Origin of the sequence: Pseudomonas sp. LAP_36 (genome assembly GCF_019456785.1) — a bacterium.
GTDB lineage: Bacteria > Pseudomonadota > Gammaproteobacteria > Pseudomonadales > Pseudomonadaceae > Aquipseudomonas > Aquipseudomonas tritici.
Genome location: NZ_JAHZMS010000005.1, coordinates 1 through 435,036 on the forward strand (window position 1 = coordinate 1; position 435,036 = coordinate 435,036).

Genomic DNA, 435,036 nt, shown 5'->3' on the forward strand with positions numbered 1-435,036 from the left:
GTACATCCTGCGCCAGGCCTTCGAAGAAGCGATCCACACCCACGCCTACCAGTACTGCATCGAATCGCTGGCCATGGATGAAGGCGAGATCTTCAACATGTACCACGAGATTCCATCGGTCGCCAAAAAGGCTGCCTGGGGCCTGAAGTACACCCGCTCGATCTCCGATCCGAAGTTCGAAACCGGCACTGTCGAGACTGATAAAGAACTGCTGCGTAACCTGGTCGCCTACTACTGCGTGCTGGAAGGCATCTTCTTTTACTGCGGCTTCACCCAGATTTTGTCCATGGGCCGTCGCAACAAAATGACCGGCGTCGCCGAGCAGTTCCAGTACATCCTGCGCGACGAGTCGATGCACCTGAACTTCGGTATCGATGTGATCAACCAGATCAAAATCGAAAACCCGCATTTGTGGGATGCCGAGATGAAGGAAGAAGCGACCCAGATGATCCTGCAAGGGACTCAGCTGGAGATCGAATACGCGCGCGATACCATGCCGCGCGGCGTGCTGGGCATGAATGCGGCGATGATGGAGGATTACCTCAAGTTCATCGCTAACCGTCGCCTGTCGCAGATTGGTTTGAAAGAAGAGTATCCGGGCACCACCAACCCGTTCCCGTGGATGAGCGAGATCATGGACTTGAAGAAAGAGAAGAACTTCTTCGAAACCCGTGTGATCGAGTACCAAACAGGCGGCGCGCTGAGCTGGGATTAACTCCTAAGCCAAGCAACATCAAGGAGCCCTGACTTGTTCAGGGCTTTTTTATGCGCGTTGATTTGCCATTTCTTGAAGCACATCGCGCTGATCACCTCGCCGAGAAGGGTTCGGATCGTACAAGCAATGCTGTAGCCTTGCATCCCAATTGCCATCAGTGTTGCACCGATAAAGTATCGGTAGCCTTCATCGACGGGCTCTACAAAAGTCCAAAGATTGGCACGGGAGTAATCTCCCGCTGTCACACCTGACACGCACCTAAAAATACTAGATAGGACCGAGGCCAACCCGTGAACCCAGACATGCTCGAAGCCGGCCCCGCTGACGCCAAAGTACTCTCCGTCTTTGACTTCGACGGCACGCTCACCCACCACGACAGTTTCGTGCCGTTCCTCAAGTTCGCCTTTGGCACCGGTGAGTTTTATGGCCGGATGGTCAAGCTGGCGGTGCCAGGTCTGCGCTTTTTGTTGCAGCAGATCAGCCGGGATGAGTTGAAGGCGCAGTTGATCCGCACCTTTATGACCGGGGTGGAGAAGGCGTGGGTGCAGCAGAAGGCCGAGGAGTATTGCCAGCGCAATTGGGCGCGGTTGATGCGCCCGGCCGGCGTGCTGTCGGTGGAGCAGGAGTTGGGTTCGGGCGCGGTGGTGACGCTGTGCTCGGCGTCGCCGACGTTGGTGTTGCAGCCGTTTGCCGATCGTCTTGGGATCAAGTTGATCGGGACTGAGCTTGAGGTGGTGGATGGGGTGCTGACCGGTAAGCTCACCGGGAATAACTGCCGGTGTGAGAACAAGGTGTTGCGGCTTGAGGCGGTGTATGGGGACCTGGGGGAGTATCGGCTGCGGGCCTGGGGCGATACGCGTGGGGATCGGGAGTTGCTGGCGGCGGCGCAGGATGCGCATTTTCGGCATTTTCATGCGAAGAAGAAAAGGCGGGCTCGGTTGCAGCGGTGATGCGGAGGGTTGGGTTGGCGGGGGGATCGAGGTGATCCCATCGCAGCATGGCTGGGGTTCGACAGCTCCCAACGTTTGATCGGTGTCAGACTGGGTAACGCACTAGCATGGGGTGCCCGGGGTTGAGTGGCCGCATAGGCCCATCCCGATCACTCGTTAACGCTACCCGATTCTTGTTCTTCAAATGCGGATCGCACCGCTTCCACTACCCGTTCGGCTAAGTGAGCAACTTCCAACTGCGGATAAGCTTTTTTCAATTTCCCCGATATCTGCCAGCCATTTTCCTTTAGCGAGCGAATGACGCGGTTTGCGTCCTGATCCGGCATTTCCAGCACGTCTTTGAGCTGCTCCTGAGCGCGCTGAAAAATGACCAATACACGCGCTTCATCAGCCATTTCTGTCCGGACGGTATGCGCCACAACCTGTGCCGTATACAGGACATGCTCAGTCAAATCGGGATAGCGCCACGCGAATTGCGCATCTTCATAGTCATCAAAGACCAGGTTGCTGCGGGTGCCGTCCTCGTAGACGACGAGTTCGCCAAACCGATAAGACGCGGCGTAGCGTTGCATGAATGGTCGCGAAAACACCTCCAGCGTGCGATCGTAACGTGCCCGAAAATCAATCGAACTTGTGATCGTGGCTGATACCGGCAGGATCACGCCATCAGGCACCGCATTATCACGGATCAACGTATCGTTGATAAGAAAGCGATGGATCCGACCATTGCCGTCCCGCATGGGGTGGATATACACGAAGGCGAAAGCGATTACAGCTGCCCGGGCCAGCGACTCAGAACCTCGTGTTGCCAGCTCGAATGCTTTCAAGCCATTGAGCAGTTGCGTCAGCACCTCAAATTGCGGCGCAATGTAGTGCACGATGTCCTCGCGCATGGTCGCCTGCCCCACAAAGATCGGCGAGCGCCGCAAGCCCAGCCCGAGAGCCTCGCCTCCCAAAATACCGGCTTGCAACGTGTGCAGGCTTTCGTTGCTCAACGGATCCTCGATATGGCCACAGTATTTGGCGATCACGTGGGCAAACCGCTGGATCCTGTCGGCTTTGTCTGCCTCTCTCTCGATCAAGAAGCTGGCACGCGACTCCTTGAACGTCAGCCAACTTGCCGTGCGCATCAGGATATCGGCGCCAAAGGTCTGGTTCAGTTCTCGCAGTGCTGCACCCAGATCAAACTGCAGCGCGTCTTGTACAGCTTCGGTACGGCGGATCAGAGGGGAGAACGCTGGCACGCCGGGAAGATTATCGTTGATGCGCCAGCGTCGTATCCTCAGAGGCTCAACGCGGGTCAGGTAATGCTGCGATGAAACAGCATCGACATAGCCGCCATTGGTTACGTCTGGCACATCAAGCTGCCGTCCGGTTACCCATTCGTACAGGAATCCGGTGCGGCGGGCATATTGACCAAAGGGCGTTTGCCGGCACCAGGCTTCAACGGGTTCGGGGCCGGCGGCAGCAAATAGGCGAGCGAAGAATTCGAGGTGAATTTCTTCGTACTTGAGCCCGAACTCGAAATGCCCTGCAAAGTCGTCCGAGGGTTGGTAGCTGAGGGGGTACTTACGCTCGACATGTCCATTGCTCTCGTGGCTCATACGGGTCGTACCGATTACCGATTCGACGCGTAGTGGCTGTGCAAGCGCGATACGGTAGCGGTCAGCGAGTGCCTTGAAGCCTACCTGCATGGTCGAATCCCCTAACGAACGCTAAAAAACGATAACTATTAGGGAATGGTAGGCGAAAACGATAATTTTGTGAGTACGAAAATGCTAATGCGCTATTAAATTTGCTAACAATTCAGCTATTTCATTTGAAAACGATAACGACCTAAAAGAAAGCGATCCGAGTTGAGGGTCCGTAAGGAGACCGAGGCGATCCCTTCGCAGCCTCGCTGGGGCTCGACAGCTCCCACAGTTGATCTCTGTCGCTCGGAGGGACGGTGTTTGGCTTGAGTGTTATGTCGTGGCTTTGAGGTCCACACCCAGCGCCGTTGCAAAGGCTTTTACCATCGGGCTGCGCGGGGCGTTGTGGCGCAGGATGAGGTTGAAGGCGGTGCTCAGGTGAACTTGCTCCGGACACAGTGCGCGCAGGCACCCTTCCCTTACCAATGGCGAGGCGTAGTGTTCGGGCAGGAAGCCGAGGAAGCGGCCGGTGAGGATCAGGATGGCGACGGCTTCGACTTGTGAGGCCGAGGCGGACTGGCTGTCGTAATTGACGAAGGTGGCCTTGTCGCGGTGGATCGCATACCGGTGGTTCACCACTTCGTATTGGCGCAGCACGTCGGGCGTGATGTCGCTCGCGCTGAAGAGTGGATGTCCTACAGCGCAGTAGACGTGGGCTTTTTCTTCGTACAGCGGGAAGTAGTCAAATTCCTCTCGGCGTTGGTACACCGGCACGATGCCGACGATCAAGCGGCCTTCCACCACGCCACGTTCAACTTCGTCCAATTGCGAGGCATGTAGGCGCAATCTAATTTTTGGTGATTCGCTATGTAATTTCCCCAACGCGGTAATTAGCGGGGAATTAACGTCGGACACGGTGTTATCAATAACCCCCACACTAAGGTCGCCAATGAGTTCGTTTTGCGCCGAACTAAGCTTGTCGCGAAAACTGTCCACCGAGGTAAATAACTCGATGGACGCCTGATACACCAACTTGCCTTCTTCGGTCAGGCCGAACCCTTCCCTCCCCCGTGTACACAGGCGCATGCCGATGCGGATTTCCAGGTCGGAGATTTGTTTGCTGATAGCCGCGAGCCCCACGTTCAGCTCGTTTTGCGCGGCGCTAAAGCCGCCGGCTTCGACCACGGCCATAAATACCCGCAGCAATTTGAAGTCCAGCCCGCTCAGCTGCAGGGGCGGTCGTGTGCCGGGTTTTGGCGGTAGGTTTCCAGAAGTGGAAAGTGGAGTTTCCATAATACGCGTTGACCTCAAGTGCCATATTCAACAGGCTTCAACCCAGTCCTTGAACATAGCCAGGCGGCGATAATGAACATAAACAACCGCCCTTGGCAACCTTGAATACGGCGCGTCAGACGCTGATTCAGTCTAGTTGAAAACTTATTTTTACTGCCTCCGACTCTTCTAAAAACAAGCGTGAGGAATACCCATGTCCCAGCCCACCGACCGCCTTTGGGGCGCTCGTTTCAAGACCGGTCCGTCTGCTGCATTGGCCGCGTTGTCGCGTTGCCCTGAGCGCTATTTTCGCCTGACGCCCTACGACCTGGCCGGCTCCCGTGCCCATGCCCGTGAGTTGCAGCGCGCCGGTTTGCTGGATGAGTCGGAGACCTTGCGTACCCTCGAAGCCCTGGAGGGGATCGGCGCTGACTTCGCCGCCAGCCGCCTGCATCCGACCCTGGATGACGAGGACGTGCACACCTTCATCGAACGCGTATTGACCGAGCGCCTCGGCGCCTTGGGCGGCAAGCTGCGCGCCGGGCGTTCACGCAATGATCAGACCGCGAATGACCTGCGGCTTTTCCTACGCGACCACGCGCGCACCATCACCACTGAGGTGTTGGGTCTGCAAAAGGCGTTGGTGGAACAGGCCGAGCAGCATGTGGAGAGCATCTGCCCAGGCTTTACCCATTTGCAGCAGGCGCAGCCGATTGTGTTTGCCCACCACTTGCTGGCTCATGCGCAGTCGATGCTGCGGGATGTGCAACGTTTGGTGGATTGGGATGCGCGTGCAGCGCTGTCACCGTTGGGTGCGGCAGCCATGGCCGGTTCGGCGATTGCGCGCCAGCCGGAGCATTCGGCCAAGGAAATGGGCTACACCGGGCCGTGCGAAAACTCGATTGACGCGGTAGCCAGTCGCGACCATGTGGCGGAGTTTCTGTTTGTGGCGGGCATGCTCGGGGTGAATATTTCGCGGCTGTCGGAGGAGTTTTGCCTGTGGTCGTCGCGCCAGTTTCGCTGGGTGGTGTTGGACGATGCCTACGCCACCGGCAGCTCGATCATGCCGCAGAAGAAGAACCCGGATATTGCCGAATTGGCGCGGGGCAAGGCTGGGCGCTTGATCGGCAACTTGACCGGGTTGATGTCGACGCTCAAGTCGTTGCCGCTGTCGTACAACCGCGATTTGAGTGAAGACAAGCACAGTGTGTTGGACAGCGTGGACACCTTGCTGCTGGTACTGCCGGCGATGGCCGGGATGGTTGCGACCATGAAGGTGCAGGTGGAAGAGCTGCGGCGTCAGGCGCCGATGGGCTTCACCTTGGCGACGGAGGTGGCGGATTGGTTGGCCACCCGTGGTGTGCCGTTTAAAGAAGCCCATGAGATTACCGGCGCGCTGGTGCAGGCCTGTGAGAAGCATGAGATTGAGTTGTGGGAAGCCTCGCCGGCGATGTTGGCGGAGGTGGATGCTCGGTTGCTGCCTGAAGTGCGGGACTGCTTGACCCTGGAGGCGGCGATTGCGGCGCGCAGTGGGTGGGGTGGGACGGCGCCGGAGCGGGTCAGGGAGCAGATTGGGCGGTTGAAGGTGGCGTTGGCTGAGCAGCAGCGATGGGCTGAGAGTTATCAGGGGTTTCGGATGTAAGCCTGGGAGATTTGTAGTGTTTGGGCTGGCGCTTTTGCAGGCAAGCCAGCTCCCACATTGGATCGGGTTTTAACTGTTGGATCGAGTAGAGCGGTAATCGCTTTTTTGGAGAATCACCATGAACCAAACCCCGGCCGAGCGCTTGGAAATAGAGCGCAAGTTGTCCGAGAACCAGTTCGATATCACGCAGTACGAACACGTGCCGCGTCGCTATTACGGGCGGATGTTTTTTGCCACGTTGATCGTGATCGTATTGGCCGCACTGTTGCGTGCATTCGCCAACGGCCAGATCGAATGGTCCTACATCGGTCAGTTCCTCACGTCTGAGGCCATCCTCTGGGGCCTGGTGAACACCATCGTCATGTCGATCCTGGCGATGGCGCTGGGCGTGGTGATCGGGGTGATCACGGCGATCATGCGCATGTCGGCCAACCCGATCCTGCGGTATGTGGCCATCACCTACACCTGGCTGTTCCGTGGCACGCCGTTGATTCTGCAGTTGCTGCTGTGGTTCAACCTGGCGCTGATTTTCCCGGTGATCGCGATTCCCGGCCTGTTCAGCATCGACACCGTCGACCTGATGACACCGTTCGTGGCCGCCCTGCTCGGCTTGAGCATCAACCAGGGCGCCTACACCGCCGAGGTGGTGCGCGCCGGCTTGCTGTCGGTCGACACCGGCCAGTACGAAGCCGCCAAGTCCATCGGCATGCCGAGCCTGCAAGCGCTGCGTAGGATCATTCTGCCGCAGGCCATGCGGGTGATCATTCCGCCTGTAGGCAACGAGTTCATCAGCATGGTGAAAATGACCAGCCTGGCCAGCGTGATCCAGTACTCGGAGCTGCTGCACAACGCGCAAAACATCTACTACGCCAACGCGCGAGTCATGGAGCTGCTGATTGTGGCCGGCATCTGGTACCTGGCGGTGGTGACTGTTCTTTCATTTGGTCAAAGCCGCCTCGAGCGTCGTTTTGCCCGCGGCGCCGGCAAGCGTTCGTAAGTCTGGGTTGAGGAGATTTGCCCCATGAGAAGCATCGTAAAGGCCGTCAACCTGAACAAGTATTACGACGAATATCACGCGCTGCGCGACATCAATATCGAGGTCGAGCAAGGCGAAGTCATGTGCATCATCGGCCCGTCGGGTTCGGGTAAAAGCACGCTGCTGCGTTGCGTCAACCAGTTGGAAAAAATCGACAAGGGTGGCCTGTGGGTCGACGGCGAGCTGGTGGGTTACCGGGTGGTCGGCAACAAGCTGCACGAGATGAATGAATCGCAGATCGCCCGCCAGCGCTTGGCCACCGGGATGGTGTTCCAGCGCTTCAATTTGTTCCCGCACATGACCGTGCTGCAGAACATCATCGAAGGCCCGTGCCAGGTGCTCAAGCGCTCGCCCAAGGAGGCCATTGAGGATGCGTTGGAGTTGCTCGCTCGCGTGGGCCTGGCGGACAAACGAAATGCCTACCCGGTGGAATTATCCGGTGGGCAACAGCAGCGCGTGGCGATTGCCCGAGCGCTGGCGATGCGCCCCAAATTGATGTTGTTCGACGAACCCACGTCAGCCCTTGACCCGGAGCTGGTAGGAGAAGTGCTGTCGGTGATGCGCGATTTGGCCACCACCGGCATGACCATGATCGTGGTCACCCATGAGTTGGGCTTCGCCCGCGAAGTGTCCAACCGCATGGTGTTTATGGATGCCGGCCAGATTGTGGAAGCCGGCAGCCCCGAAGAAATTCTAATAAGCCCACAAAACCCGCGTACCCAAAGCTTCATTTCTGCCGTTCGCACTTAACTAGAAAACTAACGAGAACGCCCCCATGAAAAAATTGTTTATCCCAACGTTGCTCGCAGGCCTGATGGCTTCCACCTGTGTATTGGCGGCATTGCCGGCGGCAATCAAGGACAAGGGTGAGATCAGCGCGGCCATCGTGCCGAATTATCCACCGATGGATTTCAAGGACCCCGCCACCAATAAGCTCACTGGTTTCGACTTCGACTTGGGCAATGCCCTCGCCGAACGCCTGGGCGTGAAGATCAAATGGCAGGAAACCGGCTTCGAGCAAATGCTCAGCGGCCTGACCACCAAGCGCGTGGACATCGTGCTGTCGGGCATGACCGACACCGCCGAACGCCAGAAGTCGGTGACCTTTATCGACTACTTCACCAGTGGCCCGCAGCTGTACACCCTGGCCAAGCGTGAAGAGATCAAGGAATTGACTGACCTGTGCGGTAAAAAAGTCGGCACCAGCCGTCGTACCACCTGGCCGTCGGAAATTGCCGCGTGGAGCAAGGAAAACTGCGAAGCAGCGGGTAAGCCAGCGATCGTGGTGATTGGTACTGAGGGCTCGGCGGATGCGCGGGCGCAGTTGCAGCAGAACCGCCTGGATGCGGCGATGCAGGGCAGCGAGACGATTCCTTATTTGATGTCGTTGGACAAGGGCAAGTACAAGCCGGTGGGCCTGGCGATTTCCAAGCAGTTTACGGGGCTCGGGATTGAGAAGAGCAACACCGAGTTGGTCACGGCGATCAGTGAAGCGTTGCAGGGCATGATTGATGATGGGACCTACGGCAAGATCCTGAAGAAGTGGGATCTGGAGCAAGGTGCAGTGGAAAAAATCTCCATCAATGCCGGCCAGTAAAATGATCTGAATGTGGGCGCTGGCTTGCCCGCTCCCACATTGATCTGTGTCCACATTTGATGTGTGGTGCATTGGCACAATAAAAAGGACGCTCGCCCACCGTGGTCACCTACTCCCTGGTAATCCGCCGCCTGCTGATCTGCTCGGTGACCATCGTGGTCAGCCGTGCCATGACCAGCCCGCTGCTGGCCTTGCTGCTCAGCACGCGCCTGGGCCTTAACCAGCAGGACATCGGCTTGCTGATGGGCATCGCCGTATTCATCGCGACACTGTTGGGCCTGTACGGCGGCTACATCATCGACCGCCTGGAAAAGCGCAAGCTGCTGATCCTGGCCATGCTGTCCAGCTCCATCGGTTTTCTGTTGCTGACCTTTGCCAGCAACCTCTACCTCACCACCTTGACCCTGGTGATCACCGAAGCGGCGTCGGCGCTATTCCTGATTGGCTCCAAAGCCATCATCAGCGAAAACCTGCCGGTGGGTGATCGCGCCAAGGTGTTTTCCCTGCGCTACACGCTGACCAACGTCGGCTATGCCACTGGCCCGATGGTCGGCGTGGTGATTGCCGGCCATATGCAGTTGGCGCCGTTTCTGATCGCCAGCGCCATCGCGTTTGGTAGCGTATTCCTGATGATAGGCATTCCACCCACCCAACGGGATGACAGCCACAAACCCTTGAGTTTCCTCAGCACCTTGCGCACGTTGCGCAGCGACCGCACGCTGATCCTGTTCACCAGCGGCAGCCTGCTGAGCACCATTGTCCACGGGCGCTACACCCTGTATCTGTCGCAGTTTTTGCTGGTGGCCTACAAGCCCGCCGAGGCGCTGAAGATTCTGTCTGCGGTGCTGGCCTGCAACGCCGTCACCGTGATCTTGATGCAGTACCAGATCGGGCGGTTTCTCAAGCGTGAGCAACTGCGTTACTGGATCGTGCTCGGCACCTTGCTGTTCATTGTCGGGCTGATCGGGTTCAGCCTGGCCGACAGCCTGCTCACCTGGTGCCTGGCGATGTTCGTATTCACCTTGGGCGAGATGATCATCTACCCCTCGGAGTTCCTGTTTATCGACACCATCGCTCCCGATGCCCTGCGCGGCAGTTACTACGGTGCGCAGAACCTGGCGGCGTTTGGCGGAGCGATGAGCCCGGTGATTTGTGGTTATCTATTGATCAATGCGGCGCCCGCCAGCATGTTCTATGCCCTTGGTGCACTCACAGCAATCGGTGGCACCTTGTGCTTCATGAGTGGGCGACGCGTGGCTGAGAACCCGCCGCCCCCAACACTACACATCTAATGTGGGAGGCGCTCGCTCCCACATTTTTGATCTCCATAGGGCTGATATTTGCGTAGTATCGCGCTACTCATCTCACGGACCCGAGCCCCATGAAATTCGACACGGCCTACTGCCTGAGTCTCGACGACAAGCTATCGATCTACGACGTACGAGACCTGAATTTCGACGAAACCGCTGATTTCGACTCAGACAAGGACAGTTTCCTGTGCCCCAATGATGCCTGCCGCGCAGCGTTTGATAAGGGCGGCAATACGCTGAGCACTTTCAACGCGAAGAACGTTAACTACCAGCGCACGCCGCATTTCAAGAACAAAACCAGCACCCGGCATATCGACGGCTGCCGCTACGCCAGCACGCACAAAACCGCGACGGATGAAGGTGACGACGAGCGCGAGGAAAATTTCCCATCGGAATTTGTGCTTACACGGCGTCAGTACGAGCGCAAGGCGCCACTGACCGGCGCGGAAGGAAGCAGCCCTCAAAATGCAGCGAAAACACCTTCAATTCGTGTATCCACATCCCACAGCACCAACGACAGCACCCCAGACAAAACCAGCGTCTTCGCCCACCCAGTGGAATGCTATGTGTCCAACATCGACGACAAGGACAAGCTCAAGAGCATGCCGTTGAAGATCGGCGAGCACACGGCAAGCTACTGGACGTTTTTCAAGAAGATCGAATACCTGCAAGACAACAAGGGCTTGATCTACTGGGGCAAGATCAAGGCGATCAAGGACTACACCAGCAGCTTTCGCATCGACTTCGAAAAGAAGGTGTGGCTCGATAAAAAGCCCTACTCAGTCAACGTGTACCTGAACAAAAAGCTTATCGAGAACTACCGCATGCGCACGGCGTTCCTGGAGCAGATCAAGGCTGCGGTGGACAGCGAGCGGGCGTTGTATTGCTTCTTCTACGGGGTGACCCCGGAGCTGAAACAGGTGCCGAGCAAGAAAAACCCCGAGCAGACATTTGGGGTGTTCAGCGCGAATATCGAGAACCTGGATCACTTGATCATTCGTGAGGCGCCGGGGGTGGATTAGTGGGTGAGTACAAATCCAGTTGATGAGCGGTCAAAACAACTGTACAAAAACACAGTATAGTTTGTCCTCCCCCGTCGAACCCTGGAGAAACCCCATGTCCTCTCTGGCAATGAGCTCTTTCGTAGAACAGCAGATCGTCCTGCATCAATTCACCGCCAAACACAGCGTACAGGCACGCGCGATGCTGGGCTGGAGCCGGGAAGACCTGGCCCGCCTGGCAGGTGTGTCGGCGGAGGCGATTCAACAGTTTGAAAGCCAGCGAGATGTGGGTGATGAAACCCGTCTGGCATTGGCATTTCGGTTGGAGGCCGAGGGGTTGGTATTTTTCCCGGGGTTTGCGCCGGGGTGGGGGATGAGTGTGCGCCGGTTTGACACGACCTCAACCGAGCCCACGCCCCAAGGCATCATCTCCCGCTTGCTCGGCACACCGACGGCATCAATTGACTCACCAACCCCTCAACCGAATGGTGCGTAGAGTCCAGCCGCATCACCGGGCAGGTCAGCGCCTTTAGCCAGGTTTCATGCCGGCGCAAGCTACGCAGGCTGTGGTTACCGCCATCATAGCGGGCGGCCCAGGCCAGGAACGCGACGCTGTTTTCATGGCGGCTACCACCTGGCAGGATCGCATCGCCGTAGCGTTGCACTTCCCGCAGGCGCAGACGGTGCAGGCGTGATTGCGAGTCGAGACGCAGGAATACTACGTGGGTGAAGTGCGGGATCATGGGGTCGCCCCAGCCGCACAGTGAGCCGGACAGCACCCAGCCTTCAAGATCGGCGGCTTGTTCCTGCAGCAAGCGGATGCGTTCATCTTTGGGTCGCGCGACGGTGAAAGGGTCTGGCGTCTGCTGCCAGTAGAAGTTGTCCGAATCGAAATAGGCAACGTTCAAGCGTTCGGCCAAGGCCTTGCCCAGCGTCGTGGTACCGGCGCCCGCTGCACCGAGGATGTGAATTCTGTAGGCCATGGCGGCCCTCCATGGCACTGAGTGTAGACGCCGGGAACCTCAGGACTGCGGTTGCAGTACCCGACGCCCCATTTGCGATGTGAAATTATGAGCCCGGTCAAAGCCCAGGTTTGATTGCCGCCTGGGCTGCCTGCTCATACCCATGGGCCACTGCCAACAACGTGGGCTCGGACCAGCGGGTACCAAAAAAGTAGGCACTGGTCGGTAGCCCGTCCTCGTTCGCCCCGGAAGGTACGGCGATCCCTGGGTAGCCGGCCGCTGCGACACCGAAGTAACTGTTGGTCTCGAAATCCGAGACCATGGCGTCGAGTTTTTCCGACGTGATCGGGTCGTCCACTGTGCTGCGAAAATCCTGGATCAATTCGTCCCACAGTGGCTTGCGCTGCTCCGGTGTCAGGGTTGAAGCGCTGATTTCCTTGAGCACCGGTTGATGATCCACGTCGGTGCCATCGCGCTCGTTGTTGAACTTGATCAACTCGGTCAACGACTTGACTGGTAACCCCGAACGCTTGGCCAGGTAACCGTTCAGTTCCTCCTTTACATCCGAAAGCAGTAACTCGTCGTAGCGTGAGGCATCCGCCAAGCGCATGTTGACCGGCACCAATACCGCATCCTGCTCGCGAAGCACCTCAAGTGTCCGGCCAAATTGCACGCTATTCACCACTGGCAGGGTTTCGCCATTTGCGGAGAACGTCGCGGGATATCCAATACGCTTGCCTTTCAAGGCGCCCGGAACCAGTAGTTCGGTGTAATCAATACCTTGGGGCGCTCCTACACTCGCTGGGTCTTGAGGATCGCTGCCGGACATGGCATTGAGCATCAGCGCTACGTCGAACACCGAGCGAGCCATCGGGCCCGGTGTGTCCTGGCGCTGGCTCGCGGGGATAATCCCATTGCGATCCAGCAGGCCGACGCTGGGCTTGAGCCCGACAACACCATTGAACGCTGCCGGCACAATGATCGAACCATTGGTTTCAGCCCCCACCGCCAAGGGTGCCAGGCCAGCGGCGACTGCGGCGGCGGAACCGGAGCTGGAACCGCCGACGTCCGCACCGGGCTGGTGAGGGTTGCGGGTTTGCCCACCCCGGCTACTCCAGCCATCGGGGCCACCTCGAAACCCAGCCAGTTCGGTCATATTGGTTTTACCCAGGATTACCGCGCCCTGCTGAATCAGGTGATCAACCAACGGCGCGTTCTTGCCGGCCGTTGCGCCGACCAGTCCATACGCACCTGCACTGGTTTGCATGCCTGAGGTTTCAATGGTGTCCTTGAGCAAAACAGGAATGCCATGCAGCGGCCCGCGCACGTTGCCGCTGGCTCGCTCACGATCCAACTCGCGTGCGGCCTCAAGTGCTTCAGGGTTGAGTTCAATGACGGAGCTCAGTTGCGGGTCCACCTCGCGAATCCGTTCCTGCAGGTAAGTGACCAGATTGGCCGATGTGAGCCCGTCCGACCGGGCCATTTGCGTGCCTAGCTCTTTGACACTGAGGTATTCGGTACCTGGAGGAACTGCCTTTGACGCGACGGGAGCGTAGTCGCCAGCGAAGGACTGCACGAGTTGCCGAACGATGGAGCCCATACCATATGCGATACCTAACATAAGACCTCTTAGGGGGTAAGAAATGACGAAGGACCCAGATTGATCCGTGCCCCAGTCTAAAAACCCATCCCCCGTTCAGCAGCGCGACCCAGGTCATTTACAACGTAGGATTATTCAACGCTGTGGGTAGCCACGCCTGCATCCATCAGATCCCGGACGCTCCGATACCCCTGTACCAGGCTTTTCAGCGAATCCCTCGACCATTGCGCACCGTAGAACCATAGCGTGGCACCATCCCCCAGTGGTTCGCCAAGCACCGGATACCCACTCCTGCAAGCGCTATGGAAAGCGGCGCTGCGGCTGTCGGACACCAACGCGTCCAGTTGATATTCATGCACAAGCTCATCGATTTCATTGCGCGAGTACTGCGGGCCATTGCCTTGGTGTGCAAGCACCGGTACCGGCTGAGCCCCCGCCCGTGACAGGATGTCCAGCGCTCTCAGGAAGGATGAGTTGTGCTCAATGAGCTCGTGTTCATGGCCGCCGGCGAACCGCTCGGCAAACCCCACGCGCCTGCCGCTCAACGCTTGGGCTGGCGTAAAGGGGCTGTTGTTTTGGACGAGGGGCACTTGCACCATCACCGGCCCAGAAGGATCGACACCACTCAAGGCAATCAGTGACAGCGACGGGTCGCGCAGGGGTTTAAGGGGAAGTCCTGGGGCGTCATACCCCGGGACCGGAACGCTGCTCACAGGCTGATCATGAGCGCGGGGATCGATGCCAAAATTGATGCCTCTGAGGCTCGCATGATCCTTGGACGTAATTGCCTGACCTGACCGTTCAGTGAACACAGGTGCGGGGTGGTCTGTCGGACACGGCATACCCGCTGGCCAATATTTCCCACACTTACTCTCCATAAGATCTGCCTCCCGAAAAATGACTTTCCGGGAATCATCGCACCCTTGACCGGCGTCTGTCGCAGCTCTGAAACAGCTTGAAAACTCCTTTTTCCGATACCTCTTTCGTCAGCTGGCGAGGTGTTCCTGTGCGCCTTGGGTTTCCACCTCCAACCACCATGCATACCCACGCTCGGGTTGATTCAAGCTGAATGCCTGCCCCATCGGCGGCGTGGTAATCGAAACGCTGCGCTCCCACGCCAGGGCCATGATGCGGTCAAACGGTTCGTGCCACGCATGAAACGCCAGGTCGAAGGTGCCGTTGTGAATCGGCAGCAGCCAGCGGCCTTTGAGGTCGATGTGCGCTTGCAGGGTTTGCTCCGGCTGCATGTGCACATGGGGCCAATCGACGTTGTAAGCACCTGTTTCCATCAACGTCAGGTCAAACGGGCCGTACTGTTCGCCGATGCGTTTAAAGCCATCGAAGTAACCGGTATCACCGCTGAAAAAGATCCGCCGCGCGCCATCGATCATCACCCAGGAACACCACAGGGTCTGGTTGGCATCAAACAGGCCGCGCCCGGAAAAATGCTGCGCAGGCGTGGCGACAAATCGAATGCCATCCACCTCAGTGCCTTGCCACCAATCCAACTGATGCACTTTGCTCGCCTCCACGCCCCACTTCACCAGGGTGTCGCCCACGCCCAGGGGCGCAAGAAAATAGCGGGTTTTGTCAGCCAATTGGACGACAGCCTTGCGGTCAAGATGGTCGTAGTGGTTGTGGGAAAGAATTACCGCTTCCAACGGCGGTAATTCCTCAAGACTGATGGGCGGTTGATGGAAACGCTTGGGGCCGGCCCAACTGAATGGGGACGCGCGCTCGGCGAACACCGGGTCGGTCACCCAGAATTTACCGCGCATTTTCAGCAATACAGTCGAATGCCCGAGGCGGAACACGCTGTGATCCGGGGCCGCCAGTAACTGCTCGCGGGTCAGCGGTTGCACCGGGATCTGCCCCACCGGTCGCGTGCTGCGCGGCTTGTTGAACAGCATGTTCCAGAAAATGCGCAAGGTCTTGCCGAAGCCACCGTGCTGCACAGGGGCATCGTTGCTGAAGTGGCCCTGGTCCTGCCTGGGGGTTGCTGGCGAAGAATCGACACGGGACGAGATCGTGGCCATTACCGGGTGACTCCTACGGGTCGCTATAAATTACACTGCACAGTGTAGTTTCAAGATTGCAACAAAATCCGGAGCAAGTAAACTACCGAGTGTAATTTTCCCTGAAGAGCCGAGCGCTGCCCATGACTGCCCCTCAACGCCTCACCGACCGCAAACGCGAAGCCATCGTGGCAGCGGCCATCGCCGAGTTTCGCGAGAACGGTTTCGAGGTCACCAGCATGGACAAGATCGCCGCCACCGCCGGCGTTTCCAAGCGCACGGTGTATAACCACTTCCCCAGCAAGGAAGAGTTGTTCGCCGAAATACTCCATCAACTCTGGGCCAGCAGCGTCGCACAACTCGACGTCAGCTACGCCAGCGATCGCCCGCTGCGTGAACAACTGCGTGGGTTGCTGGAAGCGAAGATGCAGATGATGTCGGACGCCAATTTCCTCGACCTGGCCCGGGTCGCGATCGCCGCCACCATCCACTCACCGGAGCGCGCACAAGACATGGTCAACCGCCTGAGCACACGTGAAGAAGGCTTCACCCAGTGGGTACGCGCCGCTCAAGAGGACGGCCGACTCAACTGCAGCGACCCGGCATTTGCCGCGCACCAGATCCAGAGCCTGCTCAAAGCCTTCGCATTCTGGCCGCAGATCACGTTGGGCCAGCCGGTACTCGACGCGGCCAATCAGGCCAGCGTTATCGAGTCAGCCATTGACCTGTTCCTGGCCGGCTACGCGGTCACCCCTTCCAGTCATCAGTAAGAAACCATTGCTTGAGCGACATTCCTGGTCGTTTTTGACGTATTCGCACGCTGTCCTGCACAAATGGCTTGGAAGGACACTGATTATTCCCACGCGAATCACTGACAATATTCACAATTATTATCCGATCAACGGTTCTACCCGCTGACGCACATCGCTGCACCCGCAGAAAAAGAACTGCCCCAGGAATTTATGGAAAACAGACGAGGCAAAGGGCTTTCATTTGCCAGGCGTATCTACAAGCCAAGGATTATCGGCCTGGGTATCGGCTGCATCAGTGTCGCAGGCGCCCTTTATCCGCTCGCGATGCCGGGCTGGGTCTGGGCATTCCTGCTGTTCCACGGTTTTGCCTGGGCGCATCTGGCGTACCAACTCTCGACTCGTTCGCAATTCCCCTATCAGGCCGAGCAGCGCAACCTGCTGTACGACTCGTTGTGGGGTGGATTCTGGGCCACGGCCACGCAGTTCACGCCCCTCACAACCGTGACGATCCTTTCGATGATAACCATGAACAACGTCGCTGCGGGCGGCAAGCGTCTGTTCCTGCGCGGGTTGTTGGCGCAAGCCGCCGGTATCGGCGTCGCAGGTGCGCTGTTCGGCTTCACGTTCAACCCCAATGTCAGCCTCACTCAGGTTTACACCTGCCTGCCGATGCTGACGCTCTACCCCATGGCCATCGGGATGGTCTGCTACCAACTGGCGATCAAACTGTCCGAACATAAACGTGCGCTCAGCGCCCTCAGCCGCACAGACAGCCTCACCGGCCTGCTTAACCACGGTTCATGGAAAGACCTGCTGCACCTCAAGTTCCACAAGTGCCAGCAGCAACAAAGCCACGCCACGATTGCCTTGATCGATATCGATCACTTCAAACAGATCAACGACACCCACGGCCATATCGTCGGTGATGCCGTACTGCGCCAATTGAGCCTGGAACTGCGGCGCAACCTGCGTGAAAACGACTTGGCCGGGCGTTACGGTGGCGATGAGTTCTGTGTGATTCTTCCGCAAGTACCGTTGGAAGATGCGGCGCAGGTGATGGAACGCATGCGCGAAACCTTCTGCAACTATCGCAACCCGCAGATCCCAGAGCTGCGTGTCAGCCTGAGCATCGGCCTGGCAGATTTCCAACCCTTCTTCACCGATGCCGCGATGTGGCTGAATGCGGCGGATCGGGCGCTGTACGCCGCCAAGGACACCGGGCGTAACCGGGTCAATGTCAGCGAAGAAGTGATCGCCCATTCCGCCTGAAGTTGTCCTACGACTCTTCGTCTGAATCTTCCTCTCAGCACCCGAGAAGGAAGCACAATGCCACCACTGGTCGGCTACCCAAAAAAGGTCCTGCCCCTGGGGCGAACTTCTTGCCAGGCTGATCACTCTGAACCCGTTGTTCACCCCCCTCTGTCAGCACAAGGAAGCTGACAATGAGCAAGTCAACCGTATGGCGGATGCCTTACGGGGGCAGGCGCATACCCACGGAAACCCTAGAAGTTTGCTTGCCCGAGCACCCGAACATGCTATTCAACGCCCATAAAAAAACCATCAACACCTTGCAACACACCATTGCCCAACAGGCCAGCCTGCTGGACGCTATCGAGCGCTCCATGGCGGTGATCGAATTCGACCTGTCCGGCAACGTGTTACGGGCCAACCCCAACTTCCTCCAGACCATGGGCTACCGCGCCGAGCAGGTCGAGGGCCAGTCCCATCGAATGTTCTGTACCCCAGCGTTCGCCCGCAGCGCCGAGTACAACCAATTGTGGTCGAACTTGCGCAATGGTCAGTTCCAGTCCGGCACCTTTGAACGCGTGGCCGGCGATGGCCAGTCGGTGTGGCTGGAAGCCAGCTACAACCCGGTGCGTGATGACGCGGGTCAAGTGATCAAAGTGGTGAAGTACGCCATGGACGTCACCCCACGGCTACAGGCCGAAAGCGAAGCCAATGCCAAACTCGAGGCCATCGGCCGTGCCATGGCGGTGATCGAGTTCAACCTCGACGGCACCATCATCACTGCCAACGCAAACTTCCTGCAGCGCATGGGCTACAGCCTGGCGCAGATCCAGGGTCAGCATCACCGTATGTTCTGCACCGCAGAGATGGCCAAAAGCTCGGCCTACAGTGATTTCTGGCAGCGCCTGAACCAAGGCGAATTGTTCAGCGGCCAGTTCGAGCGGGTGGATAAAAATGGCCAAACCGTGTGGCTCGAAGCCAACTACAACCCGGTGTACGACGCCAGCGGGCGCCTGTGCAAAGTGGTCAAGTTCGCCTCCGATGTCACCGCTATGGTGCAACAACATGCCGCCGACGCTGCCAGCGCGGCCCAGGCGTACCATATTTCCCTGACCACTCGGGACATCGCCGAAAAAGGCGCCGAGGTGATCCAGCAAACGGCCAGTGGCATGCGCGACATTGCCGCGGACATCGACAGCTCCTCGCAGCTGATCGCCAAGTTGGGCGAGCGTTCGCAGCAGATCACCACCATCGTCAACACCATTCGTGGCATCGCCGACCAGACCAACCTGCTGGCACTCAACGCCGCCATCGAGGCGGCGCGTGCAGGCGAACAAGGTCGCGGGTTTGCGGTGGTGGCGGATGAAGTACGCCAACTGGCGGCGCGCACCAGCGGCTCCACGACGGAAATTTCCAGCATGATCGCGATGATCCAGGATGAAACCCGCCAGGCCATCCACAGCATGGACGGCACCCGCGACCGCGCTGCGCAAGGGGTCGACCTGGCCAATCGCGCTGGCACCGTGATCCTGCAGATTCGCGAAGGCACCAGCGAGGCGGTCCAGGCGGTGAGTACGTTTGCCAATGAGCGCGGCGGCAACTGACCGGTTCTTCATGTGCCTGCCGGGGGGCTCGGTCTATAGTGCTTGATTGTCTGCAAGCAAAAGACCCGAGCCCGCCATGACCCCAGAAAAGCCCGAAGCCACGCCCGTTGACCACCTGCGCTTCCACCGCTCTCACGCCCACCTGGCACCGACCTTCGGCAACGACACCTTTGCCCTCAAGGCCGAAGCCTTCGCCCGCTTCTTCGGCACTCCCACCTTCCTCGGCGCGCAAACCGCAATCGTGGTGCTGTGGGTGGTGCTGAACGCAACCGGCATCACGCACTTTGATGTGTACCCGTTCATCCTGCTCAACCTGGCCTTCAGCCTGCAATCGGCCTACGCCGCGCCGCTGATCCTGCTGGCCCAGACGCGCCAGGCTGCCCGCGACAAAGCGCAGACGGACGCCGATGCCCTGCACCGCGAAGCCTTGGCGACTGCCAATACCGAGCGCCAGGCCCAGGCCGAGCAGACCACCAGACAGTTACTGGAACTGCTGGAGCAAAATACCCGGCTTACGGAAATGACCAAACAACTGACAGAACACATCGAAAGCCTGACGTGTGAAATGCATGAGCACTTTGTCCGAAAACCTCAAGAACTCCAGTGATCCCCGGTGGGAGCGGCGGTGCCACACTTCATCCCAATATGCCGCCCCAGTTCATCGAACAGCGTCACCACCGAGCGCAACGCCCGGCAGTCCGCGCGCGTGAGCAACCACAACGCCGTATCGTGCCCGGCCAACGCGGGGCCCAGCGGTTGCAGGCCTGCATCCAATAGAAAGTCCGGCAACGCCGCCACCCCCAACCCCGCCCGCACCAAATCGGTGACCGATAACATGCTGTTGCAGCGATAACTGGGGCGCACACCGGGCAGGTGCTCGCAGCGCCAGGCGACCGTAGGGTGGTCGGGCAGGAAGTCATCCGGGGCGATCCAGGGCAGGTCGGCCAACTCACGGCCCGCGTGTTGGCGGGCGAAACCAGGGCTGGCGCATACCTGATAGGCCACGCCGCCAAGGCGACGGCCCACCAGATGCTCCGGCGGCGTGCGGGTCAGGCGCAGGGCGATGTCCGCGTCGCGGCGGCTGAGGTTGGCGAAATCATTCGACGTGCTCAGCTCCAGGATCAACGCAGGGTACTGCGGCATGAATTGCGCCAGGGCCGGCAGCAATAAACCCTGCAACACCGAATCGGTACAGGTCAGGCGCACCGTGCCGCTGATCACTTCCCCCCCCTGCTCCACGCCAACACGCGCCGCCTCCAGTGCTTGTTCAGCGCGCTCCGCCTGTTGGGCCAGGTTGCTTGCCAGGCTGGTGGGCAAGTAGCCAGTGCGGCTCTTTTCAAACAGTGTCTGGCCCAGCGCCGCCTCCAGGCGCCGCACTGCGCGGAACACCGTGGACACGTCCACCCGCAACAACGCCGCCGCCCGAGCGAGGGTGCCGCCGCGCACCAGGGCAAGGATCAGCGACAGGTCAGGGTAGTCAATTGAATAGTGCGTGGCTGCATTGAACATGTGGGAAAACGCCAATTTTAATTGCGTGCTCGCCAATCTATAGTGCACCCCAGGACACCACAAGCCATGGGACGTACACGATGAACGCCACACCCTTGCACCTCGCCCTGATCGGCGATTACAACCCCGATGTTATCGCCCACCAGGCCATACCCGTGGCGTTGCAACAGGCAGCCGACACCCTGGGCCTGACCGTTCATACCCAGTGGCTCGACACGGATGCCCTGCCCCAGTCACTGCATGGCTTCGACGGGTTCTGGTGCGTGCCCGGCAGCCCCTACCGCGATACCGATGGCGCACTGCGAGCGATCCGTTTTGCCCGCGAACAGCGGCGACCGTTTCTCGGCACCTGCGGCGGTTTTCAACACGCAGTGTTGGAATATGCCCGCAATGTGCTGGGCTGGAAGGACGCCGAGCATGGCGAACTCGCTCCGCATGCAAAGCGCGCGGTGATCACGCCACTGAACTGCACACTGGTGGAAGCCACCGACACCGTGCGTTTGGCGCCCTACACCCGCATCGCCGAAGCCTACGGGACTCTTGATGTACAGGAAGGTTATCGTTGCCGCTATGGCGTGAACCCTGAGTTTCTCAATGCCCTGCTGGAAGGCGATCTGATCCCCAGTGGCCATGACTCGGCAGGTGACCTGCGCGCGGTGGAACTGCTCGACCACCCGTTCTTCGTGGCCACCCTGTTCCAACCCGAACGCAGCGCATTAAAAGGCGTCACCCCACCCTTGGCGATTGCCCTGCTCAAAGCCTGTCAGGCGGTGTCGGCATGATCGCGCGCACGCCTGCCCCGCCCTACTACGCGGTGATTTTCAGCTCACTGCGCACCGAGGGCGATCAAGGTTACGGCCACGCGGCCAACCGCATGCTGGAACTGGCGCGCGAACAACCGGGGTTTCTCGGTGTGGAATCGGCACGGGAAGATGGCCTGGGGATTACCGTGTCGTACTGGGAGAGTGAGGCGGCGATTTCGGCGTGGAAGCAGCACGCCGAGCATCAAGCGGTGCGCGAACAGGGGCGCGCCACTTGGTACTCGGCCTTTCAGACCCGGGTGTGCAAAGTCGAACGGGCCTACGCATTCCAAAATTGAAATAGTACCTGAAGAGCAGCACAAAACCCTGTGAGGCTTGCTTGCGATAGCCAAAGGTATCTACGAAATATTGTAGTGAGCGGGCTTGCCCCGCGCTGGGCTGCGAAGCGGCCCTAAAACCTGACACTGCGTTTTGTCTGGATAACCGCGGTGGCTTTATTGGGGCCGCTTCGCAGCCCAGCGCGGGGCAAGCCCGCTCACTACAAACACCTATGGTTGTCGCCTTATTCAGCTCACCAGACTGCGCAACGCACTGATCTGCGCAATCTCCACCCGCCGCATGTACACCCGCAACGGTTCGGTGATGTTGATGCGGTCGTCGATGTTCTGGTCCAGCAGCAATTGGAGGCGTTCGCGGGACAGGGTCATGGTCTGCTCCGGGGCCGGCAGCCAGACAAACTCGGCGGTGGGGATGATGCCGTCATCGGCCACGTCCATACCGAAGGCGTCTTCGCTGAAACGTACGATGTACTGGCCGGTCTTGCGGTTGAGGCCAACAAACCCGTGGAGTTGGTCGGCGGCCTGGCAGATAAGCTCGGAGGTGATGCGCATGGTAAACCTCACTGAAAAGTCCTACATGGACTGGAAAGATGGTTTACACGCGTGGCGAAAAGTACCGTCCTCTAACGGGGCAGCTTCGGCCAAGAGTACTGCAATGCATCCCATAAAAACCCGAAAATTTTGCCCGTGCGCACGTTAATGTCGGTTTGGTGATAGCGCCTTTCGCCATCAATTGTTAAAAAGGAGGCCTTCTCAAAGCCTCCTCCACGAAAGGACTTCGCATATGCCTGTCACGTTTACCAAGAGCGCCCTGCTGCTGGCCCTGATGCTCGGCCTTGGCCAAGCACAGGCTGCCGACCCGATCAGCCCGGCTGAATTGGCGACTAACGAAGGCATCCCCTACCCTGCCGTGATCGCCCACCGGGGCGCTTCGTACGACGCCCCTGAGTCCACCGCCGCCGCCTACAAGGTTGCGCGTGACTTGGGCGCCGACTACCTGGAACTGGACCTGCAGCGCAGCAAGGACGGCGTGCTGTTCGCCCTGCACGACAACAACTTGCAGCGCACCACCGACGTGGCCACCAAGTTTCCCGACCGCAAGGACGCCCCGGCCAACGAGTTCACCTGGAAAGAATTGCAAACCCTCGACGCCGGCAGCTGGTTCAACGCCGCCTACCCGGACCGCGCCCGCCCGGGTTTCGTCGGCCTGAAAATCCAGAGCCTGGACGACATCATCAAGATCGCCGAAGGCAACCCGCAGCACAAACCCGGCCTCTACATCGAGACCAAGGAGCCCAAGCAATTCCCAGGCATCGAAGCCGACCTGAAGAACAAGCTGCTGGACAAAGGCTGGCTGAGTTCCGCTGGCTCCAAGCTGGGCAAGAGCAACACCGGCGTCGGCCAGGGCAAGGGCCGCGTGGTGCTGCAAACTTTCGAAGTGGCGAGCCTCAAAGAGCTGCAGAACGAAATGCCCAACACCCCGAAAATCCTCCTGCTGTGGGTGGGTGAAGGCAGCATCGAACCGAAAAACAAGCAGACCTTCGCCGAATCCGGTGAAACCACCAAGGCCGCCTACTACGCCAAGCAGGAGCCTAAGGACGCTGCTGAGTTCGAAAAATGGGTCGACGAAGCCAAGAGCCTCGGCGCCATCGGCACCGGCCCATCGGCTGAGCTGACAGACCACGGCGACCAGAGCTATACGGACTTAGTCAAACCCGAGATGAACAAGCTGACCCACGACAAAGGCCTGCTGGTACACGTCTACACCGTGGATGAGCCGGTCGACTTCGAGAAGGTAATGAAAGCGGGCGTCGATGGCATCTTCACCAACCGCGCCGCCGAACTGCTGAAGTTCTACAAACGCTGGCCGTCGTCCAGCGTGCAGGACCTGCTGAACGACTATAAGTACTGAGTGAAGGCCGAATGGTCAGGCCGCCTGTGGTTGGGGCGTGACTACGGCCTTATCCTCGGCGAGCTGGGGCGCACCGCGCCCCATGCACATTACGCCCACCAGTTGATGCTCTGCGCCCGGCCAATCACGGTCAGCCTCGATGGCCAGGTCACTACAACCCATCGCCTGTTTATCCCTTCGCGGCAGACCCACGCCATTCTCGACACTGAGGGTGAGGTAAAGGTGCTGTATGCCGAACCCGCCGTGTTTGATACCGCCCACTTGCAACACCTGTTGATCCACGAGCAGCTGTCCCTGGAGGGGTTGCGCCAACTCCCCCGGCGCACGCTGGATGATCCACGCGTGGAACGAGCCCTTGCTGCACTGGATCAACAGTTGAGCGGCAAGGTTTCTGCCCACGCCCTGGCCGAAGCGGCGCACCTGTCATTGAGCCAACTGGAGCGGCTGTTCTCGGATCAACTCGGCTTGCCCGTGCGCCGCCTGGTGCTGTGGCGACGCTTGCGCATCGCCCTGCAATTGGCAATTGCCGGCGGCACACTGACCGACGCTGCGCACGGTGCGGGTTTTGCCGATTCCGCGCACTTCTCACGAACCATGAAGCAGTTGTTTGGCGTCACGGCGGCAGCCTCATTGCGCCAGCTGGAGGTGCAGCTATTAGCGTAAATCGTCTGGCAGTGCCGGCTCCTTGCTCAAGGCAACCGGCCTGAACGGGTCACGCAACTGTTCCCCATATGCCACCGGGAAATCCGGTCGACTGCCAATCCCCAGGTCTCCCGGCCCCATGCGATACCCCTCGCGATAGAACGCCGTGCCCAGCAGCCAATCCCACAGATTGAAAAACAGCGCGAAATTCACATCCCCGGCGCGACCGTACTTCATATGGTGAAACCGATGCACCGGCGCCCAGGCGAACACCCAGCGCAACGGCCCCAGGCGCATGTCTACATTGGAATGCTGCAACAGCAATTGAACGGCGATGGCCAATGCCAGCAACTGCGCAACCGGCGTGGGAATGCCCAGCAGGATCAATGGCAACAGCCCCGCCGTGGCTTCCAGCATCTGGTGCAACGGATGCTTCATCAAACCATTGAAGCCGTAAAGCCGCTGCACGCTGTGGTGCACCGCATGCAAACGCCACAGCGCCCCAATGCGGTGGCTGGCGTAATGCATCAAGGTAATACCGGCATCAGCGAGCACAATCGCCATCAGCAGTTGCTCCCACAGCGGCCAGCCACGCGGCCAGATACCTTCAAACGCCAACAGCGCCGTAAGCCCCGGCAGGATCAACAACCCAGCGGCATTCAGGCTTTCGTTGACCAAGGCGTGCAAGGTGTCGCGCCGACGATCGCCCAGACTGCGATTCCACTGCGGTTCATAGGGCAACCACCGCTCTGCCAGGAATGACACTGCGACGGCTATCACGAACAGCAGAATCAAGCTGTTCGGCTGCCACAGTCCGCAACCGATAAACCCCAGCAAAAAGGTGGGCGCGTAGATCCAACTCACTAACCGTTTCATGCCGAGTCTCCTTTGAAGTGAGCCCCCAGCATGAAATCCCCCGCGCGCGTCGGATTGAACAAACTGCGCAACCGCTTGAAATAATTAAGGATGAATTAAGTTGCGCTGGATAACCTGATCCCACTTAAACAGCTCACCAGACAAGGACACACACCATGAAAAACCTGACCGCTTTGTTCGCCGCTACCGCCCTGACCCTGACCGCCGGCCTGGCCCAGGCCGATGTTCGCCCAGACCAGATTCCAGGCCTGTTGCAGTCCGGCGCCGTGAAGCCTTTCGAGCAGCTCAACAAAGACGCCGTTGCCAAACACCCCGGCGCCACCATCAATGACACCGAGCTGGACAACGAAGCCGGCCGCCTGGTCTACGAGGTGGACCTGACCGACACCACCGGCAAAAAGTGGGACGTGAAGCTTGACGCCAAAACCAGCGAAGTCCTGGAAAACAAGCTCGACACTTGAGTTGTCTTCTTAAAAAACCGCGCCACCTAAGGGTGGCGCGGTTTTTTTGTGCGCGCTCGTCGGCAAGCTGTAGGAAATTCATCCCGGCGACGAAGGAAGTTGCCTACATACACTGCAAGGCCGTTAGAATCCCGTGCATCAGCCAAGGCATGACGCCCACCGCACACCAACAGAGACAGCCAATGGGGCAAAAAGCTGCCGACATCGCCACTATCGGTCGCATCAGCGCCGTGCCGGCCATGCTCAAGGTCATCAGTGACATGACCGGCCTGCGGTTTGCCGCTGTTGCCCGCGTTACGGAAAACACCTGGACAGCCTGCGCGGTGCTCGACACCCTGGGTTTCGGCCTGGGTGTCGGTGGCGAGCTGGACCTGACCACCACCCTCTGCCACGAAATCCGCAGCTCCCACGTGTCTGTGGTGATCGATAAAGCCAGCGAAGACCCGCTCTACCACGACCACCACACCCCACAGATCTACCGATTTGAAAGCTATATTTCCGTGCCCGTGTTTCGAACCGATGGGCGCTTCTTCGGCACCATTTGCGCGCTCGACCCCAACCCCGCCTGCCTGCGCAACAGCACCATCCAATCGACCATGGAGTCATTTGCTCGCGTGCTGTCGCTGCAAATCGAGGCCGAAGAGAGCCAGCAACGAACCGAAACCGACTTGCAGGAAGAACGTCGCACCGCCGAATTACGCGAGCAGTTCATCGCGGTGCTCGGGCATGATCTGCGCAACCCACTGTTCGCGATCAATTTCGGCGCCGAACGGCTGCTGCGCAAGCACCCCGACCCTGCCACTGACAGCACCGTGCGGCATATCCTCACCAGTGGTCGGCGTGCGGCGCAACTGGTGGAAGACGTGCTGGATTTCGCCCGTGGACGTATGGGCAGCGGCATTCCGGTAAGCATGGGCGATTGCCAGGGCTTACAGGCCGCGTTGCAACATGTGGTGTCAGAGGTCCAGAGCGTCCACCCACAACGCGAGATTGTGGCGAATATCGGCGAACTTCGAGGGTTCAAGGGTGACCGGGAACGGTTGGCGCAACTGCTCTCCAACCTGGTCGCCAACGCCATCCACCACGGCAGCCACGATGGCCCCGTTGAAGTCACGGCCAGGGTCGAGCAGTCGCACTTCACGCTGACGGTGAAAAACCCCGGGCAGATCAGTGCACAGGCCCTGCCTCGGTTGTTCCAGCCCTATGCGCGGCCGGTCAAGGAGGCGCCCCAGGCCGGGCTTGGCCTGGGGTTGTACATCGTCAAGCAAATTGCCGATGCCCACGGCGGTGAGCTGAGCGTGTCCACCACCGAACAGCACGGCACCGTGTTCACGTTCAGCTTGCCGACCGCTTGATCAGGCGCCCAAACGCGCCGTCACCTCATTCAACTCGCTCGACAACCCGCGCAGGTTGTGGCTTGCCGCTTCGGTGCGTTTGACGTTATCGAGGTTGGCCGTGGCCACGGTGGTGATCTGCGTGATGTTGCGCGAGATATCCTCCGCCACCGATGTCTGCTCCTCGGCAGCCGTGGCGATCTGGCGGTTCATGTCGCGGATCGCCTCCACCGCCTGGGTGATGTGAGCCAGCATGGCGCCGGCTTGCGTCACCTTCTCCACGCTGTCATCACTGCACGACTGGCCGCTCAGGATGGCTTCGGCCGCGTCCACCGCGCCGGTTTGCACGGCCTCGATAATGCCGTTGATCTCGATGATCGACGCCGCCGTGCGTTGCGCCAGGCTGCGCACTTCATCGGCCACCACCGCGAAACCACGACCGGCCTCGCCTGCGCGCGCGGCTTCGATCGCAGCGTTGAGCGCCAGCAGATTGGTCTGCTCGGCGATCCCGCGTATCACTTCCAGCACCTTGCCGATGCGCACGCTATCGGTTTCCAAGCGGCGGATGATGGTGCCGGTGTTGAGGATCTCGTTGCGCATCTGGCCGATGGTGGCGATGGTGACCTTCATCACCTCACCGCCTTCGCGGGCCGAATGATCCGCCTCATCAGCAGCACGGGAAGCACTGGCGGCGTGGCGCGCAACTTCCTGAGCGGTGGCCGACATTTCCGTCATGGCCGTGGCCACCTGGTCGGTGCGGTTGAATTGATCACTGGTACCGTTGGCCATCTGCCCGGCGATAGCATTCAACTCGCCGCTGGAACTGACCAGGTCGGTGGCGCTGCGCTGCAGGCGGCTGAACGTTTCGGCAAGAAAATCGCGCAAGGTATTCGCCGCTGCGGCCAGATGGCCCAGCTCATCCTGGCGACGGCTGGCCACGCGCTCGGCGAAGCGACCGTGGCTCAGTTGCGTCACGTAATCGATCAGGCTGCGGATCGGCAGGATCAGGTTACGGTTGATCAACCACAGGCTGAACAGACCGATCAACACACCGGACAGCAACATAACCGCCAGGCCCACCAACACGGTGCGCTCAGCGTAGGCGCTGATGGCTTTGGATTGTTGGCTGCCTTGCGCACGCAGGTCGTTGACCAGTGCACTCATCTGCTCGCTGGCAGCGCGGTCCACGCCCTTGACCGCCGTGTCGCCAGCGGTTGCATCGCCGCCCGCGGCTACGTAGGCATCGCGGCCCTTCTGGTAGGCCACGCCGAGTTGCACGTGTTCCTGGCGCAGGGTTTCGATACGCCGGCTCAGGGTCGGGTCGCCGATGGTCTGGGTGACCAGCCGCGTGAGGATGCCTTGCACATCGCGCTGGCGGTCCTGGAACTGGCCCCAATATTTCTCCATGTCCTGAGGCTGCTTGCCGCGTAGCAGGACGTTTTTCCATTCCTGCACCTGCACTTTGAATTGCAGGTTGGCCTCGTCAATCATCTGTGAAGTCAGTAACGGCCCATCAATCAAACTGCGATAACTCTGCACCCCGTTGGACAGGAAGTTGAAACACGCCAGGGCGATCAGCAAGATCGCCAACAGGCTGCCACCGAGCAGCGACAGGATTTGTGCTCTCAAGGAGGTTCGCAAAACATTCATCGGGGAAAAGCCTCGATACAAGGAATTGGTGCGTGCACGCCTAACGTCCTTGTTGTTAAAGCACCGCCCATCCACAGCGGTTCATAACGCCCTGAATCGGCCGAGCTAGAGGCTTCTTGAACGGTTGCTGACAAACGGTCAAATAAATGTCACCGCAACGAAATAATTCCAGAATCGTCACAAAACTGTCATTTCCCCTTGCAATGATCGCCCACGCGACCTGTGAAACGTCCTACAGGCCATTTCTCTGCGAGCCCCCATGAACCACAGCATTGATCACAGCCACCAGGATCCCGATCTGTTTGGCTTGCTCTACGGTTTCCGTTTTCGGCCCGGTGAGAAGGGCGAGCAGATAGATTCGGCCACGGCGCTTCAGGCCCTGCAGCAACCGGCCGACCCGGAAGAGTTTTTGTGGCTGCACCTGAACCTGGCCCACGCGGCGTGCGAACGCTGGATGCAGGCACACCTGGACCTGCCGGAAGAGTTCTTCGAAGCCCTGCATGAAGGTTCGCGCTCCACGCGTATCGAACATGTCGACTCGGCCTTGCTGGCCGTGGTCAACGACGTGGTGTTCAACTTCAGCAGCATGGTGTCGTCGGATATTTCCACGCTCTGGGTCTGCGCCCGCAGCCGTCTGTTGATCAGTGCGCGCCTGCAACCGCTGCACTCGGTGGACAAGTTGCGCTCATCGGTGAAAGCCGGTGAGCGCTTTCGCTCACCGCTGGCCCTGCTGGTGCACCTGCTGCGCGACCAGGGTGAAGTACTGACGCAGATCGTGCGCAAGACCAGCATCAGCGTCGACCATATCGAAGACCAGTTGCTGTCCTCGCGCTTGTCCACCAACCGCGCCGAACTGGGTGCCGCGCGCCGGGTGCTGGTGCGCCTGCAACGCCTGCTGGCGCTGGAGCCGGGCTCGCTGCTGCGCCTGCTGAATCGCCCGCCGCAGTGGCTGCAAAAGGAAGACGTGAAGGAATTGCGCAAGTCCACCGAGGAGTTTGCGCTGATCATCAACGACCTGATGGCCCTGGGCGAACGCATCAAGCTGTTGCAGGAAGAGATCGCGGCCAACCTCAACGAGCAAAGCAACCGCACGTTGTTCACTCTCACCGTGGTGACGGTGCTGGCATTGCCGATCAATATCATCGCCGGTTTTTTTGGGATGAACGTCGGGGGCGTGCCGCTTTCACAGGATCCGGAGGGGTTTTGGATATTAGTGGCGTTGGTGGCGACCTTCACGTTAATCGCCGGACGCTGGGCATTCCGCAAATTCTCAAGCTGAAATGAGATCAACTGTGGGAGCTGCGGTGCTTTATGGACCGGCGGCAAATCCAATTCCCTAAACACTGACCTGCGGCAGCATCTCTGTAACATTCTGCAATGACTATGAACGGCATCCTCACAACACTGGATGCTCCGGCATGGCCACCCCTTCCTTGACTGCCTCCACCCACACCTCAGTTGCAGACCCCAAACCCAGGCTGGACAAGAAACCCAGCCTGGTGACGGTGATCATCTTCTTCGCCGTACTCGCCATGGGCCTGTTGTTTACCGCCTACAGCCTGATGCATGACATGCACGAAATGGGCGCGCAACTCACCACCTGGACACCGTTCCTGCTATTGGGCGTAGCGCTGTTGATTGCCCTGGGGTTCGAGTTCGTCAACGGCTTCCACGACACCGCCAACGCGGTGGCGACGGTGATCTACACCAACTCGCTGCCGCCCCATTTTGCGGTGGTGTGGTCGGGCTTTTTCAACTTCCTCGGCGTGCTGCTTTCCAGCGGTGCGGTGGCGTTTGGCATCATTGCGCTGCTGCCGGTCGAGCTGATTTTGCAGGTGGGCTCATCAGCCGGTTTTGCGATGATCTTCGCGCTGTTGATCGCCGCCATCCTGTGGAACCTCGGCACGTGGTGGCTGGGGTTGCCGGCGTCGTCTTCCCACACGCTGATTGGCTCGATCATCGGCGTTGGCGTGGCGAATGCCTTGATGCACGGGCGTGACGGCACCAGCGGTGTGGACTGGAGCCAGGCGATCAAGATCGGTTACGCCTTGCTGCTCTCGCCGCTGATCGGCTTTGCGTTTGCGGCGATGCTGTTGCTGGCCCTGCGCGCCTTCGTCAAGAACCGCGCGCTGTACAAGGCGCCGAAAGGCGACACGCCACCGCCGTGGTGGATCCGCGGCATGCTGATCGCCACCTGCACCGGCGTCTCCTTCGCTCACGGTTCCAACGATGGGCAGAAAGGCATGGGCCTGATCATGTTGATTCTGGTCGGCACGCTGCCGATGGCCTACGCGCTGAACCGGGCGATGCCCGCCGAGCAGTCGTTGCAGTTCGCGGCCGTGGCCGAAGTCACCCAGGTCGCCCTGGTAAAAAGCGCGCCGCAAGCGCTGACAGGCGACCCGCGTCCGATCCTCTCGACCTACGTGCGCACCAAGGAAGCCACGCCGGAACTGGTGCCCGCCCTCGCCGCGCTCGCCGGGCAGATCGGGGATGAAGTCAAAGGCTACGGTTCCCTGGCCAAAGTGCCCGCCGAAGCCGTCGGCAACGTACGTAACGACATGTACCTGACCAGCGAAACCATTCGCCTGATGGACAAGGGCAAGGTCGGCAATTTCGACGCCGACACCCAGGGCAAGCTGCAACTGTTCAAGCAACAGATCGACAGTTCCACACGCTTCATTCCGCTGTGGGTGAAAATCGCCGTGGCCATCGCCCTGGGCCTGGGCACCATGGTGGGCTGGAAGCGCATCGTGGTGACAGTCGGCGAGAAGATCGGCAAGACGCACCTGACGTATGCTCAAGGCGCCTCGGCCGAGATGGTGGCGATGCTGACCATCGGCGCGGCGGACATGTACGGGTTGCCGGTGTCGACCACGCATGTGCTGTCGTCGGGTGTGGCAGGGACCATGGTGGCGAATGGCGGTGGGTTGCAGATGCGCACTATCCGTAATTTGCTGATGGCGTGGGTGCTCACATTGCCCGCGGCCATTCTTCTTTCGGGCAGCCTCTACTGGCTGTTCACCAAACTCTTCTGACACAACTCAGAGCAAAAATGTGGGAGCTGGCTTGCCTGCGATAGCGGATTAACATTCAACACATTTGTTGACTGAAAGATCGCCATCGCAGGCAAGCCAGCTCCCACAGTGGTTTTGCAGGTATTCAGTTGTTGAAGAGTCCAGTCATCGCTTTGACGCGTTTCTTGTACACCCGCCGCGCCTCCAGTGCTTCCTCCAGCGTCACCGCCACAAACCCCGCCCGCTGGTTCGGCTGCATCTGCCCGATCAAGTCCAGATCGGCACTGATCACCGTGCCAATCATCGCGTACCCACCGCCCGACACCGCGTCCCGATGCAACACGATCGGCTCCAACCCGGCCGGCACCTGGATCGAGCCGATCGGGTAGCAACTGTCGACGATATTAGAAGGATCGGAGCCCGCGCCAAACGGCTGCTCCCGTGGCTGAAAGCTCAGCGCACTGCCGCCTTTGAAGCGATAGCCGATGCGGTCGGCTTCGGAACCCACTGTCCAGGGCTCGGCAAAAAAGCTGTTTTTGGCCGCATCTGTCAGCCGCTCGTAATACAGCCCCGGCACCACGCGCAGGGTCACATCACCGCCCACCGAACGGCGCAACGCCATCGGTAAACTGTCGCCCGCACGGCCCGTACCACTGGCGTCACCGATGGGCAATTCGTCGCCTTCCTGCAAGCGCCGACCGTGAAACCCGCCGAGTGCGCCGAGGGTGTAAGTCGAACGACTGCCGAGCACCAACGGCACGTCAATACCACCGGCCACCGCGAGATACGTCCGCGCGCCGGCCTTGGGAAATTCAAAGCGTAAAACCTGCCCGGCGCGCACCTGGAACGCGGTGTCCTGGTGCACGACTTCACCGTCCAGGCGCGGCGACATCAAGGCACCGCTGAGTGCCACCAACGCGTCCTGTTGAAACGCCAGTTCGGGGCCTATCAGCGTGCATTCCAACCCCGCCGCGCCGACCGGATTGCCCACCAGGTGATTGGCTGCGCTCAATGCATATTGGTCCAACGCACCCGACGGCGGGATGCCCAAGTGGTAATAACCTTCGCGGCCAAGGTCCTGCACGGAGGTGGCGAGGCCGGGTTTGAGCACCTTGATCATGCCAGCGCCTCCTGCAGGGATTTCGGATAACCCATGGGGTCGGCGAGAAAGGCGTCGAGGGAAAATTCCACCGGGCGGATGCGCAGGTCGAAATGTCCTGCGTCCACTTCGGCCACCGCCAGGTCGTAGGCGTCACGGTCCATCGGTTTGAACTGCACGATATCGCCGGGACGGAAGAACACCATGTGTTCCTTGAGGTACGCCAATTGCTGCGCCGGGTCGTAGATCGGCGCCGGGGTCACGCCGAACATCTGGTAGCCACCTGCGCCGCGTACCGAGTAGATGCAGCCGAAACAGCCACCATGGCCGAGGGTCAATTTGGGTGTGTCGGTGCGCGGCCGCAGGTACTTGGGCACCTGCAATTGACGCTCGCGCTCGACCATCTGGAACATGAACGGCAAGCCCGCGACAAAGCCGACCATCGACACAAACCACGGCGCGCCACTGTGGGCGGCGATAAACGCATCCACATCGGCCAGGCCATTGATACGCGCCGCGTACTCAAGGTCGGTGCCGCTGGGGTCTTGGTGGCGGTCGCGAAAGCGCATCAGGGTTTCATGGGTCCAGGGGTCGTTGTAGAGCACCGGAATTTCAATGATGCGCGTATGCAGGGTGCGTTCGGCCACGGCCTGGGCTTCGGCGGTCTGCACCGCATCGAGCAATACATGGGGCGCGATGCGGTCGGGGTCGAAGCGAATCTGGAACGATGCGTTGGCCAGGCACACGTCCAGCACGCCCTCCAGCGCCAGGCGCTCCACCGCACGCGTCACGGCCATGCCTTTGAAAAAGGCCTCCAGCGACATACTCTCGCTGACCTCGGCAAACAGGTGTTCATCACCGCCGAAGCTGTAGCGGATGGGGGACGTTTCAGCCATGTCTGTTCCTCTTGGAATCATTGTAGAAAGGCAGGCGAAAAAAAATGATGTTTCGATCTTATTGGGGTGTTTTGACGGTGATGCCCGCTTGGTCCAGGGCTTCGCGGGTCGCCTCCACTAGTTCAAGCGCGCCGGGCGTGTCGCTGTGCAGGCAGATGGAATCGAATTCGATAAACAAGTCTTCGCCTTCTACGGTGCGCACCAGACCGGTCTGACACGCACGCAGGACTCGCGCCGCCACGGTCGCCGGATCCAGCGCCCGCACATTGCGCGTAAACACGATGGAGCCCGTCAGATCGTACTCACGGTCGGCATAAAACTCGCGCACCACCGGCTGCCCGAGTTCCTGGGCGACGCGCCAGATCACCGAGTTGGGCATGCAGTACAGCAGCAATGTCGGCTCGATGATTTGCAGGTTTTGCACCAGCAGCCGCGCGGCTTCTTCGTCGCGGGCGAGGTGCATGTACAGCGCGCCATGGGGTTTGATGTGTTGCAGGGTCATGCCCTGGGCGCGCGCGATTTCACGCAGCGCGCCGAGCTGATAGAGCATGTCGTCCACCAGCTCCTGGGCCGGCGCGTTGATGTGGCGCCGGCCGAAGCCGACCAAATCACGGAAGCCAGGGTGCGCACCGATAGCGACGCCCAGTTGCTTGGCACGCTCGACGGTACGGCGCATGGTGCCGGGGTCACCGGCGTGAAAGCCGGTGGCGATATTGGCCGAGCTGATATAAGCCATCAGCTCCGCGTCGACGCCGTCGCCAATGGTCCAGGGGCCGAAGCCTTCGCCCATGTCTGAGTTGAAATCCACTGCCTGCATCAGGGTCGCTCCGCCAAAAGGTGATATTGGAAAGTAGGCTGCCGCTTGACCCCTTGGGAAGATCTATTATCAGATGACCCATCTTCTGAAAATCAGATAGCCCTACGTTTTGGAGAGGCAGATGTCCCTGACCTTGCGCCAAGTCCGCTATTTCGTCGCCACGGCTGAGATTGGCCAGATTTCCCAGGCGGCGATTCACCTGAATATCTCCCAATCGGCAGTGACCACGGCGATCAAGGAATTGGAGGCCATGCTGGGTGTGCAACTGTTCGTGCGCTCGGCCCAGGGCATGAACCTGACCGATGCCGGCCGGCACTTTCTCAACCGCGCCTATGTGATTGTGCGCAGTGTCGATGATGCGTTGAACAGCCCGTTGCCCGACTACCGCGCCAGTGGCGTGTTGCGCCTGGCGGCCAGCTACACGGTGCTCGGCTACTTCCTGCCCCACCACCTGCAGCGCATGGAACACTGGCACCCGGACGTGACCATCGAGGTCTTTGAACAGGAGCGCCAAGCCATCGAACAAGGTTTGCTCGACGGCCAGTTCGACATGGCGGTGGTGCTCACCGCCAACCTCACCCACCCGGATATCGTCTCGGAAATCCTGTTCAATTCGGAACGTCGCCTGTGGCTGCCCAGCCATCACCCCCTGTGCGAACGCGGCGCCGTGAGCTTGGCGGATGTGGCCCAGGAACCCTACATCCTGCTCACCGTCGACGAGGCCGAACACAGCGCCATGCGCTACTGGGAACAGGCCGGGCAAACGCCAGGGGTGCGGCTGCGCACCAGTTCGGTGGAGGCGGTGCGCAGCATGGTTGCCAATGGCAGCGGTGTGGCGATCCTGTCAGATTTGGTGCACAGGCCTTGGTCACTGGAAGGCAAACGCATCGAAACCCTGACCGTCACCGACCCGGTAACGCCCATGAGCGTCGGCCTGGCCTGGCACCGTGAGCGTGCGTTTACCCCGGCGATGCAGGCGGTGCGCGATTACTTCCACGACGCGTTCCTGGCGCCGCAGCAGTTGTCGGCACGACGCTAAAGCCGGGCTTGCAAGGTGGCGGCAAGCCAGTCCATGAATACCCGTACACGCTGCGGCAAATGTCGCTGGCCGGCGTAAAGCAGCGAGACATCCAGCGGGGGTGCCGGGTAGTCCGGCAATAGCGCCACCAACTCACCGCTTTCCAGCAGGTCACGAATGCCCAGCGCCGGTACCTGGGTAATGCCGAAGCCGCCGAGGCACGCCGCCCTGTACGCATCGGTGCTGTTGACTGTCACCCGCCCGGCCATGGGAACGCGCTGCACCTTGTTGCCCTGCACGTATTCAAAGCCCGCCGAGCGTGAGCCCAACGGCCGCACGTAATGCACCAACTGATGCTGCGCGAGGTCGGCCAGGGTCTCGGGCACGCCGTAACGTTGCAAGTACGCCGCGCTCGCGCAGTTGATCATCGGCAGGTTGCACAGCAAGCGTGCCACTACGGTCTGGTCCGGTTGTGCGCCGACGCGCAGCACGCAATCAAAGCCTTCCGCGAGCAGGTCGACCTGACGGTCGGTGGTGCTGATTTCCAGCTCGATCAGCGGGTGTGCGTCCATGAATGCCGGCAGTTGCGGCAGGATCAATTCCCGCGCCATCACGTTGGGCATGTCCACACGAATACGCCCGCTCAGCTGCGCTTCGTCCTGGCGAAACAGCCCTTCCAGTTCCTCCATGTGCGACAACAAATCCTTGCTGCGCTCATACAACACGCGGCCGTCCTGGGTCGCCTGGACCTTGCGCGTGGTGCGTTGCAGCAGGCGAGCGCCGAGCAGTTCCTCCAGCGCCTGCACATGCTCGGAAACGGTTGAACGCGGCAGGCCCAGGCTCTCGCCTGCCTGGGTAAAACTCGACAGTTCGGTGACGCGCACGAAGGTGCGCAGCAGCTCAAGTTTGTTCATGAGATTGTTCGCTCTATCCGGCCAGTGATTCCGGTTTAACCCTGTTTATCACGTTATGACCGGACAAATACACTCAGTCTCACCACTACTTCAGAGGACTTCACCATGACCCGTAAAATCGCATTGATCACCGGCGCCAGCCGTGGCCTGGGCAAAAGCGCCGCACTGCACCTGGCGGCGCAAGGCGTCGATATCATCGGCACTTACCACAGCAAGGCCGACGAGGCGCAGGCCGTGGTCGCGCAGATCGAACAATTGGGTGGCCGCGCGGCGATGCTGCAACTGGATGTCAGCCAAAGTGCGAGCTTCAATGAGTTTGTTGGCAGCGTCGGCGATGTGCTCAAGGCGGTTTTCGCACAGGATCACTTCAACTTTCTGGTCAACAACGCCGGCATCGGCGCCCACGCCAGCTTTGCCGACACCACTGAAGCGCAGTTCGACCAATTGGTGGCTATCCACTTCAAGGGGCCGTTCTTTCTTACGCAAAAACTGCTGCCGCTGATCCGCGACGGTGGCCGCATCCTCAACATCTCCAGCGGCCTGGCGCGGTTCAGCCTGCCGGGCTATTCAGCGTACGCGTCGATGAAAGGTGCGATGGAAGTGCTCACGCGCTACCAGGCCAAAGAGTTGGGCGTTCGTGGTATCACCGTCAACATCATCGCACCTGGTGCCATTGAAACCGACTTCGGTGGTGGCGCCGTGCGCGATAACGCTGCCCTCAATACCATGGTCGCCAACAACACCGCCCTGGGCCGAGCCGGCTTGCCGGACGACATCGGCGGGGCGATTTCGAGTTTGCTGGCCGACGGCAGCAACTGGATCACCGGTCAGCGCATTGAGGCTTCGGGGGGGATGTTTCTTTAAGCCCCAGGAGCTTCTCGCGCAGCACGTCATAGCCCCAGTGATACACATAGGTGTACGGCAGGAAAAACAGCAGTACACCTATGTCGAGGATGAACGCCTGGATCAGGCTGATGTTCAGCCACGCCGCGATCAGCGGCACACACACCAGAATCAGCCCGCCTTCAAACAGCAACGCATGCAACACCCGCGTCCACGGCGTGTTGGCCAGTTGCAGGCGCGCTTTGAGGCGGTCGAACAGGCCGTTGAAGATCACGTTCCAGGTCAGCGCGATCAGGCTGATCGCCAGGGTGACCATGCCCATTTCCAGGGCGGGCTTGTCCATGATCCACGCCAGCAATGGGGTGCAGATCAACAATGCCAATCCCTCAAAACCGATGGCTTGGCAAACACGTTCAGTAACCGACTTGGTAGGGCTCATAACCAGCGCTCTGTGAGTGACGAGGGTTGCCATGTTTACCCTTTGACTCGATACTTCATAACCAATAACCATCGATCAAGGCGATAGTCATGGCCTCCCATGAAGTGCTGCAGGCGTTCGTACAGGCAGCTACGCAAGGCTCGTTTTCCGCAGCGGCGCGCAAGCTGGGCAAGAGCCAGTCCACCGTCAGCGCGGCAGTGGCGAGCCTGGAGATTGATTTGGACGTGGTGCTGTTTGACCGCACTAGCCGCAAGCCGACACTGACCCCGGCCGGCCATGTGTTGCTGCAACGCGCCGAGCAGGTGCTGGAGGCCAGCAGTCGTTTGGAACTGGCGGCGAGCCAACTGGCCCAGGGGTTGGAGCCGAAGCTGACCATCGCCATGTCCGATACTTACCAGTCCGATCGCTTCGAGGTCGCGCTCAGCGCCTTTGAGCAGCGTTACCCGGACCTTGAACTGGAATGCCTGATCGCTGAGTGCGAGGACTTGATGGCCTTGGTGCAAAGTGGCCGTGCGCACCTCGCTTTTATTGAAAAACAGGATAACTACCCGCCTGACCTCACCGGCGCGCCGGTAGCAGAAAGCACGGAAATCTCACTGTTCGTCGCGGCCAGGCACCCACTGGCCAAACTGAAAAACATCCCCGCCGACACGCTGCAGCAGCATCGCGAACTGCGCCTGGCCAGCATCATCAACCCGACTGAAACCCGCCCCAGCGGCCGCGTGTGGTCGGCGCCGAGTTACTTGATGTTGATGGAGATGGCGCAACTGGGCTTCGGCTGGGCACCGCTGCCGCGCTGGCTGGTGGAGCGTTTTGATGGCGGCCAATTGGTGGAGCTCAAAGCACGCAGTTGGCCGCGCTCGGTGGCGGTGGACGCGTTGTGGTCGCGGCAGCACCCGCCGGGGCCGGCGGGGAGTTGGTTGTTGGGCAAGATGCTCGAGTGATCCCGACCAGACAATGAAGATCAAATGTGGGAGCGCCTACCGTTAGCTCAATCCCTCATGCCTTCGGTGACCAGCGTCACCAGCCGATCCAGGCTCTGGCCCCAGCCGTCATGAAACCCCATGGCCTCAGGGGCTTTTTTATCTTCAGCGCTCCAGTGCATGGCGCGGGCGGTGTAGAGGGTCTTGTTGCCGTCGACCTCTTGCAGGGTCACTTCAGCGGTCATGAACGGCTTACCCGACGGGATCCAGCCCGGCGTAAACGCATCGGTAAACACCAGGCGCCGTATTGTTGTGTTCAGAGATTCAATGGGCGCACGGGGCTCACTATAGTTCGCGTCGCTCAAGGTTTCCGGTCGACCCGACAGACGCCAAACCCGCTAGAATCCCCGCCTCTTTGTAGGATTTCGGATGCGCCCCCCCATGGAAACCCGCCTCGTCCCCTATGAGACGCTGAGCCTTGTACAGAAACAGCAGCTCGACACCCTGCAAGTGCATCCCGAGCAACTGGCGTATTCCGGTGATATCTACTGTGCGCTGAACAGCCTGCTGGCCAATCCCAATCCCGACGCGATCAAAGGCTTCGCCCTGCTAGCCGACGACCAGCCCGTGGCCTTCCTGTTGCTCAAACGCCCACCTTGCCTGCCCCATTGGGCGCATGAACACAGCGCGACGCTGCATGCATTGCAGGTGGACCGGCACCAGCAAGGGCGCGGATTCGGCAAGGCGTGTTTGCAGGCGTTGCCGGCGGCGGCATTGCAAGCGTGGCCACAGATCAAGGGCTTGGAGTTGTCGGTGGACGCGGACAATGTGGCGGCGATGCGGCTGTATCTGGCAGCAGGCTGGGTGGACAGTGGGGAGGCGTACAAGGGGCGGATTGGGTATGAGCGCCGGTTGGCGTTAGTATTTTGAACGGTAAGGAGGTGGTAAGCATGCTGACAACCCTCGAACAACTCGACACCCTCTACGGCCTCCCCCACGAGCGCGCCGTGCGCAAGGAAATCCCGTTTCTCAACGAGGACTACCAGGCCATGGTGCGGGCGTCGCCGTTGGTGGTGGTGAGTTCGTCCGGGCCGGACGGCATCGACGGTTCGCCACGCGGCGATGTGCCTGGGTTTGTGCGGATTGTGGATGAGCGCACCCTGGCGATTCCGGATCGGCCGGGGAACAACCGCGTGGATACCTTGCGCAACCTGATCCAGGACCCGCGGATTGCCTTGCTGTTCATCATCCCGGGGATTGGCGAGACCTTGCGCGTGAATGGCCGGGCGCAGATTTCCATCGAACCTGCGCTGCTGGAGAGCTTTGCGGTGAATGGCAAACCGGCGCGGTCGGTGATACTGGTGCAGGTGGAGGCCGCGTATTTCCACTGTTCCAAGGCGTTTGTGCGCTCGGATTGCTGGAACCCAGAGAAACAGTTGGACCGCTCGGCGTTGCCGTCAGCGGGGGCGTTTCACAAACGGCTCAATGATGGGCAGTTCGACGCCGAGGCGTATGACCGGGAGATGCCGGAGCGGGTCAGAAATACGTTGTACTGATATCCCGCAGAAGCCGGCTAGCCGGCTCCTGCAAGGCGGTCATCAGCCTCTTTCGCCAACCGGCAACCAGATCTCCACCGTCCCGGTGCCTTTGCGCCCATCAAAATCCGCGCTATACCGCTCGAAATCCGCGCCCATCACCTTATAGCCCGAATGGGGCAGCCATTCGAACATGATGCGCTCGTAGGTTTGCTCAAGCGCCTGCACCGGCCCGTAATGCGGGAACACGGCATAGTTGAGCGGCGGAATTTCGATAGACTCGAAGTTGCCCGGCACTTCGGCTTTGCTCGGGACTTCAACACCGGCCATGTAATCGAATTCGCCGTGATGGGGGTTATGGCAAACGCCATACGTCACCCCGCCAACGCGCTGCTTGATGTCCTTGATGCAGGTATCGAACAACTCCCAAAGCTTGGGGATATCACCCACGGTGGCCTTTGAATAACGCCCTTGTACGCCGGCAATCACCAGGGCCTTGCCCGCTTCCATGCGCGGTTCTAACGGTTGTTTTGTCTGCTGATCCATACGAACAGTCTCCTTCTTATGAGGGAACAAACCCGCATCGAGTATAGGGGCATATCCGTATTGGACTCCATGCAGAAAATTTTCCTACGCATCTGGACAACTGGCCATCACCGACCGTATTGTCTGCCCCGCAGGCCACCGCAGTGGCCGACGTCGCTCGGACGGTTCCGGGCGCTTACGTACCCTCGAGGCAACAATGGCTGACCAAGGTTTGCCGCGCCGCTTTGCGCGCATAGATCGACTCCCCCCTTACGTGTTCAATATCACTGCCGAGCTGAAGATGGCTGCGCGTCGGCGCGGCGAAGACATCATCGACTTGAGCATGGGTAACCCTGACGGCCCGACCCCACCGCATATCGTGGAGAAAATGGTCACCGTCGCCCAGCGTGAAGACACCCACGGCTACTCCACCTCCAAAGGCATTCCGCGCCTGCGCCGGGCGATTTCGCGCTGGTACAAAGACCGCTATGAAGTGGACATCGACCCAGAAACCGAGGCCATCGTGACCATCGGTTCCAAGGAAGGCCTGGCGCACTTGATGCTGGCCACCCTGGACCAGGGCGACACTGTTTTGGTGCCGAACCCGAGCTACCCGATCCACATCTACGGTGCCGTGATTGCCGGCGCCCAGGTCCGCTCGGTGCCGCTGATTCCTGGCGTGGACTTCTTCGCTGAACTGGAACGGGCGATTCGCGGTTCGATCCCCAAACCGAAGATGATGATCCTGGGCTTCCCGTCCAACCCCACTGCACAGTGCGTGGAGTTGGATTTCTTCGAGCGCGTGATTGCGCTGGCCAAGCAGTACGACGTGCTGGTGGTGCACGACCTGGCCTACGCCGACATCGTCTACGACGGCTGGAAAGCCCCGTCGATCATGCAGGTACCGGGCGCCAAGGACATTGCGGTGGAGTTTTTCACCCTGTCCAAGAGCTACAACATGGCCGGCTGGCGCATCGGTTTCATGGTGGGTAACCCGGAACTGGTCAACGCCCTGGCGCGGATCAAGAGTTACCACGACTACGGCACGTTCACCCCGCTGCAAGTGGCGGCGATTGCGGCGCTGGAAGGCGATCAGCAATGCGTGAAGGACATTGCCGAGCAGTACCGCCAGCGCCGCAATGTGTTGGTCAAGGGCCTGCATGAGCTGGGTTGGATGGTGGAAAATCCGAAGGCGTCGATGTACGTCTGGGCGAAAATCCCCGAGCAGTATGCCGCCATGGGTTCGCTGGAATTTGCCAAGAAGTTGCTGCTGGAAGCCAAGGTGTGTGTGTCGCCGGGGATTGGGTTTGGCGAGTACGGGGATGATCATGTGCGCTTTGCACTGATCGAGAACCAGGACCGGATTCGCCAGGCCGTGCGCGGGATTCGCGGGATGTTCCGGGCGGATGGCCTGGTCACCAAGGCCTGACCCAATCTCCCTGAAGAAATGCGGTCAAACATGTGGGAGCTGGCTTGCCTGCGATAGCATCACCTCGGTGTATTTGCTACACCGAGGTGCCTGCATCGCAGGCAAGCCAGCTCCCACATTTGATCGGGTTACCACAGGGGTAACGGTGGTGCGGCTTACACCACCAACGACAACAGCATGATAAAGATCAACGCCACGATCGACAGAATCGTCTCCATCGCCGTCCACGTCTTGAACGTCTCAGCCACGGTCATGTTGAAGTACTGCTTAACCAGCCAGAACCCCGCATCGTTGACGTGAGACAGGATCAACGAACCCGCCCCTGTCGCCAACACCAGCAGCTCACGGTTAACCCCTGGAATCATGCCTACTACCGGCACCACAATGCCCGCGCCAGTAATGGTCGCCACGGTGGCCGAGCCCGTCGCGACGCGAATCACCGCCGCCACCAGCCACGCCAGCAGGATCGGGTTGATCTGCGCGTTCACCGCCATATGGCCAATCACGTCGCCCACACCGCTGGTCACCAGCATCTGCTTGAAGCCACCACCGGCACCGATGATCAGAATGATCGCGGCGGTCGGCGCAAGGCTGGCGTCGAGCAGCTTGAGGATTTGCTTGGAGTGAATGCCTTGGCGATGGCCGAAGGTATACAGCGACAGCAGCAACGCCAGCAGCAGCGCAGTGATCGGGTGACCGATCATGTCCATCCAGTTGCGCACCACGTTGCCTTCGGCAAACGCGATGTCGGCAAAGGTTTTGAGCAGCATCAGGAACACCGGCAGCAGCACAGTGACCAGGGTGATGCCAAAGCTCGGCAACGACTTGTTATCGGTCTCGCGGGCCAGTTGGTCGACCAGTTCCTGGGACGGGTTGCCCGGGATGTACTTGGCGATAAACGTACCGAAGATCGGGCCTGCGATGATGGCAGTCGGCAGTGCGACGATCAGGCCGTACAGGATGGTCTTGCCGATGTCCGCGCCAAACACGCCGATAGCCAGCAGCGGGCCCGGGTGCGGTGGCACCAGGCCGTGTACCGCCGACAGGCCGGCCAGCAGCGGGATGCCGATCTTGATCAGCGACACGCCGGTGCGGCGCGCGACGATGAATACCAGCGGGATCAGCAAGACAAAACCGATCTCGAAGAACAGCGGGATACCCACCAGGAACGCGGCAAACATCATGGCCCACTGGACCTTGTCCTTGCCAAAGGCGCGGATCAGGGTCTGGGCGATCTGATCGGCACCGCCGGATTCGGCCATCATCTTGCCGAGCATGGTGCCCAGCGCGAGGATGATGCCGACAAAGCCGAGCACCCCGCCGAAACCGTCCTGGAACGCCTTAATGATCTTGTCCACGGGCATGCCCGAGGTCAGGCCGAGGAAGCCGGCCGCGATGATCAGTGCAATGAACGGGTGCACCTTGAACTTGGTGATCAGAACGATCAACCCGATGATAGTGACCACTGCGTCTAGCAGCAGGTAGGACTCGTGGGACATGCCAAACATGGGGGGTCTCTCCTGTTTGTTGTTGTTATTAAAGCGGGTGTTGAATCTTTCGCCGGGGATAGCGCTATCTTTCCGGCAAAAAATTATCGGGTTCGTTCAAAGCCGTGTTGCAGCCACCAAGTGTTGGTCTGCTCGGCCAGTTCCTCGATGCTGTCTTCGCTGGCGTTGAGGGCCAGGGTCAGCGGTTCGCCTATCGGCGATTCAAGGGTGGCGAACTGGCTGTCTATGAGGCTGGCCGGCATGAAATGGCCGGGGCGATGGGAAACGCGGTCGGCGGCCACTTCGCGGGTCAGCTCCAAAAAGACAAACCCCAGGCCCGGCGCGGCTTCGCGCAGGTGGTCGCGGTATTTTTTCTTGAGTGAGGAGCAGGTGAGCACCGGGTGTTCGCCGGCCTTGAGCGAACGGCGCAGTTCATCGCACAGGATGTCGAGCCATCCGGCGCGGTCGTCGTCGTCGAGGGGGTGGCCGGCGCTCATCTTTTCGATATTCGCGGCGGGGTGAAAGCTGTCGCCTTCAATGGCGGTGGCGCCGTTCAGCCGGCACAGGGCCTCGCTGACGCTGGTCTTGCCACAGCCGGCAACACCCATGATAACCAGGGCGGTAACAGGTTGACTCATGAAACACCTCAGGACGCAGATAGCGCTACCTTTGCACGCTGTAAGGCTAGTGCAAAAACAGGCTTTTCCCGCGCCTCTTGTCTTTTTTTATGGAGTGACGCGTGCATCCGCTCCAATCATTCGAACGGGATCAGGCAACCCAACGTTCAAGCATTTGCAGCCGTTTGGAGACAGCGCTACCTTAGTGCCTCGATTTTTGTTTGGCAAGCCGCCTGATGACCTCTAAGAACGATAAAAAATTGCGCACCACGGGTCGCCCGACCCTTAACGAAGTCGCCCGCCTGGCCGGCGTCAGCCCGATTACCGCGTCGCGCGCCCTGCGTGGCATCAGCACCGTCGCCACCGAGCTGGTGGAAAAAGTGCAGCAAGCCGCCGCCGAACTCAACTACGTGGTCAACCCCGCCGCCCGCGCGCTGGCCTCGGCCCAGAGCCATTCAGTGGTGGTGTTGGTGCCGTCGCTGTCTAACCTGCTGTTCATCGAAACCCTCGAAGCTATCCACCAAGTGCTGCGGCCCAATGGTTTTGAAGTACTGATCGGTAACTTCCACTATTCCCGTGACGAAGAAGAAAACCTGCTGCGCAACTACATGGCCTACCAGCCACGTGGATTGCTGCTCACCGGGTTCGATCGCACCGAAAGCGCCCGACGGATGGTCGAGGCCAGCAACGTGCCCTGCGTGTACATGATGGACCTGGACCCGAATGCCGGCGTGAACTGCGTGGGTTTCTCGCAACTGGCGGCGGGTGAAACGGCGGCAGCGCATTTGCTGTCCCGTGGGTACAAACGCTTGGCGTACATCGGTGCGCAACTGGACCAACGCACTTTGCTGCGTGGCGAAGGTTTCCGCCGGGCGCTGCAACAGGCCGGCCTGTATGACCCGGCGCTGGAATTGCTGACACCGCGGCCCTCTTCGGTCGGCTTGGGTGGCGAGCTGTTTTTGCAGCTGTTGGCCGCCCATCCGGATGTGGATGCGATCTTCTTTGGCAACGACGACTTGGCCCAAGGCGCGCTGCTGGAAGCCATGCGCCATGACATCAAGGTGCCGGAGCGCGTCGCGGTGCTGGGTTTCAACGATCTGCCCGCCTCTTCTTATATGGTGCCGCGCCTGAGCAGCATCAGCACGCCGCGTGAAGCGATTGGCCGGCGCTCGGCGGAGCATTTGCTAACGATCATGGCGGGTAACAAGATCGCCAAGCCGGTGGTGGATATGGGGTTTGAGTTGCAGGTGCGCGAGAGCACGTAAGCGCTTTGCGGCGTGCATTCTGAGCCAAAACACAGCAGGTTGTACTCTTCTGACCTGTCAACTTTGACAGTAGGCAAGCACCGGTGGGCGCCTTATAAGTACATCCTCAAGGATATTTCCTGACACTTGGTTCTCACTGAAAAGGGTCTTGCCATGTACTCGCTCATCTCCAATAAAACGCTATTCGCCAAAGGTATGATCGGCTGCAATGCATCGGTTACACCCCTCCCATTCACCTCAGACTCAGTGGATCTTCAAGACGCGAGCAATACCCAATTTGTAGTCGTTGGCAGCGACAAATCAAAGGATCGAGTTTTATTCATCTACCTAAACAAAAATATCTCCCCAGGAACCTACAACATTGGGCGAGACGAGGAAGTGTTTGCCTATTATTATCATCGTTACTCAGGCTTTGGATGGAGCTACTTTGCGGACAGTGGAACCTTCACGCTATTAAGTGTTGATTTTGCCAACTCGCTATTGGATGGGACTTTTAGCTTCAACGCGCCAGGCATGGAAGGTGAACCGGAAATGAAGATAACAAACGGTGTTGTTAAACTTACTGGCCCTTCACTTTGAAGAAGTATTTTTATTCATTTGACGCGCTAAGGGCCCTTCGCTTGCCAGAGAGCTCTTAACGCCAGCGCCTTACGACGGTCTCGCTCCACCCGCATGTCCCTGCTAAATTGGCTGCTCTCCATCGCAAGGGAAGCACCATGGGACACTCACTGAAAATCCTCGGCCGTACGTCCTCCATCAACGTGCGCAAAGTGCTGTGGACCTGCCAGGAACTCGGCATCGACTACACCCGCGAAGATTGGGGCATCGGTTTCAAGCCTACCCAGTCTGCTGAATTCCTCGCCCTGAACCCCAACGCCCAGATCCCCGTGCTGATCGACGACCACGGCGTGCTGTGGGAATCCAACACCATCTGCCGCTACCTCGTGAACCTCTACCAACGGCATGACCTGCTGCCCGCCGAACCTGCACCGCGGGCCCGGGTCGAGCAGTGGATAGACTGGCAAGCCATCGAACTCAACCGCGCCTGGGGCGATGCGTTCACGGCCTTGGTGCGTAATAACCCGGATGGTCTGGACGCCGCGCAGATCGACGCTGCTGTGCAGGTCTGGAACGACAAGATGGGCATTCTGGAGCAACAGCTCGTTCGCACAAACGCTTACGTGGCCGGTGATGAATTCACCCTCGCCGACATCCTGATCGGGCTGTCGGTGCACCGCTGGCAGATGACGCCCATGGCACGCCCGCCCTACCCGGCTATTGGCGCGTACTACCAGCGGCTGAGCCAGCACAAAGGCTTCCAGACTTTTGCCCTCGACGGCCATAACTAAAATAAGGATTCCACCGTGAAAGGACTCAACGTACTGCTCACCGGCGCCTGCGGCAGAATCGGCAAGACGTTTTTCGAGGCCTCGAAAGACCGCTACCGTTTCACCCTCACAGACCGTATCGCGCCGGATGTCGATCTGGGCGAGCACCGTTTTGTGCACGCCGACCTCAGCGACCCATCCAGCCTCGCCGCCCTGCTCGACGGCATCGACGTAATCGTGCACCTGTCAGGCATTCCGCACGCCAGCGCGTCATTCGACGAATTGCTGCCCAACAATATCCTCGCCACCACCTACCTGTTCGAAGCCGCCGTGGCCGCCGGGGTAAAACGCCTGGTGTTCGCCAGCAGCGCCCAGACCATCGAAGGCTATCCGGTAGACCGCCAGATCACCCCTGGCATGCAGGTGATGCCCGCCAACCTGTATGGCGTGAGCAAATGCTATGGCGAAGCACTGTGTGGTTACTACGCAGCCAAAACGCCACTTTCGACGATCGCCCTGCGCATCGGCGCCTTTGAATTTCCCGAAACCCACGACCTGAACAACGCCCGCGACCTCAGCGCCTGGCTCAGCCCGCGTGATGCGGTGCAGTTGCTGCAGCGCTCGGTGGAGGCTGAAGGCGTGAAGCACCTGATCGCCCATGGCATATCCAATAACCGCTTCAAGCGCCTGGACCTGAGCGAAACCACACGCGTGCTGGGTTACCAACCGGTGGACGATGCCTTCCAGACGTTTGAAATACCCATAACCTACTGAGGCTCTGCGCCATAAAACCTTGAAAGATAGAGCTTTGGCGCAATAAATCGGTGAATGTGCGGCCAAACAAGCTCAACTTCACAAGCACCGATTTCCGTTAGCCCGCTAAGATTCCAGGTCACTGCCCCTGGAATCGCCTCCCATGTCCACACTCACCGCCTCTGCCGCCGACGGCATCGACCCCCTCCGTGCAGCTCATATCAGCGCGCGCATCGACCGCCTGCCCGCCGTTGCGACGGTCTGGCGCCTGGTGGCGCTGCTGTCGATTGGTGGCTTTTTCGAGCTGTATGACCTGTTCCAGACCGCCTATATCAGCCCCGGCTTGATCAGCGACGGGATTTTCCATACCGGCAGCGCGGGCGTATTCGGCTTCTCCGACCAGGCCGCGTTCGCCTCGGCAACCTTCCTTGGCCTGTTCCTCGGCGCCAGCCTGCTCAGCCCCATCGCCGACCGCTATGGTCGGCGGGCGATCTTCACCTTTGCGTTGATCTGGTACACCGTCGCCACCGTGCTGATGGGTATCCAGACCTCCGCCGTGGGCATCATCTGCATGCGTTTTCTGGTGGGGATTGGCCTGGGCATTGAGCTGGTGACCATCGACGCCTACCTCTCGGAACTGGTGCCCAAGCGCATGCGCAGCTCGGCGTTTGCCTTCGCGTTCTTTATCCAATTTCTGTCAGTGCCAGCCGTGGCATTGATGTCGTGGTGGCTGGTGCCGCAAGCGCCGTTCGGCGTGTCCGGCTGGCGCTGGGTGGTACTGTCGAGCGCGGTATTTGCGTTGTTTATCTGGCAACTGCGCAAACGCCTGCCGGAGTCGCCGCGCTGGCTTGCGCAAAAGGGCCGCTTCGAAGAAGCCGGTGCGATCATGGACAACCTTGAGGCGCGCTGTCAGAAAGATCACGGCAAACCACTGGACGAGCCTGAGCCGGAAGCCGTCAGCGTGCAGGGCAGTGGCCGTTTTGCCGATATCTGGCAACCGCCGTACCGTCGCCGCGCGTTGATGCTGATTGTGTTTCATGTGTTTCAGGCCATCGGCTTTTTCGGCTTTGGCAATTGGTTGCCGGCGCTGCTTTCGGGCCAGGGCGTCAGCGTGACCCACAGCTTGCTCTACGCCTTTATCATCACCCTCGCCTACCCGCTGGGGCCGTTGCTGTTTGTGAAAGTGGCCAACCGCTTTGAAAACAAATGGCAGATCGTCGGCTCAGCCATGGGCGCGGTGATCTTCGGCAGCCTGTTCGCGCTGCAGACCACGGCGGTGGGGCTGGTGATCTGCGGGGTGATGATCACGTTCTGCAATGCCTGGCTCAGCTTCAGCTATCACTCGTACCAGAGCGAGCTGTTCCCCACCAACATCCGCGCGCGGGCGGTGGGGTTCTGTTATTCGTTCAGCCGCTTGTCCACGGTGTTCAGCAGCCTGTTGATCGGTTTTATCCTTGAACACCTGGGCACGCCAGGGGTGTTGGCGTTTATTGCCAGCAGCATGTTGATCGTGATGATCACCATCAGTTGGTTCGGGCCGCGTACGCGTAATTTGGCATTGGAAAATATCGCCCATTGACGGCAACAGTTGGCCGCCTGCGGGACAATGCTTGCCGCGGCGGCCACGTCATCCCCAACAAAACCGGGCGCTTCGCACCCGGCACGCTATTTGCTCCACCTGTGGCACCGAACATTCCACAGGTGACCGATCATGCTGGTTAACAACAACACCCAAGCCGTGTCGACCGTTCAACAGATCAAACGGCCTGATAGGGACCCTGCCAACGCCGCTGCCAGCGCGCTGTACAGCGGTGCCCTGCAGGCGGCGCAGCAAAGCGTGACCGTGCCGGCCGCGCAAAAGGAACTGGACAAGGCCACCGACCGTATCGACGAAGCCTTCGCCAAGACCCGCGTGCAACTGCAGACCTCCGCGTCGGCCTCCGATGTGCCCGCGACCAGCGCTACCTCCGGCGCGCGGGCGGATTTTACCGACTACATGAGCAAGACGCCGGCCGAGCGTATCCGTGAGCAATTGCTCAAGGAACAGGGTTTGACCGAGGCGGATGTGCAGAACATGTCGCAGGAAAAGCAGGACGCTATTTCCAAGCAAGTGGCTGAGCGTTTGAAGCAGCAACAAGAGCAGCAGGTAGCGGCGAAGACAGCTGAGCCGCAGGCGCGGGCGGTGAAAGAAACCCTGGCCGCGATCTAAGCCACACCACTGATCAAATGTGAAAGCAGACGTGTGTGAGAGCTGGCTTGCCTGCGATAGCATCACCTCGGCCTACCTGATAGACCGAGGTGTCTGCATCGCAGGCAAGCCAGCTCCCACATTGATTCGGGTTACCAAATCCCCAGTGGCGTTATTGCAGTTGTAGGGTCGAGTTGAACTGACCGATCGCATCCACCACGTGCCGTGAGCCTTCCTGAATCTCCAGGATCACTTGCCCCGCTTCATTCGCCAGCTCCACCCCGAGCCCCGTGCGGCTCAAGCTCGATTGCATGCTCGACACGGCGCTCAGCGACAGGTCGTGGTTCTTGCGCACTACATCCACTATCTCCACCGTCGCCTGGCTGGTGCGCGCCGCGAGGCTGCGTACTTCGTCGGCCACCACTGCAAAGCCGCGCCCGTGCTCACCGGCCCGCGCCGCTTCAATCGCAGCGTTCAGCGCGAGCATATTGGTTTGCTCGGCAATGCCGCGGATGGTCTGCACGATGGCGCCGATGATGTCCGACTGCTTGTTGACCGCATCAATGCTCTCGGCGGCCTGGTTCAAGTCGTGGGAAATCTGTTCGATGATCTGCACGGTTTGCTGCACCACCTCCGAGCCCTTGCGCGCGCAGGCATCGTTTTGCACCGAGGTGGCGTGGGCCGAGTCGGCAGCGGTGCGCAGGGTGGTGACCTGGTCGGTGATGTCGCTGGCGAACTTCACCACTTTGTACAGGCGGCCATTGGGATCGAAGATCGGGTTGTAGGAGGCTTCCAGGAACAGGGTCTTGCCGTATTTGTCTTTGCGCTCGAAGCGGTGTGAATGGTATTCGCCGCGATTGAGGGACGCCCAGAATGCTGTGTAGGCCGGCGATTCCACTTCGTTGCGGTGGCAGAACATGCTGTGGTGCTGGCCGACGATTTCATCCAGGGAATACTGCACGGTCTTCAGGAAGTTTTCGTTGGCATTGAGAATCTGGCCCTGGGGCGTGAATTCGATCACTGCCATGGAACGGCCGATGGCGTCGATCAGGCTCTGGTTTTCATGTTCGTGGTGAACCCGCGCAGAAATATCCGACGCGACTTTGATCACGCTCTGCACCTGATTGTCCTTGTCCAGCACCGGCATGTAGCTGGCTTCAAGCCACACCTCCTGGCCGTGCTTGTTCAAGCGCATGAAGGTGCCACTCAGCGCCTCGCCCCGCGCCAAGTTGCGCCATAGCTTGGCGTAACCGTCGGTATGGGTATAGGCCTCGTCGCAAAAGAGGCGGTGATGCTTGCCGCGAATCTCCTCGGCGCTGTAGCCCATGGTTTTGCAGAAGTTGTCGTTGGCGTCGAGGATCACGCCAGTGGCGTCGAACTCGATCATGGCCATGGAGCGGCTGATGGCCGCGAGTTTGGCGTTGGTTTCGGTCAGTGCGCAGGAAAAGCGTTGGATTTCAAGCAGGTCGGATTTGTGATGGCGGTTGAACATGGTCAGATCACCCTGGATTCCCGGCGCCCGGAAGGCGCATTCCATTTCATATGTTGGGTAGTGCTGGTACACCCTCATGGGAAATAACCATCCAAATCGCTTTATATCCCAAGCGTCATCAACGGTTCTGGGTGAGCATAGACAGGGCTAGGCGCTATGCAAGGCCACTAATCAGCCAGCATTTCTAATAAAGCGCGGGCAGCGGCTGACGGGTCACGGGTGGGCGAGCCTACCAAGGCAAACTCACGGTGCAGCGGCACCGTCAGCGGCATCACGCGCAAGCCTTTGCGCTGGGCCGGCAGAGCCATTTCCGGCACCAGCGTGACGCCAACGCCCTCGCGTACCAGGCTGAACGCGCTGTTCCATTCGCGCACTTCCACGCGGATATCGCGCAGCGTCAGCCCCGCTGCGGCGCCCAGGCTGCGCGCATTCGCGGTACACCCACCGGTGGCGAGCACGAACGGCTGCTCAAGTAATTCCTCAAGCGACACACTGGCATCGGCCGGACGTTGCGCCAACGCATGATCCACCGGTAGCACGGCCATCCAGAAGTCCCGGCCCAATACCGTGGCATTGCGTTCGGGCGTGGGGTTAAGCACTACACCCAGGTCGATCAGCTCCGCATCGAGCAAAGTGAGCACTTCGTTGTCGGTGACATCCAGGGTGGTCACCTCGATCCCCGGATAAAGCTGGGCAAAGCGCTGCAACAACGGTGTCAGGAACCTCGCCAGCACCATGGGAAAACTGGCGATGCGAATCGTCCCACGCAGCATTGGGCGGGCTTCATCCACGGTGCTGCGAATGGTCTGCAAGGCTTTGAGCATCACCCGCGCCTGTTCGATCACACTCAAACCCAGGGCGGTGGGCAAGGTCTTGCGCGGTGCACGGGTAAACAGCTGCGCGCCCAGCGTCGCCTCCATGCCGGCCATGGCCTGGCTGGCGGCGGATTGAGTCATACCGACGCGCTCGGCGGCGGCAGTGATGCTGCCGTGATCGGCCACAGCCACCAGCAGGCGCCAGTGCATCAGGTTCATCATGGCATTCGCTGTTCTTATGGCAGGGGTCTGAAGGTTTAATTTTACGCACGGTGCCATGCCCGCGAGACTGGCGCAAATTCAACGGAGCTGTTCAAGATGAAACTGTATTTCTTTCCCCACGCCTGCTCCCTCGCCCCGCATATCGTGCTGCGCGAACTGGCGTTGCCGTTCGACCTGGTGCGGGTCGATAACCAGGCCAAGACCACTGCCGACGGCGAAGACTTCCTGCAGATCAACCCCAAGGGCTACGTTGCAGCGCTGAAACTGGACAACGGCCAGGTGCTGACCGAAGCCAGCGCGATCCTGCAGTATCTGGCTGACCTGAAACCCACAGCAAATCTCGCGCCGGCCAATGGCAGCTGGGAGCGTGTGCGTTTGCAGGAATGGCTGAATTTTATCGCCACCGAAGTGCATGGTGGCTTGGCGGTGTTCTTCAACGATGCGATTCAGGGCGAGGTGCGAGCCATGTTCCAGGCCACGTTGTTCAAGCGTTTTGCGGTGCTGGTGCAGACGCTGGAACGCCAGGACTATTTGCTGGGCGCGCAGTACTCGGTGGCGGATGCGTATCTGTTCGTGGTGCTGCGCTGGGCAGCCTTTCACGCGATTGATCTGAGCGAGTGGCCGGCGCTGGCGGCGTTTCAGCAGCGGGTGGGTGAGCGGCCAGCAGTGATTGCCTCGTTGGCCGCCGAATCCCCCGAAAGCTGAGCTCATTCAAAAACGGGTCTCAGTGACCGAACAGACCTGTCTCGGTTTTCTTGGCTTTCTTGTCAGCGCGTTTTTCATCGGCGGTCTTTGCCGGTTTTTTCTTCGCGGCTTTCTTTGAATCCATACCTTTGGCCATGATGCATGCTCCACTTAACAGGGGATGTAACACTGGGTATACCACCTATTGCGACGTAGAAGGCGCTTATAATCCCCAGCCCCTGATAACGCTGCCTGAACACCATGCCCGAATTACACATCGAACCGCTGGCAGAACCGTTGTGGCCGCTGCTGAACAAGTTTTACCGCAGCCATAATTCGCCGATGAAGGCGCTCAAGGGCGGGCGTTTGTGGGTGGCCCGGGAGGGTGAGATCGTCGCGGGGCTGTGCCTCACGCCGGTGGTGGGTGGGCAGTGGTTGACCGGTGTGTATGTGGCACCCGCGTATCGCGGCCAGGGGTTGGCGGCGCGGTTGATTCTTACGGCGGTGGCTGCTTGCGAGGGAACCGTTTGGTTGTTGTGTCATCCGGATCTGGAAGGGCTATACCAGCGCATGGGATTCACTCAGGACACGCTGCTGCCGCAATCGCTTAGCGAGCGGTTGGTGCGCTACAAACGCAACAAACCCATGATCGCGATGGGCTTAGATCGCTTGGTGAGGTCGATCTCGAATAATGTGTGATCAGCGCGCGCCAGTGTTCGGCAAACCGGCGTCGGCGGATGCCGTGCTCGGTGTGGAAGACCACCGGGCCAGGTATGTGGCGGTCAGGGAGTCGGATCGGATGACGTTGCGGTTCGTAAAGCCTGCTAGATAATCTGGCCAGAACGCGGACTGAATGTGGGAGCGGGCTTGCTCGCGAATGCGGTGAATCAGTCGCCAAATATATTGACTGACACTCCGCATTCGCGAGCAAGCCCGCTCCCACATTTGGACTTCATTGGATCTGAAAGCTATTCGTCAGCAGTGGGTTCCAACTCCGGGAACATCACGTCAATAAAACCGAACTTACTGAAATCCGTAACCCGTGACGGGTACAACCGGCCGATCAAGTGATCGCACTCATGCTGCACCACCCGCGCATGAAAACCATCGGCAAAACGCACGATAGGCTCACCCTTCGGATCGAAGCCCTCATAACGAATCTGCTGGTAACGGTTCACCGCGCCACGCAGGCCCGGCACAGACAGGCAACCTTCGTAGCCCTCCTCCAGCACCGGGCTCAGTGGGGTGATCAGCGGGTTGATCAGGATGGTCTGCGGCACCGGCGGCGCGTCCGGGTAGCGTTCGCTGGACTCGAAACCAAAGATCACCAATTGCAGGTCGACACCAATCTGCGGTGCGGCCAGGCCGACGCCGCCCACGTGTTCCATGGTCTGGAACATGTCATCGATCAATTGCCACAGCTCGGGGCTGTCGAACATTTCCGGCGGAACCGGCGGCGCGATACGCAGCAGGCGCTCGTCGCCCATTTTCAGGATTTCACGGATCATCGATCAGACTTCGTCAGGGGTGGGCTTGGAATGGTCCCGGCCGAGGCCTGAGACGTGCTGTTTTTCAGTGGTATGAGCCGGTGCATCAAACTCTTTTTCACCCGGTTCCTTACCTTCGGCGGACATGTGTTCGATCACTGCATTCATCTCCGCACCCAGCAGCAGCACCGCGGCGGAAATATAGAAGTAGAGGAGCAGTACTATAATTGCGCCGATACTGCCATACATGGCGTTGTAGTCGGCAAAGGTTTTAACGTAATAGCCAAAGCCCAGGGACGCGACGATCCACACCACCACCGCCAGCACCGAGCCGGGCGTGATAAAGCGGAATTTCTGTTCGACGTCGGGCATCACGTAGTACATGAGGGCCACGGCGAACATCAGCAGGATCACGATCAGCGGCCAGCGCAGGATGGTCCACAGGGTGACCACGAATTCCTGCATGCCGATCTGCGCGGCGATCCACTCCATCACCTGCGGGCCAAGCACCATCAGCGCGGCGGCGGCCAACAGCATGCCGGCAATACCGATGGTGTAGAAAATCGACAGCGGGAAGCGCTTCCAGATCGGCCGGCCTTCAACCACGTCGTAGGCGGCGTTCATCGCGCTCATCATCAGGCGCACGCCAGCTGAAGCCGTCCACAGCGCAATCACGATACCCACGGACAGCAGGCCACCCTTGGATTGCTGCAACTGGTCGATGACCGGGTTGACCTGCTCCAGCGCCTGGGGCGGCAACACCAGCTCCGACTGCAGGCGCAGCCAGGAGAAGAAATCCGGCAGGTGCAGGAAGCCGATCAGCGCGATCAGAAACAGCAGAAAAGGAAACAGCGAGAACAGCATCTGGTAGGCCAGCGCCGAGGCGTAGGTGGGCATCTCGTCATCGAGGAACTCGGTCACGGTGCGCACCAGCACTTTGTGCAGCTTGAGGCCTTGTAATACCGGAAAAAGCATAGCGTCTCCTTTCGCCGCAAAAGGTTGAGTTCGTGGGCGACTCAGGGGCCGTTTTCTACATCAAAGTAGCCCATTTGGCGACTTTGAAACAATTTCGAAAGTTTAGTTGCAGCGGCGGATACAAAAACGGCCATCCGTGGATGGCCGTCGGGCGGGTAAAACCAGCCAGCGATTCGAAATTACTTGGTCGCTTTTTTCACGGCGTCTTTGGTATCGCCGACCGCTTTCTGCACTTCGCCTTTCTTTTCCTGTACCACACCTTCAGCGCGCAGTTTGTCGTTGCCAGTCACTTTACCGACACCTTGCTTCACGTTGCCGGCCACTTCGTTGGCTGTACCTTTTACCTTGTCCGATGTGCTGCTCATGGCATTTCTCCTGGAACAATCGATGGTTTTTGGTCACTACGTAAGGATTGACCCGAGGCGGTTTGGCAGAGTTTCAATTATTTTTGCCTGTGCATTTCATCGCCAGCCGCAGGTTGGGCTTTATGTTTTGTGGCCAACCCACGAGAATGCCCGGCACATTCAGGCTACAACGCTGAATAACAGATCCCGTAGGAAGGTTATGAAACTCAATAAAGCACAGGCTATCGCCCGCAGAAACACTGAACTGGGCGGTGCCGTACTCGGCGTCAACAACTGCCACTTCACCGACCTGGACCAGAAACGCAACATATGGTGGTTCGACCTGCCGCTGGGCCGTATCGCCGTGGGCCAGTACGAGTGGATTCATTTGTTGATGCACAATGCCGAGACTGACCAGTTGCTGCACCTGAAGGTGCCGACGGTGTTTTTGCGTGAAAAGCTCGAGGGTTTGGTGGTGCGTAATGCGGGCAAGCGCAAGCCGGAGATCACCCTGGAGTTGAGTGCGGATAAGGATTCGTTTCTAAAGGACGTACGCCCAGCAGGCGCTGGTGTCAGTTTCGCGCAGTTCTCCCTGTAAGAACGCGGTTAAACCTGTGGGAGCGGGCTTGCTCGCGAATGCGGCGTGTCAGTCGCCTGATAGGTCACTGATAGACCGCATTCGCGAGCAAGCCCGCTCCCACATTGGATTGCATTTCAACGCCCGCAAATCCGCAGGCAACAAAAAGCCCCGCATCTGCGGGGCTTTTTGTTTCAGGCCAGGTTACTTTTTCAGACCGAGCTTCTTCAGCTCTTCATCGCGCAACTCACGCCGCAGGATCTTGCCCACGTTGGTGGTCGGCAACGCATCACGGAACTCCACAGCCTTGGGCACTTTGTAGGCGGTGACGTTGGCGCGCATATGCTCCATCACCTGCTCCTTGGTCAGGGTTGCGCCCGGCTTGACCACGATAAACAGCTTGATGTGCTCCCCGGACTTCTCGTCCGGCACGCCGATGGCCGCGCACTGCAGCACGCCCGGCAGGCCCGCCAGTACGTCTTCCAGCTCGTTGGGGTACACGTTGAAGCCCGAGACCAGGATCATGTCCTTCTTGCGGTCGACAATGCGCATGTAGCCGTCGGGCTGGATGATCGCGATGTCACCGGTCTTCAGCCAACCTTCGCTGTCGAGCATCTCGTCGGTGGCGTCCTGGCGCTGCCAGTAGCCCTTCATGACCTGTGGGCCCTTGACGCACAGCTCGCCGGTTTCGCCCAGCGCCAGCTCGGTGCCGTCGTCGGAAATGACTTTACACACCGTGGATGGCACCGGAATCCCGATGGTACCCAACTGGATATGCTGGATCGGGTTCACAGTCGCCACCGGGCTGGTTTCGGTCATGCCATAACCTTCGCAGATGCCACAGCCGGTCACGGCCTTCCAACGCTCGGCCGCCGCCAGTTGCAGGGCCATACCGCCCGACAAGGTGACTTTCAGCGCAGAGAAGTCGAGCTTGCGGAACGCCTCGTTGTTGCACAGCGCCACGAACAGGGTGTTCAGGCCGACAAAGCCGCTGAACTTCCACTTCGACAGTTCCTTGACCATCGCCGGCAGGTCACGCGGGTTGCTGATCAGGATGTTGTGGTTACCGATCAGCATCATCGCCATGCAATGAAAGGTGAACGCATAGATGTGGTACAGCGGCAGCGGCGTGATCAGGATCTCGCAGCCTTCGTTGAGGTTGGAACCCATCAGCGCCTTGCATTGCAACATGTTGGCGACCAGGTTGCGGTGGGTGAGCATCGCGCCCTTGGCCACGCCGGTGGTGCCGCCGGTGTATTGCAGCACGGCCACATCACTGCTGGCCGGGCTGACTTCGTTGACCGCCTGGCCATGGCCCTTGGCGAGCACGTCGTTGAACTTGATCGCCTGTGGCAAGTGATAAGCCGGGACCATTTTCTTCACGTACTTGATGACGCTGTTGATCAGCAGACGCTTGAGCGGCGGCAACAGGTCGGCGACCTCGGTGACGATCACATGCTTGACGGCGGTCTTGGGCACGACCTTTTCCGCCAGGTGCGCCATGTTGGCCAGGCAGATCAGGGCCTTGGCACCGGAGTCATTGAATTGGTGTTCCATTTCCCGCGCGGTGTACAGCGGGTTGGTGTTGACCACGATCAGGCCAGCACGGATGGCGCCGAACACCGCGACCGGGTATTGCAGGACGTTAGGCAATTGCACGGCAATTCGATCGCCGGGCTTCAAGTCGGTATGCTGTTGCAGATAGGCGGCGAAGGCGCCGGACAGTTCGTACAATTCACCGTAGGTGATTGTCTTGCCCAGGTTGCTGAAAGCCGGTTTGTTGGCGAAGCGCTGGCAGGACTGCTTCAGTACCGCCTGAATATTCGGATACTCGTCTGGATTGATTTCTGCAGCAATCCCGGCGGGGTACTTATCCTTCCAAAAGTCTTCGTTCATGGAAGCCCACTCCTCAGCGACGCGAATTCATCATCGCATTTGATGCGATTATTATTGGTGTGTGTTTTTTTAGGTGAATCTGGCGCTTTAAAGCAGGCCGAGACGTCACAAAGCGCGCCGAGAGTAGCAGCTTTGCCAAGGGCCGCCTAGAGCCAAACGAGGGCCCTACGGTCATAAACATGACTCAAGAACAACCAGTGGTCATTTTTAGAGCAAAAATTCTAGATCATTGAAAACGGCTCTGGAATGGGCATTCCAGAACAATGAATAATAATGTGGGAGCTGGCTTGCCTGCGATAGCGGTGTTTCAGTCACCCAATGTATCGACTGATAAACCGCTATCGCAGGCAAGCCAGCTCCCACCTGTTTGATTGCATTTCAACTCAGAGTCAGGCGATGTCGCGCAGCTCACGCCGCAGAATTTTCCCCACCGGCGTCATCGGCAACGATTCGCGCAACACAATATGCTTAGGCACTTTGTACCCGGTGAAGTTGGTCTTGCAGTACGCCTTCAACTCCTCAAGGCTCACACCCTCCGCACGCGCCACCACAAACAGCTTCACCGCCTCCCCCGTGCGTTCATCCGGCACACCGATCACCGCGCAGTTGGCCACGGCCGGGTGGGCCATCACCACGTCTTCGATTTCGTTGGGGTACACGTTGAAGCCCGAGACGATGATCAGGTCTTTCTTGCGGTCGACAATGCGCACGAAGCCATCGTCATCGATCACCGCGATGTCACCGGTCTTCAGCCACCCCTCGGCGTCCAGGGCCTCGGCGGTGGCGGCTGGTTGCTGCCAGTAGCCCTTCATCACCTGCGGGCCTTTGATGCACAGCTCGCCACGCTCGCCCAACGGCAGCTCGACGCCCTGATCATCAATCACCTTCATCGCCGTGGCCGGCACCGGAATGCCCACGGTGCCCAGGCGGGATTTGTTGCCGTACGGGTTGGTACTGGCCACCGGAGAGGTTTCCGTCAGGCCATAGCCCTCGCCAATCGCACAGCCGGTGATTTGCTCCCAACGCTCGGCTGTAGCCTTGATCAACGCGGTGCCGCCGGAGTTGGTGAGCTTGAGGTGGGAGAAATCCAGGGTCTTGAAGTCCGGGTGGTCCATCAACGCGACAAACAGCGTGTTTAGCCCCAGCAATCCGGTGAACCGCCACTTCTTCAGCTCTTTGATAAAGCCGCCGATGTCCCGTGGATTGGTGATCAGCACGTTATGGTTGCCGGAGACCATCATGCACATGCAGTTCGCGGTGAATGCATAGATGTGGTACAGCGGCAGCGGCGCGATCATCACCTCCTGCCCTTCCTTGATCAGCGGGTGGCCGTCCTCGCCGGTCTGGGACATGCAAGCGCGCACTTGTTGCATGTTGGCCACCAGGTTGCCGTGGGTGAGCATCGCGCCCTTGGCCAAGCCGGTGGTGCCGCCGGTGTATTGCAGCACGGCGATGTCGTCCAGGCTCACCGGGTGACGGGTAAGACCCAGGCCCGCGCCCATGCGCAACGCGCGCTTGAAGGAGACGGCACGCGGCAGATTGTAGGCCGGGACCATCTTCTTGACCTTATCGACCAAGGTGTTGACCAGCCAGCCCTTGGCGGCGGGCATGAAGTCGCCCATCTTGGCTTCGATCAGGTAGTCGATCTCGGTGTCGCTGCACACTTCCTGCACCCGCGAACCGAACAGGTTGAGGTAGACCAGCGCCCGCACGCCAGCGTCCTTGAACTGGTGACGCATCTCGCGCGGGGTGTACAGCGGGTTGGTGTTGACCACGATCAGCCCGGCGCGCAGTGCGCCGAACACGGCAATCGGGTAATGCAGCACGTTGGGCATTTGCACCGCGATACGCTCGCCCGGCTTGAGGTCGGTGTGCTGTTGCAGGTAGCCGGCAAACGCCGCGCTCTGGCGTTCAAGCTCGGCGTAGGTCAGGGTGATGCCCATGTTGCTGAATGCCGGACGGTCGGCAAAAGTCTTGCACGAGCGCTCGAAGACTTCGATCACCGACTTGTAGGCACAGAGGTCGATGTCATTGGGAACGCCCGCCGCGCGTTTGTCATTCCAGAAATCAGGTTGCATTATTCTTGTCCTCTTACCTGAGTGTGTCCGGCCGCTGCTGCTGCAAAAGTGTACAGCTATAAAAAGCGGAGCTTTGGGGACGTTAGCAGCTATGGCCAAACAGGCAAATACAGGAAGGCGCTTCATTGATTGCGTGAATCTTCCTACACGTGCCCGCACTGATCAGACGCTTGCGTGGGATGAGCGATACACTGCAACGCAGACCTTGAGCAGACCGTGAGCAAAGGAACCGCCATGAACCACAGCACCTTCTGGCTGACCGCGAATGACCGCAGCCGCCTGTACGTCAATCAATGGATGCCCGACGGCACCGCCAAGGCCCTGGTGATGCTGTCCCATGGCATGGCCGAACACAGCGGTCGTTATGCACGCCTGGCTGAAGCCTTGTGCGGCGCCGGCTACGGTTTATATGCGCTGGACCAGCGGGGCCATGGCCGTACTGCCGATGAAGGCACCTTGGGCCTCTACGCCGAAAAGGACGGCTGGAACAAAGTGGTGGGCGACCTCGCCAGCCTCAACCAGCATATCGGCCAACAGCAGCCGGGGCTGCCGATCATTCTGCTGGGCCACAGCATGGGCAGTTATATTGCCCAAGCGTACTTGCTGCACCACAGCGCCAGCCTGCATGGGGTGATTCTCTGCGGTTCGAATTTCCAGCCGGTGGCGCTGTATCGCGCCGCACGGGTGATTGCCCGGGCCGAACGCTTGCGCCAGGGCTTGCGCGGGCGCAGTGCGCTGATCGAATTCCTGTCGTTTGGATCGTTCAACAAGGCGTTCAAACCCAATCGCACCGCTTTCGACTGGCTCAGCCGTGACCCGGCTGAAGTTGATAATTACATCAATGACCCGCTGTGCGGGTTCCGCTGCACCAACCAGCTGTGGATCGACCTGCTCGGCGGCTTGCAGCAAATCAGCAAAGCGTCCAATCTCGCGCAGATCGATCCGGGCCTGCCAATCCTGGTGATGGGCGGCGAATGTGATCCGGTGAGTGAAGGCAAGCGTCTCAAAAGCCTGGCCCATGCGTTGCGTGAAGCCGGCTGCCAGCACCTGCACCTGAATATCTACCCGCAGGCGCGCCATGAAGTGTTCAATGAAACCAACCGCGACGATGTCACAGCGGATGTGCTGGCATGGTTCGACCAGGCGCTGACATTACGCAGGCCGACCCGTTGCGAATGATTTTTTATTTAAAATCAAATGTTTAAATTACCGATTAGCCACAGGATGCACCTTTAGATGACCCAGGTAACCAACACCCCGTACGAAGCCCTCGAAGTCGGCCAGACCGCCAGCTACAGCAAGCTGGTGGAAGAGCGCGATATCCAGCTGTTCGCCGCCATGTCCGGTGACCACAACCCGGTGCACCTGGACGCCGAATACGCCAAGGCCACCATGTTCAAGGAGCGTATCGCCCACGGCATGTTCAGCGGCGCCCTGATCAGCGCGGCGGTTGCCTGCGAGTTGCCTGGGCCGGGCACGATCTACATTGGCCAGCAGATGAGCTTCCAGAAGCCGGTGAAGATCGGCGACACCCTCACGGTGCGCCTGGAAATTCTCGAGAAGTTGCCGAAGTTTCGTGTGCGCATTGCCACCCGTGTATTCAACCAGCGTGATGAGTTGGTGGTGGACGGTGAAGCGGAAATTCTTGCGCCGCGTAAGCAGCAAGTCGTGACGCTGACCGAGTTGCCGCCAATCAGCATTGGCTAACACTTATGCAATACGAATGTGGGAGGGGGCTTGCCCCGATAGCGGTAGATCAGTCACAAGATGCAGTGATTGACACTCCGCAATCGGGGGCAAGCCCCCTCCCACATTTCTTACAGCATTTAAAGCACAGAGCTTACGACTGAGCGCGAGCCTGGTTACGCAGGGCTTTTACCTGGTCGTGGTTGCGTTGTACGCCGTGGTACTGACGCTCAACCAGGTCACGAATGCCCAGCAGGTTGTGCTTGTTGATCTTCTCGATCGCTTCACGGTAAGCCTTCAGTGCGTGGTCTTCACCGCGCTCGGCTTCGTTTAGCACAGCTTCTTCATCTTTACCGGTAACCATCGATTTAACATCGACCCAACCGCGGTGCAGAGCACCAGCAACGCTACCGGAATCTTCCGGATCGCCACCCAGGGCACGTACGGCGGTTTTCAGTTCAGCTGCAGCTGTCGCGCAATCAGCGGAACGCTTGGCGAACAGTGCTTTGAGTTCGGGGTGCTTGATGTCTTCAGCGCACTCTTTGAAACCTTTCTGACCGTCAATGCTGGTCTCGATCAGGTCGTTGAGTACGGAGATGGATTCTTTATTGATGTCAGTCATTTTTCAATTCCTTTGGCAGGTTAGAAGGTTGCAATAAGAATTGCAGCGTCCGTGCCAGCTTTTTGAAAAACTATTTTCCGTTATAAATCAAAAGCTTAAAAATTCTTGAACCTTCTGTATGTGCGTTTTTTGCATGATCTGTCATTTGGCCTTCATGCAGAATGCCTGTATTTTCCACTGCTACGACTGACCTTCACGAAGCGCCCATGAACCCCGAAAAACTCGAACTGCTGATCACCCGCGAAATGCCCTTCGGCAAATACAAGGGACGGATCATCGCCGACCTGCCAGGTCCCTACTTGAACTGGTTTGCCCGTGAAGGCTTCCCTCACGGCGAACTAGGCGGGTTGCTGGCATTGATGCAGGAAATCGACAGCAACGGGTTGTCTGAATTGCTTGAACCACTGCGCGCCAAACACGGTAAACCCGCCCCTCGTCATTAAGAGCGCCCTATGCCACGGAATGCAGACAACGAACGTCACTGGCTGGCCATCGCCCAGCGCTACGACCTGGAACCCGGCCCGATCAATCTGGAAAACGGCTACTTCGGCCGCATGAGCCAAGCGGTGCAAACGCAGTACCTGGAACACGTTGCGTTTATCAACCGCAGCAACTCGCTCTATGTGCGTCAGACGTTCGAAACAGGCGAAAACGTCGAGATTCGTCGGCAATTGGCCGGGCTGATGGATGTCGACCCAGCGTCAGTGGCTTTTACCCGTAACGCCACTGAAGCCCTGCAATCGCTGATCCGCAACTACAACCGCCTGCAACCGGGCGATCAAGTGCTCATCAGTGACCTGGAGTACGACACCGTGAAAGGCGCCATGCGCTGGCTGGCAGGCTATCGCGGCGTGGAGGTGATCGAACTGTCCCACGCGCACCCGGCCAGTTTCGACAGCCTGGTGCAGACTTATCGCGAAGCGTTCGTTAAGTACCCACGCCTCAAAATGATGGCGCTGACCCACGTTACCCACCGCACCGGGCTGGTCATGCCCGTCGCCGCGATTGCCCAGGCGGCGCGCGAGCATGATATCGACGTGATCCTTGATGGCGCCCATGCCCTGGGCCAGATCGAGTTCAACCTCGCCGAGTTGGACATTCAGTTTGCCGGCTTCAACCTGCACAAATGGATCGGCGCGCCATTGACCCTGGGCTTTCTGTACATCGCCCCGGAGCGCCTGGCCGATATCGACCCGGACATGGGCGAGTTTCACTACCCGGCTACCGACATACGCGCGCGGACGTCCTACAGCACGCCGAACTTTCCAGCGCTGATGACCTTGCCATTGGTGTTTGAAGAGCACCGGGAATTGGGTGGCTCGGCGGCCAAGGGTGCGCGGGTTAATTACCTGCGGGATTTGTGGGTGAACCAGGTGCGGGCGTTGCCGGGGATTGAAGTGCTGACGCCGGATGATCCGAGGCTGTATTGCGGGATTACGGCGTTCAAGTTTGTCGGACGGGATCAGCAAGTGATGGTGGATCGGTTGCTCAGGGACTTTGACTTGTTTACCACCACGCGCGTGGGTGCGGCGTTTGGAACGTGCATTCGGGTGACACCGGGGCTAGTGACTTCAGCTGCGGATATCAGCGTGTTGTTGAACGCGATTACCCAACTGAACGCAGACTAAAAATGTGGGAGCGGCGTTGAATTCAAGTTTTCTACAGGCAAAAAAAAGCGGCACACCGACCAAGTGCACCGCAAAAATGCCGTTAAGCACAGCAACAACGATTCGATAAATCAGATCAATCCAACAGCGCCAGCGCTTCGGCGGTGACTTCCTGGATACGGGCCCAGTCGCCGTTCTTGATCCACTCAGGATCGAGCATCCAGCTACCACCTACGCACATCACGTTTTTCAACGCCATGTAGCTTTTGATATTGGCCGGGCTAACGCCGCCAGTCGGGCAGAACTTCACTTCGCCAAACGGGCCACCGAGGGCCTTGATGGCAGCAACGCCACCGCTGACTTCGGCTGGGAACAGCTTGAAGCGGCGATAGCCCAGGCCATAGCCTTCCATGATGCCCGAAGCATTACTGATGCCCGGCAGCAGCGGAATCGGGCTGTGCACCGACGCTTCCAGCAGGTCGCGTGTAATGCCGGGGGTGACGATGAATTGCGAGCCCGCCACTTCGGCCGCTTCGAGCATGTGGCGATCCAGCACAGTGCCGGCACCGGTGCACAGTTCAGGGCGTTGCTCGCGCAATACCTGAATGGCCTTGAGGCCGAACTCGGAACGCAGGGTCACTTCCAATGCGGTCAAACCGCCGGCTGCCAAGGCATCGGCCAGCGGCAGGATGTCCTGTTCGCGGGCGATGGTGATCACCGGCAGGATCCGCGCCTTCGCGCAGAGGCTGTCGATCAGGGCAACTTTATCCGCCATGGACACGGTCGGTTGAGGGCTTTTCATAGCGGCTGATCCTTGGCTCATGGGCACCAGTAAATCTCTAATGTAGGTTGCAAAAACGCGCGAATCGGCATGGCAGCGACATCGTCACTGGCCAGCGCGGCGCTCAAGGTGGTCAACTTCGAACTGCCGGAAATCGACAGTACGGTGTAGTGGGCAGTGGCAAGCAGCGCGCGACTCATGGTCAGGCGCTGATGGGGCACGGTCGGCGCCAGCATCGGCCAGCAACGGCGGGTACCGTCGGCCTGCAAGGCTTCAGTCAGGTTCGGGCTGTTGGGGAACAGCGATGCGGTGTGGCCGTCATCGCCCATCCCGAGCACCAGCACATCGATGGCTGGCAACTCGCCCAGCAGGCGATCAGCCTGCTCGGCAGCGTCTTCAAGGTTGGCCGCGGCGCTGTACAGGCTGAGAAACTTGGCCTTGGCCGCCGGGCCCTGCAGCAGGTGTTGCTTCAACAGGCCGGCATTGCTGTCGGCGTGTTCCACCGGCACCCAGCGTTCGTCGGCCAGGGTGATGGTGACCTTGGACCAGTCCAGGCCTTGCTTGGCCAAGTGCTGGAAAAACGCCACGGGGCTGCGGCCACCGGACACCACCAGGGTCGCTTCGCCACGGGCACTGATGGCTCCGCGCAGTTGCTCGGCCACATCATTCGCCAGGCCTTCCGCCAACAGCACCGGCGTGCGGTACTCGTGGGGGATTACGCCCTGCGGCAGTTTCAATTCAGATATCGCCATACCACGACCTCCCATCCCGCGTGATCAGTGCAATTGAGCTCATCGGCCCCCAGGAACCCGCCGCGTACGGCTTGGGCGCATCACCAGATTTTTTCCACCCGGCAATCAACTGGTCACACCACTTCCACGCGGCTTCGATTTCATCTTTGCGAACAAACAGGTTCTGATTGCCGCGCATGACTTCCAGCAACAACCGCTCATAGGCATCGGGAATCCGTGCGCTGCGGTAGGTGTCGGAAAAATTCAGTTGCAGTGGCCCGCTGCGCAGTTGCATGCCTTTGTCCAGGCCCTGCTCCTTGGTCATCACGCGCAAGGAAATACCTTCGTCCGGTTGCAGGCGGATGATCAGTTTGTTGCTGATCTGCAAGCGCTGCTCGGGGGCGAAGATGTAGTGCGACGGTTCCTTGAAGTGGATGACGATCTGCGACAACTTCTGCGGCATGCGCTTGCCGGTGCGCAGGTAGAACGGCACGCCGGCCCAACGCCAGTTGCGGATATCGGCGCGCAGGGCGACGAATGTTTCAGTGTCGCTCTGGGTGTTGGAGTTCTCTTCTTCCAGGTAGCCCGGCACTGGCTTGCCAGCGCTGTAGCCGGCAATGTACTGGCCGCGCACCACTTGGGTGGTCAGGCCGTCCGGGCTGATGGGCGCCAGGGCCTTGAGCACCTTGACCTTCTCGTCGCGGATGCTGTCGGCGGACAGGTCGGCCGGCGGGTCCATGGCGATCAGGCAAAGCAGTTGCAACAGGTGGTTCTGGATCATGTCGCGCAACTGGCCGGCCTTGTCGAAGTAGCCCCAACGGCCCTCGATACCGACCTGCTCGGCCACGGTGATTTCCACGTGGGAAATGTAATTCTGGTTCCACTGGGTTTCGAACAGGCTGTTGGCGAAACGCAGCGCGATCAGGTTCTGGACGGTTTCCTTGCCCAGATAGTGGTCGATGCGGTAGGTGCGGTTTTCCGGAAAATACTGCGCCACGGCGTCATTGACCTTGCGCGAGGACTCCAGGTCCGAACCGATTGGCTTTTCCAGCACGACGCGGGTGTTTTCCGCCAGGCCGACCTTGGACAGGTTCTCGCAGATCGCGCCGTAAACTGCTGCAGGCGTGGCGAAATAGGCAATCAGGCGCTGCTCGGTGCCGGCAATTTCAGCCAGCGCCACGTAGTCATCAGCCTTCATGAAGTCGACGTGAACGTAGGTCAGGCGCGCGAGGAAACGCTGGGCGATGGTTTCGTCCAGTTCCTTGCCGACGTATTTGCGCAGTGCTTGCTCGATATGGGCCAGGTGCTGTTGCTCGGAACCGGCTTCACGGGCCAGTGCCAGGATGCGCGTGTCGTCGTGCAGCAACCCGGCGCCATCGAGTTGATAGAGAGCAGGAAATAACTTGCGCAGCGCCAGATCACCCAAGGCGCCAAACAGGGCAAAGGTGCAGGGTTCTACGGTTATCGAAGGCATGATGTTTGTTCTTTTATCAAGTTAAGCTACAAATACCTTTTTTCAAGGCATCACTCAAGGAAAAATGTAGTAATAACCACAACATTTTCCCGAAATACGCATTGCGAGTGGTGGTGTTCAGCTACCCTCAGTAGGATAGGCCACCGCAAAAGACCACTCATCGATTGGTCGCCACCTTTTATTTGCATCGTCGCCCGAAGGAAAGACTGAATGGACCGCGTGCGAAATCTTCTGGAACAGATCCGGAACCGCCTCGAAGAATTAAACAAGGCCGAGAAAAAAGTCGCCGAGGTCATCCTGCTCAACCCGCAGCAGGCGACCCGCTTCTCCATTGCCGCCCTCGCCCAGGCTGCCTCGGTCAGTGAACCGACGGTCAACCGTTTCTGCCGTTCGTTCGGCGTGAGCGGTTACCCTGAACTGAAATTGCAGCTGGCGCAAAGCCTGGCCAGTGGCGCGGCGTATGTCAGCCGCGCGGTGGAGGCCGATGATAACCCTGAGGCCTACACCCAGAAAATCTTCGGCAGCGCCATCGCCTCGCTGGACAGTGCCTGCCAGGCGCTGGACCCTGCCCTGATCAGCAAAGCCGTGGATTTGTTGATCCAGGCACGGCAGATCCACTTCTTCGGCCTGGGCGCTTCGGCCCCGGTGGCCATGGATGCGCTGCACAAGTTCTTCCGTTTCAACTTGGCTGTTACCGCCCACGCCGACGTGCTGATGCAGCGCATGATCGCCTCGGTGGCGCACACAGGCGAGTTGTTCGTGATCATTTCCTACACCGGGCGTACCCGTGAGCTGGTGGAAGTGGCGCGGATCGCACGGGAAAACGGCGCTTCCGTGCTGGGCGTGACGGCTGAAAATTCGCCGCTGGCCAAGGCCAGTACGGTAAGCCTGAACATTCCGCTGCCCGAAGACACCGACATCTACATGCCGATGACCTCGCGGATCATCCAGTTGACAGTGCTGGATGTGTTGGCGACCGGCATGACTTTACGTCGTGGCGTGGATTTCCAGCCGCATTTGCGCAAGATCAAGGAAAGCTTGAATGACAGCCGGTATCCGGTGGGCGACGAATTCAACTAAACACACATTTGAGGTGGCACTACTGGCCTAATCGCGGGCAAGCCCGCTCCCACATTTGGAATGCACTCCCCTGTGGGAGCGGGCTTGCCCGCGATGGTGCCATCAGCCACACCGTTAAACCCCGGCTCTAGCCTGCAAACTCAAATGCGCCCTCTCCCCCGGCGCCAAACTGGCCCCGGCCATCGCCGACTCCACGCACACAAACCCCGACGCCTCGTTAAAGCTCACCCCCAACAGCGGCCGGCTGCCGGGATGCCACACCACCGTGTCAGCGCTGTCACCCGTATCAATGCACAGTTCACGCTGCCAGGCGTGATCCTTGAGCTGCAACTCACCCTCGTGCTGGAACACCCGCTGGCACCCGCCCTCTACCCTTAGCTCACCTTCCTGCTGGCAAACCTGGCGATTGAGCTGGTCGTAACCTTGCGCGCCATCAAGCCCAGACAGCGCTACCTCATCAACGTGACCAATACGCCAATAAGCGTGCAAAGCATGGCTCAGCTGGCACGGGAGCTCGTCCTGGTGCTCGGTGCTCAGGCGCAGTTCCAGGGTCTCCCCGAGGTGCGCGTGCAGGTCGACCTGCCAGTCGCACAACTGCAATTGCCAATGCAGGCGCACGCCCTCATCGTCGGTGCTGCTGTCGAGCAGCTTCCAGTCGATCAGCCGCGCCCAGCCATGGGACGGCCACGCATTTTCGCTCGGGTGGCGGCCATACCACGGCCAGCACACCGGTACGCCACCACGAATGGCACCGACCTGTGGCCATTTGGCTGCACACCACAGCCAGGGTTTCTGGCCACTGGGTTGGAAGTGCAACAGCTGCGCGCCCTGACGACTGAACACCGCCTGGCACAGCGGATGGTCGATCACCAACACGTCGCGCATCTGAAAGCGCTCCCAGGCGAACACCGGACGCTCGCGCAGGGATTTGAAAAAGCGTTGCAGCGGTTGCTCATGCATGTGCCACGGTCCTGAATATCTTCACAATGCGACCCAAAAAAAAGCGGATAGCCATGGCTACCCGCAAAATGCGCACAGAGAGAGGAGCTTATCGCAACAGCGTTAGAACGTAGACTGAATTTTCAGACCCGCCACGAGCGCGTTGTCGACTTTATCCACGCCGCCAGGCTGGACGACGTATTGCAGGTTAGGACGCACGGTCAGCCAGTTGGTAACGTGGAAGCCGTAGTTGATTTCGAAGTTGTACTCGGTCTCGCGAATGGGCGAGAACAGCGCATTGTCGTAATCATTCACGCCATTGGCGACGTTCAGCAGCTCAGCGTTTTTCTTCACGTCATCGTTGACGTGCAGGCGAGCAGCACCAATGCCGACGTCATCTTTTGGACGCGCGTCGAATGGGCCTTTGTACACCAGCATCAACGACTGATAGTTGTCGACCAGGTTGGTCTCTTTGTCGTGGAAGGTGGCGTTGGCCGCGATATTCAAGCCGCGGGAAGCGTCGCCGTTATGCGTGGTGAGTTGCTGTTGGGCAACAAACCAGTAGCCTTTCTTGCTGCTGCGGGTACGGTACGCGGCGCCAGTGGTAGCCGCATCGTTGCCGTTCACGTCTTCACGTACGTCGGCAGCATCAGCCGCGCTCTTGTAGTAACCCACACGGTATTCGCCCGGCAGGTTGTTGACCTTCGGCGACCAGACCAATTCCACCGGAATCACGGTGCCCTTGGTGCCGCTGCCGCTGAGCTTGAAGCCGTTGCCGTGCTCAAGCTGCGATGGGTTCTGGTTGTAGGCACCGATTTGCGCATACAGCTCAGGCGTGATGTTGTACTTCACGCGGATCGCGGCCTGGCTGACGGGCCAGTTGTACCAGGTGTTTACATAGTTACCGACCTGGGAGCCGCAGAACGACAGGTTCTGGAAGTCGCACGGGAAGGTGTTGAAGTCTTCGCCTTCACCGAAGTAGCCGAGTTTGACGTCCAGCTTGTTGTCGAACATCTGGTGCTGAATCCAGAACTGGGTCAGACGCACCATGTGGCCACGGCCGTAGACTTCCATCGACGAACTGAGCGTGCCGGCACGTGGGTCGCCGATGCGGTCGTTGGAGATGTTCTGGCCATTACGGTTGGTGAACTGGATCTTGGCCTGGGTGTTGTCCCAGCCCCACAGCTTTTGCAGGTCCAGCGCTACGCCCAGACCGAACTGGTCAGAGTAACGGCCGGTCCTGTCGTCGTTATAGCCGCCGCGCAGGTTGGCGCCCATTTCCCCTACGTAGTCAGCCTTGATGTCGATACCTTGCTCGATCAGCTTGGTACGCTCACCACCCCAATCGCCGGTCATCCACTTGGAGTCGGCACTGAATGCATCGGCCGCCATCGCATTGGCGGACAAAACCAGGGCTGCTGCAGCTGACATTTGGCAGATCAGCCGAGTGTTGTTGTGTTGCTTTTTCATCCCTACATCCTCGTCTTTATTGTTATTAAACTGTTTTTATCTAACGCGGGTTACTTTTTTATTTAAAACAACAACTTAGCTGCTTCAGCGGCCTTTGAATTGGGCCACGTTGTCGGCATGCCCCTGTGCGGGCAATGAAGAAGCAGTGCCTAGGCGTTCGCCAGTGTTGGCGTCGAACAGCAATACCTTGGCCGGATCAAATTGCAGGGTCAGGGTCTCGCCGACCTGGGGCGCCACATCCGGCGCCAAACGGCAGCAGACCTTGGTGTCATTGAGCTGCACGAACACCAGGGTGTCCGGACCGGTCGGTTCGGTGACCTGGACTTCAGCGCGAATGCTCGACGAACCGTTGCCCTCACCCGCCGCCAACACGATCTGCTCCGGGCGCAGGCCCAGAATCACATCACGGTCCTCCAGGCCTGCGTCGTTCATGCCTAACGGCAATTCGCAACGGGCCTGGCCGCTGTCGAGCAGCGCGACCAAACGACCTTCCTTGCGTTTTAGGCGCATAGGAACGAAGTTCATTGGTGGTGAACCGATAAAGCTTGCCACAAACAGGTTGGCCGGGTCGTTGTAAATTTCTTTCGGCGTGCCGAATTGTTGGATGATGCCGTCCTTCATCACCGCCACTTTGTCGCCCAGGGTCATCGCTTCGATCTGGTCGTGGGTCACGTAGACCGTGGTGGTCTTGAGGCGCTGGTGCATCAGTTTCATTTCGGTGCGCATCTCAACGCGCAGCTTGGCGTCGAGGTTGGACAGCGGTTCGTCGAACAGGTAGATCTTCGGCCGGCGCGCCAACGCACGGCCCATCGCCACACGCTGTTGCTGCCCGCCAGAGAGCTGGCCCGGCTTGCGGTTGAGCAGGTGTTCGATCTGCAGCAGCTTGGACACGCGCGCCACTTCAGTGTCGATCTCGGCCTGGGGCATCTTGCGGATCTTGAGGCCGAACTCGATGTTCTCGCGCACGCTCATGGTCGGGTACAGCGCGTAGGACTGGAACACCATGGCGATGTCGCGATCCTTGGGGCTCATGCCGCTCACGTCTTGATCACCGATCATGATCGCGCCGCCGGTGATGGTTTCCAGGCCCGCGATGCAGTTCATCAGCGTGGATTTGCCGCACCCCGAAGGGCCGACCAGGATCAGGAATTCGCCTTCCTTGATCGACAGTTCGATGTTCTTCAAGGTGTCGGGCAGGCCGGCGCCATAGGTCTTGTTTACATTGCGAAGTTCAAGCGTAGCCATGATTACCCCTTGACCGCGCCGGCCGTGAGGCCGCGCACGAAATACTTGCCTGCGATCACATAGACCAGCAGGGTCGGCAGCCCGGCGATCATCGCCGCCGCCATATCCACGTTATATTCCTTGGCCCCGGTGCTGGTGTTGACCAGGTTGTTCAGCGCCACCGTGATGGGTTGGGAGTCGCCACTGGAGAACACCACGCCGAACAGAAAGTCGTTCCAGATCTGGGTGAACTGCCAGATCAGGCAGACCATGATGATCGGGGTCGACATCGGCAGGATGATCAGGCGGAAAATGGTGAAGAAACCGGCACCGTCCAGGCGTGCCGCCTTGATCAGCGCATCCGGAATGCTCACGTAGTAGTTACGGAAAAACAGCGTGGTGAACGCCAGGCCGTAGACCACATGGATAAACACCAGGCCGGTGGTGGTGCTGGCGAGGCCCATCTTGCCGAGGGTGAACGAGGCCGGCAGCAGCACGGTCTGGAACGGCAGGAAGCAGCCGAACAACAACAGACCGAAGAACAACTGCGAACCCCGGAAGCGCCAGAACGACAACACGTAGCCGTTCAACGCACCGATGGCGGTGGAGATCAGCACAGCGGGAACGGTGATCTTGATCGAGTTCCAGAAGTAGCCATCCACGGTGGCCCAGGCCTTGACCCAGCCGATGCCGCTGACCACGGTCGGCCAGCTCAGCAGGTTGCCGGTGCTGATGTCTTCCGGGGTCTTGAAGCTGGTGAGCACCATCACCACCAGCGGCACCAGGTACAGCAGCACGGCGAGAATCAACACCGCATAGATCGCGATGCGACTCAGGCTGATGGGCGATTTGGAGACGAGACTAGTCATTACGTTTGGTCCTCAGCTCGGAGTAGAGGTAAGGCACGATGATCGCGAGGATCGCACCGAGCATCAGGATTGCACTGGCCGAGCCCATGCCCATCTGGCCACGGCTGAAGGTGAACGAGTACATGAACATCGCAGGCAGGTCGGACGAGTAGCCGGGGCCGCCAGCCGTCATCGCCGCCACCAGGTCGAAACTCTTGATCGCAATGTGCGCCAGGATCATCACCGCACTGAAGAACACCGGACGCAGGCTTGGCAGCACCACGCTCCAGTAGATGCGCGGCAGGCTTGCGCCGTCGATCTGCGCAGCGCGGATGATCGATTGATCAACGCCACGCAGGCCCGCAAGGAACATTGCCATGATGAAGCCCGAGGCTTGCCATACCGCGGCGATCACCAGGCAATAGACCACGCGGTCCGGGTCGATCAGCCAGTCGAGACGGAAGCCTTCCCAGCCCCAGTCACGCAGGAGTTTGTCCAGGCCCATGCCCGGGTTGAGCAGCCATTTCCAGGCCGTACCGGTGACGATCATAGAGAGCGCCATCGGGTACAGGTAAATGGTGCGGATGAAGCCTTCGCGACGGATTTTCTGGTCGAGGAAGATCGCCAGTGTTACGCCGATCACCAGGGTGATGCCGATAAACATCCCGCCAAACAGGGCCAGGTTCTTGCTCGCGACCCACCAGCGGTCGTTGTCGAACAAACGCTCATACTGCGCGAGACCCGCCCATTTGTAGCTTGGCAGGAACGTAGACGTCGTGAACGACAGTACAAACGTCCACAGGATGTAGCCGTAGAAGCCCACCAACACGATGAACATGCTGGGCGCCAGCACCAGTTTGGGTAGCCAGCGCTGCAGTGCATCGAACGGCGAGGCTTTGCTGAAGACAGCAACAGAACTCATGGGGAAATCCAATACAGGGAAAAAGGACCAGCCAATAAACCTTGTGACGCTGGCTTTGTGGGAGCGGGCTTGCTCGCGAAGCAGGCGACGCGGTGTAACCGTTACACCGCGGTGATGCCTTCGCGAGCAAGCCCGCTCCCACACAAGCCCGGCTCCTACAAAAAGCCGCTACCTGGCCTTACTTAGCCGACTTGATCGCAGCGCCGAGTTTCTTGGCGGTGTCGGCCGGGTCAGCTTTCGGGTCGTTGATGTAGTTGGTCACGACGTCAAAGAACGCACCTTGCACAGCCAGGGTCGTGGCCATGTTGTGCGCCATGCTTGGCTGCAGGCCGCCGGTCTTGGCGTCTGCCAGGAAGTCCTTGGCAGCGGTCTGGGCGCACGAGTCGAAGCCGTACGAATCCATTTTGGTCAGCATGTCGTTACGCACAGGGATCGAACCCTTGTTGATGCTGAACACTTTCTGGAAGTTTTCACCCAGCACGACTTTGGCAATATCCTGCTGACCTGCCGCAGTGCCTTTGTCTTTCTGCTTGAACACCGCCAGGGAGTCGATGTTGTAGGTGAAGGCTTTGTCGGTGCCTGGGAAAGCTACGCACTCGTAGTCCTTGCCGGCGACTTTCTTGGCGGCGGTCCACTCGGACTTGGCCCAGTCACCCATGATCTGCATGCCAGCCTTGCCGTTGATGACTTTGCCCGCTTCGAGGTTCCAGTCCTGGCCTTTGCCGTCGACGTCCATGTAGGTCGCGACTTTCTTCAGCTCGGTCAGCGACTTGACCATTTCCGGACCGGTCAGTGCAGCGTTATCCAGGTCGACCAGGGCTTTCTTGTAGCCATCGGCCCCCATCACCGACAGGACGACGGCTTCGAAAACGGTGCTGTCCTGCCACGGCTGGCCACCATGGGCGAGCGGAATGAAGCCCGCGGCCTTGAGCTTGTCGCCCGCTGCGTAGAATTCTTCGAGGGTGGTTGGGTTCTTGGTGATGCCGGCTTTCTTGAAGACTTCCGGGTTGATCCACAGCCAGTTCACGCGGTGGATGTTGACCGGTACGGCAACGTAGTCACCGTCGTACTTCACGGTGTCGGAGACTTTCTTGTCGAGCAGGGAGTCCCATTTTTCGTCTTTGGCGACAGGTTTCAGAACGTCGGTGTCGAGCAGGCCGGTGGACGCCCATTCCTGGATGTCGGGGCCTTTGATCTGGGCAACACCGGGCGGGTTGCCGGCGACCGCGCGGCTTTTCAGCACGGTCATGGCCGTTGCGCCACCGCCACCTGCGACGGCACCGTCTTTCCAGATGAAACCGTCTTTCTCAACTTGGGCCTTCAGGACATCTACAGCCGCTTTTTCACCGCCCGAGGTCCACCAATGCACAACTTCAACCGTCCCTTTCGAGTCGGCGGCAAATGCACTGAGGGGAAACAACGAGGCAATGGAAATAGCTACGGCGAGGCGATTAATCGCGTTCATCTGAATACCTTTCTTGTTGTTATGCATGCAAGTCTTAAGCTTGCGCTGCACGGAGTTTAAACATGGATTTTTGAGGCGCAGGTAACAAAGGGATGCACAAATGTCACCAACTGGTGACATAACACCCAGCCCCGATGGCACTGGCCATACTCGGTGCCAAGGGCAGTGCAGGCAGCACGACCGCTTGCCAAGCATGGTACAGGTCTGGCTTGCCGCCCCAGATGTTGCTGCTGGGTTGGTTGTGCGGGCTGAGTTCGTGGTGCCAACTGCCGTGGAGACGATCGATAAAGTGGGCCTCGCAAAACTCCCAGAAGCGCCGGTACCACGTTTCGTAGTGCAACTCGCCGGTACGCTTGAGCAGCGCCTGGGCAGCGGCGCTGGCTTCGGCGTGGGTCCAGTGCAGACGTTCGCGCACCACCGGGCGGTGGTTCCAGTCCAGCGTGTAGACGATGCCGGGGGCGCCATCCACGGACCAGGCATATTCGCAGGCGCTGGCGAACAGGCCCTTGGCGTCGGTCACCAACCATTCTGGTGTGACGAGCCCGGCTTGCAGGCGCGCTGCCTCCAGGTGCAGCACCAGCCGCGCCCACTCGAAGCCGTGGCCGGGCGTGATGCCGTAGGGGCGGAAGCCGTCGGCGGGGTTGTCTTCGTTGTAACCGAGCAGCGGTTGCCAATGCGCGTCGAAATGCTCGATCACCATGAACTGGTTACCGGCGGCGTGGGTGTGGATCACACGCTCGACGATCCGCAGCGCGCGGTCCAGCCAGCGTGTATCGCCGGTGACATCGGCCAGGGCGAGGAAGGCTTCGGTGGCGTGCATGTTGCTGTTGGCGCCGCGGTAGGCCTCGACACCGCTCCAGTCTTGGGCGAACGACTCAAGCATCACGCCCTCCTCCTCGCTCCAGAAAAACTGGTCGATGATATGGATGGCGTCGTTCAACAGGTTTTGTGCACCGGGCGCGCCTGCCACCACCGCCGAACTGGCGGCCAGGGCGACAAAGGCGTGCAGGTAAGCAGCCTTGCCACGGTTGCCATCGAGGGCGTGGGGTGCGGCGAACCAGCCTCCGTGCTCTGCGTCGCGCAGCGGGCCACTGAGGGCCGTAACACCATGTGCGACCAGCTCGGCATACCCCGGCAAGCCCAAGGCATGAGCCATGGCGAAGCTGTGGGTCATGCGGGCAGTGTTCATGGTTTCGGCGTGGGCATCGGCTGGCAGCTGGCCTTTGTCGTCAAGGTTGCCGAAACCATCGGGCAGCCGACATGCCTTGGCGAATGCCAGCAGGCGCTGGCCTTCAGCGGCGAGCCAAGCGTGATGGGCAGGCGCGTTCAGCCAACTGCTGGCAGGCAGTGGTTGCGTGGTCATGGGTGGCCCTTATTATTTTTTGTGGGATGACCGGAGTCTAAACAAGGGCGCGGCGGGGGCAAGTAACGAAGGGGATGGGAAATGTCACCGAACAGTGACAATTTAAAAACCTGGACACGATTCAGCGCTTCGCCCCAATCAACGGTGGGCGGGCTTGCTCGCGAATGCAGAGTGTCAGTCGCCTGATGGGTCACTGATACATCGCATTCGCGAGCAAGCCCGCTTGTGTCTTGAACCGGTTTCGATCATTGACTCTGTGGTGTGCCGCCGCCGGGCGCATTCAGCCGCTGGTTCAGGTTCTGCACCTGGCTCTGCAACGTGGTGATGTTGCGCGTGGTCTGGATACGGAACACGTCGAACTCTTTATTGGTTGGCGCGTCGCTGTTGGCCGGCTGGTTATCCTGCGCGCTTTTGAGCACTACCAGATCCTGCTCGATCCGGGCGATGGCCGCACTTGGGTTGCCCTGTTTCTTCAACGCGGCCACGTCAGCGGAAAGCTCCTTGATTTCGGCATCGCGCTTACCTGCGTCACTTTGCGCCGCCTTAAGCGTCGCCACGGCGTCGGTCAGGGCCTGGACCTGGCCTTGCAGCTTGCTGTTGGCGTTGGACAGTTCAGTGGTGCTGGCCGTCATTTGCGCCAGCCGCTTATCCAACTCGGTGGCCTGGCCGGCCACGCCGACCTGCTGTTTGCCCTGCTCCAACAACTGGCTTTCGAGCTGCTTGATCTGCAGTTTCAACGCTTCGCTGCCGTTGTTGACGCTGGCTTCACTGGCCACCACCTTGCCGGAAATATCCTGCAGGCGCCCCGCCGCTTCTTCGCTGATGCGCGCAAAACTTTCCTGGGTGGCAACCAATTGCTGGCCCATCAGGGAAATCTGCTGGAAGCTCCACCAGGCCAGGCCCGCAAAAGCGATCAGCAGCGCGCCGATCAACGCCCATAACGGGCCGGTGCTGGCGCCCTTGACCTTGACTACCTTCGTGTTGCGCGAACGCACCGAGGTGGCCGGGGTCGGTTCGAAATCATCGTCATCCCCGACATCGGCCCGCAGGCTGGGAACGTTGTCGAAGTCGTCTTTAGCATCGTTGCGCATGAATCAACCCTGAATCGGTGAAATGGCGAGCGACGGGAGTATAAACCGCCTTCCCGGCGCACTGGTCGACCTGGAAGGCCAGATTCGGTTCCCCAAGTGTTGCCTGTTGTGTGCTTACTTGAACCCTGGGTCCTGGGCCTTCCACCAACTGCAGAACTCGTCGAGGGCGGTCCACAGGCTGACCTTGGGCTCGTAGTCCAGATAATGCCTGGCGCGGCTGATGTCTAACGTGAAATCTTTGTTCATGACTTGCATGCCCAGGCGCGACAATGCTGGCTCTGGACGCCCGGGCCACATCGCGCAGAAGGCCTCGTTGAGGGCCGCCACGCTGTAGGACAAACCGTAGGACCGATACCGCGTTACCTGCGGCAACTCCATTTGGCGCATCACGTAGTTCACCACATCCCACACCGGCACTGGCGTGCCGTTGCTGATGTTGTAGGCCTTACCCAGTGCTGAACCGGTGGCGAGCAGGCTGCTGAGCAGCGCTTCATTGAGGTTGTGCACGCTGGTGAAATCGACCTTGTTCAGGCCGTCGCCGACGATAGCCAGGCGGTTCTTGCGCTGCATTTTCAGCAGGCGTGGGAAGATGCTCATGTCGCCGGCGCCGGTAACGAAGCGCGGGCGCAGGGCCAGCACTTCGAGGCCGAACTCCTGGGCGCCGAACACCTTTTGTTCCGCCAAGTATTTGGTGGCGGCATAGGGATGCTTGAAGCGCTTGGGGACTTGCTCTTCGGTCAGGCCCAGGTGGTCGCGGCCGTCAAAATAGATTGATGGCGACGACAAGTGCACCAGTCGGCCGACCCGTTGCTTGAGGCAGGCCTCGACCACGTTCTCGGTGACCTGCACGTTGCCTTGATGAAAGTCCTGATAGCGCCCCCACAGCCCGACAGCACCCGCGCAATGCACCACGGCTTCGACATCGCGGCACAGCCCGCACACCAGGTCGGCGTCATTCAGATCACCCTGGATAAACTCGGCGCCGCGCCTCACCAGGTGTTCCACACCTTCAGCGCGCCGCCCGTTGACCCGCACGTCCAGGCCCTGCTCCAAGGCGAAACGCGCGAAGCGCCCGCCAATGAAGCCGCTTGCGCCGGTGACCAGAATCTTCATGTGTTACCCCGTGTGCTTTCGTTTTTCATCGCTGTTGCCTTGACGCGCGCCATTACTCCAACGGCACCAACCATTGGCCACATGCCTGGGCCAGGTGATCCGTCAACAAGCCCAGCAGTTGCCCGCCACTGCGCCAATGATGCCAGTACAACGGCACGTCGATGGGCTTATCTGGCAATAACTCGACCAATACGCCCTTTTCCAGTGGGTCGCGCACCTGCAATTCCGGCACCAGCCCCCAGCCCAGGCCTGCTTCTGTCAAACGGATGAAGCCTTCTGACGAAGGGCACAAATGGTGCTCGAAACCACCGTCCACGCCGAGGGACGCCAGGTAACGGTGCTGCAGGAAATCATCCGGGCCGAACACCAGTGCCGGGGTGCGCGCCAGTTGATCAGCGCGTACGCCATCCGGAAAGTGCCGGGTTATAAAAGCCGGGCTGGCCAGCGCCCGGTAGCGCATAGCGCCCAGCAACAGGCTGCGTGCCCCGGCAACCGGGCGCTCGCTGGCGCAGATGCAGGCGGCCACTTCGCCAGCACGCATGCGTTTGAGGCCCACGGTCTGGTCTTCCACCACCAAATCCAGCAGCAAATGGTGTTCGGCGCAAAAATCGCTGACGGCCTCTGCCCACCAAGTGGCCAGGCTATCGGCGTTCAACGCGATGCGCAGGCGCTCGGGCATGCCTTCCTCGTCCAGTGCCGGCACCTGACTTTGCAGGTCGCGTTCCAACAGGCGCACCTGTTGCACATGGTTGAGCAGGCGACGGCCGATCTCGGTAGGCGTCGGCGGCGTGGCCCGCACCAGCACCGGCTGGCCGATGCGCGCCTCGAGCAACTTGATGCGCTGGGAGATCGCCGATTGCGAGAGCCCCAACACTTGCGCGGCGCGCTCGAAGCCAGCCTGTTCCACCACCGCCGCCAGGGCAGAAAGCAATTTATAGTCGAACATCAGTTTCTCTAATGAGCGATCAGCAATATTTGTTTTTCTTATACAGCCTGTGCCAAGAGAATAGCCAGCATCGCTTCTCTTGGCAGCGGACACGGAGTAATCCCTATGTGGCAAAGTTATCTGAATGGCCTGCTGGTCGCGCTCGGCCTGATCATGGCCATCGGCTCCCAGAATGCCTTTGTATTGGCGCAAAGCCTGCGTCGCGAGCATCACTTGCCGGTCGCGGCGTTGTGCATAGTGTGCGATGCCCTGCTAGTAGCCGCCGGGGTGTTCGGATTAGCGACGGTGCTGGCACAAAGCCCATTGCTGCTGGCGATTGCCCGTTGGGGCGGCGCAGCTTTCCTGATCTGGTACGGGGCTTGCGCACTGCGTCGGGCCTGTTCAAAACAGAGCCTGGAACAAGGCGACAACCTCAAGGTGCGCTCCTTGCGCGCCGTGTTGCTCAGTGCCTTGGCGGTGACGCTGCTCAACCCTCACGTGTACCTAGACACTGTTTTGCTGATCGGCTCTCTCGGCGCGCAGCAAACCGAGCCCGGCGCCTATGTGGCCGGTGCCGCCAGCGCCTCGTTCGTGTGGTTCGCCACGTTGGCACTCGGCGCGGCCTGGCTGGCCCCCTGGCTGGCGCGCCCCGCCACCTGGCGCCTGCTGGACCTATTGGTAGCGGTGATGATGTTCAGCGTGGCCTACCAATTGATCAGCGCCTGAGGAATATTCCAAAACGCTCTGGAACCTCTATCCCACACAGTTGTTGCGTGGTTTTGCCGCACCCCCGGTGCTATGATCCGGACCCTGCGCCGCAAAGAGTACAAACTCCCCGGCGCTTGTTTGGCCGCCCGTGATCGGCCTTGCGCTCACCGCAACTGACCTGATTAGGAGAATCATCATGGCTTTCGAATTGCCGCCGCTGCCCTACGCACACGATGCCCTGCAGCCGCACATCTCCAAGGAAACCTTGGAATTTCACCACGACAAGCACCACAACACCTATGTCGTGAACCTGAACAACCTGGTGCCAGGCACCGAGTTCGAAGGCAAGACCCTGGAAGAGATCGTTAAATCCTCTTCGGGCGGCATCTTCAACAACGCTGCTCAGGTCTGGAACCACACTTTCTACTGGAACTGCCTGGCGCCAAACGCCGGCGGCCAACCTACCGGCGCGCTGGCTGAAGCCATCAACGCTGCGTTTGGTTCGTTCGACAAGTTCAAGGAAGAGTTCACCAAAACGTCCGTCGGCACCTTCGGTTCCGGTTGGGGCTGGCTGGTGAAAAAGGCTGACGGTTCCCTGGCCCTGGCCAGCACTATTGGCGCCGGCAACCCGCTGACCAGCGGCGACACCCCGCTGCTGACCTGCGACGTATGGGAACACGCCTACTACATCGACTACCGTAACGTGCGTCCAAAGTATGTGGAAGCGTTCTGGAACCTGGTCAACTGGAAGTTCGTGGCTGAGCAGTTCGAAGGCAAAACCTTCACTGCCTAAGCACCGCTTGCAGCAGAAAGGGCCCGGCGATTGCCGGGCTTTTTTGTGGGTGTTCCACAACGTCGACCTGCCCAGAATCGTGGAACGCGCGGAAGGGAATGTGCCACCCATCCAGCGAGAGGAATACCCCTCCCACACGCTTCTGGAGAATCAATGATGGAAGAAATCGGAAAAGCAGGCGCACAGATGGCGATGCAATTAATCACCGGACTTATGAAAGGCCTCGCCGGCGGGGCGGGTGGCGGTGATGGCGCTGCTGCCAGCCCTCCCAGCAAACCAGGCGAGGACATGATGCCGCCGGCGCCACCAAAGATCGAGATTTCAGCCTATCAATAAAAGCGGCCACGGTAGGAAAGGCATTTGCCTGACCACACGTACGCCGAGCCCCCCACGCGGCGGAGCAAATCCGCCGTTTTTTCTGGTTTTTTCTCCCTCCCCACCGCCAAGACGTCTCCAGCCCTAATGTTCCTTTGACTGGCCTCACGGGATTGCCAATACTCATGGCATATTGAAGGCCACCCGCATGAGACAAGGAATGCCCCTTTGAAGCTGGAACTCAAGAACAGCTTGTCGGTGAAGTTACTACGGGTTGTGCTGCTGTCGGCATTGATCGTGGGCGTAGCGCTGAGCGTGGCGCAGATCGTTTTCGATGCCTACAAGACGCGCCAGGCCGTGGCCGGCGATGCCCAGCGCATCCTCGACATGTTTCGCGACCCCTCGACCCAGGCCGTCTACAGCCTGGACCGCGAAATGGGCATGCAAGTGATTGAGGGCCTGTTCCAGGATGACGCGGTGCGCATGGCGTCCATCGGCCACCCCAACGAAACCATGCTGGCCGAGAAGAGCCGCGCCTTGCAGCACGCCCCGAGCCGCTGGTTGACCGACCTGATTCTTGGCCAGGAACGCACGTTTACCACGCCCCTGGTCGGCAAAGGCCCCTACAGCGAGTATTACGGCGACCTGAGTATCACCCTCGACACGGCCACCTATGGCCAGGGATTTATCGTCAATTCGGTGATCATCTTTATTTCCGGTGTATTGCGCGCCCTGGCCATGGGCCTGGTGCTCTACCTGGTTTATCACTGGCTGCTGACCAAGCCGCTGTCGCGGATTATCGAACACCTGACGTCGATCAACCCGGACCGGCCCAGCGAACACAAGATCCCGCAGCTCAAGGGTCACGAACGCGACGAATTGGGGCTGTGGATCAACACCGCCAACCAGCTGCTCGAGTCCATCGAGCGCAATACCCACCTGCGCCATGAAGCCGAAACCAGCCTGCTGCGCATGGCCCAGTATGACTTCCTGACCGGTTTACCGAACCGCCAGAAACTGCAGGAGCAACTGGACAAGATCCTCATTGACGCAGGCCGCCGACAACGGCGCGTAGCGGTGTTGTGCGTGGGGCTGGATGATTTCAAAAGCGTCAACGAACAGTTCACCTACCAGGCCGGTGACAAACTGCTGCTGGCGCTGGCCGACCGTTTACGCGCGCACAGTGGGCGCCTCGGTACCCTGGCCCGTCTGGGCGGAGACCAGTTCGCGCTGGTCCAAGCCGATATCGAACAGCCTTACGAGGCCGCCGAGCTGGCACAAAGCATCCTTGATGACCTGGAAGCAGACTTCGTCCTCGACCACGAACGGATCCGCCTGCGCGCCACCATCGGCATCACCTTATTCCCAGAAGACGGCGACAGCACTGAAAAGCTGCTGCAAAAAGCCGAACAGACCATGACCCTGGCCAAGACCCGCTCGCGCAACCGCTATCAGTTCTATATCGCCAGCGTCGACAGTGAGATGCGCCGCCGCCGGGAGCTGGAAAAAGACCTGCGCGACGCCCTCAGCCGCAACCAATTCCACCTGGTGTACCAGCCGCAGATCAGTTACCGCGACCACCGTGTGGTGGGCGTGGAAGCCCTGTTGCGCTGGGAGCATCCGGAACACGGCCTGGTCCCGCCGGACCTGTTTATCCCGCTGGCGGAGCAGAACGGCACGATTATCCCGATAGGCGAATGGGTACTCGACCAAGCCTGCCGCCAATTGCGCGAATGGCACGACCTGGGCTTTACCGACCTGCGCATGGCGGTCAACCTGTCCACCGTGCAGTTGCACCACACCGAGTTGCCGCGGGTGGTCAATAACCTGATGCAAATCTACCGCTTGCCGCCGCGCAGCCTGGAACTGGAAGTCACGGAAACCGGCCTGATGGAAGACATCAGCACCGCCGCCCAGCACCTGCTGAGCCTGCGCCGGTCCGGTGCGTTGATCGCGATTGATGACTTCGGCACCGGCTACTCATCCCTCAGCTATTTGAAAAGCCTGCCCTTGGACAAGATCAAGATCGACAAGAGCTTCGTCCAGGACCTGCTGGACGATGACGACGACGCCACCATCGTGCGCGCGATCATCCAGCTGGGCAAAAGCCTGGGCATGCAGGTGATCGCCGAAGGCGTGGAAACCGCTGAGCAAGAGGCCTACATCATCTCCGAAGGCTGCCATGAAGGTCAGGGATACCACTACAGCAAACCCTTGCAGGCCCGAGAGCTGGCGGCTTTTTTGAAGCAGTCGGAGCGCAATAACGCCGCCATTCTCTGACTTGGCATAACGATACTGAATATTTCCCGCGTATAACCCTTTACACAAAATGCAAATCTTTCGCATTATGTCGCAGTTTTGCGCGCCCCCGGCGCGCCCTCTCAACAACCGAAGCAGGATGTTCGCCATGATTCGTATGCCCCTGGCCACCGCCAGTCTGCTGGCCATTGCCATTTCTCTCGCCGGTTGCGGCGAAGGTAAAGACAAGGCCCCTGCAAACCAGGCGCCGACCCCGGCTGCCAGCACCACCGCTCCAGCCGCTGCCACCCCTGCCGGCCAGGTCGACGAAGCAGCCGCCAAGGCCGTGGTCGCGCATTACGCAGACATGGTGTTTGCGGTCTACAGCGACGCCGAGTCCACCGCTAAAACCCTGCAAACCGCGATCGACGCGTTTCTCGCCAAGCCGAACGACGAAACCCTGAAAGCCGCGCGTACCGCCTGGGTGGCCGCCCGCGTTCCGTACCTGCAGAGCGAAGTGTTCCGCTTCGGCAACACCATCATCGACGACTGGGAAGGCCAGGTGAACGCATGGCCGCTCGACGAAGGCCTGATCGACTACACCGACAAGTCCTACGAACACGCCCTGGGTAACCCAGGCGCTACCGCCAACATCATCGCCAATACCGAGATCCAGGTCGGCGAAGACAAGGTCGACGTGAAGGACATCACCCCGGAAAAACTCGCCAGCCTCAATGAGCTGGGCGGTTCCGAGGCCAACGTCGCCACCGGTTACCACGCCATCGAATTCCTGCTCTGGGGCCAAGACCTGAACGGCACCGGCCCAGGCGCCGGCAACCGTCCTGCGTCGGACTACCTGACCGGCGACGGTGCCACAGGCGGCCACAACGAGCGTCGCCGTGCCTACCTGAGCGCTGTGACTCAACTGCTGGTCAGCGACCTGGAAGAAATGGTCGGCAACTGGAAACCCAACGTCGAAGACAACTACCGCGCCACCCTGGAGGCAGAACCTGCCACCGACGGCCTGCGCAAGATGCTGTTCGGCATGGGCAGCCTGTCCCTCGGCGAGCTGGCCGGTGAGCGCATGAAGGTTTCCCTGGAAGCCAACTCGCCGGAAGACGAGCAGGATTGCTTCAGCGACAACACCCACAACTCGCACTTCTACGACGCCAAGGGTATCCGCAACGTCTACCTGGGCGAGTACACCCGTGTTGACGGCACCAAAATGACCGGCGCCAGCCTCTCGTCCCTGGTGGCCAAGGCCGATCCAGCTGCCGATACCGCGCTGAAAGCGGACCTGGCAGCCACCGAAGCGAAGATCCAGGTCATGGTTGACCACGCCAACAAGGGTGAGCACTACGACCAGTTGATCGCTGCGGGTAACGATGCGGGCAACCAGATCGTGCGTGACGCCATCGCTGCGCTGGTCAAGCAGACCGGTTCGATCGAAGCGGCGGCGGGCAAGCTGGGCATCAGCGACTTGAACCCGGACAGCGCTGATCACGAGTTCTGATCAGTAGCGCGTTGAAAAAGGCGACCTTCGGGTCGCCTTTTTTGTGCGCGCTACCTGCTACCACACAACTCCTGTGGGAGCTGGCTTGCCTGCGATAGCGAGCTGTCAGTTGACGAATGTTTCGCAGACCCACCGCTATCGCAGGCAAGCCGGCTCCCACACTTGACCGGTTTCGCCTCGGACGCCCCGGTTTACAAGACCTGCACCGCAGGTAGAATGGCGCCTCTACCCAATAACCCCGAGCTCACTTCATGGCGTTGCCGACCCTACGCATCATCGGTTTCATCATCGGCATCTTCCTGATCACCCTCGCGATCGCCATGGTCGTGCCAATGGCGACCCTGGTGATCTTCGAACGCACCCGTGACCTACCCTCTTTCCTGTGGGCCAGCATGATCACCTTTCTCGCCGGCCTGGCCCTGGTGATCCCGGGTCGCCCCGAGCATGTGCACCTGCGCCCGCGGGACATGTACCTACTCACCGTTACAAGCTGGGTGGTGGTATGCATCTTTGCTGCGCTGCCGTTTCTGTTGACCCAGCACATCAGCTACACCGACTCGTTTTTTGAAAGCATGTCCGGCATCACCGCCACCGGCTCCACCGTATTAAGCGGCCTGGACGCCATGTCGCCAGGCATCCTGATGTGGCGCTCGCTGCTGCACTGGCTGGGTGGCATCGGCTTTATCGGCATGGCGGTGGCGATCCTGCCACTGCTGCGTATCGGTGGCATGCGCCTGTTCCAGACCGAATCCTCGGACCGCTCGGAAAAGGTCATGCCCCGCTCGCACATGGTGGCGCGGCTGATCGTGGCGGCCTACGTCGGTATCACCATCCTCGGCAGCCTGGCGTTCTGGTGGGCCGGGATGGGCCTGTTCGATGCGATCAACCACGCGATGTCGGCGATTTCCACCGGGGGGTTCTCCACCTCCGATGAATCCCTGGCCCACTGGAAACAACCGGCGGTGCACTGGGTGGCGGTGGTGGTGATGATCCTCGGCAGCTTGCCGTTCACCCTGTACGTGGCCACGTTGCGCGGCAACCGCCGGGCGTTGATCAAGGACCAGCAGGTACAAGGCTTGCTCGGATTGTTGCTGGTGACCTGGCTGGTACTGGGCACCTGGTACTGGTGGACCACCAACCTGCATTGGCTGGACGCCCTGCGTCATGTGGCGTTGAACGTGACCTCGGTGGTCACCACCACAGGTTTTGCATTGGGGGACTACAGCCTGTGGGGCAACTTCTCACTGATGCTGTTCTTTTACCTGGGCTTTATCGGTGGTTGTTCAGGCTCTACGGCGGGTGGGATCAAGATCTTCCGCTTTCAGGTCGCCTATATCCTGCTCAAGGCCAACTTGAACCAGTTGATTCACCCGCGCGCGGTGATCAAGCAGAAGTACAACGGCCATCGCCTTGACGAAGAGATCGTGCGTTCGATCCTGACGTTCTCGTTTTTCTTCGCCATCACCATCTGCGCCATCGCCCTGGCCTTGTCGCTGCTGGGACTGGACTGGATGACCGCCTTGACCGGCGCAGCCAGTACCGTGTCCGGCGTCGGCCCGGGCCTGGGGGAAACCATTGGCCCGGCGGGCAACTTCGCCAGCCTGCCGGATGCGGCCAAGTGGATTCTGTCACTCGGCATGCTGCTGGGCCGGCTGGAGATCATTACAGTCTTTGTTCTGTGCATTCCGGCGTTTTGGCGTCACTGACGGCTGACGCTTCCAGCAACCGCGCCCGGTATTCGCCGGGCGTGGCGTCGAACCAACGACGAAACGCGCGAAAGAAGTTGCTCGGGTCGGCAAAACCCAACAGGTAGGCGATTTCCAATAACGTCATGCTGGGCTGCGCCAGGTACTGCTCGGCCAGTTCGCGGCGGGTGTCATCGAGCAGGGTCTGGAAGCTGGTGCCCTCCTCCTGTAGACGCCGCTGCAAGGTGCGCTGGGAAAGGTGCAACGTCTGGGCCACCACTTCTCGCTTGGGCTCACCTTGGGGCAACAGGCGGCACAACACCTGCCGTGCCTTGTGGGTCACGCGGCTTTCCGAAAAACGCGCCAGGTATTCGCCGGCAAATCGATCATGCAGCAGCGCCATGGCCTCGTTGGCCGTGGGCAGCGGCGCGTCCATGTCGGCCCGCTCGAAAATCAGCGCGTCATAGGGCGCGTTGAATTCCAAAGGTGCATGGAAGGCTTGTTTGTAGGGCGACAGGTCCGCCGGTTGATCACCCTGCAACACTACCTTGCGCGGCTGCAGGGTACGGCCGGTCAGCCAACCGCACAGGGCCAGGGCACTGGCCAGCGACGCTTCGGCGCTTTGTCGGGTGGGCGGCAGGTGATCGCCATGCACCGTCAGAATCAGCGCATAACCTTCGGGGATCAGTCGGAAACTCAGGTCGGCACTTTCGGCGATGATGCGCTGGTAGCGCACCAGGCGCATAAAGCCCTCGGCAAGGGTATTGCTGGACATCAGTGCATAGCCAGCTACATGAAACGACGCCGGGCGCACCACTTTACCCATGTTCAAGCCGATCGCCGGGTTGCCTGAAAGCTCCACCGCCCGTTGCCACAGGCGCGTCATGGAGTCTTGCGGAAACCGCGCATCGGGTTCACTCAGGGCGGCGTAGTCCAGGCCGAGCTGCTTGAACAAGGCGCGGCAATCCAGGCCGTCCATTTCCAATGCCTTGACGATCCCCATCGCCCAGCTTGCAGAAGTTGTTCGTTCGCTCATGGCGTCTTCTTAAAAAAGCAGGTTCAAATGGCAGCCAGGAAGCCAAGGATACTAAAGTGGCGTCTATTGTCACTGGCTGTTACTACTGATCACTCTAGACTCAAATAAGCTCCCCGCCGAACACCTGTTGGGCGGCATAACAATCAAAGGGCCGGTCACTGTGGAAAACGTCAAGCAATTCAATAGCTTTGCTGAGTTCTATCCTTATTACCTGAGCGAGCACGGCAACAGCACGTGCCGGCGCCTGCATTTTATCGGCACCACGCTGGTGATCGGAATTTTGGCGTACGCCATCGGCAGAGGCTCGCTGGGCCTACTGATTGCCGTGCCGATTGCCGGCTACAGCTTTGCGTGGATCGGCCACTTCTTCTTCGAAAAAAATCGCCCGGCGACGTTTCAGCACCCGTTCTACAGCTTGCTCGGGGATTTTGTGATGTATCGCGACATGATCCTGGGCAAAGTGCCGTTCTAAAGGTAAGTGTGACCCCATGTCACTTGCGTTTGCAGGATGAAGGGTCGCCTATCCGTCGAGATAAAAGTCTATTTGTCATTTACAGTGCTGTATCCTGCCAAGGCTTTTTGAGAGCGCGGAATCACCTGCGATTGAAAAAACAGACCTTGCGAGGAGCGACGACGATGCACGAGATACCTAATCTCCCCTTCCCAAGCCTGCACCCTACAGAGCAGCCAACACCGCAGCAGGCCAGCGACAAGCAGCCTGAGGCCAGAGAAGCAAAACCAGTCGACAGCAAAAGCCAGGACTGACGCCGTACCAGACCGTGTGGAAAGCGCAGCTTTGAGCGCTTTCCACACTGCCTGAATTATCCGAGATACCTGCCATGACTGACGCCTCCCCCACTCCCCCGGACACCGCCGTACTCGATGCTGCCCTGCAGATGGTCGAGGTCTGGAACCGCCTCAGCGCCGACAAGCAAGCCGTGCTGCTCAAGCGCTTCGGCACCCAGGAAAACGCGCTGGCCGCCCTGGTCACCACGCAATTGCTGGCCCCTGCGCAAACCTGAGGTCTTTGTGACCTGAGGTTTTTGCGTTTTACCGCCCTGCGCGGGCCAAACCACCGGTATCATTAGCAGCCTATCTTTACCTGCTGCGACAGTGGACCTCTCCCCATGCCAGATACCCAGCGCCCCATGGCGGTCACGCTGCAAGTTGTTTCCATCGTGCTGTTCACCTTTATCGGCTACCTGAATATCGGCATTCCCCTGGCCGTATTGCCAGGCTATGTCCACAGTGAGCTGGGCTACGGCGCGGTGATTGCCGGCCTGGTGATCAGCGTGCAATACCTGGCCACCCTGCTGAGCCGCCCCTATGCGGGCAAAATCATCGACAACTTGGGCAGCAAGCGTGCGGTGCTGATCGGTTTGGCGGGCTGTGGCCTGAGCGGCGTGTTCATGCTGCTCGCGGCGTGGTTTTCAAGCGTGCCTGCCGTGAGCCTCTGCAGCCTGCTGATTGGCCGACTGGTGCTGGGCAGCGCTGAAAGCCTGGTGGGTTCGGGCGCCATCGGCTGGGGCATCGGCCGGGTCGGTGCGGCAAATACCGCCAAAGTCATCTCCTGGAACGGCATCGCCAGCTATGGCGCCTTGGCCGTCGGCGCGCCATTGGGCGTATTACTGGTGAGAAACTTCGGGCTGTGGAGCATGGGCGTCAGCATCATCCTGCTGGCGGTCGTCGGCTTGTTGCTGGCCTGGAACAAAGTCGCAGCGCCGATCGTCACTGGCGTGCGCCTGCCGTTCATGAATGTGCTGGGCCGGGTATTGCCCCACGGCTGCGCGCTGGCGTTGGGCTCCATCGGCTTTGGCACCATCGCCACGTTTATCACCTTGTATTACACCACCCAGCACTGGGACAACGCGGTGTGGGCCCTGAGCCTGTTCGGCGCCAGTTTCATCGGCGCGCGCTTGCTGTTCGGTAACCTGATCAACCGCATCGGCGGTTTTCGCGTGGCGATTGCCTGCCTGTCCGTGGAAATCCTAGGGCTGCTGTTGCTGTGGCTGGCGCCGGACGCCAACCTGGCCTTGGCCGGCGCGGCGTTGAGCGGCTTCGGCTTTTCCCTGGTGTTTCCGGCGCTGGGGGTGGAGGCAGTTAACCTGGTACCGGCGTCCAGCCGTGGCTCGGCGGTGGGGGCCTATTCGCTGTTTATCGATTTATCGCTGGGCATCACCGGCCCGCTCGCCGGCGCCGTGGCGGCTGGCTTCGGCTTTGCGTCGATCTTCCTGTTCGCCGCCCTCGCCGCCCTGGGTGGTTTGCTACTGAGCGTGTACCTGTACCGCCAGGCACCCAAGGCCCGTGAAGCGCGCGGCGACTAAAAGTCGACCTTGCCGCGCCCGGCCTTGATGCTGCCCCGCTTGGTCTTGGATTCGAGGCGACGCTTTTTCGAGCCCAGGGTCGGCTTGGTCGGGCGGCGCTTCTTCTCGACCTTGGTGGCGCTGAGAATCAACTCCACCAAACGCTCCAGCGCATCCGCGCGATTCTGCTCCTGGGTCCGGTATTGCTGGGCCTTGAGCACCAGCACGCCTTCGCTGGTGATACGGCTATCGCGCAGCGCCAGCAGCCGCTCCTTATAGAATTCCGGCAGCGACGACGCCGGAATGTCAAAACGCAGGTGCACCGCGCTCGACACCTTATTCACGTTCTGCCCACCTGCGCCCTGGGCGCGAATGGCGGTCAGCTCGATCTCGGCGTCGGGCAAGTGCACGTTGTTGGAAATCACCAGCATCAATCAAAACCCTTACGCAACGGACAAGCCCAACTCGGACAACAACATCGAGGCCTGGGCTTTGGAAATCACAGCGCCTTTGAACAGTTTGGCATCATTGAGACGGAAACCGCTTAAATCCGCACCGCGCAAATCGGCGCCGGCGAAATTGGCACCGTTGATACGGGCGTGGGCGAGGCTGCAGTCGATCAGTTCGGCCTTGCGAAAGTCGGCGTCCGACAAATCGCTGTCGGAGAAGTCCAGGTTATTCAGTACGGTGCGCGCAAACGACAGCCCGGACAGGAAAGCGCTGTTCAGTCGAGTCTCGCTGAAGCTCAGGCCCAGGGAAGCGCAATGGGTGAAGTTGGCCCCGGTCAACTTGCAGTGTTCAAAGCTCGCCTGGGACAGCTTGCTGCGCTGCCAGCGGGTGTTGTTCAGGTCGCAGCTGTGGAACTGCGCCTCCAGTAGGTTTGCCGCTTCAAATATGGCGTGGCCGGCCCGACAGCTTTTGCACTGGGTACCTTCCAGGCGCGAACCGAGGAAGGAGGTCTGGACGAGGATGCAGCGTTCAAACACCCAGTGATCCAGCACCATGCGCGACAGATCGGCGCCACTCAGGTCGACGCCGATCAGGCGTAAGGGCCCGCCGTGCTGGTCGATGAGGTCTTCCAGATCAAAGCGCTGTAAAGCGCCGCCGTCGATGTCGGTGTGTTGCATGGGACCTCCGGGCGAGCGCTGGAAAAAACGAGGGGCGATTCTAACCTGCTGCCGCAAACAAAAAACCCGGCAAGGTGCCGGGTTTTCTATTTGCGGAAAGGTCCTACTCCAAAACTGTCCGCGTTGTGCTCGCGACCACACGGGCACTGCGCTTATTCTTGATCCAGTAGCACACCGCCATAAACGCCACCCACACCGGGATCGCGAACACCGACACCTGAATCCCTGGAATCATCAGCATGATCACCAGGATAAACACCACGAACGCCAAGCACACATAGTTGCCGTACGGGTACCACAACGCCTTGAACAACGGCACCTGACCGGTGCGGTTCATGTGCTGGCGGAACTTGAAGTGGGAGAAGCTGATCATCGCCCAGTTTATCACCAGCGTCGCCACGACCAGAGACATCAGCAGTTCCAGTGCGTGTTGCGGGATCAGGTAGTTCATCAACACCGCCACCAGGGTGATCGCCGCCGAGGCGAGGATAGAGCGCACTGGTACGCCGCGCTTGTCGATCTTCGCCAGTGCTTTGGGCGCATCACCCTGTTCGGCCATACCCAGCAGCATGCGGCTGTTACAGTAAGTGCCGCTGTTGTACACCGACAGCGCCGCCGTCAGGACCACGAAGTTAAGAATATGCGCGGCGGTGTTGCTGCCTAGCATCGAGAACACCTGCACGAACGGGCTGCCGCTGTAGGCATCGCCCGAGGCGTTGAGGGTTGTCAGCAGGCTGTCCCACGGTGTCAGCGACAACAGCACGACCAGCGCACCGATGTAGAAAATCAGGATGCGGTAGATCACTTGGTTGATCGCTTTCGGGATCACAGTGCGTGGCTGGTCCGCTTCGGCGGCAGTGAAGCCAAGCATTTCCAGGCCACCGAAGGAGAACATGATGATCGCCATGGCCATCACCAAACCGCCGACGCCGTGAGGGAAGAACCCACCGTGCGCCCATAGGTTAGTCACCGAAGCCTGCGGCCCGCCGCTGCCGCTGACCAGCATGTAGCTGCCCAGGGCGATCATGCCGACGATAGCCACCACCTTGATGATGGCGAACCAGAACTCAGCCTCACCAAAGACTTTGACGTTGGCCAGATTGATCAGGTTGATCAGCACGAAGAACGCCGCCGCCGAGACCCAGGTCGGAATCTCCGGCCACCAGTAATGCACGTATTTGCCGACAGCCGTCAGCTCCGACATGCCCACCAAAATGTACAGGATCCAGCAGTTCCAGCCCGACAGGAAGCCAGCGAAACCGCCCCAGTACTTGTGGGCAAAGTGACTGAAAGAGCCGGCGACCGGCTCTTCAACGATCATTTCGCCGAGCTGGCGCATGATCATGAAGGCAATGAAGCCGCAGATGGCATAACCCAGGATCATCGAAGGGCCGGCGGATTTGAGCACCCCGGCAGAGCCCAGGAACAGGCCGGTGCCGATGGCGCCCCCGAGGGCGATCAACTGGATATGCCGATTTTTCAAGCCGCGTTTCAGCTCGCCTGAAGAGGAATGGGGTCCACTCATGAAAAGGGTCTCACGCAAGGTTTGATGATGTTGAATGCACGTTGCTGCCTTGAATCTCGACTCAAGCAGCGCTGCTCAAACCCCAGCGCAGGCACCAGGAATACAGCGTCTTTCTAACGGTCATGCGTCACCTGTTTATTTTTATCTGTGACGAAATCGAACCCGCCTGGCTCGTGGCCGGGCGGAGTGATCAGGGTCGATAACCCTGAGGTCTTGGCCTTTTGCGTGGGTACGCAAGGGGCGTCACAGTAAAACGCGGCGGATTGTACACCGCTCGACAGCTTGGGGCCGCCCCGCAACGGTGCATGCGACGATCTGTCAGGCATTTCTTACAGGGCTTCACCGCTCAACAAGCGCGCGGCTTTATCGTCAATTAATCGTTACAGCGCGGAAAATCTACGTTACAGGCGTGAACTCACGGAAAATTGGCGGCGGGAAACTTCCTACAAATCCCCATGATCAGCCTGCTGTTTTTTATGAAAAAAAAGCTAACGGGCCTAAATAGAAAAAATTGTGCAATTGGAACCGTGTCAATAAATATTTTGCATTCTGAAACAGGCTCTCCTAGGTTCATTCCACTTGCCCAGCGCAGCCCGTTGGCAAGCCGTTCTCAAACAACGTCCTCTAGGAGATACACCATGCAAGCACTGGAAAACGACCTGGAAACCGAACTGCAACTCGACGATTGGTTTGAAGCGCCGACCCATGAGGCCGCCGTTGAAATGATGCAAGCCGATGCCGTCGTGCCGTTCGGCACCGCGATGTGGCCTTTCTAAAAATCGGCAGGTATCCGGCAGGTGTTGTGCACGGCACCTGCCACCCTTACCCAAGGCACAATAGGATGTACGTCATGGACAAGGCCCGCGCCGTCGAACACTTTCTCTACTACCTTGCGCACCACCCGGCCCTCAGCGGCCTGAATCGTCCCACCGTGTTACTGGGCCATACCGAGCGCTACGACGCCATTGCCCAGGCGATCACCCACAGCAGCGCCGCCCGTTTCAATTTCCGGGTGCAGCGCCTGGACCTGGCCGCCAGCGATGGTTTGGTCCAAGCCATCGAAGCCTGCGACCTCTATCTGTTTTTCTACGATTCCTCGACTTTGCCCAACCCACGCGCCGAAGGCCCGGACTTTATCCGCGCGCTGCAGCGCGTGATGGCCGAGCACTGGAAGAAATCCCTGCTGTTCAAGGATTACGGCGACTATTTCTACGACACCTTCAGCGTCGAGCCGCAGCGCATCGCCGACCTCAACGCCACACTGATCCGACGCATGTCCCAGGCCAATGTGTTGAGCTTCACCGACAAGCACGGCTCGCGGCTGGAGGCGCCGCTGAGCAGCATCAAGAAGTGGACCAATATCAACGGCATCGGCAACCACGACCTGGCACCCGGCGAGATCGCGACCCACAGCGAAGCCATCAATGGCCAGGTGCGGTTTGTCGGCACCTTTCTCAGCACCATCCCGTTTGCACGCAAATATGGCGTGCTGCAATCACCGCTGGAGCTGTGGATCGAGAACTCGACCGTCTGCAGCGTAGCCAGTGAGGTGCCGGGGTTGGCCAATGACTTCAACAAGTACCTGAATGCCAACCCGTCCAACCGGCGCGTGGAGGAATTAGGGATTGGGACCAATGAAGGGGTCAAGGATTTGTATGCGCGCAATGCCGGGTTTGAGGAGCGCCATTGTGGGTTGCATTTGGGTTTGGGGGGTGGGCAGAAAGGCAGCCATCACCTGGACCTGATCTTTGCCAGCGGGGTGTTGGCGCTGGATGACAAGCCGGTGTTTGATGGCAGGTTTGCGTTCTAACCACTGACCTCATGAACGCTGAGGCTCTAAATGTGGGAGCTGGCTTGCCTGCGATGCAGACACCTCGGTCTATCAGACAGACCGCAGTGATGCCATCGCAGGCAAGCCAGCTCCCACAGTTGAACGCATTTCAAATTCAGACCAAAAAAAACGCCAACCCGAAGGTTGGCGTTTTTTTATGCAGCGCTTAGCAAATCACTGCGGCTTCTTGCGACCAAAACCAGGACGCTGACCCGAACCGGCCGGGGCGCCACGGCGCTTGCCCGATGGCTCGTCCGCGACCAGTTTGGGGCCGGGGCGCTTGTTAGCGGCCGGCTTGGCTGGACGCTTGGTGCTGGCGCTGTCGGCAGGGCGATCCGCTTCACCGCGATTGCTGCGACCACCGGCCGGAGCTGGGCGCGGCGTGCGTGGAGCACGCTCGCCTTCCTGGCGCGATGGCGCGGTCGGACGACGCTCGCCTTCGATCTGCGGCTCACGGGAAATACGACCGCCGGTAGCCGGTGCATTCAGCGCAGGGCGCAGGGTGCGGGCAACGCGCTCGGTACGAGCAACCGGACGCGACGATTTACGCTGCATACGCTCAAGCTTGTCTTTGCTCTTGGCGTTCATCTGCGGCATCGCGACTGGCGTCAGGCCGACTTCGGCGCTGAGGATGTCGACTTCGTACTGGCTCATTTCGCGCCAGCGGCCCATCGGCAGGTCGGAGTTCAAGAACACCGGGCCGAAACGCACGCGCTTCAGGCGGCTGACCACCAGGCCCTGGGATTCCCACAGGCGACGCACTTCACGGTTACGGCCTTCCATCACCACGCAGTGGTACCAGTGGTTGAAACCTTCGCCGCCTGGGGCCTGCTTGATATCGGTGAACTTGGCCGGGCCGTCTTCCAGCACCACGCCGGCTTTCAAGCGCTCGATCATCTCGTCATCGACTTCGCCACGCACACGCACAGCGTATTCGCGGTCCATCTCGTAGGACGGGTGCATCAGGCGGTTGGCCAATTCACCGTCAGTGGTGAACATCAGCAAGCCGGTGGTGTTGATGTCGAGACGACCGATGTTGATCCAACGGCCTTCTTTCGGCTTAGGCATCTTGTCGAACACGGTCGGACGGCCTTCCGGGTCGTCACGGGTGCAGATCTCGCCATCGGGCTTGTTGTACATGATCACGCGGCGCACCGATTCGGCGGCCTCTTCACGCTTGATGACCTTGCCATCAATGGTGATTGCATCGTGCAGGTCGACGCGCTGGCCGAGGGTAGCCTCGACGCCGTTGACCTTGATGCGCTTCTGGGTGATCCAGGCTTCGACGTCGCGGCGCGAGCCCACGCCGATACGCGCCAGCACCTTTTGCAGTTTTTCACCTGCTGGGCCGATTTCCTGGCTGTCGTTCTGGTCTTTGTCGTTCATCTTAAGCACCTCCCGGTGGGTCGATTCAGGCGTGGCCTGAAGAGTGTTGAAAGCGGGGCTTTGGCCGAATAGCTCGGCAAAGGGTCGCGAATCATACGCGCATGACGCGCGTTGCGCATCAGAGACTAGTCGATATGGCCCAAGTCATTTGCTTTTCCGCCGACCGGTGGCGCCCAGGGCCAGCAATCGGAGCTCGGCCTCGGCCAACACTGTGCGCTTGTCGACCTTGTCGAGTTTCTTCCAGGCACGGATTTCGCGCTTGTTGCGGCCACAGCCAAGGCAGATGTCGTCGCTGAATTTGCAGACGCTGATGCAGGGGTCTTTGGTTGAACTCATATGATTTCTCCCTGGCAACAATAATCAAATGTGGGAGCGGGCCTGGCGGATCGCGTTAGTCTTCAAACTCGCGGCGCTCGTTCTCGATGGCTTCGGCCAGGGCCCTGGCTTCGTCTTCTTCGTCGCTCAGCGGCGGCTGTTCGAGGGCGGCGACGGCGGCCAGGAGTTTCTCGCGGGCTTCGGCCACGCCGAGGACATCTTCTTCGGGCTCAGGCTCGGATTCAGGTTCGACCTCGGGCTCAACGTCCACGTTCACTTGGGCTTCAGGCTCTGCCGCGCCATCACGCAACAGGTCGTCGAAGTCGGTCTTGATGCCCTGCTCCATGTCGTCCAGCTCAAGCAACAACGTGTGGAAACTGGTCTCGTCCTTCGGTTCTTCCGGCTCGGCGCTGGCATCCGCCAACTCTTGCAGGCTGGCGGGCACGGGGGCGTCGTCGAAGTCCAGCACCGGGTCGGGTTCCATTTCGCGCAGTTCGGCGAGCGGCGGCAGGTCGTCGAGGTTTTTCAGGTTAAAGTGGTCGAGGAACACCTTGGTGGTGGCAAACATCGCCGGTTTGCCGGGAACGTCACGGTAGCCAACGATGCGGATCCACTCGCGCTCCAGCAAGGTCTTGACGATATGGCTGTTGACCGCCACGCCACGTACGTCCTCGATCTCGCCCCGGGTGATGGGCTGGCGGTAGGCGATCAGCGCCATGGTTTCCAGCATTGCCCGCGAATAACGTTGCGGGCGCTCTTCCCACAAACGCCCAACCCACGGGGAAAACTTCTCACGGATCTGCAGGCGATAACCCGACGCCACCTCGCGCAGTTCAAAGGCACGGCCGTCGCAGGATTTGCGCAATATCTCCAGCGCCTTCTTGAACACCGGCGGCTCAGGGCGCTCGGCTTCTTCAAAGAGTTCGAACAAGCGCTCCAGGGATTGCGGTTTACCCGAGGCCAGGAGAAAGGCCTCCAGCAGCGGCGCCAGTTCGCGGGGTTCAGTCAGATTCATCGATTCAGCTCTTTATTCGGCTCGCGCCCGCACGTGGATAGCCGCAAAAGGCTCATTCTGGACCAGCTCGACCAAGGATTCCTTGACCAATTCAAGGATCGCCATAAAAGTCACCACCACCCCCAGGCGCCCTTCTTCTTTCGTAAACAGTTCGACAAAAGGCACAAACCCGCCACCTTTGAGGCGATCCAGCACATCGCTCATGCGCTCGCGGGTCGACAACGCTTCGCGGCTGACCTGGTGGCTTTCAAACATATCGCCACGGCGCAGTACCTCGGCCATGGACATCAATAATTCTTCCAGGCTCACGTCCGGCAGCAACTTGCGCGCGCGGGCCTCGGGCGCGTCGAGTTTGGGCACGACCACGTCGCGGCCCACCCGGCTCAAGCCATCGATACCTTCGGCGGCCGCCTTGAAGCGCTCGTACTCTTGCAGGCGACGGATCAGTTCGGCGCGCGGGTCGTCTTCTTCGGCCTCAACCGTCTCCGAGCGCGGCAGCAGCATGCGCGACTTAATCTCGGCAAGCATGGCGGCCATCACCAGGTACTCGGCGGCCAGTTCCAGGCGCACCGACTGCATCAACTCTACATAGCCCATGTACTGACGGGTGATTTCCGCCACCGGGATGTCGAGGATGTTGATGTTCTGCTTGCGGATCAGGTAGAGCAGCAAGTCCAGCGGGCCTTCGAAGGCTTCAAGGAAGACTTCCAGGGCGTCCGGCGGGATGTACAAGTCCAGCGGCATTTCCAGCACGGCCTGGCCGTACACCATTGCAAATGGCAGTTCCTGCTGGGCGCCGGCCTGGCTGTCGACGGTTTCCACAGACGACATTCAGGCCTCAACCATAAATGGAGCAGGGTCGCCGCAACCCACACGGATGACCTCGGGTTCGCCGTCGGCCAGGTTGATCACCGTAGAGGCTTTGCCACCGCCGAAGCCGCCGTCGATGATCAGGTCCACCTGTTTTTCCAGGAGCTGGCGCATTTCGTACGGGTCTTCCAGCGGTTCGCTGTCGCCGGGCATGATCAACGACACGCTCATCAGTGGCTCACCCAGCTCGGCCAGCAGCGCCAGGGCAATCGGATGCTCCGGCACGCGCAGACCGATGGTACGTTTCTTCGGGTGCAGCAGCAGGCGCGGCACTTCGCGGGTGGCGTTGAGAATGAAGGTGTAGGGTCCAGGCGTGTGAGCCTTGAGCAGGCGGAAGGTGCCGGTGTCGACCTTGGCGAACAGCCCCAGTTGGGACAAGTCGCTGCAGATCAGCGCAAAGTTGTGGTTCTTGTCCAGGTCACGCAGGCGTCTTACACGCTCTACCGCGCCCTTGTCGCCGATCTGGCAACCAATAGCGTAGGACGAATCCGTTGGGTAGATCACCACGCCGCCGGCGCGAATGATCTCGACGGCCTGTTTGATCAGGCGCGCCTGGGGGTTTTCCGGATGAATCTGGAAAAATTGACTCACGTGTTCTACCTGTTCAGACGGTGGCAATAATGGGGTCATGCTTGAATCGCCCCCACAAGAGCGGCAAATCCTCCGGGACCTGGCGATACTCGCCGATCTCGGACCAGCCGCCTGGGCCATGAAAGTCACTGCCGGCACTGACCAGCAGACCAAATTCGCGAGCAAGAATCGCCAGGCTGCCCACCTGTTCGGCGGGTTGATGCCCGTTGACCACTTCAATCGCGTGACCACCCGCACCAATATAGTCGCTGATCAGCTTGCGGCGCTTGCTGCGGGTGAAATCGTAATGCCAAGGGTGCGCCAGGCTGACCCAGGCCCCGGAGGCGCGCAGGGTCTCGACGGTGTCTTCCAGGGTCGGCCAGTGCAACTTCACATCCCCCAACTTGCCGGCGCCCAGCCATTTGCGAAAGGCTTCGGCACGGTCTTTAACAAAACCTTCACGTACCATCCAGTCGGCAAAATGCGGCCGGGCCGGTGCGTTGCCGCTGTCGCCCAGTTCCTGCTGGATGGCGCGGGCGCCGTCGAGGGCATTGGGCATGCCTTTAAGGCTGAGTTTTCGGCTTATTTCTTCGGACCGCAGCCAACGGCCATCGTGCAAATTAGCGATGGCCTGCACCAGTGCCGGGGCTTTCTGATCAAACCCGTAGCCAAGCACATGAATGGTGGCGCCGCCCCAGGTGCAGGACAATTCCACGCCGTTGACCAGCTGCATGCCCAGCGCGTGCGCGGTTTCGCGGGCTTCGTCCAGCCCTTCGAGGGTGTCGTGGTCGGTCAACGAAAGGACTCGCACGCCTTTTTCAAACGCACGCGCAACCAGTACCGCAGGCGCCAGGGCGCCGTCGGAGGCCGTGCTGTGGCAGTGCAAATCAACATTCACGGGGCTTTGTAACCTCAAGTCAGCTGGCGCTTTCGCTACCAAGGATGTTTGTTATTATGCCGCCACATCCAGCTTCTGGCTCTTACTGTGAAACAATTCATCGACTTCATCCCGCTGTTGCTGTTTTTCATCGTTTACAAACTCGACCCCAGGGTCATTGATCTGGCCGGCCATGAGCTGACGTTCGGGGGCATCTACAGCGCCACCGCCGTGCTTATCATCAGTTCCCTCGTGGTCTACGGCGCCCTCTTCATCTCCCAGCGCAAACTGGAAAAAAGCCAATGGCTGACCTTAGTCGCGTGCCTGGTCTTCGGCAGCCTGACCCTGGCCTTCCACAGTGAAACCTTCCTTAAATGGAAAGCCCCGGTGGTGAACTGGCTGTTCGCCCTCGCGTTCATCGGCAGCCACTTCATCGGTGACCGCCTGCTGATCAAGCGGATCATGGGCCATGCGCTGACCCTCCCGGAGCCGGTGTGGGTGCGTTTGAACGTGGCCTGGATCGTGTTTTTCCTGTTCTGCGGTGCTGCCAACCTGTTCGTGGCGTTCACCTTCCAGGACTACTGGGTCGACTTCAAAGTCTTCGGCAGCCTTGGCATGACCGTGCTGTTCCTGGTTGCCCAGGGTATTTACCTGTCGCGCCATCTGCATGACACCGACCCTACCACGCCAAAAACCGAGGACTGACATGCTCTACGCCATCATTGCTACCGACGTTGCCAACTCGCTGGAAAAGCGCCTTTCCGTACGCCCGGCTCACGTCGAGCGCCTCAAACAGCTGCAAGCCGAAGGCCGTATCGTATTGGCCGGCCCGCATCCGGCAGTGGACAGCAATGACCCGGGCGATGCCGGTTTCACCGGTAGCCTGATCGTCGCCGAGTTCGCCTCCCTGGCCGATGCCCAGGCTTGGGCCAAGGCCGATCCTTATGTTGCAGCAGGCGTTTACGCTGACGTCGTGATCAAGCCGTTCAAGCAAGTCCTGCCTTGACTCAGGTCGCGCCGAACCATTTCAGTTCGGCGCGCTCCTAATTGCTCATTATTCTGGGTAACCTGCCGACAACGTTCTGAATATTCGTGTGGAATCAGGAGTTCCGATGCGCTTACGTCAGTTGTGTCTGTTGGTAGTGTTAATGATCGGGGCTACGGCCCACGCTGAAGAAACCTCGAACACCGGCAGTTCCACGCCCCTGTCCCTGAGTGCCGGCGCCCAGATCACCGAGTTGCAGCAACGTTTGAAAGAAAGCGAACGCCAGCGTGAAGAACTGGGCAAGCAGCTGCAAAGTGCGGATGCCTCCCGCGAAAGCGCCCAATTGAGTCGCCTTCGCCAAGAGAACCAACGCCTGGCCCAGCAACTCAAAGATTCACAGGGCGGCGCCTTGAACCGCTGGCTGACCGAGCAACAGCAATGGTTTGTCACCGGAGGGGCCGTCGCTCTGATCGCCCTGCTGTGCGGGATCTTCGCCAGCGGTGGGCACCGTCGCCGTCGACAATGGCTAAATTGAGTGAGTCATGAGCGAGCTGTTACTGATAGATGATGACCAGGAGCTCTGCGAGCTGCTGACCAGTTGGCTGAGCCAGGAAGGCTTCCAGGTGCGCGCCTGCCATGACGGCTTGAGCGCCCGCAAAGCCTTGGCCGACAGCGCCCCGGCAGCGGTGGTGCTCGACGTGATGCTGCCCGACGGCAGCGGGCTGGAGCTGCTCAAGCAATTGCGCAACGACCACCCGGAGCTGCCGGTGCTGATGCTCTCGGCCCGCGGCGAACCCCTGGACCGCATCCTCGGCCTGGAACTGGGCGCCGACGATTACCTGGCCAAACCCTGCGACCCACGCGAGCTTACCGCTCGCCTGCGCGCCGTTCTGCGCCGCAGCCACCCGGCCGCCGTGTCCTCACAGCTGGAACTGGGCGACTTGTGTTTCAGCCCGGTGCGCGGCGTGGTCAGCATCGATGAACAGGAATTCACCCTCACCGTCTCCGAAAGTCGTCTGCTGGAAGCCCTGCTACGCCAGCCCGGCGAGCCGCTGGACAAACAGGAACTGGCGCAGATCGCCCTGGGCCGTAAGTTGACCCTTTACGATCGCAGCCTGGACATGCACGTCAGCAACCTGCGCAAAAAGATCGGCCCGCACCCGGATGGCCGGCCGCGGATCGTGGCGTTGCGTAGCCGTGGTTACTATTACAGCCTCTAAGCGCTAACCCTGTGGGAGCTGTCGAGCTTTAGCGAGGCTGCGATGGGATCGACTCGGTGCATCTGTGATACCGAGCCGATCCCATCGCAGGCAAACCAGCTCCCACAGGCGATACACCCAGCGCTGATAGTTTTGTCAGTTACCGACAAAATCCTCTTTACCGAAGCTTTACCCACACCTGACCGCCGCTGACCTTGATCTCCGTAATCTACTCACATCCGGAATCACCGGAATAGAGACAGGAGAATCACCATGCGCAAGACCCTTATCGCTTTGATGCTCGCCGCTGCCCTGCCGACCGTTGCCATGGCAGCAATGCCAGAAGGCCCAGGCCCAGGCCCGATGGGTGGCCCGGAAGGTCACATGATGGGTGGCCCGGGCCACGGCGGTGAACACGGTCCGCGTGGCAAAGGCGGCCCCTTCAGCCAGCTGGACCTGAGCAAGGAACAGCGCCAGCAAATCGGCAAACTGATGGGCGACCAATGGCACGCTCGCAAAGACCTGACCAAGAAGTACTTGGACAAACTGCCAGCCGCTGACCAGAAAGCCATGCAGGACGAAATCGCCGCCGGCAAGCAGAAAACCCAGGCCGATATCCGCGCGGTACTCAAGCCTGACCAGCAGAAAAAGTTCGACGAGATCGTCAAGAAGCAAGAACAGCGTCGTGCCGAATGGAAGGAATTCCAAGCCTGGAAAGCGCAACAGCCGCAAAAAGCGCAATAATGCCCTCGCATTAACGTTCCCAGCCCAGTGGCCCCCGCCACTGGGCTTTTCCTGTTTGAGGGTTTCCTGTGCGTTCATTGTTCTGGCGCATCCTGGCCAGTTTCTGGCTGGCCATCGCCCTGGTTGCCGGGTTGTCGATCCTGATTGGGCACATGCTCAATCAAGATGCCTGGATTCTCAGCCGTCACCCCGGCCTCAATAACCTGGCGCAAGAGTGGACCCAACTCTACGAAGCCCAGGGTGAGGAGGCTGCGCAGGATCTGCTGCAACAGCGCAAACGCCAGTACCACATCGACGTGCAAGTGCTCAACGAAAGTGGCGACCCGGTGGTGCGCGGTACTTTCCCACGTCGCGCCGCCGCCTTCGAAGCCCGCCAGAATGACAGCCAGGACGGCCACCTGCCCTGGCGCCGCCTGACTGCCGAATACACCAGCGAAAAAACCGGCGACACCTACCTGTTGATCTACCGCATCCCGCACCCGGAACTGGACGAATGGCACCGCAGTAGCCTGACGTGGCCGTTGAGTGCACTGGTGATTGCGCTGATAGTGCTGACCCTGTTCAGCCTGCTGGTGACGTTGTCCATCACTCGCCCGCTCAGCCGTCTGCGCGGTGCAGTGCATGACCTCGGCCAGGCCACCTACCAGCAAAACAGCTTGGCGCAACTGGCTAACCGGCGCGATGAGTTCGGCGTGTTGGCCACCGACTTCAACCGCATGGGCGCACGCCTGCAAAGCCTGATCGGCAGTCAGCGCCAATTGCTGCGGGACGTGTCCCACGAACTGCGCTCGCCCCTGGCCCGCTTGCGCATCGCCCTGGCCCTGGCCGAACGCGCCACCCCCGAAGAGCGGGAAAAACTCTGGCCACGCCTGACCCGCGAATGCGATCGACTGGAAGCGCTGATCAGCGAAATCCTGGTATTGGCCCGCGTCGACGCCGACAATGCCAGCGCCGAAGACGTCGACCTCAACCCACTGCTCAAGACCCTGCAGAAAGACGCGCAACTCGGTGCGCCGGACCAAGCAGTGAACCTGATCGCCGACACCGACCTGCACCTCAAGGGCTGGCCGACCATGATCGAACGTGCTGTGGATAACTTGCTGCGCAATGCCCAGCGCTTTAACCCGCCGGGATTGCCGATCGAGTTGCAGGCCCAGCGCCTGGGCGAGCGCATCCTGATCAGCGTGCGCGACCACGGCCCCGGCGTTGAAGCCGAACACTTGAGCCAGTTGGGCGAACCGTTCTATCGCGCTCCCGGCCAAACAGCACAAGGCCACGGCCTGGGCCTGGCGATTGCCCGTCGCGCCGCCGAACGCCACGGTGGCAGCCTGATTCTGGCCAACCATGCAGAGGGTGGCTTTATCGCCAGCATCGACCTGCCGTTGGTGCCTGGGGTTGTCACACCGGGCTGATCATCTCTTATAGTGGCCCTTCTCTTACGGAGGGCCTTCGATGACTGACCTGCTGACTCCCATCCAAGCTGCACTCAACCTACCGCAAACGCCCCTGACCTTTACCGAAGCCGGCGCCCTGCCCTCGACCTTCGCCGTGACCGAGCTGGCCAGCGCCAGTATCGGCGCTGCCGGCCAGGCCGTGGCCCAGTTGATCCAGCAACAGACCGGGCGCTTGCCCGGCATCAGCGTGGACCGGCGCCTCGCCTCTTTCTGGTTTTCATCCTCGATTCGCCCGGTGGGCTGGCAAGTGCCGCCGCTGTGGGACCCGGTAGCCGGTGACTATGCCAGCGCCGATGGCTGGATTCGCTTGCACACCAACGCCCCCCATCACCGTGCCGCCGCCGAGCGAGTGTTGGGCAACGTCACTGACCGTGCCGAGATGGCTGCCCGCGTTGCCCCATGGAGCGCCGCTGAACTGGAACAGGCGATTGTCGATGAAGGTGGCTGTGCGGCGCAGATGCGTGCCTGGCAGGCCTGGCAAGGGCATCCGCAAGGGTTGGCGGTGAATGCTGAAGACCTGGTGCAGCGCCAGACCTTTGAAACCGGCGCCGACAAACCCTGGCTCGGCTCGGTGACGCGGCCACTCGCGGGCATCAAGGTGCTGGACCTGACTCGCGTGCTGGCCGGCCCCGTGGCCAGTCGTTTTCTCGCGGGCCTGGGCGCCGACGTGCTGCGTATCGACTCGCCGACCTGGAACGAACCCGGCGTAGTACCGGAAATGACCCTCGGCAAACGCTGTGCCCGTCTCGACTTGAAGACCCCCGAAGACCGCCGGATTTTCGAAAGCCTGTTCAAGGAGGCCGACATTCTGTTCCACGGCTACCGTGCCGACGCCTTGGAGCAATTGGGTTACACCGCCAACGAATTGCAAACCCTCACCCCCGGCCTGATCGACGTGAGTCTCAACGCCTACGGCTGGAGCGGCCCGTGGCGAAATCGCCGGGGTTTCGACAGCCTGGTGCAAATGAGCAGCGGGATTGCCGACGCGGGCATGGCCTGGAAACAATCGGATAAACCGGTGCCGCTGCCGTTGCAGGCGCTGGATCACGCGACCGGGTATTTGATGGCGGCCAGTGCGATTCAAGCATTGAGTGAGCGGCTGAAAACCGGGCGTGGCGGTTCGGCGCGGTTGTCGTTGGCGCGTACGGCGAAGCTGTTGGTGGAGGCGGGACAGGTACCGGAGCAACCGGCGTTGCGTGCCGAGGAATTGAGCGATCAGGGTTTGGTGGCGGAGCAAACAGCCTGGGGCCAGGCTCATCGGTTGTTGGCGCCGCTGACCCTCAGCGGCACGCCGTTGCAGTGGGATTTGGCGGCTGGGGAATTGGGGTCGCACCGGCCGCAGTGGTGACCTGACCTGCGCTATCGCAGGCAAGCCAGCTCCCACGTTTGACCGTATTCCAACTGTGTGAGCTGGCTTGCCTGCGATGAGGCCAGTACAGACACTATCAATCTGACCGTTGCAACGACGTCCACAAATGCTGCGCCGCATAAGCCCTGAGCGGCCGCCAAGCCTCAGCCCGCCCACCCAACTGCCGCGCCGAAACCGGCCCACCCTCCAAGGCTGCCAGCGCATTGATCAAGCCGATATCCCCCGTCGCAAACGCATCCGCCTCGCGCATCTGGCGCATCGCGATGTACTGCGCCGTCCAATCGCCAATCCCCGGCAAGGCCACCAGCCGTGCCACGCCTTCCTTGAGGCTGGCCTTGGGTTCGAACACTTCAGGATCATCCAGCAACGCCTGTGCGACACCCGACAACGTGCGCCCGCGCGCCTTGGGCATGCCCAAGGTCGCCAGGTCCGCCGCCGCCAATACCTCGGGCGTGGGAAAAACATGCGTGATACCGGCGTGCGGCGTATCCAGCGGCTGACCGTATTGCGCCACCAGCTTGCCCGCCAAACGAATCGCGGCCACCACCGTGATCTGCTGGCCCAGCACTGCCCGAATCGCCAGTTCCAGGCCATCCCAAGTGCCCGGCACGCGCAGGCCGGGACGCGCTGCAACCAGTTGCGCCATCAATGGGTCCGTCGCCAATTGCGCGTTGATCAACTGAGGCTGGGCATCCAGATCAAACATCCTGCGCAGGCGCCGTTCGATCTCAGGCAGCGCCGCAGCCTCTGGAAACTCCACCCCCACGTCCAACCAATCGCCAGCCCCCGGCGTCACGCTGATCCAGCCGTGCTGGCCGCTCACGCTGATACTGCGCCGGTACAGGCCGGCTTCGACCGTCTCCATCCCAGCGATAGCGCGCGCCGATAGAAAACCCACCATCGCCGCCCAGTCATAAGGCGGCTGATACGCCAGTCTCACAGCGACAACACCCCGCTATACAACCCATACGCCGCCAACCCGGCGCCCGCGATCACGCAGCTGAAAATGCCTTTTTCCAAGTGGGTAAACAGGGGCTGGCCCTGCTCACGCTTGGCGAGGGCAAACAGGATCACGCCCGGTGCATACAGCAGCGCCGACAGCAGCAGGTACTTCAAGCCGCCAGCGTAGAGCAGCCACACCGCATAGCCGAGGGCGATCAGGCCCACCAGCAAGTCTTTCATGCGCTGGCCGTGAGCGCCTTCGTAGGTTTCGCCGCGTCCGCTCAATAGCACGGCATAGGCCGCCGACCATAGGTAAGGCACCAGGATCATCGATGAGGCCAGGTAAATCAGCGTGGTGTAGGTGCTGTGGGAAAACAGCGTGATCACCAGGAAGGTCTGGATCATCACATTGGTCAGCCAGAGCGCGTTGACCGGCACCTGGTTGGCATTTTCCTTTTTCAGGAAGGCCGGCATGGTCTTGTCATGGGCGGTGGCGTAAAGGATTTCCGCGCAGAGCAGCGCCCAGGACAGTAAGGCGCCGAGCAGCGATACCGCCAGGCCAATGCTGATTGCCATCGCCCCCCAGGGCCCGACGATGCGCTCCAGCACACCGGCCAGGGACGGGTTTTGCAACTGCGCGAGCTCCGGCTGGCTCATGATTCCCAAGGACAGCACATTCACCAGCACCAGCAACGCCAGCACGCCAAGGAAACCAATCAGCGTGGCGCGGCCCACGTCCGAGCGTTTCTCGGCGCGCGCCGAATACACGCTGGCGCCTTCGATGCCGATAAACACAAACACGGTGACCAGCATCATGTTGCGCACCTGGTCCACCACATTGCCGATGTCCGGATTGCCCAGGCCCCAGATATCCCGGGTGAAAATATCTGCCTTGAACGCTACGGCAGCGATCACGATGAACATCAGCAAGGGCACGATCTTGGCCACCGTGGTGATCTGGTTGATGAACGCCGCCTCCTTGATTCCGCGCATCACCAGGAAATGCACTGCCCACAGCAGCAGCGACGCACAGCCGATGGCCACCGGCGTGTTGCCCTGGCCAAACACCGGAAAAAAGTAACCCAGGGTGCTGAACAACAACACGAAGTAGCCGACGTTGCCCATCCACGCGCTGATCCAATAGCCCCAGGCAGACGAGAACCCCATGTAATCGCCAAAACCCGCCTTGGCGTAGGCGTACACCCCCGAGTCCAGATCGGGTTTGCGATTGGCCAGGGTCTGGAACACAAAGGCAAGGGTCAGCATGCCGACGGCGGTGATCGCCCAGCCGATCAATACGGCCCCAACCTCGGCGCGCGCGGCCATGTTTTGCGGTAGGGAGAAGATCCCACCACCGATCATCGAGCCCACTACCAAGGCAATCAAAGCACTGAGTCGAAGTTTCTGGGCCGGCTGGGACATGTGGACTCCTGAATAAATAACAGCTTGAGCTGACAGCCGTAAACTCAACTAATTAACTCAGCGAGTATAACGTTTATTAGAGACCGCGATAAAAACAACACACTCATAACCCAACGGCATGGCAGCTTGTATGATTGAGCTTATTTATAATTTAAATACGGCAAATACGTTGTCGCTTCCAAGCTACTTGCTGTCGCATTTTCGAAAAGTTTGCATAATCGACAAAACAGTCTAGTTTCAAACGTCCTTACGCAACACTAAATGATTAACCAAAACGCAGGGGCCGCTCTGGAGAGCGTCTTTGCGCGGAAAAATATCGCCTGAGGCTTTCCACCCCAAGTTATTAATTCACAATGGAATGTGCCAATGAAGTGATCTGAGTCAGCTGATTGATTAGCGCACGGAATTATTCTGTGGTCTCTCTTCTCCTGCATTGGAGTTATGCAATGTCTGAATCTCCCGGAAAACTTCGATTAGGCGCGCTGGTTGCACTTGTCGTCGGTTCAATGATTGGTGGCGGGATCTTCTCACTGCCGCAAAACATGGCCGCCAGCGCCGATGTCGGTGCGGTGTTGATTGGTTGGGTGATTACCGCCATCGGCATGCTGACCCTCGCGTTTGTCTTCCAAACTCTCGCCAACCGCAAGCCCGACCTCGACGGTGGGGTGTACGCCTATGCCAAGGCCGGTTTCGGCGACTACATGGGGTTCTCCTCCGCCTGGGGCTATTGGATCAGCGCCTGGCTGGGCAACGTCGGTTACTTCGTGTTGCTGTTCAGCACCCTCGGCTACTTCTTCCCGATCTTTGGCGAAGGCAATACGCCGGCCGCAGTGATCGGTGCGTCGGTACTGCTGTGGGCCGTACATTTCCTGGTACTGCGCGGAATCAAGGAAGCGGCGTTCATCAACCTGGTGACCACCGTCGCCAAGGTCGTGCCGCTGGTGCTGTTCGTGTTGATCGCAGTGTTCGCGTTCAAGCTGGACATCTTCACCGCGGACATCTGGGGCGTGAAAAACCCGGACCTGGGCAGTGTGATGAACCAGGTGCGCAACATGATGCTGGTCACCGTGTGGGTGTTCATCGGCATCGAAGGCGCGAGCATTTTCTCCTCCCGTGCGGAAAAACGTTCCGACGTGGGCAAGGCCACCGTGATTGGTTTCATCACGGTGCTCCTGTTCCTGATGCTGGTGAACGTACTGTCCCTGGGGATCATGACTCAGCCTGAACTGGCCAAGCTGCAGAACCCGTCGATGGCCGCCGTGCTGGAGCATGTGGTGGGTCACTGGGGCGCGGTGCTGATCAGCGTCGGCTTGATCATCTCGCTGCTCGGGGCGTTGCTGTCGTGGGTGCTGCTGTGCGCGGAGATCATGTTCGCCGCCGCCAAGGACCACACCATGCCGGAGTTCCTGCGCAAGGAAAACGCCAACCACGTGCCGGTCAATGCCCTGTGGCTGACTAACGCGATGGTGCAGGTTTTCCTGGTGATCACGCTGTTTTCCGCCAGCACTTACCTGTCGCTCATCTACCTCGCCACCTCGATGATCCTGGTGCCTTACCTGTGGTCGGCGGCCTACGCCCTGCTGTTGGCAGTGCGCGGCGAAACCTACGAAACCGCCCTGGCCGAACGCAAGAAAGACCTGTTCATTGGCGCTGTCGCCCTGATCTACGCGATCTGGCTGCTCTACGCCGGCGGCACCAAATACCTGCTGCTCTCCGCCCTGCTCTACGCCCCTGGCGCGATCCTGTTCGCCAAAGCCAAGCGTGAACTGGGCAAACCGATTTTCACCCACGTCGAGAAGCTGATTTTCGCCGCAGTGGTCATTGGCGCCCTGGTGGCGGCATATGGGCTCTACGACGGCTTCCTGACTCTGTAATTGTATTCTCTGGAGGATGTGTAATGACCACGGAAAAAGTGAAATACGGCGTACATTCCGAAGCCGGCAAACTGCGCAAAGTCATGGTGTGCTCCCCAGGCTTGGCCCACCAGCGGCTGACGCCCAACAACTGCGATGAACTGCTGTTCGATGACGTGTTGTGGGTGGCCCAGGCCAAGCGCGACCATTTCGACTTCGTGACCAAGATGCGCGAGCGGGACATTGATGTGCTGGAAATGCACAACCTGCTGACCGACATCGTTGCCATCCCTGAAGCGCTCGACTGGATCCTGGCGCGCAAGATCACCTCCAACACGGTTGGCCTGGGCCTGGTTGATGAAGTCAGCTCCTGGCTGCGCAGCCTGGAGCCGCGCAAGACCGCTGAGTTCCTGATCGGCGGCGTATCGGCGGATGACCTGCCGAGCAGCTTTGGTGGCAAAACCATCGAGATGTTCCGCGACTTCCTCGGCCACGCCAGCTTCATCCTGCCCCCGCTGCCCAACACCCAGTTCACCCGTGACACCACCTGCTGGATCTACGGCGGTGTGACGCTGAACCCGATGTACTGGCCGGCGCGACGTCAGGAAACTCTGTTGGCCAGCGCCATCTATAAGTTCCACCCTGAGTTCACCAACGCGGACTTCCAGATCTGGTACGGCGACCCCGACCAGGAACACGGTGCCGCCACGCTGGAAGGCGGCGACGTGATGCCGATCGGCAATGGCGTGGTCTTGATCGGTATGGGCGAACGCTCGTCCCACCAAGCCATCGGCCAATTGGCGCGCAACCTGTTCAAAAACAAAGCCGTGGAACGCGTGATCGTTGCCGGCCTGCCGAAATCCCGCGCGGCGATGCACTTGGATACCGTGTTCAGCTTCTGCGACCGCGACCTGGTCACCATCTTCCCCGAAGTGGTCAACCAGATTGTGCCGTTCACCCTGCGCCCTGACGAAAGCAAGCCGCACGGTATCGACATCCAACGCGAGAAAACCAACTTCCTTGAGACCGTAGCCGCAGCGCTCAACCTCAAGGCCCTGCGTGTGGTTGAAACCGGCGGCAACAGCTTCGCCGCCGAACGCGAGCAGTGGGACGACGGCAACAATGTGGTCGCCGTGGAGCCTGGCGTGGTGATCGGTTACGACCGCAACACCTACACCAACACCCTGCTGCGCAAGGCCGGTGTGGAAGTCATCACCATCAGCGCCGGTGAGCTCGGCCGCGGCCGTGGCGGCGGCCACTGCATGACCTGCCCGATCATCCGCGACCCAATCGACTATTAAGGAGATCCATCATGGCTTTCAACATGCGCAACCGCAGCCTGCTCTCGCTGATGCACCACACCACCCGCGAGCTCAACTACTTGCTGGACCTGTCCCGCGACCTCAAACGCGCCAAATACACCGGCACCGAGCGTCCGCACCTGAAAGGCAAGAACATCGCGCTGATCTTCGAAAAAACCTCGACCCGCACCCGTTGCGCTTTCGAAGTCGCGGCCCATGACCAGGGTGCCCACGTCACCTATATCGATCCGGTTTCATCGCAGATCGGCCACAAAGAAAGCATGAAAGACACCGCCCGTGTGCTCGGGCGCATGTTCGATGCCATTGAGTACCGTGGCTTCGAGCAGGAAATCGTCGAAGAGCTGGCCAAATTCGCCGGCGTGCCGGTGTTCAACGGACTCACCGCCGAATTCCACCCCACGCAAATGATCGCTGACACCCTGACCATGCGCGAACACAGCGACAAGCCACTGCATGACATCAGCTACGCCTACCTCGGCGATGCCCGTTACAACATGGGCAACTCGCTGCTGATGATCGGCGCCAAGCTGGGCATGGACGTACGCATCGGCGCGCCGAAAGCCCTGTGGCCGCACGAAGATTTCATCAAGCAATGCCAGGCGTTCGCCGAAGAAAGCGGCGCGCGCATCACCATCACCGAAGACCCGAAAGAAGCCGTGAAAGGCGTGGATTTCATCCACACCGATATCTGGGTGTCGATGGGTGAGCCGGTGGAAGCGTGGGACGAGCGCATCGAGCAACTGCTGCCGTACCAAGTCAACGCCAAGATGATGAAAGCCTCGGGCAACCCGCGGGTGAAGTTCATGCACTGCCTGCCGGCGTTCCATAACAGCGAAACCAAGGTCGGCAAGGACATCGCCGCGCGTTATCCGAACCTGGCCAATGGCGTGGAAGTGACTGAAGAGGTGTTTGAATCGCCGGCCAACATCGCGTTTGAGCAGGCGGAAAACCGCATGCATACCATCAAGGCGATCTTGGTGTCGGCGTTGGCAGATATCTAACCCTTAAGTTGGCAATGAGGACAAATGTGGGAGCCGGGCTTGCCCGCGATGCAGGCACCTCGGTCCATCAAGCAGACCGCGGTGATGCTATCGCAGGCAAGCCGGCTCCCACATTGACCGCGTTCCTTCATCAGAACTTTCAGAAGGACACTCTGTATGCGCATCGTCGTAGCCTTGGGCGGCAACGCCCTGCTCCGCCGTGGTGAACCCATGACGGCGGACAACCAACGCGCCAACATCCGCATCGCCACCGAGCAGATCGCCAAGATCCATGCCGGCAACGAGCTGGTGATCGCCCACGGCAATGGCCCGCAAGTCGGCCTGCTGTCATTGCAGGCGGCGGCCTACACCCAGGTTTCACCCTACCCACTGGACGTGCTCGGCGCCGAGACCGAAGGCATGATCGGCTACATCATCGAGCAGGAACTGGGCAATCTATTGGACTTCGAAGTGCCGTTCGCCACCTTGCTCACCCAGGTGGAAGTCGACGCCAAGGACCCAGCGTTCCAAAACCCAACCAAGCCCATCGGCCCGGTGTATTCCAAGGCCGAAGCGGAAAAGCTCGCCGCCGAAAAAGGCTGGGCGATTGCACCAGACGGTGATAAATACCGCCGCGTGGTCGCCAGCCCACGGCCGAAACGCATCTTTGAAATCCGCCCGATCAAATGGCTACTGGAAAAAAGCGCCATCGTGATCTGTGCGGGCGGTGGCGGCATCCCGACAATGTACGGCGAAGACGGCAAGCTCCAAGGCATCGAAGCGGTGATCGACAAAGACCTCTGCTCATCCTTGCTGGCTGCGCAACTGGACGCCGACTTGCTGGTGATCGCCACTGACGTCAACGCCGCTTTCATCGACTACGGCAAGCCCAGCCAAAAAGCCATCGGCCAGGCCCACCCTGACGAAATGGAAAAACTCGGCTTCGCCGCCGGCTCCATGGGCCCCAAGGTCCAAGCCGCCTGCGAGTTCGCCCGCCAGACTGGCAAAACCGCCGTCATCGGTTCACTCTCGGACATCGAAGCCATCGTCCAGGGCAGTGCCGGTACACGCATCAGTACGGCAAAACCTGGCATCACCTATCTGTGAAGTAGAGGAGATACGCCTATGGCCACTTTTGAACCGGGTCACTTGCACGTTGAACGTCACGCACTGAATGCCCAGGACTACAGCTACAACCTGTGCATCGACTATGAAGTCAGCCAGGACCCCAAGGAAGGCAAGGGGATGCTGTTCAAGCTGCATGGCTCGGTGCAGGGCAAGGACCTCAAGGAAGAGTTCTTCCTGCCCAAGGACCAGGCGTTCGACTTTGCGCGGCATGCGATGAACATTGCGCAGAAGTATGGAATGCCCAAGGTCGCGGTGCTGAACGGCTCGATGCACAAGCAGTACGACTTGATGTTCGAGGATGTGCGGCATCAACTGGATGTGAAGTCGGGTGATCCGGTCAAGCCGGAACATTTGGAGTAAGAACGACGCAAATCCCCTGTGGGAGCGGGCTTGCTCGCGAAGACGGAGTGTCAGTCACTTAATTTATCGACTGACCCAACGCATTCGCGAGCAAGCCCGCTCCCACATTTTGATCTCCATCATCTCCAAGGCATACTGGCCACCCTCCGCACTCTAGAATCAAGATCCGCCCCATGCGTATCCACGTCAGCTTCATCGACCGCGTCGGCATCACCCAGGAAGTCCTGGCCTTGCTCGGTGGGCGTAATCTAAACCTGGATGCGGTAGAAATGGTGCCGCCCAACGTCTACATCGATGCGCCAACCCTGAGCGCCGAGGTGCTGGAAGAGCTGCGCGACGCCCTCTTCAGCGTGCACGGCGTACAGGCGGTCACGGTGGTGGATATCCTCCCCGGTCAACGCCGCCACCTGCAACTCGATGCCCTGCTGGCCGCCATGACCGACCCGGTGCTGGCCCTGGATAGCGCGGGCAAGATTCTATTGGCCAACCCGGCACTGATCGCCCTGTATGGCCGCGAACCGGCAGGGGAAAGCATCAGCGAGCTGTTCAACGACCCGACGCTGTTGGACACGTTGCTCGAACACGGCTTTCGCCTGCCGCTGCGTGAGATCAGCGTCAACGGCCAGACCTTGCTGCTGGACGCCACGCCGATCACCGACGCCGGCGCCCTGCTCACCCTCTACCCACCCAACCGTATCGGCGAACAACTGTCGGCGCTGCACCACGACCATGCCGAAGGGTTTGATGCGCTGCTCGGCGAATCCCCTGTCATCCGTACGCTCAAGGCGCGCGCGCAGCGGGTGGCGGCATTGGATGCACCGTTATTGATTCAAGGCGAAACCGGCACCGGCAAGGAGCTGGTGGCACGTGCCTGCCACGCCATCAGCGCGCGTCACAGCGCGCCTTTTTTGGCATTGAACTGCGCGGCGCTGCCGGAAAACCTCGCCGAAAGTGAGCTGTTCGGTTATGCACCGGGCGCCTTCACCGGCGCGCAGCGCGGCGGCAAGCCGGGGCTGATGGAGTTGGCCAACCAGGGCACGGTGTTCCTGGATGAGATCGGTGAGATGTCGCCGTACCTGCAGGCCAAGCTGCTGCGCTTTCTCAATGACGGCAGCTTCCGTCGCGTCGGTGGCGACCGTGAAGTGAAGGTCAATGTGCGCATCCTCAGCGCCACCCACCGCGACCTGGAAAAGATGGTCAGCGAGGGCACCTTTCGCGAAGACTTGTTCTACCGCCTCAATGTGCTCAACGTCGAAGTACCGCCGCTGCGCGAACGCGGCCAGGACATCCTGCTGCTGGCGCGCTATTTCATGCAGCAGGCTTGTGCACAGATCCAGCGTCCGGTCTGCCGCCTGGCGCCCGGCACTTACCCGGCGCTGTTGGGCAACCGCTGGCCGGGCAATGTGCGCCAGTTGCAAAACGTGATCTTCCGCGCCGCCGCCATCTGTGAAAGCAGCCTGGTGGACATTGGCGACCTCGACATCGCCGGCACGTCAGTCGCGCGCCAGGGCGACGGTGAAGTCGACAGCCTGGAACAGGCCATGGAAGATTTCGAGCGCAGCCTGCTGGAAAAGCTCTACAGCAGCTACCCCTCGACGCGCCAACTGGCCAGCCGCTTGCAGACTTCCCACACGGCGATTGCCCATCGCCTGCGCAAGTACGGCATTCCCAACAAACCCTGACTGAACAAACCCAGCCCCCACAGGACCGTATTTCAAAATTTGGTCTGAGAACGACATCGGCTGTACTGAAAGCGCTACAGTGGAACGATATCGCTACAACCTTGTTTTTTGCGCGCCATGCAAGGCTTTGATCCGCATAGGCTTTTTTTCGCGCGTCGGAGTGTAGCGAAATCGCTACAGCCGAATTCCATATCGTTATGACCATTTTTATTAAGCCATTGATTTACAAGGCTTTAACAAGCTTGGCCGCGATATTGCTAAGTAACTCCCCATTATTCCAATCCCGTCCACCAGACGAATCTGGCCCCGAGGAGTTTCCATGAGCGAGTTGCGTTTCACTGAAGATCACGAATGGCTGCGCGCCGAAGCCGACGGCAGCGTCACCGTGGGTATCACCGCTTTCGCGCAGAACGCGCTGGGTGATGTGGTTTTCGTGCAACTGCCGGAGTTGCAGGCTTACGACAAGGGCGCCGAAGCGTCCACCGTCGAGTCCGTAAAAGCCGCCAGCGGCGTGTACATGCCGTTGGACGGTGAAGTGCTCGAAGTGAACGACAAACTCGATGGCAGCCCGGAACTGGTCAACGAAGACCCAATGGGCGAAGGTTGGTTTTTCCGCTTTAAACCGGCCGACGCCGAGGCGGTGGCTAAACTGTTGGATCAGGACGCGTACGACCGCCTGATCAAAGCCAACGCTGAAGCTTGAGGAGCGCGCAATGACCGTTCAACTGAACACCGCCAACGAATTCATCGCCCGCCACATCGGCCCGCGCCAGGAAGACGAGCAGCACATGCTCGCCAGCCTGGGTTTCGACTCCCTGGAAGCCCTGAGCGCCAGCGTGATCCCGGAAAGCATCAAGGGCACCAGCGTGCTCGGCCTGGAAGACGGCCTGAGCGAAGCCGAGGCCCTGGCCAGGATCAAGGCCATCGCCGGCAAGAACCAACTGTTCAAAACCTACATCGGCCAGGGCTACTACAACTGCCACACGCCGTCGCCGATCCTGCGCAACCTGCTGGAAAACCCGGCCTGGTACACCGCCTACACGCCGTACCAGCCAGAGATTTCCCAAGGCCGCCTGGAAGCGCTGCTGAATTTCCAGACCCTGATCAGCGACCTCACCGGCCTGCCGATCGCCAACGCCTCCCTGCTCGACGAAGCCACCGCTGCCGCCGAAGCCATGACCTTCTGCAAACGCCTGAGCAAGAACAAGGGCAGTAATGCCTTCTTCGCCTCGATCCACAGCCACCCGCAAACCCTCGACGTGCTGCGCACCCGTGCCGAGCCGCTGGGTATCGAGGTGGTGGTAGGCGATGAGCGCGAACTGACCGACGTCACCCCGTTTTTCGGCGCCCTGCTGCAATATCCAGCCAGCAACGGTGACGTCTTCGACTACCGCGAGCTCACCGAGCGCTTCCACGCCGCCAACGCACTGGTCGCGGTAGCCGCTGATCTGCTGGCCCTGACCCTACTGACCCCACCGGGTGAATTCGGCGCCGACGTGGCCATCGGCAGCGCGCAACGCTTCGGCGTGCCGCTGGGCTTCGGCGGCCCGCACGCGGCGTACTTCTCCACCAAGGATGCGTTCAAGCGTGACATGCCGGGCCGCCTGGTCGGTGTCTCCGTCGACCGTTTCGGCAAGCCGGCCCTGCGCCTGGCGATGCAGACCCGCGAGCAGCATATCCGCCGCGAGAAGGCCACCAGCAACATCTGCACAGCCCAAGTGCTGCTGGCCAACATCGCCAGCATGTACGCCGTGTACCACGGCCCCAAAGGCCTGACCCAGATCGCCCGACGGGTGCACCAGTTGACCGCGATCCTGGCCAAGGGCTTGACCGCACTGGGCCTGAAAGTCGAGCAAGCCAACTTCTTCGACACCATTACCCTCAACACCGGCGCCAACACCGCCGCCCTGCACGACAAGGCCCGCGCCCAGCGCATCAACCTGCGTGTGGTGGACGCTGAGCGCCTTGGCGTGTCGGTGGACGAAACCACCACCCAGGCGGATATCGAAACGCTGTGGAGCCTCTTCGCCGACGGCAAGGCACTGCCAGTCTTCACTGCCAACGTTGACAGCGCCCTGCCGGCCGCACTGCTGCGCCAGTCGCCCGTCCTCAGCCACCCGGTGTTCAACCGTTATCACTCGGAAACCGAGCTGATGCGCTACCTGCGCAAGCTGGCCGACAAGGACCTGGCGCTGGACCGCACCATGATCCCGCTGGGCTCGTGCACCATGAAGCTCAATGCCGCCAGCGAAATGATCCCGGTGACCTGGGCCGAGTTCGGTGCCCTGCACCCCTTCGCCCCGGCCGAGCAAAGCACCGGTTACCTGGAGCTGACCTCCGACTTGGAAGCCATGCTCTGCGCGGCCACCGGTTACGACGCGATCTCCCTGCAGCCGAACGCCGGCTCCCAAGGCGAGTACGCGGGGCTGTTGGCCATCCGTGCTTACCACCAGAGCCGTGGCGATGAACGCCGCGACATCTGCCTGATCCCATCGTCGGCCCACGGCACCAACCCTGCCACCGCCAACATGGCTGGCATGCGCGTTGTCGTCACAGCCTGCGATGCGCGTGGCAACGTCGATATCGAAGACCTGCGTGCCAAGGCCATCGAGCACCGCGACCACCTCGCCGCGCTGATGATTACCTACCCGTCCACCCATGGTGTGTTCGAAGAAGGTATCCGCGAAATCTGCGGCATCATTCACGACAACGGCGGCCAGGTGTACATCGACGGCGCCAACATGAACGCCATGGTCGGCCTGTGCGCCCCGGGCAAGTTCGGCGGCGACGTGTCCCACCTGAACCTGCATAAGACCTTCTGCATTCCCCACGGCGGTGGCGGCCCGGGCGTCGGCCCGATTGGCGTCAAGTCGCACCTCACGCCGTTCCTGCCAGGCCACGCAGCCATGGAACGCAAGGAAGGCGCGGTCTGCGCGGCACCGTTCGGCAGCGCAAGCATTCTGCCGATCACCTGGATGTACATCAGCATGATGGGCGGCGCGGGCCTCAAGCGCGCTTCGCAACTGGCGATCCTGAATGCCAACTACATTTCCCGTCGCCTGGAGGAGCACTACCCCGTGCTCTACACCGGCAGCAACGGCCTGGTGGCGCATGAATGTATCCTCGACCTGCGCCCACTCAAAGACAGCAGCGGTATCAGCGTCGATGACGTGGCCAAGCGCCTGATCGACTTTGGCTTCCATGCGCCGACCATGTCGTTCCCGGTGGCAGGCACCTTGATGATCGAGCCGACCGAGAGCGAATCCAAGGAAGAACTGGACCGCTTCTGCGACGCCATGATCGCCATCCGCGAAGAAATCCGCGCGGTGGAAAACGGCACCCTGGACAAGGATGACAACCCGCTGAAGAACGCGCCGCACACCGCAGCCGAGCTGGTGGGCGAGTGGACACACCCGTACAGCCGTGAACAGGCTGTGTACCCGGTGGCTTCGTTGATCGAAGGCAAATACTGGCCGCCGGTTGGCCGGGTCGATAACGTATTTGGCGATCGCAACCTCGTGTGTGCATGCCCGTCGATCGAGAGCTACGCGTAACTTGAGGATGTACTCGGTGTAAATGTGGGAGCGGGCTTGCTCGCGAATGCGGTGGATCAGTCACCAGGTGTATCAACTGAGAGACCGCTTTCGCGAGCAAGCCCGCTCCCACATTTGGCCGAGTACACCTGATAAATAATAAGAAACCGGAGAACAACTCATGTCTTTAAGCGTGTTCGACCTGTTCAAGATTGGCATCGGCCCCTCCAGTTCCCACACCGTCGGCCCGATGCGCGCGGCAGCTCGATTCGTCGAGGGCCTCAAGCGTGACAACCTGCTGAGCGCCACCACCACCGTCAAGGTGGAACTCTATGGATCGCTGGGCGCCACCGGCAAAGGCCACGGCAGCGACAAGGCCGTGCTGCTCGGACTGGAAGGCGAACACCCGGACACCGTCAACACCGAAACCGTGGCGACGCGCCTGGCGCAGATGCGCAAGGACGGCTGCCTGAATTTGCTCGGCGAACACAGCATTGAGTTCAATGAGAAAGAACACCTGGCGATGATTCGCAAACCCCTCGCCTACCACCCCAACGGCATGATCTTTCGTGCCTTCGACGCCGCCAACATCCAGATCCGCAGCCGCGAGTACTACTCGGTCGGTGGCGGGTTTGTGGTGGATGAAGACGCCGCAGGCGCTGACCGGATTGTCGAAGACGCCACGCCGCTGACCTTCCCCTTCAAACACGCCAAAGACCTGCTCGGTCATTGCACCACCTATGGGTTGTCCATCAGCCAGGTGATGCTGACCAATGAAAGTGCCTGGCGCCCCGAAGCGGAGACCCGCGCAGGCCTGCTGAAAATCTGGCAAGTGATGCAGGACTGCGTCGACGCAGGCTGCCGCAATGAGGGGATTTTGCCGGGCGGCTTGAAGGTCAAGCGGCGCGCTGCTGCGCTGCATCGCCAGCTGTGCAAGCACCCGGAATCGGCGCTGCGCGACCCGTTGTCGGTGCTGGATTGGGTCAACCTTTACGCCCTGGCAGTCAACGAAGAAAACGCCAACGGCGGGCGCGTAGTCACGGCGCCGACCAACGGCGCGGCGGGGATCGTGCCCGCCGTACTGCATTACTACATGCGCTTTATCCCCGGCGCGAACGAAGACGGCGTGGTGCGTTTTCTGCTCACCGCCGCTGCCATCGGCATTCTGTACAAGGAAAACGCCTCGATTTCCGGCGCCGAAGTCGGTTGCCAGGGTGAAGTTGGCGTGGCCTGTTCCATGGCGGCGGGCGCACTGTGCGAAGTGTTGGGCGGCAGCGTCTCGCAAGTGGAAAACGCGGCCGAAATCGGCATGGAACACAACCTCGGCCTGACTTGCGACCCGATTGGCGGGCTGGTGCAGGTGCCCTGCATCGAGCGCAATGCCATGGGTTCGGTCAAGGCGATCAATGCGGTGCGCATGGCCTTGCGCGGCGACGGCCAACATTTCGTCTCGCTGGATAAAGTCATCCGCACCATGCGCCAGACCGGCGCCGACATGAAAAGCAAATACAAGGAAACCGCCCGTGGCGGTTTGGCGGTCAACATTATCGAGTGCTGACGCCTAACGGCGCGCCAGCACGTTTTTCAGGAGCTGAATATGTCCACCGAAACCCTGTTGAAAACCCCACTGCACGCCCTGCACATTGAGCTGGGCGCGCGCATGGTGCCCTTCGCCGGCTACGACATGCCGGTGCAATACCCTCTGGGTGTGATGAAGGAACACCTGCATACCCGTGATCAAGCCGGGCTGTTCGACGTGTCCCACATGGGCCAGATCCGCCTCACCGGCGCCAATGCGGCCAAAGCCTTGGAAACCTTGGTACCGGTCGACATCATCGACTTGCCGGTGGGCATGCAGCGCTACGCGATGTTTACCAATGACCAGGGCGGTATTCTCGACGACCTGATGGTGGCCAACCTGGGTAACGACGAGCTGTTCCTGGTGGTCAACGCCGCCTGCAAGGATCAGGATCTGGCGCACCTGCGCCAGCATATCGGCGACCAGTGCAGCATCGAACCGCTGTTCGAAGAGCGTGCATTGCTGGCCCTGCAGGGTCCGGCGGCGGTGAAAGTACTGGCGCGCCTGGCACCGGAAGTCACCAAGATGACCTTCATGCAGTTCACCACCCTGCGCCTGCTGGGTGTGGACTGCTACGTCAGTCGTTCGGGCTACACCGGTGAGGACGGCTTTGAAATCTCCGTGCCGGCCGCCAACGCCGAAAGCCTGGCCCGCAGCCTGCTCGCTGAGACCGAAGTACAGGCCATCGGCCTGGGCGCCCGCGACTCACTGCGCCTGGAAGCCGGCCTGTGCCTGTATGGCCACGATATGAACACCGACACCACACCCATCGAAGCCAGCCTGTTGTGGGCGATCTCCAAGGCCCGCCGCGCCGACGGCGCACGTGCCGGTGGCTTCCCGGGCGCCGACAAGGTCTTCACCCAGCAGCAAGCCGGCGTAAGCCGTAAACGTGTCGGCCTGTTGCCACAGGAGCGCACGCCAGTGCGTGAAGGCGCGGAGATCGTTGACGAACACGGCACAGTGATCGGCAGCGTGTGCAGCGGTGGTTTCGGTCCGACGCTGGGTGGCCCGCTGGCTATGGGTTACCTGGACAGTGCATTCATCGCGCTAGATACCGAAGTGTCTGCGCTGGTGCGTGGGAAAAAAGTGCCACTGCGTGTAAGTAAAATGCCATTTGTGCCGCAACGTTACTACCGCGGTTGATTGACTGTTTCTATAAGTAACGCGGTTGCGCCAGCGTGCACTAATCTGTAACGCAACCGCCACAAAACAGTGCATCACCGATAGTCTTTATCAAGTGTTTTAACCGATAACAAGTGACCAACTCTATCGAATAAGTCGACGCCTCATTATTCGCCAAAGTGTCATAAAGCCCAGCAAACACGGGGCATTTGCCAGGGCTTGTTTTTTATCTATTAGTTGGCGTAGAGTTTGCGCACTGTGTTTGCATGGGTCGCTTGGAACCTGGACCTGGGCAGTAGCTGAAGTAGTTGTGCTACAACCCGTTCGACGTCTCTTACTTTCCTGCAACCCAGCCCAGTACTCTTTCATGTGAAAGAGGCTGTCATTAATTTTAGCGTCAAGGAAATAAGAAAATGGCTGAACGTCAGAGCGGTACCGTCAAGTGGTTTAACGACGAGAAAGGGTTTGGTTTTATCACGCCAGAAAGCGGTCCGGATCTGTTCGTGCATTTCCGCGCCATTCAGGGCAACGGCTTCAAGAGCCTGAAAGAAGGCCAGAAAGTGACGTTCGTTGCTGTGCAAGGCCAGAAAGGCATGCAGGCTGACGAAGTACAAGCAGAAGGCTGATCCCAACTGCGACAAAAAGCCCCTGATGCTGACATCAGGGGCTTTTTTATGTGCGATTGCTCGTAAAATGGCTTTTTCCATTAGAGAGCCCTGCCATGTCGAAACCCCTGCTGAGCCCCACAGGCGATTTCCCCGCCGTTGGCCTGGGCCGTCGCTTGGCAGCGATGTTCTACGACTTCCTGTTGTGCACCGCGCTGCTGATCGTTACTGCGTTCATCTACAAGCTGATCTGGATCGCGTTTGTAGGCGAAGCCAGGATGCGCACGCTCACTGAGTCCGGCGCACTGGATGGTGATCCTCTGCTGTCGACGATTCTGTTGTTTGTACTGTTTGGTTTCTTCGCCAAGTTCTGGACCCATTCCGGGCAGACCCTGGGCATGCAGGTGTGGGGCGTGCGCGTGCAGAACGCCGACGGCTCGCGGATCAGCCTGTGGCAGGCGCTGTTACGCTTTGTGGTGTCGATTGCGTCGTGGCTGTGCGTGGGGCTGGGGTTTATCTGGTCGCTGTTCGATAAGCAAAAGCGCAGCTGGCATGACATCTATTCGGATACCCAGCTGGTGCGGGTTCCGAAGCAGAAGAAGTAATTGCAGACGACACACATCAACTGTGGGAGCTGGCTTGCCTGCGATAGCGCTGGTTCAGTCACTGCAACATTGACTGATAGACCGATATCGCAGGCAAACCAGCTCCCACAGTTTGACAGTGTTCACAACGGGGTCAGGCGTTGCCGGCCAGCTTCAGGCGCGCTGCCTGGGTGAAGTCCAGCATGCGCTTGAGCGGGCGCACCGCATGCGGGATCACCGACGGCTCGACGAAGATCTCGTTGCTGCCCTCACGCAGGCACTGCAGCGTGCGCTCCAGCGTATTCATCGCCATCCACGGGCAGTGTGCGCAACTGCGGCACGCGGCGCCGTTGCCGGCGGTAGGCGCTTCGACAAAAACCTTGTCCGGGCACAGCTGCTGCATCTTGTAGAAGATGCCGCGGTCGGTGGCGACGATAAAGGTCTTGTTCGGCAAGCGTTGGGCAGCCGCGATCAGTTGGCTGGTTGAGCCCACGGCGTCCGCCAGTTCGATCACCGCCGTCGGCGACTCCGGGTGTACCAGGATGGCTGCATCTGGGTACAGCGCCTTCATGTCTTCCAACTGCTTGGACTTGAATTCTTCGTGGACGATGCAGGCACCGTCCCACAACAGCATATCGGCACCGGTCTGGCGCTGGATGTAAGTACCCAGATGCTTGTCCGGGCCCCAGATGATCGTCTCGCCGTTGTCCATCAGGCTTTCGACAATTTCCAGCGCACAGCTGGAGGTCACCACCCAATCCGCCCGGGCTTTGACCGCCGCCGACGTGTTGGCGTACACCACCACGGTGCGCTCGGGATGCTGATCACAGAACGCCGAAAACTCCTCCACCGGGCAACCCAGGTCCAGGGAGCACGTAGCTTCCAAGGTGGGCATGAGAATGCGTTTCTCGGGTGTAAGGATTTTGGCGGTCTCGCCCATGAAGCGCACACCGGCGACCAGTACGGTCTTGGCCGGATGGGCGGCGCCGAAGCGGGCCATTTCCAGCGAGTCGGAGACACAGCCACCGGTTTCTTCGGCCAGGGCCTGGATCACCGGGTCACAATAGAAGTGGGCAACCAGCACCGCGTCTTGAGCTTTGAGCTCAGCGGCGATGGCCGTGCGCAGGCTCGCCTCTTCATCAGCGCTAAGGGCCTTGGGCTGCTTGGCGTCGAGATGGGCTTGAACCAGAAGGCGTTCAGAAATTTGCGTCATGTTCGCAAGACCTGCAGGCGCAGTAGCGCGAAAGTCGAGTGTACCACCGGCTCTGGAGCCCTTCGGGCGCCGCCGGACGAAGTGATTGTGTTCATCAAGCACGGGTAAAGGTGAAGCTCGGCAAGGCTACAGAATATCGAATGGATTCAAAAGCCTAATCTGGCATCTGCGGGCGCGTCTGTCGGGCAAAAAAACGGGAAACCCCAGGGCGGGGTTTCCCGTTCTCGCAAGCGGTGTCAGCGCACCAGTGCGGATGGATCTTCCTGCAACATCACCGAGGCATGCAGGTCGGCCAGGGCATCTTTCAATGTGGACGCCTGCAGTGCATCTTTGGACTTCTTGCTTTCCTTGGCCGCGTACTCGAGAAGGACGAGGTAATCGCGTTTAACCGAGGCGTCTTTCGGCACAGTGGTGTCCTCCGTCAGCTTGCCCATCACGTACTTCTGCGTACGAGTGTTCTGGCTGGCACTCTGCTCGACGGATGCGTTGACCAGCAGGCCGTCCTTGTAGGAGAGACTGGCCGAACTGCTGGCCTTGTCCTGCACTTGCACATAAAGATAGTTCTGCGATTCCAGGCTGCCATCCAGGGCCGGTGCCTTCCCACCCTTGAGGCCTTTATGGAAACTCGCGGACAGGCTCGACTGCTGGTCCTGGCTCACGCTGCGGTCCAATACGCTGCTGCCGCCGACGCGGGTCTTTTGCGACACGTCATAGGCAAAGCCGTCCACCTCGGACGGGCGCATCGGGTTGGGTGAGTCAGTGGCCTGCTTGATCGAAGCCTTGAAATCAGCAAGGCCGGTCAGCAGCCCCTGGTCGGTCGGGTTGCGGGTCAGCGCTTCCGGCAGGGAAATGGCCTGTGGATAATTGCTGTTCATGGCGCGGAAGGCATCCTTGAACATCGCCATCAACTCCGGTTTGGCGCTGCCGCGTTCCTGCGCGCGGTCAAACTGGGTGAGGTAGCTTTTCAGCGCGTTGGCCTGCTGTTTGGCGTCGCCCAGGATCGCGCTGTTTTTCAGGTCCACCGCCACGTTAAGTTCGCCCAGCGGGCTACTCATGCGTGTCGTGCGACTTTGACTGTCGGCGTGGAAGGCCAGGCTCAGGTCCTGACCGTCCAGGCCCTTTAGCTTGGCGTTGAGGTCCACCGAGGTCAGCAGCTTGGAATCAAACTGTGTCAGTTGGCTCAGGTCGAGCTTCGGCGGCGTCGCCGTCACCCCATCCACGGCGGCCTGGAAGGCGCTGCCCAATTTTCCGACCGCTTCGAGTTCGTCATCGCTCAAGGTGCCGCCATCCACCGTGGCCTGCACACCCAGGCCATCGGCCTGGCTGGAGAGGCTGAAGGTCACGGTCTTGCCGCTGGCGGTCTGGATGCTGAGGCTCAAAAGATTGTCGGCCTTAGTGTGCAGCAGACTTTGATCGATCTTCAGCTCGCCAGTGTTTTGCGCCCGATCGGCACTCGCGTACAAAACAGACTGGGAAAGCGCCACCCCGCCGCCCTTGACGAATTGCGCAATCAAACCGGTGCCAAGGCCACTGAAGCGGCTGGCTGTCGACAACGAGTTGAAGTTGGTATTCAGGGCTTTGCTGAGCGCATCCTGGCTGTCGCTTTCCCAGGCGCGCACGGTCTCTTGACCCGGTAATTGCCCACGGCGCGAATACGTGTCGGAAAGCGTATCGGAGACAACATTGCCCAGGCTGACGACCAGGGACGGTCGCTTTACGCTGACGTCCGTGCTTTGTGCGTGGGCGGCGGTCGGCGTTTCGGCCGGACGGGACACAAGCGTAGTGGCGGAGGTGATAGGCGAAAGCGTGGTCATGACGATCCTTGTCCTGAGCTGTATAGCACTCAATCTACCCGCGTTTCGGATGCTTTGACAACAAATGGGAGCAAAAGCCTAGCCCCTGCGCTGACGCTTGCCGTCGAACAGATACAAAAAAGCCCCAGGCTTCTGGTCCGCCTGGGGCTTTGGGTATTTTCAAACAGGCAAAAAAAAACCCGGAAATCCTCACTTGCGTGGGCCTTCCGGATTTTCTAAACCGCCAAAAATGGTGGGTCGTGTGGGATTCGAACCTACGACCAATTGGTTAAAAGCCAACTGCTCTACCAACTGAGCTAACGACCCGCTGTGTGGTGGCGCGTATAATACTGATTTCTAAGGATTATTCAACACCTTATTTGAAATAAATCAGAAATAACGCGTTGGGTCAGCAATTCCGGCCGCTTGGAAGCCTTCTGTACGCAGTCGGCAGCTATCGCATTTCCCACAAGCACGGCCGTCATCGTCTGCCTGGTAGCAGGAAACAGTCAGCGAATAATCAACGCCAAGTCCTACGCCAGCCTTGACGATATCGGCCTTGCTCAGGTTTTGCAGTGGCGCGAGGATACGGAAGCCCAGCCCTTCTACACCGGCCTTTGTCGCCAGGTTGGCCATGCGTTCGAACGACTCGACGAACTCTGGGCGGCAGTCCGGGTAGCCGGAGTAATCCACCGCATTGACGCCGATAAAAATATCACGGGCGTTGAGCACTTCTGCCCAACCGAGGGCCAGGGACAGGAACACGGTGTTACGTGCAGGCACATAAGTCACCGGGATGCCTTCGCTGGGTGCTTCCGGCACATCGATGCTGCTGTCGGTCAGTGCAGAGCCGCCAATGCCGTTGAGATTGAGGCCGATCACCTTGTGCTCGACCACGCCCATCTCACGAGCAACGCGGGCGGCGGCGTTCAGCTCGGCACGGTGGCGCTGGCCGTAGTCGAAGCTCATGGTGTAGCAGCTGTAGCCTTGCGCTTGTGCCATGGCAACCACTGTGGCGGAATCAAGGCCACCGGAAAGCAGAATTACCGCGCGTTTTTGATCCATTGTTTGTTCTGTCATATCAGCGTCCTGGCTCGTCGTTCCAAAGGTATTTATGCAACTGCAATTGCAGGCGCACCGGTAGATTGTCCGCCACGACCCAATCGGCAAGGTCACGTGCGTTCAGGTCATGGTGGCTTGGCGAGAACAGCACCTCGCCCGCTCGACGGTCCAGGCCATATTGAATCAGCTTGGAGTTTGCCCAGTCGTAATCGTCGCGGGAACAGATAACGAACTTAACTTGGTCGTTCGCCGTCAGCAGATCGATGTTCTCGTAGCGGTTGCGATGCGCTTCCTTGGAGCCTGGGGTCTTGAGGTCGACCACACGGCTTACACGGGGGTCAACCGCAGAGATGTCTAAAGCGCCACTGGTCTCCAGCGACACTTCATAACCGGCATCACACAGCTGCTTGAGCAAAGGGATGGCATTGGGCTGGGCCAGCGGTTCACCGCCGGTCACGCAGACGTAACGCGGCTTGTAGCCGGCAACCTGCTCCAGGATGTCATCAAGGGTGCGCACCGTGCCGCCAATGAAGGCGTAGGCGCTGTCGCAGTATTGGCAACGCAAAGGGCAACCGGTCAGCCGCACGAATACTGTGGGCAGGCCGGCCGTTCGCGTTTCACCCTGCAACGAGTAAAAAACTTCGGTAATTCGTAATGTGTCTTGCATAGTCGCCACGGGCGTAACAGCTAAACAGGCTGTCCGCCTCCGTCAGGCACTTCAAGAGACCTCGCCAACGCGTAGACCCCAGGAAGCGTGTTTCATAAAAGGGCGTGGATTCTAACGAAAAAACCCGCGCCAGGCGCGGGTTTCTTCTAAACGGGCGGCATCGCTTACAAGCGTTGCAGGTCCCGCTGGGCCAACTGGGCAGCGGAAGTACCCGGATATTGGGCCACGACCTGCTGCAGAATACCTTTGACCTTGTCGGTATGACCCAGGCGGCGTTCTACGTCAGCGAGTTTGTACAGCGAATCCGGCACCTTGGCGTGCTTGGGGTACAGCTGGCTGACCTTGGCAAATGCCTGGCCCGCCCCCTGCAGATCACCTTTGGCCAGGTTGACTTCGCCCAACCAGTATTGGGCGTTGCCCGCGTACTGGCTGTTCGGGTATTTGCGCAGGAAAGCGGTAAAAGCCTGGCTGGCCTTATCGAAATCCTTGGCTTTGATCAGGTCGAAGGCTGCATCGTAATACAGCTTTTCCTTCGCCGGATCACCCGGCTCGCTGCTGGCAGGGGCTTGGCTTGCAGCCCCCGCTGCGGCACCACCGGCAGCAGCGCTAGGCGCGCCACCGGCAGAAGAATTATCAGGAGTGGCGGCAGGTGCAACACCGGCTCCAATACGTCGATCAAGATCCTGGTAACGCTCCAGGCCTTCTTGCTTCAGCTGGTTCACTTGATTCTGCAGTACTTCAATGGTGCCTTGTTGCTGCGCCAATTGATCCTGCATGCGTTGCAGCTGGTTGAACAGTTCGCCCTGTGCCGAGGGAGCGGACGTAGCCGCTCCCCCCGCATAGGCGCCGTTCGTACCATAACCCGCTGGTGGATAGCTGCTCCCGCTATTGTTATAGCCTGAGTTGCTATCTTCCACAGGAACCGCAGCCCACACCGCAAGCGGTGCGAGGCTGAGAGCCAATACAGTTAGAGCACGACGGCACGTTCGCATGACGAATTACTTACGCAGTTCGACGCGACGGTTTTGAGCCCAGGACTGCTCATCGTTACCGGTGGCAACTGGACGCTCTTTACCGTAGGAAACCAGTTCCAGTTGGCCTGGAGCAACACCTTGCAGTACCAGGTAGCGCTGAACGGCTTTCGCACGACGCTCGCCCAGTGCCATGTTGTACTCACGAGTACCACGGGCGTCAGTGTTACCTTCCAGAACAACGCGAGCGCCGTTAGCTTTCAGGTCCTTCGCGTGAACGTCCAGAGCGCGCATGGCTTCTGGTTTCAGGTCCGAACTGTCGTATTCGAAGTAGAAAGTGGTGATCGCGCGCAGAGCAGCTTCTTCGCTCAGGGAGCCGTCAACTGCACCAGTGTTAGCGCCGTAACCAGCGTTTGGATCAACAGCTGCGCCTTCACCGGCATTGTCGCCGCCTTTAGACGAGCAACCAACGGCTACGGACAGAGCCAGAGCCAGAGCAGCAAACTTACCAAACTTCAGCATTTCCATCGTGAAACTCCTAATGAACCCCAGTGTGTTAAGTACTTCTTTTTGTAGCGCCGCGTCAGTTCAGGTAAGGGGACCAGGATGGTTCTCTGACTTCGCCTTGTGCGGTAGGAAGCGGGAGCCTTACGCGTCCATTAATGGACACGAGCATCAAGACTCCCCGGCCCTGCTGGCGGGTGGCGTAGATTACCATGGTGCCGTTGGGCGCAACAGTGGCTGACTCATCAAGGTTGGTATCTGTGAGGATTTTTACGGTTCCGCGCTGCAAATCCTGGGCCGCAACCCGGAAATTAGTGAAACCATCCTGACGGTGAATCATCACCAACGTCTTTTCATCGGCCGAAAGCTTAGGGTTGGCGTTGTAGTTACCAATAAAGGTCACACGTTCCGCACCGCCGCCATTCACGTTTGCCTTGTAGACCTGTGGCTTGCCGCCACGGTCAGAAGTGAAGTAAATGGTCGAACCATCCTTACCCCAGAACGGCTCGGTATTGATGCCAGGGCCATTGGTCACGCGGCTGATCTGGCGCGAAGCCATGTTCATCACGTAGATATCCGGGTTGCCATCTTTGGACAGCACGAACGCCAGGCGCGAACCATCCGGCGACCACGCTGGTGCACCGTTGAGGCCTTCAAAGTTAGTGATCTGCTCACGACGGCCAGTATCAATGTGCTGCACGAAAATCCGTGGACGACGCTGTTCAAACGACACATAGGCAATACGCTTGCCGTCCGGCGCAAAGCGCGGCGACAGGATTGGCTCACGCGATTGCAGCAGGGTCACTGCGCGTGCACCGTCGTAGTCCGAGCGCTGCAGCGTGTAGCGAGTGTTATCCACGGAAAAACGTTCGGCCGTTACATAAAGCAGACGCGTCGAGAACGCACCCTTGATGCCGGTGAGTTTTTCAAACGACTGGTCCGAGATGTAGTGGGCCATGTCCCGCAGTTGTTCGGCGGTGCCCGAAACGCTGCCGGTCAAGACCTGCTGCTCGGTCGCCACGTTGAACAAGGTGTAGGTGATTTGCAGGCGACCGCCGGCCGGCGTGATGTTGCCGACCATCAGGTACTGGGCGCCAACAGCCTTCCAGTCACGGAACACAACTTCGCTGGCCTGGTTCGGCTGGCTGATCATGTTGCCCTTTGGAATCGGTGCGTAGTAGCCGGAGTTGCGCAGGTCGTCACTGACGATCTGGGCCATGTCGTCCGGCAGCACGCTGCCGCCCTGCCAGCCGAACGGTACTACCGCGATCGGGGTGGCCCGATCGCTACCGCTGGTGACTAGGATGTTCTTTTCATCCGCCGCCGCTATCCCTGCCATACAGCAAATAACGACAAGCATTCCTCGAAGAAGGTTTCTCACAAGGCTAGATCCTCAGGTGTGAATGTCATCTTGAATGATCGATAGGGAGCGAAGTCGCTTGGTTTCATTCCCTGCATCTCGGTCAACCGGCCAATATTCTTGACCGCGGCAACCGCCGAACTGTCGAACGAACCGTCACCACTGGACTTGGCCACGCTGACCGAAGTCACCGTACCGTCCGGCAACATGCCGATCTGCAGCACTACTGTCATGCCTTTACGCGCCGAAGGTGGACGTGTCCAACCTTCTGCTGCCCGCGCCCGAATCAAGTCGTCGAAACTGCCCGCGACATCATCGCCCTGCTCATCGGCCAAGGCTTGCTGACGCTGAGGCGTGTCGGAAAGCAAATCTGCCAAGGCCTGGGCCTTTTTCTCTTCGGCGGATTTACGCGCTGCTTCCTGGGCCTTTTTCTTGGTGGCGTCGGCGGCAGCTTTCTTCTTCGCGTCGTCGGCGACTTTCTTCTTCGCCTCGTCTGCTTCAGCTTTTTTCTTGGCGTCTTCGGCGGCTTTTTTCTTCGCGTCTTCGACTATTTTCTTCTTGGCTTCTTCAGCGGCCTTTTTCTTGGCCTCTTCTTCAGCAGCTTTCTTGGCTTCTTCTTCAGATTTCTTCTTGGCTATATCAGCCAATTGTTTCTCTTCAGCCTTTTTAGCTTCGGCAGCTTTCTCGGACTTCTTGGCTTCATCAGCCTTTTTCGCCTCGTCAGCTTTCTTGGCTTCGTCAGCCTTTTTCGATTCCTCGGCCTTTTGAGCCGCCTCTTCTTTCTTTTGTTCCGCAGCAGCCTTCACCGCTTCCTGCTCGACCTTCTTCTGTTCCATCTGTTCGACTTCAGTCTGGCGCGCAGCCGACTTCTGGGCCTCACCCGCAATCTTCTGATTGGTCTGGGTGGTGGCCTGACTTTTCGATTTCAGCTGATACAGGGTCGCCTGCACGATCGGCTTGGCTGGCGGCAGGTCCGGGGTCATGGCAAAGCTGACGAACAGCATGCCAAACACCAGAACGTGCAGGGCAATTGCCCAGACGCTAGGCCAGAAGAAGCTTTCCGAGGCGGACGGCTCTCGCTGTTGCTGCATCAGGGCGCCTCGGTAATCAAGCCAACGTTACCGACGCCGGCCTTCTGCAGCCCGCCCATGGCGCCCATGACGGAACCGTAGTCGACCGACTTGTCGCCGCGAATGAACACCTGGGTGTGCTTGCCGCCTTCGTTGCCGGAGCGAATGATCTTGGTCACGGCATCAGTCATCGCCGGCAAGGTCAGGGCCTTGTCCTGCTGCTTCTGGGTGTCGACTTCGCTGCCAAGGTTCCAGTAGTAGGTCTTGTCAGCCTTGATCGAAATGGTCAGGACCTGAGTGTTGTTGTCTTGCGGCAAGGCTTCACTGGAAACCTTGGGCAGATCAACCTTCACGCCCTGGTTGAGCATCGGCGCGGTCACCATGAAGATAACCAGCAGCACCAGCATCACGTCGATGTAAGGCACTACGTTCATCTCGGCGACCGGCTTGCGCTTTTTGCGAGCTCGAGCGATTAAAGCCATTGGGAATTACCTGCTTATTCTTCGCTGGTGTGCACTTTACGGTGCAGGATCGCCTGGAACTCATCGGCGAAGGTGTAGTAACGGCCAATCAACGTCTCGCTGGTAGCGGCGAAACGGTTGTAGGCGATTACTGCCGGGATCGCAGCGAACAGGCCGATAGCGGTAGCGATCAGGGCTTCAGCGATACCCGGGGCCACGGTGGCCAGGGTCGCTTGCTGGGCCTGGGCCAGGCCGCGGAAGGAGTTCATGATCCCCCACACGGTACCGAACAGACCGATGTACGGGCTCACGGAACCGACGGTGGCGAGGAACGGCAAGCTTTGCTCAAGCTTCTCTTCTTCACGGGAAATGGCGACGCGCATGGCACGGGCCACACCTTCCATGACCGCTTCCGGGTCAACGCCTGGCTGCTGGCGCAGACGGGAGAATTCCTTGAAGCCCGCGCGGAAGATCTGTTCGACGCCCGAATCCGGGTCCGGGTTGCTGCCGGCCTGGCGGTACAGCTTGGACAGGTCGATACCCGACCAGAAGCGCTCTTCAAAGCTCTCCAGGGCACGTCGACCGGCACGCAGCAGGTTGCTGCGCTGAAAAATCATGACCCAAGAGGTAACCGATGCGGCTACCAGGGTCAGCATCACCAGTTGAACCACAACACTGGCATTACTGACCAGGCTCCACATGGAGGAATGGTCGACGACGGTAGGTTCCACGCTAAATCTCCTGCGTTGATTGTTTACCCGCGCCGCTTACGCCGGCAAAGGCCGCACGTAGAGCTTCGGGAATGGCCCGGGGTTTCAAACTATTGGTGCGCACACAGGCCACCAGGAACTGCCCCTCACAGAGCAGCGTTGCATCCGTTGCCCGCCTGACCTGCTGCTTGAAACGCAGGCTGACACGGTTCAATTCGATTACTTCAGCGCTTACCAGCAATTCATCGTCCAGCCGCGCCGGCGCGTGATAACGCGCCTCGCTGGAATGCACGACGAATAACAGGTCCTCCCCTGCCAGCTCGGATTGGGCAAAGCCCAGCTCCCGTAGCCGCTCGGTTCGAGCCCGCTCCATGAACTTGAGGTAATTGACGTAATACACGATGCCGCCCGCATCGGTGTCCTCGTAATATACGCGACAGCGATGTGCGAACGACTGATCCCCGTTTTGCGCGCGCATACTCTAGTGCTTACTCCTCAGGTTGCCAATCCGGCCAGGCAACTGTTTTTTCATTCTCTGAACCATATCCAGTGACTGAAAGACGACGCCAGCCACTAGGACAGCACAAACATCGAATAAATCGACTTGCGTGAAGCTTTTAATCGTCCACTGCATCGAGGAATTCGTCTACCACGGGCATCTCACCCAATCGTGACGGAATGTTTAACCCAAAGTGCAGGTAGGCATGGCGTGTAACGACCCGGCCCCTTGGTGTACGCATGATATAGCCCTGTTGGATCAGGTACGGCTCCAGCACATCTTCAATGGTATGGCGCTCCTCACTGATCGCCGCCGCCAGGCTGTCGACGCCCACCGGCCCCCCGTCGAACTTCTCGATCATGGTCAAGAGCAGACGTCGATCCTGGTGATCAAAGCCGTGCTCATCCACATCCAGCAGGTTCAAGGCCAGGTCGGCCACGGGCTTGGTGATATGGCCCTTGGCGCGCACTTCGGCAAAATCCCTCACGCGACGCAGCAACCGGTTGGCAATCCGTGGCGTGCCACGGGCCCGACGGGCAATTTCAAACGCGCCTTCCGGGTCCAGCGGCAAGCCAAGAATGCCTGCCGAACGGCTGACGATGGTCGCCAAATCCGCTGTGCTATAGAACTCTAGACGTTGAACAATGCCGAAACGGTCTCGCAACGGGTTGGTCAACATGCCGGCGCGGGTGGTGGCGCCGACCAGCGTGAAAGGTGGCAGGTCGAGCTTGATCGAGCGCGCCGCAGGGCCTTCGCCGATCATGATATCGAGCTGGAAGTCTTCCATCGCGGGATACAGCACTTCCTCGACAATCGGCGAGAGTCGGTGGATCTCGTCGATAAACAGCACATCGTGCGGTTCAAGGTTGGTCAGCAACGCTGCCAGGTCGCCCGGGCGCTCCAGCACAGGGCCGGAGGTCGACTTGATCGACACACCCATTTCCTGGGCAATGATGTTGGCCAGAGTGGTCTTGCCCAGACCCGGTGGGCCAAAGATCAACGTGTGATCCAGGGATTCACTGCGCCCGCGCGCGGCCTGGATAAACAGCTCCATCTGCTCGCGCACGGTAGGCTGGCCGATATAGTCCGCCAGGCTCAGTGGACGGATGGCGCGGTCCTGGATTTCTTCACGGTCGCGCGGGCCGGTGGCCGCGATCAGACGATCAGCTTCAATCACTTAAATCATTCCCTTCAGGGCACGGCGGATCATGTCTTCACTGCTCAGGTTCTTATCCTTGATGGCCGATACAGCCTTGCTGGCTTCCTGCGGCTTGTAGCCCAGGGAGATCAGCGCGCTGACCGCATCACTTTCGGCGCTGGCGACCTGACCTGCCGGCATATCCGGCTGGTTCGGCACCAGGGCAAACATGCTCGGCACGACTTCCCAGGCCTTGAAGCGGTCCTTGAGCTCCACCAGCAGGCGCTCGGCGGTCTTCTTGCCGACGCCAGGCACCTTGGTCAACGCAGAGGTATCCTGGGCCGAAACGGCTCGCACCAGTTCATCCACTTCCAGGCTCGACATCAAGGCCAGGGCCAGTTTCGGCCCCACACCATTAAGGCGGATCAGCTCGCGGAAGAAGTCACGGTCGCGCTTGCCAATGAAACCATAAAGCAGTTGTGCGTCTTCGCGCACCACCAAATGAGTGTGCAGCGTTATCGGCTCACCGACCGACGGCAGGCGATACAAGGTGGTCATGGGCACTTCCAGCTCATACCCCAACCCATTTACATCCAGAATCAGGTGCGGCGGCTGTTTCTCAGCCAGGGTGCCGCGCAAGCGTCCAATCACGGTTCGATCCTTAAAGCTTGGGGTCAGATCAAGGCCTGACCGGAAATAACGATTGCGCTGATGCTATCAGAGACGCAGGCGCCCGCCACGACTGCGTGCCGTAACGAGGCCGTGCGGTAGCAGACTGGATCGGGTGTGCGCATGGCAAATGGCGATGGCCAGGGCGTCGGAGGCATCAATCTGCGGCTTGGCGGTGAGTTTGAGCATGTGCATGACCATCATCTGCACCTGTTCTTTGTTGGCCGCACCAGTGCCGACCACGGCCTGCTTGACCTGGGTCGCGGTGTACTCCGCAATCTCCATGCCCTCCTCCGCGCCGGCCACGATGGCCGCGCCACGGGCCTGGCCAAGTTTAAGGGCTGAGTCGGCGTTCTTTGCCATGAACACCTTCTCGATGCCCATGGTCACCGGCCCGTACGTCTGGATCACTTCACGCACGCCGCGATAGACAATCTGCAGGCGCTCGGCCAACTCGCCCGCGCCGGTACGGATGCAACCCGAAGCGACATAGATGCAGCCGCGCGGGGTGTGCTGCACCACGCCAAAACCGGTGATGCGCGAACCGGGGTCGATACCTAGGATTAAAGTCATAACGCCTGCAGGTTGGGTTTACACACATTTGCGTAACAGCATAGAACCCTGTGGGAGCTGGCTTGCCTGCGATGCAGACACCTCGGTGTGTGAGTTACACCGTGGTGATGCCATCGCAGGCAAGCCAGCTCCCACATTGGATCCCTATCGTGCTTAAGCGAGTTGTTCGGCTACGGACTCTGGAATATCGGCATTCGAATACACGTTCTGAACATCATCCAGGTCTTCGAGCATGTCCAGCATCTTCAGCACTTTCTGCGCACCGTCCAGGTCCAGCTCGGCGCTGGTGGTCGGCAGCATCACGATTTCCGCGTCAGTGCCTTTGAAACCAGCGGCTTCCAGCGCATTGCGCACGGCATAGAACCCGGCAAACGAGGTGAACACGTCGATGGAGCCATCGTCGTTGGTCACCACGTCGTCGGCATCCGCCTCCATCGCGGCTTCGATCAGTGCATCTTCATCCACACCCGGTGCGAAGGAAATCTGCCCCTTGCGCTCGAACAGGTAGGCCACCGAACCGTCAGTGCCGAGGTTGCCGCCGCACTTGCTGAACGCATGGCGCACAGCTGCTGCGGTGCGGTTGCGGTTGTCGGTCATGCACTCGACCATCACCGCCACGCCGCCCGGGCCGTAGCCTTCGTAGCTCAGCTCGACCATGTCGTCGGTATCGGCGGCACCGGCGCCACGAGCCACGGCACGGTCGATGATGTCACGGCTCATGTTCGCGCCGAGGGCCTTGTCCAGCGCCAGGCGCAGGCGCGGGTTGGAGCCTGGGTCACCGCCGCCTTGGCGGGCAGCGACGGTCAGCTCGCGGATCCACTTGGTGAATATCTTGCCTTTCTTGGCATCCTGACGCTCTTTGCGGTGCTTGATGTTCGCCCACTTGGAATGGCCAGCCATAACACAACTCCGAAATTCTGTAGAAACCTTAACAATCCCACCCCTGGCAGGACTTCCCTCTTTAAAGCACAGCCCTTGTAACGCAAAGGCGCATCCGAAGATGCGCCTTTTTAGACTGCGTAAACCTCAGTGCGCTTTCACGCAGCGGCCTTACTCAGCCTTCGGCGTCTCGCGCAGACGAATGTGCAGTTCGCGCAATGCCTTGGCATCCACCACACCTGGAGCCTGGGTCATGACGTCCGCAGCACTCTGGGTTTTCGGGAAGGCGATCACTTCACGGATCGACTGGGCGCCAGTCATCAGCATCACCAGGCGGTCCAGGCCGAAAGCCAGGCCACCGTGCGGCGGTGCGCCGTATTTCAGGGCGTCGAGCAGGAAGCCAAACTTCTCTTCCTGTTCTGCTTCGTTGATACCCAGCAGGCGGAAGACCGCTTGCTGCATCTCTTTGCGGTGGATACGGATCGAACCGCCGCCCAGCTCGGTGCCGTTGAGCACCATGTCGTAGGCGCGGGACAGAGCGCCAGCCGGGTTGGCTTCCAGCTCAGCCGGGGAGCACTTCGGCGCGGTGAACGGGTGGTGCAAGGCGCTGAAGCTGCCGTCGTCGTTCTCTTCGAACATCGGGAAGTCGACAACCCACATCGGTGCCCACTTGCAGGTCAGCAGGTCGAGGTCGTGGCCCAGCTTGATGCGCAGTGCGCCCAGCGCTTCGCTGACGATCTTGGATTTGTCGGCGCCGAAGAACACGATGTCGCCATCGACCGCACCGACGCGATCAAGGATCGCGTTCAGGTTGTCCAGCGGGATGTTCTTGACGATCGGCGATTGCAGACCCTCAACGCCATTGGCGCGCTCGTTGACCTTGATGTACGCCAGGCCCTTGGCACCGTAGATGCCGACGAACTTGGTGTAGTCGTCGATCTGCTTGCGCGGCATGCTCGCGCCGCCAGGCACGCGCAAGGCGGCGATGCGGCATTTAGGGTCGTTGGCCGGGCCGCTGAACACCTTGAAGTCGACTTCCTTGAGCTGGTCGGCCACGTCCACCAGTTCCAGCGGGTTACGCAGGTCTGGCTTGTCGGAACCGTAGCGGCGCATGGCTTCTTCAAAGGTCATGTGCGGGAATTCGCCGAACTCCAGGTCCAGCACTTCCTTGAACAGGTTGCGGATCATTTGTTCGGTGATGCCCATGATCTCTTTTTCATCGAGGAAACTGGTCTCGATGTCGATCTGGGTGAATTCCGGCTGGCGGTCGGCGCGCAGGTCTTCGTCGCGGAAGCACTTGGCGATCTGGTAGTAACGGTCGAAGCCGGCCACCATCAGCAGTTGCTTGAACAGCTGCGGCGACTGCGGCAAGGCGAAGAAGCTGCCGGCGTGAGTACGGCTCGGCACCAGGTAGTCACGCGCACCTTCCGGGGTGGCCCGGGTCAGGATCGGCGTTTCGACGTCGAGGAAGCCGTTTTCGTCGAGGAAGCGGCGGATGCTGGTGGTCATGCGCGAACGCAGGCGCAGCTTCTCGGCCATTTCCGGACGGCGCAGGTCCAAGAAGCGGTAGCGCAGGCGGGTTTCTTCGCCCACGTCGGAGTATTCGTTGAGTGGGAACGGCGGGGTTTCCGACTCGTTCAGCACTTCCAGCTCGTAGCCCAGCACTTCGATGCCGCCGGACGCCATGTTCTTGTTCACAGCGCCAGCCGGACGCAGGCGAACCTTGCCGGTGATCTTCACAACGTATTCGCTGCGCACGCGGTCGGCGGCGGCGAAGCTCTCGGCGCGGTCCGGGTCGAACACCACTTGGGCCAGACCATCACGATCACGGATATCGAGGAAGATGACCCCGCCGTGGTCGCGGCGACGGTGAACCCATCCGCAAAGGGTGATTTCCTGACCTTCCAGGGTCTCGTTCAGTTGGCCGCAATAGTGGCTGCGCATCATGGTAGTGGTTTCACTTCTCGTAATTCGAAATTCGGTGGAGGCCCGCCTCGTCACCGTACATTAAAGCAGGGGACGGATAATGCAGGAGCCTGCGCGTAGAGTTCAACTCAGTCTGCTTTGTCGCCGCCGGCCAGGTTCTTCTTCGAGCCGGTCTTGAAGTCGGTCTCGTACCAGCCGCTGCCGCTCAAGCGGAAGCCCGGCATGGACAACATCTTCTTGAGCTCCGGAGCCTGACAGGCCGGGCAATCGACCAACGGCGCGGCGCTGATCTTCTGAATGGCTTCCAACTGATGACCACAGGAAGCGCATTGATAGTCGTACATGGGCATGGAGATGTCTCGGCGATCAGATCGTTACTGCGCCACGCCTGCCCTGCGGGTTCGCAGCATGCGTAGCAAAGCGCGGGATTATATCTGGTAAATCGAGGCAGCGCAGCCGGCTTTCTGCCCTGGGCCAAACTCACTTCAGCGGACAACCCGTAGTGAGCGGGCTTGCCCCGCGCTGGGTGGCGTAGCCGCCCCAAACCAGGCGGCCTAGGCGTATCCTGGAACTCGCGGTGTCCTTATTGGGGTGGCTTCGCCACCCAGCGCGGGGCAAGCCCGCTCACTACAAGGGCCGGCCCCGGTGCCCGGTGACTACCCCGGTGAGTATGAAGGTTCAATACGCCCTTTCAAGACGTGAACCACGCACACCACCCTGACCAACCCACTGAAGTTCTTCACACCGCCATAACGCAAGTGCACTTCCCGGTCGACGTAAGACAGCAACGCACTGACTGAACAGGCGTTGATCCTGGCTATTTCCGTGAGGATATTCCAATAGATCTGCTCCAGCCGCAGGCAAGTGGAAAACCCGTTGAGCCTCACCGACCGGGACAATGGCTTGGCCAGCCCCATATCGAACCCTTTTGCAAAAGGGTCGACCTGTATCTTATGAAAACCACCGGTTTCCATCACTCCATTACCGACTCCACGTGACATACACCTGACACTCCATTGCCAAACAGCAGCCCACGGGCTATCCCCTTGGGCAATGGCCCTATAAAACAGCAGCGAGCGACGGGCAGCCAGAAGACGCGGGAGTTGATCGGCGTAGGACAACGCCAGGAAATGCGCGGAAACAAGCAAGCGGCGCCAGGACGGCGCCACTCAGGGTCGGTGTTTACTGATTTTCGAGCAGCGAACGCAGCATCCACGCGGTTTTCTCGTGAACCTGCATACGCTGGGTCAACAGGTCGGCCGTGGGCTCATCGCTGACCTTGTCGAGCAATGGGAAGATGCCGCGCGCTGTGCGCGTGACGGCTTCCTGACCGGCCACCAGTTGCTTGATCATCTCTTCGGCACTGGGTACGCCCTCTTCTTCCTTGATAGAAGAAAGACGGGCATAGATCGAGTAGGCACCCGGCGCCGGGAAACCCAGGGCACGGATACGCTCGGCAATGGAGTCCACTGCCAGGGCCAACTCGTTGTACTGCTCTTCAAACATCAGGTGCAACGTACGGAACATGGGGCCCGTGACGTTCCAATGGAAGTTGTGGGTCTTCAGATACAGTACGTAGGTATCGGAAAGCAGTCGCGAAAGCCCATCGACGATGGATTTACGATCTTCTTCACTGATACCGATATCGATTGCCATGTTTATCCCCTTCAGTTGACCAGCATTCATTGATCAGGTGCAGGACCACTCTAGCAAGAGTGCCGGTGATGCGCAGCCCGCCGCGGCAATTCGCCCCGGTGTAACGTGTCAGACAGCGCAGCCGCAGCCTTCGAGCCATGTGGGAAATATCTCTACCTGCCGTTTAAAAAGCCTGCACGTGTCTAGGACAAGCGTTTGACGCAGAAATGCCGCCCTCCTTGCAACACCCCGAAATGCTTGATTTGAGTAGGCACAGCCTTTGCTGTTAAATAGGCGGCGTGTCGTCGCCGTTACTTTCTGCGGCACCGACATAGGCTGATACCCGCGCACGTGCCCAACGCCTCCCATTGTTCAGAAGCGAACCGTGCCAGTCAGCTCTTCCTCGTGATCCGTCTTAACGTGAGTTAATCAAAATGTTGAAAATCGTCCACCTGCTAACGGGCGTTGCAGCTTTGCTGCTGTCCTTTATACCGAGCTTGCAACAGGGAAGCCCTCCCTACCTGGAACAACACGACGCTCTGTACCTGGCCTTGTTCGGCCTTCTTAACCTGACGCTGGCACCTGTGATCCCTTACTGGAACAAAGGCACACGTCATCAACTGCAAAACCTGGTCAGCGCGCTGCTGGTGCTGACCGTTGTCGTACAAACCCTCACCCTCCTGGCACCCATGCCTGAAGTCGGCGGCCACCCGGCCATCCTGCTCAGCCTGGTGATTGCTGTGGTCGCCATCGTTCTTCACCTGGCCATCAGCTTCTACCGTTCGTCTCCTGCGGCCTCGTCGCAAACCTACGACATGACCAATCGGGATACCGGTACCGTCAAGTGGTTCAACACGTCCAAAGGCTTCGGCTTTATTTCCCGTGATTCGGGCGACGATATCTTCGTCCACTTCCGGGCCATTCGCGGCGAAGGCCATCGCGTCCTGGTGGAAGGCCAGCGCGTGGAGTTCTCCGTCATGAATCGCGACAAAGGCCTGCAAGCCGAAGACGTGATCGCTGCACTGCCGCGTCGCTGATACCCGCCTTCGCAGCAAAAAAAAACCGCGAGCCAGCATTGCTGGATCGCGGTTTTTTTATGCGCGGCTATCAATAGTGCGGCGGCGGCGCTTCTTCTTCGGAGGTCTCGAATTGGCCGCCCATCTCTTCCTGGCGCTTGAGCAGCGCGGTCATCTGCAACTGCAGGCGCTCTACCGCACGTTGCTGCGTGACGAGAATGTCGTTCAGGGTCTCGATGGTGTCATCCTGGAAGGCCAGCCGGCTTTCCAGGTCGGTAACACGGTCTTGCAAATCCATAATTCAGCCCTGGGTAAAGATGAAGTCGGCGGGTAGCAGCTCACGCAGGCGAGTGCGGAGGGCTGCCACTTGCTCATCGGTATATGGCTGAGCCGGGTGCCTGCCCCACACAGGCGCCGGCCAAGCGGCATCGTCGCGCTTGCGCACGATCACGTGCACGTGCAACTGACTGACGACGTTGCCCAGTGCGCCGATATTCATCTTGTCAGCCGCAAGGCCTTCATTCAGCAATTGCGCCAAGGCGGTGGTTTCTTTCCATAACCGCTGCTGGTCGGTGACATCCAGCTGAAACACTTCGCTGATACCGTTGATACGCGGCACCAGGATGAACCAAGGGTAGTTCGAGTCATTAGACAGCAGCAGGCGACAGAGGGGGAAATCCCCCATCACCAGCGTGTCTTGTTGAAGGCGTTGATCTAAAGCGAACACCGCAGGCACTCCGTTCGGCAGGACAGGTTCAAGGCCGATAGCATACCTGCGAATCGGTACCGCTTCACGCGGCGCCCTATGCGCATTGGCAACGCATGGCAAAAAAAAGCGCACCATTTCGAGACAGTCGATTATTTCGACTACGCTCAATGACCAATACTTCAGCGATTGGCCAGATGCTGGTCGAACCATTGCGACGAGACCCTCGGTACAGAGGCCTCAACAAATACAGGCATTGAGCTATCACGGCAAACCGAGCCATGAGGGTTATTGCACCAAAATGACCCACTCATGCCTCAAAGCGAGCCTCCGTCTACCCACTGAATGGGGTGAACGGGTAACGTTTTTGCAAGGTTGAGGATTTATGCACCCGCGGACAGCTAAGGAGCATGGGCATCACGCTCAAACCAATCGGCTTAAAAACCCCGTGCTTATGCGGTTTTCACGAAGCTGCAACGTTTTTCACGAAAAAATGACATTCGGTTTACGGTTTGGGCGCGCTTGTTGCATTCATACCTCTATCGTCGGCAACGGCACCTAAAGGGACCCAGGTGTTTCGCGATGAAAAACAACAGCGGTTCAATGTGCACCAGGGAAGATTTCAAACTTTAAAGTACGTTTTCTACGCTCTTTTAATGGTTTGGAAACAGCATTGAAGTTGTCAGTCTCGTTACAGTGAGGCTGTGAAATTGCGACATGGATCTAGCAATTTACGACCAGCTCGTAAAGAAGCTGAAAGGAAAGTGGGGCAAGTATCGCCAACAATGTCAGCGTGATATAACTTTGCGCCGACACAAAAAGAAAGAGCCGCCCAGACAAAAATACAGGTGGGACGGCAGTACTCTTCCTAAAACCAAAGGAGCAAATCACGATGCGCGTGATGAAGTGGAGCATGATCGCCCTGGCTGTTTCAGCAGGCACTACGCAGTTCGCAATGGCGTCCGCCCAAAGCGATTCCAAAGGCTTTGTTGAAGACAGCACTTTCAGCATTAATACCCGCGCTCTGTACTTCAGTCGCGACTTCCGTAACAACCCGTCGGGCCCGGGCTCTCAGAGCCGTGCCGAAGAGTCCGGTCTTGGCTTCAACGCCCTGTACCAGTCGGGCTTCACCCAAGGCACCATCGGTGTCGGTGTTGACGTGATTGGCCTGCTGGGTGTCAAGCTTGACAGCGGCAAGGGTCGCGCTGGTACCGGTCTGTTCCCAACCGGTTCCGACGGTCGCTCGCAAGACGATTACTCCAAAGGCGGTGGCGCCGTTAAGTTCCGTATCTCTGATACGGTCCTGAAAATCGGTGACCAGTACACCACAGCACCTGTGTTCGCCTCTGACGACAGCCGCTTGCTGCCAGAGCTGCCACAAGGTATCTCGATCACCAGCAGCGAGATCAAGGGCCTGAAGCTGGAAGGCGGTCACTTCACCTCCAGCGTTGCGCAGAACCAGACTTACCATGACAGCCTGGGCCTGACCAAAACCGACTTTGTCGGTGGTGTGTACTCCTTCACTCCAGAGTTCACCGGTAGCCTGTACTACGCGAAGACCGAAGATTACTTCCGTAAGTACTACAGCAACCTGAACTGGACCCACGCGCTGAGCGACGATCAGTCGTTTGCCTTGGACTTCAACATCTACGACACCAAGAGCGAAGGTGAAGGCCTGCAACGTGCTTCCAAAGACAGTGCCCTGCCTTTCGCAGAGCGCACTAAGCTCGACAACCGCGCGTTCAGCTTGCAGGGTGCCTACACCATTGGTGCACATACCTTCACTCTGGCAGCCCAGAAAGTTACCGGTGACGGCGACTACGGCTATGGCGTAGACGGTGGCGGCACAGTGTTCCTGGCCAACTCCATCGCCCGTTCCGACTTCAACGCCGAAGGCGAGAAGTCCTACCAGGCTCGTTATGACATCAACATGGCAACCTTTGGCATTCCTGGCCTGAGCTTCATGACTCGTTACGTGACCGGTAGCGGCGCAAACACCGCCACCACCTCGAACGGTAAAGAGTGGGAACGCGACATCGAAGCCAAGTACGTGATTCAGAATGGCCCGGCTAAAGACCTGAGCCTGCGTCTGCGTCAAGCGACCTACCGTTCCGGTGATGGCGTTTACTACGGTTCGCCTTCGATCGACGAACTGCGTCTGATCGCGCAATACCCGCTGAACATCTTGTAATTGACGGTTTGATTACAACGATGACTTAAGGCTTCGGCCTTAAACAAAAAAAGCCGCTCCCTTGTTAACAAAGGAGCGGCTTTTTTATGGCTGTAATGTTTCAGCGCCAGAATAACTAGCAAGCTAACTAACTAGATTAACACCAGCACCTTGAACCTGACCTAATGGCCAAGTCCACGGTTATTGCTCGACATTACTTAGCGGCGGTTTCCTGCATTACACGAATAACGCGCTGCGGAAACGGAATATCAATCCCCGCCGCTTTCAAACGGTCACGTGCCAGTTCATTGAACAGGAACATCACATCCCAGTAATCCGACGTCTTCGTCCAGCAGCGCAAGGACACAGTGATTGAGCTGTCACCCAGGGTTGAAACCACGGCCACAGCTTCCGGGTCCGCCAGCACGCGCGGATCCTTCGCCAGTTCCAGCAGCACTTCGCGGGCTTTCTGCAGGTCAGCGTCATAGTCCACACCTACGTCAAACACCACCTTGCGAGTCGGCTGGCGATTGGTATTGGTAATGATGCCGTTGGACAGGATGCCGTTAGGTACGATTACCGTCTTGTTGTCGCCGGTACGCAGCACAGTGTGGAAGATCTGGATGCTGTCGACGGTACCCGAGGTGCCCTGAGCTTCGATCCAGTCACCAATACGGAACGGACGGAACAACAGAATCAATACGCCGCCGGCAAAGTTGGCCAGGCTGCCTTGCAACGCCAGGCCGATGGCCAGGGTAGCGGCACCGATCGCAGCAACGAACGAGGTGGTCGCCACGCCGATCATTGAGGCCACGCTGACAATCAGCATGACTTTGAGCGCAATGTTCGCCAGGCTGGTGACGAAGTGCTGCAGTGCCAGGTCCGCGTTACGGATGGCCAGCAAACGTCCCACTCGGTGGGTAAATACGTTGATCAGCCACCAACCAATGGCCAGGGTGATGACAGCGAGCAATACCCGGCTGCCGTATTCCATGATCATCGGGATCCACGACTGTGAGGTCTTGATCAAGTGATCCATTTCAGCGTTCAAATCCATCTACATTCTCCTGGTTACCGGATGTTCGGCGTATTCGGTGGCCACCAATGCAATTGAGCCCCGTAGGGCTCAAGAGCAGGCGTAGGTTTATGGGGCGTGGGACGTCAAAAACGCCCGCTGGTTCCCCAATGTGCCATCAGTCGCGGAAGTTATTGAACTGCAGCGGCATATCGAACGTATTGGCACGCAAGGCCGCAATGGCCTCTTGGAGGTCGTCACGCTTCTTGCCAGTGATACGCACCTGCTCACCCTGGATGGCGGCCTGGACTTTCAGCTTGGCGTCCTTGACGTGGGCCACGATCTTCTTCGCCAGCTCCTTATCGATGCCTTCCTTGAGCACGGCTTCCTGCTTCATCAACTTGCCGGAGGCGTAGGCGTCCTTGATTTCAAGGCATTGCGCATCGATCTTGCGCTTGACCAGCGACAGCTTGAGGATTTCGATCATCGCTTCCAGCTGGAAATCGGCTTCAGCGGTCAGGTTGACGGTCAGTTCCTTTTCCTTGAATTCGAAGCTGCCCTTGCCTTTCAAGTCATAGCGGCGATCCAGCTCCTTGACGGCGTTCTCGACGGCGTTGGTGACTTCGTGTTTGTCCAGTTCGGATACCACGTCGAACGAAGGCATGTCATTTCTCCAATATAAGGGGCGGGCTCAGTAGAGATGGGGCGCGCCCGAGCTAAAATGCCGGAGCATTATAGCGGTTCTTTCGCCCCGTTCACTGTGAGCGACCCTACGGAGCACAAACTGATGTCGACCACCTGGCATATTCTCGGCGCTGGCAGCCTGGGCACACTCTGGGCCACTCGCCTGGCGCGCGCGGGCGTGCCCGTAAGGTTGATCCTGCGCGACGAGGCACGCCTGGCCAGTTATCAGGCTGCCAAGGGGCTGACCCTGGTAGAACAGGGCGTCGAACACACCTACCCGGTGATCGGCGAAATACCCGACAGCCCCGAACCGATTCACCGCCTGCTAGTGGCATGCAAAGCCTACGACGCCCAAGACGCTGTCGCACAGTTGCAACATCGGCTGACACCCGATGCCGAGCTGATCCTGTTGCAGAACGGCCTTGGCAGCCAAGACGCAGTGGCCGCGCAACTGCCCCAGGCTCGCTGCATCTTTGCCTCCAGCACCGAAGGCGCATTTCGCGATGGCGACTGGCGCGTGGTGTTCGCCGGCCATGGCTACACTTGGCTGGGCGATGTAAGCCACCCTACCCCGCCACTTTGGCTCGATGATTTGAACGCTGCCGGCATCCCCCACGATTGGAGCACCGATATCCTCACGCGGCTGTGGCGCAAATTGGCACTCAATTGTGCGATCAACCCACTGACGGTGCTGTACCAGTGCCGCAATGGGGAACTGCAAGCCCATCACTGCGAAGTCGCCACCCTTTGCGCCGAACTGGGTGAACTGCTGGAATGCTGCGGCCAACCCGCTGCGGCGCAGGACCTGCAGCACGAAGTAGAAAGGGTAATCCACGCCACGGCCGCCAATTACTCCTCCATGTTCCAGGACGTGGCTGCCGGCCGACGCACCGAAATCAGCTATCTATTGGGCTATGCTTGCCAGGCGGCCACCCGTCATCAGTTGAGCCTGCCGCATTTGCAACAGCTGCAAGTACGCCTGGTCGAGCAGTTACTTGCACGCGGATTGCCCCGCGACTGAGCCACGCGCTACCCTGCCCGTCTGTCTATTACCTGGGAAAACCCTGATGCCGCTGCGCCAGCGTCTTGAAAACCTACCGGTCGGGCAGAAACTGCTGGCCGCCCTGCTGGTGCTGCTGACCACCGTCTTGCTGGTGGCCAACCTGACTTTTATCAGCGCCGCCTACTGGATCTCCCAGGAAAGCATGGCGCCCCAGGCGTTGCAGGCCATTGGCCGCCTGGTGTCCAACCCCGCGCTCGCCGCCGAGGCCCTTGAGTCGCCCGCGAAAGCTGACGCCTTGCTCAATGAGCTGACCAGCTATTCCCCCCTGCGTGCCGCCGCCCTGTACGACGGTGCTGGTAACCTCTTGGCGCAGATGCAACACGGCGACCGTCTGCACCTGCCGGACCACTACCGGCATATCGAAGCCTGGCGTGTCACCGAGTTTCGCAGCAACCAGATCATCACCCTGCCCCGTGCGGGCCAGCCGTCCGGGCATCTGTTGCTGGTGGCCAGCAGTGAGTTGCCGGTGGCGTTCTATACCGGCACGCTCACGGCCAGCCTGGGTATCCTGATTTTTAGCGTGCTGCTGTGGCTGGTCATTGCCCGCCAGATCAAACGCCTGATCACCCGGCCGATCCATGAACTGGAAGAACTCTCGCGCCAAGTCACCCGCGAAGAGAACTACGCCCTGCGTGCCGGCCGTGGCAATCACGATGAAATCGGCAGCCTGGCCGAAGCCTTCAACACCATGCTGTCGCGTATCGAAGCGCGCGAGCAGCAACTCAAGCGTGCGCGGGACGACTCCCAGGCCGCCTACGACCAAGCCCAGGGCCTGGCCGAAGAAACGCGCCACACCAATCGCAAGCTCGAACTGGAAGTTCAGGTTCGCAGCAAGATCGAGAAAAAGCTCACCGGGTTTCAGAACTATCTGAACAGCATCATCGACTCGATGCCCTCGGCGCTGATCGCCCTGGATGAACAGCTCTACGTCACCCAATGGAACCAGGAGGCCAGCGCCCTCTCCGGTACGCGCCTGGATGAAGCCCTGAACCAGCCGATCTACCTGGCCTTCCAGCCGCTCAAACCGTACCTGCCGCAGATCAGGGCAGCCGTCGAACAGCACACCGTGGAGCGCATCGAGCGCGTCACCTGGTTCAAGGACGATGAACCCAAGCATTACGCCTTGACCTTCTACCCGCTGATGGGCGGTGCCGGGCGTGGCGTGGTGATCCGTATCGATGACATCACCCAGCGCCTGTCCCTGGAAGAAATGATGGTGCAGTCGGAAAAAATGCTGTCTGTGGGTGGCCTGGCCGCTGGTATGGCCCATGAGATCAACAACCCGCTGGGGGCGATCCTGCATAACGTGCAGAACATCCGCCGCCGCTTGTCTCCCGACCTGCCCAAGAACCTGGAGCACGCTGAACAGGCTGGCATCGAACTGGATACGGTCAACCGCTATCTCGAAGGCCGCGAAGTGCCGCAGCTGCTCGATGGTATTCAGCAGGCCGGAGCGCGGGCGGCGAAGATCGTCACCCATATGCTCAGTTTCAGCCGCCGTAGCAACCGGCAAATGGCGCCTTGCGATTTGCCGGCGCTGATCGACCAAGCCGTGGAAATCGCCGGTAACGACTTCGACCTGGCCATCGGCTTTGACTTCAAGGGCCAGGCGATCACCCGCCAGTTCGACCCCCAACTGGGCCCGGTTCCGGGCACCGCCAACGAGTTGGAACAGGTGCTGCTCAACCTGCTGAAAAATGCCGCCCAGGCCATCCACCTGCGTGCAGACGGTAGCGAGCCGGGTCGCATTATCCTGCGTACCCGCCTCAACCCGCCGTGGGCAGAGATCCAGGTGGAAGACAACGGCATCGGCATGAGCGAGAACGTGCGTAAGCGCACCTTCGAACCGTTCTTTACCACCAAGGAAATCGGCCAGGGCACCGGGCTTGGGCTGTCGGTGTCGTATTTCATCATCACCAACAACCACAAGGGCCAGATGGAGGTGCACTCCACCCTCGGCCAAGGCACCTGCTTCACCCTGCGCCTACCCTTGGCCGGCAGCCAACTGCCCCCTACGAATTGAACCAACTGGAGCACTGACCATGGGCTTTCGCCTGTCGAAGATCTACACCCGTACCGGCGACAAAGGCGAAACCGGCCTCGGCGACGGCCGCCGCGTCCCCAAGGACCACCCGCGCATAGAGGCGATTGGCGAAGTCGACTCGCTCAACAGTCAGCTCGGGTTGCTGTTGGCCTATCTCGAAGGACTGGGCGGACAGCATCCGGGCCTGCAAGACGTGATCGAGGTGCTGAGCCCTTGCCAGCATCGGTTGTTCGATCTGGGGGGCGAGTTGGCGATGCCGGAGTACAAGGCGTTGAATGCAGCGGAAGTGGACCGGCTGGAAGCTGCGATTGATCGCTGGAATGAGGACGTGGGGCCGCTGGAGAACTTCATCCTGCCCGGTGGCTCAGCGCTGATCGCCCAGGCCCATGTATGCCGCAGCCTGGCGCGCAGTGCGGAGCGGCGGTGTCAGCACCTGAATGCGGTAGAGCCGTTGGAAGGGGTTGGGTTGGCGTATATCAATCGGCTATCGGATTTGTTGTTTGTGGCGGCGCGGGTGATTGCCAAGCGTCAGGGTGTTGCTGAGGTGTTGTGGCAGGCCGCGGCCAAGCCTCATTAATTATGAGGCGTCTGACCTGACGCCTTCGCGAGCAAGCCCGCTCCCACATTTGACTGCATTCCAAAGGTGGAACCCGGTCAACTGTGGGAGCGGGCTTGCTCGCGAAGAGGCCCGTCAGAACCCCATCAAACTTCCGGCCAAAACGCCCTGATCCCAGCGACACCTTGAGCCCCAGCCTCCCAAGCTTTTTCCCGCTCAGCAGGCCCAACCCCACCCAACAGAAATACCGGTTTGCTGAACCCGCTGATCAACTCAGCCGCCTGCTCCCAACCCAACGGCTGTGCATCAGGATGAGTCTGCGTCGGCTGCACTGGCGACAGCGTGACAAAATCCACGTCCATCATTTGCGCCAACGCCAGCTCTTCAGCGTTGTGGCACGAAGCCGCCAGCCAGCGATCCTTCGGCAGTGGGCGGCCCTTGCTCGCGTATTTACGCAGTTGCGCCGCCGTCATGTGCCAGCCGGCTGCAGGAAAGTCCCCCAACCATTCAAACGGTCCCTTGAGCATCAGCTGGGCCTTGCCCGCACACAAACCCACCGCATCCACCGCAAGATCGCGGTATTTGGGGTCGTAGCCGTTGGGTGCGCGCAGTTGAACCAGCTTGATGCCGCCGGCGATGGCTTGCTGGATACCGCGCAACAGTGTCGGGGTTTCCAGCTCGCCAGGGGTGATCAGGTATTCAGCAGGCAAACGCGCAGCCGCCACAATCGGAGCATTGGCTGCCGGGAACTCATAGTTGAGCAGATCCCGAGGGGCAACCCATTCCAGCGGCTGCCCTTCGGCGCCGTGAGGTTCGCCGGTAAAGGCCGAGACTTCCCAGACATCCAGCAACACCTGCTTGTCCGGGTAATCATGCTGCACCTTGATCAGCGGCCGCGCCGTGGTGACCTGGATGCCCAGCTCTTCCTGCAATTCGCGGGTCAGCGCACTGGCGACCGATTCATCAGCCTCCACCTTGCCACCGGGAAACTCCCAGAGGCCGCCCTGATGCTGGGTATCGGCGCGGCGCGCGAGCAGGATCCTGCCGTCGACACCGCGGATTACCGCTGCTGCTACATGCACTCGTTTCACCGCGCTTTTCCTCTCTGCGATCAGGTACGGTATTCCGCGTTGATCTTCACGTATTCGTGGGACAGGTCGGTGGTCCAGATGGTTTCGCTGCACTCGCCGCGACCCAGCTCGATGCGGATGGTGATTTCTTCCTGCTGCATCACCGCCGAGCCTTGGGCTTCGGTGTAGGTCTCGGCGCGGGCGCCACGGCTGGCAATGCACACATCACCGAGGAACACGTCGATCTTGCTCACGTCCAGGTCTGGCACGCCAGCACGGCCGACTGCCGCCAGGATACGGCCCCAGTTAGGGTCAGAGGCGAACAATGCGGTCTTGATCAGTGGCGAGTGAGCCACGGTGTAACCGACATCCAGGCATTCCTGGTGGTTGCCGCCGCCGTTGACTTCAACCGTCACAAACTTGGTCGCGCCCTCGCCGTCACGCACGATGGCCTGGGCCACGTCCATGCACACTTCGAACACGGCCTGCTTCAACGCCGCGAACAGCGGGCCGCTGGCCTCGGTGATTTCCGGCAGGTTGGCTTGGCCGGTGGCGATCAGCATGCAGCAGTCGTTGGTCGAGGTATCGCCATCGATGGTGATGCGGTTGAACGACTTGTTGGCGCCGTCCAGGATCAAGCTGTGCAGCACATCGCGAGAGACTTTGGCGTCGGTGGCGATGTAACCGAGCATGGTGGCCATGTTCGGGCGGATCATGCCCGCGCCCTTGCTGATGCCCGTCACGGTGACGGTCACGCCGTCGTGCACGAACTGGCGGCTCGCGCCTTTTGGCAGGGTGTCGGTGGTCATGATGCCGGTAGCCGCTGCCGCCCAGTTATCCACAGACAGGTCATCGAGTGCGGCTTGCAGTGCGCCTTCGATTTTTTCCACGGGCAGCGGCTCACCGATTACGCCAGTGGAGTACGGCAGCACTTGGCTGGCGTCGACGCCGGTCAATTGGGCCAGCTTGGCGCAGGTGCGCGCGGCGGCCACCAGGCCCGGCTCGCCGGTGCCGGCGTTGGCATTGCCGGTGTTGGTCAGCAAGTAACGGATGGTTCCAGCCACGCGTTGCTTGGCCAGGATCACCGGCGCGGCACAGAACGCATTGAGGGTGAATACCCCGGCGACGGTCGAGCCTTCGGCGCAACGCATCACCACCACATCCTTGCGCCCCGGGCGCTTGATGCCGGCCGAAGCGATACCCAGTTCAAAACCGGCAACCGGGTGCAATGTGGGCAAAGGACCAAGACCAACAGCCATGAATGCGCTCCTTAAAAATGGGTGATGTCTGTACCGTCATGATCGACGGCGAAATTAATGGCAAAACGCCGCGACGGCAGAGGCCGGTCGCGGCGCAGGGTGTTGCAGCGTCAGGCGGAAATCTTATTCGATCTGGCCGTGGCAGTGTTTGAACTTCTTGCCCGAACCGCAATAGCACAGCTCGTTGCGACCCAGCTTCTGGTCGTTGCGAACCGGGGTTTGAGCCAGCGCCACATCAATCTCTTCGCCCAGTACTTCAGGGGCTTCCAGACCTGGCGCCTCGTCATGCTGGAACTGCATGCGTGCCGCCAGTGCCTCGGCCTCCTGGCGCAGGCGGGCTTCTTCCTCGATCGGGTCTTCGCGACGCACCTGAACGTGGGACAGCACGCGGATCGAATCGCGCTTGATCGAATCCAGCAGTTCGGAGAACAACGTGAACGACTCGCGCTTGTACTCCTGCTTCGGGTTCTTCTGGGCGTAGCCACGCAGGTGGATGCCGTGACGCAGGTGGTCCATGGTCGACAGGTGGTCTTTCCACAGGTCGTCCAGCACGCGCAGCACGATTTGCTTCTCGAACGTGCGCAGTGCTTCGGCACTCGCCTGCTCTTCTTTCTCGTTGTACGCAGCCAGCAGCTCGGTCATGAGCTTCTCGCGCAGGGTCTCTTCGTAGAGGTGATCGTCTTCGTCCAACCACTGCTGAACCGGCAACTCGACACCGAAGTCGTTCTTCAACGCGGCTTCCAGGCCGGCAACATCCCACTGCTCTGGCAGGGATTGTGGCGGGATGTGAGCGCTGACGGTGGCATTGAGCACGTCCTGACGGAAGTCAGCAATGGTCTCGCCAATGTTGTCGGCGGCCAGCAACGTGTTACGCATGTGATAGATCACTTTACGCTGCTCGTTGTTGACGTCATCGAACTCGAGCAGTTGCTTACGAATATCGAAGTTACGCCCTTCAACCTTGCGCTGTGCCTTCTCGATGGCATTGGTCACCATGCGGTGCTCAATCGCTTCACCGGACTGCATGCCCAGGGCCTTCATGAAGTTCTTCACGCGGTCCGAGGCGAAGATGCGCATCAGGCTGTCTTCCAGCGACAGGTAGAAGCGGCTGGAACCGGCGTCACCCTGACGACCAGCACGACCACGCAACTGGTTGTCGATACGGCGCGATTCGTGACGCTCGGAGGCGATTACCTGCAAGCCACCGGACTCCAGCACGGCCTGGTGGCGTTTCTGCCAATCCGCCTTGATCTGTGCGATCTGCTCTGGAGTCGGGTCTTCCAGCGAAGCCACTTCCACTTCCCAGTTACCGCCCAACAGGATGTCGGTACCACGACCGGCCATGTTGGTGGCGATGGTCAGCGCGCCTGGGCGACCGGCCTGGGCGATGATCTCGGCTTCTTTTTCGTGGAACTTGGCGTTGAGGACCTTGTGCTCGATACCTTCCTTGTTGAGCAGGTTGGACACGTGCTCGGAAGTTTCGATGGTGGCGGTACCCACCAGGATCGGACGACCCTGGGCCATGCCATCCTTGATGTCGTTGATGATTGCCGCGTATTTCTCTTCGGCAGTCAGGAACACCAGGTCGTTGAAGTCTTTACGCGCCAGCGGCTTGTTCGGCGGGATAACGACGACCGACAGGCCATAGATCTGGTGGAATTCGAACGCTTCAGTGTCAGCCGTACCGGTCATGCCGGACAGTTTGTTGTACAGACGGAAGTAGTTCTGGAACGTGGTTGAGGCCAACGTCTGGCTTTCAGCCTGGATGTTGAGCACTTCCTTGGCTTCGATGGCCTGGTGCAGGCCTTCGGACAGACGACGACCCGGCATGGTACGACCGGTGTGTTCGTCAACCAGAACGACCTGGCCGTCCTGCACGATGTATTCAACGTTGCGATGGAACAGTTTGTGCGCGCGCAGACCGGCATACACGTGGGTCAACAGGCCCAGGTTGTGCGCCGAGTACAGGCTTTCGCCTTCGGCCAGCAGGCCGATCTGGGTGAGCATGTCTTCGACGAACTGGTGACCGGCTTCGTTGAGTTCGACCTGGCGGGTCTTCTCATCGATGGTGAAGTGACCTTCTTTGGTCACTACGCCTTCCACTTCTTCGATGTGCTGCTCCAGACGCGGGATCAACTTGTTGATCTCGGTGTACAGGCGCGAGCTGTCTTCGGCCTGGCCGGAGATGATCAGTGGGGTACGGGCTTCGTCGATCAGGATGGAGTCGACTTCGTCGATCACGGCAAAGTTGAGTTCGCGCTGGAATTTTTCTTCCATGCTGAACGCCATGTTGTCGCGCAGGTAGTCGAAACCGAATTCGTTGTTGGTGCCGTAGGTGATGTCGGCAGCGTAGGCGGCGCGCTTCTCTTCCGGCGGCTGGAACGGCGTTACCACGCCGACGGTCAGGCCAAGGAATTCATAGAGCGGGCGCATCCAGTTGGCGTCCCGGCGAGCCAGGTAGTCGTTCACCGTCACAACGTGCACGCCCTTGCCGGACAGTGCGTTGAGGTAAACGCCCAGGGTTGCCACCAGGGTCTTGCCTTCACCGGTACGCATTTCGGCAATCATGCCTTCATGCAAGGTCATGCCCCCGATCAACTGGACGTCGAAGTGGCGCATGCCCATGACACGCTTGCCGGCTTCGCGGGCGACCGCAAAGGCTTCGGGAAGCAGCTTGTCGAGGGTTTCACCTTTGGCTATGCGGGCCTTGAACTCTTCGGTCTTGGCGCGCAATTGCTCGTCCGAAAGGGCAACCATCTGCTCTTCGAAGGCATTGACCAGCTGCACCGTCTTGAGCATGCGTTTGACTTCGCGCTCATTCTTGCTTCCAAAAAGTTTCTTTAACAAAGGCGCAAACATATCGGCAGGTTCTTCCACACATAGGGATGGAGGGCGCACCGTGAGTGGCCCGAGCAGCCCTCACGGCCGCATGCGAACGCGCATTCTACCCGGATTCGTGGGTGAGGAAAGTGGCGTTGTTCCCCGATGCTGGTGCGGCGCTGTGAGAGGGCTTGTTTAAAATAAGGGCTTTTGCTGGAACTTCAACCCATGGAGCGAAGAAGTTACTGATTGATTTCACGCACAAAACCCCATGGAGGCATGGCCTGAGGGCATACAGGCGCTTTCTGCTAAGATGGCCGCTCTGTTACTTAAGGTGTCCAATAATGGCATTTCGCCCACTAACAGCCCGCGCGCCTGCCGTGTTGCTGCGCGAAGCCAAGCCGTTGAAAGCTATCTTTGGCCATGCACAACGCTTGGGCCATCTGCAACGCCTTCTCGAAAGCCAGCTGCAACCCGCCGCGCGCGAACACTGCCGCGTGGCGTCGTGGCGTGAGGGGAACCTGCTGCTTATTGTCACAGATGGCCACTGGGCAACGCGTTTGCGTTATCAGCAAAAACGCCTGCAGCGTCAATTGATGACCTTTGATGAGTTTGCTGGTTTGACGCGCATCCAATTCAAAGTACAACCGCCCACCCCCCTACCCGGCGTGGCGGGTCATACCCTGGACCTCTCGACAAATGCGGCCGAAACCATTCAGGCAACGGCCGACGGCATCAGCGACCCCGGCTTGCGCGCGGCGCTTGAGCGGTTGGCTGCCCATGCCAAGCCCAAACCCTGATTCGCTATTTGCGCTTGCTCCCGCCCAATAACGACCCCAACAAACCACGCACCAGTTGCCGGCCCATCTGATTGGCGGCTTGCTGCATCGCTGACTTCAGCGCCTTGCCCGCCGTCGTGCCGAGAAACGCCCCGGCCCTGTCGGTAAAGCTTGGCTCATCGGTGGCTGGCTTGGCCTCTTCGGTCGGCCCAAGCTCCTTGCGTGACATAAGCACTTCATAAGCGGATTCCCGATCGATCGGTTTGTCATACCGGCCCTGCAATGGCGAACTGGCGACCAAGGCAGCGCGCTCGGCTTCGCTGAGCGGCCCGATCCGTGATTGTGGCGGTGCGACCAGTACGCGCTGGACCACCTCCGGCGTGCCCTTTTCCTGCAAGGTGCCCACCAAAGCCTCACCCGTGCCCAGTTCGGTCAATACCGACAACGCGTCGAAGGCCGGGTTTGGCCGGAAGCCGTCCGCTACGGCGCGCAAAGATTTCTGTTCTTTAGTGGTAAACGCCCGCAGGCCATGCTGGATGCGCAGGCCGAGTTGGGCCAGTACGCTGTCCGGCAGGTCGCCTGGCGACTGGGTGACAAAATACACGCCAACGCCTTTCGAACGAATCAGCCGCACCACCTGCTCCAAACGCTCTTGCAACGCCTTGGGCGTGTCGGCGAACAGCAAATGCGCTTCGTCAAAAAACAGTGCGAGCAGCGGTTTGTCGGCGTCACCGCGCTCGGGCAGTTGCTCGAACAATTCCGCCAACAGCCACAGCAGGAACGTCGCGTATACCTTCGGCGCTTCGTGCACCAGGCGGCTGGCGTCCAGCAGGTGGATGCGCCCGCGCCCGTCGCTGGTGGGCTGCAGGATATCTTCCAATTGCAAGGCCGGCTCGCCAAACAAGGCTTCGGCGCCCTGCTGTTCCAACACCGCCAGGCGTCGTAACAATGCCTGGCTGGAACCCGTGGTCATCAGCGCTGCGTCTTCGCCCAGCAATTGCGGGTGATAGCGCAGATGGTTAAGCAGTGCTTTGAGGTCTTTGAGGTCCAGAAGCAACAGGCCTTCGCGATCCGCCACCTTGAAGGCGGCATAGAGCGCCGACTGCTGGCTGTCGGTAAGTTCCAGCAGGCTACCGAGCAACAACGGCCCCATTTCGCTGATGGTGGTGCGCAACGGATGGCCAGACTGCCCGTGGATGTCCCACAGCGTGACCGGATAAGCCTTGGCCGTGTAGTTCAGGAAAGGCATGCCGGCGATGCGCTCGGCGACCTTGCCTTGGGGGTTCGCCGCGGCGCCGAGGCCGCACAGGTCACCCTTGATGTCGGCAGCAAACACTGCCACGCCTGCATCACTGAAGGCTTCAGCCAGACGTTGCAACGTGACGGTCTTGCCCGTGCCGGTGGCGCCGGCGATCAACCCGTGACGGTTGGCCAGGCGCATGGCCTGGGCGATAGGCTGGCCAGAAAGGTCAGCACCGATAAGGAGTTGCGTGGAATCAGGCATTTCGTCACCCATGGTTAATCTTTAGTGTCGCCAGGTCGATACAGGCCTATGTGAGACCCACAAAGTCTAAAACAGGTCGGATAGTTCCTACAGTGACCCACAGAGCTATCACCCGAATTATTACACCTTTTTTGACGCTACCATTTTGCGTATCCCACGAGGACGCGCCTCGGATATTAAGACCATAGCGGACCCTACAAGCCATGAATAAAAATCTGCGCTTCAGCCATAAAATCCTGCTTGCAGCCTCCCTTATCGTCATCGCCGCTTTCGCGCTGTTTACCCTCTACAACGATTACCTGCAACGCAACGCGATTCGTGACGACCTCAACAACTACCTGCATGAAATGGGCGATGTCACCGCTAGCAACATTCAAACCTGGCTGACCGGGCGCATTGCACTGGTTGAAAACGCCGCGCAAAACATCGCTATCAACCCCGAGCCTGCCGCCGTTGCCAGCCTGCTGGAACAAAAAGCACTGACCTCTTCGTTCATGGCAACCTACGTCGGCGACAGCAAGGGCGCCTTCACCATCCGCCCCGACGCCAAGATGCCGGACGGCTTCGATCCGCGTGTGCGCCCTTGGTACAAAGGCGCCCAGAGCAGCAACGGTTCAACCCTGACCGAACCCTACATCGATGCCGCCACCGGCAAATTGATCATTTCCGTTGCCACCCCCAGCACCCAGGGCACCCAGAGCATCGGCGTGGTCGGTGGCGACCTGAGCCTGCAAACGCTGGTGGATAACATTGGCGCGCTGAACTTTGGCGGCATGGGCTATGCCTTCCTGGTCAGTGCCGATGGCAAAGTATTGGTACACCCGGACAAAAACCTGGTGATGAAGACCCTCGCCGACGTGTACCCGAAAAACACCCCGAAGATCAGCGCAGACTTCAGCGAAGTCGAGGCCAACGGCAAAGACGCTATCGTGACCTTCACACCGATCAAGGGACTGCCCTCGGTGAACTGGTACCTCGGCATCTCGGTAGATAAAGACAAATCCTTCGCCATGCTCAGCGAATTCCGCACTTCCGCGGTCATCGCTACGATCATTGCCGTGGTGATCATCATCGCCCTGCTCGGCATGCTGATCCGCGTGCTGTTGCAACCCTTGCATGTGATGACGCGCGCCATGCAGGACATAGCCGACGGCGAAGGCGACCTGACCCGTCGCCTGAGCATCCAGAACAATGATGAATTCGGCACGCTGGGTATCGCATTCAATCGGTTTGTGGAACGTATTCATACCTCGATCCGTGAAGTGTCTTCGGCCACCGAACAGGTCAATGAGGTGGCGCTGCGGGTCGTCAGCGCGTCCAATTCGTCGATGGTCAACTCCGACGAACAGGCCAATCGCACCAATAGCGTGGCGGCCGCCATCAACGAACTGGGCGCCGCCGCCCAGGAAATCGCGCGCAATGCTGCTCAAGCGTCGAGCCAGGCCAGCGACGCGCGACACTTGGCTGAAGACGGCCAGCAAGTGGTGGAGCGCAATATCAAGGCGATGAACCAACTGTCGGCGATGATCAGCGCCTCCAGCAGCAACATCGAAGCGCTCAATAGCAAGACGGTGAATATCGGGCAGATTCTTGAGGTGATCACCAGTATTTCCCAGCAAACCAACCTGCTGGCACTGAACGCCGCCATCGAAGCGGCCCGCGCAGGGGAAGCCGGACGTGGGTTTGCGGTGGTCGCGGACGAAGTGCGCAACCTGGCTCATCGCACCCAGGAATCGGCGCAACAAGTGCAAACGATGATTGAGGAACTGCAAATCGGCGCCCGGGATTCGGTCAGCACCATGAGTGAAAGCCAGCGTCACAGCCTCGACAGTGTGGACATCGCCAACCTGGCCGGTGAACGCTTGAACAGCGTGACCCAGCGTATCGGTGAGATCGATGGCATGAACCAGTCGGTCGCCACTGCCACTGAAGAACAAACCTCGGTGGTGGAGTCGATCAACATGGACATTACCGAGATCAACACCCTCAATCAGGAGGGCGTGGAAAACCTGCAGTCCACGCTGCGCGCCTGTGGCGACCTTGAGCGGCAAGCGTCACGATTGAAGCAATTGGTGGGCAGTTTCCGCATCTGATCCAGGCGGGCGATTACGCGTCCTCGGGCTCGGGCTTACCCTGCTCCTGCTCCCACAACTCGGCGGCACCGGGAAATTCGGTGCCGTCCTCACTGTCGAGGTCATCCGGGTCATATCGACTCAAACACCCTTCCCCCAGGGTCGCCGGGGCTTTTGACGTGGCTTTGTCCAGCGGGTCACTCATGACTCAATCCTCAACAACGCACAACGAAAAAGGGCCTGGAGCGATTTAACGCCCAGGCCCTTCATTCTTCAATCACAGCACGTCGGTCAGAACACGACCGTCTTGTTGCCGTGCACCAGCACGCGGTCTTCCAAGTGGTAACGCAGGCCACGGGCCAGGACCATCTTCTCGACATCACGGCCGAAACGCACCATGTCTTCAATGCTGTCGCTGTGGCTGACACGCACCACGTCCTGCTCGATGATCGGGCCGGCGTCCAGCTCTTCGGTGACGTAGTGGCAGGTCGCGCCGATCAACTTCACGCCGCGCAGGGAAGCCTGGTGGTACGGCTTGGCCCCTACGAAGGACGGCAGGAAGCTGTGGTGGATGTTGATCACCTTGCCAGCGTATTCGCGGCAGAGCTCCGGCGGCAGGATCTGCATGTAGCGCGCCAGCACCACAACGTCGGCCTCATGTTGCTTGACCAGACGCGAGACTTCAGCGAACGCCGGCTCCTTGTCCTGCGGGTTGACAGGCACGTGGTAATACGGGATGCCATGCCATTCAACCATGCTGCGCAGGTCATCATGGTTGGAAATCACGCAAGCGATCTCGCAGTCCAGCTCATCGCTGTGCCAGCGGTGCAGCAAATCAGCCAGGCAGTGGGATTCGCGGCTGGCCATCAATACCACACGTTTTTTCTGCTCGGTGTCAGTGATGTGCCAAGTCATCGAAAACTCTTCGGCGATCGGCGCAAACGCTTCGCGGAAGGCATCAAGACCAAAAGGCAGCGAGTCGGCACGAATCTCGTGACGCATGAAGAACCAACCGCTGAGATCGTCCGAGTGATGACTCGCTTCGGTGATCCAACCATTGTGGGAGGCCAGAAAGTTACTGACTTTGGCAACGATGCCGACCCGGTCCGGGCAAGCAATCACCAGCCGAAAAGTGCGCATTAGGGGGAAACTCCAGAACTTCACAAAGGCCGCCATTCTAGCCATTGCGCGAGAAAACTGCAGTATTCGTTGAGGCTTATTCTGATCGCTGGCCCGTACCATGCCCCTTAATAGCCTATGGTTTTACCACCTTTATATGAATCTACTGCGTTACCCTATGGGTGTTCCTCGCATTTCAAGCAGATTGTCTTAGGTTCACGCCCTAGTAATTAACTCGAATGCATAGCAATGCTACAAACATTCAAAGTAATTCACATAAATACGACCTTAAATGTTTACTTGGGGAAACCGCCTGACTATTATTGGGCCACTATCCCTGTCAATCAGCGCTCTACATAAGGTAGTCCACATGTCTCTGATCAACGAATACCGTGCCACCGAAGAAGCTATCAAAGAGCTGCAAGCCCGTTTGAAGAATCTGTCCCAAGACGACAAACTGCAAACCGAGCTGGAATTCGAAGGCAAATTGCGCACCCTGATGGGTGAATACTCCAAATCCCTGCGTGACATCATCGCGCTGCTGGATCCAGATTCGAAAGTTAAAGCACCGCGCGGCGCTGTAAAAACTACTGGCACCAAGCGCGCTCGCAAAGTCAAGCAATACAAAAACCCGCACAACGGTGAAGTGATTGAAACCAAAGGCGGCAACCACAAAACCCTGAAAGAGTGGAAAGCCAAGTGGGGCGGTGACGTGGTTGAAGGCTGGGCTACCCTGCTGGGCTAAGCTTCGCCAGGCCTCCTGCGCCTGATACGCAACACCTTAAAAACGCCAGCCTGCTGGCGTTTTTTATTGCCTGCCTGTTTTGTCAAAGTCGACTACAGGTTTACCTTGGCGGCCAGAGAGTCCGCATACTCCTGCCACTGCTCCAGTACCTCGGCCTGAAACGGCGTTGCACTAACGGCAAACTCTTGCCGAGCCTGCTTAAATGCCCCAAGGGTATTCGGCGCGCCCCACTGCGGGTCAGACAAACGTTGCTGACAGAAAAGTGTCCAGCGTTGTTGCTCCTCATTGTTCAAGGTATCGGGGAAGTTACGCGCGCGGTAGCGAAACAATAATTCAGGCAAACGCTGATCATCAAAAGGCCATTGCTGGCGAGCTAATTGCGCAGGCTCGGCCGTCCGGACTTGTTCGCATAAGCGCCGATCACGATCTCCGATAAAACCATCATAAAGCTGTTGCTCCGGGTCTGAACTCGGGACGAAATCATCTTCGGCGTAAATGATCGCCAACTTATCGCGCCAAAGTTCCTGTGCGTCAGCTAGCCGCAGCGCTCGTTCCTGATAGATATTCATATCCAAGTGCAAGCGTTCACGATCTTCAGCCCGTAGCACATTCAACGGGGCAACCACCGGGCAGCGGTTGATATGTACCAACTTGAGCGGTACCGGCAGCTCACCCTCGGCAAGATCGTCACGGCGGGTATAAAGGCGTTGGCGCAAGGCATCCGCATCAAGGTCCAGCAACCCTTGTGGATCAAGCCCAAGATCGCAGACGATCAATGCATTACGATTGCGCGGGTGCCACGCCAGCGGCAGCACCACCCCCAGGTAATGGCGCTCGGCGGAAAACCGCCCGGAGATATGCACCATCGGTTGCAGCAAGCGTACCTGGTCCATCACCCGTTGCTTGCTGCGCAGTTGAAACAACCATTCATACAGCTTGGGCTGCTTCTCACGGACCCGTCGAGCCAACGCAATCGTGGCGCGTACATCGGACAACGCATCATGAGCCTGGCCATGGTCGATACCGTTGGCTTCGGTCAGGCGCTCCAGCTTGAGCGTGACACGCCCATCCTGTTGCGGCCATTCAATACCTTCCGGGCGCAGGGCGTAGGCCGTGCGGACCACGTCGATCAAATCCCAACGACTGTTACCGCCCTGCCACTCCCGCGCGTAAGGGTCGAAAAAATTGCGGTACAGGCTGTAGCGCGTCATTTCATCGTCAAATCGCAAGGTGTTGTAGCCGGCGCCACAAGTACCCGGCGCGGCCAGTTCAGCATGCACTCGCGTCATGAAGTCGGCCTCGGCCAGGCCTTTTTCCGCGAGTATCGCGGGCGTGATACCGGTAATCGCGCAGGCGACGGGATGCGGCAGGATATCGTCGCTGGGCCGGCAGTAAAGATTGACCGGCGCGCCAATCTCATTGAGTTCAAAGTCCGTCCGGATGCCGGCTACCTGGAGTGGGCGATCGCTACGCGGGTTGATGCCGGTGGTTTCATAGTCGTACCAGAAAATGGAGGTCACGGGCTATTCCTGTACTGAAGATCGACAAAGTCTAGGCGCTGAACCGCGTCCGCGACCAGCACCAAGTGCACTGTACAAACATCCAGTAAAACCTTGAGTGGTTGCTTCCATCGCCGACACTGCTAGCATCCGTGTCTCCCAGCCTCTGCGCACTGCCAAGGATCGCGATGCCGTCAACCCCATTGGACACCCGCTACCAGATCGAAACCCCGGAGGGCATCGATCTGCCCCTGCGCCCGGCCGGCCTGGTGCCACGCGTGCTGGCCTTTGCCTTCGACCTTGGTTTGCGCGGGATCGTCATGGGCATTCTGCTGGTGCCATTGGCCTTGCTCGGCAACGTCGGCATCGGCCTGGGTTCGCTGCTGCTGTTCCTGATCAGTTGGTGGTACATGGTGCTGTTCGAAGTACTCAACCAGGGCTGCTCACCCGGCAAACAGGTCATGGGGCTGCGTGTCGTCCAAGATGATGGCACTCCGGTTGGCTGGTCCGCATCACTGATCCGTAACCTGCTGCGGTTTGTCGACATGCTGCCATTCGGCTACTTTCTCGGCGCGATCAGTTGCCTGCAACACCCTCACTTCAAGCGCCTAGGTGACTTGGCCGCCGGCACACTGGTGATCTACCGGGAACAGCCGTTGGTGCGCCCTCAAATCCCGCAAGCGGCGGCCTTGCGCCTGCCCTTCGCCCTGGATTTGAGTGAACAGCGGGCCATCCTTGGCTTCGCGGAACGTCAGGGTGAACTGTCCACCGAACGCGTTCATGAGTTGGCCTCGATTCTCGCCGCGCCCTTGCAGGTATCCCCGGCTCGCGCCGTGGAGCAACTCAATGGTGTGGCCCGTGGCCTATTGGGGCCGACATGAAACAGAGCCTTTTCGAAAGCCGCTACCAGCCTCAATGGCAAGCCTTTGCCGAACACCTGAAACAGTTGGAGCAAGGCAAGGCCAAAGCCAGTGACGTGGCCGACTTCCCCCATCAATACCGACGATTGTGCCAACACCTGGCCCTGGCCCAGGCGCGCGGCTACAGCAGCTATCTGGTAGATCCGTTGCAACAACTGGCCCTGCGCGGCCACCAACAGCTCTACCGGCATCGCAGCCAATTGGCGGCAAATGTGCTGGGGTTCGTACTCGCCGATTTTCCTCGGTTGGTGCGGGAACAATGGCGTTTCGTACTGATCGCCAGCCTGCTGTTTTTTGGCAGCCTGGTAGGTATCGCGCTCTTGGTCTACCTGTTCCCCGACTTGATTTATAGCGTCGTCAGCCCGCAGCAAGTGGCCGAGATGCAGGGCATGTATGACCCCGACGCCAGCCGCCTGGGCCGCGCCGCCGAGCGTGCGTCAAGCGAAGACTGGATGATGTTCGGCTACTACGTGATGCACAACACCGGTATTGCGTTCCAGACGTTCGCCGCCGGTTTATTGTTCGGGCTGGGCAGTGTGTTCTTTCTGATTTTCAACGGCCTGGTCATCGGTGCAGTCTCCGGGCACCTGACTGAAATCGGCTACGGGCAGACCTTCTGGTCATTCGTCATAGGCCATGGTGCATTCGAGCTGACAGCAATCGCACTCGCCGGTGCCGCAGGCTTGCAACTGGGCTGGGCGATGATCGCTCCCGGGCAATTGACCCGTGGCGAATCATTGCGGCGGGCAGCGCGCAAGAGCGTGCAGATGTTGTGCGGTGTCATGATATTCCTGCTGATCGCTGCCTTTATCGAAGCTTATTGGTCGTCCACCACCGCCATCGCCCCTTGGGTCAAATACTTGGTGGGCGCTGCTCTGTGGCTGCTGGTGGCGGCTTACCTGGGCTTTGCCGGAAGGACTCGCCATGCGCCTGAGTGATGCAAGCGTGGTAATCCGCCCACGTACTGCCTGGGAAGCCATGGACCTTGGCGTATTGATGGCCCGCGAATATCGCCTGCTACTGATGGGCAGTTGGGCGCTGGTGAGCCTGCCAGTGTTCGTCTTACTGACTGCACTGCTGTGGCAGTACCCGTCTACTGCACTATTCGTGTTCTGGTGGCTCAAACCGGCCTTTGACCGTTTGCCGCTTTACATCCTGTCCAAGGCCTTGTTTGGCGAAACACCCAGCATCAAGCAGGCCGTGCACGAGTGGCCGAAACTGCTGAAAGGCCAGCTGCTGGCCAGCCTGACCTGGCGGCGACTCAGCCTGAGCCGCAGCTTTGTGATGCCGGTGAGTCAACTCGAAGGCCTGAATGGCCCGGCACGCCAAAAACGCCTGGGCGTGCTGCAGCAACGTAACGCAGGAGCCGCACGTTGGTTGACAACCATCGGGGTGCACCTGGAAATCGGCCTGTGGTTTGGTTGCATGGCACTGCTCTATCTGTTCATTCCCCAGAACGTCGAGATGGATTGGGACTGGCAACGTCTGGCACTGGCGACAAGCTCGGAAAAATTGTGGCTGGAACACCTGAGTAACGCGTTCTATGCCTTGATCCTGGTGTTTTGGGAGCCCATCTATGTCGCCTGCGGTTTCAGCCTTTACCTTAACCGCCGCACCGTACTCGAGGCCTGGGACCTGGAACTGGCGTTCCGACGCCTTCGTCAGCGCCTGAGCAGCGTAGCGCCGCTATTATTACTGATAATAGGGCTGACGCTTCTGCCATTCAGCCCACCCGCCATGGCCGATGCTTCCAACCCCGCCAAGCCACTGAACACCCAGGACGCGAGCCAATCCATCAAGTCGCTGCTGGATAAGCCTCCCTTCAAAAATCCGGAAACCGTAACCCGCTATCGCTTTGGCGAAGACAAGACCCCTGTTAAAAATAAGGCTCACAGCGACGGTAAACTCCCGGACTGGTTGAAGGCGCTGCTGAACAACCTCAACAGCAATACCTTCAAGCACATCGCCCAGGGCTTGGAGGTACTGTTATGGGGACTGCTGATCGGCGTCTTGATCATGCTGGCATGGCGTTATCGCGAATGGTTGAGCACGTTTGTAAGCCGGCGCGGGCCGCGCAAGCCCAACGTCATGAAACCCGTGCCGACACAATTATTCGGTCTCGAACTGGGCACCGAAACCTTGCCCGACGACGTTGCCAGCGCCGCCGAGCACCTATGGGCCACCCAACCAAGGGAAGCCCTCGGCCTGCTGTACCGAGGCCTGTTAAGCCGACTGCTGCATGATTTCAATCTGCCGCTTAAAAGCGCTGACACAGAAGGCCAGGTCCTGGCGCGCGTGCACCAGCTGCAACAACCGCAGCTGCTGGCCTTCAGTGACGAATTGACCCGACATTGGCAAAACCTTGCCTACGGCCATCACCTTCCCCCCCTTTCAGCCCAGCAAAAACTCTGCAGTGATTGGCGCACCCTGTTCAGCTCGGGGAACGCCTCATGAACCGGCCTTTGATATGGGTGGGATTATTGCTGGCGTGCCTGCTTGGCGCGGGTGGTTACTTCGTGTGGAGCAAGGCGATCCCCTACGACGAAGTGGTGGATCGCGGCCCTTCTCCAGAAGCCCTGGCGAACCCCTACCTGGCGGCAGAACACTTTCTGAGCCAACAAGGCCTGGCCGTGGACCATGCCAACAGCGTGGAACGGTTGACGACGCTGCCCGCCAAGGGCCACAGCCTGTTATTGCTTGGCGAGCGCAGCAACATGTCACCACGCCAGGTAGAGCAACTGCTGGCTTGGGCCAAATCCGGCGGCCATCTGTTACTGGTGGCCGAGGCGCTGTGGGATGAAGAGACTGGCAAAAGCGGCGACCTGCTGCTCGATCGCCTGGATATCCACCAGGCCTTGAGTGATGAACCTGAAGAGCTTGCGCCTACCGAGAAGAAGCCTCTCAAAAAGAAAGCCCCGGACCTGACCAAACTCTACGTCGACAATGAAACCGCACCGGCTTATTTCAGTTTCGACACGGACTTCAACCTTACCGACCCCAAGCACCTGGCTCAATTTTCTGCCAACAGCGCAAGGTCGAGCCACCTGATGCAACTCGACCTTGGGAGAGGCCGCGTCACGGTGATCACCGACAGTGACCTATGGAAAAACCCGAGTATTGGTAGGCACGACAATGCCTGGCTGCTGTGGTATCTGACCCAGGGCACAGCCGTGACCCTGCTGTTCAACAGTGACTTCGACGACTTGTTTACCCTGCTGGTGCGGTACTTCCCCCAGGCCCTGGTCGCACTCATTGCCCTGGTCGCCCTGGCACTGTGGCGGGCCGGGATGCGTCAAGGCCCGATCCAGTCTCCCCCACCCAACGCACGCCGCCAGTTGCAGGAACACCTGAAAGCCAGCGCCGACTTCCTGCTGCGCCGCAGTGGCCAAGGCACGCTGCTGCGTGCCCTGCAGCGCGATGTCTTGCGTGCCGCCCGGCGTCGTCACACCGGTTTTGAACACCTCGACAATGCAGAACAGTGGCGGGTACTTGAACACCTGACGCACCAACCCTCTCACGTCATCAGCCAGGCCCTTGGCCCACTTCCGGCAAAACGGCTTTCCAGCGCCGATTTCAGCCGGCAGGTGGCGTGCCTGCAAACCCTCAGGAATGCCCTATGAGCGAAATTCCAAGCGCCACTGCCCTGACCAGCGAAACCTTGCAGCGTGCCAGCGGGCAAGCCCAGGCTCTACGCACTGAATTGCGCAAGGCAGTGATTGGCCAGGACCAGGTGATCGACGATGTCCTGACCGCACTGATCGCCGGCGGCCACGTGCTGCTCGAAGGGGTGCCAGGGCTGGGCAAAACCCTGCTGGTACGCGCCCTCGCACGCTGCTTTGATGGCGATTTCGCGCGTATCCAGTTCACCCCGGACCTGATGCCCAGCGATGTCACCGGCCACGCCGTGTATGACCTGCACACCGAGCAATTCAAATTGCGCAAAGGCCCGGTGTTCACCCACTTGTTGCTGGCCGACGAAATCAACCGCGCCCCGGCCAAGACCCAGGCGGCCTTGCTTGAGGCCATGCAGGAACGGCAAGTCACCCTTGAAGGCGAGGCGCTGCCTATCGGCCAACCGTTCATGGTACTGGCGACCCAGAACCCCATCGAACAGGAAGGCACCTACCCCCTACCGGAAGCGGAACTGGATCGTTTTATGCTCAAGGTGCGCATGGATTATCCCGACGCGCAGCAGGAGCTGGACATGGTGCGCGAAGTCACGCGCTCGTCCCGGGCCGACATGCTGGATGTACACCCATTGCGCACCGTGTTGCAGGCCGAGGACGTGCTGCAACTGCAGCGGATTGCCAGTGAACTGGCCCTAGATGAACAGGTGCTCGACTATGCCGTGCGCCTGGCGCGCGCCACCCGTAGTTGGCCGGGGCTGACCATCGGCGCCGGGCCGCGGGCCTCCATCGCCCTGGTGCGTGGCGCGCGTGCTCGCGCCCTGTTGCGCGGTGGTGAATTCGTCACCCCGGACGACATCAAGGGATGCGCCTTGGCGGTACTGCGTCATCGGGTGCGTATAGCGCCAGAGTTGGACATCGACGGGCTGGAGGTCGACCAGGTGCTCAAGCAAATGCTCGATCAGATTCCGGCGCCCCGGCAATGACTCGCCCATGAAACCGACCCGTCTGCTGCTGAACTGGCTCGGCGTATTGCTGGGCTTGGGCATATTGCTGGGCACCGCAACGGCGTTGCAGTTCAAGGTGCCCGACACCTTGCACTCAATCGCATGGGGGTTGCTTCTTGCACTGTTGCTGCTGGCTACGCTGGATGCGATGCGTATGCGTCGACGCCCATCCCCCCGCGTGCAACGACAGATGCCCGGCAGCCTGGCGCTCGGAAGGTGGGGCGAAGTACGCCTGGCCTTGGAGCATGACTTCCCACAGCCACTGACGGTGCAGGTATTCGATCATGTCCCCGACGGATTGAGTGTCGAGAACATGCCCCAGTCCATAGCGCTGCGCCCCGGTGAAAGCAGTGAGCTGGGTTATCGCCTTCGCCCTTTGCGGCGCGGGCATTTCAGTTTCAGCCACTGTGAAATTCAGCTGCCCAGCCCGATGGGCCTGTGGTCGGCGCGGCGAATTATCGAAGTGAGCGATGCCACACGCGTCTACCCGGATTTCGCCCGACTGTACGGCGCGCAATTGCTGGGGGTGGACAACTGGCTGAGCCAACTGGGTGTACGTCAACGTCAACGACGTGGATTGGGGCAGGAGTTTCATCAACTGCGCGAGTTTCGCGACGGTGACAGCCTAAGGCAGATCGATTGGAAGGCCACCGCCCGACAGCGCACGCCCATCGCCCGCGAATATCAGGATGAGCGCGACCAACAGATCGTGTTCATGCTTGATTGTGGACGACGCATGCGTAGCCAGGATGACGAGCTGTCGCATTTTGACCACGCCCTCAATGCCTGCCTGTTGCTCAGCTACGTTGCCTTGCGCCAGGGGGATGCGGTGGGCCTGTGCACCTTTGCCGGTGAACAGCCACGCTACCTGGCACCGGTCAAGGGCAGCGGCCAGCTGAACCTATTACTCAACGCCGTGTACGACCTCGATACCACCCGACGGACTGCCGATTACCAGACCGCGGCAAGTGATTTGCTGGCTCGACAAAAGCGGCGCGCGTTGGTGATCGTGGTGACCAACCTGCGCGATGAGGACGATGAGGCACTGCTGACTGCAGTCAAGCGTATCAGCCGCCAGCACAGGGTGCTGGTCGCCAGTTTGCGCGAGGAGGTACTCGATCAACTGCGCCAAGCGCCCGTGCAAACCTTGCCTGAAGCCTTGGCCTACAGCGGCACCATCGACTACCTGAATACCCGCGACGAATTGCATGACCGCCTCGCCGCCCAAGGCCTATCCGTATTGGACACCTTGCCGTGTGAACTGGGACCGGCTCTGGTGACACGTTACCTGGGCTGGAAGAAAGCGGGTGTGCTCTGAAAGGAGCACGCGCACACGGCAGGGACACTCCCCCCCAAACCTGGTAGACAATGCACTGTGTCTAGGCCGAAGCCTGCAAGGGATCAAAACTGAAGTAGTGCAGCAACACGTTGATCAGTTGCCCATATTCCTCGGGAGCGTGGAGCACACTGAAACCTGAATCGTACTGCTGCGGGTTGATATCCTCGTGGCTCCACAGGCAGGTTGCTGTCAGATCGATTGGATGGAAGGTGCCGTCAGCATTGGGAATCTTCAAGCGCAGCTCGAAGTCCACGTCGACCATCATGGGCAATTGGCTGATTAACATCAGCCCATCTTCCGAGACATTGCCCAAGAAGCCGATGGGCTTATCGGTGCGCCGGTTAAACACTTGCAGAAAGTAAGGCAACTGATGCCGCTCAATCCGTCGGTCGGTAAACATGGTGAGATCGCCATCCAATGGCCATGACTGCGGCCGTGCCAGTGATTCGGAACGAGAAAACCGCTCGCTCTCCCTGGATCTCGGTGCGACAACAGGCAATATTTGCCGCTGGACGGCCGCCGAGTCCGGACCTGCATTCGTTTGAATAGAAACTTGTACAAACGAACATCCAAAGGATAGCTCAAGACTGACAACGGGCCAGTTATGAAATGACGAATATCATCATAGAGAGGCTGGGCGCGGCTGGGCGACGCGTGCTCCGGGGTAATGCCCCAGTTGTTGCAGGGTATCGAGCCTCGCGCGAGCACGGTAGGCGTACTCACTCGACGGAAACTGATTAATGATGAATTGATAAGTCTGTGCCGCGTCGACAAACAGCTTTTGCCGTTCCAGGCATTGGCCCCGCAACATCGAGACCTCCGGCTGTACATAACGCCGGGTACGACTTTCGCGGTCGACCTGGGACAATTCCAGGGTAACGCGCTCGCAATCACCGACCTTGTAGGCGCGGTAGGCGTTGTTCAAATGGTGGTCCATCGACCAGCGGGTGCAGCCGACAACACTAACGGCCAGGGCAGCAATGAGCAAAATTCGCATGAGGGTTCTCCTGTCTTGTGCAGTGTATCGACCCATCGTCGAAAATCTTCAAGGATGTTCGTATTCAGCCGCAGCGAAAACAAGTCAATCGTCGATAAGTAGTGCAAACGAACAATGACTACAACGAAAGAGCATAGTAGCCTTCCCCAGCGCTTGAACTCAGGAGTCTGTGCATGTCCGTCCGTCGCACCAAAATCGTCGCCACCCTTGGCCCGGCCAGCAACTCGCCGGAAGTCCTCGAACAGCTGATTCTGGCTGGTTTGGACGTCGCCCGTCTGAACTTCTCCCACGGCACCCCGGACGAGCACAAGGCTCGCGCCAAGCTGGTGCGTGACCTGGCCGCCAAGCATGGCCGCTTCGTCGCATTGCTGGGTGACCTGCAAGGCCCGAAAATTCGTATCGCCAAATTCGCCAACAAGCGCATTGAGCTGAAGATCGGTGACAAATTCACCTTCTCCACCAGCCACCCGCTGACCGAAGGTACCCAGGACGTCGTCGGCATCGACTACCCGGACCTGGTCAAGGACTGCGGCGTCGGTGACGAACTGCTGCTGGACGACGGCCGCGTGGTCATGCGCGTCGACACCGCCACCCCAACTGAGCTGAACTGCACCGTGCTCATTGGCGGCCCGCTGTCCGACCACAAAGGCATCAACCGTCGCGGTGGTGGCCTGACCGCCCCGGCCCTGACGGAAAAAGACAAGGCCGACATCAAGCTCGCCGCCGAAATGGAAGTGGACTACCTCGCGGTATCGTTCCCGCGTGACGCCGCCGACATGGAATACGCACGTAAGCTGCGCGACGAGGCCGGCGGTACTGCCTGGCTGGTGGCGAAGATCGAACGCGCCGAAGCTGTGGCCGATGACGAAACCCTCGACGGTCTGATCAAGGCTTCCGACGCAGTGATGGTTGCCCGTGGCGACCTGGGCGTGGAAATCGGTGACGCCGAACTGATCGGTATCCAGAAGAAGATCATCCTGCACGCGCGCCGCCACAACAAAGCGGTGATCGTAGCGACCCAGATGATGGAGTCGATGATCCAGAACCCGATGCCGACCCGCGCCGAAGTGTCCGACGTAGCCAACGCTGTGCTCGACTACACCGATGCCGTGATGCTCTCGGCTGAAAGTGCCGCGGGCCCGTATCCGCTGGAAGCTGTGCAAGCCATGGCGCGTATCTGCCTCGGCGCCGAAAAGCACCCCACCAGCAAGACCTCCAGCCACCGCATTGGCAAAGAGTTCGAAAGCTGCGACCAGAGTATCGCCCTGGCCGCCATGTACACCGCAAACCACTTCCCGGGTGTGAAGGCAATCATCGCCTTGACCGAAAGTGGCTATACGCCGTTGATCATGTCGCGCATCCGTTCGTCGGTGCCGATCTACGCGTTCTCCCCGCACCGCGAAACCCAGGCCCGCGCGGCCATGTTCCGTGGCGTGTACACCGTCCCGTTCGACCCGGCTTCGTTGCCACCGCATGAAGTCAGCCAGGCGGCCATCGACGAGTTGATCAAGCGCGGCGTCGTGGAGAAAGGTGACTGGGTCATCCTGACCAAGGGCGACAGCTATCACACCATCGGCGGCACCAACGGCATGAAGATCCTGCACGTTGGCGACCCAATGGTCTGAGTGACCGGTAAGTGAAAAAGCCCCGACTGGTTCGGGGCTTTTTTATGCCTGTGGGTTTTGTAGTGCCCTGAGGGCCTCATCGCGGGCAAGCCCGGCTCCCCCAGTGGATCGCATTCCAATGTGGGAGCTGGCTTGCCTGCGATAGCGCCAGCGCAGTCAACGCACATTCATTAGCGAGAAATGAAAGCCGACAACGCCGCAATCGCCTCCGGCGACCTCAATCGCTGGGTAAACAACGCGCCCTCCTCCTCAATCACCTGCCGCAATTGCTCGCGATCCACACTTTTCATGAGTTGCTTGGTCACCTGCACCGCCCCCGGCGCCAGGGTTTCAAACCGCTCGGCCATTTCCCGCGCCCTGGCCAACGCCACCTCACCGCTGCACAACGCCTCGGTGGCAATCCCCAACGCCGCCGCCTGTTCGCCGCTGAAGCCCTCGCCCAGCAGCAATAACTCAGCCGCCTTGGCGTGCCCCAACAACCTCGGCAGGATCAGGCTCGAACCAAACTCCGGGCACAGCCCCAGATTGACGAACGGCATGCGCAATCGCGCATCACGGCTGACATACACAAGGTCGCAATGCAGCAGCAGGGTTGTACCGATACCCACGGCTGCACCTGCTACCGCGGCGATCACCGGCTTGCGGCAGTTGAGCAGGCTCTTCATGAAATGAAACGGTGGGCTATCGAGGTCGCTGGGCGGTTGTTCGAGAAAGTCGCCGATGTCGTTGCCCGCAGTGAAACAGCCACTGCTGCCCTGGATCAGCACGCAGCGGATATCCGCGTCCGCATCGGCCTGCTCGAACGCCTCGGCCAACTGGGTATACATGGCCCGAGTCAGCGCATTTTTCTTCTCGGGACGATTGAGCTGCAGGATCAGCAGCCCGCGTTCACGGTGCTGCAGGATAGCGTCAGTCATGGCAGATCTCGCGGCTGTAGAGTTCAGCGCTCAACCACGGGGCAGGAACACATCGGCCAGCAGTTGATTACGCGGCAGTCCCGCCAGAAACAAGCGCTTTGAGAAGGCTTCTACGCTGATGGGGTGTCCGCAGAGTAAAGCCAGCGTTTGCCGCGAAACAAGCCGCAGTTGCGCCAATGCCTGTGCCGACCCGGCCGCCGTCCATAGCTCCACCGTGAGGTTGGGATGCTGCGCAGCCAACGCCCCCAAGGGCTCGGCGAGATAATGGCCTTCAGTATCATGGGCCAGGTGAATCAGGCGAATGTCGCCCTGATGATCCTGGCGCAGCGCCTCACGCAATACACCCCACAACGGCCCTAACCCGGTACCGGAGGCCAGCAGCCACAGCGGTCGGGATTGCCAGTCCGGGTCGTATTGCAGCGCGCCGCCGCGCAATTCGCCCAAACGCAGGCGGTCGCCAACCTGCAACTGCCGGGCTAGATCACTGAATTCGCCAGGCTGGCGGCAGTCGAGATGAAACTCCAGGAATGCATCTTCCTGGGGCAAACTCGCCAGAGAATACGGCCTCGCCACCTGCCCCGCCCACAACACCAGGTGCTGCCCGGCGCGATAACGCAGGCCACGCTCCGGCTGCAAGCGCAGGCGCAGCACGGTTGGGTTCAACCAATCGACACCGACCACCTGAGCCGCCAAACCGTCACGCGCCGGGTCAAACGCCTCGACGCGAAGGTCCGCGCTGACCTGGCATTGGCAGGCCAACCGCCAGCCATCCTGGCGTTGCGCCGGGCTCAAGGCCTCGGGTTGCTTGTCCTCGACATCACCTTGGCAACGCACCAGGCAGGCATGGCAGCTCCCAGCGCGGCAACTGTAAGGCACAGCCACACCGGCCTGGTTCAGGGCATCCAGCAGGTTGCTGCCGGTAGATACCGACCAATGGCGTTCGCCGACGTACAGTTCAGGCATATAAGGACTCAATCACAATAGGCGCGCACAGGGAATCATGCCTGCGACAGTTTGACCATAGTCGGGTGTATCGGCCACCGTGTCGGGTTATACTGCCGCGCCTTTTTAGCGTCGCGCCTGCACCAGTGGCGTGCCTTGGAAAGGTGGTTTCAGCCGACCGATGCACCCCACTGAAGCCACCTTATTGAATGTTCCCTTATAGAGGAGCGCGACTCATGACCGTGATCAAGCAAGACGACCTGATTCAGAGCGTTGCTGACGCCCTGCAATTCATTTCCTACTACCATCCGGTTGATTTCATCCAGGCCATGCACGAAGCCTACCTGCGCGAAGAATCGCCAGCGGCCCGTGACTCCATCGCCCAGATCCTGATCAACTCGCGCATGTGCGCCACCGGCCATCGCCCGATCTGCCAGGACACCGGTATCGTTACCGTGTTCGTGCGCGTGGGCATGGACGTACGTTGGGATGGCGCCACCATGGGCCTGGACGACATGATCAACGAGGGCGTGCGTCGCGCCTACAACCTGCCGGAAAACGTCCTGCGCGCATCCATCCTCGCCGACCCGGCAGGTGCGCGTAAGAACACCAAGGACAACACCCCGGCGGTCATCCACTACTCCATCGTCCCGGGTAACACCGTGGAAGTGGACGTGGCGGCCAAGGGCGGCGGTTCCGAGAACAAGTCGAAAATGGCCATGCTCAACCCGTCCGACTCGATCGTCGACTGGGTACTGAAGACCGTTCCGACCATGGGTGCCGGCTGGTGCCCACCGGGCATGCTCGGCATTGGTATCGGCGGTACCGCCGAAAAAGCCGCCGTGATGGCCAAGGAAGTGTTGATGGAATCCATCGACATCCACGAGCTGAAAAAGCGGGGCCCGCAGAACCGTATCGAAGAGATGCGCCTGGAGCTGTTCGAGAAGGTCAACCAACTGGGCATCGGCGCCCAGGGCCTGGGTGGCCTGACCACCGTGCTCGACGTGAAGATCATGGATTACCCGACCCACGCCGCCTCGCTGCCGGTGTGCATGATCCCCAACTGCGCCGCCACCCGTCACGCACACTTTGTGCTCGACGGTTCGGGCCCGGCGTCGCTGGAAGCGCCACCGCTGGACGCCTACCCGGAAATCGTCTGGGAAGCTGGCCCATCGGCCCGTCGCGTCAACCTCGATACCCTGACCCCGGAAGAAGTGCAGAGCTGGAAGCCGGGCGAGACCGTGTTGCTCAACGGCAAGATGCTCACCGGTCGCGATGCGGCGCACAAGCGCATGGTCGAGATGCTGAACAAGGGCGAAACCTTGCCAGTGGACCTCAAGGGTCGCTTCATCTACTACGTTGGCCCGGTTGATCCGGTGCGCGAAGAAGTGGTTGGCCCGGCTGGCCCGACCACCGCAACGCGGATGGACAAGTTCACGCGTCAGATCCTCGAGCAAACCGGCCTGCTGGGCATGATCGGCAAATCCGAGCGCGGCCCTACCGCGATTGAAGCGATCAAGGACCACAAAGCCGTGTACCTGATGGCCGTGGGCGGTGCTGCTTACCTGGTGGCGCAAGCCATCAAGAAGTCGCGCGTTGTCGCCTTCGCCGAACTGGGCATGGAAGCGATCTACGAGTTCGACGTGAAAGACATGCCGGTCACCGTTGCGGTGGACAGCAAGGGCGAATCCGTGCACATCACCGGTCCTGCCATCTGGCAGAAAAAGATCAGTGAAAGCCTGGCGGTGGAAGTGCAGTAAGCGCTTCCTTCGCGGGGACAAAGGCGACTGCGGCTCATGGCCCAGTCGCCTTTTTATGGCCGACTGTTTTGTCATGGTGAACTCGGTCATGTGGGAGCGGGCTTGCTCGCCACAACATTAACGTCGTGCATGCTATGGTGCACTCCCCTTTCTGCGCCTGCTCATCACCGTATGATCGTGATTCCTCGCCCCCTGCGCCTGACCTTCTATTCCTTGCTGATCATCGCCGGTGCGGTGCTGGCCGCGGCCTTGGCCACACGCCATGCTGAACGCCAGGCCTTGGTGGACGATGCGGCCCGTGCCAATCAGCAACTCGCGCTGTATGCCAACTCACTGCATACCCTGATCGAACGCTACCGCGCACTGCCGGCTGTGCTGGCACTGGACTCGGAGATGATCAATGCCTTGAAAAGGCCGGTGGATGCTCAAACCCAGGACGTACTGAACCGCAAGCTCGAACGCATAAACGGTGCCGCGCAATCGTCCACCCTGGAATTGATGGACCGCACCGGCCTCGCCGTTGCCGCCAGCAACTGGAACCTGCCGAGCAGCTATGTCGGCCATAACTACGCCTTCCGGCCGTATTTCAGCCAGACCCTGAGCCAGGGCACCGGGCGTTTTTACGCGGTCGGCGTGACCACTGGCATACCGGGTTACTTTCTCTCCAGCGCCGTGGTGGATGAGCACGAACAGTTCCTGGGCGCCATGGTGGTCAAGCTGGAGTTCCCCGAACTTGAGCGTGAGTGGGCCCAGGGCAATGACCTGCTGCTGGTCAGCGACGCGCGTGGCATCGTGTTTATCGCCAATCAACCGGGCTGGCGTTATCGCAACCTGCGGCCGCTGTCGGCCAGCGATCTCGCCGAACTCAAGGCCACCCGCCAATACGACAAAAAACACCTGCAGCCGCTGGACACCCAGACGCTGCAACGCTTTGACGAAAACAGCCACTTGATGCGCGTCAACGGCCCGGACGGTAACGCCAATTACATTTGGGAATCCCTGCCGCTGAAGGCCGAAGGCTGGACCCTGCACCTGCTGCGTAAACCGCAGTTCGCTTTTGAGGACCAGCGCAACGCCGGCCTCGCCGCCGCCGGCTCCTGGCTGGCGCTGGTGTTCCTGGTGCTGTTCCTGACCCAACGCTGGCGCCTGGCTCGCCTGCGCCAGCGCAGCCGCGAAGAGCTTGAGCAACTGGTGGAAGAACGCACCCAGGCGCTGCGCACCGCCCAGGATGGCCTGGTGCAGTCGGCCAAATTGGCGGCACTGGGGCAAATGTCCGCCGCCCTCGCCCATGAAATCAATCAGCCGCTGACGGCCCAGCGCATGCAGTTGGCCACCTTGCGCCTGCTGCTGGATCACGGCCGCGTCGACGACGCCTACAAGGCGCTCACGCCGCTGGACGACATGCTCACGCGCATGGCCGCGCTCACCGGCCACCTCAAGACCTTCGCGCGCAAAAGCCCGAGCGGCCTGCGTGAGCGCCTGGACTTGGCCACCGTGGTCGATCAGTCCTTGCACCTGCTCGACGCACGCTTGCGTGATGAAGCCATCGGCGTCGTGCTGGACCTGACCCGCCCCGCCTGGGTCCGTGGCGATGCAATCCGCCTGGAACAGGTGCTGATCAACCTGCTGCGCAACGCGCTCGACGCCATGGCCGACAAACCACGCAAACGTCTGGAAATCCGCCTGCACGCCGATGAACAACTGTGGCAACTCACCGTCAGCGACAGCGGCGGCGGGATTGCCGAAGAACACCTGAACAGCGTGTTCGACCCGTTCTTCACCACCAAGCCGGTGGGTGACGGGCTCGGCTTGGGGCTGGCAGTGTCCTACGCTATCGTGCACGAACTGGGCGGCCGCCTGGTCGCCGCCAACCGTGGCGACGGCGCGGTTTTCACACTGACCCTGCCTATCGCGCTGGAGACGCCCGACCTATGTTGAACGCGGTGATTGTGGTCGACGACGAAGCCAGCATCCGTACGGCGGTCGAGCAGTGGTTGAGCCTGTCTGGGTTTGAGGTGCAGTTGTTCAGCCGCGCCGAAGAATGCCTGGCGAAACTGCCCAAGGACTTTCCCGGGGTGATCCTGAGCGACGTACGCATGCCGGGTCTCAGCGGCCTGGAACTGTTGGCCGAGGTGCAGCGCCGTGATGCGGATTTGCCGGTGATATTGCTGACCGGCCACGGCGATGTGCCGATGGCCGTCGACGCCATGCGCGACGGTGCCTACGACTTCCTGGAAAAACCCTTCAGCCCCGACGCCCTGCTCAACAGCCTGCGCCGCGCCCTGGACAAGCGTGGCTTGATCCTGGAAAACCGTCGTCTGCACCAACAGGCCGATCATCGCGCACAGTTGGAGTCGACCCTTTTAGGCGTGTCTCGAGGGTTGCAGACCCTGCGCCGCCAGGTGCTGGATTTGGCGAGCCTGCCGGTCAATGTACTGATCCGTGGCGAGACCGGCAGTGGCAAGGAGCTGGTTGCCCGTTGCCTGCATGACTTCGGCCCACGGGCGAAAAAACCCTTTGTGGCACTCAACTGCGCGGCAATCCCCGAGCAGTTGTTCGAGGCCGAGCTGTTCGGCCACGAAAGCGGCGCATTCACCGGTGCACAGGGCAAGCGCATCGGCAAACTGGAATACGCCCACGGCGGCACGCTGTTCCTCGATGAAATCGAAAGCATGCCGTTGGCCCAGCAAGTCAAACTGCTGCGCGTGTTGCAGGAGCAGAAGCTTGAGCGACTCGGCTCCAACCAAAGTATCCACGTGGACCTGCGCATCATCGCCGCCACCAAGCCGGACCTGCTGGAAGAGGCCCGCGCCGGGCGTTTTCGCGAAGACTTGGCCTACCGATTGAACGTCGCGCAATTGCGCCTGCCGCCCTTGCGTGAGCGCCGTGAAGATATCCCGTTGCTGTTTGACCACTTTGCACAGAGTGCCGCCGAACGCCTGGGCCGCCGTGTTGAACCACTGAGCGGTGCGCAACTGGGGCGCCTGCTCAGCCATGACTGGCCGGGCAATGTGCGTGAATTGGCCAACGTCGCCGAGCGCCAGGTACTGGGGCTTGGCGAGCCGGAGCCGGAAGGCGTCGAGGCCGGGCAATCGTTGGCGGCGCAGCAGGAGGCGTTTGAAGCGCATTGCCTTAAAGCTGCGCTGGCGCGGCACAAGGGCGATATCAAGGCCGTGCTGGCCGAGCTGCAACTGCCTCGGCGAACCTTGAATGAAAAGATGCAGCGGCATGGGTTGGTGCGGGAGATGTTTCTCTAGCGACCTTCAGACCGCCATCGCAGGCAAGCCAGCTCCCACATTTTGAACTGTGAATACATTTCCAATGTGGGAGCTGGCTTGCCTGCGATGAAGCCCGTGTCCATAAGCGGTTTTCCGCTCATCACCTGAAAATCATCAGCGACTTTCCGCTCAAAAAAATCCTTTAACCCTTCTATTCCGGGCCTTCATCTACCTGGCACAGCTCCTGCTATAGCCCAAGCCAGGCAGTGCTCAAGCACGCTCCACAAAAACAATTAGATGAAGGATCCTTCAATGGATAACTCCAACTCCCTACCTCTGGGGTCGGCGGCTGCGCCGGCAAAAGCACGCACCACGTCCAGCCGGATCAAATCGATCTTCAGCGGATCGGTCGGCAACATGGTCGAATGGTACGACTGGTACGTCTACGCCGCCTTCTCGCTGTACTTCGCCAAAGCCTTCTTCCCGAAAGGCGACACCACCGCCCAATTGCTCAACACCGCCGCGATCTTCGCTGTGGGTTTCCTGATGCGCCCGATCGGTGGCTGGCTGATGGGCCTGTACGCCGACAAAGTCGGGCGTAAAAAAGCCCTGATGGCCTCGGTCTACCTGATGTGCTTCGGCTCGCTGCTGATTGCCCTGAGCCCGGGTTATGAAATGATTGGCATCGGTGCGCCGATCCTGCTGGTGTTTGCCCGTTTACTGCAGGGGCTGTCGGTCGGCGGCGAATACGGCACCTCCGCCACTTACCTCAGCGAGATGGCAACCAAGGAACGTCGTGGTTTCTACTCCAGCTTCCAGTACGTGACCCTGATTTCGGGCCAGCTCATCGCCCTGGCCGTACTGATCGTGCTGCAACAGGTATTGACCACCGAGCAGCTGTACGCGTGGGGCTGGCGTATCCCGTTCGCCATCGGCGCCCTGTGCGCAGTCGTCGCGCTGTACCTGCGTCGCGGCATGGAAGAAACCGAGTCGTTCACCAAGAAGGAAAAAGCCAAGGAAAGCGCGATGCGCACCTTGATGCGCCACCCCAAGGAACTGATGACCGTGGTCGGCCTGACCATGGGCGGTACCCTGGCGTTCTACACCTACACCACCTACATGCAGAAATACCTGGTGAACACCGTCGGCATGAGCATTTCCGACTCCACCACCATCTCGGCAGCGACGCTGTTTCTGTTCATGTGCCTGCAACCGATCGTCGGCGGGCTGTCGGATAAAGTCGGTCGTCGGCCAATCCTGATCGCCTTCGGTATCCTCGGCACGCTGTTCACCGTGCCGATCCTCACCACGCTGCACACCATCCAGAGCTGGTGGGGCGCGTTCTTCCTGATCATGGCAGCCCTGATCATCGTCAGCGGCTACACCTCGATCAACGCCGTGGTGAAGGCCGAGCTGTTCCCGACCGAAATCCGCGCCCTGGGTGTGGGCCTGCCGTATGCCCTGACGGTGTCGATCTTCGGCGGTACCGCTGAATACATCGCGCTGTGGTTCAAGAGCATCGGCATGGAAACCGGTTACTACTGGTATGTGACGGCGTGTATTGCGGTGTCATTGGTGGTCTACGTGACGATGAAAGACACGCGCAAACACTCGCGTATCACCACGGACTAAAAATGTGGGAGCGGCGGTGCGACGATTCGACTTGCCCGCGATAGCGGTGGTTCAGTCGAAGTTGTATTCACTGACCGAAAGCTATCGCGGGCAAGCCCGCTCCCACATTGGGTATGATGTGCTCCCGAGAATTGAGAACAGAACCCGGCCATGTCCGACGATATCCATTTCTACGAACCCGCCAACGGCCACGGCCTGCCCCATGATCCGTTCAATGCCATCGTCGGTCCACGGCCGATCGGCTGGATCTCGTCCCACGACAGCGAAGGCCGCTTGAACCTGGCGCCCTATAGCTTCTTCAATGCGTTCAACTACATTCCGCCGATCATTGGGTTTTCCAGTGTCGGACGCAAAGACAGCCTGAACAACATCGAGCAGACCGGCGAGTTTGTGTGGAACCTGGCGACCCGCCCGTTGGCCGAGCAGATGAACCAGAGCTGCGCCGCCGTATCGCCAGAGGTAAACGAATTCGAGTTGTCCGGCTTGACGCCGGTGGCTTCGAAGATCGTTGGCGTGCCTCGGGTGGGCGAGAGCCCGGTGTCGTTCGAGTGCAAGGTGACGCAGATTATCCAACTGCAGCGTGCCGACAAGGCGCTGGTGCCGAGCTGGCTGGTGCTGGGCGAGGTGGTCGCGGTGCATATCGCCAAGTGGCTGCTCAAGGATGGCATCTACGACACCGCCGCCGCCGAGCCGATTTTACGTGGCGGCGGGCCGGCGGATTACTTCCAGCTGGGGCCTGAGGCGCTGTTCAAGATGTATCGCCCTGGTGCCACAAAACCCTGAATGGAATGAGGTCTAAATGTGGGAGCGGCAGCGTTCCCTAGTTTTCGGCAGTTGCCCAGGTCAGCTGACCCTCTTGGTCCACATCGACCAATCGCTCCAATTGCACAGTAGCGGCATCATCCGCATCAGAAGCAGTCTTGAACGTCTGCCCATCAAGGATCTTGTGAAACCGCGGTGCGCCCATGCCATCGAGTGCCTTGACGGCAACGGCGGCGCTGTAGCCACCTTCTCCGGGTACGACGGCGGAAACGGCTTCGTGGTGAGCAAATTGTTTACGTGCCATGTTGCAGGTCCTGGCCAATGGAAAGTCGGCCATTCTAAACCCTAACCGGCGAGTTGCAGGTACTCGCCATAGGCATTGGCGGCTGAGGCATCGGTAAAGGTCTGGAAGTCCATGCTGCGAACCACCATGTCGTTCAACAGCTCCGTAAAGATCATCAGGGCCGGAGAATTGAAGTAGGCGCTCATCGCCTGCTCGCTGCTCCAGAAGCCCGAGACCAGCCAGACATCAGGGTCGACCTGGGAATGCTGCAACGAGAATTGCAGGCAACCCTGAGCCTGGCGGCCCGGTTCGATCAAACTGCTCAAGCGTGCACCGAGTTCGGTGCTGCACCCGGTGCGGGCGCGGATAAAGGCCATATGGCTCGCGGGAATGGGGGTGGACATGTTCGACTCTCCCGTTGAGAAGTGATGCTCGGCAAGCACTGTGGGGGCGTGTTGCCACAGGGTCAAAGATAACGGCGCGGGTGCGGGCGCGGTTAGTCGATTCCTGCTGGCTTATTGCACAATCCTGCGAGAAGCGCAGATAGGACGTTTGGCCCCGGCATTTATTCCAAGGGCAACCGCCTTGTTTCAGGGAGATGACAGCCCCCACGATTGCCTGATTCACGATGTGTCGCAGGATCAGGCAAGGATTGTGCAGAATCGACGTAACACTGTTTGCACGGCCGCCGCTAAGCTGACCCCATCGAAGTAGCCTGTAGAGGACGCCCCATGCCGTCGCCCGAACCCCGATCCCTCCCCCTCGATGCCGAGATGGAAAAGCAGCGCGCCGAACTGGCGAGCATTGTGCAGCGGCATACCTGGGAAGACGGCTCCTACGGTACGGCAATCACCTCGCTGTACCTGAACCGCCACAACGCACCGCGCGACTTCATGCCGGTACTGGTGGAGCCGGCCCTGTGCATTCTGGCCAGCGGCAGCAAGGAAGTGCGCCTCGCCGATGAAGTGTTCGCCTACGACCCGCTCAATTACCTGGTGTTCTCGGTAGCGATGCCGGTGGCTGGCCGGATCATGGAGGCCACGCCGCAAGACCCCAACCTGTCGATCAGGATCAACATCGACCCGGCCCAACTCACTGCGCTGATCGCGGAAGCCGGCCCGATGGGTGTGCCGTCGCGCCCGACCTCCCGTGGCATGTACGTCGACCGCATCGACAACCAGCTGCTCGACGCGGTGCTGCGCCTGGCGCGGTTGCTGGATACGCCCAAAGACATCGCCATGCTTGCGCCGCTGATCAATCGGGAAATTCTTTATCGCCTGTTGCGGGGTCCGCAGGGTTATCGGCTGTATGAAATTGCCGTTGCCAACAGCCAGAGCCACCGAGTGAGCCAGGCGATCAAGTGGTTGAACAGCAACTACGAGCAACCGCTGCGCATCGACGACTTGGCCAGGGAAGTGAACCTGAGCGTCTCGACCTTGCACCACCGCTTCAAGGCAATTACAGCCATGAGCCCGTTGCAGTACCAGAAGCAATTGCGCTTGCAGGAAGCGCGGCGGTTGATGATTGCCGAAGGGTTGGAAGCGTCGGCGGCGGGGTATCGCGTGGGGTATGAAAGCCCGTCACAGTTCAGCCGCGAATACAGCCGGTTGTTTGGTGCGCCGCCGTTGAGGGATTTGGCTAGATTGCGCCAAAGCATCTGACCGGATGAAGATCAACATGTGGGAGCTGGCTTGCCTGCTCCCACATTGGCCTCGCGTGTGTTCAATCGAGGCCGCGGGGGAGCTGCAGGGTCACGCGCAACCCGCCCTCACGCAGGTTCTGCAAACTCACTTCACCGCCATGGCTGTGGGCAATGTTGCGCGCAATCCCTAGTCCCAAGCCGTAACCCTGCTGGTGCCCTGCCAGACGGAAGTGCGGTTCAAACACTTGCTCCAGCCGCTGCTCCGGAACCCCAGGCCCCTCGTCATCCACATGCAGGATGAACTCCGCGCCGTTGTCCTCGATGTGCAAATGCGCGTTCTGCCCGTACTTCAACGCGTTGTCGATCAGGTTGCCGATGCAACGCTTGAGCGCCAGCGGCTTGCCCGGATAAGGGGTCAGTGCGCGGCCATGCTGGGTGACGCGGCCATTGCCGTTGGGCGCCAGGTACGGTTCCACCAGGCAGTCGAGCACGTGGTTCAGGTCCACCGGCTCGATATTTTCGTGAATATCGGTGTCTTTCACGCATTGCAGCGCGCCTTTCACCAGCAACTCTAGTTCATCAAGATCGCGGCCGAATTTGGTTTGCAGGTTTTCGTCTTCAAGCAGTTCCACGCGCAGGCGCAGACGGGTAATCGGTGTGCGCAAATCATGGGAAATGGCGCTGAACAACTGGCTGCGCTCGGTCAGGTAGCGGCTGATACGTTCGCGCATCGCGTTGAACGCACGGCCCACTTCCACCACTTCGCTGCCGCCGCCTTCGGCTACCGGCTCTACGTCAGCCCCCAGGGACATATCCCGCGCCGCCCGCGCCAGGCGTTTAAGGGGCCGACTCTGCCAGTGCACCAGCAAGCCGATAAACAGCAGCAGGAAACCGCTGGTCAGCACGATAAACCACACTTGCTGGGACGGCAGGCCTTGTTCCTCAAGACTGGTGTAGGGCTCGGGCAGCAGCGAAGCAATGTACAGCCATTCGCCCGGGGCGAGCTGGATCTGGGTCACCAGCACGGGCGGGTTCACCGGTTCCAGGGTCAACGCGTAATGCGCCCAGGAACGCGGCAACTCGTCGAGTTTCAGGCCAGCATTGAAGATGCGCAGGTCTTCGGCGCTGACAAACTCCACCGAGATGTGCACGTCGGCGCCGAGGGTCTGGCGCAGCACTTCATCCACGGCCACCAGCACGGCATGCTTGCGCGGGGTCTCCGGCAAGACCTCCATGTCCAGCGGTCGGTCGTTGAGGGTTACCACGAAGCGGGTGCCGCCCATGCTGCGCAATTGGTCCAGGACCAACGGGCGATACGCCACCGGCAACGAACGGAAGTAGCTCACGCTGGCGGTCATCGAATGCGCCAGGCTACGGGCGCTGGTGACCAGGCCCTCGAGCTGGGTGGCGCGCAACTGCGACACCCAGATCACGCTGGACAGCGCCTGGGCAAAAAACACCGCCAGTAGCGTCAGCAGCAGCATGCGCCCCAGCAGCGAGCGCGGCACCGGGAAACGGCGGCGGCGCTCGGTCACATGTTCAGTGGGCATTGCCGGCAACCACGCTGGCTGCCAGTTGATAACCGCTGCCGCGCACGGTGCGGATCAGCCTCGGGGGTTTTTCGGTATCGCGCAGGCGTTGGCGCAGGCGGCTGACAGCCATGTCGACGATACGGTCCAGCGGCATCAAGTCGCGACCACGGGTGGCGTTGCCGATGGTGTCACGGTCGAGGATTTGTTGGGGGTGGTCGAGAAACAATTTGAGCAGGGCAAAGTCGGCACCGGAAAGGATCACTTCTTCGCCATCCACATGAAACAGCCGGTGGCTGATCATGTCCAGGCGCCACTCATCAAACACCAGCACATCCCCGCCTACGCTGCGTTCCTGGCCAAACTGGCAACGGCGCAACAGCGCTTTGATCCGCGCCTGCAGCTCACGGGGGCTGAAGGGTTTGCCGATGTAGTCATCGGCACCCAGCTCCAGGCCGATCACGCGGTCGGCTTCGTCAGAGCTGGCGGTGAGCATGATGATCGGCACCTGCGCCTGGCGCGGGTGCTGGCGGATCCAGCGGCAGAGACTGAAACCGTCTTCGTCCGGCAACATCACATCAAGGATGACCAGGTCGCATGGCGCCTCGTTCATCGCCTGGCGGAACCCCGCGCCATCCGGCACGCCACGCACCTGGAAACCGGCGCGACTGAGGTAGGTCTGCAGCAACTCGCGGATTTCCTGGTCGTCGTCGACGAGGAGAATGGATTTACTGATTACGCTCACGGGGTCCTCCTTGTTGTTATGGCCAAGCTTAAGTCATTTGTTGCTCTTGAGGCCCTGATCGCGGGCAAGCCAGCTCCCACAGGAGAATGCACTCCAAATGTGGGAGCTGGCTTGCCTGCGATGGGGCCATCACGGCCTACGCAAACGCCTGCTCCAACGCCACGCCAGCCCCGGTCAACCCGGAATACGGGGCTGTGACCAACCACACCGGAATGCCCTTGAAGTAGTCGCTCATGCAGCCTTTGTCCGCAAAGCTCTTGGCGAAACCGCTGCGGATAAAGAAGTCGGCAAACCTCGGTATCACGCCGCCCACGATGTACACGCCACCGCGCCCGCCGGTGGTCAGCACGTTGTTGCCGGCTACTCGGCCCAGCCAGATGCTGAACTGGTCTAACACTTCCATCGCCACCGGGTCGCCGGCCAGGCCTGCGGCCGTGATGGCTTCGGGCGTGTCCAGCACCGGGGTGTGACCGTCCACTGCACAAATCGCTCGATACAGGCGCGGCAAGCCGCCTCCGCTCAAGGCGGTTTCGGCGCTGACGTGGCCGATCTCGCTGTAGATGTGCTGCCACAACTGGGTTTCCCGCGGGCTGCTCAAAGGCAGGTCGACATGGCCGCCCTCGCCCGGCAATGCGGCGAAACGCCCGCCCCCCAAATCCAGCAATGTGCCAACACCCAGGCCGGTGCCAGGACCAATCACCACCGCCGGGCGCAACGGCTCCGGCGTGCCTTCGCAGACCACACGAAACTCGTCGGGCTGCAAGCGCGTCATGCCTAGGGCCATGGCCGAGAAGTCGTTGACTAGTAGCAGCTCATCCACCTGCAAGGCTTTACAGAAAGCAGTCTTACTCAGGCGCCAGTGATTGTTGGTGAATTTAAATTCATCCCCACTCACCGGCCCGGCCACCGACAGGCACACCGCACCGATGTCACCGATTTCCAGGCCTTCTTCCTTGAGATAAACCTTGATCGCCTCTTCGGGGCTGGAATGATCCGCCGTGGCATGCACGCGGATCGAATGCAGCGCCTGGTCCCGCCACAACGCGAAACGCGCGTTGGTTCCACCGATATCACCGACCAGCGCTAGCTTCACTTAAGCGTCTCCAGGGCAGAGGTAAAGGCGCTGGCGCCCTGCTCTGCGGAGCTTGCGGCCAAGCGCATAAATGCAAACAGCTCACGACCGGCTCCCACGTTATTGCCCAACAGGCCCGTGGCAGGTGCGCGCGCTGCAAATTCTTCGGCGTCTACCTTAAGCTCCAAGGTGCCTTTCACGCCATCCACGCGAATGATATCGCCATCGCGCACCCGCGCCAGTGGCCCGCCGCTGTGGGCTTCGGGGTTAACGTGAATCGCGGCGGGGATCTTACCCGACGCGCCGGACATACGCCCGTCTGTCACCAGCGCAACTTTGAAACCGCGGTCCTGCAACACGCCGAGGAATGGCGTCATCTTGTGCAGTTCCGGCATGCCGTTGGAGCGCGGGCCCTGGAAGCGCATCACCGCGACAAAGTCTTTTTCCAGCTGGCCGGCCTTGAAGGCGTCGGCCAGGTCCTGCTGATCCTGGAACACCACGGCGGGTGCTTCGACAATTTGATGCTCGAGGGCTACCGCCGAGACTTTCATTACGCCACGGCCGAGGTTGCCTTCCATCACACGCAAACCACCTTCCGGCGAGAACGCACGGGCCACGGGGCGCAGGATGGTTTCGTCGAGGCTTTCGATCGGACCGTCGCGCCAGACCAGCTCGCCATCCACCAGGAACGGTTCCTGGATATAACGGCTCAGGCCCTTGCCGGCCACGGTGTTGACGTCTTCATGGAGCAGGCCGGCTTCAAGCAGTTCACGGATCAGGAACGACATGCCGCCCGCCGCCTGGAAGTGGTTGATGTCCGCCTTGCCGTTCGGATACACGTGGGACAGGGTCGGCACCACCTCGGAGAGGTCGGCCATGTCCTGCCAGGTGAGAATAATGCCCGCCGACATGGCGATAGCCGGCATGTGCAGCGTGTGGTTGGTGGAACCGCCGGTGGCGTTGAGGGCGACGATGGAGTTGACGATGGACTTCTCGTCGACGATCTCGCCGATCGGCGTGAAGCTGCCGTTGGCCTTGGTCAGGCGCGTGACCTGGTGCGCGGCTTCGCGGGTCAGTGCGTCACGCAGCGGCGTGTACGGGTTGACGAACGAGGCGCCTGGCAAGTGCAGGCCCATCACTTCCATCAGCAACTGGTTGGTGTTGGCAGTGCCGTAGAAGGTGCAGGTGCCAGGGCTGTGGTAGGACTTCATCTCCGATTCCAGCAGCTCTTCGCGGGTCGCCTTGCCTTCGGCATAGCGCTGGCGCACATCGGCTTTCTGTTTGTTGGAGATGCCCGACGGCATCGGGCCGCCCGGGACGAAGATCATCGGCAGGTGGCCGTAGCGCAGTGCGCCCATCATCAGGCCGGGGACGATCTTGTCGCAGATGCCGAGCATCAGCGCGGCATCGAACATGTTGTGGGACAGCGCTACCGCCGTGGACATGGCAATCACTTCACGGCTGAGCAGGCTCAGCTCCATACCGGGCTCGCCTTGGGTCACGCCGTCGCACATGGCGGGGGTGCCACCGGCGAACTGGCCGACCGAACCGACTTCGCGCAGGGCTTTCTTGATCTGTTCCGGGAAGTGTTCGTACGGCTGATGCGCCGAGAGCATGTCGTTATATGACGAAACAATTGCCACGTTGGCGGCATTCATCATACGCAGGCTATTTTTATCTTCAGTGCCGCAACCGGCCACGCCGTGGGCGAAGTTGGCGCATTGCAGCTTACCGCGCATCGGACCGTCGATGGCTGCACCGCGAATGAGCGCAAGGTAAGCCTCGCGAGTGGCGCGGCTGCGGGCGATAAGCCGTTCGGTGACCTCAAGAACGCGGGGATGCATGTGTAGAACTCCAGGCTAACGGATGTGGCGACCCTCGTTCCTGGGTTGATCAAACGCCCGCAGCGCATGGGATGGCAGGGAGGCATTTGGATCATCGGACCAGTTGATTCAGGTCACTCGTTGTAGATTGAACAAAATATTGCCACTAAAAAGGCTTGTTTTCTATTTTTATGCGAATAATCTTGTAATTCTTACAACAAATCGACGACAGGCACTCTCCAATGACTCTTCGTATCGCAATCAATGGTTTTGGCCGTATCGGCCGTAATGTCCTGCGCGCACTGTATACCCAAGGCTACCGCCAGGATTTGCAGATCGTCGCCATCAATGATCTGGGCGACAGTTCGATCAACGCCCACCTGCTCAAATACGACACCGTGCATGGCACTTTCGAAGCAGAGGTCGCCCACGATCAGGAAAGCCTGACCGTCAATGGTGACCGGATTGCCGTCAGTGCCATTCGCAACCCGGCCGACCTGCCGTGGGCTGCGCACAAGATCGACGTGGTGTTCGAATGCACCGGTCTGTTCACTGACCGTGACAAGGCTGCCGCCCATATTACCGCTGGCGCGCGCAAGGTGATCATCTCTGCACCGGCCAAGGGCGCGGACGCCACCGTGGTCTACGGCGTGAACCATGACATTTTGCGTCAATCCCACCAGATCATCTCCAACGCCTCGTGCACCACCAACTGCCTGGCGCCTGTGGCCCAAGTGCTGCACCGCGAGTTGGGTATCGAAAGCGGCCTGATGACCACGATTCACGCCTACACCAACGATCAGAACCTCACCGACGTCTACCACACCGACCCGTACCGCGCGCGTTCGGCCACCCAGAACATGATCCCAAGCAAGACCGGCGCGGCTGAAGCGGTCGGCCTGGTGCTGCCGGAACTGGCGGGCAAGCTGACCGGCATGGCCGTGCGGGTACCGGTGATCAACGTATCGCTGGTGGACCTCACCGTACAGCTGAAGAAAGAAGCCACTGCCGAACAGGTCAACGCGCTGCTCAAAGAAGCCAGCCAGCACTCGAAGATCCTCGGCTACAACACCCTGCCGCTGGTTTCCAGTGACTTCAACCACAACCCGCTGTCGTCGATCTTCGATGCCAATCACACCAAGGTCAGTGGCAAGTTGCTGAAAGTGCTGGCGTGGTACGACAACGAGTGGGGCTTCTCCAACCGTATGCTGGATAACTGCCTGGCGCTGTGCAACGCCGAGTAATCGGGCAACGCAGATCGCTTGTGGGAGCCGGTTTTTTGTGAGAGCCGGGCTTGCCCGCGATGCAGGCAACTCGGTGTTTCAGTCAGACCGAGGTGATGCTATCGCGGGCAAGCCAGCTCCCACATAAGCCTGGTTCGCACAGGGATCCGTAAACCCGCTCAAAGTGCCCCTTGCCATTTGAGTTGATGATAAGCATTATCATTAACTGTATATCGGTCTGGTATCACTGTGAGCCAATCTCGCTTCAACCATGTCTTTCTCACCCAACGGGTGATTCTGCTTCGCACCTTGCAGCGGATGGTGAATAACCACAGCACCGCCGAGGACCTGTTGCAGGAAACCTACCTGCGCGTCACCCGGGCCCTGAGCGAGCGGCCGATCGATCACCTTGAACCCTTTGTCTATCAGACGGCGCGCAACCTGGCGCTGGATCACCTGCGCGCGCGTCGGATCCAGGCCCGCACGTTGCAGGAAGATGTCCCGCTGGACGTTCTGCAAAGCGTCGCCGCCCCTATCAGTACACCAGAGGACGCCACCCAGGCCGAGCAAATGCTTGAGGCCCTGAGCGTCAGCCTGGGCCAGTTGAGCGCCCGTCAGCAGCAGATTTTCATCCTCAGCCGCCTGCATGGTTGCAGCTACCAGGAGATTGCTGATCAGTTACACGTGTCCTTGAGCACCGTGCAAAAGGAACTGAAATTGATCATGGCCATCTGTGTAGGTGTGGCCGAACGGCTGGATCGGCCTTAAGCTTCACCCGACAGATGCGTCGGCACAGGCTGTACGAAAGTTGAATAGAACGTGGCGAAGACCCGAGGAACACCGTGACGGACCCGAATAAACTGCGGCCCCATGAGCTGGCTCATGAGGTGTTGCAAGACACGGCTATGGACCAAGCCCTCGACTGGCTGATCGCCTTGCAGTGCCCGAAGCCCGGGCAGCAGGCCGAATTTGAAGCCTGGCTGATGCGTGACCCGGCTCACGTCCGCGCCTTCGACAAGGCCCAGGCCGCCTGGGGTGGAGCGCCGGTACACAGCGCCGCCGTTGCACTGGCCGTGCCACGCAAGCCCAGCGCCTGGCGCCGGGTCAAACCGCATTGGAAACCGTTGGCCACCGCCGCCGTGCTGTTGATCGGCCTGTTCAGCTTCAGCAACCTGCCGGTACGTCTGCAAGCTGACCACCTCACCGTGGTGGGCGAACGCCAGCGCCTGCAATTGGACGACGGTTCGAAGGTGTTGCTCAACACCAACTCGGCGTTTTCCAGCAGCATCAAGGACCACCAGCGCATCGCCCGCCTGTATCAGGGCGAGGCGTTTTTCGAAGTCGTGCCCAATCATGGCCTGCCCCTGGAAATCGACGCCGGCCCCGTACGTGCCAGCGTACGCGACACCACTTTCGCCGTGCGCTACCTCAACGGTGAAGCCCAAGTGCAAGTGCAGCGCGGCGATGTCGACCTGAGCAATACCTTCGACGATGCCCGCGTGCGCCTGAGCGCCGGTGAAAGTATCCGCATCGGGCCCAAGGGCTTCGGCCAGCCTGCCAAGCTGGATGCCAATAAAGACCTGGCCTGGGTACAAGGCCGGCTGATCTTCGAAAACTGCCCGATGAGCGAAGTGCTCGCCGAACTGCGCCGCTATTACCCTGGCTGGATCGTCAACACCAACGACCGGCTCGCCAACGTCGCCGTCACCGGCAATTATCGCCTCGACCAGCCCCTGGACGTCGTGCGTTCACTGGCTCACATCACCTCGGCCAAGTTGTCGGAATACCCGGCGCTGGTGATCCTGAACTAAATGAGAATTATTTTTACTCGATAGCTGACGGTGGTACGTCTCGTCTTAGCCAATGCAACTGATTCCTATTTGTCTCGGTTCGCAACTATAAGATTCGTATCCCGGAGCGCTCTCGATGTCCTCTTGTTTCAACCGCCGGTCCTCCTCGCCCGTCCTGTCCGTGCTGACGGCGGCTATCCTGCTGGCAGCTGCGCCAGTGATGACGGCCGCTGCTGCCGAACCTGCGCCGCGCAGCCATGGCAATTACACCTTCAGCATCGAGCAGCAGCCGCTGGTCTCGGCACTCAACGCCTTTACCGCCGTCACCGGCTGGCAAGTCGGCCTGCCGGCGGAACTGGGCCAGGGCGTATCGTCGCCTGGCGTACGCGGCTCAACGTCGCCGGAAAAAGCCCTGGACCGGCTGTTGGTGGGGACCAACCTGAGCTACCGCAAACTGGGCAATAACAACATCGTCCTGGAAAAGCGCGCAGCGGGCAGCACGCTCAACCTACAACAGGTGACCATCAGCGCCACCCGTAACGAGCAGGATGTAACCAGCGTGCCGAGCAGCGTCACCGTGCATGAACGTGAGGAGCTGGACCGCCAGAACGTGAACACCATTCGCGAGCTGGTGCGTTACGAGCCCAACGTCTCAGTAGGCGGCGCCGGCGGCCGTGCGAGCAACTCGGGCTACAACATTCGTGGCATTGACGGCGACCGCATCCTCACCCAGGTGGATGGCGTGGAAGTGCCGGACAATTTCTTCAACGGCCCTTACGCCAAGACCCGCCGCAATTACGTGGACCCGGAAATCGTCAAGCGCGTGGAAATCCTGCGCGGCCCGGCCTCGGCCCTATATGGCAGCAGCGCCATTGGTGGCGCCGTCAGCTATTTCACCCTCGACCCGGATGACATCATCAAGCCCGGCCAGGACTTCGGCGCCCGCCTGAAGACCGGCTACAGCTCCGCCGACGAGAGCTGGTTGACCTCTGGCACCGTCGCCGGGCGCGTGCAGGACTTCGACGGCTTGCTGCACTTGAGCCAACGTAATGGTCACGAAATGGAATCCTACGACGGCAACAACGCCACGGGCCTGGCGCGTACCGGCGCCAACCCCGAAGATGCGCGCACCACCAACGTGCTGGCCAAGCTGGGTTGGAATTATCGCGATGACAACCGACTGGGCCTAACTTACGAGAAGTTCAAGGACGATCGCGACGTCAACCTCAAGAATGCCGTGGGCGGCCCATTCACAGGCGGGCGCGGCTTCAACTTCTACCGGGCGCGGTCGGGCAACGACACCATCACCCGCGAACGTTTCGGTATCGAAAACCGCTTCGCCCTCGAATCGCCGATTGCCGATCACATCAAGACTAGCCTCAACTACCAGATCGCCAAGACCGACCAGACCACTGCCGAGATCTACCAGCCATCACGGCGTGTCTTGCGCACCCGCGAAACCCTTTATGAAGAAAAACAGTGGGTGTTCGACGCACAGTTGGACAAGGCCTTCAGCCTGGGTGAAACCGATCACCAACTGACCTATGGCACCACCCTCAAACAACAGAAGGTTACCGGCTCCCGCGAAGGCGCGGCGACCTGCCTGGCGGTCGGCAGCGGTTGCACGGCCATCGGCGCGCCCAGCCCGATTGCCAGCGACAGCGTGAAAAAAGCCAGCGACTTCCCGGACCCGACTATCAACACTTACTCGCTGTTCGCGCAGGACCAGATCACCTGGGACAAGTGGACCTTCCTGCCCGCGGTGCGCTATGACTACACCCAACTCAAGCCCAAGTTGACTGAAGAGTTCCTCAACACAGTCGACCCGACGCGGATCTACGCCCACAGTGACAAGGAAAAAACCTGGCACCGTGTGACGCCCAAATTCGGCCTGACCTACGCGCTGACCGATCACTACACCTGGTTTGGTCAATACGCTGAAGGTTTCCGCACACCGTCAGCCAAAGCCTTGTACGGCCGCTTCGAAAACCTGCAGCAGGGCTACACCGTCGAGCCCAACCCGGACCTCAAGCCGGAAAGCAGCAAAGGCGTGGAAACCGGGATTCGTGGCAACTTCGATTCCGGTTCGTTTGATATCGCCGTGTTCTACAACAAATACCGCAATTTCATCGACGAGGACGCCTCCGTCGCCGGCAGTACCTCACAGCAATTCGAAGCCAACAACATCAAGCACGCTACCATCAAGGGGATCGAAGCCAAAGGGCGCCTGAACCTTGACGCGTTTGGCGCACCGCAAGGCCTGTACACCCAGGGTTCGGTTGGCTACACCTATGGCCGCAACGACGATAATGGCGAGGCGCTCAACAGCGTCAACCCGCTCAAGGGCGTATTCGGCCTGGGCTACGACCAGGACAACTACGGTGGCCTGCTGAGCTGGACCCTGGTGAAAAAACAGAATCGCGTCGACAGCACCACCTTCCATGCGCCTGACGGCAGCACCACTGGCCCCTTCAAGACCCCAGGCTTCGGCATTGTCGACCTGACCGCCTTCTATAAGGTCACCCACGACGTGACCCTCAACGGTGGTCTCTACAACCTGACCGACAAGAAGTACTGGAACTGGGATGACGTGCGCAGCTACGACGGCGTCGGCGAGGCCGGTGTGACCTCGCCCGCCAACCTCGACCGCCTGACCCAGCCGGGTCGCAACTTTGCGATCAACGTGGTCTGGGACATCTAACGCGCACCACTCACCTCGTCGAAATTTCATCGCCGGGGTGAGGATTTTTTACTGTGCCGCGTCTTCTTGTTCGTCTAGTTGATAACCGCTCTCTTTAAGAGCAATAAGGCGCTCCCCTTCTCAAGGACTTATTCATGACCGCTTCTCCTACCGCAGAACGTCCAAGCCTGCGCTCCCAGCGCCTGAACCAGATCACGAACGAGCCGCACACCAAGCTCGACGCATTGGTCAAAGCCCACGCGCCGTTCGAGACACAGGCCAACTTCGCGCGTTTCGTGGTGGCGCAGTATCTGTTCCAGTCGGAACTGGTGGCCCTCTACAACGATGCCGAACTGATCAAGATCGTGCCGGACCTGGCGGAGCGCTGCCGTGCGGACGCTGCCAAGCTGGACCTGGCCGACCTGGACACCGAAGTGCCTGCGCCGGTGGCGGGCGCCGTGAAGAACCCGAGCAAGGCCGAAGCCCTCGGCTGGCTGTTCGTTTCCGAGGGCTCAAAGCTCGGCGCTGCGTTCCTGATCAAGCGCGCCGTGGGCCTGGGCCTGAGCGAAACCTTCGGTGCCCGTCACCTAAGTGAACCGGCCGGCGGTCGTGCCGAAGGCTGGAAGCGCTTCACCCGCACCCTCGACGCCTTGGCGTTCAGCGCCGAAGAGGAAGCCGCAGTGGAAAAAGGCGCGGTCGACGCGTTTGTACGCTTCACCGTCTTGTTGGAACAGGCGTACGCTAGCGCCCCTGAACTGGCGTAATGCTCCGGTAGAAACCGGATCAATGTGGGAGCTGGCTTGCCTGCGATAGCGGTGTACCTGCAACACATGTAGTGCCTGATGTACCGCTATCGCAGGCAAGCCAGCTCCCACCCTTGATTGCATTTCAACTCAAGCAATCTGTCTCTCTTTCCACCAGATAAGCTTCACCATGACCCGCAAACCCCAATCCACCTCGAAAATCGCGCAGATCCTCTTCGGCCTGCTGGCCTACGTCAGCCTGGGCATCGGATTAGTGGCGATTGTCATCCCGGGTTTGCCCACCACCGAATTCATCCTCTTGGCCGCCTGGGCCGCCACCAAAAGTTCGCCGCGCCTCAGCGCCTGGCTGGAAAACCACCGGCTGTTCGGGCCGATCCTGTCCAACTGGCGCAACGGCAAGATCATCGCGCGGCGGGCCAAGGTGAGCGCCACCGTGAGCATGCTGCTCTGCGCGATCCTGATGCTGGTGATGCTCGACCACGGCTGGCCGATCTACCTGGCGATTGCCGGCATGAGCCTGGGCAACCTGTGGATCTGGTCACGCCCGGAACGGCTTGCACGCCCCACAGAACGCTGCCTGTAGGCATTCTCCTACCGCTCATCGCTTGCTTCTCATGAATTGATTTATGACGCCGATGTTTCAGACATAGCGCCGAATGGACTTGGCTCTGCTGCTTGCATACCAATACGTCCATTCGCGAGTGAACCTATGTTCGACACCCTCTCCATCCGCTTGAAAATCGTGCTGTTGTCAGGCCTTTGCCTGTTGGGGGTGATAGCGCTGATCATCAGCATCAACCTGTACGAGACCGATCAGAACGATCACCTGATCAGCGATTCAAGCTCGCGAATGCTCACCAGCAGTGTGCAGAATCTGCTGCAAGCCAAGGCTGCCGAACAGGCGGTGCAACTGCAGAAAACCTTTGGCGAGAACCTGTTGGTGGTGACTGCCCTCGCCGACCAAGTCAAGGACCTGCGCAACCTCGCCGCCAAGCGCTCACTGGACCCCGGCGCGCTGCGAGAGGAACTCAACCAGAGTCTTAAAACCACCTTCGAACGCAACAGCAAGGTGCTCGGTATCTGGTTGTCGTTCGAGCCCAATGGGCTGGATGGCAAGGACAGCGAATTCATCGGCGACAAGGCTCGCGTGTCCAACGAAAAAGGGCGCTTCTCCAGCTACTGGAGCCGTGCCGGTGGCGAAGGCCTGAACACCATCATGGTCGAGGATGACCTGACCAAGACCGCCCTCAACCTCAGCGGCACGCCCTACAACATTTGGTACACCTGCCCACGAGACACCCGCAGCACATGCCTGCTGGACCCGTACGAAGACACCGTGGGCGGCAAGCCGGTGCTGATGACCACCATCTCCCTGCCGCTGATCGTGGACGGTAAAGTGATCGGCGTAGTCGGTGTCGATATCGCCCTCAACAGCCTGCAAACCCTCACCGATGCAGCACAAAAGGAATTGTTCGAAGGCGCCGCGCACTTGGAAGTCATTTCCAGCACCGGCCTGATTGCCGCCTACAGCGGCGAGCCGGCCAAGGTCGGCAAAAACCTGGTCGACACCCTCGGCGCCGAGGGCAAGGAAATCGTGCAACTGCTTGCCAGTGACAGCCACGTCAACCGCGAACAGGGCGATACGATCCGTGCGGTCTATGCGGTCAAGCCTATCGCCGATGCAAAAGCCTGGGGCGTGCTGATCAAACTGCCCAAACACGTGATGCTTGCTGACTCCGCGAAACTGCAGGACATGCTCGATAAAGCCCAGGCCAGCGGCACTTTCAAAGCCTTGCTGGTAGGCGCCGCCGCCGGCTTGCTCGGCTTGCTGCTGATCTGGCTGACCGCCACCGGCGTGACCCGTCCGATCAACAGCGTGGCCGCCATGCTCAAGGACATCGCCAGCGGTGACGGCGACCTCACCCAGCGCCTGGCCTATGCCAAGAAAGACGAGCTGGGCGAACTGGTGAACTGGTTCAACCGCTTCCTCGACAAGCTGCAGCCGACTATCGCGCAGATCAAGCAAAGCATCACCGAAGCGCGGGGCACTGCCGATCAGTCCTCGGCCATCGCGCGCCAGACCAGCGAAGGCATGCAGGTGCAGTTCCGCGAAATCGACCAGGTGGCCACGGCGTCCAATGAAATGAGCGCCACCGCCCATGACGTCGCTAACAGCGCGTCCAATGCCGCCAGCGCGGCACGCGGCGCCGACCAGTCGGCACGTGAAGGCATGCAGATCATTGAAAAGAGCACACGGGACATCACCACCCTGGCCGAGGAAGTCAGCAAGGCGGTGACGGAAGTCGAAGCCCTGGCGGTCAATAGCGAGCAGATCGGCTCGGTACTCGAAGTGATCCGCAGCATCGCCGAGCAGACCAACCTGCTGGCACTCAACGCTGCCATCGAAGCCGCGCGCGCCGGGGAAAGCGGTCGTGGGTTTGCGGTGGTGGCCGACGAAGTACGCAACCTGGCCAAGCGCACCCAGGATTCCGTGGAGGAAATCCGCCTGGTGATCGAACGCATCCAGAGCGGCACCCGTGGCGTAGTGGCGACCATGCATTCGAGCCAAAGCCAGGCCCAGAGCAATGCCGGGCAGATCCATCAAGCGGTGCAGGCCCTGGGCAAGATCAGCGATGCCGTCACGGTGATCAGCGACATGAACCTGCAGATCGCCAGCGCCGCCGAGCAACAAAGCGCCGTGGCCGAAGAGGTCAACCGCAACGTCTCGGCAATTCGTACCGTGACCGAAACCCTCACCGGGCAAGCCACCGAGTCGGCGGCGATCAGCAGCCAACTGAATGCATTGGCCAGCCAGCAGATGAAGTTGATGGATCAGTTCCGGGTGTAACCCGATCTTCAAAACAATGAAGATCAAAAATGTGGGAGCGGGCTTGCTCGCGAAAGCGGAGTGTCAGTCGGCACATGCATGACTGACACACAGCTTTCGCGAGCAAGCCCGCTCCCACATTTAGATCGCTTGTGGCTTAACGACCCGGCCAGGCCTGAACAAACGCCGCCACATCTTCCTTCGGCGCCGTACGCGGCGGGTTCTGCGGCGTGCCTAGGTAGAGGAAACCAATCACTTCCTCACCCGCCGCCAGCCCCAAGCCTTGAGCAACGTGCGCCGAGTAAGACAATTCGCCAGTGCGCCACACCGCACCAATGCCCTGGGCGTAGGCCGCCAACAGGATCCCATGGGCAGCGCAGGCTGCAGCCAGCAGTTGCTCGGACTTCGGCACCTTGGAATGTTCCTGCAAGCGGGCAATCACCACCACCACCAACGGCGCACGCAGCGGGCCATTCTGGGCTTTGTCGATGGCGGCTTGCGGCGCTTCAGCGTCTTGCAGGCGCGCCGCCTCAGCCAGCAACGTGCCCATTTGCTCGCGGGCGGCGCCTTCCACCGTCAGGAAACGCCAAGGGCGCAACTGCCCGTGGTCGGGCGCCCGCATGGCCGCGGCGAACAGCACGTCGCGCTGCTCCTGGGTCGGTGCCGGTTCCAGCAAACGCGGCACGGAAACACGGTTGAGCAAAGCGTCGAGAGCCTGCATTGGCCACCTCCAGAGAAAAATGTGCGGTCATTCTAGCGGGAATGAATCGGGATGCCACCAAACGATAATTGCTCTTATTCATTGCGCCCTGCCCTGTTAGACTTTGCGCCCATAATTTGCGCATTCGCTTAGGGATTTCGATGTTCCGTCCGTTTTTTCGCCTGTCCGCAGCACTGCTGGCCTTGAGCCTGACGGCCTGCGATGACGCGCCCAGGTTCACCAAGGCCGAGCCCGGTGAATCACGGGCGGGCGGCGCAGCGACGGTGAACAAGCGCGACCAGAACGCGTTTTCCCTGCCTTCGGCCAACTTGTCGGCCACGCGGCGCCTGGATTTCAGTGTGGGCAACAGCTTCTTTCGCAGCCCTTGGGTGATCGCGCCGTCCACCACCACGGCGCGTGATGGCCTGGGCCCGTTGTTCAATACGAATGCCTGCCAGAACTGCCATATAAAAGACGGCCGTGGGCATCCACCGTTGCCCGACGCACCGAATGCGGTGTCGATGCTGGTGCGCCTGTCCATTGAGAATAGCCCTGCGTATGCCAAGCTGATCGAACAGATCGGCGTAGTCCCTGAACCGGTCTACGGCGGGCAACTGCAAGACATGGCCGTGCCCGGCGTTGTGCCCGAAGGCAAGGTGCGGGTCGACTACACGCCGGTCAACGTTACCTTCAAGGACGGCACGGTAGTTGAACTACGCAAGCCGGACCTGCAAATCACCCAGCTTGGCTACGGCCCGATGCATCCGGATACACGCTTCTCCGCGCGCATCGCCCCGCCGATGATCGGCCTGGGCCTGCTGGAAGCCATCAGCGACGCCGATATCCTGCGCAACACCGACCCGAAGACCGCCGACAAAGAAGCCATCGTCGGCCGCGCCAATTGGGTCTGGGACGACGCCCAGCAAAAAACCGTGCTTGGGCGTTTCGGCTGGAAAGCCGGGCAACCCAACCTCAATCAACAAAATGTTCACGCGTTTTCTGGTGATATGGGCCTCACCACGTCCCTGAGACCGTTCGATGACTGCACCGATGCTCAAGTCGCCTGCAAGCAGGCGCCCAATGGCAATGGCCCCGACGGCGAGCCTGAAGTCAGCGACAACATTCTGCGCCTGGTGCTGTTCTACACGCGCAACCTGGCGGTGCCAGTGCGCCGCGACGTCAACTCGCCGCAAGTGCTGGCCGGTAAAAACCTGTTCTATCAAGCGGGCTGCCAGGGTTGCCACACACCCGCGTTCACCACGGCTGCCTCCGCCTCCGAACCTGAACTGGCCAGCCAAGTGATTCGCCCCTACAGCGACCTGCTGTTGCACGATATAGGCGACGGATTGGCCGACAACCGTAGCGAATTCAAGGCCGGTGGCCGCGACTGGCGCACGCCGCCGTTGTGGGGCATTGGCCTGACGCAAACCGTGAGTGATCACACCCAGTTCTTGCATGACGGCCGCGCGCGCAACCTGCTCGAAGCCGTGCTATGGCACGGCGGCGAAGCACAAGCGGCGCAGCAGCATGTGTTGTCTTTCAATGCCGAGCAGCGCGCTGCGTTGCTGGCGTTCCTGAATTCTTTATAAGCCTTGTCCCAATTACAGAAGGGAGCTCGACATGTTCCGTCCCAAGTTGTTGTTCACCAGCCTGGCCGCTCTCGCCCTCGGCGCTTGCTCACCGCAAGACCCGCAAGCAGTGACCTCGGCGGCTATCGCCAAGCAAGTGATTTTGCCGACCTACAGCCGTTGGGTTGAAGCCGACCGCCAACTGGCCGTCAGCGCCCTGGCTTACTGCCAAGGCAAGGAAAGCCTGGACACCGCGCGCGCCGACTTCCTGCATGCGCAAAAGGCCTGGGCCGAGTTGCAACCGCTGCTGATCGGCCCGCTGGCCGAGGGCAACCGTGCGTGGCAGGTGCAGTTCTGGCCGGACAAGAAGAACCTGGTCGGCCGCCAAGTCGAACAACTGGTCGCCAGCCAGCCACAGATCGACGGCGCGGCCCTGGCCAAGTCCAGCGTGGTCGTGCAAGGCCTGTCGGCCTACGAATACATCCTCTACGACGCCAAGACCGACATCGCCGACGACGCCCAAAAAGCCCGTTACTGCTCACTGCTGGTGGCTATCGGCGACCGTCAGAAGGCCCTGGCCGAAGAAATCCTGGCCAGCTGGAACAGCACCGACGGCATGCTTGCGCAGATGACCAAGTTTCCTAACCAGCGCTACGCCGATTCCCACGAAGCCATCGCTGATCTGCTGCGCGTCCAGGTGACTGCGCTGGACACCCTGAAGAAAAAACTCGGTACGCCGATGGGCCGCCAGACCAAGGGTATCCCGCAGCCATTCCAGGCCGATGCGTGGCGCAGCCAGTCGTCCCTGCAAAGCCTCGAGGCCAGCCTCGCGGCGGCCCAGACTGTGTGGGTCGGCGTCGACAACAAAGGCCTGCGCGGCCTGTTGCCTGCCGAGCAGAAGCCGTTGGCCGACAAGATCGATGCCGCCTATGCCGCCTCGCTGAAGCTGTTCGACAGCAACCAGCGTACCCTCAACGAACTGCTGGCCGACGACGCCGGGCGCCAGCAGCTCAACGACATTTATGACAGCCTCAACGTTGTCCACCGCCTGCACGAAGGCGAACTGGCCAAGGCGCTGGGCATCCAACTGGGCTTCAATGCCAACGACGGTGACTGATGATGCTCAGGCGACAGGCTTTGGCGGTTGGCAGCATGCTGCTCAGCGCGCTCACCTTGGGTGGCTGGACGCTGTTCAAAAGCAAAGACAAAAGCCCGCTGCTGCTCTCGGCGCGCGATGATGCGGACGGCAAGCACTACGCTGTGGGCTATCGCCTGGACGGCAAGCAAGTGTTCGCCACCCAGGTCGGCCAGCGCTGTCACGACATCATCAACCACCCGACGCTGCCCATAGCGCTGTTTGTTGCCCGTCGCCCGGGCACTGAGAGTTATCTGATCGACCTGCGCAGTGGTGCGCTGCTGCAAACCATCACCTCCCATGCCAATCGCCACTTCTATGGCCATGCGGTCATTCACAAGAGCGGCGACTGGCTGTACGCCACCGAAAACGACACGTCCGACCCCGGCCGTGGCCTGCTCGGCGTGTACAGGTTCGAAGGCGAGCGGCTGGTGCACAGTGGCGAGATTTCCACCCATGGGATCGGCCCGCATCAGGTGTCGTGGATGCCCGACGGCGAAACCCTGGTGGTGGCCAACGGCGGCATTCGTACCGAAGCCGAAAGCCGCGTGGAGATGAACCTCAACGCCATGGAACCGAGCCTCGTGCTGATGCAGCGCGACGGTACGCTGATCAGTAAGGAAACCCTCGGCCAGCAGATGAACAGCGTGCGCCATATGGGGATCGCCAGCGATGGCACCATCCTTACCGGGCAGCAGTTCATGGGGCCGTCCCAGGAGCGTTCCGAGTTGTTGGCGATCAAGCGACCGGGCCAGCCTTTCGTCGCGTTCCCAGTGGCCGATGAGCAGTTGCAGGCGATGGGGCACTACACCGCCAGCGTCGCGGTGCACAGCGAATTGCGCCTGGTGGCGTTGACCGCCCCACGGGGCAACCGCTTCTTTATCTGGGACATGGACAGTGGCGAGCTGCGCCTGGATGGACCATTGCCCGACTGTGCCGGTGTCGGCGCCGTCGAGGATGGTTTTGTCGTGACCTCGGGCCAAGGCCGTTGCCGGTTCTACGATTGCCGTCAGAAACAGTTGGCAGCAAAACCGTTGGAATTGCCGGCAGGGCTCTGGGATAACCATCTGCATCTGATCTGACGCCCCCCTCTGAACAGGGCCAGTCCTGGCCCTGTTCCCGGTGATAAACACCGTCTGGAATACCCACTACACTTCTACAAAAAAATCGTCTGCCAAAGTTTTCCAGGGAACCGGAATATGCTGCGCCGTCGCATGCTGATCATGTTGGGTATCGTCCTGTTAATCGTCCTGCTGCTGGGGGGCTACAAAGCCTTTTCCATCTACCAGCAGATCCAGGTCTTTTCCACGCCAAAACCGGCGGTCAGCGTGGCGGTCGCGACGGTGGTCGAACAACCCTGGCAACAGCGCCTTCCATCCGTCGGCTCACTCAAAGCCCTGCAAGGTGTGAACCTGAGCCTGGAGGTGGCCGGCACGGTCAAGGAGGTGCAGTTCGAGTCCGGGCAGAAGGTCAAGGCCGGACAACCGCTGGTGCAACTCGACAGCGCAGTGGAAAGCGCCCTGCTGGAAACCGCCCAGGCTGACCTCGGGCTGGCCCAGCTGGATTATGGTCGCGGCAGCCAACTGGTGGGCAGCCAGGCGATTTCCAAAGGCGAGTTCGACCGCCTCTCCGCGCAACTGCAAAAGAACAAGGCCACGGTCAATCAGCTCAAGGCTTCGCTGGCAAAAAAACACATTGTCGCGCCCTTCAGCGGCACCATCGGCATTCGCCAGGTGGATGTGGGTGACTACCTGGCCAGTGGCACGGTGATCGCTACCTTGCAGGACATCAGCAGCCTCTACGTCGACTTCTACATCCCCGAACATGCCGTGCCCAAGCTCGCCCTCGGGCAAGCCGTGCAGGTGCAAGTGTCGGCTTACCCAGGCCAGCCATTCTCCGGCAAGGTCAGTGCAATCAACCCCAAGGTCGAGAACAGCACCCGCAACGTGCTGGTGCGCGCCACCTTGGCCAATCCTGACGGCAAGCTGCTGCCCGGCATGTTCACCAGCCTGGACGTGCTGCTGCCCAATCCCGCCCCGCAAATCGTGGTACCGGAAGGCGCGATCACCTACACCCTCTACGGCAACTCGGTGTACGCCGTGGCCGAGAAAAAAACCGAGCATGGTGAGGTCGAAAAAGACACCAGCGGCAAGCCGCTGCTGATCGCCGAACGGCGGTTCGTCGAGACCGGTGAGCGGCGCGGCGGCCTGGTGCTGGTGAGCAAAGGCCTGAGAGCCGGTGAGCAGGTGGTCAGCGCCGGCCAGTTGAAACTGGACAACGGCACACCCATCGCCATCAGCCCGGACAAAAACCAGCCGGCAGGGCACTAGGCCATGAAGTTCACAGACGCCTTTATCCGCCGTCCGGTGCTGGCCATGGTGGTCAGCCTGCTGATTGTGCTGCTGGGTTTCCAGGCCTACAGCAAGCTGCCGCTGCGCCAATACCCGAGTATGGAAAACGCCCTGATCACGGTGACCACCGCCTACCCCGGCGCGAATGCCGAGACCATCCAGGGCTATATCACCCAACCGCTGCAGCAAAGCCTGGCCAGCGCCGAAGGCATCGACTACATGACCTCGGTGAGTCGCCAGAACTTTTCGGTGATCTCGATCTACGCGCGCATCGGTTCCAACAGCGACCGCCTGTTCACCGAATTGCTGGCCAAGGCCAACGAGGTGAAGAATAAACTGCCGCAAGACGCCGAAGACCCAGTGTTAAGCAAAGAGGCCGCTGACGCCTCGGCGCTGATGTACATCAGTTTCTCCAGCCAGCAGTTGAGCAACCCGCAGATCACCGATTACCTGTCACGGGTGATCCAGCCCAAGCTCGCCACACTGCCGGGCATGGCCGAGGCGGAGATCCTTGGCAACCAGGTGTTCGCCATGCGCATCTGGCTCGACCCGGTGAAACTGGCAGGCTTCGGCCTCAGCGCCAGTGACATCACCGACGCCGTGCGCCGCTACAACTTCCTGTCCGCCGCCGGCGAGGTGAAGGGCGAGTTCGTGGTCACCAGCGTCAACGCCAACACCGACCTCAAGTCCGCCGACGCCTTTGGTGCGATCACCGTCAAGACCGACGGCGACAGCCGCGTCCTGTTGCGCGACGTGGCCCGGGTGGAAATGGGCGCGGAGAACTACAACGCCATCAGCTCGTTTGGCGGAACGCCGTCGGTGTACATCGGCATCAAGGCCACGCCCAGCGCCAACCCGCTGGATGTGATCAAGGAAGTGCGCAAGATCATGCCGGAGTTGGAATCCCAGCTCCCACCCAACCTCAAGGCGGAAATTGCCTACGACGCCACGCTGTTTATCCAGGCGTCCATCAACGAGGTGGTCAAGACCCTGTTTGAAGCCGTATTGATCGTGATCGTGGTGGTATTCCTGTTTCTGGGCGCCCTGCGTTCAGTGGTGATACCGGTGATCACCATCCCGTTGTCGATGATCGGTGTGCTGTTTTTCATGCAATTGATGGGCTACTCGATCAACCTGCTGACCCTGTTGGCGATGGTGTTGGCCATCGGCCTGGTGGTGGACGATGCCATCGTGGTGGTAGAAAACATTCACCGGCATATCGAGGACGGCAAGACACCGCTGGATGCGGCACTGGAAGGCGCGCGGGAGATTGCCCTGCCGGTGGTGTCGATGACCGTCACCCTGGCGGCGGTGTATGCACCCATTGGTTTTCTCGAAGGGCTCACCGGGGCACTGTTCAAGGAGTTCGCCCTGACCCTGGCGGGAGCGGTGATCATCTCCGGCATTGTTGCCCTGACATTGTCGCCGATGATGTGCGCGCTGCTATTGCGCCACGATGAAAACCCTTCGGGCCTGGCCCATCGCCTCGACCGGATTTTCGACAGCCTCAAGCGCCGCTACCAGCGCATGCTGCATGGCACCCTGAACACGCGGCCGGTGGTGATCGTGTTTGCGTTGATCGTACTGTGCCTGATCCCGGTGTTCCTCAAGTTTACCCAGTCGCAACTGGCCCCCGACGAAGACCAGGGCATCATCTTCATGATGGCCAGCGCACCGCAGCCGACCAACCTGGAATACCTCAACACCTACACCGACGAGTTCATCAAGATTTTCAAGGAGTTCCCGGAGTACTACTCGTCGTTCCAGATCAACGGTTTCAACGGTGTGCAATCGGGCATCGGTGGCTTCCTGCTCAAACCGTGGAACGAGCGCGACCGCACCCAGATGCAGATACTCCCCGAGGTACAAAGCCGCCTGGAGCAGATTCCGGGCCTGCAAGTATTCGGCTTCAACCTGCCCTCCCTGCCGGGCACGGGCGAAGGGTTGCCGTTTGGCTTTGTGATCAACACGGCCAACGATTATGCCTCGTTGCTCGAAGTGGCCAACCGCGTGAAGAAACGCGCGATGGAGTCAGGCAAATTTGCCTTCGTCGATATCGACTTGGCATTCGACAAACCCGAAGTGGTGGTGGATATCGACCGCGCCAAGGCCGCGCAGATGGGCGTGTCGATGCAAGACCTCGGCGGCACCCTCGCAACGCTATTGGCCGAGGCGGAAATCAACCGATTCACCCTCGATGGACGCAGCTACAAAGTGATCGCCCAGGTAGAGCGCGCCTACCGCGACAACCCCGACTGGCTGAACAACTACTACGTAAAGAATAACCAGGGCGAACTGCTGCCGTTGTCGACCTTGATCACCCTCACCGACCGCGCTCGTCCTCGGCAATTGAACCAGTTCCAGCAACTCAATTCGGCACTGATCTCGGGGTTTCCCATCGTGAGCATGGGCGAGGCCATCGACACGGTGCGCCAGATCGCCCTTGAAGAAACCCCACCCGGCTATGCGTTCGACTACAGCGGTGCGTCACGGCAATTCATCCAGGAAGGCACGGCGCTGTGGGTCACGTTTGGCCTGGCCTTGGCGATCATCTTCCTGGTGCTGGCGGCGCAATTCGAGAGCTTTCGTGACCCTCTGGTGATCCTGGTGACAGTGCCGTTGTCGATCTGCGGAGCGCTGATTCCGCTATTCCTGGGCTGGTCGAGCATGAACATCTACACCCAGGTCGGCCTGGTGACACTGATCGGCCTGATCAGCAAACACGGCATCCTGATCGTGGAATTCGCCAACCAACTGCGCAAAGACAAGGGCCTGACACCACGGCAGGCAGTGGAGGAAGCGGCGGCGATTCGCTTGCGGCCGGTGTTGATGACCACCGCGGCAATGGTATTCGGCATGGTGCCGTTGATTTTCGCGACAGGGGCAGGTGCGGTGAGCCGGTTTGATATCGGAATGGTGATTGCCACGGGGATGTCGATCGGCACACTGTTTACGCTGTTTGTATTGCCCTGCGTGTACACCCTGCTAGCCAAACCGGATACGCCTTGAACCTACAAAGCAAAAAAAGGGCCTCGCATCGCAAGGCCCTTTTCTGGGGGTTTGAATCGTTTCAACTCTGTGGCCTCATCCCTTGAGACATTCCAAACATAAACAGCAACAACTCGTGATCAGGCTTTACCGCCGTGCTCGCCTTGGCGACGCGCGGCAACGGGCATTGCGCGCCACCCTGCATTGCGCTGAGCACCTGTGTGCGAGGCTGCTCCCACGCCGCCAGCGCCAAGGCTGCAACGCCCAGCGCCCCGACCAAAAACAAACCTCGTGCTATTTCTAGCTTCATCTGGTTAAACCCTTGATAGCGCTGCCAAACGCCGTCTCGTAAAAGTAGCTGAGTTTTTTCCAGTCGGCATCGCTCCACGACGAATGGCGGCGCAATTGCAGCATGTCATGGGAGGCTGCCCGATAAGCGGTCAAGCGCTGGCGGCATTTCTCGAAATCCAGCAGCGCCACTTCAACATTGGCCGAATCACCTTCGCCTGTCACCCGCACAAAAATATGCTTGATGTACAGACAGCCATGCTGCCAACGCCCCTTGTGCATGCGCGCCAGGGTGCCAGCCAATTCCTTGAGCACGCGTTCATGCACCTGCTCGCCGTATTGCTCGCGGCCACCGGCGGCGTACCAGTTTTCAATTTCGTCAAAGCCATCAAGGGCTGCGGTCACCAGCAGTGCCTGCCAGCGGTGCTCGGGGTCGCGGCGCGCCTCGCAAAAGACCATTTCCGGAACGCGTACGTCCAACAGGCGCAGGCCTTTGATAGCGTCGCGTTCACGCAGCACGGTGGGACGGCCGAAGGGGTGCAGCCAACTGCGGTAGATATGCCCGGTCTGGCGCTTGCTATAGAGCAAACGTCCATTGGAGCTTGTCACGCGCTGCACGCCACTTTCACCGCCGCGCCGGCGGTTGGGCTCTTCGACCCATTCGCCCTGCTGGCGCCAGAAATAATCGAATCGCTCTTCGGGCGCTACGTGACTGCCTGCTACGCACTCAACTGCCATCCTGTTACCTCTTGCGTAATACGTACACCCGCCACATGGCGTAGAGCGGTATGAAGTCCAGGGATTCCTGAACGCGAAAGCCGGCTTCCTCGAACTCCGCTTCGACAGTAGCAGCCGGTAACACAAATCTGTTTTGGTAACCTTCCTGCTCACCGTTCTTGCGACGCTGCCCTTCGAGACGCTTGCGTTTCCAGGCTTTGAAATTGCCATCGACCCACAGCGAAATGATCACGCTGTCACGGGTAACACGCTGAAACTCCCGCAATATCGCCAGCCGATGCGCCGGATCACCAATGTGGTGCAACAGGCGCATACAAAAAATGCTATCGACGGCGTTATCCGGCAGATCGATATCAAACGCAGACGTTTGCAAAGGCCGTACCCGTTTCACCACTTCGGCGGGCTGGGCGACCGTTGCCACCTTCAACATCGAGGCGGAATTGTCAGCACCGATGATCACACGGTTGGGTTTTTCGGCCAGCAGCGGCCAGAAGCGCCCGGCACCGCAGGGCAGGTCCAGCACCAAGCCAGGCTCACCGGCCATCGCCAGCGCGCCACGGGCCAATTGCTCGTCGCGCTTATGGGACAGCCGGCGTGCCAGATTGTCCTGATGCTTGAGCAAATATTCGTGGGCGTGCTCGTCGTCGTACTTTTTCGAAAATTCGAGCTTTATCGGGGTAGACATCTACGGATCTCCAGTTGCTGATGCCTACAACCTTAAGCAGCAATCTGTGATCAACAGGTCAACCCGTTGTGAAAAACTTGTCCTGTCCAATCCCATACATTTCAAGACTTTACAGACACAAGCAATAGCATCGGGCCATTTTCGCCGAATTACGGTGATGTCTGGCAGGATAACGGTAGGGGGTGGAGTCAGGCGTTGACCTGACTCAGTTGCACATGAAAGCGGCAGCCGTTGGGCTCCATGGTGCTGAGGCTCACGCTCCAGCCCTGGTTCTCGCAGATGCGCTGGACCAGAGACAAACCCAGGCCCAAGCCGTCACCGCGCTTCTCGTTGCCGCGCACGAACGGCTCGAACATCGCTTCGCGCTTGTCTTCGGGAATCCCCACACCGGAGTCTTCCACCACAAAACCACTGGGCTCCAGGGTCAGGCGGATAAAACCGTGTTCGGTGTAATGCAAGGCATTGCGCAGCAGGTTGCCCATTACCGCGTGCAGGAACGTCGCGTTGTACCGGGTATCCAAGGGGTTGCCCGGCTGGTAGATCAACTCCAGGCCCTTGCGCTCAATGGGCTCGCGCCAGATACCGAGCAGATCATCGGCGACCTGCTCCAGGCTGACCTGGGGCGACATGGTGCCGTCGTCATGCTCCGCGCGGGCCAGCATCAGGAAGGTCTGCACCAGTTCACGCATTTCCTCACAGGCACGGGCGATCCGCTCGACCTGGTTACGCCCACGCTGATCGATGGCCGGGTTTTCCAGCAGCAGTTCGCAGGAACTGGCCAGCACCATCAACGGGGTGCGCAACTCGTGGCTGACATCACTGGTGAACATCTGCTCTCGAGACAGGGCCTGACGCAGGCGCCCCAGCGTGGCATCGAAGGCCACGGCCAGCTCACCCACTTCGTCAGCCGCGTAATCCGGCGCCAGAGGGGGTGCCAAACCCAGCAATTGGTCACGGTGACGTACTTGGCGAGCCAGGCGCACCACCGGTGCCATCACTTTGCGCGCCAACACCCACCCCAGGAAAACCGCCAGCGCCAGACTGAGTACGAAACCCACCAGCACCACGGCAAACAGCACGCGTTCGCGCTCTTCGAAATCGCTTTGGTCCTGCAACAACACGTAGCGCCGGCCGTCGACCACTTCAACCATGGCGTGGTAAGACAGCGACTCGCGGAATACTTCGTGGAAACCGGGTTCGAGGTGACGCAGATCCTTGGGCAATTCAAAATCGCCGGGACCTCCGCTGAAGTAAAACAGCTGGTCCGGCTCGGGCCGGTGGCGCCAGTCCTCGACGGTATCCATCAGCAACAGGCGCTGCAGGTCACCGCCCAGGCCGGCCGAGATCAGTTTTTCTTCCACCAGGTGCACAGTCGCGACGATGCCCATGGCGAAGGCGCCCGCCACCAATGCACTCATCAAGGCAAAGGCAATGATGATCCGTTGGGCAAGGCTCTGCTTAAACTCCATCACGCCCCTCGGCCAAGCGATAACCGACGCCGTGCACGGTTTGCAGCAATGGCTTGGCGAACGGTTTATCGATCACTTGGCGCAATTGGTGGACGTGGCTGCGCAGACTGTCGCTGTCCGGGCAGTCATCGCCCCACAGCGCTTCTTCAAGGATTTCGCGGCGCAGCACGTGCGGGCTCTTCTGCATCAGCACCGCCAGCAGTTTCAGGCCGACCGGGTTGAGCTTGAGCAGGCGCCCTTCGCGGGTGACTTCCAGGGTGTCGAGGTCGTAGCTCAGGTCAGCCACCTGCAGTGTGCGACGACCGCCGCCCTGTGCACGGCGCAGTACGGCTTCGATCCGCGCCGCCAATTCCGACAGGGCAAAGGGTTTGAGCAGGTAATCGTCGGCGCCAGACTTGAAGCCTTGCAGCCGGTCATCCAGTTGATCGCGGGCGGTGAGCATGATCACCGGCGTGTCACGGCGCGCATCTTCGCGCAGGCGCTTGCACAGGGTGTAGCCATCGATGCCGGGCAGCATGATGTCGAGCACGATCAAATCGTAATGTTCAGTGGCAGCCAAGTGCAGGCCCGACAAACCGTCCTGCGCACAGTCAACGGTATAACCCTTCAACCCCAGGTAATCCGCCAAGTTGGCGAGGATATCGCGGTTGTCTTCAACCAATAAAATTCGCATGGGAGTGTCTCCGTACGCGGTAGCAGCCGTGTTGGCTCGCGCAGCTTAAGGCCAAGTGTGGCTCAGGGATAGGCCTGGAGGGCACGCTGATAAAGCTTTTCAACCAAGATTTATAGTGAACGAGATTTTCACTATGGCTTCACACAGTGGCGACAGTGCCAGGGGGAAAATTTGCGGTTAACTCAACGTTTCATCGGTTCGCAGGGCGCCATCGCAGGCAAGCCAGCGCCCACAGTTGACTGCATTTCAAATTCAAACAATAAAAAAGCCCCGCCTGCATCACTGCAGGCGGGGCTTTTTCAGTAAGGGGGTAAGGCTGGCTTACATCATGCCGCCCATGCCACCCATGCCGCCCATGTCTGGCATACCGCCACCGCCAGCGCCTTCAGCCTTAGGCTTGTCAGCAATGGCAGCTTCGGTGGTCAGGATCAGGCCACCGATGGAGGCTGCAGCTTGCAATGCCGAACGAGTCACCTTGGTAGGGTCCAGGATGCCCATTTCGATCATGTCGCCGTAGACGCCAGTCGCAGCGTTGTAACCGTAGTTACCTTTGCCGTTCTTGACTTCGTTGACCACAACGCTTGGCTCGTCGCCGGAGTTGGCAGCGATCTGGCGCAGCGGTGCTTCAACAGCACGACGCAGCACAGCAATACCGACGTTCTGGTCAGCGTTGTCGCCGGTCAGGTTAGTCAGGGCTTCCAGTGCACGGATCAGCGCAACGCCACCGCCAGGTACCACGCCTTCTTCAACGGCTGCACGGGTTGCGTGCAGGGCGTCTTCAACGCGGGCTTTCTTCTCTTTCATTTCAACTTCGGAACCCGCGCCAACCTTGATCACTGCAACGCCGCCGGACAGCTTGGCCAGACGCTCTTGCAGTTTTTCACGGTCGTAGTCGGACGAAGTCTCGGCAACCTGGGCGCGGATCTGAGTGATGCGCGATTGGATGTCGCCTTCAACGCCAGCACCGTCAACGATGATGGTGTTTTCCTTGGAAATGGTCACGCGCTTGGCACTACCCAGGTTTTCCAGGGTGGCGCTTTCCAGGCTCAGGCCGATCTCTTCGGAGATAACGGTACCGCCGGTCAGAACAGCGATGTCCTGCAGCATGGCCTTGCGACGGTCGCCGAAGCCTGGAGCCTTGACGGCTGCGACTTTAACGATGCCGCGCATGTTGTTCACAACCAGCGTCGCCAGGGCTTCGCCTTCAACGTCTTCGGAAACGATCAGCAGTGGGCGGCCGGCTTTGGCAACGGCTTCCAGTACTGGCAGCATTTCGCGGATGTTGGAGATCTTTTTGTCGACCAGCAGGATCAGCGGGCTGTCCAGCTCGGCAACCATGGTTTCAGGCTTGTTGACGAAGTACGGGGACAGGTAGCCACGGTCGAACTGCATGCCTTCTACAACCGACAGTTCGTTTTCCAGGCCAGTGCCTTCTTCAACGGTGATCACGCCTTCTTTGCCGACTTTTTCCATGGCTTCGGCAATGATGTCGCCGATGGAGCTGTCGGAGTTGGCAGAGATGGTACCTACCTGGGCAATAGCCTTAGTGTCAGCGCATGGCTTGGACAGGTTTTTCAGCTCAGCAACGATGGCGATGGTCGCCTTGTCGATGCCGCGCTTGAGGTCCATCGGGTTCATGCCGGCAGCGACGGCTTTGTAGCCTTCGTTGACGATTGCCTGAGCCAGAACGGTAGCGGTGGTGGTGCCGTCGCCTGCGTCATCGTTGGCACGGGAGGCAACGTCTTTGACCAGCTGCGCGCCCATGTTTTCGAAACGGTCTTCGAGTTCGATTTCTTTTGCTACCGAAACGCCGTCCTTGGTGATGGTCGGAGCGCCGAAGCTCTTCTCGATGATCACGTTACGGCCTTTAGGGCCCAAGGTCGCTTTTACTGCGTCAGCCAGGATGTTGACACCGGTGAGCATTTTTTTGCGGGCGGAATCGCCGAATTTAACTTCTTTAGCAGCCATGATCGATATTCCTTAAATACTTTGGAGTAACGGGAAAATGAGCGGGGAAATCAGTCTTCCAGAACAGCGAGAATCTCGTTCTCAGCCATAACCAGCAGGTCTTCGCCGTCGACTTTCACAGTGTTGCTGCCGGAGTAAGGACCAAATACAACCTTGTCACCGACTTTAACGGCCAGCGCACGCACATCACCGTTTTCCAGGGTCTTGCCTGGGCCTGCAGCGACGATCACACCGTGGTTGGCTTTTTCAGCAGCCGAACCTGGCAGAACGATACCGCCAGCGGTTTTCTTTTCTTCTTCGCTGCGACGGATTACGACGCGGTCGTGCAGAGGACGAAGCTTGCTCATTGTCGATCTCTCCTAATTGTGTTTTTCATCGGCCGGTATCAGTACCGGCAGGTTGTATTCCGGCGGTGCCGGTCGCGCCTCGCCAAGCAAGACGCGGAAGTCTGTCTGATGTCACCACCAGAAACCTTGCGGTGACCGTTACATAAGGGCGCATAAGCTTATTACAAGGGCCTCGACGGAAATTTTTTGAGTGTGTCGACGGCTCAAAGCAACACGGCACCCAGAGGTGCCGTGCCAGTGAAGCGGTTATTTGCTGTCGCGGTGTTCGAATTCGCCTTCGATCACATCACCTTCACGCCCCAGTGGCTGGCGCGGAGCCGGACCGCCACGAGGTTGCAGGTCATCGGCGAACGCACGCTGGCGAATCGCCGCCTCTTCGGCACGCTGACGCATCTTGCCGGCAAGCAGCTTGCGAGTGACTGGCAGCAACATCACCAGGCCGACCACATCGCTGATAAATCCCGGCAGGATCAACAGGCCACCGGCCAGGGCCATCATCAGGCCTTCAAGCATGGTCTGTGCGGGCAGCTCGCCACGATTCAGGCTTTCACGGGCACGCAGCGCCGTGGCCAGGCCGGCGACGCGCAGCACCAATACGCCGAGCATCGAGCCGAGAATGATCAACAGCAGGGCCGGGAAAAACCCGATCGCACTGCTGACTTGAACGAATACGAACAGCTCCAACACCGGGAACAGCAGAAAGAGCAATAAAAAAGGGCGCATCAAATGGTTCCTCAACGCAAGAATGCCTTGCCAGTCCACCTTAGATGACGTCGCCATTTCGTGAATTCAAGCGTCAGCGGCTTCTTTTTTCGGCCAGACGTCAGCGTGCGCCAATGAAACCAGGGCTTCGCGCACTTGTGTCGGAGTGTTGCAAGGCTCTGCGAACGGTAACCAATATAAGGATTGGCCGATACGCAGGTGCATGCCTTCGCTGTCGATACCGGCCAACTGCGCAGGCTCGGAAGTCGGCAAACCGGCCAAGTCGACGTAGTGGGCAATGGCTTTGGTGTGATCGCTGTTCATGTGTTCGATCATGCTGCGCTCAGCCGCACCCGCGAACGGGTTGGCCAGGGTCAACTGGTCGACCCAGTGAATCGCCCCAAAGCCGCCGATGTAACGGTGGCGCACCGGCTTGAGCACCCAGAAGTCGAAGTCGTGGGCTTGGTGGTAGTTGGCCGAATCGGGGAAGTAGCGGTAATAACGCTCGGCCGCTGCCTCGATGGCAGCGCCCTCCTGGAGTTTTACGGCCTCAGCGAGGTAGGTGAGGCGCCCGACGGCCTGCACGTCATCCGCCTCACGCTCACCTACCAGCAACGAACACTTTGGGTCTTTTTGCAGGTTGTGGGTGTGCTGGGCAATACGGCTGATGAGGATCAGCGGACGGCCCTGCTCGTCCAGGCAATACGGCACGACCGAACCAAAAGGGAAACCCGGCATGGCTTTGGACTGTGTGGCGAGAGCCCCACGGTATTCCTTGAGCAACAGCTCTCGGGCGTTCTTGGCAACCTGTGCGCTCAACGTTGGCTCCTCGGGTATTCAGCCGCCCATGACTTATGGGAATGGATCTCAACACAAGGTAATCAATCTACGCGCCGGTTGCCAGAGCCCCCCCTGCCGGGATTTGTCGAAGGGTGTTACCAGGCCACGCCGAACCCTGCGGTGTAGCGGGTTTTGCTCAGGCTGCTTTCCGAGTCGCCACTGATGACGTCGCGTTCAGCCTTGAGGTTGAGCGAAGCCCACTCGGTGACTTTGTAGCGCAGGCCCATTTCCGCATCCAGGGAGTATTCCGCTGGGCCATCGATAGGTTTGCCCAATTCGCCATTCGTGAAGAATTCAACGGTCTTGCCCACCAGGTAGCGGTTGTAGTTCCACTTCATGGCCAGGGAATAGAAGTTGTCCTTGCCGCCTTCGGCGTATTCGTAATCGGTGCGGTTGACGAGCGACCCCAGGGAGAATGCCCCCAGCTCATCATCCCAGAACTGGTAGCCAGGGCCGGTACCGACGGTACGCTGGCGAGCCAGGTCTTCAACCTTGTCACGCTTGTAAGTCAAGCGTCCCTGCCAGAACCAATGCTCGGTCAGGAAGCGGTCCAGGTCATATTCCAACGCCCAGTTGTCGGTGGTGGTCACGTCGTCCTGGAACTCGCGGTTGTACTCGCCCTGCCCGGTGTGGCGCCATTGGCCATGCCGCGCGGTGGTCTTGAAGTCGATGTCATAGTCGTTGGTATCTTTTTCGGCGCGCTTGTAGTCCAGAGCCATGTCGACATTGCCCTTCCACACCAAGTCTTCGATCACAGGCTTGGGCTTGAGGATCTGCTGAATGCTTGCCAGCTCGACGGTCTTTGGCGCCTCGCCATTGGCCAGCACCACTTTGCCTTCATCCGCCGGTTTCAGGGACTTGGCCTTTTCGCCGGTGTAGGCATCTTGCTTGACCAGCAGCTCCTGGTCGCTTTCCAGGGTTTTCACCTGTTTCCAGTCCACAGGAATGGCGCCCGCGTAATCGGTCTGGATCAGCAACTTGCCACCGTCGAAGACCTTGATCTTGCCAGTCAGACGGTCACCGTTCTTCAACCAGACGGTATCGGCCAGCAAGGGCGTGGAGGCACTGAAAACAGCGAGGCACAACAGGGTTCTGGACAACATAAGCGGATTCGGGGCTCGAGGTTGGCGAAAAGAGGGCATTATCGTGTTAGATACGACTGACTCAAGGATTTATATTCAGTTCAATCCTCGATGCCATGGTTACAGACGTTTCTTACAATAAGTCAGCCGATCTCAACGGATATGCGCACAGTGAATCAACCCGCCGAGCCCCCGCAAAGCCCTGCCGAAATGCGCCGCACTACGCTGTACCTGACCCTGGCGCAAGTGCCCGCAGGGTGCGTGGTCAGCTACGGCGAGCTGGCTCACCTGGCTGGGCTGGGGCGTGCGGCGCGCTGGGTAGGCCGCACCCTGAGTCAACTGCCTGCAGACACCAAACTTCCCTGGCATCGCGTGCTGGGTGCCGGTGGTCGGATAAGTCTGCCGGTGGGCAGTGCCTCGGGTGACGAGCAACGCGCGCGTTTGCGCGATGAAGGCATCACGGTCCGCAACAATCGCGTGGATATTCAGCGCCATGGCTGGCGCCCGGTAGAGCACAGCGGTTAGAGTGCGCGCTTTGTTTCCGCAAACCTGAGGCAGACTCCAGCCCATGCCCCGTAAAACCTGGCGCGCCGCGCTCGCTGCCTATGCCAGCCCCTCGACGTTAGTGCTGTTGTTGCTCGGCTTTGCCGCCGGCTTGCCTTACATGTTGGTGTTCTCGACGCTGTCGGTGTGGTTGCGTGAGGCCGGTGTGGCCCGCGAGACCATCGGCTATGCAAGCCTGATTGGTTTGGCCTATGCCTTTAAATGGGTCTGGTCGCCGCTGCTCGACCAATGGCGCCTGCCGTTGCTCGGTAAACTCGGGCGACGCCGGTCCTGGCTGGTCCTTGCCCAGTCGCTGGTGATCCTCGGATTGATCGGCATGGGCTTTTGCGACCCGCAGAAACATTTGTCCTGGCTGATCGCTATCGCCGTCGTCGTGGCCTTCGCGTCCGCCACCCAGGATATTGCGGTCGACGCCTACCGTCTGGAAATCGCCGATGACAGCCGCCAGGCCGCGTTGGCCGCCAGCTATATGTCCGGCTATCGCATCGCCGCCCTGCTCGCCACGGCAGGTGCACTGTTTTTTGCTGAAGGTTTCGGCTCCACCGGTTTCAACTATAAACACTCGGCCTGGACCGGCACCTATGTGCTGTTCGGCGTATTGATGGTTCCTGCGTTGCTGACCACGCTGTTCATGCGCGAACCCAATGTGCCACTGCGCACCCAGCTGCAGGCCGGGCGCTACAGTTTCGTGCATCAACTGGTCTCGGTATTTGTGCTGATCGTATTGCTGGTGTCGGTGCCGGCGATGTTCACCCAGCTGTTCAACACTGATTTCGCAAGCGTGCTGTTCCACGGCATGAGCCTGTGGGACCTGCTGATGGATGACCGTGCGTTCCTGCGCGCCATTCTCTATATCACGCTCACCGCACTGTGCCTCTCGGCCATGGGTCGCCGGGGCCTGGCGCCGGTGTTGACGCCGGTCAACGACTTCATCCTGCGCTATCGCTGGCAAGCATTACTGCTGCTGGGGCTGATCGCCACCTATCGCATGTCTGACACCGTGATGGGCGTGATGGCCAACGTGTTCTACATCGACCAAGGCTTTACCAAGGACCAGATCGCCGGGGTCAGCAAGATCTTCGGCCTGATCATGACCCTGGTCGGCGCCGGCATGGGCGGCCTGCTGATTGTGCGCTTCGGTATCCTGCCAATCCTGTTCATCGGCGGCGTGTTCTCTGCCGGCACCAACCTGCTGTTCGTGGCGCTCGCCGACATGGGCCCGGACCTGCAGATGCTGATTTTCACGATTTCCCTGGATAACTTCAGCTCGGGCATGGCCACATCGGCGTTTGTGGCCTATTTGTCGAGCCTGACCAACCTCAAGTTCTCCGCCACCCAATACGCGCTGCTCAGCTCGATCATGCTGTTGCTGCCGCGCCTGATCGGCGGGTATTCGGGGGTAATGGTGGAGAAGTTCGGCTACCATAATTTCTTCCTGATCACCTGCATGCTGGGTGTACCGACACTGCTGCTGATTGCACTGCATTGGTATCAGGAGAATCGGCGGATTCGGTTGAATCCCCCGGTAGACGACTGATACACCTCGATCTATGTGGGAGCTGGCTTGCCTGCGATGATGTCGCCTCGGTGCTACAGATACACCGCGTCGCCTGAACCGCAGGCAAGCCAGCTCCCACACAAGCACGGTTCCGACAGAAACACCCCGCAACCTGATGCCTGTACTCCGGCGGCAACCGCCCGTACAATCCAGCGTCATTTCAAGTCCAAGCAACCGACAACGGCCTACCATGCGCACCAGTCAATATTTGCTCGCCACACAGAAAGAAACGCCTTCCGATGCGGTCGTGATCAGCCATCAGCTGATGCTGCGCGCCGGCATGATCCGCAAACTGGCCTCGGGCCTGTACACCTGGCTGCCCATGGGCTTGAAGGTGATGCGCAAGGTCGAAGCCATCGTTCGTGAAGAAATGAACGCTGCCGGCTCTCTGGAAGTGTTGATGCCGAGCACCCAACCGGCTGAACTGTGGCAGGAATCCGGGCGCTGGGAAGAGTACGGCCCTGAGTTGCTGCGCTTCAAGGACCGTCATGGCCGCGATTTCTGCGCCGGCCCGACCCATGAAGAAGTGATCACCGACCTGATGCGCAACGAGCTGAGCAGCTATAAACAGCTGCCGCTGAACCTGTATCAGATCCAGACCAAATTCCGTGATGAAATCCGCCCACGCTTCGGCTTGATGCGCGGCCGTGAATTCATTATGAAGGACGCGTATTCGTTCCACGCCGACCAGGCTTCCCTGCAGGTCACTTACGACCGCATGCACCAGGCCTATTGCAACGTGTTCACGCGCCTGGGCCTGAAATTCCGTCCGGTAGAAGCGGACAACGGTTCCATCGGTGGTGCCGGCTCCCACGAATTCCACGTACTGGCCGAATCCGGCGAAGACGATATCGTGTTCAGCAACGGTTCCGACTACGCAGCAAACATCGAGAAAGCCGAAGCCGTGCCACGGGAAACGTCCCGCCCTGCACCGGCCGAAGAGCTGCGCCTGGTAGACACGCCAGAGACCAAGACCATCACGGCCCTGGTGGAAAAATTCAATCTGCCGATTGAAAAGACCATCAAGACCCTGATCGTGCGCGCCGAAGAAGAAGGCAAGCTGATCGCCCTGGTGATCCGTGGCGACCACGAACTCAACGAAATCAAAGCCGCCCAGCAACCTGGCGTGGCCAACCCACTGGTCATGGCCAGTGATGCCGAACTGCGCGACGCCATTGGCGCTGGTGCTGGTTCCCTGGGCCCACTGAACCTGCCGTTGCCAATTATCATCGACCGTTCGGTCGAGCTGATGAGCGACTTCGGTATTGGCGCGAACATCGACGACAAGCATTACTTCGGCGTGAACTGGGAGCGTGACCTGCCGGTTCCGACCGTGGCCGACCTGCGTAATGTGGTCGCTGGTGACCCGAGCCCGGATGGCAAAGGTACCCTGGAGATCAAGCGCGGCATCGAAGTCGGGCACATCTTCCAGCTGGGCAATAAGTACAGCAAGGCCATGAAGTGCGAAGTGCTGGGCGAGAACGGCAAGCCGATCACCCTGGAAATGGGCTGCTACGGCATTGGCGTTTCGCGCGTGGTTGCAGCTGCCATCGAGCAGAACAACGACGAGAAAGGCATCATCTGGAGTGACGCCCTGGCGCCGTTCCAGGTCGCCCTGGTACCGCTGCGCTATGAAACCGAGCAAGTACGCGAAGCCACCGACAAACTGTATGCCGAACTGACGGCCGCCGGTTTTGAAGTGTTGCTGGATGACCGGGACAAGAAAACCAGCCCGGGCATCAAGTTCGCCGACATGGAACTGATTGGCATCCCACACCGGATCGTGGTCAGTGACCGCGGCCTGGCGGATGGCAATCTGGAATACAAGAGCCGGACCGAAGCCGAAGCCCAACCGTTGCCGGTGGCTGACGTGCTGTCTTTCCTTCAGGCGCGTATTCGTCGCTGAAAACCAGATCAAGAGAAGTCATGTTCAAGCGAAACACCAGAGCCCTGGGGGGCGCCGCCTTGTGCGGCGCCTTGCTGGTCAGCGGCTGCGCCAACCAGATGTCGCAACGCAGTGAGCACGAGGAGCGGGTCGAGCGTAAGTTGCTCGACCACAGCCTGCAGATCGATGTAGGCGACCCCAAAGTGCTGGAGCTGCCGCAACGCCGAGTGCGCATTCACGAGCAAAAGACCTTCGAGGTCACCGAGTTCGAAGTCACCCGTCGTTACGACCGCTACACCCCCTACCAACCCTGGCGCGAACTCTATGAAGTGCCTTTGGGCACGGTCGCCTTGGTGGCGGGTGCGGGGGCTAACGTGGCGAATATCTTCGCCCTCGGCAACCTGCCTACCAGCATGACCCACGACTGGCTGACCTACGGCGTAGACGGCCTCAACCCGTTCATGAACGTACAATCCCATGGCCGTGCGCAACAGAACCTGGCCGGTATCGATGAAGTCCAGCGCGACAAGCGCGTGGAGTATTCGAGCCTGCCCTGGAGCGAACGCCCGGTGCAGGTTACTGCGGGCAAGCAAGTGCATGAGTTGACCACCGACCGCAACGGCGTCTTGCGCCTGAACCTGTTGGACAGCCCGTTTGCCGAGCAGGACCTTAACCGCGTCACGACCTTGAAGATCAGCGTGGAAGATGGCCAGGACGACGTGCATTCGGACTCGACACTGGCGATCAGCAGCACGCTGCGCGGCAAGTTGCTGGAAGCCCACGGCCTGATCTACGACGACCTGGAAGACGATGAAGTCAGCCAGTGGGTGCACCGGGTCAAGCGTCTGTCAGAGCTGGGCCTGGAAGAAGAAGCCAGCGAACTGGAACAAAGCCTGATCGAACTGACCCGCAATGATCCCGAGTTGCAGCAGGAATTCCTGCAGGCGCTGACCAAGGATGCGGGGCGTCTCGTTGCCGATCCAGGCGCACGCTGAGACTCCACAAATGTCGCAGATCTAAATGTGGGAGCGGGCTTGCTCGCGAATAAGGAGTGCCAGTCACCAGATGTATTGACTGATCTACCGCATTCGCGAGCAAGCCCGCTCCCACATTTGGTTTTGGGTTACTACCAGGAGAACTCGAGTTGTTCGTTGCCGTTGCTTAAATCCAGCAACCGCACCCCAATCCCCAACAACCGCACCGGCTTCCCACCCCGGTTAAACGCCTGCGTCAGCAGCTGTTGATAACTCTCCAAATCCCGCCCTGCCCCTGCCTGCTCCAGTGTCGTCTGGGTAAAGTCATGAAACTTCACTTTAACGAACGGCTTGCCCGCCCGATAACTGCTGTCGATTCGCGCCATACGCCCGGCCAGGGTTTCCATCAGTTCGGGAAGCTTTGCCAGGCAGCTTGAAAGATCCGGCAGGTCCACATCGTAGGTATTTTCCACACTGATGGATTGCCGACGGCTATCGTTGTGCACTGCGCGGTCATCAACCCCACGCGCCAGGCTCCACAGTCGCTCGCCAAAGCTGCCAAATTCCCGCACCAGCGCCAGCTTGTTCCACTCACGCAGTTGCAGGCAGTCTTCAATTCCCAGGCGCGCCAGTTTGTCTGCCGTGACTTTACCCACGCCGTGCAATTTGCTCACACGCAACTGCGAGACAAAGTCTTCGACCTGGTCCGGGGTAATCACAAACAACCCATTGGGTTTCTTCCAGTCGCTGGCGATCTTGGCCAGGAATTTATTCGGCGCGACACCGGCAGACACGGTGATATGCAACTGGTTGGAGACGCGGCGGCGAATGTCCTGGGCGATGCGCGTGGCACTGCCGCCGAAATGCGTACAGTCAGACACGTCCAGATAGGCTTCATCCAGCGACAGCGGTTCGATCAGGTCGGTGTAGTCGCGAAAGATCGTCTGGATTTCCTTCGACGCTTCCTTATAGGCGTCCATGCGCGGCTTGACGATGGTCAGGTCCGGGCACAGCTTCAACGCGTGGCGTGACGACATGGCCGAGCGCACGCCATAGGCCCGCGCCTCATAGTTGCAGGTAGCGATCACCCCGCGCCGGTCAGCCGAGCCACCCACCGCCAGCGGGTTTTGCGCAAGGCTCGGGTCATCGCGCATCTCGATGGCGGCGTAGAAGCAATCACAGTCAACGTGGATGATTTTGCGCTGCGTCATATAAACAGGGTGTGAAACTACGGGTGGCCAGTATCGCACTCACACCTGTATATAGCACCAGTAGTTTGATTCTTCCGTTTGAACGGTAGGAAAATTCGTAGATGAATTTATTTTCTCAATCGAATTTGGCATTCCGATAGAGCCGAAACCCTTGGCCAGACTGGCTTCCAGCGCATCCACGTACAGCGATGGAGAGCTAACCGATTGAACCACAAGCGCTTTTCTTCAGAACACGGGTTGACACACTCGCGATCCTCTGTAGAATGCCGACACACAGACGCGGGATGGAGCAGTCTGGTAGCTCGTCGGGCTCATAACCCGAAGGTCGTCGGTTCAAATCCGGCTCCCGCAACCAAACATCAAAAAAGGCTACTCGAAAGAGTGGCCTTTTTTGTGCCTGTCAGTTTTTTGATTGTCGGACAAAAATTCAAGCCTATCGCACACTTATCGTACTTGGCGGCGGCTCAGTGGATTAATTCACACTTATTTGACCGATACATCCATTAACGGTTGACACCCCGCCGCTGGGCTGTAGAATGCCGCCCACAGACGCGGGATGGAGCAGTCTGGTAGCTCGTCGGGCTCATAACCCGAAGGTCGTCGGTTCAAATCCGGCTCCCGCAACCAAACATCAAAAAAGGCTACTCGAAAGAGTGGCCTTTTTTGTATCCGGTGAAAAAGTTCTTCTGAAACAATGGCATGGCATCTTTCATGAAACCGTACACGGTTTGTAGAGTCCATCTCATTGCGAGCTATGCTCAATGCTCAGTGCTCCCCTCTACGACCAATGGCCGCTGTCGCCGCCCCCGGTGATACGCGTTAATATTTGTAATTATTTTGTCCATAGGGATTGGTAACTTGGCTGGATACCTCCATCCTGTCGCGCACAATCCACGAGGTGATTGATGCGCGCCAACTCGTCTGAACCACAAGACACTGTTACAGCAGAACAACCGATCCCTCCCGCTCGTTTGCGTTGGCTGGATCTGGTGAGCAAATACCGGCAACCCATCGGGCTGGCCGTCACACTATTGCTGTTCGCCATCGCGTTGATCGCCTGCCGACACCTGCTGCTGGAACTGGATCTTTACGCCCTCCACGATTCGATCCTGGAAGTGCCCAGGCCCGCCCTGCTCGGTGCGTTTGCCGCAGGTGTCGCCGGCTTCGTCATTCTATTAGGCTACGAATTTTCCGGCGCGCGCTACGCGGGCGTACAACTGCCCGCCAAGACCCTGGCCTTGGGCGGCTTTACCGCGTTTGCCATCGGCAATGCGATTGGCCTGTCCATGCTCTCGGGCGGTTCGGTGCGTTATCGTTTATATGCGCGCCATGGCATCGGGGCTTCAGAAGTGGCGCACATGACCGTGTTCGCCAGCCTGGCCCTGGGCTGCGCCCTGCCGCCGCTGGCGGCACTGGCCACCTTGAGTAACTTGCCGGCGGCCTCCACTTATTTGCATCTGTCGCAAGGGTTGCTGGGCGGCATTGCCGGCGCCGTGTTGCTGTTGTCGGCCGCGCTGTGCATCGGCATTTATCGCCGTCGCCTGCCGGAGCAACCCTACCCGGATAACCTGCTGGTAAAAGCTGGCCGCCGTACCCTGCGTCTGCCGGGCCGGCGTTTGACCTTCCTGCAACTGATCATCACCGCACTGGACGTCGCCGCCGCTGCCACCGTCCTTTATCTGTTGTTGCCGGAAGCGCCGCCCTTCGGCCCCTTCCTGTTGGTGTACCTGCTGGCCCTGGCAGCCGGCGTACTCAGTCATGTACCGGGCGGGGTTGGCGTATTCGAAGCGATTCTGCTCGCCGCCTTCGCCGACAAACTGGGCGCCGCGCCATTGGCCGCGGCCCTGCTGCTGTACCGCATGATCTACGTGGTGCTGCCGCTGTTGATTGCCTGTGTGTTCCTGCTGGTCAACGAAGCGCAGCGTCTGTTCCAGACCCAGCAAAGCCTGCGGGTCGCCTCGGGGCTGGCAGCGCCAGTACTGGCCGTACTGGTTTTTTTGTCCGGCGTGGTCCTGCTGTTTTCTGGCGCCACGCCCGAAATCGACTCACGCCTGGAAAACATCGGCTTCCTGATTCCCCACCGCCTGATTGACGCCTCGCACTTTGGCGCCAGCCTGATCGGCGTGCTGTGCCTGTTGCTGGCCCAGGGCCTGCGTCGACGCTTGTCAGCCGCCTGGATGCTGACCATGGTGCTGCTGCTGACCGGTGCGTTGCTCTCGCTGCTCAAGGGTTTCGACTGGGAAGAAGCCAGCTTGATGACCATGACCGCGATCCTGCTGGCGATTTTCCGACGCTCGTTCTACCGCGCCAGCCGCCTCACCGAGCTGCCCTTCTCGCCGCTGTACCTGGTGGCAAGCGTGTGCGTGCTGGGGGCTTCGATCTGGCTGCTGCTGTTCGCTTATCAAGACGTGCCGTACAGCCACCAGTTGTGGTGGCAGTTCACCCTGGACGCCAACGCGCCCCGTGGTTTGCGCTCGCTGTTGGGCGCCGCCGTCCTGCTGGTGATCGTGTCCCTGACCTGGCTGTTACGCACCGCGCGCCCGGTGATCCACCTGCCGACGCCCGACGAGCTCGAGCGCGCCAGCAAGATCCTGATGGCCTCGTCCCAACCCGACGGCGGCCTGGCGCTCACCGGCGACAAGGCGCTGCTGTTCCATCCCAATGATGAAGCTTTCCTCATGTACGCCCGTCGCGGGCGCAGCCTGGTAGCCTTGTACGACCCGATCGGCCCGACCCAGCCACGCGCCGAGATGATCTGGCAGTTCCGCGACCTGTGCGACATCCATCACGCGCGCCCAGTGTTCTATCAAGTGCGCGCAGAGAACCTGCCGTACTACATGGACATCGGCCTTACCGCGATCAAACTGGGTGAAGAAGCCCGCGTCGACCTGAAACGCTTTGACCTGGAAGCCAAGGGCAAAGAGATGAAGGACCTGCGCTATACCTGGAACCGTGGCACCCGCGACGGCCTGTCCCTGGAGATCTTTGAACCGGGCACGGCACCGATGGACGCGCTCAAAGTGATCTCGGATGCCTGGCTGACCGGCAAGAACGTACGGGAAAAAGGCTTTTCCCTGGGACGCTTCAGCGACGACTACCTCAAGCACTTTCGCATCGCGATCATTCGCTTCGAAGGGAACCCGGTGGCCTTCGCCAACTTGCTCGAGACCTACAACCACGATCTGGCCAGTCTCGACCTGATGCGCGCCCACCCTGACGCACCCAAGCTGACCATGGAATTCATGATGGTCGGCCTGATTCAACATTATAAGAGTCACGGCTACGCCCGCTTCAGCCTCGGCATGGTGCCGTTGTCGGGCCTGCAGCCACGCCGCGGCGCGCCGTTGACCCAACGCCTGGGTTCGATGGTGTTCCGCCGTGGCGAGCAACTGTATAACTTCCAAGGTTTGCGCCGCTTCAAAGACAAGTTCCAGCCTGACTGGGAACCCCGTTACATGGCCGTGCCCGCAGGACTTGATCCGCTGGTGGCACTGGCCGATACCGCCGCCCTGATCGCGGGCGGCTTGACTGGATTGGTGAAACGCTGATGATTCGACGTTCCTGGCGGTATGTATTGGCCTCTGTAGTGCTGCTCGCCTTGATCGCAGGCGGCGGCTTTTGGTACTGGAACCGCCCTGCCCCGCAGCCGACCCTGGAGCAACTGCCCCAGGCCGATGGCTCGGTGATGACCCGCGTGACGCCCAATGGCACGCCGAAAGCCCGTGTGGCCGTGGCCGTAATGGCCGACGAAATCCTGACCGACAGCCAACTGATCGCTCTGAGCCAGGGCGGCAAGGCGCAGATTGTTCAGGTGATCTTGCCCAAGGATGACTGCAAGCTGCAGGAACAAGCGCTGCAAAGCGCCCTGGGCCAGCTCAAGGGCCCGGCCACTCTGGTCAGTGGCATCGGCCCAGGCGCAGCCCTCGCCTGGCGCTGGCTGGCGACCCAGAATGACGACAAGGCCAATGCCATCTCCGTCGGCTTCGCTTTGGTGCAGGAAGGTTGCAAGGACCCACTGCCGAAAACCGCCGCGCACGGCAATTGGTTGGTGGCCTGGAACGACAACCCTGACGATGAAAGCGCCAGTTTCGTACGCGATACACCGCGCGCCACCACCAGCATCAGCGACTACGACATTCACTACCCGCAAGTGCTGAACAACGAGCTGCGCAAGCAACTGGTGGGCTCGGACAACGGCGGTCTGGCGATTCCGGTGGTTGAAGTGCCGGCCGGTCAGGCAAAGGACACCGTCACCCTGTTCCTCTCCGGTGATGGCGGCTGGCGTGACCTGGACCGCGACGTGGCCGGCGAAATGGCCAAGATCGGCTACCCCGTCGTCGGCATCGACACCCTGCGCTACTACTGGCAGCACAAGACCCCGGAACAAAGCGCCAAGGACCTCACCGAGCTGATGCAACACTACCGTCAGAAGTGGGGCACCAAGCGCTTCGTACTGACCGGTTATTCATTCGGTGCCGATGTATTGCCGGCCATCTACAACCGTATGCCGGAAAACGAACAGCAGCGGGTCGATGCGATTATCTTGCTGGCTTTCGCACGCACCGGCAGCTTTGAAATCGAAGTGGAAGGTTGGCTGGGTAACGCCGGTAAAGAGGCCGCTACGGGCCCGGAAATGGCCAAGCTGCCGCCGGAGAAAGTGGTGTGCATCTACGGTGCGGAAGAAGTCGATGAGAGCGGCTGCACAGACAAGACTGCCGTGGGTGAAGCGCTGAAGCTGCCAGGTGGGCATCACTTCGATGAGAACTACCCGGCGCTGGCCAAGCGCTTGGTGGATATCATTGTGAAGCACCAGGCCAAGGATAAAGCCGAGTAACTTCAGGCTGTACACGGATTAAAAATGTGGGAGCGGCGGTTCGCCGCTCCCACATTTGCTTTAGGGTGAGACCGATATTTAGCGCGGTTCGATGTGCGCAATCATCAACTGCACGGTTTCATTCCCACGAAACTCGTTCACATCCAGCTTGTAGGCCAACTCCACCCAACGCACGGTCGGGTTAGGCCAAACCTCACGGTCGACCCCAAACGCAATGCCATCGAGTTTCACCGAGCCGCATTCGCTCTTGAGCACCACTTTCAGGTGCCGCTCCCCCACGACACGCTGCTCCACTAACTGAAACACGCCATGGAACAACGGCTCGGGAAAGTGTTGCCCCCACGGGCCGGCATGCCGTAAGGCCCGCGCCAGCTCCAGGTGAAACTCTTCTACCGCCAGGGTACCGTCGGTCAACAACCTGCCGGTCAGGTCTTCCTCACACAGTTGCCGGCGCACTTCAGCATCAAATGCTTCGGCAAACAGTGGGAAATTCGACTCGGGCAATGTCAGCCCCGCCGCCATGGCGTGGCCGCCGTATTTGGCGATCAGGTTGGGATGCTGGCTTGCGACCACTGCCAGGGCATCACGGATGTGAAAACCCTGCACGGAGCGCCCTGAGCCCTTGAGCAGGCCGTCACCGGCGTCTGCAAAGGCGATGGTCGGGCGGAAGTAACGCTCTTTCATGCGCGACGCGAGAATCCCGATCACGCCTTGGTGCCACTCCGGGTCGAACAGGCACAACCCGTAAGGCATCGACTCCACCGGCAAATCTTTCAGTTGGGCCAGGGCCTCGCGCTGCATGCCTTGCTCGATGGATTTGCGGTCCTGGTTCATGCCGTCCAGTTGCGCCGCCATTTCCCGTGCGGCGGCGAAGTCGCTGGTGAGCAGGCATTCGATACCCAGGCTCATATCATCCAGGCGCCCAGCGGCGTTCAGGCGCGGCCCGAGGATAAAGCCCAGGTCGGTCGAGGTGATGCGTGCAGCGTCGCGCTTGGCCACCTCCAGGATCGCCTTGATCCCCGGCCGTGCGCGACCTGCACGGATACGCTCAAGGCCCTGATGCACCAGGATGCGGTTGTTGGCATCCAGGGGCACCACGTCGGCAACGCTGCCCAGCGCGACCAGGTCGAGCAGCTCGCCGATGTTCGGCTGCGGCGTGTTCTCGTACCACCCCAAACTGCGCAGGCGCGCACGCAAGGCCATCAGCACATAAAAGATCACGCCCACGCCGGCCAGGGCCTTGCTCGGGAACTCACAGCCCGGCTGGTTCGGGTTGACGATGGCATCCGCAGCCGGCAATTCGTCGCCGGGCAAATGGTGGTCGGTCACCAGCACCTTCAACCCCGCGGCTTTGGCGGCTGCCACGCCTTCGACACTGGAGATGCCGTTGTCCACGGTGATCAGCAACTGCGGTTCGCGCTGCAGGGCCACGGCGACGATTTCCGGGGTCAGGCCGTAGCCGTATTCGAAACGGTTGGGCACCAGATAGTCGACATGCGCCGCTCCGAGCAAACGCAGGCCCAAGGTACCCACGGTGCTGGCAGTGGCGCCATCCGCGTCGAAGTCACCGACGATCAGGATGCGCTGGCGTTGCTCCAGCGCCGTCACCAGCAAGTCCACGGCCGCGTCGATGCCCTTGAGGTGCTGGTAAGGGATCAACCGCGCCAGGCTTTTATCCAGTTCGGCTTCCGACTGCACCCCGCGTGCGGCGTAGAGACGGGTCAACAGCGGTGGCAAATCTCCGAGGAACGGCAGGATAGCGGGCAATGGGCGAGGATCGATACGCATGGGGTGACGGAGACTTCTCTGCAATACAACGGTTAAACAGGAATTTTGAAAACAACACACTTCAAATGTGGGAGATGGCTTGCCTGCGATGGGATCACCACGGGGTGACTGTTACACCGAGGCGCCTGCATCGCAGGCAAGCCAGCTCCCACATTATCAGCCGCGTTCGCCGACCAGCCATTGCAGTTGCACTTCATGCTGGCCACGGTCGTCGGTGACGAAGATCGTGCCTTCGCTGATCATCACGTCCCACTTGATAACACGGGGCATGTCTTTGGCCAGTACTTCGAGGATTTCCTGGGGCACGGCGGCGATGTGTACGTTTTTCAGGTTATTCGCCACCGGCACCACCTTGCCTTCCCATACACGCAGGCTGCCGTAGGCCAGCAGGCTGGTACGTTCGGTGCGGCGCGAGCACCAGGTCAAGCGGTCGGCATCGGGCTGGCCGACTTCGATCCAGTGCAAAACCCGATCATCCAGGCTTTTTTCCCACAGGGCTGGCTCGTCTACATCTGACAGCCCACGACCGAACGCCAGTTGCTCGTTGTAAAACAGGGCGTAGGCCAACAGACGCACGGTCATGCGCTCTTCGGTTTCCGAAGGGTGGCGGGCGATGGTCTGTTTGACGCTCTCGTACACCGAACGATCGAGGTCAGTAAGGTTGAGTTCGAATTTGTAGGTCGTGGACGGCTGGGCCATGAACGGACTTCTAGAGACAGGGAAAGGCGGCCAGTCTAACCGATGGCGGGGTCATTCAACGAATCCTGCGCTGCATCATCCTTATCCCTGGGCCGCCCGCCTATGTTAAAAGGCATCACACCACCGCCCTGCGCAGACAAGGATCCTCATGTCGTTTAATGCCAAACCGCTTGCCGGCCTGAAAGTTATCGAACTCGGCACCCTGATCGCCGGCCCGTTCGCCTCACGTATCTGCGCCGAATTCGGCGCCGAGGTGATCAAGGTCGAATCGCCGGACGGCGGCGACCCGCTGCGCAAGTGGCGCAAGCTGTACGAGGGCACGTCGTTGTGGTGGTTTGTGCAGGCGCGCAATAAGCAGTCGCTGACGCTGAACCTCAAGCACCCGGACGGCCTGGCCATCCTCAAGCAGTTGCTGGCGGACGCCGATATCCTGATCGAGAACTTCCGCCCCGGCGTGCTGGAGAAGCTCGGCCTGAACTGGGAAACCCTGCACGCACTCAACCCCAAGCTGGTGATGGTGCGTCTCTCCGGCTTTGGCCAGACCGGCCCGATGAAAGACCAGCCTGGGTTTGGCGCGGTGGGCGAATCCATGGGCGGCCTGCGCTATATCACCGGCTTCGAAGACCGCCCACCGGTGCGTACCGGCATTTCCATCGGCGACTCGATTGCTGCGCTGTGGGCGGTGATCGGCGCGCTGATGGCGCTGCGTCATCGTGAAGTCAACGGCGGCGTGGGCCAGGTGGTCGATGTAGCGCTGTATGAAGCCATCTTCGCGATGATGGAAAGCATGATCCCGGAGTTCGATGTGTTCGGCTTTATTCGCGAACGCACCGGCAACATCATGCCCGGTATTACGCCGTCCTCGATCCACACCAGCGCGGACGGCAAGCATGTACAGATTGGCGCCAACGGCGATGCGATCTTCAAGCGCTTTATGTCGGCTATTGGCCGTGAAGATTTGGCCAACGATCCTGAGTTAACCAGCAATGACGGACGCGATGGCCGCCGTGATGAGCTGTATGGCGTCATTGATCGCTGGGTGAATTCGCTGCCACTGGATGAAGTGGTCGCAATATTGAATAAAGCCGAAGTGCCTGCCAGTCGAATCTACAGTGCCGAGGACATGCTCGGCGATCCGCAATTCCTCGCCCGGGAGATGTTCCTCAAGGCCCAGCTTCCCGACGGCAAGGACTTCAAGATGCCCGGCATCGTGCCCAAGTTGTCGGACACGCCAGGCAGCTGCGAATGGGTCGGGCCGCAGCTGGGTGAACATAACAACGTGCTACTCAATAAACTGGGATACGACAGCGCGGCCATTACTCGCTTGCGTGAGGATGGCGCGATTTGATGGTTTACCATGCTCGGCGCCGGCTACTGCAACTCTGTCTTGTCTGCGCGATAGCGAGCGAATGGCCGCTGTCCGCCCACGCAGAAGAAACACTGACCTGGCTGCTGCGCGACTTACCACCGGTCACCATCTTTGAGGGGCCGCAGAAGGGCCAAGGGGTATTGGACAAGTTATTGCCCATACTCAGCGAGCGCCTGCCGGAGTATCGGCACCAGGTGATGCACGTCAATCGTGCCCGGGGTATTCAGATGCTGCGCGACCCCACTGTCCTGACGTGCGACCCGTCGCTGCTGTGGACGGAGGAACGAGCCAAGTACGTTGTATTTTCCGCCCAGGCATTCGTCTCGGTGAGTAATGGGGTGACCCTGCGACGCATCCAGCAGGAAGAACTGGCCCCCTTTATTGGTGAGGGCCAATTCGACCTGCACGCTTTTCTTGGCTCCCATAGAGCACGTATAGGCGCAACCGCCGAACGTAGCTACGGCCCGCTGATCGATGAACAGCTCAAGGGTGCCGACCCTCACACACTGGCACTCCATTACGGCAATGACGCCCTGGGCAGCCTGCTGCAAATGCAGCGCCTGGGCCGGCTGGAAGCCGTTCTGGGTTACGCGCCGGAGATCCGCTATCACGCCATGCAACAAGGCATTGCCCCTGAAGACCTGATGTTCTACCCCATCAAGGGCTCAGCGCCGTACCAGCATACGCATATCGGTTGCTCGGCCACGCCTGAAGGTCGCCTGGCCATACAGCGAATTGACCAGGCCTTGCGCGAGATCCCACAGGCACAGCTACAGCAAGCCTACGCCGAGTGGCTGGACCCGGTCATGCGCGAACACTATCTGCAGGACAACCCGAGCTTTTTCCTGGATTCACCTGAACCCTGACAAATCGCAGGCAAAAAGAAACCCCGAAGCATGGGGAGACACTTCGGGGTTAAACGTGGCCTACAAATACCAGTACAGCAAGGCACAAACACCGGAGCACAATGCCTGCTCTTGCTGTTACGAACTCTGACCGGCCACCTTGTAGGAAGTTTCCACATTTAAACAATTCTTCATGCAACGGCAGCGCCACGGGTCTGGGCGGCGTTGCGCATGGCCGCAATGACTGAGGGTTCCACGCGCCCCTCGGCAATCTTGATGTCGCGCAACAGGCAATCCACTACATCCACCAGCACGCGCTTATCCATCAATTGCGCGCGATCGACTTCACGCTCGACCACGATAGCGCCAGCAGGATGCTTCACCGTCACCAGGCACTCGCCCTGCACACCAGAGGTGGTCAGCGTAACCTGATAAGGGCTCAGTGCTTCTTCGAGCAATAGGCTGATACTTTCCATCTCGATCACCACTCAATAGTTCGGGAACAATCGTTTCAACGGGAGCTGCATCTATCCTAAGTGACTGTTTGTGACGTAGGAAAGTTCGCTTTATCGTCTTTATGGGGCCGTCAGGGGGTGACGGATTCCAGCATGCGCTTGCAACATGACAACGAAAAAACGGCCGCACATAACTGCTTACGCAATGGGTGGCTGATTTGGGGGTTGCCGGGGGCTGAGGCTGGTGGTGAATCCTATACTCGTTGAGCGCAGGTCACGCTGCTACCCAGGTAAAAGCGCATGTCAAAAGGCCCTTATTGCGAAGGATGAAGATGATGGCGGAACACAATGAACAGCAAACATCGACAGACAGAATGCACGCCGAGGTCTCACGTATTTTTGTTGAAATCGCACGTATGAACGCAGAGCAGAACAAACTCAACAAAGAATCCCTGAAGATAACCTGTGAGACTTTCTGGTACCCGGTGGGTATCGCGACAGGGTTCTATGCCGCCGTAGGCACCGTCATAGTCGTCGCGCAGAAACTATTCTCGTAACACTAGACCGGGCCTGCCAGAAACAAAAACGCCGCTGCCCCATGGAAGGGAAAGCGGCGTTTTTGCCTGCACGGTTTGCCTTACAACGGCTTACCACGATTGCCATGCTGGCTGACAAACGCCTGCACAGCCTTCAGGTCATTGGCCAATACGGTGCAACGCTCTTCGCGCTTGAACAGGTCAGCCAAGTGCACCGGCAATTCCAGCGCCTTGCCAACGCCGGCCTTCTCCACCGCTTCCGGGAATTTCACCGGGTGCGCGGTGCCCAGGATCACCATCGGGATATCCAGGCTGCGACGGCATTCGCGGGCGGCCTTCACACCAATGGCAGTGTGCGGGTCGAGCAGCTCGCCGGTCTGGGCATAGACTTCTGCGATGGTTTCGCAGGTCTGCGCATCGTCCACAGCCAGGGAGTCGAAGAGCTTGCGGGTTTCGGTCCAGCGCTCTTCGTCAACGCTGAAACCGCCGCCGCTCTTGAAGGTGTCCATCAAGCCCGCGATGGCCGCACCGTTGCGACCGTGCATGTCGAACAGCAGGCGCTCGAAGTTCGAAGAAACCATGATGTCCATCGACGGCGACAGCGTGGCGTGCAGGGTTTCCTTGACGTACTGGTTGCCGCTCATGAAGCGGTGCAGGATGTCGTTGCGATTGGTGGCGACGATCAACTGGTTGATCGGCAGGCCCATGTTGCGTGCCAGGTAACCGGCAAAAATGTCGCCGAAGTTGCCGGTCGGCACCGAGAACGACACCGAACGCGCCGGGCCGCCCAACTGCAGGGAGGCGTGGAAGTAGTAGACGATCTGGGCCATGATCCGCGCCCAGTTGATCGAGTTCACTGCCACCAGACGCGTGCCTTTCAGGAAGCTCTGGTCAGCAAAGCTGTTCTTGACCATTTCCTGGCAGTCATCGAAGTTGCCTTCAATGGCGATGTTGTGGATGTTCTCACCAAAAATGGTGGTCATCTGGCGACGCTGCACTTCCGACACGCGCTTGTGCGGGTGCAGGATGAAGATGTCGACGTTTTCGCAGTGCTTACAGCCTTCGATGGCGGCCGAGCCGGTGTCACCGGAGGTAGCGCCGATAATCACCACGCGTTCGCCGCGCTTCTCCAACACGTAATCGAGCAGACGACCCAGCAGTTGCAGGGCAAAGTCCTTGAACGCCAGCGTCGGGCCGTGGAACAGCTCCAGTACCCATTCGTTGCCGTTCAGCTGACGCAACGGGGCGATGGCGCTGTGGGAAAACACGCCGTACGTCTCTTCCAGAATCTTTTTAAAGTCCGCATCCGGAATGCTGCCGGTGACGAACGGGCGCATCACCCGGAACGCCAGCTCGTGGTACGGCAGGCCGGCCCAGGAAGCGATTTCTTCCTGGGTGAAGCGTGGCAGGTTTTCCGGCACGTACAGGCCGCCGTCAGTGGCAAGGCCTGCCAGCAAAACGTCTTCGAAATTCAGGGCCGGTGCTTGGCCGCGGGTGCTGATGTAGCGCATGACTGGCTCCTCTAAAACATTCTTGACCAGAGGCCGCCGACTGCACGGGGCCCCCGGAACATATCGGTTAGTTCAAGTGCTCAACGCGGATCCGGACTACCGGGCCAACCACGCCTTGCAAGGCTTCTAGGGCGGCGATCGCGTCGTTCATGTGCTGTTCGAGCACCCGGTGGGTCAGCAGGATCATCGGCACCTGGCCGTTTTGCTCCTCGACTTCCTTCTGCATGATCGACTCGATGTTGATCCCGCGCTCCGACAGGATGCTGGCGACCTGGGCCAACACGCCCGGATGGTCCTGGGCCTGGATACGCAGGTAGTAGGCACTTTCGCAGGCTTCGATCGGCAGGATCGGGTGGGCCGACAGCGAGTCCGGCTGGAAGGCCAGGTGAGGCACGCGGTTCTCCGGGTCGCTGGTCATGGCGCGGACCACGTCCACCAGGTCGGCGATCACCGACGAAGCCGTTGGCTCCATGCCGGCGCCGGCGCCGTAGAACAGGGTCGAACCGGCGGCGTCACCGTTGACCATCACAGCGTTCATCACGCCATTGACGTTGGCGATCAGGCGGTCGGCCGGGATCAGCGTCGGGTGCACACGCAGCTCGATACCGGCCGACGTGCTGCGCGCTACGCCCAGGTGCTTGATGCGGTAGCCCAGGGCTTCGGCGTAGTTCACGTCAGCAGTGGTCAGCTTGGTGATGCCTTCGGTGTAGGCCTTGTCGAACTGCAGCGGGATACCAAAGGCGATGGACGCCAGGATGGTCAGCTTGTGTGCTGCGTCGATACCTTCCACGTCAAACGTCGGGTCGGCCTCGGCGTAACCCAGGGCCTGGGCTTCGGCCAGCACGTCTTCGAAGGTACGGCCCTTCTCGCGCATTTCGGTGAGGATGAAGTTACCGGTGCCGTTGATGATGCCGGCGACCCAATTGATGCGGTTGGCGGACAGGCCTTCACGGATCGCCTTGATCACCGGGATGCCACCGGCCACAGCGGCTTCGAACGCAACGATCACGCCCTTTTCACGCGCCTTGGCGAAGATCTCGTTGCCGTGCACGGCGATCAGCGCCTTGTTGGCGGTGACCACGTGCTTGCCGTTCTCGATGGCCTTGAGCACCAGCTCGCGGGCCACGGTGTAGCCGCCGACCAGCTCGATGACGATATCGATTTCAGGGTTGGTGGCAACGGCGAAGACATCGTTGGTAATCGCAATACCGGTCGTTTCGAACTGAGGCTTCGGCGAACGCGTGGCAATTTGCGCCACTTCAATCCCACGGCCTGCGCGGCGGGAAATTTCCTCAGCGTTACGCTGAAGTACGTTAAAGGTGCCGCCACCGACGGTCCCTAACCCACAGATGCCTACTTTGACCGGTTTCACTGAAGAACTCCCCATGAAACGGCCGACGCGAGGTCGGCCGTGGAAAACAGCCGCATAACTGCGGCTTTCAATTAATGGCCCGCCGACTTATCCACGGGCCATGATCGTCAAAGGTTCGACGATGCTGGTTTATTTGGCACTCAGCGCCAGTTTGGCAACTTGTGGCGCCGGCTGGTAGCCCGGAATCACTTGGCCGTCAGCCAAAACGATGGCCGGTGTACCGTTCACGCCGATGGACTGGCCCAGCGCGAACTGCTTGGAAACCGGGTTGGCGCACTTGGCGGCCTTGATTTCCTTGCCATCGACCATCTTGTCCATGGCCGCTTTTTTGTCGGCCGAGCACCATACGGCTTGCAACTGCTCGTCACCCGGCGAACCCAGGCCCTGGCGCGGGAACGCTACGTAGCGCACTTCCACGCCCAGCTTGTTCAGCGCAGGCACTTCAGCGTGCAACTTGTGGCAGTACGGGCACGTGGTGTCGGTGAACACCGTGATGTGGGTCTTGGTCTCGCCGATCGCCGGGTAGACCACGGTTTCAGCCACAGGGATGCCATTGATCAGCTTGGACACGCCCAGGCGCTCGGCTTTCTCGGTCAGGTTGACCGGTTTGCCGTCCTTCAATTGGAACAGGTAACCCTGGACGATGTACTGGCCGTCGGCACTGGCGTACAGCACGCGGCTGCCCTTGAGCTTGACTTCGTACAGGCCGGCCATCGGGCTGGCACTGATACTTTCGATCGGGGTGTCGAGCTGCAGGTTGGCCAGGCTCTTGCGGATGGTCTGCTCGGCGGCGTCGTCGGCGACAACAAAGGTGGAAACCAACGCAATGGCTGCGGCGGCAATAATCTGGGTCAAGCGCATGGGAACTCCTGAAGGCAGATGCAGGGACGGGGGCAAGACATGGGTCTGTTAATACAGGTCTGAGCCGTCCCCTTTGCTAACCGGCAAAGCCTACCACAGTTGGGCCGCAGGGCAGCCCGCGGCGGAATAAATTGGCGGTTTTCAGCCTCTCGGGTGGTGCTTGGCGTGCATTTCCTGCAAACGCGCGCGCGCCACGTGGGTGTAGATCTGGGTGGTGGATAAGTCGCTGTGGCCGAGCAGCATTTGCACCACGCGCAAATCCGCACCGTGGTTGAGCAAATGGGTGGCGAAGGCATGGCGCAACGTGTGGGGCGACAGGGACTTGCTGATCCCGGCGACCTTGGCCTGATGCTTGATGCGGTGCCAGAAGGTCTGGCGGGTCATCTGCTCACCGCGCAGGCTGGGGAACAACACATCACTGGGGCGTCCGCCAAGCAGTTCGCCGCGGGCATCACGCATATAGCGCTCGACCCACACTATTGCCTCCTCCCCCATCGGTACCAACCGCTCCTTGCTGCCCTTGCCCATCACCCGCAATACACCCTGGCGCAGGTTCACTTGTTCCAGGGTCAGGCTGATCAACTCGGTGACCCGCAGGCCGCACGCGTACAGAACCTCAAGCATGGCGCGGTCGCGCTGGCCGATGGCTTCACTGAGATCGGGAGCAGCAAGCAAAGCCTCCACGTCGTTTTCCGACAAAGACTTAGGAAGAGGCCTACCTAATTGTGGCATGTCGACTTGTAGAGTCGGATCGACTGCGATCAGCTTTTCGCGCAGCAAATAGCGATAAAAGCCACGCACGCCGGAGAGAAATCTCGCAGTGGAACGTGGCTTGTAGTGTTGCTCCAGACGCCAGGCCAAGTGATCGAGGATCAGCTCCCGTCCGGCATTGATCAGCTCGAGGTTTTTCTCCTGCAGCCAACCGTTGAACAGGGCCAGGTCACTGCGGTAAGCCTGGCGCGTGTTGTCCGACAGACCTTTTTCCAGCCAAAGGGCGTCGAGAAAACGGTCGATAAGGGGGTGGTCAATGGCGGGCATGGGCACTCAAGCGACGCGGCACGGGGCTTTGCGGCAATTAATTAGTGAACTGTGATTAGGGTCACTAGTCTTTCATAGCCCGCTACTTCAAGGAACAGGGAGCTTTAATGAACGAACAACAGATTTTGTTGGCCTTTGGCGGCATTGGTGTGGCCGCACTCGGCTGCCAATGGCTGGCCTGGCGCCTGAAACTGCCAGCAATTCTGTTTCTTTTGCTGAGCGGGATTCTGGCCGGACCGGTACTGGGCTGGCTCGACCCGCAAGAAATGTTCGGCCCCTTGCTGATGCCACTTGTGTCGTTGGCGGTGGCGCTGATCCTGTTTGAGGGCAGCCTGACGCTGCACCTATCGGAATGGAAGGAGATTGGCAGCGTGGTCCACCGCCTGGTGACCCTCGGCGCGCTTTCGACCTGGGCGGTGATCACGCTGGCAACCCACTGGCTGCTGGGTTTCGACTGGATGCTGGCCCTGCTGTTCGGCACGCTGACGCTGGTGACGGGCCCCACGGTGATCGTCCCGATGCTACGCGTGGTGCGCCCCAAAGCCTCCATCGCCAACATCCTGCGCTGGGAAGGTATCGTCATAGACCCGATTGGCGCACTGCTGGCCGTGGTGGTCTACAGCTTCATCATCAGCCGCGCCTCCGGAGATGGCTTGAGCCATAGCCTGCTGACTTTCGGCGGCGTGATTGCCTGCGGTAGCCTGTTCGGGGTTGCCGGCGGCTGGCTGCTGGGGCAGATCATGCGGCGACAGTGGTTGCCGGAATACCTGCACAACCTGGCGACCCTGGCCGGGGTGCTGGGCGTGTTCATCGCCGCCAATGAAGTCATGCACGAGTCCGGCCTGTTGGCGGTGACGCTGATGGGCATGTGGATGGCCAACATGAAAGGCGTGGATGTGCGACACATCCTGCACTTCAAGGAAAACCTCAGCGTACTGCTGATTTCCGGTCTGTTTATCCTGCTGGCGGCGCGCCTGGACCTGAATGCCTTGATTGCCCTGGGGCCCTTCGTCCTGATCCTGTTGCTGATCATTCAGTTTATTGCCCGCCCCCTCAATGTCGCGCTGTCGACCGTTGGTTCGAAGCTGAACTGGCGAGAACGTGCGCTGCTGGCGTGGATCGCCCCACGCGGCATTGTGGCCGCAGCGGTGTCGGCGATATTTGCGATTCGCCTGGATGAAGCCGGTCACGAAGGTGCATTGCTGCTGGTGCCGCTGACCTTTGCGGTAATTATCGGCACCGTGGTGCTGCAAAGCGCCACCGCCCGCCCCCTGGCCCGCCTGCTGAAAGTCGCCGAGCCTGCGCCCAGTGGCTTTCTGATCGTCGGTGCAAATGGCCCGGCGCGCATCCTGGGCAAGGCCCTGCAGCAACTGGGCAGCCGCGTGCTGTTGACCGACTCCAGCTGGGAGAACATCCGCGCCAGCCGTATGGAGGGGCTACCAACCTACTTCGGCAACCCGGCCTCGCAGCATGCCGAATCGCACCTGGACCTGGTGGGGCTCGGACATTTGCTGGCACTGTCGCCCTCGGGCGAACTGAACACGCTGGCCGCCATGCGCTTTCGCCACGACTTCGGGCATCGCCTGTTTACCTTGACCAGCAGCCAGGAGAGCCGTCGCACGGACAAGCACCGGGCCAGCCATGAACACCGCGGGCACTTGCTGGGCAGCCAACCCTTGAGTTATTCCAAGCTCGCCAGCCTGCTGGGGCAAGGCGCCGAGCTGTACACCACCCACCTGACCGATGGGTTTGGCTGGAACGACTATCAGGCACTGCATGGTGAACGGGCGATCCTGTTGTTTGCCCGTGACAACAGTGGCTGGGTGCATGTGGTAACACCAGAGAGCGGCTTGAAACCAGTGGCGGGGTGGGCGTTATTGGCAGTCATCCAGCCAGGGCAGTCCTAGCCACAACTGCCACCCTGCGATCCGCACAAATCGCAGGCACAAAAAAGCAGCCCGTAGGCTGCTTTTTTCTGCATCGGGAAGCTGGGCTTAAGCCAGTTTTTCCTTGATGCGAGCTGCTTTACCGGACAGGTCACGCAGGTAGTACAGCTTGGCTTTACGTACGTCACCGCGACGCTTGACGGCCATGCTGTCGATTTGCGGGCTGTAGGTCTGGAAAGTACGCTCTACGCCAACACCGTTGGAGATTTTACGAACAGTGAAAGCACTGTTCACACCACGGTTACGCTTGGCAATTACCACGCCTTCGAACGCTTGCAGACGCGAACGGTCGCCTTCCTTCACTTTCACCTGAACGACAATAGTGTCGCCCGGGGCAAAGGTAGGGATCTCTTTGGTCATCTGCTCTGCTTCGAGTGCAAGGATGATTTTGTTAGTCATGCTGTGCTCCTAAGGTAAGTCAATGGACCTACCATCGATACGTTGTTAACTATCGTCCCGCGCGAGGATGTATTCCTCGAGCAGCTTCTTCTCTTCTCCAGAAAGCGAGCGGCTATCCAGAAGATCGGCGCGTCGTTCATAGGTCCGACCAAGGGACTGCTGTAAACGCCAACGCCGGATGTGTGCGTGATTGCCACTTAGCAATACGTCGGGAACACGCTGATCCGCATACACCTCCGGTCGGGTGTAGTGCGGGCAATCCAGCAAACCATCCGTGAAGGAATCTTCCTCCGCGGAGTCCGCATGCCCTAAAGCTCCAGGCAGCAGTCGTGTAACCGCATCTATCAGGACCATCGCCGGCAGCTCGCCGCCAGACAGGACATAGTCCCCAATCGACCACTCTTCATCGACATGAGCTTCAATAAAACGCTCGTCAATGCCTTCATAGCGACCGGCAATCAGGATCAGTGCTTCCTCATTCGCCAGTTCGCGGACCCCAGCCTGTTTCAGCTGACGGCCTTGAGGGGACAGGTAAATTACCTTCGCCTTCTCCCCGGCGGCGGCCTTGGCCTGAGCCAACGCGTCTTCCAGGGGCTTGATCTTCATCACCATGCCCGGGCCACCGCCAAATGGGCGGTCATCCACAGTGTGATGTCGATCCGTCGTGTAGTCTCGCGGGTTCCAACAGGTAAGCTGCAACAGCCCCTGTTTCACCGCCCGACTGGTGATGCCGTACTCGCTGATAGCGGAAAACATCTCGGGAAACAAACTGATCACTTCAATGCGCAGATTAGCCACGCTTAGAAGTCCGCATCCCATTCCACCTTCATCTCGCCCGCGGCCAGGTCGATGGCCAACACGCATTGCTCTGTATAGGGCAACAAGCGTTCGCGATCATCCAGGCTGCCAGCGCAAGGCTTGACCACCATTACATCATTGGCGCCGGTTTCCAGAAGATGATCGATTTTCCCGAACAATTGCCCGAGTTGATCAATAACCTTCAGACCTTCCAGCTGGTACCAGTAGTACTCGCCGTCGGTCAATTCAGGGAACAGGTTGCGCGGCACGCAGATCTCATAACCGGCCAGAAGACGAGCTTCTTCACGGTCATCAAGACCCTTGAGCTTTGCGACCAGGAACTTATCGCTCCCGCGTCCACTGACCAGCTCGACCTGTTTCACACTACCTTCGCGCTTGAGCGTCCAGGTTTTGTACTGCAACAGGTTTTCAGTCGGATCAGTAAAGGAATACACCTTCACTTCGCCGCGAACGCCATGAACAGAGTAAATCTTGCCGATAACGATCAAATCATCAGCAACAGCTGGCGTCGCGTTCATATTGCTCAGGCTGCGGCCTTAGCCGAGTCCTTCAACAACTTTGCAACGCGCTCGGATGGCTGTGCACCCACGCTCAGCCAGTAGGCTACGCGCTCTTGGTTCACGGACAGACGAACTTCTTGACCACGAGCAACAGGGTTGAAGAAACCAACCTGTTCCTTGTGCGAACCGTCGCGCGGGTTGCGGCTGTCGGTTACGGTCAAGTGGTAAAACGGGCGCTTTTTGGAGCCGCCAAGGGCAAGACGGATTGTTAGCATGTGAACATCGTTCCTGTAGTCGGTGCTGCAAATCTAAATGCACAGCGGGCATAGGTGCCCGAAAGGCCGCATATTCTAAGGAATATCCGGACTTTTGCAAATGTCTTTTTCTGGCGCCTATCAGTGTGCCATTCAGATCTGCTATAGAGCCGTCGGTTAAAACGGCAGGTCAGCCCCCGCCAATAGCGGGTTTGCTGGAGATCCCACATCCCTGTGGGTCGGAGCAGGAGCTGGGCTCCCGCTCGAATACTTTACATTTTAGGCATGCCGCCGCCGGGCAACATACCGCCCATGCCGCGCATCATCTTGGCCATACCGCCCTTGGCGGAGAATTTCTTCATCATCTTCTGCATCTGCTTGTGTTGCTTGATCAAGCGACCGATGTCCTGCACCTGGGTGCCGGACCCCATGGCGATCCGACGCTTGCGCGAACCGCTGATCAGCTCAGGGTCGCGGCGCTCGGCCGGGGTCATGGAGTTGATGATGGCTTCCATCTGCTTGAACTGCTTCTCTGCCGCGCCCTGGGCATTGCCCATTTGCGCCAGGTTCACACCGCCGATGTTTGGCAGCTTGTCCATCAGGCCGCCGAGGCCGCCCATGTTCTTCATCTGTTGCAGCTGGTCGCGGAAGTCTTCGAGGTCGAAGCCCTTGCCCTTCTTCAGCTTCTTGGCCAGTTTATCGGCCTTGTCCTTGTCGAGCGTGGCTTCGGCCTGCTCGATCAGGCTGAGCACGTCGCCCATGCCGAGGATTCGCGAGGCAATACGCTCGGGGTGGAACGGCTCGAGCGCTTCGCTCTTCTCGCCCATACCGATGAACTTGATCGGCTTGCCGGTGATGGCACGTACTGACAGCGCAGCACCGCCACGGGCATCGCCGTCGACCTTGGTCAGGATCACGCCGGTCAGCGGCAGTGCGTCACCAAATGCCTTGGCGGTGTTGGCCGCATCCTGGCCGGTCATGGCATCGACCACGAACAGCGTCTCGACCGGGTTGATCGCGGCGTGCAACGCCTTGATCTCGCCCATCATCTCTTCATCGATGTGCAGGCGACCGGCGGTATCGACGATGACCACGTCGATGAACTTCAGCTTGGCTTCTTTAATAGCTGCGTTGGCGATGTCGACCGGCTTCTGGCTCAGGTCGGACGGGAAGAAGGTCACACCGACTTCGCCGGCGAGCATTTCCAACTGCTTGATGGCCGCCGGACGGTACACGTCGGCCGACACCACCATGACGGACTTCTTCTTGCGCTCTTTAAGGAAGCGCGCCAGCTTGCCGGCGGTGGTGGTTTTACCCGCGCCCTGCAAACCGGCCATCAATACGACGGCCGGCGGCACGGCGCTCAGGTTCAAGTCTTCGTTGGCCGCGCCCATCAGGCTTTCGAGCTCGGCCTGGACGATCTTCACAAAGGCCTGGCCCGGCGTGAGGCTGCGGGACACTTCGGTGCCTACCGCGCGCTCTTTGACCGAGTTGACGAAGTCCTTCACCACCGGCAAAGCCACGTCGGCTTCCAGCAACGCCATGCGCACTTCACGCAGGGTGTCTTTAATATTGTCCTCGGTCAGCTTGGCCTTGCCGGTGACATGGCGCAGCGTCTGCGAGAGACGGTCAGTCAGGTTTTCAAACATGCGCGATCCTTTCAGGCCCTATTCAACAAAATGCATTGGTAGACCGAGGTAGTGGCGACCGAGGCTGTGGTAAATCGCTATTAAAAACAGCGCTCGGCGAGCCTGCGGCGTGGGCAGGTCGCGGATTATAGCGAAGACTGCGGCCATGCACACCCGCTGTCTGGCCTGAGAGTCTTTCGTGTTACGCGGGGGTATGCCAAACTCAGCGCCTTTCGGGCTTGCCTATCAGGATTTATGCTCCCTTTGTCACCCAGTTTGCTACCCAGCCTCGCCGCCGCCATTTTGTATGCCGCTGCGACTCTCTATCAGGGCACTCGTCTGGCCCAAGGCACCAAGGCGGACAAACGCCTGCTGGTCGGCCTTGGCGTCCTAGCCCTGCTGGCTCACGCTGCCAGCCTGTTTACCCACCTGATGACCCCAGTCGGCCTGGGCCTGGATTTTTTCAGCGCCGCCAGCCTGATTGCGGCGGCCGTCATCGCGCTGACCCTGCTGGCCTGTTATCGGATTCCCGTCGAGAACCTGCTGGTGCTGCTATTCCCATTGGGCGTGCTGACGGTGCTGCTGGCGCAATTCGCGCCCACGGGTACGGTGCAGGTGATTGATGAAGAGCCGGGCATCCTCGCGCATATCCTGCTTTCCATCCTGGCCTACGGCATGTTCACCATTGCCGTCTTCCAATCCCTGCTCCTGCTGCTGCAGGACCACCAGCTCAAGCACAAGCACCCCTCAGGGCTGATCAAGAACTTCCCGCCGCTGCAAACCATGGAAAGCCTGCTGTTCGGCTTCCTCTGGGCTGGCTGGACGCTGTTGTCATTGTCGCTGATTTCCGGCTGGCTATTCGTCGAAAACCTGTTCGCCCAGCACCTGGTGCACAAGACGTTGCTGGCGTGCCTGGCATGGGTAGTGTTCAGCGTATTGCTGTGGGGCCGCAACCGCCTCGGCTGGCGTGGGCACAAGGCGATCCGCTGGACCCTGGCCGGTTTCTGCCTGCTGATGCTGGCCTATTTCGGCAGCAAGCTGGTCCGCGAATACATCCTGCACATCTGACGGGCCGTGATCATGGACAACTTGCCGCTGGAGCCGATGCTCGCAGTAATCGCCTTGCTGGTGTTATGGGCCGCGCTGTTTACCGCCATCGAAGCCGCGCAACAGCACTTGCTGGCCTTGCGCCCTGGTACACGCCAGGGTGACAAGGCTGCTGCCCGCCTGAGCTTCCCGCGTAACAGCCTGATCCTGTGCAACAGCCTGTGTCGCGCCGCGGTAGTCATTCTCTGCACCTTGCTGGCGATCTACGCCTGGGCGCAGAACGGACCTTGGCTGGGCTGGATGATTGCCTGCGCGCTCCTGCTGATATTCGCCGACTACCTGCCTCGTGCCCTCGCCGTTCGTTATCCGCAAGCGGTGTTGGGCTTCGGCAATACGCTTTTGGGCGTGCCGCTGAAAATCCTCTACCCCCTTGCCTGGCTGCTCAATGGCATCAGCCTGTTGCTGTTGCGTCCATTCGCACGTCAATCCGGCGTGGTGAAAAAGAGCGATGAACCGCTGCCCGACCACGACGACGAACCGGAACCGGAAGCCGACGAAGACCGCACCCCCGGGATGCCCGGCATCCACGCCCTGGACAACATCACGGTCAACGACATCCTGGTACCGCGCAGTGAAGTGGACGGCATCAACCTGGATGACTCAGTCGAAGAGATCATCGAGCAACTGCGCACCTCCGAGCGCACGCGCCTGCCGGTGTTCCACAGTGATATCAACCAGGTCCAGGCGGTGCTGAACACGCGACAGATCCAGCACCTGCTGCCCGACGCCAGCCTGACCAAGGAAGCGTTACTCGCCGCCTGCCACGAACCCTACTTCGTCCCCGAAAGTACGCCGCTGCAACTGCAACTGCTGAACTTCCACAAGCAACAGCGACGCCTCGGCATGGTGGTGGACGAGTACGGCGAAGTGCTGGGCATTGTCACCCTGGAAGATATCCTCGAAGAAATCGTCGGTGAGTTTGAGAGCGAACAGAGTGCCGACAACCCGCATATCGACGCGCAACCGGATGGCCGCTATATCATCGACGGTGCCGCCTCGATCCGCGACCTGAATAAGAGCCTGAACTGGCACCTGCCCAGCGACGGTCCAAAGACCCTCAATGGCCTGGTCACCGAAGCACTGGAGACCATCCCGGACTGCGCGGTGTGCCTGAAAATCGGGCGCTACCGCCTGGAAATCCTCGAGACCGAGGACAACCGCGTGAGCAAGGTGCTGATCTGGCATACCAGCAGGATGCCGGTCGCTGCCTAACCTATCCCTGATACTACTCAAGCTCCCACATTTTGATTTGCGGCGTGTCAGCACACTTGTTGTATCTCCAAACCCCTTCCTATAATCCCTGCGGCTTACCAGAGCCCCGCCCGACCGTGTGCTACCCGCACCCAACGCGTCAAGGCACCGCTTCATCCTGTCTGACCGGTGTTCGCTCCCATCCCGAGCCGCCCCGCGCACTACCCTGATCCATGGGTGTTCGACCAATAATAATCCGCGTCCAAACGCGCAACGACCGTCAGGGATACCGCCATGAGCACCACCTATAACGAGGCCGCGCCCGCCGCCCCGACCAACTCGACTGCACGGGTTGCCACCGCGAGCATTGTCGGCACCGCCATCGAGTTCTACGACTTCTATATCTACGCCACGGCTGCTGCGCTGGTGATCGGCCCGGTGTTCTTCCCGCAGACCTCCGGCACCGCGCAGATGCTGGCGTCGTTCCTGACCTTTGGCATCGCCTTTATCGCCCGCCCGCTGGGCTCGGCACTGTTCGGCCACTTCGGCGACCGCATCGGCCGCAAATCCACACTGGTGGCGTCCTTGCTGCTGATGGGCGTGTGCACCACGCTGATCGGCTTACTGCCCGGTTACGACAGCATTGGCGCCTGGGCCCCGATCCTGTTGTGTGTGCTGCGCTTTGGGCAGGGCCTGGGGCTTGGCGGGGAATGGGGCGGCGCGGCACTGCTGGCCACCGAGAATGCGCCCAAGGGCAAGCGCGCCTGGTTCGGCATGTTCCCGCAACTGGGCCCTTCGATTGGCTTCCTTGCGGCTAACGGCTTGTTCCTGATCCTGGCCATGAGCCTGAACGACGAGCAGTTCCGCAGCTGGGGCTGGCGCATCCCGTTCATCCTCAGCGCCGCGCTGGTGATGGTCGGCCTGTATGCGCGCCTGAAGCTGCATGAAACGCCGGTCTTCGCCAACGCCGTTGCCAAAGAAGCGCCGGTAAAAGTGCCGTTGGTGGAACTGTTCAGCCAGCATTGGCTGCCCGTCTTGCTCGGCGCTGCATCGATGGTGGTGTGTTATGCGCTGTTCTACATCACCACCGCGTTTTCGCTGAGCTACGGCGTTTCGACCTTGGGCTACAGCCGCGAGACCTTCCTTGGCTTGTTGTGCTTCGCAGTGCTGTTCATGGGCCTGGCCACGCCGCTGGCAGCCCTGGCGAGTGACCGTTACGGGCGCCGGCCCGTGCTGATCGTCGGTGCGATCCTGGCGATCCTGTCGGGCTTCACCATGGAGCCGCTGCTGACCCACGGCTCGACCTGGGCGGTGGCGCTGTTCCTGGCCCTGGAGCTGTTCCTGATGGGCGTGACCTTCGCGCCGATGGGCGCCATGCTGCCGGAGTTGTTCCCGACGCGCGTGCGTTATACCGGCGCGTCGGCGGCGTATAACCTGGGTGGGATCGTGGGGGCTTCAGCGGCACCGTTCTTCGCGACCAAGCTGGTGGCGATGGGTGGGCTGAGTTATGTCGGTGGGTATGTGTCGGCGGCGGCGTTGCTCAGCTTGATTGCTGTGCTGTGCCTGAAAGAGACGCGGGATAATGATCTGAATAAGGTCGCCTGATAGACCGCTATCGCAGGCAAGCCCGGCTCCCACAGGGAAATGCATTCCAATGTGGGAACTGGCTTGCCTGCGAAGGGCGCGCCTCGGTTACAGCTCTACCACAACAGCCTTGGAAGCACGGGTAGCCTTGGCTCGAGCCGCTTCAATCGACTCATCCCGCGCCAACGCCACGCCCATGCGGCGCTGGCCATTCACTTCTGGCTTACCAAACAGACGCAACGCCGTATCCGGTTCGCTCAACGCCGCACCGAGGTTGGCAAACGCCGTCTGGGTCGACTGCCCTTCCACTAGGATCACCGCCGAAGCCGAAGGCCCGAACTGACGGATCAACGGAATCGGCAAGCCCAGGATTGCGCGAGCGTGCAGCGCGAACTGCGACAAGTCCTGAGAAATCAGGGTCACCAAGCCCGTGTCATGCGGACGCGGCGATACTTCGCTGAACCACACCTGATCACCCTTGATGAACAACTCCACGCCAAACAGGCCACGGCCCCCAAGGGACTCGGTCACGGCCTTTGCAACGCGCTCGGATTCGGCCAGCGCAATCGGGCTCATGGCCTGCGGCTGCCAGGATTCCTGGTAGTCGCCCTTCTCCTGACGATGGCCAACCGGTGCACAGAACGTGGTGCCACCGACGTGACGCACCGTCAGCAAGGTGATTTCGTAGTCGAAGTCGATAAAGCCTTCGATGATCACCCGGCCCTTACCGGCACGCCCGCCTTCCTGGGCGTAATCCCAGGCTTTCTGCACGTCGTCAGCGCTGCGCAACAGGCTCTGGCCCTTGCCCGACGAACTCATCACCGGCTTGACCACACACGGGAAGCCCAGGTCCTGCACGGCCTTGCTGTAGTCTTCGAAGGTGTCGGCAAAGTGGTACGGCGAAGTCGGCAGGTCCAGCTCTTCGGCGGCCAGGCGACGGATGCCTTCACGGTTCATGGTCAGCGAGGTGGCGCGCGCGGTCGGGATCACGGTGAAGCCTTCGGCTTCCAGCTCGACCAGGGTGGCGGTGGCGATGGCTTCGATTTCCGGCACGATGAAGTGCGGCTTTTCGGCCTCGATCACCGCGCGCAGGGCTGCGCCGTCGAGCATGTTGATCACGTGGCTACGGTGCGCCACCTGCATGGCCGGTGCGTTGGCGTAGCGATCCACGGCAATCACTTCAACGCCCAGGCGCTGCAGTTCGATTACCACTTCCTTGCCCAGCTCACCGCAGCCACACAGCAAAACGCGGGTCGCGGTTGGCGACAATGGAGTTCCGATTCGGGTCATCTCAGGTCCTCAGGGGAGCGGATCAGGGGGAGAAAGGCCGGCATTTTACATGAACTGTAAAAATTGGCCTCAGTTGGCGACGGCACGCTTGCGGATACGCCACGCCATGATCAGCCACACCACCGTGACGCCGGCAAATTTCGACACCAGTGCGGTACCCGCCACCGCTGGAGTGAGCGCGCCGATCAGGCCGAAAAAGATAAAGGTATCGAGGGGAATGCTCAGCGCCGAACTTATCCACAGGCGATCGTGGAGCGGGCGCTTGGTGATGCTGAACACCAGCCAGTCGATGCACTCGGAGACCGCAAACGCTGTGGCACTGGCCAGTGCGATAGAAGGGTCGGAGGTGATATACGACAGCACCAGCGCCGCCAGCATGGCGATGATCGCACCATGGCCAAAACGGGTTTGCACCATGTCGCGCAGGATAAATACCAGGCCGCCCCAGGCGGACCAGATGACATCCAGGTGCGGCGCGGTGGAGAAGGCGAAGTTGATCAGCACGACGCTGCTGATGTAGGCGATCAGGAAGAGCATGGGGGATGGGCCTGTGGATGATGGCGCACAGGGTACTTCACAATTAGAAAGATGTCGTCTGGGAGGGCCTCATCGCAGGCAAGCCAGCTCCCACATTTTGAACGCGTTTAACCTGTTGGAACGCGGTCAAAATGTGGGAGCTGGCTTGCCTGCGATAGCGGTCTATCAGCCGCCAGGTTTCCCAGAAACCATAAACACCAACCCACCCGCCACCGCCCGCTCATGGCACAACCCCAACACCACCCGGCGCTCGGCATTGTCCATGCGGCTCCACCGCGTAATCTCATCCACGGTGCGCTGACAGCCGGTGCAAATATCATCATCATCCAGCGCACAAATGCTCACGCACGGCGAAGCAACGGGGCGTTCACTCGGGTTCATTCTTCCTGCTCAACCAGATCCCGCGCATAACGCTGCGAGTTATGCACATAGTGCGCAGCGCTGGCTTCAAGCATGCGTTTCTGCGCGTCGGTCAGCTCACGCACCACCTTGCCCGGTGAACCCACCACCAGCGAACCATCCGGAATTTCCTTGCCCTCACCGATCAGCGAATTGGCGCCGATGATGCAGTGCTTGCCGATCTTCGCGCCATTTAGGATCACCGCGTTGATACCGATCAGGCTGTAATCATCCACCGTGCAGCCGTGCAGCATGGCGTTATGACCAATGGTCACGCCGGTGCCCAGCGTCAGCGGGTAGCCCATGTCGGTGTGCATTACGCTGCCATCCTGCACATTGCTGTTCTTGCCGATCAGGATCAGTTCGTTGTCGCCACGCAACACCGCGTTAAACCAGACGTTGGCGCCCTCCTCCAGCTTGACCTTGCCCACCAGCGTGGCGTTCGGTGCCACCCAGCTCTGTGGATGAGTCTCGACGCGGGCGTCGCCCAGGCGGTATTTCATGGTTTTCCCTCACGGCGTTGCCATTCAAACGATGGCTTAGATATTGATGAAGCTCTTGGGTGGCTGATGCAGGCTGATGTTGGCGTCGTCATAGAGCAAATTGATCAATTCGACGATCATGATCGCCGTCAGCCCCCAGATCTTGTATTCACCAAACCGATAGCTGGGCACGTACCAACTGCGGCCCTGGTAATCGATTCGGTGGGTATGTTCGCGCGGGTCCTGTCGGAAAAAGTCCAAAGGCACGCTGAAAACAGCGGCAATCTCGGCATCATTGGCCAGGTATTCGACGTAATCGGGAATCACACCAACGTAAGGCGTGACCCGAATGCCGTGCAGGGAGATCAAAGGGCTCAGCGGGCCGATCACTTCGACCAGTCCGGGCGGCAGGCCGATTTCTTCTTCGGCCTCGCGCAACGCGGTGAAGATCAAGTCCGGGTCTTCGGGGTCGCGGCGCCCGCCGGGAAAGGCCACTTCGCCACCATGGGTCGACAGGCCACTGGCGCGCAGGGTCAGGATCAGCTCAGGTTCGTCACTGCGGGTAATCGGTACCAGCACCGCGGCCTCGGGGAAACGCCCGTCGGTCTCCAGCGAGTGGGGGGTGTGATTGCTTACCCGGCGAAGTAGCTCGTCCAGCATGAGTCATCTCGGTCTGTTGGCTACCTTGCATCATGCACCAAAGCTCGCGGGTGCCCAACCCCAAAACCCGCGTGGTGTCGCTAAACGACAACTTGCAGCGCCCTGCCCGTCACGCCAAGATAGACGCACTTTCCAGGAACCCCAGCATGAACTTCTGCAGCCAGTGCGGTAAACCGGTTACCCAGCGCATCCCCGAAGGCGACGGCCGCCTGCGCTTTGTGTGTGATCACTGCTCGACCATTCACTATCAGAACCCCAACATCGTTGCCGGCACGGTGCCAGTGTGGGGCGAAAAAGTGCTGCTGTGCCGCCGCGCCATCGAGCCGCGCCTGGGTTACTGGACCCTGCCCGCAGGGTTTATGGAGAACGGCGAGACGGTGGAACAGGCCGCCGCCCGCGAAACCCTGGAAGAAGCCTGCGCGCGCGTGCACAACATGAGCATCTACACCCTGATCGACGTGCCGCACATCAACCAGGTGCATATCTTCTACCGCGCCGACCTGCTCGACCTGGACTTTGCCGCAGGCCCCGAAAGCCTGGAAGTGCAGTTGTTCGACGAAGCCGACATCCCATGGTCAGAGCTGGCTTTCCGCACGGTCGGGCGGACCCTGGAATACTTTTTCGCTGACCGCCGGCAGCAATCCTTCCCGGTGCGCAGCGAGGCTGTACCGCCGCTGGGCAAGCCCGCCCCATGACACTAGGGATACCCGTTTCAATGCGTTGGTTGCTTGCGCTTATCTGCCTGTCGTTCGCGACCCTGTCGTCGGCCTCCACGGTGGAAACCCTGGGCGGCAAAACCGTCGAAAAAGTCCTGGTGCTCAAATCTGCCCACCAATTGCAGTTGATCAACGACGGCAAGCCCATCAAGACCTACCGCATTTCCCTGGGCAAGAACCCCAAGGGCCACAAGCTGATCGAAGGCGACCGCCGCACGCCAGAAGGCCTCTACTGGCTCGACTGGCGCAAGACCAGCGACCGCTTCAACCTGGCCATGCACATTTCCTACCCGAATATCAGCGACGCCGCCCGTGCCCGCCGCGAAGGCGTGAAGCCGGGCAGCATGATCATGATCCACGGCACCCCCGACACCGAGGATTACCCGGAACAGTGGTTCCATACCCTGGACTGGACCGACGGCTGCATCGGCATGCGCAACGTGGATATGCGCGAGGTCTGGAACCTTGTCAAAGACGGCACCCTGATCGAGATTCGTCCGTAATCTCGTACCGTTCGTAAAATAATTCAAAAAAAATTCCTGCCCCAGGCAGCGCCTGCCGGTGAATACCAGTTCACTGCGCCGGGCTGCGCGGTTCTGCGCGCGATACAGACCTCTCTAATACCACTTGATACCAGGCCCCATTGCAGGGCCTATAAACCATTGCTTGCACCGTTTTGGTTGCATTGACATGGTATTTAAGTGGTATTAATTTCCGGCCATTACCGGGCGACAACACTCCAATAACGCATCGGAAACCTGACAGATGAATCCCATCCTGGCCCTGCGCCCTGACGACAAACAATCCACGCCGCTGTACCTGCAATTGGCGCGCAAGCTGGAAGCGGCAATCCATGCCGGCCAGTGGACGTCCGAACAGGCACTGCCGTCGGAACGCGTGCTCAGCGAGCAATTGGGCATCTCGCGAGTCACCGCTCGCAAAGCGCTGGAAGTGTTGTTTGCCCAAGGACTGATTCGCCGCAATCAAGGCTCCGGCACCTATATCTCGCCACGCTTGGAACAGCCGCTGTCACGCTTGTCGGGGTTCAGCGAGATGTTGCGGCTCAAGGGCTTTGTGCCCAGCTCCCAATGGTTGGAGCGTGAAATTACCCAGCCGACCCACGAAGAGCTGATTCGCCTGGGATTGTCGCCCGCCGACAAAGTGGCGCGCCTCAAGCGTTTGCGTAAGGCCGATGACACGGTGATGGCAATTGAAATGACCACCCTGCCCGCCTCGGTGCTGCCGCATCCGCAAGCCATTGGCAACTCGCTGTACGAATACCTGGAAGGCATCGGCAAACCCGTGGTGCGTGCCCTGCAGCACATCCAGGCAATCAACGCCTCGGATGAGTTCGCCAAGCTGGTGGGCATCGCGCCCGGCACCGCCATGTTGCTGATGACCCGGGTCGGCTACACCGCCGACAACACCCCGATCGAAATCACCGACACCTACTGCCGCAACGACTACTACGACTTCGTCGCAGAACTGCGCCGCCATGACTATTCCGCTGAACTGCGAATTTAGAGAACTGCCCATGTCCGAAGACAACATCCTCACGCCCAGCGGCTGGATTCGCGGCCGCCTGGCGCACGAACACGGCAAGGTGACCGCCATTGAAGGCGTGCCCTGCGACCCGGCGGAAAACGACCTGCCTTACTTGCTGCCCGGCTTTATCGACCTGCACGTGCACGGCGGTGGCGGCAAAGACATCATGGAAGGCTTGGAGGCCTTCGAGACGATTACCCGCACACACGTGCGCTTTGGTACGACCTCGCTGCTGGCTACCACCATGACTGCGCCGGTCGACGAGATTTCCAGCGTACTCGGCCAGCTCGGCAGCTTCTGCGAACAGCGTCCGACAGGCAGTGCCCGCGTACTCGGCGTGCACCTGGAAGGGCCTTACATCAATCCGGGAAAACTCGGTGCCCAACCCAATTTCGCCCACACCGCGCTGATGGCGGAAGTGGAAGCCTACCTGCGTTTGGCGCCGATCCGCGTGATCACCATCGCCCCGGAAATCGCCGGCCATGACGCCCTGATCCGCGCCCTCAGCGAACGCGGCGTGCGCATGCAGATAGGCCACACCCTCGGCAGCTATGAAGAAGGCGTCGCCGCCCTCGCCGCCGGTGCCACCAGCTTCACCCATTTATACAACGCCATGAGCCCACTGCATCACCGCGAGCCCGGCATCGTCGGCGCGGCCCTGGCTCACGCGAAATATGCAGAACTGATCCCGGATCTGCTCCACGTGCACCCCGGCGCCATGCGCGTGGCGCTGCGTGCGATCCCATGCCTGTATTGCGTCACCGATTCCACCGCCGCCGCCGGCATGCCCGATGGCGAGTACAAGCTGGGCAGCCACACCGTGACCAAATGCCTGGGCGGCGTACGCCTGGCCGACGGCACCCTGGCCGGCAGCACGCTGACCATGGACCAGGCGCTGCGCAACCTGGTGAAAATCGGCCTGCCCATCAGCGAAGCCTCACAACGCCTGTCGCAATTTCCCGCGGACTACCTGGGCCTGGAAGAACGCGGCCGCCTGCAACCCGGCAGCTTTGCCGACTGCGTGCGCCTGGACCGCTCCCTGACACTCACCGACGTAATGGTCGAAGGAGAAACCATTGACTTCAAAAATGCTTGAAGAGGCCCTGGCCTCCTGCGACGCCGTCGCCGCCCAACTGCAACGCCTGGATCCGCCGCTGGAAGAAATCGCCGGCCGCCTGCGCCGCCAGCCGCCACAAGTGGCGATGACCATTGCACGGGGCAGCTCGGACCACGCTGCCAGCTATTTTTCGTATTTGGCCATGCAACACGTGGGCATCCCGGTGGCGTCGCTGCCGATGTCGGTGGTGACCCTGTTGCAAGCGCCGATGAAAGTCAGCGGCCAGGTGGTGTTTGGGTTTTCCCAGTCGGGACAAAGTCCAGACTTGGTGAACAGCCTGCGCCTGCTGCGCAAGCGCGGTGCCCTGAGCATTTCGCTGGTCAACGCCGAAGACTCGCCGCTGGAAGCCGCCTGCGAGTTTCATATACCGCTGTGCGCCGGGCCGGAACACAGCGTGGCCGCGACCAAGAGTTTTATCGCCACCCTCAGCGCCAGCGCGCAGTTGATCGGCCACTGGATTCAGGAAACCGAGCTGCTGCAAGCCTGTCGTGCGCTGCCCGATGACCTGCGTGCCGCCGCCAAACAAGATTGGACGGTTGCCATTGACGCCCTGCGCGACTGCCAGCAACTGATGGTCATCGGCCGCGGCGCCGGTTTTGCCATCGCCCAGGAAGCCGCGCTCAAGCTCAAGGAAACCTCGGCGATCCAGGCCGAAGCCTTCAGCAGCGCCGAGGTGCGTCACGGCCCGATGGCCCTGATTGGCGACAACTACCCCCTGCTGGTCTTCGCCCCGCGCGGTGCCGAACAAGCCGGCCTATTGAGCCTGGCCGCCGACATGCGCCAGCGCGGCGCCCGTGTGCTGCTGGCCGCGCCGGACGATATCGCTGAACGCGACCTGACCCTGAGCCGCGCCGAACACCCAAGCCTGGACCCGATCCTGGCGATCCAGAGTTTTTACGTCATGGCTGCAGGTTTGGCCGAAGCCCGGGGCATGAATCCCGACCAGCCACGCCACCTGAGCAAAGTCACTCGCACTCACTGAGTCGATTGCCGTGTTTTCCTGATGAGTACCGTGCCGATGTCCAACAACAATAATGATCTGACCCTCAGCGCTCCCCTCAGTGGGCCGGTGCTGGCCCTGGGCAACATCCCCGACGAAGTGTTCGCCAGCGGCGCGATGGGCGACGGCATTGCCATCGACCCGTTGAACGATTGCCTGCACGCACCGTGTGACGGGGTGATCATCCATGTCGCCCGCACCGGGCATGCGCTGACCCTTCGCGCCGATAACGGCGCCGAAGTATTGATGCATGTGGGCATCGACACGGTCGAGCTGAATGGCGAAGGCTTTGCCTTGTTGGTGAAGGACGGCGCGCGGGTCAGCAAGGGCCAGGCGTTGGTGCAGTTTGACCTGGACCGCATTGCGCGCCAGTGCAAAAGCCTGGTCAGCCTGATCATCCTGACCAATGGCGAGCGCTTCGAATTGCGCGCGGTAGCGGGGAAAACGGTCAAGGTCGGCGAGCCGCTGGTACAGATCGTGGCGCGTTCGGCGGCGTCGGCTCAAGCGCCTGTGGATAACTCGGACGCTGAAACCAGCGCCAACGTGCGCATTACCCACCGGGGCGGTTTGCACGCGCGCCCGGCGGCATTAGTACGCAAGGCCGCCCAGGGTTTCAGCAGCCAGGCACAGCTGCAGTTCGGCGATAAGTCGGCGTCGTGCGACAGCCTGATTGGCTTGATGGGTTTGGGCATTGGCGAGGGTGACGAAGTCCGTGTGAGCTGTCGCGGCAAGGATGCTGAGGCAGCATTGCAGGCGCTGGTCGCGGCCTTGTCCGCGGCTATCAAAGAAGAACACCACGCCCCTGCCATCGTCGCGCCACGCCGGACAAATACCGAAGTCGGCGTATTGCAAGGCGTGTGTGCTGCGCCGGGATTGGTCTGCGGGCCACTGTTCCGCCTGACCGGTATCGAACTGCCAGCCGACACCGGCAACCATTCTGCCGACGAACAACTGCAACGCCTGGACACTGCGCTGGAGCAAGTGCGCAGCGAAATCCGCACGACACTGGACCACGCCCGCCAGCGTAAGAACGTCGAGGAAGAGGACATCTTCGCGGCGCATCTCGCCTTGCTGGAAGACCCAACACTGCTGGAATCGGCTACCGGCGCCATCGAAAACGGCAGCGCCGCTACCCACGCCTGGCGCAATGCGATCCAGGCGCAATGCGCGGTGCTGCTGGCCTTGGGCAAACCCCTGTTCGCCGAGCGTTCAAATGATCTACGGGATTTGCAACAACGCGTATTACGAGCGTTGCTGGGTGAAGCCTGGCACTTCGAATTGCCTGCCGGTGCGATCGTCAGCGCCCACGAGTTGACGCCGTCTGACCTGCTGCAATTGAGTGCCCAGGAGGCTGCCGGCATCTGCATGGCCGAAGGCGGCGCGACGTCCCATGTAGCGATCCTGGCCCGCGGCAAAGGCTTGCCGTGTGTGGTGGCGCTGGGTGCCGAAGTACTCGACGTGCCCCAAGGCCAGCGCGTGGTACTCGACGCCGTCAACGGCCGTCTGGAATTGGAGCCCACCGAAGCGCGTCACGCCGAAGTGCACCAGATTCGTGACGCACAGAACCTGCGTCGCCAACAGCAACAGGCCCAAGCCCAGGAGCCGGCGCGCACCAGCGATGGCGTGACCATTGAAGTCGCGGCCAATGTCGCCTCCAGTGCCGAAGCCCAGGTGGCCTTTGAAAACGGCGCTGATGGCGTCGGCCTGCTGCGCACCGAATTTCTCTTCGTCGACCGCCGCACCGCGCCGGATGAGCAGGAACAGCGTCACGCCTACCAGGCAGTGCTGGATGCCATGGGCGACAAGTCCGTGATCATCCGCACCATTGATGTGGGTGGCGACAAGCAGCTCGACTACTTGCCACTGCCTGTCGAAGCCAACCCAGTGCTGGGCCTGCGCGGTATTCGCCTGGCCCAAGTGCGCCCTGACGTGCTCGACCAACAATTGCGTGCCCTGCTGCAAGTAAGCCCGCTGGCGCGTTGCCGCATCCTGCTGCCGATGGTCAGCGAAGTCGACGAACTGCTGCAGATCCGCCAGCGCCTGGATGAGCTGTGCGTAGAGCTGAAGCTGACCCAACGCCCCGAACTCGGTGTGATGATCGAAGTGCCTGCCGCCGCGCTGATGGCCGACCAGTTGGCCAAGCACGCAGACTTCCTGTCCATCGGCACCAATGACCTGTCCCAGTACACCCTGGCCATGGACCGCGACCACGCCGGGCTCGCCGCGCGGGTCGACGCGTTGCACCCGGCGCTGTTGCGGCTGATCGCCCAGACCTGTGCCGGTGCAGCCAAGCACGGCCGTTGGGTCGGCGTCTGTGGCGCCCTCGCCTCCGACCCGCTCGCCACGCCGGTGCTGGTCGGCCTGGGCGTCAGTGAACTGTCGGTGAGCCCGCCGCAGATCGGCGAAATCAAGGACCGCGTCCGCCACCTGGACGCGGCGCAATGCCGGCAATTGAGCCAAGGCCTGCTCGACCTGAGCAGCGCAAAGGCCGTTCGCCAAGCCTGTCAACACCACTGGCCGTTGAGCTGATAACAACAACAAAAGGAGACACGCCATGTACCAACATTTCATCGAAGGCCTGCAACGCCTGGGCCGTGCACTCATGCTGCCGATTGCGATCCTGCCGATCGCCGGCCTGCTGCTGCGCCTGGGCGACACCGACCTGCTGAACATCGCGGTGATGCACGACGCCGGGCAGGCGATCTTCGCCAACCTGGCACTGATCTTCGCCATCGGCATCGCCGTGGGTTTCGCCCGCGACAACAACGGCACAGCCGGGTTGGCTGGCGCCATTGGTTACCTGGTGATGGTCTCCACGCTCAAGGTGATGGACACCTCTATCAACATGGGCATGCTCGCCGGTATCGCCAGCGGCTTGATGGCGGGCGGGCTGTACAACCGCTTCAAGGACATCAAGCTGCCGGAGTACCTCGCGTTCTTTGGCGGGCGAAGGTTTGTGCCGATTGTCACGGGGTTCAGCGCGGTCGGATTGGGCGTGATCTTTGGTTTGATCTGGCCGCCGATCCAGCACGGCATCAACAGTTTCGGCGTGTTGCTGATGGAGAGCGGCAGCCTCGGCGCGTTTGTGTTCGGCGTGTTCAACCGCCTGCTGATCGTCACAGGCCTGCACCATATCCTCAACAATATGGCGTGGTTTGTGTTTGGCACCTTTACCGATCCGGTGACCGGCGCCGTGGTCACTGGCGACCTCACCCGCTATTTTGCCGGTGACCCGAAAGGCGGCCAGTTCATGACCGGCATGTTCCCGGTGATGCTGTTTGGCCTGCCGGCGGCGTGTTTGGCGATGTACCGCAACGCGTTGCCGGAACGCCGTAAAGTGATGGGCGGGATTTTCCTGTCGATGGCGCTGACCTCGTTTTTGACCGGGGTGACTGAGCCGATTGAATTTGCGTTCATGTTCCTCGCGCCGTTTCTGTACCTGATTCACGCCGTGCTGACAGGCCTGTCGATGGCTGTCACCAATATGCTGAATATCCACCTGGGCTTTACCTTCTCCGGTGGGTTTATCGACATGGTGCTGGGTTGGGGCAAGTCCACCAATGGTTGGTTGGTGTTCCCGGTGGGGTTGGCTTACGCGGTGATCTATTACAGCGTGTTCAATTACTGCATTCGTCGCTTCAACCTGAAGACGCCGGGGCGTGAAGATATTCAGGTGGTGCAGGCTGAGGTAATGACGGATAACCAGCGTGCCACGGCCTACATCCAGGCCTTGGGTGGTGCAGAGAATTTGCTGAGCGTCGGTGCCTGTACGACGCGCCTGCGGTTGGACATGGTGGATCGCAACAAGGCGGTGGATGCGGAGTTGAAAGCGCTGGGCGCTATGGCTGTTGTCCGGCCGGGGAATGGCGGGAGTTTGCAGGTGGTGGTGGGGCCGATGGCAGATAGCATTGCTGATGAGATTCGCTTGGCGATGCCGTCGTTTGTTGCCAATGCACCGGCGACGGTTGCGCCTGTGGATAAGCCGGTGGCGGTGAATATGCAGGAAGCTGAGAAATGGCTGAATGCCTTGGGCGGCCGGGGGAATGTGCGGCAGTTGGAAGCGGTGGCGATGACGCGGTTGCGGGTGGAGTTGGGGGATGATTCGGGGTTGTCTGAAGCTGACCTGACCGCTCTGGGTTGCCAGGGTGTTAGCCAGCTGGAAAGCGGTGTTTGGCACCTGTTGATTGGTGACAAGGCTTTAGGGTTGGGCGAGGCATTGGAGCGACTGGTCAGTGGCCGGGAAATTGGGGCTGGGGCTTAAATCTTTATTGCCTGAACTGTCTCTTTCGCGAGCAAGCCCGCTCCCACATTTTGATCTGTGAATACATTCAAAATGTGGGAGCGGGCTTGCTCGCGAATGGGCCTTAAGGGCGCCCGATTACTTCTGCTCAGACACCTCAAATAAATCCAACACCCGATCCACCATCAGTTGGATGCCTTCCACCATCCGATGAATTCCCAGCACTGCATCTCGCTGCGGGCCGTCGACGTCAAAAGCCAGATTGCCCGCCAGTGCCTCTACTGATGCCAGGTCTTGGGAAGCATTGGCGAGCAGGGTTTCGCTGTTCAAATTAGGTAGTACGGTGAAGATTTGGTCGGTGGGTGAATCACCAGTTTGGCGGGATTCGGTTTGAGGCAAGGTCGAACCAGGTAGCAAGTTGTCGCTGATCATCATAAAACTCCATACGGAATAGGCTCCTGGTGTTTTTTCAGGCCTGCAGTCCCGGTCACTGAATTGGCAGCGACTGGCAAAGGTTAGTGAGGTGAGTTCCGAGGGACAACCTGAAAGGCTCGTGGGAAATCTCCGAGAGCTGAAGATATCGCAGACAGCAAAAACCCGGCATTAGCCGGGTTCTCCAGTCGCAATCCACACCTAGGCAGACGCTGCACGCTGCTGCGCTTCGTAATGGCGAGTCTGGAAAGGCATCAACGCCTGAGCCTTCAAACCCAGCCCTTCACTCAGCCCCCAAGACACTGCCAGTTCGTCACGACGACTGCGCAATGCAACAGCACGCTGTGGTTTCACGTCTTGCTTGGAGGCAGATGCTGAAAACAGCTCAAGCGCCTTCAAGGCCTCTAATACCCGACTATCCGTCACGCACGAAAACCGCGTGAAGCGCTCTAGCAAATAGCCTGCGCGACGAAGCTCCAACTCGCTGGAGTGGCCGTCCAGAAAGTCCTTCACTTCCCCCACAAGGTTCGCGTCCGAGTACCAAACCGCTTTCGCTGCACTCACCAGCGCGTCGTCATCAGCCTGATTCAAAGGGCTTTTTACCAGTGTGTCCAAGGCGGACGAGAGGATGGGACCGTTAAAAGACTTGGCCATCTGCAGTCTCCAGATAATCGTGCAAGATATTGGTCAGAATGGATCTGGGCGGCTCTTTGTTGCCAACATACATATCAATCGCCTGCAATGCCAGCTGACGAAGCTCAGCGATCACTATGAAGCCAGCCCGGAGCAACGCCATGATGTCGCCTACATCCTGATCAGTGGCTCTGCCCAGTTTTGAGATTGCAATGTCGATGGGCGCAGCTATATGAAGATGCAGTGCAGACTCAAGAGGAAACTCTTCCAGGGGAAAACTTCGTTCCCAGTAGTCTTCGTGAAGCGGGCCAAAGCTGGTGTTATATTGGAGGTCATAGTTCAGCTCCATTACACGGCCAGACTGCTCATCAAAAAACTGTTCAGGAAACTCCGCTAATAGCGTCTGAAGGCGCAGTTTGTCTCGAAAATCCGCGCAATAAATCTCCGCATCTACATCAGTGGAAATACGATGGTGTGTATACAGATGAACTGCACAACCCCCGAAGACAATGACCCTGACGGCGCCAGGCCTTGCCCCCTCAAGCGTCAACTCCACCTCGATGGACTTGAACATTGAAACCAAGGCTTGCCCTAGTGCGGTACTTGTATTGAGGCGGGGAACAACGGTATCTGGCAATTCCATTATTGAATATCAAACCCGAATGCACGGTTGCAGGGCGGGCCTTGAGTTCAAATCCCGATCACTGAACTGACAGCGACCGAAGAAGGCTATTGAGGCAGGTTCTGAGGGACAACCTGAAAGGCTTGTGGGAAAGATCTGACGCGCCTGTCCCAACGCCTTCGCGAGCAAGCCCCACATTCGACTGCATTCCTTCAGAATAAACGCGGTCGAATGTGGGAGCTGGCTTGCCTGCGATGAGGCCCCAAAGACAACAAAAAACCCGCTGACCAAACTGGCCCAGCGGGTTTCTTGTTTTTGCAGCGTGCGAGTTAAAAATCCGCCAACTGCCACACCTCATACGCCGGTGTCTCATACGGATGGCTAAGCTTGAGTGCAGCCACAACAGCCACAATCAACTCATCCGCCACCACCAACTCAACCTTCCATTCTTCAACCACTTCAACCTGGCCCACCTGCCCAATAAACGGCTGGCTGCCGTCCATCGCGCGGAATTGGCCCTGGCCCAGCACTTGCCAGGCGCAGCTGTCGTAGCTGCCGATGCGCCCGCCGCCGGCTGCGAAGACGGCGGTTTTCACCGTCTCCACATGGCTGTCGGGCACGAAGAAGGCGAGCTTGTACACCGTCTTAGTTTACCCACACGCGCGCGTTGCGGAACATGCGCATCCAGGCGCCGTCTTCGTTCCACTCTTCCGGGCGCCACGAGTTTTGCACGGCGCGGAATACGCGCTCCGGGTGCGGCATCATGATGGTCACGCGACCGTCGCGGCTGGTGAGGCCGGTGATCCCGCGCGGCGAGCCGTTCGGGTTGGCCGGGTAGGTCTCGGTGACCTTGCCGTGGTTGTCGACGAAGCGCAGCGCCACCGTGCCGGACAGGTCGGCTTCGAGCAGGGCTTCTTCGCTGGCGAACTCAGCATGACCTTCACCGTGGGCGATAGCGATTGGCATGCGCGAACCGGCCATGCCTTGCAGGAAGATCGAGTTGGATTCCTGCACCTGCACCATGGCGACACGGGCTTCGAACTGCTCGGAGCGGTTGCGCACAAAGTGCGGCCAGAACTCGCTGCCCGGGATCAGTTCGCTGAGGTTGGACATCATCTGGCAACCGTTGCACACACCCAGGGTGAAGCTGTCGTTGCGCTCGAAGAAACCCTGGAACGCGTCGCGGGCACGGCTGTTGAACAGGGCCGATTTGGCCCAGCCTTCACCGGCACCCAGCACGTCGCCGTAGGAGAAACCGCCGCAGGCGACGAGGCCTTTGAACTCATTGAGGTCAACGCGACCGGCGAGGATGTCGCTCATGTGCACGTCGATCGCATTGAAGCCGGCGCGGTCGAACGCGGCCGCCATTTCCACCTGGCCGTTGACGCCCTGCTCACGCAGTACCGCAACTTGTGGGCGGATGCCTTTCTTGATGTAAGGCGCGGCGATGTCCTGGTTGACGTCGAAGCTGAGCTTGGTGCTCAGGCCCGGGTTGTCTTCTTCCAGGATCACGTCGAATTCCTGCTCGGCGCATTCAACGTTGTCGCGCAGACGCTGGATCTGGAAGCTGGTCTCGGCCCACTGGCGTTGCAGCAAGCGGCGCTGGCCGGCAAACACGGTGTCGCCATTGAAAGAGATGTTGATCTCGCCGTTGTTGATCGGCTGGCCGATCACCGCCACGCAGTCGTCCAGGCCGGCGGCGCTGAATTGGGCGAGTACGTCCGGGGTCGCGTCCTGGCGCACCTGGATCACGGCGCCCAGCTCTTCGTTGAACAGGATGCCGTTGATTTCAGACGCATCCTCGGCAACGCTGTCGAGCACGATGTTCAGGCCGCAGTGACCGGCGAAAGCCATTTCCACGACGCTGGTCAGCAAGCCGCCATCGGAACGGTCGTGGTAAGCCAGCAGGTGGCCGTCGGCATTCAGGCCCTGGATCACGGCGAAGAAGGCTTTGAGGTCTTCGGCGTCGTCGACGTCCGGCGCGTGCTTGCCGAGCTTGCCATGGGTTTGCGCGAGGATCGACGCGCCCATGCGGTTCTGGCCACGGCCCAGGTCGATCAGGATCAGATCGGTGGTGCCCTTGTCCATGCGCAGTTGCGGGGTCAGGGTCTGGCGGATGTCGGTGACCGGTGCAAAACCGGTGACGATCAGCGACAGCGGCGAAGTAACGCTCTTGTCGGTGCCGTCTTCGTTCCAGCGGGTGGCCATGGACATGGAGTCCTTGCCTACCGGAATGGTGATGCCCAGCTCCGGGCACAGTTCCATGCCGACTGCTTTAACCGTGTCATACAGGCGTGCATCTTCACCTGGGTGACCGGCAGCGGACATCCAGTTGGCCGACAATTTGATGTCGGACAATTTACCGATGCGCGAAGCAGCGATGTTGGTGAGGGTTTCACCAATGGCCATGCGGCCCGATGCCGGAGCGTCGAGCAGGGCCAGCGGCGTACGCTCGCCCATGGCCATGGCTTCACCGGTGTAGACGTCGAAGCTGGTGGCGGTGACGGCAACGTCAGCCACTGGAACCTGCCACGGGCCGACCATTTGGTCACGAGCAACCAGGCCGGTGATGGTGCGGTCGCCGATGGTGATCAGGAAGCTTTTGCTCGCCACGGCCGGGTGGTGTAGCACGCGTTCGATGCTATCGGCCAGTTCCAGCGCGCTTGGGTCGAAATCATCGCCCAGCTCGGCTTCACGCACGGCCGAACGGTGCATGCGCGGGGCTTTGCCCAGCAGCACTTCGAGTGGCATGTCCACCGGGCTGTTGCCGAAGTGGCTGTCTGTAACAGTCAGTTGCGGCTCGGCCGTGGCTTCGCCGACCACGGCAAACGGGCAACGCTCACGTTCGCAGATGGCCTGGAAGCGCGCGAAGTCTTCAGGGCCAACGGCCAGAACGTAGCGTTCCTGGGATTCGTTGCTCCAGATTTCGTGCGGGGCCATGCCCGGCTCGTCGTTTGGAATGTTGCGCAGTTCGAAACGGCCACCGCGGTCGCCATCGTTGACCAGTTCCGGGAAGGCGTTGGACAAACCGCCGGCGCCGACGTCGTGGATGAAGCTGATCGGGTTCTTGTCACCCAACTGCCAGCAACGGTCGATGACTTCCTGGCAGCGGCGCTCCATCTCTGGGTTTTCGCGCTGTACCGAAGCGAAGTCGAGGTCCGCCGAGCTGGTGCCGGTGGCCATGGAGGAAGCGGCGCCGCCGCCCAGGCCGATCAACATCGCCGGGCCGCCGAGTACGATCAGCTTGGAGCCGACCAGGATCTCGCCTTTCTTGACGTGTTCTTCACGGATGTTGCCCATGCCGCCGGCCAACATGATTGGCTTGTGGTAGCCGCGCACTTCATCGCCACGCGGGGTGGTGATGGACTGTTCGAAGGTACGGAAATAACCGGTCAACGCCGGACGCCCGAATTCGTTGTTGAACGCGGCGCCGCCCAGCGGGCCTTCGATCATGATGTCCAGCGCGGTGACGATACGCTCAGGCTTGCCGTACGGCACTTCCCACGGCTGTTCGAAGCCGGGGATCTGCAGGTTGGACACGGTGAAACCGGTGAGGCCAGCCTTTGGCTTGGCGCCACGGCCGGTAGCACCTTCGTCGCGGATTTCGCCGCCGGAACCGGTGGCTGCGCCTGGGAACGGGGCAATCGCGGTCGGGTGGTTGTGGGTTTCAACCTTCATCAGGATGTGCACCGGCTCCTGCACCGCGCCGTACTGGCGGGTCTCAGGGTCCGGGAAGAAACGGCCGGCAACAGAGCCGACGATGACCGAGGCGTTGTCCTTATAAGCCGACAGAACGCCTTCGCTGTGCATCACGTAGGTGTTCTTGATCATGCCGAACAGGCTTTTTTCCTGGCTCTCGCCGTCGATGTCCCAACTGGCGTTGAAGATCTTGTGACGGCAGTGCTCGGAGTTGGCCTGGGCAAACATCATCAGTTCGATGTCGTGCGGGTTGCGCTTCAAGCCGTTGAAGGCGTTGACCAGGTAGTCGATCTCGTCTTCGGCCAGGGCCAGGCCCAACTCGGTGTTGGCCTTCTCGAGGGCGGCGCGGCCGCCGCCCAGCACGTCAATCGCGGTCAGCGGCTTGGGCTCGGCGTGGCTGAACAGGCCGGCAGCCTGTTCCAGCTGGCTGACGATGATCTGGGTCATGCGGTCGTGCAGGCTGCTGGCGATCAACTCGGCGTCGGCATCGCTGAACTGGCCCGCGACGTAGAAGGCGATACCGCGCTCCAGGCGCTGGATTTTTTCCAGGCCACAGTTGCGGGCGATATCGCTGGCCTTGCTCGACCAGGGCGAAATGGTGCCAAACCGTGGCAGTACCAGGAACAAGCGGCCATTAGGCTCTTGAACGGGGACGCTTGGGCCGTACTTCAGAAGGCGTGCGAGCACTTGCTGTTCGTCGGCGGCCAACACGCCGGTAACGTCGGCGAAGTGAGCAAATTCAGCATACAGGCCTGTAACCGCTGGAACCTTCTGGCTCAGTTGCTCAAGGAGTTTGCTGTGGCGAAAGGCAGAAAGGGCAGGAGCGCCGCGCAGGATCAACATCTTCGGGACAGCCTCGGGAAGGGGTGTGCTTTGAGGCCGTGCATTCTAGCGTAAACCGCCGCCAACGGCACCCGAAACGCTACCGGTGGCTGCTGCCAGACGTCAGTTGGCCGGATTGCACCGCTTTTGAGGGGCCATCCGGGGTATTCCGCGCAGTTATTTTAACCGTCACAATCCCTCGCCAAGCCGCATTTCTGCGGGCTGCAGCACAGTTTTGCAAGCGCTAGCAGACAAGTCCCGCGCTGTCGAGATATGGCGCCGTGGGCCGTTTGCGTATACTGCGCAGATGTTCTCCCCAACTGCTTTGCGCCCGCGATGCGCCAAATGGCTCATCGCAACCGGACTCTTCCTGATGCTCAGCGCCTGTGTTGATAAACCCAGCACGCTCGAGCGAATCAAGGAGGATGGCGTATTGCGGGTGATCACCCGAAACAGTCCGGCCACGTATTTCCAGGACCGCAACGGTGAAACCGGTTTCGAGTACGAACTGGTCAAGCGCTTTGCCGACGACCTGGGCGTGAAGCTGGAGATCGAGACCGCTGACAACCTCGATGACCTGTTCGGCCAACTGGGCAAGCCCAACGGCCCGGTCCTCGCGGCGGCCGGCCTGGTCAGCAGCGAACAGCGCCAGACGCAGGTGCGTTTCTCCCACCCTTATTTAGAAGTCACCCCGCAGATCATCTACCGCAATGGCCAGTCCCGCCCGACGAACGCGGCAGACCTGGTGGGCAAGAAGATCATGGTGCTCAAGGGCAGCACCCACGCCGAACAACTGGCGGCGCTCAAGAAACAGAACCCTGCGATTGAATACGAAGAGTCCGACGCCGTTGAAGTCGTCGACCTGCTGCGCATGGTGGACGAGGGGCAGATCGACCTGACCCTGGTGGACTCCAACGAAGTCGCCATGAACCAGGTGTACTTCCCCAACGTGCGCGTGGCCTTCGACCTGGGCAATGCCAGCAATCAGAGCTGGGCCGTGGCGGCGGGTGAAGACAACAGCCTGCTCAACGAGATCAACAGTTACCTGGACAAGGTCGAGAAGAACGGCACCCTGCAGCGTCTCAAAGACCGCTATTACGGGCACGTCGATGTACTCGGCTATGTGGGCGCCTACACCTTTGCCCAGCATCTGCAGCAGCGTTTACCCAAGTATGAGAAACACTTCCGGGCCTATGCCAAGGAAGAAAAGGTCGATTGGCGCCTGTTGGCAGCCATTGGCTATCAGGAATCGCTGTGGCAACCGGCCGTCACCTCCAAGACTGGCGTGCGCGGCCTGATGATGCTGACCCAGAACACCGCCCAGGCGATGGGCGTGTCCAACCGCCTGGACCCCAAGCAAAGCATCATGGGTGGCGCCAAGTACCTGGCCAAGATCAAGGATGAACTGGACGACAGCATCGCCGAGCCGGATCGCACCTGGTTCGCCCTCGCCGCCTACAACGTCGGCACCGGCCATCTGGAAGACGCACGCACGCTGGCCAAGCGCGAAGGTTTGAACCCGAACAAGTGGCTGGATGTGAAGAAGATGCTGCCGCGCCTGTCGCAGAAGCAGTGGTACAGCAAGACGCGCTATGGTTATGCGCGCGGCGGTGAGCCGGTGCATTTCGTGGCGAACATCCGGCGGTATTACGACATTCTTACCTGGGTGACCCAGCCGCAGCTGGAAGGCAACCAGGTGGTCGAAGGCAATTTGCATGTGCCGGGTGTGGACAAGACCAAGCCGCCGGAAGATAACCAGCCGTTGTAAACACACTCTCCCAAACGCCACAAAATCCTGTGGGAGCCGGGCTTGCCCGCGATGGCGGCCCGTCAGTCGAAATATCCGCCGCCTGACACACCGCTATCGCGGGCAAGCCCGGCTCCCACATTGATCTCCTTTGATCTCTAGGCCGAGTTCAGGCCAGTGAGCAGGTGCACAACCCCACCGGCCAACACCATCACGCCCGGCACACCCGCCACCTTCAGCGCCTGCGCATCAAGCTTCGCCGCATCCTGCAACTGCACCCGCACCCGCGTCAGTGCCATCCGCTGCTGCGACTTGAGATTATCCGCGCCACCCAATGCCCTCAGCACATCAGCCGACAACAAACCCGGCGGCGCTACCGTCTCGGCAATCAAATCCGGCGTCAGGGCCTTCCAGAACGCCTGCTGCAATTTCTCGAACATGCTCAAAGCTCCACGACAGGTGAGGTTTCAACGGTAGCCGCGTGATACTGGCGCAGGGCCTCACGCACTTGGACGGCGTCCTCCAGCCCCAACACCTGGCAGGCGATGGCCTGACAGTCAGCCAGGTCCAGCTCACGCACGGTGGCCTTGATAGTGGGGATCAACGGCACGCTGACCGACAACTCATCCACACCCAGCCCGATCAGCACCGGCACCGCCAGCGCTTCGGACGCCAACGCACCGCACACGCCGACCCACTTGCCATGGGCATGCGCGGCCTTGACCGTGGTGGCGATCAAGCGCAATACCGCCGGGTGGAGACTGTCGGCCTGACTGGCCAGGCGCGGGTGGTCGCGGTCCATGGCGAGGGTGTATTGAGTCAGGTCGTTGGTGCCAATGGAGAAAAAATCCACATGGGGCGCGAAGACATCCGCCATCAGCGCGGCGGACGGTACTTCAATCATGATCCCCAGCTTCGGCAGTTCAGTGAGCCCGAGCGCCAGCGCTTCCTCTTTAAGGATTGTGCGCGCCAGGTGCAGTTCCGACAGCAGGCTGACCATCGGCAACATGATATGCAGCCGCGCAAAACCGGCACTGGCGAGGATCGCGCGGAACTGTTCGCGCAGCAGCTCCGGGCGCTCCAGGCACAGGCGGATGCCGCGCAAACCGAGGAATGGGTTGGTCTCGGCGTCCATGGGCACATAGGCCAACGGTTTGTCGCCACCAACGTCGAGGGTGCGCACCACCAGGTTGCGCTCGGGGCCCAGGGCACGGGCGATCGCGGTGTAGGTCGCCGCTTGTTCGTCGGGGCTCGGTGCGCGGTTGCGGCCCAGGTAGAGAAATTCCGAGCGCAACAGGCCGACGCCTTCCCCGCCGAGGCTCAAGGACTGTTCCACCTCCGTCAACGAAGCCACGTTAGCGGTGACTTCGACGTGATGGCCATCGCGAGTGGTTGCCGGTAGAGACGCGTGCGCCACGTCGCGCTGATGGCGCAGAGCCTGTTGTTTGCGCGTTACTTCCAGGTGTTCGATCTCGGCCGGGTTGGGGTTCAGGTGCAGCTCGCCTTTGTCGGCGTCGAGCAGGACCTGTTTGCCATTGGCCAACGCCAGCACTTGGGCCGACACGCCGCAAATCGCCGGTATATCCAGGGCGCGGGCGAGGATGGCGACGTGGCTGGTCGCGCCGCCGCCGACCGTGACAAAACCCAACACCTTGCGTGTATCCAGGCTGGCGGTCTGCGACGGCGTCAGTTGTTCAGCGATCAGGATCGCGCGTTCCGGCAAGTCCCACGCGCTGTCTTGAATGCCGAGGATCAGTTTCAGCACGCGCTGGCCGACGTCGGCCAGGTCTGCCGCACGTTCGGCAAGCAGGGCATTGCCTGAGCCCTGGAACAGTTGGGCCGTCGCGACGGTGGCACTGTTCCAGGCAAATGCGGCGCTCTTGCCGTCAGCCAACAGGCTGTGGGCTTGTTCCAGCAAGGTCGGGTCTTCGAGCAGTTCCTGATGAGCGCGGAAGATCTCTGCCTGGGCACTGCCGGCGGCCTTGTCTTGCAGAGCTTGCAGCGCTTCGTTTGCAGCCTGGAGGCCGCGCGCCAAAGCGGCATGCTCAGCCGTTTCACCCGTGCCTTGTTCAGTGATAGCCAGCTCAGGCTCGGTCACTTGAACGACCTGGCCAAACGCCGAACCCGGTGATGCACACACGCCCAGCAACAACGTTGCCGACAATTCCGCCGCAACCGGCTCAGCAACGGTCGCAACCGCCTCGCCACAGCCTTCAGCCAACAAGGCCACCAGCGCGTTGATCGCCGCCTCGGCCTCCTCCCCTGCCGCGCTCACTTGTAAGGTGTCGCCCTGCACGGTTTGCAACGCCATGATCGCCACCAGCGACTTCGCATTGGCGCTCTGGGTTTGCTTGTGCAGGTAGATGCTCGCATTGAACCCCTTCGCCGCCTGGGCGAACACCGCCGCAGGGCGGGCGTGCAAACCGTTGGCGTTGGGCAAGGTCAGCGGTTTGGAGAACAGCGCATCGCCCGCCTCCTCGTCCAGCGCTTCAACCGTTTCACTTGGGGATAACTGCAACAACGGCTGGCCGACCTCCACAAGACCGTTCGCCAACAGGGTAAACGGCTCGCCGCTGACCACCAGCATCAAGGTCAGCAAACTGCGCGCATTGAGCGCCACATAATCGGCATCGAATTCGATCAGCGCTTGCCCGGCCTCCACCCGCTGGCCTTCCTGCACCCGCCGGGTGAAGCCCTGGCCCGCCAGGTTCACGGTGTCCAGGCCGATATGCATCAGCACCTGGACGCCGTTGTCGTCGGTGACGCTGATGGCATGCCCACTGTCTTGGATATTGCTGATCACCCCGGCCAGTGGCGCGCAGAGGGTCTGCGACGTGGGGTCGATGCACAGGCCATCGCCGATCAGGCGACTGGAGAATACCGGGTCGGGCACCTTGTCCAACGCCAGCAGCACACCCGACAAGGGCGCCAGCAGTTCCAGGGGTTGAGTTGTGGTCATGGCTTCACCTGCTGTTTTGTTCTGTAAAAATCATTGGATTAATGCAAACCCCAGGACGACGACGTTCCAATGTGGGAGCTGGCTTGCCTGCGCTAGCATCGCCTCAGTTTTCCTGAAAGACCGAGTCGCCCGCATCGCAGGCAAGCCAGCTCCCACACAAAGCGCATTCACATGAGTTCGCGCTATTTCCACCAGTATTCAACTTGCACACCAACGTTCGACCCATGCCGTGCCGTGCCGTAGGAGCCGGTATCGGACAACGCCGACCCCGCCGCCCATTCATTCGCCGCGCGCTTGGCCGCTTCGTTCCACGTTGCATAGGTGTAGTACAAGCGCACTTCCGGCCGCGCCCAGAAATCCGGGCCTTTGGGCGACCAGGTTGGGGCGAAGGTAAATTTGCTCAGCTTGCGCGTGCCGCCGCTGGCGTCGACCTGATCATGCCCAAGCTCGGTGACCAGCTTGAACTGCTCGCTGATGGCGTACGCCGGGCGCACACCGAGGGACATCCAAGTCTGATCCTGGCTGCCGGGACGAATGTCCTTCTGGTACACCGCCTCGATCTGCCCACCGAAACGCGGAGTCACCTGCCAGTCGAAAAACTCGACGGCGCGGTAACTTTTGCTGCTCTTATCCAGGAAGGTATTGCCGGTGTAACCCAAGCCAGTACCGGGGCCTTCGCCGTACTGCAAGGCAAACTTGTTCTTGCCGCCCAGGAAAGGCTTTTGCACGTGCTGCGCGGTGATCGCCCAGCCGCTGTTGGTGTCACGCCCGCCCGCTTTTTCGATGTAGCTCAAGCCCAGTTCCAGCTCGCCGCCGGGGTTGGTCTTGAAGCCCGCGACGTTGAAGTCGTGACGGGTGGCGTATTCCTTCTGGTACAGGTTGTCCTTGCGGGAAATCGCGTAGCTGTATTTGAGGTCGCCGATCAGCACGTCCTCGATGCCCCCGCCCGTGGCGCTCTGGTTCCAGTAGTAGAAGTCGGAGATATGGATGTCGTTACGCTTGTAGTAACGCCGACCGGCCCACAGCGAGCCGCCATTGAGGCTGGGCAGGTTGGACCATTGCGCATACATCTGCGGCATGCGCGCGGTGCCGTTGTTCTCGCCCTGGAACTTCAGTTCACGGTCGTACTTGTTGTAGAGCGACGCCATGGCATCGACGCTGAGCACCGAGCCGTCGTCGAGGGTGACCAGATCCTGGCGCAACTCCAGTTCGCCGTACTGCTCGCATTCGTTACCCAGGCGGTATTTGGTTTGCGCCCCCGGCAGTTGGAAACACTGCTGTGGGCCGCTGCCCGTTGAAGTCCCCGCGCCACTGCGCACGTAACCGGCAAATTCCAGAGCTTGAGCGCCAATAGGCAGGCTTAAACAGGACGCAACGAGGCCCAGCTTTATTGTTGTTTTCATAAAGCACTCCGATATTTTTATTATGTTTTTTCAAAGCGCCCCGTGCTCCCACACGGGGTTACAACGGGTCTCAGTCCTTGAGGTGCAGCACAAACGATTCGTAAGGGCGCAGCGTCACCGTGGCGGTACGTTGCGGGCAGTCGGGGTAGTTGCTGATCAGCAGGCGTTGCTCACTTGCCGGGTTGATCACGGTGTCCGGCAGTTGGATTTCGCAGGGCGTGCCGTAGAAGTTATTCAGCACCAGCAGGCGCTCGCCATGGCCTTCGCGCAGGTACGCCCAGACGTGCAAGTGGTCTTGCAGCAGTTGACGGTAAACACCTTCCTGGATCAGAGGCTCATGCCGCCGCAAGGCAATCAGCGCACGGTAGTGATGCAGCACTGAATCCGGGTCATCCTGCTGGCTTTCGACATTGATCGTTGAAGCATTTGCCGGAATACCGATCCAGGGCTCGCCGGCGCTGAAACCCGCATTTTCCTCGGCATTCCATTGCATCGGCGTGCGACCGTTGTCCCGCGACTTCTGCATAATCGCCGCCATGCTCGACGCCTCGGACTCGCCGGCATCGCGCTTGAGGCGGAAGATATTCAGCGTCTCCACATCGCGGTACTGTTCGATCCTGTCGAAGCCCGGATTGGTCATGCCCAGCTCTTCGCCCTGGTACACGAACGGCGTGCCCTGGAGGAAGTGCAGCGCGGTGGCGAGCATCTTGGCAGAGACCACGCGATGCTCGCCGTCATCGCCAAAACGCGAAACCACCCGTGGCTGGTCGTGGTTACACCAGAACAGCGCGTTCCAGCCGCCACCGGCTTGCATGCCCATTTGCCAGTCGGAGAGGATCTGCTTGAGTTGCAGGAAATCGAAGTCAGCTTTCACCCACTTCTGCAGGTTCGGGTAATCCACTTTCAGGTGATGAAAGTTGAAGGTCATCGACAGTTCTTTCGACTCCGGCCGCGAGTAGCGAATGCAGTGTTCGAGGCTGGTGGATGACATCTCGCCGACATTGATCAGGTCATGCCCTTCGAAGACTTCGCGGTGCATTTCCTGCAGGTATTCGTGCACATTCGGGCCGTCGGTGTAGAAACGGCGGCCGTCGCTGTTGTCTTCGGGAAAGTCGGCGGGCTTTGAGATCAGGTTGATCACGTCCAGGCGGAAACCGCCCACGCCCTTGTCACGCCAGAAGCGCATCAGCTTGAACACCTCGGCGCGCACCTGCGGGTTGTCCCAATTGAGGTCGGCCTGGGTGTGGTCGAACAGGTGCAGGAAGTACTGGCCGGTTTGCGCCTCGTATTCCCAGGCCGAGCCGCCGAACTTGGATTCCCAGTTGTTCGGCTGGTCGCGCCAGATGTAGAAGTCGCGGTACGGGTTGTCGAGGCTGCTGCGCGCTTGCTGGAACCACTCGTGCTCGATGGAGGTGTGGTTGACCACGATATCCAGCATCAGCTTGATGCCACGTTTGGCCGCTTCGCTGATCAGCAGGTCGCAGTCGGCCATGGTCCCGTAGCTCGGGTCGATGGCGTAGTAGTCGCTGATGTCATAGCCGTTGTCGCGTTGCGGCGAGCGCAGGAACGGGGTGATCCACAGGCAGTCCACGCCCAGCCATTTCAGGTAATCGAGTTTGTCCACGATGCCCAGCAGGTCACCGGTGGCGTTACCCGCGTGGCTGTGGAAGCTTTTGGGGTAGATCTGGTAGATCACCGAGTGTTGCCAGTTTTGCATGGTGGGTTCCTTCAGTTGATTTTTGTGCTGGCCTTGAGGGCCTCTTCGCGAGCAAGCCCGCTCCCACAAGGGGGAACGCATTTCAAATGTGGGAGCGGGCTTGCTCGCGAAGGCGGTAGTTCAGGCGACCCTGTATCCGGGCCGAACAATCTTCATGCTCAACGCACAGGTCAAAACAAACGGCACCACCATCGCGATGACCATGCCGATCACAAACACCGCGATGGATTGCGGCACGATCGAGATAAATCCAGGCAAGCCCCCCACCCCAATGGCCGAGGCCTGCACCTTGTTCAGCGCGAGGAAAATGCTGCCCAGCGCCGAGCCAACAAGGGCCGCATAAAACGGAAACTTGAAGCGCAAATTCACCCCGAACATCGCCGGTTCAGTGATGCCGAAATACGCCGAAATTGCCGAAGTCGAAGCCATGCTTTTGTCCCGCGCATTGCGGCTCATGTAGAACACCGCGAGCGCGGCGCTGCCCTGGGCCAGGTTGGACATGACGATCATCGGCCAGATAAAGGTGCCGCCCTGGGTGGAGATCAGTTGCAGGTCCACGGCAAGGAACATGTGGTGCATGCCGGTGATCACCAGCGGCGCATACAGCAGGCCGAAAATCGCCCCGCCGACCATCGGCGCCAGGTCAAACAGGGTGACCACGCCTTCGGTGATCAGGATGCCGAGGTGACGGGTCACCGGGCCGATAATCGCCAGGGCCAGCACACCGGTAACGACGATGGTGGTGATCGGCACGACGAGCAGTTGAATCGCATTGGGCACCCGCGCCCGCAACCATTTCTCGATCACGCTCATCACATACGCCGCCATCAGGATCGGCAGGATTTGCCCTTGGTAGCCGACTTTTTCGATCTGGAACCAGCCGAAAATATCGAAGTACGGCAGGCTCTGGCCGTCGAGCCCGGCCACGGCTTTGCCGTAGTTCCAAGCGTTGAGCAGGTCCGGGTGCACCAGCATCAGGCCAAGCACAATGCCAAGGATTTCACTGCCGCCGAAGCGCTTGGCCGCCGACCAGCCGACCAGCGCCGGCAGGAACACGAACGAGGTGTTGGCCATCAGGTTGATCAAGCTCCACAGCCCATCCAGGTTCGGATAGGCCTCCAGCAGCGTCTTGCCCTCGATGAACATGCCCTTGGCGCCCATCAGGTTGTTCACGCCCATCAACAGGCCGGCGATGATCAGCGCGGGCAGGATCGGCATGAACACATCGGAAAACACCCGCACCAGGCGCTGCATAGCGTTGGTCTTGTCGGCGCCCTTCTTCTTCACATCGGCGATGGTGGCGGCGGCGAGACCGGTCTGTTCGCGCAGGGCGGCGTAGACCTTTTCCACTTCGCCGGGACCGATCACCACCTGGAACAGGCCGCCGGTGAAGAACGAACCCTTGACCAGATCGACCTGGTTCAGCGCGCCGCTATTGACCAGGCTCGGGTCCTTGAGCGCCAGGCGCAGGCGGGTCACGCAGTGGGCAGCTTGCTCAAGGTTGTCACGGCCCCCGAGGTTTTCGAGGATCTCGCGGGCAATGTTCGAATAGTCGTGGCTCATGCTTGTTTTCCACTTTGATTTTTTTATTTGAGGGGCAGTCATTGGCAGCACGCCGAGGGCAAAAGTACTCGTCTGTACGAGTTAAAGCAACAACTCGTCTGTACGAGTTTGATTTTGTTTATTTCCTGTAGGCCACCGCATCGCTGCAAACCGCATAAATCCAAGGGTCTAATGGACAAACCCCCTCTCTGCCACTAAGGTTCCTGCCTTGACCGCAACCCCGGCAAAGAGCCATCCCCATGAGCAAATACAACCAGATCTACACGGATCTGCTTGCCAGCATCACCACCGAACGCCTGCAGCGCGGCACGCGCCTTCCCTCCGAAACCGAACTGATGGACAGCTACCAGGCCAGCCGAGGCACCGTGCGCCGCGCCATCGAGCAGTTGCAGGAGCGTGGGTTCGCGCAAAAAATCCATGGCAAGGGCACATTCGTGTTGTCGCCTAACCCGATTGAGTTCCAACTCGGCGGCATCGTCAGCTTCCACGAAACCCACGCCGACTTGGGCGACGACGTACGCACTGAAGTGGTCGAGTTCACCCAATTCCCACTGGAGGGTTCACTGCTGCAGCACATCGAAGCAGAGCCCGGTACGCTGATCACCCGCATCAAACGGGTACGGCGCATCGACGGTAAACGCGTGATCCTCGACATCAACCACTTCGTCGCTGATGTGATCCCCGGCCTGGACCGCTCGATTGCCGAACAGTCGATCTACGCGTTTATCGAACAGACTTTGCAGCTGCAAATTGCCTACGCCCAACGCACCATCGAAGCCCTGCCACGCGGCAAGGACGACCAGGCACACCTCGACCTCGAAGGGCAGAGCCATGTGATCGTGGTGAGCAACCAGACGTTTTTGCAGGATGGTCGGCAGTTCGAGTACACCGAGTCGCGGCATACGTTGGATAAGTTTTACTTTTCGGATATTGCGCGGCGGTAAGCATCAACCGGGAAGATCATTGCACTGCGATACTTTTTGCCAGCCCTGCCGTCCATGCAGCAGTCATCTTCTCTCCTACCGCCGCGAACTCTGGGTGAGTGCTTCGCCGATATACAACCGATCCCTTTGACTCATCATGGAAGCTTACTGATTTCAATTCATCGAGGGTTTTGCGCCGACGTTTTGGTATGGCGGTCAATTCGTACCCCAAGCCCTCGAGGATCGCTGCGACTTTGCGAATTCCCACTTCGGAGATCGTGTTGTTCTCGACCCCCGAAATGGTGGAGCGGCTCATGCCATGACGGTGCGCAAGCTGACTTTGTGAAAGGCCCGCTGTTTTACGGAGGCTGCGGATCAATTTGCCTAACTCTTCCATATCAAAATGCCCCCCATATACTGCATGAATAGATAAATCTGAATTTATGCACCCTATATGATGCATTTCATTCTGAGTATTGTTTATCTGATACGGTTTTTGACCAAAGACTTACATGCCATAAACACAAAACCCCGGCACATGGCCGGGGTTTTGTTGTTCAGCATTTACCTGCTAACGCAGGATCATTCCCACTCAATCGTCGCCGGCGGCTTGCTCGACACGTCATACGTCACGCGCGAAATACCTTCGATCTCATTGATGATACGACCGCTGACGGTTTCCAGCAGTTCGTACGGCAGGTGTGCCCAACGGGCGGTCATGAAGTCGATGGTTTCTACGGCGCGCAGTGCAACTACCCACGCGTAACGACGACCATCGCCTACAACACCAACGGATTTCACCGGCTGGAACACCACGAACGCCTGGCTGACTTTGTGGTACCAGTCGGCCTTGCGCAGTTCTTCGATGAAGATGTGGTCGGCGCGACGCAGCAGGTCGGCGTATTCCTTTTTCACTTCACCCAGGATACGCACACCCAGGCCCGGGCCTGGGAATGGGTGGCGGTAGACCATGTCGTACGGCAGGCCGAGTTCCAGGCCCAGACGGCGGACTTCGTCCTTGAACAGTTCGCGCAGCGGTTCTACCAGCTTGAGGTTCATTTCCTCAGGCAGGCCACCCACGTTGTGGTGGGACTTGATCACGTGGGCCTTGCCGCTCTTGGCGCCGGCCGACTCGATCACGTCGGGGTAGATGGTGCCCTGGGCGAGGTACTTGATGTTGTCCAGGTGTTTGGCCTGGGCATCGAAGACGTCGATGAAGGTGCGACCGATGATCTTGCGCTTCTTCTCTGGGTCGGACTCGCCGGCCAGGTTGTTGAGGAACTGGTCCTCGGCGTTGGCGCGGATCACCTTGACGCCCATGTTCTCGGCGAACATGGCCATCACTTGCTCGCCTTCGTGCAGGCGCAGCAGGCCGTTGTCGACGAAGACGCAGGTCAGCTGGTCGCCGATGGCTTTGTGCAGCAGCGCAGCAACCACGGAGGAGTCAACACCGCCGGACAGGCCGAGCAGTACGTTGTCGGTACCGACTTGGGCGCGCACGTTGGCGATGGCGTCTTCAGCGATCTTCGACGGCGTCCACAGGGCTTCACACTCGCAGATGTCGAGGATGAAGCGCGACAGGATGCGGCCGCCTTGTTTGGTGTGGGTCACTTCCGGGTGGAACTGCACGCCGTAGTAACGGCGCTCGTCGCTGAACATGCCGGCGATCGGGCAGCTCGGCGTGCTGGCCAGGATATGGAAGTCTTCCGGCATCTTGGTGACTTTGTCACCGTGGCTCATCCACACGTCGAGGCCGAACAGGCCGTCGGCGTCGATGTGGTCTTCAATGCCGTCCAGCAGGCGGCTCTTGCCGACCACGTCGACACGGGCATAACCGAATTCACGCAGCTCGGACCCTTCGACCTTGCCGCCCAGTTGCTCGGCCATGGTCTGCATGCCGTAGCAAATACCGAAGACCGGCACGCCCAGATCGAATACAGCCTGCGGGCAACGCGGGCTGTTGGCTTCGTGCACGGACTCGGGGCCACCGGCGAGGATGACGCCTTTAGGTGCGAATTCGCGGATCGCTTCGTCGTCCATGTCGAACGGATGCAGTTCGCAGTACACGCCGATTTCACGCACGCGGCGGGCAATCAGCTGGGTGTACTGGGAACCGAAGTCGAGGATCAGGATGCGGTGGGCGTGAATGTCGAGGGCCATGAAGTCAGTCTCGTCTAATGAATCAGAAACAACTCGGGGCTGAAAGAACAGCCCCGGTTACTTAACGTTTTGCTGGAAGCCTCAACCTACTCGGTAGTTTGGCGCTTCCTTGGTGATCTGCACGTCGTGGACATGGGATTCAGCCATGCCGGCGCCGGTGATCCGCACGAACTCTGGCTTGGTGCGCATTTCTTCGATGTCGGCGCTGCCGGTGTAGCCCATCGAGGAACGCAGGCCGCCCATCAGTTGATGGATGATCGCGCTCAGTGTGCCTTTGTACGGCACACGGCCTTCGATGCCTTCCGGGACGAGTTTCTCGGCGCCTGCCGAGGAGTCCTGGAAGTAACGGTCGGAAGAACCTTGCGCCTGGGACATGGCGCCCAGCGAACCCATGCCGCGGTAAGCCTTGTAGGAACGGCCCTGGAACAGTTCGATCTCGCCTGGCGCTTCTTCAGTACCGGCGAACATCGAGCCCATCATCACGCAGGAAGCACCGGCAACGATGGCCTTGGACAGGTCACCGGAGAAACGGATGCCGCCGTCGGCGATCAACGGAACGCCGGTGCCTTCAAGGGCAGCGGCGACGTTGGCGATGGCGCTGATTTGCGGCACGCCCACACCGGCAACGATACGGGTGGTGCAGATCGAGCCAGGGCCGATACCGACCTTGACTGCATCGGCGCCCGCTTCAGCCAGGGCCTTGGCCGCTGCGCCGGTGGCGATGTTGCCGCCGATCACTTGTACATCAGGGAAGTTCTGTTTGACCCAACGCACGCGGTCGATCACGCCTTTGGAGTGACCGTGGGCGGTGTCGACCACCACCACGTCAACGCCGGCAGCGACCAGGGCCGAAACGCGGTCACCGGTGTCTTTACCGGTACCAACGGCGGCGCCAACGCGCAGACGACCTTGGTCATCCTTGCTGGCCAGCGGGTAAGCCTTGGCTTTTTCGATGTCGTTGACGGTCATCATGCCCTTGAGGGCGAATTTGTCGTCGACGATCAGCACGCGCTCGATGCGGTTTTTATGCAGCAATTCGCGCACATCATTCTTGTCGGCCCCTTCGCGGACAGTGACCAGGCGCTCTTTAGGCGTCATCACATCGCGGACAGTGACTTCCATGCGGTTCTCGAAACGCACGTCACGGGAAGTGACGATGCCGACCAGGTCGCCATCGTGCAACACCGGAACGCCGGAGATGTTGTGCATGCGGGTCAGTTCGAACAGGTCACGCACGGTAGCGTCGGCTTCGATGGTGATGGGATCTTTCACCACACCAGCTTCGTAACGCTTGACCTTGCGCACTTCGGCAGCTTGCTGCTCGATGGTCATGTTCTTGTGGATGATGCCGATGCCGCCTTCCTGAGCCATGGCGATTGCCAAACGGGCTTCAGTGACGGTGTCCATGGCAGCGGAAACCAGGGGAATATTCAGCTCGATGCCACGGGTTAGGCGGGTCTTGAGACTGACTTCGTTAGGAAGCACCTCGGAATAACCGGGCACTAGGAGAATGTCGTCGAATGTCAGAGCTTCTTGGCTGATACGCAGCATCGCGGGGGCTCCCGAGCGGGAAAATGGAAGCGCGCCATTATATACATGCACCCTGTCGGGCTCAATGTAAAACTCTGACAAACTTGGGAATACTGATAGAAGGGTTAAAGCTCGACTTTGACCCAACTCATCTTCTGGTCCAGCCAATCGGCAAATTCGTCGATAAAGCTCTGCTTGAACCCCGCCTCCGCCCAGTTGTTGAAAATGAATCCCAGGTTGGAAAACCCGCATTCCTGTAGGAACAGGAACCCATTGATGTCGTCTTCATGCCCACACAGCGGGCAGGTGAAGTTATCGGTGTGGCCGGGCATCCAATCTTCCAGGCTGTCGAACAAGGCTTCGCCGACTTCCTTGCGGCATTCCGGGCAGCCGGCTTCTTCGAGAAAGCCCTTGGCCGGCGTGTAGATGCAGCGCTTGTAGATGATTTCCAGGCCGTTGATCGGCTCGTTGAACGGCAGCGCCTCGGGGTGCAGCACCACGGCGCGGGCACCATCGGCCAGGGCGTAGGCCATGCGGTTGCCGATGCGGCCACAGGTGGTCAGCTCTTCCTTGATGATGTTCTTGCGCACCAGCCAGCGCACGATCGCCCGGGCGCGGGGTTCGTGGACGGGCAAGGTGGAGATTTTGGGGACAAGGATGCTTTGGGAATTCATGAGAGTCCTGCGGTGTGGCTACTGGCGCCATCGCGGGCAAGCCCGGCTCCCACATTTAATCGCAATCAACTGTGGGAGCCGGGCTTGTCCGCGATGAGGCCCTGAAGGCTGGCAGCTTAATCCCTAAAGAAATGAGGTCAAGTGCTCAGGTAGCGCCCGATCAAGGCAATACCGCTCGCCAGCACCAGCCAGGTCACCAATCTTACAAACGCTTCACGGGACATGCGCATCGTCAACCTGCGCCCACACCACAGCCCAAGCGCCATCGCCGGCAACAGGCACACCGCCAACATCAACAACGGCAAATCCGCATACACCCCGGCAATCAGGAACAAGCTCAGGCGCACCACCGTGCTGCAACTGATCAACGCACTCTGGGTGGCGCGCGCCGCGTCCTTTGGAAGGCGGCTATTCAGATAGATCGCGTAGAGAAAGCCGCCACTGCCGAACAACGCACCAAATAACCCGCCCACGGTGCCCATCGGAATCGACCATCCCGCCGCCAGCTGAGCCGGCCGCGCTTTTACCGCCAGGCTGTAGAGAGCGTAGGCACTGATGAACAGGCCCATCAGCAGCAATAACAGGTCCGAATGCAGGTTTAGCAAAAACACCACGCCCAGTGTGCAACCCATCGCCATGCACGGCAGTAACCGCAGCAGTTCCGGCTTGTTCACATCACGCCGCGCTTGCAGCAGGTTGCCAAAGGCCGCGACAAAATCCAGCAGCACCAGCAGCGGGATGATTTTCGACAGTGGCATAAACAGGATCAGCAGTGGCCCCGCCACCAACGCCGTACCAAAGCCGGCGATGCCAAATACGATATAGGCCACAACGATGCCCAGGCCGATGACCAACCAATCCATACCATCAAACGACCACTGGCTCATCAACTCGACCGGGCTCATGGGTAATTCCTTATTAGAGATGGCAATCACTTTAGCCAGCGGTGAGCGATGCGACTAATATCTTCAAAGCAATCCACCCATCTCGAAAAGGCATGATGCGTGATTTCCACCCGCCAACTGCGCTACTTCGTTGAAATCGCCGACAGCGGCAGCTTCACTGCCGCCGCCGAGCGTCTGTTTGTGGCGCAGTCAGCGCTGAGCCGGCAGATTAAGGAGCTGGAGACCCACCTGCAAACCCCGTTATTCGAACGCATGGCGCGCCAGCCGCGACTCACGGCTGCGGGTGAAGCCTTCTATCCCCGAGCCCGCAACCTGCTGAGCGAATTACTCAAGGCCAGCGAGATGGCAACCCAAGTGGGTAATGGCGAATTGGGCACGCTGCGCCTGAGCCATTCGAGCACCGTGCCGATGAGCGGCCCATTGCTGCAAGGTATCAGCACATGGCTGGAACGCTGCCCAGGGGTGTCGATGGACATCGTTAAACTGTCTTCAGAAGCGCAGTTGGAAGAGATCGCCGACGGACGCCTGGACGTCGGGCTCTTGCGCCTGCCCGTGTTGCGCCAGCGCGAAGGCGTGCGAGTCGTGCCTTTATATAGCGAGCAACTGTTGCTGGCGGTGCCGCCGAATCATGGGCTGGCGCGCAGCAATGCGCCTATCGAACTGGAGCAATTGAAGGACGAGGCGTTTATCTCGATCCCCCATCCCCAACGCGGCGGCCTGAGTTATCTGTCAGCCGAGTTGTGCATGCGCGCGGGATTTTTCCCCAAGGCCGCGCGGGTGATGTCCCGCAAGACCACCCAGTTGCAGCTGATCCAGGCGGGCTTCGGTATTGCCTTGTTACCAAAGTCCATGCGGGACATCGCCCCGGTCAACGTGCACTTTCTGCCCCTGGCCGACCCGGACGGCCTCAGCACCGTGGCCCTCGCCTGCGCGCAGGCGCCAAGTGCGCTGGTGGAGCAATTCTGTCAAACACTGCGCGAATGCCTATAAACTGCCGCCCATGATTAAAGATCCTTTTGCCCGACTGGGCCTGGACCGCGAAGTCCTGACTGTCAGCCAGCTCAACGGCCGCGCGCGGGTGTTGCTGGAAGACGTGTTCACCAATATCTGGGTCGAAGGCGAGATCTCCAACCTCGCCCGCCCGGCCTCCGGCCATGTGTATTTCACCCTCAAGGACAGCGGCGCCCAGGTGCGTTGCGCGCTGTTTCGCAATAACGCCGCGCGGGTTCGCCAGGCGCTGAAGGATGGCCTGGCGGTGAAAGTGCGTGGCAAGGTCTCGCTGTTTGAAGGCCGGGGTGATTACCAACTGATCCTCGATACCGTGGAACCGGCCGGTGATGGCGCGTTGCGCCTGGCGTTCGATGCGCTGAAAGAAAAGCTCAGCGCCGAAGGTCTGTTCAGCGCTGAACGTAAAGTGCCGCTGCCGGCGCATCCTCGGCGCATCGGCATTATCAGCTCGCCAACCGGCGCGGTGATCCGCGACATCATCAGCGTGTTCCGCCGCAGGGCACCGAACGTTGAGCTGACATTGATCCCCACAGCCGTGCAAGGCCGCGAAGCCATCCCGCAGATCGTACGTGCGCTGAAACTCGCCGACGCACGGGGCTTTGATGCGCTGATCCTGGCGCGTGGTGGCGGTTCGCTGGAAGACCTCTGGTGCTTTAACGAAGAGGCCGTGGCACGCGCGGTAGACGCCTGCGTCACACCGATCGTCAGCGCCGTTGGTCATGAGACCGATGTGTCCATCAGCGATTTCGTCGCCGATGTCCGCGCCCCTACCCCATCCGCTGCGGCGGAATTGCTCGCGCCGGACGCCAGCCACTTGGTACGCCAAGTCGAAAACCTGCACCGTCGCCTGGTGATGCTGATGCGCAATCGCCTGAGCCATGACCGCCTGCGCCTGGAAGGCATGGCCCGACGTCTGCGTCACCCTGGCGAGCGTCTGCGCCAACAGGCCCAGCGCCTGGATGACCTGGACATGCGCCTGCGCCGTGCGTTCGAGCGCAGCCTCAATACCCGGCGCGAACGCTTGATCCGCCTGGAAACCCGTCTTGCCGGCCAACACCCCGGCCGCCAACTGGCCCTGCTGCGTCAGCGCCTGGACAGCCTCGCCGAACGCCTGCCCCGCGCCATGCGCGAAGGCCTCAAGGCGCGGCGCCTGCAACTGCAAAGCCAGGTGCAGACGCTGCAGGTGGTCAGCCCGCTGGCGACCCTGGGCCGTGGTTACAGCATCCTGCTGGACGAACGCGGCCAGGCCATTCGCAACGCCGCGCAGACCCACACCGGCCAGCGCCTCACCGCGCGTCTCGGTGAGGGCCAATTGCAAGTGCGGGTGGAAGACAACCACCTAACACCCGTCACCCTTTCGTTATTGGATTGATTAATGCCACGTCTCTTTAGTCTGTTGATGCTGCTGTGCCTCGCCGTAAATGCCCAGGCCGACAGCTATATCACGCGCACCTTGAACAAACCCGTGCCGGGTGGCGTTGCAGTCGTAGAACTCGGCCCCTCGGCGGCAGCGCCGAAAGCCACCTATCAAGGCAAACCGGTACTGGTGGTGAAGGAGGCGGACAACTGGCTGGCGATTGTCGGCATCCCGTTGACCGTTAAACCGGGCAACGAGCGCCTCAGCAGCGGCGGGCGCAGCCTGCCGTTTATCGTCGGTTACAAGAAGTACCCGGAACAGCGCATCACCCTGAAAAACAAAAGCCAGGTAAACCCTGAACCGGCGCAACTCAAGCGAATCGAAGGCGAACTGGCGGTGCAGCTCAAGGCCTACCGCAGTTTCAGCCCGAACCTGCCGAGCAACCTGGTGCTGGATAAACCGGTGAACGGGCCGCTGTCGAGCAAGTTTGGCGTACGCCGTTTCTTCAACGGTGAAGAACGCAATCCGCATTCCGGCCTGGATTTCGCCGTACCCGCGGGCACTCCAATCAAGACCCCGGCGAACGGCAAGGTGATTCTCACCGGTAACTACTTCTTCAACGGCAATACGGTGTTCGTCGACCACGGCCAGGGCTTTATCAGCATGTTCTGCCACATGTCGAAGATCGACGTGAAAGTGGGCGATCAACTCACGCGCGGCGCAGTGGTCGGCAAGGTCGGTTCAACGGGCCGTGCGACCGGACCGCACATGCACTGGAATGTCAGCCTGAACGATGCACGGGTCGACCCGGCAATCTTTATCGGCGCGTTCCAACCCTGAACCGTCCGATTGCGCGCTCGATAATGGGCGCGCAATTAAAACCAGCCCTCACCTTATAACCAAGCACAAAATCTCGTTTCCTACGCAGATAACAGAACTTCTCTCAATTTTTCTCGACTGCTTGCCATCTTTCACCCCGGCGGTTAGGGTTGAGCTTATGAAAACCTCTCACACCCTCATTCAGCTCCGCCAGCACCGCAGTTTGTGCCTCGTCAGCGCACGACTGCCAAGCTGAATCGATCTGCCTCGTCTATACGTTTTATCCCTAAAAACAGTTCTACGGCAGGCCGCCTTTTCTCGGCCCCTACTACAAAGGATTTCCCGATGAGCATGCTCAAAGACCCGTCTTCGAAGTACCGCGCGTTTCCGACCATCGATATCCCGGACCGCACCTGGCCATCGAAGACCATCACCGAAGCGCCGATCTGGTGCAGCTCCGACCTGCGTGATGGCAACCAGTCGCTGATCGAGCCAATGGACGCCGCAAAAAAGCTGCGCTTCTGGAAGACCCTGGTAGCGGTAGGCGTTAAAGAAATCGAAGCCTCGTTCCCGGCTGCGTCGCAAACCGACTTCGACTTCGTACGCACCCTGATCGAAGACAACCACATCCCCGAGGACACCACCATCCAGGTGCTGACCCAGGGCCGTGAAGACTTGATCGCGCGCACGTTCGAATCCCTGCGCGGCGCCAAGAAAGCCATCGTTCACTTGTACAACGCCACATCGCCGTCGTTCCGTCGCATCGTGTTCAACCAGGACAAGGACGGCATCAAGGCCATCGCGGTCAACGCTGCCAAGCTGTTCGTCAAATACGCCGCCCAGCAGCCGGAAACCCAGTGGACGTTCGAATACTCCCCGGAGACCTTCAGCGCGACTGAGCTGGAGTTCGCCAAGGAAGTCTGTGACGCGGTGATCGAGGTGTGGAACCCGACGCCTGAGCACAAGATGATCCTCAACCTGCCGGCCACCGTGGAATGCGCCACGCCAAACATCTATGCCGACCAGATCGAGTGGTTCGGTCGCCATATCAACCGTCGTGACAGCGTGATCATCAGCCTGCACACCCACAACGACCGAGGCACCGGCGTGGCCGCCACCGAGCTGGGCCTGATGGCCGGCGCCGACCGTGTCGAAGGCTGCCTGTTCGGCAACGGCGAGCGTACCGGTAACGTCGACCTGGTCACCGTGGCCTTGAACATGTACACCCAGGGCCTCGACCCGCAGCTGGATTTCTCCGACATCGACGGCGTGCGCAAAGTCGTCGAAGAGTGCAACCAGATCCAGGTGCACCCACGTCACCCGTACGTTGGCGACCTGGTGCACACCGCGTTCTCCGGCTCCCACCAGGATGCGATCCGCAAAGGTTTCTCCCAGCAGAAAGACGATGCGCTGTGGGAAGTGCCGTACTTGCCGATCGACCCAGCGGACATTGGTCGCAGCTACGAAGCGGTGATCCGTGTAAACAGCCAGTCGGGCAAAGGCGGCATCGCCTACCTGCTGGAGCAGGAATACGACATCAGCTTGCCGCGCCGCATGCAGATCGAGTTCAGCCAAGTGGTACAGGCCGAGACCGACCGCGTCGGCCTGGAGATGACCGCGCCGCAGATCTACGCGTTGCTGCAGCGTGAATACCTGCAAGCCAACACCCCGTACGCGCTGGTCAGCCATCGTCTGCAGGAAGAGAATGGCAACAGCTTTGTCGAGGTGGAAGTCTCGGGCAAGGGTCAGGGCGAAACCAACCTGCACTGGAAAGGCAAAGGCAACGGCGCGCTGGAAGCGCTGGTGGCAGGCCTGCCGATTGGTGTAGAGATCATGGACTACAACGAACATGCAATCGGCGCAGGCACCAACGCCAAAGCGGCGGCCTACATTGAGCTGCGTGTGAACGGTGAGCGTCCGGTGCATGGTGTGGGGATTGATGAAAACATCACCACTGCCAGCTTTAAAGCGCTGTTCAGTGCGCTGAACCGGTCGTTGAGCCAGTTGGAAGCCAAAGCGGCGTAACTGACTGCTGAAAGGCGAAAGGCCCCTGGGTGAGAACTCAGGGGCCTTTTTGTTGGGCTTGGATTTTGTGCTGTTTGTGAAGGCCTCATCGCGGGCAAGCCCGGCTCCCACACTTGACTGGGTTCACACATCAAAATGTGGGAGCGGGCTTGCCCACGATGGCGGTCTTTCAGACAAACTGAAAGCTATCGGCATCCAGGTTCGCCGGAAACCGCGTACGGTACGCCGCCAGCTCGGCCGCCTCCAGGCACACCTGAAACACCCCATCCGCCTCCCCCGCACTCAGCAAGGTCTCACCCTGGAAGTCCAACACCTGACTATCCCCGGTGTAGGCAAACCCCTTCCCGTCCGTCCCCACCCGATTCACTGCCGCCACGTAGCACAGGTTTTCAATCGCCCGCGCCGGCAACAACCGATTCCAATGCTGGCGCCGCGCGCCCGGCCAGTTGGCCGTGTACAACAGCAGGTCGGTATCTTGGGCATCACGACTCCACACCGGAAAGCGCAGGTCGTAGCAAATCAACGGACGAATACGCCAACCCTTCAACTCAAACTGCACCTGCCGCTCGCCGGGGGTGTAGTGATCGTGCTCACCGGCCATGCGGAACAGGTGGCGCTTGTCGTAATGCAACACCTCGCCATCCGGCCGCGCCCACAGCAGGCGGTTGCGGTGGCTGCCGTCGGCGGCCTGGATGATCACGCTGCCGGTGATCACTGCGTTGTACTTCGCTGCCTGGGCCTGGAGCCATCGACGGGTCGGGCCGTTCTCCGGTTCCGCCAGCGTGGCTGACTCCATGGAGAAACCGGTGGTAAACATCTCCGGCAACACCATCAGGTCGGCGCCTTTGGCCTGCTCCAGCAACAGCTCGAAGTGCTCGAGATTGGCCTGGCGGTCGTGCCAGGCCAGGGTGGTCTGGACCAGGGCGATGTTCAGGTTTGGCAATGCACTCAGATCACGCATAGTTTTTCGGCTGCTTGTTGCAGCGTTTCCTCGCGTTTGGCAAAGCACAGGCGCACCAGGCGCTGGCCTTGGGGTGGGGTCTGGTAGAACACCGAGACAGGGATGGTTGCCACGCCGTGTTCGCGGGTCATCCAGAGGGACATGGCGACGTCGTCCAGGTCCGGGCGGATCTGTGAGTAATCGACCAACTGGAAGTAGGTGCCGGTGACGCGAGTAAAGCTGAAACGCGACGGTGCCAGCAGGTCACAGAACAGGTCGCGCTTGGCCTGGTAGAAGGCCGGCAGTTCATCGACGTGCTCTGGGTGGTCGGCCATAAAATCGGCCAATGCGAACTGCAACGGCGTCACGCCGCAGAAGTTAACGTATTGGTGCACTTTGCGCAGTTCGGCGGTAAGGGCCGGTGGCGCGACGACGTAGCCGGTTTTCCAGCCGGTGACGTGGTAGGTTTTGCCAAAGGAACTGACCACAAAGGCGCGCTGGTACAGCTCTTCGTGGGCCAGCACGCTGACATGGGGCACACCGTCGAATACCAGGTGTTCGTAGACCTCGTCGCTGACCAGGTAGATATCGCGGTCGCGGATCAACGCCGCCAGTTGGTCCAACTCGGCGCGGCTGATCAAGGCGCCAGTGGGGTTGTGCGGAGTGTTGAGGATGATCATGCGCGTGCGCGGCGACAGCGCAGCCTTGATCTTTTCGACGTCGAGAGCAAAGCCTTGCAGGCTCAGTTGCACATGCACGCAACGGCCACCGGCCAGTTCGACCGAGGGCTCATAGCTGTCATAGCATGGGTCGAACACGATGACTTCATCACCACTGCGAATCACCGCCTGGATTGCGCAGAAGATCGCAGCGGTAGCACCAGGGGTGATGGTCACTTCGCTGTCGGCATCCACCGTGGCGCCATAGCTGCGGGCGATCTTGGCCGCCACTTGTTGACGCAAGGCTGGCAGGCCGGTCATCGGTGAATATTGGTTATGTCCGCTGGCAACGTGCTTGCCCACGGCATCGAGCAAACCTTGGGGACCGTTGAAGTCCGGGAAGCCCTGGGACAGGTTGAGCGCACCGGTTTCGGCAGCGAGTTGCGACATGGTGGTGAAAATGGTGGTGCCGACATTTGGCAGCTTGCTGGTGATCATCGGAGGCCCCTGCAGGTGAGCCCCAAGTTTTAAGCTGCCAATTGAAGCGGGTCAAGGCACAAACCGTCGCGCACAAAAAAGGGCTCGTAAAGAGCCCTTTTTTGATAAGTCGATGTCAGCGCTTGTCGCGGCGCTTTTTGTCGGCTTTCTTGTGGTGCGTCATCATCCGGCGCTTTTTGTTCACTTGGCGGTCGGTGAGGCTGTTCTTGTTACCTTCGTACGGGTTTTCGCCACCCTTGAACTCGATACGGATCGGCGTACCGACCAGCTTCAAGACACGGCGATAGGTGTTTTCCAGGTAACGCACATAGGACTTGGGCACCTTCTCGATCTGGTTACCGTGGATCACGATAATCGGCGGGTTGGCACCACCCAAGTGGGCGTAACGCAGTTTGATCCGGCGGTTGTTGACCATCGGCGGTGCATGCTCGCCCACCGCATCTTCCAGGATCTGGGTGAGGCGGTTGGTCGGCCAGCGGGTGACCGCGGACTTGAACGAGTTCTGTACGGACGCGTAGAGGTTACCCACGCCGGTGCCGTGCAGTGCCGAGATAAAGTGGATATCGGCGAACTCGACGAAGAACAGGCGACGCTGCAGCTCGATCTTGACGAAATCGCGCTCGCTCGGCGTCATGCCGTCCCACTTGTTGATCGCGATCACCAGTGCCCGACCAGCCTCAAGGGCAAAGCCCAGCAGGTTGAGGTCGTGGTCGACCACGCCTTCGCGGGCGTCCATCACGAAGATCACCACGTTGGCGTCTTTGATCGCCTGCAGGGTTTTCACCACCGAGAACTTTTCAACTTCCTCGTGGATTTTGCCGCGCTTGCGCACACCAGCGGTGTCGATCAGCGTGTATTTTTCTTCGTTACGTTCGAACGGGATGTAGATGCTGTCGCGGGTGGTGCCGGGCTCGTCATAGACGATTACCCGGTCTTCACCGAGCATGCGGTTGACCAGGGTCGACTTGCCGACGTTAGGGCGACCGATGATGGCGATCTTGATACCGTCTTTTTCACTCGGGCCAGGAATGCGCTTGGCTTCCTCACCTTCGGCGACGATCTCTTCTTCACCCTCTTCTTCCTCAGCGTCATCCTTTGGGAAAGTGCTAAGGGCAATTTCCAGCATCTGGGTGATGCCGCGACCGTGAGCACCGGCGACCGGGATCGCGTCGCCCAGGCCCATCGGGCTGAATTCGGCACGGGCCTGCTCAGGATCGATGTTGTCGATCTTGTTAGCGACCAGATAGGAACGCTTGTTGCGCTTGCGCAGGTGCTCGCCAATCATCTGGTCAGCAGCGGTGTAGCCCGCACGGGCGTCCACCAGGAACAACACGACATCAGCTTCTTCAATGGCCAGCAGCGACTGCTCGGCCATCTTTTCGTCCATGCCATGTTCGTCACCGGAGATACCACCGGTGTCGACAATAATGTAGGAGCGCCCTTGCCACTTTGCCTCACCGTATTGGCGATCACGGGTCAGACCGGACAAGTCGCCGACGATGGCGTCGCGAGTCCTGGTCAGGCGATTGAACAAGGTGGACTTGCCGACGTTAGGTCGGCCCACCAGGGCGATTACGGGAACCATGCGGCTCTCCACTTCGTTATTTCAGAAAATACAAAAGCCGCTGCAAGGCAGCGGCTGGTGCTCGGGGCAGCATCATCAGATGCCGCATGCCTCGCCGAAGCGAGGCCGCCTGGGTGTTACCCCAAGCATAGTTCTTACTTGATGGTCAGGGCTTCCAGCTTGCCGCTGTTGCCATACACATAAAGCATGTTACCCACCACCAGCGGACGCGCACGCAGGCCGTCGCTGTCGATACGCTCGCGACCTACGAAGCGACCGTCCACCTGGCTCAGCAGGTGCAGGTAGCCTTCGAAGTCACCCACCGCGACGTAGCTGGAGAACACTTCCGGGGCCGACAGTTGGCGGCGAGCCAGGGAGTCGTTGCTCCAGAGTGCAGTGGTGGAACGCTCGTCGACACTTTCAACGGTGCCGGACGCCAGGCTTACGTAGACGCTGCCAAACCCTTGGGCGACACCTGCGTAGCTGGAAGCATCACGCTGCCAGTTAACGCGGCCGCTCTGCAGGTCCAGTGCGGCAACACGGCCCTGGTAAGTGGCGACATAGAGGGTTTCACCGGACAACAGCAAGCCGCCGTCGATGTCCACTACGCGGTCCAGCTCGGAACGACCTTGCGGAATGGCCACACGGGTTTCCCAGGCCGGCACGCCGTTCTGAGTGTTCAGGGCGACCACTTTACCGGTCGACAGGCCCGCAACGGCCAGATTGTTGGTCACAATCGGACCACTGGTACCACGCAACGTCAGTACCGCAGGGGTGCTGTCGTACAACCAACGCTGTTCGCCAGTGCTGGCGTCGAGGCCGATGACGCGGTCGTCCTGCGTCTGTACCACGACGATATCGCCGTTGGTAGCAGGCGGTGCGAGTACTTCACTGGTCACGCGAGCGCGCCATTTCTCTTCACCGGTGCTGGAATCCAGCGCCACGACTTCGCCCTTGAGCGTGCCGAGCATCACCATGCCATAACCCACGCCTACGGCGCCGGAGACAGGCAATTCGAGATCCTTGGACCACTTCACGTCGCCGTTCATGCGGTCCATGGAGGTCACAACGCCAGTCACGTCAGCGGCCACAATGTTGTCACCGTCGATTGCCGGTACCAACATGTTGTAGGTGTCGCCCTGACCGTCACCAATGGAGCGGCTCCACTGCTTTTGCAGGACCACTTCTTCCTTGAAGCTGGTCAGCTCGGCAGGAGGCAGTTCTTTTTTACTGTTGCTGCTGCAACCCGCGGCCAGAACGGCCAGAGCCAGCAATGCTGCATGTTTCCAACGGATCACGTCACGCATCCCCTTTGGCCAAGTCGTCCAGCTTGATTTGTAAGCCACCGACCGCCGCTTCATCAGACAGCGCCGCCTTGGCTTTTTTGTACGCAGCATTGGCTTCGTCGGTACGACCCAATTGGACCAACAGGTCGCCCTTGAGCTCTTCGCGAGTGGCTACAAATGCCTTGTCAGCATCGCCGTCGAGCAGTTTGAGTGCTTCGTCAGCCTTATTCTGTGCCGCGAGTACCTGAGCCAGGCGCTGACGTGCGATTTCACCCAGGGTCGGGTTGGTCGGCTTGTCGGCGACAGCCTTCAGTTCTGCGGCGGCGTCGTCCAGCTTGCCGGTGTCGACCGCAACTTTCGCGACGAACAGGCTGCCGTATTGGGCGTAGGTGCTACCGCCGAATTCGTTCTTCAGCTTGCCGGCCAGGTCAGCGACCTGCGCGGGGTCCGGCTTGCCATCTGGCGTCAGCGTGGTTTCCAGCAATTGCTGATAGAGGATCGAGGCGCCTTGGGACTGGTTGGCCTGATATTTGGTCCAGGCTTGCCAGCCGAACACCACTACTAAAGCCAGCAGACCGCCTGTAACCAGGGGCTTGCCATTACGCTGCCACCAGTCCTTGAACTCGGCCAGTTGATCATCATCAGAACTCGACACCCCAATACTCCTTAATCGCTAAATTCGGCTGTTCGACAGCTTCAACCCTGCACGACGCAGGTGGCCAAGTGCGCAGCGAGCGCATCAAAGGCAATGTTCTGTTGCTCGCCCTGGCCACGCAGGGGTTTAAAACCTATCACTTGCTGGGCCAATTCGTCATCGCCGAGGATCAGTGCATACAGCGCACCGCTCTTGTCGGCCTTCTTGAACTGGCTCTTGAAGCTACCAGCGCCGGCATTGACCTGCAGGCGCAGGTTCGGCAGTTGGTCGCGCACTTTTTCGCTCAGGGCCAGGGCCGCCAGTTCGGCAGCCTCGCCAAAGGCGCAGAGGTACACGTCCACCTGACGGGAAATTTCTTCAGGGACTTGCTCCAGGGTTTCCAGCAGCAGGATCAGCCGCTCGATGCCCATGGCGAAGCCCACACCCGTGGTCGGCTTGCCGCCCATCTGCTCGACCAGGCCGTCGTAGCGGCCACCGGCACACACGGTGCCCTGGGCGCCGAGCTTGTCGGTGACCCACTCGAACACGGTCTTGCTGTAGTAGTCGAGGCCGCGCACCAGCTTGGTGTTGATCACGAACGGAATACCGGCCGCATCCAGGCGAGCCTTGAGGCCCTCGAAGTGGATACGGGATTCGTCGTCCAGGTAATCGGCCATTTTCGGCGCATTGACCAATACGGCCTGGGTATCGGCGTTCTTGGTGTCCAGTACGCGCAGCGGGTTGGTCTTCAGGCGGCGCTGGCTGTCTTCATCCAACTTGTCCAGGTGGGCAGACAGGTACTCGACCAGGGCCACCTTGTAGCGGCCGCGGGATTCGCTGGTGCCCAGGCTGTTGAGCTCAAGCTTGACCGCGTCGCGGATGCCCAGCAGGCCCCACAGGCGCCAGGTCAATACGATCAGCTCGGCATCAATGTCTGGGCCATCGATGTTGAACACTTCCAGGCCGATCTGGTGGAACTGGCGATAACGGCCTTTTTGCGGACGCTCGTGGCGGAACATCGGGCCGATGTACCACAACTTCTGCGGCTGGCCAGCACCGGTGAGACCATGCTCAAGCACGGCGCGCACGCACGCGGCAGTACCTTCCGGACGCAAGGTCAGGGAGTCACCGTTGCGGTCTTCGAAGGTGTACATCTCTTTTTCGACGATGTCAGTCACTTCACCGATGGAGCGCTTGAACAGCTCGGTGAACTCGACGATCGGCATGCGGATCTGCTTGTAACCGTAGTTATCCAGCAGGCGCGCGACAGTGCTTTCGAAGTAGCGCCACAGCGGCGTCTGCTCCGGCAGGATGTCGTTCATGCCACGAATGGCTTGCAGAGACTTGCTCACATCAAATCCTTAAATTCGTTCAATCAGCCGCGCGCGATCAGCGCTGCGTCAGCTGCAACCTTTTCGGCCGCTTTCTGGCGGATCAGCCTTTCGAGCTCATCCACCAGATTGTCATTCGTTAACTTCTGCGCCGGCTTGCCGTCGATGTAGATCAGGTTCGGGGTACCGCCAGTCAGGCCCACATGGGCTTCCTTGGCTTCGCCTGGCCCGTTCACCACGCAACCGATCACTGCAACATCCAGCGGCACCAGCAGGTCTTCGAGGCGCAATTCCAGATCGTTCATGGTTTTCACCACGTCGAAGTTCTGCCGCGAGCAGCTCGGGCAGGCAATGAAATTGATGCCACGGGAACGCAAACGCAAGGATTTGAGAATGTCGTAACCGACTTTCACTTCCTCTACGGGGTCTGCCGCCAGGGAGATGCGGATAGTATCGCCAATCCCTTCGGCGAGCAGCATACCGAGACCCACCGCAGATTTCACTGTGCCTGAACGTAAACCGCCCGCTTCAGTGATACCCAAGTGCAGTGGCTGTACGATTTCCTTAGCCAGCAAGCGGTAGGCTTCGACCGCCATAAACACGTCGGAGGCCTTTACGCTGACCTTGAAGTCCTGGAAATTCAGGCGTTCAAGGTGTTCAACGTGGCGCAGTGCCGATTCAACCAGCGCTGCCGGGGTGGGCTCGCCGTATTTCTTTTGCAGGTCTTTTTCCAGGGAACCGGCGTTGACGCCGATGCGGATCGGAATGCCACGGTCACGAGCAGCATCAACCACAGCGCGAACACGGTCTTCACGACCGATGTTGCCCGGGTTGATACGCAGGCAATCCACACCCAACTCGGCTACGCGCAATGCGATCTTGTAGTCGAAGTGAATGTCGGCAACCAACGGCACCTTGACCAGTTGCTTGATGCGACCGAAAGCTTCGGCAGCGTCCATGTCCGGCACGGACACCCGCACAATGTCCACGCCAGCGGCTTCCAGGCGGTTAATCTGGGCAACGGTGGCGGCCACGTCATTGGTGTCGCTGTTGGTCATGCTTTGTACCGCGATGGGGGCATCGCCACCCACCGGCACCGAGCCGACCCAGATCTTGCGCGATACGCGACGTTTGATTGGAGATTCGCCGTGCATGACTATTGTCCCAACTTCAGGCGAGCTGTCTCGCCACTGGTGAACGGCGCCACGTCTACAGGCTGGCCGTTATAGGCCACTTGTGCGCCGCGGGCAAAGCCCAGACGCAGCGTCAAAGGAGGCTTGCCGCCCTGATCAAGCGTATCTCCCTTACGCTTCAGACCGCTGAACAGCACTTTGCCATTACCATCGGTGAGTTGCGTCCAGCAGTCAGCGACAAAGGTGATCTGTACGCGGCCATCACCGGCGATCAACGCTGGGGTGGTGGGCGGCGAAATCGTAGCGGCTGGAGCTGGAGTCGCTGGCGCCTGCGCAGGAGCGGCCGGGGTATGGGCCTGGGCAACAGGGGCGGTCGGCGTGTGAGCCGGTGCAGCCGGTGTCGCGGGAGTCGGTAGGGCAGCGGTCGCGTCAGGCGCGGTTTCCGGTGCTGGCTGCTCAGTGGCAGTTGGCGCTTCAGGCGCGGCCTGGCCTTCGACAACGGCCTGGTCTTCCGGCTCGTCCAGCGGATGAATCTGAGTGGTGCCGTCGGCGCTTTCGACTTCGACGTGCTCCATGGCGTTGCTGGTCATGTCCTTGGTGCGCTGGGAGGCCTGGTCTTGCCACCAGACGAAACCGCCGCCAATGACAGCAACCAGCAACAACAGGCTGACAATTCGCAAAATAGTGTGGGAAACCCGCACTGGCTCTTCGATTCGACCCAAGCCATGCACATTGCTGCCTTGGGAGTCGGTACCGGTGAATTGATCGAATTGCTGGACCAATATGGCCTGGTCAATACCCAGCAATTTGGCATAGGCACGGATATAGCCACGGGCAAAGGTATGCCCAGGCAGCTTATCGAACGCGCCGGCTTCCAGGTTGCCAAGGGACGTGGTGGTCAAATTGAGCTTGAGGGCCACTTCCGCCAGCGACCAACCATTGCTTTCGCGGGCCTGACGCAAGGTGTCGCCTGGGTTTACGCGATTAGCTGCTACAACTTCCGGGTGCGCCGCTTTCATCATTGCTCCGACAGGTATTGCTGATATTCCGGCGTACCGGGATAGAGTCGTTCGAGTTGCTGGCCAAAACGTGCGGCTGTGTCGCGTTCTTCATGAACCGTCGCCAGGCGCACACCGAGCAATAGACTACGTGCATTTTGCCCGCTGAGCAGGCTAAAACGCTCGTAATAGTCACGTGCCGGCACATAATGCCTGTCTTCGTAGGACAACTCAGCCATTTCGAGCAACGCCCGAGGCTGGCGACCGTTCAAATGCAGGGCTTTTTCCAGTTGTTGGCGGGCGCTGTCGCGTTGACCGAGACGCATGGAGGTCACCCCGAGGTTCTCGAACACCCGCGAACGCTCAGGATAAAGGGTATCGGCGCTGGCTTGCTGAAAATAACGAGCGGCCTGGTCATAACGTTTCTGCGCAAACAGAAAGCTGCCGTAATTGTTCAGCAGCCGCGGGCCTGCAGGTTTTGAGGCGAGTGCCTTGAGGAAATACTGCTCAGCCAGTTCAGGCTCGGCCTGGGCCTGGAACACCAGTGCCAGCGCGCCATTGGCGTCAGCATCGTCGCTGTCCAGCTCAAGGGCCTTCTTCAACGGCACCTTGGCCTGCTCGCTCATGCCTTGCTGCAGGTAACCCAAGCCCAATTGCACATAGGCAACTCGCGCCTCATCACGGCCTTTACCCGTGTGCATAGGGCTGTCATAACCCGATGAAACACAACCGGCCGCGAGACCGGTAACCAGCAAAAGCAGCGCAAGGCGCAAGGGCATAGAGATCCTCTCTCAGATTCGATTCACAGCAATCAGCGGCAAATCGTCGGCGGCGTTCAGTTCGCGTCCGGCGATATAACGTTCGCTGCGGCGGGTGCGGTCCATCACCTGCCCTACCAATTGGCCACAGGCGGCGTCGATGTCTTCACCACGGGTGGTGCGCACGGTGACGTTGTAACCGGCCTGATGCAGTTGATCCTGGAAACGGCGGATGGCGTTGTTGCTCGGCCGCTCGTAGCCAGAATGGGGAAACGGGTTAAACGGAATCAGGTTGATCTTGCACGGGGTGTTCTTGAGCAGTTCGATCATCTCGACCGCGTGTTCAACCTTGTCGTTGATGTCCTTGAGCATGGTGTACTCAATAGTCAACACGCGCTTCTCGCCCAAAGTTGCCATGTAGCGCTGGCAAGATTCGAGCAGCATCTTAAGCGGATACTTCTTGTTGATTGGCACCAATTGGTTACGCAATGCGTCATTCGGTGCGTGCAGCGACAACGCCAGGGAGACGTCGATGTGCTTGGCCAACTCATCGATCATCGGCACCACGCCGGAGGTCGACAGGGTCACACGGCGCTTGGAGATGCCGTAGCCCAGGTCGTCCATCATCAGGTGCATGGCCGCGATCACGTTGTCGAAGTTCAGCAGCGGCTCACCCATGCCCATCATCACCACGTTGGTGATGGCACGGTCGACGGTCGCCGGGACGCTGCCAAAGGATTTGTTGGCAATCCACACCTGACCGATGACTTCGGCGGCGGTGAGGTTGCTATTGAAGCCTTGCTTGCCGGTGGAGCAGAAACTGCAGTCCAGGGCACAGCCTGCCTGGGACGAAACGCACAAAGTGCCACGTTTGCCCTGGGGAATGTACACGGTCTCGACGCAACTGCCGGACGCCACACGCACCACCCATTTACGGGTGCCGTCGGTGGAGATGTCCTCGCTGACAACCTCGGGACCACGGACCTCAGCGATGGCTTTGAGCTTGTCGCGCAGGGCCTTGCTGACGTTCGTCATGGCGTCGAAATCGTCGACGCCAAAGTGGTGAATCCATTTCATTACCTGACCGGCACGGAAGCGCTTCTCCCCGATTGAGTCGAAGAATTTCTCCATTTCCGGCTGAGTCAGACCCAGCAGGTTGGTTTTAACAGTCGATGTCGTCATGGATTCACCCTCACTCTTTAAGCCAATGCTTAGCGAGCGGTTACTTCAGTAGCAGCGAAAAAATACGAGATTTCGCGGGCAGCAGCGGCTTCGGAGTCCGAACCGTGTACAGCGTTGGCGTCGATGGATTCAGCAAAGTCAGCGCGGATGGTGCCGGCAGCAGCTTCTTTAGGGTTGGTAGCGCCCATCAGCTCGCGGTTCAGAGCGATAGCGTTTTCGCCTTCCAGAACCTGAACAACAACAGGACCGGAGATCATGAAGGCAACCAGGTCGCCGAAGAAGCCACGAGCGCTGTGCTCAGCGTAGAAGCCTTCAGCTTCAGCTTTGGACAGTTGCTTGAGTTTCGAAGCTACAACCTTCAGGCCGGCTTTTTCGAAACGAGTGGTGATCTCGCCGATGACGTTTTTTGCAACAGCGTCAGGCTTGATGATGGAGAAAGTACGTTGAACAGCCATGGTGTAACTCCAGAAACGGTAATTTACGAAAAATTAAACCCGCGAATTATACGCGGGTTATTGGGTATTGCCTAACTGCGTAAAAAGGCGGCTCAGTCTGCTTCTTCGATCCACAGGCCTTGAATCGCCTCCAGGACCTTTTCGCCACCCCGGTCAGGGATGTCGTCGAAGTCCGGCAGCGCCATTACCAGATTGCGCAGCTTGACGAAGTTGACCGTAAGAGGATTGACCTCAGGATGAGCTTCAGCAAGTTGTATAGCGATTTCTTGTACATCAACCCATTTCAGGCTCATGACATTTCCTTGAATCAATGCGGCGCTTCGGCTGCATGGTTGAGGGAATACTTCGGAATTTCGACGGTGATGTCTTCCGTCCCGACCTTTGCCTGACAGCTTAGACGCGAAGTCGCTTCCAGGCCCCACGCACGATCAAGAAAGTCCTCTTCCAGCTCATCAGCCTCTTCAAGGCTGTTGAAGCCCTCGCGAATGACGCAATGACAAGTGGTGCAGGCGCACACACCGCCGCAGGCGCTTTCGATTTCGATGTGGTTGTCATGGGCAACTTCGAGGATGGACTTGCCGGTCTCAGCCTCCACGACCATGCCGTCCGGGCAATGCTCGGCGTGTGGCAGAAAAATGACCTGCGGCATTAATTATTCCTCGAGTTCATTCAGGTTGCGCCCCGCCAGGGCGGCTTTTACCGACTGGTCCATACGGCGGGCGGCAAAGGCATCGGTCACTTGCGACAGACGCTTGGTCTGTTGCTCGATGGCGTAGCCATCGGTGCCTTTCATCAGTTCGGCCAGCTCCTGCATCTGCAGGTCGATAACCATGCGCTCTTCGGCGTCCAGCAGGCGCTCGCCGTCCGCATCCAGGGCACCCTGCACGGCTTCGAGCAGGCGCTGGGCATCGACTTGCTGCTCACGCAGTACGCGGGCGACCTTGTCGTCACCGGCGTATTGGAACGAATCCTTGAGCATCTTGGCGATTTCGCCGTCGGTGAGGCCGTAGGACGGCTTGACCTGGATGCTGGCTTCAACCCCCGAAGCCAATTCGCGCGCAGCGACACTGAGCAGGCCATCGGCGTCGACCTGGTAGGTCACGCGGATCTTCGCGGCACCGGCCACCATCGCCGGAATGCCGCGCAACTCAAAGCGCGCCAGGGAGCGGCAATCGCTGATCAGCTCGCGTTCGCCTTGCAGCACATGAATCATCATGGCCGTCTGGCCATCTTTGTAAGTAGTGAAGTCTTGGGCGCGGGCGACGGGGATGGTGGTGTTGCGTGGGATCACCTTCTCCATCAGGCCGCCCATGGTTTCCAGCCCCAGGGACAGTGGAATCACGTCAAGCAGAAGCAGTTCGCCACCATCACGTTTGTTGCCGGCCAGGGTATCGGCCTGGATTGCAGCGCCAATGGCGACCACTTGATCCGGATCGATTTCGGTCAGCGGTTGGCGACCAAAGGCCTCGGCGACAGCGTCGCGAACACGTGGCACGCGGGTAGAACCGCCAACCATGACCACGGCACCGACATCTTCCAGCTCGACACCGGAATCACGCACAGCGCGGCGGCAGGCCTTGAGGCTACGAGCGACCATCGGCTCGATCAACGAATCGAAGGCTTCGCGCGTCAGCTGGGCCGACCAAGTGCCGTAGGACACTTCAACGGATGCAGCCTCCGTCAGCGCTTCCTTGGCGGCACAGGCAGTTTGCAACAGGTTGCGCTGTTCGCCCGGGTCGAGGTCGGCAGACAAGCCGGCACTGCTGATGATCCAGCCCGCGATGGCGTGATCGAAGTCATCGCCACCCAAGGCGGTGTCACCACCGGTGGCCAGCACTTCAAAAACACCGCCGGTCAGGCGCAGGATCGAAATATCAAAGGTACCGCCGCCCAGATCGTAAATCGCGACCAGGCCTTCGGCATGCTGGTCCAAACCGTAAGCCACAGCGGCTGCGGTCGGCTCGTTGAGCAGGCGCAACACGTTCAGGCCGGCGAGTTTCGCCGCGTCCTTGGTCGCCTGGCGCTGGGCGTCATCGAAATACGCCGGCACGGTGATCACAGCCCCTACCAGTTCGCCGCCCAAGGTGGTTTCTGCACGCTGGCGCAGCACCTTGAGAATATCGGCCGACACTTCCACCGGGCTTTTCGGGCCCTGGACGGTATCGATAAACGGCATATGGGATTCGCCGCCGATAAAGCGGTACGGCAGTTGGTCGCCCAGTTGCTTGACGTCGGACAGCCCACGACCCATCAAGCGCTTGACCGACAGCACAGTGTTCAAAGGATCGGTAGACGCTGCCAATCTGGCCGACTCACCGACTTCGGTGCGATCAGCGTGGTAACGCACGGCAGACGGCAGGATCACCTGGCCATCGGCGTCGGGCAACGGTTCGGACAGGCCGCTGCGCAAGGCAGCAACCAGAGAATTGGTAGTGCCCAGGTCAATACCGACCGCCAGGCGACGCTGGTGCGGTTGGGGGCTTTGGCCGGGTTCGGCGATTTGCAGTAGGGCCATGGTAATCAGGTCTTATCTGTCTATCAGGCGTGCATCACGGGCAGCACTGGGTTAATCGTCGAGGCGCTCTTCTAGCTGGCGCACTTCGTAGGAGAGCTTGTCGAGGAACTGCATGCGCCGCATCAGGCGTTCGGCCTGTTCGCGTTGCGCTGCATCATTCCAACAAGCTGCGAAGCTTTCGTTGAGCTCATCCTGGGCCGCTTTCAGACGACGTTTGAAGACTGCGACACCCGCCACATCGGCTTCGTCCTGCAAGTCTTCGAGTTCTTCGCGCCACTGCATCTGCTGCATGAGGAAGTCCGGGTCGTGCACCGTGACTTCAATCGGCACCTCGCCACCATTCATTGCGAGCAGATAGCGCGCACGTTTGGGCGGGTTTTTCAGCGTCTGATAGGCCTCATTGAGGCTGGCCGATTTCTCCAGCGCCAGGCGTTGCTCACGCTCGGAAGCGTCAGCGAAGCGGTCCGGATGCACTCCACGCGCCAGTTCTCGGTAGCGCGTGGCAAGCTGCTCGAGGTCCAGCCGAAAGCTCGGCTGCAGCTCGAATAAAGCGAAATGACAAGGAGTGCCCACGAATAGCCTCAGATGTTGAAGCTTTCGCCGCAGCCACATTCACCGCGTACGTTGGGGTTGTTGAACTTGAAGCCTTCGTTCAACCCTTCCTTGACGAAATCGAGTTCGGTGCCGTCCAGGTAGGTCAGGCTTTTAGGGTCGATGATCACTTTCTCGCCGTGACTTTCGAACACCTGGTCTTCCGCAACCACCTCGTCGACAAACTCCAGCACGTAGGCAAGGCCGGAACAGCCCGTGGTGCGAACACCCAGACGAATCCCCTCACCTTTACCGCGCCCATTCAGGGAGCGGCGAATGTGCTGCGCAGCCGCTTCTGTCATGCTGATAGCCATCGTTGACTCCTTACCTGTCGCCAAATGCTTAGATCAAGCCTTTCTTCTGCTTGTAGTCGCGAACGGCCGCCTTGATGGCGTCTTCAGCGAGTACCGAGCAGTGGATTTTCACTGGCGGCAGGGCCAGTTCTTCGGCCAGCTGGGTGTTGCTGATAGTGACAGCCTCATCCAGGGTCTTGCCTTTCATCCATTCTGTCGCCAGGGAGCTGGAGGCGATGGCCGAACCGCAGCCGTAGGTCTTGAACTTGGCGTCTTCGATAACGCCAGCGTCGTTGACCTTGATCTGCAGGCGCATCACATCGCCGCACGCCGGAGCGCCGACCATGCCGGTGCCGACATCAGGGTCTTCCGCGTTCATCTTGCCGACGTTGCGCGGGTTTTCGTAGTGGTCGATGACCTTTTCGCTGTAAGCCATGGTACTGAATCCTCACTCATCAGGGCCGCTCTGGAACCCTGTAGAAACGCCTGCGTTTTCCGCCACGTTGCTACAGAGCTGGGGTGGCGGCTTCTATAGTTAGTGTGCCGCCCACTCGATCTTGGAAATATCGACACCGTCTTTGTACATGTCCCACAGCGGCGACAGAACGCGCAGCTTGTTGACAGCTTCGCAAACTTTTTGCGCGGCGTAGTCGATTTGCTCTTCGGTGGTGAAGCGGCCGAACGTAAAGCGGATCGAGCTGTGTGCCAGTTCGTCGTTGCGGCCCAGGGCGCGCAAAACATACGAAGGCTCAAGCGAGGCCGAGGTGCAGGCCGAGCCGGACGAAACCGCCAGGTCCTTGAGCGCCATGATCAGCGACTCGCCTTCGACATAGTTGAAGCTCAAATTCAGGTTGTGCGGTACACGGGCGGTCATGCTGCCGTTGATGTACAGCTCTTCAAGGTTCTCGACCTGCTTATAGAAGCGATCGCTGAGTGCCTTGATGCGCACGTTTTCGGCAGCCATGTCTTCCTTGGCTACGCGGAAGGCTTCGCCCATGCCGACGATCTGGTGGGTCGCCAGGGTGCCCGAACGCATGCCGCGCTCGTGACCGCCGCCGTGCATGGTCGCTTCAATGCGCACGCGAGGCTTGCGGCTCACGTACAGCGCGCCGATGCCTTTAGGACCGTAGGTCTTGTGGGCAGAAAACGACATCAGGTCGACTTTCAGTTTCGACAGGTCGATATCGACCTTGCCGGTGGACTGAGCAGCGTCGACGTGCAGCAGGATGCCCTTGGAACGGGTCAGCTCGCCGATGGCCGCGATGTCGTTGATGGTGCCGATTTCGTTGTTCACGTGGATCACGGAAACCAGGATGGTGTCTTCACGCAGCGCGGCTTCGATCATGGCCGGGGTGACGATACCGTCGGTGGTTGGCTCGAGGTAGGTCACCTCGAAACCTTCACGCTCCAGTTGGCGCATGGTGTCGAGGACAGCCTTGTGCTCAATCTTGGTGGTGATCAGGTGCTTGCCTTTGGTCGCGTAGAAATGCGCCGCGCCCTTGATTGCCAAGTTGTCGGACTCGGTGGCACCGGAGGTCCAGACGATTTCACGCGGGTCTGCGCCAACCAGGTCGGCGACCTGGCGACGGGCGTTCTCGACCGCTTCCTCGGCTTTCCAGCCGAATACATGGGAACGGGAGGCAGGGTTGCCGAAGTTTCCGTCAACCAGCAGGCATTCGCTCATCTTTTGCGCGACACGCGGATCAACCGGGGTGGTCGCTGAGTAATCAAGGTAAATCGGCAATTTCATGGACTTTCTCCTAATCAGGCTGGCTGGCGTGCCGTTAGCTCTTCGGCTGTTACTCGACGGCGGACGCCTCGATCTTGTCCAGACGCGGCGCCTTGCTGTTGCAACGGCGCTGGTCCTGACGCTGGGCTACTTCTTGCACCTCACGGCGAGTCACAAGATCAGCCAAGCTGATACCACTCAAAAACTCATGGATCTGCAGGCTCAGATCGCACCACAAGTGGTGCGTCAGGCAGGTGTCGCCGGCGTGGCAATCACCCTGGCCCTGGCATTTGGTCGCATCGACGGATTCGTTGACCGCGTCGATCACCTGAGCTACCTGGATGCCCTGCATGTCGCGGGACAGTTGATAGCCGCCACCCGGACCACGCACGCTGGAAACCAGGTTGCTACGGCGCAACTTGGCGAACAGCTGCTCGAGGTAGGACAGGGAAATGCCTTGGCGCTCGGAGATATCGGCCAGGGACACCGGCCCAGTTTGCGCGTGCAAGGCCAGGTCGAGCATGGCAGTCACCGCGTATCGGCCTTTTGTAGTCAGTCTCATGGACAAGTACCAAGGTGTTTCAGAATGGGAGCAAGTATGCGATTCCCGAGTATTTAAGTCAACTATAAGACCTAGTACCTTAGTCAGGATTACCCGTAAAAAGGGCGCGCGAATCATAGCAGGATGGGGTGGGGACGAACAGCGGCAACAAGGTCGAACGGAAATTGCGAGACCAGAGGACATCAAATGTGGGAGCGGGCTTGCTCGCGAAAGCGGTGAATCAGTCGATATCCCTGGTGACTGACACTCCGTATTCGCGAGCAAGCCCGCTCCCACATGGGTTTTGCAGCGGTCTTTAGACCTTAGCTGGCCTTGGTGGTGGCGGCTTCGTCCTTGATCTCGGCAAAATCCTCTTCGCGCAATTCGGGCAGATCTTTGGCGCAGTAAGGGCTGCCAAGGTCTTTCAACGCACCGCACATACCCTCCAGCTTGCCGTCCACCGCTTGCAGGTGGTCGAGCAACTGGCCAATGGCGCGCGCGACCGGGTCAGGCATGTCTTCGCTGACACCATAGGCATCGAAACCGATCTTCTCGGCCATGGCCTTGCGCTTGGCTTCTTGCTCATCACCGGCTTCCGGCTTGACGATGATTCGGCCAGGGATACCGACAACGGTAGCGCCAGGCGGCACGGCCTTGGTCACCACGGCATTGGAACCCACCTTGGCCCCGGCACCGACGGTGAACGGGCCGAGCACCTTCGCGCCCGCCCCTACCACTACGCCATCGCCCAGCGTCGGGTGGCGCTTGCCCTTGTTCCAGCTGGTGCCACCGAGGGTCACGCCCTGGTACAGCGTCACGTCATCGCCAATCTCAGCGGTTTCGCCGATGACGATCCCCATGCCATGGTCGATGAAGAAGCGACGCCCGACTTTGGCGCCGGGATGAATCTCGATCCCGGTCAACCAGCGGCCAAAGTTCGACACCAACCGCGCCAGCCATTTCCAACCCATGCCCCACAAGGCGCCGGACAGGCGGTGAATCCAGATCGCGTGCATGCCGGGGTAGCAGGTCAGCACTTCAAAGGCGTTGCGCGCCGCCGGGTCACGGTGGAAAACACTCTGGATATCTTCTCGCAAACGCTCGAACATTTTTAATCCTTCCGCTTAAGAAGCTCGCCACGGGCCGCTTTCTGGGTTTCCGTGAGGATGCCACGCAATATATTCATTTCCGCTCGGCTCACCGAGCTACGCCCGTACAGGCGACGCAGGCGCGCCATCAAGTGCCGGGGCTTGTCCGGATCGAGGAATTCGATGGCCACGAGGGTTTGCTCCAAGTGCTCATAGAATCGCTCCAACTCGTCCATGGTGGCCAACTCGCCACTTTTGGTCGATGCAACTTCATCCTTTTCCACTTTACTCGGCTGACCTTCGGCGGCCAGCCAAGCCATGCGCACTTCGTAAGTCAACACCTGCACCGCTGCCCCGAGATTCAGCGAGCTGAACTCAGGGTCTGATGGAATGTGCACGTGGTAATGACATCGCTGCAGCTCTTCATTGGTCAGGCCGGAGTCTTCACGGCCGAATACCAAGGCGATTTCCGCGCCGCCGGCGGCCTCTTCCACCACTTTGGTGCCGCACTCGCGCGGATCCAGCAGAGGCCAAGGGATGCGACGGTCGCGGGCGCTGGTGCCAAGCACCAGGTTGCAGCCGACCAGCGCGTCTTCCAGAGTGGCGACGACCTGAGCTTTTTCCAGGAGGTCATTGGCGCCGGACGCGCGAGCATCGGCTTCGTGGTGCGGAAACAGGCGCGGCTCGACCAGCACCAGGCGCGTCAGACCCATGTTTTTCATGGCTCGCGCCACCCCACCGATGTTGCCGGGATGACTGGTATTGACCAAGACGACACGAATGTTTTGCAGCAAGGGAGGCGCTCTCGGACACGGGAAAGGGGAGCAAATCTTACAGAACAGCCTAAGGTTATGCCATGAAAGCTAACGTCGTCCTTCACCTGAAGAAAGTTTCTGCTAAACTGCTCGGCTTTCTTTAACAACCTTAGGTGACCTATCCATGCAGCCCATGCTGAATATCGCGCTGCGCGCCGCCCGCAGCGCCAGTGAATTGATCTTCCGCTCCATCGAGCGCCTGGATACCATCAAGGTCGACGAAAAAGACGCCAAGGATTATGTATCCGAGGTGGATCGCGCCGCCGAACAGAAAATCATCGACGCCCTGCGCAAGGCCTACCCTACCCACGGCATTCTCGGCGAAGAAACCGGCCTGCACAAAGGTAGCGGCGAAGGCGAAGACTACCTGTGGATCATCGACCCACTGGATGGCACCACGAACTTCCTGCGCGGCATCCCGCACTTTGCCGTGAGCATCGCGTGCAAATACCGTGGCCGCCTGGAACACGCTGTTGTGCTGGACCCGGTCCGCCAGGAAGAATTCACCGCCAGCCGTGGCCGTGGCGCCCAACTGAACGGTCGTCGCCTGCGCGTCAGCGGTCGCACCAGCCTCGACGGCGCCCTGCTGGGTACCGGCTTCCCGTTCCGTGACGACCAGATGGACAACCTGGAAAACTACCTGGGTATGTTCCGCGCCCTGGTTGGCCAGACCGCTGGTATCCGTCGCGCTGGCGCAGCGAGCCTGGACTTGGCTTATGTGGCTGCTGGTCGTTTTGATGCATTCTGGGAGTCGGGCCTGTCCGAGTGGGACATGGCGGCAGGCGCACTACTCATTCAAGAAGCTGGCGGCCTGGTGAGCGACTTCACCGGTGGTCATGACTTCCTGGAGAAAGGCCACGTGGTTGCCGGCAACACCAAATGCTTCAAGGCAGTGCTGACGGCGATCCAGCCGCACCTGCCGGCTTCGCTGAAGCGCTAAGCGAGCAGGCACAAAAAAGCACCCTTAGGGGTGCTTTTTTTATGCCTGGGATTTGAGGTTTGCCGCAACTCCAGCAACAACACAAATCAATTGTGGGAGGGGGCTTGCCCCCCGATTGCAGTGGGTCAGCACCTAATAAGCTGACTGACCCACCACTATCGGCGGCAAGCCCCCTCCCACATTTTTGAACTCACACAATTTTTTGCATCTGTACCAGGCTTGGGATTACTGCTGGTTCTGGCCCAGCACCAAGCGCCCTTCCTTGTCGACTGGAATCTGGCCGCCTGGATCACGATCCATACGCACCGAGCCTTCCTTGCCATCCAAGGTGTAACGCACGTCATAGCCGACAACCTTGTCGCTGATATCGTTGACGGTGTTACAGCGAGTCTGGGTAGTGGTGTAGGTATCGCGGTTCTGCATGCCTTCCTGAACCTTGTTACCGGCATAACCACCGCCGACCGCACCGGCTACGGTTGCCAGCTTCTTACCATTGCCGCCACCGACCTGGTTGCCCAGCAGGCCACCGGCCAGCGCACCGACCACGGTACCAACGATCTGATGCTGATCCTGCACCGGCTTCTGCCGGGTTACCGCGACGTCCTTGCAGACCTCTCGCGGGGTTTTGATCTGGGTTTTCACCGGCTGCACCGCCAGCACTTGCGCATACTCAGGGCCGCTTTTTACCAGGCTGTAGGTGGCGACAGCACCCCCGGCAGTCACACCGACAGCACCCAATACCGCACCAACCAGTAACGACTTGTTCACGTTGAACCTCCTGACCATCACAAACGGACCGAACGATCCGCGCTATACCCAGCCTTGGAGCAAAAAAAAAGGCACGAGTTCAATACTCGTGCCTTCTTTGTAACAGCAAGTCAACGACACCCCATCAAGGGCGGTCGTCAACCTCCTTGCCGGTAGCGGCAGGAGGGATCAAGTCTTCGCTGTTGAGGTTCAGCCAGATCAGCACCACGTTGGCAATGTAGATCGACGAGTAGGTACCCGCCAGCACGCCGATGAACAGCGCCAGGGAGAAGCCCCACAGGTTGTCGCCGCCAAAGATCATCAGTGCCGCAATCGCCAGTAAGGTGGAGATTGACGTCGCCATGGTCCGCAGCAGGGTCTGCGTGGTGGAGATATTGATGTTCTCAATCAGCGTCGCTTTGCGCAGTACCCGGAAGTTCTCACGAACCCGGTCGAATACCACGATGGTGTCGTTGAGCGAGTAACCAATGATCGCCAGCACGGCCGCCAAAACGGTCAGGTCGAAGGTGATCTGGAAGTAAGCCAGGATGCCAACGGTCACGATCACGTCGTGGATCAGCGAAACAATGGCGCCGACACCGAACTTCCACTGAAAGCGGAACGCCAGGTAAATCATGATACCCGCCAGCGCCATCAGCATGCCGAGGCCGCCCTGGTCGCGCAGTTCTTCACCGACCTGTGGGCCGACGAATTCGACGCGCTTAACCGATGCCGGGTTGTCGCCGCCGACCTTCTGCAAGGCTTCGGCGACCTGGTGACCCAGTTGCGGGTCTTCGCCCGGCATACGCACCAGCAGATCGGTGGTCGCCCCGAAGTTCTGCACGATGGCTTCGTGATAGCCGGCCTTGACCAGCTCGTTGCGCACCACGGTAACGTCGGCCGGCTTCTCGTAGGTCAGCTCAATGAGCGTACCGCCGGTGAAGTCCAGCCCGTAGTTCAGGCCCTTATGGAACCAGCTGAACAGCGCCAGAACGGTAAGGAGCACAGTGGCGCCGAACGCAATATTGCGAACGCCCATGAAGTTGATTGTACGTAACATGGCAGCCCCTTAAATCCACAACTTCTTGAAGTCACGCCCGCCATAGATCAGGTTGACCATTGCGCGGGTCACCATGATGGCCGTGAACATCGAGGTAAAGATACCGAGGGACATGGTCACCGCAAAACCCTTGACCGGGCCGGTACCCATGGCGAAGAGAATCCCACCCACCAACAATGTGGTCAGGTTGGAGTCGAGAATCGCGGTAAATGCCCGGCCGAAGCCTTCGTTGATTGCACGCTGTACGGTCATGCCATTGGCGATCTCTTCACGAATCCGCGAGAAGATCAGCACGTTGGCGTCTACCGCCATACCCATGGTGAGCACGATACCGGCGATACCCGGCAAGGTCAGCGTAGCACCCAGCAGCGACATCAGCGCCAGCAGCATGATCATGTTGCCCGCCAGGGCCACGGTGGCGATGACACCGAAGAAGCGGTAGATGGCAATGATGAACAGGGACACGAACAGCATCCCCCACAGGGACGCATCGATACCTTTGGTGATGTTGTCCGCCCCCAGGCTCGGGCCGATAGTACGCTCTTCAGCGAAGTACATCGGCGCAGCCAGGCCACCGGCACGCAGCAGCAAGGCCAGTTCCGAGGATTCGCCCTGGCCGTTCAGGCCAGTGATGCGGAATTGAGCACCCAGCGGCGACTGGATGGTCGCCAGGCTGATGATCTTCTTCTCTTCCTTGAAGGTCTGTACCGGTACGTCTTTCTCTACGCCGTTGACCATTTGCTTGGCGTAGGTGGTGATCGGACGTTGCTCGATGAAGATCACCGCCATGCTGCGACCGACGTTGCTGCGCGTGGCGCGGCTCATCAGTTCGCCGCCGTGGCCATCCAGGCGGATGTTCACTTCAGGGGTACCGTGCTCGCCAAAACCCGCCTTGGCGTCAGTCACCTGGTCACCGGTGATGATCAAGCCACGCTCGATCAGCGCTGGAGGACGGTTACCTTCGCGGAACTCGAACTCTTCGGAAGTGGCGCGGGTAGCACCCGGCTCAGCCGCGAGGCGGAATTCCAGGTTGGCGGTTTTACCCAGGATACGCTTGGCTTCAGCAGTGTCCTGCACGCCCGGCAGTTCCACCACGATGCGGTTGGCACCCTGGCGCTGAACGATCGGCTCGGCCACACCCAGCTCGTTGACGCGGTTACGTACCGTGGTCAAGTTCTGCTTGATGGAGTATTCACGGATTTCCGCGATCTTGGCCGGGCTCATCGCCAGGCGCAGTACAGCCTGGCCATTCAGGTCAGCCGGTACGATGTCGAAATCGTTGAAGTTTTTGCGGATCAGCGCACGGGCCTGCTCGCGGGAAGCTTCGTCAGAGAAGCCCAGCTGGATGGCACCGTTGAGCTGCGGCAGGCTGCGATAACGCAACTTCTCTTTACGCAGCAGGCTCTTCACGTCGCCTTCGTAGACTTTAAGACGCGCGTCGAGGGCTTTGTCCATGTCCACTTCCAGCAGGAAGTGCACACCACCGGACAAGTCCAGACCCAGCTTCATCGGGTGCGCGCCAATGCTGCGCAGCCATTGTGGCGTGGTCTGTGCCAGGTTTAATGCAACGACGTAGTCGTCACCCATGGCCTTGCGCACGACATCTTTAGCCGGCAATTGGTCTTCTTGCTTGGTCAGGCGCAACAAGCCGCCTTTCGAACCAGCCGCCAAAGTTGCCGCTTTAACCTGAATGCCCGCGTCAGTGAGCGCTTTGCTCGCACGGTCCAGATCAGCCTGATTGACCTGCAGCGAAGTGCTGGCGCCAGAGATCTGGATCGCAGGGTCATCAGGATAGAGATTGGGAGCGGAATAAATAAAACCGATCGCCAGCACCGCCAGGATCAGTACGTATTTCCACAGAGGGTATTTGTTCAGCATCACGCCGCCCGCTTATAACGCGGGGCGCCTTGCGCGCCCCGTCGATTGGTAAAGGTTGTTACTTAGATCGCTTTGAGCGTGCCTTTTGGCAGCGTGGCAGCGATGGCGCCCTTCTGGAACTTCATTTCTACGGTGTCGGAGACTTCCAGCACCACGAAAGCATCGGAAACCTTGGTGATCTTGCCAGCGATGCCGCCGGTGGTCACAACTTCGTCGCCTTTCTGCAGGCTGCCCAGCAGGTTTTTCTGCTCTTTGGCGCGCTTGGCCTGTGGGCGCCAGATCATCAGGTAGAAGATGACCAGGAAGCCGACCAGGAAAATCCACTCGAAACCACCGCCCATAGGGCCGGCAGCAGCAGGCGCAGCGGCGTCAGCCATGGCGTTAGAGATAAAAAAGCTCATTTAGCACTCCAGTTGCAAATAGTGAATCTTAGGGTCGGAAAACTCAGTCCAAGGGCGGCACAGGGAGCCCGCGCTTGGCATAGAAGGCATCGACGAAGGCGGCCAATGTACCCTGTTGAATAGCCTCGCGCAAACCAGCCATCAGGACTTGGTAATGACGCAAATTGTGGATGGTATTCAACATGCTACCCAGCATTTCCCCGCACTTGTCCAGATGGTGCAGATAAGCACGGGAGAAGTTCTGGCAGGTGTAGCAATCACAGGTGGGATCCAGCGGCGAATCATCATGGCGATGGAACGCGTTACGGATCTTCAGCACGCCTGTATCAATGAACAGATGCCCATTGCGGGCATTACGGGTTGGCATCACGCAATCGAACATGTCCACACCGCGGCGCACACCCTCTACGAGATCTTCCGGTTTGCCAACGCCCATAAGGTAACGAGGTTTTTCAGCGGGCATCAGGCCCGGCAGGTAATCCAGCACCTTGATCATCTCGTGCTTGGGCTCGCCCACCGACAAACCGCCGATGGCCAGGCCGTCAAAGCCGATCTTGTCGAGGCCCTCCAGCGAGCGTTTACGCAGGCTTTCATGCATGCCGCCCTGGACGATACCGAACAACGCCGCCGTGTTGTCGCCGTGGGCATTCTTCGAACGCTGGGCCCAACGCAGGGACAACTCCATGGAAATCCGCGCGACGTCTTCGTCAGCCGGGTACGGCGTGCACTCGTCAAAAATCATCACGATGTCGGAGCCCAGGTCGCGCTGCACCTGCATCGACTCTTCCGGGCCCATGAACACCTTGGAACCGTCGACCGGCGAGGCGAAGGTCACGCCCTCCTCCTTGATCTTGCGCATGGCGCCCAGGCTGAACACCTGGAAACCACCGGAGTCAGTGAGGATCGGGCCTTGCCACTTCATGAAGTCATGCAGGTCGCCATGCTTCTTGATCACTTCCGTGCCCGGGCGCAGCCACAGGTGGAAGGTGTTGCCGAGGATAATCTCGGCACCGGTGGCGACGATGTCGCGCGGCATCATGCCTTTAACGGTGCCGTAGGTACCCACTGGCATAAAGGCCGGGGTCTCGACGGTGCCGCGTGGAAAGGTCAAACGGCCGCGGCGAGCTTTACCATCCGTGGCCAGCAATTCAAACGACATACGACTCATGATTGTTCCTCTGGGCCGCGCGGCGCCGGATTGCGGGTGATAAACATCGCATCACCGTAGCTGAAAAAACGGTACTCGTTAGCGATGGCGGCTTGATAAGCGGCCATGGTTTCCGGGTAACCGGCAAATGCCGACACCAGCATCAACAGTGTGGATTCCGGCAAATGGAAGTTGGTCACCAGGCAATCGACCACATGGAACGGCCGGCCTGGGTAAATAAAGATATCGGTGTCGCCACTGAACGGCTTGAGCACGCCATCACGCGCCGCACTCTCCAGCGAACGCACGCTGGTCGTCCCCACCGCCACCACTCGCCCGCCACGCGCCTTGCACGCGCTAACCGCATCCACGACGTCCTGGCCGACTTCCAGCCACTCACTGTGCATGTGGTGGTCTTCGATGTTATCCACACGCACCGGCTGAAACGTACCGGCCCCCACGTGCAGGGTCACATAAGCGGTCTCGACGCCCTTGGCGGCAATCGCATCCAGCAGCGGCTGGTCAAAATGCAGCCCGGCCGTCGGCGCAGCGACGGCACCGGGGCGCTGGGAGTACACCGTCTGATAGCGCTCGCGGTCCGCGTCTTCGTCGGGGCGGTCTATATAAGGAGGCAACGGCATATGGCCGACGCGCTCCAGCAGCGGCAACACCTCTTCGGCGAAATTGAGCTCGAACAGCGCATCATGACGCGCCACCATCTCGGCTTCGCCGCCGCCATCGATCAAGATGACCGAGCCCGGTTTCGGCGACTTGCTGGAGCGTACATGGGCCAGCACACGATGGCTGTCCAGCACCCGCTCCACCAGAATTTCCAGCTTGCCGCCGGAAGCTTTCTGGCCAAACAGCCGCGCCGGAATCACCCGGGTATTGTTGAACACCATCAGATCGCCTGGGCGCAAATGCTCAAGCAAATCAGTGAATTGACGGTGTGCGAGGGCACCGCTCACCCCGTCCAGGGTCAGCAGTCGACTGGCGCGACGCTCGGCCAAAGGGTGGCGAGCGATCAGCGAATCAGGGAGCTCAAAAGTAAAGTCAGCAACGCGCATGATGGGGTTCGTCTAGCAGGGCCGGGAAGTCTAGCGGAAATAGTGAAAATTGACCATGAAACGTGATTGACCAACGGTAATCTCATCTCTATACTTCGCCGCCATTGAGCCCTGATGGCGGAATTGGTAGACGCGGCGGATTCAAAATCCGTTTTCGAAAGAAGTGGGAGTTCGATTCTCCCTCGGGGCACCATCTTAAAGAAAGACCTTGAAATTCAAGGTCTTTTTTTTCGCCTGTAGAAAAGTGGGTGGCAAGCAAAATTACCAGTCGCCGCCTGCTCTACCTTGAAACACAGTCTCCTGTGGGAGCTGGCTTGCCTGCGAAAGCGCCAGCCCAAGCACCATCAAACCACCTGCCTTACACACCCACTGATTCCCCCTCCTCCACCACCCCATTCGGCAACATCCCATTCGCCAAATCATCCACCACCGCCTTCGCCATCTCCCCCAAATAATGCGCCGCCCAGGCGTGGCGATCTGCGCTGTTGTCCATGGCGGCATCCAATGCCAGCATTTTTGAACAATGGAGAAGCTCGGAGGCATGCTCCAGGGCATCGCGAATGGGTACGCCGGAATTCACGCGGAATAGGTGGCGAAGGTTGGGTTGTTTGCCGCAGGTGAAGAAGGTGATGACGCCGAGGCGTTAGACGCTCAAATCGAACGATTCTTCTCCTCGGCTCTGGCCTAAATTGGGAGTCATTCGATTTCTCAACAAACCTGGAGCCGAGTCGTTTTTTAAAGAAGGGCCTCGTGTTTTCGGGCGCCACTAAGCGCCCTGATAACCAAGAAGACGCATCATGGGTTGGCATACAACATTGGTGTAAGTGCTTATGGGACATTCGTATCGCGGTGTCTGGTTGCGAATGAAATGTTGCGGTCGAAGACCATGAAATGCAGTGGGGTGCGATAGTCAACGCGTATGACCCGACACGATAAGAAAGGGGTGTTCCGTAAGCGCACGCCAACTCACCTTGCGTAATTCAGGCCGGCACCCACTGATGCGGTAGCAGTTGGCAGATCTCATTGGCCCGTTGTCAGCACATCTTTGAGATAGGCATACGGATCAGCCCGTCGACATTCCGATGCAGCCTCTTGAGGGCGCTCGTCTTGTTTCAAATAATTGGCAACATTTACGAGGCTGTGCCAGCATCCGGCTACAAACGTTGGCAAGGAAGTTGAACAATGCTCGATGCTCTGGAAGGCACGCCACTCTGGGTTTACGGCGCATTTCTCTTGGTCTGCTACTACGGTTTGAGTGCCAGGAAAACCAGTCGTGAAAGTCAGCGGTCGCTGGTCATCACACCGGTTGTTTTGGTGATCTGGTCACTCCTTTCTCTTAGCTATGCGGACCGCGTTGAGTTGACCGTTGGCAGTTGGTTCACGGGAATGCTTTTAGGTGGCTTAGTCGCATTTGCACTATTTCCTCGACGCGGACTGGCTTTGGACGAGGAGGGCAAGCATCTGATCGTGCCTGGGACATGGAAAGTTCTTGGTATCTCGCTTCTCTTTTTTGCCGTGAAATACTTCATCGGTTATCAAGCTGCTGTACATCCAGAATTCTCGGCCACTGTGGAAATGCTCGTCCTTGCTGGTGCCGCATCAGGATTTACCGTCGGCTTGTTCTGCGGACGCACGGGTGTCTTCTACTTGGCGTGGCTTGCACTTCGAGATGTCCATGAAAGCAAACGCACTATTTGAACTCGCTCGTTGATACTCGATGCACGCTAATAGAGAGGATCGGACACGCTTTTGTACGCCGTATAGTGGCAATAATTTTTCGGTCAAAGGAATGGCTATGACCCCGTTAAGCGGCTTACCCATCGGTGCAATTGGCGATTTCGACATCGGAAATACCACTTCGCATTGCACGAAAAGGGAAGCGCCATGCGTGCAGGATGCAATGTTAGCGGCTACGCCTGAGCAGGTGGAAGCTATGCAGCATGCCTCCATCGCCCGTCTTGCCAAAACCGAAGCGGCCAGACCAGGCCTGGTGGCAGCGGGGATAAACTCGGACCGAAAGACTATGGCCGATGCCATGTATGAACTGATGGTTACCGATTTGCGGCCTGAGCTTGGACGCATCAAGGTGCCTGTCGAGGTCGTTTATGCCTACGACTCGCATTACTGCATAGAGGCGTCCCAAGTTGATGCAATGTTCCGTAACGCCTATGCCTCAACCCCAAACATCAGCTTCAGGCGCATTGACGGCAGTTTTCACTTCATCATGCTTGATCAGCCAGATTGTTTGCCGGTGCTGTCATCAAGTATCTGCCCCCCTGAGCGATAGCTTTTGGCCCAGAGCGGACAAGCACATCCTTACAAGTGATCGTCCCCCGCCCCTCACCAACTTGCAGGATCGTACAAGCTCTCCTTCCCCCTCCTTCGCTAACCTTGACCACCCTCACCCACCCGAGTCCCCGTCATGGTCCAGCCACAGCCTCCAACAAATCCCATAAACCTCACCCAAAAAGCCTCCCTCATCGACCAACACTGGAGCCCACGCGTCGTCGCCGAGATGAACGACTACCAATTCAAGGTAGTACGCATCGAAGGCGAATTCATCTGGCACTCCCACCCCGAAACCGACGAGGCCTTCCTGGTGCTGGAGGGCACGCTACGTATCGACCTCCCAAACGGCACGGTCTATGTAGCGCCAGGTGAACTCTACGTAGTCCCTCGCGGCATAGAGCACCGAACCGCCGCCGAAGGCGAAGCCAAGTTGATGATGATCGAGCCACGGGGCATCTTGAACACCGGGCATGAAGGCGGGGACCGTACCGCCGTGAATGATCAGTGGGTCTGAGGGTTGGCATTCCTTGAGGTCGCCAGTCCTTTCAAACCGTTATGATCTAGCGCCATCCTTCAAGGAAGAACCCGATCATGCCGCCGCGTCGCCAACGGCCTGCACATCACAGTCAAGGGCGCCGTCTCGGTCGGATTACCAGAGCAACCTCTACCTGGAAGACAGCGACACTTGCACCACCTACCGTGTAAGCCTCGAACAGGTCGAGACCCGACCGCCCTTGCCGAGCGGTCGGTAGGTTTATTTCAGTACGGCAATCAGCGCGCAGATAACTGGGATCGCCGGCGTAGGCTCAAGCTGGCTCGCGTGTTTGCTCTTCTACCGCCAACACGACATCAAGCGTATTGAGGAAGAGGTCATGGCTCAGAATGCCGGTGGCGATGGTCGACAAGACGGGCTTGCCGTTCTCGTCCTTGATCACTACGTTTTCGGTCCAGGCGTTGAGGTCTACCGTGCGCAGCGACGACATCGGCACTGTGTTGCCCTGGTACTCGAGGAAATCCCGGTTCACCACAATGGGCGACGTGGTGATTTTCAGGAAGTTGCCGGTCACTCGCTTGCCCCAGACCTGCTTGGAGTTGATGCAATTGAAGGTGACCGAACGGCCCGCCTCCAGCGCTTCTGCCACGGCCGGCAGGCGCGCGCGCACGTGTAGGTCACGGACCAGTTCCTGAAACTTCTGAAAGCCTTTGAGGGTTTCGATCACCCGATGAAACGGCTCTGCAGCATTGCGGCGATAGGCCAGGTTTGTGATCAGTCCGGTCAATACGGTTTGCCCGGAGCTGAACAGGTACAGGTCTTCAATTTCAGTAAACGGCGTGTAGTCGCGCTGCTCTTTGGTGATGCGCACGAGGCCGTGTTCATACACTTCGTAGTGGGTGTTGCGCAGTTTTTTTTGCCAAACGTAGATACCTACTATGCACAGCCCCACAACGGCCAACAAACCGCTGGTGAAATAAAACACGCTGTGTTGGCTGGCGAAATTCAGGGTTATGCCTCGGGACGTGTGAAGGCTAACCGGGCCGTCATTGCCCATCGGCACAATCGTGCTCAGGTAGAAGACGAATACGGCGAGGCCCAAAAGCGCAGCGGCCAATATCAGGCTGAAAATCAGGAAAGCTTTGCCTTGGCGGAACGTCGCGATCAGTTCGCCCGTGGTGGCTGGGGCATGAGTGGGAGATGGTTGCATGGGTGTTTGCGTCCTTGTCAGTGGGTAAAGTGCGGGCTGTCAACGCAGCGCCAAATGAGCCTTGTACCCGGTCATCTGTGTGACCGGGAAGCCTGGCACTGCGCGTAGGAACATGGCTAATTAATATCGTTCCTTGGTCGCCGCAACTTAATCCTCAAAACGTGTATTTGAAGCTCGTCATGAAGTTACGCGGCGCACCGTAGACGCTCCAGCTATCGGCGTAGGCGTAATAACTGCGATCAAACACGTTGTTGACGTTCAACGTCGCACTGAGGTTTTTACTGATTTCATACCGCGCCATCAGGTTGGTCAGCGCATAACTGCCTTGCTCAAACGTATGCAGATCCTGCCCTGTCTTGCTTTGCCAGTTGACCCCGCCGCCCACGGTCACTTTGTCGAACACGCCCGGCAGGCGATATGTGGTGAACGTCTTGAGGCTATGCCGCGGGCTGGTGGTGACGATGCGTTCGTCATCCTGGTTGGTACTTACGCTGTAGGCGTAACCCGCCGACGCTTGCCAGCCTTCGCTCAGTTCGCCGTTGAGTTCCAGCTCGACGCCTTGGGTGGTCGTTCCTTGCTCCAGGCGGTAGATGTCCGGGCTGCGCACGTAGACCGCGAGGTTGTCCTGGTCGATCTTGAAGAGTGCCAGGCTGGCGTTGAGTTTGTCGTCGTTGAAGCTCCCCTTGAGCCCCACTTCGTAACCGGTGCCTTCCTGCGGCTCCAGGGCTTTGTTGTTTTCGTCGTGGATGCCGTAGGCCTGCGGATTGAAAATCTTGGTGTAGCTGGCATATACCGACCACGTGTTGCTCAGGTCGTAGACGATGCCGGCATAGGGCAGGAACACACCGTTACGGGTTTCCTTGCTTTCGGTGTTCTGGGTCGGATCGGCGTATACCGTGACTTGGTTGTTGCGCTTCCAGTCGGTGACGCGACCGCCGAGGATGACGGCGGTGTTGTCGGTAACGTGGAAGCGTGAGGTCAGGTAGGCCGCGTACTGGTTTTCTTCGATGTGGGTTTTGCCCACGGGTGTGGTGTCCGGGCGGTTGGCGCCGCTGCCGTTCCAATTGAAGATGTTCGGCACGGTGCCGTTATAGCCGGTCCAGGGGCCAAACCAGCCGCCGTGGCTTGGGGTGTTTTCCTCGTAGCGCGACATCGTGACGCCGGCGATCAACTCATGCTCGCGCCCGAACAGGTTGAACGGCCCGGTGAGGTAGGCGTCGAGGTTGTTCTGCCGTGGCGTGCCGGACCAGCGGTTGGGATACAGGTAGGCGCCCTGCCCGGTGGCTTGGTCGATATCACCGTTCATGTAGTTGATCAGCTCATCGAACTCATTCTGGGTATGGCTGACTTCCACCTTGCCGCTCCAGCCGTTATCGAACTGATGCTCGATGGAGGTGAAGACATTGGTCTGCTTGCGGTCGTTGTAGGCCCAGTCCGGTGCGCTGTTGGCAGAGCGGCTGAAGTGGGTGCGGTTGCCGTTGCTGTAGAACATCTGGAAACCAGTACGCAGCGGGTCGTTGACCTGGTTGTTGATGTAGCTGAAACCCACCGTGAGCATGGTCGCTTCGCTGAGGTCGAACTCGGAAATGCCGTAGACCAGTTGGGAGTCGGTGTTGACGCGGTCGACCCAGGAGTTCTGTTTCTTGTAGTCCACCACCAGGCGCCCGCGGATATTGCCGCTGTCGTTCAGCGGCCCGGACACATCAAAACCGGTGCCGTAGCGATCCCAACTGCCGGCCTCGCCGGTGATGCTGGCTTGGGCCTCGGCGGTAGGACGCTTGCGGATCAGGTTGATGGTCGCCGAGGGCGTGCCCGAGCCGCTGATCAGGCCGGTGGCGCCGCGCACCACTTCAACGCGGTCGTACATTGCGGTGTTTTGCGTGGTGTTGTCCAGGCGCGCCGAGGTGGGTACGCCGTCGATTTCGAAGTTGTTGATCTGGAATCCACGGGACCAGTACGTATCGTTCTCTGCACCCACACCGACGCGCAGTACGGTGATGCCCGGCGTGGCTTCCAGCACTTCGGTGAGGTTGGTGAGCTTCTGGTCGTCGAGGCGCTGGCGGGTGATGACGGTGAGCGATTGCGGGGTTTCTTTCTGGGTCAGGTTCAGCCGCGTCGAACTGCTGGACGAGTAGGTGGTGTACAGCCCGGTACCTTCGGTGGTGGAGCCCGGCGCCATGCCGGAAATCGACACCGCGCCCAGTTGCAAGGCGCCGCCTGCGCCAGGCTGTAGTTGATAGCGCCCTTCGCCGGTCTGCACCACCGTCAGTTCACTGCCCGCCAATAACGTTTGGAGTGCCTGCTCAACCGTGTAGCTGCCACGCAGCGCCGGGCCAGACTTGCCGGCGGTCAGCGCAGCATTACCGGCCAGGTAGATACCGGCCTGCGCGGCGAGCTGGTTGAGTTGATCGGCCAGGGCGCCGGCGGGCAGATCGTAGGTCTGGACGCTCGACTGTTCAGCGGCTACCGCCTGTGGCGCCATGCTCAGGTAGGCGGGAATCGCCAAGGCGAAAGCGATAGCCAGCGTTAAAGGTTGTGGTGAGTTACGCAGGAATGAGGACATAAAACAGTTCCGGTCGAAGGAGGCATCAAGCCGTTGTCCTTCTCTAATTCGAATGAAAAATCAAAACCGGAAGCCTGAATGCAAAAAAAACCGTCAGCGCGGAACCACCGTGGTCCACCAGGCAAATCGATGCTCGATGCGCACGGGCAGTACCTGCTCAAGCATGGCCAGGACCTGATCGGTGTCTTGCAGCGGGTAGGTGCCCATCACCCGGAGATTGGCGACCTGTGGATCGATTCCCAGATGGCCATGGCGATAACTGGCCAGTTCACCGATAAAGTCCTCCAGACGCATATCGTTCGCCATCAACACGCCCTTTGCCCAAGCCTCACGCCCCGGCTGCGCGCGTTGCGTTGCGGCCAGACGCTGTCGGTCGAAGGTAACGCCCTGCCCGGCCGGCACGATGCGGGTTTGATGGGTATCAACGCAGGTCGCCTCCACGCTGCCTTCAAAGACATTGAGCAAGGTGCGGCCGTCCTGTTCACGCACGCTGAATCGTGTACCCAGCGGACGCAAGCGGCCGTGGGGCGTATCGACAACAAAAGGCCGGCTGTCCTTGCCGGTGTTGATCAGGATTTCGCCGCTGTAGAGCTTCAACTCGCGCTGGCCGGCGTTGAAGTTCACATCCAACGCCGTGCCGCTGTTGAGCCAGATGCGCGTACCGTCGGCTAAAAGCTGCTCGCCCAGCACTGTGGTGCTCGTATGGAAATCCGTATTCCAGGCCCCCGGTAACCAACGCTGCTGCCAACTGCCCCACCCCAGCAACGCGCCACCCATGACCACCGACAACCCACGCAACACCTGACGCCGCGAACGCTGGGAATGGCGCAAATTCTCCAGCGTCTTATTGGCCCCCGCGACATCTTCCTGCAACGGCGCAAATCGTTGCCCTACGCGTGCGACATAGCTCCAGGCCAGGCGATTGGTTTCACTGTGTCCATGCCATTGGCGCCAGGCCTCATGCAGTGGCAAGGCGTTGGGCTCGGCACTCAGGCGGGCGAACCAGTCAGCGGCTTGTTGCAGGGTGGCATGGTCGAGGCCGCCGGGCTGGGTGTTCATGACAAGGCACCGTCCAACTCGGCCTCCAGCACCATGCACTGGAACATGGCCTGGCCGATGTATTTGGTGACGGTGCGCTCACTCACGCCAATGCGCGCCGCGATTTCGCGATAGCTCAAGCCCTCGATCTGGGCCAGGCAGAACGCCTCGGACACCTTGGCCGGCAAGCGATCGAGCATCGCCTGCAAATGCACCAGAGCCTCCAACACCAACGCGCGGTGTTCTTCCGACGGCGCGCATTCCTCAGGTCGGCTCGCCAACACCTCAAGCCAGGCTTGCTCCACCTGCTTGCGTCGGAAAAAATCCACGCACACATTGCGTGACAAGGTGCTGAGGTACGCACGCGCGTGCCCCTCGCTGCCAAATTCGCGCGGATGGCTCAACAGCCTGACAAAGACATCGTGAGCCAGCTCGGCGGCATCACTGACATTGCCGAGTTTTCTGGCCAGCCAGCGTTGAATCCAGCCGTGATGGGCCGAATACAGGCTGCCAACGCTGAAAGGTGCGGCGACGGACTCGGGAAGCGGGGGCATACAAAGCCCTACGAATAAGAATTGTTCCCAATGGTAATGAGAAAAAGTGGCCACCACAACGAGCAAAAGCGACCGCACCGCAACAGACGGCATACAGCCCCGGGTCTTTTTTTTCAGCCATAGAACAGGGATCATCGCCGTCCCCCCAAAGCCCCAGGAACCGAGACCATGGAATTGACGCTGGAAGCGGTTGCGCTCTTCGCACTGAAACTGGTGCACGAGACGGACGGCGGCAGCCCGCTTTTGCGCGATGATCTGGTGATGGATGGGTATGAGCGGGAGGTGTTTGGGTTGTTGGTGCGGCAGGAGAATTTGGCGGTTATTCAATCCAAAATAGCGGAATGTGTTGATCAAGCACTGAGTGCATTGGGCGGGGCCGACACGGTAATGGGCCGCGAACTGCAGAGGCTGGCAGCTGACGTGCAAAACGCAGATCAGCTCGATGAACTGCGTGCACCGCTAACCAACCTCAGGGATTACCTCAAAGACATCCAGTAGGCGAACCTACCGCCGCCCTTCCACCGCCATACGCACCGCCAACCCCATCAACACCGACCCCATCAACCAGCGCTGCACTACCTGCCAGCCCGGCCGGGTGACGAAAAACACCGCGATGGAACCCGCCAGAGTAGCGATCACCGCGTTGACGCTCACGCTGATAAAAATCTGCGTAAAGCCCAGCACCAGCGATTGCGCCAGCACACTGCCGTGGCCATTCGGGTCGATGAACTGGGGCAGCAACGACAAGTACATCACCGCAACTTTGGGGTTCAGCAGGTTGGTCACCAGGCCCATCGTGAACAGCTTGCGCGGGCTGTCCATGGGCAACTCCCGCACTTGGAACGGTGAGCGCCCACCCGGCCTGATCGCCTGCCAAGCCATGTAGGCCAGGTACAACGCACCGCCGAAACGCAGGGCATCGTACGCAAACGGCACCGCCATGACCAAGGCCGTGATCCCCAACGCCGCGCACAGCATGTAAACCAGAAAACCCAACGCCACGCCGGCCAGGGAAATATACCCGGCGGTGCGGCCCTGGCAGATCGAGCGGGAAATGAGGTAAATCATGTTCGGGCCGGGCGTCAGTACCATGCCGAGGGAGATCAGTGCATAGGCTAGCCAGCTGGACACTTCAGGCATGGTTTGGCTCCTGGAGGGTTGTTCCGTCGACGCGAAACATTTGGTCAACGTTGTAGGGTTGGACGCTATGGTAGGGCGTTCAAAATGCGTGCGTTAGATACAGATCCGCGAGCAAAACGGCATACACCCAAGAGGCAGGCACATGATCGACTTCAACAACAAAGGTTTCTTCAAGCTCAAGCAAAACAACGAATACGCCGAACACGTCACCGCCCTGTTGCTGGACGGCGAAGAAGTAGTCGACGCGTACAAGGCCATGCGCGATGGCGTGGTGTTTACCACCAAGCGGATTATCGCGGTGAATGTGCAGGGGATTACTGGCAGTAAGAAGGACTTCACGTCGCTGCCGTACAAGAACATCGTGGCGTATTCGGTGGAGACGTCCGGGACATTTGATCTGGATTCGGAGTTGGAGATTTACTTTTCGTCGCTGGGGAAGGTGAAGTTTGAGTTCACGGGGAAAACTTCCATAGTCGAGATCTCCAGGCTGATCTCCAAGCATCTGCTGAGCTGACCTTGGCGTCCCAAGGCCTTTTCGCTGCTTAAACAATTCAACAGATGTTTCCGGATTAAAATATCGGAGGGGGCGGTACGACGATTCGACTTGCCCCCGATAGCACCTACCCGTATGAAACCTACAGCATGATCTCATAAGGCCCAAGCACCTTACTGGTCTGCACCAACCCTTGCCGCATCAGCATCTCAAGATAACCTTCCCCATCCATCGAAGGACGCGCCAACGCCCGCCTCTGTTTCTGCGCCGCAGCTAATACCGCTGCCTGATCCAAATGCCAAAGGTCCGATATAAAGTCATCCGGATGCATCGGTTCTATGTCATAACCTGCCAACACATGTGCGGGGAAGTCCTTCAAATTAAAGGTCACGATGACTTCAGCCTTACTCCGAATGGCTGCAGCCAGCACATGACGATCATCCGGATCAGGTAAGTCCAAGCTTGATTACCAACGCGTCCGGTATGGCCTTGTCCATCAACGCAGAGATATTATTCACCCGATCCGGAGTGAGGTCTGGTCGGTTCTTAAGCACATTACGTTTCCACTCCTCATGTATCTGACGGGTCCACCGCGCTCGGTACAGGCCAGATAAACCAAGCCACATCAGCAAATCCCGCAGTGCTGCCGGGTAAAGAACACAAGCGTCGTATACGGCCGTGAAAGGCGAACACCTCATTCGTCATACCCCAATCCCAACTCCCGAGTCTGCCGCACCAGTTCCTCCATTGCGTCCTGACTTTCCTGATCTCGCCGCTGCTTGAACGCCATCAAATCCGAAAACCGAATTCGCCGATGCCGACCCGTTTTTGTAAAAGGAATAGCGCCCTCCTCCAGCATCTTGACCAGATGCGGGCGTGAAACGTTAAGCAGGTCGGCAGCCTCCTGCGAGGTCAATTCGGCATGCACCGGCACTACCTTGACGGCATTGCCGATAGCCAACTCGCCCAGGATATCGACCAGCAGGCGCAACGCTGAGGTTGGAAGTACGAGCGTGTGGGGTTTGTCTTCCTTGTCGAAGATGTCGATGCGCTGGGTTTCAAATTTGGTCGACAGCAGCGACGCCAATTCGCGCTGGCCTTGCACGGCGGCTTCGACTTCTTTTTCCAGTGGAAGAATCGTTTTGGGGAGGTGGTTGGTGATCATGATGCAACTCCGGCGTTACGCAATTCAGTTGAGACCAACGCTAAACGAAACAAACGAAAATCGCAATATTCGAAACAGATCTACTGACTCACGCACCAGTCTACTTTTCCCACACCGACCACCGAATTAAGCCGACATCGGCTTCTGATTACCCCTCGTAGGCTCACTCCCTCGCACAAGGAAGTGAGCCGGTCATGTCAGAACGCTTTTATCCCCCCACTGAAGAAGAGTTACTCAAACGACGGGTCCTGACTCCCCAGCCGTCGCGTGTGCCGTATTCGCCGTCTGTTGATTATTTCGAGCCATCCCCCGCCCCAGCACCTACGCTAGCCAAACCTCCCGGCTGCGTTTTTATCAAGCCCTGCCAACTGCCTGACGGCATCACCCATTACTTCAATCCCGCCGGGTACGTCCCGTTGGAGCTGATCAAGGAGTACGGCCATTTAAGCCTGTTGGGTGGCCGCGAAGTGGACGGTAAGGGCGTGGTTGCCTTGCGCAAGATCAGCGGCAGCGCACTGCCCGTTGGCTTAGGGCAGTTGGCGTTGCGTTCGGCGGTATTCGAGTCAGCAGCCACCGCCGTCGGCTCAGTAGCCGGTGGCTTGTTGACGGGTTTGGTGGCGCTGGCTTGGCCATCGGAGCTGGGTGATAGCGCGCTCTACAGCGAAGAGCAATTGCGTTCAATGCAACGGGCGCGCTCGCAGATGCGGTTGCATGTCGAGCAACGGGAAGACGGCACGCTCAAGGGGTATGGGTTTTACACGGGTAACAATCCCGACTGGCAGATGATTGATGTGGTGCAGTTCCAACGCCGTGCCGATCAGTTTGTGGCGGATTTGGGTGAAGGGGTGGAGCTGATCTGGACGCCCGCTATTGATCCTAGTGAAACGTTAGGTATTCCAGCCTTGGAGGCTGCACCGCAAGCGCCGGTGATCTGGATTTACCCGCCGACGGAGAAGGCCGCGCAGATTCTGGTGAACCCGATTTATCCGCCGGAGTATCGGGATTTTATTCTGGTGTTCCCGGTGGAGTCGGGGGTTCGGCCGCTGTATGTGGTGGTGAGTGTTAAGGCAGGTGATCACAAGTACCACAAGCCGCCTAATACTGAACAAATAACTGGCTTTGAAAACCTGATAAAAGCAAAACCCATGACTCCCAGACAGGGTGGTACCGGGTTGAGAGAGCGTTGGATTGAGGAAAAAGGCCGGAGAATCTATGAATGGGACTCTCAACATGGGGAGTTGGAAGTTTATCTAGCAAGTGATGGGAGTCATCTAGGTGCGTTCAGCCACGTAACCGGCGAGCAGCTAAAAGGACCGAAGAAAAAACGAAATATCAGAAAATACCTATGAGGGCTACATGGGACTAAAAGTGAGATTGGAATGGTTCGACAGAACCACAGAACGGCTGAGCGGAACGGAGAACTCAGCAGACTTAGGAGATGACTACTCCGTGATTTCTAAGCTTGGGCTGTCGGCAGATGAAGACGTCAATAATGGCATGTTTGAACTGCGGAGGGAGTGGCTACCACTCATACAGGCACATTTCTCTCATGAAATTACTCTTTCAGAAAACGATTACTTCATCGCGTTTGATTACGAAGATGCAAACGAATAAGACAAACTTAAAGAGTTCAGCTTCATGCGCAAACTGTCACTGACAAACAAAAAAATCCGCAACATCCCCAGGCATCTCAGAGCCCTGACCCGCTGGGCAGATAGCTTCGAAGGCTGCTTTTACGAAAAGTTACCGTCGCAACCCGACTACGTAAACGTAAGAATCCCCGTTATCGAAAATCTTGTTGAAGGTTATCAAACCACACCGGGAATTCTGGCGCATTGCGCTCAACAGTTGATCAAAGTAGCAGGCCATCTGGTTGAAGCGCGATCAGACGATGACCCCGAATGCTGGATTGTCGCCTGCATTATGGTCCCGGACATGTTCTCAAGCCGTGTTTGTATCTATACCGACAAAGCCCGCTATCTCGGACACACCCAACCCTTCGACTATGAGTACTTCCGCCAAACCCGCATTACCGGCCGAAGCCTTGCCAGCAAATGGGGACTGACAGTTCCGCCGGGGCTTCACGAGGTTGGCTTTCATTTTGTCCATGAGGACGAAAAAGGAAACGTCTTCGAGTCAGAGCATTGGTACTTCGGCGAAGTCAGCACGGCCGATGAGGCCACTGGCGGAGAGCGCTGGAAGTATCAAACCTTCCGGTCCTTCCAAGCGCAGCATACGCATTTGTTCGGTCTGTCCGCTTAACCTTCTTTCGCCTCGCGCCCCTACCCCCAATCAACACCCGATTCACCGGATCAGTAATATCAGACACCTGCCGCACATATGCCGAGGAATCGAGTTTGAACATGAACTCCCCCAGACACCTTTGCCTTCTACGGAGCAAACCGTGCTCATCACCAGCACACAGCTGTAATAAGACACCACAGAGCGCCACGCCTCCCCGTTACGTCTTCACCAAAACCGTCGCAATTACCGATTGAGAGAGGTTTCCATAATGCTGATGAAAATCAGATTGCGGTGGTACCAAAAGCACAGCAATGACTTGAAGGCGGATGAGTATTCAGCGGATATCGCAGATCCAGACAGTGTTTCTGAAGCATTGGGTTTAGGCGAGGAGACCGCGATATATGCCGATGTATTCAACATGCTGCCTAACTGGATAACGATTATTCAGCCGTATTTCCAGCACATGATTGAACCCGACTACCTCGACTACCAAATTTCCTTCCGCTACCAAGGCGCCTGGCCACCGCCTCCAAAGCAACCCAAAAAGGAGTCTTGATGCAATGAGACCTACACTGCAAAAGCCCCTCCTCTACCGCTCAGTCAACACCCGAACCCACGGCGTGCGCCACGGCAGTTGTCGCGCCTATCAGTATGAGCGTCACACCAAGGGCGAAAAAGACAAACAATCAAACCGCGGTTCGATGCATAGCCATCAACGGCATGGCTTTGATTACACCCCGCTCTTCCGGTTTCTTCTCTCCAAAGTCGGCCACCGTTGGGATCAGGTTTTCAGCGAAGCCAACGCCCGCCTGGATCGTCCAGAACCGGTGTTTTGGATGGTTGCGCTGCATGAATGCGACAAGCAGGATTACGTGAGAGCGGATGAAAATAGCTACTACAGCGGCTTATGGGTCGACGAAGCCGGCCTGCTGCAAAAGGTCAACGCACAGCTGACGCCCGAACAGATGAAACCCTTTTGCGACTGCTGCACCCACACCTTCAACGGAGTGGTTTTCGCCCAACCGCTACCACGCAAACGGTGGACAACGCCCACCGTTCAATCAACCCCTTTTAACTCGCCGTCACCTCACTCCCCTCCCCCTCAATCAACACCCGATTCGCCGGATCCGTAATATCAAACACCTGCTGCGCACACGCCGAACGACTAGGCGTGAACTGGAACTCCACCAGATACACCTTCGCCTTCTCCGGGATGAACGTGCTCTCCGGCGGCACGCAGCTGTAATAAGCCCCATTGCCCACGCTTCCTGCCCTGCCGAATACAGTTAGTTTCTTGCCGGGGTCCGCCTGGATCTCCAACTGCGGAAAGCGTTTAAACACCGCACTGGACGCGGTCTGGTTGACTTTGACGATCCAGTTGAAAACCCGGCCTTCACCGTTGTCCACGACGGTACCGAGGGTTTCCAGGCGTTGATCGGGGTCACCTTCGCGGCGGATGGCGAACTGGACGGGGTTGGTGCCACCGTAAGCCTTCATGATGACTTTCGCGTGTTCCGCATCCACAGCTACGGTTTTCTGGCGCAGTTGAATGCCGTCTTTAAACAAGCTGGGCGATGAGTCACGTTGGTTGGATTGGCAGGCGCAAAGGGCCAGGGTGATGAGGGAGAGCAGTGCAATCCGTTTCACAGGGAGATGTCCTTATCGGTGAAATAGGTGTGAGGAACGGACCTGCATTTAAACAAAATGTTCCGCTCCGACAACGCCGTCACTTGGGCTGAAACGTCTCAAGATACGCGAGGATGTTTTCAATCTTCTCCTGGTCACTGATCCCCCAGAAGATCATCCGCGTACCACTCACCACCTTCTTCGGCGCCTCGATGTAGGCGGCGAGTTTGTCCCGGGTCCAGACCACACCGGAGTTTTTCATCGCATCGGAATACTGATAGTCAGGGGTAATCCCCGCAGGTCGGCCGATGATGCCGTTGAGTTCAGGGCCGAAACCACCGCGTGCGCCCTCGCCGACACTGTGGCAGCCGCCGCAGGTCTTGGTGAAGAGTTTGCCGCCCGCTTCGGCGTCGCCCGCCGCATAGGTCAGGGGGCTGGACATACCAGCGGCGAGAATCAGCGCCAGTGAGGCGGTGTATTTCATGGGGGGCTCCACATCGAGTGCTGGCAGCAACGGTGGTGCAATTATGCCTGCTAGCCAGCCCAATACACCAAACCGTGCGGCAACATGACCATCCATCGGCAAAAAAACTTCGCATCGAAACTCTTACATTCCTGACCCACTCCACCTTATGAACCCTGATGGTGGAGTAACGAAAATGGCTCAGCCATCGATATTAGTATTGGAAGACGACGAAATCATTCGGGCGTTGATGGTGGATGTACTGGAAGATTGTGGGGCGGTAGTGACGTCATTTCCTTCGGCGGATGAGGGAATGATTTACCTGGAGCGCGAGGCTGATCCGGTGCACCTGATCGTCAGCGATGTGCAGATGCCAGGTTTGCTTAACGGTTATGACTTGAGCCGAGTGGTCGCGCATCGGTGGCCAACGGTGCCGGTGGTGCTGACGTCCGGAAACACCAGGATTGCAGCACAACTAGGTGGGTCGGTGCGTTTCTTGCCCAAACCCTGGAGCACTGAGCACCTGATCGACTGTGTGCAAGCGGCGCTGTCCCAGCAGGGGCTGTCCATGCATTGATAGCGTCGCGACATCATCTCAGCCGAACTTCACGGCGTGCGCTATGGTCTCTGAATGAGCAAGCAGCGACTTTTCGGATTTGTTTGTCAGCATTTTCGCCCATTACGTGCGGCTGATGACCTTGAGGTGTGTAGAATCGTCGTCCATTTGCGCACGTCACTCATCGCCGAAAGGCCTACAGTTCGAGCTTACTGAATGCAGTCACAGGCCCATGACGTTGGTGCGCCCTCTTTATTGGAAGCGCTGCGCACAGGCACAGCACTGCTGCATGTCGCGCTGGAAAAGCGCCTGCCGTTTTTTTCCGAGTACTTGGATGCCAAGGGGTACCGTCGCTTGCTCCAAGCGTATTACGGCTTTTATAAGCCAATGGAAGCGGCGCTGTATGACAGTGATCTGATCCCCGAAGGCTTTGACACAGCACTGCGTGTGAAAACGCCCACGCTTGTTAGCGATCTTCACGCTCTCGGCCTGGATAAGCGCGCCATCGATGCCCTGCCTCGCTGCTGCGAGCTCCCGATTCTTGCCCAGCCCGCTGCCTGTCTCGGCGCCCTGTATGTACTGGAAGGCGCGACGCTGGGAGGCCAGGTACTGCGTCGGGAAATGGCCAAGCGTCTGGACTTGGACGCGGACAATGGCGGCGCATTTCTCAATGTATACGGCATCGAAACCGGTCGACGCTGGAAAGATTTTCTTGAGTACCTGGGCCATCAGACATTGGACACACCGGCGAAGCAACACGCAGTAGACGCTGCCTGTTCGACATTCAGCTGCTTTGAGCAATGGCTCGACAGCCAGAAGGTACTGCTATGAAAACCGAAGATTTTGAAGAGCTGCTTGCCAACTGTGCCGACGAGCCCATCCGCTTTCCGGGGGCGATCCAACCCCACGGTGTGCTGCTGACGTTATCGGAGCCGGGGCTGAATATCATCCAGGTCAGCGCCAACGTCGGCACGTTGTTCGGGCGCGCACCCGAGGCGTTATTGGGCCAGCCGCTGCACACGCTGATAGGCACCGAGCACGCCAATGCCGTCGGCGCCATGGCCGAAAACAATACGTTTTTCGACGCGGCACCGCTGCACGTCACGCTCAACGGCGCGGAGTTCGAAGGCCTGCTGCACCGCCATCAGCATGTGCTGGTGCTGGAGTTCGAACCACGGCTCAAGGACTTTCGCCCGCGGGTGCTGAATGGTCGCACCAGTGACCTGGGCAAAATGCTGCAGCGTTTGCAGTCGGCGAAAACGCTGCAAGCGCTGTACGAAATCAGCGTGACCGAAATCCAGGCCATGACCGGTTACGACCGTGTATTGATCTACCGCTTCGAAGATGAAGGCCACGGCCAGGTGATCGCCGAAGCGTCGGCGCCGTCCATGGAGCTTTTCAACGGGTTGTTCTTCCCGGCGTCCGACATCCCGGAGCAGGCCCGTGAGCTGTATCGCACCAATTGGCTGCGTATCATCCCGAACGCCGCCTACGAGCCGGTGCCGCTGTTGCCCAAGCTGCGCCCTGACTCCGACCAGCCCTTGGACCTGAGTTTCGCCACCCTGCGCAGCGTGTCGCCAATTCACTGCCAGTACATGCAGAACATGGGCGTGCTGTCGTCCATGAGCATCTCGCTGATGAAAGGCGACAAGCTTTGGGGTCTGATCAGTTGCGGCAACCGCGAACCGCTGCTGGTGCCGAATGACCTGCGCACCGCTTGCCAGACTATCGGCCAGGTGTTGTCGTTGCAGATCAGCGCCATGGAGGCCTTGGACCTGACCCGTCAGCGTGAAGAGAAAGTCGAGACCCTGACGCGGCTGGATCAAGCGATGAAAGCGTCGCACGTAAGCGTGTTCGACGGCCTGGCCCAGCAACCGCAGTTGCTGATGGACCTGACCGTGTCCGGTGGCGTGGCGATCATCGAAGACAAGCAACTGCACTGCTACGGCAACTGCCCGGAGCCCACGCAGATCCGTGCGTTGCACGCGTGGTTGCAAGGGAGCGAAGAGACTGTCTTTTCCAGCCACAACCTGGCATCGGTGTACCCGCCGGCAACGGATTTCCAGCAGGTGGCCAGCGGTGTCCTGGCCATGAGCCTGCCGAAGCCAGTGGACAACGGTGTGCTGTGGTTTCGCCCGGAAGTCAAAGAGAACATCCACTGGAGCGGCGACCCGAAAAAGCCACTGAACCTGGAAAATTCCGACGCGGGCCTACGCCTTCGCCCACGCACCTCGTTTGAAATCTGGAAAGTCGAGATGGCAGGCATCTCCACCAAGTGGAGCCATGGCGACCTGTTCGCCGCCAACGACCTGCGTCGCTCGGCCCTGGAAAACGACCTGGCCCGCCAGGTACTGCGCGAACAACAAGCCGTGCGCGCCCGCGATGACCTGGTGGCAGTGGTGTCCCACGACCTGCGCAACCCGATGACGGTGATTTCCATGCTGTGCGGCATGATGCAGAAGACCTTCAGCTCCGAAGGCCCACACACCTCACGGCGGATTTCCTCGGCCATCGACACCATGCAACAAGCCGCCGGGCGCATGAACGTGCTGCTGGAAGATTTGCTCGACACCTCGAAAATCGAGGCCGGACGCTACGTGGTAAAGCCAGTGGTACTCGACGTGAGCCAGATGTTCGAAGAGGCCTACGCCTTGCTCGCACCGCTGGCGATGGAAAAAGGTATCGACCTGACGTTCAACGCCGAGCCCGGCCTGCAGATCAACGGCGACCCCGAGCGTCTGTTTCAGGTGCTGTCGAACCTGATCGGCAACGCCATCAAGTTTACTCCGCGCCAGGGCAATATCGGTGTCAGCGCCATGAGCACCGACGAAGACATCGTCTTCTCGGTGCGCGATTCCGGTGAAGGCATTGCACCCGAGCACTTGCCTCACGTGTTCGATCGCTACTGGACCCAGGCGGATAACAACCCGACCGGAAGCGGCCTGGGGCTCTACATCACGCAAGGTATCGTGCAGGCCCATGGCGGCAAGATCGTCGCTGAGAGCGAGCTGGGTCGGGGCAGTGAATTCCGGTTTACGTTGCCGAAGGTGATTGAAGACTTGCGTACCTGACACGGTTAAAAATGTGGGAGCACCGCCGCTCCCACATTTGTTTTGCACTGCCTGGTAAATCTCACACCGGCAGCACCACTACTGCCTCCAACCCACCACCCTGGCGCTCGGCCAGGGTCAGGGTGCCACCGTGCTCCAGCACAATTGCCCGTGCGGTAGAAAGCCCCAGCCCGACGCCTCCCGTGCTTTTGTTGCGTGACCCTTCAAGGCGATAGAACGGCAGAAACACCTGCTCCCGATGCTCCACGGGAATGCCCGGCCCGCGATCCGATACGCGAATCACCACCTCATCATTCTTCTGCTGCAACTCAATTTCCGGCGCCACGCCGTAGTGGATCGCGTTGTCCATCAGGTTGGTCATCACTCGCTTGAGGCCCAGCGGGCGTCCGAAATACACCAGGCGCGGCGGGCCGCGAAAGGTCAGGTCGATGGCCTGGTCGCGGTAGTCATCGATCAGGGTTTGCAGCAATTCCGCCAGGTCCAGTTGGGTGGCTTGTTCCAGGCGGGCGTCGTCGCGGAAGAATTCCAGGGCGGTGTTGATCATGGCCTGCATTTCATCCACGTCGCGAAACAACTTTTGCTGCTGGTCAGCGTCCTCAATGAACTCACCGCGCAGACGCAACCGGGTCAACGGCGCGCGCAGGTCGTGGGAGATGGCGGCGAGCATTTGGGTACGGTCCTGGATAAAGTGCCGCAACTGCGCCTGCATGCTGTTGAAAGCGAGGATTGCCTGGCGTATTTCGTGGGGCCCCACTGGCTCAATGGGCGGCGCGCGAAAGTCCGCACCAAAGCGTCGCGCGCCCTGGGCGAAGTGTTGTAGAGGACGGGCCAGGCGGCGGGTCGCGACCAGGGTGACCAGCGCAGTGGAGATCAACACGAGCAACACCACAATCAGACTGCGCGCGCCGTCGTCCAGTCCCCAACTGCGAGTACCCGCGCTGAACATCAGCCAGGACTTATCCGCCAGCTGCATCAACAGCACATAGTGCCCATCGCCGTCCGGCCAGTCGGACGGTTGATAAGCCTCCATCGGCCGGGTCGGCCCCTCAAGCAGATGCTTGAGTGCCTGTTCGCCCGATTGAAAATCCGGGTCGTCGAGCACCGGCAAATCAAACGCTGCACGCTGCGCTGCCCACATCACGCTGAAAGAACCATCGCCCATCACCTGAGCAAGACGCGGTCGCTGCGCCGGATCGGACGCCTCGACTGCGCGCACCACCACCGCGATCTTCTCCAGCAACCCGGTTTCGGTCAGCGGTGGCCTGGCCCACACGCCCGCCAATTGCACGAACAACGCGTTGAACGCCAGCGCGGTAAACATTGCGATCAGGATGGTCAGGGCGATCCAGCGGGCCACGGTGTCGCGTGGGCGGCGGCTCATGAGCGGGTCACACTGGCGGTGAACTGGTAGCCGCCGTTACGCACCGTGCGGATCATCGCCGGGCGCTTGGTATCGAATTCCAGCTTGCGGCGCAGTCGACTCACTTGCACGTCGATGCTGCGGTCGAACGCATCATGGCTGTGCCCGCGCGCCAGGTTCAATAACTGCTCGCGGGTGAGCACCCGTTGCGGGTGTTCGGCAAACACCAACAGCAGGTCGAACTCTCCGGAAGACAGCGGGATCATCACGTGGTCAGGCGAGCGCAGTTCGCGACGCGTGACGTCCAGTTGCCAGCCGGCAAAACAGATCAGCGGGCGCGCGACCTGCCCCATCGCGGGTCGGCTTTCACCCGCCCGGCGCAAAACCGCGCGCACCCGTGCCAGCAACTCGCGGGCGTCGAAGGGTTTGCTCAGGTAGTCATCGGCACCCATTTCCAGGCCCACCACGCGGTCGCTGAGTTCGCCCATGGCGGTGAGCATGATCACCGGCGTGGCGTATTGCTGGCGTAGGCGCTGGCACAGCAGCAAGCCGTTGTCGCCGGGGAGCATCAGGTCGAGGATGATCAGGTCGGCGGGCCCGCGCTTCATCGCCGCCCACAATTCGGTGCCACTGGCCACGGTCTCGACCGCGTAGCCGTGTTGCAGGAAAAACTTCTTCAGCAGGGCGAGGACTTCAAGGTCATCGTCGACGATTAACAGGTTGCTCACCGGCAGGCTTCACTGGGCTGGGTCAAGGTGCCATCTAAAACCATTCGGCGCGGTCCGTCATATATTTCAATCGTGCAATAAAGCGTCAAAGGCGCAATAAACCCGACATCTTTGCGCAAGGCTCGAATGCCAGCATCGGCCTCCTTTTTGCGGAGACTGTGCCCATGCGTTCGCTGACCTATTCCCGGCAACTGGCCCGCCAGGCCGTGCTGTTGCTGACCGTGACTTACCTGACGGGCTGCGCCAGCCCGGCACCCGTAACGCCTACCACCCGTTGCGCACAGGTGAATTACCCGGTGTATGACCCAGCCGAACCGGTCAACCGCGGCGTGTTCGCGTTCAACCGTGCTGTGGATAACTACGCCCTAGCACCTGTGGCTCGCGGTTACCGTTACCTGCCGAATTTTTTCCAACAGGGTGTGCATAACTTCGCGAGCAACTTCAGCGAGCCAAAGGTGTTTATCAACGACCTGCTGCAAGGCAACCCACGGCGTTCAGTCAATACCCTGGGGCGTTTCGCAGTGAACACCACGGTGGGCGTGGTAGGGCTGTTCGATGTGTCGGACCGCCTGGGCATCCCGCGCCACACAGCCGATTTCGGCCAGACATTCGGCGTGTGGGGTGTGGGCAACGGGCCCATCGTCGAGCTGCCATTGCTGGGTACCAGTAACAGCCGGGATGCGGCAGGCAAAGTCTTGAGCTTCCTGGTTTCGCCACTGGGGGACAGCGACACAGTGCAGACGCTGGGTACCATCAGCCTCGTCGGCGGCACGATCGATACCCGTGCGTCACTGTTGCCGCTCACCGATAGCCTGCAAAAACTGCCGGATTACTACAGCGCGTTGCGTAATGTGGTGGCGGAAAATCGCGCGGCTTTTGTGCGGGAGGGCAAGGAAGGCGCGACGTCTCCCGGGCTAAACAGTTGCGCGAACAGCGCCTCTGATGACTTCTGAAGTGCGTTACCCACGGCAGTCATATCTTGCAGCAGCGCGTTTATAGCAGCCCCGCTTCGCCCTCTATAAGTTTGGCCTGACTTCGCTTTCACAAGCGGAGTAATCCTCTACCCACTAGAAGGAAACATCCATGCTTAACGCTATCAACCACTCACTGGGCCACTTTCACTACCCACCGCTGCAGAAGGATGATGCAGAGCCCCAGCGCAGGAAGCGCAGCATTGACGACACTCAAACGCAACTGCATGCCGCTGACCCTGGAAGTACGGCGGCCAATGACCGTCGACGCAAAAACGGCGGCGGGCTAGACAGCCTGGGTCAAGGCCACCTGCTTTAATCTGCCTTATACGGAGGGCAGTGCACGGCCCTTCGTACCTTCGCCCTTAACAAAACAATGACATTCACTGGGTTAATCTTGCCGGTTCAACCCTGCCCGGAATCCTTGACTGCATGCCGCACCCCGACACACTGCCCGCCGTACTGGCCGGCCCACTGCTGCGGCGCCTCGAACCCCGGCGCCTGGTGTTGTGGCTGGTGGGAAGCCGCGCACTTGAATTGACGCTGAAATTGCATCTGCCAACTCAGACACTGGAGATCACCCTGGACCCGTGCCAGGTTGTGGCCGTAGGGCGCCAGGCGTTTATCCATTTGATCGACGTGTCACTGGACGACGCACTGCCCCTGGACGTGGCGATCAGCTACGACCTGTTGTTCGATAACACCGGCATTGCCGACTGGGCACCGCACCTGCTGTACGCCAACGCCCAACTTCCGAGTTTCGTATTGCACAGCCGTATCCACCAGTTGGTGCACGGCTCATGCCGCAAACCCCATCACAGTGCCGACGAGGGTTTGCTGTGTGTCGACCGCCTGTTGGCAGACACCCACACCCCAACCGATCGCCCAGCCCTGCTGATGATGAGCGGCGATCAGGTCTACGCCGATGATGTGGCCGGGCCGATGCTGCGGGCGATACATTCATTGATCGCACGCCTGGGCCTGTTCGATGAATACCTGGAGGGCGCCGTGGTCGATGACAGCGCCAGCCTCTACGGGCACAGCGCCAGCTACTACCATCGCGCCGACTTGCTGCCCGCACTGGACAGCAACGAAACCCTGCGCGAACGCTTCTTTGGGGGTGTAAAAAAGCCCATCTTCACCAGCAGCACCGCCGACAATCACCTGGTGACATTCGCTGAAGTCATCGCCATGTACTTGCTGGTATGGTCGCCCACGCCCTGGACGTTGATTGCGCCTCAACCTCCGCAGCTGAACGTAGAAAGACACCAGCGCTACGCGCGCGAACAGGTACAGATCAATAAATTTCGCGACGGCCTACCGGGCGTCGCACGGGTATTCGCCCACCTGTCGACCTTGATGATCTTTGACGATCACGACATCACCGACGACTGGAACCTTAGCGCCCAATGGGAGGAGACTGCCTACGGCCATCCTTTCTCCAAGCGCATCATCGGCAACGCCCTGCTTGCCTATTTGCTGTGCCAGGGCTGGGGCAACCAACCGGATGCATTTGGCGAACTGGTCAGCCAAACCCAAGCCCTCACGGCTCAGCCCAAAGCCAATCATTTGGACGCGGGCGCGCAGGATGAACTGCTCGAAACGTTGCTGAAATTCCAGCGCTGGCATTACGTACTGCCCACCACCCCCGCCCTGGTGGTGCTCGACACTCGCACTCGCCGTTGGCGCAGCGAGTTCACCCTCAAACAACCTTCCGGCCTGCTGGACTGGGAGGCCTTGAGCGAACTGCAACAGGAACTGCTGGATCACCCCTCGGCCATCATCGTCTCGCCCGCGCCAATCTTCGGCGTCAAGCTGATCGAGACAGTGCAGAAGGTGTTCAGTTGGTGCGGCCACCCCCTGCTGGTGGATGCTGAAAACTGGATGGCCCATCGCGGAGCCGCCCAAGTGATCCTCAATATCTTCCGTCATTCCCGCACGCCGGGTAACTACGTGATCCTCTCCGGTGACGTGCACTACTCGTTCGTCTACGAAGTGCTGATCCGCCATCGCAACGCCGGCCCCAGGATCTGGCAAATCACCAGCAGCGGTATCAAGAACGAATTCCCACCCCGCCTGCTGGAGTGGTTCGACCGCCTTAATCGCTGGCTCTACTCGCCGCGCTCGCCGCTCAACTGGTTCACCCGCCGCCGCACCATGCAGGTGGTGCCCCATATTCCGGAGCACGCCGAAGCCGGCGAGCGGTTATGGAATTCGGCGGGGATTGGCCAGGTATTTTTTAACGAACAAGGGCAGCCTGAAGCGATTTATCAGCACAACGCGGATGGGAAGGTGCCGACTAGGATGGTGGCGCCGAAGCAATAGCTATTTGCCATCAATCTTTCGCCGTACATCTGCCCTATTCAAAGCATCCAGGCCCCGTTGTACAGTGGCTCCAGCCACGGAGTATCGGCGACAACAGTGGTAGGCGTTGAATGCCTGCCCACGCAAGGAATGCGCAGATGAACGATACCTCCGACACTAATCCGTTAGAGCAAGATTTCTCTCACTTCAACGCCGACATGCTGCACACCATTCTGGAGCTGGTCAGTGACGGGATCTGGGATTGGAATGCCAACACAGGTTTCGTCTACCGCAATCCAGGCTGGTACGAAATGCTTGGCTATCACCGCCATGCACTAGAGAACACTGTGTTCACCTGGGAGAACGTGATTCACCCGGACGACTACCCCCAGGTGATGAAGCTGTTCGACGACTACATCCACCGTCGCGCCCCCCATTACCAAGCCGAATATCGCTGCCGCAAAAAAGAGGGCAGTTACCTGTGGATCGAAGACCGCGGCTACGTGATTGCACGTAACGCCGACGGCTCGGTGGCGCGAATGGTGGGCGCCCATCGCGATATTCATCTGCGCAAATGCTCCGTCGAACAGCTGGAAAAGCGCAATCAATCGCTTGAGGCACTGGTGGCCGAACGCACGCGCGAGCTGTCGCGGGTCAATCAGCAGCTGCAGCTGCAACTGGATGAAAATCGCTCCCTGGCCGAAAGGGATGCGCTGACCCTGGTCGCCAATCGCTATCGCCTGGAGAAAGTGCTGCTCGAAGAATGCGACCGTGCCCAGCGCTTTCGCCTGCCGCTGGCATTGATTGCCATAGACATCGATAACTTCAAGCTGATCAATGACCGCTACGGTCATGGTGTGGGCGACCAGACCTTGGTGCGGGTGGTGGAATGCCTGGAAAGTTGTATCCGCCCTAATGACCTGCTGGCTCGATGGGGCGGCGATGAGTTTGTGCTGGTCCTGCCCAAAACCTCGCTGGACATCGCAAAGGCGCTGGCAGAACACATCCGCCAGACGTTCAGGAATCGCCCGCAAAGGGACGACTTCAAGGTAACCCTGAGCCTGGGTGTTGCTGTGCGTCTAACGGATGAATACCCCGCGGCCCTGATGGCGCGCGCTGATCAGGCGTTGTATCGCGCCAAGGCGGCGGGGAAGGACGGCGTGTCCGAATGAGCAATGTTCACTGCAGGCGCGGGCTTGCCAGCGCCTGCAGCGGCACCGCGTTTATCTGACTGGCGGCGCGTATTGGATGCCGCCGTTGTTCCACAGCGCATTGAGCCCGCGCTTGATTTTCAGCACGCTGCCCTGGCCGATGTTGCGCTCGAACACTTCGCCATAGTTGCCCACTTGCTTGACGATCTGTACCACCCAATCCTTGCGCAGTTTCAAGTCCTTGCCGTATTCGCCATCAACCCCCAGCAACCGCGCAATGTCCGGATTCTTGGTGGTCTTGGCCTGCTCTTCGACATTCTGCGAGGTGATGCCCATTTCCTCGGCGTTGAGCATCGCGAACAAGGTCCATTTGACGATACTGAACCACTCGTCATCGCCTTTACGCACCAGCGGTCCCAACGGTTCCTTGGAGATCACTTCCGGCAACACCACAAACTCGTCCGGGTGGGCCATCTTGATTCGCTGGGCATACAAGCCCGATTGGTCGGTGGTGAGTACGTCGCATCGCCCGGCTTCCAGGCCCTTGGCGCTTTCGTCGGCGGTGTCAAAGGTGATCGGTGTGTACTTCATCCCGTTGGTGCGGAAGTAATCGGAAACATTGAGTTCAGTCGTAGTACCGGCCTGGATGCACACGGTGGCGCCGTCCAATTGCTTGGCGCCAGTAACGCCCAGCTTGTTGTTCACCAGAAAGCCAATGCCGTCGTAGTAGGTCACGCCGGTGAACACTAAGCCCATGCCCGAATCACGGGAGCTGGTCCAGGTGGTGTTGCGTGAGATCAGGTCGATCTCACCGGACTGCAGCGCCGTGAAACGCTCCTTGGCGGTCAACTGCGTGAACTTCACTTTCGACGCGTCGCCGAATACGGCTGCCGCCACCGCGTGGCATACGTCCACATCGATACCGGTCATCTTGCCCTGGCTGTCGGGCACGCCGAAGCCCGGTAGCCCATCGCTGACACCACATTGGATAAAGCCTTTTTTCTGGATGGCGTCCAGGGTTGCGCCCGCGTGGGCGGTGCCTGCCAGGCCAAGCAAGGCGCTGGCGCCAATCGCGGCCAACGTAATTTTGAATGAGTTCATGCAAGGCTCTCCCTGTCATTCCTTATTATTCGGCGCCGTATCGCCCGCGCCGGTTTATAGTGCTGCCGAGCAGTATCCACGGCTTTACGCCGCTGCCACAAACGACCTTTAGGCAAAGGCTCCTTCCGATTTGGAATGAACTGCATGATTTCAAAACGCTTGACCCCTTCGATGACGGCCTTGCAATGCTTCGAAGCCGCCGCCCGCCACCTGAGTTTCACCCGTGCCGCCGAAGAGCTGCACCTGACCCAGAGTGCCGTCAGCAAGCAGGTGGCGCAGCTGGAAGAAATGCTCTGCCACAACCTGTTCGAACGGGTTCGCCAGCGCTTGTACCTGTCGCCAGCGGGGTCGCTGTACCTGGCCGAAGTGCACAAAATCCTGACCCAGGTGGACATCTCCAGCCGCTACATCCTCACCTACGGCGGCGAGACCGAAGTGCTGCGCATCGCCACGCAGCCGACCTTCGGCGATCGCTGGCTGGTGCCCAAGCTCAAGGATTTCGCGGCGAAACACCCGAATATCCACTTGGATGTGCGCAACGAGCTGGAGCCTTTCGATGTGTTGCAGGCCAAGGCCGATATCGCGTTTTTCTATGGGCAGGGCTCATGGCCGGGCGCGACGTGCATCGAGCTGTTCCGTGAAGCCGTGGTGCCGGTGTGCGCACCGGGCTTTGTCGCCAAAGGCAGCGATGCTTCGTCGCGCCACACGTTGCTGCAATGCACCTCGCGCCCGGAAGCCTGGCACGAATGGTTCCTCGAACAGGGGCTGCACTCGCAGAACAGCTACCACGGGCCGCGTTTCGACACGTTCTACATGTGCATTCGCGCAGCACAATCGGGCTACGGCGTAGCGTTGGTGCCGCAGTACCTGGTGGCCGAAGAGTTGGCCCAGGGCAGCCTGATGATTGCGTGGGACTACGCAATGCCCAGCAGCGGCGCGCACTTTATCGCCCATGCCGAGCATGCCGGCGAGGTCCCCAAAGTGAAGGCCTTCCTGAACTGGATGGTGGACTACATTCACGCACATCCCGACTTTTAATAATGACCCGGCGACTTTATTTCGTTTGCGACAAGGGCGGGCGCCCAGCTTAGATAAAAAGACGCCCGTCACTGCCGAGTCTCCCATTCATGAGCCACGAAACCATCAGCCAATCGATTTCCATCGTTCATCCCATCAGCCTCAGCCACGGGAAAAACGCCGAAGTCTGGGACACCTCGGGCAAACGCTATATCGACTTTGTTGGCGGCATCGGTGTGCTCAACCTCGGCCACTGCCACCCGGGCGTGGTCGAGGCAATTCGTGAACAAGCGACCAAACTGACCCACTACGCGTTCAACGCCGCCCCGCACGCGCCCTACATCGAACTGATGGAGCGCCTGAGCGCATTTATCCCGGTGGGCTACCCAGTCAGCGGCATGCTCACCAACAGCGGCGCGGAGGCGGCGGAAAACGCGCTGAAGATCGTGCGCGGCGCCACCGGCCGTACGGCGGTGATTGCATTTGACGGTGCCTTCCACGGCCGCACCCTGGCCACGCTCAACCTCAACGGCAAGGTCGCGCCCTACAAACAAAAGGTCGGTGTACTGCCCGGCCCGGTGTACCACCTGCCCTACCCCAGCGCTGATAACGACGTGACCTGCGCTGAGGCACTGAAGGCCATGGACCGCTTGTTCAGCGTAGAAATCGACGTCAACGATGTGGCCTGTTTCATTATCGAACCGGTGCAGGGCGAAGGGGGGTTCCTCGCACTGGATATCCAGTTCGCCCAGGCTCTTCGGCGCTTTTGCGATGAGAAGAACATCCTGCTGATTGCCGATGAAATCCAATCCGGCTTTGGCCGTACCGGCCAACGTTTTGCGTTCTCACGCCTGGGGATCGAACCGGACTTGATCCTGCTGGGTAAAAGCATCGCCGGGGGTGTACCGCTGGGCGCCGTAGTGGGGCGCAAGGCGTTGATGGACAACCTGCCGAAGGGCGGCCTGGGCGGCACGTATTCCGGCAACCCTATTGCGTGTGCCGCAGCATTAGCCACCCTTGACGCAATGACAGATGAGCACCTGAACACTTGGGGAGCGCAACAGCAAGAAGCCATCGTTCGCCGCTATGAAGCCTGGTGCGCACAAGGCCTCACGCCCTACCTCGGCCGCCTGACCGGCGTCGGCGCCATGCGCGGCATCGAGCTGGCGAACGCCGATGGCACACCCGCACCGAAACAGCTTGCTCAACTGTTGGGCCTGGCACGGGATGCCGGGTTGTTGCTAATGCCCAGCGGCAAGTCGCGGCATATCATCCGTTTACTGGCACCGCTGACGATTGAACCGGCAGTGTTGGAGGAGGGCTTGGATATCCTCCAAGCGTGCCTGAGACACTTGTCCCAGTAAGGAAGGCCGGGGTTTACCGTAGGTCTGTTTTGCAGGCGGGCAGTCCGGCTGCAACGGGCGCTGCCGGGGTAACGTCGGGATAAGGGCATTGTGCTGCCTTGACCTGATCCCCCTCCCCCCTGAAAATGCCCGACGCTTTTTTGTCCTCGTTTACTGAAGTAGTGAAATTTCAATGCCCGATTCCTACACCATCGAAGAATCCGCCGAAGAAACCGTAGTCGCCTTGCACGCCAAAGCCGAGTACGAAAACGCCATCAATCTTTCACAGCATCTGCCAGCGGCCAAGATCATCAGCGAGATGGTGCTGGACGCTTTCCACACGTCCAAGGAAAGCGACCAGATCCGCGAACTGCGCGTGGCTATCCGCCAGGCCCACGATGCCTTCGACGACGACAAGGCCTACGACCTGATGGGCCAGCTCAAGCAATTGAAAGACGCCGAGGCGGCCGACAATGCAGCCCTGGAGAACCTGAGCAGCCAGTTCTCGATCAGCCGCATCCTGTCGAGCTTCAAGGACGACCCCGAGTTCCAGGAGCTGGTCTACGGCCTGGCGTTGAAGGTGCTGAACCAGAGCCACCAGGCCATCAGCAACCCAAGCGCCGGCAAGAGCAAGGCTTCACGGCCCAAGAAAGAAGCCGAAGTGTTTGTGATCAGCAAGGATGGCATCAGCGTCACCCTGCCACTGCGCACACCACGCTCGAAGCTGAACGTTGACCGTGAGGCGTTTGAGTTCCTTGGCTTCAGCTTTGTGGGTGAAGGCGATGAAGCGGAGCTTACGGTTGAAAGCTTTGTGGACAACACCGGTGCTGAACAGCCGTTGAGCCGCAAAAGCGTGATTACTGCGCTGCAACAGCAGACGGCGTTTGATGGGTACAGCATCGCGCAGCAGTAACTCGTAGCAAGCTACACCGCAGAATCAAGTGTGGGAGCTGGCTTGCCTGCGATGCAGACGTCTCGGTACATCAGTGAAACCGAGATGATGCAATCGCAGGCAAGCCAGCTCCCACATTTGATCTGTGCTGTGTCAACTGACCCGTTCGACGTGTGCTGCAAACACTTCCCGAAACCGCGCCATCTCACGCTTGTCCCCCACCGTCACCCGCACCCACTGCGGCCAGCCTTTAAACACCCGGCCGATCAGCACGCCCTGCGCCGCCAACTGCTCGATCACCTGCTCCGCCGGTTGCTTCACGTCGATCATGAAGCAGTTGGCCTGGGAGGCGGTGCAGGTGAAACCACGGTCTTTCAGCCAGGCCACGGTCTCGTCACGCAGCTGGTTATTGAGCGCCTTGCGTTGCGGCAGCAGTTTCACGTCTTCCAGGCTGGCAATGCCGCCGAGCAGGGTGGAACCTGCCGGAACGTTGTCGCCGCCAAACACGGCCAGCCGCTCCAGTAGCGCAGGGTGGCCGATTGCCAGACCCAGACGGGCGCCGGCCATGCCGTAGATTTTCGAGAACGTGCGCAGCACCAGCAGGTCGTGATGGTCCTTGACCCAACTGACAACGCTGGGGACGTCGGCGAAATCGATATAGGCCTCGTCCACCACCAGCACACTGCCTTTGGGTTTGTTTGCCAGTGCCTGGCGGATGGCCTCGGTAGACGTGACAGTGCCAGTGGGGTTATTGGGGTTGCACAGGTAGAGCATGCCCGCCTGGGGATCGGCGGCGAGCATCGCCGGGATGTCGTGGGCGTGGTCGGCGCTCAGACTGACTTCCTTCACCGGCGCCTTGTTCGACTCGGCCGCCTGGCGCGGCACTTCGTAGGACGGCGTGGCCATCACCAGGCCACGGGTTTCGCTGGTGAATGCCAATACGGCATAGCGCAAGGCCGCCATCGAGCCTGCAAATACCGCCACCTGCTCCTCGGCAATTTCCTGCTGTTGGGCAAACAGCCCGGCTAAAGCATACATATGGCCGTAAGGATAACGTCCGGAGGTGGCGATGCCCCGCTGCATCGCCTCCCGCGCAGCCCCTGAAGGGCCATAGGGGCTTTCGTTGTAGTTGAGCCGTACCTTGTCAGACGCTGCCGGCGACGGCGCCGCAACCGCCCAATCCAGGCGCCCCAGTAATGGCAGGGCGGCGCCCACGGCGAGAAGGGACCGACGACTAACGCTGACCATATGACAACTCCTTGTTGTAGGGCGGGTGATGGATTCGCACAGCTCGTACAAAAGTGTATGACGAGAAAGGCGTCGGCCGATTTAACCGAACGCCCAAGAAAAAGCCCCGCGCTTCTCTCGAAGGCGGGGCTTTTTCACTGCGGGACCACTCAGTGAGCGTAGGTCAGCAACAGCTCTTTCGGCACTTGGAAATCCAGGGACATCATCACGCTGAGCGCGGTGATGGTGAAGATCGAGAACACGAACAGCTTGCGCGCCCAGACGGTGTCATCCACCGCTTTGTAGCCGGTCCAGGCCATGTACAACCAGTACATGCCCATGGCGGCGGCGACGGCGAGGTAGCTCATGCCGGCGTAGCCACTGAAGGTCAACATCAAGGTCGCCACAAGGAAGGCCAGGATGTACAGCAGGATGTGTTTCTTGGCGACCTGGATGCCACGTTTAACCGGCAAAACCGGAATCGACGCAGCCAGGTAGTCATTGAAGCGGAAAATCGCGATGGCGTAGGAATGCGGCATCTGCCACAGGCTGAACATCACCAGTAGCACCAGCGCGGCCATGTCGAAGCTATTGGTCACAGCCACATAACCAATGACCGGCGGCATCGCCCCCGACAGACTGCCCACCAGCGTGCCGTGAACCGACTTGCGCTTGAGGTACAGGCTGTAGAGGCCGACGTAGATGACAAAGCCGATCACGGCAAACAGCGCCGCCAGCGGGTTAGCCACCTTGTACAACAGCACCACACCGGCAACACCCAGGACGGTCGCGAACAGCAGCGCCAGCTTCAGGGAAACCAGCCCCTGTACCAGCGCGCGGTTCTTGGTGCGCTCCATCTTGATGTCGATGTCGCGGTCGATGCAGTTGTTGAACACACATCCGGAAGCTACCACCAGGGAGGTGCCGATCATTGCAGCCAGGAAGATGGCCAGATCGACATGTCCCTTGGAGGCCAGGAAGAAACCGCCCGCCACAGAAAGCACGTTACCGAAAATGATCCCCGGTTTGGTGATTTGGATAAAGTGCTTAAGCGACATCGGGTCTTACCTCACTTCGCCATCATGAACGTATGGATGCTGAACATGATCCATATCGACAGGCCAACCAGCAGCAGGATTACTAGGCCTGCGAACACGAACGCAATCACGTTATCGCGCTGCTCTTTCGAGCGATCCAAGTGCAGGAAGTACACCAGGTGAACCAGCACCTGAATCACCGCGAACGCCAGCACGATCATCAACGTGATCGACTTCGGCAGGGTTGGGTACATCACCAGGCCGAACGGGATCAGGGTCAGGATTACCGACAGGATGAAGCCGATGGCGTACGACTTAACGCTGCCGTGGCTCGCATCGTGGCTGTCATGGTCATGGGAGTGTGCATTAGCCATTACAGAGTCCCCATCAGGTAAACAACGGTGAAGACGCAGATCCAGACCACGTCCAGGAAGTGCCAGAACAGGCTCAGGCAGCTCAGGCGAGTCTTGTTGGTGTTGGTCAGGCCGTGTTTATTGACCTGATACATCATCACCGCCATCCACAGCAGGCCTGCCGTTACGTGCAGACCGTGGGTGCCGACCAGCGTGAAGAACGCCGACAGGAAACCGGAACGGTGCGGGCCGTAGCCTTCGGAGATCAGCAGGTGGAACTCGTTGATCTCCATGCCGATGAAGCCCAGGCCGAACAGGAAGGTCAGGCCCAACCAGCTCAGTACGCCCTTCTTGTTGCCCTTGTAGAAGGCCAACATGGCGAAGCCGTAGGTGATCGAACTGAACAACAGCAAGGCGGTTTCGCCGAGCACGTAAGGCAGTTCGAAGATGTCGTGGCCCGACGGGCCACCCGCTACGTTGTTTACCAGTACCGCGTACACCGCGAAGATCGACGCAAACAAGATGCAGTCGGTCATCAGGTAGAGCCAGAAACCGAAAACGGTCATCGGCCCCGAGTCGTGGTGATGGTCATCGTGCCCATGGTCATCGACATGGGCGTGTCCAGCATTGGTCACTAAGTTCGACATGGTTTAAGCCTGTTCCAACGAGGTTTCTACACGGTTGGCCGGGATTTTCTTCTCGGCGACCAGGCGAGCGTGCTGCTCGGCTTCGATGCGTTCGATCGTTTCGACCGGCACCATGTAGCCTTGATCATCACGTGCAGCGTGGACAATGAAGTAGCCGATGGTGCCCACCAGGCTAACGATTGCCAGCCACCAGATGTGCCAGATCATCGCGAAACCGAACACGGTCAACAGCGCACCCATCACCACGCCAGTGGCGGTGTTGCTTGGCATGTGGATCGGTTCGTAGTGCTTGGGCTTCTGGTACGCAGTACCGTCTTCCTTGGCTTCGGTGAACGCATCGATGGTGTTCGCAGTAGGGATCACGGCGAAGTTGTAGAACGGAGGTGGCGACGAAGTCGACCATTCCAGGGTGTGGCCGTTCCATGGGTCGCCGGAGTCGCAAGCGTTCTGCTTACGGTCACGGATGCTCACGTACAACTGGATCAACTGGCAGGCAATACCCACAGCGATCATGATTGCACCGAACATGGCAACGTACAGGTACGGTACCCACTCAGGGTTGGTGGTAGCGTTCAGACGACGGGTCATGCCCATGAAGCCCAGTGCATAGAGCGGCATGAACGCGACGAAGAAGCCCGAGATCCAGAACCAGAATGCAGCCTTGCCCCAGCCTTCGTGCAGCTTGAAGCCGAACGCTTTCGGGAAGTAGAAGCTGAAACCCGCGATGTAGCCGAATACAGCACCACCGATGATCACGTTGTGGAAGTGAGCGATCACGAACAGGCTGTTGTGCAGGACGAAGTCAGCACCCGGGATGGCCAGCAGTACGCCGGTCATGCCGCCAATGGCGAAGGTCACCATGAAGCCCAGGGTCCACAGGACCTGGCTGGTCATGCGCAGACGACCGTGGTAGATGGTGAACAGCCAGTTGAATAGCTTCACCCCCGTCGGGATGGAAATCAGCATCGTTGCCAGGCCGAAGAAGGCGTTGACGCTGGCCCCCGAACCCATGGTGAAGAAGTGGTGCAGCCACACCATGAAGCCCAGTACAGAGATTGCGCCCGATGCGTAAACCATCGAGTGGTGACCGAACAGGCGCTTGCCGGTAAAGGTCGAGATCACTTCGGAGAAGATACCGAACGCTGGCAGGATCAGGATGTACACCTCAGGGTGACCCCATGCCCAGAACAGGTTCACGTACATCATTGGATTGCCACCAAGTTCATTGGTGAAAATGTGGAAATCCAGGTAACGGTCAAGCGACAGCAGCGCCATGGTAGCGGCCAGGATCGGGAACGAAGCCACGATCAGGACGTTGGCCCAGGTGCAGGTCCAGGTGAAGATCGGCATGTCCATCAGTTTCATGCCAGGGGCGCGCATTTTCAGCACGGTGGCCAGGAAGTTGACCCCCGTCAGCGTCGTCCCGAGTCCTGATAACTGTAGCGCCCAGATGTAGTAGTCCACACCCACGCCAGGGCTGTATTGCAGGCCCGACAATGGCGGATACGCAACCCAACCGGTCTTGGCGAATTCGCCGACGCCCAGGGAAACGTTGATCAGCACAACGCCGGAAACCAGCAGCCAGAAGCTCAGGGAGTTCAGGAACGGGTAAGCCACGTCACGCGCGCCGATCTGCAGCGGCACTGCAAGGTTCATCAGGCCGGTGAAGAAAGGCATCGCCATGAAGATGATCATGATCACACCGTGGGCGGTGAAGATCTGGTCATAGTGTTCAGGCGGCAGGTAGCCAGGCGAACCCTCGGTGGCCATGGCCAACTGGGTACGCATCATGATGGCGTCGGCAAAACCACGCAGCAACATGACCATGGCGACGATGATATACATCACGCCGATTTTCTTGTGGTCGACCGACGTCAGCCACTCGGTCCACAGGTAGGTCCACTTCTTGAAATAAGTGATTGCCGCAAACAGTGCCAGACCACCCAACGCGATCATGGCGATGGTAATCATCACAATCGGCTCGTGGAACGGGACCGCATCCCAACTTAATTTACCAAACATCGTTTACTCCTCTGCCCCAGCAGTTGAATGCGAGCCCGCGTCAGAACCTTCAACCGCGGCCACTTCTTTCTTCTCGTGCTTGACCGGCTTGCCTGGCTTCATACCTTCGTACTTGTCGACGATTTTCTGAAACAGGTTCGGCTCAAACGCGGAGTACAGCGCGACTGGGTTGTTCTGGCTTGGTTTGGTCAGGGCGTCGTATTCAGCTTGATCAAGCTGTTTAGGTGCGGCCTTGACTTTGGCGACCCAGGCGTTGAAATCTTCCTGGCTCGTCGAGATCGCTTTGAATTTCATGCCGGTGAAGCCAGCGCCGCTGTAGTTCGCGGAGATGCCTTCCATTTCAGCTTTTTCGTTGGCGATCAGGTGCAGTCGGGTCTGCATGCCTGCCATCGCGTAGATCTGACCGCCCAGGGCTGGGATGAAGAACGAGTTCATCACGGCGTCGGAGGTAATCCGGAAATTAAGCGGAGTGTTCTCCGGGAACTGGATCTCGTTGACAGTGGCGATACCCAGGTCCGGGTAGATGAACAGCCACTTCCAGTCCAGCGCAACCACTTCGATATTGATCGGCTTGACGTCGGATTCCAGCGGACGGTACGGGTCCAGTTCATGGGTCGACTTATAGGTGATGTAACCCAGGGCGATGATGATGAGGATCGGAACCAGCCACACCGCGATTTCAATCTTGGTGGAGTGCGACCACTTCGGCGCGTAGGTCGCGCTGGTGTTCGACGCGCGGTATTTCCAGGCGAAGGCGAAGGTCATGATGATCACAGGCACCACGACCAGCAGCATCAGCAGGGTGGCGGTGATGATCAGGTTTCGTTGATCCAGACCGATCTGTCCTTTTGGGTCCATCAAGGTCCACTTACAGCCTCCCAGCATTAACATCATGCCAAGCAGCGGCAAAAAGCCTAGTAATCGGGGGTACCTGTTTTTACTCATCTCACGACCTCTAAAGCAGCTTGCGCAATGCAGTTGGGTTTTGATCGCCAACACTTCACCCTGCCAAGGGTTGGCATTTCTCTTCGATTGAATAAGAGCCTGCCCGTCACGCCATAAATCTACGTTTCACGGACCTGCGGTGAGTTCTTATTCGATTTCGTGGCTAAAGGCCTTGTTACAGACCAATTCCATTTGGTGCGGGTAGTTGAAAGGCTGCCGGAACCTTGGGGTCGCACAGAGCCATCCATCTGCCCCTCGACCGCTCCAGTGCTCAAAGATTGAACAGCACCGGACATTCAGTGCGGGCGATTGTAGTTAGCTAGCGATGTATAAACCATGTCTTATAAAGAAATAATTTTTATCGATTACAGCAATAATCCTTCACCTTTATTGCAAAGGTTCGCGATCTTATCGTGTTCGATTCTCAACAAAAACCACAAAAATTGCCGTGTTATAGGGCAACCTGCCGCAGTCCTTACGGTCTGTAAGGGCACGCCAAACCGATGCAACCCCCCATAAAACAAGGCATTCAGACATCACGAAATCGCGGGAGCAGCGTGAGGTGCACGCCACTGGCGGAGCCACGAAGTGACAGCACATCTTGGCCGCATGATGCAAATTTAAGCGACCGTTTGGCGGGTCAGAAACGTCTTGCGGCTGCTTCCGTGTGACAACATGTCGCATGCTGCGCGCACTCGCCGTTGTCCTGCGTCACGCTCTGTTCACAAATCCCCACAAACAAAAAACGCCCCGGCCTTCCTTTAAGGAGGACCGGGGCGTTTCAGTAAATGGCTCAGGCTTTGCGCTGGCGATTACGGTAAATGCCCAGGGGCACCAGGATTACCGTCAGCACGAACGCGACCAGCGCCCATTGCGCCAGGGACAGGCCCAGCACCGGTGGGTACGGGGTGCTGCAGAAACCATCGACCTGGAAGCCCAAGGGAAACACCTTGGCCAGGGGCAGGTCATCGACGATCGGTTGCAGCACATCAATGCCGCAGCTGACCTGGGGATAGAACTGGGTGTACACATGGTGACCGGCTGCGGCGACACCACCGAGGGCGCTGAGGATCACCAGCCCCTCGAAAAAGGTGAGCGCCCCTTTGGTGCGCATGGCCGCGCCGATGAACGCGAAGATCGCGATCAGCAATAAGGCATAGCGTTGCAGGATGCACAGTGGGCATGGCGCCTCGCCCAGCACCACCTGCATGTAGAGCGCACCGCCGATCAGCGCCAGGCAGATGATGCCCAGCAACACCAGAAAGCGCCGCTCCCTGCCTAAACGCAATTCGTCACTCATTTCCGGTTCCCTTTGTTTGGTTGTGCCAATGGCCGCAAGTTTACACACAGGGAGTGGTTTAAACAGAGGGGGTTAACGGGGGATTAATCTGGAGAAATAGAGAAACCAATGTGGGAGCGGGCTTGCTCGCGAATGCGGTGTGTCAGTCAACTTATGTATGACTGATCTACCTCATTCGCGAGCAAGCCCGCTCCCACATTTTTGGACAGTGTGGACCTTCAGGCCTTATTCCAGGGCCGCCGCTGGGCCGAAGAATTCGTAGCGGCTTTGTTTTTCGGGGACACCCAAGGCTTTGAGGTGGCGCTTGATCGCGGCCATGAAGCCTTTGGGGCCAAGGAAATAGGCGTCGATATCGCGCTGCTCGGGCAACCACGCCGCAAGCTGTTCCAGGCTGAGCAACCCCACCTTGTCCGCCGCTGGGCTCACACCATCATCTTCGGCGTAGCAATAGAAGCGCTTGAGCTGCGGGTGCTTGGCGGCCAGGGCATCCACCCAGTCACGGAATGCATGCACGCCGCCATTGCGCGCGCAGTGAATGAAGTGCACCGGACGCTCGGTGGCCAGGGCGGCTTCGAGCATCGGCAAGGTGGGCGTGATGCCGACCCCGCCGCTGATCAGCACCAGCGGTTTATCGCTGGCCGCCAGGGTGAACTCACCCGACGGTGGGAACAGGTCGATGGTCGCGCCGACGTGCAATTGGTCATGCAGGTAGTTGGATACCCGCCCACCGGCTTCGCGCTTGACGCTGATACGGTACAGGCCCGTGTCAGTCAGGGCCGACAGGGAATAGTTGCGGCGCACTTCCTCGCCATCCAGCACCAGCTTCATGCCGATGTACTGGCCCGGCGCGGCATTGAGGATCGGGCCGTTGTCCACCGGGGCAAAGTAGAAGGAGATGATCTCGTCGCTCTCCTCCACCCGCTTGACCAGCAGGAACGGCCGCGCACCACGCCAGCCACCGGGTGCCTGGGCTTTCTCTTCATAGATCGCCGCCTCAGCGCCGATCAGGATATCCGCCAGTTGGCCGTACGCCGCGCCCCAGGCACTCATCACTTCGGGGGTCGCGATCTCGCTGCCCAGCACTTCGGAAATCGCCCGCAGCAGGCAGGCACCGACGATCGGGTAATGCTCCGGCAGGATCTGCAGGGCCACGTGCTTGTTGATGATCTTGGCCACCAAATCACCCAGTTGATCCAACTGGTCGATATGTCGCGCATACATCAACACACCGTTGGCCAGGGCGCGGGGCTGGTCGCCGCTGGCCTGGTGCGCCTGATTGAACAGCGGACGAACTTCTGGGTACTCGGAGAGCATCATGCGGTAGAAATGGGTGATCAATGCTTCGCCACCACTTTCCAGCAGGGGCACGGTGGACTTGACGATGGCACGGTCTTGGGCACTAAGCATGGGAGCCTCCTGGGCTTCTTCACTGATTACCCTGACTTACTCAGTATTCGTGCCAACTTATTAATCTTTACTTTTCAAGCACTTAAATTACATGTAGTCAGTATGACTTCCTACACCTTATAGTCATAAGGACTACAAGGAGTCTTTATGACTGCGCACTCATTGCTCACCACCCTGCTGCCTCTGGTCGCCGACCTGTCCCGCGAGCTGCCTGAAGGCGAGCGTTACCGCCGCCTGCTGCAAGCGATGCGCGCCCTGCTCCCTTGCGATGCCGCCGCGTTGTTGCGCCTGGACGGCGAATGGCTGGTGCCACTGGCCGTCGATGGCTTGAGCGCCGACACCTTGGGTCGACGCTTCAAGGTCAGCGAGCATCCGCGCTTTGCCGTGCTGCTGAGCAGCCCCGGCCCCACGCGCTTTGACAGTGACAGCGAATTGCCCGACCCCTATGACGGCTTGGTGGATGGCCTGCATGGCCACCTGGAAGTACACGACTGCATGGGCTGCCCGCTGTTCGTCGACGACCAGCCCTGGGGCCTGCTGACCCTGGATGCCCTCGACACCGAGCGTTTCGAACGCGTGGAACTTGATGCCCTGCAAGCCTTCGCCAGCCTCGCCGCCGCCACCGTCAACGTAGCCGAGCGCATCGAGCGCCTGGCCTTGCGCGCCGAAGACGAACACCAGCGTGCCGAGATTTACCGCCAGGCCAGCGGCCAGCAGCACAAGGAAATGATCGGCCAAAGTAAAAGCCACAAGCGCCTGGTCGAGGAGATCAAATTGGTCGGTGGCAGCGACCTGACCGTACTGATCACTGGCGAAACCGGAGTGGGCAAGGAACTGGTGGCCCAGGCCATCCACGCCGCATCAACACGCGCGGACAAACCGCTGATCAGCCTCAATTGCGCCGCCCTGCCGGAAACCCTGGTGGAAAGCGAGCTGTTCGGCCATGTGCGCGGCGCCTTCACCGGCGCGTTGAATGAGCGCCGCGGCAAATTCGAACTGGCCAATGGCGGTACGTTGTTCCTGGATGAAGTGGGTGAGCTGTCACTGACAGTGCAAGCCAAGCTGCTGCGGGTACTGCAAAGCGGCCAGTTGCAGCGGCTGGGCTCGGACAAGGAACACCAAGTGGACGTTCGCCTGATCGCCGCCACCAACCGCGACCTGGCCTTTGAGGTGCGCAACGGCCGCTACCGCGCCGATTTTTACCACCGCCTCAGCGTGTACCCCCTGCAAGTACCGGCGCTGCGCGAACGCGGGCGCGATGTACTGCTGCTGGCCGGCTACTTCCTCGAACAGAACCGCTCGCGCATGGGCCTGGGCAGCTTGCGCCTGACCAGCGATGCCCAGGCGGCGCTGCTGGCCTATAACTGGCCGGGCAACGTGCGAGAGCTGGAACATTTGATCGGACGCAGCGCGCTGAAAGCCTTGGGAAACTGTCGCGAACGTCCGAGGATTTTAAGCTTGAGTGCCCAGGACCTCGACCTGCCCGATGTCAGCGCGCCGCAGATCGAAGAACAGACTGACATGGCGACCGCCGTCACCGGCGACCTGCGCCAGGCCACCGAGTACTACCAGCGCCAAATCATCAGCGCTTGCCTGGAGCGCCACCAGCACAACTGGGCCAGCGCCGCCCGCGAACTCGGCCTGGACCGCGCCAACCTCGGCCGAATGGCCAAACGCCTTGGAATGAAATAACCCAAACAACCCGCTCCCACATTTAGATTTGTTGTGCCTTAAAGACTGGGTTCACACGCTTCACCCTCCGAAACACCAACACATTCCCCACCATCACCAGCACCAACCCCACCAACGCCGGCGCCGTCCACTGATACCCCTCAACAAACGCCGACACATTCAGCGCCACCACCGGAAACAACACCGTGCAATACGCCGCACGCTCCGGCCCCATCCGCCCCACCAACGTCAGATAAGCCGTAAACCCAATCACCGACCCCGGAATCACCAGGTACCACAACGCGCCGACATACCGCGCGCTCCAGTCCATCTCGAACGGAATCCCACGCACCACGCAATACGTCGCCAACATCGCCGCGCCATACGCCATGCCCCAGGCATTGGTGGTCAACGGCCTGAGCCCGGCCTTCTGCTGCAAACTCGAGAGCATATTGCCCGCCGAGAAACACATTGTCCCCAGCAACGCCAACCCCAAGCCGAGCAAGGTCTGCGGACTGGCGGTATGCCCCACCAGTTCTGGCCAGAACAGCAAGCCCAGTCCCAGCAAGCCAAGGCCGCCGCCCATCAACACATTGCGCGCCACCCGCTGGCCGAAAAATACCCGGGCATTCAGCGCGTTCCACAGCGTAGCCGTGGAGAACACCACCGCCACCAACCCACTGGGAATCCACTGGCTGGCCGTAAGAAAGCACATGAAGTTGACGCAGAACAGGCACAGCCCTTGGGCCAGGCAGATCAAGTGCCCACGCCGGTTCATCACCTGCAACTTGCGGCTGAGCACCAACAGCGCAAACAACACCAGCGCCGCCAAGCCAAAGCGATAAACGATGGACACGGGGATGGCCACCACGCCCAGTTGCCACTTGAGGGCGATCCAGGTGGTGCCCCAGATCAGCACGGTGAGTAAATACAGGGAAAGGTTCATAGCGGGCTCCATCGGTTGAGCCACAGTGTGGCCCGCCCTCCGTGGCGCGCTCTTGCACAATCTTGCGCTTTTGTCGGACGACGGGATCACAGCGCCAACTGCGGGGAGTAGGATGCAAAGCGTCGGAGAGTACTCACCATGCCTGATCTGGAATCCCTGCAAGTCTTTCAAGCCCTTAATCGCTCGCCCAACGCACGCCTTGAGGCCTGCGCCGAGCTCGGTGACGGCTTGTCTGCGGCGTTGTGGAGCAACCACCATGACTCGCAGGATTACCAGGCGCCGAGCCATCACACGCTGTCGTGCTACATCGGCGGCGGCACCGGCACCTTTCGGCGTGACCAGCCGGGCACCAAGGGCGGGCCCGACAAGCTGTGCATCCTGCCCGCCGAGCATCAGTCGGCGTGGGTGATCAACGGCGAGATTCGCCTGGCCCACGTGTATTTCAGCCCGGAGCAGTTTGCGTTGGGCTGCATCACCCTGCTCGACCGCGAGCCCCGCACCTTGCACCTGCGCGAAAGCACCTTCCTGGAAGATGCCAGCCAGGCCCGGCGCTTTCATCAATTGATCGCGCTGAACTGGCACGAACCCGCCGAGCGCTTGCTGACCAGCAGCCTGGCCCATGAAATGCTCAGCCACACCCTGCTCAGCCAGGTGGGCGCGCGTGAAGGGCTGCGCCTGAAAGGCGGGTTGGCGGCGTACCAGCGACGACTGTTGGTGGACTACATCGATCACCACCTGGAAGACCCGATCAGCCTGGGCCAATTGGCCGGGATGTGCGCGCTGTCGGAGTACCATTTCGCGAGGATGTTCCGCCAGACGTTCGGCCTGCCGCCCCATCAATATTTGTTGGCGCGGCGATTGACCCGTGCCCAGGCGCTGCTGCGCAGCGGCGCCCTGCCCTTGGGCGAGATCGCCTTGATGTGCGGTTTCTCCAGCGCCAGCCACTTCACCCATCGCTTTCGCCAGGCCATGGGCGCCACACCCGGCGAGTATCGCCAGGCGTTCTGCGCTTAGATCATCAACCCCAGGGTCTTGGCCTTGGCCACCGCTTGCGTACGCCGCTCCACGCCGAGTTTGCTGTGGATGCGCCGCGCGTGGGTCTTGACGGTGTGCAGGGAGATAAACAGGCGGTCGGCGATTTCCAGGTTGGAGTTACCCAGGGCGATCAACTGCAGCACTTCCAGCTCGCGCTGGCTGAGTGGGTTCTCGACCGCTCCTGACGTTGAGGCTTGGGGCTCCATGCCCAGCTCGCTCAACAACCCCGGCGAGCGCAGCCGCAGCTCGCGAATCGCCTGCTGCACCTGGCAACGCTCCGCCAGCTCCAGCCCGGTTTGCAGCGAACGGCGCGCCAGTGAGGCGTCGCCGACTTGCCAAGCCACTTCGCCGAGCACCAAGTGCAGCTCGGTCTCCAGGCAGAGCATGCCGCGTTGGTGGGCGATGCCCAGCAAGGCCGTAAGCCGCGCTACGGGTTGCTCGGCACAGCCCAGTTTCACTTCCGCCAGTACCAGCAGGTATTCCAGACGCGGGATCAGTTCCAGGGTGGCCGGCGGCGCCTGCTTGGCCTCGGGCCCACGGAAATGGCGCAGTACGCGGCGCACTGCTTCTACGGTCAGGTCGGCGCGCCCCTGTTGCAACCAGAAATGCCCGCTGACCAACAGCAGCACCGCGCGATACACCCTGTCGGGCACCTGGCGTTGTTGCATCAGCCGTTCGGCTTCGCGCAGTTGGTCAAAGGCTTGGGCGTAGTCGCCACGATTGGCCGCCATCAGCGCCAAGCCGAGAAACCCGTAGAGCACGCGCTTGTCCTGGCTGTGCAGGCACACCTTCAAGCCTGTTTCGAAGCATTCGACCGCCAGGCTGTCTTGCCCCTGGCGCAACGCCAGATGCCCGCGCCGCAGGGCAATGCGCCCGACCAAGGGCCCGGCCTTGAGCCGCTGCTTGAGTAACATCGCCTGCACATTTTCCAGCAGGCTTTGCGCCCGATACGGCGCGCCGCGCTGCTCCAGCAATTGCGCGTGATCCAGTTCGAGCAAGGCCTCGAGCAGCAACGAACCATGGGCCCGGGCCAGGCACAACGCTTCACGGCTCAGGCTCTGGGCCACGTCCAACTCGCCACGCAGCAAGGCTTGCTGGGTCAGGCCCGACAAGCACATCAGCCGCGACGTCCAGGCACTGTCGGGCAAGGCTTGCAGCGCCTCCAGGAAATGTTCGCGAGAGCGCTCTGCATCGCCGCCCAAATGCAGCAGCCAGCCCCATTGCGCCTGCCAGCGCGCCAGCAGGTAGCGTTGTTGCGCCGCCGTCGGTTGCGGGGCGAACCGCGCAAGCTGGTCGATGCATTGCGCGGCCCTGTCGAAACGCCCGGCGAACAGCAATGCCGCCGTCACCAGCCCGACCAGTTGCGCCGAGCCGAGCATCAATTCATCGCCATGCTGCTCGTGCAAGCGCAACAGCAACACCGCGTTCTGCTGGCGGAACAGGTCCTCGAAACTGAAGTACTGCAACAGGCTCACCGCGACTTCATATTCTTCGGCCAGCAAGGCGTGCTCAAATGCCGCCTGCCAGTCCTGTTCGGCGGTGAACCATTGGCAGGCGCGCCGGTGCCAGGAGCGCTTGGCCGGCCAGGGCTCATCACGCATCAGCTGTGCCAGCGGCGGGAAAACCTGTAGCCAATCCGTGTCTTCCCAAGGCTGGATAAACGCGCCGAGGGCCTGCAAGTCCCGCAGGTATTGGACGCCGTCGCCAAAGCCGAACAGGTGCTCGCACAACCCCGTATTAAAGCGCGGCAGATGGGCCAACACGCGCCAGGCTTCGGCCAGCTCGGCCGGCAAGGTGCTGAACAGCTCGTGTTGCAAATAGTCGAGCAAGGTTTTGTCCGGGTGACCATCGCCGAGCAGCGCGATGCGCACACCGGCGCACCAGCCGGCGCTGAACTGCAACACACGGTCGACGGACTGCCCTGGCGCATGGCTGAGCAGTTGCTTGATTTCCTCAGGATCAAACGCCAACTCGGCGCCACACTCCAGCAACTCATCGTCGAGCAACAGCCGCGGCCAATTGCACGCTGGACGGCGCCGCGCCCCAAGCCACCAGCTCAACGCCGGGCTGCTGGCAGTGAGCAGGCGGTCGAGCAAGGCGTCGGTGTCGGGCGCGGGTAAGCGGCAGAAGTCATCGAGGAACACCCACGCCGAGGTGTGCCAGCGGCCAAGGTCCAGCAGCAACGTGGCTTCATCGGTGAATGGCAAGCCGAGGCTTTGTGCCAGGCGCAGGCACAGATCGAGAGGGCTGAGGGCAACACCATTGAGCGGCAACCAGTACACCTGGCAATCCTGGGGTGCCTGCAATGCGCACTCGGCGAGCAACGCACTTTTGCCACTGCCACCCGGCGCGCACAACAGCTTCACCCTGACCTGCGCCGCCAGCAAAGGCACCGCCAAGCGCGGGCGCAGCAGATGGTGGGCGGACAGCCGAGGCATGAATCCAGGACGGTCCAGGCAGCGTGTCATGGCGGTCATTGCTGCATCCTGCGTTTTTATTGTTATGCAACGTGGCGACTACCCTAGTCCTGTGGTCGGCGGTTGTTGAAGAAGTATTCAGCGGGGTGATTGAAGGGCATAAAATTCAAGGCATACACAAACCAATGTGGGAGCGGGCTTGCTCGCGAATGCGGTAGATCAGTCAATACATCTGGTGACTGGCACTCCGTATTCGCGAGCAAGCCCGCTCCCACATTTGGATTATGTTTCAAATGGAGATCAGCGAACCCCCTCTGCCCTCAACGCCGCCGGCGTGTAATCCGCCGCCTTGGCATTGAACCCAAACACAAAACTGCTCTTCTCCTCGTTCTTCATCCCCAAGGCGATGTAGCGCCCTGCGATGATGTCGTACAGCGTCTCCACCGTGTAGGCGGGCACCTGGTGGTTGTAGTAGAACTGCGCATGCCCTTCGGCAACCCGCCACAGTTGGCCACGGCCGTCGTAGTGATCCACCAGTGCCACCTGCCAGCTGTCTTCGTCGATGTACATGTGGCGCTTGGCGTAGATGTGCCGCTCGCTCGGCTTGACCGTGCCAACCACTTCCCACACGCGGTGCAGCTCATAGCGGGTCAGGTCCTGGTTGATGTGGCCGGCCTTGATGATGTCGTCGTACTTGAGCGTCGGCTGGTCCAGCTTGTAGCTGTTGTAGGGGATGTACATCTCCTTCTTGCCCACCAGCTTCCAGTCATAACGGTCAGGCGCGCCGGAGAACATATCGAAGTTATCCGTGGTGCGCAGCCCATCGGATGCAGTACCCGGACCGTCATACGACACCTGTGGCGCACGGCGCACGCGGCGCTGGCCGGCGTTGTAGATCCAGGCCAGGCGCGGCTCCTTCACCTGGTCGAGGGTTTCGTGTACCAACAGCACGTTGCCCGCCAGCCGCGCCGGCGCCGTCACCGATTGCTTGAAAAAGCTCAGCACGTTGGCGGCCTTGGCCTGGTCCATGTCCGGGATCGCTTGCGGCACCGCCACTTCTTCTTCGAAGCGGATCGGCGTGTACCCGCCGTTGGTCTGCGGGGTGGCCTGGGTGATGATGCGGCGCAGGTTGCCACCGTGGTATCGGGTGATGTGGTTCCACAGCACTTCCACGCCATTCTTCGGAATAGGGAACGCGTAGTAGCGGTTGCCGGTGAAATTTTCCAGGCCATTACCGTCGTTGATGGCCTTGACGTTCAGCGCGCTGCGCTTGATCGACTCGTAAATCTCCGGCGGCAGATTGACCGTGCGGTGGCTTGGATACACCGGAATTTTATAGGTCTCGGGATAGCGCTTGAACATCGCTACCTGGCCGTCAGACAGCTTGTCTTTATATGTGTCGACGGTGGCGGCGGTGATCACGAACAATGGTTTTTCACTGGCGAACGGGTCGGCGAGGAAGCCCTTGCTGTCCACCGCACCGGCGTTTTTGGGAATGCCGCCAGTCCAGGCCGGGATCGAGCCATCGGCGTTGCCGGCTTTTTCGGCGCCCACCGGGGTCAGGGTGGTGCCCAGCTTGGCCGCCTCGTCCGGCGACACCGCCGCCATCACGTTGGCGGCCAACAGGCTGAGGGCCATTACCGCAATTATCTTACGCATAGAGTCTTGTCCTTCTTTAAGCCAAATCAGAAGTTCACGCCGAAGCTGAGGGCGAGGAAGTCGCGGTCGGTCAGGGTGTTGTAGTCGCCACCAAAGAAGTCGGTGTAGCTGAGGCTGGCGGTGTAGGTGTTGCGGTAGTCCGCATCGACCCCCGCACTGATCGCCTTGGCGCCTTTGTTGAACAGGCCGTTGGGGCCGTAGCCGGCGACGTCATGGGACCAGGACAGGTTGGGCTTGAGGTTGATCCCGGCGATCACGTTGTTGTAGTCAAGGATCGCTCGCGCGCGGTAACCCCAGGAGGTGGACGTGACAAAGCCATCGGTGTCGCCTTCGAAACCATAAGCGCCGTACACCGAGTCGCGGCCGTAACGCAGTTTGGATTTATCCTCTAGGCCGCCGACGTGCACGATGGCCGCTTCGCCCACCAGCGTCAGGCGTTCAGCGCCGAGTACCTGGTCGAAGAATTGGGTCATGCTGCTTTGGATCTGGGTGATTTCCTTGCGGCGGTAGCCTTTGTTGTCAGAACCGAAGTTGCTGCGGATAGGTGAGGCGAGCTGGCCTGCGACGGGGTTGATCAGGGCCAGGGTCAGGTCGGTGGTATTGAGTTGCACCGGAGCATTTGGGCGGTAGCTGATCTCTCCGGTCCACGCCGTGCCGGTGGGCAAGGTGGTGGAAAAACTGGCCCCGAACAGGCGAATATCTTCCGGGTAGTCGAGGTAGTACTGGCCGCGGCCGAGCATCAGGCTCTGCACCAGGCCCGCACCGGAGCCCGGCGCAATGGCGTTGGCGGTGCCGGAGATCGCGCCGAGTGTCGCCAAGTTGGTGTTGTTGGTGATGGTGCCCACGATCGGTGAACGGCTGTGGTAGTTCATGAAGTACAGGCCGTACTCGGTGTCATCCCCCAGCCAACGCAAGGCCGTACCGAACTGGCCGGAATCCCGCGCATCGCGGTCACCGGCGCGACGTACGATCACGCCTTCATTGGTCGCGCCAAACCCTTGGCCGAACGCCGCCGCCACAGGTTGCAACGGCCTGATCGCCGGGTTCCCGACGGTGTAGTTGTTGGTGCAACCATCCGCCGCCACATCGCTGCCAAAAAAAGTGCCGCAGTTATCCAGCACCGTCTGGTCCCATTCCAGCTGGTAGAACCCTTCTACGGTCAGTTGGCTGGTCAGGCTTTGTGAAGCGAACAGCATGTTGACCGGGATCAGCCCTTCCTTGATCTCGGCACCCGGGCGACGGAAGGCAGACACGTCAATCGGGTTGATGCTGTTGATGGAGTTGCCGATGAAAGTACTTTCACCCCAGCTCACCACTTGCTTACCCGCGCGCACGGTGCCCGGCAGATCGCCCAGTGAGTAGTTGTGATAAACGAAGGCATCGAGGATCTGCGCACCGCTGGACTTGGCGCCTTCCTTGCGGTTGTGGTCGCTGATCTGCTTGAACTCGCGATCTTCGTCCTTGAGTTCGAAGTCGTACCAGTATTTGCCACGGACAAACACGCCCGTGTCGCCGTACTTCAATTCAAGGTCGTGCAGGCCTTTGAAGATTTTCGAGAAGGTCTCGCCCTTCTTGAAGTTCAGGCGCCCGTCATCCCCGGTGGAAGCCTGGCCGGTGCCGCCATTGACGGTGCCCACCAGTTTTTTGTCCGCATCGCGCATGCCCCAACTCGCGCCCACCGACAGCGAGGAGTCGAATTGCCCTTCGATCTCGCCAATGTTGAATGAAACAGCCTGTGCCTGCGCACAGCAACCCAACGCAACCGCAGCGGCCAGCGCCTGTGGCCTGAAGATGGCGCGCATTGTTGTTCTTGTCATGCGTCTTCCCCGGTGAGTGACAGAAGGCCCCACCCTACTGCCGACCATCAGGAGGGATAAGCGCACCAAGGAGGGATTCGTGTTGTCGCTCGAAAGGATTACCGGGCGCTCTGGCGTGGGTCTGCGCGCGGGCATGCACCGTGTGGATGGCGGGTTATCAGGAAGATGGATGGAGCACGTTAGAACTGTTGCTGATTCAGCAACAGTCCTTGTCATGAATCGGCATTACTCATTTTGTTACTAACGGCTATTCTTGCCGGGCTTTCAGGGCAAACGGCCCGCTTCCCCGACCGGAAGAAAAGCCAGATTCAAATGGATTGATGTCTGTTTTCAATCCGTTACCGGTGTTCACTGACGTTGATTTGTCGCTCCTTGATCCAACGTCTTACTTCGGCCGCTGCCTATGCAGCGGCCTTTTTTATGCCTTGAATAAAACGGGGCGCCATCAGCGCCCCGTAGGATTCACTCTTTTTCAAGCAACGATCACAGGCTGTATTTCTGCAGATTGGCCATCATCTCCTTCAACGCCTCGATATTGTCCTTGGGGTGGGCCGCACCGTCGAAGTCGCAGATCTGCTGCCAGTGTGCGGCCACATCGTCGGGCGAGAAGCCGGCTTCAGGGTCAAAGCCCACGCCCAAGCTGCGTTCCCAGCGGGTCTTGCCGATCCAGCCGCCGCCTACTTCAAACAGCCCCGAGGTTTCCTGACACGCCTCACTGCCCAGGTACACCACCAGCGGGCTGACCAGCTCCGGCTTGAGGCGCTCGAACACTTGCGGTGGGATCAAGCCTTCGGTCATGCGCGTGCCGCCGGTGGGGGCAATGGCGTTCACCAGAATGTTGTTCTTGCGCCCTTCCAGCGCCAGCGTGCGGGTCAGCCCATAGAGGCCAAGCTTGGCCATGCCGTAGTTGGACTGGCCGAAGTTGCCATAGATGCCCGAGGTGGACGCAGTGAAAATCACCCGGCCGTAAGCTTGCTCACGCAGATGGGGCCAGGCAGCGCGGGTGACTTTGTAGGCGCCTTCGACATGCACCCGGTAAACCAGGTCCCAATCGCTGTCGTCCATTTTGTGGAAAGTCTTGTCACGCAGAATACCAGCGTTATTGACCACCACATCGATACGGCCGAAGGCATCGAGGGCGTTCTGCACGATCTTGTCACCGTCGGTGACAGAGTCATGGTTGGCCTCGGCAATACCGCCCGCTTCACGAATCTCGGCCACGACCCGGTCGGCGGCCGAGGCATTCGCGCCTTCACCCTGGGTAGAACCACCGAGATCGTTGACCAACACTTTCGCGCCATGTTTAGCGAACAACAGCGCATGGGCCCGGCCCAATCCGCCGCCGGCACCGGTGACGATCACGACCTTATCCTGGAACTGCACTGACTCACTCATACCGAACTCCAATGGCGACAATGGGAATGGGTCGAGTGTCAGGCACGGGGGCTCTGGTCACAATAGATACGGCAGGGGCTGAATGGTGCTCGATAAGGCTGAGGGATGATTGTGATGGACTAACGAAAATCTAAATGTGTGTAGTGAGCGGGCTTGCCCCGCGCTGGGTGGCGAAGCCGCCCCAATAAAGACACCGCCGAGTTCCAGATAGAACCCATTTGCCTGGTTTAGGGCCGCTTCGCAGCCCAGCGCGGGGCAAGCCCGCTCACTACAAGTGTTCTTGAGGCTTTAATGGCTATCGCAGGCAAGCCAGCTCCCGCACTGGGCCAGCAATTCGCTCGCGAAACGCGAGGTAGTGCTTGAGCACCTGCACCGGCGCCTCGATCTGCGGATAGTGGCCGATATTGGCCAGCAAGACCGTGTCGGCGTGGGGCACCAACTCGTGGTAACGCTCCACCATGTGGGCGCCGGAGATCGGGTCTATCTCGCCATCAATCACCCGCAGTGGGACTTCAGCCTGCTGCATTGCCGCGACCCAACGATCACGCAGGCGCCGACGCTGAGGAATGTAGGCGATGAGCTTGTGCAGGATGCGCGTGCCATCGTGACACTCGATCAGGCTCCAAAAATCATCCAGGGCGCTTTCGCTGGGGCGGGTATTGGGGCCGAATATCTGGCTGAAGCTGTTCGCCAGGGCATTGCGCCCAAACGCACGGCCGATCATCCAGCCCAGGGGGCTGAGCAAGAGCTTTTGTACCAGCGCCGGGCGATGGGTCTCAGGAAACAACCCCCCGTTGAGAAACACACAACTGGCCATCTGAAAGCGACCTTCATAGTGCCGCGCCAGTAATTCCTGGGCGACGCTGTCGCCGTAGTCATGGGCCAGCACATGCACCGGCTGCTCGACTCGCAGGTGCTCGAGCAGTGCCTGCTGCAAATCCGCCTGTTCCAGCAGGCAATAACCGTGGTCCAGCGGCTTGGCCGAGTCGCCAAAACCGAGCATGTCGCAGGCGATCACCAAGTTGCGGTGGGCCAGGGGCTGCCACACGTAGTGCCAGTCCCAACTGGCAGTGGGAAAGCCATGGATCAGCAGCAACGGCTCGCCCTGCCCCGCCACCCAGTAACGGATGCTGCGGCCGTGAAATTCGAATGTCTGGCTGCGTTTGCGCCAGACACTGAGCGGAATCTCGGCGAGTGGCATCAGGTTTTATACCCAGGATCGACGCGGTCCAACTTGCGCAGCAACGCCGGCCAGGCCAGCGCGCCCCCCATACCTTGTGCGCTCTTTGTGACAGCCGCCACCATTGCCTTGGCACCGACGAGTATCTGCGGCCCTATGGTGATCAATTCAGCGCCGCCGCTTTGCGCCAGCACCTGGATATCGCAGGCGCGCTGGAAGGTAAACATCATCAAAAAAGTGTCGGCGATGGTGCTGCCGCACGTCAGCAGCCCGTGGTTGTGCAGCATCAGGAAATTGTTTTCGCCAAGATCGGCCTGCAAGCGGGCCTTCTCTTCGTGGTTCAACGCCACCCCTTCGTAGGCGTGATAGGCCAGGCTCGACAGCACGAATAGGGACTGCTGGCTGATCGGCAACACGCCTTGTTTCTGCGCCGCCACCGCAACACCCGAAGCGGTGTGGGTGTGCAGCACACAGGTCACGTCGTGGCGAACTTCATGGATGGCGCTGTGGATGGTGTAGCCCGCGGGGTTGATCTCGTAGGGGCTGTCCATCAGCTTGTGGCCGGCCTGATCGACCTTGACCAGGCTCGACGCGGTGATCTCGTCGAACATCAGCCCATAGGGGTTGATCAGGAAATCATCGGTCCCCGGCACCTTGGCCGAGATATGCGTAAAGATCAGGTCATCCCAACCATGCAGCGCCACCAAGCGATAACAGGCTGCCAGGTCGACGCGGGTTTGCCATTCGGCAGCGCTGACCTGATCGTGGACATTCTGTGGCGATAGAACGGGGGCTAGGCTCACGGTAACGACCTCCTTGGCGTACTTTCTTATTATTTTTTTGAGTGATGGGGCAGTCTAGCCAGACGTCGTGGGCGCCGTAGTTGCCTTGGCAGCCAGCTTGATGACCGTACGAGTCAGTGTTGAGAATAGTTTAAATACGTGAGTACAACGTCAGAGAAGTGCCGCCAATAAAGGGGCGGCACAGGCATTGGTGCGCGAATGAGCGCTCAACCGCGCAGCGCAATGACCAGCTCGGCCAGCCACGGTTCGGCGTCAGTTTCCGGGGTGACACTTTCGCTGGCGTCCAGGCGCAGCATCGGCAGCACCTCGCGCACGCCCAACTCAGCAAACAGCTCACGCATTTGCTCGCCGCCACCGCAGAAGGTATCGCCATAGCTGGCGTCGCCCAAGCCGATGACTGCACCAGGCAGGCCGCGCCAGGCGGCGGGCAGTTGGTCGCGAATGGTCGAATACAGGGGTTGCAGGTTGTCGGGCAACTCACCCATGCCGGTGGTGGACGTCACCGCCAGAAAAGCGTCCGGCGCAAATGCCTGCACATCCGCCAGACTGGCGCGAGGGTTGTGCCAGGCCTCGAAACCTGCGGCATTGAGGATACTGGCAGCATGACGAGCGACTTCTTCGGCTGTGCCGTAGACCGAGCCGGAAAGGATGGCGACTTTCATCAATCTAATCCTGTAGTTGAGCGAAAGCGTGGGATATTAGCAGCTCGACCCACCCCTTCAAAAAAACGTCGTGCTCGGATGGAAAGAATACCGGGGTGTCTTAGACTTGCGACACCTTACATAGATGAAGCCCCGCATGATTAACGCTCAATTGATGCAAATGATCATTGATGCCTCGAACGAAGGCATCGTTATCGCTGAACGGGAAGGCGAGGATTTGCCACTGATCTACGTCAATCCCGCCTTCGAGCGGATGACTGGCTACACCCAAGACGAAGTGCTCTATCAGGACTGCCGCTTCCTGCAATCGGGAGACCGGGACCAACCGGGCCTGATCGCCATTCGAGACGCGCTGGGCAATGATGGCAATTGTCGCGAAACCCTGCGCAACTACCGCAAGGACGGCACGCATTTCTGGAACGAGCTGTCGATATCCACCGTTTACAACGCCGCAGACAAACAGACGTACTTCATCGGCGTTCAAAAGGACGTCACCGTCCAGGTCAAAGCCCTGCAGCGCGTGGCCCAATTGGAAGCGCAGGTCGCCGAACTCAAAGCAGAACTGGCCGCACTCAAGACGACGAGTGGATCTAACAAAAATTAGATAAAACGGTGATTAAGAGGATAATGGCGTTTTAACACCTACCCGTTGAGCAGGCCTCATGCAACGCGACGCACTCCTGACGCAGGACGAACTGGATTTTATCCAGACCATGCAGCACAACCCACAGTTGAACCTGCGGGATGCATCGTCGAGCCTGACGGTCAACGGGGGGGCGCAGATTCGCGACCTGCTCACTCGCCTGGCCGCCCACGACCATGTCACCATCCAGGCGCAGTTCGACAACCAGCAACTCACGTTCCCACTGCACTTGGTCGAAGATGAGTTTCACGCGGTTCACCTGCGCTTGGGCGTGCCGAGTATTTTCGAAGACGGCCCGATGATTCGTCCGTGGCGCCTGGCGCTTGAAACGCCAGTGGCCCTGGAGAACATCAAGGGCAACCCGGGGGCGATGTGGGTGCATGAGGTGTCGTTCAAAGGCGTACTGGTGGAAATTCGGGGCCGGATCAAGCCGCCCAAAACCTTTTCACTGTGGTTCAGCCCATCGGGCTATGAGCGCATTGCGGTGCGCGGAACGTTCGAACGAGAAACGGCACGCGGGCTGTTCGCCTATCGGCTGAGCCAAGGCGACGCCGATGAAACCGAGCGTCTGCGTCAGTTCATCCTGCACCAGCACCGCCTGGCCCATCCTGAAGTGCATGCCTGAAATCAGGTATCCAGGCTACCGCTCAAGAATTGCTGCAAGCGGCGCTGCATCAGCCGCCCCTCATTACCGAGACAACCAATTGACGAGTCCGCAAGACGCTCCTGCGCCAACTCCGCAGCATCACCCGCCAGCAACAACGGGCAATCCAGGGTCATAGCCAGACGCTTGAGTCGCAGCGGCAGTTCACTGCCGGGCGCTCGATTGGAAAACAGCACCAAGGCTTGCGGCTGGGTCTTTTCGCAGATCAGCGTCAGTTCATCGAATGGCTGGCCTACGCCCATGACCTTCACTGCGAGCTTTTCCCCCGACATCAGCAGGCCCGCGACCAGCAACTCCAACTCGCGGCATTCCCCGGCAACGGCCGCGAGCAATACCCGAGGTACCGACGTGGCCGCTGCCACTTGCAGACGTTGCGCAGTGCGCGAGCGCAGGAAATTGTCGAAGAACAGCCACTCGCTGGCTTGGCCGAAGCGCCCTTGGTGACGCAGCAATGCCTGCCACAGCGGCATGAGAATGTCTTGAAACACTACGGTAATCGGGTAGGCGGAAAAGATCTGGCCGTACAGCCGGTCCAACTCACGGTCATCGAATGCGCTGATTGCAAGGCGCAGACGCCCATGCCACTGGACCCACTCCACCTGCGTTTCAGGCGCGGTGCCAGGGTCGCTGAGCAGTTCGTCTCGTGCGAGGATTTTGCCGACTTTGCTCACCGCGACGCCACGTTCGATCCAGTCCAGCACCCGGTGCACGGTGTCGATATCGTCGCGTGAGTACAACCGATGCCCGCTTTCGGTGCGAGTTGGCTGGATCAGGCCGTAGCGACGCTCCCAGGCGCGCAAGGTGACCGGGTTGACGCCGGTCAGCCGGGCGACTTCACGAATAGGGAAAAGGTCGTCGCAATCAGTGAAATTGCTAGGCGTCTTTTCGCGCTGGGGAGCAGTAATTTCGGGCATCAGAGATGAAAAACATCCGCGTCAGTTTGAACACTATTTAACGCTTATTCGGCGGTGCGACACAAGTTACAGGGCGACCCGACCAAAGTACCTGGCGTATTTCGATAAAACAGGAATAATCCTTGCGTGTTTTTTCTACGTCGCTGCAACACCCCGCAGCCTCGTTTGTGTGCCGCCTACCCGGCCCAGCACACCCGCACACTTGGAGATACACAATGTCTACCTCTCCCGTCACCCTGATGGTTGCGCGTCGCGTGGCCAAGGGTCGCTATGAAGAACTGATGGCCTGGCTGCGCGAAGGCGAGCAATTGGCCACGGACTTCCCCGGCTACCTGGGCTCAGGCGTCCTTGCGCCGCCGCCCAATGATGATGAGTTCCAGATCATTTTCCGCTTCGCCGATGAGCACACCCTGCATGCCTGGGAGTTTTCTGCCTCCCGCAGTGCCTGGTTGAGCCGTGGCAGCGAATTGTTTGCCGACCCGTCCGAGCACCGCGTACGCGGCATCGACGGCTGGTTCGGCGCGGTGGGTGCTCGCCCGCCACGCTGGAAGCAGGCCGTGGCGATCTGGCTGGCGTTCTTCCCGGTATCGCTGTTGTTCAACTTTGTATTGGGCCCGCTGCTCAATGAACTGGAGCTGGTGCCACGTGTGCTGGTCAGCACCCTGGCGCTCACGCCCTTGATGGTTTATCTGTTTATCCCACTGTCGACCCACCTGCTGGCGAATTGGCTACATCCTTCCCCACCGCGCAAGGTCACTGAAGCTGCCGCTTGAGTACAGGGGCGTGCGGTCGCTGGTATAGTTTCAATCTGCCAGCGACGCGAGCCCCTCATGACTGCAACGAACGCCCCGATCCTGATCACCGGCGCCGGCCAGCGTGTCGGCCTGCATTGCGCCCAGCGCCTGCTGGACGAAGGCCACTCGGTGATTTTCAGCTACCGCAGCGAGCGGCCCGGCGTGCAGGCGTTGCGCGAGCGTGGGGCCACCGGTGTATATGCCGATTTCTCTGACGAAACCGGAATTCTCGCGTTTATCGCCGAGCTGCACACCCACACCCAGAGCCTGCGCGCGATCATCCATAACGCCTCGGCCTGGGTCGCGGAAACGCCTGGCGACGAAAGCCGCGCTTTTACCGACATGTTCAGCGTGCACATGCTTGCGCCGTACCTGATCAACCTGCATTGTTCACCCCTGCTGCAACGCTCGACACCGGCCGACATCGTGCATATCAGCGATGACGTGGTGCGCAAGGGCAGCCGCCAGCACATCGCCTACTGCGCCACCAAGGCCGGGCTCGACAGCCTTACGCTGTCATTTGCCGCGCAGTTCGCGCCGCTGATCAAGGTCAACGGCATCGCACCGGCGATGGTGATGTTCAACGAGGGCGACGATGCTGCCTACCGCGCCAAGGTACTGGCCAAGTCGGCACTGGGCATCGAGCCTGGGCCCGAGGTGATCTACCAGAGCGTGCGCTACCTGCTGGACAACCCTTATGTCACCGGAACCACCCTGACCGTCAACGGCGGGCGGCATATCAAGTAAGCCGTTTGTGAGGATGTTGTATGACCTTATCCCTGCCCCAACACTACCGCGAGATCCTTAAAGGTCTGGGCGAAGACCCCGAGCGCGAAGGCTTGCTCGATACCCCCAAGCGCGCCGCCAAGGCCATGCAATACCTGTGTCATGGCTACGCGCAGAACCTGGAGGAGATCGTCAACGGCGCGCTGTTCGCTTCTGACAATGACGAGATGGTGATCCTCAAGGACATCGAGTTGTACTCGCTGTGCGAACACCACCTGCTGCCCTTTATCGGCAAGGCCCATGTGGCCTATATTCCGACCGGCAAGGTGCTGGGCCTGTCGAAACTGGCGCGTATCGTCGACATGTTCGCCCGGCGCCTGCAGATCCAGGAAAACCTCACGCGGCAAATTGCCGACGCCATCCAGGACGTGACCCAGGCGGCCGGCGTGGCCGTGGTGATCGAAGCCAAGCACATGTGCATGATGATGCGTGGCGTAGAAAAACAGAATTCAACCATGAACACCTCGGTGATGCTCGGCGCGTTCCGCGAGTCGAACACCACGCGCATGGAGTTCCTGCAACTGATCGGACGGAGCAAGTAGCAATGCCACAACTTCAACCAGGCATGGCGCGTATCCGGGTCAAGGACCTGTGCCTGCGCACCTACATCGGTATCAACGAGGAGGAAATCCTCAACAAGCAGGATGTGCTGATCAACCTGACCATCCTGTATGCCGCCCAGGAAGCCGTGCGCGACAATGACATCGACCATGCGCTGAACTACCGCACCATCACCAAGGCGATCATCGCCCATGTGGAAGGCAACCGCTTTGCGCTGCTAGAGCGCTTGACCCAGGAATTGCTGGACCTGGTGATGAGTAATGAATCAGTGCTGTACGCCGAAGTCGAAGTCGACAAGCCCCACGCGCTGCGCTTTGCCGAATCGGTTTCGATTACCCTGGCGGCCAGCCGCTAACCCCTGAATTGCCAGTGAGCCTTATGAACGATCAACAACGCCTCGAACTCGAAGCCGCCGCCTTTCGCCGGCTGGTAGCCCACCTGGACAGCCGTAAGGATGTGCAGAACATCGACCTGATGAACCTCTCGGGCTTCTGCCGCAACTGCTTGTCCAAGTGGTACAAGGCCGAAGCTGACGAGCGCCAGATCGAGCTGAGCCTCGATGACGCCCGTGAAGTGGTGTACGGCATGCCATACGCCGAGTGGAAAGCTCAGTATCAGAAAGAAGCCAGCGCCGACCAACAGGCAGCGTTCGCTAAAAACGGCAACGGTAATAACTGATTAAACATGGAAGCAACCAAAGGAAGGTCAAGTGAAACACTCAGTATATAAATTCGCCTTAATGCTAGGCCTATTGTCGTTAGGCGCTTGCTCCACCGCTGACAAATATGCCAGCGGACGCTATTACGAAATTTATTCTGTGAGCGGTCTGGGTGGCTGCGAGTTTAAACCGGCCTTTAACGACTGTGCCGAACAACGCGTTTTCGACGTAAAAATATCAGACAACAAAGAAAAAGTTGCGTTAGCAAAGTTCATCAACCCAAGTGACAGTGTCAGCTATTTTGGATTTATCCGAAACGACTATCAGGCACAAGTCAAACCCATACGTGACTTCCTAGCATGGGCACAGGCCGACACGCACACCGCCAAGCGTTTAACGATGAAACGGCCTGCGGGGAACACCTATGGTTATCTTTTTGAAAACAGAGAAGTCGAGTATCAGTTTGACTTTACTCAAACCCGCGCGGGCGTGCCGATGCTGGTGATTCACATCGACGGCAAGGATCGCTACTTCGGGCTGACGGTAGAACAGGCTAAAAAACTACTCAGCACGCTGGATGCCTGGTACGACAATCGTTCTGTAGGCTACAAGCTGACCTAATCCGGCGGGCAGGCAGCCGCAACGGCTGCCTGCCAATACGGAATCAGAACTTCTGCAGCCTGAACGTGCCATCCTCACAGTTTTCCAGAGCCAAGTCGGTGACAGGCTTTTTATCGTAGTAGCCCTTCTCGGTTTTGTAGACTTCATAAACAGTGAGCGTGCGCGGGGCATACTGATTAACGAAGAGCCCGGTCACATAATAGTAAGACCCTACGACCGGTTTGAACGTGACAGTACTGTATGAACCATTAGCTGAAATCATACGCACTGCGATATTTTTTTGTGCACTCACCCAAAACTCGCGGCGCAGCGGCGGGGTTTCTGGAATGTCGGGAAACCCTTCGATCTTATTGTTCATTGCTGTCTGAAAACCCACCGCATTATTGGTATAGCCATTTTGCGGGTCATCCAGATTTATACACGTACCGGTATTAGGGTAGACACGGATATAGTCAATATTACGGTTATCAAAACTGACACCGACCCGTTCGCCGCCCTGAACATCTTCCAATTTGTGGCTGTAGGTAGCCACCGAACAACCACTTAACAAGACTCCCGCAACCGTCGCACACAACATTATCCTTAACACAGCAACTCCTACAGTTATTCAAACCCTGTTACTCGTTCAATCGAGCGGGATGGTTGCGCGAATTCTAGGAAGCACCACCACGAAAACGCAAACCTTTTAAAATATCCCTGCGCCGAATGATCTCGACACTCAAAAAAGCTACCATGCGCGCGCGTGCACATACGCGTGTACATATTGACCCCGACGTTAAAAGGCTCCATACCCATGACCGACCTGACCACCCTTCGCGCCAGCCTCAACAGCGGCGAACACGTTTTTTCCGACACCTTGGCTTTTGTCGCTGCCGGTTACGATTACCAGCCACAAGCTTTCACCAATGGCGCTGTAGAAAATGCGGCCGGGCAGAACGAGGGTTCGTGCAAGACATTGGGTCTGGCCCTGCTGGAAGGTCTGAGCGATCAGGAAGCGCTGTTGGCTTTTGGCGAGCATTACCGTTCGGTAGTGGCGACGCCTGAGGGCAGCGACCACGCCAACATCCGCGCCTTGATCGCGCATGGCCTGGCCGGCGTAAAGTTCACCGCACAGCCCCTGACTCGCAAGTCCTGAGTCAAACACAGATCAAAATGTGGGAGCGGGCTTGCTCGCGAAAGCGGAGTGTCAGTCACTTAATGTGTATTTGATACACCGCGTTCACGAGCAAGCCCGCTCCCACATTTGAACTGAGGCGTTAATCAAATCTCAGACATAAAAAACCGGCCTCACAGCCGGTTTTTTAGTTCAACGGGTTCAGAACGAAGCGTTCTGCAGGCCGTCGAGGTAACGCTCGGCATCCAGTGCCGCCATGCAGCCAGCACCGGCCGAGGTGATCGCCTGACGATACACGTGGTCAGCCACGTCACCGGCAGCGAAGATACCTTCGATGTTGGTGGCGGTGGCGTTGCCTTCACGGCCGCCCTGCACCACCAGGTAACCGTCTTTGGCTTCCAGCACGCCTTCGAACAGCGAGGTGTTCGGGGTGTGGCCGATGGCGATGAACACGCCGTCGACTTTCAGTTCGTCAAAGCTGCCGTCGTTGTTTTTCAGGCGAGCACCGGTCACGCCCATGTTGTCGCCCAGGACTTCGTCCAGGGTGGCGTTGAGCTTGAGGATGATCTTGCCTTCAGCGACACGGGCGTGCAGCTTGTCGATCAGGATCTTCTCGGCGCGGAAGGTCTCGCGGCGGTGAACCAGGGTCACGGTGCTGGCGATGTTCGCCAGGTACAGCGCCTCTTCCACGGCCGTGTTGCCGCCGCCGACCACGGCAACCGGTTTGTTGCGATAGAAGAAACCATCGCAGGTCGCGCAGGCGGATACGCCCTTGCCCATGAACGCTTCTTCCGATGGCAGGCCCAGGTAGCGGGCGCTGGCGCCCGTGGCGATGATAAGCGCGTCACAGGTGTATACGCCGCTGTCGCCGGTCAGGCTGTAAGGCTTTTTCGAGAAATCGACTTTGTTGATGTGATCAAACACGATTTCGGTTTCAAAGCGCTCGGCGTGTTCTTTCATACGCTCCATCAGCACCGGGCCGGTCAGACCGTGGACGTCGCCCGGCCAGTTGTCGACTTCGGTGGTGGTGGTCAATTGACCGCCCGCCTGCATGCCGGTGATCAGCAGCGGCTTGAGGTTGGCCCGGGCAGCGTAGACCGCAGCGCTGTAACCGGCAGGGCCGGAACCGAGAATAATCACTCGCGAATGACGGGTATCAGACATGACTCACTCCTATCGACCGCCCGGACTACAAGGCGGCTGGAATAAAAAAGGGACTACGAAGCACTTGGGGAAGGCTTGAACTCGCAGGCCCTGAAAAATAATGGGTGCAGCGTATCGAGGGGGGCAAGATTAAGGAAATACGGAATAACAATCCAGCTCATAGGTGGTCTCTATGCAGTCGGGTTGGTTCATCGACACGTTTGTTACCGCTGATGTCGCCGCTTTCGCCTAAGGTGCAAAGTCGGTAAGGTCGGCGCGTTCGCCCCTTTGCTCGGAGTTCTCCATGCCCGCCCCTGCTCTTTCTGGCCCGCAATACCTGCGTGAAGGCCTCAAACTGGTGTTGAGCCCTGGCCTGCGACTGTTTGTTTTGCTGCCGCTGGCGATCAACCTGATGCTGTTCGTCGGCTTGATCTATTTCGCCGGTCACGAGTTCAGTGTGTGGGTCGACCATTTGATGCCGACGCTGCCGATCTGGCTGAGTTTTCTGAATTACCTCATCTGGCCTCTGTTCGTGGTGCTAGTGGTGCTGATGGTGTTTTTCACCTTCACCATGCTGGCCAACATCATCGCCGCGCCCTTTAACGGCTTTCTCTCGGAGAAGGTTGAAGTGGTGGTACGTGGCACCGACGACTTTCCGGCCTTCAGCTGGGGCGAGTTGGTCGCCATGGTCCCGCGCACGCTGGCCCGGGAAATGCGCAAGCTGGGCTACTTCCTGCCACGGGCCATCGGCTTGTTTATCCTGTCGTTCATTCCGGTGGTCAACCTGATCGCCGCGCCACTATGGCTGTTGTTTGGCGTGTGGATGATGGCGATCCAGTACATCGACTACCCGGCGGACAACCACAAGCTGGGCTGGAACGAGATGCTTGCCTGGCTGCGCCAGAAACGTTGGCAGAGCATGAGTTTCGGCGGCATCGTCTACCTGGTGCTGCTGGTGCCGGTGGTCAACCTGCTGATGATGCCGGCGGCGGTGGCCGGGGCGACGTTGTTCTGGGTGCGCGAGCAAGGTGCCGAAGCGATGGCGCAGCCGAAAAAAGTGACCCCGTCATAAATCCATCATGCCGATGACACAATGACGACATGGCCCACGGCGACACTGTGGGTCATGACGACAGCCTCGCTTCACATCACCCTGATTACCGAAACCTTCCCGCCAGAGATCAACGGGGTGGCCAATACCCTTGGCCGCTTGTGCGAGGGTTTGCGCGCGCGCGGCCATCAAGTCGAGCTGGTGCGCCCACGCCAGGGCGTCGACCAGAGCCGCCCCAGCGACGATGAGTTGCTGCTGTGCCGTGGCTGGCCGCTACCCGGGTACCCGGGCCTGCAATGGGGACAGTCGTCGATGCACAAATTGCTGCGACGCTGGACCCGTCAGCGTCCGGACGTGCTGTACATCGCCACCGAGGGGCCATTGGGTCTCTCTGCCCTGCGCGCTGCGCGGCGCCTGGGGATCAGCGTGGTCAGTGGCTTTCATACCAATTTCCAGCAGTACTCGAACCAATACGGCTTGAGCATGCTGAGCCGAATGGTCACTCACTACCTGCGCTGGTTTCATAACCGTTCGACCTTGACCCTGGTACCCAGCGCCAGCCAGCGCCTGGAGTTGGAGCGCAGGCATTTCGAGCGTCTGGGGATGTTGTCACGCGGGGTGGACAGCCAGTTGTTCCACCCGGCCAGACGCGACAACGCGCTGCGGGAAAGCTGGGCATTGAACAGTGAGCAAACTGCCGTGCTCTACGTAGGCAGACTTGCGCAGGAGAAGAACCTGGGAGTGCTCAAGCGTTGCTTTGAGACGTTGCAGGACACTTATCCACAGCGTCAGATGAGGCTGATCATCGTCGGCGATGGCCCACAACGGGCGATGATGGAAAAGGAACTGCCGGAAGCGATCTTCTGCGGCACCTTGCGAGGCGAGGAACTGGCGCGGCATTACGCGTCAGGCGATGTGTTCCTGTTCCCCAGCCTGACCGAAACCTTTGGCAACGTGGTGTTGGAGGCGATGGCATCGGGCTTGGGTGTGGTGGCCTACGATCAGGCGGCTGCGACCCAGCATATTCGCCATGGCTACAACGGTGTGCTGGCGATGCCGGGAGATGAGAATGCGTTTTGTGAGGCCGCGAACTGGTTGCTGGAGGACGCAGAAAGCTTGCGCCGCATGCGCCTGAATGCCCGTCAGCATGCGAGTCGCCAGGGTTGGCCGGCGATTATCGAGCAGTTTGAGCATCAGCTACGGGGTGCATGCGATGAAAACCCTGCGCTTCCTACACAGCCTTACGTGCGATAAACCCTTAAGTCTTTCCTTATATTTAAGCTGGGAACTCCTTAATGCTGAACGCCAATTATTGATACCTGCTATGCAAGCAGGGCTTTCAATTATTGGAGATACGAAAAATGTCTGCTTACGGAATGGGTGCACGCAATGGCGTCAACATGCCAAACGCCGAATGGACGCGTCAGCAACAATGGCTGGATAAATCCCGGGCAGCCCCCCCTGTCTACGGTCAGACCGGGCATAAAGACCCAAACAAAACCGACCACAGTAAAGAGCTGTACAAGGGGCCGCAGTACTAGTCACTAAAACCATAAAGCTCCCTGTGCGGCCACAGGGAGTCCAACCACTCAAACCAGGGTCGTCAACGCCTCACGACTGAATGGCAGGATGTCGCTCTCCCGGCCCTCGCGCACCTTCACGGCCCAATCCGGGTCCACCAGCAGGGCACGGCCCACGGCGACCAGGTCGAACTCATCGTTGTTCAAGCGTTCCAGCAGTTTCTCAAGGCTGGCCGGTTGCGCGACCTTGTCAGTGTTGACCATGAACTGCAGGAACTCGCCATCCAGGCCCACGCTGCCCACGGTAATGGTCGGCTTACCGGTGAGCTTGCGGGTCCAGCCGGCCAGGTTGAGGGTGGAGCCTTCGAATTCAGGCTCCCAGAAGCGACGGGTGGAGCAGTGGAAAATATCCACACCGGCGTCAGACAACGGCTTGAGGAACTCGCCCAACGCTTCCGGGGTTTGCACCAGGCGAGCGGTGTAGTCCTGCTGTTTCCACTGGGAGAAACGGAAGATGATCGGAAAGTCTGGGCCAACTACGGCGCGGGTGGCCTCGATCAGCTCGATCGCAAAGCGCGAACGGTTGGCCAGACTGCCGCCGTATTCGTCGGTGCGCTGGTTGCTGCCTTCCCAGAAGAACTGGTCCACCAGGTAGCCGTGGGCGCCGTGGATCTCTACACCGTCCATGCCGATGCTCTGGGCATCCCTGGCGGCCTGGGCGAAGGCGTTGATCACTTCTTTGATGTCCTGAGGGGTCATGCCGTGGACGACCACGTTGCCATCCTTGAGTTTTTCCATCGGGCCATAGGCTGGCACGCTGGCATCTGGCTCGGTGCCAATACGACGCACGCTGCCTACGTGCCACAATTGCGGAACGATCTTGCCGCCTTCAGCGTGCACCGCGTCGACTACCTTCTTCCAGCCAGCCAGGGCGGCTTCACCGTAGAAATGCGGAACATTGGGGTAGCCGTTTGAGGCTTGATGGCCGACCACCGTACCTTCGGTGATGATCAGGCCCACGCCCGCGGCGGCGCGGCGACGGTAGTACTCGATGACGTTGGAATTGGGGACGCCACCCGGGGAGAACGAGCGGGTCATCGGCGCCATGACCACGCGCGTCGACAGTTGCAATGCACCGAGCTGGAACGGTTTGAACAAGGCTTGGACAGGCATGGGGGCACTCCACGGGAGACTGGATTTATGATGTGGATAATATGGGGAGTGCGCAGCGCTGAGTAGCACTATTGATCTGAGTGATTAAGGGGTAAAAGTGGCAAGGCTTTCAGGGCTGCTGCGCAGCCCAACGGGAGCAAGCTCACTCGCCACAGGGGGGAAGTTTAGCTCAGGGCTTTTTCGATGGCCTGGACGATCGTCGGATCATCCGGCGCTGTACGTGGCGAAAAGCGCGCGAGCACCCGGCCGTCTTTACCCAACAGGAATTTTTCGAAATTCCAGGTGATATCCCCGGGGAACTCGGCGCCCTCGCCTGCCAGCAGGCGGTACAGTTGATGCCGATCAGGGCCGTTGACCTCGAGCTTGCTGCCCAGCGGGAACGTTACCCCGTAGTTGAGGCTGCAGAACGCCTGGATCTCTTCCTCAGTACCCGGCTCCTGGCCGGCAAACTGATTGCACGGCAAGCCAAGTACGGTAAAACCCTGGTCCTTGTACTGCTGGTAGAGTTTTTCCAACGCGGCGTATTGCGGGGTCAAACCACATTTGGAGGCTACGTTGACCACCAGCACCACTTGCCCCTTGAAGGGCGCCAGCGGCAGCTCTTGTCCGTCCAACGCTTTGAGTTTCAGGTCGTGGAAAGCACTCATGACGAACTCCAGATATCCCATATTCTTCGCATTGCAGCGCTTCGAGATTACAGCTCGCAAGCCTGCAATCATAGACGCCGATTGCAAAACTCGCCTGCGGGTTACTGAGCGGTCGGCCAGGGCAAAATCGGAATCGCCGTCACGGCGTTCTGCGGGCTGCCTTCGATCAGTCGGTCGCTGTACACCAGATACACCAGGGTGTTGCGCTTCTTGTCGAGGAAACGCACCACCTGCATGGTCTTGAACACCAGTGAGGTGCGCTCCTTGAACACTTCGTCGCCATCCTTGAGCTCGCCCTTGAAGCGGATCGGCCCCACCTGACGGCAAGCGATCGAGGCTTCGGCGCGGTCTTCAGCCAGGCCCAAGCCGCCTTTGACGCCGCCGGTCTTGGCGCGCGACAGGTAGCACGTCACGCCGTCGACCTTGGGGTCATCAAACGCTTCGACCACGATCCGGTCGTTGGGGCCGACAAACTTGAACACCGTCGACACCTGGCCGACTTCCTCGGCGGACGCCAGCAGCGGCATGGCCAACAGCAGGCCGAGCATTCCCTTCATTAAACGCATCGTGTATTCCTTTGGTTAGACCAGGATCAGGTTGTCGCGGTGCACCAGTTCAGGTTCCGCCATGTAACCCAATAGTCCGACAATCGCATCAGACGATTGTCCAATGATTTTCTGCGCTTCAAGGGCGCTGTAGTTGGCCAGGCCACGAGCAATTTCACGACCGTCCGGCGCAACGCAGACCACCATCTCGCCACGGCGGAAGCTGCCCTGCACCAATTTGACGCCCACCGGCAGCAAGCTCTTGTTGCCCTGGGACAACGCTGACACGGCACCCTCGTCCAGCACCAGTGTGCCTCGGGTTTGCAGATGACCGGCCAGCCACTGTTTGCGCGCCGCCAGCATGCCGCGCTCCGGCGACAACAGGGTGCCGATGCGCTCACCGGCCTTGAGGCGGTCCAGCACGCGCTCCAGGCGCCCGCCGACGATGATGGTGTGCGCGCCGGAACGTGCGGCCAGGCGTGCGGCACGCAGTTTGGTCTGCATGCCGCCACGGCCCAGGGCGCCGCCGACACTGCCGGCCACGGCGTCCAGCGCCGGGTCATCGGCGCGCGCTTCGTAGATGAGCTGGGCATCAGGGTTGTTGCGCGGGTCGGCGTCGAACATGCCGTCGCGGTCGGTAAGAATCACCAGCAGGTCGGCTTCCACCAGGTTGGCCACCAGGGCGGCCAGGGTGTCGTTGTCGCCGAAGCGGATTTCGTCGGTGACCACCGTGTCGTTTTCGTTGATGACCGGGATGACCTTGAGCTCCACCAGCGCACGCAGGGTGCTGCGGGCGTTGAGGTAGCGCTTGCGGTCGGACAGGTCGTCGTGGGTCAGCAGGATCTGCGCCGTGTGGCGACCGTGCTCGGCAAAGCTGGATTCCCAGGCTTGCACCAGGCCCATCTGGCCGATGGCGGCGGCGGCTTGCAGCTCGTGCATCGCGCTGGGTCGCGCGGTCCAGCCGAGGCGGCTCATCCCGGCAGCAACTGCCCCGGACGACACCAGCACCAACTCGACGCCTGCTTCATGCAAGGCCACCATCTGCTCGACCCAGACGCTCATGGCTGCGCGATCCAGACCTTTGCCATCCGCCGTCAGCAGCGCACTTCCGATCTTTACGACCCAGCGCTGCGCACCTGTCACTTTGCTCCGCATCATCTTCAACCTTAAAGTGATGGCTGCGCGACCCAGCGCCGCCCATAACGTTATACCCAGATACCAAAACGCCGCTCTAAAAGGAGCGGCGTTCAAGTTTATCGCAACAGATCAGTCGCGCACGTAAATGATTTCCGGACCGTCTTCATCATCCACGTCTTCTTCGTCCCAATCATCGTCGCCGATGTCATGGACCGACTTCACGCCGCTGCGGCGCAGGGCACGCTGGTCGTCCAGGGCTTGCAACTGGGCACGGGCCTCGTCTTCGATCTGCTGATCGAGCTCAGCCAGTTCGGCCTTGAACACCGGGTCGGCCGCGAGGCGGTCGGCACGGTCTTCGAGGTAGCGCATGATGTCGCGGGTCAGGCGCTCGGTGCCTTCTTTGGCGATGGCCGAGATCACGTAGACCGGGCCAGTCCATTCCAGGCGGTCAACGATTTCCTTGACGCGCTCTTCGTGCTCTTCTTCGAGGATCTGGTCGCACTTGTTCAGCACCAACCAGCGATCACGCTCGGCCAGGGCCGGGCTGAACTTGGTCAGCTCGCTGACGATCACTTCGGCGGCGTCCGGTGCACTGGTGTCATCCAGCGGCGCCATATCGACGAGGTGCAGCAGCAAACGGGTACGCGACAAGTGCTTGAGGAAGCGAATCCCCAGGCCAGCACCGTCGGAAGCACCTTCGATCAGGCCAGGAATGTCGGCGACCACGAAGCTTTTCCAACGGTCGACGCTAACCACGCCCAGGTTGGGTACCAGGGTGGTGAACGGGTAGTCGGCGACTTTCGGCTTGGCGGCCGATACCGAACGGATGAAGGTACTTTTACCGGCGTTCGGCAGGCCCAACAGGCCTACGTCGGCGAGGACTTTCATTTCCAGCTTGAGGTCACGCTGCTCGCCCGGCTTGCCTGGCGTGGTCTGGCGTGGCGCGCGGTTGGTACTGGACTTGAATCGGGTGTTACCCAGACCGTGCCAGCCGCCCTGCACAACCATCAGCTTCTGGCCGGCCTTGGTCAGGTCGCCAATCACTTCCTGGGTGGCCGAGTCGATGATCGTGGTGCCAACCGGTACGCGCAGTACCAGGTCTTCGCCTTTTTTACCGGTGCAGTCGGTGCTGCCGCCGTTGGAGCCACGCTCGGCATCAAAGTGCCGGGTGTAACGGTAGTCGACCAGGGTGTTGAGGTTTTCGTCGGCCATCATGTAGATGGAACCGCCGTCACCGCCATCACCGCCGTTAGGACCACCGTTTTCGATGAATTTTTCGCGACGGAAACTCATGCAACCGTTACCGCCGTCGCCTGCTTTTACTCGGATGGAAACTTCATCAACGAACTTCATAACAAAACGCCTCTCGCCGCACGGACGAGCTTAAGAAACCAAGACATAAGACTCTTGCAAAAATGAGCGCAGCGACCTCAATCAACGACCGCACATCCCGCGCTTGAGCCCATTACAAACAGCTTTGCAAGAGACTCACCCCACAAACGAAAAAGCCCCGTCGCGAGACAGGGCTTTTCCAGCGATCTCGCAGTTAAGCTGCGACAACGCTCACGTAACGGCGGTTGAACGCGCCTTTTACTTCAAACTTGATCACGCCTTCGATTTTAGCGAAGAGGGTGTGATCTTTACCCATGCCAACACCGTAACCGGCGTGGAATTGGGTGCCGCGCTGACGCACGATGATGTTGCCCGGAATGATTTTCTGGCCGCCATACATCTTAACGCCAAGGCGTTTGGCTTCTGAGTCGCGACCGTTACGGGTACTACCACCAGCTTTTTTGTGTGCCATGAGTCAATTCTCCTAGTGAGGAATTAGGCTGAAATTAAGCCTGAATACCGGTGATTTTGATCTCGGTGTACCACTGGCGGTGGCCCATACGCTTCATGTGGTGCTTACGACGACGGAACTTGATGATGCGGACTTTATCGTGACGACCTTGGGAGATCACTTCAGCCACAACGGTAGCGCCAGCAACAACTGGAGCGCCGATGTTCACGTCATCGCCATTGGCGACCAACAGAACGCGATCAAAAGTAACGGATTCGCCGGTAGCGATTTCCAGTTTTTCGATCTTCAGGTATTCACCTGGGGCGACCTTGTATTGCTTGCCACCAGTAACAATTACTGCGTACGACATGGTATTTCTCCGATAATCCTGCTCACCCAGCGCTTTATAAGAAGAGGTATTGGCTGGCATGGCTGCATGGGATGGACGTCCCGAATGCAATTGCGTAAGGCAGGTGCTGCCCAGGAAGTTCAGGGTGCGCGATTGTACGCAAGGCTTTGACGCGTTGCAAGTGGCCGTCTATCGCGCCTTGACACCCGGGGGCCTGGGTCCTAGCATGCCGCGCAACCCTTCTGGAGCGACTGTCGCTGATGCAACCCCAAGCTTTCTACCGCGCGGTCGCGGACGATTTTAGCGCCGTCGACGGCATCATCAAGAAGCAGCTGACTTCTAAAGTGCCGCTGGTCTCCAAAATTGGCGACTATATTACGTCGGCGGGCGGTAAACGCCTGCGTCCTTTATTAGTGTTGCTGTGCGGCAAGGCCCTGGGTCGCGAAGGCGATGACCTGCGCCTGCTGGCGGCCACTATCGAGTTCCTGCACACCGCCACCCTGCTGCATGACGACGTGGTCGACATGTCCGGCATGCGCCGTGGCCGCGAAACCGCCAATGCCATGTGGGGCAATGCCCCTAGCGTACTGGTGGGCGACTTCCTGTACTCGCGATCGTTCGAAATGATGGTTGAACTTGGCTCGATGCCGGTGATGAAGATTCTTTCACAGGCCACACGCATCATCGCCGAAGGCGAAGTGCTGCAACTGTCGAAGGTCCGCGACGCCAGCACCACCGAAGAAACCTACATGGAAGTGATTCGCGGCAAAACCGCGATGCTCTTCGAAGCCTCCACCCATAGCGCGGCTGCACTGTGTGGCGCGACGGCCGAACAGTCCGAAGCCCTGCGCACCTTTGGCGACCACCTGGGCGTAGCCTTCCAATTGGTAGATGACTTGCTCGACTACCGTGGCGACGCAGAGACCCTGGGCAAGAACGTCGGCGACGACCTGGCCGAAGGCAAGCCGACCTTGCCGCTGATCTACACCATGCGCGAAGGCACGCCGGAACAAGCCGCCCTGGTGCGCAAGGCGATCCAGAAAGGCGGGATCGAAGACCTGGAGGCCATCCGTGCCGCCGTCGAGGCGTCAGGCTCGCTGGAGTACACCGCACAGTTAGCGCGTGATTATGTCGCCCGTGCGATCAAATGCCTGGACGCCCTGCCGGCCAGTGAATACCGGGACGCCCTGGTTGAGCTGAGTGAGTTTGCGGTCGCGCGTACGCACTAAAGACTATTGGCGGAATGGGCTTGTGTGGGAGCGGGCTTGCTCGCGAAGGCGGTATATCAGTGAGAAGCTTCTAGCTGACCCACCGCCTTCGCGAGCAAGCCCGCTCCCACATTTGGACCTCATTACCACCCACTGCCCCGCTCTCGCTGCAAATCCCTATATAATGTGCGACTTTTAGCCATCCTGACTTTTAAGGAGCTTTAGTGAGCACGTTGCCACCCTGCCCGAAATGCAACTCCGAATACACCTACGAAGACGGCGCCCAGCTGATCTGCCCGGAATGCGCCCATGAGTGGTCCGCCAATGGCGAGGTCGAAGCGGCCAGCGACGACGCCGTGAAGAAAGACTCTGTAGGCAACGTCCTGCAGGACGGCGACACCATCACCGTGATCAAGGACCTCAAGGTCAAGGGTACCTCCCTGGTGGTCAAGGTCGGCACCAAGGTCAAGAACATCCGCCTGTGCGACGGCGACCACGATATCGATTGCAAGATCGACGGTATCGGCCCAATGAAGCTCAAGTCCGAGTTCGTGCGCAAAGTCTGAATGTGCTACCTCCATCCCGCGCCCGCCGCGGGATGGCGTTTCGCCCTCTGCGTTGACCCCACGCAATATCCACACAGAAAAAACCAGAAACCGCCAATAGACACTTGCTATTCTACGAATAAGAATTATTCTCATTGAAACCCATCAAGGAGATGCAACCCATGACTTATTTGATAGATGCCTGGCTGGACCGCCCACACCCTTACCTGCGGATCCTGCATCGGGAAACCGGCGAAGTCTGTGCGGTACTGGAAGAAGAAGCCCTGAATGAACTGCAGGATCAGGGTGATCTGGACGTCAACGGGCTGAGTTCAAGTGAACCTGGCGTGTTGAAGGAAGTGGTGCGCAATCTGTTTCTGTTCTGCTATGCCCGAGCGTTGCGCCCGGCCACGGAGCTCAATGGCAAGTTTCATCCATGAGCGACACTACAAGCCATGAATGCACCGGCCTGGTGTGGGAGTCGACGCTTCGACTTGCCCGCGATGCAGACGACTCGGTCAACCTTGCTACCGAGGTGATGCTATCGCAGGCAAGCCAGCTCCCATATCAAGCTGGCGTCAATGCTGCCCAGTCTTACAGAACGTCGAGCAGTTCGACGTCGAACACCAGAACGCTGTGCGGCGGGATGCTGCCAACGCCTTGAGCGCCGTAAGCCAGTTCGCTTGGCACGTACAGGCGCCATTTGCTGCCGGCATTCATCAGTTGCAGGGCTTCAGTCCAGCCAGCGATCACGCCGCCAACCGGGAATTCTGCAGGCTGGCCGCGCTCGTAGGAGCTGTCGAACACAGTGCCGTCGATCAGGGTGCCGTGGTAGTGAGTACGCACTTGGTCTTCACGGGTTGGCTTGGCGCCATCACCTGCGGTCAGCACTTCGAATTGCAGGCCGGAAGCCAGGGTGGTGATGCCATCACGCTTGGCGTTTTCAGCCAGGAACGCCAGGCCGGCGCCCGCTGCAGCTTCAGCCTTGGCAGCCGCTTCGGCTTGCATGATTTCGCGGATCACTTTGAAGCTGGCGGCCATCTGCTCTTGGTCCACACGGCTTGGCTTGCCGGCGAAGGCGTCGGTCAGGCCGGCCAGGATCGCGTCCAGGCTCACGCCCGGCGGCGGGTTGTCGCGCAGTTGGTCACCCAACTGACGGCCAATACCGTAGCTGACGCGGGTTTCGTCGGTGGACAGATTAACTTCGGACATGAAGAGGCTCCGCTGTAGGAAGACACCGAAAAAGCTGCATGAGCGCTGCGCTTCCCGTGTCCTCCAGAACTAAAAGGGCCAGCAGACTAGCACAGAAAACCTGCCCCTGATGAGCCCACCCCTGCCCCCTAGCTATCTACCGCTGCGCCGCCCGGGCGTCACCTCATGCTGAGGATTCACTTCATCATCATGAGGACTGTGCCGATGAGCACCCTGACCGAACCCACCCTTGAGCAGCTCGAGACCCAACTGCTCGAGATCGACCCGACACTGCGCGGCCAGACGCTGCGCCCCGTCCAATTACCACACACGCTCCAGGCGTTGGAAAAAGTGAACGCCACGCTCAAGCAAGCCAACGCGGCTTTCTTCACCCAGGCCCGCGCGCTCTACAACGGCCTTGCCGAAGACGACACCTCGCTCGCGCGCCTGAAAACCAATCTAGACCAGCAACTGCAAACCCTGGATGAAACCAGCCGCGTGGATGGCCAGGGCCGCAAGGCCTACATGACCTATACCGCCGGCAGCACCGCGCTGGAACAGGAAGCGCGCCTCAACGCCAAGGACTACCTGCTCACACCGTCCGACCAGCGCATGGTGGAAGACTGCTCCCGCGGCCCGGCGTTCCGTCCAGGCATGTATGCCCTGACGTTCACCTATCAGGAACAGACCGTGGCCTTTGCCGGCGCCTTCGTGCTCACGCGCCAGGCCAGCCCCGTGGTGAACGACTTGACCTCCGGCGAGCCGGTCGGTCCGGTGCTGCTATTCACGCCATCCCGTGGCCTGGAACCCTTCGTCTCGTTGCACGACCTCGACCAGGGCCTGCTGACAATCATGGCAACCGCCACCGACCGGGACGTGCTCACTCGCCACTTGCCTGTGGCTTATCAACATTTGGACAGCGCCGGTATCTGGCCCCTGGAACTGCAACCGATCACCGACCAGCCGCTGTTCGAATTCAGCTACCAGGCGCTGCTGGACAAACGCAGCCTCGACATAGAGGCCGCCCTGGCGAACCACACGCCTGCCACGCGGGTTCCATTGCTGGACGCCGCCATTCAGGCGGCGCTGCCCGACCTCTCCGAACGCCTGGAATTTCGCGCCCAACGCCTGCTGGAACAAGCTCTCTACAACCGTTTGCCCGTCTGGTTCCGCAATGCCGCAGCGACTGACCAACACGCGTTGATCGCGAAACTGGCGGACTACAATCAGGCCCGCCAGTTATTCCTCGACCTGTTCGGCCCTGCCGCCACACCACAGGCCCTGGCGCACTACCAACTGGTAGAGCGGCTGGCAGACGACATGGATATCCACGACCTCGATCCGCACCAACTGCACATCACCACCCAGCGCAAGGTCCCCCTCGTCGGCGACTATGCACAACGCCATAACCTGGTGGCGTTGGCGTTGGCAGGCCTGCACACCGACGACGGGTTGCCTGGCTCCGACTTCCTGCATCGCAGCCAACTCACTTACGCTGGCGCGCCGTTGCGGGGTGATCATGCCCAACTGACTCCGCACGTGCTGGCCCTCCTGTTACAAGACCTGCATCCGCGCCTGGACTTTGCCGCCGAGCAAAAAAGCATGCTCGGTACGCCTGAAATCAAACAGGCGACAAGGACGCTGCTCGATCAACGCCTGCTCACGCTGGCGAGCCTCGCCAGGCTCCAGGGCCATCTGGACCCGGCCGATTACCGGCGCTTCGAACAACTGCGCGCCAATCTTCATCCGCACCGGCGGGCGCAACCGGTGCTGGTCCATGGCGCGCAACTCAAGGACCTGTGGGTACTGCGCGACGAAGATGCCAGCGGCCAGGTCAAGCGCCTGCTGCTCTGCACACCCGAAGCCCCGCGCGCTCGGCAGTTCATGGCCTTCGACAGCCTGCGGGAATGCCAGGCCCACATCATCGGCTGGGCGGATGAAGCGTCCGGGGCGATGCGTGACTATGTGATCCAGCAAGTCCCCGTGCGCTTTCGTCCCAAGATGGCGACCTTCCTGAACAACCTGAGCTTTAAGCCAGGGGACGACGAGTATCAGGAAGTCACCTTCGGCCCGGCGTGTAACCATGCGGACTGCCTGGACGCGATGGTCGCCCATTGGCTCGAATCCCAGGCGCTGGACGACTACCAGCACAGCAGCCCACCCTGGTATCGAGCGGCGTCGGCAGCCGACCGAATCAAACTCACCAGCCTGGCCGAAGATGCCCAGGGCGCACAACGCGCCTACGATGCCCGGCCCGATTCGGAGGCGCGCCTGCCGACCTTTGAGGCGTATGTGCATGAACACGCCAAAGCCAGCCTCAATCGGCTGTTGGGGCGTAAGCAGAATGATGTCGATCCAGACACGGTTTTCGTCTACTCGCCCAAGCCGCTGCTGGGGCCGAAAACCGAAATGCCCTACACGCAGTTGTACCGCGACGGTTACGAAGACGGCGTGGGGTTCCTCGACGAAAAATTCTCCGCCAGCGCCACTTTCCGCGGCCTGGCTGGCGTGGACCTGAGCCCGCTGACCGCGCAGAACGTGGCCCGCTCAGTGACTGGGGTGTGGATCGGCCAGCGCTACACCGATCAGGTCCGTCTGCAACTGCAAGTCGATAGCCAGGGCTATGCCGAACGGCGCAACGCCATCCTGAAGATCAACCAACTGCAGATGAAAGGCGCGGCCCTTGAGTCGCGCCTGCAAGGCCATATCGCCAGTGTCGACCTCGCCTGGCTGGAGCGCGCCATCGATGGCCTGGGCGACACGGCCGTCAGCCAACGCAACAGCTACCGCGTGCACCGCGTATTCATCGACGGTGAATGGGTGATCGGCAACTACCTGTTCAGTCACGCCGACAACCCTACGCTGCTCTATACCCCGAACGCTCCAGATGGCATCAGTTTTCGCGAGGCCAGGCTGTTCAACTATCTGCTCAAGCAGGTCGACGGCATGCCGGCCTACTTCTGTGGGCGCGTGCCGACGCAGTCCCGATCGCGGGTCAGCGGATTTCTGGAGAGCGTGCGCAACGGCCTGCCCAGTGATATCAACCGCACGACGCCAAGCCCGGCCCGCTATGACGCGATCGCCCACGCGCCCCCCCTGGCCGATCTGCGCCATGAGTTCTACAACATGGCGCTGCAACGCAAGATCGACGACGTCAACGCCACGACGGGCAACCGCACGCAGATGATCACCGGCATTCTCTGGACCTGCGTGGAATGGCTGACCGCCGTCGCCACGATCCCATTCCCGCCCCTGAGCCTGAGCCTGGGCGGCCTGCTGGCATTCAAGGACGCCATGCTGGCGCTCAACGCCTATCAGCAGCGCGACAAAGGCATGGCGCTGCAGCACTTTCTCGGTTACTTGCTTAACAGCGGCGGTGCCTTGCTGTTTGATTACCGCCAGGTTCTAAAGGGGACGTTCAATTTGCTGTCGCCCCTGCGTCCGTTGATTCCCGCCAGCAAGCAGGCCCTGAAAACCGCGGCACTCAAACCACTCAAAAGCACCGTGCCACCCGGCCTGCAACCCGCGCTGTTTGACGGCCAGACGCTATGGGCCGCGCAAAAGCCGGATGCGCTGGGACGGCATTTGCTTTACCGCCTGGACGCTTCGACGGGCGAGTATCGCTCGACAGCGCGTTTGGTCAGTCAGGACGCCAAGGGCCGTTGGACGCGCTCAGGCATGGCCGGCGGCGGACGCACGAGATATGAAAAGCTGCCGGAAGACGCCGAAAACCCGCTTGCCCCGTATGAGATCGCCCGCGACCAAAGCAAGAATTTGCGCACCGTGCTGGCGCCGGACTTCCTCAAGGAACAGACCGATTGGGGTTCCGGCCTGGACTTCGCCGCCCGTGCCAGTGCCAGCACAGCACTGGCGCCACTCAAAGAGGCCTACCCCGCGCAGGTACAGCGGTTGAGCGCGGATGCCGAAGCCTTCTTCCAGGCGCTTGGCCCGCGTCCTGCACGGCCCGCCAAGCCGACATTCGCACCCGACGCCGCCCACGCTGACATTTTGCAAAACCTGTTCACGCCGCAAAAACGCCTGATTATCGGCGCCCACAACAACTCCATCGCCAGCAAGCAATTGCTTATCGAGAACATGCCAGCCCTGGCGGAGAAAGGCTTGAAGCGCCTGTACATCGAAAACCTGCCAGCGGATATTTTCCGCAGCAAATTGCAGGTCCTGAATAAGCAGGTCAAAGGCGATATCGCCCGCGCACTCAAACAGGTGGAGGCGCACCTGGCCAACGTCGACGTGGCGCTCGGGCTGCACCGCCAAGCGCCCTTCAGTTACCGCCAACTGATGCTCAGCGCCCACCGCCACAACGTCGCAGTGGAGGGGTTAGATGGTTCGGCGTCATATCATCTGGAACAGGTATTGGCCCTGGGGGAAGGCGAGCGCCTTATCCCCCGCGCCAGCAAGCTCAGGAACTTCTATTCCCACAAAGTCATGGAGCGCGACGCGGCGGATGGGTGGATCGCGTTGGTCGAGCAAAATCGCCTTGGCACCTATGAGCAGGTGGCAGGCCTGGCCGACCTGCAGAACACCCTGGCCCTGCGCATCGCGGACGCAGCTCCGGGCCAACCGACGGGCATCTGGCCCGATGCAAATGTCGCCACCCAGGCGCGCGGTGACTACCGGCTGGCGCTGCCCACCGCTCATCACGTCCTCGCACAACAAGGTACATCGCGATTGTCGCAGGTCGGGATGGTGGCGACGCATTTCAATGAGTTCGATATCCCGCAGCATTTCCACGCGGACATCATGCAAATAGCCGGCGAGCCTCGCGGGTTGGACCCTCGCTACACGTCGCTGAACCTGGCCGCACCGCAAAAAGAGGCACTGCGAAGCTTTACTCAGATACGCAAAAAACTGCATGACCGTGCCAGCAGTTTTCTCGACACGTATACCCCCGCGGCGCGGCCATCCTTGGCTCATCTGACCACCGCAAACACCGAGACGGATTTCATCGAGCAGGTGTACAAATTCAAGCTGGGCCTGGTGATCGGCGAAGTGCATTCGGCGGTATCGCCCAAGCAATTTCTGATCAAACACATGAAGTGGCTGAAGAAGCAGGGCGTCAAGACCCTCTATGTGGAACACCTGCTGACGGACATGCACCAGGCGCAATTGGAGAGTTTCCATAGCACCTTGAAGATGCCTGATCGTTTGCAACGCTACCTGAAGGCACAGGACCAGGGCCATATGTGGCGCTACACCGGCCCCAACACCTACACCAATGTACTGGCCGCCGCCAATAAGTACGGGCTCCGCATTCGGGCGCTGGACTGCACTGCCAGCTACCACACCAAGGGCATTGGCGACGCCAGCGAGCGCAATACCTTGTTCAGTTATTTCGCCAACGAAGTGATCAAGGCCGACCAGGCAGCACAAGGCGCGCACAAGTGGGTGGCGCTGATGGGCACGGCGCATACCGACACCTATTTTCTTGTGCCGGGCATCGCGCAATTGCAGGACGCCATCAGCCTGCATATCCACGATGTAGCGCCAAGCCTTGCGAAAGCGCTGCATCTCGGCGCTTGGGAAACGGCTGACGAAGCGGGTGGAATGGCCCTGCGCAGTGACTTCAAGCTGAGCGTAGGACTGCCCGGAAAACCGCTGCCACCGCCAGTACCACGGGCTGATCGCAGCACACTCAAACTGGCCGGCGAGTTCCTGATCGAGCGGCCCTCGGCGACTGAAATCTACCTGGTGCATCGTTCCAGAAATGAAGGTGTCGTAACCACCGCCATTCAAATCGACGACCGTGGGCGCTACTTCATTGACCGTTGGGACCGGCTCAAGGAACAACGTTTTCTGTACTTGGCGCAATTGATCGAGGCACTCAAGAGCCATCCGCCGCTGGGCATCGGGCCGGGTTTGCGCGCGGTCACCTGAGCCACGCCACACGGCCCCGCCCAATGCCAGGGGCGGGGCCGTTTTCGACCGCCGAGTCATTCGGGCGACAAAAGTATTTCAGGTTCACACATTGCCGCCGATACAGGCCTACATAACTCGGCTGGCCCCAACAACAACACCGTCCAGCACACCGAAATCATTCTTGCGGAGTATTCGATGAACAGCTGGTTCGGCAACATCAGCGTCAACCTCAAACTCGGCCTGGGCTTTGGCCTGGTGCTGGTTCTCACCTCGATCCTGGCCCTCACCGGCTGGACCAGCCTGGGCGGCCTGATCGACCGCAGCAACTGGATGAGCGACATCACCCAGCTCAACGCCTCCCTGACCAAACTGCGAATCGTGCGCCTGCAGTACATGCTCGCCAACGGCGACGAAGCCGTGGCGCAGAACGTACAGACCAACCTGGACACCTTCGTTGCCCAGCAACAGAAACTGCTGGACAGCTTCAAGAGCCCGGAAAACCTCAAGCTGCTCAACGAGCAGAAATCCATCATCACCGCTTATCAGCAATCGCTGAACAAAATGCGTGAGGCTTACCGTAACGGCAACGCCTCGCGCCAGTTGATGGGCGACAAGGCCGACATTGCCAATGCACAAATCAATGCGCTGGAGTCCAGCGTGAAGCAGATGCCTGACAGTTCGGAGCGCTTCGCACAGTTCCAGGCCGTCGCCGATGCCAAGATGCAATTCCAGTTGGCCCGCTACGAAGTGCGCGGCTACACCGGCAACGTCAACCCGGACACCGAAGCCCGCGCCGCCGAGCAAATCGAAAAAGCCATTGCAGGCTTGAAAGGCCTGAATACTGCCTTTGGCACCAGCCAGCAAAGCGCATTGACCGCATTGGAAACAGCCTTGGGTGCCTATCGCAGCGCCGTGCAAAACTACAAGGCCGCCAACGCCAACATCGTGTCCGCCCGTGCCGAGATGACCACCCAGGGCGCCGATATCGTTACGATCAGCGACAAATTGTATGAGATCCAACTGACCCGTCGCGACGCCGAAAGCGCCCAGGCCCGCAGCCTGCAGTTGATCAGCACACTGCTGGCGCTGCTGGTCGGCGTTATCGCCGCGTGGGTCATCACTCGCCAGATCACTCGCCCGATCCAGGACACCCTGGCCGTGGTGGAACGCATTGCCTCCGGCGACCTGAGCCACAACATCCAAGTGACCCGTCGCGATGAACTGGGTGTGCTGCAACAAGGCATCCAGCGCATGGGCACCACCTTGCGTGAGTTGATCAGCGGCATTCGCGACGGCGTGACGCAGATCGCCAGCGCCGCCGAGGAACTGTCGGCCGTGACCGAGCAGACCAGCGCCGGTGTGAACAGCCAGAAAATCGAGACCGACCAGGTCGCCACCGCGATGCACGAAATGACCGCCACCGTGCAGGAAGTGGCACGCAACGCCGAGCAAGCCTCCCTGGCCGCGGCCGATGCCGACGGCCAAGCCCGTGCCGGCGACAAAGTGGTCGCCGAGGCCATTGCCCAGATCGAGCGCCTGGCCGCTGAAGTGGCGCGCTCCACCGACGCCATGACCCATCTGCAACAAGAGAGCAACAAGATCGGCAGCGTGATGGACGTGATCAAGGCCGTGGCCGAACAGACCAACCTGCTGGCCCTCAACGCGGCGATTGAAGCGGCGCGTGCCGGTGAAGCCGGTCGTGGGTTTGCCGTGGTGGCCGATGAAGTGCGCGGCCTGGCCCAGCGCACCCAGAAATCCACTGAAGAAATCGAAGGCCTGGTCGCCGGCTTGCAGAACGGTACTCAGCAAGTCGCCGCGGTGATGAACAACAGCCGCAACCTCACCGACAGCAGCGTCGAGCTGACACGCAAGGCCGGTGTGTCCCTGGAAAACATCACCCGGACGGTGTCGAACATCCAGTCGATGAACCAGCAGATTGCCGCAGCGGCCGAGCAGCAAAGCGCCGTGGCTGAAGAAATCAGCCGCAGCATTGTGAATGTGCGCGATGTGTCGGAGCAGACGGCGACGGCGAGTGATGAGACGGCCAAGTCGAGTGTGGAACTGGCGCGGTTGGGTAGCCAGTTGCAGCAGATGGTCAGCCACTTCCGGGTTTAAGAAACCAAAAAGCCGCCTCGGCCTAGACCGAAGCGGCTCCACTTCTCAGACCTTAACGGTCATCAAAGCTGTCCCGCAGGAACTTCCATACGTGATAAGCACGCAGGCAGTTCACTACGAGGTTCCATGTACGTCGTGCAAACTTAAACATACTCGGCCCTCCGTAAGTTGGGCCTTACCTCCAGCGCACTTACCGGAACACGTGAGCCTTCAGATGCACGTCAATGCTTCCTTTGAGGCGGCCGGGTTTATGATCCTTCCACATGTATCCGGCACGGAGTGCAAGTCCGTGGCGGTCGGTCGAAATCTTCGCGTTAACCCAGCCAACCTGTAAAACGACGAACGTGAAACCGAGCCGATACTAACCCGACCTTCCAGCTGAAGGTGTGACGGTCGGCGCCCGAATACCCGCTTACCCCCTTCAAATCTGTTGCTACTTTTTACAGATAATACTGATACATCAAAAAATGTAACCGCTCAGTATCAAACCTTGCATGACAGACTTCAGGGGCCTTAATATCGCGATGCACGTCATTGCTCCTTTGAAGCCGCAACCCCAGCCGCAAACTGGGATTGCAATAAAAAACCGCCCTACTAAGGCGGTTTTTTACTGCCTGCGATTTACCCCTCAGCCCTCACCTTCCTCGGCAAACACCACCCGATTCCCAAACGGGTCCTTGATGCTCATCTCGCGCGAGCCCCAAGGCGTGTCCTCAACCTCAGGCTTGGCATAACGGTAATCCTTGCCCGCCAATTGCTGCTGATAGGCGTCCACGCCCTGCGCCTGAATGCGTACCGCCGAACCTGGCGAGGCGTCGCCATGATGCTCAGTCAAATGCAGCACGCACTCACCCAGCGACACCTGCAGGTACAACGGATAATTCGCCTCGAAACGATGCTGCCAATCCACCTTGAATCCCAGGAAGTCGACGTAGAACTCCAATGCCTTGGCCTCGTCGAAAATCCTCAAAATGGGGGTGACTTTTCCTAAGTGCATGTATCCGCCTCCGTGTCTGAAAACCACAACTATAGAGGGTTTCCCGTGTTGAATGACAGATCGCAATCGCAGTCAAGCCAGCTCTCACTGTTGATCGCATTTATCCAGCCACATTCGGTCAACTGTGGGCGCTGGCTTGCCTGCGATGAACGATAACCCGGTCTATCCACCCACCACGAATCCACGGCGCAAATCCCCACTGCGCGCCAGGAAGCGACCTGCGCGCAGGCCTTTCGCATGCCCGTCGCTGTAGCTCAACACGCCATTGACCCACACACCATCGATGCCTTCCGCCGCCCGCTGTGGCTCTTTGAAATCCGCCACATCGCGCACGCGCAGCGGATCGAACAACACCAGGTCGGCCCAGTGCCCTTCACGGATTTCACCGCGCCCGGCCAAACCAAACCGCGCCGCCGACAAGCCGGTCATTTTGTGCACCGCCGTGTGCAGCGGAAACAACCCGACATCCCGGCTGAAATGCCCCAATACCCGTGGAAACGCCCCCCATAAACGCGGATGTGGAAACGGGTCTTCCGGCAGCCCATCCGACCCGACCATCGACAATGGATGCGCCAGGATCTTGCGCACATCTTCTTCATCCATCCCGTAATACACAGCCCCTGCCGGTTGCAGGCGGCGCGCTGCATCCATCAACGAAACGCCCCACTCGGCGGCGATGTCCTGCAAGTCGCGCCCGCCCAATTCGGGGTGCGGTGTCGACCAGGTGATGGTGATCCGAAACGCGTCAGTTACCTGCTTGAGGTCCAGGGTCGAAGAACTCGCCGCATAGGGATAACAATCACACCCCACTGGATGGGTTTTCGCAGCCGCTTCCAGCGATGCCAGCAGCTGCGGGCTACGCCCCCAATTCCCCGCGCCGGCGCATTTGAGGTGGGAAATAATCACCGGCGCCTTGGCATGCCGGCCAATCAAAAACGCCTCGTCCATCGCCTCCAGCACCGGCTCGAATTCACTGCGCAAATGGGTGGTGTACACCGCGCCAAACGCGGTGAGTTCTTCACTCAGTTGCAGCACTTCATCAGTCTCGGCATTGAACGCACTGGCATAGGCCAGGCCTGTGGATAAACCAAGGGCGCCGGCCTCGAGGCTTTCCTGCAACTGCACGCGCATGGCGGCGATCTCATCCAGCGAGGCGCTGCGGTGCAGGTCGTCCATATGGTTGCTGCGCAATGCTGTGTGGCCGATCAGTGCGGCGACGTTCACCGCCGGATGCGCCCCGTCCACCGCCGCGCGGTAGTCGGCAAACCGTGGGTAAGTGAACGCCTCGCGCGTGCCCAACAAATTCATCGGGTCCGGTGGATCGCTGCGCAAACTCACCGGCGAGGCGCTGATGCCACAATTGCCGACGATCACCGTGGTCACACCCTGGCTGAGCTTGGGCAGCATTTGCGGATGGCGAATCACCACGGTGTCATCGTGGGTGTGCACGTCGATAAAACCCGGCGCCAGCACGCGTCCCATGGCGTCGATTTCATGCTCGGCCACGGCCGCCGACAAGTCACCGATCGTCTCGATGCGCCCGTCGCGCAACCCCACATCAGCAACGTAGCCGGGCGTATTGCGACCATCGATGATCAGCGCCTGGCGTATCAACGTGTCGTACTTCATATCAGTCTCCAAGCGGCAGGCTGTCGGGGCCGCCGCGGTAATCGTCCAGGGCCAGCTTGATCCGGCGCAGGCGTTCCTGGTTGTCGTCGGGCATGGCCAGCGCCAGCTCGGTGGCGAGCAGGTCGATGGCCAGCAGCATGCCGTAGCGCGCGGCGGTGGGCTTGTAGATAAAACTGGTTTCGGCCGGTTGTAACGGCAGCAGCACATCCGCCAACTGGGCCAAGGGCGAATCGGCCAGGGTGATGGCGACGATACGCGCGTCGTAGTTGCGCGCCAGTTCCACCACGTCCAGTAACTCAGGGGTGAGGCCGGTCAGGGAACACACAATCAATGCATGCTCCGGGCCCAAGGTCGCTGCCGTGACGCGCATCATCACTGGGTCATGACAAGCCGCAATCGGATAGCCCAGGCGCACCAAGCGCACCTGTAATTCATCGCTGCACAAGCTCGACGGGCCGCCCATGCCGAACGCGTGGATCATCCGTGCCTTGCCCAGCAGGCTGACCGCGTCAACGAAACTCGCCTGGTTGAAGCCCGACAAGTGCTGACGCAACGTCGCCTCGATATCACCCAGAATCTGCCGATGAAACGCCGACTGTTCCGGCAACCCGGCAGGGTCCAGGAAGCGGCTGCCGACGCCACTGGCTTGGGCCAATTGCAGGCGCAAGTCGCGTAAATCCCGGCAGCCCACACTGCGCGCAAACCGCGACAAGGTCGCCGTGCTGACCTCGGCCCGCTGGGACAACGCTTCCAGGCTGGCCGAAGCGGCAAAGCCTACGTCCTCCAGCATCAGCCTGGCGATACGCCCTTCACCGGCGCTGAAGGAATCCTGGCGGGCGCGGATCTGGTAGAGGATGTCCATGGGGTCTCCGGGTTACAAAATGCAGGACAGACCGTACGTCAGACCAAAGGCGACAAGAGAGATCAATGTCTCCAGCACAGTCCAGGTCTTGAAGGTCTGGATCACCGTCATATTGAAGTATTCCTTGATCAGCCAGAAGCCGCCGTCGTTCACGTGGGAAAAGATCACCGAACCCGCGCCGGTGGCCAGCACCAGCAATTCGGGGTGTGGATAACCCAGGCCCATGGCGACCGGCGCCACCACGCCGGAGGCGGTGGTCATAGCGACAGTGGCAGAGCCTGTAGCAATACGCATCAGTGCAGCGAACAGCCAACCCATCACCAGCGGCGACAGATGGAAGGCATGGGCCAGACCGAGAATCTCGTTGGTGACGCCCGCATCTACCAGGATCCGATTCAAACCGCCGCCCGCCCCCACCAGCAAGGTGATACTGGCGGTCGGCGCCAGGCACTCATTGGTAAACCTGAGGATCGACTCGCGGTTGAAGCCCTGGGCCAGGCCCAAGGTCCAGAAACTGACCAAAGTCGCCACCAACAACGCGATCACCGAGTTACCGATAAACAGCAGGAATTGATTAAAGCCCGTGCCCGGCGTGGAAATCACGTTGGCCCAGCCGCCAATCATCATCAACACCACCGGCAACAGGATAGTGCCCATGGTCAGCGCGAAGCTCGGCAGGCGCGTACGCGGTTCGCGGTCGATGAACTGGCGTTCCAGCGGGTTTTCCGCCGGCAGGTGAATACGCGGCACGATGAATTTGGCATAGACCGGGCCGGCAATGATTGCCGTGGGAATGCCGATCAAAATCGCATACAGCACGGTCTGCCCTACCGAGGCGTTGTACGCCAGTACCGCCATCATCGCCGCCGGGTGCGGCGGCACCAGCGCATGCACCACCGATAAACCGGCGACCATCGGCAAGCCGACCATCAGGATCGACACGCCCACGCGCCGCGCCACGGTAAAGGCGATCGGCACCAGCAACACAAAACCGACTTCGAAAAACAGCGGCAGCCCCACCAGGAACGCGATGCACACCATCGCCCAGTGCGCGTTGCGTTCGCCAAACCGGTTGATCAGCGTGCGCGCCACCTGCTCGGCACCGCCAGACTCGGCCATCATCTTGCCCAGCATGGTGCCCAGCGCCACCACCAAAGCAATATGCCCCAGGGTCTTGCCGACGCCTGCCTCGTAGGAACCCATGATGGTATCCGCCGGCATCCCGGCCATCAGCGCCAGGCCGATGGACACCAGGGTGATGACGATAAACGGGTTGAGCCGGTAACGTGCAATCAGCACGATCAAAGCAATGATGGCGATGGCAGCGTATGCCAATAGCCCGAAGCCCGGTGATGCGGCCATGCGGTACTCCTCGGAAAGGGTCACGTCGAGTTGGTTGTGAAACTCATAAATCATTACCGAAGGGCATTTTCAAATTCTATGAAAGTAATTTTCGCCCACAGGTAAGCGCTGTCGCGTTGGGGTATGCGCGACAGCCGTGCATGAAAATTCGGGGGGTGTTCTTACATGAGGTTCAGAAAAGACTGGAAACTCAACGCGAGCGCTTGAGTCATAGAATGCACATCCCTCGAAGCCCAGGAAAATCGACCATGATTCGCACATCCCTTGCTGCCGGTACCGTGCTTCTCGCCCTGTGTGGCACTGCTTCAGCCGCCGACAACGCGGCCTTGAAAAAATGCATGGACGGCGCCAACACGACCGTAGAAATGGTCAGTTGCAACGTCAAGGAAGCCAAGGTCCAGGACACGCGCCTGAACAAGGCCTACAAAACCGCCCTCGCCGCCCAGAAAGGCTCGCGCAAGCAACAACTGCAAGACGTGCAGCGCCTGTGGATAAAGTACCGTGACGCCAATTGCGCCTTCGCAGGGTCCGCCACCGGCGGCACCATCGACCAGGTCAACGGTACCGGCTGCATGCTAGACATGACCCAGACCCGCGCCCAGGAACTGGAAAACCTGGTCGGGCCGTGATCACTTACTCATGATGTACCCGGGCGCGCTTGAGCAACTTCTTGCAGCGCTCGGACAAATGCAGCACCCGCAGATGCTTGCCAGCCTTGGTGTAGCGCTCGCGCAGGGTCATCAGTGCAGCAATCGCCGAGTAATCGACAAAGCTCAGGTGGCGGCAATCCAGCGTCACCTGGTCCGGATCATTGGCCGGATCGAATTGATTCAGGAACGGCGTGGTCGAGGCAAAGAACAGCGTGCCGTGCAGGCGATAGAGCTTGCTGCCATCGGCCTCCAGATGTTCATCGGCATACAACTCGCGCGCTTGTTGCCAGGCGAAATTCAACGCCGCGATCACAATGCCGCACAGCACCGCCGTGGCCAGATCGGTGAACACGGTGATCACCGTCACCGCGATAATCACCAGCACGTCATTGAGCGGCACTTTGTTGATCACGCGCAACGACGCCCAGGCGAAAGTCTGTTGCGACACCACAAACATCACCCCCACCAGCGCCGCCAGCGGAATCCGCTCGATAAACGGCGACAGAAACAGAATGAACAGCAAGATCATCACCCCGGCAAACACCCCGGAGAAACGCCCGCGCCCGCCGGAGCTGAGGTTAATCACGGTTTGCCCGATCATCGCGCAACCGCCCATGCCGCCGAACAGGCCCGAGACCATATTCGCTGCACCCAGGGCCACGCTTTCGCGGTCGGGGTAGCCACGGGTCTCAGTGATTTCGTCGGTGAGGTTGAGGGTGAGCAGGGTTTCCAACAGACCAACCATCGCCATCAGGAACGCGTAGGGCGCGATGATGCCGAGGGTTTCCAGGGTCCAGGGGATTTGCGGCAGCGCAAACGTTGGCAGGCCGCCGGCGATGTGGGCCATGTCGCCAAGGGTGCGGGTCGGCAGGCCAAGGAGGTAGACCGCCAGGCCGACGCCGAGGATCGCCACCAACGCGGGCGGCACGGCACGGGTGATGCGCGGCAGCAGGTAGACGATGGCCATGGTCACCAGCACCAGGCCGGCCATCACGTACAGCGGCGTACCGCTGAGCCAGGTCTCACCGCTTTTGAAATGCTCCAACTGTGCCAGGGCGATGATAATCGCCAGGCCGTTGACGAAGCCGAGCATCACCGGGTGCGGCACCATGCGCACCAGCTTGCCCAGGCGCAGCAGGCCGAAAGCAACCATGATTAACCCGCCCAGCAATACCGTGGCCAGCAGATACTCCACGCCGTGTTGCACCACCAACGCAACAATCACGACGGCCATCGAGCCTGCCGCACCGGACACCATGCCGGGGCGACCACCAAACAACGCCGTGAGGGTGCAGATGATAAAAGCGCCGTAGAGCCCCATCAGCGGGTTGAGATGGGCCACCAGGGCAAAGGCGATGCATTCGGGCAGCAACGCAAAAGACGTGGTGAGGCCGGCCAGGGCATCGGCGCGCAGACGGATGAGGTTCATGAGGTACCAGGGTAATGCGGGGGATAAGGCGGGGAATGGTACGGAATTGAGCGCGGTGGGGCCAGTGTCGGGTGAGCCCGTCAGACCGAGTGGCCCCTATCGCAGGCAAGCCAGCTCCCACATTTGAATGTATTCACAAATCAAAATGTGGAGCTGGCTTGCCTGCGAAGGCAGCACCTCGGTCTCAAGTGACCATCACACCATCTCGTGGCGAATCCACTCCACAACGCAAGTCCGCTTCGGCGCCCAGCCCAACAGTTCACGGGCATGCTTGCCTCGCACGCGGCTGTTGGAGCCCAAACCATAATTCGCCATTTCATAGCCCCACTCGGCCTCGGCGTCGGCCAGTGGCCAATCCTGCGGTTTACCCAGTTTCAAGGCTTCGGCAATGGCCGTGGTCATGTCGATAAACGACGCCTCGCCGCTTTCCACGAAGTAAAAAGTGCCTGGCACATTCTTGGCCAGCGCCAGCACGTACAGCGCAACCACGTCTTCAATATGCACATTGGACCAAATGTTCTGCCCGCTGCCCACATGACGCACCACCCCGCTCTTGCGGGCTTGCTTGAGCAGACGCGGCAATTGCACGCTGTCGCGCTTCACGCCCAGGCTGTGGCCGTAGATCAACGTGTTGCAGATCACTGCCGAATTCACACCGTCCTGAGCGGCGGCCAGGATCAGGTTATCGATGGCGACACGGGCAGCTTTATCGACAGTCGGTTCAGGAAGGTTGTCTTCGAAGTAAATGACATCACTTTCTTTGCCGCCCGACGCATCACCGACGATGCTCGAACCGCTGGTGTGCAGGAACGGCTTGTTCGAGCCCTTCAATGCCGCCAGCAGGGTTTCAACGGCCACACGATGGTCGCTGCTCGCGGCATTGATCACCGCATCGGCCTTTTGCGCCTGCTCGGTCAACACCGCGCTGTCATCCAGGGTGCCGATTACCGGGGTGATGCCCAGGGCGGTCAGCTCGGCGGCTTGTTCGGCGCTGCGTACCAGGCCGGTAACGGTGTGGCCGGCCTTGACCAGGCCAGTGGCGATGGAACCACCGATAAAACCTGCTGCGCCGGTTACGAATACGTTCATGGAGAGTGCTTCTGACTGGGTAAGTAATGGCCGCATTGTTACGGCACCCGACCTGTCGAATAAGCCCCATTCACCCAATTCATTCTTGCGTGGAGGTCAAGAATCCCGTAGCAGCTGCCAAGCGCCAGCGAGGCTGCGTTTGCAGCACCGCCGTTATGAGCCAGGCACATAATCGAGTCGCGCCTGACGCAGCCTCGCTGGCGCTCGACAGCTGCTACGGTTGCCTTTGTGCACTACTTAGCAGGCATACCGCGCCAGCTTGGCCTGAATAAAGTCGAGGAAACACTGGATACGCAACGCCAGTTGCGAGTTGCGGTAGAACACCGCGTGGATCGGTTGGCGATAGCCACTGTTGAACGCTTCCAGCACCGGCACCAGGCGCCCGGCGTCGATGTCGGCGACGGTCATGAAGTTCGACAGGCAGCAAATACCCTGGCCCTCCAGCGCCAACTGGCGCACGGTCTCGCCGCTGGAGGCGGCCACGCTGGGTTGGATCAGCCAGCGGTCACCGTCTGAATGGCGCAGCGGCCAGTGGTTGAGGGTTTCAGTCTGGGTGAACCCCAGCAAGGTGTGGTCCGCCAACTCAGCGACCGTGCTCGGCACGCCGTATTGCTTGAGGTAGTCGGGGCTGGCGAGGATATGCAGCGGCGTACTGCCAAGGGCCCGTGCATGCAGGGTGGAATCGGCCAGGGCGCCGATGCGAATGGCGATGTCGGTGCTTTGCTCAAGCAAATCGATAATCAGATCATCGCTGTTCAGCTCCAGCTGGATCTGCGGGTAGAGGCTGCGAAACTCGGCGATGTACGGCACGATGCCATGCAGCATGAACGGCACGGCGGCATTGATGCGCAGACGCCCGGCGGGCTTTTTCTGGCGCGACGACAGGCGTTCCTCCAGCTCATCCATCTGCGCCAGGATCACCTTGGCCTGCTCGAAGAAGTACTTGCCCTCCTCGGTCAGGTCCATGCGCCGCGTGGTGCGGTTGATCAGCGTGGTGTCGAGCTTGGCTTCCAGGCGCGACAAGGTGCGGCTGACCGCCGAGGGCGTCTGCCCGACCTGTTCGGCGGCGGCGGAAATCGAACCGCACTCAATCACGCTGACGAAGATCTGTAGCTCATCGGATCGGGCTTTCACACGCTGTCCTCTCTCATCGGTTCGCAGCAGCTTACACCGAGAGATTGAACTGCCGCGCCCTCAACCACTGATCAGCAGGTGAGCGCCCAATAGCGCCATGCCGATGAAAAATACGCGTTTGAACAGCACCGCACTGATGCGCTGGCGCAGCGCCTGGCCGAGCCACATGCCCAGCAGCGCCGGCACCAGCGCCAGCAGCGACGCGTTGATTTCGCCACCGCCCAGGGTGCCGCGCCAGGCTAAACCGGTGGCCAGTGCCAGGGTCGATACGGTGAACGACAGCCCCAGCGCCTGCACCAACGGGTCGCGGTTCAAGCCCAGGGCTTGCAGATACGGCACCGCAGGAATCACGAATACGCCAGTCGCCGAGGTAATGACGCCTGTGATCACTCCGCACAGAGGGCCGAGCCAGCGTTCGGTCTGGGGCTTGACCTTGAACGTGGGCAGGAACAATCCGCTGAGTGCGTAAAGTAGCAACGCCCCGCCCAATGCATGGACCACCCAGCCACCACCGTCCATGCCCAACCACAAAGTACCAAACCCAGTGCCGAGAAATATCAGCAGAAGCATCGGCCATAAACGTTTGGTCAACCCGCTCAAGTGGCCGCCGACCGCCAATTGCCAGAGGTTGGTGACCGTCGATGGAATGATCAGTAATGCCGCAGCCTGCGCCGGCAACATAGCCAGGCCGAGCAGGCCCATGGCGACAGTGGGAAGTCCGAGGCCGATCACGCCTTTGACGGTGCCGGCCAGCAGGAAGGTGCCGATCACCAGCAGGGTCAGCGCCGGGCCGATATTTTGGTAGAAGGCGAGGAAGGTATTCATGGAGGGATTGTGCGGCTTTTCGATGAGGGGTGAAATTCGCCATATACTGAGGCAGCCTCTTGTTTTGTGTGAGGCTGATGCCGTCATCGCAGGCAAGCCAGCTCCCACCGTTGAATGTGCTCACAAATCAAATGTGGGAGCTGGCTTGCCTGCGATGAGGCCAGTCCAATCACAGGGAAACCCCGCCATGCACTTTGACCTGATCGACCTGCGCCTCTACCTGCACATCCTCGACACCGGCAACATTACCGCCGGCGCCGCCCGCAGCCATCTATCATTGGCCGCCGCCAGCGCTCGCATTCGCGCAATGGAGGCCTCACTGGGCATCGAATTCCTTGAACGTGGCCGCCGAGGCGTAACGCCAACACCTGCCGGCAAAGCATTGGCCCGCCACGCCCGCCTGCTCTTGCAACAGGCCGAGCACCTGCAACAGGACCTGGCGGAATACGCCAACGGCATCAAAGGCCAGCTGCGCCTGCTGTGCAACACCACCGCCCTCAGCGAATACCTGCCCGAGCTGCTGGCGGACTTTTTGCGCGAGCACCCCAACCTCGATATTGACCTGCAAGAGCTTCCGAGCCTGCGCATCACCCAGGCCTTGCGTCAGGGCACGGCGGACCTTGGGATCATTTCCGACGCCGTAGACACCCACGGCCTGCAGACCCTGGCGTTTCGTGACGATCCGCTGGTGCTGATCATGCCGCTGGATCATCCGCTGACGACGCAACACGTGAGCTTCATCGCCAGCCTGCAACACGACTTCGTAGGCCTCGCCGCCAACAGCGCGCTGTCGGTGTACCTGGAAGAACAGGCGCTGCACGCAGGCTTTCGCTTGCAGACCCGCATCCGGGCCGAGGGTTTTGATGGCGTCATTCGCATGGTCGCCCGTGGCGCCGGCCTGGGTATCGTGCCCCAGGCCGCACTGGAGCGTGGGCAGCAAGAACGTCGCTTCAAGGCCCAACCGTTGCAAGAGGATTGGGCCTGCCGAAAGCTGCTGCTATGTGCGCGCTCGTTCGAACACCTGCCGGGCTACGCCAAAGCCTTGTTCAAGGCCTTGGCCCTGCCTTTGCGGAAAAACACGTAATACACCGCCGACAGAATCAATAGAAACGGCACACCAAACACCAGCGTCATCTTGAACGCCTCGGTGAAATAGGTGGTGATCATCACCGCGCCCATCAGCACCAGTCCCAGCAGGGTGCTGTACGGGAACAGCCGCAGCTGGAAGGATAACTTCGGCCCGCCGTGACGCTTGCGATAGCGCCGGAAAAACAGGTGCGTGAGGAAGATCATGAACCAGGTGAAGATCGCGCCAAACATCGAAATCGCCATCATCAAGGTGAACGAACTTTCCGGGTACACCACATTGAGCAGCGTCGCCAGGGCGATGCCCGAGCTGGACAGCAACAACGCGTTCAACGGAATGCCGCTCTTACTCAAGGCGCCCATGGACGTGGGCGCAAAGCCGGCGCGGGACAAGCTGAACATCATGCGCGTGGTGATGTAGAGCTGGCTGTTCATGGCCGACAGCGCCGCAATCAGAATTACAAAATTCATCACCCCGGTGGCGCCGGGAATGCCGATGGTCTGCATCACTGTGACGAATGGGCTTTGGGTTTGCCCGGCCTGGTTCCACGGCACGATGGCCAGCATCAGCGCCAGGGTCAGCAGATAAAACACCACCAGGCGCACGATGGTGGCGCGGAAGGCTTTCTTCACTGCTTGTTCCGGGTCCGCCGCTTCACCGGCGGCCACCGCGATCATCTCCACGCTCAAGTAGCTGAAGATCGACACGATCACCGCGATCCACATGCCGCTCAAGCCATGGGGGAAAAAGCCGTCATGGGCCGTGTAGTGCTGCACGCCGTAGTCCGGGTTGCCGGAGCCGAACACCACGTACACCGCGAGAATAATAAAGCCGACGATGGCGCTGATCTTGATTGTCGAGAACCAGTATTCGAAGTTGCCGAAGGTCTTCACGCTGATCGCGTTGAGCACAATCAGCACGCTGGAAAACGACACGATCCACACCCATTCCGGTACGTTGGCGAACCAGTACTTCATGTACATCGCCACCGCCGTGACCTCGGCCCCCACCGCCAGCACAATCGCTGCCCAGTAGGCATACCGCACCAGAAAGCCCGCCAGCGGGCTGATATAGAACTCGGCGTAGGCGCCAAAGGAGCCCGAGGTGGAATGCGCCACGGTCATTTCCGCCAGACAGCCCATCAACAGCAAGGTGATCAGCGCGCCGATGGCGTAGCTCACCAGCACGCTGGGCCCGGCATAACCGATGGCGTAGGCGCTGCCCATGAACAGCCCGGTGCCGATGGCGCCACCGATGGCGATCATGCTCATCTGGCCGGAAGTGAGCTGGCGCCGCAGGCCCAGTTCGCGGTGGGTGATCTCTGCAAAGCCGTTGTCTGGCGTGGTCACGTGGTGTGCCCCTTTATTATTGTGAGGGTTGTTGCCAGCTCCCACATTGGATTTGGGTTGTGCTTAAGTGACGCTGTTTCGGACTTTGTATTGCGGCTGGTCCCAGGTGTGGTTGTCGAGGATATCGCCGAGGATTTCCACCGCATCGAATACCTCGGTAAAGCGGGTGTACAGCGGGGTAAAACCAAAGCGCATGATGCGCGGCTCACGGTAATCGCCGATCACTCCACGGGCGATCAAGGCCTGGATCACTGCGTAGCCTTCGGGGTGTTCAAAGCTCACATGGCTGCCGCGCCTGGCGTGCTCACGCGGGGTGATCAGTGCCAGACCGTGGGCGCCGCAGCGGGCCTCGACCAGGGCGATAAACAGGTCAGTCAGGGCCAGGGATTTGCTGCGCAGACTCGCCATGTCGGTTTGGGCAAAAATTTCCAGGCCGCATTCCACCATGGCCAGCGAGGTAATCGGCTGGGTGCCGCACAAGTAACGCGCGATGCCTGCGCTCGGTGCGTAAGTCGTCTCCATGGCGAACTGGCGGTTGTGCCCGAACCAGCCGGACAACGGCTGGCGCACCTCATCCACCAACGCCGGGTTGACCCATACAAACGCCTGGGAGCCCGGGCCACCGTTAAGGTATTTGTAGGTGCAGCCAATCGCATAGTCGGCACCGGCCTGATGCAGGTCGATGGGCACGGCACCTGCCGAATGCGCCAGGTCCCAGATACTCAACGCGCCACATTCATGGCTCAGGGCGGTCAGCGACTGCATGTCGTACATGTAGCCGGTCTTGTAGTTGACGTGGGTGAGCATCACCACCGCCACGTCCTCGTCGATGGCCTGGGGCAATTCGTCCGGGCTGTTTACCAGGCGCAGGGAATAACCTTGCTGCAGCAGCTCGGCCAGGCCCTCGGCGATGTACAAATCGGTAGGAAAGTTGCTCGCTTCGCTGACGATCACTTTGCGATGAGGATGGCGTTGACGTTGCACAGTCAACGCCGCGCTGAGCACCTTGAACAGGTTGATCGAGGTGGTATCGGTGATCACCACTTCGCCGTCATGCGCACCAATCAGCGGCGCCAGGCGGTTGCCCAGGCGCTGGGACAACTCCGCCCAACCGGCGCTGTTCCAGCTGCGAATCAGGCCATTGCCCCATTCTTCGGCAATCACCGCCTGCGCCCGCGCCAGCGCCGCCACCGGACGCGCGCCGAGGGAGTTGCCGTCGAGGTAGATCACGCCCTCAGGCAAGGCGAACTGACGGCGCAACGGCGCCAACGGGTCCTGCGCATCGAGGGCTTGGCAATGGCTTCGGCTGGTCATGGGTTGTCCTGGTTTTTATAAGTGAGAATGGACCAAATAATGAACGAAGTTTTAGAGAATTTTCGTGCAAAGTGGTAGGTAACAGGCTAATTAAGCTGTAGGAAATTCGAATTTAACCTCCAAACACGCGGATTTATTCTAACCATGATTCTCGACGCCACCGACCTGCGCCTCCTGCATTTCCTGCAACAGGACGGCCGTATCAGCAACCAGGAGCTGGCGGAAAAAGTTGCCTTGTCGCCTTCCGCCTGCCTGCGCCGTTTGCGCCTGTTGGAGAGTGAGGGAATCATCAGCGGCTACCGCGCAGTGCTGAATGCCGAGCAATTGGGAATCGAGCTGGAAGCCATCGTCCACCTGTCGTTACGCCAGGACGTGGAGGATTGGCATGAGACGTTTATCAAGAAGGTGCAGGGCTGGCCGGAAGTCGCCAGTGCCTATGTGATCACGGGCGCCAGCAACTATGTGCTGCGCGTGCAGGCGAGGAATCTGAAGCACTTTTCCGACTTTATCGTGAACCACTTGAACCGCACGGCGGGGGTGATGGATATCCGTTCGGAGATTGTGTTGCAGAAGATCAAGGATCGGGATGAGGTGCTGGATCTGGTCATCCGCAAATAGCGCCAACCACAAAACCCTGTGGAAGCTGGCTTGCCTGCGATAGCGATGGTGCATTCGCCACCGCTATCGCAGGCAAGCCAGCGCCCACATTTTTAACCGCGTTTAGTCTTCGAGGGCGCGTACGCGTTGCATGCGCTTTTGCTCTAACGGCGCCTCAGCCACCTGCAATTCAAAGTCAAAATCAATCTGCGCAAACCGCCCCTCCACGCCAAACTCCTGCGCCAGTTGCGGGTCGTCACTGAAGCGAATCTGCGCAATCAATTCATCCCGCGTGGCGTAGGCAAAATCATCATGCAGGTACGGGTCATCCGACAGGTTGATCTGCGTGGTCAGGTGCCGATGCCCCGGCGCCGAGATAAAGAAGTGGATATGCGCCGGCCGCTGTCCGTGACGCCCGAGTTGATCGAGCAGTTGCTGGGTCGGCCCGCTCGGCGGGCAACCGTACCCCGACGGCACGATGCTGCGAAAACGGTAGTTGCCCTGGGCATCGGTCTCGATGCGACGGCGCAGGTTGAATTCGGATTGCGTCGGGTCGAACCACGAATACGTACCCCCGGTGTTGGCCTGCCACACATCCACAATCGCCCCCGCCAACGGCTTGCCATCGATGTCACGCACCTGCCCGCGCATGAACAGCGGCACCGCATCATCCTTGCCATCATCCAGCCGTGCCTCGTACTTCGACAACGGTGCCCCGGCCACGTACAACGGGCCTTCGATGGTGCGCGGGGTGCCGCCGGACTTGCCGGCCTCTTCATCGGCGGCGTCCATCAACAGGTCCAGGTAATGCTCCAGGCCCAACCCGGCGGCGAGTAAACCGGCTTCCTGGTTTTTGCCCAGCTCGTTGAGGTAGTTGACCGCTTTCCAGAACTCTTCCGGGGTCACCTCCAGGTCTTCGATGATGTTCACGGTGTCACGCAGGAGCCGGTAGATCAGCGCTTTAGTGCGTGGATTGCCGCCGTCGTTAAGGTTGCCGCTGGCTTCTTCGAGAAACTGTTGGGCATGGGCAGTCTGGGATAGTCGGGTGGACATGGTGCATTCCTCATCTTGTAGTTATTGGTTTGAACATCGGCCTAGCGGTCATCCTCATGGATCGACGAAGGGTGACGGCACAAGGCATTCACTTCGATAGCCATGTAGGGGTAAAGCGGCAGCTGCATCAGCAGGTCGTGCAGTTCCTGCACACTGTCGACGTCAAACACGCTGTAGTTGGCGTAGTGCCCGGCAATGCGCCACAGGTGGCGCCATTTGCCGTCTTGTTGCAGGCGTTGCGCCAAGGCTTTCTCATCGGCCTTGAGGCTGGCTGCACGTTCGGGGTTCATGTCGACGGGCAGGTTCACGGTCATTTTTACGTGGAACAACATGGAAGACGCCTCTTAGTGTTTGTCACGACGGAAGAACGCCAGGCGCTCCTCATCGATGGCCAGGCCCAGGCCCGGTGCGTTGGAGACATGCAGCCGAAAATCGCGATAAACCAGCGGCTCGGTGAGGATGTCTTCGGTCAGCAGCAACGGACCGAACAGTTCGGTGTCCCACGCCAGTTTGTTCAGCGTGAGAAAGGCATGCGCAGAAGCCAGCGTGCCGATACCGCCCTCGAGCATGGTGCCGCCGTACAGGCCAATACCCGCCGCCTCGGCAATCGCAGCCGTGCGCAACACTGCGCGGGGGCCGCCGTTCTTGGCGATTTTAAGGGCGAACACCGACGCCGCGCCTTCGCGGGCCAGGTTGAAGGCATCCTCGACACACTCAATGGACTCATCGGCCATGATCGGCGCCGGGCTCGACAGGTTGAGCCGGGCCATGCCGCCACGGTTATTGCGTGAGATCGGTTGTTCGATCAGGTCGACCCCGTTGTCGCCGAGCACCTTGCACGCCCGTAGTGCCACGGCTTCATCCCACGCCTGGTTGACGTCGACACGCACACTGGCACGGTCGCCCAGGGCCTTTTTGATCGCGATCACATGGGCCAGGTCATGGCTGACTTCGCCCGCACCAATCTTCAATTTGAAGATGCGGTGGCGGCGCAGGTCGAGCATCTTTTCTGCCTCGGCAATGTCCTTTTCGGTGTTGCCGCTGGCCAGGGTCCAGGCCACCGGCAACGCGTCACGCACACGGCCGCCGAGCAACTCGCTGACCGGCAGGTTCAGGCGTTTGCCCAGCGCGTCGAGCAAGGCGCTTTCGATACCGGACTTGGCAAAGGTGTTGCCGCGAATGCTGCGTTCCAGGCGCAACATGGCCGCGTTGATATTGCTCGCGTCTTGGCCAATCAACAGCGGTGCGAAGTGGCGGTCGATGTTGACCTTGATGCTGTCGGGGCTTTCATTGCCGTAGCTCAGGCCGCCAATGGTAGTGGCTTCGCCGATGCCTTCGATACCGTCGGCGCAGCGCAGGCGGATGATCACCAGCGTCTGGTTTTGCATCGTGTGCATCGCCAACTTGTGCGGGCGAATGGTGGGGAGGTCGACGATGACGGTGTCGATCGACTCAATGGCGCAAATCGGCATGGCTATACCCGTTGGGTTCTTTTTAGAGTTGCGCCGATTCTGTTCCGCATCTTTCGAGGCTTCCAATATAGAATTAGTCTCGACCAATACCCTAAAGGTATGAAAGGAGCCGTCATGGAACTGCGTCACTTGCGCTATTTCCAGGTGCTGGGAGAAACCTTGAACTTCACCCGCGCCGCCGAACGCCTGCACATCGCCCAGCCGCCGCTGAGTCGGCAGATCCAGCAATTGGAGGATGAGTTGGGCGTGATTTTGCTGGAGCGTGGCCGGCCGCTGCGGCTGACCGAGGCCGGGCGGTTCTTCTATGAGCACGCCAATGTGCTGCTGGAGCAACTGAACAAAGTCTGCGACAACACGCGTCGCATCGGCCAGGGTGAAAAGACCTGGCTGGGTATCGGTTTTGCACCCTCGACCTTGTACGGCGTGCTGCCTGAATTGATTCGGCGATTGCGCAGTCATGAGGCGCTGGAGCTGGAATTGGGGCTGTCGGAGATGACCACCTTGCAGCAGGTCGAGGCGCTCAAGGCCGGGCGGATTGATGTGGGGTTCGGACGGATTCGTATCGACGATCCGGCCATCGTCCAGCGTGTGCTGGTGGAGGATCGGCTGGTCGCCGTGTTGCCCGCCGGTCACCCCTTGCTGGGCGCGCCCGCCACCCTCACTCAGCTGGCCGCCGAGCCGTTTGTGCTTTACCCCGGCAACCCGCGCCCCAGCTATGCCGACCACGTGATTGCGCTGTTCGACGCCCATGGCTTGAGCCTCAAGGTGGCGCAGTGGACCAACGAATTGCAGACCGCTATCGGGCTGGTCGGCGCCGGGATGGGGGTGACGTTGGTGCCGGCTTCGGTGCAGGTGCTGCACCGGGCGGATATCGGCTATACGCCGATTGTGGAAGCCACGGCGACGTCGCCGATCATCCTCAGCCGACGGGTGAATGATCAGTCGCCGGGACTGAATCATTGCCTGCAACTGGTGGAAGAATTGATCTGAGCCCTCCCAAACACTGAGGATCCAATGTGGGAGCTGGCTTGCCTGCGATAGCGCTTGGTCAGTTGGCACATCTATCGGCTGGCCCACCGCTATCGCAGGCAAGCCAGCTCCCACAGTTTGATCTTCATTGTCTTCAGATACTGCGCATGCGCTTGCGCTGCTGGGTCTGGCTGGGGGATTCGTCGAACAGCTTTCGGTATTCGGCCGAAAATCGCCCCAGGTGGGTAAAGCCCCAGCCCAAGGCGATCTCGGAGATCGTACGGGTGGGGCCATGCTCGAGGATTTCTTGGCGCACGGCAGAAAGCCGGTATTTCTTCAAATAAGCCATCGGCGACAGCGCGAAGTACTTACGAAACGCATCGAACAGCTTGAACCGCGACACCCCCGCAGCTGCTTCGAGGTCTTCAAGGTGCACGACTTCGCGAGCGTTGTCGTGGATGTACTGGCGCGCACGGATCAGGTAGTGCGGCAGTTTCACGCCCAATACGTCGCGCAGTTCTTCGGAGTAATTGTTCGGCTGGGCCAGGATCAGGCCCTTAATCAACGAACTTTCCAGGTCGCGGGTGAACGCAGCCTGCTCATACAACTCGCTGCCGTGTTCCAGCTCCGCAATGAAGTAACGCGCCATGCGCCACCACGACGCTGAAGCGCCGTCCACCGCGTCCATCACCGACTCAAAGCGCAACGGCGCCTCAATCGGCCGATGCAGCAACCCTTCCAGGGACTCGCTCATCGCTGCGCGCGTGATCACCACCTGCAACTTGCGACAGTCACCGGAAATCGCCAGCACCTGGTGCTCGTTAGGCGAGATGATCACCCCTTGGTCACGGTTGGAACTCAGGCGCTCGCCGTTCTTGCTCAATTCCTGCTCGCCCACCAGCGGCAGGCTCAGGCTATAGCTGCTGAAATGCTCGGCGTCTTCGATGTCGATGGTCACGTCGGTGCCGTATTCGATCACGCCCAAGGTAGTGGCGCGCGACTTGAACACGTTGGCGCTGTGATGAAAACGCAGGCGTTCGGGCGTGGCGGTGGCCAGGCGATGGGGCCCGCAGATGCCGGACATCCAGCTGCGGGCGCCTTCCAGGTCGAAGCGTTGAATCGTTTGGCTGCTCATCAGGGTGCACCCACGGCGGTTAGGCTGTTGCGCGCTCTGGCGGCGCGTCGTTGTTGTTCGACAGCAAATAATGCGCCACGCCAGCGCAATGGCCAGCGAGTGGATAGCAATGGTCGATTAAGTGGATAAGACACCGACTTTTCCGACCATTGTCCAGCAAGACAGTAGCGCATTCCGTCACCGGCCTGCACCGGGTTGGGTATTTGCTGCCCAATTATCCGGCGCAGGTTCCCCCATTAAGCGGATAGCCCGCGCCCTGCCCCGCTGCCTCTAATGAACCACCGTTTAGCCCCAATCAAAAAGGTGCCTCCCATGAGTGGTGCAAGAAGCGTCGAGCAATGGAAAAGCTTTATCGAAAGCTGCCTGGATTTTCGCCCCGCAGATGAAGTGTTCCGCATCGCCCGCGACATGTTCACCGAACCGGAACTGTTCGACCTGGAGATGGAACTGATCTTCGAAAAGAACTGGATCTACGCCTGCCACGAAAGCGAACTGGCGAACAACCACGACTTCGTGACGATGCGTGCCGGGCGCCAGCCAATGATCATCACCCGCGATGGCGACGGCCAGCTCAACGCGCTGATCAACGCCTGTCAGCATCGCGGCACCACATTGACGCGAGTCGGCAAAGGTAATCAGTCGACCTTCACGTGCCCATTCCACGCCTGGTGCTACAAGAGCGATGGCCGGCTGGTGAAGGTCAAGGCGCCGGGGGAATACCCGGAAGGTTTCGACAAAGCCACACGCGGCCTGAAAAAAGCCCGCATCGAAAGCTACAAAGGGTTCGTGTTTATCAGCCTGGACGTGAAGGGCACGGACAGCCTGGAAGACTTCCTCGGCGATGCGAAAGTGTTTTTCGACATGATGGTCGCCCAGTCCGCCACCGGCGAGCTGGAAGTGCTGCCGGGCAAGTCCGCCTACACCTACGATGGCAACTGGAAATTGCAGAACGAAAACGGCCTGGACGGTTATCACGTCAGCACCGTGCACTACAACTACGTGGCCACGGTGCAGCACCGCCAACAGGTGAATACCGAGAACGGCAGCGCGTCCGGCACCACTCTGGACTACAGCAAACTCGGCGCCGGCGACGCGAACACCGATGACGGTTGGTTTGCCTTCAACAACGGCCACAGCCTGTTGTTCAGCGACATGCCCAACCCCAGCGTGCGTTCCGGCTACGCCACCATCATGCCGCGCCTGGTCGAAGAGCACGGCCAGCAAAAGGCCGAGTGGATGATGCACCGCCTGCGCAACCTGAACATCTACCCGAGCCTGTTCTTCCTCGACCAGATCAGCTCGCAACTGCGCATTATCCGGCCGATGGCGTGGAACAAGACCGAAATCATCAGCCAGTGCCTGGGGGTGAAAAACGAGTCGGACGCCGACCGCGAAAACCGTATTCGCCAGTTTGAAGATTTTTTCAACGTTTCGGGCATGGGCACGCCGGACGACCTGGTGGAGTTTCGCGAAGCCCAGCGTGGTTTCCAGGGCCGGCTGGAGCGCTGGAGCGATATCTCGCGCGGCAGCCATCGCTGGGCAACCGGGCCCACGCCCAACAGCGAAGCCATCGGCATCCAACCGGCCATGACCGGCACCGAGTTCACCCACGAAGGCCTCTACGTGAACCAGCATCGCAACTGGCAGCAATTCCTGCTCGATGGCCTGGACCGACAAGCGCTGAAACTGCGGGAGGTGGAATGATGAACGCGTACCTGCAATACCAGATAGAGCAGTTTTTCTACCGCAAATCCGAGCTGTGCGACGCCCAGGACTGGGATGCCTATGTGCAACTGTTCGATCCGCAGAGTGAATTCCACCTGCCGCAATGGGACTCGGAACACGTCTACACCCGTGACCCCAAGCGCGAGATGTCGTTGATCTATTACGCCAACCGTTCGGGCCTGGAAGACCGCGTGTTTCGGTTGCGCACGGGTAAGGCGGCGTCGGCGACACCCATGCCGCGCACACTGCACCTGATCAATAACGTGCGGATTGCCGAGCAGGCGGGTGGGGCGCTGGAAGTGCGATTGAACTGGCACACGTTGTTTTATCGGATGGCCACTTCGGAGCAGTTTTACGGGCAGGCCACTTACAGCCTCAAGCCCCATGGCGACAGTTGGTTGATTACGCGCAAGCACGCGTTGCTGCTCAACGACAGCATCAACTCGGTGCTGGACTTCTATCACTTGTGAACACCTCCCACGTAGCAGCTGTCGAGCCTTGGCGAGGCTGCGTTTGCGGTGTGCCAGGTACGCCGCGAACGCAGCCTCGCCAAGGCTCGACAGCTGCTACGGGGTGTTTGGAGCACAATCAGATGAATCACAAAGTGGCCTTCAGTTTTGCCGATGGCAAGACCTTGTTTTTCCCAGTGGGCGCCCATGAAATCCTGCTGGACGCGGCGCTGCGCAACGGCATCAAAATCCCTCTGGACTGTCGCGAAGGCGTATGCGGCACCTGCCAGGGTCGTTGCGAGTCAGGCGATTACAGCCAGGATTATGTGGACGAAGAAGCGCTGTCGAGCCTCGATCTGCAACAGCGCAAGATGCTCAGTTGCCAGACGCGGGTGAAGTCCGACGCAACGTTCTATTTCGACTTTGATTCAAGCCTGTGCAATGCGCCCGGTCCGGTGCAGGTGCGAGGCACGGTGAGCGCGGTGCAGCAGGTGTCGGCGAGTACGGCGATCCTGCAGGTGCAGTTGGATCAAGCGCTGGATTTTCTGCCGGGCCAATACGCACGCCTGTCGGTGCCAGGCACGGACAGTTGGCGGTCGTATTCCTTCGCCAACCTTCCGGGCAATCAACTGCAATTCCTGATCCGCCTGCTGCCCGATGGGGTGATGAGCAACTACATCCGCGAGCGCTGCCAGGTCGGCGATGAGCTGTTGATGGAGGCGCCACTCGGTGCCTTCTACCTGCGCCACGTCACCCAACCGCTGGTGCTGGTGGCAGGCGGAACCGGGTTATCGGCTTTGCTGGGCATGCTCGACGAACTGGCCGCCAATGGCTGCGACCAACCCGTGCACCTCTACTATGGCGTGCGCGGTGCCGAGGACTTGTGCGAAGCGGCGCGCATCCAGGCCTACGCCTCAAGCATCGCGGACTTCCGCTACACCGAAGTCCTCAGCGCCCCCTCAGAGGATTGGCCCGGCAAGCGCGGCTACCTGACCGAGCATTTCGACTTGGCCGAATGGCGGGACAGATCGGCGGATATGTACCTGTGCGGCCCTCCTCCAATGGTCGAATCCATCCAACAATGGCTGGCGGATCAGGCACTTGATGGCGTTCAGCTGTATTACGAAAAGTTTACGCAGAGTAATATCTGACCCCTCAGCACTTCTGAGGGGTTGGTGCTGCGTGCAATCGACCCTGAGAAAAACAAGTAGAAGGGAATGTTAATGGCGGATGACATGGTTAACCCGGTAGGCCTCAAGCGTGGCCTGAAGAACCGACACATTCAGCTGATCGCCTTGGGAGGGGCGATCGGCACGGGGTTGTTCCTCGGCTCGGCCGGGGTGCTCAAGTCGGCGGGGCCGTCGATGATCCTCGGTTACGCGATTGCCGGTTTTATCGCGTTTCTGATCATGCGCCAGCTCGGCGAGATGATCGTCGAAGAGCCCGTGGCGGGGTCCTTCAGCCACTTCGCCCACAAATACTGGGGCGGCTACGCAGGCTTCCTGGCGGGCTGGAACTACTGGGTACTCTACGTGCTGGTGGGCATGGCCGAACTGACGGCCGTGGGCAAGTACATCCAGTTCTGGTGGCCAGAGATCCCGACCTGGGTCAGCGCCTTGGTGTTCTTCGTCGCGGTGAACCTGATCAACACCCTGAACGTGAAGTTCTTTGGTGAGACCGAGTTCTGGTTCGCAATCATCAAGGTGGTGGCGATTGTCGGCATGATCGTGCTTGGCTGCTACCTGCTGTTCAGCGGCACCGGCGGCCCGCAAGCCTCGGTCAGCAACCTGTGGAGCCACGGCGGGTTCTTCCCGAATGGCGGCATGGGGCTGTTGATGTCCATGGCCTTCATCATGTTCTCGTTTGGTGGCCTGGAGCTGGTGGGTATCACCGCCGCCGAGGCCAGCGAGCCGCGCAAAGTGATCCCGAAAGCGATCAACCAGGTCGTCTACCGGATCCTGATCTTCTACGTCGGTGCGCTCACCGTGCTGCTGTCGCTGTACCCATGGGACCAATTGTTGCAAACCCTCGGCGCGTCGGGCGATGCCTACAGCGGCAGCCCGTTTGTGCAGATCTTCTCGCTGATCGGCAACGACACCGCTGCGCACATCCTCAACTTCGTGGTGCTGACCGCGGCGCTGTCGGTGTACAACAGCGGCGTATACTGCAACAGCCGCATGCTGTTCGGCCTGGCCGAGCAAGGCGATGCCCCGAAAGCGTTGATGAAACTCAACAAGCAAGGCGTGCCGCTGCGGGCGCTGGCGATTTCGGCACTGGTGACGATGCTGTGCGTGGTGGTCAACTACGTCGCGCCGCAGAGTGCGCTGGAGTTGCTGTTTGCGCTGGTGGTTGCCTCGCTGATGATCAACTGGGCGTTGATCAGCATCACCCATATCAAGTTCCGTAAGGCCATGGGCGAGCAAGGCGTGACACCGTCGTTCAAGACCTTCTGGTTCCCGTTCAGCAACTACCTGTGCCTGGCGTTCATGGTGATGATCATCAGCGTGATGCTGGCGATTCCAGGGATTAACAAGTCGGTGTATGCGATGCCGGTGTGGGTGGGGATTATCTATGTGGCCTATCGGTTGCGGGTTCGCAGGAGTAACGCGGTAGTCAACGCACAGTGATCCCTGTGGGAGCCGGGCTTGCCCGCGATAGCGGTGTATCAGTCGCTGAATGTGCGAGCTGATATACCGCTATCGCAGGCGAGCCAGCTCCCACAGGTTTGATTGCATTCCAAATGAAAAGCCCCGGTAATCCGGGGCTTTTTGTTTAAAGCGTTGAGCGTACTCGCCACAACTCGGGGAACAACACCGTGTCGAGCATCTTGCGCAAATAGCCCACGCCTTCGGTGCCGCCAGTACCCGGCTGGAAGCCGATAATCCGCTCCACCGTGGTCACATGGCGGAAGCGCCACTGACGGAACGAATCCTCCAGGTCGATGAATTTCTCGGCCAACTGATACAAATCCCAGTACCGGCTTGGATCGCGATACACCTCGCGCCACGCCGTCTCCACGGATTCATCGTGAACCGTCGCCGCCGTCGGGTCGCGCTCGGCACGTTTCGGGTCAATCGCCAAACCCGCCTTTACCATCAGGTTGATCGCCTCGTCATACAGCGATGGCGTAGCAATCGCCACTTTCAACTCATTCAACAGCTCCGGCCGATGGGCGTGGGGCCGCAACAGCGCCGCGCTTTTATTGCCGAGGATAAATTCGATCTCACGGTACTGGAACGACTGGAACCCAGACGACTGCCCGAGGAACGGCCGAATGGCCTTGTACTCCGACGGCGTCATCGTCGCCAGCACCGCCCAGGCGTGCACCAATTGATCAAAGATCCGCGAGACCCGCGCCAGCATCTTGAACGCCGGCGGCAACTCGCCCAGGCGCACGTGTTCGCGGGCGGCCTTGAGCTCGTGGAGCATCAGTTTCATCCACAACTCAGAAGTCTGGTGCTGGATGATGAAGAGCATTTCGTTATGGTCCGGCGACAGCGGGTGCTGGGCGCTGAGGACTTTGCCCAGGTCCAGGTAATCGCCGTAGCTCATGGACTCGGAAAAATTCAGTTCGGCGCTATGCCATTCTTCCGGGGGTTGGTAATCAGGCGAGAAAGGACATTGGCTCATCGCGTGGGCTCCTTGAGCGGGCGGAGAATGGCGCGAACCGGGCTGGCGTCGAGGTTGGCAAAACGCAGCGGCAGCGCGATCAGTTCATAGTCGCCCTCCGGCACGTCATCGAGCACGATGCCTTCCAGAATCGCCATGCCATGGCGGAACACGGCGTTGTGGGAATCCATGGTCTTGGACTGCTGCGGGTCCAGGGACGGGGTGTCGATACCGATCAAACGCACACCCAGGCTGGCCAGCAGCTCGATGGTTTGCGGGGCGATGGCGGTGAAATTCGAATCCCATTGGGTCAGTGGCGCTTGTGGATAAGTGCGCAGCAACACACGCTCGGGCAACTTATCCACACGGCCTTCCAACTGATGCGGCTGCACCAGTGCGCCGCTGTCCAGGCAATGCAGCACCCGGCACGGCCCCATGTACACGTCCAGCGACACTTCACCGATCGGTGCACCGTCGGCGCTGTAATGCAGCGGTGCATCCACATGGGCGCCGGTGTGCGGCGACAAGGTAATGCGCCCGACATTCACCGGGCACTCCGGGCCGAACTGCCACACGCGCTCTTCCTGGAACGGCGTATCGCCCGGCCAGGTCGGGGTCGCCGTACTCAAGGGTGGGCTGATGTCCCACCACGTTTTTATTGGGTTCATTTGAAGGCTCTCGACGGGTACTGGGGTGAATGATACGAGGGCCTGCTGCGAATTTTCTTGCGAATTCTGGCGCGAAGCGGGAAATCTTTCGCACTTACTGCGAGGAATGGGTGGATTGGCGCATAAAGCTATCGCTCAGCCTTACAGCATCCCCCCTGTGGAAGCCGGTGATTCAACGATCATCAGGTAGCTGCGCTTCTGGGCATCCCAATGTCGAGTCCAGACCACTGGCGCAACGCCCAAGGCCTTAGGGTGGATCTTTCCATTCACTGCCCTGGAGTCATCATGTCCACGCCCATCACCGTACTGCGCGACACCCACCCCCTGCCGGTCCTGGACGCGTGCAAATGGGAAAAGCTCGAAGGCGACCCACACACCGTCAACCTCAACGCCTACACCAGCGAAGACGGCAGCAAGATCATGGGCACCTGGATCTGCACACCGGGCAAGTGGTACGTGGACTACGTGAAGTGGGAATACTGCCACTTCCAGGAAGGCTACTGCATCATCACGCCAGAAGGCCTGGAGCCGATTCACTTGCGGGCTGGGGATATCTTTGTGGTGGAACCAGGGATGAAGGGGACGTGGGAAGTGGTCGAGACGGTGCGTAAGTATTTTGTGTTTGCTTGAGCCGCAAAAAACCGGGAGCCCGCCACAGGCAGGCCCCCGGAAAACGCCCTATTTGGGCTTGCGATAGCTGTTGATAATCGCCGAGAAGTCCTTGCCCCCTTCCCCACGCTGGCTCATTGATTGATACAACTGCTGGGCCACGGCGCCGAGGATCACCGGCTGCTTGGCCTGGCGCGCCGCTTCAGTGGCCAGGCCCAAATCCTTGAGCATCAAGTCGGCACCAAACCCGCCGGTGTAGCCACGGGACGACGGCGCGGTTTCAACCACGCCCGGCCATGGGTTGTAGGTGTCGGAACTCCAGCAACGCCCGGTGGAGCTGTTGATAATGCCCGCCAGCACTTGCGTGTCGATACCCAACGCATCGCCCAGGGCCATGGCTTCGCTGACGCCGACCATGCTGATGCCCAGCAACAGGTTGTTGCAGATTTTGGCGATTTGCCCGGTGCCCACGTCGCCGCAATGCACGATATTGCGGCCCATCTGCGCCAGCACCGGTTGCAGGGTGGCGAACAGTTCCGGGTTGGCGCCGACCATGAAGGTCAGCGTACCCGCCTGGGCGCCACCCGTGCCGCCAGAGACTGGCGCGTCAGCCACGGCCACGCCTTGCTTGGCCGCTGCAGCCGCCACATCGCGGATGGTTTGCGGGTCGATGGTGCTGCAATCCACTGCGGGTACGCCCTTGCCGATGCCAGCGAGTACGCCGTCTTCATTCAGCCAGACGCTGCGCACGTGGGCTGCAGCCGGCAGCATGGTGATCACCAGCTCCGCGCCGTTGGACGCATCACGCGGTGAGTCGCTGATAGTGCCGCCCAACTCGGCCAGTTCCTTGAGCACCGTCTGGTTCAAGTCGAACAGGTTCAGCGCGTGGCCGGCCTTGATCAGGTTGCGGGCCATGGGCGCGCCCATGTTGCCCAAGCCGATAAATGCAATCTTCATGGTCGTCTCCCGAATCAGCGCAGGTTGATGGTGGTGTTGACGCCATCGTTGACTGTGTCGTCATCGAACCAGCGGCTGGTGACGGTTTTGGTCTGGGTGTAGAACTGCACCACTTGCTTGCCGTACGGGCCGAGGTCGCCGAGCTTGGAACCGCGGGAACCGGTGAAACTGAAGAACGGCACCGGCACCGGAATCGGGATGTTGATGCCGACCTGGCCTACATCGATTTCGCTCTGGAACTTACGCGCCGCCGCCCCGCTCTGGGTGAACAGGCCGGTGCCGTTCCCGAACGGGTTGGCGTTGACCAGTGCGATGGCCTCATCCAGGGTGTCGACTTCCAGCACCACAAGCACCGGCCCGAAAATTTCCTGAATGTAGATTTGCATGGAGGGGGTCACGCCCGAGAACAGGGTCGGGCCGACAAAGTTGCCTTGCTCGTAGCCCGGCACCTTGATGTCGCGGCCGTCCAGCTCCAGCTTGGCGCCTTCTTTCACGCCGCTTTCGATCAATTCCAGGATACGTGCCTTGGCGCGCTTGGAGATCACCGGGCCCACATCCGTGCCCGCTTCGCTGCCCGCGTTGACCTTGAGCTTTTGCGCCAGCGCCTTGAGATCCGGCAGCCACTGCTTCGACGCGCCCACCAGCACCACCACCGAGGTGGCCATGCAACGTTGGCCCGCCGCGCCGAAACCGGCACCGACCAGGGCATTGAGGGTGTGTTCGCGGTTGGCATCCGGCAGCACCACCGCGTGGTTCTTGGCGCCCATCATCGATTGCACGCGCTTGCCGTGTTTGCCGGCCAGGTCGTAGACGTGAGTACCCACGGCAGTCGAGCCAACAAAGGACACGGCCTTGATGTCTTTGTGGGTGCACAGCGCATCCACCACATCCTTGCCGCCGTGCACCACGTTGAGTACGCCGGCCGGCACACCAGCTTCCAGCGCCAGCTCCACCAGCAGCATGGTGGACAGCGGGTCCTGCTCGGACGGTTTAAGGACGAACGTGTTACCGCAGGCAATCGCCATCGGGAACATCCACAGCGGAATCATCGCCGGGAAGTTGAACGGGGTGATACCGGCGCACACGCCGATGGGTTGGCGCAGCGTGTAGGTATCGACGCCACCGGCGACGTTTTCAGCGAATTCGCCCATTTGCAGGGTGCCGATGGAACACGCGTGCTCCACCACTTCCAGGCCACGGAAAATATCGCCCTCGGCATCGGCAATGGTCTTGCCCTGCTCGTTGCTGAGCACCACGGCGATGCGCTTGGAATGTTCGCGGATCAAGGCTTGCAGCTTGAGCATGATGCGCATGCGCGCGCCGATCGGCGTCAGCTTCCAGGTCTGGAAGGCGCGATGGGCGGCGTCGATGGCGGCGTTCACTTCATCGGCCGTGGCGAACGGGACTTTGGCCAGCACCTGCTGGGTGGCCGGGTTGACGATGTCTTGCCACTCGGTGGTCTTGGACTCGACCCACTCGCCGTTGATCAGCAACTTGACCTGTTGCACGGAAATATCGGCAGATGCGTTCATGTGGTCTCCAAATCTTATAGTTATGCAGAGAACCAAGGCGTTGAATCGCCTTGAAGAATGAGGCGTTCGGACTGTTTTTGGAGTATAGATGTGCAAATCTCTAATAAGAACGCACATAAAAGCCGGACCAATATGCAAAAAAACATCACGTCGCTGGGCTCCCTGAACTGGGATGACCTGAAGTTTTTCCTCGAAGTGGCCCGCACCCGCAAGGCCAGCGTGGCCGCCAAGCGCCTGGCGGTGGACTACACCACCGTGTCGCGGCGCATCAGTTCACTGGAAGCGTCCCTCGGCACCCTGCTCTTCGAAAAATCCCGGACCAACGGCTTCGTCCTCACCCCCGAAGGCCAGCGTTTGCTGGGCTACGCGGAGTCCATCGAAAGCACCCTGCACATGGCTTGCGAACAGGTGTCCGGCTCCGGCGTGGCACTGTCCGGCCATGTGCGCATGGGCTGCACCGAAGGCTTCGGCAGCTTTTTCGTCACCCCGCAATTGAGCCACTTCGTCGACACCTACCCGGCGATCTCAGTGGACATCCTGCCCCTGCCCCACTTCATCAGCCTGTCCAAGCGCGAAGCCGACATCGTTATCGCCCTGGAGCGCCCGGAACACGGGCCCTACGTGTGCTGCAAATTGTGTGATTACAAACTGCAGCTGTACGCGACCCAAGAATACCTGGACCAACACCCGCCGATACAACGCCCGGCGGATTTGGCTGAGCATCCGTTCATCAGTTATGTGGATGACCTGGCGTTCAGCTCGGAGCTGCTGTACCTGGCGAACGTGGTGCCCGGCGCCAGCGCCAGCCTGCGCAGTACCAGCGTGATCGCGCAGTACGTGGCGGCGCAACAGGGGCGGTCGATGGCGATATTGCCGTGCTTTTTGGCGGCGCAGGATCCGCGGTTGCTGCCGGTGCTGGGGGCGCAGATTGCGATCACACGGCAGTTCTGGATGTATTGCCGGGAGGATTTGAGGAAGTTGAAGCGGATCACGTTGTTGTGGGATTACATCAGGGAAGTGACGGAGCAGAATCAGGGGTTGTTGATGGGGGAGACGCGGGAGATCAGGTTCGCGGATTAAAGGGCCATCAACGATGATTCGCTTTAAATAGCAGGACGTTTCCTAGAGGCTCTCTACCCCATTGCGCCTTACCGTTTGGGTCACTAGCCTCCTGACTTCGCTGCTCATCAGCGATCGGGTTTAGCGACTCTGATTAGTTGGGATGTGATGCCCAAGTATTGCCAGGCTTTTTATCTGTCTTTACCGTTTTATGGCGGCTGTACGCGGGAGACCTTCGGGTCTGCCGATAAGCGAACACCGTTCGAATGCGGGAGGAGCCTTGCTCCTTCCTACATTTAAACCGCACCAGCCCCGGCAATTTGCGGATACCGAGCCCGAACTTCGCGCAGAAACTTACTCGCACTGGTCTTGAGCCATTCAATCAGCCGAGCGATATCCGGCTCTAATTGCCGCCCGTTTCGACAAATGATGTAGTACGCCGCTGGCGACATCATCGCGGGGCTTTTCAACGCAACCAACGCGCCGTCTTCCAATTGGTCGTATACCAACGCAGTCCTGCCCAGTGCGATGCCTGTGCCCTTCACCGCCAGGCTGATCGCCAGGCTCGAATCCGGAAATCGCGGCCCATGGTGATAAGGCGGCGCCGCCAGCCCCTGAAACGCAAACCAGCTTTCCCACCCCGGACACACCTGATCGTCCACCCGATGAATCAGCGGGTACCGGGAGACATCCTCCAGTGAAATATCCCCCTTCAACCGTAGAAATTCCGGCGAGCAAACGGGAAATACTGCGTCGCACATCAGCAGTTCAACATGATGATCCGGATAATCGCCGTACCCCATCACCACCGCGACATCGTATTGATGAGCTTCCAGGCTGGTGCTGTTCATATCGGCGCTAGTCAACACCAGATCAAGGTTGAACGAGGCCTCTGTGTGCGACCCATGCATCCTGGGGATTAGCCACGTCGAACAGAGAGAAGACGTGCATGAGAGGTACAACGGTCGGGATTTACCGGGGTTGAGAGATTGCAGTACCCCATCCAGCGCCTTGAAAAAACCATCGGTAACCGGCAACAAGGCTTGCCCCGCCGGCGTCAGCTTGACGCCGCGTGAATGCCGCTCAAACAACTGCACGCCCCACCATTCCTCCAGGCCCGCAATTTGATGACTAATGGCGCTGGCAGTGAGGTTAAGCTCAGACGCCGCACGCGCAAAACTACCGGTTTGCGCAGCGCTGACGAACGCTTGAAGCATCGGTGTGGGAGGCGGACGCTGAGCCATCAGGTGCTCACTTTGATCAAGATGATCCCGCTAACAATGACGAATGCCGACAGCATCCGTCGCCAGCCGAACCGTTCATGAAAAAACAGCGCGGCAATAATGGCGCCGATAATAACACTGGTTTCCCGCAGCGCTGAGACCTTGGCCACCGCGTCCAGCGACAACGCAAACAACACCAGTGCGTAGGACGCCAAGTAAAAAACGCCGCCTAATAGGCCGACTCGCCAATGCCCACGTATGGCTTGAGCCAAAGCCGAGCGCTCTTTGGAAAATGCCAGCAGTGGGATCGGAATACTCTGGAACACCGTCAGGTAGATGATGTACTGCAGCACCGTCTCGCTGGCTCTTACACCTTTGGCGTCCACTACCGTGTAAGACGCGATAAACGCTCCAGCGCACACCGCCATCAGGATCGGCTTGAACATCTGCGCCGTCATCCTGCGCACGAAGGTCAGGCTGATAATTCCCACACATATCAGCGACACCCCCACCAGCGCCTGAAGTGACAACTGTTCATGCAGCAGAAAGTAGGAAAACAGCGCGACCAATACCGGCGGTACCCCACGCATCACCGGGTAAACCTGACCGAAGTCACCCGTTTCGTACGCTTTGACCAGAAATAACCGATAGACCGTATTGAGTATCACCGAGACGAGGATATAACCCCCTACCTCCAGGCTCGGCACACTGACAAGAGGCAACGCCAGCAGGCATATCACCAGCGCGGAGCCATCCACCATGGCCAAGGTCATGAAGCGACTGCTACCGGCGCGGACTACGGCGTTCCAAGTGGCGTGCATAAAGGCAGAGATCAGGACCAGCGTGATCGCGATATCGGAGTTGTCCATGGGGTTCGGCTTATGGCGGATAGTGGGGGGGATGTAAGTTATGAGCATCGGTGCATCATTGTTTGCGTAACCACATCCGTAGCATGTAGCGATTTAGATCGTTCAAGGATTCCGCATCATCAATCACGCAACGTGGAGTATTCATATCTATAAAGTGCGTACGGGTGTGGAGAAACTTGTTATCGGCTGAAATGAGTACCTGCCCTGGTTCCAGCAACACTCGATGCTGAACCGATGACTGATCGAGAACGGTGTCCAGAAAGTCTAGCGCTTGGGATTGGGCCACTGTTAACGGCACTCCCGCCTTAAGGTGAGCGGACTCAATGTAGACGCGAAAATATCTGATCAGCGGGATACCCTCATTGGAAAAGCTCAGAATAGGTGCTTTGAACAACTGTTCCTCATCTGACATACCGCGGTTTTCAAAAAAGAAGTCGCACTTAAGCTCTTCCAATATTTCTGGAAACGCCATCAGCTCTGCGTATACCGCGCTTGCATCAATCAGAATGCTCTCACCTCCCAAAAGCGCTTTTTGTCCGCAAGCCAAGATCAAGTAATCGATAGGCAACGGGTCGCTCACTCCATCGTTGTGCACATAGGCACCTTGGCGGGTTTGATGGTATCTCGCACCTTCCTCAATGCTCTTACCGCCTCTGTCATAAACCTCAATCACCTTGTGACCGAGATGGTTTTGCACCATTGGCACACCGAGTAGAGATCCAAATGTCCATATCAGCGATTTGAAACTTGCAAGTTTGTCGACCTTAAAACCATCAAGAATCAAGACATGGCTTTCATGATCGACCATGGTTCGGATTCTATCTAGCTCCTTATTCAGGACGGGTAATTGTAGAGGATTGATGTGCGCGGCTTTGGTATCGAATCGAACTCCCTTACGCTCAGACTCGAACAACTCTCTTGCGCTCAACAGCTCGTCAAAAGCAATGTTTGAAAGTCTAGCTTTAGAAACTTCCTGGCGGAAATTACTGACGTTTATGCTCATCGCAGTCCTTTACGGTGGTTAGTTGGCGCGGCCATTTAACTAAGCCCACCCTTTGCGAAAAAGCGAAACCTCGTCAGCCTAGCCATCAAGATTCGTCATGACAGACTTCTCCTACAGGAAACATACTTGACGGTCTTTGCTGAGATACGGTGATGGTGCCTCAACGCAGGCGATGACACCGGGCAGCTAAGCGAACACTGTAGCAAGGCACCGCAAAACCCACTGTGGGAGCTGGCTTGCCTGCGATGGCAGTGTGTCAGTCAGTACATCGCGTACTGATACACCGCGTTCGCAGGCAAGCCAGCTCCCACATTTTGACTGCATTTCAAATTGAATTCGCTCAGCCCGCACTCACCACGATCGACACTCGCCGATTCTCGGTGCGCCCTTCAGCGGTGTCATTGGAGACCACCGGTTTGCTACTGCCCAAGCCGCGCAGCTGGATGTTTTCTTCTTTCATACCCACGCCGGTCAGCACCGTGGCCACGCTTTTGGCACGGCGCAGGGACAGCTGCTGATTGTAGGTTTCCTTGCCAGACGCATCGGTGTGGCCATCGACGCGAACGCGTTCGATACCTACGCCAAGCAGGGCCTTGCCGATACGCTGGACGATGTCGGTGCTGGGTTGGTTGAGGGTCTCGACATCGCTGCCAAACAGCACTTTGCCGGACAGGCCGAATGACCAGCCTTCGTCGGTCATTTCAAAGCCTTGCTGCTTGAGGACCGCGACCTGCGCTGGGGTCAGGCCTTTGGGTGGGGGCGTCTGACAGCCGCCGAGGGCGAGCAGTGCCATCAGCAGGGTGATCAACATGAAACGTGCGGTGGTGAACAAGGGGTCAACTCCTGTGTTGAAGATTGACGGCGGCGTGCTCCGACTCCGCCGTGTGCTGGCCGCCCGAAGACAGGCGCTTGGCCTGGTACATCGCCGCGTCGGCCGCATTGAGCAGGGTGCCGGGGGTGGCACCATGATCGGGGTAGATGGCGATGCCGATACTCAGGGAGGTCAATACCTCGGTATTGCCGGGCACGGGGATCGGCAGGTCCATGCTGGCAATGATTTTGTCGGCGATACGCTCGGCGTCTGCCACCGTGTGCAACGGCGCCAGCAGGATGGCGAACTCGTCTCCCCCCAGGCGCGCCACCAGGTCATCTTCACGCAATTGCGCACGCACACGCTGGGCGACGGCCACAAGGACGGCATCGCCGGCGGCATGGCCAAAACTGTCATTGATCTCTTTGAAGCGGTCGCTGTCGAGATAGAGCACCGCCACCTGTTCTTTGACTTTGGCGGCGCTGCGCAGGGCGCGAATCAGGCGGCCTTCGAAGAACGCCCGGTTGGGCAAACCGGTGAGGCTGTCGTGATTGGCCTGGTGGGCGAGGAATTCGTTTTCGCTCTGCAGGTGGCTTTGCCAGGCTTCCATCTCGCCGAGCAAGGCATTGAAGTCACTGCCCAGGCTGTCGAGCTCGGCGATTTGCGCCGGCGGTACGCGGCGATCGAAGTCACGCTCGCTACGAGCGGCGTGGGCCACGGCGGCAAGGCTTTGCAGCGGGCCGGTGATGCCCCGCAACAAGCGTCGCGCCAAATGCAGGGCAACCCACGCGCTGAGGGCGGTGCAGATCAGGATGCCAGCCAGACCACTGAGCAGGAAGCGCAGCAAGCTACCGCCGTGGCCAGTGAGAAGAATGCTGCCGACGGCTCGCCCTTGGTGGAGGATCGGCTGGCTGATGGGTTGCTCGAGCAGGGTATGCGCCAACTCCAGCTCAACCCGCGACAGCATGCCGGTTTCCGGGCGCACCCACTGAGCCAGCAACTTGCCATTGGCATCAAGGACTTCAGCCTGGGCCACCTCTTCGGTGGAGGCAATCACGCTGAGGGCCTCGGTGGCCGCCGCACTGTCGTTGAACACCACCGCTGCCTCAACGGTATAGCTGATAGAGCGCGCGATCAGGTGCAAGTTGTGTTCGGCATAGACCCTCAGCGCCAGCACGCCGAGCAGCGTCAGGGAAACACTGGCCAGAATCACCGCCACCAGCGCCAGGATCAGGTGCCCCCGGCCGATGACCGAGCGTAGCGTCGGTCGCACTTTATCGGCCTTCATGGTGCGGGCGCTCGGCGACGTGACAACTGCAACACGCTGGGGTGAATACGTACGCCACTGCGGGCGACGGAGTCGAGATTAACTTCGAATGACACTTGCTCATCACTCACCCGCAGGCAGAACAGGCTGCCCACGGTGCACTGGTCGCCGCCTTCGCTGATGCTGAGCACCGGGTGGCCGATCAATGAGGTAAACAGCTGGCTGCGCTCATCGGCACTGAGTTTGCCGATGTACACCGCATCGCAGGCGTTGACGATATCGGGATGGCTGGCCAGCAGGCGCTGCACCACGACCGGACGGCCGGTGGCCTGGGTGGTGCCTTTGATCAGGTCGTCGGTGTACTGGGTCGGGCCGACGATACACAGGCGCAATTGCGCAGGCTCTACCGGCCAGCGCGCATAACTGAGGATACCGAGCACCACTTGGGTGACCGCCTGGGCCCGGTGGGCGGCAAGGTCAATGGGCTCGGACGCCTGGGCGAAGGCGCGTGGTGCGAGCACACACAGGGCCGCCACCAGCAACATGCGTCTCCAGCTCAAACTGCGCTCTGTGGGCGAGACAGCCACGTTCATGCAGCGATACTCTCAGTTTTTTTTCAGATGATGCCGCAACGATAGCACAGTGGTGGAACCCCTCAGCGGAATGGGTCTTCACGTGGCCCGCTATTTTTTCAGAAAAATCAGACGCCTGAATAAGAAATATTACATGACCTGTCACTCAGTTTTTTCTGATTCGTGCCCCAGCTCAAGCATCAGCCCACTCAAGCGCTTGACCTTGCGCCTTACCGCTTCTTCAAACACGCCGCCACGCGGTTCGATCAGGCTGAACCAGCGCTTGGCCCGGGTGATGCCGGTGTAGATCAGTTCTTTGGTGAGCACCGGGTTGAGCGCATCCGGCAGGATCAATGCCGTGTGGATGAACTCCGATCCCTGGGATTTATGCACGGTCATCGCGTACACGGTTTCCACATCATTCAGGCGGCTGGGCAGCACAAAACGCACGCCGCCCTGGCCATCGTTACGTGGGAAGGCGACACGCAGTACCTGCGGGCCGCCATCGCTTTCGGGCAATTTGAGGGCGATGCCGATGTCGCCGTTCATCAAGCCCAGGCCGTAATCGTTGCGGGTCATGAGCACCGGGCGGCCTTCGTACCATTGCTCGTCGCCCTCGACCAGCCGCACCTTGCGCAAGGCTGCGGTGATGCGCAGATTCAGGCCTTCCACACCCCAAGGGCCTTTGCGTACCGCGCAGAGCAGTTGGAAGGCATCGAAGGCTTGCAGCAGTTGTTGCGCCCAACGGGTCCAGGCGGGGGCTTCGCGTGGGGTGTCGGGAGATGGACGCGCGCTTTGCAGCAGGTTGAGGTAGTAGCGATAACCTTGGGCGCCGTCGCTGCCCTGCCCGTCCAGGACCAGGCGCTCGAGGGCGTGGTCGTGCTCGCCCTTCAGGCTGACGCAGAACAGGTCACTGTGGCTGCGTGCCGTCAGCAGCTTACGGGCTTCTTCAGCATTTTGCTGGTTGACCCAACGCGCCAGTTGGCCGATGCCACTGCCTTCGCCGAAACGGCGTGAGTAACGCAGCATCACCACTTGCTGGGCCAGGGGATGACTGCCGTCGAGGTCTGCCTGCAGGCCACTGGTGCTGAGGTCTTCGCCACTGACGGCTTGCAGCCATTGGCGGGTCTCGGCGCTGTAGAAGCCGGCTTCCGCGTCGCGGCACAAATCACCGAGCACGGCACCCGCTTCTACCGAAGCGAGTTGGTCCTTGTCGCCCAGTAGCACAAGCCGTGCATGGGGCGGCAAGGCGTCGAGCAGGTTGGCCATCATTTCCAGGTCAATCATCGAGGCTTCGTCCACCACCAGCACATCCAAGGGCAATGGGTTGCCGATGTGATGACGGAAATGCCGCGTGCCCGGGCGACTGCCGAGCAAGCGGTGGACAGTGGTGACCTGAGTCGGGATCTTTTCCTTCACGTTGTCCGGCACTTTCAGCGACAGCACTTGCTGGCTGATGGACTCGGTGAGGCGTGCAGCGGCCTTGCCGGTGGGCGCAGCCAGGCGAATGCGCAATGGGCTGCCGGTTTCCACCGCCGGCGCCTGCAACAGCGCGAGCAGGCGCACCACGGTGGTGGTCTTACCGGTGCCGGGGCCGCCGGTGACGATGCTGAATGCTCCGCGAGTGGCCAGGGCGCAGGCGAGCTTTTGCCAATCGATCACGCCGTCAGGCGGCGGCTGGTCGAACAGGCTGTCAAGGCGCTGCGACAAATCGGCGGCGACGCTTTCCTGGGTGGCGAGCCGCAGGCGCAAGGCGGTGTCGATACGTCGCTCGTAGGTCCAGTAGCGGCGCAGGTACAGGCGTTTGCCGGACAGGACCAATGGGCGACTCTGGGCGGCTTCGCTGCCATCAACTGCCAACGCGACCAGATGGCTGGCGGCCAGCGTGTGGCACCAGTGGGCGCCGTCGAGGCCGTCGAGCAACTGCGACGGCAGCAGCATGGCGCCGGTTTGCAGGTCGCCTTCAGGCGGCAACGACAGGGCGAAGTCCGGGGCTTTGAGCGTTTCGAACAGGTCGAGGCAGACGTGGCCATGGCCCAGTTGATGGCTGGTCAGCGCAGCGGCCAGCAGCACCAGCGGGTCAGCGTGCGGATCAAGTTCGTGCAGGAAGCCGACGAAGGCTTTGTCCAGGGCGCGCAACCAACCGCGATCCACCCAACGCTCCAGCAGTTGCACCAGGTCAGTGGCACGGCTGAGAGGCATCAGGTCCTCGAGCGGTAACGGCGACAGGCTCATAGCAGCACTCCTTGTTCCCAGGCGGGCTCAACCTTGGGCGGGAGGGTCTTGCCCTGGAACAGCAGGTCCAGGCCTTCGATCAGTTCCCGTGGTGGCCGGGTGAAATACGCGCCCTGGCTCACGGACTGGGTGCCGCGCAGGAATAGGTAAAGCGCACCGCCGACATGGCGGTCGTAGTCGTAGTCCGGCAGGCGCGCCTTGAGTTGGCGGTGCAGGGCCAGCAGGTAAAGTACGTATTGCAGGTCGTACCGATGCTCGAGGATCGACTGTTCCATGGCGTCCTGTGTATAGGCCGAATCGTCGGGGCCGAGCCAGTTGGATTTGTAGTCGGCCACGTAATAGCGGCCGTCATGTTCGAACGTCAAATCGATAAAGCCCTTGAACATACCGTTGAGCAACACGGGTTCGGCGGCGACGCGGGAAACGCCGTTGTGGGTGTACTGGCACACCAGTTTGTCGAGGGCGAGTACGTCGACTTTATGGCTGGCGAACCAGAACTCCATTTCGATCTGGTAATGCTGCAGGCTTTTCAGGCTGACGTGATCGTTGTCCACAGGCAGCGCCGCTTGCAGCAAGTGGCCCAGCCAACTGCTGAGGGTGACGATCCAACCTTCCCAGTTGCGGCGATTGCAACGAGCCCCTACGGCTTTTTCGATAGCCTCGGGGGTGACGTTGAAGCCCTCCTCCCCCGCCCACTCCAGCAGACCGTGGAGAAAGGTCCCAGGGTTCGGACCGCGTGGGAACCGGTGAATGTCGCCGCCGGACGCCGCTAACTCGCGGGGTGCGTCGGGGTCGAGGCGTTCGTCATCGAACAGCTTTTGGGCTTGTGGGCTTTCCGGCGCTTCGAGACTGGCGGCACTCATGCTGTCGCCAATGCGCAAGGCGCTGTAGGAGGCGATCCACCAGTTTTCGGCCGCCTTGCGTTTGGGCAGCAAGGGCGCTCTAAGCCGGGCTTCGTCGCGCGGCGGGTGGAAGATGATGTCTTGCGCGTCGGGGACGTGGGCATAGTGGATTGCGGTGCAACCTTCTTGCAGATCCAACAACCAGCGCGCCAGACCCGTGGACTCTCCCAGCGATGCACCCGCGCCAAGCAAATAGCCCAACGCCGACAAGTGCAACACGGAGCTATTGCTGTTGCCACGCTTGAGGTCGGCGATGCCGAGCCAGCACGCATGTTTGGCACGGGTCAGGGCTACATAGAGCAGGCGCAGATCTTCGGCCAGGCGCTCGTTGTCGGCCTGGTCGATCAACTCGGCGGTCGGACGCAGACTGACCTGCGACTTGCCGTGTTCATCATGGTAGTGAAGGGGCAAACGGCTGCCATCGACTGGTTTGGCTGAGCAGATGAAAGGCAGGAAGACCAAGTCGTATTCCAGGCCCTTGGATTTGTGGATAGTCACCACCTTGACCAATTGTTCATCACTTTCCAGGCGCAGGATTTGTTCCTCACCCGCCTGGCCCGACAGCGCCAGGTGTTCGGCCAAGTGGCGGATCAGCGCCTGTTCGCCGTCCAGTTCCGATGCGGCCTGTTGCAGCAGTTCGCTGAGGTGCAGCAGGTTGGTCAGCACACGTTCGCCGTCACTGCGCGCGATCAGGGTTTGCGGCAGTTTAAAATCGTGGAGCAGGCGACGCAGCATTGGCAGCACACCTTGGGTGCGCCAGATCACGCGATAGCCACGGAACTGCATGACGCGGCTTTCCCATGCGAGTTCGTCCTGGTTCAGGCGCTCCAGTTCCGGAAGTGACAGGTTCAGGGTGACGCAAGCCAGGGCAGCGCGCAGCGGGCGCTCAACATCCGGCTCGGCGCAGGCCTTGAGCCAGGCCAGCAGGTCGTGGGCTTCCTGGGCGGCGAAGACCGAGTCTTTGTCGGACAGGTACACACTGCGCACGCCACGCGCAGCCAGTTCAGCCCGCACGGCTTGAGCTTCCTTGCCGTCGCGAACGAGGATGGCGATATCTGACGGAAGCACGCCGTTGAAGCTCGCGTCCGGTTGTAGGAAACCGGCTGTGCCTTGCTGTCCGCCGTTGAGCAATTCAACAATCTGCGTGGCACAGGCGGCAGCCAATTGCTGACGGTAAACCACGTTGGAAACCGGCTGTTCGGTGGGCAAATGCCAGAGGTTCATCGCCGGCAGCGTTTGGCCATTAACGTGCAATCGTTCCTTGCGGCCTTGGGACAGCACCGAGTGGAACGGCACCGGATTCTGACCATCCGGTTCGCGGAACAGGAACGCGCCACGGCCTTTTTCTGCGCGCTGGAACACGTGGTTCACTGCCTCGACCATCGCATGGCTGGAGCGGAAGTTGGTGCCCAGCGTGTGGTGGCGGCCGGTGGTGGACTGGCGGGCGCGCAAGTAAGTGTAAATGTCAGCGCCACGGAAGGCGTAGATCGCTTGCTTGGGGTCGCCGATCAGAAACAGGCCACTGTCGAGGTGGTTTTCTTCGATGCGGTAGATGCTGTCGAAGATGCTGTACTGCACCGGGTCGGTGTCCTGGAACTCGTCGATCAGGGCCACCGGGAATTGCTCGCGGATGACACTGGCAAGGCGTTCGCCGCCGTCAGCTTTCAGCGCGGCGTTGAGGCGGATGAGCATGTCGTCGAAGCCCATTTCGGCGCGGCGGCGTTTTTCTTCTTCGAAGCGTTGCCCCACCCAGCCGGCGGCGTGCTGCAACACAGCGGCCTCGGGGGTTGGCAACGCATCGAGGGCCGACTTGAGACCGGCCATGGCGTCGATGCCAGGATGCTGGGGCGGCTCGCCCTTCCAGGCTTCGGCCATACCGTCGGGCGTGAGGCGGGTGAAGCCAGTACCGATATCGAGTTGTTCGAGAGTGTCGTCAGCAGCCCAGGCGCCGATCTTTTCGAACCACGGCTCGAAATAACGCGCTTGCATCTTGCGGCCGTCGACGGCTTTGGCGGCCACGGCTTGCAGGCAGATATCGCGTAGCTCGGCGGCCCATTGTTGCCAGGGCGCCTTGATGGTTGTCAGCGCTTCGCGACGCTCTTGAAGGCAAGCCGTGATCAGTTCGGCAGGTTCGCGGGCGTCATCGGTGGGCCGTTCGCTGCCGAACAGCGCGCGCACCCGTGGCATCAACGCGGCGGGGCCACCCCAGTTGTTGCGCACCCAGTTGAGGGCGTCGTCGTGCATCGGGTAGCAAAACAAACGCCAGTAGTCGCGCAGCACCTCACCGAGCAGGTCGCTGTGGTCGGTTTCCAGGGTCTGGGTGAACAGGCTGCCGCTGTCGAAGGCGTGTTCGCGCAGCATGCGCTGGCACCAACTGTGGATGGTCGAGACGGCGGCTTCGTCCATCCATTGCGCGGCGATGTCCAGGCGGTTGGCACAGGCGGGCCACTGTTCGGGTGGGTACTCGTCGCGCAGATCAGCGATCAGGGCGTCAGGCTGTTCAATTTCTTCGCGGAAGAACCGCGCGGCCTCGGCAAGACGAATGCGGATGCGTTCGCGCAGCTCTTTGGTGGCGGCGTCAGTGAACGTCACTACCAGGATTTGCGGCGGCAACAGCTCGCGACCAAAACCGGAGTCGTCGCCACCGTGGCCGAGGACCAGACGCAGGTAAAGGGCGGAGATAGTGAACGTCTTGCCGGTACCGGCGCTGGCTTCAATCAGCTGGCTGCCCTTGAGCGGGAAGGCAAGGGCCAAAGGTTTGCGGGTCATGCGCCGGCCTCCTCACCTGTGAGTGAGCGCCATGGAGCGTTGATCAGGGGGCGATACAGGGTTTCGCACCAACCTTCGAATTCTTCGCTGGCGATGAGCGCGGCGTAGTCGGGGAATTGCCGGGTGAGCGCTGGGGTTTCGCGACGTTCGCCGTCGGAGGTCAGGGCGTCGCCTTCGTAGGCTTTACTGGCGGCCGCCTGGGCCTTGACGGGGTCGGTTTGACCGAGCCAGGCGAAGGCGGTTTTGACGGCCACGGGCAGCGGTTTGCTCATGCCTGTGTGCCAGGCGAGCAGCAGGTTGCCGAGGATTTCCTGTGCGATGGACTTATCCAGAGGCGGCAGGAGCAAGGTGTCGTCACTGGCCACCAAGCCGGTGCTTAAAGGCAGGCCGCAAGCGCAGGCAACCACGTGATTGACCCAAGGGCGAATGAGGCGATGCCACTTGCGTGTCTTGATCGAGCCAATGCTGTTGGGGATGGTGGTGACGCTTAGCAGGCCGCCATCACTGCGTCGATGCAGACCGCTGATCCAGCCTTCCAATTGAACACCTCGATACTCAAAACTGACAGGTTCTGCGCCAGTATGCCGGGTGGGCCAAAGGGCCAACAATTGTTGATAGCGTTGCAGCAGGTCGGGCAACGGCTCGATCAATTCGTTGCGCAGGCATTCGCCGAAACCGACCATAGGCAACAGGCCACTGCCTTGCAGTCGCAAGGCCTGGGCGTGTAGGGCCTGCTCGAGATGATCGGGTTCAGTGAGTGCGGCGTTCAGCAGGCTGTCGCTTAGACTGTAGCGTTGCAGTGCGTCGAGGACGAAGGGTTCTTCGTCGGCCAACGGCACTTCGGCGGCTTCGAAGAATACTTTCAGACGTTGGCTGAAGAAGTGTTTGACTGGGTTGCGTAGGAAGTCTTGTAACTGGCCGAGGCTCAGGGGCTCGTCCTGTTTGTGCGGTGCCAGGTCGTGTTCTGTTGGGGTGGCGTCGCAGGCTTCGTGGAGCAATTGCCATTCGCGGGCGTAGCTGAATAGCGCGTCGCCCTCATGGAAGTAGCGGGCGCTGAACGGTTGCAGTGGATGCTCTTGGGTCATGGCTTCGATAAGCGCTTCATCGCTGTTTGCGTGACGCCAGCCGCTGGCGAGATGGTCGCGTAGTTGGCCGATCAGTACCGAGGCAGGGCGGTCGCTGTTGTCGCGGATGCTGCGGCCCACCCAACTGATGTAAAGCTGGTCACGCGCTGAAAGCAGGGCTTCGAGCAGCAGGTACCGATCGTCTTCACGGCGTGAACGGTCGCCGGGGCGGTAATCACTGCCCATCAGGTCGAAGTCCAGCGGTGGTTGGGCGCGGGGGTAATCGCCGTCGTTCATGCCGAGCAGGCAAACGAGCTTGAACGGGATCGCACGCATGGGCATCAGGGTGCAGAAATTAACAGCCCCGGCGAGAAAGCGCTGGGACAGGCGCCCTTGGTCCAGGCCAGCCAGCCAGGCTTCACGGACTACGGTGAGAGGTAACTCGTCTTGTAGGCCCACGGACTCGCAGGTTTCCAGCCAGGTCTCTCGGAGTTGTTCGAGTTGGCCCAACAGGTAGTCGTCGTGTTCGCTGCTCGGTAGGAAGAACAGTTGCATCAGGCGTTGCAGGCGTTCGCCCCACGTCTGCGGAGGCGCGGGGTGCGACAGGGCTTGATGGGCGTCACTGAGTGCGTCGAGCAAGGCGACCAGCGGGCCGATCAGGGCGGCGTCGAGACCACCGATTTCGTCGTAGGGCTCGATGCCGTCCCACGCGGCGCCGGTGCCTACGGCGTAACCGAGCAACATGCGGCGCAGGCCGAAACGCCAACTGTTTTGTTCCAGTTCCGTGGGCAGGCCCAGGCCTGCGCGCTGTTCGGCGTTGAGGCCCCAGCGGATGCCGGCGCCTTCAATCCAGCGGTGCAGTGTGGGCAGGTCGCGTTCCTTGATGGCGAAGCGTTCGCGCAGGGCAGGAACGTCAAGCAGATCGAGGATTTCGCTGACAGGGAAGCGGCTGTCGGGGAGTTTCAGCAGATGTTCGACGGCGATCAGCAGAGGGTCGCGGCCGCGCTGGCCTTGGTCAGTCAGGGTGAACGGGATGAAGCGCGGGTCGTTGCGCTCAAGCTGGCCGAACACGGCGCGGATATGCGGCGCGTAACTGTCGACGTCGGGGACCATGACGATGATGTCCCTGGGACGCAGCGTGGGGTCGGCGCTAAAACGTTGGAGCAGTTGGTCGTGGAGGATTTCTACTTCGCGTTGAGCGCTGTGGGCGATGTGGAAGCGGATTGAGGTATCTCGCTCCAGATCGACGGCAGGCCATAGTTCGCGGGTTTCATTGAGTGGGCGCAGTTCGAGGATATCGTCCTGGAGCTGATTGAGCAGCGTGGTGGGATCGCTGTCACTGAATAGGTCGATACGACCATCGCGGAACGCTGCACGGTAGCTGTTGGGGTCATCGTAGCTGTCCAGCAAGCTGATGTAGTCACGGCCTTGTTTGCCCCAGGCAGCCAGTAGCGGGTGGGCGTGCTGGTGCAGGGTTTGTGGATCGATAGTGACCGGCATGCCGGATTTACGCGCTTGGCGTTTGTATTCGTTACGCAGCAGGTCTTTGTCGGCGACGATGTCGGACCAGTGATGGCGACACGGGTTGTGTACGCAAAGCAGGACTTGGCTGAATCGTGCGAGCCCGGCAAGGGCTTCCAGCGCCTGTGCTGGCAACGAGGAGATTCCGAAAACAATGACTCGGGATGGCAGCCCTGGTGGGGCGCTCTCGAGCGTATTGATGCGTTCGATGAAGCGTTGGTGGACGCCTGCACGGCTTTCGGCCATGCCTTCTTCACCGACATCCAACAGCAGTGCGCGCCACAGTTCGGCTTGCCAGCAGTTAGCAGGATTGAGCGGTTTGGCGTCGCCCCGGCCGTTACGCAGTTGGTGGCGGCCGGCAGCCCAGTCTTCCAGCCAGTCGGCGCGGTAGACCTGGTATTGGTCGAACAAGTCAGCCAGGCGCTCGGCGAGTTGGTAGCGTTTACGCAGGTCGGTGTCGTGGGTGAGGAAGCGCTGCAACGGTTCGAAGTGCGGCTGATCGATAAGCTCTGGGAGCAGGCGCATCAGGCGCCAGGTCAGGGGGGCCTTGTCCAGCAGGGACTTGGGCGGGATTTCGTCACGGCCAAGCACCATTCGGTAGAGCTGCCACATGAAGCTGCCGGGCAGTTGCACGTCAATTGCGGCAGCAATACCGCAGCCGCCCATGTCATCCTCTTCCGGATCTTCAGCCAGGGCCAACTTGAGCCATTGAGCGATGCCGTTGCTTTGCACCAGGGCGATTTCGTTTTCCAGGGGCGCCAGGGGGTAGCGTCGCATCCAGCTGACCACCAGGCTGCGCAGTTCATCCAGGCGATTGCCGTGAACCACCATGAATCCAGCGCTGAGGGACGTCGCATCCGGCATAACGGCTTCCTTGGGAAAAGCAAAATCGAGGGTGCGACTTTAGCACTGTGGACAGTTATTGGCGGAATTGGGATGTTAGATGTCTTTTCGACCGCCCAAAACAAAACCCCTGTTCGCGTTAGCAAACAGGGGTTTCGGAATTTAATCTTGACGATGACCTACTCTCACATGGGGAAACCCCA

Annotated in this window: 405 protein-coding genes, 4 tRNA genes and 10 pseudogenes; 186 read left to right on the plus strand and 233 right to left on the minus strand. The window is 59.8% G+C overall.

What is annotated here, in order from left to right; genetic code table 11:
- Both JBO08_RS17080 and JBO08_RS17085 read left to right on the plus strand, forming a co-directional pair.
- Positions 1-715: ribonucleotide-diphosphate reductase subunit beta (locus tag JBO08_RS17080; protein ID WP_154949409.1), on the plus strand; the 715-nt coding region annotated here is incomplete at its 5' end.
- 302 nt (positions 716-1,017) lie between these two features.
- The gene (locus tag JBO08_RS17085; RefSeq protein WP_065875417.1) at positions 1,018-1,665 is read left to right on the plus strand and encodes an HAD-IB family hydrolase; all 648 of its coding nucleotides are present in this window, start codon (positions 1,018-1,020) and stop codon (positions 1,663-1,665) included.
- A 149-nt stretch (positions 1,666-1,814) separates the two neighbouring features.
- Here JBO08_RS17085 and JBO08_RS17090 read toward each other — a convergent pair whose 3' ends face one another.
- Positions 1,815-3,359: a Fic family protein gene (locus JBO08_RS17090; RefSeq protein WP_220074354.1), complete on the minus strand. Its 1,545-nt coding sequence runs from the start codon at positions 3,357-3,359 to the stop codon at positions 1,815-1,817.
- 270 nt (positions 3,360-3,629) lie between these two features.
- Positions 3,630-4,589 (minus strand): LysR family transcriptional regulator, encoded by a 960-nt coding sequence (locus JBO08_RS17095; protein ID WP_220074355.1) that lies wholly within the window; start codon positions 4,587-4,589, stop codon positions 3,630-3,632.
- Positions 4,590-4,782: 193 nt separating this feature from the next.
- Here JBO08_RS17095 and argH point away from each other — a divergent pair, with 193 nt between their 5' ends.
- The 7 genes from argH (at position 4,783) to JBO08_RS17130 (ending at position 11,650) form a co-directional block, all read left to right on the plus strand.
- Positions 4,783-6,210 (plus strand): argininosuccinate lyase, encoded by a 1,428-nt coding sequence (argH, locus tag JBO08_RS17100; RefSeq protein WP_065881077.1) that lies wholly within the window; start codon positions 4,783-4,785, stop codon positions 6,208-6,210.
- Between the two features lie 118 nt (positions 6,211-6,328).
- Positions 6,329-7,207 (plus strand): amino acid ABC transporter permease, encoded by an 879-nt coding sequence (locus JBO08_RS17105; RefSeq protein ID WP_025859372.1) that lies wholly within the window; start codon positions 6,329-6,331, stop codon positions 7,205-7,207.
- Positions 7,208-7,231: 24 nt separating this feature from the next.
- On the plus strand, positions 7,232-7,996 hold the full coding sequence (locus JBO08_RS17110) for an amino acid ABC transporter ATP-binding protein (protein WP_065875413.1): 765 nt from the start codon (positions 7,232-7,234) through the stop codon (positions 7,994-7,996).
- A 25-nt stretch (positions 7,997-8,021) separates the two neighbouring features.
- Positions 8,022-8,843: an ABC transporter substrate-binding protein gene (locus JBO08_RS17115; RefSeq protein ID WP_065875412.1), complete on the plus strand. Its 822-nt coding sequence runs from the start codon at positions 8,022-8,024 to the stop codon at positions 8,841-8,843.
- Positions 8,844-8,944: 101 nt separating this feature from the next.
- Positions 8,945-10,135: an MFS transporter gene (locus JBO08_RS17120; RefSeq protein ID WP_065875411.1), complete on the plus strand. Its 1,191-nt coding sequence runs from the start codon at positions 8,945-8,947 to the stop codon at positions 10,133-10,135.
- Positions 10,136-10,224: 89 nt separating this feature from the next.
- Entirely contained in the window at positions 10,225-11,175 is a 951-nt protein-coding gene (locus JBO08_RS17125; RefSeq protein WP_065875410.1) for a hypothetical protein, read from the plus strand.
- A 94-nt stretch (positions 11,176-11,269) separates the two neighbouring features.
- A complete protein-coding gene (locus tag JBO08_RS17130) occupies positions 11,270-11,650 on the plus strand; it encodes a helix-turn-helix transcriptional regulator (RefSeq protein ID WP_083207121.1) in 381 nt (126 codons plus the stop codon).
- On the opposite strand, the gene JBO08_RS17135 is transcribed toward JBO08_RS17130, so the two are convergent.
- The 4 genes from JBO08_RS17135 to JBO08_RS17150 form a co-directional block, all read right to left on the minus strand.
- Complete coding sequence (locus tag JBO08_RS17135; protein ID WP_065875409.1) at positions 11,580-12,137, minus strand: AAA family ATPase; 558 nt, start codon at positions 12,135-12,137, stop codon at positions 11,580-11,582. The two genes, JBO08_RS17130 and JBO08_RS17135, sit on opposite strands and share 71 nt — an antisense overlap.
- Before the next feature lie 97 nt (positions 12,138-12,234).
- Positions 12,235-13,737: an amidase family protein gene (locus JBO08_RS17140; RefSeq protein WP_220074356.1), complete on the minus strand. Its 1,503-nt coding sequence runs from the start codon at positions 13,735-13,737 to the stop codon at positions 12,235-12,237.
- Positions 13,738-13,847: 110 nt separating this feature from the next.
- Positions 13,848-14,429: a hypothetical protein gene (locus JBO08_RS17145; RefSeq protein WP_256530451.1), complete on the minus strand. Its 582-nt coding sequence runs from the start codon at positions 14,427-14,429 to the stop codon at positions 13,848-13,850.
- A gap of 273 nt (positions 14,430-14,702) precedes the next feature.
- Positions 14,703-15,752, minus strand: a complete 1,050-nt coding sequence (locus JBO08_RS17150; RefSeq protein ID WP_065875406.1) for an MBL fold metallo-hydrolase — start codon at positions 15,750-15,752, stop codon at positions 14,703-14,705.
- Positions 15,753-15,874: 122 nt separating this feature from the next.
- On the opposite strand from JBO08_RS17150, the gene JBO08_RS17155 reads away from it, so the two are divergent.
- From JBO08_RS17155 to JBO08_RS17170, 4 genes are all read left to right on the plus strand, one after another.
- Positions 15,875-16,501 carry a TetR/AcrR family transcriptional regulator gene (locus tag JBO08_RS17155; protein WP_220074357.1) on the plus strand — a complete coding sequence of 209 codons (627 nt, stop codon included), beginning with the start codon at positions 15,875-15,877 and terminating at the stop codon, positions 16,499-16,501.
- A gap of 192 nt (positions 16,502-16,693) precedes the next feature.
- Positions 16,694-17,752: a diguanylate cyclase gene (locus JBO08_RS17160; protein ID WP_220074358.1), complete on the plus strand. Its 1,059-nt coding sequence runs from the start codon at positions 16,694-16,696 to the stop codon at positions 17,750-17,752.
- 263 nt (positions 17,753-18,015) lie between these two features.
- Positions 18,016-19,335: a PAS domain-containing methyl-accepting chemotaxis protein gene (locus JBO08_RS17165; protein WP_065875403.1), complete on the plus strand. Its 1,320-nt coding sequence runs from the start codon at positions 18,016-18,018 to the stop codon at positions 19,333-19,335.
- A 76-nt stretch (positions 19,336-19,411) separates the two neighbouring features.
- The gene (locus tag JBO08_RS17170; RefSeq protein WP_065875402.1) at positions 19,412-19,942 is read left to right on the plus strand and encodes a DUF1003 domain-containing protein; all 531 of its coding nucleotides are present in this window, start codon (positions 19,412-19,414) and stop codon (positions 19,940-19,942) included.
- Here the strand turns inward: JBO08_RS17170 and JBO08_RS17175 are convergent.
- Positions 19,927-20,844, minus strand: coding sequence for a LysR family transcriptional regulator (locus JBO08_RS17175; protein WP_065875401.1), 918 nt, complete (start codon positions 20,842-20,844; stop codon positions 19,927-19,929). The two genes, JBO08_RS17170 and JBO08_RS17175, sit on opposite strands and share 16 nt — an antisense overlap.
- Positions 20,845-20,924: 80 nt before the next feature.
- Between JBO08_RS17175 and JBO08_RS17180 the strand changes: the two genes are divergently transcribed.
- Both JBO08_RS17180 and JBO08_RS17185 read left to right on the plus strand, forming a co-directional pair.
- Positions 20,925-21,626: a CTP synthase gene (locus JBO08_RS17180; protein WP_065875400.1), complete on the plus strand. Its 702-nt coding sequence runs from the start codon at positions 20,925-20,927 to the stop codon at positions 21,624-21,626.
- Positions 21,623-21,943: an antibiotic biosynthesis monooxygenase gene (locus JBO08_RS17185; protein WP_065875399.1), complete on the plus strand. Its 321-nt coding sequence runs from the start codon at positions 21,623-21,625 to the stop codon at positions 21,941-21,943. The genes JBO08_RS17180 and JBO08_RS17185 overlap by 4 nt, the downstream gene beginning before the upstream one ends.
- Positions 21,944-22,171: 228 nt before the next feature.
- On the opposite strand, the gene JBO08_RS17190 is transcribed toward JBO08_RS17185, so the two are convergent.
- Entirely contained in the window at positions 22,172-22,495 is a 324-nt protein-coding gene (locus JBO08_RS17190) for a DUF2025 family protein (protein WP_065875398.1), read from the minus strand.
- Positions 22,496-22,727: 232 nt separating this feature from the next.
- Here JBO08_RS17190 and JBO08_RS17195 point away from each other — a divergent pair, with 232 nt between their 5' ends.
- Positions 22,728-23,855, plus strand: a complete 1,128-nt coding sequence (locus tag JBO08_RS17195) for a glycerophosphodiester phosphodiesterase family protein (RefSeq protein ID WP_065875397.1) — start codon at positions 22,728-22,730, stop codon at positions 23,853-23,855.
- Positions 23,856-24,518 carry a helix-turn-helix domain-containing protein gene (locus tag JBO08_RS17200; protein WP_065875396.1) on the plus strand — a complete coding sequence of 221 codons (663 nt, stop codon included), beginning with the start codon at positions 23,856-23,858 and terminating at the stop codon, positions 24,516-24,518.
- Here the strand turns inward: JBO08_RS17200 and JBO08_RS17205 are convergent.
- The gene (locus tag JBO08_RS17205) at positions 24,510-25,373 is read right to left on the minus strand and encodes a sterol desaturase family protein (RefSeq protein WP_220074359.1); all 864 of its coding nucleotides are present in this window, start codon (positions 25,371-25,373) and stop codon (positions 24,510-24,512) included. The two genes, JBO08_RS17200 and JBO08_RS17205, sit on opposite strands and share 9 nt — an antisense overlap.
- Before the next feature lie 155 nt (positions 25,374-25,528).
- On the opposite strand from JBO08_RS17205, the gene JBO08_RS17210 reads away from it, so the two are divergent.
- Positions 25,529-25,834, plus strand: coding sequence for a PepSY domain-containing protein (locus tag JBO08_RS17210; protein ID WP_065875394.1), 306 nt, complete (start codon positions 25,529-25,531; stop codon positions 25,832-25,834).
- 182 nt (positions 25,835-26,016) lie between these two features.
- The gene (locus JBO08_RS17215; RefSeq protein ID WP_065875393.1) at positions 26,017-27,189 is read left to right on the plus strand and encodes a GAF domain-containing sensor histidine kinase; all 1,173 of its coding nucleotides are present in this window, start codon (positions 26,017-26,019) and stop codon (positions 27,187-27,189) included.
- On the opposite strand, the gene JBO08_RS28465 is transcribed toward JBO08_RS17215, so the two are convergent.
- Together JBO08_RS28465 and JBO08_RS28470 are read right to left on the minus strand one after the other, a co-directional pair.
- Complete coding sequence (locus JBO08_RS28465; RefSeq protein WP_405045929.1) at positions 27,190-27,957, minus strand: methyl-accepting chemotaxis protein; 768 nt, start codon at positions 27,955-27,957, stop codon at positions 27,190-27,192.
- Positions 27,958-28,122: 165 nt separating this feature from the next.
- Positions 28,123-28,818, minus strand: a pseudogene (locus tag JBO08_RS28470) (methyl-accepting chemotaxis protein); the annotation flags it as partial.
- 259 nt (positions 28,819-29,077) lie between these two features.
- On the opposite strand from JBO08_RS28470, the gene JBO08_RS17225 reads away from it, so the two are divergent.
- Together JBO08_RS17225 and JBO08_RS17230 are read left to right on the plus strand one after the other, a co-directional pair.
- Complete coding sequence (locus JBO08_RS17225; RefSeq protein WP_065875391.1) at positions 29,078-30,097, plus strand: transporter; 1,020 nt, start codon at positions 29,078-29,080, stop codon at positions 30,095-30,097.
- Positions 30,098-30,236: 139 nt separating this feature from the next.
- Complete coding sequence (locus JBO08_RS17230; RefSeq protein WP_065875390.1) at positions 30,237-31,853, plus strand: inorganic phosphate transporter; 1,617 nt, start codon at positions 30,237-30,239, stop codon at positions 31,851-31,853.
- A 124-nt stretch (positions 31,854-31,977) separates the two neighbouring features.
- Here the strand turns inward: JBO08_RS17230 and JBO08_RS17235 are convergent, their stop codons facing one another.
- Genes JBO08_RS17235 through JBO08_RS17245 form a run of 3 tightly spaced genes read right to left on the minus strand, consistent with a single transcriptional unit; the run spans position 31,978 to position 34,644 of the window.
- Positions 31,978-32,952, minus strand: coding sequence for a biotin-dependent carboxyltransferase family protein (locus JBO08_RS17235; RefSeq protein WP_065875389.1), 975 nt, complete (start codon positions 32,950-32,952; stop codon positions 31,978-31,980).
- On the minus strand, positions 32,949-33,827 hold the full coding sequence (locus JBO08_RS17240; RefSeq protein WP_065875388.1) for an allophanate hydrolase subunit 1: 879 nt from the start codon (positions 33,825-33,827) through the stop codon (positions 32,949-32,951). The genes JBO08_RS17235 and JBO08_RS17240 overlap by 4 nt, the downstream gene beginning before the upstream one ends.
- Positions 33,828-33,885: 58 nt before the next feature.
- On the minus strand, positions 33,886-34,644 hold the full coding sequence (locus tag JBO08_RS17245; RefSeq protein WP_065875387.1) for a 5-oxoprolinase subunit PxpA: 759 nt from the start codon (positions 34,642-34,644) through the stop codon (positions 33,886-33,888).
- A 121-nt stretch (positions 34,645-34,765) separates the two neighbouring features.
- On the opposite strand from JBO08_RS17245, the gene JBO08_RS17250 reads away from it, so the two are divergent.
- A complete protein-coding gene (locus JBO08_RS17250) occupies positions 34,766-35,683 on the plus strand; it encodes a LysR family transcriptional regulator (protein WP_065875386.1) in 918 nt (305 codons plus the stop codon).
- Here JBO08_RS17250 and JBO08_RS17255 read toward each other — a convergent pair.
- Complete coding sequence (locus JBO08_RS17255) at positions 35,680-36,576, minus strand: LysR family transcriptional regulator (RefSeq protein ID WP_065945867.1); 897 nt, start codon at positions 36,574-36,576, stop codon at positions 35,680-35,682. The genes JBO08_RS17250 and JBO08_RS17255 overlap by 4 nt on opposite strands.
- Positions 36,577-36,681: 105 nt before the next feature.
- On the opposite strand from JBO08_RS17255, the gene JBO08_RS17260 reads away from it, so the two are divergent.
- Positions 36,682-37,440, plus strand: a complete 759-nt coding sequence (locus tag JBO08_RS17260; protein WP_065875384.1) for an SDR family NAD(P)-dependent oxidoreductase — start codon at positions 36,682-36,684, stop codon at positions 37,438-37,440.
- Here JBO08_RS17260 and JBO08_RS17265 read toward each other — a convergent pair.
- On the minus strand, positions 37,397-37,858 hold the full coding sequence (locus tag JBO08_RS17265; protein ID WP_065875383.1) for a multidrug/biocide efflux PACE transporter: 462 nt from the start codon (positions 37,856-37,858) through the stop codon (positions 37,397-37,399). The genes JBO08_RS17260 and JBO08_RS17265 overlap by 44 nt on opposite strands.
- An 89-nt stretch (positions 37,859-37,947) precedes the next feature.
- On the opposite strand from JBO08_RS17265, the gene JBO08_RS17270 reads away from it, so the two are divergent.
- A complete protein-coding gene (locus tag JBO08_RS17270) occupies positions 37,948-38,802 on the plus strand; it encodes a LysR family transcriptional regulator (RefSeq protein WP_065875382.1) in 855 nt (284 codons plus the stop codon).
- A 47-nt stretch (positions 38,803-38,849) separates the two neighbouring features.
- Here JBO08_RS17270 and JBO08_RS17275 read toward each other — a convergent pair.
- A pseudogene (locus JBO08_RS17275) lies at positions 38,850-39,086 on the minus strand (SRPBCC domain-containing protein); the annotation flags it as partial.
- Positions 39,087-39,222: 136 nt separating this feature from the next.
- Here JBO08_RS17275 and JBO08_RS17280 point away from each other — a divergent pair.
- Entirely contained in the window at positions 39,223-39,711 is a 489-nt protein-coding gene (locus JBO08_RS17280; protein WP_065875419.1) for a GNAT family N-acetyltransferase, read from the plus strand.
- Positions 39,712-39,731: 20 nt separating this feature from the next.
- Positions 39,732-40,337 carry a pyridoxamine 5'-phosphate oxidase family protein gene (locus tag JBO08_RS17285; RefSeq protein ID WP_065875381.1) on the plus strand — a complete coding sequence of 202 codons (606 nt, stop codon included), beginning with the start codon at positions 39,732-39,734 and terminating at the stop codon, positions 40,335-40,337.
- 42 nt (positions 40,338-40,379) lie between these two features.
- Here JBO08_RS17285 and JBO08_RS17290 read toward each other — a convergent pair whose 3' ends face one another.
- Complete coding sequence (locus JBO08_RS17290; RefSeq protein WP_049711832.1) at positions 40,380-40,862, minus strand: GyrI-like domain-containing protein; 483 nt, start codon at positions 40,860-40,862, stop codon at positions 40,380-40,382.
- Positions 40,863-41,058: 196 nt separating this feature from the next.
- Between JBO08_RS17290 and alaC the strand changes: the two genes are divergently transcribed.
- On the plus strand, positions 41,059-42,270 hold the full coding sequence (gene alaC / locus JBO08_RS17295) for an alanine transaminase (protein ID WP_065875380.1): 1,212 nt from the start codon (positions 41,059-41,061) through the stop codon (positions 42,268-42,270).
- 155 nt (positions 42,271-42,425) lie between these two features.
- Here the strand turns inward: alaC and JBO08_RS17300 are convergent, their stop codons facing one another.
- Together JBO08_RS17300 and JBO08_RS17305 are read right to left on the minus strand one after the other, a co-directional pair.
- Positions 42,426-43,778 carry a GntP family permease gene (locus JBO08_RS17300; protein WP_065875379.1) on the minus strand — a complete coding sequence of 451 codons (1,353 nt, stop codon included), beginning with the start codon at positions 43,776-43,778 and terminating at the stop codon, positions 42,426-42,428.
- A gap of 83 nt (positions 43,779-43,861) precedes the next feature.
- Positions 43,862-44,395: a gluconokinase gene (locus tag JBO08_RS17305; protein ID WP_065875378.1), complete on the minus strand. Its 534-nt coding sequence runs from the start codon at positions 44,393-44,395 to the stop codon at positions 43,862-43,864.
- A gap of 212 nt (positions 44,396-44,607) precedes the next feature.
- Here JBO08_RS17305 and JBO08_RS17310 point away from each other — a divergent pair, with 212 nt between their 5' ends.
- The 6 genes from JBO08_RS17310 to JBO08_RS17335 all read left to right on the plus strand — a co-directional run bounded on the left by JBO08_RS17310 (position 44,608) and on the right by JBO08_RS17335 (position 49,929).
- Positions 44,608-45,639 carry a LacI family DNA-binding transcriptional regulator gene (locus JBO08_RS17310; RefSeq protein ID WP_220074436.1) on the plus strand — a complete coding sequence of 344 codons (1,032 nt, stop codon included), beginning with the start codon at positions 44,608-44,610 and terminating at the stop codon, positions 45,637-45,639.
- A gap of 153 nt (positions 45,640-45,792) precedes the next feature.
- Complete coding sequence (locus tag JBO08_RS17315; RefSeq protein ID WP_220074360.1) at positions 45,793-46,218, plus strand: DUF6252 family protein; 426 nt, start codon at positions 45,793-45,795, stop codon at positions 46,216-46,218.
- 137 nt (positions 46,219-46,355) lie between these two features.
- A complete protein-coding gene (locus JBO08_RS17320) occupies positions 46,356-46,988 on the plus strand; it encodes a glutathione S-transferase family protein (protein WP_065875375.1) in 633 nt (210 codons plus the stop codon).
- A gap of 15 nt (positions 46,989-47,003) precedes the next feature.
- Positions 47,004-47,741 (plus strand): NAD(P)-dependent oxidoreductase, encoded by a 738-nt coding sequence (locus JBO08_RS17325; protein WP_220074361.1) that lies wholly within the window; start codon positions 47,004-47,006, stop codon positions 47,739-47,741.
- Between the two features lie 142 nt (positions 47,742-47,883).
- Positions 47,884-49,299: an MFS transporter gene (locus JBO08_RS17330; RefSeq protein ID WP_065889889.1), complete on the plus strand. Its 1,416-nt coding sequence runs from the start codon at positions 47,884-47,886 to the stop codon at positions 49,297-49,299.
- A gap of 132 nt (positions 49,300-49,431) precedes the next feature.
- Complete coding sequence (locus tag JBO08_RS17335) at positions 49,432-49,929, plus strand: hypothetical protein (protein ID WP_220074362.1); 498 nt, start codon at positions 49,432-49,434, stop codon at positions 49,927-49,929.
- A 151-nt stretch (positions 49,930-50,080) separates the two neighbouring features.
- Here the strand turns inward: JBO08_RS17335 and JBO08_RS28475 are convergent, their stop codons facing one another.
- The 3 genes and pseudogenes from JBO08_RS28475 to JBO08_RS17345 form a co-directional block, all read right to left on the minus strand.
- The gene (locus tag JBO08_RS28475) at positions 50,081-50,650 is read right to left on the minus strand and encodes a methyl-accepting chemotaxis protein (RefSeq protein WP_405045930.1); all 570 of its coding nucleotides are present in this window, start codon (positions 50,648-50,650) and stop codon (positions 50,081-50,083) included.
- A pseudogene (locus JBO08_RS28480) lies at positions 50,624-51,478 on the minus strand (PAS domain-containing protein); the annotation flags it as partial. The gene JBO08_RS28475 and the pseudogene JBO08_RS28480, both read right to left, overlap by 27 nt.
- 89 nt (positions 51,479-51,567) lie before the next feature.
- On the minus strand, positions 51,568-52,437 hold the full coding sequence (locus JBO08_RS17345; RefSeq protein ID WP_065875371.1) for a LysR family transcriptional regulator: 870 nt from the start codon (positions 52,435-52,437) through the stop codon (positions 51,568-51,570).
- 96 nt (positions 52,438-52,533) lie between these two features.
- Here JBO08_RS17345 and gstA point away from each other — a divergent pair, with 96 nt between their 5' ends.
- Together gstA and JBO08_RS17355 are read left to right on the plus strand one after the other, a co-directional pair.
- Positions 52,534-53,142, plus strand: a complete 609-nt coding sequence (gstA, locus tag JBO08_RS17350) for a glutathione transferase GstA (protein ID WP_065875370.1) — start codon at positions 52,534-52,536, stop codon at positions 53,140-53,142.
- Positions 53,143-53,382: 240 nt separating this feature from the next.
- Positions 53,383-53,820 carry a GNAT family N-acetyltransferase gene (locus JBO08_RS17355; RefSeq protein ID WP_065875369.1) on the plus strand — a complete coding sequence of 146 codons (438 nt, stop codon included), beginning with the start codon at positions 53,383-53,385 and terminating at the stop codon, positions 53,818-53,820.
- 269 nt (positions 53,821-54,089) lie between these two features.
- Here the strand turns inward: JBO08_RS17355 and def are convergent, their stop codons facing one another.
- From def to JBO08_RS17370, 3 genes are all read right to left on the minus strand, one after another.
- Complete coding sequence (gene def, locus JBO08_RS17360; protein ID WP_065881046.1) at positions 54,090-54,629, minus strand: peptide deformylase; 540 nt, start codon at positions 54,627-54,629, stop codon at positions 54,090-54,092.
- 3 nt (positions 54,630-54,632) lie between these two features.
- On the minus strand, positions 54,633-55,583 hold the full coding sequence (locus tag JBO08_RS17365; protein ID WP_065881044.1) for a YihY/virulence factor BrkB family protein: 951 nt from the start codon (positions 55,581-55,583) through the stop codon (positions 54,633-54,635).
- Positions 55,584-55,762: 179 nt separating this feature from the next.
- On the minus strand, positions 55,763-55,948 hold the full coding sequence (locus JBO08_RS17370) for a CsbD family protein (protein WP_065881042.1): 186 nt from the start codon (positions 55,946-55,948) through the stop codon (positions 55,763-55,765).
- Positions 55,949-56,147: 199 nt separating this feature from the next.
- On the opposite strand from JBO08_RS17370, the gene JBO08_RS17375 reads away from it, so the two are divergent.
- A complete protein-coding gene (locus JBO08_RS17375) occupies positions 56,148-56,525 on the plus strand; it encodes a hypothetical protein (protein WP_065875365.1) in 378 nt (125 codons plus the stop codon).
- Positions 56,526-56,708: 183 nt separating this feature from the next.
- On the opposite strand, the gene fadD1 is transcribed toward JBO08_RS17375, so the two are convergent.
- On the minus strand, positions 56,709-58,400 hold the full coding sequence (fadD1, locus tag JBO08_RS17380) for a long-chain-fatty-acid--CoA ligase FadD1 (protein WP_065873541.1): 1,692 nt from the start codon (positions 58,398-58,400) through the stop codon (positions 56,709-56,711).
- A 389-nt stretch (positions 58,401-58,789) separates the two neighbouring features.
- Positions 58,790-60,478 carry a long-chain-fatty-acid--CoA ligase FadD2 gene (gene fadD2, locus JBO08_RS17385; protein ID WP_065889902.1) on the minus strand — a complete coding sequence of 563 codons (1,689 nt, stop codon included), beginning with the start codon at positions 60,476-60,478 and terminating at the stop codon, positions 58,790-58,792.
- Between the two features lie 234 nt (positions 60,479-60,712).
- On the opposite strand from fadD2, the gene JBO08_RS17390 reads away from it, so the two are divergent.
- Together JBO08_RS17390 and JBO08_RS17395 are read left to right on the plus strand one after the other, a co-directional pair.
- Entirely contained in the window at positions 60,713-61,657 is a 945-nt protein-coding gene (locus tag JBO08_RS17390; RefSeq protein ID WP_065889904.1) for an alpha/beta hydrolase, read from the plus strand.
- A 57-nt stretch (positions 61,658-61,714) separates the two neighbouring features.
- Complete coding sequence (locus JBO08_RS17395) at positions 61,715-62,185, plus strand: MaoC family dehydratase (protein ID WP_010208208.1); 471 nt, start codon at positions 61,715-61,717, stop codon at positions 62,183-62,185.
- Positions 62,186-62,318: 133 nt separating this feature from the next.
- Here the strand turns inward: JBO08_RS17395 and JBO08_RS17400 are convergent, their stop codons facing one another.
- Complete coding sequence (locus JBO08_RS17400) at positions 62,319-62,786, minus strand: PA2169 family four-helix-bundle protein (protein ID WP_003175720.1); 468 nt, start codon at positions 62,784-62,786, stop codon at positions 62,319-62,321.
- 206 nt (positions 62,787-62,992) lie between these two features.
- Between JBO08_RS17400 and JBO08_RS17405 the strand changes: the two genes are divergently transcribed.
- Together JBO08_RS17405 and JBO08_RS17410 are read left to right on the plus strand one after the other, a co-directional pair.
- On the plus strand, positions 62,993-63,229 hold the full coding sequence (locus tag JBO08_RS17405; RefSeq protein WP_010208204.1) for a DUF3820 family protein: 237 nt from the start codon (positions 62,993-62,995) through the stop codon (positions 63,227-63,229).
- 9 nt (positions 63,230-63,238) lie between these two features.
- The gene (locus tag JBO08_RS17410) at positions 63,239-64,414 is read left to right on the plus strand and encodes an aminotransferase class V-fold PLP-dependent enzyme (protein ID WP_220074363.1); all 1,176 of its coding nucleotides are present in this window, start codon (positions 63,239-63,241) and stop codon (positions 64,412-64,414) included.
- Positions 64,415-64,529: 115 nt separating this feature from the next.
- Here the strand turns inward: JBO08_RS17410 and JBO08_RS17415 are convergent, their stop codons facing one another.
- From JBO08_RS17415 to zwf, 3 genes are read right to left on the minus strand one after another with little or no spacing between them, the layout of a single operon-like run.
- Complete coding sequence (locus tag JBO08_RS17415) at positions 64,530-65,195, minus strand: bifunctional 4-hydroxy-2-oxoglutarate aldolase/2-dehydro-3-deoxy-phosphogluconate aldolase (protein ID WP_065873545.1); 666 nt, start codon at positions 65,193-65,195, stop codon at positions 64,530-64,532.
- A 17-nt stretch (positions 65,196-65,212) separates the two neighbouring features.
- Complete coding sequence (pgl, locus tag JBO08_RS17420) at positions 65,213-65,926, minus strand: 6-phosphogluconolactonase (protein ID WP_065873546.1); 714 nt, start codon at positions 65,924-65,926, stop codon at positions 65,213-65,215.
- Positions 65,913-67,379 carry a glucose-6-phosphate dehydrogenase gene (gene zwf, locus JBO08_RS17425; protein ID WP_220074364.1) on the minus strand — a complete coding sequence of 489 codons (1,467 nt, stop codon included), beginning with the start codon at positions 67,377-67,379 and terminating at the stop codon, positions 65,913-65,915. Before zwf ends, pgl begins: the two co-directional genes overlap by 14 nt.
- 219 nt (positions 67,380-67,598) lie before the next feature.
- Here zwf and JBO08_RS17430 point away from each other — a divergent pair, with 219 nt between their 5' ends.
- Positions 67,599-68,459 carry a MurR/RpiR family transcriptional regulator gene (locus JBO08_RS17430; protein ID WP_170039859.1) on the plus strand — a complete coding sequence of 287 codons (861 nt, stop codon included), beginning with the start codon at positions 67,599-67,601 and terminating at the stop codon, positions 68,457-68,459.
- 114 nt (positions 68,460-68,573) lie between these two features.
- Here JBO08_RS17430 and JBO08_RS17435 read toward each other — a convergent pair whose 3' ends face one another.
- The 10 genes from JBO08_RS17435 to JBO08_RS17480 form a co-directional block, all read right to left on the minus strand.
- Complete coding sequence (locus tag JBO08_RS17435) at positions 68,574-69,419, minus strand: D-hexose-6-phosphate mutarotase (RefSeq protein ID WP_220074365.1); 846 nt, start codon at positions 69,417-69,419, stop codon at positions 68,574-68,576.
- Positions 69,420-69,521: 102 nt separating this feature from the next.
- Complete coding sequence (locus tag JBO08_RS17440; protein WP_015885551.1) at positions 69,522-70,868, minus strand: carbohydrate porin; 1,347 nt, start codon at positions 70,866-70,868, stop codon at positions 69,522-69,524.
- Between the two features lie 84 nt (positions 70,869-70,952).
- Complete coding sequence (locus tag JBO08_RS17445; protein WP_065873550.1) at positions 70,953-72,113, minus strand: ABC transporter ATP-binding protein; 1,161 nt, start codon at positions 72,111-72,113, stop codon at positions 70,953-70,955.
- A gap of 2 nt (positions 72,114-72,115) precedes the next feature.
- Positions 72,116-72,961 carry a carbohydrate ABC transporter permease gene (locus JBO08_RS17450; RefSeq protein ID WP_220074366.1) on the minus strand — a complete coding sequence of 282 codons (846 nt, stop codon included), beginning with the start codon at positions 72,959-72,961 and terminating at the stop codon, positions 72,116-72,118.
- Positions 72,954-73,862: a carbohydrate ABC transporter permease gene (locus JBO08_RS17455; protein WP_003175732.1), complete on the minus strand. Its 909-nt coding sequence runs from the start codon at positions 73,860-73,862 to the stop codon at positions 72,954-72,956. The genes JBO08_RS17450 and JBO08_RS17455 overlap by 8 nt, the downstream gene beginning before the upstream one ends.
- Positions 73,863-74,040: 178 nt before the next feature.
- A complete protein-coding gene (locus tag JBO08_RS17460; protein WP_220074367.1) occupies positions 74,041-75,327 on the minus strand; it encodes an ABC transporter substrate-binding protein in 1,287 nt (428 codons plus the stop codon).
- A gap of 103 nt (positions 75,328-75,430) precedes the next feature.
- The gene (locus tag JBO08_RS17465; RefSeq protein WP_220074368.1) at positions 75,431-76,690 is read right to left on the minus strand and encodes an AGE family epimerase/isomerase; all 1,260 of its coding nucleotides are present in this window, start codon (positions 76,688-76,690) and stop codon (positions 75,431-75,433) included.
- Between the two features lie 245 nt (positions 76,691-76,935).
- Positions 76,936-77,781 (minus strand): ATPase, encoded by an 846-nt coding sequence (locus JBO08_RS17470; protein WP_220074369.1) that lies wholly within the window; start codon positions 77,779-77,781, stop codon positions 76,936-76,938.
- 114 nt (positions 77,782-77,895) lie between these two features.
- Positions 77,896-78,894 carry an NAD(P)-dependent oxidoreductase gene (locus JBO08_RS17475; RefSeq protein WP_220074370.1) on the minus strand — a complete coding sequence of 333 codons (999 nt, stop codon included), beginning with the start codon at positions 78,892-78,894 and terminating at the stop codon, positions 77,896-77,898.
- Positions 78,895-78,946: 52 nt separating this feature from the next.
- On the minus strand, positions 78,947-79,840 hold the full coding sequence (locus JBO08_RS17480; RefSeq protein ID WP_220074371.1) for a LysR family transcriptional regulator ArgP: 894 nt from the start codon (positions 79,838-79,840) through the stop codon (positions 78,947-78,949).
- Between the two features lie 105 nt (positions 79,841-79,945).
- On the opposite strand from JBO08_RS17480, the gene JBO08_RS17485 reads away from it, so the two are divergent.
- The 6 genes from JBO08_RS17485 to JBO08_RS17510 all read left to right on the plus strand — a co-directional run bounded on the left by JBO08_RS17485 (position 79,946) and on the right by JBO08_RS17510 (position 87,092).
- Positions 79,946-80,545: a LysE/ArgO family amino acid transporter gene (locus tag JBO08_RS17485; protein ID WP_220074372.1), complete on the plus strand. Its 600-nt coding sequence runs from the start codon at positions 79,946-79,948 to the stop codon at positions 80,543-80,545.
- A gap of 178 nt (positions 80,546-80,723) precedes the next feature.
- On the plus strand, positions 80,724-81,320 hold the full coding sequence (locus JBO08_RS17490) for a superoxide dismutase (protein ID WP_017125974.1): 597 nt from the start codon (positions 80,724-80,726) through the stop codon (positions 81,318-81,320).
- Between the two features lie 153 nt (positions 81,321-81,473).
- A complete protein-coding gene (locus tag JBO08_RS17495; RefSeq protein ID WP_065881025.1) occupies positions 81,474-81,656 on the plus strand; it encodes a hypothetical protein in 183 nt (60 codons plus the stop codon).
- 207 nt (positions 81,657-81,863) lie between these two features.
- The gene (locus JBO08_RS17500; RefSeq protein ID WP_065873561.1) at positions 81,864-83,915 is read left to right on the plus strand and encodes a bifunctional diguanylate cyclase/phosphodiesterase; all 2,052 of its coding nucleotides are present in this window, start codon (positions 81,864-81,866) and stop codon (positions 83,913-83,915) included.
- Between the two features lie 127 nt (positions 83,916-84,042).
- Positions 84,043-85,386 (plus strand): imelysin family protein, encoded by a 1,344-nt coding sequence (locus JBO08_RS17505; RefSeq protein ID WP_049711788.1) that lies wholly within the window; start codon positions 84,043-84,045, stop codon positions 85,384-85,386.
- Positions 85,387-85,637: 251 nt separating this feature from the next.
- Positions 85,638-87,092 (plus strand): TrkH family potassium uptake protein, encoded by a 1,455-nt coding sequence (locus tag JBO08_RS17510; RefSeq protein ID WP_065873563.1) that lies wholly within the window; start codon positions 85,638-85,640, stop codon positions 87,090-87,092.
- Here JBO08_RS17510 and JBO08_RS17515 read toward each other — a convergent pair.
- Entirely contained in the window at positions 87,049-88,107 is a 1,059-nt protein-coding gene (locus JBO08_RS17515) for an AraC family transcriptional regulator (RefSeq protein ID WP_065873564.1), read from the minus strand. The two genes, JBO08_RS17510 and JBO08_RS17515, sit on opposite strands and share 44 nt — an antisense overlap.
- Before the next feature lie 160 nt (positions 88,108-88,267).
- Here JBO08_RS17515 and JBO08_RS17520 point away from each other — a divergent pair, with 160 nt between their 5' ends.
- The 3 genes from JBO08_RS17520 to JBO08_RS17530 all read left to right on the plus strand — a co-directional run bounded on the left by JBO08_RS17520 (position 88,268) and on the right by JBO08_RS17530 (position 90,431).
- A complete protein-coding gene (locus tag JBO08_RS17520; protein ID WP_049711785.1) occupies positions 88,268-88,579 on the plus strand; it encodes a DUF962 domain-containing protein in 312 nt (103 codons plus the stop codon).
- Between the two features lie 367 nt (positions 88,580-88,946).
- A complete protein-coding gene (locus tag JBO08_RS17525; RefSeq protein WP_049711784.1) occupies positions 88,947-89,129 on the plus strand; it encodes a hypothetical protein in 183 nt (60 codons plus the stop codon).
- Between the two features lie 105 nt (positions 89,130-89,234).
- Complete coding sequence (locus JBO08_RS17530) at positions 89,235-90,431, plus strand: MFS transporter (protein ID WP_065889921.1); 1,197 nt, start codon at positions 89,235-89,237, stop codon at positions 90,429-90,431.
- Here the strand turns inward: JBO08_RS17530 and arfB are convergent.
- The 3 genes from arfB to JBO08_RS17545 form a co-directional block, all read right to left on the minus strand.
- Complete coding sequence (gene arfB / locus JBO08_RS17535; protein ID WP_016975416.1) at positions 90,428-90,841, minus strand: alternative ribosome rescue aminoacyl-tRNA hydrolase ArfB; 414 nt, start codon at positions 90,839-90,841, stop codon at positions 90,428-90,430. The genes JBO08_RS17530 and arfB overlap by 4 nt on opposite strands.
- Before the next feature lie 12 nt (positions 90,842-90,853).
- Positions 90,854-91,537, minus strand: a complete 684-nt coding sequence (locus JBO08_RS17540; RefSeq protein WP_220074373.1) for a pentapeptide repeat-containing protein — start codon at positions 91,535-91,537, stop codon at positions 90,854-90,856.
- Positions 91,538-91,640: 103 nt separating this feature from the next.
- Positions 91,641-93,062: an amino acid permease gene (locus JBO08_RS17545; RefSeq protein ID WP_065873569.1), complete on the minus strand. Its 1,422-nt coding sequence runs from the start codon at positions 93,060-93,062 to the stop codon at positions 91,641-91,643.
- Between the two features lie 638 nt (positions 93,063-93,700).
- Here JBO08_RS17545 and JBO08_RS17550 point away from each other — a divergent pair.
- Both JBO08_RS17550 and JBO08_RS17555 read left to right on the plus strand, forming a co-directional pair.
- A complete protein-coding gene (locus tag JBO08_RS17550) occupies positions 93,701-93,838 on the plus strand; it encodes a hypothetical protein (protein ID WP_003175756.1) in 138 nt (45 codons plus the stop codon).
- A gap of 74 nt (positions 93,839-93,912) precedes the next feature.
- Complete coding sequence (locus JBO08_RS17555; protein WP_220074374.1) at positions 93,913-94,872, plus strand: leucyl aminopeptidase; 960 nt, start codon at positions 93,913-93,915, stop codon at positions 94,870-94,872.
- A gap of 195 nt (positions 94,873-95,067) precedes the next feature.
- Here JBO08_RS17555 and rluB read toward each other — a convergent pair whose 3' ends face one another.
- From rluB to JBO08_RS17585, 6 genes are all read right to left on the minus strand, one after another.
- Complete coding sequence (rluB, locus tag JBO08_RS17560; RefSeq protein ID WP_065873571.1) at positions 95,068-96,279, minus strand: 23S rRNA pseudouridine(2605) synthase RluB; 1,212 nt, start codon at positions 96,277-96,279, stop codon at positions 95,068-95,070.
- A 144-nt stretch (positions 96,280-96,423) separates the two neighbouring features.
- Positions 96,424-96,615, minus strand: a complete 192-nt coding sequence (locus JBO08_RS17565; RefSeq protein ID WP_065873572.1) for a DUF1289 domain-containing protein — start codon at positions 96,613-96,615, stop codon at positions 96,424-96,426.
- A gap of 55 nt (positions 96,616-96,670) precedes the next feature.
- On the minus strand, positions 96,671-97,609 hold the full coding sequence (gene scpB / locus JBO08_RS17570) for an SMC-Scp complex subunit ScpB (RefSeq protein WP_065873573.1): 939 nt from the start codon (positions 97,607-97,609) through the stop codon (positions 96,671-96,673).
- A gap of 12 nt (positions 97,610-97,621) precedes the next feature.
- Positions 97,622-98,320 (minus strand): ScpA family protein, encoded by a 699-nt coding sequence (locus tag JBO08_RS17575; protein ID WP_175403020.1) that lies wholly within the window; start codon positions 98,318-98,320, stop codon positions 97,622-97,624.
- 120 nt (positions 98,321-98,440) lie between these two features.
- A complete protein-coding gene (locus JBO08_RS17580) occupies positions 98,441-99,070 on the minus strand; it encodes an L-threonylcarbamoyladenylate synthase (protein WP_065873575.1) in 630 nt (209 codons plus the stop codon).
- 13 nt (positions 99,071-99,083) lie between these two features.
- Positions 99,084-99,947, minus strand: coding sequence for a PHP domain-containing protein (locus JBO08_RS17585; RefSeq protein WP_065873576.1), 864 nt, complete (start codon positions 99,945-99,947; stop codon positions 99,084-99,086).
- Between the two features lie 87 nt (positions 99,948-100,034).
- Here JBO08_RS17585 and JBO08_RS17590 point away from each other — a divergent pair, with 87 nt between their 5' ends.
- The 7 genes from JBO08_RS17590 to JBO08_RS17620 all read left to right on the plus strand — a co-directional run bounded on the left by JBO08_RS17590 (position 100,035) and on the right by JBO08_RS17620 (position 105,656).
- Positions 100,035-100,631 carry a septation protein A gene (locus JBO08_RS17590; RefSeq protein ID WP_065873577.1) on the plus strand — a complete coding sequence of 199 codons (597 nt, stop codon included), beginning with the start codon at positions 100,035-100,037 and terminating at the stop codon, positions 100,629-100,631.
- A gap of 1 nt (position 100,632) precedes the next feature.
- Positions 100,633-100,932 carry a YciI family protein gene (locus JBO08_RS17595; RefSeq protein ID WP_015885584.1) on the plus strand — a complete coding sequence of 100 codons (300 nt, stop codon included), beginning with the start codon at positions 100,633-100,635 and terminating at the stop codon, positions 100,930-100,932.
- 106 nt (positions 100,933-101,038) lie between these two features.
- Positions 101,039-101,446 (plus strand): translation initiation factor 2, encoded by a 408-nt coding sequence (locus JBO08_RS17600; RefSeq protein ID WP_065873578.1) that lies wholly within the window; start codon positions 101,039-101,041, stop codon positions 101,444-101,446.
- Positions 101,447-101,453: 7 nt separating this feature from the next.
- Positions 101,454-102,131: a response regulator transcription factor gene (locus tag JBO08_RS17605; RefSeq protein WP_049711772.1), complete on the plus strand. Its 678-nt coding sequence runs from the start codon at positions 101,454-101,456 to the stop codon at positions 102,129-102,131.
- Between the two features lie 252 nt (positions 102,132-102,383).
- The gene (locus JBO08_RS17610) at positions 102,384-102,854 is read left to right on the plus strand and encodes an LTXXQ domain protein (RefSeq protein ID WP_220074375.1); all 471 of its coding nucleotides are present in this window, start codon (positions 102,384-102,386) and stop codon (positions 102,852-102,854) included.
- Positions 102,855-102,922: 68 nt separating this feature from the next.
- A complete protein-coding gene (locus JBO08_RS17615) occupies positions 102,923-104,266 on the plus strand; it encodes a HAMP domain-containing sensor histidine kinase (RefSeq protein ID WP_065881019.1) in 1,344 nt (447 codons plus the stop codon).
- 40 nt (positions 104,267-104,306) lie between these two features.
- A complete protein-coding gene (locus tag JBO08_RS17620) occupies positions 104,307-105,656 on the plus strand; it encodes a CoA transferase (RefSeq protein WP_220074376.1) in 1,350 nt (449 codons plus the stop codon).
- Positions 105,657-105,753: 97 nt separating this feature from the next.
- Here the strand turns inward: JBO08_RS17620 and JBO08_RS17625 are convergent, their stop codons facing one another.
- Positions 105,754-106,617 (minus strand): DNA-3-methyladenine glycosylase, encoded by an 864-nt coding sequence (locus JBO08_RS17625; protein ID WP_065873582.1) that lies wholly within the window; start codon positions 106,615-106,617, stop codon positions 105,754-105,756.
- Positions 106,614-108,041 (minus strand): arginine-ornithine antiporter, encoded by a 1,428-nt coding sequence (gene arcD / locus JBO08_RS17630; RefSeq protein WP_220074377.1) that lies wholly within the window; start codon positions 108,039-108,041, stop codon positions 106,614-106,616. The genes JBO08_RS17625 and arcD (JBO08_RS17630) overlap by 4 nt, the downstream gene beginning before the upstream one ends.
- 446 nt (positions 108,042-108,487) lie before the next feature.
- On the opposite strand from arcD (JBO08_RS17630), the gene arcD (JBO08_RS17635) reads away from it, so the two are divergent.
- From arcD (JBO08_RS17635) to JBO08_RS17690, 12 genes are all read left to right on the plus strand, one after another.
- Positions 108,488-109,915 (plus strand): arginine-ornithine antiporter, encoded by a 1,428-nt coding sequence (arcD, locus tag JBO08_RS17635; protein WP_065873584.1) that lies wholly within the window; start codon positions 108,488-108,490, stop codon positions 109,913-109,915.
- A gap of 23 nt (positions 109,916-109,938) precedes the next feature.
- Positions 109,939-111,195 carry an arginine deiminase gene (gene arcA / locus JBO08_RS17640; protein WP_065881016.1) on the plus strand — a complete coding sequence of 419 codons (1,257 nt, stop codon included), beginning with the start codon at positions 109,939-109,941 and terminating at the stop codon, positions 111,193-111,195.
- A gap of 11 nt (positions 111,196-111,206) precedes the next feature.
- On the plus strand, positions 111,207-112,217 hold the full coding sequence (locus JBO08_RS17645) for an ornithine carbamoyltransferase (protein WP_032890962.1): 1,011 nt from the start codon (positions 111,207-111,209) through the stop codon (positions 112,215-112,217).
- Positions 112,218-112,373: 156 nt separating this feature from the next.
- Complete coding sequence (arcC, locus tag JBO08_RS17650) at positions 112,374-113,303, plus strand: carbamate kinase (protein WP_065873586.1); 930 nt, start codon at positions 112,374-112,376, stop codon at positions 113,301-113,303.
- A gap of 18 nt (positions 113,304-113,321) precedes the next feature.
- Positions 113,322-113,684, plus strand: a complete 363-nt coding sequence (locus JBO08_RS17655) for a DUF5064 family protein (protein ID WP_065873587.1) — start codon at positions 113,322-113,324, stop codon at positions 113,682-113,684.
- Between the two features lie 173 nt (positions 113,685-113,857).
- Positions 113,858-115,366: a sigma-54-dependent transcriptional regulator gene (locus tag JBO08_RS17660; RefSeq protein WP_065873588.1), complete on the plus strand. Its 1,509-nt coding sequence runs from the start codon at positions 113,858-113,860 to the stop codon at positions 115,364-115,366.
- Positions 115,367-115,685: 319 nt separating this feature from the next.
- Positions 115,686-116,069, plus strand: coding sequence for a glycine cleavage system protein GcvH (gcvH, locus tag JBO08_RS17665; protein WP_032879722.1), 384 nt, complete (start codon positions 115,686-115,688; stop codon positions 116,067-116,069).
- Positions 116,070-116,079: 10 nt separating this feature from the next.
- Positions 116,080-118,920 carry an aminomethyl-transferring glycine dehydrogenase gene (gene gcvP, locus JBO08_RS17670; RefSeq protein WP_065945858.1) on the plus strand — a complete coding sequence of 947 codons (2,841 nt, stop codon included), beginning with the start codon at positions 116,080-116,082 and terminating at the stop codon, positions 118,918-118,920.
- A 160-nt stretch (positions 118,921-119,080) separates the two neighbouring features.
- A complete protein-coding gene (locus JBO08_RS17675; RefSeq protein ID WP_065910340.1) occupies positions 119,081-120,457 on the plus strand; it encodes an L-serine ammonia-lyase in 1,377 nt (458 codons plus the stop codon).
- A 39-nt stretch (positions 120,458-120,496) separates the two neighbouring features.
- On the plus strand, positions 120,497-121,621 hold the full coding sequence (gene gcvT / locus JBO08_RS17680) for a glycine cleavage system aminomethyltransferase GcvT (protein WP_065873591.1): 1,125 nt from the start codon (positions 120,497-120,499) through the stop codon (positions 121,619-121,621).
- Positions 121,622-122,013: 392 nt separating this feature from the next.
- Positions 122,014-122,226, plus strand: a complete 213-nt coding sequence (locus JBO08_RS17685; protein ID WP_003365337.1) for a cold-shock protein — start codon at positions 122,014-122,016, stop codon at positions 122,224-122,226.
- Between the two features lie 95 nt (positions 122,227-122,321).
- Positions 122,322-122,810: an RDD family protein gene (locus JBO08_RS17690; protein WP_065873592.1), complete on the plus strand. Its 489-nt coding sequence runs from the start codon at positions 122,322-122,324 to the stop codon at positions 122,808-122,810.
- 133 nt (positions 122,811-122,943) lie between these two features.
- Here the strand turns inward: JBO08_RS17690 and nadA are convergent, their stop codons facing one another.
- From nadA to JBO08_RS17790, 20 genes are all read right to left on the minus strand, one after another.
- Positions 122,944-124,002 carry a quinolinate synthase NadA gene (gene nadA, locus JBO08_RS17695; RefSeq protein ID WP_065873593.1) on the minus strand — a complete coding sequence of 353 codons (1,059 nt, stop codon included), beginning with the start codon at positions 124,000-124,002 and terminating at the stop codon, positions 122,944-122,946.
- Positions 124,003-124,238: 236 nt separating this feature from the next.
- A complete protein-coding gene (locus tag JBO08_RS17700) occupies positions 124,239-125,816 on the minus strand; it encodes a lactate dehydrogenase (RefSeq protein WP_258407035.1) in 1,578 nt (525 codons plus the stop codon).
- Between the two features lie 230 nt (positions 125,817-126,046).
- Positions 126,047-126,122, minus strand: a tRNA-Lys gene (locus JBO08_RS17705).
- A 63-nt stretch (positions 126,123-126,185) separates the two neighbouring features.
- On the minus strand, positions 126,186-126,860 hold the full coding sequence (gene queC, locus JBO08_RS17710; RefSeq protein WP_175403019.1) for a 7-cyano-7-deazaguanine synthase QueC: 675 nt from the start codon (positions 126,858-126,860) through the stop codon (positions 126,186-126,188).
- Positions 126,861-126,876: 16 nt separating this feature from the next.
- On the minus strand, positions 126,877-127,524 hold the full coding sequence (gene queE, locus JBO08_RS17715) for a 7-carboxy-7-deazaguanine synthase QueE (RefSeq protein WP_220074378.1): 648 nt from the start codon (positions 127,522-127,524) through the stop codon (positions 126,877-126,879).
- A gap of 164 nt (positions 127,525-127,688) precedes the next feature.
- Positions 127,689-128,516, minus strand: coding sequence for a tol-pal system protein YbgF (ybgF, locus tag JBO08_RS17720; protein WP_049711754.1), 828 nt, complete (start codon positions 128,514-128,516; stop codon positions 127,689-127,691).
- A 6-nt stretch (positions 128,517-128,522) separates the two neighbouring features.
- Positions 128,523-129,023: a peptidoglycan-associated lipoprotein Pal gene (gene pal, locus JBO08_RS17725; protein ID WP_003193861.1), complete on the minus strand. Its 501-nt coding sequence runs from the start codon at positions 129,021-129,023 to the stop codon at positions 128,523-128,525.
- 55 nt (positions 129,024-129,078) lie between these two features.
- Positions 129,079-130,359, minus strand: coding sequence for a Tol-Pal system beta propeller repeat protein TolB (tolB, locus tag JBO08_RS17730; protein WP_175403016.1), 1,281 nt, complete (start codon positions 130,357-130,359; stop codon positions 129,079-129,081).
- Positions 130,360-130,376: 17 nt separating this feature from the next.
- Positions 130,377-131,450, minus strand: coding sequence for a cell envelope integrity protein TolA (tolA, locus tag JBO08_RS17735; protein WP_049711752.1), 1,074 nt, complete (start codon positions 131,448-131,450; stop codon positions 130,377-130,379).
- The gene (tolR, locus tag JBO08_RS17740) at positions 131,450-131,902 is read right to left on the minus strand and encodes a protein TolR (protein ID WP_161793227.1); all 453 of its coding nucleotides are present in this window, start codon (positions 131,900-131,902) and stop codon (positions 131,450-131,452) included. The genes tolA and tolR overlap by 1 nt, the downstream gene beginning before the upstream one ends.
- A gap of 23 nt (positions 131,903-131,925) precedes the next feature.
- On the minus strand, positions 131,926-132,621 hold the full coding sequence (tolQ, locus tag JBO08_RS17745) for a protein TolQ (protein WP_015885609.1): 696 nt from the start codon (positions 132,619-132,621) through the stop codon (positions 131,926-131,928).
- A gap of 1 nt (position 132,622) precedes the next feature.
- Positions 132,623-133,078, minus strand: coding sequence for a tol-pal system-associated acyl-CoA thioesterase (gene ybgC, locus JBO08_RS17750; protein WP_065873596.1), 456 nt, complete (start codon positions 133,076-133,078; stop codon positions 132,623-132,625).
- Positions 133,079-133,217: 139 nt separating this feature from the next.
- On the minus strand, positions 133,218-134,276 hold the full coding sequence (gene ruvB, locus JBO08_RS17755; protein WP_024077146.1) for a Holliday junction branch migration DNA helicase RuvB: 1,059 nt from the start codon (positions 134,274-134,276) through the stop codon (positions 133,218-133,220).
- Positions 134,277-134,888 (minus strand): Holliday junction branch migration protein RuvA, encoded by a 612-nt coding sequence (gene ruvA / locus JBO08_RS17760; protein ID WP_003175802.1) that lies wholly within the window; start codon positions 134,886-134,888, stop codon positions 134,277-134,279.
- 66 nt (positions 134,889-134,954) lie between these two features.
- On the minus strand, positions 134,955-135,479 hold the full coding sequence (gene ruvC / locus JBO08_RS17765; RefSeq protein WP_220074379.1) for a crossover junction endodeoxyribonuclease RuvC: 525 nt from the start codon (positions 135,477-135,479) through the stop codon (positions 134,955-134,957).
- 153 nt (positions 135,480-135,632) lie between these two features.
- A complete protein-coding gene (locus JBO08_RS17770) occupies positions 135,633-136,379 on the minus strand; it encodes a YebC/PmpR family DNA-binding transcriptional regulator (RefSeq protein WP_049711749.1) in 747 nt (248 codons plus the stop codon).
- Between the two features lie 150 nt (positions 136,380-136,529).
- Positions 136,530-138,305, minus strand: coding sequence for an aspartate--tRNA ligase (gene aspS / locus JBO08_RS17775; protein ID WP_065945853.1), 1,776 nt, complete (start codon positions 138,303-138,305; stop codon positions 136,530-136,532).
- Positions 138,306-138,412: 107 nt separating this feature from the next.
- Entirely contained in the window at positions 138,413-138,634 is a 222-nt protein-coding gene (locus JBO08_RS17780; protein ID WP_010208103.1) for an FmdB family zinc ribbon protein, read from the minus strand.
- Positions 138,635-138,940: 306 nt separating this feature from the next.
- Positions 138,941-139,285, minus strand: coding sequence for a ribbon-helix-helix domain-containing protein (locus tag JBO08_RS17785; protein WP_065889943.1), 345 nt, complete (start codon positions 139,283-139,285; stop codon positions 138,941-138,943).
- 181 nt (positions 139,286-139,466) lie between these two features.
- On the minus strand, positions 139,467-139,940 hold the full coding sequence (locus JBO08_RS17790; protein WP_003193874.1) for a Dps family protein: 474 nt from the start codon (positions 139,938-139,940) through the stop codon (positions 139,467-139,469).
- A gap of 413 nt (positions 139,941-140,353) precedes the next feature.
- Between JBO08_RS17790 and JBO08_RS28315 the strand changes: the two genes are divergently transcribed.
- Positions 140,354-140,956: a cold-shock protein gene (locus JBO08_RS28315; RefSeq protein ID WP_025854767.1), complete on the plus strand. Its 603-nt coding sequence runs from the start codon at positions 140,354-140,356 to the stop codon at positions 140,954-140,956.
- 70 nt (positions 140,957-141,026) lie between these two features.
- Here JBO08_RS28315 and JBO08_RS17800 read toward each other — a convergent pair whose 3' ends face one another.
- The gene (locus JBO08_RS17800) at positions 141,027-141,233 is read right to left on the minus strand and encodes a SlyX family protein (protein ID WP_015885618.1); all 207 of its coding nucleotides are present in this window, start codon (positions 141,231-141,233) and stop codon (positions 141,027-141,029) included.
- A 3-nt stretch (positions 141,234-141,236) separates the two neighbouring features.
- Positions 141,237-141,662: an HIT domain-containing protein gene (locus JBO08_RS17805; protein WP_220074380.1), complete on the minus strand. Its 426-nt coding sequence runs from the start codon at positions 141,660-141,662 to the stop codon at positions 141,237-141,239.
- Positions 141,663-142,533: 871 nt separating this feature from the next.
- On the opposite strand from JBO08_RS17805, the gene JBO08_RS17810 reads away from it, so the two are divergent.
- Entirely contained in the window at positions 142,534-143,832 is a 1,299-nt protein-coding gene (locus JBO08_RS17810) for an OprD family porin (RefSeq protein ID WP_065873599.1), read from the plus strand.
- Positions 143,833-144,025: 193 nt separating this feature from the next.
- Here JBO08_RS17810 and JBO08_RS17815 read toward each other — a convergent pair whose 3' ends face one another.
- Positions 144,026-144,868 (minus strand): mechanosensitive ion channel family protein, encoded by an 843-nt coding sequence (locus JBO08_RS17815; protein ID WP_049711744.1) that lies wholly within the window; start codon positions 144,866-144,868, stop codon positions 144,026-144,028.
- A gap of 136 nt (positions 144,869-145,004) precedes the next feature.
- The gene (locus JBO08_RS17820; RefSeq protein WP_220074381.1) at positions 145,005-145,490 is read right to left on the minus strand and encodes a YajQ family cyclic di-GMP-binding protein; all 486 of its coding nucleotides are present in this window, start codon (positions 145,488-145,490) and stop codon (positions 145,005-145,007) included.
- Positions 145,491-145,613: 123 nt separating this feature from the next.
- On the opposite strand from JBO08_RS17820, the gene JBO08_RS17825 reads away from it, so the two are divergent.
- From JBO08_RS17825 to JBO08_RS17835, 3 genes are read left to right on the plus strand one after another with little or no spacing between them, the layout of a single operon-like run.
- Entirely contained in the window at positions 145,614-146,531 is a 918-nt protein-coding gene (locus JBO08_RS17825) for a putative 2-dehydropantoate 2-reductase (RefSeq protein ID WP_065880995.1), read from the plus strand.
- A 46-nt stretch (positions 146,532-146,577) separates the two neighbouring features.
- Complete coding sequence (locus JBO08_RS17830; RefSeq protein ID WP_065880993.1) at positions 146,578-148,596, plus strand: ATP-binding protein; 2,019 nt, start codon at positions 146,578-146,580, stop codon at positions 148,594-148,596.
- Positions 148,597-148,615: 19 nt separating this feature from the next.
- On the plus strand, positions 148,616-149,194 hold the full coding sequence (locus tag JBO08_RS17835) for a cob(I)yrinic acid a,c-diamide adenosyltransferase (RefSeq protein WP_065873602.1): 579 nt from the start codon (positions 148,616-148,618) through the stop codon (positions 149,192-149,194).
- Between the two features lie 125 nt (positions 149,195-149,319).
- Here JBO08_RS17835 and JBO08_RS17840 read toward each other — a convergent pair whose 3' ends face one another.
- From JBO08_RS17840 to secA, 3 genes are all read right to left on the minus strand, one after another.
- Positions 149,320-150,264, minus strand: a complete 945-nt coding sequence (locus tag JBO08_RS17840) for a Nudix family hydrolase (RefSeq protein ID WP_220074382.1) — start codon at positions 150,262-150,264, stop codon at positions 149,320-149,322.
- A gap of 20 nt (positions 150,265-150,284) precedes the next feature.
- The gene (gene argJ, locus JBO08_RS17845) at positions 150,285-151,502 is read right to left on the minus strand and encodes a bifunctional glutamate N-acetyltransferase/amino-acid acetyltransferase ArgJ (protein ID WP_065889944.1); all 1,218 of its coding nucleotides are present in this window, start codon (positions 151,500-151,502) and stop codon (positions 150,285-150,287) included.
- A 123-nt stretch (positions 151,503-151,625) separates the two neighbouring features.
- Entirely contained in the window at positions 151,626-154,361 is a 2,736-nt protein-coding gene (gene secA, locus JBO08_RS17850) for a preprotein translocase subunit SecA (RefSeq protein WP_065873605.1), read from the minus strand.
- Between the two features lie 305 nt (positions 154,362-154,666).
- Between secA and JBO08_RS17855 the strand changes: the two genes are divergently transcribed.
- Positions 154,667-155,122 (plus strand): DUF721 domain-containing protein, encoded by a 456-nt coding sequence (locus JBO08_RS17855; protein ID WP_065873606.1) that lies wholly within the window; start codon positions 154,667-154,669, stop codon positions 155,120-155,122.
- A 4-nt stretch (positions 155,123-155,126) separates the two neighbouring features.
- Here JBO08_RS17855 and JBO08_RS17860 read toward each other — a convergent pair whose 3' ends face one another.
- Positions 155,127-156,605, minus strand: coding sequence for a helicase HerA-like domain-containing protein (locus tag JBO08_RS17860; RefSeq protein WP_065873638.1), 1,479 nt, complete (start codon positions 156,603-156,605; stop codon positions 155,127-155,129).
- A gap of 203 nt (positions 156,606-156,808) precedes the next feature.
- On the opposite strand from JBO08_RS17860, the pseudogene JBO08_RS28485 reads away from it, so the two are divergent.
- A pseudogene (locus JBO08_RS28485) lies at positions 156,809-157,840 on the plus strand (cache domain-containing protein); the annotation flags it as partial.
- Between the two features lie 93 nt (positions 157,841-157,933).
- Entirely contained in the window at positions 157,934-158,698 is a 765-nt protein-coding gene (locus tag JBO08_RS28490) for a methyl-accepting chemotaxis protein (RefSeq protein WP_371905447.1), read from the plus strand.
- A 13-nt stretch (positions 158,699-158,711) separates the two neighbouring features.
- Here JBO08_RS28490 and JBO08_RS17870 read toward each other — a convergent pair whose 3' ends face one another.
- Positions 158,712-158,882, minus strand: coding sequence for a hypothetical protein (locus JBO08_RS17870; RefSeq protein WP_175403015.1), 171 nt, complete (start codon positions 158,880-158,882; stop codon positions 158,712-158,714).
- A gap of 86 nt (positions 158,883-158,968) precedes the next feature.
- Positions 158,969-159,817 (minus strand): formyltetrahydrofolate deformylase, encoded by an 849-nt coding sequence (gene purU / locus JBO08_RS17875; protein WP_065873608.1) that lies wholly within the window; start codon positions 159,815-159,817, stop codon positions 158,969-158,971.
- Between the two features lie 349 nt (positions 159,818-160,166).
- Between purU and mvaT the strand changes: the two genes are divergently transcribed.
- Positions 160,167-160,541, plus strand: coding sequence for a histone-like nucleoid-structuring protein MvaT (mvaT, locus tag JBO08_RS17880; RefSeq protein WP_008432352.1), 375 nt, complete (start codon positions 160,167-160,169; stop codon positions 160,539-160,541).
- A gap of 92 nt (positions 160,542-160,633) precedes the next feature.
- On the opposite strand, the gene sbcB is transcribed toward mvaT, so the two are convergent.
- Positions 160,634-162,061 carry an exodeoxyribonuclease I gene (gene sbcB, locus JBO08_RS17885; protein WP_220074383.1) on the minus strand — a complete coding sequence of 476 codons (1,428 nt, stop codon included), beginning with the start codon at positions 162,059-162,061 and terminating at the stop codon, positions 160,634-160,636.
- A 167-nt stretch (positions 162,062-162,228) separates the two neighbouring features.
- Between sbcB and JBO08_RS17890 the strand changes: the two genes are divergently transcribed.
- From JBO08_RS17890 to JBO08_RS17915, 6 genes are read left to right on the plus strand one after another with little or no spacing between them, the layout of a single operon-like run.
- Positions 162,229-162,921: an RDD family protein gene (locus tag JBO08_RS17890; RefSeq protein ID WP_065873610.1), complete on the plus strand. Its 693-nt coding sequence runs from the start codon at positions 162,229-162,231 to the stop codon at positions 162,919-162,921.
- A complete protein-coding gene (locus JBO08_RS17895; RefSeq protein ID WP_065873639.1) occupies positions 162,918-163,898 on the plus strand; it encodes a stage II sporulation protein M in 981 nt (326 codons plus the stop codon). Before JBO08_RS17890 ends, JBO08_RS17895 begins: the two co-directional genes overlap by 4 nt.
- Positions 163,885-165,414, plus strand: coding sequence for a DUF4129 domain-containing protein (locus JBO08_RS17900; protein ID WP_220074384.1), 1,530 nt, complete (start codon positions 163,885-163,887; stop codon positions 165,412-165,414). Before JBO08_RS17895 ends, JBO08_RS17900 begins: the two co-directional genes overlap by 14 nt.
- Complete coding sequence (locus tag JBO08_RS17905; RefSeq protein ID WP_065873612.1) at positions 165,411-166,580, plus strand: DUF4350 domain-containing protein; 1,170 nt, start codon at positions 165,411-165,413, stop codon at positions 166,578-166,580. Before JBO08_RS17900 ends, JBO08_RS17905 begins: the two co-directional genes overlap by 4 nt.
- Positions 166,577-167,572, plus strand: coding sequence for a MoxR family ATPase (locus tag JBO08_RS17910; protein WP_065880982.1), 996 nt, complete (start codon positions 166,577-166,579; stop codon positions 167,570-167,572). The genes JBO08_RS17905 and JBO08_RS17910 overlap by 4 nt, the downstream gene beginning before the upstream one ends.
- Positions 167,573-167,579: 7 nt before the next feature.
- On the plus strand, positions 167,580-168,911 hold the full coding sequence (locus JBO08_RS17915) for a DUF58 domain-containing protein (protein WP_065880981.1): 1,332 nt from the start codon (positions 167,580-167,582) through the stop codon (positions 168,909-168,911).
- A gap of 61 nt (positions 168,912-168,972) precedes the next feature.
- Here JBO08_RS17915 and JBO08_RS17920 read toward each other — a convergent pair whose 3' ends face one another.
- Both JBO08_RS17920 and JBO08_RS17925 read right to left on the minus strand, forming a co-directional pair.
- Complete coding sequence (locus tag JBO08_RS17920; RefSeq protein ID WP_065873615.1) at positions 168,973-169,332, minus strand: PilZ domain-containing protein; 360 nt, start codon at positions 169,330-169,332, stop codon at positions 168,973-168,975.
- A 222-nt stretch (positions 169,333-169,554) separates the two neighbouring features.
- On the minus strand, positions 169,555-169,929 hold the full coding sequence (locus JBO08_RS17925; RefSeq protein WP_065880980.1) for a hypothetical protein: 375 nt from the start codon (positions 169,927-169,929) through the stop codon (positions 169,555-169,557).
- 173 nt (positions 169,930-170,102) lie between these two features.
- Here JBO08_RS17925 and pyk point away from each other — a divergent pair, with 173 nt between their 5' ends.
- A complete protein-coding gene (gene pyk / locus JBO08_RS17930) occupies positions 170,103-171,554 on the plus strand; it encodes a pyruvate kinase (RefSeq protein ID WP_065873617.1) in 1,452 nt (483 codons plus the stop codon).
- Between the two features lie 170 nt (positions 171,555-171,724).
- Here the strand turns inward: pyk and JBO08_RS17935 are convergent, their stop codons facing one another.
- Together JBO08_RS17935 and JBO08_RS17940 are read right to left on the minus strand one after the other, a co-directional pair.
- Positions 171,725-172,471 carry an enoyl-CoA hydratase-related protein gene (locus JBO08_RS17935; protein ID WP_220074385.1) on the minus strand — a complete coding sequence of 249 codons (747 nt, stop codon included), beginning with the start codon at positions 172,469-172,471 and terminating at the stop codon, positions 171,725-171,727.
- Positions 172,472-172,501: 30 nt separating this feature from the next.
- Positions 172,502-173,434: an iron-sulfur-binding ferredoxin reductase gene (locus JBO08_RS17940; RefSeq protein WP_065873619.1), complete on the minus strand. Its 933-nt coding sequence runs from the start codon at positions 173,432-173,434 to the stop codon at positions 172,502-172,504.
- 215 nt (positions 173,435-173,649) lie between these two features.
- Here JBO08_RS17940 and JBO08_RS17945 point away from each other — a divergent pair, with 215 nt between their 5' ends.
- The 5 genes from JBO08_RS17945 to JBO08_RS17965 all read left to right on the plus strand — a co-directional run bounded on the left by JBO08_RS17945 (position 173,650) and on the right by JBO08_RS17965 (position 180,806).
- The gene (locus tag JBO08_RS17945; RefSeq protein WP_010208051.1) at positions 173,650-175,173 is read left to right on the plus strand and encodes a fumarate hydratase; all 1,524 of its coding nucleotides are present in this window, start codon (positions 173,650-173,652) and stop codon (positions 175,171-175,173) included.
- A gap of 171 nt (positions 175,174-175,344) precedes the next feature.
- Positions 175,345-177,111 (plus strand): ATP-binding protein, encoded by a 1,767-nt coding sequence (locus JBO08_RS17950; RefSeq protein ID WP_220074386.1) that lies wholly within the window; start codon positions 175,345-175,347, stop codon positions 177,109-177,111.
- Positions 177,105-178,430 (plus strand): sigma-54 dependent transcriptional regulator, encoded by a 1,326-nt coding sequence (locus JBO08_RS17955; RefSeq protein ID WP_065880976.1) that lies wholly within the window; start codon positions 177,105-177,107, stop codon positions 178,428-178,430. The genes JBO08_RS17950 and JBO08_RS17955 overlap by 7 nt, the downstream gene beginning before the upstream one ends.
- A gap of 273 nt (positions 178,431-178,703) precedes the next feature.
- Positions 178,704-180,023, plus strand: coding sequence for an MFS transporter (locus JBO08_RS17960; RefSeq protein ID WP_065873622.1), 1,320 nt, complete (start codon positions 178,704-178,706; stop codon positions 180,021-180,023).
- Between the two features lie 150 nt (positions 180,024-180,173).
- Positions 180,174-180,806, plus strand: a complete 633-nt coding sequence (locus JBO08_RS17965; RefSeq protein ID WP_065873623.1) for a flavin reductase family protein — start codon at positions 180,174-180,176, stop codon at positions 180,804-180,806.
- 37 nt (positions 180,807-180,843) lie between these two features.
- Here the strand turns inward: JBO08_RS17965 and JBO08_RS17970 are convergent, their stop codons facing one another.
- Complete coding sequence (locus tag JBO08_RS17970) at positions 180,844-181,089, minus strand: hypothetical protein (RefSeq protein ID WP_065873624.1); 246 nt, start codon at positions 181,087-181,089, stop codon at positions 180,844-180,846.
- Positions 181,090-181,130: 41 nt separating this feature from the next.
- Positions 181,131-181,472, minus strand: a complete 342-nt coding sequence (locus JBO08_RS17975; protein WP_049711718.1) for an antibiotic biosynthesis monooxygenase family protein — start codon at positions 181,470-181,472, stop codon at positions 181,131-181,133.
- 327 nt (positions 181,473-181,799) lie between these two features.
- Here JBO08_RS17975 and JBO08_RS17980 point away from each other — a divergent pair, with 327 nt between their 5' ends.
- Positions 181,800-182,729, plus strand: a complete 930-nt coding sequence (locus tag JBO08_RS17980; protein WP_065873625.1) for an AraC family transcriptional regulator — start codon at positions 181,800-181,802, stop codon at positions 182,727-182,729.
- Between the two features lie 61 nt (positions 182,730-182,790).
- Here JBO08_RS17980 and JBO08_RS17985 read toward each other — a convergent pair whose 3' ends face one another.
- From JBO08_RS17985 to edd, 4 genes are all read right to left on the minus strand, one after another.
- Positions 182,791-184,218, minus strand: coding sequence for an ATP-binding protein (locus JBO08_RS17985; protein ID WP_405045931.1), 1,428 nt, complete (start codon positions 184,216-184,218; stop codon positions 182,791-182,793).
- 31 nt (positions 184,219-184,249) lie between these two features.
- Positions 184,250-184,984, minus strand: coding sequence for a response regulator (locus JBO08_RS17990; RefSeq protein WP_025854798.1), 735 nt, complete (start codon positions 184,982-184,984; stop codon positions 184,250-184,252).
- Positions 184,985-185,120: 136 nt separating this feature from the next.
- Positions 185,121-186,077 carry a glucokinase gene (locus tag JBO08_RS17995; RefSeq protein ID WP_065873627.1) on the minus strand — a complete coding sequence of 319 codons (957 nt, stop codon included), beginning with the start codon at positions 186,075-186,077 and terminating at the stop codon, positions 185,121-185,123.
- Positions 186,074-187,900 carry a phosphogluconate dehydratase gene (gene edd, locus JBO08_RS18000; RefSeq protein ID WP_065880975.1) on the minus strand — a complete coding sequence of 609 codons (1,827 nt, stop codon included), beginning with the start codon at positions 187,898-187,900 and terminating at the stop codon, positions 186,074-186,076. The genes JBO08_RS17995 and edd overlap by 4 nt, the downstream gene beginning before the upstream one ends.
- 221 nt (positions 187,901-188,121) lie before the next feature.
- Here edd and gap point away from each other — a divergent pair, with 221 nt between their 5' ends.
- From gap to JBO08_RS28500, 8 genes and pseudogenes are all read left to right on the plus strand, one after another.
- Complete coding sequence (gene gap, locus JBO08_RS18005; RefSeq protein WP_049711713.1) at positions 188,122-189,123, plus strand: type I glyceraldehyde-3-phosphate dehydrogenase; 1,002 nt, start codon at positions 188,122-188,124, stop codon at positions 189,121-189,123.
- A 228-nt stretch (positions 189,124-189,351) separates the two neighbouring features.
- Entirely contained in the window at positions 189,352-189,870 is a 519-nt protein-coding gene (locus JBO08_RS18010) for an RNA polymerase sigma factor (protein ID WP_065873629.1), read from the plus strand.
- 74 nt (positions 189,871-189,944) lie between these two features.
- Positions 189,945-190,913: a FecR domain-containing protein gene (locus tag JBO08_RS18015; protein WP_220074388.1), complete on the plus strand. Its 969-nt coding sequence runs from the start codon at positions 189,945-189,947 to the stop codon at positions 190,911-190,913.
- 115 nt (positions 190,914-191,028) lie between these two features.
- The gene (locus JBO08_RS18020) at positions 191,029-193,593 is read left to right on the plus strand and encodes a TonB-dependent receptor (RefSeq protein ID WP_220074389.1); all 2,565 of its coding nucleotides are present in this window, start codon (positions 191,029-191,031) and stop codon (positions 193,591-193,593) included.
- Between the two features lie 134 nt (positions 193,594-193,727).
- The gene (locus tag JBO08_RS18025) at positions 193,728-194,336 is read left to right on the plus strand and encodes a biliverdin-producing heme oxygenase (protein WP_065873632.1); all 609 of its coding nucleotides are present in this window, start codon (positions 193,728-193,730) and stop codon (positions 194,334-194,336) included.
- A gap of 169 nt (positions 194,337-194,505) precedes the next feature.
- A complete protein-coding gene (locus tag JBO08_RS18030; RefSeq protein WP_065873633.1) occupies positions 194,506-194,919 on the plus strand; it encodes a YbaN family protein in 414 nt (137 codons plus the stop codon).
- A 267-nt stretch (positions 194,920-195,186) separates the two neighbouring features.
- Positions 195,187-196,278: pseudogene (locus JBO08_RS28495) on the plus strand (chemotaxis protein); the annotation flags it as partial.
- Between the two features lie 381 nt (positions 196,279-196,659).
- A pseudogene (locus JBO08_RS28500) lies at positions 196,660-197,184 on the plus strand (methyl-accepting chemotaxis protein); the annotation flags it as partial.
- 136 nt (positions 197,185-197,320) lie between these two features.
- Here the strand turns inward: JBO08_RS28500 and JBO08_RS18040 are convergent.
- Positions 197,321-197,884: an NAD(P)H nitroreductase gene (locus JBO08_RS18040; RefSeq protein ID WP_220074391.1), complete on the minus strand. Its 564-nt coding sequence runs from the start codon at positions 197,882-197,884 to the stop codon at positions 197,321-197,323.
- A gap of 140 nt (positions 197,885-198,024) precedes the next feature.
- Here JBO08_RS18040 and JBO08_RS18045 point away from each other — a divergent pair, with 140 nt between their 5' ends.
- From JBO08_RS18045 to JBO08_RS18065, 5 genes are all read left to right on the plus strand, one after another.
- Positions 198,025-199,452 carry a di-heme oxidoredictase family protein gene (locus tag JBO08_RS18045; RefSeq protein ID WP_220074392.1) on the plus strand — a complete coding sequence of 476 codons (1,428 nt, stop codon included), beginning with the start codon at positions 198,025-198,027 and terminating at the stop codon, positions 199,450-199,452.
- 31 nt (positions 199,453-199,483) lie between these two features.
- Entirely contained in the window at positions 199,484-200,548 is a 1,065-nt protein-coding gene (locus tag JBO08_RS18050) for an imelysin family protein (RefSeq protein ID WP_065874588.1), read from the plus strand.
- 2 nt (positions 200,549-200,550) lie between these two features.
- Positions 200,551-201,648, plus strand: a complete 1,098-nt coding sequence (locus tag JBO08_RS18055; protein WP_220074438.1) for a DUF1513 domain-containing protein — start codon at positions 200,551-200,553, stop codon at positions 201,646-201,648.
- A 117-nt stretch (positions 201,649-201,765) separates the two neighbouring features.
- On the plus strand, positions 201,766-202,896 hold the full coding sequence (locus JBO08_RS18060) for an efflux RND transporter periplasmic adaptor subunit (RefSeq protein ID WP_065874586.1): 1,131 nt from the start codon (positions 201,766-201,768) through the stop codon (positions 202,894-202,896).
- Positions 202,897-202,899: 3 nt separating this feature from the next.
- The gene (locus tag JBO08_RS18065; RefSeq protein WP_065874585.1) at positions 202,900-205,926 is read left to right on the plus strand and encodes a multidrug efflux RND transporter permease subunit; all 3,027 of its coding nucleotides are present in this window, start codon (positions 202,900-202,902) and stop codon (positions 205,924-205,926) included.
- 61 nt (positions 205,927-205,987) lie between these two features.
- Here the strand turns inward: JBO08_RS18065 and JBO08_RS18070 are convergent, their stop codons facing one another.
- The 10 genes from JBO08_RS18070 to JBO08_RS18115 all read right to left on the minus strand — a co-directional run bounded on the left by JBO08_RS18070 (position 205,988) and on the right by JBO08_RS18115 (position 214,718).
- Positions 205,988-206,215 carry a hypothetical protein gene (locus JBO08_RS18070; protein WP_049711701.1) on the minus strand — a complete coding sequence of 76 codons (228 nt, stop codon included), beginning with the start codon at positions 206,213-206,215 and terminating at the stop codon, positions 205,988-205,990.
- Positions 206,212-206,931, minus strand: coding sequence for a lipopolysaccharide kinase InaA family protein (locus tag JBO08_RS18075; protein ID WP_065874584.1), 720 nt, complete (start codon positions 206,929-206,931; stop codon positions 206,212-206,214). The genes JBO08_RS18070 and JBO08_RS18075 overlap by 4 nt, the downstream gene beginning before the upstream one ends.
- A 4-nt stretch (positions 206,932-206,935) precedes the next feature.
- Positions 206,936-207,616, minus strand: coding sequence for a class I SAM-dependent methyltransferase (locus tag JBO08_RS18080; RefSeq protein WP_065874583.1), 681 nt, complete (start codon positions 207,614-207,616; stop codon positions 206,936-206,938).
- 188 nt (positions 207,617-207,804) lie between these two features.
- Positions 207,805-209,085 (minus strand): HAMP domain-containing sensor histidine kinase, encoded by a 1,281-nt coding sequence (locus JBO08_RS18085; RefSeq protein ID WP_065874582.1) that lies wholly within the window; start codon positions 209,083-209,085, stop codon positions 207,805-207,807.
- Positions 209,075-209,758: a two-component system response regulator ColR gene (gene colR, locus JBO08_RS18090; RefSeq protein WP_049711697.1), complete on the minus strand. Its 684-nt coding sequence runs from the start codon at positions 209,756-209,758 to the stop codon at positions 209,075-209,077. Before colR ends, JBO08_RS18085 begins: the two co-directional genes overlap by 11 nt.
- A 321-nt stretch (positions 209,759-210,079) precedes the next feature.
- Entirely contained in the window at positions 210,080-211,726 is a 1,647-nt protein-coding gene (gene groL, locus JBO08_RS18095) for a chaperonin GroEL (RefSeq protein WP_049711696.1), read from the minus strand.
- Between the two features lie 50 nt (positions 211,727-211,776).
- A complete protein-coding gene (gene groES / locus JBO08_RS18100; RefSeq protein ID WP_003175874.1) occupies positions 211,777-212,073 on the minus strand; it encodes a co-chaperone GroES in 297 nt (98 codons plus the stop codon).
- Between the two features lie 246 nt (positions 212,074-212,319).
- A complete protein-coding gene (locus tag JBO08_RS18105; RefSeq protein WP_016971150.1) occupies positions 212,320-212,796 on the minus strand; it encodes an FxsA family protein in 477 nt (158 codons plus the stop codon).
- Positions 212,797-212,862: 66 nt separating this feature from the next.
- The gene (locus JBO08_RS18110; protein WP_065874581.1) at positions 212,863-213,594 is read right to left on the minus strand and encodes a HugZ family protein; all 732 of its coding nucleotides are present in this window, start codon (positions 213,592-213,594) and stop codon (positions 212,863-212,865) included.
- A 116-nt stretch (positions 213,595-213,710) separates the two neighbouring features.
- Positions 213,711-214,718 carry a DUF481 domain-containing protein gene (locus JBO08_RS18115; protein ID WP_065889950.1) on the minus strand — a complete coding sequence of 336 codons (1,008 nt, stop codon included), beginning with the start codon at positions 214,716-214,718 and terminating at the stop codon, positions 213,711-213,713.
- Between the two features lie 141 nt (positions 214,719-214,859).
- Here JBO08_RS18115 and JBO08_RS18120 point away from each other — a divergent pair, with 141 nt between their 5' ends.
- From JBO08_RS18120 to JBO08_RS18135, 4 genes are all read left to right on the plus strand, one after another.
- Positions 214,860-215,222, plus strand: a complete 363-nt coding sequence (locus tag JBO08_RS18120) for an MGMT family protein (RefSeq protein ID WP_220074393.1) — start codon at positions 214,860-214,862, stop codon at positions 215,220-215,222.
- A gap of 43 nt (positions 215,223-215,265) precedes the next feature.
- On the plus strand, positions 215,266-216,798 hold the full coding sequence (locus JBO08_RS18125; RefSeq protein ID WP_065874578.1) for an AmpG family muropeptide MFS transporter: 1,533 nt from the start codon (positions 215,266-215,268) through the stop codon (positions 216,796-216,798).
- Between the two features lie 211 nt (positions 216,799-217,009).
- The gene (locus tag JBO08_RS18130) at positions 217,010-218,725 is read left to right on the plus strand and encodes a proline--tRNA ligase (protein ID WP_220074394.1); all 1,716 of its coding nucleotides are present in this window, start codon (positions 217,010-217,012) and stop codon (positions 218,723-218,725) included.
- Between the two features lie 20 nt (positions 218,726-218,745).
- Positions 218,746-219,699 (plus strand): hypothetical protein, encoded by a 954-nt coding sequence (locus JBO08_RS18135; RefSeq protein WP_049711690.1) that lies wholly within the window; start codon positions 218,746-218,748, stop codon positions 219,697-219,699.
- A 131-nt stretch (positions 219,700-219,830) separates the two neighbouring features.
- On the opposite strand, the gene dinB is transcribed toward JBO08_RS18135, so the two are convergent.
- Positions 219,831-220,889 carry a DNA polymerase IV gene (gene dinB / locus JBO08_RS18140; protein ID WP_220074395.1) on the minus strand — a complete coding sequence of 353 codons (1,059 nt, stop codon included), beginning with the start codon at positions 220,887-220,889 and terminating at the stop codon, positions 219,831-219,833.
- 278 nt (positions 220,890-221,167) lie between these two features.
- Between dinB and JBO08_RS18145 the strand changes: the two genes are divergently transcribed.
- The 4 genes from JBO08_RS18145 to JBO08_RS18160 all read left to right on the plus strand — a co-directional run bounded on the left by JBO08_RS18145 (position 221,168) and on the right by JBO08_RS18160 (position 225,723).
- Positions 221,168-221,244, plus strand: a tRNA-Met gene (locus JBO08_RS18145).
- 195 nt (positions 221,245-221,439) lie between these two features.
- Positions 221,440-221,516 (plus strand) — tRNA-Met (locus JBO08_RS18150).
- 278 nt (positions 221,517-221,794) lie between these two features.
- Positions 221,795-224,437 carry a bifunctional lysylphosphatidylglycerol flippase/synthetase MprF gene (gene mprF / locus JBO08_RS18155; protein ID WP_065874575.1) on the plus strand — a complete coding sequence of 881 codons (2,643 nt, stop codon included), beginning with the start codon at positions 221,795-221,797 and terminating at the stop codon, positions 224,435-224,437.
- The gene (locus JBO08_RS18160) at positions 224,437-225,723 is read left to right on the plus strand and encodes a virulence factor family protein (protein WP_065874574.1); all 1,287 of its coding nucleotides are present in this window, start codon (positions 224,437-224,439) and stop codon (positions 225,721-225,723) included. Before mprF ends, JBO08_RS18160 begins: the two co-directional genes overlap by 1 nt.
- A gap of 78 nt (positions 225,724-225,801) precedes the next feature.
- Here the strand turns inward: JBO08_RS18160 and recJ are convergent, their stop codons facing one another.
- A complete protein-coding gene (gene recJ, locus JBO08_RS18165; protein ID WP_065874573.1) occupies positions 225,802-227,511 on the minus strand; it encodes a single-stranded-DNA-specific exonuclease RecJ in 1,710 nt (569 codons plus the stop codon).
- Positions 227,512-227,667: 156 nt separating this feature from the next.
- Entirely contained in the window at positions 227,668-228,210 is a 543-nt protein-coding gene (locus JBO08_RS18170; RefSeq protein ID WP_032890801.1) for a YaeQ family protein, read from the minus strand.
- Positions 228,211-228,358: 148 nt separating this feature from the next.
- Between JBO08_RS18170 and JBO08_RS18175 the strand changes: the two genes are divergently transcribed.
- Both JBO08_RS18175 and JBO08_RS18180 read left to right on the plus strand, forming a co-directional pair.
- Positions 228,359-229,558: a CaiB/BaiF CoA-transferase family protein gene (locus tag JBO08_RS18175; protein ID WP_065874572.1), complete on the plus strand. Its 1,200-nt coding sequence runs from the start codon at positions 228,359-228,361 to the stop codon at positions 229,556-229,558.
- Complete coding sequence (locus JBO08_RS18180; RefSeq protein ID WP_065874571.1) at positions 229,558-230,445, plus strand: TIGR02285 family protein; 888 nt, start codon at positions 229,558-229,560, stop codon at positions 230,443-230,445. The genes JBO08_RS18175 and JBO08_RS18180 overlap by 1 nt, the downstream gene beginning before the upstream one ends.
- Positions 230,446-230,615: 170 nt before the next feature.
- Here the strand turns inward: JBO08_RS18180 and JBO08_RS18185 are convergent, their stop codons facing one another.
- The gene (locus tag JBO08_RS18185; RefSeq protein ID WP_065874570.1) at positions 230,616-230,900 is read right to left on the minus strand and encodes a DUF3509 domain-containing protein; all 285 of its coding nucleotides are present in this window, start codon (positions 230,898-230,900) and stop codon (positions 230,616-230,618) included.
- A gap of 314 nt (positions 230,901-231,214) precedes the next feature.
- Between JBO08_RS18185 and JBO08_RS18190 the strand changes: the two genes are divergently transcribed.
- Positions 231,215-231,436: a hypothetical protein gene (locus JBO08_RS18190; protein ID WP_065874569.1), complete on the plus strand. Its 222-nt coding sequence runs from the start codon at positions 231,215-231,217 to the stop codon at positions 231,434-231,436.
- 80 nt (positions 231,437-231,516) lie between these two features.
- Here JBO08_RS18190 and thrC read toward each other — a convergent pair whose 3' ends face one another.
- From thrC to xerD, 4 genes are all read right to left on the minus strand, one after another.
- Positions 231,517-232,926 (minus strand): threonine synthase, encoded by a 1,410-nt coding sequence (gene thrC, locus JBO08_RS18195; RefSeq protein WP_065889955.1) that lies wholly within the window; start codon positions 232,924-232,926, stop codon positions 231,517-231,519.
- 67 nt (positions 232,927-232,993) lie between these two features.
- A complete protein-coding gene (locus JBO08_RS18200; protein ID WP_065889956.1) occupies positions 232,994-234,298 on the minus strand; it encodes a homoserine dehydrogenase in 1,305 nt (434 codons plus the stop codon).
- Positions 234,299-234,427: 129 nt separating this feature from the next.
- Positions 234,428-235,159: a thioredoxin fold domain-containing protein gene (locus JBO08_RS18205; protein ID WP_064053737.1), complete on the minus strand. Its 732-nt coding sequence runs from the start codon at positions 235,157-235,159 to the stop codon at positions 234,428-234,430.
- A 141-nt stretch (positions 235,160-235,300) separates the two neighbouring features.
- Positions 235,301-236,197 carry a site-specific tyrosine recombinase XerD gene (xerD, locus tag JBO08_RS18210; RefSeq protein ID WP_049711678.1) on the minus strand — a complete coding sequence of 299 codons (897 nt, stop codon included), beginning with the start codon at positions 236,195-236,197 and terminating at the stop codon, positions 235,301-235,303.
- Positions 236,198-236,304: 107 nt separating this feature from the next.
- On the opposite strand from xerD, the gene JBO08_RS18215 reads away from it, so the two are divergent.
- Complete coding sequence (locus JBO08_RS18215) at positions 236,305-238,104, plus strand: sodium:proton antiporter (protein WP_065874566.1); 1,800 nt, start codon at positions 236,305-236,307, stop codon at positions 238,102-238,104.
- Positions 238,105-238,191: 87 nt separating this feature from the next.
- On the opposite strand, the gene rplS is transcribed toward JBO08_RS18215, so the two are convergent.
- The 5 genes from rplS to ffh form a co-directional block, all read right to left on the minus strand.
- Positions 238,192-238,542: a 50S ribosomal protein L19 gene (gene rplS / locus JBO08_RS18220; RefSeq protein WP_003175895.1), complete on the minus strand. Its 351-nt coding sequence runs from the start codon at positions 238,540-238,542 to the stop codon at positions 238,192-238,194.
- 45 nt (positions 238,543-238,587) lie between these two features.
- Positions 238,588-239,361 carry a tRNA (guanosine(37)-N1)-methyltransferase TrmD gene (trmD, locus tag JBO08_RS18225; protein ID WP_175403014.1) on the minus strand — a complete coding sequence of 258 codons (774 nt, stop codon included), beginning with the start codon at positions 239,359-239,361 and terminating at the stop codon, positions 238,588-238,590.
- Positions 239,343-239,879: a ribosome maturation factor RimM gene (gene rimM, locus JBO08_RS18230; protein WP_049711676.1), complete on the minus strand. Its 537-nt coding sequence runs from the start codon at positions 239,877-239,879 to the stop codon at positions 239,343-239,345. The genes trmD and rimM overlap by 19 nt, the downstream gene beginning before the upstream one ends.
- A 5-nt stretch (positions 239,880-239,884) precedes the next feature.
- Entirely contained in the window at positions 239,885-240,136 is a 252-nt protein-coding gene (gene rpsP / locus JBO08_RS18235; protein WP_003175899.1) for a 30S ribosomal protein S16, read from the minus strand.
- A gap of 251 nt (positions 240,137-240,387) precedes the next feature.
- Positions 240,388-241,764 (minus strand): signal recognition particle protein, encoded by a 1,377-nt coding sequence (gene ffh / locus JBO08_RS18240; RefSeq protein ID WP_003193965.1) that lies wholly within the window; start codon positions 241,762-241,764, stop codon positions 240,388-240,390.
- Positions 241,765-241,998: 234 nt separating this feature from the next.
- On the opposite strand from ffh, the gene JBO08_RS18245 reads away from it, so the two are divergent.
- The 3 genes from JBO08_RS18245 to JBO08_RS18255 all read left to right on the plus strand — a co-directional run bounded on the left by JBO08_RS18245 (position 241,999) and on the right by JBO08_RS18255 (position 245,646).
- Complete coding sequence (locus JBO08_RS18245) at positions 241,999-242,811, plus strand: inner membrane protein YpjD (protein ID WP_065889957.1); 813 nt, start codon at positions 241,999-242,001, stop codon at positions 242,809-242,811.
- A 12-nt stretch (positions 242,812-242,823) separates the two neighbouring features.
- Complete coding sequence (locus JBO08_RS18250; RefSeq protein ID WP_065889959.1) at positions 242,824-244,062, plus strand: transporter associated domain-containing protein; 1,239 nt, start codon at positions 242,824-242,826, stop codon at positions 244,060-244,062.
- 273 nt (positions 244,063-244,335) lie between these two features.
- On the plus strand, positions 244,336-245,646 hold the full coding sequence (locus JBO08_RS18255; protein ID WP_065874563.1) for an MFS transporter: 1,311 nt from the start codon (positions 244,336-244,338) through the stop codon (positions 245,644-245,646).
- A gap of 87 nt (positions 245,647-245,733) precedes the next feature.
- On the opposite strand, the gene purT is transcribed toward JBO08_RS18255, so the two are convergent.
- The 5 genes from purT to JBO08_RS18280 form a co-directional block, all read right to left on the minus strand.
- The gene (purT, locus tag JBO08_RS18260) at positions 245,734-246,915 is read right to left on the minus strand and encodes a formate-dependent phosphoribosylglycinamide formyltransferase (protein WP_065874562.1); all 1,182 of its coding nucleotides are present in this window, start codon (positions 246,913-246,915) and stop codon (positions 245,734-245,736) included.
- Positions 246,916-246,984: 69 nt separating this feature from the next.
- A complete protein-coding gene (locus JBO08_RS18265; RefSeq protein ID WP_065874561.1) occupies positions 246,985-247,452 on the minus strand; it encodes a VUT family protein in 468 nt (155 codons plus the stop codon).
- Between the two features lie 165 nt (positions 247,453-247,617).
- The gene (locus JBO08_RS18270; RefSeq protein ID WP_065874560.1) at positions 247,618-247,833 is read right to left on the minus strand and encodes a DUF1289 domain-containing protein; all 216 of its coding nucleotides are present in this window, start codon (positions 247,831-247,833) and stop codon (positions 247,618-247,620) included.
- Positions 247,830-248,354, minus strand: coding sequence for a gamma carbonic anhydrase family protein (locus JBO08_RS18275; protein WP_065874559.1), 525 nt, complete (start codon positions 248,352-248,354; stop codon positions 247,830-247,832). Before JBO08_RS18275 ends, JBO08_RS18270 begins: the two co-directional genes overlap by 4 nt.
- A 36-nt stretch (positions 248,355-248,390) precedes the next feature.
- Entirely contained in the window at positions 248,391-248,993 is a 603-nt protein-coding gene (locus tag JBO08_RS18280; RefSeq protein WP_065874558.1) for a CoA pyrophosphatase, read from the minus strand.
- A gap of 146 nt (positions 248,994-249,139) precedes the next feature.
- Here JBO08_RS18280 and JBO08_RS18285 point away from each other — a divergent pair, with 146 nt between their 5' ends.
- The 7 genes from JBO08_RS18285 (at position 249,140) to nagE (ending at position 257,632) form a co-directional block, all read left to right on the plus strand.
- Positions 249,140-249,688 (plus strand): NUDIX hydrolase, encoded by a 549-nt coding sequence (locus JBO08_RS18285; protein ID WP_065874557.1) that lies wholly within the window; start codon positions 249,140-249,142, stop codon positions 249,686-249,688.
- 20 nt (positions 249,689-249,708) lie between these two features.
- Positions 249,709-250,212, plus strand: coding sequence for a murein L,D-transpeptidase family protein (locus tag JBO08_RS18290; protein ID WP_049711666.1), 504 nt, complete (start codon positions 249,709-249,711; stop codon positions 250,210-250,212).
- 262 nt (positions 250,213-250,474) lie between these two features.
- The gene (locus JBO08_RS18295; RefSeq protein WP_065874556.1) at positions 250,475-251,233 is read left to right on the plus strand and encodes a GntR family transcriptional regulator; all 759 of its coding nucleotides are present in this window, start codon (positions 250,475-250,477) and stop codon (positions 251,231-251,233) included.
- A 10-nt stretch (positions 251,234-251,243) separates the two neighbouring features.
- Entirely contained in the window at positions 251,244-252,350 is a 1,107-nt protein-coding gene (gene nagA / locus JBO08_RS18300; protein ID WP_065874555.1) for an N-acetylglucosamine-6-phosphate deacetylase, read from the plus strand.
- Positions 252,343-253,353 (plus strand): SIS domain-containing protein, encoded by a 1,011-nt coding sequence (locus tag JBO08_RS18305; protein ID WP_220074439.1) that lies wholly within the window; start codon positions 252,343-252,345, stop codon positions 253,351-253,353. The genes nagA and JBO08_RS18305 overlap by 8 nt, the downstream gene beginning before the upstream one ends.
- A gap of 36 nt (positions 253,354-253,389) precedes the next feature.
- Complete coding sequence (ptsP, locus tag JBO08_RS18310; protein WP_220074396.1) at positions 253,390-255,900, plus strand: phosphoenolpyruvate--protein phosphotransferase; 2,511 nt, start codon at positions 253,390-253,392, stop codon at positions 255,898-255,900.
- Positions 255,901-255,925: 25 nt separating this feature from the next.
- Positions 255,926-257,632 carry an N-acetylglucosamine-specific PTS transporter subunit IIBC gene (gene nagE / locus JBO08_RS18315; RefSeq protein ID WP_220074397.1) on the plus strand — a complete coding sequence of 569 codons (1,707 nt, stop codon included), beginning with the start codon at positions 255,926-255,928 and terminating at the stop codon, positions 257,630-257,632.
- A 117-nt stretch (positions 257,633-257,749) separates the two neighbouring features.
- Here the strand turns inward: nagE and JBO08_RS18320 are convergent, their stop codons facing one another.
- From JBO08_RS18320 to purL, 5 genes are all read right to left on the minus strand, one after another.
- Positions 257,750-258,043, minus strand: coding sequence for a DUF6124 family protein (locus JBO08_RS18320; protein WP_258407036.1), 294 nt, complete (start codon positions 258,041-258,043; stop codon positions 257,750-257,752).
- A 201-nt stretch (positions 258,044-258,244) separates the two neighbouring features.
- Positions 258,245-258,697 carry a hypothetical protein gene (locus tag JBO08_RS18325; RefSeq protein WP_065880765.1) on the minus strand — a complete coding sequence of 151 codons (453 nt, stop codon included), beginning with the start codon at positions 258,695-258,697 and terminating at the stop codon, positions 258,245-258,247.
- Entirely contained in the window at positions 258,681-259,319 is a 639-nt protein-coding gene (locus JBO08_RS18330; RefSeq protein WP_220074398.1) for a DUF6036 family nucleotidyltransferase, read from the minus strand. Before JBO08_RS18330 ends, JBO08_RS18325 begins: the two co-directional genes overlap by 17 nt.
- A 308-nt stretch (positions 259,320-259,627) precedes the next feature.
- Positions 259,628-259,939 (minus strand): NGG1p interacting factor NIF3, encoded by a 312-nt coding sequence (locus tag JBO08_RS18335; RefSeq protein WP_065874547.1) that lies wholly within the window; start codon positions 259,937-259,939, stop codon positions 259,628-259,630.
- A 4-nt stretch (positions 259,940-259,943) separates the two neighbouring features.
- A complete protein-coding gene (gene purL / locus JBO08_RS18340; RefSeq protein WP_220074399.1) occupies positions 259,944-263,840 on the minus strand; it encodes a phosphoribosylformylglycinamidine synthase in 3,897 nt (1,298 codons plus the stop codon).
- 286 nt (positions 263,841-264,126) lie between these two features.
- Here purL and mltF point away from each other — a divergent pair, with 286 nt between their 5' ends.
- Entirely contained in the window at positions 264,127-265,587 is a 1,461-nt protein-coding gene (mltF, locus tag JBO08_RS18345; protein WP_065874545.1) for a membrane-bound lytic murein transglycosylase MltF, read from the plus strand.
- Between the two features lie 137 nt (positions 265,588-265,724).
- On the opposite strand, the gene JBO08_RS18350 is transcribed toward mltF, so the two are convergent.
- From JBO08_RS18350 to treP, 5 genes are all read right to left on the minus strand, one after another.
- Entirely contained in the window at positions 265,725-266,006 is a 282-nt protein-coding gene (locus tag JBO08_RS18350) for a PTS transporter subunit EIIB (protein ID WP_065889975.1), read from the minus strand.
- 2 nt (positions 266,007-266,008) lie between these two features.
- Complete coding sequence (gene ptsP, locus JBO08_RS18355; RefSeq protein WP_220074400.1) at positions 266,009-268,525, minus strand: phosphoenolpyruvate--protein phosphotransferase; 2,517 nt, start codon at positions 268,523-268,525, stop codon at positions 266,009-266,011.
- Between the two features lie 182 nt (positions 268,526-268,707).
- A complete protein-coding gene (locus tag JBO08_RS18360) occupies positions 268,708-269,928 on the minus strand; it encodes a carbohydrate porin (RefSeq protein WP_065880760.1) in 1,221 nt (406 codons plus the stop codon).
- Positions 269,929-269,998: 70 nt separating this feature from the next.
- Positions 269,999-271,645, minus strand: coding sequence for an alpha,alpha-phosphotrehalase (gene treC / locus JBO08_RS18365; protein ID WP_065880759.1), 1,647 nt, complete (start codon positions 271,643-271,645; stop codon positions 269,999-270,001).
- Positions 271,646-271,765: 120 nt separating this feature from the next.
- On the minus strand, positions 271,766-273,208 hold the full coding sequence (treP, locus tag JBO08_RS18370; protein WP_065874540.1) for a PTS system trehalose-specific EIIBC component: 1,443 nt from the start codon (positions 273,206-273,208) through the stop codon (positions 271,766-271,768).
- Positions 273,209-273,447: 239 nt separating this feature from the next.
- Between treP and treR the strand changes: the two genes are divergently transcribed.
- Entirely contained in the window at positions 273,448-274,152 is a 705-nt protein-coding gene (gene treR, locus JBO08_RS18375; RefSeq protein ID WP_065874539.1) for a trehalose operon repressor, read from the plus strand.
- Between the two features lie 130 nt (positions 274,153-274,282).
- Here treR and JBO08_RS18380 read toward each other — a convergent pair.
- The 5 genes and pseudogenes from JBO08_RS18380 to JBO08_RS18400 all read right to left on the minus strand — a co-directional run.
- Positions 274,283-274,528 (minus strand): annotated as a pseudogene (locus JBO08_RS18380) (helix-turn-helix domain-containing protein); the annotation flags it as partial.
- Between the two features lie 185 nt (positions 274,529-274,713).
- Complete coding sequence (gene guaA, locus JBO08_RS18385; protein WP_064053754.1) at positions 274,714-276,291, minus strand: glutamine-hydrolyzing GMP synthase; 1,578 nt, start codon at positions 276,289-276,291, stop codon at positions 274,714-274,716.
- 81 nt (positions 276,292-276,372) lie between these two features.
- Positions 276,373-277,842: an IMP dehydrogenase gene (guaB, locus tag JBO08_RS18390; protein WP_065874538.1), complete on the minus strand. Its 1,470-nt coding sequence runs from the start codon at positions 277,840-277,842 to the stop codon at positions 276,373-276,375.
- 104 nt (positions 277,843-277,946) lie between these two features.
- Entirely contained in the window at positions 277,947-278,495 is a 549-nt protein-coding gene (locus JBO08_RS18395; protein ID WP_065880758.1) for a sugar ABC transporter ATPase, read from the minus strand.
- A 137-nt stretch (positions 278,496-278,632) separates the two neighbouring features.
- Positions 278,633-279,400 carry a sulfite exporter TauE/SafE family protein gene (locus tag JBO08_RS18400; protein WP_065874536.1) on the minus strand — a complete coding sequence of 256 codons (768 nt, stop codon included), beginning with the start codon at positions 279,398-279,400 and terminating at the stop codon, positions 278,633-278,635.
- 99 nt (positions 279,401-279,499) lie between these two features.
- Between JBO08_RS18400 and JBO08_RS18405 the strand changes: the two genes are divergently transcribed.
- The 4 genes from JBO08_RS18405 (at position 279,500) to leuA (ending at position 284,609) form a co-directional block, all read left to right on the plus strand.
- The gene (locus tag JBO08_RS18405; RefSeq protein WP_065880757.1) at positions 279,500-280,390 is read left to right on the plus strand and encodes a LysR family transcriptional regulator; all 891 of its coding nucleotides are present in this window, start codon (positions 279,500-279,502) and stop codon (positions 280,388-280,390) included.
- A gap of 10 nt (positions 280,391-280,400) precedes the next feature.
- The gene (gene xseA / locus JBO08_RS18410; protein ID WP_065874534.1) at positions 280,401-281,780 is read left to right on the plus strand and encodes an exodeoxyribonuclease VII large subunit; all 1,380 of its coding nucleotides are present in this window, start codon (positions 280,401-280,403) and stop codon (positions 281,778-281,780) included.
- Between the two features lie 3 nt (positions 281,781-281,783).
- The gene (locus JBO08_RS18415; protein ID WP_065880755.1) at positions 281,784-282,605 is read left to right on the plus strand and encodes a M23 family metallopeptidase; all 822 of its coding nucleotides are present in this window, start codon (positions 281,784-281,786) and stop codon (positions 282,603-282,605) included.
- Positions 282,606-282,929: 324 nt separating this feature from the next.
- Positions 282,930-284,609, plus strand: coding sequence for a 2-isopropylmalate synthase (gene leuA / locus JBO08_RS18420; RefSeq protein ID WP_065874532.1), 1,680 nt, complete (start codon positions 282,930-282,932; stop codon positions 284,607-284,609).
- Between the two features lie 169 nt (positions 284,610-284,778).
- Here leuA and JBO08_RS18425 read toward each other — a convergent pair whose 3' ends face one another.
- From JBO08_RS18425 to trmJ, 21 genes are all read right to left on the minus strand, one after another.
- Positions 284,779-285,570, minus strand: coding sequence for an amidohydrolase (locus tag JBO08_RS18425; RefSeq protein WP_065874531.1), 792 nt, complete (start codon positions 285,568-285,570; stop codon positions 284,779-284,781).
- Positions 285,558-286,706, minus strand: a complete 1,149-nt coding sequence (locus JBO08_RS18430; protein WP_065874530.1) for a pyridoxal phosphate-dependent aminotransferase — start codon at positions 286,704-286,706, stop codon at positions 285,558-285,560. Before JBO08_RS18430 ends, JBO08_RS18425 begins: the two co-directional genes overlap by 13 nt.
- Before the next feature lie 115 nt (positions 286,707-286,821).
- Complete coding sequence (gene der / locus JBO08_RS18435; protein WP_049711641.1) at positions 286,822-288,291, minus strand: ribosome biogenesis GTPase Der; 1,470 nt, start codon at positions 288,289-288,291, stop codon at positions 286,822-286,824.
- A gap of 134 nt (positions 288,292-288,425) precedes the next feature.
- Positions 288,426-289,577: an outer membrane protein assembly factor BamB gene (gene bamB / locus JBO08_RS18440; protein WP_049711640.1), complete on the minus strand. Its 1,152-nt coding sequence runs from the start codon at positions 289,575-289,577 to the stop codon at positions 288,426-288,428.
- On the minus strand, positions 289,570-290,211 hold the full coding sequence (locus tag JBO08_RS18445; protein WP_065874529.1) for a YfgM family protein: 642 nt from the start codon (positions 290,209-290,211) through the stop codon (positions 289,570-289,572). Before JBO08_RS18445 ends, bamB begins: the two co-directional genes overlap by 8 nt.
- A gap of 41 nt (positions 290,212-290,252) precedes the next feature.
- Positions 290,253-291,542: a histidine--tRNA ligase gene (gene hisS, locus JBO08_RS18450; protein ID WP_049711638.1), complete on the minus strand. Its 1,290-nt coding sequence runs from the start codon at positions 291,540-291,542 to the stop codon at positions 290,253-290,255.
- 23 nt (positions 291,543-291,565) lie between these two features.
- Complete coding sequence (ispG, locus tag JBO08_RS18455) at positions 291,566-292,675, minus strand: flavodoxin-dependent (E)-4-hydroxy-3-methylbut-2-enyl-diphosphate synthase (protein WP_017736818.1); 1,110 nt, start codon at positions 292,673-292,675, stop codon at positions 291,566-291,568.
- A gap of 2 nt (positions 292,676-292,677) precedes the next feature.
- On the minus strand, positions 292,678-293,673 hold the full coding sequence (locus JBO08_RS18460; RefSeq protein ID WP_220074401.1) for a RodZ family helix-turn-helix domain-containing protein: 996 nt from the start codon (positions 293,671-293,673) through the stop codon (positions 292,678-292,680).
- A complete protein-coding gene (gene pilW, locus JBO08_RS18465; protein ID WP_065874527.1) occupies positions 293,673-294,431 on the minus strand; it encodes a type IV pilus biogenesis/stability protein PilW in 759 nt (252 codons plus the stop codon). The genes JBO08_RS18460 and pilW overlap by 1 nt, the downstream gene beginning before the upstream one ends.
- A gap of 12 nt (positions 294,432-294,443) precedes the next feature.
- Complete coding sequence (gene rlmN / locus JBO08_RS18470; RefSeq protein WP_049711635.1) at positions 294,444-295,592, minus strand: 23S rRNA (adenine(2503)-C(2))-methyltransferase RlmN; 1,149 nt, start codon at positions 295,590-295,592, stop codon at positions 294,444-294,446.
- A gap of 29 nt (positions 295,593-295,621) precedes the next feature.
- A complete protein-coding gene (gene ndk, locus JBO08_RS18475; protein ID WP_003175956.1) occupies positions 295,622-296,047 on the minus strand; it encodes a nucleoside-diphosphate kinase in 426 nt (141 codons plus the stop codon).
- Between the two features lie 92 nt (positions 296,048-296,139).
- The gene (gene iscX, locus JBO08_RS18480) at positions 296,140-296,340 is read right to left on the minus strand and encodes a Fe-S cluster assembly protein IscX (RefSeq protein WP_032879605.1); all 201 of its coding nucleotides are present in this window, start codon (positions 296,338-296,340) and stop codon (positions 296,140-296,142) included.
- A 14-nt stretch (positions 296,341-296,354) separates the two neighbouring features.
- Positions 296,355-296,696, minus strand: coding sequence for an ISC system 2Fe-2S type ferredoxin (fdx, locus tag JBO08_RS18485; protein WP_015885743.1), 342 nt, complete (start codon positions 296,694-296,696; stop codon positions 296,355-296,357).
- Between the two features lie 3 nt (positions 296,697-296,699).
- Positions 296,700-298,562 carry a Fe-S protein assembly chaperone HscA gene (gene hscA / locus JBO08_RS18490; RefSeq protein WP_220074402.1) on the minus strand — a complete coding sequence of 621 codons (1,863 nt, stop codon included), beginning with the start codon at positions 298,560-298,562 and terminating at the stop codon, positions 296,700-296,702.
- A gap of 51 nt (positions 298,563-298,613) precedes the next feature.
- Positions 298,614-299,135, minus strand: a complete 522-nt coding sequence (hscB, locus tag JBO08_RS18495) for a co-chaperone HscB (RefSeq protein WP_065874524.1) — start codon at positions 299,133-299,135, stop codon at positions 298,614-298,616.
- Positions 299,136-299,143: 8 nt separating this feature from the next.
- On the minus strand, positions 299,144-299,467 hold the full coding sequence (iscA, locus tag JBO08_RS18500; protein WP_003175963.1) for an iron-sulfur cluster assembly protein IscA: 324 nt from the start codon (positions 299,465-299,467) through the stop codon (positions 299,144-299,146).
- A 28-nt stretch (positions 299,468-299,495) separates the two neighbouring features.
- Entirely contained in the window at positions 299,496-299,882 is a 387-nt protein-coding gene (gene iscU / locus JBO08_RS18505; RefSeq protein WP_003175965.1) for a Fe-S cluster assembly scaffold IscU, read from the minus strand.
- Positions 299,883-299,981: 99 nt separating this feature from the next.
- Positions 299,982-301,196, minus strand: coding sequence for an IscS subfamily cysteine desulfurase (locus JBO08_RS18510; protein WP_065874523.1), 1,215 nt, complete (start codon positions 301,194-301,196; stop codon positions 299,982-299,984).
- A 49-nt stretch (positions 301,197-301,245) separates the two neighbouring features.
- Positions 301,246-301,737 carry a Fe-S cluster assembly transcriptional regulator IscR gene (gene iscR / locus JBO08_RS18515; RefSeq protein WP_049711631.1) on the minus strand — a complete coding sequence of 164 codons (492 nt, stop codon included), beginning with the start codon at positions 301,735-301,737 and terminating at the stop codon, positions 301,246-301,248.
- A 302-nt stretch (positions 301,738-302,039) separates the two neighbouring features.
- Positions 302,040-302,825, minus strand: coding sequence for a serine O-acetyltransferase (gene cysE, locus JBO08_RS18520; RefSeq protein WP_065874521.1), 786 nt, complete (start codon positions 302,823-302,825; stop codon positions 302,040-302,042).
- A gap of 2 nt (positions 302,826-302,827) precedes the next feature.
- Positions 302,828-303,598, minus strand: coding sequence for a tRNA (cytosine(32)/uridine(32)-2'-O)-methyltransferase TrmJ (gene trmJ, locus JBO08_RS18525; RefSeq protein ID WP_065874520.1), 771 nt, complete (start codon positions 303,596-303,598; stop codon positions 302,828-302,830).
- Between the two features lie 145 nt (positions 303,599-303,743).
- On the opposite strand from trmJ, the gene suhB reads away from it, so the two are divergent.
- Entirely contained in the window at positions 303,744-304,559 is an 816-nt protein-coding gene (gene suhB / locus JBO08_RS18530; RefSeq protein ID WP_003175971.1) for an inositol-phosphate phosphatase, read from the plus strand.
- 225 nt (positions 304,560-304,784) lie between these two features.
- Here suhB and JBO08_RS18535 read toward each other — a convergent pair whose 3' ends face one another.
- The 6 genes from JBO08_RS18535 to queA all read right to left on the minus strand — a co-directional run bounded on the left by JBO08_RS18535 (position 304,785) and on the right by queA (position 310,859).
- Entirely contained in the window at positions 304,785-305,327 is a 543-nt protein-coding gene (locus tag JBO08_RS18535) for a glycine zipper 2TM domain-containing protein (RefSeq protein WP_015885750.1), read from the minus strand.
- A gap of 124 nt (positions 305,328-305,451) precedes the next feature.
- Positions 305,452-306,366: a protein translocase subunit SecF gene (gene secF / locus JBO08_RS18540; RefSeq protein WP_065874519.1), complete on the minus strand. Its 915-nt coding sequence runs from the start codon at positions 306,364-306,366 to the stop codon at positions 305,452-305,454.
- Positions 306,367-306,375: 9 nt separating this feature from the next.
- Positions 306,376-308,244, minus strand: a complete 1,869-nt coding sequence (secD, locus tag JBO08_RS18545; RefSeq protein WP_220074403.1) for a protein translocase subunit SecD — start codon at positions 308,242-308,244, stop codon at positions 306,376-306,378.
- A gap of 62 nt (positions 308,245-308,306) precedes the next feature.
- A complete protein-coding gene (gene yajC, locus JBO08_RS18550; protein WP_003175975.1) occupies positions 308,307-308,645 on the minus strand; it encodes a preprotein translocase subunit YajC in 339 nt (112 codons plus the stop codon).
- Positions 308,646-308,688: 43 nt separating this feature from the next.
- A complete protein-coding gene (tgt, locus tag JBO08_RS18555; protein WP_175403018.1) occupies positions 308,689-309,804 on the minus strand; it encodes a tRNA guanosine(34) transglycosylase Tgt in 1,116 nt (371 codons plus the stop codon).
- A gap of 5 nt (positions 309,805-309,809) precedes the next feature.
- On the minus strand, positions 309,810-310,859 hold the full coding sequence (gene queA, locus JBO08_RS18560; RefSeq protein WP_220074404.1) for a tRNA preQ1(34) S-adenosylmethionine ribosyltransferase-isomerase QueA: 1,050 nt from the start codon (positions 310,857-310,859) through the stop codon (positions 309,810-309,812).
- Positions 310,860-310,967: 108 nt separating this feature from the next.
- On the opposite strand from queA, the gene JBO08_RS18565 reads away from it, so the two are divergent.
- A tRNA-Leu gene (locus tag JBO08_RS18565) sits at positions 310,968-311,052 on the plus strand.
- Between the two features lie 165 nt (positions 311,053-311,217).
- Here JBO08_RS18565 and JBO08_RS18570 read toward each other — a convergent pair.
- The gene (locus tag JBO08_RS18570) at positions 311,218-311,490 is read right to left on the minus strand and encodes a DUF3077 domain-containing protein (protein WP_220074441.1); all 273 of its coding nucleotides are present in this window, start codon (positions 311,488-311,490) and stop codon (positions 311,218-311,220) included.
- Positions 311,491-312,041: 551 nt separating this feature from the next.
- On the opposite strand from JBO08_RS18570, the gene JBO08_RS18575 reads away from it, so the two are divergent.
- The 3 genes and pseudogenes from JBO08_RS18575 (at position 312,042) to JBO08_RS18585 (ending at position 313,662) form a co-directional block, all read left to right on the plus strand.
- Complete coding sequence (locus JBO08_RS18575; RefSeq protein WP_065874514.1) at positions 312,042-312,557, plus strand: hypothetical protein; 516 nt, start codon at positions 312,042-312,044, stop codon at positions 312,555-312,557.
- A 190-nt stretch (positions 312,558-312,747) separates the two neighbouring features.
- Positions 312,748-313,139: pseudogene (locus JBO08_RS18580) on the plus strand (alpha/beta fold hydrolase); the annotation flags it as partial.
- A gap of 142 nt (positions 313,140-313,281) precedes the next feature.
- The gene (locus JBO08_RS18585) at positions 313,282-313,662 is read left to right on the plus strand and encodes a cupin domain-containing protein (protein WP_065874513.1); all 381 of its coding nucleotides are present in this window, start codon (positions 313,282-313,284) and stop codon (positions 313,660-313,662) included.
- 292 nt (positions 313,663-313,954) lie between these two features.
- On the opposite strand, the gene JBO08_RS18590 is transcribed toward JBO08_RS18585, so the two are convergent.
- The 4 genes from JBO08_RS18590 to JBO08_RS18605 all read right to left on the minus strand — a co-directional run bounded on the left by JBO08_RS18590 (position 313,955) and on the right by JBO08_RS18605 (position 319,006).
- A complete protein-coding gene (locus JBO08_RS18590) occupies positions 313,955-314,851 on the minus strand; it encodes a hypothetical protein (RefSeq protein ID WP_220074406.1) in 897 nt (298 codons plus the stop codon).
- 154 nt (positions 314,852-315,005) lie between these two features.
- Positions 315,006-317,414, minus strand: a complete 2,409-nt coding sequence (locus JBO08_RS18595; protein ID WP_065880746.1) for a TonB-dependent siderophore receptor — start codon at positions 317,412-317,414, stop codon at positions 315,006-315,008.
- 93 nt (positions 317,415-317,507) lie between these two features.
- A complete protein-coding gene (locus tag JBO08_RS18600; protein ID WP_220074407.1) occupies positions 317,508-318,473 on the minus strand; it encodes a FecR domain-containing protein in 966 nt (321 codons plus the stop codon).
- On the minus strand, positions 318,470-319,006 hold the full coding sequence (locus tag JBO08_RS18605) for a sigma-70 family RNA polymerase sigma factor (protein WP_065874510.1): 537 nt from the start codon (positions 319,004-319,006) through the stop codon (positions 318,470-318,472). Before JBO08_RS18605 ends, JBO08_RS18600 begins: the two co-directional genes overlap by 4 nt.
- Positions 319,007-319,174: 168 nt before the next feature.
- Between JBO08_RS18605 and JBO08_RS18610 the strand changes: the two genes are divergently transcribed.
- Complete coding sequence (locus JBO08_RS18610; RefSeq protein ID WP_065910283.1) at positions 319,175-319,504, plus strand: hypothetical protein; 330 nt, start codon at positions 319,175-319,177, stop codon at positions 319,502-319,504.
- 6 nt (positions 319,505-319,510) lie between these two features.
- Here the strand turns inward: JBO08_RS18610 and JBO08_RS18615 are convergent, their stop codons facing one another.
- Entirely contained in the window at positions 319,511-320,146 is a 636-nt protein-coding gene (locus JBO08_RS18615) for a LysE family translocator (RefSeq protein WP_220074408.1), read from the minus strand.
- Positions 320,147-320,288: 142 nt separating this feature from the next.
- On the opposite strand from JBO08_RS18615, the gene JBO08_RS18620 reads away from it, so the two are divergent.
- Positions 320,289-320,660, plus strand: coding sequence for a PH domain-containing protein (locus JBO08_RS18620; RefSeq protein WP_220074409.1), 372 nt, complete (start codon positions 320,289-320,291; stop codon positions 320,658-320,660).
- A 121-nt stretch (positions 320,661-320,781) separates the two neighbouring features.
- Here the strand turns inward: JBO08_RS18620 and JBO08_RS18625 are convergent.
- Both JBO08_RS18625 and JBO08_RS18630 read right to left on the minus strand, forming a co-directional pair.
- A pseudogene (locus JBO08_RS18625) lies at positions 320,782-321,337 on the minus strand (PIN domain-containing protein).
- On the minus strand, positions 321,334-321,804 hold the full coding sequence (locus JBO08_RS18630) for a helix-turn-helix domain-containing protein (RefSeq protein ID WP_065890007.1): 471 nt from the start codon (positions 321,802-321,804) through the stop codon (positions 321,334-321,336). The pseudogene JBO08_RS18625 and the gene JBO08_RS18630 overlap by 4 nt, the downstream one beginning before the upstream one ends.
- Positions 321,805-321,998: 194 nt before the next feature.
- Between JBO08_RS18630 and JBO08_RS18635 the strand changes: the two genes are divergently transcribed.
- From JBO08_RS18635 to JBO08_RS18655, 5 genes are all read left to right on the plus strand, one after another.
- Positions 321,999-323,153, plus strand: a complete 1,155-nt coding sequence (locus JBO08_RS18635) for an S-type pyocin domain-containing protein (RefSeq protein WP_220074410.1) — start codon at positions 321,999-322,001, stop codon at positions 323,151-323,153.
- Between the two features lie 7 nt (positions 323,154-323,160).
- A complete protein-coding gene (locus tag JBO08_RS18640; protein WP_065880742.1) occupies positions 323,161-323,418 on the plus strand; it encodes a colicin E3-like toxin immunity protein in 258 nt (85 codons plus the stop codon).
- 24 nt (positions 323,419-323,442) lie between these two features.
- Positions 323,443-324,066 (plus strand): DUF3916 domain-containing protein, encoded by a 624-nt coding sequence (locus JBO08_RS18645; RefSeq protein WP_065945785.1) that lies wholly within the window; start codon positions 323,443-323,445, stop codon positions 324,064-324,066.
- 250 nt (positions 324,067-324,316) lie between these two features.
- The gene (locus tag JBO08_RS18650) at positions 324,317-324,604 is read left to right on the plus strand and encodes a colicin E3-like toxin immunity protein (protein WP_065880740.1); all 288 of its coding nucleotides are present in this window, start codon (positions 324,317-324,319) and stop codon (positions 324,602-324,604) included.
- A gap of 4 nt (positions 324,605-324,608) precedes the next feature.
- A complete protein-coding gene (locus JBO08_RS18655; protein WP_309304229.1) occupies positions 324,609-325,181 on the plus strand; it encodes a hypothetical protein in 573 nt (190 codons plus the stop codon).
- On the opposite strand, the gene JBO08_RS18660 is transcribed toward JBO08_RS18655, so the two are convergent.
- A complete protein-coding gene (locus tag JBO08_RS18660) occupies positions 325,120-325,695 on the minus strand; it encodes a hypothetical protein (RefSeq protein ID WP_220074411.1) in 576 nt (191 codons plus the stop codon). The genes JBO08_RS18655 and JBO08_RS18660 overlap by 62 nt on opposite strands.
- A gap of 79 nt (positions 325,696-325,774) precedes the next feature.
- Positions 325,775-326,158, minus strand: a complete 384-nt coding sequence (locus JBO08_RS18665; protein ID WP_065874499.1) for a cytochrome c family protein — start codon at positions 326,156-326,158, stop codon at positions 325,775-325,777.
- A 175-nt stretch (positions 326,159-326,333) separates the two neighbouring features.
- Here JBO08_RS18665 and JBO08_RS18670 point away from each other — a divergent pair, with 175 nt between their 5' ends.
- The 3 genes from JBO08_RS18670 (at position 326,334) to JBO08_RS18680 (ending at position 329,764) form a co-directional block, all read left to right on the plus strand.
- A complete protein-coding gene (locus tag JBO08_RS18670) occupies positions 326,334-326,714 on the plus strand; it encodes a response regulator (RefSeq protein WP_065874498.1) in 381 nt (126 codons plus the stop codon).
- 195 nt (positions 326,715-326,909) lie between these two features.
- Complete coding sequence (locus tag JBO08_RS18675) at positions 326,910-327,524, plus strand: biliverdin-producing heme oxygenase (protein WP_065890015.1); 615 nt, start codon at positions 326,910-326,912, stop codon at positions 327,522-327,524.
- Positions 327,521-329,764, plus strand: a complete 2,244-nt coding sequence (locus JBO08_RS18680; protein ID WP_065910277.1) for an ATP-binding protein — start codon at positions 327,521-327,523, stop codon at positions 329,762-329,764. The genes JBO08_RS18675 and JBO08_RS18680 overlap by 4 nt, the downstream gene beginning before the upstream one ends.
- 61 nt (positions 329,765-329,825) lie before the next feature.
- Here JBO08_RS18680 and JBO08_RS18685 read toward each other — a convergent pair whose 3' ends face one another.
- On the minus strand, positions 329,826-331,145 hold the full coding sequence (locus tag JBO08_RS18685) for a cell wall metabolism sensor histidine kinase WalK (RefSeq protein ID WP_065874495.1): 1,320 nt from the start codon (positions 331,143-331,145) through the stop codon (positions 329,826-329,828).
- Entirely contained in the window at positions 331,142-331,852 is a 711-nt protein-coding gene (locus tag JBO08_RS18690; RefSeq protein WP_065874494.1) for a response regulator, read from the minus strand. The genes JBO08_RS18685 and JBO08_RS18690 overlap by 4 nt, the downstream gene beginning before the upstream one ends.
- 164 nt (positions 331,853-332,016) lie before the next feature.
- Between JBO08_RS18690 and JBO08_RS18695 the strand changes: the two genes are divergently transcribed.
- From JBO08_RS18695 to JBO08_RS18710, 4 genes are all read left to right on the plus strand, one after another.
- Complete coding sequence (locus JBO08_RS18695) at positions 332,017-332,805, plus strand: VacJ family lipoprotein (RefSeq protein WP_065874493.1); 789 nt, start codon at positions 332,017-332,019, stop codon at positions 332,803-332,805.
- Positions 332,806-332,935: 130 nt separating this feature from the next.
- The gene (locus JBO08_RS18700) at positions 332,936-333,142 is read left to right on the plus strand and encodes a hypothetical protein (protein WP_065874492.1); all 207 of its coding nucleotides are present in this window, start codon (positions 332,936-332,938) and stop codon (positions 333,140-333,142) included.
- 113 nt (positions 333,143-333,255) lie between these two features.
- On the plus strand, positions 333,256-335,148 hold the full coding sequence (locus tag JBO08_RS18705) for an alkaline phosphatase D family protein (protein WP_065874491.1): 1,893 nt from the start codon (positions 333,256-333,258) through the stop codon (positions 335,146-335,148).
- 137 nt (positions 335,149-335,285) lie between these two features.
- Complete coding sequence (locus JBO08_RS18710) at positions 335,286-336,299, plus strand: diguanylate cyclase domain-containing protein (RefSeq protein ID WP_065890021.1); 1,014 nt, start codon at positions 335,286-335,288, stop codon at positions 336,297-336,299.
- A 51-nt stretch (positions 336,300-336,350) separates the two neighbouring features.
- Here JBO08_RS18710 and JBO08_RS18715 read toward each other — a convergent pair whose 3' ends face one another.
- Positions 336,351-337,379 carry an amino acid ABC transporter substrate-binding protein gene (locus tag JBO08_RS18715; RefSeq protein WP_220074412.1) on the minus strand — a complete coding sequence of 343 codons (1,029 nt, stop codon included), beginning with the start codon at positions 337,377-337,379 and terminating at the stop codon, positions 336,351-336,353.
- 144 nt (positions 337,380-337,523) lie between these two features.
- On the opposite strand from JBO08_RS18715, the gene JBO08_RS18720 reads away from it, so the two are divergent.
- The 3 genes from JBO08_RS18720 to JBO08_RS18730 all read left to right on the plus strand — a co-directional run bounded on the left by JBO08_RS18720 (position 337,524) and on the right by JBO08_RS18730 (position 340,652).
- Entirely contained in the window at positions 337,524-338,417 is an 894-nt protein-coding gene (locus JBO08_RS18720; RefSeq protein WP_065880734.1) for a LysR substrate-binding domain-containing protein, read from the plus strand.
- 89 nt (positions 338,418-338,506) lie between these two features.
- Entirely contained in the window at positions 338,507-339,760 is a 1,254-nt protein-coding gene (locus JBO08_RS18725; RefSeq protein ID WP_065874487.1) for an aspartate aminotransferase family protein, read from the plus strand.
- A gap of 172 nt (positions 339,761-339,932) precedes the next feature.
- Entirely contained in the window at positions 339,933-340,652 is a 720-nt protein-coding gene (locus tag JBO08_RS18730; RefSeq protein ID WP_065880732.1) for a hypothetical protein, read from the plus strand.
- Positions 340,653-340,784: 132 nt separating this feature from the next.
- Here JBO08_RS18730 and JBO08_RS18735 read toward each other — a convergent pair whose 3' ends face one another.
- The 8 genes from JBO08_RS18735 to hmpA form a co-directional block, all read right to left on the minus strand.
- Positions 340,785-341,879 (minus strand): pyridoxal phosphate-dependent aminotransferase, encoded by a 1,095-nt coding sequence (locus tag JBO08_RS18735; RefSeq protein WP_065880731.1) that lies wholly within the window; start codon positions 341,877-341,879, stop codon positions 340,785-340,787.
- 149 nt (positions 341,880-342,028) lie between these two features.
- Complete coding sequence (gene cyoE / locus JBO08_RS18740) at positions 342,029-342,916, minus strand: heme o synthase (RefSeq protein WP_049711593.1); 888 nt, start codon at positions 342,914-342,916, stop codon at positions 342,029-342,031.
- Positions 342,917-342,927: 11 nt separating this feature from the next.
- A complete protein-coding gene (cyoD, locus tag JBO08_RS18745) occupies positions 342,928-343,269 on the minus strand; it encodes a cytochrome o ubiquinol oxidase subunit IV (protein WP_010206434.1) in 342 nt (113 codons plus the stop codon).
- Complete coding sequence (locus JBO08_RS18750; protein WP_017734786.1) at positions 343,269-343,895, minus strand: cytochrome o ubiquinol oxidase subunit III; 627 nt, start codon at positions 343,893-343,895, stop codon at positions 343,269-343,271. The genes cyoD and JBO08_RS18750 overlap by 1 nt, the downstream gene beginning before the upstream one ends.
- 3 nt (positions 343,896-343,898) lie before the next feature.
- The gene (gene cyoB / locus JBO08_RS18755) at positions 343,899-345,917 is read right to left on the minus strand and encodes a cytochrome o ubiquinol oxidase subunit I (protein ID WP_049711591.1); all 2,019 of its coding nucleotides are present in this window, start codon (positions 345,915-345,917) and stop codon (positions 343,899-343,901) included.
- A 3-nt stretch (positions 345,918-345,920) separates the two neighbouring features.
- A complete protein-coding gene (gene cyoA / locus JBO08_RS18760) occupies positions 345,921-346,862 on the minus strand; it encodes a ubiquinol oxidase subunit II (protein WP_049711590.1) in 942 nt (313 codons plus the stop codon).
- A 793-nt stretch (positions 346,863-347,655) separates the two neighbouring features.
- Entirely contained in the window at positions 347,656-348,162 is a 507-nt protein-coding gene (locus JBO08_RS18765; RefSeq protein WP_065874484.1) for a disulfide bond formation protein B, read from the minus strand.
- 225 nt (positions 348,163-348,387) lie between these two features.
- On the minus strand, positions 348,388-349,569 hold the full coding sequence (hmpA, locus tag JBO08_RS18770) for an NO-inducible flavohemoprotein (protein ID WP_065880730.1): 1,182 nt from the start codon (positions 349,567-349,569) through the stop codon (positions 348,388-348,390).
- A 147-nt stretch (positions 349,570-349,716) separates the two neighbouring features.
- On the opposite strand from hmpA, the gene norR reads away from it, so the two are divergent.
- Positions 349,717-351,261, plus strand: a complete 1,545-nt coding sequence (gene norR / locus JBO08_RS18775; RefSeq protein WP_220074413.1) for a nitric oxide reductase transcriptional regulator NorR — start codon at positions 349,717-349,719, stop codon at positions 351,259-351,261.
- A 22-nt stretch (positions 351,262-351,283) separates the two neighbouring features.
- On the opposite strand, the gene JBO08_RS18780 is transcribed toward norR, so the two are convergent.
- Entirely contained in the window at positions 351,284-352,186 is a 903-nt protein-coding gene (locus tag JBO08_RS18780; RefSeq protein ID WP_065874481.1) for a DMT family transporter, read from the minus strand.
- Between the two features lie 138 nt (positions 352,187-352,324).
- On the opposite strand from JBO08_RS18780, the gene JBO08_RS18785 reads away from it, so the two are divergent.
- Complete coding sequence (locus JBO08_RS18785; protein WP_065874480.1) at positions 352,325-353,200, plus strand: helix-turn-helix domain-containing protein; 876 nt, start codon at positions 352,325-352,327, stop codon at positions 353,198-353,200.
- On the opposite strand, the gene JBO08_RS18790 is transcribed toward JBO08_RS18785, so the two are convergent.
- From JBO08_RS18790 to JBO08_RS18820, 7 genes are all read right to left on the minus strand, one after another.
- Positions 353,197-355,698: a LuxR C-terminal-related transcriptional regulator gene (locus JBO08_RS18790; protein ID WP_065874479.1), complete on the minus strand. Its 2,502-nt coding sequence runs from the start codon at positions 355,696-355,698 to the stop codon at positions 353,197-353,199. The two genes, JBO08_RS18785 and JBO08_RS18790, sit on opposite strands and share 4 nt — an antisense overlap.
- Before the next feature lie 240 nt (positions 355,699-355,938).
- Positions 355,939-357,297, minus strand: a complete 1,359-nt coding sequence (locus JBO08_RS18795; RefSeq protein WP_065880729.1) for a DUF1329 domain-containing protein — start codon at positions 357,295-357,297, stop codon at positions 355,939-355,941.
- 26 nt (positions 357,298-357,323) lie between these two features.
- Positions 357,324-359,114 carry a DUF1302 domain-containing protein gene (locus tag JBO08_RS18800; RefSeq protein ID WP_083213942.1) on the minus strand — a complete coding sequence of 597 codons (1,791 nt, stop codon included), beginning with the start codon at positions 359,112-359,114 and terminating at the stop codon, positions 357,324-357,326.
- 483 nt (positions 359,115-359,597) lie between these two features.
- Positions 359,598-360,509 carry an SDR family oxidoreductase gene (locus JBO08_RS18805; protein WP_049711581.1) on the minus strand — a complete coding sequence of 304 codons (912 nt, stop codon included), beginning with the start codon at positions 360,507-360,509 and terminating at the stop codon, positions 359,598-359,600.
- A gap of 295 nt (positions 360,510-360,804) precedes the next feature.
- Positions 360,805-361,710 carry an alpha/beta fold hydrolase gene (locus tag JBO08_RS18810; RefSeq protein WP_065874476.1) on the minus strand — a complete coding sequence of 302 codons (906 nt, stop codon included), beginning with the start codon at positions 361,708-361,710 and terminating at the stop codon, positions 360,805-360,807.
- Entirely contained in the window at positions 361,710-362,492 is a 783-nt protein-coding gene (locus tag JBO08_RS18815) for a class II aldolase/adducin family protein (RefSeq protein ID WP_220074414.1), read from the minus strand. The genes JBO08_RS18810 and JBO08_RS18815 overlap by 1 nt, the downstream gene beginning before the upstream one ends.
- A 206-nt stretch (positions 362,493-362,698) precedes the next feature.
- A complete protein-coding gene (locus JBO08_RS18820) occupies positions 362,699-363,154 on the minus strand; it encodes a flavodoxin (RefSeq protein WP_065874474.1) in 456 nt (151 codons plus the stop codon).
- A 136-nt stretch (positions 363,155-363,290) separates the two neighbouring features.
- Here JBO08_RS18820 and JBO08_RS18825 point away from each other — a divergent pair, with 136 nt between their 5' ends.
- Together JBO08_RS18825 and JBO08_RS18830 are read left to right on the plus strand one after the other, a co-directional pair.
- The gene (locus tag JBO08_RS18825; RefSeq protein ID WP_065874473.1) at positions 363,291-363,758 is read left to right on the plus strand and encodes a PAS domain-containing protein; all 468 of its coding nucleotides are present in this window, start codon (positions 363,291-363,293) and stop codon (positions 363,756-363,758) included.
- A 58-nt stretch (positions 363,759-363,816) separates the two neighbouring features.
- The gene (locus JBO08_RS18830) at positions 363,817-364,422 is read left to right on the plus strand and encodes a hypothetical protein (RefSeq protein WP_065874472.1); all 606 of its coding nucleotides are present in this window, start codon (positions 363,817-363,819) and stop codon (positions 364,420-364,422) included.
- A 2-nt stretch (positions 364,423-364,424) separates the two neighbouring features.
- On the opposite strand, the gene JBO08_RS18835 is transcribed toward JBO08_RS18830, so the two are convergent.
- Positions 364,425-365,375, minus strand: coding sequence for a MerR family transcriptional regulator (locus JBO08_RS18835; RefSeq protein WP_220074415.1), 951 nt, complete (start codon positions 365,373-365,375; stop codon positions 364,425-364,427).
- Between the two features lie 215 nt (positions 365,376-365,590).
- On the opposite strand from JBO08_RS18835, the gene JBO08_RS18840 reads away from it, so the two are divergent.
- The 6 genes from JBO08_RS18840 to JBO08_RS18865 are packed head-to-tail and all read left to right on the plus strand — an operon-like array spanning position 365,591 to position 368,795.
- Complete coding sequence (locus tag JBO08_RS18840) at positions 365,591-366,148, plus strand: antibiotic biosynthesis monooxygenase (protein ID WP_065874470.1); 558 nt, start codon at positions 365,591-365,593, stop codon at positions 366,146-366,148.
- 57 nt (positions 366,149-366,205) lie between these two features.
- Complete coding sequence (gene folM, locus JBO08_RS18845) at positions 366,206-366,916, plus strand: dihydromonapterin reductase (protein WP_065874469.1); 711 nt, start codon at positions 366,206-366,208, stop codon at positions 366,914-366,916.
- A gap of 20 nt (positions 366,917-366,936) precedes the next feature.
- Positions 366,937-367,497: a GTP cyclohydrolase I FolE gene (gene folE, locus JBO08_RS18850; protein ID WP_049711572.1), complete on the plus strand. Its 561-nt coding sequence runs from the start codon at positions 366,937-366,939 to the stop codon at positions 367,495-367,497.
- Positions 367,498-367,499: 2 nt separating this feature from the next.
- Positions 367,500-367,871, plus strand: a complete 372-nt coding sequence (folX, locus tag JBO08_RS18855) for a dihydroneopterin triphosphate 2'-epimerase (RefSeq protein WP_065874468.1) — start codon at positions 367,500-367,502, stop codon at positions 367,869-367,871.
- Between the two features lie 23 nt (positions 367,872-367,894).
- On the plus strand, positions 367,895-368,194 hold the full coding sequence (locus tag JBO08_RS18860) for a DUF1244 domain-containing protein (protein ID WP_065874467.1): 300 nt from the start codon (positions 367,895-367,897) through the stop codon (positions 368,192-368,194).
- A gap of 31 nt (positions 368,195-368,225) precedes the next feature.
- Positions 368,226-368,795 (plus strand): hypothetical protein, encoded by a 570-nt coding sequence (locus tag JBO08_RS18865; protein WP_065874466.1) that lies wholly within the window; start codon positions 368,226-368,228, stop codon positions 368,793-368,795.
- Positions 368,796-368,838: 43 nt separating this feature from the next.
- Here JBO08_RS18865 and JBO08_RS18870 read toward each other — a convergent pair whose 3' ends face one another.
- Positions 368,839-369,327, minus strand: a complete 489-nt coding sequence (locus tag JBO08_RS18870; protein ID WP_202895309.1) for a hypothetical protein — start codon at positions 369,325-369,327, stop codon at positions 368,839-368,841.
- Between the two features lie 261 nt (positions 369,328-369,588).
- On the opposite strand from JBO08_RS18870, the gene JBO08_RS18875 reads away from it, so the two are divergent.
- On the plus strand, positions 369,589-369,930 hold the full coding sequence (locus tag JBO08_RS18875) for a HopJ type III effector protein (protein ID WP_065874465.1): 342 nt from the start codon (positions 369,589-369,591) through the stop codon (positions 369,928-369,930).
- A gap of 180 nt (positions 369,931-370,110) precedes the next feature.
- On the opposite strand, the gene trxB is transcribed toward JBO08_RS18875, so the two are convergent.
- Positions 370,111-371,073 carry a thioredoxin-disulfide reductase gene (gene trxB, locus JBO08_RS18880; RefSeq protein ID WP_003176041.1) on the minus strand — a complete coding sequence of 321 codons (963 nt, stop codon included), beginning with the start codon at positions 371,071-371,073 and terminating at the stop codon, positions 370,111-370,113.
- A gap of 283 nt (positions 371,074-371,356) precedes the next feature.
- Here trxB and cysZ point away from each other — a divergent pair, with 283 nt between their 5' ends.
- From cysZ to JBO08_RS18895, 3 genes are all read left to right on the plus strand, one after another.
- On the plus strand, positions 371,357-372,124 hold the full coding sequence (gene cysZ / locus JBO08_RS18885) for a sulfate transporter CysZ (protein WP_220074416.1): 768 nt from the start codon (positions 371,357-371,359) through the stop codon (positions 372,122-372,124).
- 54 nt (positions 372,125-372,178) lie between these two features.
- A complete protein-coding gene (locus JBO08_RS18890) occupies positions 372,179-373,357 on the plus strand; it encodes a glycosyltransferase family 1 protein (protein WP_065874463.1) in 1,179 nt (392 codons plus the stop codon).
- A gap of 107 nt (positions 373,358-373,464) precedes the next feature.
- Entirely contained in the window at positions 373,465-373,644 is a 180-nt protein-coding gene (locus JBO08_RS18895) for a hypothetical protein (RefSeq protein ID WP_065874462.1), read from the plus strand.
- Positions 373,645-373,692: 48 nt separating this feature from the next.
- On the opposite strand, the gene JBO08_RS18900 is transcribed toward JBO08_RS18895, so the two are convergent.
- From JBO08_RS18900 to rplU, 7 genes are all read right to left on the minus strand, one after another.
- The gene (locus tag JBO08_RS18900; RefSeq protein ID WP_065880726.1) at positions 373,693-374,796 is read right to left on the minus strand and encodes an NADH:flavin oxidoreductase; all 1,104 of its coding nucleotides are present in this window, start codon (positions 374,794-374,796) and stop codon (positions 373,693-373,695) included.
- A 164-nt stretch (positions 374,797-374,960) separates the two neighbouring features.
- Complete coding sequence (locus tag JBO08_RS18905; protein WP_049711568.1) at positions 374,961-375,443, minus strand: glutathione peroxidase; 483 nt, start codon at positions 375,441-375,443, stop codon at positions 374,961-374,963.
- A gap of 101 nt (positions 375,444-375,544) precedes the next feature.
- Positions 375,545-376,009, minus strand: coding sequence for a CreA family protein (locus JBO08_RS18910; RefSeq protein ID WP_065874460.1), 465 nt, complete (start codon positions 376,007-376,009; stop codon positions 375,545-375,547).
- Between the two features lie 15 nt (positions 376,010-376,024).
- Entirely contained in the window at positions 376,025-377,143 is a 1,119-nt protein-coding gene (gene proB, locus JBO08_RS18915; RefSeq protein ID WP_005791305.1) for a glutamate 5-kinase, read from the minus strand.
- 111 nt (positions 377,144-377,254) lie between these two features.
- Positions 377,255-378,478 carry an Obg family GTPase CgtA gene (gene cgtA, locus JBO08_RS18920; protein ID WP_065874686.1) on the minus strand — a complete coding sequence of 408 codons (1,224 nt, stop codon included), beginning with the start codon at positions 378,476-378,478 and terminating at the stop codon, positions 377,255-377,257.
- 193 nt (positions 378,479-378,671) lie between these two features.
- Positions 378,672-378,929, minus strand: coding sequence for a 50S ribosomal protein L27 (gene rpmA / locus JBO08_RS18925; RefSeq protein WP_003176049.1), 258 nt, complete (start codon positions 378,927-378,929; stop codon positions 378,672-378,674).
- A gap of 34 nt (positions 378,930-378,963) precedes the next feature.
- Positions 378,964-379,278: a 50S ribosomal protein L21 gene (rplU, locus tag JBO08_RS18930; RefSeq protein WP_003176051.1), complete on the minus strand. Its 315-nt coding sequence runs from the start codon at positions 379,276-379,278 to the stop codon at positions 378,964-378,966.
- A 239-nt stretch (positions 379,279-379,517) separates the two neighbouring features.
- Between rplU and JBO08_RS18935 the strand changes: the two genes are divergently transcribed.
- The 3 genes from JBO08_RS18935 to JBO08_RS18945 all read left to right on the plus strand — a co-directional run bounded on the left by JBO08_RS18935 (position 379,518) and on the right by JBO08_RS18945 (position 381,450).
- Positions 379,518-380,486 (plus strand): polyprenyl synthetase family protein, encoded by a 969-nt coding sequence (locus JBO08_RS18935; protein WP_065874685.1) that lies wholly within the window; start codon positions 379,518-379,520, stop codon positions 380,484-380,486.
- Positions 380,487-380,689: 203 nt separating this feature from the next.
- Positions 380,690-381,031 carry a zinc ribbon domain-containing protein YjdM gene (locus JBO08_RS18940; protein WP_065874684.1) on the plus strand — a complete coding sequence of 114 codons (342 nt, stop codon included), beginning with the start codon at positions 380,690-380,692 and terminating at the stop codon, positions 381,029-381,031.
- A gap of 161 nt (positions 381,032-381,192) precedes the next feature.
- On the plus strand, positions 381,193-381,450 hold the full coding sequence (locus tag JBO08_RS18945; protein WP_003194088.1) for a hypothetical protein: 258 nt from the start codon (positions 381,193-381,195) through the stop codon (positions 381,448-381,450).
- 154 nt (positions 381,451-381,604) lie between these two features.
- Here JBO08_RS18945 and JBO08_RS18950 read toward each other — a convergent pair whose 3' ends face one another.
- Positions 381,605-382,222, minus strand: coding sequence for an FKBP-type peptidyl-prolyl cis-trans isomerase (locus tag JBO08_RS18950; protein ID WP_003176055.1), 618 nt, complete (start codon positions 382,220-382,222; stop codon positions 381,605-381,607).
- A gap of 204 nt (positions 382,223-382,426) precedes the next feature.
- Here JBO08_RS18950 and JBO08_RS18955 point away from each other — a divergent pair, with 204 nt between their 5' ends.
- From JBO08_RS18955 to JBO08_RS28510, 3 genes and pseudogenes are all read left to right on the plus strand, one after another.
- The gene (locus JBO08_RS18955; protein WP_220074417.1) at positions 382,427-388,096 is read left to right on the plus strand and encodes a membrane-targeted effector domain-containing toxin; all 5,670 of its coding nucleotides are present in this window, start codon (positions 382,427-382,429) and stop codon (positions 388,094-388,096) included.
- Between the two features lie 312 nt (positions 388,097-388,408).
- Positions 388,409-389,290: pseudogene (locus JBO08_RS28505) on the plus strand (methyl-accepting chemotaxis protein); the annotation flags it as partial.
- Between the two features lie 198 nt (positions 389,291-389,488).
- Positions 389,489-390,193, plus strand: coding sequence for a methyl-accepting chemotaxis protein (locus JBO08_RS28510; RefSeq protein ID WP_371905355.1), 705 nt, complete (start codon positions 389,489-389,491; stop codon positions 390,191-390,193).
- A 628-nt stretch (positions 390,194-390,821) separates the two neighbouring features.
- On the opposite strand, the gene JBO08_RS18965 is transcribed toward JBO08_RS28510, so the two are convergent.
- The 4 genes from JBO08_RS18965 to JBO08_RS18980 all read right to left on the minus strand — a co-directional run bounded on the left by JBO08_RS18965 (position 390,822) and on the right by JBO08_RS18980 (position 395,043).
- Positions 390,822-391,190, minus strand: a complete 369-nt coding sequence (locus JBO08_RS18965; RefSeq protein WP_065874682.1) for a glyoxalase superfamily protein — start codon at positions 391,188-391,190, stop codon at positions 390,822-390,824.
- Positions 391,191-391,352: 162 nt separating this feature from the next.
- Positions 391,353-392,819: an amidohydrolase family protein gene (locus tag JBO08_RS18970; RefSeq protein WP_065890040.1), complete on the minus strand. Its 1,467-nt coding sequence runs from the start codon at positions 392,817-392,819 to the stop codon at positions 391,353-391,355.
- A 1-nt stretch (position 392,820) separates the two neighbouring features.
- A complete protein-coding gene (locus JBO08_RS18975) occupies positions 392,821-393,681 on the minus strand; it encodes a MurR/RpiR family transcriptional regulator (protein ID WP_065874680.1) in 861 nt (286 codons plus the stop codon).
- Between the two features lie 12 nt (positions 393,682-393,693).
- Positions 393,694-395,043 carry a gluconate:H+ symporter gene (locus JBO08_RS18980; protein WP_065874688.1) on the minus strand — a complete coding sequence of 450 codons (1,350 nt, stop codon included), beginning with the start codon at positions 395,041-395,043 and terminating at the stop codon, positions 393,694-393,696.
- Between the two features lie 248 nt (positions 395,044-395,291).
- Between JBO08_RS18980 and JBO08_RS18985 the strand changes: the two genes are divergently transcribed.
- Positions 395,292-395,672: a lysozyme inhibitor LprI family protein gene (locus JBO08_RS18985; protein WP_065874679.1), complete on the plus strand. Its 381-nt coding sequence runs from the start codon at positions 395,292-395,294 to the stop codon at positions 395,670-395,672.
- A gap of 4 nt (positions 395,673-395,676) precedes the next feature.
- Here the strand turns inward: JBO08_RS18985 and JBO08_RS18990 are convergent, their stop codons facing one another.
- From JBO08_RS18990 to JBO08_RS19005, 4 genes are all read right to left on the minus strand, one after another.
- Positions 395,677-397,122 (minus strand): SulP family inorganic anion transporter, encoded by a 1,446-nt coding sequence (locus JBO08_RS18990; RefSeq protein ID WP_065880725.1) that lies wholly within the window; start codon positions 397,120-397,122, stop codon positions 395,677-395,679.
- Between the two features lie 195 nt (positions 397,123-397,317).
- Complete coding sequence (locus JBO08_RS18995; protein WP_065890041.1) at positions 397,318-398,211, minus strand: NAD-dependent epimerase/dehydratase family protein; 894 nt, start codon at positions 398,209-398,211, stop codon at positions 397,318-397,320.
- Between the two features lie 237 nt (positions 398,212-398,448).
- Positions 398,449-399,345, minus strand: coding sequence for a LysR family transcriptional regulator (locus JBO08_RS19000; RefSeq protein WP_065910242.1), 897 nt, complete (start codon positions 399,343-399,345; stop codon positions 398,449-398,451).
- Between the two features lie 60 nt (positions 399,346-399,405).
- Positions 399,406-400,170 (minus strand): sulfite exporter TauE/SafE family protein, encoded by a 765-nt coding sequence (locus tag JBO08_RS19005; RefSeq protein WP_065874675.1) that lies wholly within the window; start codon positions 400,168-400,170, stop codon positions 399,406-399,408.
- Positions 400,171-400,357: 187 nt separating this feature from the next.
- Between JBO08_RS19005 and JBO08_RS19010 the strand changes: the two genes are divergently transcribed.
- Positions 400,358-401,254, plus strand: a complete 897-nt coding sequence (locus tag JBO08_RS19010; RefSeq protein ID WP_220074418.1) for a LysR substrate-binding domain-containing protein — start codon at positions 400,358-400,360, stop codon at positions 401,252-401,254.
- Here the strand turns inward: JBO08_RS19010 and JBO08_RS19015 are convergent.
- Both JBO08_RS19015 and kynU read right to left on the minus strand, forming a co-directional pair.
- Positions 401,200-402,606 (minus strand): amino acid permease, encoded by a 1,407-nt coding sequence (locus JBO08_RS19015; protein WP_220074419.1) that lies wholly within the window; start codon positions 402,604-402,606, stop codon positions 401,200-401,202. The two genes, JBO08_RS19010 and JBO08_RS19015, sit on opposite strands and share 55 nt — an antisense overlap.
- 63 nt (positions 402,607-402,669) lie before the next feature.
- Positions 402,670-403,920, minus strand: a complete 1,251-nt coding sequence (gene kynU, locus JBO08_RS19020; RefSeq protein WP_220074420.1) for a kynureninase — start codon at positions 403,918-403,920, stop codon at positions 402,670-402,672.
- 144 nt (positions 403,921-404,064) lie between these two features.
- On the opposite strand from kynU, the gene JBO08_RS19025 reads away from it, so the two are divergent.
- On the plus strand, positions 404,065-404,538 hold the full coding sequence (locus JBO08_RS19025; protein WP_016974903.1) for an Lrp/AsnC family transcriptional regulator: 474 nt from the start codon (positions 404,065-404,067) through the stop codon (positions 404,536-404,538).
- 102 nt (positions 404,539-404,640) lie between these two features.
- On the opposite strand, the gene catA is transcribed toward JBO08_RS19025, so the two are convergent.
- The 3 genes from catA to JBO08_RS19040 are packed head-to-tail and all read right to left on the minus strand — an operon-like array spanning position 404,641 to position 407,042.
- Complete coding sequence (catA, locus tag JBO08_RS19030; protein WP_220074421.1) at positions 404,641-405,570, minus strand: catechol 1,2-dioxygenase; 930 nt, start codon at positions 405,568-405,570, stop codon at positions 404,641-404,643.
- 41 nt (positions 405,571-405,611) lie between these two features.
- The gene (gene catC / locus JBO08_RS19035) at positions 405,612-405,902 is read right to left on the minus strand and encodes a muconolactone Delta-isomerase (protein ID WP_065874670.1); all 291 of its coding nucleotides are present in this window, start codon (positions 405,900-405,902) and stop codon (positions 405,612-405,614) included.
- A 12-nt stretch (positions 405,903-405,914) separates the two neighbouring features.
- Positions 405,915-407,042, minus strand: a complete 1,128-nt coding sequence (locus JBO08_RS19040; protein ID WP_065880718.1) for a muconate cycloisomerase family protein — start codon at positions 407,040-407,042, stop codon at positions 405,915-405,917.
- A gap of 114 nt (positions 407,043-407,156) precedes the next feature.
- Here JBO08_RS19040 and JBO08_RS19045 point away from each other — a divergent pair, with 114 nt between their 5' ends.
- A complete protein-coding gene (locus tag JBO08_RS19045) occupies positions 407,157-408,032 on the plus strand; it encodes a LysR family transcriptional regulator (protein ID WP_065880717.1) in 876 nt (291 codons plus the stop codon).
- A 133-nt stretch (positions 408,033-408,165) separates the two neighbouring features.
- On the opposite strand, the gene JBO08_RS19050 is transcribed toward JBO08_RS19045, so the two are convergent.
- A complete protein-coding gene (locus JBO08_RS19050; protein ID WP_065874667.1) occupies positions 408,166-409,146 on the minus strand; it encodes a helix-turn-helix domain-containing protein in 981 nt (326 codons plus the stop codon).
- A 312-nt stretch (positions 409,147-409,458) separates the two neighbouring features.
- On the opposite strand from JBO08_RS19050, the gene antA reads away from it, so the two are divergent.
- The 4 genes from antA (at position 409,459) to JBO08_RS19070 (ending at position 413,947) form a co-directional block, all read left to right on the plus strand.
- Positions 409,459-410,850: an anthranilate 1,2-dioxygenase large subunit gene (antA, locus tag JBO08_RS19055; RefSeq protein ID WP_065910238.1), complete on the plus strand. Its 1,392-nt coding sequence runs from the start codon at positions 409,459-409,461 to the stop codon at positions 410,848-410,850.
- Positions 410,850-411,341 (plus strand): anthranilate 1,2-dioxygenase small subunit, encoded by a 492-nt coding sequence (antB, locus tag JBO08_RS19060; RefSeq protein WP_065910236.1) that lies wholly within the window; start codon positions 410,850-410,852, stop codon positions 411,339-411,341. Before antA ends, antB begins: the two co-directional genes overlap by 1 nt.
- Positions 411,342-411,463: 122 nt before the next feature.
- On the plus strand, positions 411,464-412,471 hold the full coding sequence (antC, locus tag JBO08_RS19065; protein WP_065874664.1) for an anthranilate 1,2-dioxygenase electron transfer component AntC: 1,008 nt from the start codon (positions 411,464-411,466) through the stop codon (positions 412,469-412,471).
- A gap of 72 nt (positions 412,472-412,543) precedes the next feature.
- Complete coding sequence (locus JBO08_RS19070; RefSeq protein WP_065890048.1) at positions 412,544-413,947, plus strand: amino acid permease; 1,404 nt, start codon at positions 412,544-412,546, stop codon at positions 413,945-413,947.
- Positions 413,948-414,092: 145 nt separating this feature from the next.
- On the opposite strand, the gene kynA is transcribed toward JBO08_RS19070, so the two are convergent.
- Together kynA and kynB are read right to left on the minus strand one after the other, a co-directional pair.
- Positions 414,093-414,950: a tryptophan 2,3-dioxygenase gene (gene kynA / locus JBO08_RS19075; RefSeq protein WP_220074422.1), complete on the minus strand. Its 858-nt coding sequence runs from the start codon at positions 414,948-414,950 to the stop codon at positions 414,093-414,095.
- Positions 414,947-415,597: an arylformamidase gene (gene kynB / locus JBO08_RS19080; protein ID WP_065874661.1), complete on the minus strand. Its 651-nt coding sequence runs from the start codon at positions 415,595-415,597 to the stop codon at positions 414,947-414,949. The genes kynA and kynB overlap by 4 nt, the downstream gene beginning before the upstream one ends.
- Before the next feature lie 285 nt (positions 415,598-415,882).
- Here kynB and JBO08_RS19085 point away from each other — a divergent pair, with 285 nt between their 5' ends.
- Positions 415,883-416,227 (plus strand): cupin domain-containing protein, encoded by a 345-nt coding sequence (locus JBO08_RS19085; RefSeq protein WP_049711538.1) that lies wholly within the window; start codon positions 415,883-415,885, stop codon positions 416,225-416,227.
- Positions 416,228-416,275: 48 nt separating this feature from the next.
- On the opposite strand, the gene mmsB is transcribed toward JBO08_RS19085, so the two are convergent.
- Together mmsB and JBO08_RS19095 are read right to left on the minus strand one after the other, a co-directional pair.
- Positions 416,276-417,163 (minus strand): 3-hydroxyisobutyrate dehydrogenase, encoded by an 888-nt coding sequence (mmsB, locus tag JBO08_RS19090; protein WP_220074423.1) that lies wholly within the window; start codon positions 417,161-417,163, stop codon positions 416,276-416,278.
- A gap of 14 nt (positions 417,164-417,177) precedes the next feature.
- The gene (locus JBO08_RS19095; RefSeq protein ID WP_220074424.1) at positions 417,178-418,695 is read right to left on the minus strand and encodes a CoA-acylating methylmalonate-semialdehyde dehydrogenase; all 1,518 of its coding nucleotides are present in this window, start codon (positions 418,693-418,695) and stop codon (positions 417,178-417,180) included.
- Between the two features lie 132 nt (positions 418,696-418,827).
- Here JBO08_RS19095 and JBO08_RS19100 point away from each other — a divergent pair, with 132 nt between their 5' ends.
- Positions 418,828-419,775, plus strand: a complete 948-nt coding sequence (locus tag JBO08_RS19100; RefSeq protein WP_065874658.1) for a LysR family transcriptional regulator — start codon at positions 418,828-418,830, stop codon at positions 419,773-419,775.
- A gap of 275 nt (positions 419,776-420,050) precedes the next feature.
- Here the strand turns inward: JBO08_RS19100 and JBO08_RS19105 are convergent, their stop codons facing one another.
- From JBO08_RS19105 to recC, 9 genes are all read right to left on the minus strand, one after another.
- Complete coding sequence (locus tag JBO08_RS19105) at positions 420,051-420,998, minus strand: LysR substrate-binding domain-containing protein (protein WP_065880782.1); 948 nt, start codon at positions 420,996-420,998, stop codon at positions 420,051-420,053.
- Positions 420,998-421,846 carry an EamA family transporter gene (locus tag JBO08_RS19110; RefSeq protein WP_065945770.1) on the minus strand — a complete coding sequence of 283 codons (849 nt, stop codon included), beginning with the start codon at positions 421,844-421,846 and terminating at the stop codon, positions 420,998-421,000. Before JBO08_RS19110 ends, JBO08_RS19105 begins: the two co-directional genes overlap by 1 nt.
- 55 nt (positions 421,847-421,901) lie before the next feature.
- Positions 421,902-422,849: a TauD/TfdA family dioxygenase gene (locus JBO08_RS19115; RefSeq protein WP_065874655.1), complete on the minus strand. Its 948-nt coding sequence runs from the start codon at positions 422,847-422,849 to the stop codon at positions 421,902-421,904.
- Positions 422,850-423,189: 340 nt separating this feature from the next.
- Entirely contained in the window at positions 423,190-423,681 is a 492-nt protein-coding gene (locus tag JBO08_RS19120; RefSeq protein ID WP_065874654.1) for an OmpA family protein, read from the minus strand.
- A gap of 4 nt (positions 423,682-423,685) precedes the next feature.
- Positions 423,686-424,948: a diguanylate cyclase domain-containing protein gene (locus JBO08_RS19125; RefSeq protein ID WP_065945768.1), complete on the minus strand. Its 1,263-nt coding sequence runs from the start codon at positions 424,946-424,948 to the stop codon at positions 423,686-423,688.
- Positions 424,945-425,520 (minus strand): YfiR family protein, encoded by a 576-nt coding sequence (locus JBO08_RS19130; protein ID WP_220074425.1) that lies wholly within the window; start codon positions 425,518-425,520, stop codon positions 424,945-424,947. Before JBO08_RS19130 ends, JBO08_RS19125 begins: the two co-directional genes overlap by 4 nt.
- A 141-nt stretch (positions 425,521-425,661) precedes the next feature.
- A complete protein-coding gene (gene recD / locus JBO08_RS19135) occupies positions 425,662-427,734 on the minus strand; it encodes an exodeoxyribonuclease V subunit alpha (protein ID WP_220074426.1) in 2,073 nt (690 codons plus the stop codon).
- A complete protein-coding gene (gene recB / locus JBO08_RS19140; protein WP_220074427.1) occupies positions 427,731-431,405 on the minus strand; it encodes an exodeoxyribonuclease V subunit beta in 3,675 nt (1,224 codons plus the stop codon). The genes recD and recB overlap by 4 nt, the downstream gene beginning before the upstream one ends.
- On the minus strand, positions 431,402-434,854 hold the full coding sequence (gene recC / locus JBO08_RS19145) for an exodeoxyribonuclease V subunit gamma (RefSeq protein ID WP_065874649.1): 3,453 nt from the start codon (positions 434,852-434,854) through the stop codon (positions 431,402-431,404). The genes recB and recC overlap by 4 nt, the downstream gene beginning before the upstream one ends.
- Between the last annotated feature and the right edge of the window lie 182 nt (positions 434,855-435,036).

Excerpts from the sequence above, each read along its gene's own strand:
- JBO08_RS17085 (WP_065875417.1), top strand. The coding sequence starts at position 1,018 with ATGCTCGAAGCCGGCCCCGCTGACGCCAAAGTACTCTCCGTCTTTGAC.
- JBO08_RS17090 (WP_220074354.1), bottom strand. The coding sequence starts at position 3,359 with ATGCAGGTAGGCTTCAAGGCACTCGCTGACCGCTACCGTATCGCGCTT.
- JBO08_RS17095 (WP_220074355.1), bottom strand. The coding sequence starts at position 4,589 with ATGGAAACTCCACTTTCCACTTCTGGAAACCTACCGCCAAAACCCGGC.
- argH (WP_065881077.1), top strand. The coding sequence starts at position 4,783 with ATGTCCCAGCCCACCGACCGCCTTTGGGGCGCTCGTTTCAAGACCGGT.
- JBO08_RS17105 (WP_025859372.1), top strand. The coding sequence starts at position 6,329 with ATGAACCAAACCCCGGCCGAGCGCTTGGAAATAGAGCGCAAGTTGTCC.
- JBO08_RS17110 (WP_065875413.1), top strand. The coding sequence starts at position 7,232 with ATGAGAAGCATCGTAAAGGCCGTCAACCTGAACAAGTATTACGACGAA.
- JBO08_RS17115 (WP_065875412.1), top strand. The coding sequence starts at position 8,022 with ATGAAAAAATTGTTTATCCCAACGTTGCTCGCAGGCCTGATGGCTTCC.
- JBO08_RS17125 (WP_065875410.1), top strand. The coding sequence starts at position 10,225 with ATGAAATTCGACACGGCCTACTGCCTGAGTCTCGACGACAAGCTATCG.
- JBO08_RS17130 (WP_083207121.1), top strand. The coding sequence starts at position 11,270 with ATGTCCTCTCTGGCAATGAGCTCTTTCGTAGAACAGCAGATCGTCCTG.
- JBO08_RS17135 (WP_065875409.1), bottom strand. The coding sequence starts at position 12,137 with ATGGCCTACAGAATTCACATCCTCGGTGCAGCGGGCGCCGGTACCACG.
- JBO08_RS17140 (WP_220074356.1), bottom strand. The coding sequence starts at position 13,737 with ATGTTAGGTATCGCATATGGTATGGGCTCCATCGTTCGGCAACTCGTG.
- JBO08_RS17150 (WP_065875406.1), bottom strand. The coding sequence starts at position 15,752 with ATGGCCACGATCTCGTCCCGTGTCGATTCTTCGCCAGCAACCCCCAGG.
- JBO08_RS17155 (WP_220074357.1), top strand. The coding sequence starts at position 15,875 with ATGACTGCCCCTCAACGCCTCACCGACCGCAAACGCGAAGCCATCGTG.
- JBO08_RS17160 (WP_220074358.1), top strand. The coding sequence starts at position 16,694 with ATGGAAAACAGACGAGGCAAAGGGCTTTCATTTGCCAGGCGTATCTAC.
- JBO08_RS17165 (WP_065875403.1), top strand. The coding sequence starts at position 18,016 with ATGCTATTCAACGCCCATAAAAAAACCATCAACACCTTGCAACACACC.
- JBO08_RS17170 (WP_065875402.1), top strand. The coding sequence starts at position 19,412 with ATGACCCCAGAAAAGCCCGAAGCCACGCCCGTTGACCACCTGCGCTTC.
- JBO08_RS17175 (WP_065875401.1), bottom strand. The coding sequence starts at position 20,844 with ATGTTCAATGCAGCCACGCACTATTCAATTGACTACCCTGACCTGTCG.
- JBO08_RS17180 (WP_065875400.1), top strand. The coding sequence starts at position 20,925 with ATGAACGCCACACCCTTGCACCTCGCCCTGATCGGCGATTACAACCCC.
- JBO08_RS17185 (WP_065875399.1), top strand. The coding sequence starts at position 21,623 with ATGATCGCGCGCACGCCTGCCCCGCCCTACTACGCGGTGATTTTCAGC.
- JBO08_RS17190 (WP_065875398.1), bottom strand. The coding sequence starts at position 22,495 with ATGCGCATCACCTCCGAGCTTATCTGCCAGGCCGCCGACCAACTCCAC.
- JBO08_RS17195 (WP_065875397.1), top strand. The coding sequence starts at position 22,728 with ATGCCTGTCACGTTTACCAAGAGCGCCCTGCTGCTGGCCCTGATGCTC.
- JBO08_RS17205 (WP_220074359.1), bottom strand. The coding sequence starts at position 25,373 with ATGAAACGGTTAGTGAGTTGGATCTACGCGCCCACCTTTTTGCTGGGG.
- JBO08_RS17210 (WP_065875394.1), top strand. The coding sequence starts at position 25,529 with ATGAAAAACCTGACCGCTTTGTTCGCCGCTACCGCCCTGACCCTGACC.
- JBO08_RS17215 (WP_065875393.1), top strand. The coding sequence starts at position 26,017 with ATGGGGCAAAAAGCTGCCGACATCGCCACTATCGGTCGCATCAGCGCC.
- JBO08_RS28465 (WP_405045929.1), bottom strand. The coding sequence starts at position 27,957 with ATGGCCAACGGTACCAGTGATCAATTCAACCGCACCGACCAGGTGGCC.
- JBO08_RS17225 (WP_065875391.1), top strand. The coding sequence starts at position 29,078 with ATGAACCACAGCATTGATCACAGCCACCAGGATCCCGATCTGTTTGGC.
- JBO08_RS17230 (WP_065875390.1), top strand. The coding sequence starts at position 30,237 with ATGGCCACCCCTTCCTTGACTGCCTCCACCCACACCTCAGTTGCAGAC.
- JBO08_RS17235 (WP_065875389.1), bottom strand. The coding sequence starts at position 32,952 with ATGATCAAGGTGCTCAAACCCGGCCTCGCCACCTCCGTGCAGGACCTT.
- JBO08_RS17240 (WP_065875388.1), bottom strand. The coding sequence starts at position 33,827 with ATGGCTGAAACGTCCCCCATCCGCTACAGCTTCGGCGGTGATGAACAC.
- JBO08_RS17245 (WP_065875387.1), bottom strand. The coding sequence starts at position 34,644 with ATGCAGGCAGTGGATTTCAACTCAGACATGGGCGAAGGCTTCGGCCCC.
- JBO08_RS17250 (WP_065875386.1), top strand. The coding sequence starts at position 34,766 with ATGTCCCTGACCTTGCGCCAAGTCCGCTATTTCGTCGCCACGGCTGAG.
- JBO08_RS17255 (WP_065945867.1), bottom strand. The coding sequence starts at position 36,576 with ATGAACAAACTTGAGCTGCTGCGCACCTTCGTGCGCGTCACCGAACTG.
- JBO08_RS17260 (WP_065875384.1), top strand. The coding sequence starts at position 36,682 with ATGACCCGTAAAATCGCATTGATCACCGGCGCCAGCCGTGGCCTGGGC.
- JBO08_RS17265 (WP_065875383.1), bottom strand. The coding sequence starts at position 37,858 with ATGAGCCCTACCAAGTCGGTTACTGAACGTGTTTGCCAAGCCATCGGT.
- JBO08_RS17270 (WP_065875382.1), top strand. The coding sequence starts at position 37,948 with ATGGCCTCCCATGAAGTGCTGCAGGCGTTCGTACAGGCAGCTACGCAA.
- JBO08_RS17280 (WP_065875419.1), top strand. The coding sequence starts at position 39,223 with ATGGAAACCCGCCTCGTCCCCTATGAGACGCTGAGCCTTGTACAGAAA.
- JBO08_RS17285 (WP_065875381.1), top strand. The coding sequence starts at position 39,732 with ATGCTGACAACCCTCGAACAACTCGACACCCTCTACGGCCTCCCCCAC.
- JBO08_RS17290 (WP_049711832.1), bottom strand. The coding sequence starts at position 40,862 with ATGGATCAGCAGACAAAACAACCGTTAGAACCGCGCATGGAAGCGGGC.
- alaC (WP_065875380.1), top strand. The coding sequence starts at position 41,059 with ATGGCTGACCAAGGTTTGCCGCGCCGCTTTGCGCGCATAGATCGACTC.
- JBO08_RS17300 (WP_065875379.1), bottom strand. The coding sequence starts at position 43,778 with ATGTTTGGCATGTCCCACGAGTCCTACCTGCTGCTAGACGCAGTGGTC.
- JBO08_RS17305 (WP_065875378.1), bottom strand. The coding sequence starts at position 44,395 with ATGAGTCAACCTGTTACCGCCCTGGTTATCATGGGTGTTGCCGGCTGT.
- JBO08_RS17315 (WP_220074360.1), top strand. The coding sequence starts at position 45,793 with ATGTACTCGCTCATCTCCAATAAAACGCTATTCGCCAAAGGTATGATC.
- JBO08_RS17320 (WP_065875375.1), top strand. The coding sequence starts at position 46,356 with ATGGGACACTCACTGAAAATCCTCGGCCGTACGTCCTCCATCAACGTG.
- JBO08_RS17330 (WP_065889889.1), top strand. The coding sequence starts at position 47,884 with ATGTCCACACTCACCGCCTCTGCCGCCGACGGCATCGACCCCCTCCGT.
- JBO08_RS17335 (WP_220074362.1), top strand. The coding sequence starts at position 49,432 with ATGCTGGTTAACAACAACACCCAAGCCGTGTCGACCGTTCAACAGATC.
- JBO08_RS17345 (WP_065875371.1), bottom strand. The coding sequence starts at position 52,437 with ATGATGAACCTGATGCACTGGCGCCTGCTGGTGGCTGTGGCCGATCAC.
- gstA (WP_065875370.1), top strand. The coding sequence starts at position 52,534 with ATGAAACTGTATTTCTTTCCCCACGCCTGCTCCCTCGCCCCGCATATC.
- JBO08_RS17355 (WP_065875369.1), top strand. The coding sequence starts at position 53,383 with ATGCCCGAATTACACATCGAACCGCTGGCAGAACCGTTGTGGCCGCTG.
- def (WP_065881046.1), bottom strand. The coding sequence starts at position 54,629 with ATGATCCGTGAAATCCTGAAAATGGGCGACGAGCGCCTGCTGCGTATC.
- JBO08_RS17365 (WP_065881044.1), bottom strand. The coding sequence starts at position 55,583 with ATGCTTTTTCCGGTATTACAAGGCCTCAAGCTGCACAAAGTGCTGGTG.
- JBO08_RS17370 (WP_065881042.1), bottom strand. The coding sequence starts at position 55,948 with ATGAGCAGCACATCGGACAAGGTAAAAGGTACAGCCAACGAAGTGGCC.
- JBO08_RS17375 (WP_065875365.1), top strand. The coding sequence starts at position 56,148 with ATGAAACTCAATAAAGCACAGGCTATCGCCCGCAGAAACACTGAACTG.
- fadD1 (WP_065873541.1), bottom strand. The coding sequence starts at position 58,400 with ATGAACGAAGACTTTTGGAAGGATAAGTACCCCGCCGGGATTGCTGCA.
- fadD2 (WP_065889902.1), bottom strand. The coding sequence starts at position 60,478 with ATGCAACCTGATTTCTGGAATGACAAACGCGCGGCGGGCGTTCCCAAT.
- JBO08_RS17390 (WP_065889904.1), top strand. The coding sequence starts at position 60,713 with ATGAACCACAGCACCTTCTGGCTGACCGCGAATGACCGCAGCCGCCTG.
- JBO08_RS17395 (WP_010208208.1), top strand. The coding sequence starts at position 61,715 with ATGACCCAGGTAACCAACACCCCGTACGAAGCCCTCGAAGTCGGCCAG.
- JBO08_RS17400 (WP_003175720.1), bottom strand. The coding sequence starts at position 62,786 with ATGACTGACATCAATAAAGAATCCATCTCCGTACTCAACGACCTGATC.
- JBO08_RS17405 (WP_010208204.1), top strand. The coding sequence starts at position 62,993 with ATGAACCCCGAAAAACTCGAACTGCTGATCACCCGCGAAATGCCCTTC.
- JBO08_RS17410 (WP_220074363.1), top strand. The coding sequence starts at position 63,239 with ATGCCACGGAATGCAGACAACGAACGTCACTGGCTGGCCATCGCCCAG.
- JBO08_RS17415 (WP_065873545.1), bottom strand. The coding sequence starts at position 65,195 with ATGAAAAGCCCTCAACCGACCGTGTCCATGGCGGATAAAGTTGCCCTG.
- pgl (WP_065873546.1), bottom strand. The coding sequence starts at position 65,926 with ATGGCGATATCTGAATTGAAACTGCCGCAGGGCGTAATCCCCCACGAG.
- zwf (WP_220074364.1), bottom strand. The coding sequence starts at position 67,379 with ATGCCTTCGATAACCGTAGAACCCTGCACCTTTGCCCTGTTTGGCGCC.
- JBO08_RS17435 (WP_220074365.1), bottom strand. The coding sequence starts at position 69,419 with ATGCATGAGCAACCGCTGCAACGCTTTTTCAAATCCCTGCGCGAGCGT.
- JBO08_RS17440 (WP_015885551.1), bottom strand. The coding sequence starts at position 70,868 with ATGAAAAAGCAACACAACAACACTCGGCTGATCTGCCAAATGTCAGCT.
- JBO08_RS17445 (WP_065873550.1), bottom strand. The coding sequence starts at position 72,113 with ATGGCTACGCTTGAACTTCGCAATGTAAACAAGACCTATGGCGCCGGC.
- JBO08_RS17450 (WP_220074366.1), bottom strand. The coding sequence starts at position 72,961 with ATGACTAGTCTCGTCTCCAAATCGCCCATCAGCCTGAGTCGCATCGCG.
- JBO08_RS17455 (WP_003175732.1), bottom strand. The coding sequence starts at position 73,862 with ATGAGTTCTGTTGCTGTCTTCAGCAAAGCCTCGCCGTTCGATGCACTG.
- JBO08_RS17460 (WP_220074367.1), bottom strand. The coding sequence starts at position 75,327 with ATGAACGCGATTAATCGCCTCGCCGTAGCTATTTCCATTGCCTCGTTG.
- JBO08_RS17465 (WP_220074368.1), bottom strand. The coding sequence starts at position 76,690 with ATGACCACGCAACCACTGCCTGCCAGCAGTTGGCTGAACGCGCCTGCC.
- JBO08_RS17470 (WP_220074369.1), bottom strand. The coding sequence starts at position 77,781 with ATGCGCAACGATGCTAAAGACGACTTCGACAACGTTCCCAGCCTGCGG.
- JBO08_RS17475 (WP_220074370.1), bottom strand. The coding sequence starts at position 78,894 with ATGAAGATTCTGGTCACCGGCGCAAGCGGCTTCATTGGCGGGCGCTTC.
- JBO08_RS17480 (WP_220074371.1), bottom strand. The coding sequence starts at position 79,840 with ATGTTCGACTATAAATTGCTTTCTGCCCTGGCGGCGGTGGTGGAACAG.
- JBO08_RS17485 (WP_220074372.1), top strand. The coding sequence starts at position 79,946 with ATGTGGCAAAGTTATCTGAATGGCCTGCTGGTCGCGCTCGGCCTGATC.
- JBO08_RS17490 (WP_017125974.1), top strand. The coding sequence starts at position 80,724 with ATGGCTTTCGAATTGCCGCCGCTGCCCTACGCACACGATGCCCTGCAG.
- JBO08_RS17495 (WP_065881025.1), top strand. The coding sequence starts at position 81,474 with ATGATGGAAGAAATCGGAAAAGCAGGCGCACAGATGGCGATGCAATTA.
- JBO08_RS17505 (WP_049711788.1), top strand. The coding sequence starts at position 84,043 with ATGATTCGTATGCCCCTGGCCACCGCCAGTCTGCTGGCCATTGCCATT.
- JBO08_RS17510 (WP_065873563.1), top strand. The coding sequence starts at position 85,638 with ATGGCGTTGCCGACCCTACGCATCATCGGTTTCATCATCGGCATCTTC.
- JBO08_RS17515 (WP_065873564.1), bottom strand. The coding sequence starts at position 88,107 with ATGAGCGAACGAACAACTTCTGCAAGCTGGGCGATGGGGATCGTCAAG.
- JBO08_RS17525 (WP_049711784.1), top strand. The coding sequence starts at position 88,947 with ATGACTGACGCCTCCCCCACTCCCCCGGACACCGCCGTACTCGATGCT.
- JBO08_RS17530 (WP_065889921.1), top strand. The coding sequence starts at position 89,235 with ATGCCAGATACCCAGCGCCCCATGGCGGTCACGCTGCAAGTTGTTTCC.
- arfB (WP_016975416.1), bottom strand. The coding sequence starts at position 90,841 with ATGCTGGTGATTTCCAACAACGTGCACTTGCCCGACGCCGAGATCGAG.
- JBO08_RS17540 (WP_220074373.1), bottom strand. The coding sequence starts at position 91,537 with ATGCAACACACCGACATCGACGGCGGCGCTTTACAGCGCTTTGATCTG.
- JBO08_RS17545 (WP_065873569.1), bottom strand. The coding sequence starts at position 93,062 with ATGAGTGGACCCCATTCCTCTTCAGGCGAGCTGAAACGCGGCTTGAAA.
- JBO08_RS17550 (WP_003175756.1), top strand. The coding sequence starts at position 93,701 with ATGCAAGCACTGGAAAACGACCTGGAAACCGAACTGCAACTCGACGAT.
- JBO08_RS17555 (WP_220074374.1), top strand. The coding sequence starts at position 93,913 with ATGGACAAGGCCCGCGCCGTCGAACACTTTCTCTACTACCTTGCGCAC.
- rluB (WP_065873571.1), bottom strand. The coding sequence starts at position 96,279 with ATGAACGACAAAGACCAGAACGACAGCCAGGAAATCGGCCCAGCAGGT.
- JBO08_RS17565 (WP_065873572.1), bottom strand. The coding sequence starts at position 96,615 with ATGAGTTCAACCAAAGACCCCTGCATCAGCGTCTGCAAATTCAGCGAC.
- scpB (WP_065873573.1), bottom strand. The coding sequence starts at position 97,609 with ATGAATCTGACTGAACCCCGCGAACTGGCGCCGCTGCTGGAGGCCTTT.
- JBO08_RS17595 (WP_015885584.1), top strand. The coding sequence starts at position 100,633 with ATGCTCTACGCCATCATTGCTACCGACGTTGCCAACTCGCTGGAAAAG.
- JBO08_RS17600 (WP_065873578.1), top strand. The coding sequence starts at position 101,039 with ATGCGCTTACGTCAGTTGTGTCTGTTGGTAGTGTTAATGATCGGGGCT.
- JBO08_RS17605 (WP_049711772.1), top strand. The coding sequence starts at position 101,454 with ATGAGCGAGCTGTTACTGATAGATGATGACCAGGAGCTCTGCGAGCTG.
- JBO08_RS17610 (WP_220074375.1), top strand. The coding sequence starts at position 102,384 with ATGCGCAAGACCCTTATCGCTTTGATGCTCGCCGCTGCCCTGCCGACC.
- JBO08_RS17620 (WP_220074376.1), top strand. The coding sequence starts at position 104,307 with ATGACTGACCTGCTGACTCCCATCCAAGCTGCACTCAACCTACCGCAA.
- arcD (WP_220074377.1), bottom strand. The coding sequence starts at position 108,041 with ATGTCCCAGCCGGCCCAGAAACTTCGACTCAGTGCTTTGATTGCCTTG.
- arcD (WP_065873584.1), top strand. The coding sequence starts at position 108,488 with ATGTCTGAATCTCCCGGAAAACTTCGATTAGGCGCGCTGGTTGCACTT.
- arcA (WP_065881016.1), top strand. The coding sequence starts at position 109,939 with ATGACCACGGAAAAAGTGAAATACGGCGTACATTCCGAAGCCGGCAAA.
- JBO08_RS17645 (WP_032890962.1), top strand. The coding sequence starts at position 111,207 with ATGGCTTTCAACATGCGCAACCGCAGCCTGCTCTCGCTGATGCACCAC.
- arcC (WP_065873586.1), top strand. The coding sequence starts at position 112,374 with ATGCGCATCGTCGTAGCCTTGGGCGGCAACGCCCTGCTCCGCCGTGGT.
- JBO08_RS17655 (WP_065873587.1), top strand. The coding sequence starts at position 113,322 with ATGGCCACTTTTGAACCGGGTCACTTGCACGTTGAACGTCACGCACTG.
- JBO08_RS17660 (WP_065873588.1), top strand. The coding sequence starts at position 113,858 with ATGCGTATCCACGTCAGCTTCATCGACCGCGTCGGCATCACCCAGGAA.
- gcvH (WP_032879722.1), top strand. The coding sequence starts at position 115,686 with ATGAGCGAGTTGCGTTTCACTGAAGATCACGAATGGCTGCGCGCCGAA.
- gcvP (WP_065945858.1), top strand. The coding sequence starts at position 116,080 with ATGACCGTTCAACTGAACACCGCCAACGAATTCATCGCCCGCCACATC.
- JBO08_RS17675 (WP_065910340.1), top strand. The coding sequence starts at position 119,081 with ATGTCTTTAAGCGTGTTCGACCTGTTCAAGATTGGCATCGGCCCCTCC.
- gcvT (WP_065873591.1), top strand. The coding sequence starts at position 120,497 with ATGTCCACCGAAACCCTGTTGAAAACCCCACTGCACGCCCTGCACATT.
- JBO08_RS17685 (WP_003365337.1), top strand. The coding sequence starts at position 122,014 with ATGGCTGAACGTCAGAGCGGTACCGTCAAGTGGTTTAACGACGAGAAA.
- JBO08_RS17690 (WP_065873592.1), top strand. The coding sequence starts at position 122,322 with ATGTCGAAACCCCTGCTGAGCCCCACAGGCGATTTCCCCGCCGTTGGC.
- nadA (WP_065873593.1), bottom strand. The coding sequence starts at position 124,002 with ATGACGCAAATTTCTGAACGCCTTCTGGTTCAAGCCCATCTCGACGCC.
- JBO08_RS17700 (WP_258407035.1), bottom strand. The coding sequence starts at position 125,816 with ATGACCACGCTTTCGCCTATCACCTCCGCCACTACGCTTGTGTCCCGT.
- queC (WP_175403019.1), bottom strand. The coding sequence starts at position 126,860 with ATGGATCAAAAACGCGCGGTAATTCTGCTTTCCGGTGGCCTTGATTCC.
- queE (WP_220074378.1), bottom strand. The coding sequence starts at position 127,524 with ATGCAAGACACATTACGAATTACCGAAGTTTTTTACTCGTTGCAGGGT.
- ybgF (WP_049711754.1), bottom strand. The coding sequence starts at position 128,516 with ATGCGAACGTGCCGTCGTGCTCTAACTGTATTGGCTCTCAGCCTCGCA.
- pal (WP_003193861.1), bottom strand. The coding sequence starts at position 129,023 with ATGGAAATGCTGAAGTTTGGTAAGTTTGCTGCTCTGGCTCTGGCTCTG.
- tolB (WP_175403016.1), bottom strand. The coding sequence starts at position 130,359 with ATGCTTGTCGTTATTTGCTGTATGGCAGGGATAGCGGCGGCGGATGAA.
- tolA (WP_049711752.1), bottom strand. The coding sequence starts at position 131,450 with ATGCAGCAACAGCGAGAGCCGTCCGCCTCGGAAAGCTTCTTCTGGCCT.
- ybgC (WP_065873596.1), bottom strand. The coding sequence starts at position 133,078 with ATGCGCGCGCAAAACGGGGATCAGTCGTTCGCACATCGCTGTCGCGTA.
- ruvC (WP_220074379.1), bottom strand. The coding sequence starts at position 135,479 with ATGACTTTAATCCTAGGTATCGACCCCGGTTCGCGCATCACCGGTTTT.
- JBO08_RS17770 (WP_049711749.1), bottom strand. The coding sequence starts at position 136,379 with ATGGCTGGCCATTCCAAGTGGGCGAACATCAAGCACCGCAAAGAGCGT.
- aspS (WP_065945853.1), bottom strand. The coding sequence starts at position 138,305 with ATGATGCGCAGCCACTATTGCGGCCAACTGAACGAGACCCTGGAAGGT.
- JBO08_RS17780 (WP_010208103.1), bottom strand. The coding sequence starts at position 138,634 with ATGCCCATGTACGACTATCAATGCGCTTCCTGTGGTCATCAGTTGGAA.
- JBO08_RS17785 (WP_065889943.1), bottom strand. The coding sequence starts at position 139,285 with ATGTCACGTGGAGTCGGTAATGGAGTGATGGAAACCGGTGGTTTTCAT.
- JBO08_RS17790 (WP_003193874.1), bottom strand. The coding sequence starts at position 139,940 with ATGGCAATCGATATCGGTATCAGTGAAGAAGATCGTAAATCCATCGTC.
- JBO08_RS28315 (WP_025854767.1), top strand. The coding sequence starts at position 140,354 with ATGTTGAAAATCGTCCACCTGCTAACGGGCGTTGCAGCTTTGCTGCTG.
- JBO08_RS17800 (WP_015885618.1), bottom strand. The coding sequence starts at position 141,233 with ATGGATTTGCAAGACCGTGTTACCGACCTGGAAAGCCGGCTGGCCTTC.
- JBO08_RS17810 (WP_065873599.1), top strand. The coding sequence starts at position 142,534 with ATGCGCGTGATGAAGTGGAGCATGATCGCCCTGGCTGTTTCAGCAGGC.
- JBO08_RS17815 (WP_049711744.1), bottom strand. The coding sequence starts at position 144,868 with ATGGATTTGAACGCTGAAATGGATCACTTGATCAAGACCTCACAGTCG.
- JBO08_RS17820 (WP_220074381.1), bottom strand. The coding sequence starts at position 145,490 with ATGCCTTCGTTCGACGTGGTATCCGAACTGGACAAACACGAAGTCACC.
- JBO08_RS17825 (WP_065880995.1), top strand. The coding sequence starts at position 145,614 with ATGTCGACCACCTGGCATATTCTCGGCGCTGGCAGCCTGGGCACACTC.
- JBO08_RS17830 (WP_065880993.1), top strand. The coding sequence starts at position 146,578 with ATGCCGCTGCGCCAGCGTCTTGAAAACCTACCGGTCGGGCAGAAACTG.
- JBO08_RS17835 (WP_065873602.1), top strand. The coding sequence starts at position 148,616 with ATGGGCTTTCGCCTGTCGAAGATCTACACCCGTACCGGCGACAAAGGC.
- argJ (WP_065889944.1), bottom strand. The coding sequence starts at position 151,502 with ATGGCTGTTGGTCTTGGTCCTTTGCCCACATTGCACCCGGTTGCCGGT.
- secA (WP_065873605.1), bottom strand. The coding sequence starts at position 154,361 with ATGTTTGCGCCTTTGTTAAAGAAACTTTTTGGAAGCAAGAATGAGCGC.
- JBO08_RS17855 (WP_065873606.1), top strand. The coding sequence starts at position 154,667 with ATGGCATTTCGCCCACTAACAGCCCGCGCGCCTGCCGTGTTGCTGCGC.
- JBO08_RS17860 (WP_065873638.1), bottom strand. The coding sequence starts at position 156,605 with ATGCCTGATTCCACGCAACTCCTTATCGGTGCTGACCTTTCTGGCCAG.
- JBO08_RS28490 (WP_371905447.1), top strand. The coding sequence starts at position 157,934 with ATGGTCAACTCCGACGAACAGGCCAATCGCACCAATAGCGTGGCGGCC.
- JBO08_RS17870 (WP_175403015.1), bottom strand. The coding sequence starts at position 158,882 with ATGAGTGACCCGCTGGACAAAGCCACGTCAAAAGCCCCGGCGACCCTG.
- purU (WP_065873608.1), bottom strand. The coding sequence starts at position 159,817 with ATGCGCACTTTTCGGCTGGTGATTGCTTGCCCGGACCGGGTCGGCATC.
- mvaT (WP_008432352.1), top strand. The coding sequence starts at position 160,167 with ATGTCTCTGATCAACGAATACCGTGCCACCGAAGAAGCTATCAAAGAG.
- JBO08_RS17890 (WP_065873610.1), top strand. The coding sequence starts at position 162,229 with ATGCCGTCAACCCCATTGGACACCCGCTACCAGATCGAAACCCCGGAG.
- JBO08_RS17895 (WP_065873639.1), top strand. The coding sequence starts at position 162,918 with ATGAAACAGAGCCTTTTCGAAAGCCGCTACCAGCCTCAATGGCAAGCC.
- JBO08_RS17900 (WP_220074384.1), top strand. The coding sequence starts at position 163,885 with ATGCGCCTGAGTGATGCAAGCGTGGTAATCCGCCCACGTACTGCCTGG.
- JBO08_RS17905 (WP_065873612.1), top strand. The coding sequence starts at position 165,411 with ATGAACCGGCCTTTGATATGGGTGGGATTATTGCTGGCGTGCCTGCTT.
- JBO08_RS17910 (WP_065880982.1), top strand. The coding sequence starts at position 166,577 with ATGAGCGAAATTCCAAGCGCCACTGCCCTGACCAGCGAAACCTTGCAG.
- JBO08_RS17915 (WP_065880981.1), top strand. The coding sequence starts at position 167,580 with ATGAAACCGACCCGTCTGCTGCTGAACTGGCTCGGCGTATTGCTGGGC.
- JBO08_RS17920 (WP_065873615.1), bottom strand. The coding sequence starts at position 169,332 with ATGTTTACCGACCGACGGATTGAGCGGCATCAGTTGCCTTACTTTCTG.
- JBO08_RS17925 (WP_065880980.1), bottom strand. The coding sequence starts at position 169,929 with ATGCGAATTTTGCTCATTGCTGCCCTGGCCGTTAGTGTTGTCGGCTGC.
- pyk (WP_065873617.1), top strand. The coding sequence starts at position 170,103 with ATGTCCGTCCGTCGCACCAAAATCGTCGCCACCCTTGGCCCGGCCAGC.
- JBO08_RS17935 (WP_220074385.1), bottom strand. The coding sequence starts at position 172,471 with ATGACTGACGCTATCCTGCAGCACCGTGAACGCGGGCTGCTGATCCTG.
- JBO08_RS17940 (WP_065873619.1), bottom strand. The coding sequence starts at position 173,434 with ATGCCTGAACTGTACGTCGGCGAACGCCATTGGTCGGTATCTACCGGC.
- JBO08_RS17945 (WP_010208051.1), top strand. The coding sequence starts at position 173,650 with ATGACCGTGATCAAGCAAGACGACCTGATTCAGAGCGTTGCTGACGCC.
- JBO08_RS17950 (WP_220074386.1), top strand. The coding sequence starts at position 175,345 with ATGATCGTGATTCCTCGCCCCCTGCGCCTGACCTTCTATTCCTTGCTG.
- JBO08_RS17955 (WP_065880976.1), top strand. The coding sequence starts at position 177,105 with ATGTTGAACGCGGTGATTGTGGTCGACGACGAAGCCAGCATCCGTACG.
- JBO08_RS17960 (WP_065873622.1), top strand. The coding sequence starts at position 178,704 with ATGGATAACTCCAACTCCCTACCTCTGGGGTCGGCGGCTGCGCCGGCA.
- JBO08_RS17965 (WP_065873623.1), top strand. The coding sequence starts at position 180,174 with ATGTCCGACGATATCCATTTCTACGAACCCGCCAACGGCCACGGCCTG.
- JBO08_RS17970 (WP_065873624.1), bottom strand. The coding sequence starts at position 181,089 with ATGGCACGTAAACAATTTGCTCACCACGAAGCCGTTTCCGCCGTCGTA.
- JBO08_RS17975 (WP_049711718.1), bottom strand. The coding sequence starts at position 181,472 with ATGTCCACCCCCATTCCCGCGAGCCATATGGCCTTTATCCGCGCCCGC.
- JBO08_RS17980 (WP_065873625.1), top strand. The coding sequence starts at position 181,800 with ATGCCGTCGCCCGAACCCCGATCCCTCCCCCTCGATGCCGAGATGGAA.
- edd (WP_065880975.1), bottom strand. The coding sequence starts at position 187,900 with ATGCATCCCCGCGTTCTTGAGGTCACCGAACGGCTTATCGCCCGCAGC.
- gap (WP_049711713.1), top strand. The coding sequence starts at position 188,122 with ATGACTCTTCGTATCGCAATCAATGGTTTTGGCCGTATCGGCCGTAAT.
- JBO08_RS18020 (WP_220074389.1), top strand. The coding sequence starts at position 191,029 with ATGTCCTCTTGTTTCAACCGCCGGTCCTCCTCGCCCGTCCTGTCCGTG.
- JBO08_RS18025 (WP_065873632.1), top strand. The coding sequence starts at position 193,728 with ATGACCGCTTCTCCTACCGCAGAACGTCCAAGCCTGCGCTCCCAGCGC.
- JBO08_RS18030 (WP_065873633.1), top strand. The coding sequence starts at position 194,506 with ATGACCCGCAAACCCCAATCCACCTCGAAAATCGCGCAGATCCTCTTC.
- JBO08_RS18040 (WP_220074391.1), bottom strand. The coding sequence starts at position 197,884 with ATGCAGGCTCTCGACGCTTTGCTCAACCGTGTTTCCGTGCCGCGTTTG.
- JBO08_RS18045 (WP_220074392.1), top strand. The coding sequence starts at position 198,025 with ATGTTCCGTCCGTTTTTTCGCCTGTCCGCAGCACTGCTGGCCTTGAGC.
- JBO08_RS18050 (WP_065874588.1), top strand. The coding sequence starts at position 199,484 with ATGTTCCGTCCCAAGTTGTTGTTCACCAGCCTGGCCGCTCTCGCCCTC.
- JBO08_RS18055 (WP_220074438.1), top strand. The coding sequence starts at position 200,551 with ATGCTCAGGCGACAGGCTTTGGCGGTTGGCAGCATGCTGCTCAGCGCG.
- JBO08_RS18060 (WP_065874586.1), top strand. The coding sequence starts at position 201,766 with ATGCTGCGCCGTCGCATGCTGATCATGTTGGGTATCGTCCTGTTAATC.
- JBO08_RS18065 (WP_065874585.1), top strand. The coding sequence starts at position 202,900 with ATGAAGTTCACAGACGCCTTTATCCGCCGTCCGGTGCTGGCCATGGTG.
- JBO08_RS18070 (WP_049711701.1), bottom strand. The coding sequence starts at position 206,215 with ATGAAGCTAGAAATAGCACGAGGTTTGTTTTTGGTCGGGGCGCTGGGC.
- JBO08_RS18075 (WP_065874584.1), bottom strand. The coding sequence starts at position 206,931 with ATGGCAGTTGAGTGCGTAGCAGGCAGTCACGTAGCGCCCGAAGAGCGA.
- JBO08_RS18080 (WP_065874583.1), bottom strand. The coding sequence starts at position 207,616 with ATGTCTACCCCGATAAAGCTCGAATTTTCGAAAAAGTACGACGACGAG.
- JBO08_RS18085 (WP_065874582.1), bottom strand. The coding sequence starts at position 209,085 with ATGGAGTTTAAGCAGAGCCTTGCCCAACGGATCATCATTGCCTTTGCC.
- colR (WP_049711697.1), bottom strand. The coding sequence starts at position 209,758 with ATGCGAATTTTATTGGTTGAAGACAACCGCGATATCCTCGCCAACTTG.
- groL (WP_049711696.1), bottom strand. The coding sequence starts at position 211,726 with ATGGCTGCTAAAGAAGTTAAATTCGGCGATTCCGCCCGCAAAAAAATG.
- groES (WP_003175874.1), bottom strand. The coding sequence starts at position 212,073 with ATGAGCAAGCTTCGTCCTCTGCACGACCGCGTCGTAATCCGTCGCAGC.
- JBO08_RS18105 (WP_016971150.1), bottom strand. The coding sequence starts at position 212,796 with ATGCGCCCTTTTTTATTGCTCTTTCTGCTGTTCCCGGTGTTGGAGCTG.
- JBO08_RS18115 (WP_065889950.1), bottom strand. The coding sequence starts at position 214,718 with ATGTTGTCCAGAACCCTGTTGTGCCTCGCTGTTTTCAGTGCCTCCACG.
- JBO08_RS18120 (WP_220074393.1), top strand. The coding sequence starts at position 214,860 with ATGCGCACAGTGAATCAACCCGCCGAGCCCCCGCAAAGCCCTGCCGAA.
- JBO08_RS18125 (WP_065874578.1), top strand. The coding sequence starts at position 215,266 with ATGCCCCGTAAAACCTGGCGCGCCGCGCTCGCTGCCTATGCCAGCCCC.
- JBO08_RS18130 (WP_220074394.1), top strand. The coding sequence starts at position 217,010 with ATGCGCACCAGTCAATATTTGCTCGCCACACAGAAAGAAACGCCTTCC.
- JBO08_RS18135 (WP_049711690.1), top strand. The coding sequence starts at position 218,746 with ATGTTCAAGCGAAACACCAGAGCCCTGGGGGGCGCCGCCTTGTGCGGC.
- dinB (WP_220074395.1), bottom strand. The coding sequence starts at position 220,889 with ATGACGCAGCGCAAAATCATCCACGTTGACTGTGATTGCTTCTACGCC.
- mprF (WP_065874575.1), top strand. The coding sequence starts at position 221,795 with ATGCGCGCCAACTCGTCTGAACCACAAGACACTGTTACAGCAGAACAA.
- JBO08_RS18160 (WP_065874574.1), top strand. The coding sequence starts at position 224,437 with ATGATTCGACGTTCCTGGCGGTATGTATTGGCCTCTGTAGTGCTGCTC.
- recJ (WP_065874573.1), bottom strand. The coding sequence starts at position 227,511 with ATGCGTATCGATCCTCGCCCATTGCCCGCTATCCTGCCGTTCCTCGGA.
- JBO08_RS18170 (WP_032890801.1), bottom strand. The coding sequence starts at position 228,210 with ATGGCCCAGCCGTCCACGACCTACAAATTCGAACTCAACCTTACTGAC.
- JBO08_RS18175 (WP_065874572.1), top strand. The coding sequence starts at position 228,359 with ATGTCGTTTAATGCCAAACCGCTTGCCGGCCTGAAAGTTATCGAACTC.
- JBO08_RS18180 (WP_065874571.1), top strand. The coding sequence starts at position 229,558 with ATGGTTTACCATGCTCGGCGCCGGCTACTGCAACTCTGTCTTGTCTGC.
- JBO08_RS18185 (WP_065874570.1), bottom strand. The coding sequence starts at position 230,900 with ATGGAAAGTATCAGCCTATTGCTCGAAGAAGCACTGAGCCCTTATCAG.
- JBO08_RS18190 (WP_065874569.1), top strand. The coding sequence starts at position 231,215 with ATGGCGGAACACAATGAACAGCAAACATCGACAGACAGAATGCACGCC.
- thrC (WP_065889955.1), bottom strand. The coding sequence starts at position 232,926 with ATGCGCTACATCAGCACCCGCGGCCAAGCACCGGCCCTGAATTTCGAA.
- JBO08_RS18205 (WP_064053737.1), bottom strand. The coding sequence starts at position 235,159 with ATGCGCTTGACCCAGATTATTGCCGCCGCAGCCATTGCGTTGGTTTCC.
- xerD (WP_049711678.1), bottom strand. The coding sequence starts at position 236,197 with ATGCCCGCCATTGACCACCCCCTTATCGACCGTTTTCTCGACGCCCTT.
- JBO08_RS18215 (WP_065874566.1), top strand. The coding sequence starts at position 236,305 with ATGAACGAACAACAGATTTTGTTGGCCTTTGGCGGCATTGGTGTGGCC.
- rplS (WP_003175895.1), bottom strand. The coding sequence starts at position 238,542 with ATGACTAACAAAATCATCCTTGCACTCGAAGCAGAGCAGATGACCAAA.
- trmD (WP_175403014.1), bottom strand. The coding sequence starts at position 239,361 with ATGGGATGCGGACTTCTAAGCGTGGCTAATCTGCGCATTGAAGTGATC.
- rimM (WP_049711676.1), bottom strand. The coding sequence starts at position 239,879 with ATGAACGCGACGCCAGCTGTTGCTGATGATTTGATCGTTATCGGCAAG.
- rpsP (WP_003175899.1), bottom strand. The coding sequence starts at position 240,136 with ATGCTAACAATCCGTCTTGCCCTTGGCGGCTCCAAAAAGCGCCCGTTT.
- ffh (WP_003193965.1), bottom strand. The coding sequence starts at position 241,764 with ATGTTTGAAAACCTGACTGACCGTCTCTCGCAGACGCTGCGCCATGTC.
- JBO08_RS18245 (WP_065889957.1), top strand. The coding sequence starts at position 241,999 with ATGCTCCCTTTGTCACCCAGTTTGCTACCCAGCCTCGCCGCCGCCATT.
- JBO08_RS18250 (WP_065889959.1), top strand. The coding sequence starts at position 242,824 with ATGGACAACTTGCCGCTGGAGCCGATGCTCGCAGTAATCGCCTTGCTG.
- JBO08_RS18255 (WP_065874563.1), top strand. The coding sequence starts at position 244,336 with ATGAGCACCACCTATAACGAGGCCGCGCCCGCCGCCCCGACCAACTCG.
- purT (WP_065874562.1), bottom strand. The coding sequence starts at position 246,915 with ATGACCCGAATCGGAACTCCATTGTCGCCAACCGCGACCCGCGTTTTG.
- JBO08_RS18265 (WP_065874561.1), bottom strand. The coding sequence starts at position 247,452 with ATGCTCTTCCTGATCGCCTACATCAGCAGCGTCGTGCTGATCAACTTC.
- JBO08_RS18270 (WP_065874560.1), bottom strand. The coding sequence starts at position 247,833 with ATGAACCCGAGTGAACGCCCCGTTGCTTCGCCGTGCGTGAGCATTTGT.
- JBO08_RS18275 (WP_065874559.1), bottom strand. The coding sequence starts at position 248,354 with ATGAAATACCGCCTGGGCGACGCCCGCGTCGAGACTCATCCACAGAGC.
- JBO08_RS18280 (WP_065874558.1), bottom strand. The coding sequence starts at position 248,993 with ATGCTGGACGAGCTACTTCGCCGGGTAAGCAATCACACCCCCCACTCG.
- JBO08_RS18285 (WP_065874557.1), top strand. The coding sequence starts at position 249,140 with ATGAACTTCTGCAGCCAGTGCGGTAAACCGGTTACCCAGCGCATCCCC.
- JBO08_RS18290 (WP_049711666.1), top strand. The coding sequence starts at position 249,709 with ATGCGTTGGTTGCTTGCGCTTATCTGCCTGTCGTTCGCGACCCTGTCG.
- JBO08_RS18295 (WP_065874556.1), top strand. The coding sequence starts at position 250,475 with ATGAATCCCATCCTGGCCCTGCGCCCTGACGACAAACAATCCACGCCG.
- nagA (WP_065874555.1), top strand. The coding sequence starts at position 251,244 with ATGTCCGAAGACAACATCCTCACGCCCAGCGGCTGGATTCGCGGCCGC.
- JBO08_RS18305 (WP_220074439.1), top strand. The coding sequence starts at position 252,343 with ATGCTTGAAGAGGCCCTGGCCTCCTGCGACGCCGTCGCCGCCCAACTG.
- ptsP (WP_220074396.1), top strand. The coding sequence starts at position 253,390 with ATGTCCAACAACAATAATGATCTGACCCTCAGCGCTCCCCTCAGTGGG.
- nagE (WP_220074397.1), top strand. The coding sequence starts at position 255,926 with ATGTACCAACATTTCATCGAAGGCCTGCAACGCCTGGGCCGTGCACTC.
- JBO08_RS18320 (WP_258407036.1), bottom strand. The coding sequence starts at position 258,043 with ATGATCAGCGACAACTTGCTACCTGGTTCGACCTTGCCTCAAACCGAA.
- JBO08_RS18325 (WP_065880765.1), bottom strand. The coding sequence starts at position 258,697 with ATGGCCAAGTCTTTTAACGGTCCCATCCTCTCGTCCGCCTTGGACACA.
- JBO08_RS18330 (WP_220074398.1), bottom strand. The coding sequence starts at position 259,319 with ATGGAATTGCCAGATACCGTTGTTCCCCGCCTCAATACAAGTACCGCA.
- purL (WP_220074399.1), bottom strand. The coding sequence starts at position 263,840 with ATGTTGATCCTGCGCGGCGCTCCTGCCCTTTCTGCCTTTCGCCACAGC.
- mltF (WP_065874545.1), top strand. The coding sequence starts at position 264,127 with ATGTTCTCCCCAACTGCTTTGCGCCCGCGATGCGCCAAATGGCTCATC.
- JBO08_RS18350 (WP_065889975.1), bottom strand. The coding sequence starts at position 266,006 with ATGTTCGAGAAATTGCAGCAGGCGTTCTGGAAGGCCCTGACGCCGGAT.
- ptsP (WP_220074400.1), bottom strand. The coding sequence starts at position 268,525 with ATGACCACAACTCAACCCCTGGAACTGCTGGCGCCCTTGTCGGGTGTG.
- JBO08_RS18360 (WP_065880760.1), bottom strand. The coding sequence starts at position 269,928 with ATGAAAACAACAATAAAGCTGGGCCTCGTTGCGTCCTGTTTAAGCCTG.
- treC (WP_065880759.1), bottom strand. The coding sequence starts at position 271,645 with ATGCAAAACTGGCAACACTCGGTGATCTACCAGATCTACCCCAAAAGC.
- treP (WP_065874540.1), bottom strand. The coding sequence starts at position 273,208 with ATGAGCCACGACTATTCGAACATTGCCCGCGAGATCCTCGAAAACCTC.
- treR (WP_065874539.1), top strand. The coding sequence starts at position 273,448 with ATGAGCAAATACAACCAGATCTACACGGATCTGCTTGCCAGCATCACC.
- guaA (WP_064053754.1), bottom strand. The coding sequence starts at position 276,291 with ATGGCCCTCGACATTCACGCCCACCGCATCCTGATCCTCGACTTCGGT.
- guaB (WP_065874538.1), bottom strand. The coding sequence starts at position 277,842 with ATGCTGCGTATCAGCCAAGAAGCTCTGACATTCGACGACATTCTCCTA.
- JBO08_RS18395 (WP_065880758.1), bottom strand. The coding sequence starts at position 278,495 with ATGAATTCCCAAAGCATCCTTGTCCCCAAAATCTCCACCTTGCCCGTC.
- JBO08_RS18400 (WP_065874536.1), bottom strand. The coding sequence starts at position 279,400 with ATGAGCCCGGTCGAGTTGATGAGCCAGTGGTCGTTTGATGGTATGGAT.
- xseA (WP_065874534.1), top strand. The coding sequence starts at position 280,401 with ATGATTAAAGATCCTTTTGCCCGACTGGGCCTGGACCGCGAAGTCCTG.
- JBO08_RS18415 (WP_065880755.1), top strand. The coding sequence starts at position 281,784 with ATGCCACGTCTCTTTAGTCTGTTGATGCTGCTGTGCCTCGCCGTAAAT.
- leuA (WP_065874532.1), top strand. The coding sequence starts at position 282,930 with ATGAGCATGCTCAAAGACCCGTCTTCGAAGTACCGCGCGTTTCCGACC.
- JBO08_RS18425 (WP_065874531.1), bottom strand. The coding sequence starts at position 285,570 with ATGCGTGATCTGAGTGCATTGCCAAACCTGAACATCGCCCTGGTCCAG.
- JBO08_RS18430 (WP_065874530.1), bottom strand. The coding sequence starts at position 286,706 with ATGATCACCAGCAAGCTGCCAAATGTCGGCACCACCATTTTCACCACC.
- der (WP_049711641.1), bottom strand. The coding sequence starts at position 288,291 with ATGGTTCCCGTAATCGCCCTGGTGGGCCGACCTAACGTCGGCAAGTCC.
- bamB (WP_049711640.1), bottom strand. The coding sequence starts at position 289,577 with ATGCGTGACGTGATCCGTTGGAAACATGCAGCATTGCTGGCTCTGGCC.
- ispG (WP_017736818.1), bottom strand. The coding sequence starts at position 292,675 with ATGCACGGCGAATCTCCAATCAAACGTCGCGTATCGCGCAAGATCTGG.
- JBO08_RS18460 (WP_220074401.1), bottom strand. The coding sequence starts at position 293,673 with ATGAAAGCGGCGCACCCGGAAGTTGTAGCAGCTAATCGCGTAAACCCA.
- pilW (WP_065874527.1), bottom strand. The coding sequence starts at position 294,431 with ATGCCCTTGCGCCTTGCGCTGCTTTTGCTGGTTACCGGTCTCGCGGCC.
- rlmN (WP_049711635.1), bottom strand. The coding sequence starts at position 295,592 with ATGACGACATCGACTGTTAAAACCAACCTGCTGGGTCTGACTCAGCCG.
- ndk (WP_003175956.1), bottom strand. The coding sequence starts at position 296,047 with ATGGCTGTTCAACGTACTTTCTCCATCATCAAGCCTGACGCTGTTGCA.
- iscX (WP_032879605.1), bottom strand. The coding sequence starts at position 296,340 with ATGAGCCTGAAATGGGTTGATGTACAAGAAATCGCTATACAACTTGCT.
- fdx (WP_015885743.1), bottom strand. The coding sequence starts at position 296,696 with ATGCCGCAGGTCATTTTTCTGCCACACGCCGAGCATTGCCCGGACGGC.
- hscA (WP_220074402.1), bottom strand. The coding sequence starts at position 298,562 with ATGGCCCTACTGCAAATCGCCGAACCCGGCCAAAGCCCCCAACCGCAC.
- iscA (WP_003175963.1), bottom strand. The coding sequence starts at position 299,467 with ATGGCTATCAGCATGACAGAAGCGGCTGCGCAGCACATTCGCCGCTCC.
- iscU (WP_003175965.1), bottom strand. The coding sequence starts at position 299,882 with ATGGCTTACAGCGAAAAGGTCATCGACCACTACGAAAACCCGCGCAAC.
- JBO08_RS18510 (WP_065874523.1), bottom strand. The coding sequence starts at position 301,196 with ATGAAATTGCCGATTTACCTTGATTACTCAGCGACCACCCCGGTTGAT.
- iscR (WP_049711631.1), bottom strand. The coding sequence starts at position 301,737 with ATGAGACTGACTACAAAAGGCCGATACGCGGTGACTGCCATGCTCGAC.
- cysE (WP_065874521.1), bottom strand. The coding sequence starts at position 302,825 with ATGTTCGAGCGTTTGCGAGAAGATATCCAGAGTGTTTTCCACCGTGAC.
- suhB (WP_003175971.1), top strand. The coding sequence starts at position 303,744 with ATGCAGCCCATGCTGAATATCGCGCTGCGCGCCGCCCGCAGCGCCAGT.
- secF (WP_065874519.1), bottom strand. The coding sequence starts at position 306,366 with ATGTTACGTACAATCAACTTCATGGGCGTTCGCAATATTGCGTTCGGC.
- secD (WP_220074403.1), bottom strand. The coding sequence starts at position 308,244 with ATGCTGAACAAATACCCTCTGTGGAAATACGTACTGATCCTGGCGGTG.
- yajC (WP_003175975.1), bottom strand. The coding sequence starts at position 308,645 with ATGAGCTTTTTTATCTCTAACGCCATGGCTGACGCCGCTGCGCCTGCT.
- tgt (WP_175403018.1), bottom strand. The coding sequence starts at position 309,804 with ATGTCGTTTGAATTGCTGGCCACGGATGGTAAAGCTCGCCGCGGCCGT.
- queA (WP_220074404.1), bottom strand. The coding sequence starts at position 310,859 with ATGCGCGTTGCTGACTTTACTTTTGAGCTCCCTGATTCGCTGATCGCT.
- JBO08_RS18575 (WP_065874514.1), top strand. The coding sequence starts at position 312,042 with ATGCTCGATGCTCTGGAAGGCACGCCACTCTGGGTTTACGGCGCATTT.
- JBO08_RS18585 (WP_065874513.1), top strand. The coding sequence starts at position 313,282 with ATGGTCCAGCCACAGCCTCCAACAAATCCCATAAACCTCACCCAAAAA.
- JBO08_RS18590 (WP_220074406.1), bottom strand. The coding sequence starts at position 314,851 with ATGCAACCATCTCCCACTCATGCCCCAGCCACCACGGGCGAACTGATC.
- JBO08_RS18595 (WP_065880746.1), bottom strand. The coding sequence starts at position 317,414 with ATGTCCTCATTCCTGCGTAACTCACCACAACCTTTAACGCTGGCTATC.
- JBO08_RS18600 (WP_220074407.1), bottom strand. The coding sequence starts at position 318,473 with ATGAACACCCAGCCCGGCGGCCTCGACCATGCCACCCTGCAACAAGCC.
- JBO08_RS18605 (WP_065874510.1), bottom strand. The coding sequence starts at position 319,006 with ATGCCCCCGCTTCCCGAGTCCGTCGCCGCACCTTTCAGCGTTGGCAGC.
- JBO08_RS18610 (WP_065910283.1), top strand. The coding sequence starts at position 319,175 with ATGGAATTGACGCTGGAAGCGGTTGCGCTCTTCGCACTGAAACTGGTG.
- JBO08_RS18615 (WP_220074408.1), bottom strand. The coding sequence starts at position 320,146 with ATGCCTGAAGTGTCCAGCTGGCTAGCCTATGCACTGATCTCCCTCGGC.
- JBO08_RS18620 (WP_220074409.1), top strand. The coding sequence starts at position 320,289 with ATGATCGACTTCAACAACAAAGGTTTCTTCAAGCTCAAGCAAAACAAC.
- JBO08_RS18630 (WP_065890007.1), bottom strand. The coding sequence starts at position 321,804 with ATGATCACCAACCACCTCCCCAAAACGATTCTTCCACTGGAAAAAGAA.
- JBO08_RS18635 (WP_220074410.1), top strand. The coding sequence starts at position 321,999 with ATGTCAGAACGCTTTTATCCCCCCACTGAAGAAGAGTTACTCAAACGA.
- JBO08_RS18640 (WP_065880742.1), top strand. The coding sequence starts at position 323,161 with ATGGGACTAAAAGTGAGATTGGAATGGTTCGACAGAACCACAGAACGG.
- JBO08_RS18645 (WP_065945785.1), top strand. The coding sequence starts at position 323,443 with ATGCGCAAACTGTCACTGACAAACAAAAAAATCCGCAACATCCCCAGG.
- JBO08_RS18650 (WP_065880740.1), top strand. The coding sequence starts at position 324,317 with ATGCTGATGAAAATCAGATTGCGGTGGTACCAAAAGCACAGCAATGAC.
- JBO08_RS18655 (WP_309304229.1), top strand. The coding sequence starts at position 324,609 with ATGAGACCTACACTGCAAAAGCCCCTCCTCTACCGCTCAGTCAACACC.
- JBO08_RS18665 (WP_065874499.1), bottom strand. The coding sequence starts at position 326,158 with ATGAAATACACCGCCTCACTGGCGCTGATTCTCGCCGCTGGTATGTCC.
- JBO08_RS18670 (WP_065874498.1), top strand. The coding sequence starts at position 326,334 with ATGGCTCAGCCATCGATATTAGTATTGGAAGACGACGAAATCATTCGG.
- JBO08_RS18675 (WP_065890015.1), top strand. The coding sequence starts at position 326,910 with ATGCAGTCACAGGCCCATGACGTTGGTGCGCCCTCTTTATTGGAAGCG.
- JBO08_RS18680 (WP_065910277.1), top strand. The coding sequence starts at position 327,521 with ATGAAAACCGAAGATTTTGAAGAGCTGCTTGCCAACTGTGCCGACGAG.
- JBO08_RS18685 (WP_065874495.1), bottom strand. The coding sequence starts at position 331,145 with ATGAGCCGCCGCCCACGCGACACCGTGGCCCGCTGGATCGCCCTGACC.
- JBO08_RS18695 (WP_065874493.1), top strand. The coding sequence starts at position 332,017 with ATGCGTTCGCTGACCTATTCCCGGCAACTGGCCCGCCAGGCCGTGCTG.
- JBO08_RS18700 (WP_065874492.1), top strand. The coding sequence starts at position 332,936 with ATGCTTAACGCTATCAACCACTCACTGGGCCACTTTCACTACCCACCG.
- JBO08_RS18705 (WP_065874491.1), top strand. The coding sequence starts at position 333,256 with ATGCCGCACCCCGACACACTGCCCGCCGTACTGGCCGGCCCACTGCTG.
- JBO08_RS18710 (WP_065890021.1), top strand. The coding sequence starts at position 335,286 with ATGAACGATACCTCCGACACTAATCCGTTAGAGCAAGATTTCTCTCAC.
- JBO08_RS18715 (WP_220074412.1), bottom strand. The coding sequence starts at position 337,379 with ATGAACTCATTCAAAATTACGTTGGCCGCGATTGGCGCCAGCGCCTTG.
- JBO08_RS18720 (WP_065880734.1), top strand. The coding sequence starts at position 337,524 with ATGATTTCAAAACGCTTGACCCCTTCGATGACGGCCTTGCAATGCTTC.
- JBO08_RS18725 (WP_065874487.1), top strand. The coding sequence starts at position 338,507 with ATGAGCCACGAAACCATCAGCCAATCGATTTCCATCGTTCATCCCATC.
- JBO08_RS18730 (WP_065880732.1), top strand. The coding sequence starts at position 339,933 with ATGCCCGATTCCTACACCATCGAAGAATCCGCCGAAGAAACCGTAGTC.
- JBO08_RS18735 (WP_065880731.1), bottom strand. The coding sequence starts at position 341,879 with ATGGTCAGCGTTAGTCGTCGGTCCCTTCTCGCCGTGGGCGCCGCCCTG.
- cyoE (WP_049711593.1), bottom strand. The coding sequence starts at position 342,916 with ATGTCGCTTAAGCACTTTATCCAAATCACCAAACCGGGGATCATTTTC.
- cyoD (WP_010206434.1), bottom strand. The coding sequence starts at position 343,269 with ATGGCTAATGCACACTCCCATGACCATGACAGCCACGATGCGAGCCAC.
- JBO08_RS18750 (WP_017734786.1), bottom strand. The coding sequence starts at position 343,895 with ATGTCGAACTTAGTGACCAATGCTGGACACGCCCATGTCGATGACCAT.
- cyoB (WP_049711591.1), bottom strand. The coding sequence starts at position 345,917 with ATGTTTGGTAAATTAAGTTGGGATGCGGTCCCGTTCCACGAGCCGATT.
- cyoA (WP_049711590.1), bottom strand. The coding sequence starts at position 346,862 with ATGAGTAAAAACAGGTACCCCCGATTACTAGGCTTTTTGCCGCTGCTT.
- JBO08_RS18765 (WP_065874484.1), bottom strand. The coding sequence starts at position 348,162 with ATGAGTGACGAATTGCGTTTAGGCAGGGAGCGGCGCTTTCTGGTGTTG.
- hmpA (WP_065880730.1), bottom strand. The coding sequence starts at position 349,569 with ATGCTTAGTGCCCAAGACCGTGCCATCGTCAAGTCCACCGTGCCCCTG.
- norR (WP_220074413.1), top strand. The coding sequence starts at position 349,717 with ATGACTGCGCACTCATTGCTCACCACCCTGCTGCCTCTGGTCGCCGAC.
- JBO08_RS18780 (WP_065874481.1), bottom strand. The coding sequence starts at position 352,186 with ATGAACCTTTCCCTGTATTTACTCACCGTGCTGATCTGGGGCACCACC.
- JBO08_RS18785 (WP_065874480.1), top strand. The coding sequence starts at position 352,325 with ATGCCTGATCTGGAATCCCTGCAAGTCTTTCAAGCCCTTAATCGCTCG.
- JBO08_RS18790 (WP_065874479.1), bottom strand. The coding sequence starts at position 355,698 with ATGACCGCCATGACACGCTGCCTGGACCGTCCTGGATTCATGCCTCGG.
- JBO08_RS18795 (WP_065880729.1), bottom strand. The coding sequence starts at position 357,297 with ATGCGTAAGATAATTGCGGTAATGGCCCTCAGCCTGTTGGCCGCCAAC.
- JBO08_RS18800 (WP_083213942.1), bottom strand. The coding sequence starts at position 359,114 with ATGACAAGAACAACAATGCGCGCCATCTTCAGGCCACAGGCGCTGGCC.
- JBO08_RS18805 (WP_049711581.1), bottom strand. The coding sequence starts at position 360,509 with ATGAGTGAGTCAGTGCAGTTCCAGGATAAGGTCGTGATCGTCACCGGT.
- JBO08_RS18810 (WP_065874476.1), bottom strand. The coding sequence starts at position 361,710 with ATGCCACTCGCCGAGATTCCGCTCAGTGTCTGGCGCAAACGCAGCCAG.
- JBO08_RS18820 (WP_065874474.1), bottom strand. The coding sequence starts at position 363,154 with ATGAAAGTCGCCATCCTTTCCGGCTCGGTCTACGGCACAGCCGAAGAA.
- JBO08_RS18825 (WP_065874473.1), top strand. The coding sequence starts at position 363,291 with ATGATTAACGCTCAATTGATGCAAATGATCATTGATGCCTCGAACGAA.
- JBO08_RS18830 (WP_065874472.1), top strand. The coding sequence starts at position 363,817 with ATGCAACGCGACGCACTCCTGACGCAGGACGAACTGGATTTTATCCAG.
- JBO08_RS18835 (WP_220074415.1), bottom strand. The coding sequence starts at position 365,375 with ATGCCCGAAATTACTGCTCCCCAGCGCGAAAAGACGCCTAGCAATTTC.
- JBO08_RS18840 (WP_065874470.1), top strand. The coding sequence starts at position 365,591 with ATGTCTACCTCTCCCGTCACCCTGATGGTTGCGCGTCGCGTGGCCAAG.
- folM (WP_065874469.1), top strand. The coding sequence starts at position 366,206 with ATGACTGCAACGAACGCCCCGATCCTGATCACCGGCGCCGGCCAGCGT.
- folE (WP_049711572.1), top strand. The coding sequence starts at position 366,937 with ATGACCTTATCCCTGCCCCAACACTACCGCGAGATCCTTAAAGGTCTG.
- folX (WP_065874468.1), top strand. The coding sequence starts at position 367,500 with ATGCCACAACTTCAACCAGGCATGGCGCGTATCCGGGTCAAGGACCTG.
- JBO08_RS18860 (WP_065874467.1), top strand. The coding sequence starts at position 367,895 with ATGAACGATCAACAACGCCTCGAACTCGAAGCCGCCGCCTTTCGCCGG.
- JBO08_RS18875 (WP_065874465.1), top strand. The coding sequence starts at position 369,589 with ATGACCGACCTGACCACCCTTCGCGCCAGCCTCAACAGCGGCGAACAC.
- trxB (WP_003176041.1), bottom strand. The coding sequence starts at position 371,073 with ATGTCTGATACCCGTCATTCGCGAGTGATTATTCTCGGTTCCGGCCCT.
- cysZ (WP_220074416.1), top strand. The coding sequence starts at position 371,357 with ATGCCCGCCCCTGCTCTTTCTGGCCCGCAATACCTGCGTGAAGGCCTC.
- JBO08_RS18890 (WP_065874463.1), top strand. The coding sequence starts at position 372,179 with ATGACGACAGCCTCGCTTCACATCACCCTGATTACCGAAACCTTCCCG.
- JBO08_RS18895 (WP_065874462.1), top strand. The coding sequence starts at position 373,465 with ATGTCTGCTTACGGAATGGGTGCACGCAATGGCGTCAACATGCCAAAC.
- JBO08_RS18900 (WP_065880726.1), bottom strand. The coding sequence starts at position 374,796 with ATGCCTGTCCAAGCCTTGTTCAAACCGTTCCAGCTCGGTGCATTGCAA.
- JBO08_RS18905 (WP_049711568.1), bottom strand. The coding sequence starts at position 375,443 with ATGAGTGCTTTCCACGACCTGAAACTCAAAGCGTTGGACGGACAAGAG.
- JBO08_RS18910 (WP_065874460.1), bottom strand. The coding sequence starts at position 376,009 with ATGCGTTTAATGAAGGGAATGCTCGGCCTGCTGTTGGCCATGCCGCTG.
- proB (WP_005791305.1), bottom strand. The coding sequence starts at position 377,143 with ATGCGGAGCAAAGTGACAGGTGCGCAGCGCTGGGTCGTAAAGATCGGA.
- cgtA (WP_065874686.1), bottom strand. The coding sequence starts at position 378,478 with ATGAAGTTCGTTGATGAAGTTTCCATCCGAGTAAAAGCAGGCGACGGC.
- rpmA (WP_003176049.1), bottom strand. The coding sequence starts at position 378,929 with ATGGCACACAAAAAAGCTGGTGGTAGTACCCGTAACGGTCGCGACTCA.
- rplU (WP_003176051.1), bottom strand. The coding sequence starts at position 379,278 with ATGTCGTACGCAGTAATTGTTACTGGTGGCAAGCAATACAAGGTCGCC.
- JBO08_RS18935 (WP_065874685.1), top strand. The coding sequence starts at position 379,518 with ATGCAACCCCAAGCTTTCTACCGCGCGGTCGCGGACGATTTTAGCGCC.
- JBO08_RS18945 (WP_003194088.1), top strand. The coding sequence starts at position 381,193 with ATGACTTATTTGATAGATGCCTGGCTGGACCGCCCACACCCTTACCTG.
- JBO08_RS18950 (WP_003176055.1), bottom strand. The coding sequence starts at position 382,222 with ATGTCCGAAGTTAATCTGTCCACCGACGAAACCCGCGTCAGCTACGGT.
- JBO08_RS18955 (WP_220074417.1), top strand. The coding sequence starts at position 382,427 with ATGAGCACCCTGACCGAACCCACCCTTGAGCAGCTCGAGACCCAACTG.
- JBO08_RS28510 (WP_371905355.1), top strand. The coding sequence starts at position 389,489 with ATGACCGCCACCGTGCAGGAAGTGGCACGCAACGCCGAGCAAGCCTCC.
- JBO08_RS18965 (WP_065874682.1), bottom strand. The coding sequence starts at position 391,190 with ATGCACTTAGGAAAAGTCACCCCCATTTTGAGGATTTTCGACGAGGCC.
- JBO08_RS18970 (WP_065890040.1), bottom strand. The coding sequence starts at position 392,819 with ATGAAGTACGACACGTTGATACGCCAGGCGCTGATCATCGATGGTCGC.
- JBO08_RS18975 (WP_065874680.1), bottom strand. The coding sequence starts at position 393,681 with ATGGACATCCTCTACCAGATCCGCGCCCGCCAGGATTCCTTCAGCGCC.
- JBO08_RS18980 (WP_065874688.1), bottom strand. The coding sequence starts at position 395,043 with ATGGCCGCATCACCGGGCTTCGGGCTATTGGCATACGCTGCCATCGCC.
- JBO08_RS18985 (WP_065874679.1), top strand. The coding sequence starts at position 395,292 with ATGATTCGCACATCCCTTGCTGCCGGTACCGTGCTTCTCGCCCTGTGT.
- JBO08_RS18990 (WP_065880725.1), bottom strand. The coding sequence starts at position 397,122 with ATGAACCTCATCCGTCTGCGCGCCGATGCCCTGGCCGGCCTCACCACG.
- JBO08_RS18995 (WP_065890041.1), bottom strand. The coding sequence starts at position 398,211 with ATGAACGTATTCGTAACCGGCGCAGCAGGTTTTATCGGTGGTTCCATC.
- JBO08_RS19005 (WP_065874675.1), bottom strand. The coding sequence starts at position 400,170 with ATGAATACCTTCCTCGCCTTCTACCAAAATATCGGCCCGGCGCTGACC.
- JBO08_RS19010 (WP_220074418.1), top strand. The coding sequence starts at position 400,358 with ATGCACTTTGACCTGATCGACCTGCGCCTCTACCTGCACATCCTCGAC.
- kynU (WP_220074420.1), bottom strand. The coding sequence starts at position 403,920 with ATGACCAGCCGAAGCCATTGCCAAGCCCTCGATGCGCAGGACCCGTTG.
- JBO08_RS19025 (WP_016974903.1), top strand. The coding sequence starts at position 404,065 with ATGATTCTCGACGCCACCGACCTGCGCCTCCTGCATTTCCTGCAACAG.
- catA (WP_220074421.1), bottom strand. The coding sequence starts at position 405,570 with ATGTCCACCCGACTATCCCAGACTGCCCATGCCCAACAGTTTCTCGAA.
- catC (WP_065874670.1), bottom strand. The coding sequence starts at position 405,902 with ATGTTGTTCCACGTAAAAATGACCGTGAACCTGCCCGTCGACATGAAC.
- JBO08_RS19040 (WP_065880718.1), bottom strand. The coding sequence starts at position 407,042 with ATGCCGATTTGCGCCATTGAGTCGATCGACACCGTCATCGTCGACCTC.
- JBO08_RS19045 (WP_065880717.1), top strand. The coding sequence starts at position 407,157 with ATGGAACTGCGTCACTTGCGCTATTTCCAGGTGCTGGGAGAAACCTTG.
- JBO08_RS19050 (WP_065874667.1), bottom strand. The coding sequence starts at position 409,146 with ATGAGCAGCCAAACGATTCAACGCTTCGACCTGGAAGGCGCCCGCAGC.
- antA (WP_065910238.1), top strand. The coding sequence starts at position 409,459 with ATGAGTGGTGCAAGAAGCGTCGAGCAATGGAAAAGCTTTATCGAAAGC.
- antB (WP_065910236.1), top strand. The coding sequence starts at position 410,850 with ATGAACGCGTACCTGCAATACCAGATAGAGCAGTTTTTCTACCGCAAA.
- antC (WP_065874664.1), top strand. The coding sequence starts at position 411,464 with ATGAATCACAAAGTGGCCTTCAGTTTTGCCGATGGCAAGACCTTGTTT.
- JBO08_RS19070 (WP_065890048.1), top strand. The coding sequence starts at position 412,544 with ATGGCGGATGACATGGTTAACCCGGTAGGCCTCAAGCGTGGCCTGAAG.
- kynA (WP_220074422.1), bottom strand. The coding sequence starts at position 414,950 with ATGAGCCAATGTCCTTTCTCGCCTGATTACCAACCCCCGGAAGAATGG.
- kynB (WP_065874661.1), bottom strand. The coding sequence starts at position 415,597 with ATGAACCCAATAAAAACGTGGTGGGACATCAGCCCACCCTTGAGTACG.
- JBO08_RS19085 (WP_049711538.1), top strand. The coding sequence starts at position 415,883 with ATGTCCACGCCCATCACCGTACTGCGCGACACCCACCCCCTGCCGGTC.
- mmsB (WP_220074423.1), bottom strand. The coding sequence starts at position 417,163 with ATGAAGATTGCATTTATCGGCTTGGGCAACATGGGCGCGCCCATGGCC.
- JBO08_RS19095 (WP_220074424.1), bottom strand. The coding sequence starts at position 418,695 with ATGAACGCATCTGCCGATATTTCCGTGCAACAGGTCAAGTTGCTGATC.
- JBO08_RS19100 (WP_065874658.1), top strand. The coding sequence starts at position 418,828 with ATGCAAAAAAACATCACGTCGCTGGGCTCCCTGAACTGGGATGACCTG.
- JBO08_RS19105 (WP_065880782.1), bottom strand. The coding sequence starts at position 420,998 with ATGGCTCAGCGTCCGCCTCCCACACCGATGCTTCAAGCGTTCGTCAGC.
- JBO08_RS19110 (WP_065945770.1), bottom strand. The coding sequence starts at position 421,846 with ATGGACAACTCCGATATCGCGATCACGCTGGTCCTGATCTCTGCCTTT.
- JBO08_RS19115 (WP_065874655.1), bottom strand. The coding sequence starts at position 422,849 with ATGAGCATAAACGTCAGTAATTTCCGCCAGGAAGTTTCTAAAGCTAGA.
- JBO08_RS19125 (WP_065945768.1), bottom strand. The coding sequence starts at position 424,948 with ATGAAGGCCGATAAAGTGCGACCGACGCTACGCTCGGTCATCGGCCGG.
- JBO08_RS19130 (WP_220074425.1), bottom strand. The coding sequence starts at position 425,520 with ATGAACGTGGCTGTCTCGCCCACAGAGCGCAGTTTGAGCTGGAGACGC.
- recD (WP_220074426.1), bottom strand. The coding sequence starts at position 427,734 with ATGAGCCTGTCGCCGTTACCGCTCGAGGACCTGATGCCTCTCAGCCGT.
- recB (WP_220074427.1), bottom strand. The coding sequence starts at position 431,405 with ATGACCCGCAAACCTTTGGCCCTTGCCTTCCCGCTCAAGGGCAGCCAG.
- recC (WP_065874649.1), bottom strand. The coding sequence starts at position 434,854 with ATGCCGGATGCGACGTCCCTCAGCGCTGGATTCATGGTGGTTCACGGC.